Here is a 461,373-nt window from a genome sequence, read left to right as displayed (position 1 = left end):
AGGTCACGACCGCCGCGATATCGACTTCCGAGAGCTGCTTGCCAAACGCCGCCATCGCGGTGCCAGGCTTGCCGTGGTAGACGATGCTCAAGTGGCCGTCTTTCGGTCCGGTGGCGATTTTCGACCCCTTGAGTGGCGGGAACATCGGCGGCAGGCCCTGGCCCTCGGCCTGGTGACAGGCCACGCAAGTGGTGTGATAGACCTTGTCGCCACGCTCCTTGAGCTCTTCGAGGGTCCATTCCTTGGAGGTCAGCTCTTTGAGTTGCGCCGCTTCTGCCTTGCGCTCGCCCAGCCATTTCTCGTAATCGGCCTTTTCCTTGACCTCGACCACAATTGGCATGAAACCGTGATCCTTGCCGCACAGCTCGGCGCACTGCCCGCGATAGATGCCAGGCTTGTCGATGCGGGTCCAGGCCTCGTTGACGAACCCGGGAATGGCATCGCGCTTGACCGCGAAGGCCGGCACCCACCAGGAGTGGATGACGTCGGCAGAGGTCACCAGGAAGCGCACCTTGGCACCGATCGGCAGCACCAGCGGCTTGTCGACCTCCAGCAGGTAGTGTTCGCCCTTGGCTTCCTTGTTGTGGATCTGGTCGGCGGGCGTGGCCAGGTTGCTGAAGAACTCGACATCCTGGCCCAGGTATTTGTAGTGCCACTTCCACTGATAGCCGGTGACCTGGATATCGATATCCGGCTCACTGGCGTCGTACATCTTGATCAGGGTGGCCGTCGCGGGGATCGCCATCGCCACCAGGATCAGGAACGGCACGATGGTCCAGAGAATTTCGACGGTGGTGCTTTCATGAAATTTTGCGGCCACCTGCCCGGTCGAGCGGCGGTGGAGGATCATCGACCAGAACATGGCGCCGAAGACGATGATGCCGATCACTACACAGATCCAGAAAATGGTCATGTGCAGGTCAAACACAGCGTGACTGATTTCAGTCGCTCCAGGCGCCATATTCACAGTCCATGCGGCGTGTGCCGGACTGAAAATCGACCACAACAGGAGGCCCATCCAGACTTGTGGATGTCGCATCATTGCGGGTTCCCCTTATCGTTCTTGTTATCCCGCCGGCTTTCACCTGCGGCAAGGGAGCGGCTGCATCAGACTACGAACTTGATCGCCGGGCCTTGCTGCGTGGGCAGTCGGGCGTCATCAGCTAACTCCATTCAAACCCGAGTATAGACAGCGAGTGGGACCTCGCAATGTCAGGGCGTAAATCATCTGAAACAGCTGGGACTTGCGTTGAAGGTCCCGAATGGAGAAGGATGCAGACGAGTGGTGGCAAATGGTTATAACTTTGCTGTCTCAACGATGAAACAATTATGACAAATGCGTCTTAAGCGTTTCGGTCACCCAGCTAAGTTATGTCTTCCCTATTTCATTGCCTTCGTTTCCTGGAGTATTCATGAACACCGCCGCATTGCGCGAGCAGATCCAAAAAGCCCAACAACACGAAGCCGATACCGGTCTGCTGATGCGTCAGCTGGAAAGCAAACTGCCTCAACTGCATCCTTCGATCCAATTGCCGGAAGCGGATGCCCACGGCGTGCTGACGCGTTTTGTCGCTGCCTACATCGATGAAGTGCCGGATCTGTTGGATGCAGCCAATGAAGTCGCCAGGGAAGCCGGTATCGAGTCACAGATCAAACCGGTACTGAAAATTGCCGAGCAGTACTTCCTCCAACCTCCCAATATCATGGCGGGGCATGTCGGGCTGGACAGTCTGCTGGATGAAGCCTATCTGGCGCATCGGTTCGTCGAAGAGGTCAACGACCTGTACATCAAGCATTTTGGCCAGCCATTGATCCCCTTGGACATGACGGTTGCCAATCTCATTGCCCACCAATTGATCGGTGAGGCCTTTGCCAACCAGTTGGACGAAGTGGTGCACCACGCGGTCGTGAGCATGCTCGACGACGAGAGCTTCGCGCTGGAGTCGGTAGAGGTCTACCGAGAAAAACTCAGCAGCCCGGACACCGGCGCTGCCTGGAAGCGCTGGCCGTGCATGTCGCGCCGACTGGGTGTGGGGCTTGAGTTGGAGGCGTGAGCCTTTACCCCTAACCCCTGTAGGAGCGAGCATGCTCGCTCCTACAGGTTATTTATACGGCCGAACCTATTCCGGTATTCGTCCGCACACGCCCTTCCAGCCTGCGCTTCAACCCCCGCGACTCAATCACCAACTTCGAACCCTTGGCCGCATTGGCCCGTCCCCATTCTTCCAGCAGTTCCAGGCACGAGTGATCGATGTAGCTCAGGTTGTTGAGCGGAACATGCACTCTCGAGCCATCGGGGATGGTCCCTAGCACCTGCGTGAGGGCCGGTACCTTGAGAAAGGTCGCGGCGCCGACCAGGCGCAATTCCATCTCTCCATCCCTGGGCAGGTCGATCAGGCTAATCTTCAACCGCGAAGCCTTCAGCGCCAGCTTCACCAGGGTCAGGCCAAAACCGATCAGCACGCCGGTCAACAAATCAGTAAAGATGATCGCCAAGGCAGTGGCCGCGTAAGTGAACATCGGCATCCGGCCATAGCGTCCCAAACCCTTGAAGACCTTCAAGTCCACCAACTTGAAGCCAGTGTAGACCAGCACACCTGCCAGGCTCGCCACCGGAATGCTCTGCAGCACGCTGGACAACAGCAACACGAACGCGAGCAACCAAAGGCCATGAAAGATCGTTGAAAAACGGGTTGAGGCGCCTGCCTGGACGTTGGCCGAACTGCGCACGATTACACCCGTCATCGGTAATGCGCCCAACAGGCCGCAGAGCATATTGCCGACGCCCTGGGCACTGAGTTCGCGGTCGAAGTCCGAGCGCTGGCCGCTGTGCATGCGGTCCACCGCCGCGGCGGACAGCAGGGTCTCGGCGCTGGCGATGAACGCGACGGCAAGGGCTGCGATCAGCAGCGTCGGGTCCGCAAGGTTGAGCAAGTCCGCCGGTTTCAGCCAGTCGATGGCCTCTGCCAGATTGGCTGGGACCTCCACCCGTTTGACCTGCAACGCCAGCAGCAGGCTGGCGCCCGTGGCCAAGCCGACGCCGAGCAAGGCGCCGGGAATGAAGCGCAGGGAATGCGGACGGAATTTTTCCCACAACCACATCACGGCAATGGTCGAAAGACCCAGCAATCCCGCTTGCCAGCCAACCGACGGCAACGCTTGAATCAGCGCTGCTGGAAAAGCTGCCAGGTTATCCAGCCCAGAGGCTTTGGGCGCTGCGTCGAGCATCACGTGCACCTGTGACAACACGATCAGCACGCCAATCCCGGCGAGCATGCCGTACACCACCGCTGGGGCCGTGACTCGAAACCAGCACCCCAGCTTCAGTCGGCCGGCCACCAGTTGCAGCAAACCGGCCAGCAACAGAATGGGTCCGAGCATGGCGATGCCATGCTCGCGCACCAACTCAAACACCAGCACGGCCAAACCTGCGGCCGGCCCACTGACTTGCAACGGCGAGCCTGCGAGCCAGCCCACGACCAGTCCGCCGATGATGCCAGTGATAAGGCCTTTGGCCGGCGGTAATCCCGAGGCGATGGCGATGCCCATGCACAAGGGCAGGGCGACCAGAAACACAACCACCGAAGCCAATAGCTCCCGTGGCAGAACAGCTTTTAGTTGCGCTGCACGCATGGTGATTCTCCCGAAGTTTTCTTCAGGCATGGCGAGGCCGGACCGCTGAAACAGCGGCCGGCATCAAACCACACAGATTTTTAGGAGGATTTAGAAGCGCGCTTTGGGCGTCGCCACCGGAATCGGTCGGCTGCCGTCGAGCGGCAGGAAGTCGCCCTGGTCCGCATCGTAGGCTTTGATCTTGCTGGTTTCGATGTCGTAGACCCAGCCATGAATGAACAGCTGACCGTTCGCCATGCGCGAGGCTACCGAGGGGTGGGTACGCAAGTGCTGCAGTTGGGCGATGACGTTTTCCTCGGTGAGGACATGCATCGTCTCGTTTTCATCGGCGCAGTTACAGTTGTCGTGCACCATGGTTTTCGCCACTTCGGCATGTTGCAGCCAGGCTTTTACCGTGGGCATCTTTTCCAGGCTGGCGGGGTTTAGCACTGCACGCATGGCGCCGCAATCGGAGTGGCCGCAGATGATGATGTGCTGCACACCCAGCGCCAGTACCGCGTATTCGATGGCGGTGGAAACGCCGCCATTCATCTGGCCGTAAGGCGGGACGACGTTACCGACGTTGCGGGTGACGAACAGATCGCCCGGCGAACTGTGGGTGATCAGTTCGGGCACGATGCGCGAGTCGGCGCAGGTAATGAACATCGCCCGGGGTTTTTGCGCCGTGGCGAGTTTCTTGAACAGTTCTTCCTGCTGCGGAAAAACCTCGTGATGAAAATGCAAAAAACCGTCAACGATGTGTTGCAGCGCTGCATCGGCGCTTTCTGCCTCGGGTGAGGCCGAAACCGACGCAGCCAACGGCTGTTTATCCTTGTCACTCATGAAGTCTTCCTCATTGGCGGAGTCAGGGGAATTTTCCCGTTTTGTCCGGCGTGAAGCCAGTGGCTGTTTAAAAAACGTCCAGGTGAGAGATCTCGACCCGTCAGTCACTCGATGAACAAGGTAGTCGTTGAAACTTAACTCAAACTGAATCAAAGGCTCTGGGACGTGTGTTCCAGATCATGCCAAGCGTGACCGGACTGAATCTTTCATACATTCCCACTCATGAACCATAGGCCTATTGTCCTTAAATCAGCGACATCTGGCGACCCGGCGGACAAAAGGCATCGCAGTCCAGATTGAAACCATCACGATGGTTGAGCCCCAGGCGTTTGATCGTCTTGGCAAAACGTTGCGCCAGCAGGTCGGCAAACGGGCCCTCCCCCCGCATCCGACTGCCAAATCGACTGTCGTAGAGCTCTCCGCCCCGGCTCTGGCGGATCAGACTCAACACATGGGCAGCCCGCTGGGGGTAATGGGCCGCCAGCCACTCCTCGAACAATGGCGCCACTTCCAGAGGCAGGCGCAACATCATGTACGCCGCACTTTGCGCTCCCGCCGCGTCTGCCTCGGTCAGCAGGTTTTCAAGCTCGCTGTCGTTGATCATCGGAATCATCGGCGAGCACAGTACGCCCACTGGAATCCCGGCCTCGCGCATCACGCGAATAGCCCGAAGGCGGGCCTTGGGAGCGGCGGCATGGGGTTCGAGGATGCGTTTGAGCTCATCGTCCAGGGTCGTGAGGCTGATCATCACCGCCACCAATCGCTGCTCGGCGAGTTCAGCCAACAAATCGAGGTCGCGCAGGATCAACGAGCCCTTGGTGATGATGGTCACCGGGTGCCTGTACCGCAGCAGTACCTCCAGGGTTTTGCGGGTGATCTTGTGCTCGCGTTCGATCGGCTGATAAGGATCGGTGTTGGAGCCCAGGTTAATCGGAGCGCACTGGTAGCCGCGCTTGCTCAGCTGTTCTTCGAGCACCTCGGCCGCGTTGGTCTTGGCAATCAATCGGGTTTCGAAATCCAGCCCGGGCGACATATCCCAATAGGCATGACTTGGCCGCGCATAGCAGTAAATGCATCCGTGCTCGCAGCCACGGTAGGGATTGATGGAGCGGTCGAAGGGCAGGTCAGGCGAGTTGTTACGGGTGATGATGGTTTTCGCTTTCTCGATTTGCACCTCGGTGCCCTGAGTGACCGGTGCTTCTTGAAACCAGCCGTCGTCGTGCGTCACCGAGCGGTTCGGGGCGAATCGGTTGTGCGGGTTGGTGGCGGTGCCGCGACCGCGGGGTGGTAAAGGCGTATTCATCGGGCATCACTCAAAAACTGTATGTACATACAGTATCGAAGGTCGTGCGAATCAGCCAGTGCCGTTTGGCACTTCACATTGCCGATGTGTGTTGTCCTCTTGGTTATGGAGAGATCGTTGCAACTCTGGGAAACATAAAGCGAATAGCTCGAAAGTTACCTTGATCAGTAATATCCAACTCGCACGAGGTGTCGTGTATTCACTTATTAAATGGAACTTAAAGAATGTCGTTTTTTAATCAACGCGGTATCTTTTTACAACTATTGTCCCCCAGTGCGACCAATCCTCGGGAAGCACAAGTCTCTATGCAACTTGCTCGCAAGGAGTCGATTTGGAATCCAGAAATAGAGCAGGTGAAGGAGACCCTTGAAGATAACGTCTACGTGACGGCGGTCTCCGACGATGGCGGCCGCTCCTTCGATATCAAGAATTTGAAGAGCGATATCGACGGTGACGGCGATATCGATAATGACGACAGGCAAAAATTGTTGGCCCTGGCCGCTGCTTATTCGGCAATCGTCAACCCTTGATAGTTTTATCGAACGAGCCTGCATGAAATTCATGTAGGCTCGTTTTTAAAGTAAGCATGCCAACGTTTTGCTGTTCACAATCTTTTGACAGGACGCTCACGGTCCTTTGACCGTTTACGGCTCAACATCGGCGCCATCATCCTTTCATGGTCGTCACGTATGTCTTCACGTTCAATTTGCGCGATGTGCCTGTCGCTGGTTGCCTTGTTCAACCTGACGTTCGCGGTCGCTGACGACTCGGTCGTGTCCCACCCGTCGGATTGGGCGCAACCGGTCGAGGCCCGGTACAACCTTTTCCAGATGTCCCCGACTCTTTATCGCAGCGCGCTACCCGACAGTACTGCGGTGCCGCTATTGGAAAAGCTCGGCATTGCGACTGTGATCAACTTCCTGCCGGAGTCCGATTCCAGTTGGCTGGCCAAGCCAGGTATCGAACGTGTTCAGTTGCCTTATCGTACCAATCATGTGGACGATGCCGATGTCATCAAGGCTCTGCGCACGATCCAGACGGCCGAAGCCAAAGGGCCAGTGCTGATGCACTGCAAACATGGTTCCGATCGCACTGGCCTGATGGCCGCCATGTATCGGGTGGTCGTGCAAGGTTGGAGCAAGGAAGATGCCCTGAGCGAAATGACCGAGGGCGGCTTTGGTGACAACAAGCATTTCAAAGACAGTATCCGTTACATGATGCAGGCCGACGTGGAAAAACTGCGCACGGCGCTGGCCAACGGGGATTGCAGCACCAGTCCGTTTGCCGCGTGCTCCATGAAAAACTGGTTCAAGTCAGCCCACGTCGAATGAGTGGCGCCCGCCACCGCAATGCGCGGTGGCGGCGATGCCGGGCATCAGTGCTGCTCGTCAGGCTTTTTCTTCAGTTTCGGGTTCGGGAAAAACTGCACCGCCTGAACCTTGGCGTCTGGCACCTTCAGCGCTGAAACGTTGACCCGCGTCCCTAACTCCTTCGGCACCGACAGCCCTTGTTCATTTAGGGTATCGGTATAACCGCAGGCCACACACTCGCGATGCGGGACGCTGTCCTCGCTCCACATCATGAGCTTATCCGGCTCGCTGCACGCCGGGCAGACCGCCCCGGCGATGAAGCGTTTTTTTGTCTTCACAGGCACCTCACTCATGCTGCTGCTTCCTCACTGAGGCCGCTGTGGCGCAACAGTGCGTCAATCGAAGGGGCGCGGCCACGGAAGTCGACGAACAGCACCATCGGCTCCTGGGAACCACCGCGTGCCAGGATCGCCTCACGGAACGCGCGACCGGTTTCGGCGTTGAGTACGCCGTCTTCTTCAAATTTGGAGAAGGCGTCGGCTGACAGCACCTCAGCCCATTTGTAGCTGTAGTAGCCGGCTGCGTAACCGCCGGCGAAAATGTGCGCGAAGCTGTTGGGGAAGCGGTTGTACGCGGGTGGGCGCATGACCGACACCTCGTCTCGCACGCCTTCGAGCACCTGCAATACACCGCGGCCATCGCCGTGGGTCGCGTGCAGTTCGAAGTCGAACAACGAGAATTCCAGCTGGCGCACCATCATCAGACCGGATTGGAAATTCTTCGCGGCGAGCATCTTGCCCAGCAGGTCTTGCGGCAGGGGCTCGCCGGTTTCGAAGTGACCGGAAATCAGCGCCAGGCCTTCCGGCTCCCAGCACCAGTTTTCCATGAACTGACTCGGCAGTTCGACCGCATCCCACGCCACGCCATTGATGCCGGACACACCCGCGTGTTCTACGCGGGTCAGCAGGTGGTGGAGGCCGTGACCGAACTCGTGGAACAGGGTGGTGACTTCATCATGGGTCAATAGCGCTGGCTTGCCGCTGTCGGCCGGGGTGAAGTTGCACACCAGGTTGGCTACCGGGCTTTGCAGTGCACCCCCTGCCGTGCGGCGACGGTCGCGGGCGCCGTCCATCCAGGCACCCCCACGCTTGTTGGCGCGCGCATAGAGATCAAAGAAGAAGCGACCGACATGCTGGCCGTTTTCCTTGATTTCAAACAGGCGCACATCCGGGTGCCAGGTGTCGAATCCTTTTTGCTCCGTGATCTCGATGCCGTACAGGCGCTGGACGATGGCAAACAGGCCGCTCAGCACTTTGCCGATCGGGAAGTAGGCGCGCAGAGCTTCCTGGGCCACGCTGTAGCGCTGTTCGCGCAGTTTTTCACCGTAGAATCCACTGTCCCAGCTTTGCAGGTCCGGGCAACCCTGCTCGGCGGCGTAGGCCTTGAGCTGTTGCAGGTCCTGTACGGCAAAGGGTTTGCTGCGCTTGGCCAGGTCGCGCAGGAAACTCAGCACGTGATCGCTGGACTCGGCCATTTTGGTGGCCAGGCTCAACTCGGAGAAGCTGGCGAACCCGAGCAGTTTGGCCAGCTCCTGCCGCAGATCGAGGATCTCTTCCATGACAGGGCCGTTGTCGTTCTGGCCGGCATTCGGGCCTTGGTCCGACGCGCGGGTGCAGTACGCCGCGTAGACTTCTTCACGCAGGGCACGGTCTTGGGCGTACGTCATCACGGCGTAGTAGCTGGGGAATTCCAGGGTGATCAGGAAACCTTCCAGTCCTTTAGCCTGGGCGGCTGCGGCCATCTGTGCCTTGGCCGAATCGGTCAGGCCCGCGAGGGCGGCTTCGTCGATCACGTGTTTGGTCCAGGCTTGCGTAGCGTCGAGCAACTGGTTGGAGAAGCGGCTGCCCAGTTCCGAGAGCTTGCTCTGCACTTCGGCATAACGTTTCTGCTCGGCTTCCGGCAGGTCGATACCCGACAGGCGGAAGTCACGCAGGGAATGTTCCAGGATAGTTTTTTGCGCCACGTCGAAACCGGCGGCTTCGGGACTGTTGGCCAGGGCCTGGAAGGCTTCGAACAATTCGCGGTTCTGGCCCAGCTCAGTGGAGTAGGCACTCAGGGCCGGCAGGCACGATTCATACGCTTCACGCAGTTCGGCGCTGTTACACACGGCATTGAGGTGGCTGACCGGGCTCCACGCTGCGCCCAGGCGATCGTTGAGTTCATCCATCGCCAGTACCAGGCCGGCCCAGGTCGGTTGTTTGCCCTGGGTCTTGAGGATCTCGATAATAGCGGCGCGGTTGTCAGCCAGGATCTGTTCAATGGCCGGTTGCACGTGTTCGGCACGGATCGCGGAAAACGGCGGCAGGTCGTAGGACTGCAAAAGAGGGTTGTTCACGCTCACGGTTGACACCTTGGCTGGAAGAAACATGCAGCCATCTTAATTACAATCGACGCTCACCGCAGCTATCAGCGACAGAGAGAAACACTATCGTGAACCTTCGCAAGTACCAGAACCACACGCCGTTGCTCGGCAAGGGCGCTTTTGTCGACCGTTCAGCGGTGGTGATCGGCGACGTCGAAATCGGCGATGACAGCTCGGTTTGGCCGCTCACGGTGATTCGTGGCGACATGCACCGCATCCGCATCGGTGCACGCACCAGCGTGCAGGACGGCTGTGTGCTGCACATCACCCACGCAGGGCCTTTCAACCCGGAGGGTTTCCCGTGCCTGATCGGCGATGACGTGACCATCGCCCACAAGGTCATGCTGCATGGCTGCACCGTCGGCAGTCGCGTGTTGATCGGCATGGGCAGTATTGTCATGGACGGTGCGGTGGTCGCCGATGATGTGATCATCGGCGCCGGCAGCCTGGTGCCGCCGGGCAAGCGCCTGGAAAGTGGTTTCCTCTATGTTGGCAGCCCGGTGAAGCAGGTACGGCCGTTGACGGACAGGGAGCGGGCCTTTTTCACCTACAGCGCGGCGAACTACGTGAAACTCAAGGACCTGCATCTGGCCGAAGGCTACGACCAGGCCTGACCCCCGAAGCTCCAATTCAGGATTCGAAATGCATTACCAAACCGTTTTGTTCGACCTCGATGGCACCCTGACCGATCCGCGTGAGGGGATCACCCGGTCGATCCAGTTCGCCTTGGGCAAACTGGGGATCGACGAGCCCGACCTGAGCAAGCTCGAGCACTTCATCGGTCCGCCTTTGTTGCAGGCGTTCATGCAGTTCTATGACTTCGACGAAGCCAAGGCCTGGGAGGCGGTGAATTTTTATCGCGAGCGTTTCAAGGTTACCGGACTTTACGAGAATCGCGTCTTCGAGGGCGTCACACCGTTGCTGGAAACCCTGAGCGGGCAAGGGCGGCAGTTGTACATCGCCACGTCCAAGCCGTGGATCTTTGCTCGGGAAATTGCCCGTCATTTCGATTTTGCCCGGCACTTCAAGGTGATCTACGGCAGCGAACTGGACGGCACCCGCACCAATAAAGTCGAGCTCATCGCCCACCTGATGGCGGAAGAAGACCTGGACCCGGCCAATACCCTGATGATTGGCGACCGCAAGCACGACCTGATGGGTGCGCATAGCAACGGCCTGGATGCGGCAGCGGTGGGGTATGGGTTTGGCAGTCGCGAAGAGCTGAGCGCCGAGGCGCCGGCTTATCATTTCCAAACGCTGGTCGAGATGCACCAGGCGTTTTTGCGGCGTTAGCAAGAAAGCTATCGCGGGCAAGCCCGCTCCCACAATGTATTTTGTAAACAATGCAAATCCCTGTGGGAGCGCGCTTGCCCGGGATAGGGCCCTACAAGCCGCCAGATTTGTCTGCCTCCGCCAAAGCCCTCAATGCCGCCTTCCGCTCCTCGATCGGCAACACCGCCAACTTCTCCACCGCGGCATAGAAAGCCACCCAATTGCCATTTTGTTGCCTGAACAACTCCGCAAACGCCGGCACCCACTGGTCATACAAACCAAACGGCAATAAACGTGCGTTGTTCATCGGCGCGTTTATCCACGCGTCATAACGTTTATCCCCGGCCCACTGACTATCCCGCAACGTACGGTACTCGCTGCGCAGCCGTTCGAATTCCGCGGCCTTGCGCTTGCGCATCTCCCCGGCGGCCAACGGCTGCGCGTACAACCGTTCAAGCCTTGAGCGCGTCTGCAGGACCAGTTCGATGAATTGATCCCGTTGCTGCCCCTGATGCCCCTTGTCCGGCGGCAAACCGCGATAGGCGCGCCACTGCCGCGTGCCTTGCTGTTCCACAAATGTGGCGAAGGACTCGTTGAACTCCGTGTCGTCCTTCACATAAACACGCTGGTGCGCCAGCTCATGGAAGATCAGCGTCGCCAGCCGCTCGTCACCCCAACCCGTCATCGAGCTGACGATCGGATCGTTGAACCAACCGAGCGTCGAATAAGCCTCGACGCCGCCGATCGACACGTCCATACCTTGCTCTCGCAGCAAAGCCGCCTGGCCTCGGGCCGCACTCTGGGTGTAGTAACCGCGGTAGGCGACGCAGCCGGCGATGGGGAAACAATGGTTTTGCGGCGACAGAGAAAACTCCGCCGTGGCGAACACGTTCCAGACGACGAACGGTCGACCAATATCGGCGTACAGGCGGTAGCTCTGGTTATCCGGCAGATGCAGTTGCTGGCTGGCGAATGTTCGTGCCCTCTGCGACTCGGCCAGTCGCGCGCGCAAAATCGGGTCGCGGGACGGGTCGGCAATGACCTGCGAAACCGGCTCCCGGGCGCGCAGCAATTGCAGCTGACCATTGGCCAGTTGGCCGTAGTAACTGACGCTGGTGCAGCCATTGATTAATAAAAGCAGCGTACCTGGAAACAAAACGCGCAAAACGCGATCAAGTAACCCAAGGCTTGGAAGCGGCCTGATCAAAATAAAATCATCCCTGGAAAGTCTGCCCGCAAGACTATCCCGCCTGACTGGAGCTCCGCTATGCGCAAGATGATGCTGACGGGAAGCCTGTTGATGCTGACAGGTTGTGCAGGTTTCGGTTTACCCCACCATGACCCCTCGCAAGCGTGGATCGATCTTGATTCGCCACAGCAAGACACCGCGCTCCAGGCGCTGGAGGTCGATGCCAAGGCTTCCACGGACAAACGCTATTTCGAGGTTCAGCCTGGCAGCCATGAGCTGACGGTGCGTTATCAGTTTGCGGTGGAGCCGAGCAACATTGGGCCGGGCGCCGAAACACTTTGGCGCGATTGCCAGATGAACGTGAAATTCAACGGCTTCAATGCCGGTGAGAAATATCAGCTGCAAGCCGGCAATATCGGCTTCCGGCCGTGGGCCAAACTCTATGATCAACAGCGAAACGTGATTGGCCAGGGCACACCGGCAGGCTGCCAGCGGACCTGATCGGCGCTATGCTGAATGTCTAATCCTCGGGACATTCATCATGCGCAGGTTGTTGCTATTGCTCGTGGCTGGCGCCATCGCTGGCTGCCAGAGCCCTTTACCGGCGGTCAATCCACAGATGGCCTGGGTGGATTTTGCGACGCCCACTCCCGGTGGCAAGCTGATGATGGCTGAACGCCTGGATCACCAGCGCTTGCGCGACGGGCGTTTTTTCCAGGTCACCCCCGGCAGCCATGAACTGCGTGTGCGCTTCGATTTTGAGGTCTTTGGCGGTGGTGGCAGCCTGATGACCGGCCCCGTGGAGCGGTTGTGCTACCTGACCATCCGCTACGACCATTTCGAAGCGGGCCAACGCTACGTGTTGGAAGGCCGCTCCCTGGCGTTCACGCCCAGCGCCCGGCTGTACAACGCCAAGCGTGAGATCGTGGCCGAAGACCGGGAAGTCAACTGCATCATCTAAGTGAATCAGCGGTCGTTCTTCTGGTAGATGATGGCTTTGGTGCCGTTATCGCAAGTGCCGACGACCATGGCGACGTCATGCTTTTCGGCTTCTTCCTTCGACACGATTTCCAGCGTGTAGGAGGGCACGGCATTCGCCTGGATTTTCACCTCGATTTCGTTCTTCAATTCTTCGCAGTCCTTGGGCGCGGCCAATGCCGAAGTTGCCAGCGCAGTGCAAATAACCGCCAGGGCAAAACGTTTCATCGATGAAGCTCCTTTAAGGCAGCACGCAGAGGTTTGCGTTTTCGTTGCTGTCATTTATTCGACCACAAACGCGCCGTTCGGGTTTTGTTTCTGCGTAAAAAAATCGCAGCCGGGGCAGGCTGCGATTCGTCTGTCGCGGCGAGGTGAAATCAGCTGACCAGTGTGGCCTCCAGCGTGATCTTTGCATTCAGCACTTTGGACACTGGGCAACCTTCCTTGGCTTTATTGCTTAGCTCTTCGAATTGCGCCTGGGTGGCACCGGGGATTTTGGCTTTCATGATCAACTTCACGGCGGTGATCGCAAAGCCACCCTCCACCTGGTCAAGCACCACTTCGGCGTTGGTGTCGATGCTGTCGGCCTTGAGGCCGGCGTCGCCGAGAATCATTGAAAAAGCCATGGAGAAGCAGCCTGCGTGGGCCGCGCCAATCAGTTCTTCCGGGTTAGTGCCCTTGCCGCCCTCAAAACGCGCCTTGAAGCCGTATGGCGCTTCTCTCAAAACGCCGGTTTCCGTGGAAATGGAGCCGATGCCGGTTTTCAGATCACCTTCCCAATGCGCCGATGCCTTCTTGGTAATAGCCATGTCTGCCTCCTCAGAATCCGGCGCGAAGTGCCGCGCCTTGGTGGTTTTACTTGCCAAGGTTCTGAGGATAGACGGTGATGCAAAGTTCACCCTATCTGTTAAATCCGACTAAATTCGTAGGAAATTTCCACGCGCCTCTTGAAACTCGGGTATATGCCCTCATTGCATGAAGCACGCTATGCATTCGGCAGGTTTTCGTTCGTCATAAAAAACCTGCGCCAATTGGAGAAGCAGGATTATGAAACGACTGTCCGATATCAAGTTTTCGACCCTGGATCTGGTGCCTGTGCGCGAGAACGGCAGCGCGGCTCAATCGCTGCGCAATTCCCTGGACTTGGCGCAGCATGTCGAGAAATTTGGCTACACCCGGTTCTGGGTCGCCGAACACCACAACATGGACGGGATCGCCAGTTCAGCGACCTCGGTGTTGCTCGGTTACCTGGCCGGTGGTACTTCAACGATTCGGGTGGGCTCGGGTGGGGTGATGTTACCCAACCATGCGCCGCTGGTGATTGCGGAGCAGTTCGGCACCCTCGAAAGCCTGTATCCAGGTCGCATTGACCTGGGCCTGGGCCGTGCCCCCGGTTCCGATCAGATGACCGCCCGCGCTCTGCGCCGTGAACGTTCCGGCAGCGCTGACGATTTTCCGGAAGATGTCGCAGAACTGATGCGCTACCTCGGTCCGCGTACACCGGATCAACGTGTCATCGCGATGCCGGGCACCGGCACTCAGGTGCCGATCTGGTTGTTGGGTTCCAGCTTGTTCAGCGCCCAGTTGGCGGGGGAGCGCGGTTTGCCCTATGCATTTGCTTCCCATTTTGCTCCGCGCTTCATGCACGAAGCGATTCGTGTCTACCGCAATCACTTCAAACCATCAGCCGTCCTGGAAAAGCCCTACGTGATGTTGGGTGTTCCGTTGGTGGCGGCTGACACCGATGAACAAGCCGATTACCTGGCGACCTCTGTCTACCAGCGTATTCTCGCGTTGATGCGTGGGCAGAGTCTGGTGCAGCGCCCACCGGTGAAAACCATGGACGGCTTGTGGTTGCCCCATGAGAAAGAAGCGGTCGGTGATTTCCTTGGTCTGGCAATGGTCGGCAGCCCGCAGAAGATTCGCGCCAAACTGGAGGTGCTGGTTGAGCAAACCCAGGCCGATGAGTTGATCTTCACTTGTGACCTGTATGAGCACGCCGACCGCGTGCATTCCTATGAGCTGCTGGCGCAGTTGATGAAGGGCTAAGCCACTCCTACAGGGGTAAGCAGAAAAAAACCGACGCCAATGGCGTCGGTTTTTTTGAGCGCACTCAACCGCGCTTGTAGACGATTTCCTTGGTGCCTTTTTCACAGGTGCCGACCACTTTTCCGTCAGCCGCAGTGCCTTTATCGACAATCTCCAGCGAATAGTTCGACGCACCCTTGGCGTCGATCTTGGCCGCAATTTCGGCCTTCAACTCTTCGCATGGTTTGCCATCAGCCAGCGCTGTACCTGCGAGACTCAACAATCCTACCGCCAACATAAACTTCTTCATCGGTCGCACTCCCTGGTCGGATCAAAGGGAGCATCCAGCCATGTGCCGGATGCACACATATAGCGCTTTGCCATTCCCTATGGCACTCGGCCAGCGCGCAAGTTCAGAAGACTCGCTCAAACTCAGCTGCTGGCAATCTTGAATCCTACTTTGAGTGTCACCTGGAAGTGAGCGGCCTTGCCGTCCCGGATGTGCCCGCGAGTTTCGGTCACTTCAAACCATTCCAGATGCTTGATGCTCTTATTGGCTTCGGCCAGCGCGTTGTTGATGGCGTCTTCGATGCTGCTGGTAGATGAGCCGACAAGCTCGATTTTCTTGTAGGTGTGATGGTCAGTCATGGGCGTTCTCCTTGGGTGTGAATACAGCCTAGCAGTGATTTTCGTATTACTTCTGGCGGCCAATCCCACGCAGAAGTTCAGATTTACTGCACTTTCTCGAACCCCTGAAGTCCCAATCAACACACGCCACTCATCACCAACGCAGGAGAGCCACCATGGCCAACACCTCTTTACGTAAAGCCTCATTGCAAAGCATGGAAGCCGAGATCGAGAGTCTGCTGAAGTCTTTGGAAAGTCTGAAGGATGACGCCTCGGACGAGTCGCGTAAAACGCTCAAGGCGCTGAAAACCAATGCCGAGAGCGCGCTGAAACATTCGCGTCACCTGCTCAGCGATGCGTATGAGGAAGTCAAAGTCAAAACCCGCGAAACCGGGATCGCCACCCGAGACTATGCACAGGAACACCCGTGGACGACTGCCGGTGTGGCGGTGGGCGCCTTGGGTCTGTTGGCCGCTTATTTGCTGTGCAAACGCGACTGATCTGTCTGGCGCAGCTCGGTTTTCAGCCACTGCGCCAATTGCCGGGCGCGCCCGTCAGCGGCGCGCTTGGGTAGCCACAACGCCAGTTGCGCCGGGGTTTCACTGAAACCCCATGGCGCAATGAGGCGACCGGCCCTCAAGTCCTCGGCCACCAAAGGTTGCGGGGCAATCGCCACGCCCAGCCCGGCCACGGCGGCCTCCAGCAAATAATACAAATGCTCAAAACCCTGCCCGTACTTCAACGCTTTAGCGTCGAGGCCATTTTGCTGTGCCCAGCTTGGCCAGGCTTGCGGTCGTGAGGTGGTGTGCAGCAAAGGTTCGTTCAACAAGGCACTGGCCGGCGCAGTTTCGAGGCGTTGGTAGCCAGTGAAGCGAGGGCTCATCACAGGACCGATGCGTTCGCTGATCAGCTCATGGACCTGCATGTCCGCGGGCCATGGCGGTTCGGCAAACAGCAGCAAGGCATCCAGTCCGGGGCGGCGGGGGTCGAGGTCGCCTTCACCGGCCGAAAGGTGCAGGCGCAGGTCCGGGAGGTCGGCATTCAACCGGCCCAGGCGCGGAATGAACCAGCGCGCCAGCAGGCTCCCCGAGCACCCGAGCACGAAGGGGGCGTCGGCGGTGCTCTGGGTCAGATCGGCGCAGACGGTGCGCAAACGTTCGAAGGCTTCGCCACTGGCATCGCGCAGCCGCACGCCGGCATCTGTGAGTTTAAGGCCGCGACCATCCTTGACGAACAGGCTCACGCCCAAGTGTTCTTCCAGGACTTTCAATTGCCGGCTCACCGCGCCGTGGGTCACGTGCAACTGCTCGGCAGCCTGACTGACACTGTTCAAGCGGGCAGTGGCTTCGAAGGCGCGCAGGGCGTTGAGCGGGGGAAGGTCGTGGCTCATGAGATCTGTGAGTTTTCCTGACAGGTTGCGGCGATCTTATCGGTTTTCAGGCCGGGGCGTCAGGGGTAGAGTTAAGCCCACTTGCTGTTCACCAGCCTCCCACGCATTCAAACGGAGCGACCCATGACCCAGACTAATCTGCGCAACGGCCCCGACACCAACGGCCTGTTTGGCACGTTCGGTGGCCGCTACGTTGCCGAAACCCTGATGCCGTTGATCCTCGACCTGGCCCGTGAATACGAAGCAGCCAAGGAAGATCCGGCGTTCAAGGAAGAACTCGCCTACTTCCAGCGTGACTACGTCGGGCGTCCAAGTCCGCTGTATTTCGCAGAGCGCCTGACCGAGGCCTGTGGCGGCGCGAAGATTTACCTTAAGCGCGAAGAGCTGAATCACACCGGCGCGCACAAGATCAACAACTGCATCGGCCAGATCCTGCTGGCACGTCGCATGGGCAAAAAACGCATCATCGCCGAGACCGGCGCCGGCATGCACGGCGTGGCAACCGCCACCGTGGCCGCACGGTTCGGTCTGGAGTGCGTGATCTACATGGGCACCACCGACATTGAACGCCAGCAGGCCAACGTGTTCCGTATGAAGCTGCTGGGCGCCACGGTGATTCCGGTAGTGGCCGGCACCGGCACCTTGAAGGATGCAATGAACGAAGCCCTGCGTGACTGGGTGACCAACGTCGACAGCACCTTCTACCTGATCGGCACAGTCGCGGGCCCGCATCCTTATCCGGCGATGGTTCGCGACTTCCAGGCGGTCATCGGCAAGGAAACCCGCGACCAATTGCAAGCCCAGGAAGGTCGACTGCCTGACAGTCTGGTGGCTTGCATCGGGGGTGGCTCCAACGCCATGGGCCTGTTCCATCCATTCCTCGATGACACGGGTGTCCAGATCATCGGTGTTGAAGCGGCCGGCTACGGTATTGAAACCGGCAAGCACGCGGCCAGCCTCAATGGCGGTGTTCCGGGTGTGTTGCACGGCAACCGCACCTTCCTGCTACAGGACGACGACGGCCAGATCATTGATGCCCACTCGATTTCCGCCGGCCTCGATTATCCGGGTATCGGTCCGGAACACGCCTGGTTGCATGACATCGGTCGTGTCCAGTACACCTCGGTGACTGACGACGAAGCCCTCGATGCTTTCCACAAATGCTGCCGCCTGGAAGGGATTATTCCAGCACTGGAAAGTGCCCATGCCCTGGCTGAAGTGTTCAAACGCGCGCCCACCCTACCCAAGGACCACTTGATGGTGGTGAACCTGTCCGGTCGTGGCGACAAAGACATGCAGACCGTGATGCACCACATGGAAAACTCTCAAGCCAAGCAGGAGAAACACTGATGAGCCGCCTGCAAACGCGTTTTGCCGAACTCAAGCAACAGAATCGTGCCGCGCTGGTGACTTTCGTCACCGCTGGCGACCCGAGCTATGACACCTCCCTGGCGATCCTCAAGGGTTTGCCTGCCGCTGGCGCGGATGTGATCGAGCTGGGCATGCCGTTCACCGATCCAATGGCCGACGGTCCGGCGATCCAATTGGCGAATATCCGCGCCCTGGGTGCCAAGCAGAACCTCAAGAAAACCCTGCAGATGGTTCGCGAGTTCCGCCAGGACAACAGCGAAACGCCGCTGGTGCTGATGGGCTATTTCAACCCGATTCACATGTACGGCGTGCCGCGTTTCATTGCCGATGCCAAGGAGGCGGGTGTCGATGGCCTGATCGTGGTCGACATGCCGCCCGAGCACAATGGCGAGCTGTGCGATCCGGCCCAGGCGGCCGGCATCGATTTCATCCGCCTTACCACGCCAACAACGGATGATGCGCGCCTGCCCACCGTGTTGAACGGCAGCTCCGGCTTCGTCTACTACGTATCGGTTGCCGGTGTGACCGGTGCGGGCGCGGCCACACTGGAACACGTCGAGGAGGCCGTAGCACGCCTGCGTCGCCACACCGATTTGCCGATCAGCATCGGTTTCGGCATCCGGACGCCGGAGCAGGCGGCATCCATCGCGCGTCTGGCTGATGGCGTGGTCGTGGGGTCGGCACTGATCGATCACATCGCCAACGCATCGACGCCCGATCAAGCAGTCGATGGCGTATTGAGCCTGTGCGCGGCGTTGGCCGATGGCGTGCGAAAGGCCCGCATCGATTAAGGCGAGCTACAGTATTTCGTGACACCGGCTCATCGAGGGTCCCAGAACACTGTTCTGGGACCCTTTTTTCATGGCAGTTCCAATCCACCGGCCGCTTTGTGCAACTTGCGCAAATGTTCGCCCACCTGTTTCAGGTTGGCTTCGTTGGCGGCCATCTCGGCGGCACGGCTCGGATCCAGGAGGGCCCGAACTTCTTTGTCGAGATCACCGGTCAGCAGTTGAAGCTGTTTCTGGCGCAGGCTGCTTTCCGATTCCAGGCGCTGCCATTCGTTGGGTTGCGGCAAGCCATAACCGCCGGCGGCCAGCAATTCAGCCGGACGACTGAGGAAGCCGCTGTTGGCGAGGATCTCCTGCAAGGTCGCGTTGGCCTTTTCCATGCCGCCGTTCTTCAGCTCCCGGGCACCGAGGTAGCGTTGCTTCACTTCGTCCTGGGCCAGTACCAACTGCTGGCGGAATGCGGCCTGTTCCAGCAGCAGCAACGCCGCGCTGGTGCGCAAGTCAGCCTGCTCGATCCATGGGCGACGCTCTTCAGCCTTCAGGGACAGCCAGTCCTCGACCTTTTCCTGCTTGATCGGCAGGTGTTTTTTCAGCACGTCGAACATGGCTTGATAGCGATCGCGGAACGAGTCGAAGCGATAGCCCAGGCGCAACGCTTCGCGGGGATCGTCCAGCACGCTGGTGTCTGCCAGCCCTCGGCCCTTGAGCACTTCCAGCAAGCCGTTGGGCATGATGTTGTCGAGTCCGACCAGTTTGGCGTTATTGCTGCCACTGCGCAGCAGTTTCAAGCCTTCCACGGCGCAGTTGTTGGACAGGAAGAAGTAATTGCCGTCGTAGCTCCAGTGCATTTCAGCGGCGTGTTCCACCACGCCCTCGATCTCGTCGCGGGACAGGTTCAGTGGCACCGAGGCGAGGCTGCGCAGTTCGGTTTTGGTGTATTCGTCGATCACCTGGGCCAGGGGCAGGACGAACAGGCGCGACGGATACTTGCCGACCAGCCCGTCCCAGCTCGAGAGTTGCACGTCGCCGACAAAGGCGCGGTAAGACAATACCAGGTGCTGATCCAGATCGAGCCGGCAATCCGGGCCACGGGGGCGCCCCGGTGCACAAATCACCAGGCGCAGCATGCTGTGCCCCCACCGGCTGACCCAGTTCTGGTTGGCCTCGGCCAGCAGATAGTCAACGGCGTACACCCGCTCGGGGTCGACCTGCCCCAGAGGCTGCTTGGCAAAGTCGTTGCCGGCATTGAGGAACGCGAAGGAGCGACTGCAGGTGTCCTTGGCGGCGGGTGCCCAGCCGAAGTGGTCCTTGTAATAGCGATAGAGCGAAGGGCGGCGACAGGCGTAGCTCGGATCGAGCAGGAAATACTCCATGTTAACCGCGACGAATTCCTTGGGGCTGCTCGTTTCGTAGATGTCCGGACTGCGGGCGACCTGGCGGTTGTGTTGTTCACGCTCGCCGCGACGGCCGACGTATTGCGGCCACCCCGCGAGGTCGAGCAGGCGCGGGTCGTCGCTGAGGGTAAAACGTCGGGCGGATTGGCCCCGGCATTCATCGGGGATGCCGATCAGCCCGGCGCTGTTGCTGCGTCGGGTGCAGCGCTGGATCAGCGTACGCTCCGTGGCCGGCCATAGACGCGAGCGATCATAAATGTGGGTGAGTTCGTGCAGCACCGTCGCCAGCATCTCGCGGCGCACCGTGCCGTGGGGACGATAGGTTTTTTTGCTGGCTGCGCTGCCGTCGGTGAGACTGGCGAGCAGATTGCGATTGAGATCGAGCTCGGACACCAGCGACGCCTGGCCGTAGGCATTGCTTGGCATATCGTCGGACCAGCCGACGTCGATGCGCCGGTCAAGTTGCTCGATGAAACGCGGCGGTAACGCCTGCATCGCTTCATCCAGCAGTGCCTGGCTGGCCTGTTGTTGAGCAGGGCTAAGGCCATCGGTCTTGAGCCGCAGTTGAAGGTCGGCATGGGCCGTATTGCTCAGCAGCAATACGGCCCCGGCCAGTAGCCAGGCATTCAATCGCCTCACAATGCGAGGATGGCTTCGGCGAGTGCGTGATCGCTGGCGTCCCGGGCTTCAGGCACACGGGCGCGCAATACATTGATGGCGGCTTCCAGGTTCGCGCCGCGAATGTCACCGTCGGTGGCGACGAAACTCGCTGCATCGTCATGGGCTTCGCGAACGATTTTCGAGTCACGTATGGACGTGGTCGTGTCGGAGGTGAAGTCCAGGGAGCGCCGGGTGGCGTTGAGGAGCATGTTACTGGTGCCAACCAGGGTGTGCGCCTGGGTGACGTCGGCCAGCAACAACAGGCCGAGGGTGGCAATAATCAGCGGGCTACGCATGGAACGACTCCGGAGGAACAAGATTAACTATTTGACGAGAATCGCCTGCGCCAGTTCAAGGTCGCTTGCATGAAGTTTCGGCTGGGTCCGATGCAGATAATTCAGGGCGGACTCCAGTTGTGCTCCGCGCAATTGGCCGTCACTGGCAATGAATGACGCAGCGTCATCCCGGGCGGCCAGCAGCTTACGATCGAAAGGCGCGGAGGTCACCATACTTGTGGCGTAGCCCGAGGCGACGACACCTTGGGTGGTCAGGTCAAAGGCCTGAGCCGAGCCTGCCCAACAGGCGAAAAGAAACGGTGTGATCAGTAGGTGTTTAGGAAAGATCATGGGACTCGACTGTCGAAAGTGAGTCCCAAGGCTAGCGTAACGCCCGGTCTAGAGCCAGTGCTGAGGTGTGGGGACACCGCATCGGTGTCCCGGGGCGGGTGACGCTCAGATCGTCAGGATGGCTTGGGCCAGCTGTGCATCTGTCGCGTCCAGGCCTGGTGCCTGATGGCGGATGTGGTCCAGTGCGCTTTCCAGCTTCACGCCACGGATGGCGCCTTCGCTGGCGACAAAGCTGGCAGCGTCGTCACGTGCGGCGCGCACGATCTTGTCATCGCGGAACGACGAGGTGACGTCCGAAGTGGCATCGGACGTAGCCTTGAGCGCGCCGACGACAGCATCGGTGGTCACAATGAAGCTGGTGGCATGGGCATTGGCAGCCATGGCAAGCAGGGCGGCAGCACTAAGCAGGCGTAGACGGGGCATGGGGATGACTCCTTTGATTGAGCGGATGGAGAGGTGGCGCAGTATCTGGTGAGTCAGACGCCTGTCACACACTCATCGCCACGTTCTGGCTTGATATTAGGCCTGCCTGCGTCGATTCGCACAGCCCTTGTGTTAAACGCCATCATGGATTGCCAGTGCCGCACGTCAATACGAGTGAAGGCGATGGCCGTTGTCAGACGCGCCAAGCTGCAATTGTACTGGTTCAGTAGGTGATCTTCACAAACTGTACCTGTTTCACGCGTATCCGCTATTTTGGGTTTTCACAGCACCCGAAACGACAAAACCCGTCGTGGTTTCCCACGACGGGTTTTGCTTGTTCAATTCGGGGGCTGGCGGGTGACCCTTGGGTCAGAGCCAGCGACGCTAAATTAGCGCCAGAACGGCTTGGCCAGTTCTTCGTAGCGTTGTGCTTCGCTAATCCCGGCATCGGCCAGCAGACGCGAATCCAAACGAGCCAGTTGATGGCGGCTGGCGATACGACGCTGCCACAACATCAGGTTGGCGATAACACGAAGAGGCAGGGAAGCCTGGGTCTTTGCAGCAGTATCTTCGAAGAACAGCTCGGAACTGAGTGTACGTTCCATGATTGACATCCTTCCGCTTGTGGCGGGATTAGGTAGTGGTTTAACTGATGCCAATGATCCTCTTGTTTGGCCAGTCCCTCTAGATACAGTTCACCTGTAATGTGAGAGACCAGTTAACTGTTTAAAGGTGGTGTACTGGTCCAATTTGAGGCAACTGTACCTGTCTGCACTTAATTAGTGCGTTTTTGCGCTTTTAGGCAAGCATGGTAGGAAAATAGGGTAGGAAATCGCCGGTACAGTAGTACAGTTTTAAGCAGATTGGTGCCGTGCAATAGACAGCTGACGAAACTGTGTTTGCGTCAGCTGCTGTCTGTACACGTTACTGGGCGAGCATCTTCCCGGTTTCTTCCAGGTTGATGTGCCAGCTCAGGGCATCGCGCAGGATGTGCGGGGTGTGGCCCCCGAGTGCGCAAGCCGCGGTGAAGTAGTCGTTCAAGGCGGGGCGGTAGTCCGGGTGCACGCAATTATCAATGATCACTCGCGCCCGCTCCCGCGGCGCCAGGCCACGCAAGTCAGCCAGGCCGATTTCGGTGACGAGGATGTCGACATCGTGTTCTGTATGGTCGACGTGGCTGACCATCGGCACCACGCTGGAAATGGCGCCGCCCTTGGCAATCGATTTGGTCACGAAGATCGCGAGGTGAGCGTTACGGGCGAAGTCACCTGAACCGCCAATGCCGTTCATCATCCGCGTACCACACACGTGGGTGGAGTTGACGTTGCCGTAAATATCGAACTCCAGCGCCGTGTTGATGCCGATGATGCCGAGACGGCGCACCACTTCCGGGTGGTTGGAGATTTCTTGCGGGCGCAGGACCAGTTTGTCCTTGTAACGCTCGAGGTTACCGAACACGTCACTGTTGCGACGGCTGGACAAGGTGATCGAGCTGCCCGAGGCAAAACTCAGCTTCCCGGCGTCGATCAGATCGAAGGTCGAGTCCTGCAGCACTTCGGAGTACATGGTCAGGTCTTCGAACGGCGAGTCGATCAGGCCGCACATCACCGCGTTGGCAATGTTACCAATGCCGGCCTGCAACGGGCCGAGCTTGTTGCTCATGCGCCCGGCCGCCACTTCCTGTTTGAGGAAGCCGATCAGGTGGTCGGCAATGGATTGGGTGTCGGCGTCGGGGGCGTTACGGTCGAAGGCGAATCCGCCTGGTCGGTGATGACGATGGCGACGATTTTTTCCGGCGGGATTGGAATGGCGGTGCTGCCAATGCGATCGTCGACCTTGGTCAGCGGAATCGGCGTGCGCGTCGGGCGGTAGGTCGGGATGTAGATATCGTGCAAACCTTCCAGATTCGGGTTGTGCGCGAGGTTGATCTCGACGATCACCTGTTTGGCGAAAATCGCGAAGCTAGCCGAGTTACCCACGGAGGTGGTCGGCACGATGTGGCCTTGCTCGGTAATCGCTACGGCCTCAATCACGGCGATATCTGGCAGTTTGAGCTGCTGGTTGCGCAGTTGCTCGACGGTTTCCGACAGGTGCTGGTCGATGAACATGACTTGGCCAGCGTTGATTGCCTTGCGCAGTGTGCTGTCGACTTGAAACGGCATGCGTCGCGAAAGGACGCCGGCTTCGGTGAGCTGCTTGTCGAGGTCGTTGCCCAAGCTCGCGCCGGTCATCAGCGTGATCTTGAGGGGTGAGACTTTGGCGCGCTCGGCCAATGCATGAGGCACGGCCTTGGCTTCGCCGGCTCGAGTGAAGCCACTCATGCCGACGGTCATGCCGTCCTCAATCAGAGCAGCAGCGTTTTCTGCGCTCATTACCTTTTCCAACAACGAAGGCAAGCGAATACGTTCACGGTACATGGATTGTTATCTCGGGCAACGAAAGCAAGGTGTGCAGTCTAGTGATTTGGAAAAAAATCCTCGCGCGACCATGGTCGAATGCAGACTTGCGATTTAGAGCCTTTGGTCGGTTTTTGACGGCTAATAAAAAACCCCAGCCTACTAAAGGCTGAGGTTTTTGGTATTGCGCTGGAACAAGTTTTAGTCCACGGCTTTGACCATGTCCTCGATGACTTTCTTGGCGTCGCCAAATACCATCATGGTCTTGTCGAGGTAGAACAGTTCGTTGTCCAGGCCGGCGTAACCGCTGGCCATCGAACGCTTGTTGACGATGACGGTCTTGGCCTTGAACGCTTCGAGGATCGGCATGCCGGCAATCGGCGATTTTGGATCGTTCTTGGCCGCCGGGTTGACCACGTCGTTGGCACCCAGCACCAGCACCACGTCGGCCTGACCGAACTCGGAGTTGATGTCTTCCATCTCGAACACCTGGTCGTAAGGCACTTCAGCCTCAGCCAGCAGCACGTTCATGTGGCCGGGCATCCGACCGGCGACCGGGTGGATCGCGTACTTCACGGTCACGCCGTGGTGGGTCAGCTTCTCGGTCAGTTCCTTCAATGCGTGCTGGGCACGTGCTACCGCCAGGCCGTAGCCAGGGACGATGATGACGGTGTCGGCGTTGGTCAGCAGGAAGGTTGCATCGTCTGCCGAGCCAGATTTCACCGGCCGTTCTTCCTTGGCGCCGGCAGGACCTGCGTCGGCGGTATTGCCGAAACCACCGAGCAACACATTGAAGAAGGAGCGGTTCATTGCCTTGCACATGATGTACGAAAGAATCGCACCGCTGGAGCCTACCAGCGAGCCGGCGATGATCAGCATCGAGTTGTTCAGCGAGAAACCGATCCCCGCCGCTGCCCAGCCCGAGTAGCTGTTGAGCATCGACACCACCACTGGCATGTCGGCGCCGCCAATCGGGATGATGATCAACACGCCCATCACGAAGGCCAGGACAAGCATCAGGGCGAAGGCACCGAGGTTGCCAGTCAACATGAAGGTGATGCCCAGGGCCAGCGTTGCAAGACCCAGCAGCAGGTTCAGCTTGTGCTGGCCGCCGAACTGTACCGGTGCGCCCTGAAACAGGCGGAACTTGTACTTGCCCGACAACTTGCCGAAGGCGATCACGGAGCCCGAGAAGGTGATTGCACCGATCGCCGCGCCCAAGAACAGCTCCAGACGGTTACCGGCCGGAATCGAGTCGCCCAGTTGCTTGACGATGCCCAGCGATTGCGGCTCGACGACGGCGGCAATGGCGATGAACACCGCTGCCAGGCCAATCATGCTGTGCATGAACGCCACCAGCTCCGGCATCTTGGTCATTTCAACGCGCTTGGCCATGATCGAGCCGGCAGTGCCGCCGATCAGCAGGCCGACGATGACGTAGCCGATGCCGGCCGTAGCCAGCTCTGCGCCCAGCTTATAGATGAGGCCGACCGTGGTCAGGATGGCCAACGCCATGCCGAGCATGCCGAACAGGTTGCCGCGCCGCGACGTGGTCGGATGCGACAGGCCTTTGAGGGCCTGGATGAAGCAGATCGACGCGATCAAGTAGAGCGTCGTTACGAGGTTCATGCTCATTACTTCGGCGCCTCTTCTTTCGGGGCTTTCGGGGCTTTTTTCTTGAACATCTCAAGCATTCTGCGGGTGACCAGAAAGCCACCAAACACGTTCACTGCTGCCAGGGCCACCGCCAGGGTGCCCATGGTCTTGCCCAATGGCGTAACGGTCAGTGCTGCGGCGAGCATGGCGCCGACGATCACAATCGCCGAGATTGCGTTGGTGACAGCCATCAGCGGCGTGTGCAGCGCAGGCGTAACGTTCCAGACCACGTGATAACCGACATAAATCGCCAGCACGAAGATGATCAGGTTGTAGATACCGGGGGAGATAAGCTCTTCCATCGTCTGAATCCCTGCTTAGGCGTTTTTGCGGATGACTTGGCCGTCGCGGCACATCAGGCACGCGGCGACGATGTCGTCTTCGAGGTTGATCTCGAACTGGCCTTCCTTGGTGAAGACCAGCTTGAGGAAGTCCAGCAGGTTGCGGGCATACAGGGCCGAAGCGTCTGCCGCGACTTCACCGGCGAGGTTGGTCGGACCGCAAATGGTCACGCCATGCGCCACTACGACCTGGTCGGCCACGGTCAGCGGACAGTTACCCCCCTGGGCGGCCGCGAGGTCGATGACGACCGACCCCGGTTTCATCTGCGCCACGGTGTCCGCGCTGAGCAGCGTTGGCGCCTTACGGCCCGGGATCAACGCGGTGGTAATGACAATGTCGGCCTGCTTGGCGCGCTCGTGCACGGCTTGGGCCTGGCGCTGCATCCAGCTCGCCGGCATCGGGCGTGCGTAACCACCGACACCCACGGCGCACTCACGCTCTTCATCGGTTTCGTAAGGAACGTCGACGAACTTGGCGCCGAGGGATTCGATCTGTTCCTTGACCGCCGGGCGTACGTCGGATGCTTCGATCACCGCACCCAGGCGTTTCGCCGTCGCGATGGCCTGCAGGCCTGCCACGCCGGCGCCGAGAATCAGCACACGCGCCGCTTTCACGGTACCCGCGGCCGTCATCAGCATCGGCATGAAGCGTGGGTAATAGTGAGCCGCCAGCAATACAGCTTTATAGCCGGCAATGTTGGCTTGGGAGGACAGCACATCCAGGCTCTGGGCGCGGGAGGTGCGCGGAGCGGCTTCGAGTGCGAATGCGGTAATGCCGCACCCAGCCAGTTTGGCGATGGTTTCATTGCTGAACGGGTTGAGCATGCCCACCACGACTGAGCCGCTCTTGATAAGGGCGAGTTCGCTATCGCTGGGGGCGACGACCTTGAGAATCAGCTCGGCACCGAAAGCATCGTTGGCATCGCCGATGGTTGCGCCTGCGGCTTCATAAGCACTGTCGACAACGCTGGCGTTCACGCCGGCGCCGCTTTGAACCGTGACCTTGTGGCCCTGGCTGATCAGCTTCTTGATGGTTTCCGGGGTTGCAGCAACCCGTGTTTCACCCGTCTGGGTTTCGAGAGGAACACCAATGTGCACGTCAAATCTCCTGCGTGATCTTATTGAGTAAACCCAGGCACTTCGGATGGTGCGGCTGGGGCGGCCGATCAGCACGATCCCGCCAAATCAGGGCGGGGCGCGGCATTTTGCAGGCGAACTATGTGCCCTTCAAGGGATTATGACGCGTGACGGAAAATTAACTACAAGTCACCCTGTGACCGAATGTCGCAACACGCCGGCTCTATCCCTTACAGGCCATGCCTTGTAAGGATTCTGGCCCATAATGAGAAATTTACTCATTGGCTAGGTGAATGAGCCGACATTGACTGGTGATAGAGGCTCAAGGCCACGTTTTATGGTGCTTGTGGGACGTTTGTACTGATTGCGATACAGTCTGCGCATATGCGACAAATACTTATATCTGTAGGGCTTTTAGATTCCTGACTACGAAGTCAATTGCGTGTAAGGCCCTTTATCCTACTAGGTTGTAGCTTTGTGCCTGGTGTACCAGCCAGTCGCGAAATGCCCTCAATGACGCAGATTCGACTTTTCGATCAGGAATCATCAAGTAATACGCCTTGATGCTGGGCAGCGACTGTCCATTGGCAATCACCAACCGTTTCTCCGCCAGCTCGCGTTGAATCAGGAACGGCGGGATCAAGGCTATTCCCATGTCATGCATGGCGGCCTGGGCCAGCATGGAGAATAGCTCGTAGCGTGGCCCTGTCATGTCGCGCGGGACATTGACGTTCTGCGAGTTGAACCATTGGCGCCAGGCGTATGGTCGAGTGGTCTGTTGCAGCAGGGGCAGCTCGGCTATTTCAGCGACAGTCAGGCCGGCTCTGTTTCCTAGCAGGCGGGGGCTGCAGACCGGCATCGGGTTTTCACCCATCAGTCTGTGGGATTCGGTACCCGACCAGTCGGCATCGCCAAAGTAGATCGCTGCATCGAACTCGGTGTCGGCAAACAGGAACGGGCGGGTGCGGTTAGTGAGATTGACCGTTACCTCCGGATGCTTTTGCTGGAAGTCCTTGAGCCTTGGCAGCAACCATTGGGTGCCGAAGGTTGGCACGACGGCCAGCTCAATCACGTTGGTGCCTTGCTGCCCCATCACGGACAGGGTGTCGCGCTCGACGGCATCCAATTGGGTTGCGACCCTGCGGCTGTAGGAAAGACCGGCCTCCGTCAGTTTGACTCCGCGCCGGGAGCGCCGGAAGAGTTCCACGCCGAGGAAATCCTCCAGGCTGGCGACCTGTCGGCAAATTGCTCCCTGAGTGAGTGAAAGCTCCTGTGCCGCTTTGGTAAAGCTCTCATGGCGTGCCGCTGCTTCGAAGCTTATCAGCGCTGCGGTGCTGGGGATTTTTCTGCGCATGTACGTCTATCTCACTAATACGTCGCATAAAGGCGGTTATACGATATTTCGGAGTGAGAAATTAGCACAACAGTATGCAAAATCCTCGTTTGCGAACGGGGTGAACCGCGCCTAGGATCAGTCCACGTTATTTGACCTGATTCGAGAGGACACACTCATGGGCAGTAAAGTCAGCTTCAACTGGATCGATCCGCTGCTGCTGGATCAACAGCTCACTGAAGAAGAGCGCATGATTCGCGACACCGCTGAGCAGTTCGCGCAGCAGAAGCTCGCGCCGCGTGTTCTCGAGGCTTTCCGTCATGAGAAGACTGACCCGGCGATTTTTCGCGAGATGGGCGAGGTGGGTCTCCTGGGAGCAACCATCCCCGAGCAGTACGGCGGCAGTGGCCTGAACTATGTCAGCTACGGACTGATTGCCCGTGAAGTCGAACGCGTCGATTCGGGTTACCGCTCGATGATGAGTGTGCAGTCGTCGCTGGTAATGGTGCCGATCAATGAGTTTGGCACTGAAGCGCAAAAGCAGAAGTACCTGCCGAAACTGGCGTCGGGTGAATGGATCGGTTGCTTTGGTCTTACCGAGCCCAACTACGGTTCCGACCCGGGTGCGATGATTACCCGTGCACGCAAAGTGGACGGCGGCTACAGCCTGACCGGCAGCAAGATGTGGATCACCAACAGCCCGATCGCCGATGTGTTTGTGGTCTGGGCCAAGGACGATGCAGGTGATATCCGTGGTTTTGTCCTGGAAAAGGGCTGGAAAGGCCTGAGTGCTCCGGCGATTCACGGCAAGGTTGGCCTGCGCGCATCCATCACCGGCGAGATCGTCATGGACAACGTATTCGTCCCTGAAGAGAACATCTTCCCTGACGTCCGCGGCTTGAAGGGGCCTTTTACCTGCCTCAACTCCGCACGCTACGGTATTTCCTGGGGCGCACTGGGGGCTGCCGAGTTCTGCTGGCACACCGCTCGCCAATACACATTGGACCGTCAGCAGTTCGGTCGCCCATTGGCCGCTACTCAGCTGATTCAGAAGAAGCTGGCTGACATGCAGACCGAAATCACCATGGCGCTGCAGGGTTGCCTGCGTTTGGGGCGTATGAAGGATGAAGGTACGGCCGCGGTCGAAATCACTTCGATGATGAAGCGCAACTCCTGCGGCAAGTCCCTGGACATCGCCCGGATGGCGCGTGACATGCTGGGTGGCAACGGTATCTCGGATGAGTTCGGCGTGGCCCGTCACCTGGTGAACCTTGAGGTGGTGAACACTTATGAAGGTACGCATGACGTCCACGCGCTGATCCTCGGTCGTGCGCAAACCGGCCTTCAAGCGTTCTATTAATAGGAGAAGGCCATGGGCGCGCTTTCGCATCTGCGGGTACTGGATTTATCGCGAGTGCTGGCCGGGCCTTGGTCTGGTCAGATATTGGCGGACCTTGGCGCCGAGGTGATCAAGGTCGAGCGCCCTGGCAGTGGTGACGATACGCGTGCCTGGGGGCCCCCTTTCCTCAAGGATGCCTACGGCGAGAACACCAGCGAGGCGGCCTATTACCTGTCGGCCAATCGCAACAAGCAGTCGGTGACCATCGACTTCACCCGTCCTGAAGGGCAGAAGCTGGTGCGCGAGCTGGCGGCCAAGTCGGACATTTTGATTGAGAATTTCAAGGTCGGTGGTTTGGCGGCTTATGGGCTCGATTATGAAGCGCTCAAGGGGCTCAATCCGAACCTGATCTATTGCTCGATCACCGGGTTTGGTCAGACGGGTCCTTACGCAAAGCGCGCCGGTTATGACTTCATGATCCAGGGGCTGGGCGGTTTGATGAGCCTGACGGGGCTGCCCGAGGGGGCGGACGGGGCTGGGCCCGTGAAGGTGGGCGTGGCGCTCACCGACATCCTGACGGGACTCTATTCGAGCGTCGCGATTCTGGCCGCCCTTGCGCATCGCGATCAGGGGGGCGGTGGCCAGCATATCGACATGGCATTGCTGGATGTTCAGGTGGCGTGCCTGGCCAACCAGGCAATGAACTATCTGGCGACAGGTAACGCGCCCAAGCGCTTGGGGAATGCGCATCCAAACATCGTGCCTTATCAGGATTTTCCTACGGCGGATGGTGATTTCATCCTGACGGTGGGTAACGATGGGCAGTTCCGCAAATTTGCTGAGGTCGCCGGTCAGCCGCAATGGGCGGATGACTCGCGTTTTGCCAGCAACAAGCAACGGGTGGCCAATCGGGCGGTGCTGATTCCGTTGATTCGCCAGGCTACGGTCTTCAAAACCACCGCTGAATGGGTGGCACAGTTGGAGCAGGCGGGTGTGCCTTGTGGTCCGATCAATGATCTGGCTCAGGTGTTTGCCGACCCCCAGGTGAAGTCGCGTGGGTTGGCGATCGAGCTGCCTCATGCGTTGGCTGGGAAAGTGCCACAGGTGGCGAGCCCGATCCGCTTGTCCGAGACCCCGGTGGAGTATCGTCGTGCGCCTCCGCTGCTGGGGGAGCACACCCTTGAAGTGCTGCAGCGAGTGTTGGGATTGGACGCTGATGCGGTCGCGTCCTTTAAGGAGGCCGGGGTGCTTTGAGTTGTTCTTCTATATAGAGGAACAGGTGGTTTTCCGGCTTTGTGCAAGTTATTGATAGAAATGTAAAAAAAGGTGTTGACGGCAGATTTCAGAAGTCTATAATTCGCCCCACTTCCGGCGCAGTCGAAACGGAAAACTCCTTGGTAAACAACGAGTTACGCGGTTTTCGGCAGTGTTGAGCTTCAGGTCATCGAAGCCTGGAAGGAGTCGGTCAGGCAGGAAGTTGTCGCTTGATAGACGGTTCGATCTTCTCGGTCGAAAGCGGTGAAAAAGAGGTGTTGACAGCAGCGTGTAACGCTGTAGAATTCGCCTCCCGCTGACGAGAGATCAGAAGCGCAAGTGGTTGAAGTTGCAGAGGAAACTTTGAAAACTTCTTAAAATAACCGCTTGACAGATACACCAGGCGCTGTAGAATGCGCGCCTCGGTTGAGACGAAAGCTCTTAACCAGCCGCTCTTTAACAACTGAATCAAGCAATTCGTGTGGGTGCTTGTGGAGTCAGACTGCTAGTCAACAGATTATCAGCATCACAAGTTACTCCGCGAGAAATCAAAGATGTAACCAACGATTGCTGAGCCAAGTTTAGGGTTTTCTCAAAACCCAAAGATGTTTGAACTGAAGAGTTTGATCATGGCTCAGATTGAACGCTGGCGGCAGGCCTAACACATGCAAGTCGAGCGGTAGAGAGAAGCTTGCTTCTCTTGAGAGCGGCGGACGGGTGAGTAATGCCTAGGAATCTGCCTGGTAGTGGGGGATAACGTCCGGAAACGGACGCTAATACCGCATACGTCCTACGGGAGAAAGCAGGGGACCTTCGGGCCTTGCGCTATCAGATGAGCCTAGGTCGGATTAGCTAGTTGGTGAGGTAATGGCTCACCAAGGCGACGATCCGTAACTGGTCTGAGAGGATGATCAGTCACACTGGAACTGAGACACGGTCCAGACTCCTACGGGAGGCAGCAGTGGGGAATATTGGACAATGGGCGAAAGCCTGATCCAGCCATGCCGCGTGTGTGAAGAAGGTCTTCGGATTGTAAAGCACTTTAAGTTGGGAGGAAGGGTTGTAGATTAATACTCTGCAATTTTGACGTTACCGACAGAATAAGCACCGGCTAACTCTGTGCCAGCAGCCGCGGTAATACAGAGGGTGCAAGCGTTAATCGGAATTACTGGGCGTAAAGCGCGCGTAGGTGGTTTGTTAAGTTGGATGTGAAAGCCCCGGGCTCAACCTGGGAACTGCATTCAAAACTGACAAGCTAGAGTATGGTAGAGGGTGGTGGAATTTCCTGTGTAGCGGTGAAATGCGTAGATATAGGAAGGAACACCAGTGGCGAAGGCGACCACCTGGACTGATACTGACACTGAGGTGCGAAAGCGTGGGGAGCAAACAGGATTAGATACCCTGGTAGTCCACGCCGTAAACGATGTCAACTAGCCGTTGGGGACCTTGAGTCTTTAGTGGCGCAGCTAACGCATTAAGTTGACCGCCTGGGGAGTACGGCCGCAAGGTTAAAACTCAAATGAATTGACGGGGGCCCGCACAAGCGGTGGAGCATGTGGTTTAATTCGAAGCAACGCGAAGAACCTTACCAGGCCTTGACATCCAATGAACTTTCCAGAGATGGATTGGTGCCTTCGGGAGCATTGAGACAGGTGCTGCATGGCTGTCGTCAGCTCGTGTCGTGAGATGTTGGGTTAAGTCCCGTAACGAGCGCAACCCTTGTCCTTAGTTACCAGCACGTTATGGTGGGCACTCTAAGGAGACTGCCGGTGACAAACCGGAGGAAGGTGGGGATGACGTCAAGTCATCATGGCCCTTACGGCCTGGGCTACACACGTGCTACAATGGTCGGTACAGAGGGTTGCCAAGCCGCGAGGTGGAGCTAATCCCACAAAACCGATCGTAGTCCGGATCGCAGTCTGCAACTCGACTGCGTGAAGTCGGAATCGCTAGTAATCGCGAATCAGAATGTCGCGGTGAATACGTTCCCGGGCCTTGTACACACCGCCCGTCACACCATGGGAGTGGGTTGCACCAGAAGTAGCTAGTCTAACCTTCGGGGGGACGGTTACCACGGTGTGATTCATGACTGGGGTGAAGTCGTAACAAGGTAGCCGTAGGGGAACCTGCGGCTGGATCACCTCCTTAATCGACGACTCAGCTGCTCCATGAGCTCCCACACGAATTGCTTGATTCATTGAAGAAGACGATTAGAAGCAGCTCCAAGCTTAAAGCTGCAAGCTTCAAGTTTGATTGCGCTAAGCATCAAAATTGGGTCTGTAGCTCAGTTGGTTAGAGCGCACCCCTGATAAGGGTGAGGTCGGCAGTTCGAATCTGCCCAGACCCACCAATTTTGTTATGGGGCCATAGCTCAGCTGGGAGAGCGCCTGCCTTGCACGCAGGAGGTCAGCGGTTCGATCCCGCTTGGCTCCACCATTAACTGCTTCTACTTGTTAGAGTTTAGAAATGAATATTCCGTTGTGAATATTGATTTCTAGTCTTTGATTAGATCGTTCTTTAAAAATTTGGGTATGTGATAGAAAGATAGACTGAACGTTACTTTCACTGGTAACGGATCAGGCTAAGGTAAAATTTGTGAGTGACTCTTAAGAGTTTTGCGAATTTTCGGCGAATGTCGTCTTCACAGTATAACCAGATTGCTTGGGGTTATATGGTCAAGTGAAGAAGCGCATACGGTGGATGCCTTGGCAGTCAGAGGCGATGAAAGACGTGGTAGCCTGCGAAAAGCTTCGGGGAGTCGGCAAACAGACTTTGATCCGGAGATGTCTGAATGGGGGAACCCAGCCATCATAAGATGGTTATCTTAAGCTGAATACATAGGCTTAAGAGGCGAACCAGGGGAACTGAAACATCTAAGTACCCTGAGGAAAAGAAATCAACCGAGATTCCCTTAGTAGTGGCGAGCGAACGGGGACTAGCCCTTAAGTGGCTTTGAGATTAGCGGAACGCTCTGGAAAGTGCGGCCATAGTGGGTGATAGCCCTGTACGCGAAAGTCTCTTAGTCATGAAATCGAGTAGGACGGAGCACGAGAAACTTTGTCTGAATATGGGGGGACCATCCTCCAAGGCTAAATACTACTGACTGACCGATAGTGAACTAGTACCGTGAGGGAAAGGCGAAAAGAACCCCGGAGAGGGGAGTGAAATAGATCCTGAAACCGTATGCGTACAAGCAGTGGGAGCAGACTTTGTTCTGTGACTGCGTACCTTTTGTATAATGGGTCAGCGACTTATATTCAGTGGCGAGCTTAACCGAATAGGGGAGGCGTAGCGAAAGCGAGTCTTAATAGGGCGTTTAGTCGCTGGGTATAGACCCGAAACCGGGCGATCTATCCATGGGCAGGTTGAAGGTTAGGTAACACTGACTGGAGGACCGAACCGACTACCGTTGAAAAGTTAGCGGATGACCTGTGGATCGGAGTGAAAGGCTAATCAAGCTCGGAGATAGCTGGTTCTCCTCGAAAGCTATTTAGGTAGCGCCTCATGTATCACTGTAGGGGGTAGAGCACTGTTTCGGCTAGGGGGTCATCCCGACTTACCAAACCGATGCAAACTCCGAATACCTACAAGTGCCGAGCATGGGAGACACACGGCGGGTGCTAACGTCCGTCGTGAAAAGGGAAACAACCCAGACCGTCAGCTAAGGTCCCAAAGTTATGGTTAAGTGGGAAACGATGTGGGAAGGCTTAGACAGCTAGGAGGTTGGCTTAGAAGCAGCCACCCTTTAAAGAAAGCGTAATAGCTCACTAGTCGAGTCGGCCTGCGCGGAAGATGTAACGGGGCTCAAACCATACACCGAAGCTACGGGTATCATCTTCGGATGATGCGGTAGAGGAGCGTTCTGTAAGCCTGTGAAGGTGAGTTGAGAAGCTTGCTGGAGGTATCAGAAGTGCGAATGCTGACATGAGTAACGACAATGGGTGTGAAAAACACCCACGCCGAAAGACCAAGGTTTCCTGCGCAACGTTAATCGACGCAGGGTTAGTCGGTCCCTAAGGCGAGGCTGAAAAGCGTAGTCGATGGAAAACAGGTTAATATTCCTGTACTTCTGGTTATTGCGATGGAGGGACGGAGAAGGCTAGGCCAGCTTGGCGTTGGTTGTCCAAGTTTAAGGTGGTAGGCTGGAATCTTAGGTAAATCCGGGATTCTAAGGCCGAGAGCTGATGACGAGTGTTCTTTTAGAACACGAAGTGGTTGATGCCATGCTTCCAAGAAAAGCTTCTAAGCTTCAGGTAACCAGGAACCGTACCCCAAACCGACACAGGTGGTTGGGTAGAGAATACCAAGGCGCTTGAGAGAACTCGGGTGAAGGAACTAGGCAAAATGGCACCGTAACTTCGGGAGAAGGTGCGCCGGTGAGGGTGAAGGACTTGCTCCGTAAGCCCATGCCGGTCGAAGATACCAGGCCGCTGCGACTGTTTATTAAAAACACAGCACTCTGCAAACACGAAAGTGGACGTATAGGGTGTGACGCCTGCCCGGTGCCGGAAGGTTAATTGATGGGGTTAGCTAACGCGAAGCTCTTGATCGAAGCCCCGGTAAACGGCGGCCGTAACTATAACGGTCCTAAGGTAGCGAAATTCCTTGTCGGGTAAGTTCCGACCTGCACGAATGGCGTAACGATGGCGGCGCTGTCTCCACCCGAGACTCAGTGAAATTGAAATCGCTGTGAAGATGCAGTGTATCCGCGGCTAGACGGAAAGACCCCGTGAACCTTTACTATAGCTTTGCACTGGACTTTGAATTTGCTTGTGTAGGATAGGTGGGAGGCTTTGAAGCGTGGACGCCAGTTCGCGTGGAGCCATCCTTGAAATACCACCCTGGCAACTTTGAGGTTCTAACTCAGGTCCGTTATCCGGATCGAGGACAGTGTATGGTGGGTAGTTTGACTGGGGCGGTCTCCTCCTAAAGAGTAACGGAGGAGTACGAAGGTGCGCTCAGACCGGTCGGAAATCGGTCGTAGAGTATAAAGGCAAAAGCGCGCTTGACTGCGAGACAGACACGTCGAGCAGGTACGAAAGTAGGTCTTAGTGATCCGGTGGTTCTGTATGGAAGGGCCATCGCTCAACGGATAAAAGGTACTCCGGGGATAACAGGCTGATACCGCCCAAGAGTTCATATCGACGGCGGTGTTTGGCACCTCGATGTCGGCTCATCACATCCTGGGGCTGAAGCCGGTCCCAAGGGTATGGCTGTTCGCCATTTAAAGTGGTACGCGAGCTGGGTTTAGAACGTCGTGAGACAGTTCGGTCCCTATCTGCCGTGGACGTTTGAGATTTGAGAGGGGCTGCTCCTAGTACGAGAGGACCGGAGTGGACGAACCTCTGGTGTTCCGGTTGTCACGCCAGTGGCATTGCCGGGTAGCTATGTTCGGGAAAGATAACCGCTGAAAGCATCTAAGCGGGAAACTTGCCTCAAGATGAGATCTCACTGGAACCTTGAGTTCCCTGAAGGGCCGTCGAAGACTACGACGTTGATAGGTTGGGTGTGTAAGCGCTGTGAGGCGTTGAGCTAACCAATACTAATTGCCCGTGAGGCTTGACCATATAACACCCAAGCAATTTGAGTCGAAAGGCCAGATTGCGGTGTTGTGAAGACGAAACGAACCGAAAGTTTGCGACTCACAAAGCCGAAAGCCATCACATACCCGATTCGCTGGAATGTCGAAAGACACGTCAGCTCAAGAATTTCTTGACGACCATAGAGCATTGGAACCACCTGATCCCATCCCGAACTCAGTAGTGAAACGATGCATCGCCGATGGTAGTGTGGGGTTTCCCCATGTGAGAGTAGGTCATCGTCAAGATTAAATTCCGAAACCCCAATTGCGAAAGCAGTTGGGGTTTTGTTTTAGTAGAAGTCACCAATTTTACTGGCACGCTACATTCGTAACGGACCGGTCACAGAATTTCTTGACGACCATAGAGCATTGGAACCACCTGATCCCATCCCGAACTCAGTAGTGAAACGATGCATCGCCGATGGTAGTGTGGGGTTTCCCCATGTGAGAGTAGGTCATCGTCAAGATTAAATTCCAAAACCCCTGTTTGCTAAGGCAAACAGGGGTTTTGTTTTTTCGGGGTCTGTAAACAGCGAAGGAAGCAGTAGTGCTGAAGCAGTGCCCTACACGAACCGCTTCAACACATTGCCCATCGCGTCATCGGCAAATCCCTGCACGAAATCCTTGAACCCAGGTAAAGCCTCCGCACCACCTTGTGCAGGCTCGGCCATGATGGTCCACGTGGCTCGGCACTGGTTTTCATCGAGCATCTCAACTGCCATTGCAGCCCATAATTTGCCCACGCCCAGCGTGTTGTAGATCATGGTCCAGGTCATGTACCGCTCCTGGTCATTGCGCGAGTTGAGTTGTTCGACCACCAGGTTGCCATCCTTGAAGAACTTCTTGCGCAGGGAAGAGACACCTTCTCCGGTCATTTCGATGTGGGACAGCGCCGGGATGAATCGGTCGAAGCCGGCAAAGTCGCCGACCAGCGCCCAGACAGATTCGGCCTGCGCCGGGACGTCCACAGACGACACAACGTGGCAGCCTTGAGGATTTTGGATCAGGGTATCGGGTTGCAGGGTTTTCATGGTTTTGCTCCGTTTGGATGAATCAGATGAAATTGATTTCCTTGAGGTAGTCGCAGCCTCGACGCAGCAGCGCTGGAGACTTTTCCGGGTAGTGAGTGCCCATCAGCCGTACGCCGTTCTGAGCGTTGTCATGGCTGATCATGGAGATGTCGCCAATGTCTTCTTCGAAGCCGTTGAGGTAGAAACCCAAGACGCCAAACAACGCGTTGTCGCTGTCGACCCGACCCAACTGCTGCTGCCAGTCGGGGATGCTGACCATGGAGAACTTCTGGCCGGCTTCACGAAAGGACGCGACGTAATCGTCCCAGCTCAGCGGTTCCGGGTTATGGAGGTTGAATACGGCTTTGTCCGCGCAATAGCGGGTGGCATGGAAGGCAATGAACCCGGCGAGAAAATCCACGGGCATCAGGTCGAAGTTCAGCGCTAGGTCCGGCACCTTGCCGAGCTGTATCGAGCCCTTGAGCATCAACATCAAACGATTCTTATGCGGTTGGCATACACCGGTGAGGCTGTTGAAGCTGATGTTGCCGGGCCGATACACATTCACCTGGACCCCACGCTCCCGCGCGCGCTCAAGAATGCGCTCGCCGACCCATTTCGACAGGTTGTAACCGTTCTTGATGTAGATCGGCGGCGTGCGCGCGGCAGGCAGTTCCAACACCCGGCCATCGTCAGTCATGGTGCTGGACGCCGAAAGGGTCGAGACAAAATTGAAGATCTTTTTACTGCGGCCCTCGCACAAGCGCAGACACTCGAAGATCGGTTCGACGTTGTCCCGCGCCAGAGAGCTGTAATCCAGTACGTGATTGACGTTGGCGGCGTTGTGGACCAGCACGCCGAACTCGCGGTCCAGGCGCTCGTAATCCTGCGGTGTCAGCCCCAGCGAGGGCTGCGTGATGTCTGCGGGGTACACCCGTACTCGGCTCACGTCCAGATGCGTCAGACGGTTTTCCCGCAACGACTGAATGAAGCGCTCCTGGGCAGATTGACCGTTGCCCTCGCGCACCAGACAAGCCACCTCGATGACGCCACAGGCCAGCAATGCCTCGACGATGTGCGCGCCTACAAAACTGTTGGCACCCGTTACGATCACCTTGCGCACATCGCCCATGCGGCTGGCAGGTAGGGGCTGAACTTGAAGTGGGCGAAAGGCATCGTCAAGCGCCTGTTCGCTCAGCACCTCTTCCGTGCCGGCACCGCGGACCAATGTCGCCAGTTTTGCGATAGTCGGCAGCTCGATGAACCGGTTGATCGAAATACTGCGTCCGAACGTCTCCCGCAGTCGCAGGAGCATGCGCGACAGCAGGATCGAGTGCCCCCCCAGATTGAAAAAGCTTTCATCGGTGCCGATGTCGCTGGCAGGCAACTGCAGCAACTCGGCCCAGATATCGAGCAGCACCGCTTCATCCGAGTTGGCCGGCAACCGCCGTGAGATGTTATCGCTCAGGCTGACAGGCACTTGCAGAAGTGCCTTGCGATCCACCTTTCCATTGCTCGCAAACGGCATGCTGGGCAATTCGGTCCAGGCACAAGGTTGCATGTAATCCGGCAATAACTGGCAAGCGTGGGCCATCAATGCTGTGCGGGCGATTCCGGGTAGCGTCTCCCGAGGTTGCGCGAGGAACGCGAGAATGCGCCGCTGGCTGTCGATCACCACTGCAACTTGGCGATACAGCTGACTGTCGCGCAGACAGCGTTCGATTTCTTCCGGTTCGACCCGAAAGCCGCGGATCTTCACCTGGTTGTCCAGGCGCCCGCACAGCTCGATGCCGGCTTCGGTCCACTTCGCCATGTCGCCCGTGCGGTAGGCGCGCAGGGTCTGCCCGTCTGGCAGGTTGAGGTTCAAATATCGTTCGGCGGTCTGCTGTGGATTGTTGAGGTAGCCGAGGCAAACGCCGGGTCCGACGATGTACAGTTCGCCAACGGTGTGTTCGGCCACCGGTTGCAAATCTTCATCGAGAATCAGTACCTGGCTGTTGGCGATCGGCGCGCCAAGGGTGCGATTGCTGTCGCCGCTGCGTAATTGCCTTGCGGTGATCAAGACCGTCGCTTCAGTCGGGCCATAGAGGTTATAGAGGCTGCCCTGACGCGTGAGCTGTTCGATGACACAGGGTTCGCACACGTCGCCCCCGGTCATCACGTGTTCGAGGCCCAAAAGTTGCTCCAGTGGCAGAATGCTCAGCAGCGCCGGAGGCAAAAAGGCATGGCTCAGTCGCTCGCGACGGATCAGCTCCACCAGTTGCAAAGGGTCGCGGCGTTGGTCATCCCCGGGGACTACCAGTCGGGCACCTTGCAGCAGGGTTGGGAAAATATCGATCAGCGAGGAGTCGAACCCCAACGATGAGAATTGCAGCACATGACAGTCTTCGGTCAGGTGCACATAGTCGGCGTACCACGCCGTGAAGTGCGCCAGGTTAGCCTGGCTGAGCGATACACCCTTGGGGTGACCGGTAGTGCCCGAAGTGTAGAGCGCCATGCAGGGTGCTTCGAGCGCGGGACGTCTGCGCATCAGCGGCTGATGGAGGACCACGTCGTCGAAGTCGATCGCACAGATGTCCATACTGGACATCTCATCGGCGAGTGGGTGATTGCCGTCATGCAACAGCAACACAGCACCGGCGTTTTCCAGGATGTATTGCTGACGTTGCAGCGGATGGCTCGGCTCCAACGGCAGATACACCGCACCGCTGCCCAGGATCGCCAGAATGCCCGCATACAGCGCGCTGCATTTCGGCAGGCAGATACCGACGACCCATGGCCCCTCATGCGCTGCGAGCAACGGCTCCAATTTCTGAGCGATGGCCCGGCTGTAAGCATGCAACTGACCATAAGTGAGCGTGGCGCCGGCGATGCACAGCGCCGGCCGGTGGGCTGACTCGATAAAACGCTGCTCCAGGCGTTCGATCATTGGGACTTGGGCGAGTTGCTGCAACCGCTTATCCGTAGTGGCATTGAGCCGATGGACGAAGGCGAGGCGCTCAAGAAACAGCAGGCCTTCCACTTGCTTGAACGGCGAGAGAGGAGCGGGTTCGGCATTGAGAAAAGAGTCCGCGTCTCGTGAGAAACGGCTGACCAACACTGCGACGTGTTCGACGATATTTGCCATGGCTCGCAGACGTAGCGCCTGGCCGTTGCCAGAAGGCTCTTCGGCTATCGGCATTCGTGTGAGCAGCGTCGACCCCAGCGTGCACAGCAGGTCCAGCGGTGGCAGCCCTGATGCACCCGCAGCGCCGACCCCCAGGCTCAGTGTCAACCGCAGTGCATCCACTGGGTGCGTGAATGTCAGGCTGGCATCATCGATGACCAGATCGACCGAGACCGGTGTTGGCTGATTCAGATCTTCAAGATGCGTCAGTGAATGGCCGTGTTGTTCAAGCTCCAGCGTCAGCTCGGTCAAGGCCGGACTGCGGCCAATGAGCAAAATATCGAGACGTCTCATGATGTGCTCCTCGTTAAGCCAGGTATTCGCTAAAGGCGGTCTGAACGCACGGTGAGTCGAGCAGCGAACTGCTTTGGAAAAACCGCACGATGTTGGCGACCAGCGGGTGATGGCGGTTGACCGGGTAGGCCAGTCCGCCGACTTCACTCTGGAGGGCATGGCGTGCGGTATCGCTGATCTGCAAGGCATCGATCAGGCGCAAGTCGAAGGATTTCTGGATGTCGTTGGTCAGGTAATGGCTGATGAACACCGGCAGGATTCGCGCGATGCATTGGCGGTCCGCTTCACTCGCCGTGTGCCAGTAGATGCGCACCAATTGTGCCCAGAAGCCGGAATGGCGACCCTCGTCCAGCAAGTGATCGGCCATCAGTCCCTTGATCGACTGCTTGACGCTGTCGTCCCTGGCGAATGCCGCGACATCGCCGGTGACGGTGTTCTCGGCTATGGCCACACAGATCAACTCCACGGCTGCGCGCAGAGGCTCGGGTGCCAGTGCGATCGCTGCTGGAATCGCCCGGCTCAGCTCGATTTCATCCGGCAACTCGATGGGAGCGATTCCCGTGAGTGCAATGGTCTGCTGCATGAAGTCCATCGCCACCAATGCGTGATAATCCTCATCAATCACCACGCTCATGGCGTCGTAACGGCAGGCAAACGGGAAGGGCACGGGGAAGCGATTCTTGGCAATGCTGCGTGCGGTTTTGTCGACGATCTCGGTTTCGAAAATCACCACATCGTTGATGAACTTATAGAGCGTCTGGACGAGGGCGAAATCCCGTTGTTCCGGGCATTCGCTCCCGAAGGTCTCGCTCAGCACCAGCGGCTGGCGGCTGAGCGGGTAGATCAGCCTGTCGTCGTTCTCCAGCATGCGGCGCGGGCGGGTGCGAATGGTCGCGCGGCTTTCCCAGGTGTCGGCAAAGGATTGGTAGTCGGCGGCGTTCATGCGTTCACCTGCGCCAGGGGTTCGTTCATGCTTTGGCGCAGCCCGTCCCATAACGCTATGCGGCTTTCCACGGCGGCCAGGCCGCTGGCATACACGTCTTCTTCGCGTTTTGGGTCGCCATCGACCAGCCGAGCCAACAATTGTTGCGCAGCGGGGCCGTGATCTTCGGAATCGACTTCGATATGCCGTTGCAGGTAGTAACGGAAGGTCGGCGCCTGATCCATGCCGATGCCCCAATCATCGAGAATGCGTTGGAACATCTGCGGGATCACGCTTTCGCGTCCATGCAGAAAAGCGGCCGCCACGCTGTGGGCGGGCGCGTGCAGGGCAGTGCGCAAGGTTTGGCGCACGAACTGCGCGACAGCCGGGTCGACCTCTACGCTGCGCAACGCCACGTCATAACTCACGCCTTGCCGTTGCAGCGCCACGAAACGTTCTACGGTAAAAGTGCTGGCACCGACTTCGCGCATGGCATCGACGTACAACTCGAAATGGCTGCAGTGGCCCTGGATGGGACGATCGTCGGATTCTTCACCAAGCACGATTTCATTGATCAGTCGCGCGGCACGGGGATCCGATGGCGGCAGCCATGGCAACTGGACGCACGTCAGTTCCTGTTGCATGCGTTTGGTCAGCGACATGAAATCCCAGACTGCAAACACATGGGATTCCATGAAACGTTGAAGTACCGAAAGGGAATGTATTTCAGAAAATATGGGGTGCGAACTTAATTCTGCCTTTTTCTGATCAAGACGATCTTTAATCGATTTCATGACGAGCCTATAGGTCGATAATTTGAAAGAGGTGTACTGGGGTTACAACTTAAATGAAGTTTCCTTTTGGCGAGCGAGTGCTGCTGGCGTTGAGCGGTCAGTGATGTACACGACACGGTGTTAGCGCCTTCGAGCCATGATTCAGGGTGGCACATAAAAAATTAATACACGAACAAAGTGTTGGGCAAGTTATTTTTATACTATTTTAAAGTTCAGCTTTTTAATGCGCGACAGGCCCCGATAAAACTTTTTATCAGGTTTTATTGGGGCGAAGTTGCTCCTTCCGACTTATATAAGTAGAAATGGAAATAAAGAGTGAATGCCTCACTCGAGCAACTTTCTAAGAGGGATCATTAGTGTGATTTGAGGAGTGGAAGATGGCCGAATGCCAATCCTTCCTTTTCCCGTGGCAAGACTCCTTCCGTAGGTTCTTGATGGGGTGGCGGCGCCGATCACGCAGCGCTTCGCCGATTTGTTATTGGTTGGCAATCCAAGAGTGAGCGTAAATCAAGGCAGCCGCTATCACCGACGTGTCCTGTCGTCAGAGAAGGGATGGAACCCGCGGGAGGAAGGGACGTACGCGCTCGCGGCAGACACCTCGAGCAGGAACGCCTGCTCGATCAGGGCTGACACAACGCTTTGTATCTAGGCTTTTCTGTTTTTGGCTTCGGGGCTTTCGAGGTAACGGGTGATGGCCTCTACGCCCCGATTGAGGTGGTTTTCCAGCAACTGCACGGTGTGCTCGATGTTGCGCGCTTGTGCCGATTGCAGCAACGCGCGGTGATCATCCTGGGACAGCTTGCCCAGGCCCATGGCTTCCAGGTTGAAGCGCAGGAAACGTTCTTCTTCGTTCAGACCCTCTTCGATCAGCTTCAACAAACGCTGGTTAGGTGCCCGGCTATAGAGTGCCATGTGAAACAAGCGGTTGAGCCGACCGATTTCGGCGTAGTCGTGCTCGGTTTCCAGCTCGTCGATACAGCGGGCCGCCAGTTCGAGATCCTCGGGTGTGAGCAACGGGATTGAAAGCCGCAGCGCCTCACACTCCAGCAGTATGCGCAGCGCATAGGTTTCGGCGGCATCACCCTGGACCAGGGGCGCCACGACCGCGCCTTTATGGGCGATGACATTGAGCAACGCCTGGGCTTCGAGCTGGCGCAGTGCTTCGCGCACGGGCATGCGGCTGACCCCGAACAGGTCGGCCAGATCCTGCTGACGAAGAGCGGCGCCGCACGGGATTCGACCGTCGAGAATGGCGGCGCGCAAGGTTTGCTCAATGACGGAACGGGCCTCGTGGGCGGGAATCGGGCCGTTGACCTTGATACTGCCCAAAGGGTTCGGTTTTTGTGTCACTACAACGCACCCTGAATGCTGAAAAATTGGATCCAAATTGACACTAGTGACTGCCTCAAAGGTTGTCAAACCCGCTATTCAAACATCTTGTACACGCAAGCTTAGCGCGGCTGCGCGATCTCACCGTGCCATTGCTGCTGTAAACGGCTAACCTTCACCACCAACCGACTCCACCTGCCTACATGGATGCCTCGCATTGGCGGTACGTTTCGCGATCCCTCGGACTGTGCGCTGGCTATGCGGCGCGTTGTTGCTGGCCGGCATCTTGCCGTTTGGCCTGCATGCCGATTGGGATTTTTCCCTGATCAGCCGTCGGGCGCAGGCATTGTACGGACCTTTGGGCGAAGGTCAGCAACGAATCGATGCCTGGCAGAATCTGCTGGCTACGCAAAAGCAGGTCAGCGAGCTGGAGAAGCTCAAGGTGGTCAACCAGTTCTTCAATCGGCAAATGCGCTATCAGGAAGACATCGACCTCTGGCACACGGTCGATTACTGGGAGACGCCGATCGAAGCCTTGTGGAAGGGCGCCGGAGATTGCGAAGACTATGCGATCGCCAAATATTTCAGTCTGCGCCATCTCGGCGTTCCCAGCGACAAACTGCGCATCACTTACGTCAAGGCGCTGAGCCTGAATCGCGCGCACATGGTGCTGACGTACTACGCCAGCCCCGATGCGGTGCCACTGGTGCTCGACAGCCTGATCGAGGCAATCAAACCCGCCAGCCAACGAACCGACCTGCTGCCTGTCTACGCTTTTAATGCCGAGGGCGTGTGGCTGCCGGGTGCCAAGGGCAATAAACGAGTCAGCGATACCAAACGCCTGTCCCGCTGGCAGGACGTTCTGAAAAAAATGCAGGCCGAAGGATTTCCGGTCGAGTCGACTAACTAGGAGCACGCTCTCAGATGTCTTTGTTCAAACAGCTGTTGATCGCAATCTGTCTGTTCCTCGTGGTCGCCTTCACCGGCAGCTTCATGGTCAGCCTTGAAAGCTCGCGTACCCAGTACGTCAACCAGCTGCGCTCACATGCGCAGGACGCCGCGACAGCGCTGGCGCTGTCGTTGACGCCGAACATCGATGACCCGGCGATGGTCGAGCTGCTGGTCAGTTCGATTTTCGACAGTGGGTATTACGCCAGCATCCGCGTGGTCGATCTGTCGAACGACAAGACGCTGGTCGAACGCAACGGCATTCCTTCGGTGAACAACGTGCCGGACTGGTTCGTCAAGCTGATCGGCCTGGAACCGGCCGGTGGGGATGCGATTGTCAGTCGTGGCTGGGAGCAGGCGGCGCGGGTCGAGGTGGTCAGCCACCCGATGTTCGCTATCGCCAAGTTGTGGCAGAGCGCGCTCGGCAGCCTCGGCTGGCTGCTGCTCTGCGGCGCGGTCAGTGCGGCACTGGGTGCGTTGCTGCTGCGCCGGCAATTGAAGCCGCTGGACTACATGGTTCAGCAATCCCATGCCATCGCCCGCCGGGAATTCCTCAGCCTGCCCGATCTGCCGCGCACCCCGGAATTGCGTCGGGTGGTCCAGGCCATGAACCAGATGGTTGAAAAGCTCAAGGCGTTGTTTCAGGAGCAGGCCGAACGCAGTGAAAAACTGCGCGACGAGTCTTATCGGGATTCGTTGACCGGGTTGGCTAACCGACGGTATTTCGAGATGCAGCTGAATGCGGCGGTGAGCAATCCCGAATCGGCCAGTTCGGGTTACCTGATGCTTTTACGGGTCAAGGATCTTGCCGGGTTGAATCAGCGCCTCGGGGGCCAGCATACCGATGAGCTGCTCAAGGCGGTCGGCCTGCAGCTATCCCGTGAATGCGCCAGGCATCCCGAGACGTTGAACCTGGTGACGCGGGTTCGCGGTGGCGAATTTGCCGTGCTGGCGCCGGGGCTGATGCATGCCGAAGCGCTGCAACTGGCGCAACACCTGGACCTGGCCCTGACCAGTTTGCATGCGACGGGCGCCACCGATGTGGCAGCAGTGGCCTACATTGGCCTGGCGCCGTTCAAATTTGGCGATGCACCTCAGGCGGTACTTGGCCTTGCCGACCAGGCCCTGGCCCAGGCAGAAGGCCAGGGTGATTCGAGATGGGTGTGCCTGGATCACAGCGCACCTTCTACCCTCGCCGACGATCATCACAGCTGGCACCGTTTGCTCGATCAGGCGCTGAACCAGCGTCGGTTCGAGTTGTATTTCCAACCCGTGGTGGCCAGCCAGGACACGACGTTGGTGCTGCATTACAAAGTGCTGTCGCGGCTGATCGACGATCAGGGCGAGGCGATTCCCGCTGGTCGGTTCTTGCCGTGGCTCGAGCGTTTCGGCTGGGCCGCGCGGCTGGATCGCCTGATGTTGGAACAGGTGCTTGAGCACATGCCAGGCCATCAGGCGTCACTGGCGCTGAACCTGTCGTCGGCGACGCTGACCCATCCGCAGGCGCTGGGGAAAGTCTTCGACATCCTGCGCGCCCATTCCAACCTCGGTCCAAGGCTGATCCTGGAAATCGGCGAAGAACAATTGCCAGAACAGGCCAAGCTGGAAGACCTGATGCGACGCCTGCGCGAGATTGGTTTCTCACTGGGCCTGCAACACTTCGGCGGGCGCTTCAGCATGATCGGCAACCTGGCCCGCCTGGGGCTGGCGTATCTGAAAATCGATGGCGTGTACATCCGCGCCATCGATCACGAGAGTGACAAGCGCTTGTTTATCGAGGCGATCCAGCGCGCGGCACACAGCATCGACCTGCCGTTGATTGCCGAGCGGGTTGAGACCGAAGGGGAGCTGGCGGTGATTCGCGAGATGGATATTTTTGGTGTGCAGGGGCAGTTGGTTGGGGAGCCAAAGCCCTGGGAGTGATTCCGCAAAGGCTTTGCCCTCCTCAAGGACAAAAATCCGAAGCTAGATCAGCCCCAGATCATCCTCATCCACAAGATGAGCCAAACCGCCCAGCGCTTCCCGCGCCTGGTAGCGATCTGACAGCTTGGTTTGCGCGGCGGCTGGAAGGTCGGTGACGCGGATGACGCCCTTCTCGATCAGCACTTGGATCAGGTCGTCGATGACCCGGATCATGTCCAGGTCGCTCTGTTTCAATTGCTTGAGCTGTTTGATCTGCTGCGATTGTTTCTGGCTGGTGGCCATCAACTTGCTGGCAAACCATTCCTGCAGGTCGGGGTGATCGGCCGGCAGGGTTTCGGTGGATTCGGCGTACGCTTGGGCTTCGACGCGCATCAATTGGCCGGCTGTGTCGCGTTGCACGTAGAACATTGAGCATCCCTCACACGTTGAGCAGCGTCATCCTGTCAGCAGCATAGGCGAAATAAGCCATATGGTTATTCGCTAACGGTATTTAAATTAAGCTTCTTATATCTATAAAGTCATCCCCCTGCGTACCTGCCGACCAATCGGCGCGCCGCACGACACGAACCAACACGGGACCTCCGTGAGTTTCTGATCGACGTGCGCGCCTTTGAGCGTGCCGTGCGTGGGAGTAATTTTATGTCCGCCGTTTGCGAAACACGCAATATCGCACCGCAAGCCTTCGAGATCCGCCCGTTCAACGGCGTCGTGGGTGCCGAAATTGTCGGCCTCGACCTGTCCCTCCCGGTCAACGACCAGGACTTTGCTCGCATCCATCGCGCACACCTGGAACATCATGTCGTGGTCTTCCGCGACCAGCGCATTACCCCAGAACAACAGATCGCCTTCAGCCGCCGTTTCGGCGTGTTGCAGATCCACGTACTCAAACAATTCCTGCTGACCGGGCACCCGGAAATCCTCATCGTTTCCAACATCATCGAAAACGGCCAGTCCATCGGCCTGGGTGACGCCGGCAAATTCTGGCACTCGGATCTTTCCTACAAGGAACTGCCCAGCCTGGGTTCGATGCTGCATGCTCAGGAGTTGCCCTCCGAAGGCGGCGACACCCTGTTCGCCGACATGCATAAAGCCTGGGACAACCTGCCCGACGCGTTGCGCAAGGCCGTCGAAGGACGCTCGGCGGCGCATTCCTACACGGCACGCTACAGCGAGACCAAGTTCGAGGGCAATTGGCGCCCGACCCTGACGCCGGAGCAACTGGCCCAGGTCGCCGAAGTCGTTCATCCGATCGTGCGCACGCACCCGGAAAACGGGCGTAAGGCGTTGTTCGTCAGCGAGGGTTTCACCACCCGTATCGTCGGTTTGCCTGAGGACGAGAGCAAGCACCTGCTCGATGAGCTTTATGCCCACAGCGTGTTACCGCACAACATCTACCGCCACCAATGGCAGCCCCACGACCTGGTGTTCTGGGACAACCGCTCATTGATCCATCTCGCCACAGGTTGCCCAAGCCATCTGCGCCGCAAGCTGTATCGCACCACCATCCAGGGCACCAAGCCGTTTTAAGGGAGCTGATCGACATGAACGCCCCATTGCCAGGCCACACGGTCAGCAACCCGAACGCCACAGCCCAGGCGCTGTTGTCGGTCGATAACGTCAGCCTCGAGTACCGCACGCCCCAACGGGTGGTTCGAGCGACCCATCAAGTCAGTTTCGAGATCGATCCGGCGGACCGTTTTGTCCTGCTGGGGCCATCCGGATGCGGTAAATCGACCTTGCTCAAGGCTGCAGCCGGATTCATCCAGCCGGTCGAGGGTGAAATCCGTCTGCAAGGCCAGCGCGTCGATGCGCCGGGGCCGGACCGGATCGTCGTATTTCAGGAATTCGATCAGCTGCCGCCGTGGAAAACCGTCAAACAGAACGTGATGTTCCCGTTGCTGGCGTCGAAAACCCTCAAGCGCAAGGAAGCCGAAGCCCGAGCGCTGCATTATCTGGAGAAGGTCGGGTTGGCGGCATTCGCCGATGCCTATCCGCACACCCTCTCGGGCGGCATGAAGGCGCGCGTGGCCATTGCCCGGGCCTTGGCCATGCAGCCAAAAATCCTGCTGATGGACGAACCCTTCGCCGCGCTCGATGCGCTGACTCGGCGCAAGATGCAGGAAGAATTGCTGCTGCTCTGGGAAGAGGTGCGGTTCACGTTGCTGTTCGTCACGCACTCCATCGAAGAAGCATTGGTGGTGGGCAATCGCATCCTGTTGCTGTCACCGCATCCGGGGCGCGTGCGGGCGGAAGTCCACAGCCATCAATACGATCTGCACAGCCTGGGTGGCGCGGGGTTTCAGGAATCGGCGCGGCGCATTCATCGGCTGTTGTTCGATGAAGGCCCGTCAGAGCAAACCGAACGCGAACTGGATTTCACCGATATCCGCATCGCTTATTGAGCCAGTTGAGAGGAGGGCCCGATGAGCCATTTATCATCCCCGCGTGAAGAATTCGAAAATGTTCTGCCGCCACTTGCCAACGTGCCGCTGGAGCGTGAACTGCCGCTGGGCCAGCGCCTGTGGCAACAGGGCTGGATTCGCAAAGGCCTGATCCTGATTCTGTTGGCGGTGCTGTGGGAAGCCATCGCCCGTTACCAGAACAACGACCTGCTGCTGCCCAGCTTCGTGCAGACCGCCCAGGCGCTGTATGGCGGGCTGGCCAGTGGCGAATTGCTCGGTAAGGTGTGGATTTCCCTGGTGGTGTTGGTCAAGGGCTACCTGATCGGCATCGTTCTGGCGTTTGCCCTGACCACCCTGGCGGTGTCGACCCAGTTGGGCCGTGACCTGCTGAGCACGCTGACCTCGATGTTCAACCCGTTGCCGGCCATTGCCTTGTTGCCGCTGGCGCTGTTGTGGTTCGGGCTGGGTCAGAACAGCTTGATATTCGTGCTGGTGCATTCGGTGTTGTGGGCTCTGGCGTTGAACACCTACGCCGGCTTCCTCGGTGTTTCGGAAACCCTGCGCATGGCGGGCCGCAACTATGGCCTCAAGGGCATGCGTTTTGTGTTGTTCATTCTGATCCCGGCCGCGCTGCCATCGATCCTCGCTGGGTTGAAAATCGGTTGGGCGTTCGCCTGGCGCACCTTGATTGCGGCGGAACTGGTGTTTGGCGCCACCAGTGGCAAAGGTGGACTGGGCTGGTACATCTTCCAGAATCGCAATGAGTTATACACCGACAAGGTGTTCGCCGGGTTGGCGGTGGTGATCCTGATTGGGTTGCTGGTTGAAAATCTGGTGTTCGATTCGCTGGAGCGGGTGACGGTGAAGCGGTGGGGGATGCAGCGGTAGGTGTTGCCTGCTCGCGATGGGCCGGTGCAATCACCACCCGTTTTGCTAGCATTGCGCTCAAATCAATCCCCATTGCCAATGAGTGCTCAGCATGCAACTCCCGGACATCAACCTTTTGGTCGCCCTCGACGCCCTGCTCGACGAAGGTAGCGTGGTGGGCGCGGCGCGGCGGATGAACCTCAGCCCGGCCGCCATGAGTCGCACGTTGACGCGCATTCGCGAGGCGATTGGCGATCCGATTCTGGTGCGCGCCGGTCGTGGCCTGGTGCCGACACCCAAGGCGCTGGAGTTGCGTGAACAGGTGCGCGATGTGGTGGAGCAGGCGGCCAGGCTATTTCACTCGGCGCGAGTGGTGGACCTGGGCAGCTTGCGCCGGCGCTTCAGCATCCGTGCGAACGACTTTTTTGTCGGGGTTTACGGCGGCAAGCTGTCCGACACCCTTGAGCGTCAGGCGCCGCATTGCGAGCTGCGTTTCGTCCCGGAAGGTGATGGCGATGATGAGGCGTTACGCGAAGGGCGTATCGACCTGAACGTCAGCAACAACCGTCCGCTGATGCCGGAAGTGAAGGTGCAAAATCTGTTTTCCACACAGTTTGTCGGCCTGGTGCGCGAGGATCACCCGCTGCTGGACGAGGAGATCACGCCCGAGCGTTTTGCCACCTTTTCCCACATCAGCGTGTCCCGGCGCGGCATCGCTCGCGGACCCATCGATACGGCGTTGAATGCCCTTGGCCTGGATCGCCGGGTCGCGGTGATCGCCCCGAGTTTCCATGCGGCGATGTTCGCATTGCCCGATTCCGACCTCATTCTGCCAGTGCCCCGCGAAACGTTGCTGAGCGTGCGCCGCCTGGGCTTGAAATTGCGTTCGTTCACCCTCCCGGTCCCGCTGCCAACCCTCATGCTGACGCAAGCCTGGCACCCGCGATTCGACAATGACCCGGCACACCGCTGGCTACGCGAAACGGTAAAAGCCTGCTGCGAGGAAACGTGGTTGGCCGCCCAAGGTTGATGACTGCAATGGTCGTTAACACCTATGGATGGTGTTGCGTCTGACACTGAGGTGTCAGGCTGTGCGCCTCGGAGTGCGACACAACATCGTTGTGTCTGGTGCACTTATACATTGCCGATAAGTCAGTTTTCGTCAGTGGTGGGCGTCCGTAAACTGCCAACCTATTCATTTTGGAGTCTTGAACCGATGACCTCCCTGACGGCCTCGGCGCCGTTGGCCGCGCCCGCACAATTGGGCCTGCGGACCATTATTGGCCTGGTGGGCGTGTTGCTTGCCGTGCTGGTGTCGGGCCTCAACGAGATGGTCACCAAGGTCGCCCTCGCCGACATTCGCGGGGCCCTGGCCATCGGCTACGACGAAGGCACCTGGCTGGTCGCCAGTTACACCGCTACCTCGGTGGCCGCAATGGCCTTCGCGCCGTGGTGTGCCGTAACGTTCTCGCTGCGACGCTTCACCCTCTGCGCCATCGGCCTTTTCACCTTGCTGGGCGTGCTGTCGCCGTTTGCCCCGAACTACGAAAGCCTGCTGCTGATGCGCACCTTGCAAGGCCTGGCGGGCGGTGCATTGCCGCCCATGCTGATGACGGTGGCCCTGCGTTTTCTGCCGGCCAACGTAAAGCTATATGGCCTGGCCGGTTATGCCTTGACCGCCACGTTCGGCCCTGGACTGGGCACGCCGTTGGCGGGTTTGTGGACCGAGCATGTCGGATGGCAATGGACGTTCTGGCAAATCATCGCACCGTGCCTCATTGCCATGGCGGCGGTGGCCTATGGCATCCCCCAGGACCCGGTGCGTCTGGAGCGTTTCAAGCAATTTAACTGGCGCGGCGTGGTACTGGGTTTTCCAGCGATCTGCATGTTGGTCATCGGCATTTTGCAGGGCAATCGGCTGGACTGGTTCGAGTCGAGCCTGATCTGTGGCTTGCTGGGCGGCGGGCTGGTTTTGCTGGTGCTTTTCCTTATCAACGAATGGTCACAACCGATTCCGTTCTTCAATCTGCAGATGCTGGGCATCCGCAACCTCTCGTTCGCTTTGCTGACGCTGGCCGGCGTATTGGTGATCCTGCAGGCGGTGATCATCCTGCCTTCCAGTTACCTGGCGCAGGTTCAAGGATATCGCCCCGTGCAGACGGCACCGATCATGTTGCTGGCGGCCTTGCCGCAGTTGATCGCACTGCCGTTGGTAGCGGCACTGTGCAACCTGCGTTGGGTGGATTGCCGCTGGGTGTTGGGGGCCGGCCTGAGCATGCTGGCGCTGTCCTGCATCGGCGGCTCGCAACTGACGTCGGTGTGGATTCGCGACGACTTCTACGCGCTGCAACTGCTGCAGATTTTCGGCCAGCCGATGGCGGTGCTGCCGTTGTTGATGCTCTCCACCGGCAGCATCACGCCAATGCAGGGGCCGTTCGCCTCTTCGTGGTTCAACACCGTAAAAGGCCTGGCAGCGGTGATCGCCACAGGCGTGATCGAGACGCTGACCACTTCGCGGCTGCACTTTCATTCGACCATGTTGGTGGACCGCCTCGGTCATTCGCCGATGGTCGATGGCGATAGCGCGGGCTTGGCCCATCGGCTGCACGAGCAAGCCGTGGTGCTGACCGCTTCGGACCTTTATCTGTGCATGACCGGTATCGCCGGCGTGCTGATGCTGTTGATTTTCTGGCTGCCGACCCGGATTTTTCCGCCGCGCGCGCCGACGTGAATGCTCCACTGGAACTGAAGGTTTTTATGATGACTCAATCAAAGAAAAAAGTGGCTGTAGCCATCGCCGCCGTGGTGGCGGTGGGCGTGCTGGTCTATGTCCTGGCGCCGGGACTGTTCGGCAAACGCACCCAACAGAACACCAATGATGCCTTTGTTTCCGCTGACTTCACCCTGGTGGTGCCGCGTGTCGCCGGGTTCATCAAAGAGGTGTACGTGGAGGACAACCAGCAGGTCAAGGCCGGGCAATTGTTGGCGTTGATCGATGATCGGGACCTGCGCGCCGCCGCCCAGGCGGCCGACGCCGAAACACTGGTCGCGCGGGCGCAACTGCAAAACGCGAGGGCGACGCTGGAGCGCCAGGTGTCGGTGATTGCCCAGGCGCAAGCTTCGGTCGTGTCGGCCAAGGCGGAACTGGCTTTTGCCGAACATGAATTGAAACGCTACAACCACCTGGCCGGCGTTGGCGCGGGCACGGTGCAGAATGCCCAGCAAGCCAGCTCGCGGATCGAACAGGCCACGGCCAGGCTGGCGAATGCCACGGCGGTGCTGGCAGCCGAACGTAAACAAGTCGAGATCCTCACGGCGCAGCGTGATGCGGCCGACGGGGGCTTGAAACGCGCACAGGCGGCGCTGGAAATCGCCAGCTTCGAGCTGTCCTACACTCGCATCGTCGCCCCGCAGGACGGCATGGTCGGCGAGCGCGCAGTGCGCGTTGGTGCGTATGTCACGCCCGGGAGCAAGCTGCTCGCGGTAGTGCCGCTGACCCAGGCCTATGTGGTCGCCAACTTTCAGGAAACCCAACTGACCGACGTGCAACCAGGGCAGGACGTGCAGGTGCGCGTCGACAGCCTGGGCGGTGCAGCGTTGTCCGGTCGCGTCGAGAGCATCGCACCGGCCACCGGGGTGACCTTTGCCTCGATCAAACCGGACAACGCCACCGGGAACTTCACCAAGGTGGTGCAGCGCATTCCGGTGAAAATCGTGCTGGAGCCGGGGCAGCCGTTGGCCGATCGGTTGCGGGTGGGGATGTCGGTGGAGGCGATTATTGATACCGCTGGAGGCGGCAAGCGTGAGGTTGTGCAGCGATGAAGATTATTGCTGGCCGCTCTGGCTTCATCGCGGGCAAGCCCGCTCCCACACGAGCACCGCTGTACCTGTTGGAGCAGGCTTGTCCAATCGTCGCACCGTCGCGATGGCGCCATCAGCCCCCACTCATCGTTGGCGCCTTGCTGGCCATCAGCTTGTCAGCCTGTACCCTTGGGCCTGACTTTCACAAACCCGAATCCCAGCCCATCAGCCAATGGTCAAAACCTGAGCAGCCGGCCCCCAGCCAAGCCGTTGCCGAGACCATGAACGAGCGCTGGTGGGAGGTGTTCCAGGACGCCAAACTGTCGGCCCTGACCCAGCGTGCACTCACCCGCAACCTGGACCTCAAGCTTGCCAGCAGCCGCTTGCAGCAGAGCCGTGCCGTGCGCCAGGTGATCACCGCCGAGCGTTACCCGAACACGGCGGCCACGGCCAGCTACGGACGCAAGCGCAACAGCAGCGAAGGCTTGAGCGACCCGTCGGGGCACCAGGGGAAATCGGCTTTCAACTTGTGGGACGCGGGTTTTTCCGCCTCCTGGGAGCTGGATTTCTGGGGTCGGGTGCGCCGTGAAACCGAAGCGGCGGATGCGACCCTCGAAGTCGCCGAAAATGACCAGCGCGGTGTGCTGTTGTCGGTGCAAGCCGAAACCGCTCAGGATTACATTCAACTGCGCGGCGTGCAAAACACCCGGGCGGTCACCGAGCAGAACCTGGAGGTCGCAAGGCACAGCCTGAAGCTGTCGCGGCTGCGTTTGGCTGACGGTGTGGCCACGGACCTGGACGTTGCAGAGGCTGCCGCGCAGGTGGCTGCCATCGAATCGCGCCTGCCGGCATTGGAGCAACGCCAGTCGCAATTGATCAACGCGCTGAGCTTGTTGATGGGCGAACCGCCGCAAGCGCTGCAAGCCGAATTGTCCGCTGACGGCCCCGTTCCACAGACCCCGCGCCAGGTAGCGATCGGCCTGCCCTCGCAATTGGCCGAGCGCCGGCCAGACATTCGCCAGGCCGAAGCGCGCCTGCATGCCGCCACAGCGAACATTGGCGTGGCCAAGGGTGACTTCTATCCGCGCATTACGTTGTCCGGCAACTTCGGTTCCCAGGCAATGCAATTGAGCGATTTTGGCTCCTGGAGCTCGCGCTCGTTCGGCATCGGCCCGCAGATTAGCCTCCCGCTGTTTGACGGTGGTCGCCTTCGCGGCGTGCTGGAACTGCGTGAAGCCCAACAACAGGAGGCCGCGATTGCCTATCAGCAAACCGTGCTGCGCGCCTGGCATGAAATCGACGATCAACTGACGGCCTACAACGCCACTCAACTGCGCCGCGACAGCCTCGCCGAAGCGGTGCGGCAGAACCAGATCGCCCTGAGCACTGCCAAGCAGCAGTACGTGGAAGGCGTGGTGGATTTCGTCAACGTCCTCACCGTGCAAGCCGAGTTGCTGGCGACGCAGCAGCAATGGGTCGAGAGTTCGACCGGCGTGTCGCTGGCGATGGTCGGGTTGTACAAGGCGTTGGGTGGCGGGTGGGAGTCCGTGTATCCATTGGCGGCGCAACGTTAATCGTTTTGCCAAGTGGCTGCGTTAAGTGTAATGATAATTGCTATCAATCACGCGCATAGAACCACACCATGGACGCAGCCACTGGCGGCAACGATTCTTTTCATCGTCTTTACCGCGAGAACCATGGCTGGCTGCAAGGCTGGTTGCGCAAACGCCTGGGCGACCGGGAGCACGCGGCGGACGTGGCGCAGGATACCTTCCTGCGCCTGCTGGTGTCGGGTCGCATGCCCGGCCCGCAGGAAAGCCGCAGTTACCTGACGCAAATTGCCCGCAATCTAGTGATCGATCAGTGGCGCCGCCTGCGGATCGAGCGCGCCTATCTGGAAAGCATCGCGCATCTGCCGGAGCCGGAATCGCCTTCGCTGGAAACCCGAGCCCTGATCCTTGAAACCCTGATGCAGATCGACGCGATGCTCGATCGCATGCCGGATAACGTGCGCCAGGCTTTCCTGCTCTCGCAATTCGAAGGGATGAGCTACGCGCAAATCGGCGAGCGGCTCGGGGTCACGGTCAGTTCGGTGCAGAAGTACATGACCCGGGCGATTCTCGCCTGTTATCAGTTGGTCTACGAATCATGAGTCGCGCCCACGACGCGCCCATTGATCCGGTCATTGTCGAGCAGGCCAGTGAATGGCTCATGCTGCATTGGGGCGATGATCTGAATGCCGAGAAGCGCCAGGCCTTCGTGCTGTGGCAACAGGCTCATCCAGAGCACCAGCGTGCCTGGCAGCGCTTGCAGCAACTCCAACAAACCTTCGGCTCGGTGCCGGCGCAATGTGCACGGGCGGTCTTGCGCGACAGCCCTGACCCGCAGCGCCGCGCTGCGCTGAAGATGCTCGGTGTGCTGCTGGTCGCGGGTGGGAGCGGATACCTGCTGCAAAATCAGGTGGCCTGGCGCGCGACTTTCGCCGAGCACCGCACCGCCACAGGCGAGATTCGCCACATGACCCTGGGCGATGGCACCCGGCTGGACCTCAACAGCGACAGTGCAGTTGATCTGCGTTTTACCGCGCAGGAGCGTCGGATCAAATTGATCAAGGGCGAAGTGCTGCTCACCAGTGGACACGACCCGATCCGGCCGCTGATCGTGGAAACCGCCGGCGGCGATGTCCAGGCGTTGGGCACGCGGTTTTCCGTACGTGAAATGGATGACGGCGCACTCGTTGAACTGTACGAAGGGCAGTTGCGCATCAGCCCCAGACGAGGCACGCCAGTGCTCATGGATGCCGGCCATAGGCTGTGGTTCAACGCTGGCGGAACCGGTTCGATGCATCCGGCAAGCATCACTGCCAGCAGTTGGAGCCAGGGTCGCCTGGTGGCCGAACGGCAGCCGCTCGGGCTGTTCCTGGCGGAGCTGGCGCGTTATCGGCCGGGTTGGATTCGCTGCGATGAGTCGGTCTCGCCGTTGCTGCTGACCGGCGTATTTCCACTCGATAACACCGACGCGGTCCTCGCCGCGCTCGAACGTACCTTGCCGGTGCAAGTGCGGTCCGTGACCCGTTACTGGGTGACGGTGAAACGCCGCACCTGAAGTCGCAAAAAAATTTCTCACAAGCGCTTGTCGGTTTTCTTGCCCCGTTCGGGATACCTCTTGAAAGCAAATCAAGAAGCATTCTCATACGGAGTTCCAGAATGCCAACACAGAAGACTTTTGCGCTTGATGGCGTCTTGCGCCGCAGTGTATTCGCGACCTTGCTGGCCACCACGCCGCTGGTGCCAAACCTGGCCTGGGCCGAAGACGCCGCCGTCAGTCAGGCACGCCAGTACACCATTGCTGCCGGCAACCTCGATCAGGTTCTGAATCGTTTTGCCAGTGAGGCGGGCATTCTGCTGTCGGTGGATGCGCAGCTCACCGAGGGCAAGCGCAGTGCCGGTCTTCAGGGGCGTTTCGATGTGAGCCAGGGCCTTGAACGGTTGCTGGCGGGCAGTGGCTTGCAGGCCGTTTTTGCCCAGGGTGGCTGGTCCTTGCAGCCGATCTCGCAAGATGGCCCTCTGCAGTTGGGTGCTACCCGTGTCAGCGCGCCCGAGGCGCGGGAAAATGCCTGGGGCCCGGTCGCGGGCATCGTCGCCAAGCGTAGCGCCACCGGCACCAAGACCGATGCCGCGCTGGTGGAAATTCCGCAAACGATCAATGTCGTCACCGCCGCCGAAATCAGCTCACGCAACGCGCAAAGCGTGACCGAAGCCCTGCGCTACACGCCGGGGATTACCGGCGGTGGCTTCTCCGACCGGGTGAAGATTTTCGATGAGCCAACCTCGCGCGGCTTCTCGCCGACGCCGCTGTACCTCGATGGCCTGCACCTGCCGTATGGCGGTGGCAGTACCGGTGGTGCATTGCAGATCGAGCCCTACTCGCTGGAACGCATTGAAGTGCTCAAAGGCCCGGCGTCAGTGTTGTACGGACAGAATCAGCCGGGCGGCATCGTCAATCTGGTCAGCAAGCGCCCGACCGCAGAGGCCCTGCACCAGATCAAGTTCGAAGCTGGCAGTTACGATCACAAGAGCGCCGCCATCGACCTCGGTGGGCCGCTGGACGACGAAGGCAAGTATCTTTATCGCCTGACGGCCCTGGCCAACGACAGCCAGGATGAAATCGATTACGTCAAAGACAAGCGTCAGTTCATCGCCCCGAGCTTCACCTGGCGCCCCACTGACGACACCAGCCTGACCCTGTTCGCCCAGTACCAGAAAGACGAAGGTGTTCCCGAGGCGCAGGGGCTTCCGGCCGTGGGTACGTTGTTCGATAACCCCAATGGCAAGATCGACCGCGACCTGTTCCTCGGCGAGCCTGGCGTCAATGACTATCACCGCGAGCAGTACGCCTTCGGCTACGAGTTTTCCCATCGCCTGAACGACGTCTGGACCCTCAAGCAAAACGCACGATATGCGCGGGTCAACGACCACTACACAGCGCCCCTGCATGGTTACCGCTTCGTCGCCAACCCGATCACAGGGCAGAACGATCAGCGCTACCAGACCCGTTACGGCGTGAACTGGCAACAGGACAACAAGGTGTTCGGTGTGGATAACATCGCTCAGGCCGAGTTCGACACTGGGCCTCTCAGCCATACGGCAATCGTCGGTGTCGACTACTACCACTTCAACTCTAAGTTCGACGGTCTGTATGACTACAACCCGCCGATCATTGACCTGTTCACGCCGGTCTATGGTCAGTCGCTGAATTTCAGCAACAACAATCGCTGGGACAACACCATCACCCAGACCGGTTTGTACGCGCAGGACCAAATCAAACTCGACCAGTGGGTCTTCGTGCTCGGTGGTCGCTACGATTGGGCCGAAACCGATAACAAACAGCCGCTGACAGGTGTGCACAGCAACAACAAGGACGAGAAGTTCACCGGGCGTGGTGGCATCGTCTACCTGTTCGATAACGGCATTGCACCTTTTGTCAGCTATTCGGAGTCGTTCCTGCCAATGACGGGCACCGATGTACGGGGCAGCGCCTTCGACCCGTCCACTGGCAAGCAGTACGAGGCGGGTGTGAAGTACCAGCCGCCGGGCCAGAACAGCTTTGTGCAGATATCCGCCTACGAGTTGGAACAGGAAAACATCCTGACCACGGACCTCGCCAATCCCGGCTTCAGTGGCCAGACCGGCGCCATTCGCTCCAAGGGGATCGAGTTCGAAGCCAAGGCCGAGGTCACCGAATCCCTGAGTGTGATCGCCTCGGCATCGCGTAACGATATCAAGTACACCAAGGACAACGACGGTCGAGAGGGTCGCCACCCGGCGAGCAGTCCGCCGCTGACGGCGGCAATGTGGATCAACTACACGGTGCTGGGCGACACACCGTTGGCCGGAGTCGGCGCCGGGGTCGGCGCGCGGTATGCCCGCAGCAACTATGGCGATGATTACGAGGGCTCCTTTCAGATTCCTTCCTACACCGTGTACGACGCGAGCCTGACGTACGACCTGGGCATGTCTGCCTTTCGTCTCAAGGGGGTGAAACTGGCGTTAAACGTGAAAAACCTTACGGACAAGGAATACGTCGCCAGTTGCAGAAGTGAGTGGGATTGCTACTACGGAGAGGGTCGGACGGTGGTGTCGAGCGTGTCTTACGATTGGTAACCCGGGCTGTGCTAGCCGGCATCCAGGCGCGATGCCGGCATCCGGCCTAGACTTTTGGGTCATGAGCGAAGTGGTCGTCGCCGCACACACCGCTATCGCGAGCATGCTCGCGATTGATCGCAAAGCGGTCGCTCAACTTTTCCCCAGGAGCCCACTATGCAATCCCCAACCCACAGCCTGCCCTCGCTCTTCAAGCAATTGGGCCTGCCCAATGATCCGGTCAGCATTGACCAATTCATCACGTCCCATTCCCCGCTCAAACCCGACCTGCACCTGGCCGACGCTTTTTTCTGGAGCCAGAGCCAGGCGGCGTTTCTGCGCGATGAAATACTGGATGACGCCGATTGGGCGGAGGTTGTGGACCAGTTGAACGTGCTGCTGAGGAAGGGGCGGGTACAGGGTTGCTGATCGGATAATTGTTTCAAAACTTGACCGGATTTCCCGGTGGATGTCATATTGATAGTTAGCAAACTAACAGTGTGTCCTTTATCCCGTGCCCAAAAACCTCGACGCTCTCCAGATGAACATCAGCAGTGCCATGGTGGTGGCCGCCCGGCATTGGCGGAAAATCTGCCAGACCACACTGGTCAACTACGGCATCTCCGAAGCCTGCGCCGTCCCTTTGTTGATGATCGGGCGATTGGGCGAGGGCGTGCGTCAGGTGACGGTGGCACAGGCTGCCGGGATGGAGAGCCCGTCGTTGGTGCGCCTGCTCGATCAGCTGTGTTACGCCGGCTATGTGCGGCGCACCGCCGATGCCCAGGACCGTCGCGCCAAATGCCTGAGCCTGACGGACACCGGCCGCGAGCTGGTGCAGGCGGTGGAGGTCGAGCTGGTACGCTTGCGTCACGAAACGCTCGCCGGTATTCCCACCAGTGATTTGGAAGCCGCATTGCGAGTATTAAAAGCCTTTGAGGCGGCCAATGCCCCAGCCGTGGTGACACCTTGAGCGGATTTTTCGCCGGCGTTCCCCCGGCCCGCGACTGGTTTTACGGCGTGCGAACCTTCGCGGCCTCGATGATCGCGTTGTACATCGCCCTGCTCATGCAAATGCCGCGTCCGTACTGGGCGATGGCCACCGTCTACATCGTCTCCAGCCCCTTCGTCGGCCCGACCAGTTCCAAGGCGCTGTACCGCGCGATCGGGACATTCATGGGCGCGGCAGCAGCGGTGCTGTTCGTGCCGATGTTCGTGCAAAGTCCCTATGTGCTGGTACTCGTCATTGCCCTGTGGACCGGGATCCTGCTGTTCCTGTCCATGCACCTGCGCACGGCCAATAACTATGCGCTGATGCTGGCCGGCTACACACTGCCGCTGATTGCGCTGCCGGTCGTGGATAACCCGCTTTCCGTATGGGACGTGGCAGAGGCACGCACGGAAGAAATTTTTCTCGGCATCGCTGTTGCGGCGGTCGTCGGCGCGATGTTCTGGCCACGCAGGCTGGCGCCAGTGTTCAGCGACTCGGTGAGCAAATGGTTTGCCGATGCCTCGACGTACAGCCTGCGCTTCCTCAGTCGCAACGTGCAGCCCGAAGAAATCAGCGCGTTGCGCTCATCAATGGTCGCCACATTCAACACCCTGGAATTGATGATCGGCCAGTTGCCCCACGAAGGTGCCCGCCCTCAGACCGTGCGCAATACCAAGGAGCTGCGCGGGCGAATGATTCACCTGTTGCCGCTGATCGACGACCTGGATGACGCGCTTTACGCCCTTGAGCGGCGCACGCCAGAGCTGGTAGACCGGTTCGCGCCGTTGCTCGCCGCCACCCGGCAATGGCTCGAGTACAAGGACGCGGACATCGGGCGCTGGCAAGCATTGAAGGATCAACTCGAAGCGCTGCAACCGTCTGCCCGGGCGCTGGATGATCGCAAGCAACTGCTGTTTTCCAATGCCCTGTATCGACTCGGCGAGTGGATCGATCTGTGGCAGGACTGTCGCAGCCTGCAATACGCCATCCAGTGCGAAAGCCAGGACAGCTGGCATGCGGTCTATCGGCATTGGCGACTGGGGCGGTTGTCGCCGTTCCTGGACCGTGGGCTGATGCTGTATTCGGCGGCGTCCACGGTCACCGCGATCATCGTCGCCTCGGTGCTGTGGATTCTGCTCGGCTGGACCGACGGTGGCGCTGCAGTGATTCTCGCAGCAGTGGCGTGCAGTTTCTTCGCGTCGATGGATGACCCGGCTCCGCAGATCTACCGGTTCTTTTTCTGGACCGCGATGTCAGTGGTATTCGCCAGCCTTTACCTGTTCCTGGTACTGCCCAACCTGCACGATTTCCCGATGCTGGTACTGGCGTTTGCGGTGCCGTTCATTTGCATCGGCACGCTGACGGTCAAGCCGCAGTTCTACCTGGGCATGCTGCTGACGCTGGTCAACACCTCGTCCTTCATCAGTATCCAGGGCGCCTACGACGCGGATTTCCTCAGCTTCGTCAACTCCAACCTGGCAGGTCCCGTGGGTTTGCTCTTCGCCTTTGTCTGGACGTTGATCGCCCGGCCCTTTGGTGCGGAGCTGGCGGCCAAGCGCCTGACCCGTTTCAGCTGGCGCGACATCGTCAGCCTGACCGAGCCGGCGACCCTGGCCGAACACCGGCAGTTGGGGGTGCAGGTGCTTGATCGGATGATGCAGCACTTGCCGCGGCTGGCCATCACCGGCCAGGACACCGGCATCGCGCTGCGCGAAGTGCGTGTTGCGTTGAACCTGCTCGACCTGCTGGCCTACACCCCGCGCGTGCTGGGTGTTCCACAGGTGCTGTTGCATCAAGTGGTGAACGAGGTCGGCGAGTATTTCAAGGCTTGCCTCAAGGCCGATGAGCGCCTGCCCGCCCCGAGCGCGTTGTTGATGTTGATGGACCGTACGCGCCGCGCCCTCGATCACGAATGCGATGACGGTGCGCGCCTGCACCTGCTGCACGCCTTGAGTGGCCTGCGCCTGGCCTTGCTGCCCGGGGTCGAATTTGTCGGCAGCGCAGAACCCGAAGAACCGCTTCCCCATGGCATTGATGGAGCGCCTTTATGATCGGTGATCTGGATATCAGTGGGGTGTTCCTGCCCACGCTGCTGGTGCTGATGGGCATTACCTACCTGATTTACCTGCTGGTGCACGGCCTGCTGACGCGCCTGCATTTTTACCGCCTGGTCTGGCACCGGGCATTGTTCAACGTGGCTCTGTACGCCTTGCTGCTGGGCGCTGTGGATTCACTCAGCCGATACCTGATGACATGAAAAAACCTTTTTGACCCTCGGCCGTGTGGTCCTGACGCTGTTGATCGTGAGCTTCGCGGTCGTCGTGGTCTGGCGCATGGTCATGTATTACATGTTCGCCCCCTGGACCCGTGACGGGCACATCCGTGCCGACATCGTGCAGATCGCACCGGATGTGTCCGGGCTGATCCAGCAAGTGGAAGTGCACGACAACCAACCGGTCCAGCGTGGCCAGGTGCTGTTCAGCATCGACCAGGACCGCTTCAAGCTGGCTTTGCGCCAGGCGAAGGCCTCGGTCGCCGATCGCCAGGAAACCCTGGCCCAGGCACAGCGCGAAGCCAAGCGGAACAAGGGGCTTGGCAACCTTGTGCCGGGCGAGCAACTGGAAGAAAGCCAGTCGCGGGTGGCCCGTGCCGAAGTGGCGTTGATGGAAGCGCAGGTGGCGGTGGACAGCGCCCAGCTCAACCTCGACCGCTCGACCATTCGCAGCCCGGTGGACGGCTACGTCAACGACCGGGCCCCGCGTCCCCAGGAGTTTGTGACCGCCGGGCGTCCGGTGTTGTCGGTGGTGGACAGCAATTCATTCCACATCGACGGGTATTTTGAAGAAACCAAACTGGACGGCATTCACGTTGGCCAGAGCGTCGACATCCGTGTAATCGGCGACAACGCTCGCCTGCGTGGCCATGTTCAAAGCATTGTCGCCGGCATCGAAGACCGTGACCGCACCAGCGGCAGCAACCTGCTGCCCAACGTCAACCCGGCATTCAGCTGGGTGCGCCTGGCGCAACGGATTCCGGTGCGGATCGCCTTCGACGATGTGCCACCGGACTTCCGCATGATTGCCGGGCGCACTGCCACCGTGTCGATCATTGACGACAGGGAGTCGGCAAAATGAGCAAGGCCTCGGGTTTGGCGATCGCCGGATTAGGCTTGCTGTTGTCGGCGTGTCAGACGGTTGGGCCGGATTATCACGTACCGCCGGAGGCGGCCGTCCAGCGTGCAGATTTGCAGGGTGAACTGGCGGTCAATGGTAAACCGGTGGTCTCAGCCCCGGTGCCGGCCGATTGGTGGCGCTTGTATCAGGATCCGCGACTCAATCAATTGGTCCAGCAGGCGCTGGCGTCCAACACTGATTTACGTGTGGCCGCTGCGAGCCTGCTGCGGGCACGCGCCCAGGTCGATCAGGCCGAGGCCGCCGGTGGCTGGAGCGGTGGTATCAAAATGGGTGCCCAGCGCTTGCAGGAATCGGGCGAAGCGTTCCTGTTGCCGGAAAAAGTGCCGGTGGCCAACATCGGTGATATCGGCATCAGCGCCTCCTATCAGTTCGACCTGTTTGGCACGCTCAAGCGCGGCATCGAAGCCGCCAAGGCCAATGCCGATGCAACCCAGGCGGCCGCCGATACCGCACGCATCACCCTGGTGGCCGATGTGGTGCGGGCCTACACCCAGGTGTGTGCGGCCAACGAGGAGCATGAGATTGCCCAGCATTCCCTTGATCTGCAGTCGCAAAGCACCACGTTGATCCAGCGGCTGCGCGATGCCGGTCGGGGTGACGAAACCCAGGTCACCCGTTCGCAAACCCAATTCAAATCCCTGCGCGCCGAGATGCCGCGCTACGAGGCGGCGCGCCAGGCAGGGCTGTACCGTCTCTCGATGTTGCTGGCCACGCCGGTCGATCAGTTGCCCGCCGGCACCGCGACGTGTGCAGAACTGCCGAAGATCGCCCAGTTGATACCGGTGGGCGATGGCGCTTCGCTGCTCAAGCGTCGTCCCGATATTCGCCAGGCTGAACGCCGATTGGCCGCCGCGACTGCCGGGATCGGTGTGGCCACCGGCGAGCTGTACCCGGACATCCGCATCGGCGCGACGATCGGCACTGTCGGTCTTCTGGAAAACCTCGGTGAGCCTTCCGCCAATCGTTGGGGATTCGGACCTTCGCTGACCTGGAACGTGCCGACCAACGGCGCCAGGGCGCGTATCCGTGAAGCCGAAGCCGTGACCCAGGCGACCCTGGCCCACTTCGATGGGGTGGTGCTCAATGCCATCCGTGAAACCCAGACCAGCCTGGCGCAGTACTCGGCATTGTTACAGCGCCGCGAGGCCCTGGCGGATGCCGAGCAATCGGCGAAGCTGGCCGCCGACCAGACGCACCGCTTCTTCCAGGCGGGCCGCGAATCGTTTCTCGCCGACCTGCAGGCGACCCGCACCTACACCGATGTCACCGCGCAACTGGCCGCCGCCAATACCCAGGTCGCGCTGAGCCAGATCGATTTGTTCCTGGCGCTGGGTGGTGGCTGGGAAAGCGGACGAACGCAAGGTTCGAACGCCAGCAAACCCTGAGGCCGTTGCTATGCTTTGACTTGATGAGGTCGCGCGACGAACTCATCAATCAAGGCTAGCGTTGGTCATGGGGACTCTAATAATGAAAAACCCTTATGCTCCCGGCTTTTGGTGCGCCATTGCGGCATTGGTCTTGCTGTCGGCCACCTATTTCTACGGCGTCATGCTGGCGCATCAGCTCGATCAAGCGATGGTGTTTCTCGACAGCGCAGCCGCGCTGATCGCGGTGATGGCCATCGTGGTCGTGGCCTGGGCTTCGCTTCAGGGCCAGCGCATCAAAAAAAGACAACTCGAGCAAGGCAAGACACTGGTGCTGATCTGGGACACCAAGGTTGCGTTGCGCCGGGTAGAAACCGTATTCGATCGCTATTTCTGGGGCAGCTACTGGCAACCGGGGCGCACGTTCCAGGAAGTCATGGGCGAGCTGACCGGCACGCCGCTGGAAAAAAGCCTCGAAACCCTGAAAAAGCAGTGCCAGGCGCTCGACAAGCAGATAGCCGAGGAGGGCTGGCATTGGCTGAACAATGCCCGTGAGCTCTCGGATGTCGCTTCGGCCATGGCTCGCGAACGTTATCAACTGGACTTCTGTGACCCGCGCGCGGATGTGACGGGTGGGGCGGTGATCAATCGCGACTTTGAAGTGCTGGTGTACACGTGGACGGCGCGGCTCAAGAGCTTTGATCATCAGCTTGATGAGATGGAAGTGCAGTATTCCTGAGTGCTGTGGTGCCTGGGCGGGCCTCATCGCGAGCAAGCTCGCTCCTACAGGTGGGATGCGCGTCCCTGTAGGAGCGGGCTTGCCCGCGATGGCGGCCTGTAACCCAGCGAAAATCCCAGGCCATGCCATGGCCAAAATGACATTCTTTCACCTTTAATCATTGGGCCACCCCCCGCGCCTGATGCTAACCTGCATGCCACTTTCGTCGGAGTCGAGCCATTAACCCGCCAAGGGTTCAGGGAAGACGACCACACCTCAAACAACGGACATTGACTGGGTCATTCATGAATAAATCAGCAGGCGTACTTCTTGGAATTGTTGTAGCGATTGGCGTCATCAGTGCCGGCGGTGCCTGGTACACCGGCACCCGAATCGAAGGGGTGTTGAACAGCTCGATCGCCGACGCCAACAAGGAGCTGCAAGCCGCGCTGGTCGGCACCAAGGGTACCGCTTCGCTGGAACTGGTGTCGCTGGAACGTCACCTGTTCAGCAGCACCGCGCACTACCGCCTCAAGGGTGAGGGGGACGCGTTCGGCGAAACCCCGGTCGAATTGCTCTTCGTGGACAACATTGAACACGGCCCACTGCCATTCTCGCGACTGGTGTCGCTCAAATGGCTGCCCGTCATGGCCACCAGTCACTACGCACTGGAAAAGACCCCCGTCACCGAGAAGTGGTTCGCCGCCGCCAAGGACAAGTCGCCGCTCACCGGCGTGGTCAACATTGGCTACGACAATTCCACCAACGGCAATTTTGAATTGCTGCCGTTGGACGTGGCGCTGGACGACAAGTCCCACTTGAAATTCTCCGGCCTGAACCTCGAAGTCTCGGCCAGCGCGCAGGCGCAGAAAGTCAAAGCCAACGGTTACATGGACAACTTCACCTTGACCACCGTCGACGAGAGCCAATCGCCTGTCAAAGTCGAGTTGAAAGGTCTGACCCTGGCCAGCAACCTGATCAAGAGCACTTATGGCTACTACACCGGTGAGAACACGGTCGAGCTGACGGACAGCAAAACCACATTCGGTCCACAGCAATTGGTCTTGGGCCTCAACAAATTTGAAATGAAGAGCCTCACCGAAGAGTCGGGCACCAATGCTTCCGGGCGCGCTGACTACAAGATCGGCGAAGTGTCGCTTAACGATAAAAAAGTGGGCTCCGCGCAGGTGGCCATGAGCCTGAAGAACCTCGACATTCCAGCGACGATGTCGTTGATGCAGGTATATCAGACCAAACTGCAACCCTATGAAGAGGCCGCCGCCAAGGCGGCTGCTGCCGGTGAACCGGCCCCCGAGCTGGTGCTTACCCCGGCTGAAGAGACTCAGGTCAAAGCCGATCTGGAAAAACTGTTGGCTGCCGGCCCTCAACTGGCGCTGGAAAAACTCGCCTTCACCACCGCCAACGGCGAAAGCCACGCCAATCTGGTACTGGACCTGACCAAGCCGAAATCCATGGACCTGCCGCCTGACCAGTTGATCAAACAAGTGGTTGCCCTGCTGGACGTCAACATCCAGGTGTCCAAGCCGATGCTCGTTGATGTGTTAAGCGTTCAGGGGCAACTCGATGGCCAGACCGACGCCAAGACCATTGTCGATCAGGCCAAGGCCACCGCTGATATGTTTGGCGCCATGGCCGTCGGTACACAGTTCGCGACGGTGGACGGCACAAACGTCATCAGCAAACTGCACTACGCCAACAATGAAGTGGAGTTCAATGGCCGGAAGATGACTGTTGAACAGTTTATCGGCTTCATGATGAGCAAGCTCGGCGGCGTCGAAGTCGCCGAGTAATCCCTAGAGGTCGCGGATCAGCCGCCACGCTTCGTCAATCGGCAGCGGCTGTTTCATCCGTTCGGCGAGCATCGCCATTGCCCGCTCTTCATCGCAGGCGATGGCGGCCGTGACCACACCGTTCTTGCCGAACAGGCCAATGAACGGTGGGTGATAAGGGTCGCCCTTGAACTCGACCTCGTCCCAGTCCTGGGCATGACCGAGATAGTCGTAGTTCTTGCCAAAGTGCCAGGTCCAGAAGTACGGCACATCCAGATAGTGCTCATCGCCACCCAACATGTTGGCCGCCGCAATCCTTGCGTGTTGTTGCGCCAGGCGCCAGTGTTCGATCCTTTGTGGCTGGCCGTTGAACGGGAAGGTGGCAATATCGCCTGCCGCCCACAGTCCTTCACTGACACGCATGCCGCCGTCGACTTGCAGTGACAGGTCTTTTTCCATGGGCAACCCGGCAAACGGGTCGGTGGCTGGGCTGACGCCGATGCCCACCAGGACCAGGTCTGCCGGAAGGCGCTGGCCGTCCTTGAGCTTAACCGCCTCGACCTTGTTGTTGCCCACTATCTCCGAGGCTTCGCTGTCGGTATGGAACACCACCCCGTGGGCCACGTGGCGAGCCAGAATCGCCTTGCCGACGGTCTCACCGAACTGCTTGGCAAAGGGCACGGCGTGACGGGCCAGCACCGTGACATCCAGGCCGTGTTCGCGCAGGGCGGCGGCGGACTCCATGGCAATGAAACTGTCGCCGATGACCACCGCCCGCTGACCGGGTTGCGCGGCGTTCAGAATGGCTTGTGCCTGGTCCTTGGCGCGCAGCAGGAAGACCTGCGGCAGGTCCGCACCCGGCAGCTCGAGCGGTTTGGGGGCCCCACCCGTGGCGAGCAACGCGGCGTGGTAGTTCACGGTCTGGCCGTTGGTCAGGCGTACGCTTCGGCTTTTGGCATCCAGGCTCGCCACTTCGGCTAGCAGGCGCTCGATGCGTTGCTCGCGATAAAAGTCATCGTCTCGCAACGCCGGGATTTCGTCCGGTGGCATTTCACCGGCGATGACAAATTTGCTCAGCACCGTGCGGTCATAACCGGCATCGGCTTCGCGGTCGATTAGCAGCACGCGGCCGCCAAAACCTTTTTCCCGTAGTGCGGCTGCCGCTGCCGTGCCTGCGGCCCCCGCACCGATAATCACAAAGGTGCGATCATCATCGGCTGGCGGGGTGTGGGAATCGGGCAGCGGTTGCTCATCGACCCAGATTTCATCGCCACGGGTTTCCAAGGGATAGCGCCTGAGGCTGTCCAGTGACGGCGGCTCGCACAGGGCGCCATCGTCGATCCGATAAGCCGCTTTATGCCAAGGACAAATCAGCCGCCCATTGCAGAGCGCACCCTCGGCCAGCGGCGCCCCGGCATGGGGGCATTCGCCTTGATAAGCGCGCAGTTGATCACCTGCGCGCAACAACACGATTTTGCGCTCGCCAACACGCACTTCCAGGCCTCGGTTTTCGGGGATATCGGCTAAACGGGCAACGCGGTGCAGTGCCATGATCGCTCTCCAGGAAGGCGTTTCACTTAAGAGTTTGGCCAATATTGCGAGGTTCAGCCAAATCCCGCTGCCACGGCACGAACGGTCCGCTATAGTTTGCACGCCGACCACGGCCCCACCCGCACAAGGTGCTCCGGAATGACTCGATTGACCTCTCTGAACCCTTGGCTGGCGGCCATTGCCGTCGCCCTTTGCGTGCAGATTCCCGCACAGGCCCAGGAACGCTTCACCGTCAGCATGCCTGGCGTGTCGGACAACCGTCTTTTCACGTCGGTGGCGGCCAGCGACGCCAGCGGCTGCGGCGGCAAGAACCAGTCGCCGGCGCTGAGTTGGAACGCCGGCCCTTCAGGTACCCAGAGCTACGCCATCGTGATGCACGATCCGGACGGCCAGAAAGGCCTGGGTGTCGATCACTGGATTCACTACGGCATCAAGGCCGGCACCCGACAGATCCCGTTCGGCGCTGGCACCAAGACGTCCTTTGAAGGCGCGGCAGGCACCAACAGCAAAGGCACCACCGGTTACGTCGGGCCATGCCCGCCGGTGGGCGACAGCTCCCATCACTACATCATCCAGCTCTACGCCTTGGACCTCGCCCCGGACGCCTTGCCGGCGGGCCTCACCCGTGCGCAACTGATGGAAAAAATCAAAGGCCATGTGCTCAAGAACAGCAGCGTGGTGCGGCGTTACCACCGCTGAAGATTTTTCTGCGGGTTTAAGCCACTATCTATTTCAGTCGCCGATGCGTTGGAGGATGCCGTGGCCAAGAAAATCGATCGCATCGCCCAAATGCTCAATTGCCCGGAAAAGGGCGAAGAACTGCGGCGAGCGATTACCGAGAGTCGTAAGGAGTTTCTTCTGGCCAAGCAGGCTGAAGAGCCGGAGGAGGAAGACAACCTCGATGAGGACGACTTCGACGATGATTACGACGAGTTCGATTGGACCACCCCGTAGGAGCGAGCATGCTCGCGATGGGGCCAACGATAACGTGGCAATCTGAATGCCCGCGGTGTTTGGCCTACCATCGCGAGCATGCTCGCTCCTACAGGAGATCAATGTCGGCCCTGTGTTGGGTCGGCTGTTTAACAGGCCTCTGTTTTACTTCCTGCAAGCTACAAATTCTTGCGCCGTTGCCTACCGCCACGCCAGAATCCGCCGGCTTGTGCGCTTTGGGACCGCTCGGTAATTTGATTCCTGTCACTGATTGTCAGTGATCGGGTTTAGTCGCCCGCTGGTAATTGAAGCTGCATGAGCATCCTTCAGACAGGTCTCAGTCACCTGCTTTTGATGGTGGTTGTGCGCAGGGCACCTTCGGGTGCGCCGGCTTCTTCAATTCCCCGGTCCGACTAACCTGCGTACAGCCGCCACCCCTCGTTTAGTCGCGCAAGGGTGAGGGCATCACAAGGAATTGAAGATCATGTCGAAAGCCATTCCCGACCCACCGAAAACCGAACCAGAGCAACCCGCACGCGAAGGCTCGCTCTTTACCGTCAATCCCCACATCCACACCGAAGCCCTGCTCTCCAACGCCTCCGAAGACCTGCTGGCGATCAGTGCCTTGGCCGCTGACCTCGCCGACGAAATCAACGGCTCCCGCCGCTCCATCGCCCTGGCGATCAACCGCATGGCCAATGGCGTCCACCTGCTGGTGGAACGAGCGCTGGATCATCTGGATGACCCGGAAATGGCCGCCATCTTCGCCAAACAACAAAACCGTTCCCTCGACGCTTCAACATAGCCCGTGCACACAACCTGTGGGGAGGCTGCCGAACTTCGTGAAGCTATCGCTGCCAGCTGTCGGCGGATATCGATCATCTGTTGCTGCGTCAGGTGGCGGGTCACCTGGACAGCCAGCGTGTGGTACTGGCCCCGGGCAGCGCGCCGCTTTGAGGCGCGCATCGTCCATGACGAAGCCTTTTTGCAGGTACTCGCCCAGCGTTCGGGTGGCCCATTGGCGAAATTGCGAGCCGCGGGTTGAGCGAACGCGGTAGCCGATGGCGATGATCATGGGCAGAGCATAGAGCTGAGTCAGGTAATCCTTGCCATCAGCAGCAGTTGTCAACTTTGAGTTGACAACTGCTGCCTCTGCCAGCTCCCCCTCGGCCAAAACCGCCTGAATGTGTTTGCTGATGTTCTGCTTGCTGGACTGATACAGGTCGGCGAGTTCCAGTTGAGTCAGCCAGACCTGATCATTCATTTCTCGCAGACTGAACTGCGCCAAGCCATCTTCCGTGCTGTAAAGAATCAAGTCGTTGACGGCCATTAGGCAATTTTTACCCCGATCCGAAATTTCCTGGCGACAGGTCTTTTCATCAGTGCGAAGCTCACGTCACTTCCTTTGTTGTATGGGTGGCTCTGAAGACAAAGTCTGTCGGGTTGATCGGCATATTGAACGCATTGCCGAAAGGGCGGAACAAGGAAGGTGTTTCAGCTATCGACAGCGGCGCAATTGCGCCCACAAAAAAGCCCCAGACCCTACGGCCTGAGGCTTTCTCGTTTTCAAATATGGTGCACCAGGCGGGATTCGAACCCACGACCCCTGCCTTCGGAGGGCAGTACTCTATCCAGCTGAGCTACTGGTGCAATGCGGGCGCATGATACTCATATGCTTGGCAGGCGTCCATGCTGCTGAATCGACAGCGCTTTTTCAAAGCGTAACCCACGTTTGCTACGCTGATCTGAAAAATGGGGTTAAGGCGGCGTTTTCGTTCTTTTTTTCGAACAGGCTATTGTCCTTTACCCCCTTTGATCCTAGGATTCGTTTGAGATTTCAAACGCTCTTGTCTGGGTGCTGAACCGCACGAATCCATTGCGTGCGCTATTTATGTGCTTCAGCCCGGTGAATGATTTCCCTGACGGCAGCCTTCAAGGCGCCTTTCTACAATCATAATCCGCTCCGCGCGTGCGCGGTGCTGTTCAAGGAAAGCCGACATGCAGCTTAAAGACACCCAGTTGTTCCGCCAGCAAGCCTTCATTGATGGCGCTTGGGTCGATGCGGACAATGGTCAGACGATCAAGGTCAACAACCCGGCAACGGGTGAAATCCTGGGCACCGTGCCGAAGATGGGCGCTGCCGAAACCCGCCGCGCCATCGAAGCGGCCGACAAGGCGCTGCCGGCCTGGCGTGCACTGACCGCCAAGGACCGCGCCAACAAGCTGCGTCGCTGGTTCGAGTTGATCATCGAGAACCAGGACGACCTGGCGCGCCTGATGACCCTCGAGCAAGGCAAGCCATTGGCCGAAGCCAAGGGCGAAATCGTTTATGCCGCTTCCTTCATCGAGTGGTTCGCCGAAGAGTCCAAGCGCATCTACGGTGACGTGATCCCGGGCCACCAGCCAGACAAGCGCCTGATCGTGATCAAGCAGCCAATCGGCGTGACCGCCGCGATTACCCCGTGGAACTTCCCGGCCGCTATGATCACCCGTAAAGCCGGCCCGGCCCTGGCCGCCGGTTGCACCATGGTGCTCAAGCCTGCTTCGCAAACCCCGTTCTCGGCTTTCGCCCTGGCCGAACTGGCCCAGCGTGCCGGTATTCCGGCTGGCGTGTTCAGTGTGGTGACCGGCAGCGCCGGCGACATCGGCAGCGAGCTGACCGGTAACCCGATCGTGCGCAAATTGTCCTTCACCGGTTCGACCGAAATCGGTCGCCAACTGATGTCCGAATGCGCCAAGGACATCAAGAAAGTGTCCCTGGAACTGGGCGGCAACGCGCCGTTCATCGTGTTTGACGACGCGGACCTGGATAAGGCTGTCGAAGGCGCGATCATTTCCAAGTACCGCAACAACGGCCAGACCTGCGTCTGCGCCAACCGCCTGTACATTCAGGATTCGGTCTACGACGCGTTCGCCGAGAAGCTGAAAGCGGCTGTGGCCAAGCTGAAGATCGGCAACGGTCTGGAAGAAGGCACCACCACTGGCCCGCTGATCGACGAAAAAGCCGTGGCCAAGGTTCAGGAGCACATCGCTGACGCGGTTTCCAAAGGCGCCACCGTGCTGTCCGGCGGCAAGTCCATCGAAGGCAACTTCTTCGAGCCGACCATCCTGACCAACGTGCCAAAGAACGCGGCCGTGGCCAAGGAAGAAACCTTCGGTCCATTGGCACCGCTGTTCCGCTTCAAAGATGAAGCCGAAGTGATTGCGATGTCCAACGACACTGAATTCGGTCTGGCTTCTTACTTCTATGCCCGTGATCTGGGTCGTGTGTTCCGTGTCGCCGAAGCCCTGGAATACGGCATGGTGGGCGTCAACACCGGCCTGATCTCCAACGAAGTTGCGCCTTTCGGCGGCATCAAGGCCTCGGGCCTGGGCCGTGAAGGCTCCAAGTACGGCATCGAAGATTACCTGGAAATCAAATACCTCTGCCTGGGCATCTAAGGCGTCCCGGCAAGGCATTGCTTCAAGCGCAAAGGGCACGAGAGCGCTGTCCTTTGCGCCGCTTCAAATGGCAAATTTCTTTGCGGCCGGGAACGCCGTGGCAGTCGATCATCGCATGCTGCCGCCGTTGACTCCCCGCCGCTTCATCCTTGAACCACGCCGCCCGATGAGCGGTGAATGAGGACTGTAATGAGCAAGACTAACGCTGATTTGATGGCCCGCCGTGTCGCCGCTGTACCTCGCGGTGTTGGCCAGATTCACCCGATCTTCGCCGAGTCCGCGAAGAACGCCACCGTGACGGACGTTGAAGGTCGCGAGTTCATCGACTTCGCCGGCGGCATTGCCGTGCTGAACACTGGCCACGTGCACCCGAAAATCATTGCCGCCGTGACCGAGCAGTTGAACAAGCTGACCCACACCTGCTTCCAGGTACTGGCCTATGAGCCATACGTGGAACTGTGCGAAAAAATCAACGCCAAGGTGCCGGGTGATTTCGCCAAGAAAACCCTGCTGGTCACCACCGGTTCCGAAGCGGTCGAGAACGCCGTGAAAATCGCCCGTGCGGCGACTGGCCGTGCCGGCGTGATCGCGTTCACTGGCGCTTACCACGGTCGCACCATGATGACCCTGGGCCTGACCGGTAAAGTCGTACCTTACTCGGCTGGCATGGGCCTGATGCCAGGTGGCATCTTCCGCGCGCTGTACCCGAACGAGCTGCACGGTGTGAGCATCGACGACTCGATCGCCAGCATCGAACGCATCTTCAAGAACGACGCAGAGCCAAAAGACATCGCCGCGATCATCATCGAGCCTGTTCAGGGTGAAGGTGGTTTCTACGTGGCACCCAAAGAATTCATGAAGCGCCTGCGTGCCCTGTGCGACCAGCACGGCATCCTGCTGATCGCTGACGAAGTGCAAACCGGCGCTGGTCGTACCGGCACCTTCTTCGCCATGGAGCAGATGGGCGTTGCCGCCGACCTGACCACCTTCGCCAAGTCCATCGCGGGCGGCTTCCCGCTGGCCGGTGTGTGCGGCAAGGCCGACTACATGGACGCCATCGCTCCAGGCGGCCTGGGCGGCACCTACGCCGGTAGCCCGATCGCTTGCGCTGCGGCGCTGGCCGTGATGGAAGTGTTCGAAGAAGAGCACCTGCTGGACCGCTGCAAGGCCGTCGGCGAGCGTCTGGTGACTGGCCTCAAGGCTATCCAGGCCAAGTACCCGGTGATCGGCGAAGTGCGTGCCCTGGGCGCGATGATCGCCGTCGAGCTGTTCGAAAACGGCGACAGCCACAAGCCAAACGCTGCCGCTGTAGCCTCGGTCGTGGCCAAGGCGCGCGACAAGGGCCTGATCCTGCTGTCCTGCGGCACCTATGGCAACGTTCTGCGCGTACTGGTGCCGCTGACTTCGCCGGATGAGCAACTGGACAAAGGCCTGGCAATCATCGAAGAGTGCTTCTCGGAGCTTTGATTAGAGCCTCGATGATTGTGTGACCTGATCGACAAAAAACCCGCTCCGGCGGGTTTTTTGTTGCCTGCGAAACACCCTGGCCTGTTTCGAATCGCGCACATTGTCTAAGGTGCATGTATTGAGAGGGAGCTTTGTGCATGACTGCTGTTGATTTGCCTGCCGTACCCCGAGTGCTGATTGCTGAGGCGGACCCCTGGTCGCGCGATCTGCTCAAGGAAGTCCTGCTGAAAGTGCGTTGCGATGCGCGCCTGGATCTGTGTGCCGATGGCAAGGACGCGCTGGCGCGTCTGGCAGAAAACGCCTACGACCTGGTCATCGCCGACTGGGAGTTGCCGGGCGTGGATGGCCTCAACGTCCTGCGTGGCATTCGTCAGCGCAAACGTCAGCCACCGCTGCCATTCATCCTGATGAGCAGCCGCAGCGACAGCGCCAGCGTGCGCGAGGCATTGCCCCTGGCGCCCACCGCCTACCTGACCAAGCCGTTGAACATGGACAGCCTGACCCGGCGCCTGCAGGGTTTGCTGCTTGACGCCGGTGAAGAAGTGTTCTGTGAGATTCCGGCGCTGGCGCCAGGCATGACACTGTCGGTGTTTCTTGAGCGTCGCCGCGACCTGACCGAGGGCGCGCCGCTGATGACCGATGTGCAATTGGCGGTCAAACGCAGCCTCAACCCCAATGGCCTGGACCTCACGCGACTGGAAGATGAAGTACGTAACGATCCACAAATTACTGCGGTGCTGATCGCCGCTGCCAACAGTGCGGCCCAGCATCATGGTGCGGGCGTGCAAACCCTGTCCCAGGCGCTGCAACGCCTGGGCACCGGTCAGAGCATGAACCTGATTCTCGGTCTTGCGTTGAAGCGCAGCGCGCAGCTCAGTGATCCTCTTCTTGCCGATTACGCCGAGCGTTTTTGGGACCTCTCGCTGCACACCGCCGAATACGCCCGCACGCTGGCGCGCTTGCTGGATCTGGATCAGGAGCGCTGTTACTGCGCGGGCATGTTGCATCGCTTGGGCGACCTGGCGTTGCTGCGCTGCTTGCAGGAGTGGCGGCAGGCCGGCGGTGAGCTGGATGAATGGGAAGAAGTCGGCGAGGCGCTGGCCGAATTTGGCGCGGCCTACGGTTCGGCGCTGCGCACCCGCTGGCGGCTGCCCCTGGAGCTGCGTGAGCTGATTGCGGCGGTGTATCAGCTCGGTGGTGGGGTTTATTCCCGCGAGGCGCTGGTGATGAACATGGCGGCGCAGTTGGCGCGGCTGAACGAGCATGAGGGGCTGGAAGAGCTGGCCAAAAGCCGGACGGCGCGGTTGCTCAAGATCGGTTTGCCGGAACTGGTGCGGATGCGCAAGAAATAAGACCGTCGCTCCCACAGTTGTTATGTGTACAGGCCATCACCCCGAAATAATCCGGTTCTTGCCCTGACGTTTGGCTTCGTACATCGCCGCGTCTGCCCGGGCAAACAGGCTTTCGATGCTTGCATCCTCGGCCTTCAGGTTGGTCAGGCCCTGGCTGACGGTGATACCGAACGTCCTTTGCTCATGGTTGAAGCTCAGTCGCTGAATCTCCCGTTGCAAACGTTCGGCCACTTGCAGGGCCATGTCGGGGGCACACCCTGGGAACACCGCCGCAAACTCCTCGCCACCAATACGCCCGAACACATCGCCCCGTCGCAAGGCGCCGCGCCCGGTCTCGGCGATCTGCTGCAACACCTTGTCGCCCTCGGGGTGGCCGTAGGTGTCGTTGATCTGCTTGAAGTCATCGATGTCCAGCAACAGGAACGCCAGGGGGCCGCCTTGCTGGCGAGCCAGCTCGAATTCGCGGTGGGCACAGTCGAAGAAGTGCCGACGGTTACTGCTCTGGGTCAGCACATCGGTGGTCGCGAGGCGATGCAGCTCGCTTTCCATGTTTTTCTTGTCGGTGATGTCTTCGGCAAAGCCGACAATGATTACCGGCTGGCCCGGCTCCACCTGGCGTTTGAGGAAGCACTTGTCACTCAGCCAGCGCACCTGGCCATCGGCGGCGATGATGCGGTACTCACGGTCTTCGACCGCGCCCTTGACCAGTACTTCGGCGAGGCTGCGCTCGGCGTATTCCAGATCGTCCGGGTAAATGCTGTCGCGCCACTGGTTGTAGTCGCTCAGTAACAGACCCGCGGAACGACCAAATATCCGTTCATAGGCAGGGCTGACATAAAGCACCTGGCGGGTTTCCCAATTGAACGCCCACAGCACGGCGTTGACGCTCACCAGCAGAGCGCTGAACAACTGTTCGCGTTCACTCAGGCGGGCGACCTCTCCCTGGGCATGCATCAAGGCCATCAGGGTTTGCGCGGCCTCGGGCCACGGGGGGACGGATGAGTCTTGCAGGTTCTTGTTGAGCATCGACACAAATCTCAAAGGGCGTGCTGCGTGTTCGACAGCGGCTACAGCCAGGCCCGCCGTAGTGGCGAAGTGTTTTTGAGATATGAGATTTGGAGCGAAGTTCCGAAGGGTGCGCCCCTGAACAGGGCGCACCGATCAACGGTGTCAGGCGACAGTGGCGGGGCGTAGGGAGTAGGTCTTCAACTGGTCGGCGAAATCGCGCAGCGACTGAATCCCGCTGGCTTCGGCTTCGTGGACCCAGTCCTTGATCGCCGCCAGCATGTCGTGACCATTTGCACTGGTCTTGACCCAGATCTGCTGCAAGGCCAGTCGTTTCTCGTAAATTACCTTCAGCGCCTGACTGTGCTCGAGCATGGTCTGGATGCGAACATGGTGTTTGTCATCGAGCAGGCTGGTCTCGCGCGCGAGCAGGCGCTTGGCCCGGTGGAACTGGTGACGGACCGAGTGATCGACCTTTTCCAGCTCCTGTTTGACCAGCGGCGCGATGACCAGTTTGCGGTACTGGGCCATGATCTGGAAGCGGTTGTTAAGGATGGCGATGGCGGTGTCCATGTCCAGGATGCCCTTGCCTTCGACCCTATGGGCGATTGGCGCCACCCGTTGCACCTTGGCCAGGCGCAGGAAACTGAAGACCTGGATCCAGGCCCAGCCCAGGTCGAATTCCCACTTTTTCACCGACAGTTTGGCCGAGTTAGGGTAGGTGTGATGATTGTTATGCAGTTCTTCGCCGCCAATCAGGATGCCCCACGGCACCAGGTTGGTCGCGGCATCGCGGCATTCGAAGTTGCGGTAACCCACGGCATGCCCAAGGCCGTTGACCACGCCGGCCGCCCAGATCGGGATCCACATCATCTGGATGGCCCAGATGGTGATGCCGATGGTGCCGAACAGCAGCAGGTCGATGACCGCCATGATCATCACGCCCAGCTTGGGGTAGCGGCTGTAAAGGTTGCGCTCGATCCAGTCCTCGGGGCAGTTCTTGCCGTAGATGCGCAGGGTTTCGGGATTTTCGGCCTCGGCGCGGTACAGCTCGGCGCCTTTGCGCAGCACCGTGGACAAGCCTTTGATGACCGGGCTGTGCGGATCATCGACCGTTTCGCACTTGGCGTGATGCTTGCGGTGAATGGCGGTCCACTCGCGGGTGTTCTGGGCTGTGGTCAGCCACAGCCAGAAGCGGAAGAAATGTTTCAGGCCGGCATTGAGCTCAAGGGAGCGATGGGCTGAATAACGATGCAGATAGACCGTGACGCCGATGATCGTGACGTGGGTCATCAGCAGGGTGACTGCCACCAGAGACCAGGGCGACAAGCCGAGAAAACCTTGGTACCACATAGACAATTGGGCCCTCGAATAAAGAAAAAACAGCCGTTGCATTATCACTGAGCACACAGATAAAACCAGTCGCTCTTTCAGATAAGAGTCTCTGGATGTTACTTAACTTATAATTCGAAACCTTTTTCAGGGACAGGGACAGCACGAAATGTCTGCCACCTATCGCGTCGCATTGCGTGCGGCACTGTTCTACCTGCTGCTGTCAGTCGTATGGCTGCAGGTGAGTGGTTATTTATTGAACAGTTTCTTCGATGGCTCCGACGAGCAGATGCGCTGGCAACTGATCAACGGCTATTTCTGGGTCCTGTTCAGCGCCGGGCTGATCTTCGTTGCCCGTACGCGATTGCTGCGTTGCCTGGGCTTCGGCGCCACATTGCGCGAACATCATGAGGATCGCGAGCGTCTGCGTCAGGCTGCGGCCGTGTTCGATTGCACCCGTGAGGGCGTGCTGGTCACCAACGGCGAGGGGGTGATCGTCCATGTAAACCGCGCTTTCATGCAAATCACCGGTTATCAGCAAGAAGAAGTCCTGGGTCAGGAGCCCAGGATGTTCAAGTCCGGCCACCATCCGGCATCGTTCTACCAGACCATGTTCAACACGCTGCAGCGCGGCGGCGAATGGAGCGGTGAAATCTGGAACCGTCGTAAAAGTGGTGAAATTTACCCGCAATGGCAGACGATCCGCCTGATTCGCGATGATCACGGTGAGCCCAGTCACTACGTCGCAGTATTTTCCGACATCAGCAAGATCAAGGACTCGGAGCACGAGCTCAAGTACCTCGCACACCACGACCCGCTGACCGACCTGCCCAATCGGCTGCTGTTCACCGACCGCGCCCAGCAGGCCCTGGCGTCGGCACAGATCAACAAGCGCGGCTGTGCGCTGCTGCTGATCGATCTGGATCACTTCAAAATGATCAACGACAGCCTGGGCCACACCGTCGGCGACAAACTGCTCAAGGCGGTGGCCAAACGCCTGAAAGCAATGTTCGGCCCGGGCATTACCCTGGCCCGGCTCGGCGGTGACGAGTTCGCGGTGCTGGCGGAGAACTGCCCGCAACTGGTGCAGGCGGCGGCGCTGGCCCAACGGATCCTTGATGGTCTGCGCGAGCAATTCCCGATCGATGACCACCAGTTGTTCATCAACGCGAGTATTGGCATCAGCCTGTTTCCTGGCGATGCCCTGAGCGCCGAACAACTGTTGCGCAATGCTGACTCGGCCTTGTTCAAGACCAAAAGCGCGGGACGCGATGGCTACGCGCTGTACACCGAAGAACTGACCGCCCATGCACAGCAGCGGGTCGAAACCACGTTTGAGCTGCGCCGGGCGTTGGAGCAGCAGGAACTGCGCGTGCATTATCAGCCTGTGCATGACCTCAAGTCCGGCCGCCTGGTGGGCGTCGAGGCGCTGGTACGTTGGGAGCATCCACAAAGGGGACTGGTATCGCCCGCCGAGTTCATTCCAATTGCCGAACGTACCGGCCTGATTGCCGAGATAGACGCCTGGGTCATGCGTCAGGCCTGCGAGCAGATGTGCCAGTGGCAACAGGCGGGCGTCGTGTTGTCGTTTGTCGCGGTGAATGTTTCATCACGCCTGTTCGCCCGTCACGAGTTGTATCAGCAAGTGGCGCAGGCCCTGCACGACACCGGGCTGGATCCGGCGTACCTGGAACTGGAAGTCACCGAAAGCGCAGTCATGGACGACCCGGAAGTGGCACTGGAACAGATGTACCGCCTGCGCGAGCTGGGTGTGCGGTTGGCCATCGATGATTTCGGCACGGGTTATTCATCGTTGCTGCGCCTCAAGCGCTTGCCAGTGCAGAAGCTCAAGATCGACCAGGGTTTTGTCGCTGGCTTGCCTTGGGACGAAGACGATGGCGCCATCGTGCGGGTGATCATCGCCTTGGCACAAAGCATGGGCATGCAAGTGCATGCCGAGGGGATCGAACAGGTCGAGCAGGCCGCGTTCATCCTCGAGCAGGGCGGCGATCTCGGCCAGGGCTACTGGTTCGGCCGCCCCATGCCGGCCGAACAACTCGACTGGACCCGAGCCCCGTTAATCCCCGTCGTCACCTCCTGACAGCTTGCAGCTTGCAGCTTGAAGCTGCTTTTTAGTTCTATAAACATTCTTAAATAGTCTTTTTAAGAATATCTGCATCTCTCTACTATTGGTCTCACGCCGTAAGCAGTCCCGAAAGCTGCCAGGCAACCTCTCAGTCGAAGGAGCAGCACCATGAGCGCATCCCTGCGTAGCGTTGACGGTCAAGACGAAGCCACCATTTTGCGTGAGATCCAGAGCGCCCTGCGCGACCTGCGTTTCGGCGCCGTGGAAATCACGGTGCACAACGCCCAGGTGGTGCAGATCGAGCGCAAGGAAAAATTCCGCTTGCAGAACCCGAGCAACAAGCCGAGCTGAACCGCCGGCAAGCCGCTTCCCGCCCCCTATAAAAAAAGCCAACACACTTAGAATTCCAGGAGCTTTCACCATGTCGTCGATTCGTCATTTCGCTTTGGCCGCCCTGGCCAGTGCCCTTTTTGCGGGTTCCGCGGTTGCCAAGGACTATGAGCTGCTCAACGTGTCGTACGATCCGACCCGTGAGCTGTATCAGGACTACAACGCCGAATTCGTCAATTTCTGGAAGAAAAGCAATCCAGGCGACAACGTGAAAATCCAGCAGTCCCATGGCGGTTCGGGCAAGCAGGGCCGCGCCGTCATCGACGGGCTGCGCGCCGACGTCGTGACCCTGGCCCTGGCCGGCGACATCGACGAAATCGCCAAACTGGGCAAGACCCTGCCGGCTGATTGGCAGAAACGCCTGCCGGACGCGAGTACGCCTTACACGTCGACCATCGTGTTCCTGGTGCGCAAGGGCAACCCAAAAGGCATCAAGGACTGGGGCGACCTGGTCAAGAATGACGTGTCGGTCATTACACCCAACCCGAAAACCTCCGGCGGCGCACGCTGGAACTTCCTGGCGGCCTGGGCCTATGGCCTCAAAGCCAACGGCGGTGACGAGGCCAAGGCCAAGCAATATGTAGAGACCTTGTTCAAGCACGTGCCTGTGCTGGACACGGGCGCTCGTGGTTCGACCATCACCTTCGTCAACAATGGTCAGGGCGACGTACTGCTCGCCTGGGAAAACGAAGCTTTTCTGGCCCTGAAAGAAGATGGCGGCGCCGATAAGTTCGAGATCGTCGTGCCTTCGCTGTCGATCCTTGCCGAACCGCCCGTTGCAGTGGTCGATAAAAACGCCGAGAAGAAGGGCAACGAGCAAATCGCCGAAGCTTACCTCAAACACCTGTACAGCCCGGCCGGCCAGGAAATCGCCGCGAAGAACTTCTACCGTCCACGGGATAAGGACGTGGCCGCCAAGTACACCCAACAGTTCCCGAAACTGGAACTGGTGACCATCGACAAGGACTTTGGCGGCTGGAAAACTGCACAGCCGAAGTTCTTCAATGACGGTGGCGTGTTCGACCAGATCTATCAGGCGCAGTAATCTACCCAATACGAGCCTGGATGCTCAGGCATACAAACCTGTAGGAGCGAGCTTGCTCGCGATAGCGGAGTGTCAGTCAACGTATGTATCAACTGACCCACCGCCATCGCGAGCAAGCTCGCTCCTCCAGGATTGCGTTTATTGACCAAGGACTTTTATGTCGCGTCGTATCTCCCCCGTCATACCCGGCTTCGGGCTGACGCTGGGCTACACCTTGGTGTACCTCAGTCTGATTGTGCTTATTCCGCTGGCAGCGATGTTTGTCCATGCGGCCCAACTCACCTGGGATCAGTTCTGGGCCATTGTCTCGGCGCCCCGCGTGCTGGCCGCATTGAAGCTGAGCTTTGGCACCGCGCTGTACGCTGCAATCATCAACGGCATCATTGGTACGTTGCTGGCCTGGGTGCTGGTGCGCTATACCTTCCCGGGTCGCAAGATCATCGATGCGATGATCGACCTGCCGTTCGCCCTGCCCACCGCCGTGGCGGGTATCGCGTTGACCGCGTTGTACGCGCCGGCAGGCCTGGTCGGGCAATTCGCTACTGACCTGGGTTTCAAAATCGCTTATTCCCCTCTCGGCATCACCCTGGCACTGACCTTCGTCACGCTGCCGTTCGTGGTCCGCACCGTGCAGCCGGTGTTGGCTGACATTCCTCGTGAGGTTGAGGAGGCGGCCGCTTGCCTGGGTGCAAAACCGCTTCAGGTGTTCCGTCATATCCTTGTGCCCGCGCTGCTGCCCGCTTGGCTGACCGGTTTCGCCCTCGCCTTCGCTCGTGGTGTCGGGGAGTACGGCTCGGTGATTTTCATCGCCGGCAACATGCCAATGAAAACCGAGATCCTGCCGCTGCTGATCATGGTCAAGCTCGACCAGTACGATTACACCGGCGCGACGGCCATTGGCGTGCTGATGCTGGTGGTTTCCTTCGTCCTGTTGCTGCTGATCAACCTGCTGCAACGCCGCATCGAAACCCCATAAGGAGGCGCGAACCATGTCCCAATCGTCTATTGCGGCCGCCTCTTCGGCCAATGCTGCCCGCCGTGGCAGTGCCACTTCCCGACGCGTCCTGATCGGCCTCGGCTGGTTGGTGTTTGCGCTGTTCCTGTTGTTGCCCCTGTTGATCGTTGTGTCTCAGGGCCTGAAGAATGGCCTGGGGTCTTTTTTTACCGCGATCCTTGAACCGGACGCCCTGTCGGCGCTGAAACTCACGGTGATCGCCGTATTGATTTCGGTACCGCTGAACCTGGTGTTCGGCGTCAGCGCCGCGTGGTGCGTGAGCAAGTACTCGTTCCGTGGCAAGAGCATTCTGGTGACGTTGATCGACCTGCCATTCTCGGTGTCGCCGGTCATCGCGGGTCTGGTGTATGTGTTGATGTTCGGTGCTCAGGGCCTGTTCGGGCCGTGGCTGCAGGATCACGACATCCAGATCGTCTTCGCCTTGCCGGGCATCGTGCTGGCGACGATTTTCGTCACCGTGCCGTTCGTGGCGCGCGAGCTGATCCCGTTGATGCAGGAACAAGGCACTCAGGAAGAGGAAGCCGCACGCCTGCTGGGCGCCAATGGCTGGCAGATGTTCTGGCACGTCACCGTCCCCAACATCAAATGGGGCCTGATCTACGGCGTGGTGCTGTGTACCGCCCGTGCGATGGGTGAGTTCGGGGCGGTGTCGGTGGTTTCCGGGCACATTCGCGGGGTGACCAACACCTTGCCGCTGCACGTCGAGATCCTCTACAACGAATACAACCACGTGGCTGCGTTCGCGGTTGCGAGCCTGTTGCTGATCATGGCGCTCTTCATCTTGCTGCTCAAGCAGTGGAGCGAAAACCGTATTAACCGCCTGCGCGCCAGCGCCGCGGAGGAATAATTCATGTCGATCGAAGTGCGTAACGTCAGCAAGAATTTCAACGCGTTCAAGGCCCTGGACCACATCAGCCTGGATATTCAGAGCGGCGAACTGGTGGCGCTGCTGGGCCCGTCGGGTTGCGGCAAGACCACGCTGCTACGGATCATCGCCGGCCTGGAAACGCCGGATCAGGGCAACATCGTGTTCCATGGCGAGGACGTTTCCGGCCACGACGTGCGTGATCGCAACGTCGGCTTCGTGTTCCAGCACTACGCCCTGTTCCGCCACATGACGGTGTTCGACAACGTCGCGTTCGGCCTGCGCATGAAACCGAAAAACCAGCGTCCGAGCGAAAGCCAGATTGCCACCAAGGTTCACGAGCTGTTGAACATGGTGCAACTGGACTGGCTGTCGGATCGCTACCCGGAGCAACTGTCGGGGGGACAGCGCCAGCGTATCGCCCTGGCTCGCGCCCTGGCGGTGGAGCCCAAGGTGCTGCTGCTGGACGAACCGTTCGGCGCCCTCGACGCCAAGGTTCGCAAGGAGCTGCGGCGCTGGTTGGCGCGGTTGCACGAAGACATCAACCTGACCTCGGTGTTCGTGACCCATGACCAGGAAGAAGCGATGGAAGTCGCCGACCGTATCGTGGTGATGAACAAGGGCGTGATCGAGCAGATCGGCTCGCCGGGAGATGTCTACGAAAACCCCGCCAGTGATTTCGTCTACCACTTCCTCGGCGACTCGAACCGCCTGCACTTGGGCGAGGACAACCATGTGCTGTTCCGTCCGCACGAAGTGTCGCTGTCACGGCATGAACTGGATGATCACCACGCCGCCGAAGTGCGCGATATTCGTCCGCTGGGCGCGACGACCCGAGTGACGTTGAAGGTTGAAGGGCAGAGCGATCTGATCGAGGCCGAAGTGGTAAAGGACCACGACAGCCTGATTGGGCTGGCGAAGGGGGAGACGCTGTTCTTCAAACCGAAGGTCTGGCAGAAAGTCGCCAATCTCTAAAAGCGAAAAGCATCGCGGGCAAGCCCGCTCCTACAGTGGGCCGGTGTGAACACAAAATCTGTGATCAACCGGTAACGCTGTGGGAGCGGGCTTGCCCGCGCTAGCGATCTAAGCCGCTGCGCGATTCGGATTGACTCGCACCCCACCCACCCGCGCCTCGATCTGCTCTTTGAGGCCGTGCCGCATCCCCAGCAGGAACGCCAGTTCCACCACCACGAACAACGGCCCGACGATCAATCCGGTCAGGTCATCGACAAACGCCGGCTTGCGTCCTTCGTAATAATGCCCGACAAACTGGATGGCCCAGCCCACCACGAACAGCCCGGTGCCGCTGGCCAGCCAGACCAGGGTGCTTTGCTGCGCTACGGCGTGGCCCGCCCAAACGGCCAGCCCCATCAAGGCGCTCATCAGGACGCCCAGGCGCAGTTCCAGGCGCAGGTAGAACCAGGCCGATGCCAGGGCCACCAGCACCGCCGGGGAAAGCCAGCCACCGGCCCATTGCGGACGGGCCAGCAACACGGCCACCGCCACGACAATCAGGGGAATGCCGACAAAGTGGCTGGCGATATTGCGCGGGTCACGGTGATAGGCGGCGTATTGGCTGAGTTGGTCAACGAGGGTTTTTTTCATTGTTATTCCTCCTGTAGGGTGATCGATCATGCCCCGGGTTCGGCGTTCGCTCTGTCAGCCAGGCGACAATCTCCAGGAGTTTCGATGGACATGCAGGTTTGGCGCTCGCGCCTGATGACGGGCCAGTGGTTCAGCCATCTTCCTTCGCCCTTACAGAATAGTCTGCTGTCGACCGCCAGGGTGCGACGCCTGGCGGCCGGACAGCGTCTGTTCAAACGCGGTGATCCACCCTGCGGGTTGTACGCGGTGCTGGACGGCGCGATACGCATCGCAACGGTGAGTGAACAGGGCAAGGAAGCGTTGCTGAGCCTGGTGGAACCGCCGCACTGGTTCGGTGAAATCTGCCTGTTCGACGGCCAACCGCGCACCCACGATGCGTTTGCCATGGGAGAATGCGCGCTGCTGCACATTGCGCAGTTGACGCTGCTGGCCCTGCTCGACGAGCAGCCTGCCTACTGGCGACAACTGGCTCTGCTGATGAGCCAGAAACTGCGGCTGACCTTCATCAACCTCGAGCAGCTGAGCCTGATGCCGGCCCCGGCCCGTCTGGCTCATCGCCTGTTGCTGATCGCCGAGGGCTATGGCGAACTCGACCCACCACGGCGAGTCCTGCACCTGCCACAGGAGCAATTGGCGTCGATGCTGTCGCTGTCACGCCAAACCACCAATCAAATTCTCAAGGACTTGCAGGGGCAAGGGATTCTGAATTTGAAGTATGGCGAGATTGTGATTCTGGATGTGGGGCGGTTGCGGGGGTTGGCTTCGATCTGAAGGGTGGGTTGTCTGGGCTGGCCCTATCGCGAGCAAGCTCGCTCCTACAGGGTTCTGTGTCTGACACAAATCCTCTGTAGGAGCGAGCTTGCTCGCGATGGGGCCATTTCAGTCACCGCAACCCATCCCGAAACTGCCCCGGTGTCATCCCGGTCCAGCGCTTGAACGCACGACTGAAACTGCTGGTGTCGGCAAACCCCAGCAGGTAGCTGATCTCATTCAACGAACATTGCGGGTCTCGCAGGTGCAGCAGGGCGAGGTTCTCGCGGCTTTCGTTGAGCAGTGTGTCGAATCGGCAACCTTCGTCCGCCAAGTGCCGTTGCAGGCTGCGCAGGCTCAGGTGCAGGGCTTGGGCGATGTGCTCTGCGCTGGGTTCACCCTCGGGCAGTTGCTCTTCGATGGCGTCGCGCACCTTGCGCTCCCAGGTCAGCGGTTTGAGCTGCGCCAGGGTGCGCTTGAGCACGGCTTCATTGTGCTCGGCCAGTTCCGGGTTGGCATCGTCCAGGTGGCTGTCGAAATCCGCCAGGGAAAACTCCAGCCGGTCCTCGGCAGCCGAAAAATGGACCGGGGCGCGAAACACCTTGTGCCATTGATGCGGGTCTGCCGGTTCGGGGCGGCGCAGGTACACCGCCAGTGGCGCGTAATCCCGACCGAGACGGTTGCGACAAGTGCGCACGTAGATTGCCATGAAGGCGTCGATGGCCTCGAAGGCCGGCGATGGATTGCCGGGCGGGATGTGCAAGCGAAAGTGATAGCGGTCTTCGGCACGGCTCAATTCAAGCACCAGGGCATCGCTGACCACCGGGTGATAGCGCACGATGCGCTCGAACACCTCGCGCAAGCTGCCGCTCGCCACCAAGGCATAACCGAGGGCATGGAATGTGGTCGGGCTGACGAATCGAGACACGCGCAACCCAATCGCCGGGTCGCCGCTGGCCTGCACGGCGATTTCCCAAAAGCGTGTGGTGCCGGACAACGGGTAACGTGCGTTCGGGTCGTCCATCCATTGCGGGTCGAGCCCCGCCTGCCTGCACAGGTCGGTGCTGTCCAGACCCAGCGCATCGAGTTGCTTGCGCAGGGCACGGGTCCAGCTGGCGAGGGTGGTCGGTTCACTCATGCTGATTGGCGCTTCCGGTCAACAGGTTGGCGTCTACGGCTACCACGTGTCGAGACTTCACAGGGCAGGATGCGAACATCAATAACCAGAGGATGGAAGCATGGAAGGTACTTCTGCAAGTCCCCAGCGACACAATGCAGCGCAGCGTTCGGCGCACATTCGCGAAGTGGTGTTGGCCAAGGGGGTCGAGCTGCGTAGGCGTTTTCCGATTCTTAACCATCAAGATGCCTTGGGCGCGGCCATCCTGGCCTTCGCGCTGGCGGGGATGATCGGCTCGGCAGCGCTCTATCTCGGTGGCTACATGGCAGGGTGGGTGTGCCTGCTGCTCAACGCATTTTTCGCTTCGCTGACCCATGAACTGGAACACGACCTGATCCATAGCATGTACTTTCGCAAGCAGCGCGTGCCGCACAACCTGATGATGGGTTTGGTGTGGCTGGCGCGGCCAAGCACGATCAACCCGTGGATTCGCCGGCAGTTGCATCTCAACCACCACAAGCTGTCCGGCACCGAAGCAGATATGGAAGAGCGGGCGATCACCAATGGCGAACCCTGGGGCATCGCCCGGTTGCTGATGGTCGGCGACAACATGATGTCGGCCTTTATCCGCCTGCTGCGGGCCGGGACCTGGGCGCACAGATTCAGCATCTTCAAGCGCGTGCTCAAGGTCTACGCGCCGCTGGCGTTGCTGCATTGGGGAGCGTGGTACGTGTTCCTGGGCTTCCATGCTGCCAATGGCGTCGCCGCCGTGTTGGGCACGAGTGTCGAGTGGTCGGCGACCACGCTGGCGGTGATGCAGGTGATCGACATCGCGGTGGTGGTGATCATCGGGCCGAACGTATTGCGCACTTTTTGCCTGCATTTCATCAGTTCGAACATGCACTACTACGGCGATGTGGAACCGGGCAACGTGATTCAACAGACCCAAGTGCTGAACCCCTGGTGGTTGTGGCCGATGCAGGCGTTCTGCTTCAACTTCGGCAGCAGCCACGGCATTCACCATTTTGTGGTGAAGGAGCCGTTCTATATCCGCCAGATGACCGTACCGGTGGCGCACAAGGTCATGCGTGAGATGGGCGTTCGGTTCAATGATTACGGCACTTTTGCGCGGGCCAACCGCTTTGCACGCAAGGAGGACACGGCGATGGAGGAGGTGCGCACGGCCCAGGCCTGATCGATGACCCCGGAAACTCAACGAAGCACTCGTCATCAATCTGACCCAAACGGGCGTTAGGTTTGGAGGTTATCGGGTGGTTCAGCTTGATATGCGTAATTGGCCTAAGCAGGTAATTAAATATTCCTTTATCGGATATCCGTTTCAGCCAATCATCACCTCATCAGATTTGAGTTTTCCGGGGCCGTCTCCTTGGCAGGGTGCGGTCCCTTTTTTATTCCTTGAATAACCCCCGCAAACCTACCCCTGTAGGAGCGAGCTTGCTCGCGATGGCGCTGGGTCAGCTAGCATCATCGAGGATTGATACACCGCTATCGCGAGCAAGCTCGCTCCTACAGAGGCTTTCTTATATTCGATAGGTCTTAATAAATAGCTTCTTATTCCTTAACGAATATAACTCTCCTCCCTATACTCGGTCAGCAACAGACACGCAGCAGGAGAGTTCCCCATGCGCAACGAATCCATCCGTTACCTGATTGTGCCGGGCTGGCAAGGATCGCCAGAAGATCATTGGCAGTCCCATTGGCAAAACAGCTTGCCGAACAGCGCGCGGGTGGAACAGGCCGACTGGCTGACGCCGCGTCGTGAAGACTGGGTGGCGGCGCTCGCCGAGGCGATTGCTGCCGACAGTACGCCGGTGATCCTGATCGCCCATAGCCTGGGGTGCATCACGGTCGCGCATTGGGCGGCCACTGCGCCGCTGAATTTCTTGCGTCAGGTACGCGGGGCCTTGCTGGTTGCACCGGCCGATGTCGAGCGTCCAGCGTGTGCGCCAGCGCTGCGCAACTTTGCGCCGATTCCGACCGATCTCTTGCCGTTTCCCAGCCAGGTCGTCAGCTCCGACAACGACAGCGCCGTCAGTGCGCCGCGGGCCTTGGAGCTGGCGCGCAACTGGGGTGCCGAGGCGGGAATTCTCTCAGGTGCCGGGCACATCAACGTGAAGTCTGGTCATCAGCGTTGGGAGCAGGGGTTTGCCTATCTGTACCGCCTGCAGAACCGCATGGAACATCACGCGCTGCGTCGCGCTTGAGCCCTTTATATTTTTAAAACGCCCCCCCGTCTCCCGGCGGTTTGGGGCGGGAGTCTGCCATGAGTCTTGAAATCTTCGGCCAGCCGCTGCTGACCTTCCCCGACGCCGAAAAAAGCCCCCTGAGCATCCGCGCCAAGGCGCTGGTGTTCGTCGATCCGCGCTCACGCCAGCTACGCGAGGAACTGGAGCAACTGGCACCGCGCGAGGTCTCGGTACTGATCCGTGGCGAAACCGGTAGCGGCAAGGAATTGCTAGCCCGGCATATCCATCGTGCCAGCGATCGTGGCGGGTTGTTCGTGTCGGTCAATTGCGGGGCGATCAGCCCGACCTACGCGGATGCCGAATTGTTCGGTTATGCGGCAGGCAGTCATAACGGCTCGGCGAGCAGTCGTGCCGGGTGGTTCGGGTCGGCCAATGGCGGCACGCTCTACCTGGACGAGATCGGCGACCTGCCGCTGCCAATTCAGACCAAGCTGCTCGCGGCGCTGGAAAACCACGAAGTCACCCGCGTCGGCGCCACCCACCCCAGCCCGGTGGACGTGCGCCTGGTGGCGGCGACCAGCATCGATCTGGCTCAGGCAGTGGCGGCTGGAAAATTCCACGAGCGGCTTTACCACTACCTCAGCGAAGGCCAACTCGAATTGCCGGCGTTGCGTGAGCGGGTTGGCGACATCCTGTCGCTGTCCGAGTACTTCCTGGGCATCTACAGCCAGCGTCTGGACCTGCCCGTGCCGCTGATCAGCGAGTCCGCGCAGCGGGTCCTGGAGCGCCACAACTGGCCCGGCAATACTCGCGAGTTGGAGAACGTGATCCACTTTGCGCTGTTGGTCAGCAGCGGCGACGAAATCCTTCCGGAGCATCTGAATCTGCCCACGACATCGCCGTCTGTGCCCGTTATCCAGAACTTGATCACCCAAGTCCTGAAAATGGGAGACGCCTGCGATCGTGAGGCGTTAATTCAATACCTTCGTAGTTTGAATATTTAACGCGCCGATCGTTCGTCATCTATTCCATTGTTGTGTTTGGAAAATGTTGTAATGCGGGCGTAACAATTTTTCCTGCGTGATCGGTGGTGGCCCTGTCGTATTCTTTTTCCTTGTGGATATTTGATATCCAAAACGACTAAATTGTTTAAGGAAAAAGATTGTAATGGACTTCATTAATAATGACGCGGCGACCATTCCGGATATTGACGACGTTCGAAGTTCCGGTCATGCCCTGGAGTCATATGCACTTGCCGATGCGGGGATGGCACCGAACTGGATAGAGCTAAAACACTTTGGCGTATTTTCCGCCTGGGGAGGAAACCGTCTCTACGCCAATGGCCGTCAGCAATTGAAACTTATCGTTGTCGTACAGGCTGTCGGTTCAGATTACAAAGTCGTCAAGCTTTCCCGGGAGGAGGTGGAGAGCATCCACTTAGTGGATGCTTACACGAACACGGCACTGCCGATCGATACCATCCACGATGGTGAGCGCGCTTCCTGGAAATGCTCGCTGGCGCGCAATGAAAGATTCCAACCCTTTCCTTACTCTGGCGATCTGCAGGGCCCCGATACGCGTGGTAAGGACACGGTGCTGAAGGAGTTCTTTGTCAGCAGCAACAGTTTGGAGCCTATCAAGCTGGTGGCCGCCATTACGCGTTCGGATGGCAAAGTATTTTATTCGCAAGACACTGCAGAATACGGCCATATCAGTCTTAATACGGTTCCACCTGCAACTTATCGCAAAGAACAATACAGATTGGGTCGTTCATCGGTTTACCTGCCAGCGACGCAGAATGTCGCCAAAGTAGACCGTTATGTACTGGACCTGATACTCGAGCAACGTCATTTGAAGTTTGTCGAGTGCAACATGCCCTTCAAATTGCAAGCCCGCAGCAACCATCATGACTACCTTGGGTATTATGTTGTTCCCTATTTCAATGGCGGCAAGGCCGACAGCGATCTTTGGGCCACCTGGGAAACTGCAGATCACGTTGCGGCGAGTGATGACGAGTCAGGGAGAATGGTTTTCCTGTTGCACTTTGCAAAAAAAGGCGGACGCGGTCAGATTCGGTCCGATTCATTTCAGGCCAAGGCTTATCTTCGGGATATGTTCGGCAATCAGCATGTACTCAACATCACGTTGAATATGGCCGATCCGTCGATCATCGAGATCAATTAATCACCCATCAAAAGGACAGGATGATGAGTTCAGCAGGGCAGCAATTAGAATCGAGTGCTTTCAATTTCTCTGAATATATCCAGTCCGGTGTCGATGTACGCACCGGGTCTTACAGTACCCGTCTGAAACTGGCGGGCTGGACCGCGAATGAGGGTAATGGCCCGCACCTCCCCTTGCAGGTGTCGTTCGACAGTTTCCGTGCGACGGACCTGGGGTGGGGGCGCGGCTGGTCGCTGAGCCTGAGCTCCTTTGATCAGAAGACCCATCGGCTCACCCTGGCCAGTGGCGTTTCCTATCGCCTTTTCATCGAGAACGGCCAGGTGATCGTCAAGGACAAGAAGCTGGAAAATACCCGGGTCACCCTTGATGGCGACAAGCTGGTGGTCAGCCATCTGGACGGGACCATCGAGGTGCTCTCGCGACCGGACGACACCTATGACGAGTGGCTACCCGAGCATGTCTACTCCAATGAAGGTCGCTCGATCAGCCTCAGCTACGGGCTGGTACGGGGGCGCCGGCTGTTGAAAGAGATTCGTGATCAGCAGCACCGCGCGGTGCTGCTCGATTATGAAAGCGAAGATCAATCAGCCAGCATCATCCTTTGGCCGGACATTGCGCAAAGACGCCTCGGTTTCAGTTTCCGGGTGCGCGATGGATGGCTCCGGCAGATAGACCTGGATGACGGCTCCGACACGGAGATGAGCTGGTCGTTCGACTACCAATTGCTCAACGGCCTACTGGTCATGACCGATGTCAGATCCCCCGGCGGGAGCTTCGAAAGGATCGAGTACGAGCCGCAGGGTCATCGCTTGCCCTTGGACGCGCCGGTCAAATCGATCCCGGCCGTCAGGCGCCGAGTGCTGGCTCCAGGCGCGGGGCGTCCACCCATCACCCACGCCTACGAGTACTCGGCCGCCAACTTCCTGGGCTTTCAGTCCGGCCTGCGCTGGACGCAAGACGGCGATGTTCTGGCGAGTCACGGCGGACCCTACACCTACACCTGTACCGAGCGACTGATGAACACGCAGGGAAGTGAAGGGGTCGAGGAAAGCCGGACGCAAAGAATCTACAACCGCTTTCACCTGATGATCGAGGAAAAGCACATCGCAGGCCGGAAAGCACAGCAAACGAACGTGACTTATCACGACGTCGATGGCCTGGCTTTCGCTGATCAGCCGGCGAATTTCCAGATGCAAAAAACCTCGGCCGTCACGTACTCCGACTCCGCGGCCAACACCCCACCCAGAACCGAAACCACCCACACGAGCTACGACGTATTCGGCAATCTGCTGGTCAAGATCAACCCCAGCGGTGCGCGTGAGGATTACCTTTATTATCCGGCCGAGGGCGCCCAGGGCTGCCCCGCCAACGCGCTGGGATTCATCTCGGCGCTCAAGGAACGCGCGGTAACGCCATCGCCGGACTTTGCCCCGGCGCAGACCGTTCGGGTGCGTTTTACCTACATTGATCTGCCGTCTTTGCGCAGGGGTGGCCATCGCTTCCTCCTGCCTCAAAGCGAAAAGCTGTTCGAAGGTGATCAGACCCAGGCGCGTCTGGACACGCGTTTCGAATATCACGATGACACGGGCCATGAATTTTTCGCACGTGTCAAACAGCGCTCGCTGGTCGGACAGTCCGAGGCTCGTGCGCTGGAGTCGGCGTATTCAATCGAAGGGGACTACGTAAAGACCCTCGAAACGTTGGTGGTGTCAGGCCATCGTCACGTGCGTGAAGTCTGGCACGACCGGCTCACCGGGCTCGAATGCAGGGCTCGGGATGCAGGCGGGAATGAACTCATCCGGCAATACGACCGCATAAGCCGTGTGATTCGGCAGACGGTGGCCTCCAATCAATCTTCGCAGGGGTCGCGGACCACGGCTTACCTCGCGGATGGCGAACAGGGCCTGCGCATCGATGTTACCAGCGTCAGGGGCGTATCGAGCAAAACCTGGGTGGATGGGTTGGGGCGCACCCTCAAGGTCGAGCTTCAGGATGTCGACGCCCCAAGCCAGCCGATGCGCCGGGTCCATGAGGCCGAATACGATCATGCAGGCCGGCTGACAAGCGAAGTCAGCCACGATTGGTCGGGTGAACAGTCGACTCCTTCAGCCACTAGCTATCACTACGATGGATGGGGGCGTGTCTGCAAAACCGTAGCGCCCGAGGGGGTCATTACCCACGATGTGTTCGACCCGGTGTCGATGACGCGTACTCGCTGGATCGATGGCGCCGGCAAGACCCGCACGACCATGAACGTGTTCGGCAAGCCTGATCGGGAGGAGCGTCTTCAGACCCAGGGATCCGACGAGGTCAGCCGCGTAGTCGCAACCTTTTCCTACGACGGTTTGGGACGATGCGTGCGGCAAACCAACGAAGCAGGGGCCGAGACGCGATTCAGGTATGACGTGTTCGGTCGCGTGATCGAAACGGTGCTGGCCGATGGCACCTCGATCAAAAAGAAATACAGCCCCTTGAGTACTGGCGAGCATCCGATCGAGATCAAGGCCAACGACTATCTGCTGGGCACGCGCACGTATGACGGTCTGTTTCGTGTCACCCAGGAAACTGTCGGCGGCAGAAGCCAAACCAAGCGCTACGAAGGGGGATATTTGCAAGCCTGTGAACAGGTGACGGCAGCCGGCGACCGTTTCACCTTTACCCTCGATCCCCTGCTCAATGGAGCCGTCACCGCGCGCGAAGGTGCGCATGCGCAGTCTGCGAGGTTCCGCTTTGATCCCTTGACCGCGCAGATCGTCGAAGCCACCAGTCCGGTCATTCAGCGACGTGTTGAATACGCGCCTTCCGGTCAGATGAAATCCGAAACCTGGCGTTCAAGCGACAGCCGTTTCAGCAACGTCACCGACCGTTCGTTGAAGGGCCTGCCGACCCGTTTTACGGATGTCAACAATGTGACCACGACTTACACCTATGATGCCGCAGCGCGACCTGTGCTCATTCAGCAGGGCTCGGTAGTGGCGAAGTACACCTATGACCCGCAAGGGCAGGTTCTGACACTGGCGCTCGAGGATACCGCTTCGCAACGCTCCGTGAAGACGACGCTGACCCACGACCCGTTTGGGCGCGAGATCAGGCGTATCTCTGAGTTCGGGTCCGGCGCCCGGCTGGAAATCCTCCAGACGTTTGGTGCCGACGATAAGCTGCAACAGCGCTCGCTGACCTGTGGTGCAGCCACTCGCAGCGAAACCTTCGCCTACGACCTGCGCGGACGATTGACGCGTTATGACTGCCAAGGTACGAACGCCCCGACCGACGCCTGGGGCAAGCGCATCGCGTTTCAAGTCTTCACCTATGACTACCTGGATAACCTGTCGACGGTGCTGACCGGTTTCGAAGGAGAGGAAAACCTGTGCACGTTTTCCTACGATCGCCCTGACAAAACCCAGATGAGCGCGTTGACCCATAGCCATCCGGACTATCAACCTCGGAACGTGACATTTGAATACGACACCAATGGCAATTTGCTCAATGATGATCAAGGACGCACATTTAAATACGACGCCTTGAGTCGGCTCGAGTATGTGATGGGCCTCGGCGACGGCTCGCACTATCAGTTCGATGCCGAAGATCAGTTACATGCGGTGGCCTCCGACGCTGGCTCGTTGCTCAGGTTCTTCTACAACGAGCGGGCATTGTGCAGCGAAGTCGAGGGCGGGCAGCGGCGCAGTCTGCTGGAAAATGGCGGGATGGTATTGGCCGAGCGACAAGGTGACGAGGTCGTCTTGTTCATGACGGACGGGCAGGGCACATCACTCGGGCGCGTGGGATCTGCGGACGAGCCCTTTTTGTCCCACACCCCCTTCGGTGATCGTCCTGCCTCGAGCGGGCTGGGCAGTCTGCCAGGATTCCAGGGTGAGCGGCTGGACCCATCCACCGGCTGTTATCTGCTCGGAAGGGGCTACCGGCCCTACAACCCGCGCCTGATGCGATTTTGCAGCCCTGACAGCTGGAGTCCCTTCGAGGGCGGCGGCATCAATGCTTATGCCTATTGCCTGGGCGACCCTGTCAATCTCAAGGATCCGACCGGGCATATCTCGGCGTGGGGATGGGTGAAAATCGGTGTCACGGCGGCGCTGACGGTAGCCTCGGTTGCATTGACGATCGTCACCCTGGGCGGCGCGGCGCCGCTGGTGCCGATTTCCGCGAGCTCCTTTGCGTGGCTGGCGATCGAAGCGGTCAGCGGCGCGATTTCGATTTCCTCCAGCATTGTCGACGAGTTGGCACCGGACACCCTCGGCGCCGAGATTCTCACCTACTCCTCGTTGGCGTTTGGGTTGTTTGCCTTGAACGCCTCCGTGGTTGCAAAGTTTAGCAACAAGGGCATTGGCTATGCGGTGAAGAAAAGCGTCGAGTCCCTGGAAAGCGTGGCGATGGCGCAACGCGGCGCTGCACGGGTCGCGGTGGGCCGACGGCAGTATGGCGCGCTTTCCACGGCCAACGCGGCGCTGAGAAACACGACGAAACTGCAGCGTCGCCTCGATCACCTGCTGACGGCTAAACCCATCACCAGCGCGGTGAGCGTCATTTCAAAGAGCGCGTTCGTCGTTGCCTATTCTGAGAAATACGCCGCCAAAGCCGACCAGTTTCTTGAAGACAATATCCCCTCGCTGTCGCAAGAGTTCAGCCTTCAGGATCTTCGGCAAGATGTCATTGACGGCCTCGAAGGTTTCGCCCAGGAGATTGGCGATCGTATTTCCAGTCTGCGCGCAGAGTAAGCGCTCACAAATATGTACTTGAGCAAAATGGAATATAAGAGTGAATAAAAGTTATTGTTCGGGAATATAAAATCCCGGTATTGTCCGCTCCACGCCAGCGATAGCACATCACTGGCACACGTACTAAAGCCGTCGTCGATGACGACCGTGATTTTCGATAAGGACACTGCATGAAAAAGGTTCTGTTGTTCACCGCATTGGCGGCTGCCCTGACCACGGGCCTGGCCCAGGCTGGCGAGAAACTGGTGGTGGCGGCCACCCCGATCCCGCACGCCGAGATTCTCGAGTTGATCAAGCCAACCCTCGCCAAAGAAGGCGTGGACCTGGAAATCAAAGTGTTCACCGACTACGTTCAGCCCAACGTACAGGTTGATCAGAAGCGCCTGGACGCCAACTACTTCCAGACTCTGCCATACCTCAAGAGCTTCAACGAAGGTAAAGGCACACACCTGGAAACCGTGATCGGCGTTCACGTTGAACCGTTCGGTGGTTACTCGAAGAAAGTCAAAACCCTGGCTGAACTCAAAGACGGCGCGACCATTGCGATCCCGAATGAAGGCAGCAACAGCGGCCGTGCCCTGATCCTGCTGCAGAAGGCTGGCCTGATCGAGTTGAAAGACCCGAAAAACGCCCTGGCCACTCCGAAAGACATCGCCAAGAACCCGCACAACTTCAAGTTCAAGGAACTGGAATCGGCCATGCTGCCACGTGTTCTGGACCAGGTTGACCTGGACATGATCAACACCAACTACGCACTGGAAGCTGGTTTGAACCCGGCAAAAGACGCGCTGGTGATCGAGGGTGCCGATTCGCCTTACGTGAACTTCCTGGTGGCCCGTCCGGACAACAAGGACAGCGTCGCCATCCAGAAACTGGCCAAGGCATTGACCAGCCCGGAAGTGAAAGCGTTCATCGAGAAGAAGTACAGCGGCGCAGTACTGCCGGCGTTCTGATTCAACGCAACATCGAACCCCTTCAGGGTTTAAAACGCCGACGGCTTGCACAGCGTCGGCGTGCTCGTTCCCGCCTCAGGCCACCCCGGCCTTCAATGCCCTGCGCAACGCCACCAGCAGTTTCAGAATGTCCTGCGGGTCCAGGCGTTTCGGTGTTCTTACGTCAGCCATATTGTTCTTCCTTGTGATGTGAGGCCAGGGGCTGGCCAACGCTGTGCGTCCTTGGAGGGCAGAAGTGAACAATCCCTCCCGCAGCGCTTGGAAAAGTAGTCGTGATCCGGCATTCCAGCAAATTCGCAGGATAGGTTTTTGCGTGATATAGATATGCTTTAACGGTATTTAAAATTAATTTCTTATACCTATAAAGTCGGTGCTTGCCGGGCAGTCATCCACTGCCCATGGACTGCACCACCGTCGCTTACCGAGCGGCGTCCAGGATGTTTCATGAACTTCGATTACGCCTTCATCCTCAGCACCCTGCCGGCGTTTCTCACCGCCGTGGGCGTGACCTTGCAGGTCGGCTTTATCGCCATCGGCACATCGTTGCTGGTGGCCGTGCTCAACGCAACGATCCTGGTGTTCCGCACGCCTTACCTGCGGCGCCTGGTGGGGATTTACGTGGAGCTGGCGCGCAACACACCTTTGTTGATCCAGCTTTTTTTCGTGTACTTCGCGCTGCCGGCGCTGGGAATCAAGGTCTCTGGCTTTACCGCCGCGATCATCACCATGACATTCCTGGGCGGTGCCTACCTCACCGAAGTGCTGCGTGCCGGGGTGGAAGCGGTGCCAGCGGCGCAATTGGAATCCGGACGCTCCATTGGGTTGTCCCACGGCCAGTTGCTGCGCTACGTGATCCTGCCGCAAGCCGGCATCCTCAGCCTGCCATCGTTGTTCGCCAATTTCATTTTCCTGCTCAAGGAAACCACCGTGGTCTCGGCCGTGGCGGTGCCGGAGATTCTCTACACCACCAAAAGCTACATCGCGCTCTACTACAAAACCTACGAAATGCTCGCCGTGCTGACGCTGATTTGCGTGCTGTTGTTTTTGCCGTTGTCGCTGTTGCTCAGCCGTCTCGAAAGGAGGCTCCAGCATGGCCAGTTCGGGTCTTGAGTTGTTGTGGGTATCGTTGCCGCAACTGGGCAAGGGCGCTGCGCAAACCCTGTCGATCTCCTTCCTGAGCATTGCCATCAGCACCGTGGGCGGCATTTTCTACGGTGTCCTGCGCACGCTCAACTCGAGATGGCTGAACGCGATTTTGCGGGTGTACCTGGAGCTGTTCCGAGCGATTCCGGTGCTGGTCTGGTTGTACCTGTTGTTCTTTGGGCTTCCCATTTTCTTCGGCCTGAGCATTGCGAGTTTTTGGTGTGCGGTGCTGGTCCTGTCCTTGTGGGGCGCCAGCGAGGTCGGCGAGGTGGTGCGCGGCGCTTTGCAATCGTTGCCGCGTGGGCAGCGTGAAGCGGGGTTGTCGATCGGCCTGGATGGCGCGCAGCTCTACGGCTACGTGTTGTTGCCCCAGGCGCTGAAACGCATGACGCCGCCGACCATCAACGTCTACACGCGGATCATCAAGACCAGCTCGCTGGCGGTGCTGATCGGTGTGGTGGACGTGATCAAGGTCGGCCAGCAGATCATCGAACGCACCTACGAATCGGTGCTGATCTATGGCGCGCTGTTCCTGTTTTTCTTTTTCATTTGCTACCCGCTTTCAGCCGCCTCGCGTGTGCTGGAGCGACGCTGGACGCAAGCATGAGCGCACTGATCGAGTTCAAGGGTTTCAACAAGTTTTTCGGCGAGCAGCAGGTGCTCGAGGGCATCGATCTGCAGGTCAAGCCTGGCGAAGTGATCGTCATACTCGGCCCCAGCGGTTGCGGCAAAAGCACGTTGTTGCGTTGCCTCAACGGCCTGGAGACCGCCCACGGCGGCAGCCTCAGGTTTGCCGGTCGCGAGCTGCTGGCCCCACGCACCGACTGGCGCGAGGTGCGGCAGCAGATCGGCATGGTGTTCCAGAGTTATCACCTGTTCCCGCACATGAGCGTACTCGACAACCTGCTGCTCGGTCCGGTCAAGGTGCAAAAACGCGAGCGCCGTGAGGCGCGGTCTCAAGCCGAGGCCTTGTTGGCTCGCGTCGGTTTGCTGGACAAGCGCGACGTCTTTCCCCGTCAGCTCTCCGGCGGCCAGCAGCAACGAATTGCCATTGTCCGCTCGCTGTGCATGAACCCCAAGGTCATGTTGTTCGATGAAGTCACCGCCGCTCTCGACCCGGAAATGGTCAAGGAAGTGCTGGAAGTCATCCAGGGCCTGGCCCGAGAAGGTATGACGCTGCTGATCGTCACCCACGAAATGGCCTTCGCCCGCGCCGTGGCCGACCGAATCGTGTTCATGGATGCCGGGCGAATCCTTGAACAGAACCCTCCCGAGACTTTCTTTACGAACCCGCAAACCGCACGAGCGCAGCAGTTCCTGGAGAAGTTCTCCTACGTCGCCGCCCTACCGAAAACGACTCAAACAAAGGAACTGCCATGAAAACTGCCAAGTCTTCACTGTTGTTACTCCCGCTGCTCGGCCTTGCGTTGTTGGCCGGCTGCAATAAGACCGAAGAACCCGCCAAGCCGAAAGTGGCCAGCGAAAGCGCCGCACCGGCCGGTTACCTGGACAAGATCAAGGCGCGGGACAAGCTGATCGTCGGCGTCTTCACTGACAAGCCGCCGTTTGGATTCGTCAACGAGTCGGGGCGTTATGTGGGTTTCGATACCGACATTGGCCGCCAATTCGCCAAGGATTTGCTGGGCGATGAAAACAAGGTCGAGTTCGTTGCGGTCGAACCGGCTAGCCGCATTCCATTCCTGCAGAGTGACAAGGTCGATTTGATCCTGGCCAACATGACCGTGACCCCGGAGCGCAAGGAAGCGGTGGACTTCACCAACCCGAACCTGAAAGTCGCGGTCCAGGCGCTGGTGCCACAAACCAGCGAAGTGAAAACCCTGGATGACTTGGCGAGTCGCACCACCATCGTCACCACCGGCACCACAGCGGACATCTGGCTGACCAAGAACCACCCGGACTGGAAACTGCTCAAGTTCGAGAAAAATTCCGAGTCCCTGCAAGCCTTGGCCAATGGTCGTGGAGACGCCTATGCCCAGGACAACCTGGTGCTGTTCAGTTGGGCCAAGCAGAACCCGGGCTACCGCGTGCTGCCGCAGACCCTGGGCGCCGAAGCGCCAATCGCCCCGGCGGTGAAGAAGGGCAACATAGAACTGCGCGACTGGGTCAACGCCGAATTGGCCAAGCTGGGTGAAGAGAAGTACCTGCTCAAGCTCTACGACCAGTACGTGCGCAAGGAGCTGAGCGATGACACCAAGCCTGAGAGCGTGATTGTCGAAGGCGGCAAGTGGCAGGGGTGATCAGTTTTCATTGATCGCCCCCGTCCCCTGTAGGAGCGAGCATGCTCGCGATGGAGGCACAGACACCGCGGGATATCAGGCAACCCGCGTTATCGTTGACGTCCATCGCGAGCAAGCTCGCTCCTACAGGGGAACGGCAGCGCAATATGTTTAACCAGCCAGGCACCTTTTGAACCCTGTTCTAAGCTCAGAGTCGTAACGCCATTGGCACGTTTGTCCAAGGCAAAAGGAGTCTGCATGGCTGGTCCGGGTTGGAAGTGTGTGGTGGGGCTTGGCCTGCTGGTCCTGTTGAGCGCCTGCGGTGAAAAACCCCAGGTCGAGAAGGACCGCCCGCGGGTATTCGTACAAGTGGTCAAACCGGCCGAATACGCCGCGACTGTGACCCTCACCGGTGATGTGCAGGCACGGGTCCAGACTGACCTGTCGTTCCGGGTCGGCGGCAAGATCATCCAGCGATCGGTGGATGTTGGTGACCGGATTTCGGCCAAGCAGGTGCTGGCCAGACTCGACCCGAAAGACCTGCAGAACAACGTCGATTCCGCCCAGGCCCAGGTGGTCGCCGAACAGGCGCGGGTGACCCAGTCCGCCGCCGCCTTCGTTCGTCAACAAAAATTGCTGCCCAAGGGCTATACCAGCCAGAGCGAGTATGACTCGGCGCAGGCCGCGTTGCGCAGCAGCCAAAGTGCGCTGAGCGCCGCCCAGGCGCAACTGGCCAATGCCCGTGACCAACTCAGTTACACCGCGCTGATTGCTGATGCGCCGGGGATCATCACTGCGCGCCAGGCCGAGGTCGGCCAGGTGGTGCAGGCAACGGTGCCGATTTTCAGTCTGGCGCGCGATGGAGGCCGCGATGCCGTATTCAACATCTACGAGTCGCTGCTGGCGCAGGAGCCGGACGACAAAACCATCGTGGTCAGCCTGCTCGACAACCCGGCGATCAAGACCACCGGCACGGTGCGTGAAATCACCCCCGCGGTCTCTGCGCAGACCGGGACGGTCCAGGTCAAGGTTACCCTCGACAGTCTGCCGGATGGCATGCAGCTCGGCTCGGTGGTCAGTGCGACCGCCAGGATTCCTGGCAAGTCCTCGGTCGAGCTGCCGTGGTCGGCACTCACCAAGAATCTCAGCGAGCCGGCCGTGTGGCGAGTGGACGAGCAGGGCGCTGCGCAATTGCAAACAGTCACCGTCGGTCGTTACCTGACGGGCAAAGTCATCATCAGTGACGGCCTCAAAGAAGGCGAAAAGGTCATCATCGCTGGCGGCCAACTGTTGCACCCGGGCGTCAAGGTCGAGATCGCCGAGAACACCTACAAGGACCTGGCCGAAGGAGCCCAGCCATGACGCGGATGTTACTGGTTGCCGTTGCGCTGATGCTGGCAGCCTGCTCGGACAAGGAGCCGCCGCCCGAGCCGGTACGCCCGGTGTTGTCGGTTGAGGTGCAGGCGCTGGACGAGCAAACCCTCGGGCGCTTTGCGGGCAACATCCAGGCTCGCTTTGAGACCAATGTCGGTTTTCGTATAGCTGGGCGCATTGCCAGTCGCAACGTCGACGTCGGCACGGAAGTGGAGAAGGGCACCTTGCTCGCCACGCTCGATCCCTCCGATCAGCAAAACCAGTTGCGCGCCGCGCAGGGTGATCTGGCGCAGGTCCAGGCGCAATTGATCAACGCCCAGGCCGATGCTCGACGCCAGCAGGAGTTGTTCGATCGCGGCGTTGGTGCCCAGGCCCAGCTGGACGAGGCGCAAACCAATCTTAAGACCACCCAGGCCGCTCATGATCAGGCGAAGTCAGCGGTCGATCAGGCCAAGGATGCGCTGGGTTATGTCGAACTGCGCACCGATCACAAGGCGGTCGTCACCGCGTGGAATGCCGAAGCCGGGCAAGTGGTGACAGCCGGCCAGCAAGTGGTGACCCTGGCGCAACCGGACATCAAGGAGGCGGTGATCGACCTGCCGGACACGCTGGTCGAGCAGTTGCCGGCTGATGTGGTGTTCAAGGTGGCAGTAGAGCTCGACCCGAGTATCAGCACCACCGCCACTGTGCGTGAAATCGAACCCCAGGCCGAGAGCGCCACCCGTACCCGTCGCGCACGCCTGACCCTCGCTGAGACACCGCCCGCTTTTCGCCTGGGCACCGCCATCAGCGTCACCCTCAGCTCGGCGATCGCGCCGCGCATTGAGCTGCCCCTGACGGCCTTGCAGGAAGTCGACGGCAAAACCCGGATCTGGGTCATCGATCAGCAGAACGCGACGGTTTCGCCCCGTGATGTGAACGTGGTCAGTCGTACCGATTCAACGATGGTCCTGGCCAGCGGTGTGAAGTCCGGCGATCGGGTGGTGAGTGCCGGTGTTAACAGCCTGAAGCCTGGGCAAAAAGTGAAACTCGATGAGGACAGCCCACGATGAAAGGGAGTTTCAACTTATCCGAATGGGCGCTCAAACATCAGTCGTTCATCTGGTACCTGATGCTGGTTGCGCTGCTCATGGGGGTGTTCTCCTACATGAACCTGGGGCGCGAAGAGGACCCTTCTTTCACCATCAAGACTATGGTCATCCAGAGCCGCTGGCCGGGGGCGACGCAGGAAGAAACCCTCAAGCAGGTCACTGACCGCATCGAGAAAAAACTCGAGGAACTGGACTCCCTCGACTATGTGAAAAGCTACACCCGACCCGGTGAGTCGACAGTGTTCGTGTTCCTGCGTGACACCACCAGCGCCAAGGACATCCCGGAAATCTGGTACCAGGTGCGCAAGAAGATCAACGACATCCGTGGCCAGTTCCCCCAGGGCTTGCAAGGTCCTGCGTTCAACGACGAGTTCGGTGATGTATTCGGCTCGGTGTATGCCTTCACCGCTGACGGTCTGTCCCTGCGCCAACTACGAGATTACGTCGAGCAGGTCCGTGCCGAGATCCGTGACGTGCCGGGGTTGGGCAAGATCGAGATGATCGGTGAGCAGGATGAGGTGCTGTACCTCAACTTCTCCACGCGCAAACTGGCGGCGCTGGGCATTGATGAGCGGCAGGTGGTGTCGAGCCTGCAATCGCAAAACGCCGTGACCCCGGCGGGGGTGATCGAAGCCGGGCCGGAGCGGATCTCGGTGCGCACCACCGGGCAGTTCGCCTCGGAAAAAGACCTGGCCAACGTCAACCTGCGGCTCAATGATCGCTTCTATCGCCTGGCGGACATTGCCGACATCAGCCGTGGTTACGTTGACCCGGCGAACCCGGAGTTTCGCTACGACGGTCATCAGGCCATCGGCCTGGCCATCGCCATGAAGAAGGGCGGCAACATCCAGGAATTCGGCAAGGCGCTTCACCAGCGCATGACCGAGCTGACCGCCGACCTGCCGGTGGGCGTCGGCGTGCACAACGTCTCCGACCAGGCGGCGGTGGTCGAGAAGGCGGTCGGCGGTTTCACCAGCGCGTTGTTCGAAGCGGTGGTGATCGTGATGCTGGTCAGCTTCGTCAGCCTCGGCGTGCGCGCCGGCCTGGTGGTGGCTTGCTCGATTCCGCTGGTGCTGGCCATGGTCTTTGTGTTCATGGAATACAGCGGCATCACCATGCAGCGGATTTCCCTCGGCGCGTTGATCATCGCCCTGGGCCTTCTGGTGGACGACGCGATGATCACGGTGGAGATGATGGTCACGCGCCTGGAGATGGGTGAGACCAAGGAGCAGGCCGCCACGTTCGCCTACACCTCTACAGCTTTCCCGATGCTCACCGGTACGCTGGTGACGGTCGCCGGTTTTGTGCCCATCGGGCTCAACGCCAGTTCGGCGGGCGAGTACACCTTCACGCTGTTCGCAGTGATCGCCGTGGCGATGCTGGTGTCGTGGATCGTTGCCGTATTGTTCGCGCCGGTGATCGGCGTGCACATCCTCAGCGCCAAGGTCAAACCGCACAATGCCGAGCCCGGCCGCGTGGGTCGGGCTTTCAATTACGGCATGCTCTGGTCCATGCGCAATCGCTGGTGGGCGATCGGGATCACCCTCGCCCTGTTCCTGGCATCGGTCTATTGCATGAAGTTCGTGCAGAACCAGTTCTTCCCGTCCTCGGACCGCCCGGAAATTCTTGTCGACCTGAACCTGCCACAAAACGCTCTCGATTGCCGAAACCCGCAAGGCGGTGGACAAACTCGAGGCGACGTTCAAGGACGACCCGGACATCGAGCGCTGGAGCACCTACATCGGCGAAGGGGCGATTCGTTTCTACCTGCCGCTGGACCAGCAATTGCAAAACCCGTATTACGCGCAACTGGTCATCGTCAGCAAGGGCCTGGAATCGCGTGAGGCCCTGAGCCAGCGTTTGCGTGAGCGCTTGCGCAAGGATTTTGTGGGTATCGGCAGTTATGTCCAGGCCCTGGAAATGGGCCCGCCGGTCGGTCGGCCGATTCAATACCGGGTCAGTGGCAAGGACATCGACCAGGTGCGCAAACACGCCATCGCCCTGGCCACGGAGTTGGACAAAAACTCCCACATCGGCGAGATCATTTATGACTGGAACGAGCCGGGCAAAGTCCTGCGCATCGACATCGCCCAGGACAAGGTGCGGCAGTTGGGGTTGTCCTCGGAGCAGGTGGCCAACCTGATGAACAGCATTGTCGCCGGGGCGCAGGTGACGCAGGTCGATGACGACATCTACCTGATCAATGTCGTGGGCCGTGCGGTTGACGAAGAGCGTGGCACACCGGAGACCTTGCAGAACCTGCAGATCGTCACGCCGAGCGGCACTTCGATTCCGTTGCTCGCTTTCGCCACCCTGCGCTATGAACTGGAACAGCCGCTGGTCTGGCGACGCGACCGCAAGCCGACGATCACCATCAAGGCGGCGGTGCGCGACGAGATTCAACCGACCGACCTGGTGACACAACTGAAACCGACCATCGATCAGTTCGCGGCCTCACTCCCGGTGGGTTACAAAGTCGCCACCGGCGGTACGGTGGAGGAGAGCGCCAAGGCCCAGGGCCCGATTGCCAAGGTCGTGCCGCTGATGCTGTTCCTGATGGCCACGTTCCTGATGATCCAGTTGCACAGCGGGCAGAAAGTGTTCCTGGTCGCCAGCGTCGCGCCGCTCGGGCTCATTGGCGTGGTGCTGGCGCTCATCCCCACTGGCACGCCGATGGGCTTCGTGGCGATTCTCGGGATCCTGGCGCTGATCGGCATCATCATCCGCAACTCGGTGATTCTGGTGACGCAGATCGATGCCTACGAAAAGGCTGGCTCCACGCCCTGGGATGCGGTGGTGCAAGCCACGGAGCATCGGCGCCGACCGATCTTGTTGACGGCGGCAGCGGCGAGTTTGGGGATGATCCCGATTGCCCGGGAAGTGTTCTGGGGTCCGATGGCTTACGCGATGATTGGCGGGATCATCATTGCGACGTTGCTGACGCTACTGTTTTTGCCAGCGCTGTATGTGGCCTGGTACAAAATCCGCGAGCCAAAGTAGAGAAGCAGAGCGCTTCGCGCTCTATCGCGAGCAAGCCCGCTCCCACAGTGGACCGAGTTGTTCAGTAGAACTCGCTCTCCTGTGGGAGCGGGCTTGCCCGCGAAGGCGTCAGTTCTCACACTGCAGAATCAAAGCCCTACACCTTGCGCCAAACACTCGCCAACCAAGGCTGCTGCTCGCGCGGCAACCCCGTTGGCCGGTAGTAATGCTCCAACTCCACAAACCCCGCCTCGGTGAGCAACCCGTGCCACGCCGCCAGATCGTGATAGGCCCCATACCGCGAGCCGTTCCAGCCTTCCTGATTCTCGCCACGCGGATTGGAGCTGAACAACACTCCGCCCGGCTTCAAGGTGCCGTGCAATTGCTTCAAAACGCGAGGCAACTCCTGACGGGGAATGTGAAACAGCACCGCATTGGCAAAAATCCCGTCGAAGCGTTCGGCTGGCAGGTCGAGCTTGAGGAAGTCCTGCTGCCACACCTCGCAACCACTGTCCTCGCGCGCCATCTGCGCAAACTTGTCCGAACCATCCAGGCCTACGGCCCGGTGCCCCAAGCGAGTGAAGGCTTGCAGGTCCCGCCCCGGGCCGCAGCCAAAATCCAGAATGTCGAACGGCGCCGCGCCATGGACATGGCGCAACAGCGCGTCGATGTTCTGGCTCACATCATGATCGCGTGTCCCCTCACGAAAGCCTTCGGCCACTGAGTTGTAATGACCCAGCGTGGTGGCGGTGATTTGTTCGAGGTCGGTAGGAGACTGTTTCATGGTCGGCTGCACGGCAATGGGATTTGACCCAATATACGCTATGCCACTGGTCGCCCCTGTTACTTCTAACAGTATCGGTTCGCCGCTCGATGTCTCAGTCTGTGCCGATTGGGGCGAGGGACTGTCAGGCCGTGAATGCTCACCGCGACACACCGACGTTGACCGTTGTGGACCCGCGTTCGCGACCGATCCGCAGCGTCGGTTATTGTCGCCTGGCTGACGGGGAGGACATTGAATCGCGCGTCACCCGTCAGGTTTTCGATGAAGTGGGCCGCACGGTTGCAACCTGGGATCCACGACTTTTCGGCACTTCAACGAAAGCCAATCAGGCGACAGTGTTTGGACTGAGCGGCCAGCCTGTGCTGACGGAGAGTGTGGATGCAGGTTGGCAACTGAAACTGATGAATCACGCAGGTACACTGCACTCGGTTTGGGACGGCCGAGGCAACCAGACGCGATTCGAGTACGACGACCAGCAGCGTCCGCTGACGGTCATTGAACAGATGCGGGTCGTGGATCGGTTCAGTTACGGTGATGGGGCGGCCACGCGAAATCAATGCGGTCGGTTGATTCGTCATGATGATCCGGCGGGCTCCGGCATCATTGATGAGTATGGATTGCTCGGTACTGCGTTGGTTGAAAGTCGGCGCTTTCTCAACGAATTGGAAACGCCCGACTGGCCCCTTGATCTCGAAGAGCGAGAGCAACGGCTGGAAGAGCAGTCCTATGTGACACGCCACGCTTTTCTTCCCACGGGAGATGTTGAACATCAGACCGATGCCATGGGTAACGTCCGAAGCTTCGTTTTTGGCGTGGCGGGCATGAGGCGTGAAAGCTGGTTGTTGCTGGCAGGGAAGCAGCCGCAGTGTCTGATCAGCGATGTTCATCACAACGCCTTGGGTCAGGTCGAAAGCGAAACCGCTGGCAACGGCGTACGAACGCAATGCTTCTACGGCGACGATGATGGTCGCTTGCGACGTTCCGTTGCATCAGTCTCTGGTCAAAACTCTTTGCAGGACCTGAACTACACCTACGATCCGGCCGGTAACATCACCGAACTGGAGGATAAAGCTCAGTCGGTAACCTGGTTCAACAACCAGCGCGTCGAACCGATCATCCGTTACCGTTATGACAGCCTGTACCAACTGATCGAAGCTTCAGGTTGGGAAGTCGTTACTCCGAGCCACGGCCCTGCATTACCCGCCTTACTCCCCATCCCGCTGGACCCCAACCAACGGCGCAACTACACCCAGGGTTTCGACTACGACAAGGCCGGTAACCTGATCAACCGCCATCACAGCAACGTCCCCGGTTTGACGATGTTCACGTCGGCTCACAGCAACCGAAGCCTGCCCCGGCGTGAGGATGGATCGCTGCCCGGCGAGCCCGATATTGACGCGGGTTTCGACGCCGCTGGCAACCAGCTGGCATTACAGCGCGGACAAGTCATGACATGGGACACACGCAATCAATTGAGTCGTGTGACCTTGGTCAGTCGCCACGATGACCCCGGCGATGATGAGCGATACGCCTATGATCGTCCGGGTCACCGGGTGCGTAAGGTAAGCGTGAGCCACAACAGTCGCCGCGCGTTGCAAGTAGAAGTCCGCTACCTGCCCAACCTTGAGATACGCCGTCAGGCTGATGGTGAAGAGCACCACGTGATTTCGATCGAAGCGGGGCGCAGTAGCGTTCGAGCACTGCATTGGCCGCAAGGTGTGTATGCCGATCAACTGCGTTACATCCTTAGCGATCATCTGGGCTCCAGCACGCTCGAACTGGACCAGGACGCGGATGTGCTGACGCAGGAGCACTACTATCCCTTCGGTGGTACCGCTTGCTGGGCGGGCAAGTCCGAATGGGTGGCGAAGTACAAGAACCTGCGCTATTCGTGTCGGGAGCGTGATGCCACCGGGTTGTACCACTACGGGCATCGTTATCTGGCGCCTTGGCTCCAGCGCTGGATCAGCCCAGACCCGGCCGGGCAGGTGGACGGGCCCAATCTTTATGCGATGGTGCGGAACAATCCGATCAACTTCTACGACAGGCAAGGCACGCTGTCGTTTCCGGTGGATATTTTCATCGCCGATATTGTCAATCCGATGAACAAGACCATAGGCACAGGATGGTTCGAAGAGTTGACCTGGAACCAGGAGCAAAGCGCGTTCATGAGTACCGGCCCGGTGTATGGCCGGGGAATGAACGTGATCGAAGGCGAAAATTCCGAGTGGTACCCGTCGTCCTCAGGCCAGGCCATTACCTTGTTTCGCGATCAGCAGGGAAAGCTCCGCCTGTTTGCCAACATGTACTTCCAGCATTTGGGCATGCAGCCGCAAATGGGGCTGCCGGTGTTCGCCGGGATATTGAAAGTCGACGAGCATGATGCGGGCAAATTCATATTCGACAACCATTCCGGGCATTACAAACCCGACTCCACGATCCATGTCGAGGGCTTGATCCGAGAACTCGGGCCGCCGCAGAACGCTGTGAGTTACGCTCCGATTCCTCAAGGCGCGGCGTTTGACTCGACACTCAGAATCAACGCCATCGGCTCGCCCGAAAGCTACGAGCGCCTGGTTAACATGTACAAAAAGGACTTCAATGGTTTGATCTCGTATTTGAAAAAGCAGGGCGTTTGGGAGGCAGCCAAAGAGCGCTGGGGTGAAAGCGCGGGCATGAACATCATCTTCAGGATGGAGGCGACGGGGATGACTGCCCAGCAAATCTACAACGAGGATTTGGCACGCAGTCATGCCCCAGCAGCCACAGCGCAGCCGGCGCCCCGCCCTGCCCAGGACTGGGCGGCCGCACCACCGCATCGGGAAAGACCGAAGAAGTCTTTCTTCAAGTCGTTGTTTGCCAGGCGTTGAAGGGGGCACCCACTCTCACCGTTTGTTCAACCCCCGCGCCAACCGATCCCCACCCAACTGAATCACCGCCACCAACGCCACCAGCAACACGATCACCGTCAGCATGATCTGGCTATCAAAGCGCTGATACCCATACCGATACGCAATGTCCCCCAACCCTCCGGCCCCGATTGCTCCGGCCATGGCCGAGGAGTTGATCATGGTCACCAGGGTGATGGTGAAGCCGCCGACGATGCCGGGGAGCGCTTCGGGCAGGAGCACATGCCAGACGATGTGCCAGCGACGGCAGCCCATGGCCTGTGCCGCTTCGATCAAACCGTGATCGACCTCGCGCAGGCTGACTTCGGCGATCCGCGCGAAGAACGGCGTAGCAGCGATGGTCAGCGGCACCACGGCGGCCCACACGCCGTAGGTGGTGCCGACGATCAGGCGGGTGAAAGGGATCAGCGCGACCATCAGGATCAGGAACGGAATCGAGCGGAACAGATTCACGAATGCGCCCAGTGCACGGTTCAACGCTGGGGCCTGGTAGATGCCGTCCTTGCCGCTGGTGACCAGGATCACCGCCAAGGGAATACCCGCCAGCAGCGCGATCAATGAGGACACACCGACCATCAGGAAGGTGTCGATGAAACCTTGTAGCAAGCGATCAAACCACATAGCCCAGCACCTCGACCTGTTGTGCCCAGTTTTGCGCACGCTGGCGCAACGATTCCGTCCCGAGCGTTGACCCGGACACCGCCAGCACCAATTGCCCCAGTGCATGCCCTTGAATGTGTTCGACACCGCCCTGGAGCAAGCGCACCCGTCCGCCGAGGGCGGCGAACAGGGCGGCGAGGTCCGGTTCATCGGTGGCGCTACCCGTGAGCTGCAGGCGAAGGACCACCGCAGCTTCAGAAGAGGGCGGTTGCACGTGCAGGCGGCTTTGCAACTCGGCCGGCAAGCCATGCTGCAACGGGGCGAGCAAGGTCTTGCTGACCTCGTGCTGCGGGTTGCCGAAGACTTCCCACACAGGCCCTTGCTCGACAATGCGGCCGTGCTCCAGCACCACAACGCGGTCGCAGATGTCGCGGATCACGGCCATCTCATGGGTGATCAGCACAATGGTCAGGCCCAGGCGCCGGTTGATCTCGCGCAACAGGCCGAGAATCGATTGCGTTGTCTCCGGGTCCAGTGCCGAAGTGGCTTCATCGCACAGCAGAATATCGGGGTCGTGCACCAGGGCGCGGGCGATGCCGACGCGCTGTTTCTGTCCGCCGGAGAGCTGCGCCGGGTAAGCCTTGTGCTTGGCTTGCAGGCCCACCAGCTCCAGCAATTCACGGACTTTCTGCTCGCGCTTTTCTTTCGGCACGCCGGCAACCTTCAACGGCAGCTCGACGTTCTGCCACACGGTCTTGGCTGACATCAGGTTGAAGTGCTGGAAAATCATTCCGATGCGTCGGCGCAGCGTCACAAGGCGGTCTTCATCGAACTCGCCGATGTCGACCTGATCGATCAGCACGCGGCCGCTGCTCGGTTGTTCCAGTCGATTGATGGTACGGATCAGCGATGATTTGCCGGCGCCGCTGCGGCCGATGATGCCGAACACTTCACCACGCTGGATCGCCAGGTCGATGCCGTGCAACGCGGCCACTGGACCTTGCTGGCCGTTGTAGGTCTTCCCCAGGCCGATGAAGCGTACGTGCGCGTGATTGAGCTGCGGATGCAGGACTGTTTGTTCAACTTTATGGGGCGCTGGAGTTTCCAGTCGCAGTGGCGTCGCGGCACTCATTCTCAGCTTTCCCAACCGGCTTGATAGAGTTTGCCGTGAGCCTTGTCCAGCGCGGCGCGAACGGCAGGCGAGTGTTGGTAGATGTCGACGAACTTGATCAGCCGCGGGTCGGTTTTGCTCTTGGGCTGAATGACGAACTGAATCACGTATTCCTTGTGGTCCAGGCCGTCGAACAACAGTGCGGAACCGGCATCGAACGTCTTCGCCAGGCGGATGTAGGCCGGGTAACCCTGCACCAGGTCGGCGTCGTCGTAGGCGCGCACCAGTTGCACGGCTTCGACCTGCAGGATCTTGATCTTCTTCGGGTTGGCGATGATGTCTTCTTCGGTGGCCTTGTAGCCCACCCCTGGCTTGAGTGTGATCAGCCCCGCCTTGGCCAGCAGCTGCAAGCCGCGCCCGCTGTTGATGGGGTCGTTGGCGATGGCCACGCTGGCGCCCTCTGGCAGTTCGTCGAAGCTTTTGTATTTCTTCGAGTAGAGGCCGACGTTGTTGATGATCCCTGGCGCGAACGGCACCAGGTCGAAACCGGCAGCGGCCTTGGCGTTTTCCAGGAACGGGATGTGCTGGAAGTAGTTCACGTCGATGTCGCCGGCCGCGAGGCTGACGTTGGGGGCGATCCAGTCAGTGAACTCCACCAGTTCGACTTTCAGGCCTTGTTTGTTGGCTTCATCGACGGCGGCCTCCAGCGGAATGGCGAAGGCGGCGGTGGTGCCGATTTTCAACGGCGCGTCAGCGGCGAAGGTGATGGAGCTGAAAAGGCCGAGGGCCAGGGCCAGTGCTTTGACTGGGTGGGAGAGGGTGTGTTTGGTCATGGTGGTTTTCCAGTCAGTATTTGAAATGTGTGCTGTTTGGTCTGGCCTCATCGCGGGCACGGCCGCTCCTTGTAGGAGCGGGCTTGCCCGCGATGCTTTTAACGCCGGTAAGCCGACCCGGTATGTTGCCCAGGCAAATGATCCCCTTCGCGAAACAGCTTCTGCCGCAAGCTGCCCTGGTCATACGCGGTCTTGTACGACCCGCGCCGCTGCAGCTCGGGGATCACCAGATCAATGAAATCGACATAACTTTCCGGCGTGACAATGCGCGTCAGGTTGAACCCGTCCAGGCCGGTTTCGGCGATCCACGATTCCAGCTCATCGGCCACTTGCTCGGGCGAGCCGACCACGGTGATGTAACGACCGCCGAGGGCGTGTTGTTCAAGCAGTTTGCGGCGGGTCCAGTCGTTGTTTTTCAGGTGCTGAGTGGCCGACTGGATCGCGTTGCTCTTCACGTACTGGATCGGCTCGTCGATGGCGTACTCGGAAAAATCGATCCCGGTGGACGCCGAGAAATGCGCCACGCCGGCCTCGGCACTGGCGTAGCTCAGGTACTCGGCATGCTTGGCCCAGGCCTGTTCCTGGGTGGCGCCGACAATCACGTTCAGGCCCATGAACACTTTGATGTCTTGCGGGTTACGCCCGGCCTCGACAGCGCTGGCGCGTACCTTGTCCACTTGGACACGGGTCGATGGTTTGTCCCGACCGCTGATGAATACGCACTCGGCATGCTGGCCGGCGAAGCGCAGCCCACGGTCCGAACTGCCAGCCTGGAACAGTACCGGGGTGCGCTGCGGCGAAGGTTCGCAGAGGTGATAACCCTCGACCTGATAGAACTCGCCCCTGTGCTCGACCTTGTGTACTTTTTCCGGCTGCGCGTAGATGCGCTGGCTCGGGTCGTTGAGCACTGCGTCGTTTTCCCAGCTGCCTTCCCACAGCTTGTAGAGCACCTGCAAGTATTCGTCGGCCTGGTCGTAACGCCGGTCATGTTCCACCTGCTCCCTCAATCCCATGGCCTTGGCCGCGCTGTCCAGGTAGCCGGTGACAATGTTCCAGCCCACCCGGCCGCTGCTCAGGTGATCGAGCGTCGACATGCGTCGGGCGAACAGGTACGGCGGCTCGTAGGTCAGGTTGGCGGTCAGGCCGAACCCGAGGTTTTTCGTCACGGCCGCCATGGCCGATACCAGCAGTAGCGGGTCGTTGACCGGCAACTGGATCGACTCCTTGAGAGGCACGTCAACTGAGTGCTGGTAGACGTCATACACGCCGACGATGTCGGCGATGAACAGCCCGTCGAACAGGCCACGCTCCAGCAATTGCGCCAGCTCGGTCCAGTAGTCGAGGGTCTTGTATTGGGTAGAGGTATCCCGTGGGTGCGTCCACAAACCATGGTTGATGTGCCCGATGCAGTTCATGTTGAACGCGTTGAGCAGGATCTTCTTTTTCGACCCGGCCATCAGATCGTCCCCCGCAGTGGAGGATTCTCGTCGTTGAGGTAGTAGTTGCCCACGGCGTGATACTTCCAGCGCACCGGGTCGTGCAGCGTGTGGACCCGCGCGTTGCGCCAGTGGCGATCGTAACCGTGTTCGATCAGGGTGGCCTGGCTGCCGGCGAGTTCGAACAGCGTGCTACCAGCCGCGAGGGAGACTTCGGTGCTGATGGCGCGGGCTTCGGCGACTGCAATCGATGCCGCCGCGACCGTATCGGCGCGGGTGTCGGCCTGCGCCTTGTCGAGGAATTCGCCGGCGCGCTCCAACAAGGCCTCGGCGGCATGCAAACGAACGCTCAGGTGGCCGAAGCTCTTGAGGGTCAGCGGGTCTTCGCTGGCTTTTTCATGGGTGGCGTCGATCCACGGGCGCGTCTTGGTCCGCACGAAATGCAGCGCGTCTTCAAAGGCTGCGCGAGCGATGCCAGTGTCGATGGCGGCGTGAAGAATTTGCGCCAGGGGGCCGACCGTGGTCGGGGTCTCGAACGCGCTTTGAAAAGGGATCACATCCTCGGTCGCGACAAATACGTCTTCGAACACCACTGAACCGCTGCCAGTGGTGCGTTGGCCGAAGCCGCTCCAGTCGTCGATCACCGTTAAACCTTTGCTGTCATGGGGTACGAAAGCAAGTTGCTGTACGCCGTTTTCGTCCACCACCGAAGTCGGGATGCGCTGCGCGTAGAGGGCGCCGGTGGCGTAGAACTTGCGCCCGTTGATGCGATAGCCATCACCGTCGCGGCTCAAGCGCGTGGTGCGGTCGTGGGCGGTTTTGGTGCCAAGCTCGGCCAGCGCATTTCCGAAGCGTTGACCGGCGAGTACTTCGGCATAAAGACGCTTTTTCTGCTCGACGCTGCCGGTTACGCGCAGCACTTCGAGGGCGTAAAAATGGTTTTGCGGGATCTGTCCCAGGGAACCATCGGCCTGGGCGATCAGGGCGATCACCTTGGCCAGTGTGACATTGGAAACACCGGCGCCGCCGTATTCCCCGGGCACGCTGATGCCCCACAGGCCAGAGCGGGAAAATACTTCCAGCTCCGGGTACGGCAGACGGCGCTCGCGATCACGCAGTGCGCTGTCGCGTTTGAAGTCTTCGGCCAGGTCAGTGGCGACGATCAGGGCTTGCTCATCGCTGGTGATGACCGCGACGGGACGAGAAAGAGGCATGTGTTTTCTCCAGGTGTCTGGTCGTTAAATCCAGGAATGACGGGCCGGCAATGTGCCGTTCAGTCGGTACGCGCCGACGGCGTGGTATTTCCAACGCACGGGGTCATGCAGGGTGTGCACGCGTGCGTTGCGCCAGTGGCGGTCGAGGTTGAACTCGGCCAGGGTGGCGCGGCTGCCGGCCAGCTCGAACAGCTTCTCGCTGGCCTGCAGCGAGATCTCGGTGGTCAGTACCTTGGCCTCTGCCACGGCAATCGAGGCGCGTGCGGCGGACTCGGCAGTGAGCGGCGCGGCATGCACCTGATCCAGTACTTGAGCGGCCTTGTGCAGCAGCGCCTCGGCGGCGTGCAGTTCGATCTTCAGTTTGCCGATGTCGGCGATCACATACAGGTCATCGCTGGCGCGTTCGACCTTGGCATCGATCCAGGGGCGGGCGCGGGTTTTCACGAATTCGATGGCATCGTCGATGGCGCCACGGGCGATGCCTGCGTCGATGGCCGCTTGAATCAACTGCGACACCGCACCCTGGGTGTTGGGTTTTTCGTTGATCTTCCAGTTGTCCACCACCAGCTCGGCGTCGACCCGCACGTTATTGAGCAGGATGGTGCCGCTGGCGGTCGTACGCTGACCGAACCCGGACCAATCGTCGACGATACGCAGGCCTGGTGTGCCGCGACGAACGAAGGCCAGCACCTGCTTGCCCTCATCGTTCAGTGCCTTGACGGCGACCCAGTGCGCGAACAGGGCGCCGGTGGAGTAGAACTTCTGCCCGTTGATGATATATCCGTCGCCATCAGCGGTGATCCGCGCCTTGAGTTCCAGAGTGTGTTTGGTCCCGCGTTCAGGTCCTGCGTTACCGATGCGCCAGCCCTCGAGTACGCTTTTGAACAGCTGCTTTTTCTGCGCTTCGGTGGCGCTGCCGAGTACCAGATTGAGAATGCCGAACTGGTTCTGCGGGATCTGGCCCAACGCCGGATCGGCAGCGGAAATGATCGCGAACACCTCAGCCAGGGTGACGAACGAAACCTGCGGCCCCCCGTATTCGCGCGGTATGCCAATGCTGCCCAGGCCGCTGCGGGTGAACTGTTCAATTTCTGACCAGGGCAGCTTGCGCTGACGATCGCGTCTGGCCGCCTGCAAGCGGGCGACCTGGGCCAACTCATGGGCTGCCTCGATGGCCTGGGCGTCGTTGCGCAGGACTTGGGCGGGTAACAACAACGGGGCGATGTCCACATCGCTCTGGACGATTGCGTCTGCAAGACTGGACATCAGTGCCGCTCCTTGGCTGCATGCAATGCCCTGGCGATCTGCACTGGGGTGATTGTGTTCCGGACCATACCTACCTCACATCTCATGAACCGCCGCGGGGGCGGCGAAGTAAAAAAAAGAAGGTCCGGTGGTCCGGTTCATATACCCTAAATGCGTATAAAAATTTAATAAACTAGATTTTTGGAATATGGATAGAAGTGTGTCTCTACCCACTGTGTGCCCGGCAACACTTGCTGTTGCAGCAACAGTGAAAAGGCGCACTTCGTTCAGTAACAAGGTGCGAGGTTCAGGATGTTTCCTTCGTCCGGACCATCAGGCACGGGTTGCTGCAGCCGATTTTCAAGGTGCGTGCCGGCGCCCAGCGCGAGTTGTTACCCACCCGGTCAAGGATGCAATAGGTCACTTCGAGTCGCAGGTCTTCACCGGCTTCAAGAATGATCGACGGCGGTACCCAGACATGAATCGGCTGGCCGACTTCGCTGGCCTTGAGCCGTGGCAGGTCCATGCGCGCGTCACCCCAGCGCAGGGTGATTGCGTCATCGACGGCCATGTTCAGGTACGGCTCGATGGTCAGGGGAACGCCGCGTTTGATTTGGTTCGGGTTGACCCCCTGGCGCCGGATGGTTTCCGGGATGCTCACGGGTGCCAGGCTCTGGTTTTCGTCACCACACAAGGGGCACGGTTGGCCACCCGGGCAGTCGAGCTTTACCTGGATGGGCGTCATGGCGGACAGCGCAGGCCCCTGACCTACCTGCATGAGGCGGTAATGAATACGTGAGGAGCCATTGGCAACAAAGCTTTCGGGCACTCGAAGGTTCACCGCTTTGCCGACGTCCTGGTGGGTCAGCACCTTGGAGGCCACGTAGCAGTCGTCCCAGAACAATTCGATCAGATCCCCGTCGTCCATGCCGGGGTAGGGCGCCACTTCGATCAACAGGTGAGACGCCGACGTCGTGTTGATGCCGCTTTTGTGGGATTGCGCCACCCTCGGTGGCGCGAGTTCGGATTTGTTCGTGGGGTTTTTCATTGGGTTCTCCTTGAGGCGAAGCAGCGAAGTCCGTTTCTGAAATAACTGAATGAACGAGTAACAAACGACTCATTACTTTGCATGACAATAAAAAGTATTTGGCTTGATCGGGCGCTAGATAAAAGTGCGCAGGAATAAGTGTCAATAGAGTGAGGGGATGAAGTATCGCATCGGTAGTTATTCAGAAAGCTCCTACGCGTGCGGGTTAATAGGCAGCGCCGCATTGGCGAAGATGGCCACAGAATCCGCCGCTTTTCGCAGCTTTTTACTTCAGTCCTTTACGAAGGCTGGTTTGAATGTCAGTGAATGGTAGGCGACAGGAATTTGTAGCAGGACATAAATATGTACCGCACCAGAAATCGGCGGAGGGCAGAAATTATGAGGGTGCTTACGCAGGGTGTAATGGTCGATTTAACAACTTCCATCCATGGAAGTTTATATGTGCGTGCTGGGTTTAGTTGTGGGTGTTGTTCAGGAATTTGCTAAGAAACTGTTGGGTCCGTACTTCTTTTGGATTGGCAAACAGCGCCTTGGCTTCGCCTTGTTCAACGATCACGCCCTTGTCAAAAAACACCACACGATTGGCCACGTCACGGGCAAAAGCCATTTCGTGGGTGACGATCACCATGGTGCGTTTTTCTTCGGCCAGGCTGCGAATGGTCGACAACACTTCACCCACCAGTTCCGGGTCGAGCGCCGAAGTCGGCTCGTCGAACAGGATCACTTCCGGCTCCATCGCCAGCGCGCGGGCGATGGCCACGCGTTGTTGCTGACCACCGGAGAGGCGTCGCGGGTAAGCGTCTTCCTTGCCCGCCAGCCCGACCCGGGCCAACAACTTCTTGCCCAGGGCAATGGCTTCGGCAGGCGGCGTCTTCTTCACCACGATCGGACCTTCCACGACGTTTTCCAGGGCCGTGCGATGGGGGAACAGGTTGAAGTTCTGGAACACGAAGCCCACATGCTGGCGCAAGCGTCGCACCAGGCTCTGCTGCTGATTCAACGGGCGGTTGCCATCGATCTCGATGTCACCGACCTTGATCCGGCCGCTGCTGGGTTCTTCGAGGAAGTTAAGGCAACGCAGGAACGTGGTTTTGCCCGAGCCGCTCGGCCCGATGATCGCCACGACCTCGCCTTCCTTCACCTCGAGATCGATGCCGTTGAGCACAACGTGACCCTTGAACTGCTTTGTCAGTTTTTCCACGACAATCATGGGGTCAGGACTCCTGGTCGTGCCGATTGACCCGCGCTTCCAACTGGTTCTGCAGGTGCGAAAGCACCGTCGCCAGAACCCAGTAGATCAGCGCGGCGGCCAGATACATGGTGAAAATCTCGAAAGTTCGGGCGGTGATCAACTGCGCCTGGCGGAACAATTCCGGCACCTGGATGGTGGCGGCCAGTGCCGTGTCCTTGACCAGCGAGATAAAACTATTGCCCAGCGGCGGCAGGGCCGTGCGCATGGCCTGCGGCAGGATGGCCCGGCGCAGGGTCTGCGCGCGGGTCATGCCGATGCTGGCCGCGGCTTCCCACTGGCCGCGCTCGATGGAGCTGATGGCGGCACGCAGGATTTCGCAGGCATAGGCCGCCATGTTCAGCGAGAAGCCGATCAGGGCAGCCGGCAGCGGATCAAGTTCGACACCCAATTGCGGCAAGCCGTAATAGATCACGAACAGCTGCACCAGCAACGGCGTGCCGCGAAAGAACGACACGTAGATGCGGGCAATCCAGCTCACCAGTTTGAAGCGCGACAGACGCATCAAGGCCAGGCCGAAGCCCATCAGCAGCCCGAAGAACATGCCGCCCAGGCTGAGGATCACTGTGTAGTACGCGCCCTTGAGCAGAAAGGGCGCGGAATCCAGTGCGAGTTGGAAAGCTTCTTCCATTATTTAGTGACGTCAGCGTTGAAGTATTTCTCGGAGAGTTTGGCCAGGGTGCCGTCGGCACGCAGTTTGTCGATGGCCTTGTTCACAGCGGCCAGCAGCTCTGGTTCACCTTTGCGCAGGGCGATACCGGCTTCCTGACGGGAGAACGCTTCACCGGCGGCGGTGGTGTCCTTGGCTTTCTTGGCGTATTCCAGCGCGGCCAGACGGTCGATCAGGATGGCGTCGATGCGGCCAACACGCAGGTCCTGGAACTTGGTCGGGTCGTCTTCATAGGTGCGCACGTCTGCGCCAGGCACATTGGCTTTGACCCACTGTTCGTAGTTGGTGCCCAGGCCCACGCCGACTTTCTTGCCGGACAGGTCTTGTGCAGTCTTGATGGTGTCCTTGTTCTTGGTCAACACCAGTGCCTGAATACCGGAAACGGTGTACGGCTCGGAGAAGTCATACTTCTTCTTGCGCTCTTCGGAGATGGTCACCTGGTTGATCACTGCGTCCAGGCGCTTGGACTCCAGGGCTGCGAGGATGCCGTCCCATTTGGTCGGTTGCAGTTTGACCTTCACGCCCAGCTCTTTGGCCAGTGCTTCGGAGAACTCCACTTCGAACCCGGCCAGTTTGCCGTCGGCGTCGACGAAACTGAACGGTGGGTAGGTGCCTTCCAGGCCGACGTTGATCACGCCCGCGTCCTTGATTTTTTGCAGCTGCTCACCGGCAACCGCTTGCCCCAGCAGACCGGCGCTCAGCGCCAGGCCCAGCGAACCAACCAGCAGATTTCGACGTAGTGCGGAAAAATTCATGACAAGCCCCTGTGTTTTCTTATGAAGACGCTTCGAGTGTTGGCGTAATCGGGATTTGAACGACTGCAATATCCTGCCTTAAAGCAGCTTATGCGTCTCTCGGCAATTTGCCTGCTGTATGACTATATGATGGCTTTTTTAGATTGGAAAATAATGAATGTTATTTTTAATATTCCATTCAGGAATAAATGCTATTCCAGTAGGAGCGAGCATGCTCGCGATGGTCGCCAACGATGACGCGGGCTGTCTGAACGCCCGCGGTGTCTGGACCTCCATCGCGAGCATGCTCGCTCCTACAGGTTCCGCGTGATCGTGGCGGGCGATCCGCCCTTACAGAAAATCCTTATAGGCAAACAACGCCGGTGCGCCACCGGTGTGCAGGAAAATGACAGGCCCCTCGTCGAAACGCTGGCGACCAATGCCGTCGAGCAACCCGGCCATGGCCTTGCCGGTGTAGACCGGGTCCAGCAGCAGGCCTTCCTGGCTCGCCAGCAGCTTCACCGCCGCCAGGGTTCCGGCATTGGGTTCGCCGTAGCGCGGCGCGAAATATTCGTCCCACAACTGGACTTTGAAAGCGGCGGGTACGTTCACTTCCAGCAGCGCTGCGGTGCGCTCTGCCAGGCCCTGGACCTTGGGTCGTTGGTCCTCGTCGCTACGCGACACTGTCACGCCAATTACCGGCAGATCCGGCAGGGCTTCGCTCAACGCCAATGCCAGGCCGCTGTGGGTACCGGCGCTGCCCGAGGCCAGCACCACCGCGGCGAAATTCAGGCCGGTGTCCTTGATCTGCTCGGCCAGCTCCAGGCCGGCTCGAACGTAACCCAGGGCTCCCAAGGCATTGGAGCCTCCAATGGGCACCAGATAAGGTTTTTTGCCAGTGGTGCGCAAGCGCACCGCCAGTGCCTGGAGTTGCTCATCGGCGTTGTCGAGATTCTCGACCAGCTCTACCTTCGCATCGAACAGATCCAGCAGCAGCCGATTGCCATTGCCGACGAAGTTGGCATCGTCAGAGCCCAGGGGGTTTTCCAACAGCGCGACGCAGCCCAGTCCGAGCCGGGCGGCAAGGGCAGCGGTCTGGCGCACGTGGTTGGATTGCAGCGCGCCGGCGGTGATCAGCGTGTCCGCACCCTGCGCCAGGGCATCGGCCCCCAGGTATTCGAGTTTGCGCAGTTTGTTGCCACCCATCGCCAGCGGCGTCAAATCGTCGCGTTTGACATAAATGTCGCGCCCCAGCCAAGTCGAAAGGCGCCCGAGTTTTTCCAGAGGGGTCGGGTGGCTGAGCAAGTCGAGGCGGTCGAAACGAGCGAGCTGTTGTTTGATCATGGGTCCGTACTGGGGATGGGCAAGTCAGGACTATAAGCACGGCTATAGAAGGGGGCAACCGCCAATCGTTTATAGCCAAAAGTGCTTAGTACAGCACAATCGGTTCTTAATTCGGCCTCCAACGCTTGCCGTACAGTTATCGCCGTCAGCGCGGTCAGACAGTCCGGCCGCCCGTGTGGAGTTTTTACCGTGAGTGAGCGTTCCAGCCATTGGCAATTGCAAACCATCGTCAGCCAACTGCGTAGCGCGCGCGATCAGTGGCGTACGCAAAACGGCCGAGCCAGTGGCGAGCAGGGCGGCCGAGAACTGCCGTCGCGTGCGGCCATGGCAGACATTCTGGAAGCGTTGTGTGGCGCGTTGTTTCCCATGCGCCTGGGGCCGGTGGACTTGCGTGAAGAAAGCGAAGACTTCTACGTCGGTCACACCCTCGACGTTGCGTTGAATGCGCTGCTCGGCCAGGCACGCCTCGAACTGCGTTACGTCGCTCGTCACAACGCCGAGGCCGATACCGAGGTCGAGGCGAAAACCATCGCCATCATTCAAGAGTTCGCCTTGGCACTGCCGGGCTTGCGCAGCCTTCTGGATACCGACGTGCTGGCGGCCTATCACGGCGATCCGGCGGCGCGCAGCGTCGATGAAGTGTTGCTGTGCTATCCGGGCATCCTGGCGGTGATTCACCATCGCCTGGCCCACCATCTCTACCGGGCCGGGCTGCCTTTGCTGGCGCGGATCAGTTCGGAAATCGCCCACTCGGCGACGGGCATCGACATTCACCCCGGCGCGCAGATCGGCCGCAGTTTCTTCATCGACCATGGGACCGGCGTGGTGATTGGCGAGACGGCAATCATCGGCGAGCGCGTGCGCATATATCAGGCCGTGACTCTGGGGGCCAAGCGTTTCCCGGCGGATGAAGACGGCCAGTTGCAGAAGGGTCATCCACGGCACCCGATCGTCGAAGATGACGTGGTGATCTATGCCGGCGCGACCATCCTCGGGCGGATCACCATCGGCAAAGGCTCGACCATCGGCGGTAACGTTTGGCTGACCCGCAGCGTGCCGGCGGGGTCGAACCTGACGCAGGCCAATCTGCAGCATGATGACGGGACGCAGAAGTAGGGTGTTGCTCTGGCCATTGAACGCTGTAGGAGCGGGCTTGCCCGCGAAAGCGGTGGGTCGGTCAATGGATAAAGGACACTGACACGCAGCCATCGCGGGCAAGCCCGCTCCCACAATATTGAGTGTTAAGTGCTACACAAACACGACCGCCCAGCCTTGCGATTAGTCCTTAGCAGCCTATCCATGTTTAAATTGAACGCTCATTCAAGTTAAACCGGTGGTTCGCCGCCCGCTCACAACAGGAGGCCTGCCTTTGCTGAGTCCGAATTTCACAGCCACGTTTTACTGCTTGGAGGTGCACCGTTAATGAGTGCATCGTCCCTTCCCGCCACCGAACAGGTGCGCATGAACCCGCCGGTTTTTTACTTCGCGGCGACCTTCATCCTGCTGTTCGGTGTCGTTGTCATCTGTATGCCGGAACAGGCCGGTGCCTGGCTTCTTGAGGCGCAAAACTGGGCCGCCAATACGGTCGGCTGGTACTACTTGCTGGCGATGACGCTGTATCTGGTCTTCGTGGTGGTCACCGCCTTGTCCGGCTACGGCAAGATCAAGCTCGGTGCCGACCACGACGAGCCCGAATTCAGTTACCTGTCCTGGGCCGGCATGCTGTTCGCTGCCGGGATCAGCATCACGCTGTTCTTCTTTTGCGTATCCGAGCCGCTGACCCATCTGGCCCAACCGCCACAAGGGGCGGCCGGGACGGCGGATGCGGCGCGTCAGGCGATGCAGATTCTTTTTCTGCACTGGGGCCTGCATGGCTGGGGCGTGTTTGCCTTCGTCGGCATGGCGCTGGCCTACTTCGCCTACCGTCACAACCTGCCGCTGGCCCTGCGCTCGGCGCTGTATCCGTTGATTGGCAAACGCATCAACGGCCCGATCGGTTACGCGGTGGACGGCTTTGGCATCATCGCCACGGTATTTGGTCTCGGCGCCGATATGGGTTTTGGCGTGTTGCACCTCAACTCGGGTCTGGACTACCTGTTCGGCATCGCTCACACCCAATGGGTACAGGTGGGGCTGATTACCCTGATGATGGGCGCTGCGATCATCGTCGCCGTCTCGGGAGTCGACAAAGGCGTTCGGGTGATGTCCGACATCAACATGCTGCTGGCCTGCGCGTTGCTGCTGTTCGTGTTGTTTGCCGGACCCACGCAACATCTGCTCAATACCCTTGTGCAGAATATCGGCGACTACCTCGGCGCGTTGCCGATGAAAAGTTTCGATCTCTATGCCTACGACAAACCCAGCGACTGGCTCGGCGGCTGGACAGTGTTCTACTGGGCCTGGTGGATTGCCTGGTCGCCGTTCGTGGGGCTGTTCATTGCGCGGATTTCCCGTGGCAGGACCATTCGCGAATTCGTCTTCGGCGTGTTGTTGATTCCACTGGGGTTCACCCTGGCGTGGATGTCGATCTTCGGCAATAGCGCCATCGACCAAGTGCTCAATCATGGCATGTCAGCACTGGGCCTGTCGGCCGTCGAGAACCCGTCGATGACCTTGTACCTGCTGCTGGAAACCTACCCGTGGAGCAAAACCGTGATCGCGGTGACGGTTTTCATCAGCTTCGTGTTCTTCGTCACTTCGGCGGACTCCGGCACCGTGGTGTTGTCGACGCTGTCTGCCAGGGGCGGCAACCCGGACGAAGACGGGCCGAAATGGCTGCGGGTGTTCTGGGGCGCGATGACCGCGCTGGTGACCAGCGCGCTGTTGTTCTCCGGCAGCATCGATGCGTTGAAGTCGGCGGTGGTGCTGACCTCGTTGCCGTTTTCGATGATCCTGCTGCTGATGATGTGGGGGCTGCACAAGGCGTTCTTCCTGGAGTCGCAAAAGCAGATCGCACAGTTGCATTCGCTGGCGCCAGTGTCCGGGGCGCGACGGGGCGGCTGGCGTCAACGCTTGAGCCAGGCGGTGCATTTCCCGTCGCGCGATGAGGTTTACCGCTTCATGGAAAGCACGGTGCGGCCGGCCATCGAAGAGGTGACGGCGGTGTTCGTTGAGAAGGGGTTGAACGTGGTCACCGTACCGGACCCTGCCCATGACAGCGTCAGCCTGGAAATCGGTCACGGCGATCAGCATCCGTTCATCTATCAGGTGCAGATGCGTGGTTACTTCACGCCGTCGTTCGCACGGGGTGGCATGGGCTCCAAGCAGCTCAACAACCGGCGTTACTACCGCGCCGAGGTGCATCTTAGTGAAGGCAGCCAGGACTACGACCTGGTGGGCTACACCAAGGAGCAGGTGATCAACGACATCCTCGATCAGTACGAGCGACACATGCAGTTTTTGCACCTGGTACGCTGATCAGGTTTGCTCGGTTAAGGCCATGAACAACACCAGCGCAGCCACCGGCACGCCGAACACGATGCTGCCCACCACCATCTCGGTGGTCACTGGCTGGCCCGCCGTGACCACCCCGATGGCGCCATTGATCATCGTCAGGGCCAGCCACAGGACGATGAAGCTGTAGGTCAGCGTCTGGCGGCTGAAGCCGATCTTCTCGCCGATGAACAGCATCAGCGCCAGGAGGATCAGGCCGAAGGTGATGATGATGGTGGTGTGCATGGGTTGCCTGTTGGATGGGGGGGCCTTCATCGCGGGCAAGCCCGCTCCCACAGTTTCGATGTTGCTCGCATTATTCGGTGCAACGCCAACCCTGTAGGAGCGGACTTGTCCGCGATGAATTCACCTCGGTTGTGGATTGAGCATAGTCACACCAGCCCCCCATTGGCGCGCAAAATCTGTCCGTTGACCCAAGCCGAATCCGGCCCGACCAGAAACGACACCACCCGCGCGATATCCTCCGGCTGACCCAGCCGTTCCAGCGGCGCCATCTTCGCGAAATTCTGGATCTGCTCCTCACTCTTGCCGTGCAAGAACAGGTCGGTCGCCACGGGGCCAGGCGCAACCGCGTTCACCGTGATCCGACGACCGCGCATTTCCTTGGCGAACACCTGGGTCAGGGATTCCACCGCCGCCTTGCTGGCGATGTACACCGCGTAACCTGGCAGGTTCATGCCGACAGTACTGCTGGAGAAATTGACGATGCGCCCGCCGTCATTCATCCGCGTGGCCGCTTCACGCAGGGTGTTGAAAGTGCCGCGCGCGTGAATGTTGAAGGTTTGCTCAAATAACTCGTCGCTGTGCTGTGCCAGCGGCATGACCTTGAGAATGCCGGCGTTGTTGATCAGCACATCGACCTTGCCCAGTTGTGTTTCGGTTTCCTCGAACATCCGCCGCACGTCATCGGCGTTGGCTACGTCAGCCCTGATCGCTATGGCTCGATGACCCGCCTGGCGCAATTCCACCACCAGTTTCGAAGCTTCAGTGGCGCTGCTGGCGTAGTTGATCGCCACGGCGAAACCTTCGCTGGCCAGTTGTTTGGCAATCATTGCGCCGATACCGCGGGAGGCGCCGGTGACAATGGCAACTTTCGATTGTTGAGCAGTCATGGTGCGGGTTCCTGTCGATGAAGAGTGGAGCCAATCTCACATGTTTACTCAACCTGATAAATGCACGAGAGTTGCCTTGACTGTTCAATAATCGCCAACAATCAGTGCTCAGGAGTTCGAGGTGGATCAAGTCAAGGCAATGAAGGTCTTTGTGCGGATCTACGAGCGCAGCAGCTTCACCCTGGCGGCCCAGGACCTGAACCTGCCGCGCGCCACGCTGACCCACACCCTGAATCAGTTCGAAGCCTGGCTCGGCACGCGTTTACTTGAGCGCAGTACGCGTAAGGTCCGTCCCACGCTGGATGGTGAAGCGTATTACCAGCGTTGCGTGCAGTTGCTGGCGGAGCTGGAAGATGCCGAACTGGCGTTTCGCGGCGTGGCGCCCAAAGGGCTGCTACGGGTGGATTTGCATGGCACCCTGGCCAGGAGCTTCGTCATTCCAGCGCTGCCGCAATTCATGGCGCGTTATCCCGAGATCGAGTTGTCGATCAGCGAGGCCGACCGTCTGGTGGACCTGATCAGTGAAGGCGTCGATTGCGTGCTGCGCGCCGGCACGCTGACCGACTCCACCCTGATCGGCAAACGCGTGGCCAATCTGCGCCAGATCACCTGCGCCAGCCCGTCCTACCTGCGCAAATACGGCGAACCGAAAAACCTCGACGACCTCAGGCACCATCGTGCGGTGAACTACGTCTCGCGCAGCAACGCCAAGCTGTTTCCATTCGAATTCCTGGTTGATGGCCAACTGCACGAAGTGCCAATCCCAAGCGCGATTTCGGTGTTCGGCGCCGAAATATACGCCGCCTCGGCCATCGCCGGCCTGGGCCTGATCCAGTGCCCGCAATACCGCATGCACACCCAGATCGCCCAGGGTCTGATCCAGGAAGTCCTGCCCGACACCCCGCCACCACCGATGCCAGTGTCGGTGCTGTACCCGCACAACCGCCACATGTCGCCCCGTGTGCGAGTGTTTGTGGACTGGTTGGGGGAGGTGTTTGCGGGGGCGCGGTAGCCATTGGTCTGGATGCAAGGTCGTTCCTGAGCTGACTGGCTAGTATTTTTCAAAGTGTGTATGGTGTGTATATTTGTTCAGCCTGTTCGCGTAGATTGCTCGAAGATTGCTGTCGAATAAGGCGAAGGAAATGCGGAGTCGGGAAATGATCAGGATGATCGAGGACGATGGTTGGTATCTGGTTGCCGTCAGAGGCAGCCATCATCAGTACAAACATCTCTGCAAGGCAGGGAGGGTGACGATCAAGCACCCTGATTCCGATCTTCCAAAAGGAACGATCAACAGCATATTGAAACAGGCGGGTCTGAAATGATGCCCGTGATCGAATTTGAAGGTCCCGTTGGGGACACTTCTCAGGAAGGATTCATCGACATGAAATTTCCAGTCGTTCTGCATAAGGATGCCGATTCGGACTACGGAGTGATCGTCCCGGATGTGCCGGGTTGTTTCTCCGCGGGCAGCACAGTGGCGCAGGCCCTTGATAGCGTGCAAGAGGCTTTGTCCCTGCATTACGAAGGGCTGGTGGCCGATGGTGACCCCTTGCCGCAAGTGCAGGAAATCGATGTGCACATCGCCAACCCCGATTACGCCGGAGGCGTTTGGGCGGTGGTGGAGTTCGATATCACGCCTTATTTCGGCAAGGCGGTGCGCTTCAATGCAACGCTGCCAGAGCAACTGCTTGAGCGAATCGACCAGACGGTAAGGCGCGACCAGCGTTACCGCTCAAGATCAGGTTTTCTGGCGGCAGCAGCGCTGCGTGAGCTGTCGACGTAGGAATCTGGCGAACGTTTTGTGAAACGTTTCAGCTAATAATCGAGTCAGAGGGTTTTTGGCGTTTGTCTGGGCGTATGCTGGGCGACTTGCGAAGCAGTCGATACCAACTTCAAGACAAACAAGAGAGGACTCGATGACTCACACCGCAGCCGAAAACCGCTATGAATCCATCCCTTATCGCCGCGTCGGTCGCAGCGGTCTGGTGTTGCCGGCCCTGTCCCTGGGCCTGTGGCACAATTTCGGCGACAGCACACCGATCGACACCCAGCGTGCCTTGCTGCGTACGGCGTTCGACCTGGGCATCAACCACTTCGACCTGGCAAACAACTACGGCCCGCCGTATGGCAGTGCCGAGATCAATTTCGGGCGTTTGCTGCGTGAAGACTTCAAGCCCTACCGCGACGAGTTGATCATCTCCAGCAAGGCCGGTTGGGACATGTGGCCGGGCCCATACGGGCAGGGCGGCGGGTCGCGCAAATACGTGCTGGCCAGCCTCGACCAGAGCCTGCAACGGCTGGGCCTGGACTATGTCGACATTTTCTACTCGCATCGTTTCGACCCGGACACGCCGCTGGAGGAAACGGCCAGCGCATTGGCCACGGCGGTGCAGCAGGGCAAGGCGTTGTACATCGGCATCTCGTCTTACTCCGGGGTGAAAACCCGCGAGATGGCCGCGTTGCTGAAAGAGTGGAAAGTGCCGCTGTTGATTCACCAGCCGGCGTATAACCTGCTCAATCGTTGGGTGGAAAAGGACCTGCTGGACGTCACCGATGAACTCGGCGCCGGTGTGATTGCTTTCACCCCGCTTGCCCAGGGGCTGCTGACGGACAAGTACCTCAACGGCGTGCCGGCCGATGCCCGTGTCAATCGTCCGGGAGGTGGTTCGTTACAGGCCTCGCACTTGTCCGAAGCCAACATCGCTCACGTGCGGGCGTTAAACGAGATCGCCCGGCGTCGTGGGCAAAGCCTGGCGCAACTGGCCTTGGCCTGGACCCTGCGCGATCCGCGGGTGACCTCGGCGCTGATCGGGGCGAGCCGGCCAGAGCAGATCGTCGAGAACGTGGGGGCGCTGAAGAGTTTGAGCTTCAGTGCCGAGGAACTGGCAGAGATTGACCGTTTTGCCCAGGAAGGCGGGATCAATCTTTGGGAGAAGCCTTCGTTGGCGCAGTGAGTGTTTGGCGCTGGATCCTCTGGCGCCTTTTCCTGACTCATCGCGAGCAGGCTCGCTCCCACAGGACGAGCGCGGTCTTCTGCAGGAGCGGGCTTGCCCGCGATAGCGCAGGTTCAGGCACTAAAGAAATCAGCTATTCAGCGAAAAAACGGCACATCCCCCAACACCGTCGCCCGCTGCATCACCCGCCGCGCCGGGCGGTAATCGTCCACCGCGTAATGCTGGGTCACTCGGTTGTCCCAGAACGCGACATCGTCCTGCTGCCAGCGCCAGCGAATGGTGAATTCCGGACGGGTGGCGTGGGCGAACAGGAATCTTAAAATCGTCTCGCTCTCGGTGTCCGACAGTTCGTTGATGCGCGAGGTGAAGCCTTCGCTGACAAACAGCGAACGACGCCCGCTCACCGGATGGGTGCGAATGACCGGATGTGACAGCGGCGGGTTCTTGCGCCGGGTTTCTTCCCATTGCGCCAGTGCCTCGGGAGTGTTGCCGTAGCGCTCCAACGGAAACGAGCGGGTGAAATCGTGAGTGGCGGTCAGCCCTTCGAGCAGGCTTTTCATCGGCGCCGACAGCGCTTCATAGGCGGCAATGCCACTGGCCCACAACGTGTCGCCGCCATACTCCGGGAGCAGTTTTGCGCTCAACACCGCCCCCATCGCAGGCGTCGCAAGGAACGTGACGTCGGTGTGCCAGATGGCGTTGTCGCGGACGTCGGTGACGGCGGTGTCGAGGATCAGTACCTCGGGTTGTTCCGGCACGTTCGGGTAGATCGGGTGAATGTGCAGGTCGCCAAAGTTGGCGGCAAAACGTGCCTGCTGTTGCGGGGTGATTGGCTGGTTGCGGAAGAACAGGACCTGGTGTTCGAGCAGTGCTTGTTCGACGGCATTGCGCTGTTCCACGGATAACGGCTGGCTGATGTCGATGCCGCTGATTTGTGCGCCAAGGGCGGAGCTCAAGGGGGTGATGTTCAGGCTGCTCATGGTAGTTCTCGTCGAATTCGGGGTGTGCCACTTTTCTGTAGGAGCGAGCTTGCTCGCGATGGCGGTGAATCAGGCACAGTTGTGCGGCTGAGACTCCGCTATCGCGAGCAAGCTCGCTCCTACATGGGGAGTTCGTTGTTCAGTGTTCAATGCGCCTGGCCATGCCACGGCACCAGCTTGCGTTGCAGCGCACGCAAGCCCATTTCGAGGGCGAAGGCGATCAGCGCGATCACCAGAATTCCCAGCACCACCACATCGGTGACCAGGAACTGCGCAGCCGACTGCACCATGAAGCCCAGGCCGCTGGTAGCGGCGATCAGTTCGGCGGCGACCAGCGTCGACCAGCCGACGCCCAGGCCGATGCGCACGCCGGTCAGGATGTCTGGCAGGGCGCTCGGCAAAATCACATGCCGAATCAGTTGCACGCGGGTTGCGCCCAGGGACTGCGCGGCGCGCAATTTCGCCGGGTCGACGGTGCGCACGCCGGTGGCGGTGGCGATGGCAATCGGCGCGAAAATCGCGAGGTAGATCAGCAGGACTTTCGACAGCTCGCCGATGCCGCACCAGATCACAATCAGCGGCAAATAGGCCAGCGGCGGAATCGGGCGATAGAACTCGATCAAAGGGTCGAGGATGCCGCGTGCAATGCGATTGGCGCCAATCGCGATACCGACGGGCACGGCGGTCAACACCGCGAAGCCCAGGCCCAGGCCAATCCGACCGAGGCTCGCGCCCAAGTGTTGCCACAACGTGGAATCCATGTAGCCGGAGGTTGCCAGTAGCCAGCCTTTTTGCAAGACGGCGGCCGGTGGCGGCAGGAACAAAGGTTCGATCAGCCCCGTAGCAGTGACAGCCCACCACAGGACAAGCAATGCAATCAAGGTCAGGACACTGATCCAGCGTGTGCTCAGACTGCGCCGAAGTGCAATGACGGTTGCGTCGGGTTTGACCGCGACGGCTGGAATCTCATAGCTGCTCATGCGCGCTCCTGCAGCAAAACCGCGCTGCGTTGCGAGAACACTTTGCCCAGAACGTGCTCGCGGGTTTCGATGAAGCGTGGGTCGGACTTGATCGAGCGCGCCGACTCACCGGCTGCGTAGCGCAGGCCGAAGTCCAGGTGCAGGCGCTCGACGATTTGCCCGGGGTTGGGCGCCAACAGAATCAGGTCCGTGGCGAGGAACACCGCTTCTTCGATGTCATGGGTAATCAGGAACACCGGTTTGGCGGCGCGTTGCCACACCTGCAACAGCAGCTCCTGCATTTGTTCGCGGGTGAAGGCATCAAGGGCGCCGAAGGGTTCATCCATCAGCAAAACACGTGGGTCGGCGGCCAGGGCGCGCGCCAGGCCGACGCGCTGCTTCTGTCCGCCGGAAAGCTGCCAGATGCGCCGGTGTTCGAAACCGGACAGGTCAACCAGCGTCAGCATTTCCCGGGCGCGCGCTTCGCGTTGCTCCCGGGGTACGCCGGCCAGTTCCAGGCCGAAACCGACGTTGGTCAGCACGTCCTGCCACGGCAGCAAGGCATCGTCCTGAAACACCACGCCGCGCTCGGCGCTTGGGCCTTTGACCGGCACACCGTCGAGGGTGATGCGCCCGGCGCTGGGCTTGACGAACCCGGCAATCAGGTTCAACAGCGAAGTCTTGCCACTGCCGGACGGCCCGAGGGCCACCAGCAACTGCCGGGGGCCCAGGCTCAGGGAAATGTCCGCCAGCACCGGTTCCGGGCTGCCGGGGTACTGTGCGCTGATGCGCTCCAGTTGTAGCAAGGCCATCGCGATGTACTCCCGATCAGTTGGTGATGAACTTGGCGCTGACGAAGGGCGCGTAGTCCGGCAGCACGGCCTCGACCTTGCCTTGCTCCTTGAGGAACACGGCGGTGTCGGTGATGGCTTTGGTGGTCGGTGCGCCCAGGCTGCTCACCTGATCAGCCGCCAGCGGGTAGAAGTTGCCTTGCAGCAGCAGAGGGATGTCGCTGGCCTTGGCACCGGACAGCTTCACCAGCTTGTCGACGTTGCTCTGGTTGGCGAGCCAGGCTTGCGGGTCCTTGCGGTATTCGGCGTAGGCGTCCAGGGTGACTTTGGCGAATGCGGTGACAATCTCTGGGTGCTTCTCGGCGAAGTCCTTGCGCACGATCCAGGCGTCGAAGGTCGGTGCGCCGAACTTGGCCAACTCACCCGAAGTGATCAGCACCTTGCCGTTTTCCTTGGCTACGCCGAGCGTCGGGTCCCAAACATAGGTGGCGTCGATGTCACCGCGTTTCCAGGCGGCGACGATGGCTGGCGGCGCAAGGTTGAGCACGGTGACTTTCGACGGGTCGATGTTCCAGTGCTTCAAAGCGGCCAGCAGGCTGTAGTGTCCAGTGGATACGAATGGCACGGCGATTTTCTTGCCGACCAGATCCTGAGGCGTCTTGATCCCGGAACCGTCACGCGCGACCAGGGCTTCGGCGGCGCCGATCTGGGTGGCGATGAGGAAGGTTTGCACCGGGACCTTGCGGGTGATGGCGGCGGTCAGGGGGCTGGAGCCGAGGTAGCCGATCTGCACGTCACCCGAGGCAATGGCGGCGATGATGTCGGCACCGTTATCGAATTTTCGCCAGTTGATGTCGGCTTTGGTGGCCTTTTCATAAGCACCATCGGCCTGAGCGACTTTGGCCGGGTCGACGGTGGTCTGGTAGGCGACGGTGAGGTCGGCCGCCTGAGCAAACAAACTCGCCGCGGCCAGCGAAGCGGCCGCCAGGAGGCGAAGGGGGAAATGCAGTTTCATGGGAAAGCTCCTTGTCGGGCGACCGAGGATCGGCGTGAGAAGGAGACTAAATGATCTAAGAATTCTAAAATAAATAACTTTTTAGAATTAGCTTAGCGTTGGTGGATTTTAGGCGTGGCTGCGCGGCGTTGCCATCGCGAGCAAGCTGCTCCTACAGAAAATCTGTGGACGCCACAAATCCCCTGTAGGAGCGACGGTGCGACGATTCGACGTGCTCGCGATGAGGTCCGCAGGACCTCTCGGGATCTAATTGCTGATCGCCAGAATGCTCGCCTGGTACGCCCCGACGAACACATCGAAATCGCCGACTTCGTGCTGTTCCAGCTCCACCTGCTCGGCCAGCGACGCCCGCGCGCGTTCTTCGAATGCTGTCTGGTCTTCGAGGCTCAGCGGCTCGCTGCGGAAGTACTCAGCGTGAGCCTGGCTCTGGCGCAGGGAGAACTGGGCGAAACTCTCCTTGTGCTCTGCCATGGCGGCCAACACCTGGGCCGAAGGGGTCAAGGACGAATCCTTGACCTTGGCCAGTTGCGCATCCAGCGCCTTGCTGTGGGCGTCGCCGCCATGGCTCTGATCCAGCAACGCCGCCAGCGGTGCAATCTTCTCCAGCAACTCACCCGCCCATTCCTTGAGCGCGACCGGTTGACCGTCACGCTGCAGTTGCAGGCCTGGGCGGCGACCTTCCTTGACCACGCTGAGGAAGTTCGACGTCGCATTGCCGCACGAATTGTTGGTCAGCAGCGGGCTGTCGTTGAGCGCGCAATACAGCAGGAACGCGTCAATGAAGCGTGATTCGGTGAGATCGATGCCCATCGGCAGGAACGGGTTGATGTCCAGGCAACGTACTTCGACGTACTGGATGCCACGGGCCATCAGGGCCTGGATCGGCCGCTCGCCGGTGTAGGTCACGCGTTTCGGGCGGATGTTGGAGTAGTACTCGTTTTCGATCTGCAAGATGTTGGTGTTGAGTTGAACCCACTCACCGTCCTGATGAGTTCCGATCTCTACATACGGCGCATACGGCGTGGCTACTGCCTGGCGCAGGCTGTCGGTGTAGCTCGCCAGATCGTTGTAGCACGGCGTCAGGCCGGCCTGGGCGTTGCTCTGGTAACCCAGGTCACTCATGCGCAGGCTGGTGGCATACGGCAGGTAGAGCGTGTCCGGGTCCAGTTGTTCCAACTGGTGCGAACGACCGCGCAGAAAACCGGCATCGAGCGCTGGCGAAGCACCGAACAGGTACATCAGCAGCCAACTGTAGCGACGAAAGTTGCGGATGAGGGCGATGTAAGCCGACGACTGATAGTCGCGATCGGTGCCGACAAAACCTTCGGTTTCCTTGAGCAGCGGCCAGAGCTTTTCCGGCAGGGAAAAGTTGTAGTGAATCCCGGCGATGCACTGCATGGTCTTGCCGTACCGCAGGGCCAAACCCTTACGGTAGACATATTTGAGCTGGCCGATGTTGGAGGTGCCGTAATAGGCGATCGGGATATCTTCCTCGGCCGGCAGCGGGCACGGCATCGACGGACTCCACAGGTACTCGTTGCCGAGCTTGCTGTAGGCAAAACGATGAATCTTGTCCAGGCTCGCCAGGGTGTCCGCCGGGTCGGGCAGGGCCGGAGTAATGAACTCCAGCAGCGACTCGGAGTAGTCGGTGGTGATCTGTTCGTTGGTCAGCGCGGAACCCAATTCTTCGGGGTGCGGCGTTTGCGCCAAGCGTCCTTCGCTGGTCACGCGCAGGCATTCACGTTCGATGCCGTGAAGGCACTGTTCGAGCAGAGAGAGGTTAGCGCGCTCGCCAAGCAGAGCCAGGCGGCGGTTGAGAAGTTCGCTCAAGTTGGATTCCTTCACGCGTCAGTCGCCCCAATATGGGGGTGGGCAGGACGGTCTACAAGGGTGAAGTTAAAACTGGCGTTTTCGCCTGGTTTTTATCGCTGTTTGATCAAAATCTGCGCATCCTCTCTACTGTAGGAGCGAGCATGCTCGCGATGGAGGTCAACGATAACGTTGGCTGCCTGACACCCAGCGGTGTCCGGCCTACCATCGCGAGCATGCTCGCTCCTACAAATATGGGGAAAGGCGTTACAGCGAAATTAACTCAAATTGATGGCGACTAGCTACAGCACAGCGAACGTGCCTTGTGCTTTTGCGACCAGTTTGTCGCCCTGCATCACCTCGGCCTCGACCACCAACGTGCGGCGGCCCGGGTGAATCACCCGCGCCGTGCACATCACTTCACCGTCGCTAACCGCGCGAATGTAGTTGATCTTGCATTCGATGGTGGCGCTCTGCTGGTCAAAACCGTGGGTACTGGAGCACGCCAACCCCATGGCAATGTCCACCAGACTGAACAACGCCCCGCCATGCAGCTTGCCGCCGCGATTACGCAGCGGCGGCTCAAGCGCCAGGGCGACTTGCGCTACCCCGGCTTCCAGGCTGTGCAAACGACAGCCCAGCAACTTGAAAAACGCGCTTTCGGTCAGCCCGGCCGGGATGTCCATCAACGCTTTTTCAACTGCTTGGCGTTGGCGAACAACGAAGCCATGGCGTTGTTGGCCGGGGCCGCCGCCGTGGTTTCCTTGCGCGGTGCGTTGTTCGACGACTGACGCGGTGCCGAACCCGGACGCGAGCCACGGGCACCGTCGACTTTTTCGCCAGGTGTGTCGCCCATGCGCATCGACAGGCCTACGCGTTTGCGCGGGATGTCGACTTCCATGACCTTCACTTTCACCACATCGCCGGCTTTCACCGCCTCGCGCGGATCCTTGATGAACTTCTCCGAAAGTGCAGAGATGTGTACCAAACCGTCCTGATGCACACCGATGTCGACGAATGCGCCGAAGGCGGTCACGTTGGTGACTACGCCTTCGAGAATCATTCCAGGCTGCAGGTCCTTGAGGTCTTCGACGCCTTCCTGAAACTCCGCAGTCTTGAACTCCGGACGGGGGTCGCGGCCTGGCTTCTCCAATTCTTGCAGGATGTCGGTGACCGTCGGCAGACCGAAGGTTTCATCGGTGTACTTCTTCGGGTCGAGGCGCTTGAGGAAACCGGCGTCACCGATCAGGGAGCGGATATCGCGGTCGGTTTCAGCCGCGATGCGTTGTACCAGTGGATAGGCTTCCGGGTGAACCGCCGACGAATCCAGCGGATTATCGCCGTTCATCACGCGCAGGAAACCGGCTGCCTGTTCGAAGGTTTTTTCGCCCAGGCGAGCGACTTTCTTCAGCGCTGCACGGGTTTTGAACGCGCCGTGCTCGTCTCGGTGGCTGACGATGTTCTGCGCCAACGTCGCGTTGAGCCCGGAGATGCGTGCCAGCAATGCGACGGAAGCGGTGTTTACGTCCACACCCACGGCGTTTACGCAGTCTTCGACCACGGCGTCCAGGCCGCGCGCCAGTTTCAGCTGCGATACGTCGTGCTGGTACTGGCCGACACCGATGGATTTCGGATCGATTTTCACCAACTCCGCCAGTGGGTCCTGCAAACGACGTGCAATCGACACCGCGCCACGGATCGACACGTCGAGGTCCGGGAATTCCTTGGCCGCCAGTTCCGATGCCGAGTACACGGATGCGCCGGCCTCGGAAACCATGACCTTGGTCATTTTCATGGCTGGGTATTTTTTGATCAGCTCGATCGCCAGCTTGTCGGTTTCACGGCTGGCGGTGCCGTTGCCGATGGCGATCAAGTCCACCGAATGCTTGGCGCACAGGGCAGCCAGGATCGCGATGGTTTGGTCCCACTTGTTGTGCGGCACGTGCGGGTAGACGGTAGCGTGATCCAGCAGCTTGCCGGTGGCATCGACCACGGCAACCTTGCAGCCGGTGCGCAGGCCCGGGTCCAGGCCCAGGGTCGCGCGTGGGCCGGCCGGGGCCGACAGCAGCAAGTCGTGCAGGTTGTGGGCGAACACGTTGATCGCTTCGGTTTCCGCGCCGTCGCGCAGCTCGCCGAGCAGGTCGGTTTCCAGATGGGTGTAGAGCTTGACCTTCCAGGTCCAGCGCACCACTTCGCCCAGCCATTTGTCGGCTGCACGGTTCTGGTTCTGGATGCCGACGTGTTGGCCGATCATGCCTTCGCACGGGTGCATCGTGCCTGGCAATTCATCACCTACTTTCAGCGCGGAGCTGAGGATGCCTTCGTTGCGGCCACGGAAAATCGCCAGGGCGCGGTGCGACGGCATGCTTTTGAGCGGTTCGTCGTGTTCGAAGTAGTCGCGGAACTTGGCGCCTTCCTCTTCCTTGCCGGCAATCACGCGGGCACTGAGGATGGCTTCCTGCTTCAGGTAGTTGCGCAACTTGTCGAGCAGGCCGGCGTCTTCGGCGAAGCGCTCCATGAGGATGTACTTGGCACCTTCGAGGGCGGCCTTCACATCGGCCACGCCTTTTTCAGCGTCGATGAAGCGGGCGGCTTCGGTATCCGGGGTCAAGGTCGGGTCGTTGAAGAGGCTGTCCGCCAGCTCGCCGAGGCCAGCTTCCAGGGCGATTTGGCCCTTGGTGCGGCGCTTCTGCTTGTACGGCAGATACAAGTCTTCGAGACGGGTCTTGGTGTCGGCGAGCTTGATGTCGCGCTCCAGTTGCGGGGTCAGTTTGCCCTGTTCCTGGATGCTGGCGAGGATGCTGATACGCCGTTCGTCGAGTTCTCGCAGGTAACGCAGGCGCTCTTCCAGGTGACGCAGCTGGGTGTCATCGAGACTGCCGGTCACTTCTTTCCGGTAACGGGCGATGAAGGGAACGGTTGAACCTTCATCGAGTAGCGCGACGGCCGCTTCGACCTGTTGTGGGCGTACGCCGAGTTCCTCGGCGATGCGGCTGTTGATGCTGTCCATAAAACCACCTGACAAATTGTGAAAGCAGGCTCGCTGGCACGTAAACAGGGCTCGGCGAGTCTGGTTGAGCGGCCTGGCGAGCACCGCTGCCTGGATCAACAGGCATCCCGTTGACCCGTGAAATCGAACAATTACTGCGGCGGCCAGAAAGATAAACGAGAGCCGCGGCAACAGGAATCAGGCATTGCCTGACACAAATGGCCGCGCATTATAACCAGCGTTCTGTCATTCGGGTGCATCACGGGGTGTAGGCACAATGCCCGTATTTCTGGCGGTGAAGGAAAAATCTGCTAACAATGCACACGGTGCGTATAACGGCAGCTACGCCATAATGCGCGCCGAGATCAAAGGAGCATCCAATGAGCAGCACTGCAAACATTGCTGAAGGCGAAAAAATTCTAATCGTTGACGACGACCCGGGGCTCAGCAGCCTGCTGGAGCGTTTTTTCGTCAGCAAGGGCTACCGCGCACGCGCTGTCCCGAACACCGAACAAATGGACCGCCTGCTGGCGCGTGAAGTGTTCAACCTGGTTGTCCTCGACCTGATGCTGCCCGGTGAAGACGGTCTGACCGCCTGCCGCCGCCTGCGCAGCGCGAACAATCAGATTCCAATCATCATGCTCACCGCCAAGGGCGACGAGCTGAGCCGTATCAAGGGCCTGGAATTGGGCGCCGACGATTACCTGGCCAAGCCGTTCAACCCGGACGAGCTGATGGCCCGGGTCAAGGCGGTTCTGCGTCGGCAGTCGGCCCCTGTGCCAGGCGCGCCCGGCAGCGAAGAGGAAAGTGTGACCTTCGGTGACTATGAATTGTCCCTGGCCACTCGTGAACTCAAGCGCGGTGCGGAAGTGCATATGCTGACTACCGGCGAGTTCGCGGTACTCAAGGCATTGGTGATGAACGCGCGTCAGCCACTGACCCGTGACAAGCTGATGAACCTGGCCCGTGGCCGTGAGTGGGATGCGCTGGAGCGCTCCATCGACGTGCAGATCTCTCGTCTGCGTCGGATGATCGAACCTGATCCATCCAAGCCGCGTTATATCCAGACCGTCTGGGGTGTTGGCTACGTGTTCGTTCCGGATGGCGCCGCCACCAAGTGATTGGCGATTTGTAGGAGCGGGTCATGCGGACGCAGTTGTCCGCAGACTCGCAATCCGCAATGTGCGAGCATCGCTCGCTCCTGCAAGTGTGTAGCGGTTATCCATGAAAACCCCCGTGTGGTTCCCCCAGAGTTTCTTCTCCCGCACCCTGTGGCTGGTGCTGATCGTCGTCCTGTTCTCCAAAGCATTGACCCTGGTTTATCTGCTGATGAACGAAGACGTGCTGGTGGACCGCCAATACAGCCACGGCGTTGCCCTGACGCTGCGTGCCTATTGGGCTGCCGATGAAAACAACCGCGACAAGATCGCCGAGGCCGCGACCCTGATCCGCGTGGTCGGTGCCGGTGTGCCGGAAGGCGAGCAGCACTGGCCTTATAGCGAGATCTATCAGCGCCAGATGCAGGCGGAACTGGGCGCCGACACCGAGGTACGATTGCGCATGCACTCGCCGCCAGCGTTGTGGGTTCGGGCCCCGAGCCTGGGCGATGGTTGGTTGAAAGTGCCGCTATACCCGCATCCGCTGCGCGGCCAAAAAATCTGGAACGTGCTCGGTTGGTTCCTCGCCATCGGTTTGCTGTCCACTGCGTCGGCGTGGATCTTCGTCAGTCAGCTCAACCAACCGCTCAAGCGTCTGGTATACGCCGCCCGGCAACTTGGCCAGGGCCGCAGTGTGCGCCTGCCGATCAGCGATACGCCCAGCGAGATGACCGAGGTGTATCGCGCCTTCAACCAGATGGCCGAAGACGTCGAACAGGCTGGCCGCGAACGTGAGCTGATGCTGGCGGGGGTCTCCCACGATTTACGCACACCGCTGACCCGGTTGCGCCTGTCGCTGGAGTTGATGGGCGACCGCACCGACTTGACGGACGACATGGTCCGCGACATCGAGGACATGGACGCGATTCTCGATCAGTTCCTGGCGTTTATCCGCGACGGCCGCGACGAGTCGGTGGAAGAGGTCGACTTGACCGACCTGGTGCGTGAAGTCGCCGCGCCGTACAACCAGAACGAAGAGAAAGTCAGGCTTCGTCTGGAGCCGATACAGCCATTTCCATTGCGCCGGGTGTCGATGAAGCGCCTGCTCAACAACCTGATCGGCAATGCCCTGCATCACGCGGGCAATGGCGTGGAAGTGGCGGCGCATGTGTCCGGCGATGTGAATGCACCGTACGTGGTACTGAGCGTGATGGACCGTGGCGCCGGGATCGACCCGGCGGAGCTGGAAGCGATCTTCAATCCGTTTACACGGGGTGATCGTGCCCGGGGTGGCAAGGGCACCGGCTTGGGCCTGGCAATCGTCAAACGCATCGCTTCGATGCATGGCGGCAACGTCGAGCTGCGCAACCGCGCCGGTGGCGGGCTGGAAGCGCGGGTGCGGTTGCCGTTGGGGTTGATGTTGCCCAGGGATGCGGTATAGGAGCAGCTTCGAGCTGCAAGCTACAAGCGGCAAGAAAAAGCCGAGCATCTCGCCGCTTCATCTTGCAGCTCGAAGCTGCTCCTCAACCCTTTCCTTTGGTCCGTGTCATGTTCGGCCCACCATTCTTCTCCAAATGCTCGATGATGATGCCCGCCACATTCTTCCCGGTGGTGGTCTCGATCCCTTCGAGGCCCGGCGACGAGTTCACCTCCATCACCAACGGGCCGTGATTGGAACGAAGGATATCCACCCCCGCCACCGTCAGCCCCATCACCTTGGCGGCGCGCAACGCGGTCATGCGTTCTTCCGGTGTGATCTTGATCAGGCTGGCGCTGCCACCGCGGTGCAGGTTGGAGCGGAATTCCCCTGGCTTGGCCTGGCGCTTCATGGCGGCGATCACCTTGTCGCCGACCACGAAGCAACGGATGTCCGCGCCGCCGGCCTCCTTGATGTACTCCTGAACCATGATGTTCTGCTTGAGGCCCATGAACGCCTCGATCACCGACTCCGCCGCCGTCGCGGTTTCACACAGCACGACACCGATGCCCTGGGTGCCTTCCAGCACTTTGATCACCAGCGGCGCGCCGTTGACCATGTCGATCAGGTCGGGAATGTCATCCGGGGAGTGGGCAAATCCTGTCACCGGCAAGCCGATGCCCCGGCGTGACAACAACTGCAACGAACGCAGCTTGTCCCGGGAGCGGGCGATGGCGACGGATTCGTTGAGGGGAAACACCCCCATCATTTCGAACTGACGCAACACGGCGCAGCCGTAAAACGTCACCGACGCGCCGATCCGCGGGATCACTGCGTCGAAACCTTCCAGCGGCTTGCCGCGGTAGTGGATCTGCGGCTTGTGGCTGGCAATGTTCATATAGGCGCGCAGGGTGTCGATCACCACCATTTCATGTCCACGTTCAGTACCGGCTTCGACCAGACGACGAGTGGAATACAGACGCGGGTTCCGCGACAGCACAGCGATCTTCATGCAACACCTGTGGAGGAGGTAGATACCGGGAACACCGGCTTGTCTTGTACATATTTGACGCCCGGGCTGACTACCAACTGGCCGTCGATCAGGGCTTTGGAGCCAAGCAGCAGGCGATAACGCATTGATTTTCGGCAGGCGAGAGTGAACTCCACCCGCCATACCCGATCACCGAGGGCCAGGGTGGTGCTGACCACGTAACGCTTTTGCGCATGGCCGTTGGAGCTTTTGATGGTTTTCATCGTCACCAGGGGCGCCTCGCAACGCCTGTGACGCAATTGCACCACCGTGCCCAGGTGTGCGGTGAAACGCACCCAGCTTTCGCCATCGCGCTCGAACGGCTCGATATCGGTGGCATGCAGGCTCGAGGTGCTGGCCCCAGTGTCGATTTTGGCGCGCAGGCCCGCCACTCCCAGATCCGGGAGCGCCACCCACTCGCGCAGACCGACAACGGTCAAATGGTCAAATGTCTTCAATAGGGAAAAACCGACGGTTAACGCTTCCAGGCGTCAGGCGATACCTGAGCCATCGCTTTGAATGCGGGCCTGGCGAACCAGTAGCCCTGCATCAGATAAATTCCACAATCCGCCAGGAAGTCGCGCTCCCCAGCGCTTTCGATGCCTTCGGCAACGACTGTAACGTCCAACTCCGCACAGATTGTGACAATCCCCCGAACGATCACCTGTCGAACGCGGTCGCGGTCCACATCGCGGATCAAGGCCATGTCGAGCTTGATCAGGTCCGGCTGGAAGTCAGCCAACAAGTTGAGCCCGGAATGACCCGCGCCGAAATCGTCGATGGCAGTCTTGAAGCCGAATTCGCGGTATTCACGCAGAATATTAGTCAAATGGCGATAGTTATCTACGTGCTCGTTTTCCAGGGTTTCGAAAATCAGCCGATCAAGCGGAAAATTGTGTTTTCTCGCCGCTTCCAGGGTGCTGCGAATGCACAGTTCAGGACGGTACACGGCATTTGGCATGAAGTTGATCGACAAGTGTGTCTGCATGTTGATACCGGCCGCACCTTCGATGGCGCGCGTCCGGCAGAGCTGATCGAAGCGGTAGCGATTGGCGTCTGTGACCTGTTCGAGTACGGTCAGCGCACCTTCTCCGGCAACGCCGCGCACCAGGGCTTCATGGGCAAAGATCGACTGATCCCTGAGGTCGACGATCGGTTGGTAGGCAAAGGCGAAGTCGAAATCCAGGGGCTCGCTTTGCTGGCAGCCCCGGCAACCGCCCTGTGGCGATGTCAATGAAGATGGAAATTGGGTCACTCGATCACTCCATGCCGTGGTCCGGCTTAGTCGACAGTCTATCTGGAGAGCCGAGTTCTTGCGCCCGACAGAAACGGTAGTACAGTTCTGACTATTGGCGGAGAGAGGAATTCAAGTGGCACAAAAAAGCGAAGAGGACGACAAGGTTCGTCTTGATAAATGGTTGTGGGCGGCGCGTTTCTATAAAACTCGTGCACTGGCCAAGGCCGCGATCGAAAGCGGCAAGGTGCATTGGCGAGGCGAGCGCTGCAAGCCGGGCAAGGAGCCGCGGGTGGGTGATGAGTTCGAAATTCGTACCGGTTTCGATGAACGCACGGTTGTGGTTCAGGCGCTGTCGATCGTGCGCCGTGGTGCGCCCGAAGCGCAGGCGCTGTACGCCGAAACCGAGGCCAGTATCGCCAAGCGCGAAGCCGCCGCGGCGATGCGCAAGGCAGGAGCGCTGGGTGTCAGTACCGATGGCAAGCCGAGCAAGAAGCAGCGGCGCGATTTGTTCAAGTTTCGCGGGAGTAGCAACGAAGAGTAGGCCTGTTGTTCTGTGGTGTTCGGACCGCCGCTTTCGCGGGCAATCCCGCTCCCACAAGAGCGAGGCACGCTTGTATGTGGGAGCGAGCTTGCTCGCGATCGAGTGCGCAGCACTCGCTCAACTCAACCGCTACGCACCACACTCATGCGCGACACCAGCGGCAGCTTCTCCAGCAACCCAAACAGCGGCGCCGTGACCTTCTGCAAAAACGTCGATACGTGATAGGCGAACGGCGTGTAATACCCCCAGCCCAACGCCCACACTGCCATCAACACGCCACCGATGTAATCGTCCTGGCCCCAATGCGCACCGGCTACCAGCCGCGGCATCATGAACAGCACCGCAAGGGCCCAGATCACCACGGTCTGCCAGGCCGTGCGGCTGAAAACGGTCATGAACAGTGCCCAGATCAGCAGCACCGAAGCGTGATCGCCCGGGAAGCTCTGGGTCGAGCGGTCCTTCAACTCCCAGCGGGCTTCAAGCCCCGGGAAGTAGTTGCTCATGCGGACGGCGCTGTCGATCATCATCGACGGGCTGCTGTGCTGCCAGCCCATGTAGCCGGTCAGCTTGGAGAACAGCATGCGGATGAACAACAGCAACAGCAGAATGCCGAAGAAACCGAAAAACGCCTGACGCACGTCGCCCGTCTTGAACACCCAATCGCCCTTGATCAGCAAGGTCAACAGAATCACCCCGACCACAGCGTCGAAAGGTCGCAGACTTGCAATTGCCCAAACGTGGAGCCATATCGGGTTAGTGGCCAGTGGAGAATTGAGCAGGTGAAACAGCCACTCGTCGAAAAGCACACACAACATCTGGCCCGTAGGCCATAACCAGAAGGCCAGCAGTGCCACTGGCACGAGATTGCAGAGCGCCAACCGGCGCAAGTTCCACCTTGCTTGGAACAAACCCGGATTGTTCATAAAATGCCTCCCTTGGCGAAACACCGCGCACCGACAGGGTGCTACGGGGGGCGCAATCTTCATGCTTTGTCATCATTTTGTCATTACTTCAGATACCCAGACCTATGACCGATTTACCGGATACCGATTACACCCAACGCTTCATCTTCGATGACAGCGACACCCGTGGCGAACTGGTTTCGTTGGAGCTCAGCTACGCCGAAGTCCTCGCCAAGCACGCCTATCCGGAACCGGTCGCGCAACTGCTCGGTGAGTTGATGGCCGCGGCGTCGTTGCTGGTCGGTGCCATGAAGTTCGATGGCTTGTTGATTCTCCAGGCCCGCTCGGAAGGCCCGATTCCCCTGCTGATGATCGAATGCTCCAGCGAACGGGAAATCCGTGGTCTGGCCCGTTACGAGGCGGACCGGATCGCCCCGGACGCGACACTGGCCGACTTGATGCCCGACGGCGTTCTGGCGCTGACTATCGACCCTCGCCAGGGCCAGCGCTATCAGGGCATTGTCGACCTGGATGGCAAAACCTTGTCCGAGTGCTTCACCAACTACTTCGTCATGTCGCAACAGGTCGGTACGCGTTTCTGGCTTTACGCCGATGGCCGTCGCGCCCGTGGCCTGCTGCTGCAGCAATTGCCCGCCGACCGCCTGAAAGACGAAGAAGACCGCGCGGCCAGTTGGCAGCACCTCACGGCCTTGGCCACTACCCTGACCGCCGATGAACTACTGAGCCTGGACAACGAAACCGTCCTCCACCGGTTGTATCACGAAGAACAGGTTCGCCTGTTCGATGCGCAGCGTTTGCGCTTCCGTTGCAGCTGCTCGCGCGAACGTTCTGCCAATGCGCTGGTCAGTTTGGGTCTTGAAGATGCGCAGGATCTGGTCGTCGAACACGGTGGCAACATCGAGGTCGATTGCCAATTCTGCAACCAGCGTTACCTGTTCGATGCCGCCGACGTTGCTCAATTATTCGTCGGCGCGGGTGTTGAGACGCCGTCAGATACCCGTCACTAAAACGGTTCAGCGCAGGTAAATTCACTGGTTTGTGCCGGAATAACGCCGTTACGACGGGAGGGCCCTACTTTTTTTGGGCGTTTCTGGCATAATCCGGCCCACTTTTTTCGCGGTAGTAGTGCACGACTTTCTACTACAACACGTTTGGAGCACTCGGCCACTGGCCGACGGGGAACCTCATGACGCAAGCCAATAACGCCGTGTACACCGATCTGAGTGTCGATGAACTCGTTAAAGAAGCCCTGAACCGCGGTGAAGGCGAGCTTGCCGACACAGGCGCGCTGGTGGTTCGTACCGGTCACCGTACCGGCCGTTCGCCAGTTGATCGTTTCATTGTTGAAGAGCCGTCCACTCAGGACGCTATCGCCTGGGGCCCGATCAACCGCAAGTTCCCCGCCGACAAGTTCGATGCCCTGTGGGCTCGCGTCGAGGCGTTCAACAATGCGCAAGAGCACTTCGTTTCCCACGTTCATGTAGGCGCGGCGGCCGAGCACTACCTGCCCGTGAAGATGACCACCCAGACTGCCTGGCAGAACCTGTTCGGTCGTTGCCTGTTCATCAACCCCGAGCAGTTCAACCCGGCGGGTCGTGATGAGTGGCAAATCCTCAACGTGGCCAACTTCGAGTGCGTGCCTGAGCGTGATGGCACCAACTCCGATGGTTGCGTGATCCTCAATTTCGCCCAGAAGAAAGTGCTGATTGCTGGCATGCGTTACGCCGGTGAAATGAAAAAAGCCATGTTCTCCGTGCAGAACTTCCTGCTGCCCGCTGCCGACGTGCTGCCTATGCACTGCGCGGCCAACATCGGCGAAGAGGGCGACGTGACCCTGTTCTTCGGTCTGTCCGGCACCGGCAAGACCACCCTGTCGGCCGATGAAAGCCGTTACCTGATCGGTGACGACGAACACGGTTGGGGTGAAGGCGTTGTCTTCAACATGGAAGGCGGCTGCTACGCCAAGTGCATCGACCTGTCCGAGAAGAACGAGCCAGTCATCTGGAAAGCCATCAAGCATGGCGCGGTACTGGAAAACGTCGTGATCGACGACGCCAAGCACGCCGACTACGCCGACGTCAGCCTGACCCAGAACAGCCGCGCAGCCTACCCGCTGGAGCACGTTGCCAAGCGTTCCGAAGCGAACCTGGGTGGCGAGCCGAACGCTGTGATCTTCCTGACCTGCGACCTGACCGGCGTACTGCCGCCAGTGTCGATCCTGAACAACGAGCAGGCGGCCTACCACTTCCTTTCCGGTTATACCGCGCTGGTCGGTTCGACCGAAATGGGTTCGGGCGGCGGCATCAAGTCGACCTTCTCCACCTGCTTCGGCGCACCGTTCTTCCCGCGTCCGGCTGGTGAATACGCTGAGCTGCTGATCAAGCGCATCAACGGTTTCGGCTCCAAGGTCTACCTGGTCAACACCGGCTGGACCGGCGGTGGCTACGGCGTCGGCAAACGCTTCAACATTCCGACCACTCGCGGCGTGATCGCAGCGATCCAGAGCGGCGCGTTGATCGGTGCCGAGACCGAGCACCTGGACACCATCAACCTCGACGTGCCAAAAGCCGTACCGGGCGTTGAGACTAACCTGCTGAACCCGCGTAACACCTGGGCCGACAAGGCTGCCTACGACGAAGCCGCCAAGGCATTGGCCGGCCTGTTCATCGAGAACTTCAAGAAGTTCGACGTGAGCGACGCCATCAAGGCTGCAGGTCCGAAGTTGTAAGATCGACATGCCGCACTGAAAAGCCGCCCTCAGGGGCGGCTTTTTTGTGCGCGTTACTACAGGTACGTTACACGCCTTCAAGCACCTCGGTGTCCCAGCGTCCGGCCTTGATCGCCCGGTAGAGCATGTCGAGTGTCAATGGCACCTTCTCACCGCGCCCTTTGGCTTTTCGTTTCAGATGCACATCGTAGCCGTCAGGCTGAAAATAGCGATAACTGTCGAAGTCCACGAAGTCGATGGCGAAGCGCTCTTCCAGGGCTTCGATCAAATGCTGCGCGTCGGCGCCGTTGCAGCCGAGTTCAAGGTTGATCGACGTGCTGAGGCTGATGGATTTGCGCTCGGGCAGGCCTATTTCTTCGTGGATGAGTTCGATGAGCTGGTGCAGGGCTGGGTCGTCGGGGAGGGTGGGGGAAAGGTTCATTGGGAGGGCCTTTTAATCGACTGGATCTGGCGATACTTTTCGCACTCCGAGACGCCTGGAGCGGCTAGCGTGTCTGCGGGCGAATCTACTCTACAGATATTATCTGCGTGCGTTTAACCGCTCCCGGGCGATCTCCAGCAGCTCACTCCCATCCTGGGTCAACAGGTACAACGCACTGACAATGTTCGGTATGTCACTGGCGTCAGCCTGTTTGAAGCATAGGCAATACAGGGTTTCGAGCAGGTCGCTGGCGGCGCGGATACGTTGGCGGGCGGCATCGAGAATTTCGTGGGGGTCGGCATCGCTATCGATGACCAGCACCGGGGTGTCGCTGTAGCTGGATTTGAGGGGGCGATAGCGGGGAGTGCGTGCATCAGGCATGTTCATCGAAGCAATCCTTTGGAGAGTCTGGCAGTCTCGCCGGTGGGCCGATTCACTGTCGGCCGCAGGAAAACTATGAAGCGCCAGGCACCCAGCAGCAAGACGGTCGCAATCGACAGCGCTCGTAGGGGGTTTTACTGGTTTTTACGGAATGGCCCTACATAGGCTGATGGTTTTCCACAGTTAAACCCCTATAGGTGAAATATCCCTCGGGTTTGTCAGGCGGATAGCCGAAAACCCCTGTATGGTGCGCGCCAAATGATGTGGGACATTTCGCTAATGTCCGCTCGCACTTAAAGGGAATCAAGGATGAAGTGGCTAAGAATGGCCTCGGTTTTGTTGTTGTGGGCAGGTGTTTGGCGTGGGGCGGGTGGGGCTGATTCGGCGACCTCGATGGTGCTTGCGAACATGGACCGTGCGTCGTGGCCGGACGCGCTCGCCACTCAGGCACAAAGGGACACCGCAACCCGAGCCGAGGTGCTGGTGTTCGGCAAGGCACTGATGGCCAGTGAGGCACTGGACGAACAAGGATTGAAGCAGCGCCTGGGTGTCCAGATGCTGAGGCTCAAGTCCGTGCGGCAGGTGCGCGACGGGCTGTGGGACCGGTTACTGACGACCTACCGCCACGCCAGCCAGAACTGTGACGGCGAATCGTTTTGTCCACGTGCGCGAAGCATCGCGGATTTGCGTCAGTTGGCAGCTGCGTTCACCGGCAACATCAGCCAGGCCCACTCTGCCTGGGCGAGCAAGAGTCAGGCGCTCCACGAACAGTCGCTGAATGAGCAATTGCGGGTGGCGGTGTTAGTGCCCTAGCGCTCCTGCCACCCGTCTTTCGCCTTTCAATTGACCACGGGTTGCGGATCCTGGCGCGAGGCCGCCTCAAGATCCATCAACCCACGACCGTAGGCCTCGCTGTTGGCGTAGATGCCCGTTCGATTTGCCGTGGCCAGCAGACGTTCGCGTACCTGCTGCGCGGTCATTTGCGGATAGCGGCTGTGCAAGGCCGCCAGCGCGCCGCTGACCATCGCGGTCGCCGGTGAGGTGCCGGCGGTGCGTACGTATTTGCCATCTTTGCTGGTGGTCAACAGCCCGAGTTCACCGGCCTCTCCCCCGGGAACCGCGATGCACCAGGCCGCTGCCACGCCGCAATAGTTGGATTTCGCGCTGATGGCCGTGCCGTCGGCTTTCAGCGCGACGACCGCGATCCAGCCTTTCTCCAGCTCGGGAAGCGCGAGCGGCAAGCCAGGTTCGGCCAATGGTTCTCGCTTGAGCTCGTTACCGGTCGGGAACACGAACACCGCGCCATCCTCGACCATGTCCCTGGCGACCTTCAAAGACTCTGGCATGACCTGGTTGTAGCGCGCTTCATTGATCTCTGTCGCCGGTATGGCATTGGCCCACGAGTTGTTGATGATGAACGCGCCATGATTGAATCCGTATCGCCAGGATTTGGCGATCTCGCTGTCGAAGAAAAACGGCTCGTTGTTGTCGCCGAAGCGATAAGGGATCAGTTGGGCATTGAAGGCCACGCCATGCATGCCCTGGTCATCCTTGTTGGCGGCGAGAATACCGGCCATCTGGGTGCCGTGACCGACCCGGTCGGTGGTGCCAGGACGGTCCTCGACGAAGTCATGACCGGGGTTGGCGACTCGGCCCTCGAATTCCGTCAACGTCTGGTTCAGGCCCGAGTCGACCAGCGCGACGATCTTGCCCTGCCCGGTCCCCCCTCGAGCATACAGGCTTGAAGCCTTGACCACCGCCAGGCCTTGCTGGCCCCTGTATTCGATGGTTTCGAAAGGGGTCGTATCGAGGGATGGCTTTGCGGGGTTTGTCAGGCACCCGCTCAATAAAAGAGGCAGTGCAAGTGCAGGGATGAATGGCAACAAGGGGTGGCGAGGCATGATCGTTCCTTCAAGAAGTATCCGCAGACATCAGGTTGTTCACGGCGCGGTGCGCGCTGAGTTTTTTGGAAGCTGAACCTTAACGGCGGAAGGGGTAGGCACGTCATGGAGGCCAAGTGCCCCGTGTGTTTCAACCTGTGGCCGAGGCGTGGTCTGGCGGACGCGGTATCATCCCGTATCGTTTTCAACCCTGACCTTTGCTCGACCCCGGCTAGGCTTTGGGCATCGCAGCGGTCAAAGGAGTGGCAGCTCATGCGCAACACCCTGGAACAGGTTTTCGGTTATCCACAGTTTCGGCCTGGCCAGGAGGCAGCGGTGAGCGCAGTGCTTGCCGGGCGCTCGGCAGCAGCGATTTTCCCCACCGGTTCCGGCAAATCACTGTGTTACCAACTGCCGGCCGTGTTGCTGCCGCACCTCACGTTGGTCGTCTCGCCACTGTTGGCATTGATGCAGGACCAGTTGGCGTTTCTGCAGCGTCACGGCATCGCGGCCGGCAGCATCGATTCCGCCCAGAGCCGCGAGGATGCCAGTTCAGTAATGGCCCGCGCCAAATCCGGCGAATTGAAGATCCTGATGATTTCCGTGGAGCGGCTGAAGAACGAGCGTTTCCGGCATTTTCTGCAGCAGGTGCCGCTCTCGCTACTGGTGGTGGACGAGGCTCACTGTATCTCGGAGTGGGGCCACAACTTCCGCCCCGACTACCTCAAGCTTCCCGACTATCAACGCCAGTTCAAGATCCCTCAAGTGCTGCTGCTCACTGCCACCGCAACGCCCAAGGTGATTGCGGACATGCAGGCCAGGTTCGCCATTGCCCCCGCAGACGTGGTGACCACCGGTTTCTACCGACCCAACCTCAATCTGCTGGTGGAGCCGGTACGCGGTCAGGACAAGCGCCGACGCCTGGTCGAGTGGATGCAACCACGCACCGGTCAGCCGAGCATTGTCTACGTCACCCAGCAGAAAACCGCCGAGCAGGTCGCAGAGCACCTGGAGCGCAACGGCATTCAAGCCCAGGCGTATCACGCCGGCTTGCCGCACGAACAGCGCGAAGCGATTCAAAAGCGCTTCATGGCTGGGCAATCCAATTGCATCGTCGCAACCATTGCCTTTGGCATGGGTATCGATAAGAGCGATATCCGCAACGTCGTGCATTTCGATCTGCCGAAGTCCATTGAAAACTACAGCCAGGAAATCGGCCGTGCAGGGCGCGATGGGCTGACGTCGGACTGCCTCGTCCTGGCTAATCGTGACAGCCTTAATGTGTTGGAAAACTTCGTCTATGGCGATACGCCGGAACTGAGCGGCATTCGTTGCGTGTTGGACGAATTGCAGGCCGCCGCGCCTTCAGGGCAGTGGGAGTTTCTGCTGGGTCCACTGGCCGACCAGAGCAACATTCGACAGTTGCCGCTCAAAACCCTGCTGGTGCAGTTGGAGTTGCGTGGAGTCATCGCACCGCGTTATGCCTATTACGCTGAGTACCGTTTCAAGTATTTGCTTGAGCCGCAAGATCTGCTGGCCCGTTTCGAGGGTGAGCGCGGGGACTTCGTGGCGGCGATCATCCAGACCTCACCCCGCGCTCGAACCTGGGCCACAGTGAATTTTGACGCACTCTACGAGCAGTTTTCCGCCGAGCGCGGTCGGGTGGTCAAGGCGCTGGATTACTTCCAGGAGAAGGGATGGGTCGAGCTTGAAAGCAAGCAGATGACGGAGGTCTACAGCCTGTTGCAAACCGACTTCGACAGTCAGGCCCTGAGTGCTGAGCTGCACGCCGGGTTCACTCGGCACGAGCGCGCCGAAATCTCACGCATCCACGCCATGCTGGCGTTATTCGCCACCGATCGCTGCCTGGGCTATCGCCTGGCCGAGTACTTTGGCGATGAAAATGCACCGCGGCGATGTGGGCATTGTTCAGTGTGTCATGGGCAAGTGGCGCGATTACCGGAGCCTGCGGAGCTACCCGCGCTTGTGGAAAAGAGTTTCGAGGCGTTGTGTGGTGAGTTTATTCGCAGGCACCAGCAGCATTCGGGTGGCGTACCTTCTGCCGAGCGAATGACGCGGTTCTTGTGCGGGATCAGCGTGCCACTGTTCACCAAACTCAAGGCGCGGTCGATTGTGGGGTTCGCGGCGCTGGAGGCGTATCCCTATGGCGAAGTGCGGGAGTGGGTTGAGGGGCATCCATTCGCTGAATACCTGACATCACACGCATAAATCCCGCAAACGTTTAAGGTGGTGCCTGTTACGCCGTCCTGTCTTCACACGAGAGAACAACAAAAAATGAGCCAGACGCCATACAACATTCAGCGCGCCGCCGTCATCGGTGCAGGCACCATGGGCCGTGGCATTGTCATGTGCCTGATCAACGCCGGGGTACCGGTGCAGTGGGTCGATAACAACCCGCAGATGCTCGAGCAGGCACTGGCCGCCGTGGCTGATACCTTGGCGCACAACGTTCGGCAGGGTCGGATCGACCAGGTCGAGGCGGATGCGCGTATTGCCCGTATCGAGACGGCGGTCGATTACATCGCGATTCACAACGTCGACCTGGTGATCGAAGCGGTTTACGAAAACCTTGAACTCAAACAAAAAATCTTCCGTGAGCTCGATGGCCTGCTCAAGCCCGAAGCCATCCTCGCGAGCAATACCTCGGCGTTGGACATCGATGCGATTGCCGCCGCTACACGCCGCCCGCAACAGGTGTTGGGCCTGCATTTCTTCAGCCCGGCACACATCATGAAACTGCTGGAAATCGTACGCGGCGCCCAAACCGCGCCAGCAGTGCTGGAGGCCGCGCTGGCGCTGGGCAAGCGCATGGGCAAGGTCAGTGTGGTGGCGGGTAACTGCGATGGGTTCATTGGCAACCGCATGCTCAATACCTACGTGCTGGAGACCCGCAAGATGTTGCTCGAGGGCGCTTTACCCTACCAGGTCGACGCCGCATTGCAGGGCTTCGGATTCGCCATGGGGCCGTTTCGCATGTTCGATGTGGTCGGTATCGATTTGCAATGGCGCGCGCGGGAATTGGCGGGTGTCGGACAGGATGCGCCGCAGGTACAGGTGGATAACCGCCTGTGTGACATGGGACGTTTTGGCCAGAAAAGCGGCAATGGCTACTACCACTACGAAGCGGGCAGTCGTCAGGCCGAGCACGATGTGGTGGTGGATGCGCTGGCGCTGGAAGTCAGCGAAAGCCTGGGCTATCAACGGCGTGAGATCGCGCCTGAGGAGATTCTCGAACGTTGCCTGCTGGCACTGGTGAACGAAGGGGCAAAGATCCTCCAGGAAGGCGTCGCGGCGTCTGCCCATGACATCGACCTGGTGTATCTCAATGGCTACGGCTTCCCGGCGGACAAGGGTGGGCCGATGGCCTGGGCAGATCGGCAGGGCCTGGCGGACATCCATGCGCGCCTGCTGGCGTTGGAAACCCGGCAGGGCGATCACTGGCAGCCTGCGCGATTGATAGGTGAATTGGCGGCGGCGGGCAAGCGGTTTGCCGAGCAGTGATTGATGTGGCGCCCTCGCGAGCAGGCTCGTTCCCACATCGAGCCTGCACACACCGAAACACTGTGGCAGCGAGCCTGCTCCGGGCGGCGTTCCGACGATGAACGATAACGCCGATTTCGCCTTAGACTAGCGAACTCACTCAGGAACCCACATTGATGCCGCTACGCACTGAATACCCCCACCTCCAACCCATCACCACCCGTTGGCACGACAACGATGCCTACGGTCACGTCAACAACGTGACTTACTACAGCTTTTTCGACACTGCGGTGAACACCTACCTGATCGAAGTCGGTGGCCTGGACATTCACGACGGTGAAGTCGTCGGGTTCGTGGTAAGTTCGGCCTGCGATTACTTTGCTTCCATCGCGTTCCCCGACCGGATAGAGATCGGTCTGCGCGTGGCCAAGCTGGGCAACAGCTCGGTGCAATACGAGCTGGCGGTGTTCAAGGCGGGGGAAGACGAAGCCTGCGCGGCCGGGCGCTTCGTGCATGTATTTGTGGATCGGGCGTCGAATCAGCCCGTGGCCATTCCTGCCGGGTTGCGCGGGGCCCTCGAGCGCTTGGTCGTTTAAACCGGGCAAAAAAAATCGCAGCCCTGAGGCTGCGATTTTTGACCTGAAACACAACCGGTCTCAATCACGGTGACGGTAGTACTTCTTGTGCTTGCGATGGCCATAGTGGTGCCCGCGATCATGGTGGCCGTCACGGTAGTAGCGACCACCACGACGATCGTCATCGTCGTCATCGCTTTTGTTGCCCATATAGTTACCCAACGCGCCACCGGCGCCACCGCCTGCGGCAGAGCCGATCAGGCTGCCGGTGCTGCCACCCAGGCTGCGACCGACCACGTTACCGCCTGCCGCGCCCAGCGCACCGCCAATGGCTGCTTCGCCACGGCTGCGTTTGTCTGCGCCGACGGCGCTACCACCCGCGCCACCCAGGGCCGCGCCAATGGTTGAACCTGTGTTGCCGCCTAACGATTGACCGACGACCGAGCCTAGAACCCCGCCCAATGCGCCGCCCACACCTGCTTCGGTGGTGCCACCGGCAGAGGCGATGCCACTAACCAGGCCAAGGGACAACAAGAGAATCGAGGAGAACTTCATGGAGGAACCTCAAGGGGATGACGACGCGATCCTGACGCTGTGTCTGGGGTGTGACAATCGAAATCCGACGAGTAACACGACTTCAGCACATTTCTATAAGTTACTGTTTTCTATGCGGAACTTAATGCTTTTTCGCCGGTCTTTAGCTACTTCGGAAGGGCCGTTTTTGTGAGAAAACGGCCTTTTTTGTGGGCGTTTGGAAAGTGATCGTTCAGGGATTGATGTTGTTCATTCTGACGCCATCGCGGGCAAGCCCGCTCCTACAGCGATGGGGCCAGTACAGCCGCTACATCAAGCCGACCTGGCCATGATCAACCCATTATCACTCGCCGCTTCCAGGCGAATCGCCACGAACTTCGACGTCGGCGTATGGCTGCCATCGCCAATGCTTTCCAGTGGCACCAGGGGGTTCACTTCCGGATAGTACGCGGCCGCTTGCCCTGCGGGGATGTCGAACGCCAGCAAGGTAAACCCTTTGACCCGACGTTCGCGGCCATCATCCCAGAGCGAGACGATGTCGGCTTTCTGTCCAGGTTTGAAGCCCAGTCGAATGATGTCTGCCTCGTTGACGAACAGCACATCACGCTGACCTTTTACCCCGCGATAACGGTCGTTGAGACCGTAGATCGTAGTGTTGTACTGATCGTGGGAGCGCATCGATTGCATGATCAGGTCTGGCATCACACCCGTAGCGCGGGTGCGTTCGTGTACCAGATCCTGTGGCAGCACATTGGCGCGGAAGTTGGCCCGACCCGAGGCGGTGGCCCACTTGCGCGCACCGGCTGTGTTGCCCAGATAGAAACCGCCCTTGTTCTTGATCTTCTCGTTGAAGCCCTTGAAGTTCGGGAGAATATCCGCGATCAGGTCGCGAATACGGCTGTAGTCGGCCACCAGCCAGTTCCAGTCCACCGGGTGGTTGCCCAGGGTAGCGGCGGCGATACCGGCCAGGATTGCCGGTTCCGAGCGCATCTGGTTCGACAGCGGCTGCAACTGGCCGTTGGAAGCGTGCACCATGCTGAAGGAGTCTTCCACGGTGACCGCTTGTGGGCCTTCGGTCTGGATATCGATGTCGGTGCGACCCAGGCACGGCAGGATCAGCGCGTCTTTGCCGTGAGCCAAATGGCTGCGATTGAGCTTGGTGCTGATCTGCACGGTCAGGTCGCAATTGCTCAGGGCCTTGAACGTGCGGGGGCTGTCCGGGGTGGCCTGGGCGAAGTTACCCCCCAGACCGATGAAGACCTTGGCCCGGCCTTCAGCCATGGCATGAATCGCCTCGACCACGTTGTGGCCGTTTTCGCGCGGGACCTTGAACTGGAAGCGACGTTCCAGGGCATCAAGGAACGCCACCGGAGGTCGCTCGTTGATGCCCATCGTGCGGTCACCCTGCACGTTGCTGTGGCCACGCACCGGGCACAGGCCGGCGCCCGGCCTGCCGATGTTGCCGCGCAACAGCATCAGGTTGGCGATTTCCTGGATGGTGGCCACCGAGTGACGATGCTGCGTGATGCCCATGGCCCAGCACATGATGACGTTCTTGCCCTTGGCGTACATGCGCGCCGCTTGTTCGATCTCGACCAAGGTCAGGCCGGACTGCTCGACAATCTGGTCCCACGAGGTGTCATCGATGACTGCCAGGTAATCCAGCACGTTGACGCTGTGCTCGTTGAGAAAGTCGTGATCGAACACGGCCGGTGCGCCAGCCTTCTGCGCATCGCGTTCCCATTGAAGGAGGAACTTGGCCATGCCGCGCATCAACGCCATGTCGCCGCCCAGTGCTGGACGGAAGTAGGCGGTGTTGGTCGGCTTGTCACCGTTGGTGAGCATTTCGATCGGCTTTTGCGGGTTCTGGAAGCGTTCCAGGCCGCGCTCCTTCAGTGGATTGACGCACACCACCTGGGCGCCGCGTTTCACCGCTTCACGCAGTGGTTCAAGCATCCGCGGGTGGTTGGTGCCGGGGTTCTGGCCCCAGACGAAAATGGCGTCGGCGTGCTCGAAGTCATCATAGGTCACGGTGCCTTTGCCGACGCCGACGCTCTGTGACAGCGCGACACCGCTGGCTTCGTGGCACATGTTCGAGCAGTCGGGGAAGTTGTTGGTGCCATAAGCTCGGACGAACAACTGGTAGAGGAACGCCGCTTCGTTGCTGGCCCGGCCCGAGGTGTAAAACTCGGCCTGATCGGGGCTGGACAGGCCGCGCAGGTGCTTGGCGATCAGCGCGAAGGCATCGTCCCAGCTGATCGGCTGATAGCGGTCGGTCTCTGCGTTGTAGCTCATAGGCTCGGTGATTCGCCCCTGGTACTCAAGCCAGTAGTCACTTTGCTCCAGCAGAGCGGTAACGCTGTGTTTGGCGAAGAACTTACTGTCCACGCGTCGCTTGGTCGCTTCCCAGTTCACCGCCTTGGCGCCGTTCTCGCAGAACATCACCATGCCGCCTTCCAACGAATCGCCCCAGGCGCAGCCCGGGCAGTCGAAACCGCCGTTCTTGTTGGTCTTGAGCATCATGCGCAGGTTCTTCAGCGCGTTGTCGCTGGTCAGCCAGGCCTGGGTCACGCTGATCAGCGCGCCCCAGCCACCGGCCGGGCCTTTGTAGGGTTTGTAGCGAGGGACGGGGGTCTGATCGGCTTGACGGTGTTGACTCACGCTTGGCTCTCCAACGCCGGGCTGTAGACCCGTGGGGCGTTCTTCTGTGGCAAATGGATAAGATTGAGGTTATGGCGACGGGCCCATTGCACGGCCAGGCCCGTGGGCGATGACAGGCTGACCAGGGTCTGGATGCCTGCGCGCAAAACTTTCTGGATCAATTCGAGGCTGCAACGGCTGGTGACAATGGCCACGCCGCCTGCCGTTGGGATTTTCTGGCGGATCAGTCCGCCAATCAGCTTGTCGAGGGCGTTGTGCCGGCCGATGTCCTCACGTCCCAGGCGCAATTCGCCGGTGGCGTCCATGAACACGGCTGCATGCACCGCGCCGCTGTACTGGCCCAAGGGCTGAAAGGCACCGATGCGCTGGCGCAGGCCCTCGAGCGATTCGAACGGGGGCAACGGCGCGCCCGGCATGACCTTGAGGTCGGGCAGCGCCTGCTCTACTGCTTCTACGCCACACAACCCGCAACCGCTGGTGCCGGCCAGTTGTCGACGCTGTTGCTTGAGGTTCCAGAAGGCGCGGTTGGCGATGGTCACTTGCGCATACTGCGCCGACCCCGAGCCACTGAGTTGCAGGTCGTAGATGTCCGAGGGGTCTTCGATGATGCCGCTGCCAACACTGAAGCCCACGATGAAATCTTCAAGATCGGTCGGGGTTACCAGCATGACCGCCTGATTGATGCCGTTGTAGGCGATCGACAGCGCGACTTCTTCGGCCAATGCAGTACTGGCATTTTCAGTGTATTGAAGGTCGCTGTAGGTGTACGTCTGGCTGGCGGCGGGCGCGGGCGTTTCGAGGGCTGGCGCCGCGCAGGTTGGGCGCTTGGCGTTCATGGGGCATCACCAACGGTTTGGTCAGTGTTAAGCCTAAGCGCGACAATGTGTCGCGTCTAATTGCTATTACTGATCTGCCGATAGATGACGTCGATCAAGAGTCGGTCGGTGATTTCTGATACAGCGCGAAACAGGCTTCCGCCAGCGCCGAGCGCGGTGCGCTGCGGCGCATGATCAGCCCCAGCCGGCTGAGGGTTTGCGCGTTTTCAATCGGCTGCAGGCGCAAGTGGTCGGTCAGGTTTTCCAGGCCGCCTTCCAGCGGCATCACCGCGCAGCACAAGCCACCGTGAACAGCCTGCAGCAACTGATGCACCGCATCGGTCTGCAACAGCGGCTGGGGGCTGAGGCCGCGACTGTGGAAGTTGTGATCGATGGACTGGCGAAAATGCATGCCGCTGGTGAGCATGCCCAGCGGCAGTTCGATCAGCGACTCCCAGCTTAGCGGCGCTTCGCCGAAGCTGAAGAAGCGTTGATCGTAGAGCAGCCCCATCCGGGTTTCGCTGAAGGCCAGTGAATCGAAACGCTCGGCGTCCAGGCGCTCCAGATAGGACACGCCTAGGTCCAGGCGATTGTTCGCCAGTTGTTCGAGGATCTGCTCGGAACTCAACGACGACAGTTCGAAGCGCAGGTTCGGGTGCTGGGTGTGCAGGCGTTGCATCAGCGGCAGCGGATCGAAACTCGACAACGGCACCACGCCCAGGCGCAACGTACCCACCAGGTTGCCACGACAGGCTGCGGCCTCGGCTTGCAAGCCATCGCACGCCGCCAGTACGGTGCGCGCCCAGGCCAGCACCCGTTCGCCCGGCGCGGTGAAGCCTTCAAAGCGCTGACCACGTTTGACCAGTGGCAGATCCAGCTCTTCCTCAAGGCTGCGCAGGCGCATGGACAGGGTCGGCTGGGTGATGTGGCAACGCGCGGCGGCCTGGCCGAAGTGCCGGGTTTCGTCGAGGGCGATGAGGAATTTCAGCTGCTTGATGTCCATCTTCGTTCCAGGGCGCGGGTAGACCGGGATTCTAGCGCCTGGGGACAAGTGGCGTCATTGGTCGGTTTGGATCCTTCTTTGGCAAAGCTGGACTAGGCTTTTGCGTCTGGACACATACATTCCAAGGAGAGCGCACAATGAGTCTGTTCAGTTTTCTGAGAGAAGCGGGTGAAAAAATCCTCGATGCGCTGACGCCGGACAAGGCCGAAGCCAACAGCGAGGCACTGACCAAACATGTGAGGGATGCACTGACGGGGATCGACACGTCGAAAATTCAGGTGAAGGTCGAAGGTGAGAAGGTCATCGCCACGGGCGAGGCGAGCAGTCAGGAAGAGAAGGAAAAAATTCTCCTGGCGCTGGGCAACGTGGCAGGTATCAGTGGCGTTGAAGACCAGATCACGGTAACAGGGCCGGTCGTCGTTGCCTCGAAGTTCGTGGTGGTACAGAGGGGCGATACCCTGAGCGCTATTTCGTTGCGGGTGTATGGCGATGCCAACAAGTATCAGAAGATTTTCGAGGCCAACAAGCCGATGCTCAAGGATGTGAACAAGATTTATCCGGGGCAGTCGTTGCGGATTCCTGATTAGTCCCTAAGATCGCCATCGCGGGCAAGCCCGCTCCTACAGGGGCACCGCCGGACCTGTAGGAGCGGGCTTGCCCGCGATGGGTTCACCTCGGTCTCAAAGCCCGGCAATCAACTCCCGATAATCCCCCACCGCCGCAAACTCGGCCGTGTCCTTGGGGCCCTTGCGGCTGTCCGGCTCCCGTACCGCGAGCAGATGCGCCACCCCATAATCCCGGGCGCTGCGCAGGATCGGCAAGGTGTCGTCGATAAACAGGCTACGCGCAGGGTCGAACCCGATGTCGGCCTGCAAGGCATCCCAGAACTGCCGGTTTTCCTTGGGGAAGCCATAGTCGTGGGAGCTGATCAGGCGTTCGAAGTACGGTGCCAGTTCCACTCTTTCCAGCTTCAATGACAGCGAGTCGCGGTGCGCATTGGTGATCAACACCACACGCTTGCCGGCGTGCTTGACGGCGGCCAGGAATGTGTCGGCGTCCTGGCGCAGGGCGATCAGGTGTGCGGTTTCCAGTTTCAGTTCGCGCACCGGCAATTTCAGCTCGGCGCTCCAGAAGTCCAGGCAATACCACTGCAACTGCCCGGCATTGCGCTCGAACAGCGGTTGTAACTCCATTTCGGCCATGGCCCGACTCACGCCGTGCAAGTCGGCGTAACGCTGGGGCAGGTGTTCGAGCCAGAAGTGGTTGTCGAAGTGCAGGTCCAACAGCGTGCCGTCCATGTCCAGCAGAACGGTGTCGATGTCGCGCCACGGCAGCAGTGACATAAAAAACTTCTCCAACGGTAAAAAAGATATCCGGGATCAACAATCAGGATAGGCCGGGTATAGTAACCCGTTCACGCCAAGGAGCTTTTCATGCGCCAGAAACCCACTGTCCTCGCCCGCGAGATTGTCGCCACCAGCCGCCTGTTCTGCGTTGAAGAGCTCAAGCTGCGCTTTTCCAATGGTGCGGAGCGTACTTATGAGCGGTTGGTGGGCAAGGGCGCTGGATATGGGGCAGTGATGATCGTGGCGATGCTCGATGCAGAGCACGCCGTGCTGGTCGAGGAGTATTGCGGTGGTACCGATGCGTACGAGCTGTCGTTGCCCAAGGGTTTGATCGAGCCGGGCGAAGACGTGTTGGCGGCGGCGGAGCGCGAGCTCAAGGAAGAGGCTGGCTATGGCGCGCGTCAATTGGTGCACCTGACCGAGTTATCGCTGTCCCCCGGTTACATGAGTCAGAAGATCCAGGTGGTGTTGGCCACGGATCTGTATGAAGAACGGCTGGAAGGTGACGAGCCTGAGCCGATGGGGGTGGAGACGATCAATCTTCGCGAGCTGTCTGCGCTGGCGCAGAACCCGAAATTCACCGAGGGTCGCGCCCTGGCGGCGTTGTACCTGGCCCGTGACCTGCTGACTCAGCGCGGAGTGTTCCTGCCATGACGTTCCCGCATCCATTGATGGCACCCGTGGTGGAACTCGCGTTGCAGGCCGGAGAGTCGATCCTGCCGTTTTGGCGCACCGGTACGGCGGTGGCCGCCAAAGCCGATGATTCACCGGTCACGGCGGCCGACCTCGCCGCCCATCACCTGATCCTGGCCGGGCTGACGGCGCTCGCCCCGAGCATCCCGGTGCTTTCCGAAGAGGACGCCAACATCTCCCAAAGCGTGCGCGCCGGCTGGCAGCGCTGGTGGTTGGTCGATCCATTGGATGGCACCAAGGAATTCATTGCCGGCAGCGAGGAGTTCACCGTCAACATCGCCTTGATCGAGCAGGGCCGGGTGGTGTTTGGGGTGGTGTCGATGCCGACCAATGGACGTTTTTATGCCGGCGGTGCGGGGCTCGGGGCCTGGCGCGGCGATCGAGGTGCCGAGCCGCGAACGATTCGGGTCCGTAATGCGCCGGCCCCCGGGCAGCCATTCACCGTGGTCGCCAGCCGTCGGCACTCGAGCCCGGAGCAGGAACGGTTGCTGGCGGGATTGAGCGCCAGCCTGGGTGATCTCGAATTGGCCAGCATTGGCAGCTCGTTGAAATTCTGCCTGCTGGCCGAAGGCGCGGCGGATTGTTACCCGCGCCTGGCGCCGACGTCCCAGTGGGACACGGCGGCAGCCCAGGGTGTTCTCGAAGGTGCCGGTGGTGAAGTGCTGGATTTGAGTGGCGCGACCTTCAGCTATCCGGCGCGTGAGTCACTGCTCAATGAATTCTTCCTGGCGCTGCCGGCGCAGGCGGCCTGGCGTGAAACGTTGCTGGCGCTGGCGCGTAGCTAAGGCCCCTGTAGGAGCGAGCTTGCTCGCGATGGCGGACTGTCAGCCGACACATGTGCAAGCTGACACACCGCCATCGCGAGCAAGCTCGCTCCTACAGGTGATGAATCACGATCAGCGGTGCAAGACGTACTGCCCGGTGAACGTCACGGCATCGTCATCGCTGTTCACGTTGACGACCCGCGAATGCAGAGTCAGCCGCGCCCGTCCATAACGCTGGTACATCGCCAGGAATTTCTTCCACACCGCCGCACTCGGCGCCTGGCAGATTGCCGTGGCGTCACCGGTTACCGGCAGCGGATAGCTGATCTGTCCTTCGTGGATCACGATGTGCCCGTCTTCGATTCCTTCTTCGCGCAAGCGCAAATGCAGCCAGCCCCAACCGGCCAGTACCGCACCGCAATACAGGCTGCCGCCGAACATGGTGCTCTTGTGATTGATGTTGGCTTCCAGCGGCAAGTGCAGGCGCAGTTGCTGGTCGTGCCAATCGAGCACCTTGATGCCCATGGCTTGTGTCAGGGGAATGTCGTGATGCAGGACCGATTCCAGGTCGTGACTGTCGCGGTTCATGCGGGGCCTCTTGTTGGGCGTGAGCGGCTCAATCGTGTTCGTCGGTGGAATGTTGCGGGCTACTGTCGGCGAAGTTCAGACCGTGTTTGCGCAGTTTGTCGTGCAGGGTCTTGCGCGGAATGCCCAGGGCTTCCGCCAGGCTGCGTACCGAGCTGTGGGAGCGGGCCAGCTCGGCGGCAATCAATGATTTCTCGAAGCTCTCCACCTGTTCGCTCAGGCCGCCACTGACCATCTCTACAGGGGTGCCGGGCGCACCATCTGGTGGTTGGTTATCCAGCGCCAATTCCAGGCCCAGGGCGAAACGCTCGGCGGCGTTCTGCAGTTCCCGCACGTTGCCAGGCCACGTGTGGCGCAGCAACAGCGCCCGTTGCCCCGGTTGCAATTCATGGGGCGGCAAGCCATGGCGGGCGCTGGCTTCGTCCGCGAAGTGCTGGAACAGTACGAGTGCATCTTCACCGCGCTCGCGCAGTGGCGGGATTCGCAGCGGCGCGACGTTGAGGCGGTAGTACAAGTCGGCCCGGAAGCGGCCCTGATCGGCGGACTGGCGCAAGTCTTCCTTGGTCGCGGCGATGATGCGGATGTCCAATGGGATCAACTGATTGCCACCGAGGCGCTCCACCACTCGCTCTTGCAGCAAACGCAGCAGTTTCACCTGTACGTCCAGGCTCATGCTTTCAATTTCATCGAGGAACAACGTCCCGCCGTTGGCGAATTCGAACTTGCCGATACGGCGTTTCTGCGCGCCGGTGAAAGCGCCTGGTTCGTGGCCGAACAGCTCGCTTTCCACCACAGACTCCGCCAGGGCACCGGCATTGATCGCCACGAACGGACCGTTACGCCGACCCGATAGATCGTGCAGGGCACGGGCCACGACTTCTTTGCCGGCACCGGTTTCGCCGAGGATCAGGACGTCGGCCTTGGTCGCTGCCAGTGCGCCGATTTGCTCGCGCAAACGCAGCATGGACGCCGATTGCCCGACTAGACGGGCACTGAGCTCATGACGATCGCTCAGGGCCAGGCGCAGGCTGCGGTTGTCCAGCACCAGGCGGCGCAACGCCAGTGCGCGGCGCACGCTGTCGAGCAAGGCGTCGCTGGCAAAGGGTTTTTCCAGAAAATCGTAAGCTCCGGCTCGCATCGCTTGCACCGCCAGCGGTACGTCGCCGTGGCCGGTAATCAACAGCACTGGCAACTCCGGGTCGAGTGCATGCAGTTCACTGAGTAACTCCAGGCCGTCCATGCCCGGCATGCGGATGTCGCTGACCACCACTCCCGGCCAGTCGCGCTCCAGTTGTCCGGCCAGGCCCTTGGCTTCGCCCAGCGACAGGATTTTCAGGCCGGCCAGGTCCAGGGTCTGGCTCAGGGCCTGGCGCAGATGCGGATCATCGTCGATCAACACGACCTGCAGTTGGTTGTCGATGGTCATGCACTTCGGTCCTCGGACGGTTGCAGGCTCACGCCCGGTGCGCCTGCGCGCAGTTTCAGGGTAATCAGTGCGCCGCCTTCCTTGTGGTTGGAGAACAACAGTTCCCCACCGAAGGCGAGCATCAGCGTTTCACAGATCGCCAGCCCCAGGCCCAACCCTTGCGTACGCGTCTTGGTGGTGTAGAAGGGCTCGCTGGCGCGGCCCAGGGCCTCCATGCAGAAACCCGGGCCGTTGTCGCGAATGGTCAGGGTGACGCCCTCCGCAGTGGATTGGGCACTCAGCCAGAGTTTACGCGGCGGCCCCTTTTCCGTCAGCGCGTCGAGGGCGTTGGCCAGCAGGTTACCGAGCACCTGACGCAAACGGGTTTCCCCGGCCTCGACCCACAGGGTGGCTGCCGGCAGGTCACGAATCAGCTCGACCTCCATGCTGCGTCGGCGCTTGGCCAGCAGCGCCAGCGCATCATCCAGCGCCGGTTGCAACGCCACGCTTTCCGGCGCGTGACGGTCACGGCGGGCAAAGGCGCGCAAATGGGCGATGATCGAAGCCATGCGCCCGGTCAGTTCGCTGATCAGCTTCAAATTGCCACGCGCATCCTCGGTACGTTGATGATCGAGTAGCACCTCGGCATTTTCCGCGTAGCTGCGAATGGCCGCCAACGGTTGATTGAGCTCGTGGCTGATGCTCGCTGACATGGTGCCCAGTGCCGACAGCTTGCCCGCCTGGACCAGGTCATCCTGGGCGCGCACCAGCTCCTGTTGCGCCTGCTCGCGCTCCAGCACTTCCTGTTTCAGGCGGCGGTTGAGGCCCTCGAGGTCGCTGGTGCGCTCGGCGACACGGCCTTCCAGTTCGCGCCGGGCCTTGGCCTCGAACGCGATCCGGTCCAGATAATGCCGGCGGCGTTGCATCATCAGTCCCAGCAGCAGCATCAACACCAGTAACGTGGCGCCGCCGATGGCGACCACCGTGCGTACCGGGCGATCGATCAGCGTGCGAGGTGCAAGGATACTGACGCTCCAGCCGGTTTCATCAATTTGCTGGGTCTGGGTCAACCAGGCCTCTGGGCTTAGACTCAATGGCTTGGGTTCGCGGGTCGGGTAGGGTTGAATCGCAGTGATCGCAGCACGCTCGGCATCAGTCAATGGCCGGGTCGCGCGAAAGCGCCACTCCGAGCGCGAGGTCAGGATGACCACGCCGTTATGGTCGGTTACCAGCAGTTGTTCGGGGGTTTTGCCCCATAGGCTTTCGGTGTGGTCCAGGTCGACCTTGGTCACCAGCACGCCAATGACTTTTTCACCATCACGTACGGCGGCGGCGAAGAAATAACCGCGCTTGGCGGACGTGGTACCCAAGCCGAAAAATCGCCCCAGACGCCCGGCCATGGCCTCGCTGAAATACGGTCGGAACGCGAAATTTCGCCCGACAAAACTGTCATGTTTGTCCCAGTTGGACGCGGCGATCGTATTGCCCTGGGTGTCCATCAGGTACATGACTTCGGCACCGGTCTGCAGGGCGATGTTTTTCAACAGCCGGTTGGCATTGCCTTGAACGACACCGTCATTCGGTGCCATCAGGTCCGCGCGCAGGGCGGGCAGGTCGCCGAGGATCTGCGGCAGCACTTCATAACGGTGCAGGGTGCCCAACAGGTTGGCGACGTACAGGTCGAGGGTCTGGCGGTTCTGCCCGGCCAATTCGCTGCGGTAGTAGCGCTCGGCCAGATGTTCCAGCGGCCACAGCAAGGGCGCCAGGCACAGCGCAAGCAGGGCCAGGCTACGCCAGCGGGGTCTGCGGGGAACGGTGGGAGTCATGAGCATCAAGCGCCTGTGGGTACAGGCGCATTATGCCTAGGCTTGTGCGGCAAGACACTCGCGCAGCGCGGTTTGCCAGTCAGGTTGGCTGACGCCCCACTCGCGTTGCAGGCGCTGCCCATCCAGGCGCGAGTTCAGCGGTCGGGTGGCCGGGGTCGGGTAGTCGCTGGACGGAATCGGCAGCAGGTTGGCGCAGGCCTTGCCCTGTGCGCGCAAAGCGTCGCCAATGGCCTGGGCAAAACCAAACCAGGACGTTTCGCCCTGCGCGGTCAGGTGATAGGTGCCCCAGGCGCCGGATTGTCCCGCCTGCCAGCGTTCGATCAGGGCGCGGGTGCTTTGGGCGATGGTACCGGCCCAGGTCGGCGCGCCGATCTGGTCGGCGACCACGCGCAGCTCCGGTTTTTCCTGCAGCAGGCGTTGCATGGTCAGCAGGAAGTTACGGCCATGGTTGGAGTACACCCAACTGGTGCGCAAGATCAGGTGCTGGCCTTGCACCGCCGTGATGGCCTGTTCGCCAGCCAGTTTACTTTGGCCATAAACGCCCAGCGGGTTCGGCGCGTCGTCTTCGTTGTAAGGCGTGCTTTTGTTGCCGTCGAACACGTAATCGGTGGAGTAGTGAATCAGCGCAATGCCCAGCTGCGCTGCTTCCTCGGCCAGAATGCCGGGCGCCGTTGCGTTGATGGCGAACGCTATCTGCGACTCGTTTTCAGCTTGATCGACCGCAGTGTAAGCCGCGGCGTTGATGATCAGGTCGGGACGAACCCGGCGTACCTGCTGACGCAATTGCTGTGGATTGGTCAGATCGAACTCGGTGCGCCCAAGTACTACCAATTCGCCAAGTGTCTTCAAGTGATGTTGCAGCTCGGTTGAAACCTGTCCATGTTGACCGCTGATAAGAATTCTCATGGAAACAGGTCGACCTCCTGCAAGGTTTTGCCGAGCTGGTCTTTGGCTGACAGTTGCGGCGCTTCGGTCAACTGCCAGTCGATGGCAAGTGTCGGGTCGTCCCAGCGGAGGCAACGCTCGGCCGACGGGTTGTAATAGTCCGTGGTCTTGTACAGGAACTCGGCGACATCGCTCAGCACCACGAACCCATGGGCAAAACCTTCCGGTACCCACAGCTGGCGGGCGTTTTGCGCGGATAGGCGCACCGCCTCCCACCTGCCGAAGTTCGGTGAGCTGCGACGGACGTCCACCGCGACGTCGAGCACTTCACCGACCGTTACCCGAACCAGCTTGCCCTGGGTGTTTTCCAGTTGGTAGTGCAGGCCACGCAGCACGCCTTTGAGCGACCGCGAATGGTTGTCCTGAACGAACTGGCGCTTGAGCCCGGTCGCTTCCTCGAATGCCTTGGCGTTGAAACTCTCGTAAAAAAAACCGCGCTCATCACCGAAAACCTTAGGCTCCAGGATCAACACGCCGGGCAGGGCGGTTTCAATCACATTCATTTGCTCGCCTCGGCCAGTTTGAAGAGGTACTGACCGTACCCGGTTTTGCCGAAATAGCTGGCGCGTTCCAGCAGGCGATCGCGGCTGATCCAGCCATTTTCGTAGGCGATTTCTTCGAGGCAGGCCACTTTCAGCCCCTGACGGTGTTCGATGGTCTGCACGTATTGCGAGGCATCGAGCAGGCTGTCATGGGTGCCCGTGTCCAGCCAGGCGAAGCCGCGGCCGAAGCGCTCGACCTGTAGATCGCCGCGTTGCAAGTACGCATTGTTGACGTCGGTGATTTCCAGTTCACCACGAGGAGATGGCTTCACGGCCTTGGCGATCTCGATCACATCGTTGTCGTAGAAATAGAGGCCGGTCACCGCATAGCTGGACTTCGGCGCCTTGGGCTTTTCCTCGATCGAGAGGGCACGACCCTCGTCGTCGAAATCGATCACACCGAAACGCTCGGGATCCTTGACCCAATAGCCGAAGACTGTGGCACCGGATTCACGCTTCACGGCTTGTTTCAATTGGTCGCCGAAGTGCTGGCCATGGAAAATGTTATCGCCGAGGATCAGGCACACCGGATCATCGCCGATGAACTCTTCGCCGATCAGGAAGGCTTGGGCGAGGCCATCGGGCGAGGGCTGCTCGGCGTAGCTGAAATGCACGCCGAACTGGCTGCCGTCACCCAGCAGGTTGCGGTATTGCGGCAGATCCTGGGGGGTGGAGATCAGCAGGATTTCCTTGATGCCGGCCAGCATCAGCACCGAGATCGGGTAGTAGATCATCGGCTTGTCGTAGATCGGCAGCAGTTGTTTGGACACGCCCAGCGTGATCGGGTGCAAACGCGTGCCCGAACCACCGGCCAACACAATTCCCTTCATCATGCGATCAACTCCTTGGTATTGATGGCGCCCAGTCGTTCGCCCTGGTAGCTGCCGTCCTGAACGCGGCGGCACCACTCGAGGTTTTCCAGGTACCACTGGACGGTTTTGCGTAGGCCAGTCTCGAACGTTTCTTCGGGCACCCAGCCGAGTTCGCGTTCAATCTTGCCGGCATCGATGGCGTAGCGCACGTCATGGCCAGGGCGATCCTGGACGAACGTGATCAGATCGGCGAAGTTCGCCACGCCTTCGGGTTTTTTCGGCGCCAGCTCTTCAAGCAGGGCACAGATGCCGCGCACCACGTCTATGTTCTTCTGCTCGTTGTGGCCGCCGATGTTGTAGGTCTCGCCGACCACGCCTTCGGTTACCACCTTGAACAGGGCACGGGCGTGGTCTTCGACAAACAGCCAGTCGCGAATCTGCAGGCCGTTGCCATAGACAGGCAGTGGCTTGCCCGCCAGGGCGTTGAGAATCACCAGCGGGATCAGCTTTTCGGGGAAGTGGAACGGCCCGTAGTTGTTCGAGCAGTTGGTCAGCAAAACCGGCAGGCCATAGGTGCGCTGCCAGGCGCGGACCAGGTGGTCGGACGCTGCCTTGCTGGCGGAATATGGCGAGCTGGGTGCGTACGGCGTGGTTTCGGTGAACAGGTCATCAACGCCGTGCAGGTCGCCATACACCTCATCGGTGGAAATATGGTGGAAGCGGAAGGCGCTTTTTTCAGGCTCGGCCAGGGCGTTCCAGTAGGCGCGAGTGGCTTCCAGCAGGCTGTAGGTGCCGACGATGTTGGTCTGGATGAAATCCGACGGGCCGTCGATGGAGCGGTCGACGTGGGATTCGGCTGCCAGGTGCATGATCGCATGCGGCTGGAAGCGTGCCAGCACCGCGCTCACGGTCGGCTGATCGCAGATGTCCGCCTGGACGAATTCGTAGCGAGTGTCGGTGGCGATGCTGGTGAGCGATTCCAGGTTACCGGCGTAAGTCAATTTGTCGAGATTGAGCACTTCGTGCTCGGTGTTACGAATGAGGTGTCGAACCAGGGCAGAGCCAATGAAACCGGCACCGCCGGTGATGAGAATACGCATGTAGGCCAGCCTTTATCTGTAAGAGCGTTGAAGCACATGAGCATAGCTTGTCGGCAGCAGACCAGAGGTGCAATAGCGATGTGAAAGCTATTTGAGATTTGGTCCTGCTATGGGGGTTGATTATCGGCCGGCGCAGTGGCGATATAAGCGCCTAATAACATTTCAGGGGTCGTTCCATGCCGCTCGCCACGTTGATTCATCGCGCCAGTTTGCCCAGCCCGCAGGTGTCTGCGGCGCAAGCGCTAGAGCTGCTCGAGGGGCATTACGGGCTGAGCGGTCGCCTGCACTCTCTTGGCAGCCAGCAGGACCTTAACTTTCGCGTCGACAGCGCCGAAGGGCGTTTTGTACTGAAAATTTGCCGGGGCGACTATTCGTCGCTGGAGCTGCAAGCCCAGCACGCCGGGCTCAAGCATCTGGCTGAGCACTCACAGGTGCAGGTGCCGCGGGTGATAGCGTCGCGGACCGGCGCTGATCTGCTCTCGCTGGAGATCGCAGGGCAAGCGGTGCATGTGCGTTTGCTCGAGTACATCGAGGGGCAGCCGCTCACGGCGCTGGAGCATTTGCCGAGGTCAGTGGTGGCCGGCTTCGGCCGGCTCTGCGGTGAAATGGATCTGGCACTGGCCGGTTTCAGCCATGCCGGCCTGGAGCGCACCCTGCAATGGGACGCCCGCCACGCCAATGCGTTGATCGCGCACTTGCTGCCGGTGATCAAGGACGATGAGCAACGCGCCTTGATCGCGCAAGCTGCCGCGCAGGCAGATCAGGCCTTGCGGCCAGTGGTCGACAAGTTGCCGGTACAGGCCATCCACATGGACATCACCGATGACAATGTGGTCTGGCAGCGTGATGCGCAACGCCAGTGGCAATTGCAGGGCGTGATCGACTTCGGCGACCTGATCCGCACCTGGCGCATCACCGACTTGTCGGTAACCTGCGCGGCGCTGCTGCACCATGCCAATGGCGACCCTTTCTACATCTTGCCGGCGATCCAGGCCTATCACGCGGTCAATCCGCTGCAACAGGAAGAATTGCTGGCCCTGTGGCCGTTGATCGTTGCGCGGGCTGCCGTGCTGGTGCTCAGCGGTGAACAGCAGGTCAGCATTGATCCCGGCAATCAATACAGCCGTGACAACCTGACCCACGAATGGGAAATTTTCCGTGTCGCCACCTCGCTGCCCATGGCGTTGATGGAAGCCGCCATCCTCACGTCCGTGGGGCTGCGCCTGCCGGAGATCGGCAGCGAAAATTTTGCGCCGTTGCTGCCCAGCCTGGTCGGGCGTGAATTCGCCTTGATCGACCTGGGTGTCCTGAGCCCGCATTTTGAGGCCGGCAATTGGGAGCAGGACGGTATTGATCAGCGCCTGCTGGACGAAGCGGCTGCCGCTCACGGTCTGGCGGCCAGCCACTACGGGCAGTATCGGTTGTCCCGCACGCGACCGGACAGCGCCAACGAGCCGGATACTTACCCGTTGCATGTCGAGTTGCGTGTGCCCCACGGCACCGCCGTTGAATCGCCTTTTGCCGGGATGGTTCACCAACCGGCGTCCGGTGTGCTGCAGCTCGATGGTCCTCAACTGAGCGTGCGCCTGTGGGGCGTGACACCTTCGCTCCACAGTGGCGCGGCGCTGGTCAAAGGCCAGGTATTAGGCTCCGTCAGCGGGCCGTTGCGGGTGCAGTTGTGCCGAGGTACTTCACTCGACGCGCCGTTGTTTTGTACGCCGACCCGAGCGCCAGCCTGGCAGGCGTTGTGCCCCTCTCCGGCCGCGCTGTTGGGACTGGCCTGCGATGCACCGGCAGAGCTCGATGCGCAAACCCTGCTGGCGCGCCGCGATGCCAGCTTCGCCCGCACGCAAAAGCACTACTACGTCGATCCGCCGCGCATCGAGCGCGGTTGGCGCAATCACCTCATCGACATGCAGGGCCGCTCTTACCTCGACATGCTCAACAACGTTGCGGTGCTCGGTCATGGCCATCCACGCATGGCCGCGGTGGCGGCCCGCCAGTGGTCGCTGCTCAACACCAACTCGCGTTTCAACTATGCGGCGGTGGCGGAGTTTTCCGAACGTCTGTTGAAGCTGTCGCCGGACTCCATGGACCGGGTGTTCCTGGTCAACAGCGGCAGTGAGGCCAATGACCTGGCAATCCGTCTGGCGTGGGCCTACAGCGGGGGGCGCGACATCATCAGCGTGCTCGAGGCCTACCACGGCTGGACGGTGGGCGCGGATGCGGTTTCAACCTCGATCGCCGACAACCCCAAGGCCCTGAGCAGCCGTCCCGACTGGGTGCATCCGGTGCCAGCGCCGAACACCTATCGCGGTGAATTCCGTGGCCCCGACAGCGCCCCCGATTATGTGCGCAGCGTCGAGCACAACCTGGCGAAAATCGCCGCGCAAGGTCGCCCGCTGGCCGGTTTCATTTGCGAGCCGGTGTATGGCAATGCCGGCGGCATTTCGCTGCCGAAAGATTACCTCAAACAGGTCTACAGCCTGGTCCGCGCCCAGGGCGGTGTGTGCATCGCCGATGAAGTGCAGGTCGGTTACGGGCGTATGGGCCATTTCTTCTGGGGCTTTGAAGAACAGGGCGTGGTGCCGGACATCATCACCATGGCCAAGGGCATGGGCAACGGTCAGCCGCTGGGTGCGGTGATCACACGCCGGGAAATCGCCGAAGCGCTGGAGGCCGAGGGCTACTTCTTCTCGTCGGCTGGCGGCAGTCCGGTGAGCTGCCAAGTCGGTATGGCCGTGCTGGATGTCATGGAAGAGGAAAGGCTCTGGGAAAACGCGCAGGTTGTCGGTGGCTACTTCAAGGAGCGACTGGAAGCGTTGATCGAGATCCATCCGCTGGTAGGCGCGGTGCATGGTTCCGGTTTTTATCTGGGCGTGGAGTTGATCCGCAACCGGGAGACCCTGGAGCCGGCCACCGAAGAAACCACGGCGTTGTGCGACCGCCTGCGCGAACTGGGAATCTTCATGCAGCCGACCGGGGATTACCTGAACGTGCTCAAGATCAAGCCACCGATGGTGACTTCGCGCCGGAGTGTGGATTTCTTCGTGGACATGCTTTCGAAGGTATTAGGGGAGGGGTTGTAACCAATTTTTCTGGATTTCCACAGACCCTGCGGGAGCGGGCTTGCTCGCGATGGCGTTGTGTCAGCTGATGAATTCTTTACTGACACACCGCCATCGCGGGCAAGCCGGCTCCTACAGGGGATGTGATTATTCAGATATTTATCGGTTTTATTTTGGGTTGTTTTCGGTATTGCGGTGAATTTCGCTTCTAATGTCGATATTTATCGGCTATAAAGTCGCACATACCGAGGCGTGGATGAACCATGCCCAATCGTCGCGCACTTGCCCGGAGATGATCCATGAGCCGTATCGTTACCGTCGCTGCCACCCAGATGGCCTGTTCCTGGGATTTGGAAGCCAACCTGGAAACCGCCGAAAGACTGGTGCGCGAGGCTGCGACCAAGGGCGCGCAGATCATCCTGATCCAGGAACTGTTCGAGGCACCGTACTTCTGCCAGAAGCCCAACCCGGATTACCTGCAACTGGCCACGACCGTTGAAGACAACGTCGCCATCAAGCATTTCCAGAAGGTCGCCAAAGAGCTGCAAGTGGTGCTGCCGATCAGTTTTTATGAGCTGGCGGGCCGCGCGCGTTTCAACAGCATCGCGATCATCGACGCCGACGGCACTAACCTCGGGATTTATCGGAAAAGCCATATCCCGGACGGCCCTGGCTATCACGAGAAGTACTACTTCAACCCGGGCGATACCGGTTTCAAGGTGTGGAACACCCGTTACGCGAAAATCGGCGTGGGCATCTGCTGGGACCAGTGGTTCCCGGAATGCGCGCGCAGCATGGCGTTGCAGGGCGCGGAAATTCTGCTCTACCCGACGGCCATCGGCAGTGAGCCGCACGACAAGACCATTTCGTCCCGTGATCATTGGCAGCGCGTACAACAGGGTCATGCCGGCGCCAACCTGATGCCGCTAATCGCCAGCAACCGCATCGGCAACGAAGAACAGGACGGTTACGACATTACCTTCTACGGTTCGTCGTTCATCGCCAACCTGTTCGGTGAGAAAGTCCAGGAACTCGACACAACCGAGGAAGGCGTGCTGGTCCACCGTTTCGACCTCGATGAGCTCGAGCACATCCGCAGCGCCTGGGGTTCCTTCCGCGACCGCCGTCCGAACCTGTATGGTGCTATCAAAACCCTCGACGGTTCTCTGGAGTCCTGATCGTCATGACCACACTAAACAGCACCCCCCGCGCCGACGGTTTCTACATGCCGGCCGAATGGGCCCCACAAACCCAGACCTGGATGATCTGGCCCGAGCGTCCGGACAACTGGCGCCTGGGTGGCAAGCCGGCGCAAGCCGCTCACGTCGCGGTGGCCAAGGCCATTGCCCGGTTCGAACCGGTGACCGTCGCCGTATCCGCCGGCCAGTACGAAAATGCCCGTGCGCGCCTGGACGTGCCGAATATTCGCGTCGTGGAAATGTCCAGCGACGATGCCTGGGTGCGCGACACCGGTCCGACGTTCGTCATCAACAACAGTGGCGAAGTTCGTGGCGTGAACTGGGACTTCAATGCCTGGGGTGGTTTTGACGGTGGCCTGTATTCGCCGTGGAACCGCGACTCGCAGGTCGGCGGCAAGATCCTCGAAATCGAGCGCAGCCCGCGTTACCGCACCGAAGGCTTCGTGCTGGAGGGGGGCTCGATTCACGTCGATGGCGAGGGCACCCTGATCACCACCGAAGAATGCCTGCTCAACCGCAATCGCAACCCTCACCTGGGCCGTGAAGAGATCGAAGCGGTGCTCAGCGCGCAGCTGTCCGTGGACAAAATCATCTGGCTGCCGGACGGTTTGTTCAACGACGAAACCGACGGCCATGTGGATAATTTTTGTTGCTATGTGCGTCCGGGCGAAGTCTTGCTGGCTTGGACCGACGACCCGCAGGATCCGAACTACCCTCGCTGCCAGGCCGCGATGAAAGTGCTGCAAGGCAGCACCGATGCACAGGGGCGCCCGTTTACGGTGCACAAGATGCCGATTCCGGGGCCGCTGTACGCCACCGAAGAGGAATGCGCCGGTGTCGATCCGGTGGACGGCACTCAGGAACGCAATCCGTCGGTTCGCCTGGCCGGTTCCTACGTGAATTTCCTGATCGTCAACGGCGGCATTATCGCGCCGAGCTTCGATGACCCGCTGGATGGGCCGGCCAAGGAGATTCTGCAAAACCTGTTTCCGCAGCACGAAGTGGTCATGGTCCCGGGCCGTGAACTGTTACTGGGGGGCGGAAATATCCATTGCCTTACTCAACAACAACCGGCGCCGCACAAAGAGTGAGTGCAGGCGTAACAGCCTGAGATCCTTACAAAATCGGTCGGATAAAGGTTTATCTCTGACCTTCGGCCAGAAGCCCGCAGCCCGCAAGGACTGCGGGCTTTTTTGTATCCGTCCGCTGACCGTCGCGACACCTTGGCACAGCTCTTGTATCTGTCATGAAGTGAAACGGGGAGGGGGAGAGCTTCGATGTTCTGTCATAAACCTTGGATAAGTTAGCCGCTCACGAACCGGGAGAGAGCGCGGACATGAACGCTGAAATGAACTTGATGAGCAAGCGGGCACCGCACCCCCTGGCAGTAAACAGCGAATCGCTCCAGGTCCTGGCGCACTGGTTGAAGTCCAATGGAACGCGTCAGATCAGGGAACCTGATCCGCGCCGGACAATGATCGAGCGTTACCCCGCTGGTTTATTCAGCGAGGCGGAACTGGATGCGTTGTGGGATGTGATAGAAGGATAAGAAGAATAAACAACGGATTGATCAAGACGCTGCCAGGATGGCGGCGTTTTTTATGCTTGCGCGTGTGAGCCCTTCATTTCGTCGGCGCTTATAGCTTTTGCGCCTATCTTCAGACGATTCATGAAATTGACACAGACTTCCGGGCCCGACTAGGATGCCCTCCAACGCCTGTGGCCAACCGCCATGACTCAAAATAATAAAAAGGCCCGCCGCGATGTTTCGTGGGCGGGCCTTTTTGTTTCGAGGTGAAAAAAGAGTGCATCAGCGCCGTTTCAGCCGTTCGACACAGCGCGTATCCACCCGTAAACAGGAAAAAAACAAAATGTTAAATAAGCGAATCAGTCTGATCGCTCTGGGGATGTTGAGCGCTACTTCGGCTATGGCCAACGACCAAGCCGAGTCCAAGGGTTTTGTTGAAGACAGCAGCCTTAAAGTGCTGCTGCGCAATGCCTACATCAATCGTGACAAGAAAGACGGCAACCACGACCAGCGTGAATGGGGTCAAGGCGTCATCGGTAACTTCTCGTCGGGCTTCACCCAAGGCACCATCGGTGTCGGCGTTGACGCCTTCGGCCTGTACGGCCTGCGCCTGGACCGTGGCAGCCACAGCGGCGGTCAGGGCATCGACTTCTTCAAGGAAGGCGACAGCGGCAACCCGGCGGGCGACCTGGCCAAGGCTGGCGGCGCAGTGAAATTCCGCTTGTCCAACACCGTACTGACCTACGGCGACCAAATGCCGGCACTGCCCGTGCTGAGCTACGACAACGTGCGTCTGCTGCCAGAAAGCTACACCGGCACCATGATCACCTCCAAGGAGATCAAGGGCCTGGAGCTGAATGCCGGTCGCTTCACTGCTGAATCGCGCAAAAGCGCCGAAGGCCGTGACAGTGGTGGCTTGAAGTCGATCAACGTATTGGGCGGTAGCTACCAGTTCACCGAACAGTTCAAGGCCGCGCTGTACGCGTCCGACGTTGAAGACGTGCTGAAAAAACAGTACGTGAACGCCAACTACGTGTTCCCGATCGACAAGGATCAGTCCCTGACCCTGGACTTCAACGGTTACCGTACCAAGCTGGACAATTCCTACGTCCGCGAAAACGGCGTAACCGGCGACGACAACAAAATCTGGAGCCTGGCGGCTACCTTCGCTACCGGCCCGCACTCGTTCACCATCGCGCACCAGCGCAGCACCGGTGACAGCAACCTGGGCTACGCCTACGGCGGCTACCAGAAGGATCAAGGTCGTGTGGGCGATGGCGGCAACACCATCTACCTGGCGAACTCCTACTGGTCCGACTTCAACGCCGAAGACGAACGCAGCTGGCAACTGGGCTACGGCCTGGACTTCAGTGCATTCGGCATTCCCGGCCTGAGCTACAACGTGGCCTACGTACGCGGTGACAACATCACCACGTCCACCAGCGAAGGCGGCACCGAGCGCGAGATCTTCAACCAGTTCAAGTACGTCGTACAAAGCGGCCCGGCCAAAGACCTGAGCGTGAAACTGCGTAGCTCGGTTCTGCGTGTGTCGCAGAAATCCAGCGAATACAACGTCAGCGGTAACGAACTGCGTGTGTTCGTGGACTACCCGATCAACATCTTCTGATGATTGCTCGGTGATAGAAGAAAGCCCCGACTGGTTCGGGGCTTTTTTTCGTCTCGGGAGGGGCACATTTCGCGAAAAAATTGGTTGAGCACCCTACTTACCGAGTCTGCCACAGCACCTGTAGGAGCGGGCTTGCCCGCGATGGAGGTCAACGGTGACGCGGGTGGTCTGAATGCCTACGTTGTATGGACGTTTTTTCGCGAGCAGGCTCGCTCCTACAGAGATATACGCGCTTTTACTCGCCCCGATTATGCATCGGCGCCTCAAGCACCTTCACCACATCATCAATGATCGCCTTACTCATATCCTGCAAAAAATGCGACGCCCAGGCATGGCGGTCGCTGTCGCGAACCATGGCGGCGTCAGCTGCGAGCAGCTTGGAAATGTGCAGCAAATCCGAGGCGTGGGAGAGCGCGCTGATGATGGGAACATCCCCACAGACGCGGAACAGTGGCTCGTTGTCGTGGTAGCAGAAGGGGGTGTAGCCGATGGTTTTCAGATCGCTGGGGCAGGTCATTGGGCACCTCCGGTTTTTGAGCCGAGGGTGATAGCGACCGCTACAGTCGAGGTACAAATTTTGGACGGAGTGATAGTGGGCATGCGAAAACTCCTGAATCAAAGTTTGAGCTGCCTATTCGTTCTCAGGCGAATGGGTGGCAGCTATGCGCAGGCTGAGAAACCGGAGATACAGGAATCCGGCAGACCCCGAAGGTCTCCCACGCACAGCCGCCATTACACGGAGATGCTGACACAGAAAAGCGCCGGCAATCGTGACTGGAGGCGCTTGTGCGCCCGTATCTTACTCAGGTTCTCAGGCCCGGTCGCTGAATTGGCAGCGACGGTTTGAAAGTATCGGGAGAAAGTGGGCTGCGCAATCGTGGCTAGGTGGTGGCGTAGGTTTGAAAAACTACCCGGAAAAGTGACGGACTACTTCAAAAAAGGCAGCGTCCTACTGCCAAATCATCCGACGGTAACTACTAAGCAACGCCCTGTTAATCGTCTACTGGAACGCCGAAAACTATCGGCTGCGCCAGCCAGGGATCAAGCGATTGAAAAGGTTTGCTTTCGTAAACGAAGCCGCAACGCGTGAATACAAGGACTTACCGGAATGGGTGCAGGACGAGTTTGGAAAAGACCTGATGCGCGTGCAATACGGGGCTGATCCGCAGTTGGCCATCAAACAACTGAGTTCGGTTGGCGCAGGTGTCATTGAGTTGATCATCAACGGCAGTCCCGCCTACCGATGCCTCTACATTGCGAAATTTGCAGATACCATTTTCGTGCTCCACTCGTTCTTGAAGACCACGAACAGAACCGATCGTCATGCAATGAAAGTCGTGGCAGATCGGTTGAAAGAACTCAAAAGAGAGCTTCGGAAAATGGGGTTCAATGTCTAGCAGGATTGAGCTCGGGAAATGACGATTTGAGGCATGCCGTCTGCGTCGCTGGACGACCTGGAGAATGTGCTGCGAAAGCCCAGTTTATCCAGCATATCCATCATTGCATCGATCGTGAATTTCTCGATCTTGCCGGTGGCCAGTTCTGAAACGCGAGATTGCGCAATGCCCAAACGTGTCGCCGCTTCGCTCTGCTTGAGGTTGAGCGTTTTGAGGCAGTCAGTGATGAACATCGACAGCTCCATTTTCAAAGCCATCTTGCTGGCGACCTCGTCATCATGGGTGACATGGAACGGGCTTTCGAAGAATTGAATGGCCATGATTTATCCTTGAGCGTTTATCTAAAATTTAAGATAAGTCAAAGGCTAGCCGATTGACCGTTTTTTCTCTACGCATTTTTTCTTGCTGGAGATAACCGATTACATCGCGTAACTAATGATGTTCCCGCCCCCACCTTTATCCCCATCCCCCACACGCCTACATTTAGCTCCAACACCTACCCATCATCCCGATGAGCAGGTCACTGGAGATCTTCCTCATGCCATTTGTAAGCGTACGCATCACCCGCGACGGCGTTACCTCTGAGCAGAAAGCTCAGGTGATCGCCGAAATCACAGAGACGTTGCAACGCGTGCTCAAGAAGGACCCGCACCTGACCCACATCGTGATCGAAGAAGTCGACACCGATAACTGGGGCTACGCCGGGATTACCACCACTGAGTATCGAAAACAGCTGACGGAAGAGGGGGGCAAGTCGTGACGGCGCAGGTTTCCATCGACTTCATCTCCGACGTGGTGTGCCCATGGTGCGCATTGGGCGCGACGGCACTGGAGCAAGCGATTGCCAATGTGGCCGATGAGATTTCGGTTGAGCTGACCTACAAGCCATTCGAGCTGAACCCGAACATGCCCGCCGAAGGCGAAAAAGCCGTCGAGCACTTGATGCGCAAATACGGACGCACCGCGCAAGACGTGGCAGCTGGCAAGGCCATGCAAATCGCTCGCGGCGAGGCCATCGGTTTCAAGTTCGATCTGGAGAAGCGCAGCCATTTCTACAACACCTTCGATGCCCATCGTTTGTTGTTCTGGGCATTGCAGGAGGGGCGGCAGGTGGCACTGAAGAAGATCCTGCTGCGCGCCTACTTCACCGACGGCCAGAACCCGAGTGACCGCCAGACGCTGGTTAGCCTGGCTGCCGAAGCCGGTCTGGATGCAGCCGCGGCGCAAGAGGTGTTGGCCAGCGGGGCGTACGCCCAGGAAGTGCGTGAACTGGAAGGGTTTTACCAGCAGCGCGGCATCAACTCGGTCCCGGCCATGGTCCTCAACGGTCGTCACCTGGTGTCGGGTTCGCAATCGGTCGAGTACTACGAACAGATGTTGAGACAAATGGCCGAGGCCCCTGCCGAAGCCTGATTACTTTCTAAATCATTTCTTTATTTGCAGAGGTTCATCATGAGCAATTCGAAAAAAGTCATCGTTATCACTGGCGCCTCCCAAGGTCTGGGCGCAGGCATGGTCAAGGCATTCCGTGACCTGGACTACAAAGTCGTCGCCACCTCGCGTTCGATCAAACCGTCCACCGACCCGGACATCCTCACCGTGGCCGGCGACATCGGCAACCCGGAAGTCGCGCAAAAAGTCATCCGTGAAGCCATCGATCGTTTCGGTCGCGTCGACACCCTGATCAACAACGCCGGGATCTTCGTCGCCAAACCGTTCACCCAGTACACCGCCGAAGACTACGCCAACGTGCTGTCGGTGAACCTGAACGGCTTCTTCTACATCACTCAACTGGCCATCGCCGAAATGGAAAAACACGGCAGCGGCCACGTGGTGAACATCACCACCAGCCTGGTCGACCACGCCATTGATGGCGTGCCATCGGTCCTGGCCTCGCTGACCAAAGGCGGCCTGAACGCCGCGACCAAATCCCTGGCGATCGAATACGCCAAACGCGGCATCCGGGTAAACGCGGTGAGCCCTGGCATCATCAAGACGCCAATGCACGGCGAAGAAACCCACGCGGCACTGGGCGCCCTGCATCCGGTTGGGCACATGGGCGAAATCAGCGACATTGCGCAGGCGGTGGTGTACCTGGACTCGGCCAACTTCGTGACGGGTGAAATCCTGCACGTGGATGGTGGGCAGAGCGCCGGGCACTGATTGTCCCAAGCCTGAAAATGACAAAGCCCTCGTAGTGATACGGGGGCTTTGTTTTTCGCAACGATGGCGCGAGAGAACGGGTTCAGTCAGCGGCACCTGGAGCGGGAGATGGGTTGTTCGATGGCCACGTCGACAAGGCCTGCTCAGCCACCAACTCCAGCACTTCGCGACTGAATCCGGCCTTAGCTTGAACAGCCATACCGTGGAGCACCGCCAGCAAGAAAACGGCCAGCGCCGCGCAATTGGCTGTTGGCGGCAGGTCGCCTTCCGCTTTGGCCCGTTCAAAGCGCTCGCGTAGCGCATTTTCGCCGGCTGCGCGCGCATCGATCAGCATCCGCCTCACCGGTTCTGCGTCGTCCGTGCCCGCCAGGGCACCGTGGATCCCCAGGCATCCGGTGCGGTCCGGGTAACGGGTTTGCAGTTCGGCTGCCTTGTACAGAATCTCGCGGGCGACTTCCCGAGAGGTGGGCTGGTCCAGTGCCGCAGGGTAAAAATCCAGGTAACGGCCGTAATAACGTTCCAGCGCTTGGCGAAACAACGCTTCCTTGTTACCGAATGCCGAGTAGAGCGCGGGCCTTTCCACACCCGTGGCCTGCGTCAGGTCGGTATACGACGCGCCTTCGTAGCCTTTGCGCCAAAAGACACAGAGTGCCGCGTCCAAGGCTGTGTCTACGTCGAACTCACGCTGACGCCCCATTAAATTTGCCCCTGCCGGTTTTTCGTAATGGTCGATATTAAATCGCTTGACGGTGGACGTCCAATTCCATAACGTTCGTTAGCGTAATGACCGTTACGAATCCTTTCAGCATCGTTGAGGTTTTCATGAATAAATTATTGGCTGGCAAAGTAGCACTCGTGACGGGCGGATCGCGTGGTTTGGGGGCGGGTGTTGCGCAAGCGCTTGCCGAACAAGGCGCCGATGTAGCGATCAGCTACGTCGCATCCGTCGAAAAAGCGGAGGCGGTCGTCGAGACGTTGAAGGCCAAGGGCGTGCGTGCCATCGCGATCAAAAGCGATCAAGCCGACAGTTCGGCTGCCAAACCGCTGATCGAGAAGGTGCTTGCTCACTTCGGCAAACTCGACATCCTCGTCAATAACGCTGCCATTGCGGTTCAAGGCCAGTTGGTGGATGACCCGCAGCTGGAGACGGCCAAGCTTGATCACCAATGGCAGGTCAACGTGATGGGGGCGATAGCCACCACTCGCGCCGCTGCCCCGGTGCTGACAGAAGGCGGTCGAATCATTTTCATCGGGTCACTGCTGGGGAGCCGCGTGCCCTTCGCTGGTGCTGCCGACTACGCAGGAACCAAGGCCGCGATAGCCGGTTATGCGAGAGGCGTTGCCCGTGACCTTGGCGCACGCAACATCACCGTCAATGTTGTACAGCCCGGCGTAATGCCGACTGACATGGCGGCAGAGGTGCTCAACACCGGCGTGCCAGAGGCGCTTCTGGACCTGCACCCCATCCGTCGGATCGCGACACTCGAGGAAGTCTCGGCCACAGTTTGCTTTTTAGCAGGGCCGAACGCCGGCTACATCACTGGTGGCGCTATCGACGTCTCTGGCGGCCTGGGTGTTTGAATCCACTAATAAAGTAGACCGACCCATGACCACCATCGGCATAATTGGCGCCGGCGAAGTCGGCAGCCAGATCGCGAGGGCCGCCATTGCGAACGGCTACAACGTGGTGATTGCGAACTCGCGAGGCCCCGAGACGCTGCAACCCCTCATTGACGAACTGGGCCCGGCGGCGCGCGGCGCTACTGCTGCGGACGCAGCTTCGGCGGGCGATTTCGTCGTTGTAGCCGTCCCCTTGAAAGTGACCAACGACATGCCCGTGAAAGAACTGGCGGGGAAAATCGTCATCGACACCAACAACTACATGATCTGGCGGGACGGTCATATCCCAATCATCGATTCAGGCGAAAAAACCGAACACCAACTGCGCCAGGAACACCTGCCAGCCTCCCGAGTAGTCAAAGCTTTCACCCATATTCAGGCGCCCCGGATCACAAAATGGGGCATGCCCACTGGAGCCCCTGGCCGTCTAGCCTTGGCGGCTTCAAGTGATTTCCCCGACGCAGTAGCGCTGGTGACGAGGCTTTACGACCAATTTGGCTTCGACACGGTCGACCATAGCCCGCTCAGCGAGTCATGGAGAAACGGACCGGGGCAGCAGGCGTGGAAGCAAGAGCGGCAGACGAAGGAGGAGCTGTCGGCCAACCTTGCCAAGGGAGCTCGGGTGGTTATGCAGTCGATGTAAAGGCGGGGCTGCAGGGGAGCTATGAAAGGGAAACACTGGTAAAAGTAGGCATCCATCACATCGCTGTGACCGTGCGAGCCGCCGGACGCTAATCGCACTTTGGAAGAACCATCACGGTGTGGCGTAGCCTTAAAGGTTCTGGCTACCTGGGTTGCTGTCAACGACAGCGCGTTGCCCATTCGGCCCAAGAGCCATCGACCTAACTCCCCTCGATCAAAGCCCGCTCTTCAAGCCAGATCTCTTGAACAAACTGATCCGTAATCGCGTAAATCCCGTGCCCTCGTCGCATGATGATGTTCTGCGCGACCAGTGCGATCACTACCGGTTGAATCTCTTCAACCCGAACTTCTCGGCCCACTGACTTCGAATACTCAGCCGCAGCGTCAGTAGAGAAGATTCCCCTCGGTAGTCGCGCCTTCGACGGCGATGCGAGTCCACTTGGAGCGAAATTTCTTTTTCATGGGTGAGGCCTCAATGCGTTGGCTGCGGTGGCAGGTAGCGTTGAGGCCATGGTCGGCAGCGGGCACGCGGCGAGCAATGAGGCTGGACTGTAGCTGGCGGTCTTACAGGTCGCGGCGTTAGGGGCTTCGCGCGCGTGACGGCAGCATCTGCGTCATGAATGAAGCCGCCCACCCACCGATGGACCCTCGCCGCCAGGCCAAGTTTTTGTACTGGACGGGTTGGCGCGTCACCGATATTGCCGACTTCCTGAGCGAGAAAGAGAAAACCATTCACTCCTGGAAGGCCCGCGACGACTGGGACCGGGCAGACAATGTCGAGCGCATCGGTGGTGCGTTGGAAGCACGCCTGGTGCAGTTGATCCTCAAAGAGGGCAAGTCCGGGGGGGACTTCAAGGAAATCGACCTGCTGCATCGGCAACTGGAGCGGCAGGCACGCATTCAGCGGTTCCAGGGTGGCGGTACCGAAACCGACCTCAATCCGAAGCTGGCCGCGCGTAACGCTGAACCGAAGAAACAACCCAAGCGTAACGACTTCTCCGAGGATGACTTCGAGAAGTTGGAAGAAGCGTTTCGAGATGGCTGTTTCGAGTACCAGCTCGACTGGTATCGGTCGATGAACCAGCGCACTCGGATGCTGCTCAAGAGCCGGCAGATCGGGGCGACCTATTACTTTGCCCGCGAGGCACTGATCGATGCGCTCAAGACCGGGCGCAACCAGATTTTCCTGTCCGCCAGTAAGGCTCAGGCCCACCAGTTCAAGAACTACATGCAGGCGTTCGTCAGTGATGTGCTTGGCCGGCAACTGACGGGCGATCCGATCGTGCTGGCCAACGGCGCCGAGTTGCATTTTCTCGGGACCAACTACCGCACGGCGCAGGGCCGCTCAGGCAACTTCTACTTCGACGAATTCTTCTGGACCCACAAATTCGAGGAGCTCAACAAAGTTGCCTCGGGCATGGCGCTGCACAAGCACTGGCGCAAGACCTACTTTTCGACCCCGTCGAGCATGGCCCACGAAGCCTACAAGTTGTGGACCGGCGAGCGTTTCAACAAGGGTAAACCGACCGCTCAACACCTCAAGCTGGACGTAAGCCACGACGCGCTGGGGCAGGGCCGGCTGTGCGAGGACCGTATCTGGCGCCAGATCGTCACGATTCTTGATGCCGAACAACGTGGTTGCGATCTGTTCGACCTGGAGGAGCTGCGCTTCGAGTACAACCCCGAGCAATTCGCCAATTTGCTGATGTGCCAGTTTGTCGACGACGGCGCCTCGATCTTCCCGTTGCAAATGCTTCAGCCCTGCATGGTCGATAGCTGGGTGGAGTGGGGTGAGGATTACAAACCGTTCGCAGCACGTCCCTTTGGCGACCGGCAGGTGTGGGTAGGCTACGACCCGGCCGAAACCGGTGACAGCGCCGGACTCATAGTTGTGGCACCACCGCTGGTACCGGGCGGCAAATTCCGCGTGCTTGAGCGTCATCAGTTCCGGGGTATGGACTTCGCGGCACAGGCTGAGGCCATCCGCCAGGTGACCAAGCGCTACTGGGTGACCTACATCGGCGTCGATGTTACCGGTCTGGGCAGCGGCGTGGCCCAGCTGGTGCGCCAGTTCTTCCCGGCCGTCACCACCTTCAGCTATTCGCCCGAAGTGAAAACCCGTCTGGTACTCAAGGCCTACGACGTGATCAAGAACGGACGCCTCGAATTCGATGCCGGCTGGACCGACATGGCCTCCAGCCTGATGGCCATCCGCAAAACTATCACCGCTTCAGGGCGGCAGTTCACTTATACGGCCGGTCGTAATGACGAAACCGGTCACGCCGACTTGGCGTGGGCATTGTTCCACGCCCTGCACAACGAGCCGCTGGAAGGGCAGACCGCTGCCAACACCGGCATCATGGAGATTTGTTGATGACTACTGATCTGGTTGAGGCGCTTCCTGCGCAGAGTCAGTCCCATGCATTCACCTTTGGTGATCCGGTACCGGTGCTCGATGGCCGGGAGATCCTCGACTACCTGGAGTGCTGGTCGAACGGGCGTTGGTACGAGCCGCCGCTGTCGCTGGATGGTTTGGCCAAGTCGACCCGGGCCAGCGTGTACCTGCAATCGGGGCTCAACTTCAAACGCAATGCCCTGGCTCGAACCTTCATTCCGCACAAACTGCTCAGCCGCCAGGCCTTCGAGCAGGTGGCCCTGGATTTCATCTGGTGCGGCAACACCTACCTGGAGAAGCGCGACAACATGCTGCGCCAAGCGTTGGGGTTGTTGCCGGCGATGGCCAAGTTTGTGCGTCGAGGCGTCGAGGAGGGGAGTTACTTCCAGGTGCGTGGCTGGCGTGACGAACATGAGTTTCGCAAAGACAGCATCTGCCATCTGCGGGAGGCCGACATCAACCAGGAGATCTACGGCTTACCGGAGTGGCTGTCGGCGCTGCAGAGCGCCTTGCTGAACGAGGCAGCGACTCTGTTCCGGCGCAAGTACTACCAGAACGGCAGTCATGCAGGCTTCATTCTGTACATGACCGACGCGGCGCAGAACGAAGACTTCGTCACTGACCTGCGCGGTGCCATGAAGAGCAGCAAAGGCCCGGGCAACTTCCGCAACCTGTTCATGTATGCACCTGGTGGGAAGAAAGACGGCATCCAGTTGATACCTATCAGCGAAGTCGCGGCCAAGGATGATTTTGGCTCGATCAAAAACATCAGTCGTGACGATCTGCTCGCGGCTTTGCGGATTTATCCCCAACTGATGGGCATCGTGCCGCAGAACTCGGGGGGCTTTGGGTCGATGCGCGAAGCCGCCCAGGTGTGGGGACTGAACGAGCTGGAGCCCCTGCAGGCGCGCCTGCTGCAATTCAACGAATGGCTGGGCGAGGAGGTTATTCGCTTCAAGCCGTTTGAGCTTGGAGAGGGGAAGTAAAACCCGCGCAGTGAATAAACGAGGCGACGAGCTGGTGTTGAAGCACCAGCCCGACGTCGTACCACTCGAGCATTCCGAGTGATCCAACCCAAGGCCTCGCCCCACTGCGCAGGGGGTGCGAAGCCTAAGCGAATCCAATAGCAGAGACAAGGATCACTTATGTCTACACCGATTTTCCCTTGGATGGGCGGAAAGCGCCGCATGGCCAAACACATCCTGCCTGAGTTCCCAGAGCACGAATGTTATGTCGAGCCGTTCTGCGGTGGCGCAGCATTGTTCTTCATGAAAGAGCAGAGCCACGTTGAGGTCATCAACGACTTTGATGGTGAGGTCGTCAACCTGTACCGGGTGGTGGCGCATCACCTGGAGGAACTGGTCCGGCAGTTTCGTTGGTCGTTGGTCAGCCGCAAGATGTTCGAGTGGACCAACATGCAGATCCCGGAAACGCTGACCGATATTCAGCGGGCTGCTCGGTTTTTCTATCTGCAGCAGCAGTGCTTCGGTGCCAAACCAACGGGGCGCACCTTCGGTACCGCGACCACTTCGCCGCCCAGGTTGAATCTGTTGCGAATTGAGGAGCGGCTCAGTGAGGCGCACCTACGACTGGCCAGAACCACGATCGAGCATCTCGATTGGAAGGAATGCATCCGGCGTTACGATCGTCCGCACACACTGTTTTACCTTGATCCGCCTTATTGGGAAACGGCCGGGTACGCACCTGGTGCATTCAATTTCGAGCAATACCAGCTGATGGCTGAATTGGCGGCATCGATCAAGGGCCGGATGGTTATCTCAATCAACGACCACCCGCAGATTCGAGAAGTGTTCTCTGGGCTTCGCCTGAAGGAGGTGCCGTTCCGGCATATGGTGGGGGGGCAGGGCGGCAAGCAGGCCAATGAGTTGATTTACTTCAACTGGTTATAGGCGCGCCAAGTAGGCGCTTGAGTCAATGACAGTACTGCCGCCTTCGGGCGGCTTTCTTATGGGCAAAAAAACCGCTTCAACCTAAGCTGAAGCGGTCCATTTTGGCGACCTTATTTCAGGTCATCTAAGTGATCTAGCAGCAGTTCAACGGCGTGATGTACACGCACACAAACCACCACGAAATCCCACGCATGTTTCAAATATTTCAACATGCCTTGACCCCTATGGTTGGGCCAAACCTCCAGCACACTCATCGGACTTGTGTGCCTTTGGGATCACGTGAATGCTCCCTGTGAGGCGGCTAAGCTGATGGACGCCTTCTGAGTTATCCGCACGGATTACAAGCCCGTGTCAGAAGGCCGTCGCGCGGCAGTTACAGACACCGTGCGAGTGCCTGCATGGTAACGAATTAATTTCCAACGTGGTGGGGCGTATCGGCGCATTGGCTGTGTATAAAAGAGCACTTTTTCGGCCAGAGGTAGACACTACGGGGCTTTGGCGGGGGGAAGATTTTTTTCACAAAAATGGGGATATTTGCTCGATTGCACAAAAAACCATCAAAGATGGACTTTTTTACCAAAAAAGGCCGCACCCATCACTACATCTTGTGTTTTACGCACGCCCCAAAACCGCCAATCGTTAATTATTGCCACTGCAAGTGCCACCTTGTACTCTGTCGGTACGTGAATGCTCCCTGTGAGTAAGAAAGCCCGGCCACTAACTGGGCTTTCGACGAAAAAGCCGCCCTTACCAGGCGGTTTTTTTTTGCTTGGAGTTCAGACCCGTGCCCCGTCACAGCTAGACGCTAAAGCCCTTCAACCCAATGCCATCGGCAAAACCCGGCCCACCGCGGTGAAGCTCGCGCAGGTGCGCGCCTTATCTCGTCGCGAACGCACCGCGGGGTGCTCGACCAGAGCGCGCAACACGTCCTCCTTAATGTGACGTCGCCAATCAGTGCTCCAGCACCATCAGCCGCGCCGTCGCGGCGTGTTCAAACGCCAGGTACAGCGCCTCGATGCTTGCCGCGTTCAGCGCCTTAACCGTCTCAACCCCCAGGCCGAAGCCTTCGGCACGGTCCGCCGCGCGATGGCAGTCGGCCGCGGTGCGCGCCTGGGCGATGTTGGCCAGCAGTTTCAGCGCCTGCTCGTGGATCGCATGTGGCAGGTTGTACGCGGCAAGCGCGTCGCCTACTGCATTGTCGCGGCTCATGCGTAGATCGCCTCGGCTTGCGCCGTAAACGCTGCCGCCTGCTCGGCACTCAAGGCACCGTCTTTAACAAACTGGGCTAACCACCCCTTTAGCCCAGGTACACCGCTGGCTCGTTTCTTGGACAGTTTGTATCCCAGCGCAATGACCATGCCGCGCACCTGCAACTCGTTACGGATTATGGTTTTCTGGTAGTCCAGGGTTTGCAAGATGGCAGCCGTCAGTGTCGCCTCGCCCGGATGGGTCTGGTGTAAATCGCTGAGGCGCTTCTTGAGAAAATCGGCTTCAAAGCTGGGATCAATGTTGTCGACGGTCACGGGCGTTTACCTTTGCGAGTAAGTGGCGGTCAGTGCGTAAAACCAGACGGTGGGGGTTGGTCATCAAGTCTAGGGGACTGGCTTCTTTGCTTACAAAAAAAAGCCCCCACACCTTGGCGGTCTCACTTTACGTTCATCCACTCGGTCGGATCCACTTGATGCCATTGCTGCGCCTCGCGATCAAATTCCGTCCATACGGCTTCCAGTTTGGCACGATCGCCAGTGAACATCGGACTATCTAGATGCTTGAACTGGTCGAATTGTGCAACGGGTAACACAGTGCCTGCGCCGCTATAGCAGAACCAGGAACCCACTACATGTGCAACCTCAGCAATCTCGCGCATAGCCTGCTTGGCGTCAGTCAGGCCCCAGCGCTCCAAAACTCTCCCTTCACGGCTTGCCTCTGTCGCAGCATGGGCAATCTCGACGTTGACGTGATCAATTACGGAAGATAGTCGCTCCAAACGGGATTCAAGCATGTCGAATATTTCCTCCCGAATGAGATCATCATGCCTAGAGATATTCGCGGTCACCCCGCTGAGCCAATCAAACTCCTTGTGCCGTTTCATCGCAAGCTCGTAGTGTAATTCGATCGGTACCCAGTAACTGTGGTTCCCCTGCCGAAGCTGCTCCGTGGCATAGGCATCGCTCGCGGCGCGGGTGCGGAGGTAGTTGTATTCCAAGCCAGCAATATCTTTGACATAGACCTCGCGCGTAAGCTTTCTGCGTGAAGCGCGAATGTCGGCAATTAATCCACCCAGTGAGCACACGCTTTTACGTCCGCGAATAGGCTCCTTCTCGACCAGCCGCCGGATTCCCTGCATGGTTCCTGCCCAGAAACCGGACGCCAACATGTCCATTACCAGGCTATTGAGCTGCTTTTCGCCATCGACCGATGGGGCTTGCCTCACCATTTCAACTACGCACGAAAAAGCGGCAACATCCCAAGCCATTCGGGTTAAGGCCTTAGTGATGGCATTCTCTTCGAAATCGAAAATCCGCTTCCATTCTTCGATGCGCTCGAGCATTGACGCCTCCAATATTTTCTTTTTTTACATCATCACCCATGGGGGTGCCGATTGCGATGCCACGCCATTTTGCAATTGCGATCACCGGTGGGTGGAGACTTATTCATAGTCGGAGGCTCCTGGCCATCCGCTGCTGATCATGGTCACAAAGCGTTCTGTGGCTCGGTTGAATCGTTCGCCGTTGTCAACAGCCCACGACCTCGGGCCATCGTGATGTCTCCCTTCGTTATTTTGCAGCACTATCGGGGTCTGATGGTGTTTTGACTTGGCGCGCGCCGTCGTCCCCCCGCCACGCCTGCGGGCTAAATGGGGCGCTTTTTCTGCACGCCCTGCAGGTGCTGCGACGCGGGCCTGGCTGGGCTTGCTCTGGCATTGATAGGGGTGAAAAAGCCTGCGAATCCCTGCGAGGGTGGGCTGTTTTGAGGGCGTGGTTGGAGCGAGGTCTCAAGGCGATTCTGAGACGCGACTCGGGGAAAGGGTTAGTTTTTGAAGATGGGGGGGATGGCTGCTGTGCAGACCCCGTGTTTGTTGGGCTTGGGCGCTAACTTTGGAGGGTTAGTTATGGTTAGGTTTGAGGTTAGTAAATTGTAAGATATTGATTTATAAGGTATTTATTTAATGAGTTTTTAACAGTTATAAAGGTTAGGAAATTACCTCTCATAACCCTAAAGCTAACCTATGGCACCGACTGCAAAGCCGCGCAGAACAGGGCTTTGAGAAGGGGCGGCAAAAAACTTACCTTCCTAACCTCTTTCCCGTGGGTCAATATAAAAATGGCGAAACCGCACGGCGAGGGGGGCCTTGGTGAGCTCCGCTCTCGTTTCCCTTCAGAAAGGCATTAGCCATTTAGATCCAGCACTACTGGACTTTGTTTTGCGCAGAGACTCCAGAAGGGAGGCCGCTAGTTAGCATTTTCAATCGATGGGCAAGCCACTGGCACATGTCCGCCATGTTGACTGCCTCTTCGTAGCTAACCTGGTGATTAGAGAGGTGAACAGCATCATTTCGGATGCGACGAAGCTTCCTGAGTGTGTCGAACTCCAGGTCACTAATTGCGTCCATTACGTGAAGCTCGTTAGCGATCGTAATCAGAGAGCCATTGGGGGAGATGCCAGCTTTGGTCGCATACTCCATCGTCGCTCTTTCGACATCCACCCAAGCGCCGAGAATGGCTGCGCGCGGGTCTATGCGTGCTAGCTCCAGAACGCTTGGCGGTGGGACAAATGGAAGTAGGGGGTCATTGGCTGGCGTCTGTGCCACCAGTTCATCTTTAACTGCCTCGAGTTTCTCGCTGAGATCAATGTGCAAGTCTTTGTACTTGAGTGTTCGAACCATCGGAATCAGCTTGGCCAGCGGATGGCGCATCAGTAGGGCCAGACCCAAAACTGCAGTTGGCCAGGCAAGTGAGCTGATTATCGAGGAGAAGAACTGCAGCCAATCCATGGGCATAGCACCTTTATCGTAGGGCTTGGTACGTGCGTTGGTACGTGCGCTAGATACAACAAGGCCCCGCATCGCTGCGAGGCCTTGTTTTGTATGGTGCCGGCACCAGGAATCGAACCCGGGACCTACTGATTACAAGTCAGTTGCTCTACCAACTGAGCTATACCGGCGTGTTAGGGCGACGATTATAGCGATTGGGCGGCTTCTGTAAACCCCTGAATTCAGACTATTTTTACGTGGGTGTCGGGCCGGCCTCGCGGATGCTTGCGCGGGGCCGGCCGGGGGTGGATTACACGCCGTTTTTGACCGCGTTGATCAAGTCCTGGCTCAGTACCTGGGCGGGGGCAACTTGCACGCTTTGCGTGTAGAACGGCGGCAGGTTCTGGGCCAGTTTCGATAACGTTTGTGCCGTGGTGTTGCCTGGCAGCAGCACGTATTGCAGGTTCGACGGATAGCTCTGGGGCACCGGGCCTTCCATGGTGGATCCGTAGGCGCCGAAGGTCATGACGGCTTGCGGGGTTGTCGGGTCGGGGGCGTAGAGGAAAACGAAGGTGCCGTACTTGGGATGGGTCAGGTATTCGCCTGCTTCAGCGCGCACGGCCGGGTCGGGGTCGTTCATCAGGGTCCAGCGCATGACCGCGTAGTTGCGGGTGGTTTCCATGAAGGCTGTGCGAATCGGCGACTGGTGCTCCGCGCCGCCCTGGCACACCAGAAGGTTGCCGAATGGATCGATCAATGCCACCGAGTTGAATACCTTGCTCTGTTGCGCGGTTTTAACCAGTGACGGGGCGAGTTCGGCGCCGGGATCGCGGGGGTTGGCCGATTGAACGGTCATCGCGAACGGGCTGAGGGCCGTGAGTGCCTGGCGGACTTTGCTATTGGCGGGCAAGGTGGCGGGGTTTTTCAGCTGATCGGGTGGCAGGCCGCTGTTGTTGCTGGCGTCGCGCACGGTGTTGACGCTTGCAGAGAAGATGGAGCTGCAGAGGAAGTACGCCGCCGAATCGATGCTCTGGCCACCGAACACCGGGCTGGTCGAACCCTGATACGCCCGGCTGACCGGCGCTGCAATGGCGTAATAGGCCCAAGTGCTCTGCGCTTGCTCGCGGATTTGCGGGGCAAGTGTCGGAAAGTTGAACTGGCTGTTGTAGTTGATGCCGGCGTAGTCATCGATCGCACTGACGGCGACGTTGAATCCTGCTGTCAGCAGTGAACCGGCGCACATGGCGCAGGGGTCCAGCGTGGTGACGATGGTTAACTGATTGGGCGGTGGCAGGCTCAGCCGCGCCGCATTCTGGTAATACCAGTCCACCAGCTGCCGCTCGCCGTGGGCGGTGGGGTCGTGGGGCAGGAAGAAAGTCGTGGTGTTACCGGGAAACGGCATCAGCACGTTGTTGTGCATCACGGCGATCAGTTCGCCCGTGGCGTTGTTGATGATGGCGCCGCCCACGGCGAAGGTCTGTTGCAACGCGGCGTAAATGGCTTGGTTGGCGACGGTGTCGACGGCTTCCTGCGCACTGTTCAATGTGCTCATTTTTACTCGCTCCTTGCTGTCCTTGAGCGTCAGTGAGTTCTGACGTTTGGCAACAATAGTCGAGGATTTCCAGGCGGTTTATGTTCTTTTGGCTTAATGCTTATGCACAACGGAATGTCTATTGCACTTGACGCCACGCGAAAATGTGGATCCGTTCTCATTTGACTGCAAATAACTGTTTTTGTGGTTTTTTCTACCCATGTACGAAAATTGAACAGATTGGTTTCAGCACTGAAACAGGCGAATAGATTGGATCCATGATTTTTAATCAACAGAGTTATCCACAGGCTGCGTAGGATTAATCGCGTTCGGCGAGCAGCAAGAAATTACGTGGCGTGAGCGGCGTTTCGCAGAAGGTTCCGAGGCGAACGGTGTAACCCTGCTGTCTGAGGAAAAGTGCTCGATCCAGCACCAGCCAAAGCTCCAGTGGGCGTCGGAAAAGCCCGCGCACAAGCTCCAGGTTGCGCACTTCAGCCAATCGCCGCCAGCCAGCGGCTTCAACGGCCGGCCAATCCTGGGTTCCGATTGTGGATAACTCCTTCAGCGCGGCCAGATGATGGCAGTACTCGGCGAAGGGTTTATCCAGCCAGGCACTGGGCAGCGACGGTGTGGGCAAGTATTCATCCACCCCGCGCAGTTGCCGCTGCAGCAGGTCGAATGCCAGGCGGCGGGCCATGGATGTGTCGCGCTGACGGCGCACGCGAGCACCGGCGGTGACGGTTTCACTCATCGGCAGTGCGAGATCGTCGAGGTTGAGCTGTAGCTCGGAGCGAGTCGCCACCGAGGATATCGGCTGATAGTGCGTCAGACCGATCCGGTTATAGCAGCATGGCGCAACAGCCAGTTGTTTGCAGCCCACGGCGCTGGCGAGCTGGATCAGCCGCACATGCAAATCGCCACAAGCGTGCAGCGCCACTGGCGTATGGTCTGCACTCAATAAAGAAGCCACCTCGGCTGCGAGCACATCTTGCTCGACATGCCGTGCAATCAAATGATGACGCTGGCTGAGGGCCTGACCACTGACCACCAGGGCCGGGTCATATTCAACGCACGTGAGCGCCTGGCCGGTCTGCAGCAACCGTCGCCCCAGGTGGCCCTTGCCGGAACACCAATCCAGCCAATGCGTTGCAGGCTTGGTGAACGACAACCGACTGGCGAACGCCTCGATCTGCTGCCATTTGCGCCCCGGTACATCGACATTCAATCGATGCACGGCCGCTTCGAGGGCCTGCCCTGGCAATTGCCCCACTGCGCTGAGTTCAATGGATCGCGCCGCCAGCGAAGCAAACGGCTCAGGTGCTTGTTCCAGAAACGCGGGTTGGTTATGCGCGCTTTCCGCCGCTTCCAATGACCTGGCACGCAGCCATGCGGTCATCTCGGGGCAGGACGCTTCCCAAGGAAGTTGCAGATGAGTGAACGGCCTGGGTTTCCACAGCGCCTGATGCTCGACCAGAAAAGCATCCAGCGCCATGAATCGGGCGAGCAGGGCCTCGCCCGTCAGTACATCGCCATCAACGACCCTGGCAGGCATCGACGCGCAACCAGCGCTCCAGCTGCTTGAAGCCGTGCACCAGGATAAAGGTCATCAACAGGTAGAACATGCCGGCGGCAAAGAAGATCTCCACCGGCAAGTAGGTCCTGGCAATGATGGTGCGCGCCATCCCGGTCAGTTCCAGCAGCGTCACGGTGCTGGCCAGGGCACTGGCCTTGAGCATCAGGATCACTTCGTTGCTGTAGGCCGGCAGGCCGATGCGCGCCGCGCGCGGCAGGATGATGTAGAACAACGCTTTGCTGCGCGACATGCCCAGCGCCCGCGCCGCTTCGATCTCGCCCGGCGGGATGGCCTGGATTGCACCGCGCAGGATTTCTGCAATGTAGGCGGCGGTGTGCAACGTCATGGTTGCCGTGGCACACCAGAATGGATCGCGCAGGTAGGGCCACAACGAACTGTTACGTACGGCGTCGAACTGCGCCAGGCCGTAGTAGACCAGGAACAGTTGAACCAGCAGCGGCGTACCACGGAAAAAGAAGATGTAGCCGTAGGGAAAAGCCCGCACCCACCAGAGGCGCGACGAGCGTGCGATGCCCAGCGGGATGGCCAGCAGCAGGCCGGCGATGACCGCGATGGCCACCAGTTCCAGGGTCAGTGTCGCGCCCTGAGCCAGTCTCGGCAGCCACTTGATGATGACTTCCCAGTTCATTGGGTGCTCCTCGCGAAGCCGCGAGCGGCGCGTTTTTCCATGAAGTGCATGCCGGCCATGGCAAGTACGGTGAGGCCCAGGTACATGAACGCGGCCACCATGTAGAAGGTGAATGGCTGCTTGGACACGGTCACGCCGATCTGCGCGTGGCGCATGATTTCTTCCAGGCCGATGACCGACACCAATGCGGTGTCCTTCATCAGGATCATGAACAGGTTGCCCAGCCCGGGCAGGGCGATGCGCCACATCTGCGGCATGATCAACCTGGTGAAGATTCGCCACTTCGACAGGCCCAGGGCCACACCGGCCTCACGATGACCTTTGGGGATGGCGAGGATTGCACCGCGAAACACTTCGGTGGCGTAGGCACCGAAGCACAGCCCCAGCGCAATCACGCCGGCAGCGAAGGCATTGAGTTCAAGGTCGGGATTGCCGAAGAACTCACCCAGGGCACGCATCAGGTTGACCGTGCCGAAGTAGATCAGCAGCACCCAGAGCAATTCCGGGATGCCGCGAACCAATGTCGAATAAGTGCCGCCAAGCCATTGCAGGGGCTTGTACGGGGAAGTCTTGGCCAGGGCGCCGAGCAAACCCAGCACCAGCCCCAGGCATAGGGCCGAGAGTGCCAGTTTTACCGTCATCAGCGCGCCAGCGGCAAGCGCCGGGCCGAATCCGTAGAGGTCGATAATCATGTATTTCTGTTCAAATCGCGGCAGGCAAGGCCGGGGACCGGCGCCCCTTCAGGCGACGCCGCTCCGGCAGGTCAGTATCAGTAGATGCTGAACGGGAAGTACTTGTCGTTGATCTTCTTGTAGGTGCCATCAGCGACGATTTCTTTCAGTGCGGCGTTGAGCTTCTCGCGCAGCGGGTCGCCTTTACGTACCGCGATACCGATCTTGTCGCTTTCTTCCACCGGGTCGCCCTTGAATTCATAGGATTTGCCGGCGTCGCTTTTCAGCCACTCGTAGTTGACGTATTTGTCCGCGAGGATGCCGTCCAGTCGACCGGAAGTCAGGTCAAGGTAGGCGTTTTCCTGGGTGTCGTAGAGTTTGGTTTCGACGCCCGGCATGTTGTCTTCAAGCCAGGTGCCCGCCAGCGTCGCGCGTTGTGCGCCGATCACTTTACCTTTCAGGGCGTCTGCGTCGGTTTTGAAGTCAGCGTCTTTCTTGGCAATGAACTGCAGTTTGTTCGAGTAGTACGGGTCGGTGAAGTCCACCGCTTGCTTGCGCTCATCGGTGATCGACATCGACGAGATCAGGAAGTCGAACTTTTTGGCGTTCAGGGCCGGGATGATGCCGTCCCAGTCGGAGGTGACCACGGTGCAATCGACTTTCATCTTGGCGCACAGGGCGTCGCCGATTTCCTTGTCGAAGCCGACGACATTGCCGCTGGCGTCTTTATTGTTGAACGGCGGGTAGGCCGCTTCGATGCCCATCTTCAAGGTTTCGGCCATGGCGCCGGCGCTGAAGGCCAGGGTGACGGCGGCGGCCAGGAAGACCTTTTTATAGTTCTGCATGCGGGTAGCTCCGTTAGCGGTTGCTGGACATGAATTGTTTGCAGCGCGCCGAAAGCGGGTTTTCGAACACCTGCTGTGGCGATCCTTGCTCTTCTACCAGGCCCTGGTGGAGGAACACCACTTCGCTGGACACCTGACGAGCAAAGCTCATTTCGTGGGTGACCAGCAACATGGTGCGGCCTTCTTCGGCCAGTGCGCGGATGACATTAAGTACTTCCTGGACCATTTCCGGGTCAAGGGCGGAGGTGGGCTCGTCGAACAGGATCACCTTGGGTTGCATCGCCAACGTGCGGGCGATGGCGGCGCGTTGTTGCTGGCCACCTGAAAGTTGCGCCGGGTAGGCGTGGCGCTTGTCGGCGATGCCGACCTTGGCCAGCAGGGCTTCGGCGACCTCGATGGCCTCGGCCTTGCTTTGGCCGAGCACGCGGCGCGGTGCTTCGATGATGTTGTCGAGCACGCTCATGTGCGGCCACAGATTAAAGTTTTGAAACACAAAACCAATCTCGCTGCGCAGGCGATTGATCTGTTTATTGTCGGCTGCGTGCAACTCGCCGTTTTTGGCGGCTTTGAGTTTGAGCTCCTCACCGGCGACCAGAATCTGCCCCTGATGCGGGTTTTCCAGCAGGTTGATGCAGCGCAGGAAGGTGGACTTGCCGGAGCCGGAGGAGCCCAGGATCGAGATCACATCGCCATCACGGGCGGTCAGCGATATGCCTTTGAGCACCTCAAGCTGTCCGTAGCGTTTGTGCAAGTCGCGGATTTCAAGCGCGGGCGTGGCCTCAGCCATGTGCGTTCCTCATAGTGTGATGCGCTCCTGCTGTTGGCGGGCCTTCCTGACGAGGCGGCCAACCTAGCATAGCGTCTGAATGCCAGCCAACAGCGCTGCGGGCCCTAAACGCGCGGTGTGCGACAGGTTGTCGCATCGGCGCAGCAGACTGTCGCCCTGCTATCAACCGAACAGCCGTTTGAACCCTTCTCGCCTATGAAAAGCGCGACGGCATTCGCAAAAGGGGCGCGATGTTGCCAGCTTTGTCGGGGTGTTGGAAGCGCTAACGGGCCAAACGTTAGCGTTGCGCACTTTAATTGTGCGTCTGGCGATTTTTTAGTGTGTTTCTGGTGCGCTGATTCGTTACGAAAGTGAGTCGCAGGGTAACGTTCTGGCAAATTGCCATTAATCTCAATGGGTTGCGATGACTGTCCGGTCGCGCTACAGGCCCCGAAGTTGAAGACTTTGAAACATTTTGGCGCAATATTTGCGTGCAGAATCCGGAACGCCCTGTTGGTTTCTTTTTACGAGAAGGAATGCCAGACCGGGCAGAAGCACATCGCTTTCCTTTACAAAGGTAGTTTCAATGAGCAGTACCCCAAGCTCCAATGGCCTCGAACAGGGGCTCAAACCGCGTCATGTGACCATGCTGTCGATCGCCGGGGTTATCGGTGCCGGCCTGTTCGTCGGCTCCGGCCACGCCATTGCCGCCGCCGGCCCTGCCGTACTCCTGGCTTATGCCGCCGCCGGTATGCTGGTTGTTCTGGTCATGCGTATGCTCGGTGAAATGGCGGTTGCCTCGCCGGACACCGGCTCCTTCTCGACATACGCCGATCGCGCGATCGGCCACTGGGCCGGTTTCACCATCGGCTGGCTCTACTGGTGGTTCTGGGTGCTGGTCATCCCGCTGGAGGCCAACGCCGCCGCGACCATCCTGCACGCGTGGTTCCCGGGTGTGGACATCTGGGCCTTCGCCCTGGTCATCACCATGTTGCTGACCGTCACCAACCTGTTCAGCGTGAAGAACTACGGTGAGTTCGAATTCTGGTTCGCCCTGCTCAAAGTGGTGGCGATCATCGGTTTCATCATCCTCGGTTTGGCGGCGATCTTCGGTTTCCTGCCGGGCAGCCAGGTCAGCGGTGTGTCGCACCTGTTCGATACCCAGGGTTTCCTGCCTAATGGCATGGGCGCGGTGCTGGGTGCGATCCTGACCACCATGTTCTCCTTCATGGGCACCGAGATCGTGACCATTGCGGCCGCGGAATCGAAGAACCCTGGCAAGCAGATCTCCAAGGCCACCAACTCGGTGATCTGGCGGATCGGTTTGTTCTATCTTGTGTCGATCTTCATCGTCGTGGCCCTGGTGCCATGGAACGACCCGGTCCTGGCCAGCGTTGGTTCCTATCAGACCGTGCTTGAGCGCATGGGCATCCCGAACGCCAAGATGATCGTCGACATCGTCGTATTGGTCGCTGTGACCAGTTGCCTGAACTCGGCGCTGTACACCTCGTCGCGGATGTTGTTCTCCTTGGGCAAGCGCGGTGATGCACCGGCCGTTGCCACTCGCACCAACAAGAGCGGCACGCCTTACTGGGCCGTGATGTTGTCCACCGGCGCGGCCTTCCTGGCCACGTTCGCCAACTACGTAGCCCCGGCCGCCGTTTTCGAGTTCCTGCTGGCCAGCTCCGGCGCCATCGCGTTGCTGGTGTACCTGGTGATCGCGATCTCGCAACTGCGCATGCGCAAGCAGCGTGTGGCGCGTGGCGAGAAAATCGTCTTCAGCATGTGGCTGTTCCCCGGCCTGACCTACGCGGTAATCGTGTTCATCGTCGCGGCCCTGACCATCATGGGCTTCCAGGACGCCCATCGCGTGGAAATCCTCGCGACCGGCCTGCTCAGCGTACTGGTGGTGGCAACCGGCTTGCTGGTGGCGCGCCGTCGTCGCAGTGAGCGTTTGAGTGCTGCTGTGGCGCGCTGAGGCCCTGGCCTGAGCTGTTGAAACGGAAAAAGGCCGCCTGTCAGCGATGACAAGGCGGCCTTTTGTTTGCGGCGATAATTTTGATTTAGTGGTCGGTGACCCAGTCTTCAATGCGCAACCCGGACACTCGCTCAAACTCTCTCAAGTTGTTTGTCACGACGATGAGTCCTCGGGAGCGCGCATGGCCCGCGATCATCGAATCGTACGGGCCGATGGGTGTTCCTTTTTTGGCCAGCTCTGATTGAATCATTCCGGTGTGCGCCGCTGCCTCATTGTCGAAAGACAAAACGTCAAGGCGTGCTGAAAACCCCTCCACAATGGCCAGATTTTTTTCTGGTGCTGCGGATTTTTCCGCACCGTAGATTAACTCCATCAGGGTTACGGTACTGATGCAGAGCTGCCCTTGATGTCGGTTAAACGCGTCACGTACTGCCTGTGGTTTATTCTTGATGGTAAAGATGCAGATGTTGGTATCCAGTATGTACTTGAGCATCAGAACGCCTCACGCTTCTGCTCCGCCGGTTGCTCTCGTTCGATCATGAAGTCTGGACTGACATTGTCACCGTCGAACCAGCTGTCCCACGTTTCGTCTGCGGGGGTGATGATGCGCGCGCGTCCTATGGCAACCACGTTGACACGTTTCACATCGCTGGGCATTGCAACAGCCTTGGGAAGGCGAACGGCTTGGCTTCGGTTGCTCATGAATAGAGTGGTTTGTTCCATGGGGCCTCCTGTGCTTTTCGCGACGCTATGTGTCGAAAGGATAGGGGCTTGGCTGGATATGTCAATGGGATATACGTTGTCCGTCGACGAAGCGTAGTACTCCATAGAGTGTCTAGTCCTGAAATAGGTTTACACCTGTTTCAATCTCAAAACGCCCGATGCACCGCATCGGGCGTTTTGTATTTCAGGGACAAATGAGGTCGCTTCTGGTTATAAATCTCTATCGACTCTTTGACCATGCGCTTTGCTTGAGCAAGATCCTTGGGGCGGTGAAAGAGAAACTCCGTTTTCAAAATTCCATTCACCCGTTCCGCTAAAGCATTCTGGTAGCAGTCATAGCCATCAGTCATCGAACACCTGACACCGTGTTTGGCGTGCAACTTTTGGTAGAGATTAGAGCAGTACTGCGAGCCTCGATCCGAGTGATGCACCAAGGGTTGGTCAGTTCTTCGGTGCCGAAGAGCTTCGGTCATCGCCTTAATAACTGACTCTGTATGCAGACTTTCATGGACGTGATGGCCGACTATCTTTCGCGAGAACGCGTCGGTAACCAGGCTTACGTAAGCGACGCTTTGCTCGGTCGGCAAGTAGGTTATATCTGCCACCCAGACCTGCTCCGGGCCTGTGGCAGTGACTTGATCGGGACCCGGTTTGAGCCGGTTCGGATGTCGACGGAAGCGATGATGGCTATCGGTTGTTTTGTGATAAGCGCGTTTGCGTGTAACCAGTTGGCGGTGGTCTCGCAAAATATCGAACAACCGATCTCGGCCTACCGTTTGCGTCAGTTCAGGTTCGGCTTGCATAAGACCGTGCAGCTTGCGGGTGCCCAGCCGGGGCATCTCTAGGCGTGTCTCTAAAACAAACCCCAGCACCTTCTGCGCATGACTGGCTTGCGCATCATAAGCTCGATTGCGTTTGTAATATGCTTGCCGCGAAATGCCTAGAAACTGGCAAGTCCTGGTAATACTCAGGTCTTCGATTTGCCCTTGGGTGAGGACTTGCCGGATCGCTTTTTTACGACAGAAACACCGTAATCGTTTTTCAGCACGTCAACGACCGCTTCAAAAAATTGGGCTTTCTGGTTGGCAAGGGCCAGCTGTTCTTCCAGCTCCTTGATGCGCTGCTCGGGTGTCAGCGGCAAATTTGGTTCGGCCATCGGTCGGTTCCTCTGGGCGCGAATGGTAGCGCCTTGGCTCCAGTCCTGCCGTCCGTGCTTACGCAACCACACCAACACAGTCGACCGGCCCTGAATCCCATAACGCCGTTGAGCCTCTTTATAACTCAGAACGCCCTTTTCAACCTGGTCCACGACGGCCAATTTAAAGGCCAGCGTGTAATCACGCTGACTTCGCTTTTTTACTGAATCCATTGGTTCCTCCTGAAGATAAGTCAGAAGGTGTAAACCTTATTCAGGACGAGACAGAGGAAACAAAAAGGCCGCCTGTCAGAGATGACAGGCGGCCTTTTTTGTTTGGAGCGCGCCGCTTACTCGGCTTTATCTTCCGATGCTTCCAGCGACTGGCGATAGGCATCCAGCGCAGCGCCGAAATCGCTGATGAACTGCGGCTCGCTCAAGGCAGCCTGGGCGGCTTCGCGGTCCATGCCATCGGCCCACATGTGGTAGTCGATCAGCATGTCGGCGGCCAGGTGGGTGGCGGCCATGGCTTCGTTTTCGGAGTTTTCCAGATCCAGCAGTTCCGGGTGATCGTTGATGATCCCGGAAAGGTCGTTCAGCAGAACCGAGAGCATTTCGCTGCGGTCGATGGCTTGCGCATCGCGCATCTTGCTGAACATCGCCAGGGTGTATTCCGGGATCGGTTCGGCCAGGTGACCAAGTTCATCGTCCAGGGCGGCAGGTTTACGGCCGACCATGCGGATTTGCTTGGCTTTGGCTTTGGCGCGCTTGGCGCGTTTCTGTTGCTTGTTCGGGGAGGCCATGGGAGCTCAGTTCGATTTCTGTTGGGTTTGCGCGGCGATCGCGTCGGACGCGGCCACGTAGTCAGCCTGGAACGCCGGAGATTCGATCCACGCCAGGGCGCCAGCTTCGTCGGTTTCAGTGGACCACTGGCGGTACTCGATCAGCGCCGCGAGGATGAAGTCCATCGCGCCTTCTTCGCCTTCCTGCTCGTACACCAGTGCCAGCAACGGATCTTCGAGAAACGCGCCGCACATGGCCTGCTGACTGATTTTCTCGGCGTCGATCATTTTCTTGAACAGTTCGGTGAGATCCACCGATTCAAAATCGATGCGGTCGTCGTTCGGGTCCAGCTCGACCGGCGCGGCAGCCCGCTGGGTGCGGTTCTGCTTGGCCTTGGTTTTGGCGCGGGAGGCGCGTTTTTGCTGCTTGTTGGCGGAAGCCATGGTGTTGATCCGTATGCGTTATGAGGACTGTCTGCGCGGCACCAGCCGCCCGGGAGTGTCGGGGGCCAGTTCGCCGCTTCGCAGCCAGGACAATGCGATGGGCCATAGTGTGGCTTGGTATGCGCTGCGAAAAAAGGCGAAATGTCCGACTTGTTGCTCGGCGATGTCTTCTGGAGCGATGCGCAAATGGGTACTGGTACCGCCCGTGAAATAGCCGAGCAGGCGTTCGATGGCCGGGATTGTACCGTAGGGATCGTCTGTAACGCTGATTGCCAGGGTTTTCGCGGCCATTGTCGCGAAGGGCAGGGCACCGAGTCGGTCGATGAGCGCGCGACCGCTTGGACGCGTTTCATAGCGGCGGGTGGGCGTACTCCAGTCACGGACGACCCCAGCCGGCGTGTCTTCGAGCCAGCCAAGACGTTTACCGGGGAAAAAACCGCAGAACATTGTGATCAGCGGCATCATCACATGCCATTTACCGAACATCCGCCAGCGATGAGCCGGCGCATAGTCGCGCCAGTAAGCGAATTGCGCGCCGACGGTCACCAGGCGCCGGATGACATGCCCGGACGCCCCCAGGCCCGCCGCACAGCCGCCGAAGCTGTGGCCGACAACGTCAATGGGCTGGCCGGGGAATTCGCGCTGGGCGCGCTTGAGCATCGCCTCGAAATCCAGCGCACCCCAGTCGGACCACGACGCCTTCAAGCCTTTCAGCGACTCGGGCCGCGATTCGCCGATGCCGCGGTAGTCGTAGGTGATGACATCGAAGCCATTGGCAAACAGGTAATCGGCGAAGCGCGAATAGTGCCGGCAGCGCACCGAGGTGGCGGCGTTGATGATCACCACCGGGCGTATCGCGTCGGGACTTGCGTGTCGCCAGGTAAAGCCGCCGAGGATGATGCCGTCTGCGGCGGTTTCCTTGAACGGAGTGGGGGAGGCGCAGGTTGGCAGCGGCGAGGCAATTTGCGTGGGCGCCAGTGAAATGTCCTGCGAGTTCATCACATGCAGACCTCTACGGGGAGTTGCCAACGATAGCCCTGGAGCGGTGGTTGAACAATCCATCCGGTTTCGCAGGATCGCTGCGACAGGTTCAACCTGTAGTCCAATTCGCAGTGACCCCAAGTACTAATCAATCTAAAACTTGGGCGCGCCGCAGCCAATCCAAAGAGGTAACGGTTGGGCTCCATGGAGCCCGGGAGTCGTCCCATGAAACGTTCCCTTGCAGTCATTCTTCCCCTCGCTGCCGTTGGCCTGTTGATGTTCTCGGTCGCGCTGGAGGCCGCGAGCTCTGAGCCTTTCGACAATGCCGGTGTGCAGATCCAGCGGCAGGAGCAAAACGGAGTGGCTTATCTGTCCGGCGGTATCGGCGAGGACGAGGCGAAGGCCATCCAGCACGCGACGGGTTATAACCTGCACATGACCTTTTCCATTGGGCCTGAGGGCAAGTATGTGCCTGACGTCGATGTGGTGGTGCAGAAGGCACAAGGGCCGACAGTGTTGACGCTGAGCCAGGCCGGCCCCTTGGTCTATGTGCAATTACCACCCGGCAAATACATGGTGGTTGCAACCCGTGGGGGGGAGGCACGGCACAGCGCGGCGGAAGTCACCAACGGCGTGGCACGCAATCTTGTTTTTCACTGGAGTGGTGACGAGTGAAGCAAGTGCTATAGCGAAAGTCAGGGCGCGCCCACCACCTGCATTAATGCGACGCGCAATGGATTGGTTTCCACGCTCAGGAGCTTGATGGCCAAGGCGCAACACACCACGATCAACATGGGCTTGATCAATTTCGGGCCCACCCGTACAGCGGCGCGGGCACCCAATTGTGCACCTACGCAGGCGGCTGCAGCCATCGCGATTGCTATCGGCCAGACGATCACGCCTTTGGTGATAAAGACCGCCAGTGATCCTAGGTTGCAGGAGGCGTTGGCGAGTTTGGTAAAGCTCATGGCTCGCATCATTCCCAATCCACAAAGCAATACAAAACCGACGATGAAGAACGAGCCTACGCCGGGGCCGAATATGCCGTCATAGAATCCCAGGATGGGTGCCACCGTGAACGAAAACAGCAGAACGCCGATTCTTTTGCGCCGATCTTCGTTGGCCAGCTTCGGAGTGAGTGCGAAATAAACGGCGACTAGGATCAGCATGATCGGTACGGTGATCTCCAGGTATCGTTTATCCACTGAGCTGACGAGCAATGCGCCACTGGCCCCGCCGATAAATCCGCAGAAAATCAGAAAGCGACCATTGCGCCACTCGATCATCCCCTTGCGGGCAAAGGCGGCCGTTGCCGATAGCGTCGCCGAAGCGGCCTGAAATTTATTCGTCGCGATTGCGCTGATGGGATCAACGCCGGCCAGAAACAAGGCAGGTAGAGTGATCAACCCTCCACCTCCCGCAATTGCATCAAAAAATCCGGCGCAGAATGCGACGAGCGCCAACAGGCCAATTACATCCCAAGACATTCCATTTCCTCTTTCGCAGCACTTGATCACATGATTGGTTTGTTCACTCCCTGCCGACTTAACCTTGCAGCAGCAATGGGTCTTCTGAAATAACGATCGGGGATGAGAACTTGGAAAGCCCGAAAATTCGAACTAGAACCCGACTATTGTTTTTGATCACATCGCGGCAGTGCAGGGCGCGAGTGTTGTTGATGATCATGGCTGACTCCTGGTTGAGCATGTATTCGGTCGGAGGCGCCTCGGTATGCGGGCCAAGGGCCAGACCGGAATGGGTGCTGATTTCTTTGTGATCTGGCTCGTCGGGGATTCTGGTCAGCCCGCCGCCCTTGAAGTTAGCGACCAACCGAATCATCTTCCCTTCGTTATCCATGTCATAGGCGAAGGCTTTATGGTCGACCAACTCGAGCAGAATCTGATTCCTGGCTGCCAGCCATAGAACGTCGTGTCGGTTCTCCAGCGATCTCAGGTTCGGTAGTTCATGGGGAGGAGGGGGGAATCAGCGATCGTTCGCAGTCCCTCAAAGACCAACACGCAAACATGGCCTTCGGAATAGGCTCGCAGCAGTTCGCTTTGTTGCTTCGAGCACGAGAGCTTTAAGGCAGTGGCTGCCAGAGCGGCTTTGGACCTCGCTCCCGACGTCTGTGGCCCCCCGATGCCGGCGAGCTCCTCGGCAAAATGGTGAATCAGCGTTGACTGCCGAGCATCAAAACGCAAAGTCCAGATGTCTGACTGCGTTGAAGACTCAGTGGTTTTTGCGCCAACTATCATCGCGTCGGTCATTGTCTACGTCCCAGTAGTGCAATCTGCTCCAGGTGATATGGCAGATCCTTGCTGATTCTGCTCAAGCCGAGAACGAGCGTATGTCGTCCATTTCCGTGAATGCACACGGAGCGCTCCGAAAGTCGCGAGAGATTGTTGGGAGGGGAAACCCCGAAGGCAACGAATAGCCCGGCAAAGCGTCTTCTGGTTTAGGGGGGAGAGCGTGATAGACGCTGCGTCAAAGGCTGTGCAGGAGGCTGGAGCGGTGACTTATCAAATCACAGGCATAAAAAAACCCTGAATCTTGCGATTCAGGGTTTTCGGTATTTGGTGCCCAGAGACGGAATCGAACCGCCGACACGGGGATTTTCAATCCCCTGCTCTACCGACTGAGCTATCTGGGCAACGGGGCGCATTAAACGGGTTTTTCAGGGGGTCGTCAAGCAAGTTTTCAAAAAAAATTTAATTATTACCGTCGCTTACGTTCCGACCCCGTTGCAATGGGGTTATTCAGCTGGCGGCACGTAGCCTTCGGCCTTGGCGTAATCTTCGCCCGAGAAGTACTTGTCCATTTCGCCCTGCAGGTATTTGCGATCCTCGGCGTTCATCATGTTCAGGCGCTTTTCGTTGATCAGCAGGGTCTGGTGTTTCTGCCAGTCGGCCCAGGCCTTGGCCGAGACGTGGTCGAAAATATCCTGGCCCTTGGCGCCCGGGAATGGAGCGCGCTCCAGGGCGGGCAATTCTTCTTTGTACTTGCGGCACATGATGGTGCGGGTCATGAGGACTCTCCTGCGTTCAATACGGCGGCCGCGCGTTCGAGCAAGGTTTTGACCGGGGCGGCAAGGCCCAGGCGCGGCGGGGTGGCGAGGTTATACCAGAGCCAGTCGGCCTCGGCCACGTGATGGCCGGCTTCCTGGACCTGGACCAGCCAGGGTTCGATGGACAACTGAAAGTGGCTGAAGGTGTGCACCAGGCTGGGCAGCGCCTGTTGCGCACCCAGTTCCAGCGAATGCTGTGAAGCCAGGTGCGGCAGGTCATCGAGGTCATCGAGTTCCGGCAGGCTCCAGAGCCCGCCCCACAAGCCCGTGGAAGGGCGACGATAAAGCAGGATCGCGCCTTCTTCGTTGGCGAGCATCGGCATCAACGTGCGCTTCTGTGGCACGGCTTTGCGCGGCTTGGGGATGGGGTAACGGGTTTCGAGGCCGAGCATATGCGCTTCGCAGCCCTTTTCCAGCGGGCACAGCAGGCAGCTGGGTTTACTGCGGGTGCAGAGCGTGGCGCCCAGGTCCATCATCGCCTGGGTATAGGCATTGACGCGATCCTGTGGCGTGAAGCGCTCGGCGGCGGCCCACAGTTGTTTCGCGACCTTCGGCTCGCCAGGGTAGCCTTCCTGGGCGGTAAAGCGCGCCAGCACTCGCTTGACGTTTCCGTCGAGGATCGGCGCACGCAGTCCCATGCTGATGCTGGCAATGGCGCCGGCGGTCGACAGGCCAATCCCCGGCAGCTCGACCAGTTTTTCCACATCACGCGGAAATTCGCCGCCGTACTCGGCAACGACGATCTTCGCGGTCTTCTGCAAATTGCGCGCGCGGGTGTAGTAACCCAGGCCGGTCCACAGGTGCAGCACTTCGTCTTCCGGCGCGGCGGCCAGGGCTTCGACGGTCGGCAAGGACGCCATGAACCGGTCGAAGTAATTCAGTACCGTGCTGACCTGGGTTTGCTGCAGCATGATTTCCGAGACCCACACCCGATACGGTGTGATGCCCTGTTGCCAGGGCAGGTCATGGCGACCGTGGCGGTCGAACCAGTCCAGCACCGCCGTTGAAAACTGCTCGGCTCTCATCGCTTGAACAGCCCCTTCAGTGCGTTTTTCAGTTCAGGGCTGACTTTGTCGCCAAGTTTCTCGTCGATTTTTTCGCTGATCTTGTCGCCAGCCAGTTTGCTCGCAACCTGGCCCATGCGTTCGTTATCAAGACGGCAGGCCTTGGCCCCCAGCTCCAGCGGGCCACGGCAACGCAGCGGCCACTCGATGCCGACAAACTTGTCGCCGACCTGGCAGGCGGGATCCGGCATGGCACTGGTGTCGCCCTCGACGATGATGCCGACCCGGTAATCCATGCCCAGGACGCGCAGGTCAATGTCACCGTCGCCGTTGACCGTCATGCCCGGGATGCGCACCTTCAGGTCCGGGTTGCTGGCCACCCCATTACGGAAGGTCAGGTTGCCCTTGAGTTCCTGGAAGGGGGTGTCCTTGCCGCGTGGTTCGCCGCTGAGGGACTTGCGGTTGAGGGTGGCGATGCCTTTGCACAGTTGCTGCTCCAGGTTGGCATTGAGCAGCACACCGTTGTTGATGACGAAACTGGCGTTGCCGTTGAGGGTGTCGATCAGGGCTTTCTGGCTGTTACCGGTGCCGGTCACATTGCTGTTGAGCGTGACCAGGCCCTTGACTGGCGGGTTCTTGCCCTGGCTTTCGAGGATTTTTTCCGCTGGTACTTTGCTGATGTTGGTCTGCAGGTTCAGGGTCGGCACGTCAGGGCGCACATCGAGGATGCCCTTGGCCTCAAAGTTGCCGTCGTACAGGTCACCGCGCAGGTTTTGCAGGGTCAAAAGTCCTTCTTTGCCATTGGCCTTGAGCACGGCGTTCTGGATTGGCAGCTTTTCCAGGGTGAGTTGGCCAAACGTCAGGTCGGCGTCAACGTCGAGTTTGCGCAGGCGCTCAACCGGTAGCAGTCGATCCGTGCTCCAGGCTTGCTTGGTGGGTTTGTCCGGCAGCGGTGTGCTGCCGCTGCCGGCGAGGGCATCGGCTTCGGTGCTGGCCACTTCGGCCTGGCGCACTTGCTTGGCGCTGTTGGCTTCGACGGATTTTGGCGGCAGATAGCGGTCGACGCTGAACGTGTCGGCCTTGAGCACTGCGCGCAGCGATTGCTTGGCGAAATCCTCGACGGCAATGCGCCCGCTGAAGGTGCTGTCGTCGATTTTCAGGTTGATGTTGTCCAGCGACAGGCTGGTCGGCGTGGCGGCAACGCGGCTCACCAGTTCGACTTTGCTCAGGCTGCCCTCGGCCATGGCCGGCAGTTGCTGGCCAATACTGTCGACGAACTTCGCCAGGTCCAGTTGCGCAATCGAAACGCCGCCATTGATTTGCGGGGTCTTGTCGAGGTCGTTGACCTTCAGCTCCCCCAAGGCGCGCAGTTGATTGGCGGAAATCTTGATGCCTGTCCATTCGGCGACGTTCGCTGCTTTATCCAGCAGCAATTGCCCTTGGGCGGCGAAGGTCACGGTCTTGCCCTGTAGCGGGTCGCCAGCGACTTCGCCGGACAGCTTCATGTCTTCGAATTTGTAGCGTTGCAATGCGCGTTCAAAGCGCAGCTCGCCATTGAGTTCTGTGCGCACCCGCAGAACGGGTTGATTGCTGCCGAGGAAGGCGGTGAGCTTGACCGGAATATTGGTGGAGTCATGAACGGGGCCGGTGCTCAGCTGGATGCTTTCGGCGCTGAACTGCTTGCCGGTCTGTTCGTCGCTGTATTCGACGCGGGCGTTGTTGACGGTCAGGCTGTCGATGTCCAGGCGAATCGGCTGCGCCGGTTTTTCCGCTTGGGCCGTGGTCGGTTGCGCGGGTGGAGTTTCGCCCGCAGGTGCGGCAGGCGTGGTCGTACTGGCGGTTGCCGGGACCTTGCCGATGTCTTCCCAGTTGCCGTGGCCGTCCTTGTCGCGGTTCAGGCGCAGGTTCAGGCCTTCGACCCGCACGTCACTCATCTGCACTTCACGACGCAGCAACGGCAAGACGCGCACCGACAGGCCGAGCATCTGCAGGTCGGCGAAAGGCTCGGTGGGTTTGGCCAGGGTTGCGACGCTGGCATCGTGCAATTCCAGGCCAAGCCAAGGGAACAGACTCCAGCCAATGTCGCCATTGAGCGTCAGCTCGATGTGGGCCTTGTTGCGGGCAATCTGGCGAATTTCGTCTTTATAGTCGTTGGGATCGAAGAGGTGGGTCAGGGCAAAGCCCAGCGCCACAATGATCAGCAACAGCCCGAGAAGTACCAGACCCAGGATTTTGCCGAACGCTTTCATGGGCGAGTCCTTGTATTAGTCGAATTCGAATTTAGCCGGGGAGTATAGCGCTCCAAAGTGGACGACCGGTCATCGATCAATCCGGCGACACATCCAGCGGCACTTTCAGTTTGGCAGCCAGCGCCTGGGCTTCAAGGTGCCCGGCGGGTGCCAGCAGGCGTAATGCCGCACCCGATTGCGACGCCATTTTCTGCGCTTCGTTCACCAGTCGTTCGGCCACTCCGCGGCGGCGGGTCACTTTTCGCACGCAAAGTTGTGAGAGCTTCCAGACCTCCCCATGTCTCTGCAGGCGTGCCGCGCCCAACAGTCGGTCGTTGAAACGACCGCCGATCAGCGAGCCGTCCTTGAGGCAGCTTTCGATGAGTTGCACATCATCGGCAAACGGGGCGAACAGCCACTCTGGCGCGTCGCGATAGATCTTCTGCAGATCCTGCTGATCCTGGGCGGTGGCCTGTTTCAGCGACTCGATGATGATCGGCATGACGGTTCCTTGAGAGGTACGAAAACAGATGACGTTGCAAAAGTGATATCAGATTGCTTTTTCTGTCACGCGCAAATGTTACCCTCTGCGGGTTCGTCCGTCCTTCTGCGACCCCATGTCGCACCAAAATGGAGCTTCACCCCGCAAAATAACAGTCATGCGTGCGCATAAAGGCTGGGGGTGAGGAGTGGCTGGCGAACCATTCTAATAATTGGGGGATACCTAATGAGCACTAGCACCACGGCGGACGGCTATAGCGCCGACAAGCCCTCGTTCCTGTCCAAGGAACGCATTATCGCCAAGCCCGGTTTCAACCGTTGGCTGGTACCACCGGCCGCTCTGGCCATCCACCTTTGCATCGGCATGGCCTATGGTTTCTCGGTGTTTTGGCTGCCGCTGTCCAAAGCACTGGGCGTCACCAAGGCTGTAGCCTGCGAACCTGACATGAGCTTCATCGCGCAGGTTTTCTCTTCGCAATGCGACTGGCCGATCTCGATGCTCGGCTGGATCTACACCCTGTTCTTCATCTTCCTGGGCTGCTCTGCAGCGATCTGGGGTGGCTGGCTGGAGCACGCCGGTCCACGCAAGGCGGGCGTTGTTTCCGCACTGTGCTGGTGCGGCGGCCTGCTGATTTCGGCGCTGGGCGTATACACGCACCAGATCTGGCTGATGTGGATCGGTTCCGGGGTCATTGGTGGTATCGGCCTGGGCCTGGGCTACATCTCGCCGGTGTCGACCCTGATCAAGTGGTTCCCGGACAAACGAGGCATGGCGACCGGTATGGCCATCATGGGCTTCGGTGGTGGTGCGATGGTCGGTGCGCCACTGGCTGCCGCCCTGATGGGCCACTTCGCTTCGCCAACCAGCGTGGGCGTGTGGCAGAGCTTTTTGGTGATGGCTGCGATCTACTTCGTGTTCATGATCGGTGGCGCGCTGTCCTATCGTGTTCCGCCAACCGGCTGGAAGCCTGAGGGCTGGACCGCGCCGGCAAAAAAAGCCTCGAACGCGATGATCACCCATCGTCACGTGCACGTGAATGTGGCGTGGAAAACCCCGCAATTCCGTCTGGTCTGGCTGGTGCTGTGCCTGAACGTTTCGGCGGGTATCGGCATCCTGGGCATGGCGTCGCCACTGTTGCAGGAAGTGTTCGGCGGCAAGCTGCTAGGCAATGACCTGCCGTTCGGCCAGCTGGACGCGGGTCAACTGGCCTCGATCGCGGCCATCGCTGCCGGTTTCACGGGTCTGCTGAGCCTGTTCAACATCGGCGGCCGGTTCTTCTGGGCATCGTTCTCGGACTACCTGGGTCGCAAAAACACCTACTTCGTGTTCTTCGCATTGGGTTTTGCCCTGTACGCGCTGATTCCGAACCTGGGTCACCTGGGCAACGTCGCGCTGTTCGTGGCGGCGTTCTGCATCATCCTGTCGATGTACGGCGGTGGTTTCGCTACCGTTCCAGCCTATCTGGCGGACCTGTTCGGTACGCAAATGGTTGGCGCAATCCACGGTCGACTGCTGACTGCCTGGGCGGCGGCGGGCGTACTGGGTCCGGTGCTGGTGAACTACCTGCGTGAGTATCAGTTGAGCATCGGCGTTGAACGCGCCGCCGCCTATGACATCACCTTGTACATCCTCGCCGGCCTGCTGGTGCTGGGCTTCATCTGCAACATGCTGGTGCGTCCGGTAGCCGACAAGTACTTCATGACCGACGCTGAACTGGCGGCCGAACAGGCGCTGGGCCACGATAAGGGTGCTGACGCCAGCACCGTGCTGGAGTGGAAAGCGTCTCCAGGCACCAAGCCGTTGGCGATCGCTGCCTGGCTGGTGGTGGGCATTCCGTTGGCATGGGGCATCTGGGTGACCCTGCAGAAAACGGCGGTGCTGTTCCACTAAGCGATTTGGCCCGGGCCTTACGGGTTCGGGCCAGTCCTGTGAACCAAAACCTGTAGGAGCGGGCTTGCCCGCGATAGCGGTCTGACAGTCAAAGAAGAGTTGACTGAAACACCGCTATCGCGGGCAAGCCCGTTCCTACAGTGGTTTTCACATCCCCGGTTCGCAGCTTGTACGCACATGTACATCCCCGACCAGCGGGATTTCTATCCGTCAGTGATATCACCTCCCGTGTATCTGTTTGCCGCCCGCGCGCCTATAATGGTTGCCTTTTTCGCCCAATGATTTTGCGGAGCTGGTGATGGCCGAACGTAAGGCGTCTGTCGAGCGCGACACTCTGGAAACCCAGATCAAAGCCTCGATCAACCTGGATGGCACCGGCAAGGCCCGGTTTGACATCGGTGTTCCTTTTCTTGAGCACATGCTCGACCAGATCGCCCGTCACGGGCTGATCGACCTGGATATCGTCAGCAAGGGCGACCTGCATATCGACGACCACCACACCGTGGAAGACGTCGGTATCACCCTGGGCCAGGCGTTCACGCAGGCTATCGGTGACAAAAAAGGCATTCGTCGCTACGGCCACGCCTACGTGCCGCTCGATGAAGCGCTGTCGCGCGTGGTCATCGACTTCTCTGGCCGTCCGGGCCTGCAGATGCATGTTCCGTATACCCGTGCCACCGTCGGCGGTTTCGACGTTGACCTGTTCCAGGAGTTTTTCCAGGGCTTCGTCAACCACGCCAACGTCACGCTGCACATCGACAACCTGCGCGGCCACAACACCCACCACCAGATCGAAACCGTGTTCAAGGCCTTTGGCCGCGCCCTGCGCATGGCCGTCGAGCTCGATGACCGCATGGCCGGTCAGATGCCATCGACCAAGGGCGTCCTGTAATGCAGACGGTTGCGGTAATCGATTACGGCATGGGTAACCTGCACTCGGTGGCCAAGGCCCTCGAGCACGTGGGTGCCGGCAAGGTGCTGATCACCAGCGATGCCAACGTCATTCGCGAAGCCGACCGGGTAGTATTCCCGGGTGTTGGCGCAATTCGCGATTGCATGGCGGAGATTCGTCGCCTGGGCTTCGATACGCTGGTGCGTGAAGTCAGCCAGGACCGCCCGTTCCTCGGTATCTGCGTGGGCATGCAAGCCTTGCTCGACAGCAGCGAAGAAAACGGCGGCGTCGACTGCATCGGTCTGTTTCCCGGTGAAGTGAAGTTCTTCGGCAAGGACCTGCACGAAGACGGCGAGCACCTCAAAGTGCCACACATGGGCTGGAACCAGGTCAAGCAGGCGGTCAATCACCCGCTGTGGCATGACATTCCAGACATGGCGCGGTTCTACTTCGTGCACAGCTATTACATCGCCGCCGCCAACGCGCGACAGGTGGTGGGCAGCGGTCACTACGGTGTCGATTTCGCCGCCGCGCTGGCCGATGGCTCGCGTTTCGCGGTGCAGTTCCACCCCGAGAAAAGCCATACCCATGGCCTGCAATTGCTGCAGAACTTCGCGGCGTGGGACGGGCGCTGGTAAATGGCCGTCAAGAAGAAGCCGCCGATCCTGACCCTCACGCCCGAACAGGAGCGTGAGGCCAATCAAAAGATCCAGCGCTTCATGGAGGATCGCTTCGAACTGGACCTGGGTTCGTTCGAAGCGGCCGAAATCCTTGAGCTGTTTACCCGTGAAATTGCTCCGCATTATTACAACAGGGCGATTTTCGATGTGCAGGCGCACCTCAAGGAGAGGTTCGAAAGCATCGAAAGCGACTTGTGGGCGCTTGAAAAGAATTAGCAGCTGCAAGCCGCAAGCTTCAAGCTGCAAGAACTTGTGTGCCGCTCGCTTGCAGCTTATGGCTTGCAGCTAGCAGCTCTTTTGACGAAGGAAAAAGCATGCTCATTATTCCCGCTATCGATCTTAAAGACGGTGCCTGTGTTCGTCTGCGCCAGGGCCGCATGGAAGATTCCACGGTGTTCTCCGATGACCCGGTGAGCATGGCTGCCAAGTGGGTGGAGGGCGGTTGCCGCCGTCTGCATCTGGTCGACCTGAACGGCGCCTTCGAAGGTCAGCCGGTCAACGGTGAGGTGGTCACGGCCATCGCCAAGCGCTACCCGAATCTGCCGATCCAGATTGGTGGGGGCATCCGTTCCCTGGAAACCATCGAGCACTACGTCAAGGCAGGCGTGAGCTACGTGATCATCGGCACCAAGGCCGTGAAAGACCCGGCCTTCGTTACCGAAGCCTGCCGTGCGTTCCCGGGCAAGGTGATCGTCGGCCTCGACGCCAAGGACGGTTTCGTCGCCACCGACGGCTGGGCTGAAATCAGCACCGTTCAGGTGATCGACCTGGCCAAGCAGTTCGAAGCCGATGGCGTGTCCGCCATTGTTTACACCGACATTGCCAAAGACGGCATGATGCAGGGCTGCAACGTACCGTTCACCGCCGCGCTGGCCGCTGCCACGAAGATCCCGGTGATTGCGTCCGGTGGCATCCACAACCTGGGTGACATCAAGTCGCTGCTCGACGCCCGCGCACCCGGCATCATCGGCGCGATTACAGGCCGCGCGATTTACGAGGGCACTCTGGATGTCGCTGAGGCTCAAGCGTTCTGTGATGGCTACGCGGCCAGCTCCAAGCTGTAAGCTCCAAGCTGCAAGTTAGAAGCGCGACGCGATCTGCTTCTACTTGCAGCTTGTAGCTTGAAGCTTGCAACTCTTAATCGGAGATTAAGCCTATGGCTTTAGCCAAGCGCATCATCCCCTGCCTGGACGTAGACAACGGCCGGGTCGTCAAAGGTGTGAAGTTCGAGAACATCCGCGATGCCGGCGATCCGGTGGAAATCGCCCGTCGTTATGACGAGCAGGGTGCCGACGAGATTACCTTTCTCGACATCACTGCCAGCGTCGATGGCCGGGACACCACGCTGCACACTGTCGAGCGCATGGCTAGCCAGGTGTTCATCCCGCTGACCGTCGGCGGTGGTGTGCGCACCGTGCAGGACATCCGTAATTTGCTCAATGCGGGCGCGGACAAGGTCTCGATCAACACCGCCGCAGTATTCAACCCGGAGTTCGTCGGCGAAGCGGCGCAGCATTTTGGTTCGCAGTGCATCGTCGTGGCCATCGACGCAAAAAAGGTATCCGGGCCAGGCGAAACGCCGCGCTGGGAGATCTTCACCCACGGCGGCCGCAAGCCGACCGGTCTCGACGCCGTCGAATGGGCGAAAAAGATGGAAGGCCTGGGAGCCGGTGAAATCCTCCTGACCAGCATGGACCAGGACGGCATGAAAAACGGTTTCGACTTGGGCGTAACCCGTGCGATCAGCGATGCGCTGGGTATTCCGGTGATCGCTTCCGGTGGTGTCGGCAACCTGCAACACCTGGCCGACGGTATTCTCGAAGGCCATGCCAGTGCGGTATTGGCGGCCAGCATTTTCCACTTCGGTGAATACACCGTGCAGGAAGCCAAGGCCTATATGGCCCATCGCGGTATCGTCATGCGCTGACTGCCAAAGCCTCGGAACACGATGTTCCGAGGCTTTGCTGTGCAATGAGATCAAAAGGCCAGTAGACAGCGCCACACGCTCAGGGCACTCTTGGGTACGCCATGGATTTCGGTAGCCTGACATGATCAAACGCCTGCTTCTTGCTCTCGCCAGCGTTTCCCTCCTGTTCGTCAATGGAGCCCACTCGGCAGGGAATCCCGATGCCGATCTGGTGTTGCTCACGGAAAACTTCCCGCCCTACAACATGGCCAAGAACGGCAAGAACTTTGCCCAGGACGAGAACATCAACGGCATCGCCGTCGACATCGTTCGCGAGATCTTCAAGCGCGCCGAAATTTCCTACAGTCTGACGCTGCGATTCCCTTGGGAGCGCATCTACAAGCTTGCCCTCGAGAAGCCGGGTTATGGCGTGTTCGTGATGGCGCGGCTGCCCGACCGCGAGAAGCTGTTCAAGTGGGTCGGCCCGATTGGTCCGGACGACTGGATCATGCTGGCCAAGGCAGACAGCAAGATCACCCTGGAAACCCTGGACGATGCGCGCAAGTACAAGATCGGTGCGTACAAAGGTGATGCGATCGCCGAGACCCTGGCCAAGCAGGGACTGAAACCGATTGTCGTACTGCGCGATCAGGACAACGCGAAGAAACTCACCAGCGGCCAGATCGATCTGTGGGCGACCGGTGACCCGGCGGGGCGCTACCTGGCGCGCCAGGACGGCGTGACGGGGCTTAAGACGGTATTGCGCTTCAACAGTGCCGAGTTGTACCTGGCGCTTAACAAGGACGTGCCGGACGAAACCGTCGCCAAACTACAAGCCGCGCTGGATCAGTTGCGCAAGGATGGCGGCGTCGACGAGATCATGGCGCGGTATCTCTGATTAACTCTGTTCCCTGTGGGGCGGCGGTGCGACGACTCGACTTGCCCGCTCCCACAGGAAAACAGTATCAAGTAGTCAGCGATAAACCCCATCCTTCCCATGCCCCGCCATCGCCTTGTTGCTGCGCACGCTGATCATCAGCTTGATGTCGATCCAGTCAATGCCCTGCGCCTTGAGCTTGGGCAGCTCACGCTCCAGCACCGCCAGCGTCTGTGGGTAAGGGTGGCCGATCATCACCGCCGAACCCTGCTTGCGCGCCAGGCTTATCGCGGTCTGTAGCTGGGTGAAAATCGCCGCCTCGGTGCGTTCATCGTCCAGGAACACATCCCGTGAAACGCTCGCCAGGCCAATCTTCTGCGCCTGGGCCGCCGCCACCGTTTGAGCACTGGTACGGCTGTCGATGAAGAACTTGTGCCGTTGCTGCAAATCCGCCATCAACCAGGCCATGGCCGCAGGTTGTGCAGTCATGCGGCTGCCCATGTGGTTATTGATGCCTGCGGTATAGGGCACCCTCTTGAACGCCGCGTTCAGGCGTTTTTCCAGTTCTTCGATAGGTAACTCGGGATGCCACGCGAACGGGCCGGTGGCTGGGTCCATGGGCATGTGCAGGATGACGGTTTTGCCGGCGCGATGGGCTTCGCGGGCGAATTCGGTGGCATGGGGCGTGTCGGGCATGATCGCCGCCGTCACTGGGCCGGGCAGGGCCAGCACACGGCGATCCCGGGGCAGGCTCTGCCCCAGGTCATCGATGATCAGGCTCAGGTAGGCCTTTTGCGGGGTTGGGGTGGCGGGCGTTGCATGGGCAACACCCGCCAGGCAGGCCAACAGGCCGAGGAGCAACTGCAGGCGCATCTCAGCGGCCGGAAGTGATGCTCAGACCTTTGAGCAGGCTCAAGGCCTGTGCCAGTTGGTAATCATCATCCTGCGGCATGGCCTTGGCTTTGCTGCTCGAACCACTTGGCTTGTCCGCGCCGCCGTTGCCATTGCCCAGGTGACCTTGCAGGTCGGCTTCCTTGAAGTACTCGCTGTCCTGCTCGCTGGTGATCTTGGCCTTGCGCACTTCGATGTCTGGCACGATGCCCTGGGCCTGGATCGAGCGACCATTTGGTGTGTAGTACAGTGCCGTGGTGATCTTCAAGGCGCGGTCGTTGTTGAGTGGCAACACGGTTTGTACCGAGCCCTTGCCGAAGCTGTTGGTGCCCATGACCACCGCGCGTTTCTGGTCCTGCAGGGCGCCGGCGACGATTTCCGACGCCGAGGCGCTGCCGCCGTTGATCAGTACCACCATCGGCACTGCTTCGCTTTCGTCCTTGCCGGTGGCGGAGAAGCGCAGTTCGGAGTTGGCGATACGGCCCTTGGTGTAGACGATCAGGCCCTTGGTGATGAAGTGGTCGACGACTTCCACCGCCGCCTGCAGCACGCCGCCCGGGTTGTTGCGCAGGTCCAGGATGATGCCATTGAGCTTCTTGCCGTTGTCCTTGCGCAGCTTGGCCAGGGCCTTGGAGACTTCCTCGCCGGTCTTGACCTGGAACTGGGTGATGCGGATGTAGCCGTAGCCGGACTCCAGCAACTGCGCCTTCACGCTTTTCACCTGGATAATGGCGCGGGTCAGGGTCACGTCGAACGGGGTGCCGCCATCGCGGACCAGGGTCAGGGTGATCTTCTGGCCGATCTTGCCGCGCATCTTGTCCACGGCTTCGGTCATGCTCTGGCCGCGAGTAGGCTGGCCGTTGATCTTGACGATGAAGTCGCCAGCCTGGATGCCCGCTTTCGAGGCCGGGGTGTCATCGATCGGCGAGACCACCTTGATAAAGCCGTCTTCGGCGCCGACTTCGATGCCCAGGCCTCCGAATTCGCCGCTGGTGCTTTCCTGCAATTCAGCGAAGTCTTCCGGGCCCAGGTAGGCGGAGTGTGGGTCGAGATTGCTGAGCATGCCCTTGATGGCGTTTTCCAGCAGTGTCTTGTCGTCCACCGGTTCGACATAGGCCGCCTTGATCCGGTCCATGACCTCGGCAAAGGTGCGCAACTCATCCAGCGGCAATGGCGCTTTGGTGGTTGCAGCAGTGCCTGCAGGCGCGACCGCCGCAGCCGGTTGAGCAGCGAACGCCAGGGGCGCGCCGATCACCAGGGCGATCGTCAGGGCCAGCGAGGTAAGGCGAGACAAATGCAGCATGTCGAACAAACTCCTGAATTAGGCGGCACGCTTATCCTTGCGTGCGGCACCATTGGGCCGGATCACTGGGGTGACCCTGCTGACGAATTGCGAAATACAGCGCTGGTGTGTCCTGCCCGCCACTGTTGCCGACAGTGGAGATGGACTCACCGGCTTTTACCACGTCACCCGCAGACTTGAGCAGCGTCTGGTTGTGACCGTAAAGACTCAAAAAACCATTGCCATGATCCAGGATCACCAGCAGGCCGGCGCCGCGCAACCAGTCGGCGAACACCACCCGCCCGCCGTGTACGGCGTGCACCTGGCTGCCGGCGGAGGCGCTGATCATCACGCCATCCCACTTGGTGCGCGAGTCGTCGCCACGGGTTTCACCAAAACGTGCCAGCAATCGACCATCAACTGGCCATGGAAGTTTGCCGCGAGTTGACGCAAAGGGGCCGCCGAAGGTTTCACCTGAACTGGAAACCAGCGCGCCGGGTGTCGATTTGGTTGTTTTCCGTGGGGCGTCGCTGGCATCTGCGTCAGCCTGAGCCTCACGTAAACGCTTTTTTTCGGCTTCCTGCTGGGCGATCAGCGCTTTTTGTCGCGCTTCTTCTGCCTCACGAGCCTGGCGAGCCAGGGTTTCCTCGATGGTTTTAAGGACTTTAGACAGGTCTGCCTGATCCTGCTCGCGGGCGGCGAGTTTCTGGTCTCGCGCCTTTACATCGTCGTTGAGCTTGGCCAGGACTTGCTGGCGCTCCTTGCGGACTTTCTCGAGTTCATCGCGCTGGGTGTCGAGGCTGCTCTTCTGCACCAGCAATTGCGCCTGCTGCAGGCCGATGTCTTTTTCGACATTGGCCAGTTGGCGCAGGGTTTCGTTGAAGTTCTTCAACTGCTCCAGGCGGGCCTGGCTCAGGTAATCGTAATAGGTGAGGGTGCGGGCAAATTTTTCCGGATTTTGCTGGTTGAGCAGCAGTTTCAGGTACTCCTGACGGCCATTCTGATAGGCCGCACGGGCCTGGATGGCGATCAGTCGTTGCTGTTCAGTGCGCGCGCTCTGGAGTTTTTTTCTCCGCATCGAGCCGTTGCAGCTCGGTTTCGCTTTTTTTCAGCTCTTTCTGCAAGGTTTCGACCTGCTTCTCGAGCTTGCCCATCTCGGTTTCGGTGCCCTTGAGGTCCTTCTGGACGCCGGACTTTTCTTCCTGCAGCTTGCCCAGCAGTTTTTTCAGCTCGGCAATGTCCTGACGCGTGGCGTCCAACTGTTGTTGGGTTTGCGCGCGCTCGTCGGCGAAAGCCGGTTGGAGCAGGCAAGTCAGAGCAAGGGCTATCAGGACGCGAAGCATAGAGACAGGCGGCACCAGGGTTAGGGACGGCCTAGTATGCCCGCCATACGCTGCAAAAAAAACGCCCAAATGGGGCTGTGTGATAACTGGCCCGAAAAACCCTGTAAACAACTGTGGAAGCGAGTCTGCTCGCGATGACTTCTGCACATTCAACATTGACGTTGACTGTCAGATAGCTATCGCGAGCAGGCTTATTCCCCCAGAACAATCAGAGGATCAGACGAGGATCGAAGTCCCGGTCATTTCCGCCGGTTTTTCCAGGCCCAGCAGTTTGAGCATGGTGGGCGCCACGTCCGCCAGCACGCCACCTTCGCGGACCTTGAGGTCACGCTTGCCGACATAGATGAACGGCACCGGCTCGGTGGTGTGGGCGGTGTGGGCCTGACCAGTGGATTCGTCGGCCATTTGCTCGACGTTACCGTGGTCGGCAGTGATCAACGCTTCGCCGCCGACTTTCTCCAGGGCATCGACGATGCGACCGACGCATTGATCCAGGCACTCGACGGCTTTGACGGCCGCTTCGAACACGCCGCTGTGGCCGACCATGTCACCGTTGGCGTAGTTGACCACGATCACGTCATAACGCTGGTTTTCAATGGCGTCGACGATGCGGTCGGTGACTTCCGGTGCGCTCATTTCCGGTTGCAGGTCGTAGGTGGCGACTTTTGGCGACGGGATCAGGATGCGTTCCTCACCCGGGAACGGTTCTTCGCGCCCGCCGGAGAAGAAGAAGGTGACGTGCGCATACTTCTCGGTTTCGGCAATGCGCAGCTGGGTCTTGCCATTTTTTGCCAGGTAGTCGCCCAGCACGTTATCCAGACTGCCGGCGGCGAAGGCCGATGGCGCAGGAATGCTGGCGGCGTATTGGGTCAGCATGACGAAACCGGCCAGTTTCGGCTGGCGGCTGCGCTCGAATTCCTTGAAATCGTCCTCGACGAACACGCGGGTCAGTTCACGGGCACGGTCGGCGCGGAAGTTCATGAACACCACGGCGTCGCCGTCTTCGACCTTCACCGGTTCTCCGATGGAGGTGGCTTTGACGAATTCGTCGCTCTCGCCTCGTTCGTAGGCCGCCTTCAGGCCGTCCTGGGCGGTGGCAGCGTGGTATTCGCCTTTGCCGTCGGCAATCAGGTTGTAGGCCTGGGCCACGCGATCCCAACGGTTGTCACGGTCCATGGCGAAGTAACGACCAATGATGCTGGCGATGCGGCCCTTGCCGAGGGCCTGGAACGTCGCGTCGAGCAGTTCGATGGACGACTCGGCGCTTTTGGGCGGTGTGTCGCGACCATCGAGGAAGGCATGCAGATAGATTTTCTCGGCGCCACGCTTGAACGCGAGTTCGGCCATGGCCACCAGGTGATCCTGATGGCTGTGCACACCGCCGTCGGACAGCAGGCCCATGAAGTGCACAGCCTTGCCGGCAGCCACGGCCTTGTCCACGGCGGCACAGATGGTCGGGTTCTCGAAGAACTCGCCGTCGCGGATCGATTTGGTCACGCGAGTGAAGTCCTGGTACACCACGCGGCCAGCGCCGAGGTTCATGTGGCCGACTTCGGAGTTGCCCATCTGGCCGTCCGGCAGGCCGACATCCATGCCGCTGCCCGAGATCAGGCCGTTCGGTACCGTGGCCCACAGGCGGTCCAGTACAGGTTTCTTCGCCGCGAACACGGCGTTGGACTCTGGGCTGTCGCTGTGACCGAAGCCGTCGAGAATGATCAGGACCAAAGGTTTAGGCGTGGTAGTCATGGATTCGACTCGTGGCTGAATAAAAGAGGGCGATGCAAAGGAGTCGCAGTTTAAAACGAAGTTCCGGCCACGTCACCGCCGGACGGGGTTTGGCCCACCATAGTGGCTGTGTATACTGGCCGACATTTTAACGCCCTGGAACCTCCTTCGATGGTTGCTCACCTGATTGAATTTGCCACTAACCACTTCCTGCTCGTCGGTCTTTTCGTCATCCTGCTGGCAGCGCTGATCGCTTATCAGATGCAAGGCGGCGGCCGCAGCCTGAGCACCGCTGAATTGACCGGCCTGGTCAACAAGGACGCCGGCGTCGTCATCGACATCCGTGCCGCCAAGGACTACGCCGCCGGTCACATCGTTGGCGCGCTGAACATTCCCCACGACAAGCTGACCGCACGCATTGGCGAACTGGAAAAGCACAAGGCCAAGACCATCATCCTGGTCGACGCCATGGGCCAGACCGCAGGCACCCATGCCCGCGAGTTGATGAAGTCCGGTTTCACCGCCGCCAAGCTGTCCGGCGGCATCTCCAGCTGGAAAGGCGACAACCTGCCGCTGGTGAAGTGACATGAGCAACGTCGTCGTCTACTCCAGCGATTACTGCCCTTACTGCTCGCGAGCCAAGTACCTGCTCGAGAATAAAGGCGTGGCCTTCGAAGAGATCAAGGTCGATGGCAAGCCACAGGTGCGCGCCGCCATGGCCCAGAAGGCCGGACGTACTTCCGTGCCGCAAATCTGGATAGGCGAGCGACACGTGGGTGGCTGCGATGATTTGTTTGCCCTTGAGCGCGCCGGCAAGCTCGACGCGCTGCTCAAGGCCTGAGTGTTTCCCCTACTAGACCCCGAGATCAGAAAGGATCTGAGATGACTGACCAACAGAACACTGCAGCTGCCGAAGACGATAGCGCACCGCAATTCTCCCTGCAGCGCATCTACGTACGCGACTTGTCCTTCGAAGCCCCGAAAAGCCCGGCGATCTTCCGCCAGCAATGGGAGCCGAGCGTCGGTCTGGATCTGAACACCCGTCAGAAGGCACTGGAAGCCGACTTCCACGAAGTCGTGCTGACCCTGTCCGTGACCGTGAAAAACGGTGACGAAGTGGCGTTCATCGCTGAAGTACAACAGGCCGGGATCTTCCTGATCAAGAACCTGGACGACGCTTCGATGAGCCACACCCTGGGCGCGTTCTGCCCGAACATCTTGTTCCCGTACGCGCGCGAAACCCTGGACAGCCTGGTGACCCGTGGTTCGTTCCCGGCGCTGATGCTGGCCCCGGTGAACTTCGACGCGCTGTATGCCCAGGAACTGCAACGCATGCAGGCGGCTGGCGAGACCCCGACCGTTCAGTAAGCGGCGCTGCTAAAAATCGCGGGCAAGCCCGCTCCCACAGGGATTTTTGGTGTTCACTCAATTTGTGACTCACTTTGTCCACTGTGGGAGCGGGCTTGCCCGCGATTGTTTCTATCAGGCAAGAGTGATTCTGGGCTTACTTGAAGTCGTTCTGCCGCCAGGCTTCATAAACCGCTACGGCCACCGTGTTCGACAGGTTCAGGCTACGGCAGCCCTCGCGCATCGGCAGGCGCAGGCGTTGTTCGCCCGGCAGGGCGTCGAGCACCTCAGCTGGCAAGCCACGGCTCTCCGGACCGAACAGGAATGCGTCGCCCGCAGCGAAGCTGGCGTCGTGAAACGGCCGCGAACCCTTGGTGGTGAAGGCGAACAAGCGCGGATGCCCCAGGCTTTCCAGGCAACTGGCCAGGTCAGCATGGCGTTGCAGAGTGGCATACTCGTGGTAGTCGAGACCGGCCCGGCGCAGGCGCTTATCATCCATCTCGAAGCCCAGCGGTTCGATCAAATGCAGGTGGCAGCCACTGTTGGCGCACAGCCTGATAACGTTGCCGGTATTCGGCGGAATTTCTGGTTGGAAAAGGATGACGTGAAACATGCACGGCTCCGCAAATAAAGATGACGGGCATTCTACGCCGCAAGCAGACCAGCGTTCGAAACTATTCCCGCGGGTGATGGGCTCGCTGGCGATTTTCGGGTTGATGGTGGGCTTGATGATCGGTCGCCTGACCACGCCCGAACCCAGTGAGCTGCAAACGGTCGAGGTGACGAGCGACGGACTGGTGGTGTGGTTCAACAACGAGCCCAAGACCCATGGCGAGTTCGTGGACGGCAGCCTGGCGTTGTTGTTCGATGCGCAGGGGCGGACGCAAAAAGGCCAGCTCAAGCTCAATGAAAAGAGTGTGAACTGGCGACTGATGTTGAGTAAGGAAGGCTTGTTGCTATCGGTGGTGGCGGCCCGACCGTTACAGGGCGAATGGTCCGGTAGCGAGGTCGATGACCGCTGGCGAGTGGAGATCCATCTCCGTGAGCAATAAAAGAGGGAATCCCCGGCCTGCCTGTACCAAGGTCCCCAAAACGGCAGGGCTCGCGCGTTGCATCGTGAGCCCGGTGTAAAGAAGGAACCCCTGACCTGCCTGTATCAAGGGCCCCAAAAGGGTTGGGCTCGTCGCGATGGCGGTGTGAGCCCGATGTAAAGAGGGGAATCCCCGGCCTGCCTGTACCAAGGTCCCCGAAACCGGGTAGTGAATCGAATCACTGAATGGACTATTGCAGGGGGCGTGCCAGGTTTTAACAGGTTGCAATACAAAGGCTGTTGGAAATGCCGAAAGCCCCGTAGACCGGGGCTTTCGCGTTTTTGTGTGGTGGGAGTTTCTCTGTTTTATCGCGGGCTTTGCTGTCGGGAGGCATGCGCGATTGCAGGTCAGGGTGCTTTGCGGTGGTGCATGCGGCCCCAAAAGCATCGCGGGCAAGCCCGCTCCTACAGGGTTAGCGGTGAACCTGTAGGGGCGGGCTTGCCCGCGATTGGATTTACCTGGCGATGAAGATCCAGAGGCTATTCAGCCCTCATCCCCCTCATCATCATCCCCACCATCGACCTTCATCCCCAACTCCTTGATCTTGCGCGTCAGGGTGTTGCGTCCCCAGCCCAGCAACACCGCCGCATCACGACGACGCCCAGCGGTGTGCTTGAGTGCGGTCTCGATCATGATTCGCTCGAAGGCCGGTACGGCGCTATCGAGCAGGCTCGATTGACCGCGAGCCAGGGCCTGATCGGCCCACTGGCGCAGCGCCTGCTCCCAATTGGTCACTGGCGCTGAATCCTGCGGCAAGCTCAACAGTTCTGGCGGCAGGTCGCTGATGTGTACCTCGCGACCGGAAGCCATGACCGTGATCCAGCGGCAGGTGTTCTCCAGTTGACGGACGTTGCCGCCCCACGGCAGGTTTTTAAGGTATTCCTCGGTTTCGCTTTTCAGCAGCTTCGGCTCGACGGCCAACTCCTGTGCGGCGCGGCTGAGGAAATGCTTGGCGAGGGTTGGAATGTCTTCGCGACGGTCCGACAGCCGTGGGATATGGATGCGGATGACGTTGAGACGGTGGAACAAGTCTTCGCGGAATTTCCCGGCGTGTACCAGGGTCTCCAGATTCTGGTGGGTGGCGGCAATGATGCGCACATCCACTTTCACCGGCACATGACCACCGACGCGGTAGAACTCGCCGTCCGCCAGTACCCGCAGCAAACGGGTCTGGGTGTCGGCTGGCATGTCACCGATTTCGTCGAGGAACAGCGTGCCGCCGTCGGCTTGTTCAAAGCGACCGCGACGCAGGTTGGCCGCGCCGGTGAACGCGCCCTTTTCATGGCCGAACAGCTCGGACTCCATCAAGTCCTTCGGGATGGCGGCCATGTTCAACGCGATGAACGGGGATGCCGCGCGCGGGCTGTGTCGGTGCAGGGCGTGGGCCACCAGCTCTTTACCGGTACCGGATTCGCCATTGATCAGCACCGTGATGTTGGAGTGGCTCAAGCGCCCGATGGCGCGAAACACTTCCTGCATGGCCGGGGCTTCACCGATGATTTCCGGGGTGCGGGTCAGGGTTGGAACCACTTCCAGGCCTTGCTGCTCCTGGGCGTGTTGGTTCGCGCGCTTGACCAACGACACGGCTTCGTCGACGTCGAACGGCTTGGGCAGGTACTCGAAGGCGCCGCCCTGATAGGAGGCGACAGCGCTGTCCAGGTCGGAGTGCGCGGTCATGATGATCACCGGCAGCCGCGGGTGTTGTTCGCGAATTCGCGCCAACAGGTCCAGGCCACTGGCACCGGGCATGCGGATGTCGGAAATGATCACGTCCGGCTGCTGGCGCGCCAGGCGGCTCATCACGCCATCGGCGCTGTCGAAGCTTTGCGTGTTCATGCCTTCCTGTTGCAGGGCTTTTTCCAGGACCCAGCGGATAGAACGGTCGTCATCGACGATCCACACGGTTTCACTACGGCTCATGTCGATGTGGCTCCTTGTTCCAGTGGCAGAAAGATCGAGAACGTGGTGTGGCCTGGATGGCTGTCACATTCGATCAGTCCCTGGTGCTGGCTGATGATGTTCTGGGTAATGGCCAGGCCGAGTCCGGTACCGTCCGGACGACCGCTGACCATGGGAAAGAAAATGGTTTCCTGGAGTTCCGCAGGAATGCCCGGTCCGTTGTCGGTGATCTCGATCTTGGTCACCAGGCGGTGGCGCACATGGCCAATGGTGAACTGACGCATGGCGCGAGTGCGCAGGGTAATGCGGCCCAGGCGCAGCTCGTTCTGGCCGCTGATGGCCTGCATGGCATTGCGCACGATGTTCAATACGGCCTGGATCATCTGTTCGCGGTCGATCAAGACGTCCGGAATACTTGGATCGTAGTCGCGCACCAGCGTGATGCAGCCTTGGCTTTCTGCCTCGACCAGTTGGCTGACGCGCTCCAGCACTTCGTGAATGTTGCACATGGCCAGCGACGGCAGCTTGTTGGAACCGAGCATGCGGTCGACCAGGTTGCGCAGGCGGTCGGCTTCTTCAATGATGACGTTGGTGTAGTCGCGCAGGCTTTCTTCCGGCAGCTCCCGGGCCAGCAGTTGCGCGGCGCCACGAATACCGCCCAGGGGATTCTTGATTTCATGGGCAAGGCCGCGCACCAGCATCTTGCTGGTTTCCTGCTTGGACAGTTGCGCTTCTTCCTTGGTGATCCGCAACAAGCGGTCGCGGGGATGAACTTCCAGCAGCAACAGGGTGGCGCCGTTGGCCAGGATGGGCGTCACCGCGTAGTCGACGGTCAGGGTCTGGCCGGTGAGGGCGGTGAGCATCGCTTCGCGCTTGGTAAACGGGTGGGCTTGTTCGACTGCCTGGCGCAGGGAGTTCAGCGCTTCGGCGGACTCGGTGAACAGTTCGCTGATGAACTGTCCATGGCTACGCTGGCCGCTGATCGCCAGCAGCATCTCCGCCGCAGGGTTCATGTACTCGAGGCGTAGTTGGTCATCGAGCAGAATGGTTGCCGTGGTCAAGTTGTCGAGTAGCAATCGATGCAGTGCGTCGCTAATGGTCATCAGGACCTCTTTTGGAGCAGGGCGCGCGCGTGAATAAGCGCTGATTACCGAGAAAATGCAAAAACCAAACCAAGGCTCCGAAAAGAAGCGTTAAAGGCCTGAAACGTGCGTTCGACGCTCAATGTTGTGGCGTTGTGCCAGCTTTTGCGGGTATTTTCGAACCAAAATGGGCTGACATCCGGGCACCGTGCATGCATTTGCACCATTGTAGTGCGCGAACCTGAACGGCGTCAGAAGAAGCGAAGGAAGGGATTTTTTTCCTGTTCCGGTTTGTCCTTCAGGGGGCATTCCGGTCGCTGGCCGTAGTCGGTGAGCGTGCAGGGCTGGACTTTGCGTTTCTGCGCAAGGGAGATGCGCTGCATGTGAAAGGGTTGATTGGGGGTTCGCTCCACCGTGCGACCCTGCGCATCGAGGATCTCAATGGACAGTTGATGGCTGCCGCGGTCGATGTTGTTCAGGGCGAACACCGGACTTTGGCCGGGTTCGGCGGTGGGTTGTCCATCGAGGAACAAGCGGTAGCGGTGACCCGGTTGCAGGCCGGGTTCATGGGTGATGCTGACGATCAGCTCACCGGTACTGCTGCGAATCGTGGCATCGGGCTCCGGCACCAGTACCCTTAGCATGTCATAGCGCAATGGTGGCTTTGCGGCGGCTTTTGCACTGGGCTTCACCGGCGCCGCGCCGGTCGGATCGGCGGACATGCGGTTGCTCGTTGCCAGAGGCACACGCTTGGCGTTTCCAGCACCGGGTTGATCGGTGAAGACTCGATTGCCCTGGGCATCGATGTAAGTGAACACCTCGGCTGATGCCGGCAGCGCGATCAAGCAGGCTATCAGTAGCCACGCATTCACGGCGTGTGCACCCGCTGCAGGGTGAAGGTTACGCTGGGGCTCTGCTGGATGACTTTTTCGCCGTCGATCACCTGAACGGCCAAGCTGTGGGTGCCGCGATCGATGTTGACCAGTTGCAGGATCGGCACGTTACTCGGTTGGCCATAGGGCTGATCGTCCAGCAACAGCCTGAATAAGTGTGGGCCTTGCAGCTTGGGCTTGATCAGCACATTGACGGTGAAGGTGCCGTTGTTGGCGCGCAGGGCTTCAGTGGTCGGCAGATGGGTCAGCTCCAGCACCTCGTACGTACTGAGCGGTCGTTCGCTGCCCGACGCCTCGGCTGGTGGCGCGACTGGCGCCTGGCGCTCGACGCGATTGAGGGGCGGCAGTTCGACCGGCTGTGCCTTCACGCCATCGGGCGGTTGATTGCTGTAGGCGGTGTTGCCGGCAGCATCGGTGTACTTGTAGATCTGCGCTGCGGCGGGCAGGGCGATCAACAGCAGGATGCAAAAGAAACCACGACCCATGAGCTCGACCAGAAATGAAAGCATTGGGTTGCAGCATAGGTCAGGGTGGGTGGTTATCTCAAACCGTTAACACTGTGAAGTGATTTCCCGAATCACACGCAGATAAAAACTGTGGGAGCGGGCTTGCCCGCGATGGCGTCGGCAAATCCAGCGTCTTCTGTGTCAGGCAGGTCGCAATCGCGGGCAAGCCCGCTCCCACAGGGTTCTCCATGTACCATTTAATAGCGGGCATAAAAAAGGCCTCCCGAAGGAGGCCTCTCTTTTTTCGTCACGCCGCTTGCGCAGGCGCTACCGGATCAGCAGCTGTAGTACAGCTCGTATTCCAGTGGGTGTACGAAGGTGCGAACCTTGATTTCTTCTTCGCTTTTCAGGGCGATGTAGGCGTCGATGAAGTCGTCGGAGAACACGCCGCCTTTGGTCAGGAACGCGCGACCTTTATCCAGCTCTTCAAGGGCTTCTTTCAGGCTGCCGCAAACTTGTGGGATCTCTTTGGCCTCTTCAGGCGGCAGGTCGTACAGGTTTTTGTCAGCTGCGTCGCCAGGGTGGATCTTGTTCTGGATGCCGTCCAGGCCAGCCATCAGCAGTGCAGCGAACGCCAGGTACGGGTTGGCTGCCGGATCCGGGAAGCGTGCTTCGATACGGCGGGCTTTCGGGCTCGACACGTAAGGAATACGGATCGAAGCGGAACGGTTGCGAGCCGAGTAGGCCAGCATGACCGGAGCTTCGAAACCTGGAACCAGACGCTTGTAGGAGTTGGTAGCCGGGTTGGTGAAGCCGTTCAGGGCCTTACCGTGCTTGATGATACCGCCGATGAAGTACAGGGCGGTGTCGGACAGGCCGGCATAACCTTCACCTGCGAAGGTGTTCTTGCCTTCTTTCCAGATGGACATGTGTACGTGCATGCCCGAACCGTTGTCGCCGTACAGAGGCTTCGGCATGAAGGTGGCGGTGCGACCGTAAGCGTCGGCAACGTTGTGCACGACATACTTCAGGGTCTGGGTTTCGTCGGCTTTCTTCACCAGGGTGTTGAACTTGACGCCGATTTCGTTCTGGCCGGCAGTCGCCACTTCGTGGTGGTGAACTTCGACGGTCAGGCCCATTTCTTCCAGCGCGTTGCACATGGAAGTACGGATTTCGTGGTCGTGGTCGAACGGTGGAACCGGGAAGTAGCCGCCTTTGATGCCAGGACGGTGACCCTTGTTGCCGCCTTCGATGTCCTGGTCGGACATCCACGAACCTTGCTCGGAGTAGATCTTGAACATCGAGCCGGAGATGTCGGACTTGAACTTCACCTGGTCGAAGATGAAGAACTCTGGCTCCGGACCTGCGAACGCGGTGTCACCGATACCGGTAGACTTCAGGTACTCTTCGGCGCGCTTGGCGATCGCACGTGGGTCGCGGTCGTAGCCTTGCATGCTCGAAGGTTCGATGATGTCGCAGACCAGGATCAGGGTCGGCTCTTCGGTGAACGGGTCCAGAACGGCGGTTTCATCATCCGGCATCAGGATCATGTCGGAAGCTTCGATGCCTTTCCAGCCGGAGATGGAGGAGCCGTCGAACATCTTGCCGACTTCGAAGAAGTCTTCATCCAGCGCATCGCGAGCTGGCATGGTCACGTGGTGCTGGGTGCCTTTGGTGTCCGTGAAGCGCAGATCAATCCACTTGACGTCATGATCTTTAATGAGTTGAACCGACTTCGACATACTGTCCTCCGGGGTGGCTTAGGGCGGGTAGTGGATGCCCATAATGTTTGTGATGCCGGCGCGAATACTCTGCCAAGGCAACCTGCCTCACAAGGGAGCAAATTGCATGCCAGTGCCCCAGCATGGGTTTTTTGCCCCAAATTCACGCTTATAAAGGCTTCAAGCCGCCAAACAGGAAAAATATCGCCCTACAATGTGGCGCTTTCAATCGAAAACGACCTGTTTTGGTGCGCGCAAAACCTTCTGCACATTAACTGGTTAAACCTTGAGCAATTTCCGCTATAATCCGCGCCCCCCTTTTTCGGCTGGCCCTGCGCGCGCTGTTTTCATGAAACTAATCGTAAAAGTCTTTCCCGAGATCACCATCAAGAGCCGACCTGTCCGGACGCGTTTCATCCGTCAGTTGGCCAAAAACATCCGTGCCGTGCTCCGTGACCTGGACCCGGCTGTGGTGGTGAACGGCGTGTGGGACAACCTCGAGCTGGACACCCGCGTAGAAGACCCAAAGGCCCTGAAAGAGATGGGCGAGCGCCTGAGCTGCATGCCGGGCATCGCGCACTTCCTGCAGATTGACGAATATCCACTGGGCGATTTCGACGACATCGTCGAAAAGTGCAAGCAGTACTACGGTGATGCACTGGCCGGGAAAATCTTCTCGGTGCGCTGCAAGCGCGCCGGCAAGCACCCGTTCAGCTCGATCGATATCGAAAAATATGTCGGCAGCCAGTTGCGCCGTCAGTGCGGTGCCGCCGGCATCGACCTGAAAAAGCCGGAAATCGAAGTCCGTATCGAAGTTCGCGACCAACGGTTGTTTGTCATCCACAGCCAGCACACTGGCATCGGTGGTTATCCGCTGGGTGCGCTGGAGCAGACGTTGGTGCTGATGTCCGGCGGTTTCGACTCCACGGTTGCGGCCTACCAGATCATGCGTCGTGGGCTGATGGCCCACTTCTGCTTCTTTAACCTGGGCGGTCGTGCCCACGAATTGGGCGTCATGGAAGTCGCGCATTTCATCTGGAAGAAGTACGGCAGCTCGCAACGCGTGTTATTTGTCAGTGTGCCGTTCGAGGAAGTGTTGGGCGAAATTCTCGGCAAAGTCGATAACAGTCATATGGGCGTAGTATTGAAGCGTATGATGTTGCGCGCTTCCTCGCAGATTGCTGATCGACTGCATATCGACGCCCTGGTCACCGGCGAGGCGATCTCCCAGGTGTCGAGCCAGACGTTGCCGAACCTGTCCGTGATCGACTGTGTCACCGAAAAGCTGGTGCTGCGCCCGCTGATCGCCAGCCACAAGCAGGACATCATCGATACCGCCAACGAAATCGGCACCGCTGATTTCGCCAAGCACATGCCGGAGTACTGCGGGGTCATTTCGGTCAATCCGAAGACGGCTGCCAAGCGCCACCGCGTAGAGCACGAAGAGAAAGAGTTCGACATGGCCGTGCTTGAGCGCGCCCTTGAGAACGCCAAGCTGGTCCCGATCGATCGTGTGATCGATGAACTGGGCCAGGACGTACAAATTGAAGAAGTCAGCGACGCGCTGGCCGGTCAGATCGTGATCGACATCCGCCATCCGGATGCCGCCGAGGATGACCCGCTGCAACTGGCTGGCATCGAGGTACAAACGATGCCGTTTTATGCTCTGAACGCTCGTTTCAAGGAACTGGACCCTACTCGCCAGTACCTGTTGTATTGCGACAAAGGCGTGATGAGTCGCCTGCATGCCCACCATTTGCTCAGTGAGGGGCATGCCAATGTGCGCGTTTATCGACCGAGCTAAGTGCCCGGGGCTGTTTGCCTGTGGCTTGCGTCACCGGCCCCCCGACGCCACCGTAAAGCTGTAAAGGCTTTCACGGACGCTACTGTTAATCGCTGCCAAGACTTGTCAGCACACCGAATCCTCTGATCGAGATACACAAGTGATCGAAAATCTACGCAACATCGCCATCATTGCCCACGTTGACCATGGTAAAACCACCCTGGTAGACAAACTCCTGCGTCAATCCGGCACCCTGGAGCGCAACGAGCTCAACGACGAGCGCGTGATGGACTCCAACGACCAGGAAAAAGAGCGCGGTATTACCATTCTGGCGAAAAACACCGCCATCAACTGGAACGGCTACCACATCAACATCGTGGACACCCCGGGCCACGCCGACTTCGGCGGCGAAGTAGAGCGCGTAATGTCGATGGTCGACTCCGTTCTGCTGCTGGTTGACGCTCAAGACGGCCCTATGCCGCAAACCCGTTTCGTCACCAAGAAAGCGTTCGAAGCTGGCCTCAAGCCAATCGTCGTGATCAACAAGGTTGACCGTCCGGGCGCGCGTCCTGACTGGGTTCTGGACCAGATCTTCGACCTGTTCGACAACCTGGGTGCTACCGACGAACAACTGGACTTCCAGGTTGTTTACGCCTCGGCCCTGAACGGCATCGCCGGTCTGGATCACACCGCCATGGCCGAAGACATGACCCCGCTGTACCAAGCGGTCGTCGACCACGTTCCTGCGCCGAAAGTTGACCGTGACGGTCCTTTCCAGATGCAAATCTCGGCACTGGACTACAACAGCTTCCTGGGTGTTATCGGTGTTGGCCGTATCGCTCGTGGTCGCGTCAATCCGAACACTCCGGTTGTCGCCATCGACGCCGACGGCAAGCGCCGCAACGGTCGTATCCTGAAGCTGATGGGCCACCACGGTCTGCACCGCATCGACGTTGAAGAAGCTGCGGCCGGCGACATCGTCTGCATCAGCGGTTTCGACGAGCTGTTCATCTCCGACACCCTGTGCCACCCGGACACCGTCGAGGCGATGAAGCCTCTGACCGTCGACGAGCCAACCGTTTCCATGACCTTCCAGGTAAACGACTCGCCTTTCTGCGGTAAAGAAGGCAAGTTCGTGACCTCCCGTAACATCAAGGATCGTCTGGACAAAGAGCTGCTGTACAACGTTGCACTGCGCGTTGAAGAAGGCGACTCGGCTGACAAGTTCAAGGTTTCCGGCCGTGGTGAGCTGCACCTCTCGGTACTGATCGAAACCATGCGTCGCGAAGGCTTCGAACTGGCCCTGGGCCGTCCGGAAGTGATCATTCGTGAAGTTGACGGCGTCAAGCAGGAACCGTTCGAAAACGTCACCATCGACATCCCTGAAGAATCCCAGGGCAAGGTGATGGAAGAGATGGGTCTGCGTAAAGGCGACCTGAGCAACATGGTGCCGGATGGCAAAGGCCGTGTGCGTCTGGAATACAACATCCCTGCTCGTGGTCTGATCGGTTTCCGTAACCAGTTCCTGACCCTGACCAACGGTGCTGGCATCCTGACCTCGATCTTCGATCGTTACGCTCCAGTGAAGTCCGGCCACATGTCCGGTCGTCAGAACGGCGTACTGGTTTCGGTTGAAACCGGCAAGGCACTGACCTACTCCCTGGAAACCCTGCAGGCTCGTGGCAAGCTGTTCGTAGAACACGGCCAGGAGATCTACAACGGTCAAATCGTTGGTCAGAACAGCCGCGACAACGACCTGGGCGTCAACCCTACCAAGGGCAAGAAGCTCGACAACATGCGTGCTTCGGGTAAAGACGAAACCATCGCTCTGGTACCACCTGTTCGCTTCACCCTGGAACAGGCTCTGGAATACATCCAGGAAGACGAGCTGTGTGAAGTCACTCCTAAGTCCATCCGTCTTCGCAAGAAGATCCTGGACGAAAGCGAGCGTACCCGCGCTGCCAAGAAAGCCAAGGCTAACTAAGCCCGGCTGAATAAAAACGCCCCCGGTCGAAAGGCCGGGGGCGTTTTTGTTTGTCTGGGGTTTGTATTGTCTGTGCCGGCAAATCGCGAGCAGGCTCGCACACCTCTCAGCGGTGCACACAAAACCTGTGGGAGCGGGCTTGCTCGCGATGGGTTGTGTCAGGCGCCGCAAAAATCAGCAGTCAGACATCAAACCACCGAAACGCCAAATAGGCCTCTGCTATCTGGCGCAACAAAACCTTGTCCGCCTTGGTGGCAATCCCATCGCCATCCACATCGCCATTGGTAAAGGAGTCCAGCTCGCCGTCATTGTCATCGTCGTACGCCGCAGCAGGTCGGATGCGAATGGCCGTGCCGGGCGAACCGTCGTCTTCGCTGAATTGAAGCCTGACGACGTCGGGAGAGCCGTCCTGGTGGTCAGTGGCAGCGATCTTGAGATACCGCTCCCAGTTATCACCCTCGTTGAACCAGTTGAGCTTCAGGAAGACCTCGGCAAACCGAGTCAGCAGCAATTGATCCTGAAAATCCTGCTTGCCGTCGCCGTCGATGTCACCGGCGAAGCCGAACTCGATCAGGCCGTCGGCGGACATGTCCAGTGCGAAGGCTTCGTGAACCTGATTGGCCGGGCCATTGTGAAAGTGCAGGAGCACGGCATCAGCCTTGCCGTTGCCGCTACGATCCTGGGCGGTTGCCTTTAAATAATGCATGAGCATCTTCTCAAGAGAAATGATGCTCCACACTAATGACTGCGCGGGGTTTGTTCTGTCGGGCGGGAGTTTGCGGCGTATAGGAAATGGCGACGCAAACCTATGGCCAAGTTACCCTGGCCATGTCGGAGCAATCGGCAGATCAGAACCGCTCGATGCTGCGCGAACCCCGCTCACGCTCCACTTCCTTGGGCTTGTACGCGCAATACCCCGGCCGCGGGCCGATTTTGGGGTGGTTGCGACAGGTGTCCGGGCGCTTGTCATAAATGGTGCACAGGCGACTCTTACGATCCAGGTAGTAGCAATCGTTGTTGCTCATGCGCTGGAGCGTGAAGATGCCTGACTTCTGATTGAAGCGCTCCACCAGCCCTTCCTTTTGCAGGCGCTTGGCGATGTTCTTCGGTGGGTCGCCCAACTCAAATTCGTCGACGATGCCAATGCGGATCAGGTCCTTGATCTTGACCTCCACCGGTAAAGTGCAGCAGCTGGACATGCACGAGCCGCACATCGGGGCGGTGTACTTGGCCCAGGTATCGAGGCGATCGATCTCGGCGGCGGCGATCAGGTTGGGCTTCATCATCGGTTGTTACCAGGCATGTGCATCAGGGCGCGCGATCATACCGGGACTGGTGGATTTTTGAACAACCTTTCGCCAGATTTTTTCTGTGTTGCCCCGTCGACGGTGTTATCCGGCACGGCCCCTGCATTCATTCAGGTACATGACAAAGTAATGCCGAGCTATCTCACGCTTCCAGGAAAAAACTGCCGAACCAGAGCCTCTGCCGTTTGTCAGACCGTCTAGGCTCAACAATTCCCGCTCGCTCGAGGTCCTATCGATGACTCAAGAACCACTTGTTCGCGAAGCAGAGGTGGCCGCATTTCGCGACGCCGTCTTGACCAAGCTCACTTATGCGGTGGGCAAAGACCCGGATCACGCCTTCGACCACGACTGGTTCGAAGCCATTGCGCTGGCGGCGCGCGATCACATGGTCGAGCACTGGATGGACCACACCCGGCAGATCTACCGCAAAGGTCAGAAGCGGGTTTACTACCTCTCCCTGGAATTTCTCATCGGCCGGCTGCTCTACGACAGCCTGAGCAATCTCGGCCTGCTGGATGTCGCCCGCGAGGCCCTGACCGAACTGGGTGTCGACCTGGAGCGTATCCGCCTGCTGGAGCCCGACGCCGCACTGGGCAACGGCGGTCTCGGTCGGCTGGCGGCGTGCTTCATGGAAAGCATGTCGAGCCTGGGCATTGCCGGCCACGGCTACGGCATTCGTTACGAGCACGGTTTGTTCCGCCAGGCGATCGTCGATGGCTGGCAGCAGGAGCAGACCGAGCACTGGCTGGATTTCGGCAACCCCTGGGAGTTCGAGCGCCCGGAGGTGGTGTACCCGATTGGTTTCGGCGGCAGCGTCGAAACCGTCACTGATGAAACAGGCAAGTCCAAGCAGGTGTGGTCGCCGGGCGAAACCGTGCGCGCCATTGCCTACGACACCCCGGTGGTCGGCTGGCGTGGGGCGAGCGTCAACACCCTGCGCTTGTGGCGGGCCCGGGCCGTCGAAGACCTGCATCTGGAGCGCTTCAATGCTGGCGACCACCTGGGTGCGGTCGCTGAAGTGGCGCGTGCGGAAAGCATTTCCCGTGTGCTCTACCCAGCGGACAGCACTGAAGCTGGCCAAGAGCTGCGCCTGCGCCAGGAGTATTTCTTCGTTGCCGCTTCCCTGCAGGATCTGCTGCGGCGTCATCGCAACATGCACACCTCGGTGCTGACCCTGGGCGATCATGCGTCGATCCAGCTCAACGACACGCACCCCTCGATTGCCGTGGCCGAGCTGATGCGTCAGTTGGTGGATGTCTATGATGTCGCCTGGGATGCTGCATGGCAGGTGACCGTCGACACGCTTTCCTACACCAACCACACACTTCTTCCCGGAAGCACTGGAAACCTGGCCGGTCGGCCTGATGGAGCGCATGCTGCCACGGCACATGCAGATCATTTACCTGATCAACGCCCAGCACATCGACTCGCTGCGTGCCAAGGGCATCCATGATTTCGACGTGTTGCGCGCGGTGTCGCTGATCGAGGAAGACAACGGTCGGCGCGTTCGCATGGGCAACCTTGCGTTTCTCGGCTCCCACAGCGTCAACGGGGTGTCCGGTCTGCACACGCAATTGATGCGCAAAACCGTGTTTTCCGAGCTGCATAAACTCTATCCGACGCGGATCAACAACAAGACCAACGGCATCACCTTCCGCCGCTGGCTCTATCAGGCCAACTCGGAACTGACGTCGATGCTGGTCGATGCGCTTGGCGCGGACCTGCTCGATCACCCGGAAGAACGCTTGCAGGACCTGGAGCCGTTCGCCGAGAAGTCGGCATTTCGCAAGGCTTTCGCCGAACAGCGCCTGCACAGCAAAAAAGCCCTGGCGTACCTTATTCACGAGCGGTTAGGGGTAGCAATCAATCCGGCGGCGATGTTCGACGTGCAGGTCAAACGCATTCACGAATACAAACGTCAGTTGCTCAATCTGTTGCACACCGTCGCGCTGTATCAGGCCATTCGCGCCGAGCCGGAAGTCGACTGGGTGCCCCGAGTGAAGATCTTTGCTGGCAAGGCAGCGGCCAGTTATCACCAGGCCAAACTGATTATCAAACTGACCAACGACATCGCCCGGGTGGTCAACAACGACCCAACCGTGCGCGGCTTGCTCAAGGTGGTATTCCTGCCCAACTACAACGTCAGCCTGGCAGAAAGCATCATTCCGGCGGCGGATTTGTCGGAGCAGATTTCCACCGCCGGTTTCGAAGCGTCCGGGACCAGCAACATGAAATTTGGCCTCAACGGCGCGCTGACCATCGGCACCCTGGACGGCGCCAACGTGGAGATGTGCGAGCGCATCGGTGCCGAGCATATGTTCATCTTCGGCCTCAGCGCGCAGCAAGTGGAGGCGCGCAAGCAGAATCACGAGTTCAACGCCACGCCGGATATTGCCGCGTCCCATCGCTTGGGTGATGTGCTGCAAGCGATTCGCGGCGGTGTGTTCTCGCCGGATGATCCGTCGCGTTATACCGGCTTGATTGATTCGTTGATTGAGCATGACCGCTTCCTGGTCTGCGCGGACTTCGATGCCTACTGGGATGCCCAAATGCGTGTTGAAGCCCATTGGCATGACACCAATGCCTGGTGGCGTTCGGCAGTGTTGAACACCGCGCGGATGGGCTGGTTCTCTTCCGATCGGACCATTCGCGAGTACGCCACGGACATTTGGAAAGCCCTGGAGTAACTTTGAGCAATAATTGCGAGGCAGGCCCGGTGGTCAACGGGCCTGATCGATATACTAGGCAGCGGTTAAACCGGGCGGCAGGCTAGACTCTGGCCAATGCCACTTCGCCCGGATTCGCCCCACATCGGGGCTGCTTAGGGATATCGACCATGCAATGGATGTTCATGTTGATTGGGCTCGTGCTGGGCTGGATGCTCGACGAGTCGTTCAGTGACGCGCTATTGGGCGCGCTGTTCGGGTTGGGAATTGGCCAGGCCATTCGTATCGCCCGTCTGGGCTCGCAAGCCGCTGAACAGCGCGTGCTGTTGGAGCAGGCGCAGGCAGCGTTGAATGCGGTTCAACAACGTCTGGCGGTGCTGGAAACCACGGGTGTCGAAGTGCCGCAGCCAGCGGTTGATCAACCCTTGGCCAGGGAGTCGAATTCTTCCCTTGAGCTCTCGCTTGAGGAAGCATCCGTCGCGACACCTGAATTGGTGTGGGAGCTTCCGCCTGAGCCTGAGCCTGAGCCCCTATCACAACCTCGTCAGCCACTGTCCGACGATGCCTGGACAGCCGAGCCACCCGTGCGCGAGCCTGTCGCTGACCGTGGTCCGAACGTCATCGAGCGTGCCCTTGCCGGTGCGCGTAATTGGTTGCTGGGCGGTAACACGGTGCTGCGCGTTGGCGTGGTTCTGTTGTTTTTCGGCCTGGCGTTTCTGTTGCGTTACGCCACTGAAGGCATGGTGGTGCCGCTTGAGCTGCGTTACGCCGGGGTAGCGGCCGCCGCATTGGCCTTGCTCGGGCTGGGTTGGTGGCTGCGCCAACGCAATCGCAACTATGCGTTGATGCTGCAAGGCACCGGGATTGGCGTGTTGTACCTGACGGTGTTTGCCGCGATGCGCCTGCACCCGTTGCTGGACCCCACCGCAGCGCTCGGCCTGCTGGTGGCGGTGACGGTGTTCTCGGCTATTTTGGCCATCACCCAGGATTCCCTGGCGCTGGCCTGCGCCGCTGCACTGGGCGGTTTCGCCGCGCCGATCCTCACGTCCACCGGCGCTGGCAGCCATGTCGCGCTGTTCAGTTATTTCGCCCTGCTCAACGCCGGCATCCTTGGCATTGCCTGGTTCAAGGCGTGGCGCCCCCTCAACGTGATCGGCTTTGTCGGCACCTTTGGCATCGGCTTCACCTGGGGCCTGCGGTCCTATACACCGGAACTGTTGTGGAGCACCGAACCGTTCCTGATCCTGTTTTTCCTCATGTACCTGGCCATCGGCCTGTTGTTCGCGCGGCGCAAGTTACGGGAAATGGGCGACGCACCGGAAGACGATAACCGCGAGGCGCTGCTGCATTGGTCGGCGCGCAGAGGCGACTACGTCGACGGCACGCTGCTGTTTGGTCCACCGCTGGTGGGCTTCGGCTTACAGTTCGCATTGGTGCAGCATCTGCCTTTCGCCGCCGCATTCAGCGCTTTGGCGCTCGGCGTTGTGTACATGGCGTTGGCGCGGGCGTTGTTCAGCGGGCGCACGATGCTGTTGGGGGAAACCTGCCTCGCGCTGGGCGTGATTTTCACCAGCCTGGCGATTCCGCTGGGGCTCGATGCGCGCTGGACGACCGCCGCCTGGGCCGTTGAAGGTGCGGGTATTTTCTGGCTCGGCCTGCGGCAGAAACGGTCATTGGCCCGTGCCTTCGCGTTGCTGCTGCAAGTGGGCGCGGCGCTGGCGTTCGTCGGCGAACTGCGGGCCGGCGACTTCAGCCTGGTCACAGGTGCACCGCTGGGCGCGTTGCTGCTCGGCGTGGCCTTGTTGTTCAGCTTCTACCAGTTGCGCAAGGCCCCGCCAGATGTTGCCTCGTCCTGGGAGCGTCGGGCACTGCCGGTGTTGGCATGTCTGGGGCTGGCCTTTCTCTATCTGCTGGCGCCTTTGTTCTTTCTCGTATACGGCACCGCGATCGCCTGGGCGCTGGCCGGTACGGCGACGATATTTATGGGGCTGCATCTGCAATCTCGCACCTTCGCGCTCAGCGGGTTTGCCGTGCAGTTGCTGGGTGGTGGGTTGTTCCTGGTGGCTGGCTCGGACTTTCTCGCATCGCTGTCCAGCGAAGGCGTGCGGCCGTTGGCGCATTACCGATTCTGGACGCCTTTGGTGTTGGGTCTGGCAGGTTTACTCGGGGCCTGGCGCTTGCAGCAAGACCGTCCGGTTGCGCTGTTGAACCAGCGTCTGTCCGATGGGCTGCTGGTCTGGGGCGCGACTTGGTGGGCGCTGGCATGGGGCAGCGAAGTACTGCGGTTCGCCTCATTCGAGGCCCAAACCGTCTTGTTGCTGACGGTGGCGGCGTTGAGCGCAGCCCTGTGGACGGTGTTTGCGGTGCGCCTGAAATGGCCGGCGCTGGGTTTGCTCTGCGCGGCGCTGATACCGACGGCAGGATGGGTGTTGCTCGCCGCGTGGCACTCGCGTTATCACCCGGCAGCCAACTTCGGCTGGCTGGCCTGGGCGGCGGTGTTCGTCGTGCACTTGATCTCGTTGCGCCGATTGGCGCCGATGCTCTCGGTGCGGGTCTTGAGCGTTGCCCACGTGCTCGGTTGCTGGTTGTTGATCGGCGTGCTGGCGCTGGAATTGCGTTTCGGTATGTTGCTGCTTTCCGAGCAGTACAACGCCTGGCGCTGGCTGGGTTGGGCGATTCTGCCGAGCCTGTACCTGGTGTTGATGGCCAGTCCCCGCAACTGGCCTTGGCCGGTGGCTGCATATCCGCGTGAGTACAGGCTTTATGCGGCGGCGCCGCTGGCATTGCTGATGCTCGGTTGGTTCTGGCTGGCGAACTGCTTCAGCAGCGGCGCTGCCGATCCGTTGCCCTACGTGCCGTTGCTCAATCCTCTGGAGTTGGGTCTGCTGTTTTCGTTGTTCGGCATTTATGTGTGGGCCCGCAGTGCGGCGACGCAATGTGCTCTGAACAAGGACGTTATTGATCGCGCCACGCCACTGACCGTTGGCATCTTGCTGTTCGCGTTTTTCACCGCGCTGGTGAACCGCACCGCGCACCATTGGGGTGGCGTCCCGTTCGAGCTGGATTCGCTGCTTGCGTCGATGCAGGTACAGGCTGGCCTGTCGATCATCTGGACCCTGATGGCCCTGAGCCTGATGATCGGCGGCCACCTGCGCCGACGTCGCGAGGTCTGGCTGATTGGTGCGGCGTTGATCGGCGTGGTGGTCGCAAAACTGTTCCTTGTCGAATTGAGCAACCGTGGCGGACTTGCCCGGATCGTCTCGTTCATCGGCGTCGGTGTATTGCTGTTGGTCGTGGGCTATTTCGCCCCGTTGCCGCCCAAACGTGCCGAGGCTGCGCCGGACCCTGAAAAACCTGCCCCGCAAACCGAAGGAGTGTCGTCTTGAGTCAGAAGTTGAACCGGGTCTGGTCAGGCGCTTTTGCCATGGGGCTCGCTTTTTCGGTCAACGCGCTGGAACAGCCGTCGGACTTTGCCACGCAGTTACCCTTGACGCTGAGCGGCGAGGGCCCGTGGTATCGCCTCGAATTGCCTCTGGCCGTGCAGCTGAGCGCGCGGCAGACCGACCTGAGCGACGTGCGGGTGTTCAACGCGAACGGCGAGCCACAGGCCTATGCGCTGGCGCGGGAAAACGCCCAGGCAGGGGAAACCCGTCTCTTGACCGACGTGAAGTGGTTTCCGTTGTACAACGATGCGGACGACAACGAGCGCGCGCCGAGTGTGCGGGTGCAATCGAATGCCAATGGCGCGTTGGTCGAGGTGCAGCCATCGAGTCAGCTGGAAGCCGGTGAAGAAGTGCTGCGCGGCTGGCTGCTCGATGCCAGTGCGCTCAAGGCGCCGTTGCAGCAGTTGATTCTTGACTGGACCAGCGAGCGCGACGGTTTCCAACGTTTCAGCATTGAAGCCAGCGACGACCTGCAGCATTGGCAGTCCTGGGGTGAGGGGCAGGTGGCGCGGCTGACGTTTGCTGACGAGCGGGTCGAGCAGCATGAAGTGGGTTTGCCGGGTCAATCGGCGCGTTACCTGCGCCTGTTGTGGAGCACGCCGAGTTCGGCACCCACGCTGACCTCGGCGCAACTGCAAAGCGCAACCTCGAGCAGCCTGTCGTTGCCGTTGATGTGGTCGCAGTCCTTGGCGGGCACCCGCGAGAAGGCCGGCGAATACACTTGGCAATTGCCGATGGGCGTGAATGTCGAACGCTTGCAGGTCGAGCTGGACCAGCCGAACAGCTTGGCGCCGGCGACCCTGGCTGGACGGCTGGACAGTCGGCGGCCATGGCAGCCGCTTGGCGGTGGCTTGCTCTATCGCCTGACGCAGAACGGCCAGGAGGTGGTGCAGAACGAATTGCAGTTGCCGGGGCGAACCGTACAGCAGTTGAAATTGACGGTGGACGAGCGGGGCGGTGGCCTCGGTGAACAGGCGCCGAACGTGAAATTTGCCGTACGCGCCACGCAACTGGTGTTCCTCGCCCGTGGTGCCGGGCCTTATACCCTGGCGGTGGGTAACGCGACGGCGAAGACGGCGAACCTGCCGTTGACCACGCTGATTCCCGATTACAGTGCGGCGAAGTGGGCAGCGCTGGGGCGGGCGACGGTGGATGCCGAGGTGGTGAGCACACCCGCCTCAACGGCTGTGGGCGCGGCGACCTCGGACACCGATTGGAAGAAATTCGGTTTGTGGGCGGTGTTGCTGCTCAGCGTGTTGTTCCTGGGGGCGATGGCGTTCAGTTTGTTGCGCAAGCCTCCGGCCAGTTCTTAAAGTCGGTGCTGCGTACCGATCGCGGGCAAGCCCGCTCCTACAGCGATGAGGGCATATCGGCCAGTGAAAATGCCGGATTCGAACTACGCTAAACCCCGCGCATGAACTCTATTGGGCGTATCACGTCTGATAGGAGGAAATGCGCCTCGACTCGCGCTAAACTGCGCGGGTTTTTAGCCCCCCCATTCTCCGGAGCCGTCCATGTCCCGCGTTACCCTGAGTCGCTATTTGATTGAGCAGACCCGCAGCAACAACACTCCTGCCGATCTGCGCTTCCTGATCGAAGTGGTGGCGCGTGCCTGCAAGGAGATCAGCCACGCCGTGTCCAAAGGCGCCCTGGGTGGTGTTCTAGGTAGCATGGGCACTGAAAACGTCCAAGGCGAAGTGCAGAAAAAACTCGATGTGATCTCCAACGAGATCCTGCTCGAAGCCAACGAATGGGGCGGTCACCTGGCCGGCATGGCGTCCGAAGAAATGGACAATGCCTACCAGATCCCTGGCAAATACCCGAAAGGCGCCTACCTGCTGGTGTTCGACCCGCTGGACGGTTCGTCGAACATCGACATCAACGCTCCGGTCGGCACCATCTTCTCGGTTTTGCGTTGCCCGAGCGAATACCTGAGCCAAAACGAAGCCTTGAATGAAAAGGCCTTCTTGCAGCCAGGCACCCAGCAGGTCGCTGCCGGCTACGCGATCTATGGTCCGCAGACCATGCTGGTGCTGACCCTGGGCGATGGCGTGAAGGGCTTCACCCTGGACCGTGAAATGGGCAGCTTCGTCCTGACCCACGAAAACATCACCATTCCTGAGTCCACCCAGGAATTTGCCATCAACATGTCCAACCAGCGTCACTGGGAAGCCCCCGTGCAACGCTACGTCGACGAGTTGCTGGCGGGCGAAGAAGGTCCTCTGAAGAAAAACTACAACATGCGCTGGGTGGCCGCGATGGTGGCGGACGTGCACCGCATCCTGACCCGTGGTGGCCTGTTCATGTACCCACGTGACAGCCGTGAGCCATCCAAACCCGGCAAACTGCGCCTGATGTACGAAGCCAACCCGATGTCTTTCCTGGTCGAGCAGGCCGGTGGTGCATCCACCAACGGCCACCAGCGCATCCTCGACATCCAGCCGGAAGGCCTGCACCAGCGTTGCGCGGTGTTCCTGGGCTCGAAAGAAGAAGTGGCCCGCGCCACGGCCTACCACAAGGAATAACCCATGACCGCGCCCTGGCAGCCGTTGCTCGAATGGTGGTTCGGGACATCCGAATCAGCAAAGGAAGTGGCGGCGCAGAAGGGCGGGTTGTGGTTCGGCAAGCGCGACAGCCAGGACCTCGAGGCGCGTGAGCGTTTCGGGGAACGGGTGGAGCAGGCACTGGCCGGCGGATTGACTGAATGGGCGCAACGCCCTGAAGGTTGGCTGGCCCTGGTGCTGTTGCTCGATCAATTGCCGCGCATGCTGTTTCGCGAGACCCCCAAAGCCTTTTCCGGTGACAGCAGAGCCCAGGCTCTGGTGGCGCAAGGTATCGCTGCGGATTTAGACCGGCAATTGCTGCCGATCCAGCGGGTGTTCATCTACCTGGTATTGGAACACTGCGAACACCTGGCGGTGCAGAACGAGTGCATCTCGCGTTACATCGACCTGATGGAGCAACAGCCGGAAAGTGATCGAGCGTTGTTTGCCGACTACCTGGGCTATGCCGAGAAGCATCAGAAGGTGATCGCGCAGTTTGGGCGGTTTCCTCATCGCAATGAGGTGCTGGGGCGCGAATCTACGGCTGAGGAGTTGCTGTTTTTAAATAAGCCAGGTTCGCGCTTTTAAGGTTCTTCAGCTTCACGCATTCCCTTGAACAAGCCGTTTCAGCAACAATGCAAGCAGGCTTTTTCGGGTATCGACAATGATGTGAACGAAGACTGTCTGTCCGCGAACCTCATAAATCACTCGATTCATTCCAACAAGAATTTGTCGGTACTGACTGAGATTGAGCTTGTCGATTTCTTCGGGGGTCGACCCTGCATAGGGTTGTTCTCCCAGGTTGCGAATAGCGGTCTTCAGGTTGGCAAAAGTGTTCTGCCAAGTCTGATTCGAGAACTGTCGGGTGAGGTAGGTACGAAGCTCTTTGAGGTCTGTTTCGGCTGACTGAAGAATGACGACCTTTAAACTCATTGATTGTCAGCCCTGTCGAGGTCAGTGAAGACATCCTCGGCATCACGGAAGTTGCCTTGCTCTATCTCCCGATTACCCATCGCCAGGAGTTTGAGCAGTGCCATCGTTTCTTCTTGCTCCTCAAAGCTTTTTACATCCATGACCACCAGTTTCGCTTCACCGTTTTGGGTGATTACCATAGGCTCGCGGCTCTCCGTGATGGTTTTGACTATCTCGGCAGCATGGCTTTTAAGGTAGCTGATCGGCTTGATTTGGGATGAGAGTTTCATGAAATGAAGTGCTCGGAGGAATAGATAGGACTGAGTTTAGTCCTAATTCAGTCCTGTGTCAGGCTAAGCTGATCAATGAGCGTCTGAATGACTTGATGTCGCCGATAGCGCAATCGCGAGCAAGTCATATTGTCCCACCGCCACTCCCACAGGGATCACATCGAACCTGTGGGAGCCTGCTCGCGATTGCGTCGGTGGTCGCGCCCTAGATCCGGAAGCTACCCACCAGATGCTTCAACCGCGCCGCCTGCTGCTCGAGGTCGGAGCACGCACGCAGTGTCGCCTGCAGGTTCTCCACCCCTTCCTGGTTCAGCGTGTTGATCTCGTTGATGTCGACGTTGATCGACTCCACAACGGCGGTCTGTTCTTCGGTCGCGGTGGCGACTGACTGGTTCATTCCGTCGATTTCACCGATGCGCTGGGTCACGCTGCCCAGGCGCTCGCCGGCCTGGTTGGCAATGCCGACGCTGCTCTCGCTCTGACGCTGGCTGTCGGTCATCGTGCTGACCGCTTCGCGGGCGCCGATTTGCAGTTCTTCGATCATCTTCTGCACTTGCTGCGCCGAATCCTGAGTGCGGTGCGCCAGGTTGCGCACTTCGTCGGCGACCACGGCAAAGCCACGACCCGCTTCACCGGCACGGGCGGCTTCGATGGCCGCGTTCAGCGCCAGCAGGTTGGTCTGCTGGGAGATGCTGGTGATCACTTCCAGAATCTGTCCGATGTTCACGGTGTTGCTGTTGAGCGTCTCGATGTTGCCGCAGGAATCACTGATCTTCGCCGACAGCTGATGCATGGCGCTGATGGTTTTTTCCACGGTTTGCTGGCCGTCTTCTGCCAGCGCGCGGGCATCGCTGGAGTGCTGCGAGGCGAGGGCGGCGTTTTGGGCGATTTCCTGTGCGGCAGCGCCGAGCTGGTTGATCGCCGCCGCGACGCTGTTGGTGCGCGAGGCCTGCTGGTCGGAGTTGAACATCGACGAGTTGGAGGCCGCCACGACCCGCAACGCCACTTCGTTGACCTGGCCGGTGGCCGATGACACTTCGCGGATCGAGGTGTGGATGCGCTCGACGAAGCGGTTGAACGACAACCCCAGCGCGCCGAACTCGTCATGGCCGTGAATGGTCAGGCGTTTGGTCAGGTCGCCTTCGCCTTCGGCGATGTCATGCATGGCGCGGCCCATGGTCAGCAGCGGTTGCATCAGAAAGCTGATCAGTATGCCCAGCAAGGTGATGATGATCACCACGGCGATCACCATGGCGATGAACGCCGAGGTGCGGAACTCGCTGAGCATTGCGAACGCTGTGTCCTGGTCGAGTACCAGGGCCACGTACCAGTCAGCCGAGGGTACGCCGTTGACGTGGGTGAAGGAGATGAACTGGCGCTTGCCGTCGATCTCGACTTCTTTCATGCCTGGGCTGACCTTTGGCGTGTCGTTGGGATAGGCCTCGGCCAGGCTCTTGAGCACCAGCTTGCTGTCCGGGTGAATGAGAATCTTGCCGTCGGCGCCGACGATGAACGCGTGGCCGTGTCCGCCGAAGTTCAGCGAGTTGATGATCGCGCTGACGCTGGACAGGTCGATGTCGGCGCCAGCGACGCCGATCATCTGGCCTTGGCGCTGTACCGGAGTGGCGACGGTAATCACAAGCTTGCCGGAGGAAGCGGCAATGTAGGGTTCGGTCACGATGGTCTGTTGTGCGGTGTTGGCCGCCTTGTACCAACCACGGGCGCGGGGGTCGTAATCTGCCGCACGGTTACCCGCCGGGACCGAGAACATCACGCCATCGGTGCCGCCGAAGTAACTGAGTTGAAAGTTGCCAGTGTAGGCGGGCAGGTCGATCACGCGCTTCAGGCTGCTCAATGCGCTGCCGTCGGCGGAAACCTGCTGCGACATCGATTGCAGCAACTGGATGCGGCTTTCCAGCCAGGTCTGGATGTTACTGGTGGTCAGGCTGCCGAGTTCCTGCATCGATGTTTCAGTGCTGCTGCGCAGGGTCTGGCGCTGTCGGTAGTCGTTGAACAGGATGAAACAGGCAAATGCGACGGCCACCACGAGGGCAGCAGCCAACAGAATTTTGTGGCTGAACTTGATGTTTCTGGTCATTAAATGAACTACCGCAGAAGGGCTGGTCAACGAGGGCGCCAATGTGCCACAAAATGGTGCGTGGCGTTGGTCATTATGTCGACTCAAAGGCGCCAAAGATTAGGCGCATTTGGCCAAAGCCGACGAAATGCACAACGGCGTCGCAAAGTGGCTGATTTTTCGGACAAAGGGAGACGAGCGGCCCGATAAATAGACGGGGGATGAGGGAACCAGATAACGATTTTCACTTCTAAGCTTCTGCTTGGCAATCTGCCATTCCCCCTACGCTCCAGGAGTTTCACCATGTCGTTGCGCTCCGTCGCCCTGCTTTCGTTCTGCGTGTTGTTGGTCGCGTGCGGCAAGGTCAATCAGGAAAACTACTCCAAATTGTCGACAGGCATGCCCAAGGCTGAGGTAGAAACCTTGCTGGGCAAGCCTACCGACTGTTCAGGCGCATTTGGTCTGTCCAGTTGCACCTGGGGCGACAAGAACAGCTTTATCAGCGTGCAGTACGCCGGTGACAAAGTGATGATGTTTTCCGGCCAAGGCCTGAAGTAATCCGGGGCGCTGTGCCCGCGGGAGAAAAACAATGAAGCAGTTTTTGATCCTCCTTTTTGCCAGCCTGGTATTGGCTGGCTGCGCGACCTCTGGTGAAGATCCGCTGGCGCCGAAAACCGTCAATAGCGTCAATCTGAAGAAGTACCAGGGGACCTGGTACGAGTTGGCGCGTCTGCCGATGTACTTCCAGCGCAACTGCGCACAATCGGAAGCGCATTACACCCTCAAGCCCGACGGCAATATCCTGGTGCTCAATCGTTGCCTGACCGCGGACTGGCAATGGGAAGAAGCCAAGGGTACGGCTTATCCACAGGTGCCCGGCAAGACCGACAAGCTGTGGGTCGAGTTCGATAACTGGTTTTCGCGGCTGATCCCGGGTGTGGCGAAGGGCGAATATTGGGTGTTGTTCGTCAGCGATGACTACAAGACGGCCATCGTCGGCGATCCGAGCCGGCGTTACCTGTGGTTGCTGTCGCGGACTCCGACGGTCAATGGGGTGGTCCGTGAGGAATTGCTCAGCAAGGCACGCCAGCAGGGTTACGACACTACGCGGCTGATCTGGCGGGCAACGGATACGCAGATGGCGAAGACGTCGAACTAACTGCAATTGCCCTGTAGGAGCGAGCATGCTCGCTCCTACAGGCGTAGTTTTTTTGTCAGCCGAGTAGTTCACGCAAAACTTGGGCAAACGCCCGGCTACTTTCCTCTTCCCCCGCATGCCGTCCCTCGCGCACCACCCACTGGCCATTGACCAGCACATCGCGAACCTGTCGGTCGCTGCCGGCGAATAGCCAGCGATTGAGAATCCCGTCGCCGCTTGCTGTCGCCAGGTACGGATCGTTGCCATCCAGCACCAGCCAATCCGCACGCTTTCCCACTTCCAGGGCGCCAATCGGTTGCCCCAACGCCTGGGCACCGCCTTCCAACGCCGCGTCGTAGAGCGTGCGACCGACCATCGGCTGATCCGCGGCATACAAGCGGTTACGCCGCTGATCGCGCAGACGCTGGCCATATTCCAGCCAGCGTAATTCTTCCACCACGCTCAACGACACGTGGCTGTCGGAACCGATGCCCATGCGCCCGCCCTGGGCGAGGAAATCCACCGCCGGGAAAATCCCGTCGCCAAGGTTGGCTTCAGTGGTCAGGCACAGGCCGGCGATGGCGCGACTGCGGGCCATCAGCGAGACCTCTTCCGGGTTGGCGTGGGTGGCGTGAACCAGGCACCAGCGCTGATCGACCTCGACGTTCTCATACAGCCATTGCAGGGGGCGACGGCCGCTCCAGTTCAGGCAGTCATCGACTTCCTTCTGCTGCTCGGCGATGTGAATGTGCACCGGGCATCGCTGGTCGCTGGCGGCCAGCACTTCGCTGATTTGCTGTGGGGTCACAGCGCGCAGCGAGTGGAAGCACAGGCCCAGCGACTGGGCCTTCTGTTGGGCCAGAAGAGGTTGCAGGCGCGATTGCAGGTTCAGGTAGTTTTCCGTGCTGTTGATAAATCGTCGTTGGCCATCGTTGGGCGCCTGGCCACCGAAACCTGAATGGCTGTAGAGCACGGGCAGCAGGGTCAGGCCGATGCCGGCGGCGCTGGCCGCCTGGCTGATGCGCAACGCCAGTTCGGCCGGGTCCGCGTACGGATGGCCATCAATGTCATGGTGCACGTAATGAAATTCGGCGACCGAGGTGTAGCCGGCCTTGAGCATTTCGATGTACAGCTGACGGGCAATCACGCCAAGTTGTTCGGGGCTGATTTTTCCGACGAGGCGATACATCAGGTCGCGCCAGGTCCAGAAGCTGTCATTCGGATTACCCGCCACTTCCGCCAGCCCGGCCATCGCCCGCTGAAAGGCGTGGGAATGCAGGTTGGGCATGCCCGGTAACAGCGGGCCGCTCAGCCTTTCGGCGCCATCTGCATTGGAATCGGCCTGGATTTGGGTCAGCACGCCGTCGGCGCTGACCTCAAGACGTACATTGTTGGCCCATCCACTAGGCAGCAGCGCGCGTTCGGCAAAGAAGGCGGACATGGTTCATCACCCCATCGTGTGTTATTTGTATATACATATACAGACGTTTGCCTGCCCGGTAAACTCCGGCAAGCTAGCAACCTATATCAAATGAACAGGGATCAACCGTGCCGACTCCGCCTCCAGTCTCTCCGTTGGCCGCGAACATGGGCGACAGTCCGGCGCCTTTGTACGCTCGCGTTAAACAGATGATTACCCAGCAAATCGACAGCGGTGCCTGGCCGCCTCACTATCGCGTTCCGTCGGAAAGTGAGCTGGTCAGCCAACTTGGCTTCAGCCGCATGACCATCAACCGGGCATTGCGCGAGATGACCGCCGACGGCCTGCTGGTGCGCATGCAAGGCGTCGGCACGTTCGTCGCCGAACCGAAAAGCCAGTCCGCCCTGTTTGAAGTGCACAACATCGCTGACGAAATCGCCTCCCGTGGCCATCGCCACACTTGCACGGTCATCACCCTGGAAGAAGAGGCGGCCGGGTCCGAGCGCGCCGTGGCCCTGGATATGCGCGAGGGACAAAAGGTCTTTCATTCGCTGATCGTGCATTTCGAAAATGATATTCCGGTACAAATCGAAGACCGTTTCGTCAACGCGCTGGTGGCCCCGGAATACCTCAAGCAGGATTTCACCCTGCAAACGCCTTACGCCTACCTCAGCCAGGTTGCGCCGCTGACCGAAGGCGAGCACGTGGTCGAAGCGATCCTGGCCGAGGCATCGGAGTGCAAGTTGTTGCAGATCGAAAAGGGCGAGCCGTGCCTGTTGATTCGTCGTCGCACCTGGTCCGGTCGTCAGCCCGTGACCGCTGCGCGTTTGATCCACCCCGGTTCCCGTCATCGTCTCGAAGGTCGGTTTCACAAATGAATCAGCTCAAGGTTCTACGCGCCACGGATTACCCGCGCATGCCGTGGAAAAACGGCGGTGGCAGCACTGAAGAGATTACCCGCGACGCCGGCACTGGGCTGGATGGTTTCGGCTGGCGCCTGTCCATAGCCGACATTAGCGAGTCGGGTGGGTTCTCCATGTTCGCCGGTTACGAGCGAATCATCACCGTGTTGCAGGGCGACGGTATGGTCTTGTCGGTGGATGGCCAAGACACACGGTCACTGTTACCGATCGATCCGTTCGCCTTCAGTGGTGAGAGCCATGTTTCCTGCACCTTGCTGGGTGGAGCGATCCGCGATTTCAACCTGATCTATGCACCAAAGCGTTACCGCGCGCGGTTGCAGTGGCTGGACGGGGAGCAGCGGTTTTTCAGCGAAGCCGGCACCGTGCTGGTGTTCAGTGTCAGCGAAGTGCTCGAGGTGAAGGTCGGTAACACGGTTTCGCAACTGGCGCGACATGATTGCCTGCAACTGGACGGTAACAGCGATTTGCTGGAAATCTCGAGCCAGGGTGCCTGCTGCGTTATCGAACTGACCGCACGCTAAAACCACATCCCCCCTGTAGGAGCGAGCATGCTCGCGATGGAGTCGCAGGCACCGCGGGGTCTCAGGTAGCCAGCGTCATCGTTGACGACCATCGCGAGCATGCTCGCTCCTACAGTGAAGCAAGACCGTTTCCTGTTGCGCACCACTTTGTTACCGAACGCCCCATCACAGCGCAAAACCCCGCTCCCGTAACAAACCCCACCTCCTGCAAAAATTCCCCCCGGAAAATTTCATCTACGCCAGACCCCTTGATCCAGGCACTCTCCAGCTGTTTCCGAATTTTTCTCGAATGCCCATTCAACAAGTTGGCCGCTTGATTGCATATGCTTGTATGTACAAGTAAAGACGTATGCGTATGAGTCCATTAAGACTCCTCGCAACGTCCACCTGATTCGCCTGTGGCGCAACGATGCGCACAGGCTGGCTTACCCACTGCCAGGGTTGGTTTGGATTGATCGCTGAGGAGTCTTTTTCGTGACTGACAACAAAACTACCACCGCCTCTTCTACTAAGCGCCGTGACGTTGAAATCCGTGCCCCGCGCGGCAACAAGCTGACCGCCAAGAGCTGGCTGACCGAAGCGCCGCTGCGCATGCTGATGAACAACCTCGACCCGCAAGTGGCCGAGAACCCTAAAGAATTGGTGGTGTACGGTGGTATTGGCCGGGCAGCACGTAACTGGGAATGCTACGACAAGATCGTCGAGAGCCTGACCAACCTGAATGACGACGAGACCCTGCTGGTGCAATCCGGCAAGCCGGTCGGCGTGTTCAAGACCCACAGCAACGCCCCGCGCGTATTGATCGCCAACTCCAACCTGGTGCCCCACTGGGCGACTTGGGAGCACTTCAACGAACTCGATGCCAAAGGCCTGGCCATGTACGGCCAGATGACCGCCGGGAGCTGGATCTACATTGGCAGCCAGGGCATCGTTCAGGGCACCTACGAAACCTTCGTCGAAGCCGGTCGCCAGCACTACAACGACGACCTGACCGGCAAGTGGGTCCTGACCGCTGGCCTGGGCGGCATGGGCGGCGCCCAGCCGCTGGCCGCAACCCTGGCCGGTGCCTGCTCGCTGAACATCGAATGCCAGCAGATCAGCATCGATTTCCGCCTGAAAACCCGCTACGTCGACGAGCAAGCCAAAGACCTCGACGACGCCCTGGCGCGCATTGCCAAGTACACCGCCGAAGGCAAGGCGATCTCTATCGCCCTGTGCGGGAACGCCGCTGAAATCCTTCCGGAGCTGGTACGTCGGGGCGTGCGTCCTGACATGGTCACCGACCAGACCAGCGCCCACGACCCGCTCAACGGCTACCTGCCGGCCGGCTGGACCTGGGACGAATACCGCGCTCGCGCCAAGACCGAGCCAGCTGCCGTGGTCAAGGCCGCCAAGCAATCGATGGCCGTACACGTCAAGGCGATGCTGGACTTCCAGAAAATGGGCGTACCGACTTTCGACTACGGCAACAACATCCGTCAGATGGCCCAGGAAGAAGGCGTGGAAAACGCTTTCGACTTCCCAGGTTTCGTCCCTGCTTACATCCGTCCGCTGTTCTGCCGCGGTATCGGTCCGTTCCGTTGGGCTGCTCTGTCGGGCGACCCACAGGACATCTACAAAACCGACGCCAAGGTCAAGGAACTGATCCCGGACGACGCCCACCTGCACAACTGGCTGGACATGGCGCGTGAGCGCATCAGCTTCCAGGGTCTGCCGGCGCGTATCTGCTGGGTTGGCCTGGGCCTGCGCGCCAAGCTCGGCCTGGCATTCAACGAAATGGTACGCAGCGGCGAGCTGTCGGCGCCTATCGTCATCGGTCGTGACCATCTGGACTCCGGTTCGGTGGCGAGCCCGAACCGCGAAACCGAGTCGATGCAGGACGGCTCCGATGCCGTGTCCGACTGGCCACTGCTCAACGCCCTGCTCAACACCGCGAGCGGCGCGACCTGGGTTTCGCTGCACCACGGCGGCGGCGTCGGCATGGGCTTCTCCCAGCATTCGGGCATGGTGATTGTCTGCGACGGGACTGACGAAGCGGCCGAGCGTATCGCTCGCGTCCTGCACAACGACCCAGCGACCGGCGTCATGCGTCATGCCGATGCCGGTTACCAGATCGCCATCGACTGCGCCAAGGAACAAGGGCTGAACCTGCCGATGATTACCGGCAAGTAAACGCAACACCGCTTCCCTGTAGGAGCGAGCTTGCTCGCGTTAGCGTCGGCACATCCAGCATGAATGTGACTGATCTACCGTCATCGCGAGCAAGCTCGCTCCTACAGGGGGGCGAAAGCCAACTCCCATAACAATCCACAGAGGTTGAATCATGGCTGTCAAAGACGCACGTGCAGGCAACAAACCGTTGATCGAGAAACGCTCGATTGACTACATCCCGGAAGCGGAAAGACACGGTCGTCTCTTCAGCCAGTTCACCTTGTGGATGGGGGCCAATCTGCAGATCACCGCGATTGTCACCGGGGCCCTGGCCGTGGTGCTGGGCGGTGATGTGTTCTGGTCGTTGATCGGCTTGTTTATCGGTCAGTTGCTCGGCGGCGGGGTGATGGCGTTGCACGCGGCGCAAGGGCCCAAGTTGGGCTTGCCGCAGATGATCTCCAGCCGGGTGCAGTTCGGTGTTTATGGCGCGGCTATCCCGATTGTCCTGGTTTGCCTGATGTACCTGGGCTTCACCGCGACGGGCACAGTGCTGTCCGGCCAGGCGCTGGGTCAGTTGTTCGGGGTCAGCGACACCCTCGGTATTCTCATCTTCGCCAGTGTCATCGTGCTGGTGACGGTGCTTGGCTATCGGGTGATCCATTTTATTGGCCGTGTCGCCAGCATCATTGGCGTGATTGCCTTTGTTTACCTGTTCAGCCGCCTGATGACCCAGACGGATGTGGGCGCGCTGTTGCAGATTCGCCATTTCAGCTGGAGCAGTTTCCTGCTGGCGGTGTCGCTCGCGGCCTCCTGGCAGATCGCCTTTGGTCCCTATGTGGCTGACTACTCGCGATACCTGCCGAGCAATACGTCTTCGGTGAAAACCTTCTTCGCCGCCGGCGCAGGTTCGGTGATCGGCGCACAAGTGGCGATGATTCTCGGTGTGTTTGCCGCCGCCTCCGCCAATGGCCAATACGCCGGGCATGAAGTGGCCTACATCGTGGGTTTCGCCGGCAGTGGTGCGACCGCTGCGCTGCTGTACTTCAGCATTGCGTTCGGCAAGGTCACCATTTCCACGCTTAACTCGTACGGCAGCTTCATGTGCATTGCGACCATCATCAGCGGCTTCCGCGGCCGCCTGGAAGTGACCCGCTTGCAGCGTTTGGTTTTTGTCCTGGTAATTGTCGGTGCGGCAACCCTGATCGCATTGCTCGGTCAGCACTCGTTCCTGGGGGCGTTCAAGTCCTTCATCCTGTTCCTGCTGGCGTTCTTCACGCCATGGAGCGCAATCAACCTGGTGGACTATTACTGCATCACCCGCGAGCGCTATGACGTACCGGCGCTGGCTGATCCCAATGGTCGTTACGGCCGCTGGAACATGCTGGGCATCAGCATCTACGTGTTCGGCGTACTGGTGCAGTTACCGTTCATCTCCACCAAGTTCTACACCGGTCCGCTGGTAGTGGCGCTGGGTGACGTGGATATTTCCTGGATTATCGGCCTGGTGCTGCCTGCTGCGCTTTACTACGTATGCGCAAAAAAATGGCACGGTTCGGTACCTGATCAACTGATTCTGCCGGTCGAGCAGGACAGCGTCGTACAACCAAAAACAAGCGGGAATGGTCGCGCTGCGGCGCAGGCCTGATTGGACGTGGACAGGGCTGGATGCCTCTTGACTGCCGTAAGCCAATTCATGATTAGGAGCGTCACAACAATGAAATCGAACAAGACCCTGCTGACCACATTGCTTTCCATGGGCCTGTTGGCCAGTGCAGGCGCCACCCAGGCAGCCGGTTGGTGCGAGTCAGGCAAGCCTGTGAAATTCGCAGGACTGAACTGGGAAAGCGGCATGCTGCTGACCGACGTCCTGCAAGTGGTGCTGGAAAAAGGCTACGGCTGCAAGACTGACAGCCTGCCGGGCAACTCCATCACCATGGAAAACGCTCTGAGCAGCAACGACATCCAAGTGTTTGCCGAAGAATGGGTCGGTCGCAGCGAGGTCTGGAACAAGGCCGAAAAGGCCGGCAAGGTGGTGGGTGTCGGCGGCCCGATCCTGGGAGCGGTCGAGGGTTGGTACGTGCCTCGCTATGTGATCGAAGGTGATGCCAAACGCAAACTGGAACCCAAGGCGCCAGACCTGAAAAAAATCGCTGACCTGTCCAAGTACTCGGCGGTGTTCAAAGATGCCGAAGAGCCGACCAAGGGGCGTTTTTACAACTGTCCGGCCGGTTGGACCTGCGAGCTGGACAACAGCGAAATGCTGAAAAGCTACGGCCTGGAAAGCACCTACACCAACTTCCGCCCTGGCACCGGCCCGGCGCTGGATGCAGCCGTACTGTCGAGCTACAAGCGTGGCGAGCCGATCCTGTTCTACTACTGGTCGCCGACTCCGCTCATGGGCCAGGTCGACGTAGTCAAACTCGAAGAAAAACCAGGCGTAGACAAGACCGTGACCATCAAGGTCGGCCTATCCAAGACCTTCCACGACGAGGCGCCGGAGCTGGTGGCCGTGCTGGAAAAGGTCAACCTGCCGATCGACCTGCTGAACCAGAACCTGGGCCGCATGGCGAAGGAACGTATCGAGTCGCCAAAACTGGCGAAAATCTTCCTCAAGGAACATCCTGAAGTCTGGCATCAATGGGTCAGCGAAGACGCTGCCAAGAAAATCGACGCGGCTTTGTAGGTTGAGCTTCTCCGGCTGCTGGCAACGGCAGCCGGACGCTTGATCGCAACCCCTTGATTGAGAGTCTCTTATGTTTCCCGAAAGCTTTACCTTTTCCATCGCCGACTGGGTCAACGGTTGGGTCGATTCGCTGGTCACCAACTATGGCGACGTGTTCCGGCACATCTCCGACACGCTGTTGTGGGCCATCGTCAATCTTGAAGGGCTGCTGCGTGCGGCGCCCTGGTGGCTGATGTTGGCCATCGTCGCGGGTGTGGCCTGGCATGCGACCCGTAAAGTGGTGACCACTTCGGTCATCGTCGGCCTGTTGTTCCTGGTGGGCGCGGTCGGACTCTGGGACAAGCTGATGCAAACCCTGGCGCTGATGCTGGTGGCGACGATCATTTCGGTGCTGATCGGCGTGCCCCTGGGGATTCTATCGGCGCGCAGCAATCGCCTGCGTTCGGTGCTGATGCCGCTGCTGGACATCATGCAGACCATGCCAAGCTTCGTGTACCTGATCCCGGTATTGATGCTGTTCGGCCTGGGCAAGGTGCCGGCGATTTTCGCCACGGTGATCTATGCCGCTCCACCGTTGATCCGACTGACTGATCTGGGTATCCGCCAGGTCGACGGAGAAGTGATGGAGGCGATCAACGCCTTCGGTGCCAACCGCTGGCAACAACTGTTCGGCGTGCAACTGCCGCTGGCCCTGCCGAGCATCATGGCCGGGATCAACCAGACGACCATGATGGCGCTGTCGATGGTCGTGATCGCCTCGATGATCGGTGCACGTGGTTTGGGTGAAGACGTGCTGGTGGGCATCCAGACCCTCAACGTCGGCCGTGGCCTGGAAGCGGGTCTGGCGATCGTGATTCTGGCCGTGGTGATCGACCGCATTACGCAGGCGTATGGTCGTGCGCGGCATGAGGTGAGCAAATGAACAATGCAAGCGTAAGCAAGATCGAAGTCAAAAACGTCTTCAAGATTTTCGGCAACCGCGCCAAGGATGCGCTGGGCCTTATCGGCCAAGGCAAGACCAAGGACCAGGTGCTGGCCGAAACCGGTTGTGTGGTCGGCGTGAATGACCTGTCGCTGAGCATCGGCAGCGGCGAGATCTTCGTGATCATGGGCCTGTCGGGTTCCGGAAAGTCGACACTCGTGCGCCATTTCAATCGTCTGATCGACCCTACCAGTGGCGCGATTCTGGTGGATGGCGAAGACATCCTGCAGTACGACATGGAAGCCCTGCGCGAATTTCGCCGGCGCAAGATCAGCATGGTGTTCCAGAGCTTCGGCCTGCTGCCGCACAAGACCGTGATGGAGAACGTCGCCTACGGCCTGAAAGTGCGTGGCGAGAGCAAGCAGATGTGCTCGGAGCGTGCGCTGCACTGGATCAACACCGTGGGCCTCAAAGGCTACGAAAACAAATTTCCGCACCAGCTCTCTGGCGGCATGCGTCAACGTGTTGGCCTGGCCCGTGCCCTGGCGGCCGACACTGACATCATCCTGATGGACGAAGCCTTCAGCGCCCTCGATCCACTGATCCGCGCCGAGATGCAGGACCAATTGCTGGAGCTGCAAAAGACCCTGCACAAGACCATCGTTTTCATCACTCACGACCTTGATGAGGCTGTGCGCATCGGCAACCGCATCGCGATCCTCAAGGACGGACGCCTGATCCAGGTCGGTACGCCGCGCGAGATTCTGCATTCGCCAGCGGATGAGTATGTCGACCGATTCGTGCAGCGGCGGGCGGCGGTGGTTTGAGAAACTTGCGGTGCTTGTGCCGGCCCTATCGCGGGCAAGCCCGCTCCCACAGGGGTTGTGTGAACACCGATAAACCTGTGGGAGCGGGCTTGCCCGCGATGAGGCCGGTAAAGCTGCATCAATATTGGCTAGAGGTAAAAGATGTCCCAGGCTGAAAAAATCGTAATCGCCGATGCCCCGTTGCGTTGGCAGGATGTGGTCGCGGTAGCCCGCCATGGCGCGCAGCTTGAGCTGTCACCGCAGGCCTGGGCACGCATCGAAAACGCCCAGGCTATCGTCCAGCGCATCGTCGCCAGCGGCGAGCGTGCCTATGGCGTCAACACCGGCCTGGGCGCGTTGTGCAACGTGTCGCTTGAAGACGAGCAACTCAGCCAGTTGTCGCGCAACACCTTGCTCAGTCACGCCTGTGGCGTCGGTGCGCCGCTGGCCGACGAGCAGACCCGTGCGATCCTGTGCGCCGCCATCCGCAATTACAGCCAGGGCAAGTCCGGCATCCATCGCCGCGTGGTCGAGGCCCTGCTGGCGTTGCTCAATCGCGGCATCACTCCACAAGTGCCGTCCCAGGGCTCGGTGGGTTACCTGACCCACATGGCGCACATTGGCATCGCGTTGCTGGGCGTTGGCAATGTCAGCTACCGGGGGCGAGTCGTCTCTGCACAGCAGGCGCTGGCCGAAGAGGGCTTGCAGCCGGTGCAACTGGGCGCCAAGGATGGATTGTGCCTGGTCAACGGCACGCCGTGCATGACCGGTCTCAGTTGCCTGGCGCTTGCCGATGCCACGCGTTTGTTGCAATGGGCCGATGTCATCAGCGCCATGAGCTTTGAAGCCCAGCGCGGACAGATCGCTGCGTTCGATGCCGAGATCATCGCGCTCAAGCCGCATCCAGGCATGCAACAGGTCGGCACGAACCTGCGCGGGCTGCTCGAAGGCAGTGAAGTGATCGCGTCGAGCAAAGGCATCCGCACCCAGGATGCGTTGAGCATTCGCTCCATCCCTCAGGTTCACGGCGCTGCCCGGGATCAACTGGCACACGCCGTTGCCCAGATCGAAACCGAACTCAACGGCTGCACCGACAACCCCTTGCTGCTGGGGACGCCGGACAATTTCCGCATCATGTCCCAGGCCAATCCGCACGGTCAGTCAGTGGCCATGGCCGCTGACTTGCTGGCCATCGCCCTGGCAGAAATCGGCTCCATCGCCGAGCGTCGACTCGACCGCCTGATCAACCCGCACGTCAGCGGACTGCCAGCGTTCCTGGTGGCGAATCCGGGGGTGAACTCCGGGATGATGATCGTGCAATACGTCGCCGCATCCCTGTGTGCGGAAAACCGTCAACTGGCGCAACCGGCGGTACTCGACAACTACGTCACCTCGGGCCTGCAGGAAGATCACCTGAGCATGGGCACAAACGCTGCGCTGAAGCTGCATCGGACGCTGGAAAACTGCACGCAGATTCTTGCCATCGAGTACCTGCTGGCGGCCCAGGCCTTCGAGTTCCTCAAAGAACAACGCTTCGGCGCTGGCACCGACGCTGCCTGGCATCTGCTGCGTGAACGGGTCCCAGCCTATGACCAGGATCGCTGGCTGGCGCCAGATATCGCGGCGGCAGCCGAGGTACTGAAAGACCCGGCATTGCTGCGCAATACGTTACCGAATTTGCACTGATTTCCCGACACCAGCGTGCCAAGGCGCGGCTCCCCAAAAGGCGAGACGCGACGGACAACGGACATCTCCGGAGCGTCTGGTGAGTTAATAAAAAACTCTCAAAAGGAGCATGAAATGACTGCGCTCAACCTGATTCCCGGCCAACTGAGCCTGGCCCAACTGCGTGATGTCTATCAACAACCGGTCCAACTGACCCTCGACAGCAGTGCCTCGGCCCAGATCGAAGCCAGCGTTGCCTGCGTGGAACAGATCCTCGCCGAGAACCGTACCGCCTACGGCATCAATACCGGTTTCGGCCTGCTGGCTTCGACTCGCATCGCGAGCGAAGACCTGGAAAACCTGCAACGCTCGCTGGTGTTGTCCCACGCAGCCGGCGTCGGCGAGCCCATCAGCGACGCGCTGGTGCGTCTGATCATGGTGTTGAAGGTCAATAGCCTGAGCCGTGGTTTCTCCGGGATTCGCCGTGTGGTCATCGACGCGCTCATCGCCCTGGTCAACGCCGAAGTCTACCCGCACATTCCGTTGAAGGGCTCGGTAGGGGCGTCCGGCGACCTGGCACCCTTGGCGCACATGTCGCTGGTGCTGTTGGGCGAAGGCAAGGCGCGCTACAAGGGCGAATGGATGGAAGCCACCGAGGCGCTGAAAATCGCTGGCCTGACCCCGCTGACCCTGGCAGCGAAAGAAGGCCTGGCTTTGCTCAACGGTACGCAGGTTTCCACCGCGTTTGCCCTGCGCGGCTTGTTCGAAGGTGAAGACCTGTTCGCCGGCGCCTTGTCCCTGGGCGCGCTGACCGTTGAAGCGGTACTGGGTTCGCGCTCGCCATTCGACGCACGCATCCACGCCGCCCGTGGCCAGAAAGGCCAGATCGACGCCGCTGCCGCCTACCGCGATTTGCTGGGCGATCGCAGCGAAGTCTCCGATTCCCACGAGAACTGCGAGAAGGTGCAAGACCCGTATTCCCTGCGCTGCCAGCCACAGGTCATGGGCGCCTGCCTGACTCAGTTCCGTCAGGCCGCCGAAGTGCTGGCCGTCGAAGCCAACGCAGTCTCCGATAACCCGTTGGTGTTTGCCGCTGAAGGCGATGTGATTTCCGGCGGTAACTTCCACGCCGAACCCGTCGCCATGGCTGCCGACAACATGGCCCTGGCCATCGCTGAAATCGGTTCGCTGAGTGAGCGCCGTATCTCGCTGATGATGGACAAGCACATGTCTCAACTGCCGCCGTTCCTGGTGGCCAATGGCGGCGTGAACTCCGGCTTCATGATCGCCCAAGTGACGGCGGCCGCGCTGGCCAGTGAAAACAAGGCACTGTCCCATCCGCATTCGGTGGACAGCCTGCCGACCTCGGCCAACCAGGAAGATCACGTGTCCATGGCCCCAGCTGCAGGCAAGCGTTTGTGGGAAATGGCTGAAAACACCCGTGGCATTCTCGCTGTTGAATGGCTGGCGGCGGCTCAGGGCCTGGACCTGCGCAACGGTCTGAAGACTTCCCCGAAACTGGAGAAAGCCCGCGCCATCCTGCGCAACGAAGTGCCGTTCTACGAGAAGGACCGCTTCTTCGCGCCGGACATCAATGCAGCGACCGAACTGCTGGCTTCGCGGTGCCTGACCGAGCTGGCGCCGGGCAAGTTGTTGCCAAGCCTCTGAGGGCCCCATCGCGGGCAAGCCCGCTCCTACAAGGAATAGCGCAACACCTGTAGGAGCTGGCTTGCCCGCGATTCGATTTTGAATACTCTGGAGATTAGAGATGAAAACGCTCTGGCAACATTGCCACGTCGCAACCATGGCGCAGGGCGTCTACTCGATCATCGAGGACGCGGCCATCGTGACGTCCGGTGCGCTCATTGAGTGGATCGGCCCACGCGCCGAACTGCCGTCCGGCGAGTACCCGGCGGTCAACGATTTGAACGGGGCCTGGGTTACTCCGGGCCTGATCGACTGCCACACCCACACGGTGTTCGGCGGTAACCGCAGCGGTGAGTTCGAGCAGCGTCTGCAAGGCGTCAGCTATGCGGAAATCGCCGCCGCCGGTGGCGGCATCGCCAGCACCGTGCGCGCCACGCGGGCGGCCAGTGAAGATGAGCTGTTCGCCAGCGCCGCCAAAAGGCTGAACAGTCTGATACGCGACGGCGTCACCAGCATCGAGATCAAGTCCGGCTACGGCCTGGACCTGGCCAGCGAACGCAAGATGCTGCGAGTTGCCCGTCGCCTGGGTGAAAAACTGCCGATCAGCGTGCGCAGTACCTGTCTGGCGGCGCACGCCTTGCCGCCGGAGTACAAGGATCGCGCCGACGATTACATCGAGCACATCTGCACCGAGATGCTTCCGTCCCTTGCGGCTGAAGGACTGGTGGATGCGGTGGATGCCTTTTGCGAATACCTGGCGTTTTCCCCGGCGCAAGTCGAGCGGGTATTTATCACGGCGCAGCAACTGGGCCTGCCAGTGAAATTGCATGCCGAGCAATTGTCATCGCTGCACGGTTCGACGCTCGCGGCGCGTTACCACGCTCTGTCCGCCGACCACCTGGAATTCATGACCGAAGACGATGCCATCGCCATGGCGACCTCCGGCACCGTCGCCGTGTTGCTGCCCGGCGCGTTCTACTTCCTGCGTGAAACCCAATTGCCACCGATGGATGCGCTTCGTAAACACGGAGTGAAAATCGCCATCGCCAGCGATCTTAACCCCGGCACGTCGCCGGCGTTGTCGCTGCGCCTGATGCTGAACATGGCCTGCACCTGTTTTCGCATGACTCCGGAAGAGGCCCTGGCCGGTGCGACCATTCACGCGGCCACCGCATTGGGCATGGCCCGGACCCATGGCTCGCTGGAAGTGGGCAAGGTGGCAGATTTCGTCGCCTGGCAAATCGATCGTCCCGCCGACCTGTCGTACTGGTTGGGCGGTGAGCTGGAAAAACGCGTCGTGCGTCACGGCGTTGAAACACACTTCCAGGAGAGCATTCGTGGATAAAGTTCTGAACTTCAAACAAGGCAGCGTGCCGTTGCTGATCAGCATGCCTCACGCCGGCGTGCGCCTGACCCCGGCAGTGGAAGCCGGGCTGATCGCGGACGCGAGAAGCCTGCCGGACACCGACTGGCATATCCCGACGCTGTATGACTTTGCTCACGAGCTGGGTGCCAGCACCCTGGCCGCAGAATATTCTCGGTTTGTGATCGACCTGAACCGCCCATCGGACGACAAACCGTTGTATGCCGGCGCAACGACTGGGCTGTATCCCTCGACCCTGTTTGATGGCATTCCATTGTTCCTGGAGGGCAAGGAGCCAACGGCGGCCGAGCGATCGACCTACCTGGAACAGGTTTGGACGCCGTATCACACAACTTTGCAGAACGAACTGGCACGACTCAAGGCTGAATTCGGTTATGCATTGTTGTTCGATGCGCACTCGATCCGCACGATCATCCCGCACCTGTTCGACGGCAAGCTGCCGGACTTCAACCTCGGCACCTTCAACGGCGCCAGTTGCGATCCGCAGTTGGCCACGCAACTGGAAGGCATCTGCGCACGGCACAGCGACTACACCCATGTGCTCAATGGTCGGTTCAAGGGTGGCCACATCACCCGGCATTACGGCAACCCGGCGGACAACATCCACGCGGTGCAACTGGAACTGGGGCAGAGCACCTACATGGAAGAGTTCGAACCGTTCCGCTACCGACCGGACCTGGCGGCGCCGACCCAGGTGGTGCTCAAGGAGTTGTTGCAAGGATTGCTGGCCTGGGGGCAAGCACACTACAAGGCCTGACACTTTGGGTGAATGTGTCGGCCCCATCGCTGGCAAGCCAGCTCCTACAGTGATTTACGGTGTTTACACAATTTGTGTTTCAACACCGGCCCACCCTGTAGGAGCGGGCTTGCCCGCGATGGCGGTGTGTCAGGTCACCTCAAACAGTCGCCACCGTGCAAATCTCGGTCGCCACAGGTCGCTTTTACCTTTCGTCTGCTGCGTAATGTTCTGCGCACGGTGCACAAAGACACCGAGCCCATAACAATCCGCTGCCGCACGAGAACGCCCTTATGACAAGCATCAAAGCTCTGTTTACCCGCTGTCTCTCCATCCTTTGCGGTACCGCTTTTCTGAGTACCAGTGTGCTGGCCAGTGATGACGCCTCGTGCAAGACGGTGCGCATGGGTGTGGTCAACTGGACCGACGTGATCGCCACCAGCGGCATGGCCGATGTGCTGCTCAACGGCCTGGGTTACGAAAGCAAACAGACCAGCGCTGTGCAGCAAATCATCTTCGCCGGCATCCGTGACAAGCGCCTCGACATATTCCTCGGTTACTGGAAACCGGCGATGGACAAGAATATTGCTCCCTTCCTTGAGGCCAAGCAGGTCCGGGTCTTGGCCAAGCCGAGCCTGGCCGATGCCCAGGCGACGCTCGCAGTGCCCGACTATGTCGCCGAGGCCGGGTTGAAAACCTTCGCCGACATTGCCAACTTCAAAGACAAGCTCGGCGGCAAAATCTACGGGATCGAGCCGGGCAGTGGCGCCAACACCACGATCAAAACCATGATCGAGACCAATCATTTCGGTCTCAAGGACTTCAAACTGATCGAGTCTGGTGAGGCGGGCATGCTGGCGGCCGTTCAGCGGGCGGTTAATCGTAAGGAGTTCGTGGTATTCGTTGGCTGGACGCCGCATCCGATGAACATCAACATGAACATCACCTACCTGACCGGCAGCGAAGACGTATACGGGCCCAACGAAGGCGCGGCGACCGTATCCACCGTGACGTCGCCGGACTATGCCGAGCGCTGCCCGAATGTGAACCGCCTGCTGGAAAACCTGACCTTCACCGCTGCTCAGGAAAGCCAGTTGATGGTGCCTATCATGGAGCGCCAGACCCCGCAGGATGTGGCCAGGAAATGGCTGCGAGATCATCCGGAGGATCTTCAGCGCTGGTTGGCCGGGGTCAGCAGTTTCGATGGCAAGGATGGCGTCGCCACCGTACAGGCCAGTTTGAAAAACTGATAGCAGCAGGGCTCCGGGCGAATGGCTAACTATCCGCTTTCCGAACAGATGATGGCGTTCGTCGACAAAACCATCGGCTTCAACAGCGCCGACAGCAGCCTCGCGGGCGTGCGCCGGGCCTACAGCGAGATGTGCCGGGCGTTTACCCCGGCACGACCTGGCGGCTTGTATGTGGTCGACTTCGAACTCGCCGGGGTGCGGGTGCGGGCGTATCAACCGCCATTGGCATCACCGCCCGCCGGTGATCCGTGCGTGGTGTACCTGCATGGCGGCGGTTGGGTAGTGGGGGATCTGGATTCCCATGATTTCATCTGCGCCGAGTGGGCGGCGACGCTCGGCGCGTTGGTCATCGCGGTCGATTATCGACTGGCGCCGGAGCATCCATTCCCCGCCGGGTTGCACGACTGCCTGGGTGTCTGGCGTGCGCTGAGAACCGGCCCCTTTCGCCTCGACCCCCAGCGTTCACTGGTGGCCGGCGACAGCGCAGGCGGCAATCTCGCCGCCGCGTTGTGCCTGGCCTTGCGCGATGCGGGTGAACCCCTGCCGGCGGCTCAAGTACTGATCTATCCAGGCCTGGGGGGTGATCACCGGCTGCCCTCGCGTCGCGAGTGCAGCGACGCACCCTTGCTCAGCAGCCGAGACGTCGAGGACTACCACGCCATGTACCTGGGAGCCCGGCCGCCATGCGCCCATGCAATGCCGTTGCTGGCCGACAGTTTCAGCGGGTTGCCACCGGCATTGATCGCCGTGGCGCAATTCGATCCGTTGCGAGATGACGGCGTGCGCTACGCCGAACAACTCACGGCGGCAGGCGTTGCCACCACGTTGTACTACGGCGAAGGACTGGTTCACGGCAGTTTGCGTGGGCGCGGCCAGGTGCCCGAGGTCGACGCGCTGCATGAAACACTGGTCGGTTATCTGGCTAAAAAACTGACGACAGAACTCTGACTCAGCAAGGGCATGCTCATTGACGTAATTCGGGTTTATGATGCCGGACGGCAGAATGATAGAAGTCCCCCCAGGGATGACCTCGACCCCTTACGGAGCGCGCAATGCAGACTTTGTACCCGCAGATCAAACCCTACGCCCGGCACGATCTGGCTGTCGATGAAACCCACACCCTGTACGTCGATGAAAGCGGTTCACCGGAAGGTTTGCCGGTGGTGTTTCTCCATGGCGGCCCAGGTTCGGGGTGTGATGCACAGAGTCGCTGCTTCTTTGATCCCAACCTGTACCGCATTGTCACCTTCGACCAGCGCGGTTGCGGTCGCTCCACCCCGCACGCCAGCCTGGAAAACAATACCACCTGGGATCTGGTTGCAGACCTGGAGCGGATTCGCCTGCACCTGGGCATCGACAAGTGGGTAGTGTTCGGCGGTTCCTGGGGTTCGACCCTGGCGCTGGCTTATGCGCAAACCCATCCCGAGCGCGTCCACGGCCTGATACTGCGTGGGATTTTCCTGTCCCGCGCGCAGGACATTCACTGGATGTACCAGGAGGGCGCCAGTCGCCTGTTCCCCGATTACTGGCAGGACTACATCGCACCGATTCCGCCAGAGGAGCGGGGCGACCTGCTCCACGCCTTCCACAAGCGCCTGACCGGTAACGACCAGATCGCCCAGATGCACACGGCCAAGGCCTGGTCCACCTGGGAAGGGCGGATTGCGACGTTGCGTCCGAACCCGGTGGTGGTCGAGCGATTCACCGAACCGCAGCGTGCGCTGTCGATCGCCCGCATCGAATGCCACTACTTCGTTAATCACTCGTTCCTCGAAGAAAACCAGTTGATCCGCGACATGGACAAGATCGCCCATTTGCCCGGCGTGATCATTCACGGTCGCTATGACGCGATCTGTCCGATCGATAACGCCTGGACCTTGCATCAGAACTGGCCCAACAGCGAATTGCAGATCATCCGCGAGGCTGGCCACGTGGCGTCCGAGCCGGGCATCACCGATGCGCTGGTGCGCGCCGCCGACCAGATGGCTCGACGCCTGCTCGATCTGGCACCCGAAGAAGCATGAAGGGTCTGTTGCAGCGCGTGCGTAGCGCACGCGTCGAGGTCACGGCAGAGGTAGTGGGCTCGGTAGGCCAGGGGTTGCTCGTGCTGGTCGCTGTAGAACCAGAGGACACTCGCGCCAGCGCCGACAAACTTCTGCATAAGCTGCTTAACTATCGGGTGTTCAGCGATGCCGAGGGCAAGATGAATTTGTCTCTGGCGGATGTCGGCGGTGGGTTGCTGCTGGTTTCACAATTTACCCTGGCGGCCGACACCAAGAGCGGGTTGCGACCGAGTTTTTCCACTGCTGCTCCTCCAGCGCTGGGTGAAGAGCTTTTTGATTATTTGCTGGAGAAAGCGAAACAGGTGCATGGCACTGTGGCATCAGGTAGATTCGGCGCCGATATGCAGGTGCATCTGGTCAATGATGGCCCGGTAACCTTCCTGTTACAGACTTGAAAGTGCTTGAAACAACTTTTTAAGGGCTTTTCGGCTGAAAACGGGGCGTTTTCGCGATAAATACTTTGTTGCACCTGATGCGTTGTAACGCGGCCTACTAGATAATCGCGCGCTACGCGGATCGGCGTTCGTTGGTCCATTTTGACTTAGGTAGAGACTTGTCCAGGACCTGTTGGGGAATCATTTAGCCCCATAGGAGTCGGAACAATGCTCGCCAACCTGGCGTATAGATAGCTAGCCGTTGGTTTATTGATCTGTTTTCGGCGAGGGTTGCTCGTGATTGTTAGTCCGTGTATTGCACCAAAATTGTCTGCCAAACGGTTGCGTAGTGCTCTGGTAGCGGGCTCAGCCCTGCTTTGCCTGCTCAGCGCTGGCCAGCTTTGGGCATTCAGTCTGGATGATGTGTCGGCCAAGGCAAAAGAGCTGGCCGGACAGAAATACGAAGCCCCGCGCAGTAACCTGCCGACCGAATTCCGCGAAATGAAATTCGCGGATTATCAAAAAATTCGCTTCCGCACGGAAAAAGCCGAATGGGCCGATCAGAAGAACCCGTTCAAATTGTCGTTCTACCACCAGGGTATGCATTTCGATACACCGGTGAAAATCAACGAAATCACGGCTAACACCGTCCAAGAGATCAAATACGACCCAAGTCGATTCGATTTCGGCGATCTGCAATTCGATCCAAAAGCTACCGAAAAACTCGGCTACGCCGGCTTTCGTGTGCTGTACCCGGTCAACAAGGCCGACAAGCAAGACGAAATCATGACCATGCTCGGCGCGAGTTACTTCCGCGTTGTCGGCAAAGGCCACGTTTATGGCTTGTCCGCGCGCGGCATGGCAATCGATACCGCGTTGCCGTCCGGTGAGGAGTTTCCGCGTTTCCGTGAGTTCTGGGTTCAACAGCCCAAGCCGGGCGACAAGCACCTGGTGATTTTCGCCCTGCTGGATTCCCCGCGCGCAACCGGTGCTTACCGCCTGACCCTGCGTCCTGGCAGCGACACCATTGTCGACGTCAAGGCACAGATGTTCCTGCGCGACCGCGTCGGCAAACTGGGCATCGCGCCGCTGACCAGCATGTTCCTGTTCGGCGCCAACCAGCCGTCCAAGGTCCTGAACTACCGTCGCGAGCTGCACGATTCCAGCGGCCTGGCCATCCATGCCGGCAACGGCGAGTGGATCTGGCGTCCCCTGAACAACCCGAAACATCTGGCCGTGAGCAACTTCTCGGTCGAGAACCCACGTGGTTTCGGCTTGCTGCAGCGTGGCCGCGACTTCAGCCACTACGAAGACCTCGACGACCGCTACGACAAGCGTCCAAGCGCCTGGATCGAGCCCAAGGGCGACTGGGGCAAGGGCACCGTCGATCTGGTCGAGATTCCGACCGCGGACGAAACCAACGACAATATCGTGGCGTTCTGGAGCCCGGAAACCCTGCCCGATCCTGGCAAACCGCTGGAATTCGGCTATCGCATGCACTGGACCATGGACGAGGCAGCCTTGCACTCGCCGGACAGCGCCTGGGTCAGCCAGACGCTGAAGTCCACCGGCGACGTCAAACAGTCCAACCTGATCCGCCAACCGGACGGCAGCGTGGCTTACCTGGTCGATTTCGAAGGTCCATCGCTGGCGGCACTGCCACCTGACGCGGACGTGCGCAGCCAGGTCAGCGTCGGTGACAACGCCGAGCTGGTCGAGAACAGCGTGCGCTACAACCCGGAAACCAAGGGCTGGCGCCTCACCCTGCGCCTGAAGATCAAGGATCCGGGCAAGTCCACCGAGATGCGCGCTGCCCTGGTGCAGAGCATCGTCACGCCTGACCTGGCCAAAACGTCGCTTCCGGCGTCCAACTCCTCGGTGGCCAAGGCTGACAAGGTCGCTGCCAAGCAAGCGGAGAAAGTCGAGAAAGCCGAGAAAGATGCGAAGGCTGCCGAAGCCAAACCGGCCGACGCCAAGCCAGCCACCGATGCCAAGGACAAGGCCAACAACCATGACGCCCAGCAGCCTGCTGCCGACGCGGCCCCAGCCACACCGGAATCGGCCCCGACTGAAGAAGTCCTGACCGAGACCTGGAGCTACCAGTTGCCTGCCGATGAGTAATCCCCAAGTCCAGCCAGAATCGCTCTCGGAGTATCTGGCTCATTTACCGATGACCGACCAGCAGCGCGCGGAACTCGCGGGCTGCCAGTCCTTCAGTGAACTGCATCAGCGTTTGTCGTCGTCGACGTTCGACGCGCCTGCCGACGCCGCCCAGGCGTCCGTCGGCAAGCGTTTGATCCTGAGCAGCGCCGAAGAGTTACGCGAAGCCGAAATGCTGGTGCTCGACGCCAGTGGTCGGGTGTGCCTGAAGGCGACTCCGCCGATCCGTCGGACCAAAGTCGTGCCAGAGCCTTGGCGCACCAACATCCTGGTGCGCGGCTGGCGTCGTATCACCGGTCGTACCAACCCGCCGAAGCCGCCCAAGGACGAAAACGTCCTGCCGGCTGCACGCTGGCGCACGGTCGGTTCGATCCGTCGCTACATCCTGCTGCTGTTGATGCTCGGCCAGACCATCGTCGCCGGCTGGTACATGAAAGGCATCATGCCGTACCAGGGTTGGTCGTTCGTCGACCTCAACGAGGTCCTGCATCAACCGTTTTTGCAAACGGCCACCCAGGTACTGCCGTATGCGCTGCAAACCAGCATCCTGATCATGTTCGGGATTCTGTTCTGCTGGGTATCGGCCGGCTTCTGGACCGCATTGATGGGGTTTTTGGAACTGCTGACCGGGCACGATAAATATCGGATCTCCGGTAAAAGTGCCGGCAACGAGCCGATTCCAAAAGACGCACGCACCGCTCTGGTCATGCCGATCTGCAACGAAGACGTGCCACGGGTATTCGCCGGTTTGCGCGCAACGTTCGAGTCGGTGGCCGCTACGGGCGACCTGGATCGCTTCGACTTCTTCGTGCTCAGCGACAGTAACGATGCCGACATCTGCGTTGCCGAGCAGCAGGCATGGCTGGACGTCTGCCGTGAAGCCAAGGGTTTCGGCAAGATTTTCTATCGTCGCCGTCGCCGTCGCGTGAAACGCAAGAGCGGTAACCTCGACGACTTTTGCCGTCGTTGGGGGGTGACTACAAGTACATGGTCGTGCTCGACGCAGACTCGGTGATGAGCGGCGAATGCCTGACCAGCCTGGTACGCCTGATGGAAGCCACGCCAGACGCGGGGATCATCCAGACCGCGCCGCGTGCTTCGGGCATGGACACGCTATATGCGCGCATGCAGCAGTTCGCTACCCGTGTCTACGGCCCGCTGTTCACCGCCGGCCTGCACTTCTGGCAGTTGGGCGAGTCGCACTATTGGGGCCACAACGCGATCATCCGCATGAAGCCGTTCATCGAGCACTGCGCCTTGGCGCCGTTGCCGGGTAAAGGCGCGTTCGCGGGTGCGATCCTGTCCCACGACTTCGTCGAAGCCGCGCTGATGCGTCGTGCCGGCTGGGGTGTGTGGATTGCCTACGACTTGCCGGGCAGCTACGAAGAGTTGCCGCCGAACCTGCTGGATGAACTCAAGCGTGACCGTCGCTGGTGCCACGGCAACCTGATGAACTTCCGCCTGTTCCTGGTCAAGGGCATGCACCCGGTGCACCGTGCGGTGTTCCTGACGGGCGTGATGTCCTACCTGTCGGCGCCTTTGTGGTTCTTCTTCCTGGTGCTGTCGACTGCGCTGCTGGCGGTCAACACACTGATGGAGCCGCAATACTTCCTGGAGCCGCGTCAGTTGTATCCGTTGTGGCCTCAATGGCACCCGGACAAGGCGATTGCGCTGTTCTCGACCACGGTGGTGCTGCTGTTCCTGCCGAAGCTGTTGAGTGTCATCCTGATCTGGGCCAAGGGCGCGAAAGAGTTCGGCGGCAAGTTCAAGGTGACGATGTCGATGCTTCTGGAGATGCTGTTCTCCATGCTGTTGGCACCGGTGAGAATGATTTTTCACACCCGTTTCGTTCTCGCCGCGTTCCTTGGCTGGGCCGCGACCTGGAACTCGCCAAAGCGTGACGACGACTCCACTCCGTGGAGCGAAGCGGTCAAGCGCCACGGCCCGCAAACCTTGCTGGGTTTCCTGTGGGCGTTGTTGGTGATCTGGCTGAACCCGAGCTTCCTCTGGTGGTTGGTGCCAATCGTCGGTTCGCTGATGTTGTCGATCCCGGTGTCGGTGATTTCCAGTCGTGTCGGCCTGGGCCTCAAGTCCCGTGACGAAAGCCTGTTCCTGATCCCTGAGGAATACAATCCGCCACAGGCGCTGCTGGCCACTGACCAGTACACCCACGAAAACCGTTATCACGCGCTCAAGGACGGCTTTGTACGTTCGGTGGTCGATCCTCAGCAGAACGCCTTGGCGTGCTCGCTGGCGACTTCGCGTCACCGCGAGGCCGAGCCGATCGAGTATCTGCGCACCGAACGGGTTCGCCATGCGTTGAAGGTGGGCCCGGAGGGCCTGACCAATAACGAGCGTGTGCAACTGCTCAGCGACCCGGTTGCCCTGGCGCGATTGCACGAGCAGGTCTGGAGCGAAGCTCACCCGGCGTGGCTGGACGCCTGGCGCAAATCGGTGAAGGCCGATCCCCATGCGCCGCTGCTGCCGCTCAAGCCGTTGAGCGTCGAGCCACAGCTGGCCTGATGAAAAAAACCCGCGAAAGCGGGTTTTTTTTACTTTGCCGATTGACCGTTGCGCTGATATCCGCCAACAAATCCTGCCTAAGCCCTTGTGCAAACGAGCGAGTGCGTTAGCATCCGTCCCCGAATTGGTGCGCCCGGGCAATTTTTGTCCGTATCGACGGATTTTCCCGCTGGGAACCGGCGATTGCGTGCCTCATAACGCAATGGTTTTGGGGACATGATGATGAAGAAGTATCTCTCGATGCTGCTGGTCGGCGTCACGGCATTGGTTGCAGTCAGCGCAGCGCAGGCCGGCGCCATCGACGACGCGGTCAAGCGCGGCACGCTGAAAGTCGGTATGGACCCGACCTACATGCCGTTCGAAATGACCAACAAGCGCGGCGAGATCATCGGTTTCGAAGTCGACATCCTCAAGGCCATGACCAAGGCCATGGGCGTCAAGCTGGAGCTGGTGTCCACGGGTTACGACGGCATCATCCCGGCACTGCTCACCGACAAGTTCGACATGATCGGCAGCGGCATGACCCTGACCCAGGAACGCAACCTGCGCCTGAACTTCAGCGAACCCTTCATCGTGGTTGGCCAGACCCTGCTGATCCGCAAGGAACTGGAAGGCACCATCAAGTCCTACAAAGACCTGAACACGGCTGACTACCGCATCACCTCCAAGCTCGGCACCACCGGCGAGATGGTGGCCAAGAAGCTGATCTCCAAAGCCAAGTACCACGGCTACGACAACGAACAGGAAGCCGTGCTCGACGTGGTCAACGGAAAGGCCGATGCGTTTATCTACGACGCGCCGTACAACGTCGTGGCGCTGACCAAGGTTGGCAACGGCAAACTAGTATTCCTCGACAAGCCGTTTACCTACGAGCCGCTCGCGTTTGGCCTGAAGAAGGGTGACTACGACAGCATCAACTTCATCAACAACTTCCTGCACCAGATCCACGAAGACGGCACCTACGATCGTATCCATGACAAGTGGTTCAAGAGCACTGAATGGCTCAAGGACATGGAATAAGGTTCAGGTCGTCTAGACCGAGTCGCCTGCATCGCGAGCAATCGAGCGTCGAGCGGCTGCTCCTACAGTAGACCGCGTTCCCCTGTAGGAGCGGGCTTGCCCGCGATGACGGCCTGACAGGCAACACAATTTCCGGAACTGCAATGAAACAGAAAAAAGCCCAATGGCCCTGGCACGCACTCACCGTGCTGGTGCTGATCGGCCTGGCCGGCGGCCTGTACTACGCCACCTCGCTGATGTCCTACGAGTGGCGTTGGAACCGCGTGCCGCAGTACTTCGCCTACCATGCCGAAGAGTCCCAGCGTGCGGCCGACATCTCCACCGTCAGCGATCTTGTGCGTAACGGCGGCAAGGCCGAAGTGACCCTGCGCAACGACGCGGGTGATGAGCAGCGCGTGATCGTCGACGAAAACAGCCTGCAAGTCGCCCAGGGCGATGATGTGGCGGAAGGCGACGTGATCGGCGTGACCCGTCATTGGGCGGCCGGGCCGCTGTTGTGGGGGCTCTGGACCACGTTGTGGCTGTCGGTGGTGTCGGGCGTGCTGGGGCTGTTGATCGGGCTCGCGACAGGCTTGTGCCGCCTGTCGAGCAACCCGACCCTGCGTGACCTGTCGACCATTTACGTGGAGCTGGTGCGCGGCACGCCATTGCTGGTGCAGATTTTCATTTTCTACTTCTTCATCGGCACGGTGATGAACCTGTCCCGGGAGTTTGCCGGGGTCGCCGCCCTGTCGCTGTTCACCGGGGCGTATGTCGCCGAGATCATCCGTTCTGGCGTGCAGTCGATCGCCCGTGGCCAGAACGAGGCCGCGCGCTCCCTCGGCTTGAGCTCGGGCCAGTCGATGCGTCATGTCGTGTTGCCGCAAGCGTTAAAACGCGTGCTGCCTCCGCTGGCCGGGCAATTCATCAGTCTGGTCAAGGACACCTCCCTGGTGTCGGTGATCGCCATCACCGAGCTGCTCAAGAGCGGCCGCGAAGTCATCACCACTTCGTTTTCGCCGTTCGAGATCCTGTTCTGTGTGGCTGGCCTGTATTTGTTGATCAACCTGCCGCTGTCGAAAATCGCCGGTCGGCTTGAGCGGAGGCTCGCGCAAAGTGATTGAAGTCCGCGATCTGGTAAAAGTCTTCGACACTCGGGGGCAGGTGGTGCGCGCGGTCGACCATGTGTCGACCCACGTGGCCAAGGGCGAAGTGCTCGTTGTCATCGGCCCGTCAGGTTCTGGCAAGTCGACCTTCCTGCGCTGCCTCAATGGCCTGGAAGAATTCGACGCAGGCTCGGTGAGCATCGACGGCCTGCAACTGGCCGATCCGAAAACCGACATCAATGCCTACCGCCGCGAAGTCGGCATGGTGTTCCAGCACTTCAACCTGTTCCCGCACATGACCGTGCTGGAAAACCTGTGCCTGGCGCAAAAAGTCGTGCGCAAGCGCGGCAAGAAGGAGCGCGAGGCCAAGGCGCTGGCGTTGCTGGAAAAGGTCGGTATCGCGCAGAAAGCCCACGAGTTTCCCTCGCGCCTGTCTGGCGGCCAGCAGCAGCGCGTGGCGATTGCCCGGGCGCTGGCGATGGAGCCCAAGGTCATGCTGTTCGACGAGCCGACCTCAGCCCTCGATCCGGAAATGGTCGGCGAGGTACTCGATGTCATGAAAAACCTGGCTCAGGAAGGCATGACCATGGTCTGCGTGACTCATGAGATGGGGTTTGCGCGGGAAGTGGCCGATCGTGTGCTGTTCTTCGATCACGGCAAGTTACTGGAAGATGCCTCGCCGGCAGAGTTCTTCGATGCGCCGAAGGATCCGCGGGCCCAGGCCTTCCTGCGGCAGGTACTTTAGGCTCTATCGCGAGCAGGCTCGCTCCCAGAGTGTTTGGCGGTGAACACAAGCGAAGCCCCTGTGGGAGCGGGCTTGCTCGCGATAGCCTCACCTCGGTCTCAAGCGAACCGAGGCAAGACAGTCACCTCAAACCTTGAACCTGCCCACCAGCATCTGCAAATGCGTCCCCAGCCGTGCCAGCTCAATGCTGGACGCCGCCGTCTCTTCACTCGCCGCCGAGGTCTGTTCAGACACATCACGCACGTTCAGCACGCTGCGGTTAATCTCTTCGGCCACTGCGCTCTGCTGTTCGGCTGCTGCGGCGATCTGCTGGTTCATCGACTGGATCGCCGACACGGTGCGAGTGATGCTTGCCAGTGATCCACCTGCACGACGGGTCAGTTCGACGCTGCTGTCGGTCAGGGTGCGGCTGTTGTCCATGATGGTCGCCACTTGCTGGGTGCCGTTTTGCAGACCGACGATCAGCTCTTCGATTTCTTCGGTGGACTTTTGCGTGCGCTGGGCGAGGCTGCGGACCTCGTCGGCCACCACCGCAAAGCCACGCCCGGCTTCACCGGCACGGGCTGCCTCGATGGCGGCGTTGAGCGCCAGCAGGTTGGTTTGTTGTGCCACGGATTTGATCACGTCAAGGACGCTGCCGATTTTGTCGCTTTCGCGCTTGAGGTCACCCATGGCTTCGGTGGAATTGCCGACTTCCTGGGCCAGGCGTTCGATCTGGGCGATGGCTTCACCCACCACCTTGTCGCCTTCGCGAGCCTGCTGATCGGCAGCCACTGCCGCTTCGGACGCTTCCTCGGCGTTGCGCGCGACTTCCTGCACGGTGGCAGTCATCTCGTTCATGGCCGTCGCTACCTGATCGGTCTCGACTTTCTGGCTGTTGACCCCGGCGCTGGTTTGCTCCGTCACGGCGGACAGTTCTTCGGCGGCGCTGGCGATTTGCGTGACGCCATCACTGATGCCGCCGATCAGCTCGCGCAGGCCGACAGTCATGCTCTGCATGGCGCGCTGCAGCTGGCCGAGTTCGTCCTGGCGCGAGGACTCAAGGTTCTGGCTCAGGTCGCCGGCGGCGACGCGCTCAGCCACTTTCAGGGTCTGGCTCAGTGGGATGACGATCTGCCGGGTGATGGCCCAGGCGGCAAACAGGCCGAAGACGAGTGCCAGGGCGGTGGCCAACAGCAACAGGTTCCTGGCGTGCGCCGCATCGGTGTCGCGCACGATAGTCTGCGACGCGGTGAGCTTCTGGCTGACGTCGACCAGGATTTCGCCTTGCGCTTTCATGCGTACCAGGGCAGCGGCGGTCGCCACCTGGGAATCACGAAATTGAGTGACGGCGGCCCGGTAGGTTTTGAACGATTCGCTGGCCTGTTGCAGGCCGGCGGTGTACTGGGGCGGCAATTTCGAGGGCAGGGTATCGAGGTAGTTCAAGGCGTTGGCAATGGCGTCCAGCGCCGGTTGCTCGGCGTCGGCCTTGCCACTGTAGGTGTAGCCGCGCACTTGATAGCGCGACTGCTGCAACAGTTTGCCGGCCTCGACCACACTGTTGAAATCCGCGACGTTGTCGCCTTGCAGCAGGGCTTTTTCGATTTCCGCCACCCGGGCCACGGCATTGTCGGCGGAGGCACCGAGCTTGCTGCGCGCGTCTTCACGGTTGGCACCCGCCTGGGCCATGGCGGCAAAAGCTTGCTTGTATTCGCTGACGGCCGCCAGTTGCTGGTCGACCATGGCTGCGTCGGCAGGTTGTTCGATCATTGCGCGGGCGGTTTTCAAGCCGGTATCGAGTTGGCCGAGCAGGTCGTTGACCGTGCCCGTGCCTTGTTCACCACGGCGCATTTCGTAGTCCAGGCGGGCTACGCGCAGGTCTTTGGTCAAGTCGTTGAGGCTGGCAATGTACCCGAGCTTGTCACCTCGGTTTATCACCTCACCCAGGCCGGTCCAGCCGGTAAAGGTGATCAGCAACGTCAGCAACAGCACCAAGCCGAAGCCGACACTCAGTTTGCGATTGACGCTAACGTTTCCCAGCTTTTCGGCCATCCATCGGTACATGCTGCAACTCTCCGGACCAAACATTGGTTTTATGGGAGTTGTATCGGCAGGTGAAATGGATTCTGTAGGGGCGTGCGAGCCCTAGAACAGCCGGGAAAGCAGCGCTGTGACGGCGGTTTCGACCCGCAGAATGCGCTCGCCAAGCTGCACCGGTTGCAAGCCGGATTTGGCCAGCAGGTCGATTTCGTAGGGGATCCAGCCACCTTCCGGTCCGATGGCCAACGTCACCGGCTCGTCGAGGCCGCGAGGGCAGGGCGGGTAATCGCCGGGGTGGCCGACCAGGCCGAGGGTGCCTTCGCTGATCGCCGGCAGTCGGTCTTCGACGAACGGCTTGAAGCGCTTCTCGATCACCACCTCGGGCAGGACAGTGTCCCGGGCTTGTTCAAGGCCGAGGATCAGCTGCTCGCGAATCGCCTCCGGCTCCAGGAACGGTGTCTGCCAGAAGCTCTTCTCGACGCGGTAGCTGTTCACCAGCACGACACGCGGCACACCCATGGCAGCAAGGGTCTGAAACACCCTGCGCAGCATCTTGGGGCGTGGCAGGGCCAATACCAGGGTCATGGGCAGCTTGGCTGGCGGTGGCTGGTCGAGGGTGACTTGCAATTCGGTTTCGTTGGTGTCCAGGCGCATCACCTGCGCGGACCCCATCAGCCCGCCGATACGCCCGACACGCAACCTGTCCCCCACTTCACAGCGGTGGACTTCCTGCATGTGCGTCAACCGGCGATCTCGCAGGATCACCCGGTCGTGCGCAATGAAGTCGGCCTCTTCGAGGAGCAGCAGGTTCACGCCTGGGTCGCTGGCGGCTGGTCGTTGTGGTCGTCGACCGGCTGATCGTCAGGGTGATCGCCCCGTTTGCTGATCAGGCCGCCGAACAGGACGCCGATTTCAAACAGCAACCACATTGGCACGGCCAGTAACGTCTGCGAGAAGATGTCCGGCGGTGTCAGGATCATGCCAACCACGAAGCAGCCGATGATCACGTAGGGGCGGATTTTCTTCAGGTATTTGACGTCGACCACGCCGATCCACACCAGCAATACCACGGCCACCGGGATTTCGAACGCTACGCCGAAGGCGAAGAACAGTGTCATGACGAAGTCGAGGTAGCTGGTGATGTCGGTCATCATCTCCACGCCGGCCGGGGTCGCGGCGGCGAAAAACTTGAAGATCAGCGGGAACACCAGGAAATAGGCGAAGGCCATGCCTGCATAGAACAGCAGGATGCTCGACACCAGCAGGGGCACTGCGATGCGCTTCTCATGCTTGTACAGGCCCGGCGCGATGAAGCCCCAGATCTGGTGCAGGATCACCGGGATCGCCAGGAACAGCGAGACCATCATGGTCAACTTCAATGGCGTCAGGAACGGCGACGACACATCGGTGGCGATCATCGTCGCGCCTGTCGGCAGGTACTGGCGCAACGGCGTGGAGACGAAGGTGTAGATCTGCTGGGTGAAGGCGAACAACCCGGCAAAGATGATGAAGATCGCCGCTACGCAGCGCAGCAGGCGGGTACGCAGCTCGGTGAGGTGCGAAACCAGCGGCATGTGCTGGTCATTTTCAGGAAGATCGCTCATGAGACTCGCGGCGGCTGTGTAGGGTCTTGAGGGGCCGGCGCCGAAGGCGCAGCCGCGGGTGCTACAGGTTCGACGGGGGCGGTGACCACTGCGGGCGCCGGTTCGACAGGCACTGTTTCAGCGACCGGCGTGGCGGCGGTTGGCGTGGCCTCGGGCGGAACCGGTGTCGGCTCCTGCTGGGTCGGCGTGAAAATCTTCCGAGCCTCCTGCTCCAGCGACAGAATGTGCTCGTTGTGCAGTTGCCGACGAATCTCGTCGGCACCGATTTCACGTTCAACTTCCTGTTTGATCGCATTGAAGCTGCGCTTCAGGCGCCCGACCCACAGTCCGGCGGTGCGCGCAGCACCCGGCAGGCGCTCGGGACCCAGCACCAGCAGGGCAACGAGGCCGACGAGCAGCAGTTCAGAGAAGCTGATACCAAACATTAGTCAATGCTCACACGTCTTTGCGGATCGGCTCTTCGACTTTTTGCGCCTGCACGTCGATGGTGTGCGGCTGGTTCACAGCCTGGGTGGTCTGTGGCTGAACAGGTGGCACCGGTTGCGCAGGTGTAGCGGCGGGGTCAGCCGGCTTCTCGTCGTCGTTCATGGCCTTGCGAAAGCCCTTGATCGACTCGCCGACATCAGTGCCGAGGTTTTTCAGTTTTTTGGTGCCGAACACCAAAACTACAACAACGAGGATAACGATCCAGTGTTTCCAGTCAAAAATGCCCATGTTGCTGCTCCTCTCAAAAGGTTGTTCAGGCGGACGGGCGCGAGGCTTTCTCAGCGTGTCCGGACAGACCGAAGCGACGGTCCAGTTCATCGAGTACAGCCTGTGGATGCTGCCCCAGTTGGGCGAGCATGACGAGGCTGTGGAACCATAGGTCGGCGGTCTCGTAGATCACATCGCTGCAGTCGCCGCTGACGGCGGCATCCTTGGCGGCAATGATGGTCTCGACGGACTCTTCGCCGACTTTCTCCAGAATCTTGTTCAAACCCTTGTGGTACAGGCTGGCGACATACGAACTGTCGGCAGCGGCACCTTTGCGCTCTTCCAGCACCTGCGCGAGGCGGGTCAGGGTGTCACTCATGTTTGTGTCCTGCGCTATAGATGGCGTGCGGGTCTTTCAGGACCGGGTCGACGGTTTTCCAGTCGCCGTTCTCGAAAACACGGTAAAAGCAGCTCTGGCGGCCGGTATGGCAGGCAATATCGCCGATCTGCTCGACCATCAGGATGATCACGTCGGCGTCGCAGTCCAGACGCATCTCGTGCAGGGTCTGCACATGGCCGGACTCTTCGCCCTTGCGCCACAGCTTGCCACGGGAACGCGACCAATAGATGGCGCGGTTCTCGGCGGCGGTCAGTTCCAGCGCTTCACGGTTCATCCAGGCCATCATCAGGACGCGCCCGGTCTTGTGATCCTGGGCAATGGCCGGTACCAGGCCATCGGCATCCCACTTGATCTCGTCCAGCCAGTTGGTCATCTTCAGTTCCTGAAGCAGCTGCAAGCTATAAGCTTCAAGCTGCAAGTAAAAGCAAATCCGCTTTGGTCTTGCGTGATTCTAACGTTGCATACGTGCAGGCATAAACCCAAAGTGGGAATTCACTATGCCACTTGAAGCTTGAAGCTTGAAGCTTACGCTCATCTTCGCACGATGAGATACAAGCCGACCGCCATCATGATACCGGCCGGCCAGTAAGCCAGTTCGTTCAGCGGCCCGCCCGCAGCGAGGATAGCCCCGCCCGCCAGATGAGCCGTGCCGAGCAGGCGCAGGAACCAGTCGTCGCGTCGGCGATGCCAGGGTGGTGGCGGGTCGTAGGCGTGGGGCTGGGACATGCGTTCGAGCAGGTCACGCGCCATGTTGGCCAGGTGCGGCAACTGTTCGAATTGGCTTTGCACGTTGCCGAGCAGGGCCTTGGGGCTGACGCGCTCACGCATCCAGCGCTCGAGGAACGGCTGCGCGGTGTTCCACAGGTCCAGGTCCGGGTACAACTGACGGCCCAGGCCTTCGATGTTCAATAGGGTTTTCTGCAACAGGACAAGCTGCGGTTGCACTTCCATATTGAAACGCCGGGCGGTTTGGAACAGGCGCATCAGCACCTGGCCGAAGGAAATATCTTTTAACGGTTTTTCGAAGATCGGCTCGCACACAGTGCGAATTGCCGCTTCGAATTCGTTGAGTTTGGTCTCGGCTGGCACCCATCCCGAATCGATGTGCAACTGCGCCACGCGCCGGTAATCGCGCTTGAAAAAAGCGAACAGGTTGCGTGCCAGGTAGTCCTGGTCTTCCGGGGTCAGGCTGCCGACGATCCCGCAGTCAATGGCAATGTACTGCGGGCTCCAAGGGTTGACGGTGCTGACGAAGATGTTGCCGGGGTGCATGTCGGCGTGAAAGAAGCTGTCGCGGAAAACCTGGGTGAAGAAAATTTCCACGCCGCGCTCGGCGAGCATTTTCATGTCGGTGCGCTGGTCGGCAAGGGTCGCCAGATCCGTGACCTGAATTCCGTAGATGCGCTCCATCACCAGCACTTTTGGCCGGCACCAGTCCCAATAGACCTGCGGTACGTAGAGCATCGGCGAGCCTTCGAAGTTGCGCTTCAACTGGCTGGCGTTGGCCGCCTCGCGCAACAGGTCGAGTTCGTCATAGATGGTTTTTTCGTAGTCGCTGACCACGTCCACCGGGTGCAGCAGGCGCGCATCGGCCGAGAGTTTCTCCGCAGCTCGGGCGAGGATGAACAGCCACGCCAGGTCTTGGGCAATCACCGGCTTGAGGCCGGGGCGGATCACCTTGACCACCACTTCTTCGCCGGTTTTCAGTTGCGCGGCGTGCACCTGCGCTACCGACGCCGAGGCCAGTGGTTCGATGTCGAAGCGGCTGAACACTTCACTGATCTTCTTGCCCAGCTGTTCTTCGATCAGCTTGACCGACACCTGGGAATCGAACGGTGGCACGCGGTCCTGAAGCAGCATCAACTCGTCGGCGATGTCTTCCGGCAGCAGATCGCGACGGGTGGAGAGGATCTGCCCGAACTTGATGAAGATCGGTCCCAGGTCCTGCAGCGCCAGACGCAGACGTGCACCTCGGCTCAGGTCCGTTTTCTTGCGCGGGAACCAGCGCCACGGCAGGGCATAGCGCAGCGCCAGCAGGAACCACGGCAGCGGCAGGTCGAACAGCAGGTCATCGAGGCGATAACGAATCACAACGCGCTGGATGCGCAACAAACGGCGGACGGCAAGCAGCTTCATGCGTTATCGCTTGGGTCTAGGGATCGGGAAAGGCGCTCGACACGCGCCTCGAGACGTTCCAGATCGAGCTTGATCCGGTCCAGTTCACTGAAACGGGCTTCAGCTTCGCGCTGACCGACGAGGGTACGCGATTCTTCGGCCAGGTATTCGCCCAGGTTCTGGCCCAGGCTGGAAAATCCTTGCTGATACCAGCGAGCGCGACTGCGCAGGTGACCGCCCACCAATTGCGTGGCGACCGGGCCCAGCCAGCGCGACAGCTCGTACTCCCAGTCCAGCTCCAGGTCCTGGAGGATGGCGGCCAGCTCCAGCAGCACACTGCTGTCGCCGTCGAGTTCGACTTCAGGACCGTGCAGGACCGCAGTTTTGTCCTTGCTCAGCGCCAGCTTTATCAGGCTGGCAGCGGGGGCGCGCAAGGTGCAATCAGCGCCGCTTTCCCATTGAGAGGCGAGCATCAAGCCTTCGTCGCTGGGCAGGATGTGTAAATGCAGCGCCGGGCTGCGGCACTCGACGGCGATCACTTTGCCGCTCAAATGCGCCAGCCGCGGCAGCGCCGTGCTGTCGAGGCGCAGCACCCGGTTCAGGCCGAGTTCAACGCTGGCGAGCAGTCCGGCGAGCAGCATCAGGGCTTGATGCCACGGTGCAGGGCGACGATGCCTGCGGTCATGTTGTGGTAAGTCACGCGGTCGAAACCGGCCTCGACCATCATCGACTTCAGGGTTTCCTGATTCGGGTGCATGCGGATCGATTCGGCCAGATAGCGATAGCTTTCCGAGTCGTTGGTCACCAGCTTGCCCACCAGCGGCATGAAGGCGAACGAGTAGGCGTCGTAGGCCTTGGACATGAGTGCGTTAGTCGGCTTGGAGAACTCCAGCACCAGCAGACGGCCGCCAGGCTTGAGCACGCGCAGCATGGAACGCAGGGCGTCTTCCTTGTGCGTCACGTTGCGCAGGCCGAAGGCGATGGTCACGCAATCGAAATGATTGTCAGGGAACGGCAGTTTTTCCGCGTCGGCCTGAACGAATTCGACATTGCCGGCCACACCCAGGTCCAGCAGGCGGTCACGACCGACCTTGAGCATGGACTCGTTGATGTCGGCCAATACCACGTGGCCAGTCGGGCCAACCAGGTGCGAGAATTTCTTGGTCAGGTCGCCGGTGCCGCCAGCGATATCGAGCACACGGTTGCCGCTGCGCACGCCCGACAGTTCAATTGCAAAACGCTTCCACAGACGGTGCATGCCGCCCGACAAGAGGTCATTCATCAAGTCGTACTTGGCCGCTACCGAGTGGAACACCTCGGCGACTTTTTCCGCTTTTTGGCTTTCCGGAACGTTTTTGAAGCCGAAGTGAGTGGTGGGTTCGGCATCGCTGCCTTTGCGCTGATCAGTCATATCGCTGTCACCAGAAGAGAATGCGGGCATTCTAATCCCGGTGGCCGGCTTTGTCTTGGCAAGGCTGCAGGTAAGATAGGCAATCACTGGGACGTTTTGCCGCATCGGCGGTCAATATGCCCAAGTAGCGTACCCATAAACAGGAGTCATTTGATGGCCCGTATTACTGTTGAACGTGCCCACGACCTGGGCAAGGAAGCGGCCCGCGAGAAGGCTGACAAGCTGGCGCAGAAGCTGTCCGATCAGTATGGCCTGGAGCCGCAATGGTCCGGCGACACCCTGAATCTCAAGCGTTCGGGGGTTAAAGGTGCGGTGCATGTGGCGGATGATTCGATCCGCGTCGAAGTGGAGCTGGGTCTGATGATGTCGGCCATGAGCGGCATGATCAAAGCGGAAATCGAGAAGGCGCTGGATAAGGCGTTGGTGTAACCGACTCGTGAGTTGAATACTTTCCCTGTGGGAGCGAGCAAGTCGAATCGTCGCACCGCCGCTCCCACAGGATCACCATCATCTCCTACATCCCCGTCCATTGTTTTGTGTCAGTTGTTAGGGTGCCCTTTCTAATTATTCTCCTTACGTTGTGCATGAGCCCGACTCTTTCCCGGGCAGTTCCTCAAACCTTCTGCGCGTGAGGTGCACCATGGCCAAAGTAATTTTGAAGAAAAAAATCGACGCTTCGACAACGGCTCTGAGCGACGTGAAATCCTATGCCCGCAAGATCTGGCTGGCAGGCCTGGGCGCCTACACCAAGGTCGGTCAGGAGGGCAGCGAGTACTTCCAGGAGTTGATCAAGGAAGGTCAACTTGTTGAAAAGAAAGGCAAAAAATTAGTTGCCGAAAAACTTGTAGCGGCTAATACCGAGATCGATGAAGCCAAGAGTGAAGTGAGCACTTTCAAAGGCAAGGTCGAAGTTCAACTCGATAAAGTAGAGAAGGCTTTTGACTCGCGTGTCGCAAGTGCCTTGAATCGTATCGGCATTCCGTCTAAACATGACGTTGAGGCACTCTCTGTCAAGCTCGATGAGCTGACGGCATTGCTCGAACGCGTCGCGCGTAAATCTTAAGGAGAACGGGATGGCTGGTAAAAAGAACACCGATAAAGAAGGCAGCTCGTGGATTGGGAAAGTCGAAGACTACTCCCGCAAGATCTGGCTGGCTGGCTTAGGCGTGTACTCGAAGATCGACACTGACGGCAGCAAACTCTTCGATGCATTGGTCAAAGACGGCGAGAAAGCCGAGAAGCTCACCAAGAGCGCTGTCGGCAAAGGTGTCGATGCCGCCAAGGATTCCGCGTCCTCGGCTAAATCTCGCATCTCCGGTGTGAAAGACCGTGCACTGGGCAAGTGGGACGAACTGGAAGGTGCTTTCGACAAGCGCCTCAACAGCGCGATTTCGCGCCTGGGCGTACCGAGCCGTAATGAAGTCAAGGCGCTGCACAGCAAGGTCGATACCCTGACCAAGCAAATCGAAAAACTCACCGGTGCCAAGGTTGCACCTGTAGCGGCCAAAACCGCTGCTGCCAAACCTGCTACCAAGACGGCTGCCAAGCCTCTGGTAAAAGCGGCGGCCAAACCGGCTGCCAAGCCTGCCGCAAAAGCAGCCACCAAGCCGGCGGCGAAAACCGCAGCGGCCAAACCTGCAGCTACCAAGGCAGCGGCCAAACCCGTTGCCGCGAAAGCGGCAGCAAAACCTGTGACCAAGGCAGCCGCCAAGCCTGCTGCCAAACCGGCAGCCGCAGCGGCTAAACCGGCTGCGAAGCCAGCCGCGAAACCTGCAGCAAAACCCGCTGCCAAGACTGCGGCTGCCAAGCCGGCCGCCAAGCCTGCGGCAAAACCTGCAGTGAAAAAACCGGCGGCGCCGAAAGCCGCTGCCGCAAAACCAGCAGTGGCTGCCGCCAAACCGGCAACCCCGGCGACTGCGGCCAGCACCACCAACTCCGCTGCCGCTCCAACGCCTGCTGTCACCCCGACTGCCGCGCCAGCTTCTTCGACGCCAACCAGTCAGTCCTGATTTCAGGGCTCGAGAAAACGCCCGGCCTGCGAAGGTCGGGCGTTTTTGTTTATGCGTGAGTCACTGCTTTTTACCTGTAGGAGCGAGCATGCTCGCTTCTACAGGGGATCTTCGAGATATTGCAGCGCCATCTGCTCGGTTGCGGCCTTGATCGGCGGCAGCAGGTGCGGGGCCACCAGCATCATGATCTGGTAGACCACCAGCCTGACCTCGCCCACGCGATCGATGATGCGCTGATAGTCCAGCGAGAACAGCAGCGTCAGGGTGATCTGCTCCACCAACTGCCCCAATGCCTGTGTGTCGCTGACCAGTTGCCCTTGCGCCTTCAGCCTTGCCAGCAAGGACGCCAGCGTGCGTTTGAGTGCGTTGAGCAGGTTGCGTATGCCTTTGGCCAGTTTCGGCAGGCGCCCGGCCAGGTTTGACAGGTCCTGGAACAGAAACCGGTAATGCGCCAGGCGCTCGACGATCAGGTGCAGGAACAGCCAGTAATCTTCCGGTGCCAGTTCCACATCGCCAGGTGGGTCGAGCAGTGGCGAGAGCTCGGCCTGGAAGCGCTCGAACAGTCCGAGGATCAGCGGTTCCTTGCCGTGGAAGTGGTAATAGAGGTTGCCCGGGCTGATGCCCATCTCGTTGGCAACTTCCATGGTGGAGACGTTCGGTTCGCCCTTCTGGTTGAACAATTGCAGGGCACATTCGAGGATCCGGTCGCGGGTTTTCATCCAGTCTTCTTAATGTCAGGTCATGCCACGGCCAGTCTTGGCCGTGGTGCGTTGGCCGTCAGCGCACTCGCACGTAAGTGCCGGGTGCCGCTTCCATCGGTGGATAATTCTGGTTGCCCAGAGCCATGTGGGTGTCCTTTTGTGCGCCCGAGCGTTCCTGAATCCAGGCCAGCCATTGCGTCCACCAACTGCCTTCGACTTGCTTGGCGTCGTAGTACCACGCACGCGGGTCGCTGCTCAGTTTGGTGCTTTCGATGAAATTGGCTTTCGGGTTGGAAGGTGGGTTGAGGATGCTTTGCACATGGCCACTGTTGGCCAGCACAAAGCGTCGCTCGCCACCCAGCAGCAGCGTCGAGCGATACACCGCATCCCACGGCGTGATGTGGTCGTTGATGCCGGCGACGCTGAAACTGTCGACGGTGACTTTCTGCAGATTGATGGGAGTGCCGCATACTTCGAGGCCGCCCGGGTGGCCCAGCGGGTTGTGTTTGAAGAAGTCCAACAAGTCGCCGTGAAGCGCTGCCGGCAGGCGCGTGGTGTCGTTGTTCCAGTAAAGGATGTCGAACGCCGGCGGCTCCTTGCCCAGCAGGTAGTTGTTGACGAAGTAGCTCCAGATCAAGTCGTTTGGGCGCATCCAGGCGAACACCCTGGCCATGTCGCGACCGTCCAGCACGCCTTTTTGATAGGAGCGCCGCTTGGAGGCTTCCAGCGTCTGTTCGTCGGCAAACAGGGTGGCAGGGCTGTCCATCTGGCTGTCGAGCAGGCTCACCAGATAGGTTGCGCTGCTCACTCGGCGAATCTGCCGCTTGGCTTGCAGGTGACCTTGCAGTGCGGCGATGGTCAGTCCGCCGGCGCACGCGCCCATCAGGTTGACCTCACGGGCGCCGGTGATCGCCCGGCACACGTTCATCGCCTCTTCCGCTGCCTCCACATAGCTCGACAGGCCCCATTCGCGATGACGAACATCCGGGTTGCGCCAACTGATCATGAAGGTCTGCAGGCCGTTTTTCAGGGCAAACTGGACGAAACTGTTGCTCGGGCTCAGGTCGAAAATGTAGTACTTGTTGATCTGCGGCGGCACCACCAGAAGCGGTGTGGAGTATTGCTTCTCGCTCATCGGCTTGTACTGGATCAGCTCGAGCAGCTCGTTGCGAAACACCACCGAACCATGGGTGGTCGCCACGGTTTTACCGACCTCGAAGGCCTGCTTGGTCACTTGTCTGGGCAGGCCGTCGTTGTGCAGGAAGTCATCGACCAGATGACTGATGCCGCGAACCAGGCTGTTGCCACCCGAGTTGAAGATTTCCTTGACCGCCAGTGGATTGAGCAGGGTGTTAGACGGCGACACGGCATCGCTGAGCAGGGAAAATACAAAGTGGGCGCGGAGGCGATCGTCCGGGGGCATGTCGCTTTCGTCGATCCAGCTACTGACCTGTTTCTGCCAGCTCAGGTAGGCCTGCAGGCTGCGGCGATAGAACGGATTGAGGCTCCAGGCCGGGTCGCTGAAACGACTGTCACGAGGGTTGGTTGGGTGCAGGGTTTCGCCCAGCAATACGCGCCCCAGTTGTCCGCCCAGTTTCAAGGCATGCCTGGCGCTGTGCATTGGATTGTGCAATCCGTGTGCAGCCACGCTGCGCAAGGTCGAAACCAGATCCCGACCACGCAAACCGGTGATGGCGCTCTGTGCGTTGATGAACGCGGCGGGAGTGGGTGAAAACTCCCTTGCTGGCTTGTCGCGCATGACTCAACACTCCTTCGTCTTCAGGCCAAAACAAACACCGAACCAGAACACCATAGACGCTGTTACGGGTTGTTGCGCGGCGTGGCCTCCTGCCCGCCGATAGGCAACGGGCTAACCGCCCAGTGGTGCTGGATGGGGATGCATCACGGCGCGTTGCCGTTCCTCCTCGAGGAACTTCATGATGATCGGCGCCACGGCTTCGGCGCGGGTGATCAGGAACAGATGCCCGTCGTCGATGATGTGCAACTGAGCATTGGGAATGCGCCAAGCCAGCATGCGCATGTTGATCAGCGGGATGAGCGGATCATCGTCGCCGGCCAGCACCAGGGTCGGCTGGTGGATCTTGTGCAGCCAGTGGATGCTGGTCCAGCCGAGGCCGGCGAACAGCTGCCAGTAATAACCGAGCTTGCCAGCCGAACGCACTTTGGCGGCGTGACTGGCAGCCAGGGTCGGGTCGCGACGGAACGACCCGCCGTAGATCATCGGAGCGATGCGGATCACGTGCGACGGCTGGATATAGCGTCGTGGGCTGGCCATCATCCACAGCACTTTCGGTTTGCCCGGCACCATCACTGCACCCGCCGCCGTGGCGGCCAGCACCAGTTTTTTGCAGCGTTCCGGGTAGTCGTGGGCGAACTGCTGAGCGAGGGCGCCGCCCCAGGAGACGCCAATCACGTTGACTTGCCCGTAGTCGAGATAGTCGAGCATGCGCGCCGTGAGCTTGGCGAGGCCAGGAAATCGGTACGGTCGGCTGGGCGTTGATGAGCCGCCGACGCCGGGGACGTCGAACGCGATGACTTCGAGGTCAGGGTCCAGCGCGGCGACGAACGGAAACACCAGCTCCAGGTTGGCGCCGATGCCATTGAAAATCAGCAAGGGCGTCATGTGAGATTTGCCGGGGCGCACCGCCGTCCGGAGGGTCTGGCCATCCAGGTCTACGGTACGAAAAATGTACGGTTGCGGCATGGTCAGGCCTTTTGGGGCAGTGAAGAGCAGCCACAAGCTGCAAGCCGCAAGCAGGTCATGCTCAGCTTGCGGCTTGTAGCTTGCGGCTCGCCACTATCTTTCATGTACGTAAGTCCCCGGCGCGGCCTCGCCCGCCGGATACGCCTTGTTGCCCAGTTTTACCGGGGCCTTCTTCATTTCGCCCGAACGGGCGGCCTGCCAGGCCTGCCAGTGCAGCCACCAGGAGTCGGTATGCTTGGTAGAGTTTTCCTGCCACTCTTCGGCCGACGTCGAGGTCTCGGTGTTGGTCATATAACGTGATTTCGGGTTGCCCGGCGGGTTCAGGATGCTCTGGATGTGCCCGCTGCTGGACAGCACGAACTCGACGTTGCCGCCGAACAGTTGCGCCGACTTGTAGCAGCACTTCCACGGTGTGATGTGATCGGTGGTGCCCGCCAGGGAAAAGATGTCGGCCTTGACCTGCTTGAGGTCGATCGGCGTGCCGCACACTTCCAGTGCGTTGGGGCGAATCAACGGGTTGCTCTTGAACATTTCGATCAGGTCGCCGTGAAACGCGGCGGGCAGACGCGTGGTGTCATTGTTCCAGAACAGGATGTCGAACACCGGCGGCTCGTTGCCCAGCAGGTAATTGTTGACCCAGTAGTTCCAGATCAGGTCGTTGGGGCGCATCCAGGCGAAGACTTTCGCCATGTCTTTTCCTTCCAGCACGCCGGCCTGGTAGGAGTGGCGCTTGGCCGCTTCCAGGGTCTGTTCGTTGACGAACAGGGCCACATCGGTGTCCAGAGTGGTGTCCAGCACGCTGACCAGCAGGGTCAGGGCGTTGACCTTGTTCTCGCCGATCGCGGCGTAGTGGCCCAGCAACGCGGTGCACGTGATGCCGCCGGAGCAGGCACCGAGCATGTTCACGTCTTTACTGCCGGTGATCGCGGTGACCACGTCAACCGCTTCCTTGAGCGCCTCGATGTAGGTCGACAGGCCCCACTCACGCTGTTCCTTGGTCGGATTGCGCCAGCTGACGATGAAGGTCTGCACGTTACTGCGCAGGCAGAAGCGTGCCAGGCTTTTTTCGGGGCTGAGGTCGAATACATAAAATTTGTTGATTTGCGGCGGTACCACCAGCAGCGGGCGTTCATGTACCTGCTCAGTGATGGGCTTGTACTGGATCAGCTCCAGTACGTCGTTGCGGAATACCACCGCGCCCTCGGTCACGCCCAGGCTCTTGCCGACCTCGAAGGCGCCCATGTTGACCTGGCTGGGCATGCCGTTGTTGTGCACCAGATCCTTGGCCAGGTGCGACAAGCCATCGAGCAGGCTCTTGCCACCGGTTTCAAAGAAGCGTTTTACAGCCGCCGGGTTGGCTGCGCTGTTGGTCGGGGCCATGGCCTCGGTCATGAGGTTGATTACAAAGTGCCCACGGCTGACATCGTTGGGCGACAGGCTGCTGTCGTCGATCCAGTCGTGAAGCTCCTTGCGCCACGCCAGATAGGTTTGCAGATAACGTTTGTAGAGCGGATTCTGGCTCCAGGCAGGGTCGGCGAAGCGACGGTCATCGCCTGCCGGTTGCAGCTCAGACTTGCCGAGCAGGACATTCTTGAGCTCCAGGCCGAAATGCGCGACGTGCTTGGCGCTGTGAATCGGTTGCTTGATCGCTTGCCTGAGTACCATTCGAGCAGAGGCCAGTAGATCCTTTCCACGCAGCCCAACGACAGGATTCAACCCCAGGGTGTTTTCCGAGGCCTGAAACTTCAAGTCATCGTTATTCTGTTTACTCATCTACGACGCTCCATTGTCCTGAGACGAGTACCCGGTCCTGCTGTGTAGTCACACAGCGAATGCCTGGTACTACTGCTCGGGTGACCGTTGATTCTGCGATTGCACATCAAGGCGCACTGCAGGGAACTTGCCAGCTCCATTGGTTACCCGAGTTTAATTTTTTTCGCAAGCAGGCCAATGAGTGGCCTCGCGGCCAAACATTCAAACAAATGAAATTAGAAAATGCCCTCTAATGAGCAAGAGGCACAGGCTAGAGCATCAGCTTGACGACCGACTCGCTGGGGTCGCGGCTCTTGCCGGCGCTTTTCAGTTCGGCGAGATAATCGTTCCACAGATCCTCCTGACGAACGCCCAACTGGTACAGGTAGTCCCAGGTGAACAGGCCGCTGTCGTGGCCGTCGTCGAAGGTCAATTTCAGTGCGTACTGGCCGGCCGGCTCGACCTTGGTCAGTCCTACGCCGATCTTGCCAAATTGCAGGATAGGTTTGCCGTGGCCCTGGACCTCGGCGGAGGGGGAGTGCACGCGCAGGAATTCAGCGGGCAGGTGATGCTCCTCGCCAGATGCGTATTTCAGCGACAGGGTTTTCGAGGCTTTGTGCAGTTTGATGTCGGTGGGGAGTTGGGTCATGGCCAAAATTCCGCGGGGAATGGAACCCTGTAGGAGCGAGCATGCTCGCGATGGTCGTCAACGATTACGCTGGCTGTCTGACTGCCCGTGTTGTCTGGACATCCATCGCGAGCATGCTCGCTCCTACAGGTCTGGCTTACAGGATATAACGGGACAAGTCTTCGTTCTGCGCCAATTCGCCCAGATGGCTGTTGACGTACTCTGCGTCGATCTCGATGACCTTGTCGTCATGGGCGCTGGCCAGGTCGCCAGCGCTGAACGAGACCTCTTCGAGCAGGCGTTCGAGCAGCGTGTGCAGGCGACGCGCACCGATGTTCTCGGTTTTCTCGTTGACCTGCCAGGCGATCTCGGCGATGCGCTTGATGCCGTCCGGCTTGAACTCGATGCCCAGGCCTTCGGTTTTCAAAAGCGCGCAATACTGCTCGGTGAGCGACGCATGCGGTTCACTGAGGATGCGCTCGAAGTCTTGCGGCGACAGCGCCTTGAGCTCGACACGAATGGGCAGACGACCCTGCAGCTCGGGCACCAGGTCGCTCGGTTTGCTCAGGTGGAACGCGCCAGAGGCAATGAACAGGATGTGGTCGGTCTTGACCATGCCCAGCTTGGTATTCACGGTGCAGCCTTCGATCAGTGGCAGCAAATCGCGCTGTACACCTTCACGGGAGACATCGACACCACCGGCATTGCCGCGCTTGGCGACCTTGTCGATCTCGTCGATGAACACGATGCCGTGTTGCTCGACCGCTTCCAGTGCCTTGGCTTTCAGCTCTTCATCGTTGACCAGGCGGCTCGCTTCTTCATCGCGAACCAGTTTCAGCGCTTCCTTGACCTTGAGCTTGCGGCTCTTGCGCTTGCCCTTGCCCATATTGGCGAACAGGCTCTGCAACTGATTGGTCATCTCCTCCATGCCCGGTGGCGCGGAGATATCGACGCCTGCCACTTCGGCGACTTCGATTTCGATCTCCTTGTCATCCAACTGGCCTTCGCGCAGGCGCTTGCGAAACAGTTGGCGGGTATTGGAATCGGTCGACGGCGCGGCTTCTTCATTGAAACTGCGAGCCGGTGGCAGCAGCGCGTCGAGAATGCGCTCTTCGGCGGCGTCTTCGGCGCGGTGGCGAACCTTGGTCATTTCCTGTTCGCGAAACAGCTTGATCGCGGCGTCGGCGAGGTCACGGATGATCGATTCGACATCGCGGCCGACATAGCCGACTTCGGTGAATTTGGTCGCTTCGACCTTGATGAACGGCGCATTGGCCAATTTGGCCAGGCGACGGGCGATCTCGGTTTTGCCGACACCGGTCGGGCCGATCATCAGGATGTTCTTGGGCGTTACTTCAACGCGCAGCTCTTCAGGCAGCTGCATCCGACGCCAGCGGTTGCGCAGGGCAATGGCGACGGCGCGCTTGGCATCGTCCTGGCCGATGATATGGCGGTTGAGTTCGTGGACGATTTCGCGGGGAGTCATGGACATAGTAATTGACGGTCCTCAAGCAGAAACAAGCCGTGGCACAGGGGCCGCGTCAGGCTTATTCAGCGAGATCCTGCTCCTCAATGGTCTGGGTGTGGTTGGTGAATACACAAATGTCGCCGGCGATGCCAAGGGCGGTCTCGACGATTTCACGGGCCGACAAATCGGTTTTCTTCAGCAGGGCGCTGGCCGCAGCCTGTGCATAGGCGCCCCCGGAACCCATGGCAATCAGGCCATCTTCGGGTTCGACCACATCGCCGTTGCCGGTGATGATCAAGGAGGCGTCCTTGTTGGCGACGGCAAGCATGGCTTCGAGGCGGCTGAGGGAGCGATCGGTACGCCATTCCTTGGCCAGTTCGACGGCGGCGCGAACCAGGTGGCCCTGATGCTTCTCGAGCTGGCCTTCGAAGCGTTCGAAGAGGGTAAAGGCGTCAGCGGTGGCGCCGGCAAAACCGGCAATGACCTGACCGTGGTACAGACGGCGAACTTTCTTCGCATTGCCTTTCATCACGGTATTGCCAAGGGAAACCTGGCCGTCGCCGCCCATGACGACTTTGCCGTGGCGGCGAACTGAAACGATGGTGGTCAAGGGAGAGTCTCCACGCAGCGGGGCGAAAATGCCTTCTGCAAACTCATATGGGGGTGGTGCGGGGGATTTCAACTGCGGGGTGGGGGAGGGGACGAGTGGTGGTCGAGGGAGGGGTGCGTTGTGTGGGCGGGCGCCATCGCGGGCAAGCCCGCTCCTGCAGTGGATAGTGTGAATCCACAATACCCTGTGGGAGCGGGCCTGCTTGCGATGAACGATAACGCGGTACAGCTGGAAGAATCAGCGGTTCTGGCGTTGTTGTAACAACAGGTTGCTAAATCCGGCCCCAGCCAATTGTTTCTGCGCTGTGGTCAGTTGTTCACGATTGCTGAACGGCCCGACCAGCACCCGATACCAGGTCTCGTCTTTAACCGTGCCAGATTCCACCGCGACCGCCTGCCCCAACAGAATGATCTGCGCCCGCACCTTATCCGCATCGGCTTCCTTGCGGAATGAACCCGCTTGCAGGAAATATTTGGTCACCGGTGCTGCCTTGGCCACCGGTGGGGCTGGCGGCGGCGTGATGCCAGCCAGCGCAGCCTGGGCGCGTGCGGTATCGATTTTCGCCGCTTCCGCTGGCGTCACCGGCGTAGTCGGCACGGCTGGCGTCGGCGGGGTTTTCTCAGGTACGGCATCCGGCGGCACAATGACTTCCGACTCCGGCAGCAGGGTGTAGAAGTCGTACTTGGGTTTTACCGGCTGCGTGGGGCTCGGCGGCGTCTTGTTGGCTTCGGCGATCCTGGTCGCTTTCTGCTGTTCGATTTTCTCGCGCTTGACGCTGTCGCTGCCCTTGCCCGGCTCCAGTTTCATGAGGAACACGATGAATGCGCCGACCGTCAGGCCGATGGCCATCCACAACCAACCCGGGATCGGTTTTTTCGCTGGAGCTTGGTAACGGCTGGCGCCACGCTTGGGTGCAGGTTTTTTCTTGGCAGCCAACTTACATACGCTCCAGAGTTTCCAGACCCAAGAGTTCCAGGCCTTGCTTGAGGGTGCGACCCGTCAGCGCAGCGAGGCGCAGGCGGCTCTGCATCTGAGCTGGGGTATCGGCGCTGAGAATCTGGCAGTTCTCGTAGAAGCTGGAGAACAGGCCGGCGACATCGTACAGGTAGGCGCATAGGGTATGCGGCGTGCCCTTCTCGGCGACGTTGTTGAGCACTTCGCTGAATTGCGCCAGTTTTGCGGCCAATTCCAGTTCCTGGGCGGCTTCGAGGGCGATGTGGTCGTCGACTTCGCTGAACGTCTTGCCGAGCTTGCGGAACACGCCAGCCACGCGGGTGTAGGCGTACAGCAGGTACGGCGCGGTGTTGCCTTCGAAGTTGAGCATCAGGTCGAAGTTGAAGCTGTAATCGCTGGTGCGGTGTTTCGACAGGTCGGCGTATTTCACCGCGTCGATGCCCACCACCTTGGCGATGTTGCGCAGCTCGGTTTCGGCCAGCTCCGGATTCTTGTCCTTGACCAGCGTGTAGGCGCGTTCCTGGGCTTCGGTCAGCAGGTCGATCAGCTTCACGGTGCCGCCATCACGGGTCTTGAACGGACGGCCGTCGGAACCGTTCATGGTGCCGAAGCCCATGTGTTCCATGTCCATCGGGTGCGTGACGAAACCGGCCTTGCGTGCCACGGCGAACACTTGCTGGAAGTGGAGGGCCTGGCGCTGGTCGACGAAATACAGCGCACGATCGGCCTTGAGCTTGCCGCTGCGATAGCGCACGGCTGCCAGGTCGGTGGTGGCGTAGAGGTAGCCGCCGTCAGCCTTGACGATGATCACGGGCAACGGATCGCCGTCGGCATTCTTGAACTCGTCGAGGAACACGCACTGCGCGCCGTTGCTCTCGACCAGCATGCCGGCGGCCTTCAGGTCGTTGACCACGTTGATCAGGTCGTCGTTGTAGGCGCTTTCGCCCATCACGTCGGCCATGGTCAGTTTGACGTTCAGCAGCTCGTAGATTTTCTGGCAGTGGGACAGCGAGATGTCCTTGAACTTGGTCCACAGCGCCAGGCATTCGGCATCGCCGGCCTGCAGCTTGACCACCAGGCCACGGGCGCGGTCGGCGAATTCTTCGGACTCGTCGAAGCGCTTCTTGGCGGCGCGATAAAAGTTCTCCAGGTCCGACAGCTCTTCGCTGGTGATCGGGTTTTCCTGCAGGTAGGCCATCAGCATGCCGAACTGGGTGCCCCAGTCGCCTACGTGGTTCTGGCGAATCACCTCGTCGCCGAGGAATTCCAGCACGCGAGCCACGCCGTCGCCGATGATGGTCGAGCGCAAGTGGCCGACGTGCATTTCCTTGGCCAGGTTGGGGGCCGACAGGTCGACTACGGTGCGCTGGGCCGGGCCGGCCTTGCGTACGCCGAGGTGTTCGTCGGCGAGGGCGGCGTCCAGGCGTGCAGCCAGGGCCTGGGTGTTCTGGAAGAAATTCAGGAAGCCAGGACCGGCGATTTCGACCTTGGATACGTTTTCGTCGGCGGGCAACGCGGCGATGATTTTCTCGGCCAGGTCACGTGGCTTCATGCCGGCCGGCTTGGCCAGCATCATCGCGATATTGCTGGCGAAATCGCCGTTTTTCTTGTCGCGCGAGTTTTCCACCTGGATCGCCGGCGACAGGCCTTCAGGCAACACACCTTCGTTGACGAGTTGGGTGATGGCTTGTTGGATCAGCTGGCGGATGGTGTCTTTCATGGTCTTCTCTTTCGACCGCAGGCGCGGCGGCGCATCATGCGCTGGTGGAAAAACTGGGCATTATCCGTTGCCGAGGCGGGCTTGCCAACCTTAGCAGGTGGGTTGGGGATGTGTGGTGACTATTCGTCCCAAATCGCGGGCGAGCCCGCTCCTAAAGGGGGCGAGCTCTACTGTAGGAGCGAGCATGCTCGCGATAGCCATCTTCAGGTCAATACAAATCCACAGGGTCAACATCCAAAGACCACCGCACCGCCCGCCCACTCGGCATCTGCTCCAGCACCAGCAACCAGCTGGCCAGCAGCCGATGCAGCGGAGCTCGTGCCGTGGCCTGCAACAGCAACTGCGCGCGGAAGCGCCCGGCGCGGCGCTCCATGGGCGCCGGCACCGGCCCCAACAGTTCAATGCCGCCCAGATTCTGCTCGGCGAGCAAACGCTCGGCCTCGCTGCAGGCTTCATCCAGGAAGCCTTCGGCCTGACCCGGTTTGTGCGCCTCGGCGCGCAGTAAAGCCAGGTGCGCGAACGGCGGCAGGCCGGCGGCGCGGCGCTCGCTCAGCGCCTGTTCGGCAAAGGCGAAATAACCCTGCTCGGTCAATTGCACCAGCAGGGGATGGTCAGCGAGGTGGGTCTGGATGATTACCCGGCCCGGTTCCTCGGCCCGTCCGGCACGGCCAGCGACCTGCACGATCAACTGCGCCATGCGTTCGCTGGCGCGGAAGTCGCCGGAAAACAGCCCGCCATCGGCATCGAGAATCGACACCAGGGTCACCCGCGGGAAATGGTGCCCCTTGGCTAGCATCTGCGTGCCCACCAAAATACAGGGCTGGCCTTTTTGAATGGTCGCGAACAATTGGTTCATCGCGTCCTTGCGCGACGTACTGTCGCGGTCGACGCGCAGCACCGGGTAATCGGGAAACAGAATGGCCAGCCGCTCTTCGGCGCGTTCGGTGCCGGCGCCCACCGGGCGCAAATCGACCTTGTCGCATTTCGGGCACTGTCGTGGCGTGCGTTCGACATAACCGCAATGGTGGCAGCGCAGTTCACCGTAACGCTGGTGCACGGTCATGCGCGCATCGCAGCGCTGGCATTCGGACATCCAACCGCAGTCGTGACACAGCAGGGTGGGAGCGAATCCTCGGCGGTTGAGGAATACCAGTACTTGTTGCCCGGCGGCCAGGGTCTGGCCGATGGCCTGCTGCATCGGCCCGGAGATGCCGCTGTCCAGTGGTCGGCTTTTGACATCCAGGCGCAGGAATCGTGGCTGCTTGGCGCCACCGGCGCGCTCGTTGAGGCGCAGCAGGCCATAACGGCCGGTGTAGGCGTTGTGCAGGCTTTCTAGGGACGGTGTGGCGGACCCGAGCACAATCGGGATGTTTTCCTGCCGCGCGCGGACCAGCGCCAGGTCCCGGGCGTGATAACGCAGGCCTTCCTGCTGCTTATAAGAGCCGTCGTGCTCTTCGTCGATGATGATCAGGCCGGGATTTTTCATCGGTGTGAACAGCGCTGAACGGGTGCCAATGATGATGTCGGCCTCCCCGTCCCGGGCGGCGAGCCAGGCGTCCAGCCGCTCGCGATCATTGACGGCGGAGTGGAGCAGGGCGATCCGCGCATTGAAGCGCTGTTCGAAGCGCGCCAGGGTTTGCGGGCCGAGGTTGATCTCCGGGATCAACACCAGGGCCTGCTTGCCGGACTCCAGGGTTTCACGAATGAGCTGCAAATAGACTTCGGTCTTGCCGCTGCCGGTGACGCCGGCCAGCAGGAACGCGTGATAGCTGTCGAAACCGGTGCGGATGGCCTCGTAGGCCGCGCGTTGTTCGGTGTTGAGCGGCAGTTCCGGTTGGGCGAGCCAATGTTCGTGGCGCACGCCGGGCGCGTGCCGACGGATTTCGACCTGGACAAGTTCCTTGGCCAGCAGCAGATCAAGGCTGTCCTTGCTCAGCATCAACTTGCTCAGCAGTGCGTGAGCAACGCCGTGGGGGTGCTGGGCCAGGGTCGCCAGCGCCTCACGCTGACGGGGTGCCCGGGCAATGCGCGGGTCATCCAGGCGGGCGCCGGGGGCGGCGGACCAGAACCGCTCCTGGCGTGCTTCGGCCAGCTCGCCCTGACGCAACAACACCGGCAGCGCCCAACTCAGGGTATCGCCCAGGCTGTGCTGATAATACTGGGAGGTCCACAGGCAGAGTTTGAATAGCGCGGGTGGCAGGGGCGGCGTCGCATCGAGCAGGGCCAGCGCCGGCTTGAGCTTTTCTGCCGGGACTTCACTGGTATCGGCGACTTCCACCAGAATCCCGATCATCTCCCGCCGACCGAACGGCACCCGCAGGCGCATGCCCGGCTGCAATTGGGCGCGCGGGACCCCGGCCGGGGCGCGGTAGTCGAACAGGCGGCGCAGCGGCGAAGGGAGGGCGAGGCGCAAAATGGCGTCGGGCACGCGGGATCTCGATAAACAGGTGAAATTGGGCGCGACCTGATTCTGTAGGAGCGAGCTTGCTCGCGATGGCGTCGGGTCAATCAACCGGATGTTGAATGTTCCGGCCTCTTCGCGGGCAAGCCCGCTCCTACAGGAGTCTGGGGTGCTTTGGGCCGGGAGCCTAGCAGACGGTCGGTAGAAGGGACAGCTTGCGCGAATGACATTGTCTGGTAGAATCCGCGGCCTAATTACGTGCGGTATTCAACAATAGTGTTGGGTGGCGGCACGCTAGCCTGAGGAAAACACCATGAAAGCTGATATCCATCCAGAATACCCAGCAATTGCTGTTACCTGCAGTTGCGGCAACAAGTTCGAAACTCGTTCGACCTTCGGCAAAGCCCTGGCGATCGACGTTTGCAACGAATGCCACCCGTTCTACACCGGTAAGCAAAAGACTCTGGACACTGGCGGCCGCGTACAGCGCTTCGCCGACCGTTTCGGTGCTTTCGGCGCGAAAAAGGCCTAAGGCCTGTCAACTTGGGAAGCCGCTACGGTTTTTCCATGCTGATGAAAAAGGCGTCCCTTGTGGGCGCCTTTTTTGTGTCCGCGATTTGGCTCTCCGCTGCCCAGGCCTTCTGCCCGGCACCGAGTGGCCTGGCTTCGGTCGTGGTTCAGCGGGTAGTGGATGGCGACACCCTGCGGCTCGAGGATGGCCGCAGCGTACGCATGATTGGCTTGAATACCCCGGAGCTGGGCAAGAAAGGCCGCTCCGACGAACCCTTCGCCCTGGCCGCGCGCAAACGGCTCGAAGCATTGGTGGCCGCCAGCGACGGGCGGGTCGGATTGTTACCCGGTAAAGAAAGCAAGGACCGTTACGGCCGGACCCTGGCCCATGTCTTCGGTGCCGACGGCGCCAATCTTGAAGCAAAAATGCTCGCCGAAGGCCTGGGATTTCTGGTGGCGGTTGCCCCAAATGTTGATTTTGTCGACTGCCAGCAAGCGGCGGAACGCAGTGCGCGCAAGGCTGGGCTCGGCTTATGGCGACAGTCGCCTGTGCTGAAAGCGGATCAGATCAGCGCGTCTGGTTTTGCGGTGCTCAGAGGACGTGTGAGCAAGGTTCAACGCAATCGTGGCGGAATCTGGATCGAATTACAGGATTCGATTGTGTTGCGTGTTGCACCCAATCTTCTGGATCGCTTCGATGCGGCCTCGCTGGAAAGCCTGAAAGGCAAGCAAATCGAGGCACGCGGCTGGGTGCTGGACCGCTCGCGCCGCGGTGGGCTCAAACAAGGTCAGGCACGCTGGATGTTGCCACTGACTGATCCGGCGATGATCGAAGCGGTCCCTGGCTAAAAAATTGTAGACATTTTTAAAGGCGATTGTGAACAGTGCGCCCCTTGTGTTCCGTGGCTCTTGGTCCAAAGTCGTAGAGCAGGGCGCTTGACAGGGGTGACCGGTCAGTCTTGTGGGGACTTTACGAGGCGCGTATCCTCGCTGACCAGTCTGTCCAACAGTAAAAGCGGAATGCCCACATGTCTGATCTGAAAACTGCCGCTCTCGAGTATCACGCCAATCCTCGTCCAGGAAAGCTGAGCGTCGAACTCACCAAGCCCACCGCTACCGCCCGCGACCTGTCGCTGGCCTACAGCCCCGGCGTAGCCGAACCAGTGCGCGAAATTGGTCGCGACCCTGAGCTGGCCTACAAATACACCGGTAAAGGCAACCTGGTTGCAGTCATTTCCGATGGCACCGCTATTCTCGGCCTGGGTAACCTCGGCCCATTGGCTTCCAAGCCGGTCATGGAAGGTAAAGGCGTGCTGTTCAAGCGCTTCGCCGGCATCGACGTGTTTGACATCGAAGTCGATTCCGAAAGCCCGCAGGCCTTCATCGACACCGTCAAGCGCATCTCCATCACCTTCGGTGGCATCAACCTTGAAGACATCAAGGCACCTGAGTGCTTTGAGATCGAGCGCGCCCTGATCGAGCAGTGCGACATCCCGGTATTCCACGATGACCAGCACGGCACCGCTATCGTCACCGCAGCCGGCATGATCAACGCCCTGGAAATCGCTGGCAAAACCCTGCCGGACGCCAAAATCGTCTGCCTGGGCGCCGGTGCGGCCGCCATCTCCTGCATGAAATTGCTGGTGAGCATGGGTGCCAACATCGAAAACATCTTCATGGTTGACCGTACCGGTGTGATCCACTCCGGCCGTGACGACCTGAACCAGTACAAGGCTGTCTTCGCCCACGCGACCGACAAGCGCACCCTGGCTGATGCCCTGCAAGGCGCAGACGTGTTCGTTGGCCTGTCCGGTCCGAACCTGCTGAGCGCTGAAGGCCTGAAATCCATGGCGGCCAACCCGATCGTGTTCGCGTGCTCGAACCCTGATCCGGAAATCTCCCCTGAGCTGGCCCACGCCACTCGCAACGACGTGATCATGGCCACCGGCCGTTCGGACTACCCGAACCAGGTCAACAACGTGCTGGGCTTCCCGTTCATCTTCCGTGGTGCCCTGGACGTTCGCGCCAAGCGCATCAACGAAGAAATGAAAGTCGCGGCGGCCAACGCCCTGCGCGAACTGGCCAAGCTGCCAGTGCCTCAGGAAGTGTGCGACGCCTACGGCGGCATCAAGCTGGAATTCGGTCGTGAGTACATCATCCCGAAACCAATGGACGCCCGTCTGATCACCCTGATCTCCGACGCCGTGGCCAAGGCCGCGATCGAGACCGGTGTGGCGACCCTGCCGTATCCGAAGAACTACCCGCTGAAAAGCGTGGATGACGTGTTCAACGGCTAAGTCGTTGTAGCGCTTCAGAGAAGCCCTGGCTCGTATGAGTTGGGGCTTTTTTATGCCTGAGAGGTTTGCATAAGATCGACCCGGCCCCTACGCGAGCAAGTCGAATCGTCGCACCGCCGCGCCCACAATGGATCTGCATGCACCGGACCACTGTGGGCACGGCGGTGCGACGATTCGACTTGCCCGCGATGGGGCCGGCTGGGGCGCCACAAAAACAGCAGGCACAAAAAAGCCATGACTCAAACGAGCCAGGGCTTTTTGTTGGAGCATGTCTCGTCCTGAATAAGGTTTACACCTTCTCGCTCCACCGCAAAGGAACCAACGACAATTCGCTAAGCACCGAAGACTCGTTACCAAGTCCCATAAGGAATCCCGTGTTTTTTGACGTAAGCTTTGTTTTCGGGTTCGATGGTGACGTACTGACCTTCGCTACCACCTCGGTAAGGTCCCAGCGGCTCGATCTCGGCCTGAAAGCGACCAACTTCCTTGAATCCAAGGCAGGCCCCTCCTACCCAGACTTTAACGATGCCGCCGGGGGCCATGCCCAAGGTGATTGCGTCACGATAGTCATCTATCCACTCCTTGGAGCCTTTGCAAAACACCCGCTCCGGCCTGACCATCTCATCGCGCACCCACTGAGGGATTGAAATTCCGATCTTGTAGGTCTGCGGCTCTACCAGTGATTGCCAACGCAGAAACAACTTTTCTGGCAAGTCAACATTGTTCACTGGCATCATTTTCCCTCCCCCCTTGTGCCAGCCTTTTGGCTGACGGGTATAGCTGGCCACGCCGCCAGACACACGAAAAAACGCCCATCCACGTTGATCAAGCACATCCACGCTTTCGACCCACACTTCCATAAAGCGCGGAGCCGCGAGGCCCACGTACCAACTGTCGTAAGGCAGCTTGGGTCGAGGGGGCACTTTCGGCCCACTAGCACACGCGCTCAGGCTGAACGCCAGACTAATGATCAAGGCAAGGCGAATCATTGCGGGTACCCCTTCTGTGGCCGGTTGGCGTAGATATTGCGCTGACCGCTCTCTGTCGGCTTGCTGACAAGAAGAGGCCCACTGGGCACCCAATGTGCGGACTGATGGATATAGCGACTGCGCAGTAACTCCTCCTGCGCACGATCAAGGCTGACCTCAAGCTCGCACAGTGTTTGATCGAGAATGCGCTCGGCGATCGGTTTCAACTCTTCAGGCAGTTTCAGGTCCGCTCGTCCCTCAATGGTTTTGAACGGCACGCCGTGCCGCACCGCCAGCTCACGCATCACGCGCAACGGGATCAACGACAACTCACCGCGCACCGGCCGGTCCAGTTCGATTGTCAGGAAATAGTCTTCGCTCGTGGGCTCCTGTGGCCCACGATGAGCCGGGACAATCGGCCAGGCTTTGATGTTGAGCTTGCCATCAACAGCCACCATGGTTCCTTCCAACTGGACCTTCTTGAATCGCGCCTCTGCCCACGCCGGTTGTGCCTCCACCGGGCGATTAGCCGGTACGGTGAAACGCCGTGGTTTGGTCAGCCACACCCGTTCACGGGCCTTGGGCAAATAGCCGCCGCCAATGTCCGAGTGCACGCCGGGCAGAATGATTTGCTGGTGGTCATCCAGCACGCTGTTCAGCGCAAAATTTTGGCGCCGCTCATCGCGGGCCTGTAGCTGGATAACCTTGCGCGCACAGTTGGGCGGCAGGTACAAGTTGACGCCGGGGTTGTTGTCGTTATGCACACCCAAGTCACCATCGAGAAGCTCGGGGAAGTCGAAGATGGCGGCAACGGTGTCGAATAGGCCGATGAAATTGATGCAGACATCCACGGCCGAATCGAAACTCGTCAACAGACCAAAGTGACCTGGCTGCAGCAACTCTTTGAATACGCCACGTCCCGGCTTGAGCAGTTCATTGGCGCAATGCCGTGCTGCTGCAGCGCCACGACTGAAGCCGAAAATATCGAATTCGATACGTCGGATGGGTATGTCAGGGTTAACTTGCTGGAAGAAGTTCAGACGTTTCTTAATCAGATCGGGCGCCTGCTTAACTCGCGCCACGACCCCAGTCTCTCCGAGCCCGAAGCCTTGGCCAACGATAACCGAATCCCCTTTCTCACGGGTGGTACCAATACCATCCAGATAGACCGGCATATAGCCAATCTCACTTCCCTCCAGCAAGGCGTCACTGTAGTGATCTGGGTAAAGATCATGCAGATGCACCACATTACTCGGCGCATTCCCGAAGCTGTTATCCGGCGCACTACTGAAAGCCGTGCCATCGAATCCGCCAAAGCCACTGTCAGTGCATTGCTTGATGATGCTGTCCAGCTCGCTCTGAACAAAATGCGTCAGGTCCTCGCGACGACAATCCTCGGTATGCGCAGAATTCCCCGCGTTATTCCCGGTCCCATCAAAAAACAGCCCGATCCGCAGGGTAATCCCCTCCAGCTCTTCCTCCTCTTCTTCCTCCTCCAGGTCATAGCTCAACGACAGCGCTTGCGGCTTCTCCGTGTACACCCGCTCAGTAAACCCCTGGCTGTCGGTGGTGCCTTTCCAGGTCTGGCCGGAGGCGGCGGTGATCTTGTACCGCGTGCCAGCCCAAGGCTGATCACCGGGGGTTAATATCCGGAACTGCTCGTCGAACTCCAGCGGCGGGTCGATCTTCGCCGGTAGCCAAGCCTGGCGCATGGGCTGGGTGGCCTTGGTTTGGGTGTAACCGTGGTAGGCCGACTTGACGTTGTAGTCCCCCGCCGTGCCGGACTCGATGCCACGCTTCTCCAAGGTCAGGTAACTGCCACCGGCGTTCAGGATGATTTTCTTTTTGGCAGTAATGCGGATTTCATCTTCGGTACTGGTGATGTCCAAACCATGCCGGGCCAGCAGTTGCAGCTTGTCGTTCTGCGCCTGGATGCTCACCGCGCCCTGATTGGCGATCAGCTTGATGCCCAGCTTGCGCACGAACAGACTCAAGCCCTGGCCCACGCCGACAAACAGGCGTTTGACCACGCTGATGTCCGCTTCGCCGCCGGCGTTGAGCATCAGGTTGTCCTGCGCGGCCAGTTGCAGGTGCTGGCCGCTGGTGAGTGCGATGCCCTGTGGGGCGCTGAGCAGCAACACCGAGGATTTCAGTTGTTCCAGGTCCTGGCGCAGCAGTTGCAATTGCGCCGCCACATCCGCAGGTTCTGCCTGGGCGGCCTGTGCGTCCGTGGAGAGTTTTTGCAGTTGTTGGCCGGCCTGTTGCAGGCGGTTCACCGCAGCGCTCATGTCGAGGACCGGGCCTTGGGCCTTGGTCTGCGCATCGGCACTGATGAACACCCCCTTGCCCGCCCGCACACTGCCCCAATCATCCGTCCTCAGCTCAAACCCTTCCCCCCGCCGCTTCTGCTGCGCATCCACCAGATGCCCCAGATTCAGCTGGCTCTTGCCGCCATACTCGGTGCTGAGCTTGACGTGCTCCTGGCCTCGGCTGTCGTCCATACGCAGTTTGTTGTTGGCCGGGGTGCGCAGCACGTTGCGCTTGTAGTTGCGGGCGTTGAGGGTGACGTGGTCGGGGTGTTCGCTGTCGTGCAGGGCGTGGGCGATGTAGGGGCGGTCGGGGTCGCCCTGTTCGAAGGCGATCGCCACTTCGGTGCCGCAGATCAGCGGCAGGTGCAGGCCGTGGGTGTCGCCGGCGTAGGGCCGGGCCAGGCGCAGCCAGGCGCTTTCGCGGCCGAGTGGCCAGGTGTCGCGGTCGAACAGGAAGTTGACCTTGTAGCGGCCTTCCTTGTCGATTTCGGCATAGCGGTCGTGGGCCAGGCCGCTGGTGACGCGGGCGGGCACGGTGCCGGCGATCTGCGGTTTGGGCAACAGCGGCGGTCGGAAACACAGCTCTTCGCTGTAGGGCATCGCCTGGAACTGGCAGATAAACGCGCCGTCGCGGCTGGCCCGGGTGCTGACGGCGATGACCGCGCAGCTCGGGTTGAAGGCTTGTGGGGCGCCGTCGCTGATGGACAGCACCTGGCCCGGCGCCAGGGTCGGACTGTTGCTGGTGCCACTGAGGTGTGTCTGCTCGTTGAGGTAACGCTCGTGGCGCAGGCGTGCGAAGAAGTAGCCGCTTTCGCCGAGCTGTTTTTCGTGGCGCTCGTAAGGGTCGCCCAGCGCCCGGTAGGGTTCGGCGTAGTGGTAGGCCTCGCCGTAAGTGCCCGGCGCGCCACGGGTATGATCGACCTCGGCATCGAGCCGGGCCTTGGCATCGCGGTGCTGATAGGTGCGCACGTTGACGTGTTGTTCCACCACCCGGTGCCGGGTTTGCAGGGCCCACACGCCGACCTCGTCGCTGCCCAACCCCGCTGGCGGGCGGTGCGGCAACTGCACGTCGAACTGGTAGCCGCTCTGGTTATCGCAGAACTCCACTACATCGAAGCGCAGGCGCTCGTTGCTGACGAAGCGGTACCAGATGCCGACCTCGGCCAGCAGGCGGTTGATGAACGTCAGGTCGCTCTCGCCGTATTGCATGACCTGTTCGCGCCGGGGGTATTCACGCTTGAGGCGAAACAGGAATTCATGGCCGCGCATGTCGTGACGGCTGCGCAGGATGCTCTCGACGATTTCCGGAACCGACTGCTGCTGGTAAATGCGGTATTGCCGGCCGAGGCCCAGCAGTTGCAGGCGCGGTTGCAGGGTGATTTCGTAGCGCGCTTCGTCTTTGGAGGCGGACAGGCGCTGGAAACCGGTGATCACTCCTTGCAGGGTGCGCAGCGGTTCGATGGTCAGCGTTTCCCAGGGCATCACCGCCACCGGTATGGCGTGCAGGCTGAAGCCGGCGTCCTGGCCGAGCAGTTGCTGGGCGGCCAGGTCCTGCTCGGTGCTGGTGAATTCGATGTGGTAGCAAAAGGGTTGGCTGAGGCGTTCTTCGCCGTGGAAGGCCAGCACGTCGAGGGTGGGTTCGAGGTTGCGTACCCAGAGTTTGTGGCGGCTGTGGTCGAAGAAAATCGGCAGTGAACTCATGGTCAAGCCTCCCTGGCCTGGACGGAGTGGCGGGGAGGTTTTTATCCACCCGCGTTGGATGCGGGTCAGTGTTCTAGAAGCTGAAAATTGTGGAAATAGGACGATTCTGGTGCACGCGTAGGAAGCGTCCAAATGTTGTGATGCCAGGTCTGTAGGAAGTTTTCAGATTTTTGCAAGCCTCTGAAAACGTGGCTTTTCTGTAGGCGCAGCCGGTCGACGTCCGAAGGCTTGCGATGGACGCTCAGGCACCGCGGGGTGTCAGTTGCCCAACGTCATCGTTGACGACCATCGTCGGAACGCCGCCCGGAGCAAACTCGCTCCTACAGGGGGATACGGGTGCCGGTCATCGCAGCGCATCGAGTGCCAGATGTCTTCGTTCACAACCATTGCGCGCCGATAGAAACAAAAAAGCCCCGACTCAAACCGAGCCAGGGCTTTCTATCGCAGCAGCAATCAGAACAAATCGATCGGCGCCGCCTCGTCCGCCGGCAGCGGGCTGCCAGGGGCTGTGCCGTTACCCAGCTCGTTGACCGACGGTGGTGTGTCTTCGGCCTTGAACAGCTCGAAATACGCCCCTGGCGTGCTTGGCGTGGCCGCACGGCCGCTGATCGGGTCGACTCGCAGGCTGAGGATGCCTTCAGGCTCTGGTTGTGTGTGCGGCGGCTTGTCCTTGAGTGCGGCGGACATGTAGTTCATCCAGATCGGCAGGGCGACGGTGCCGCCGAATTCACGCTTGCCAAGGCTTTCCGGCTGGTCGAAACCGGTCCACACCGTCGTCACGTAGTCCGCGTTGTAGCCCGAGAACCAGGCGTCCTTGGATTCGTTGGTGGTCCCTGTCTTGCCCGCGATATCGGAGCGACCCATGGCCAGCGCGCGGCGGCCGGTGCCCAGCTTGATCACGTCCTGGAGCATGCTGTTGAGGATGTAGGTGGTTCGGCCATCGACGATGCGCTCGGCCACGGCTGGTACCTGCGGGGCGGGTTGACCTTCGGCTTCGCCGGGCGTGGCGTTGACCGTGAAGGCCTGCGTGGCCGGTGCTGCAATGCCATCCGAGGCGGCTTCGCCTTTGGGGACGCTCGGCGGATTGGCAACGAACAGGACGTCGCCATTGCGGCTTTCGATTTTGTCGATAATGAACGGCGTGATCTTGTAGCCGCCGTTGGCAAAGGTGCTCCAGCCGGTGGCGATTTCCATTGGGGTCAGCGTCGCCGTGCCCAGCGCCAGGGACAGATTGCGTGGCAGGTCCTGCTTGTTGAAGCCGAACTTGCTGATGTAGTCGATGGTGCGATCAACACCCAGCGCCTGCAGCAGGCGGATCGACACCAGGTTGCGCGACTTGTACAGCGCTTCACGCAGGCGGATCGGGCCGAGGAAGGTGTTGGTGTCGTTCTTGGGGCGCCAGACTTTGTCCAGGTATTCGTCGACGAACACGATGGGCGCATCGTTCACGAGACTGGCGGCGGTGTAGCCGTTATCCAGTGCCGCGCTGTAAACGAATGGCTTGAAGCTCGAGCCCGGCTGGCGCTTGGCCTGCATGGCGCGGTTGTAGTTGCTCTGTTCGAAGGCGAAGCCGCCGACCAGCGAACGAATCGCGCCGTTCTGCGGGTCGAGGGACACCAGTGCGCCCTGCGCCTGCGGGATCTGGCTGAATTTGAGCGAGTTGTCCGCCTGGCGCTGCACGCGAATCAAATCGCCGACCTGGGCCACGTCCGCTGGCTGCTTGGGGTTGGCGCCCATGCTGTTGGTGTTGAGGAATGGCCGCGCCCACTTCATGGTGTCCCAGCCCACGTGCTCGCTGCCGCTACGGGTCAACACTTGCAGGCCGGTCTTGTCGACCTGGGTCACGATGGCGGGCTCGAGGCTGCTGATCGTGCGCTGCTTGGTCAATTCGGTGGCCCAGGCTTCGCGAGTCTTGCCCGGCAAGCGCGATTCAGGGCCGCGATAACCGTGACGTTGGTCATAGGTCATCAAGCCTTCGTGCAGCGCGTTGTTGGCCATTTCCTGCAAGTTGCTGGGCACGGTGGTGGTGACGCGGAAACCTTCGGTATAGGCGTCGCTGCCGTAGCGACCGACCATTTCGGCGCGGGCCATTTCAGCGATGTAAGGGGCGTTCACTTCCGGCGTCGGCACGTGATAACTGGCGTTCAAAGGCTCGTTGATCGCGGCGGTGTAGTCGCTCTCGCTGATTTTCCCGAGCTTGTACATGCGCCCCAGGATCCAGTCACGACGCTCCTTGCTGCGCGCCGGATTGGCCAGCGGGTTGAAGCGCGATGGGGCCTTCGGCAGGCCGGCAATCATCGCCATCTGCGCCAGGCTGATGTCGCGAATCGACTTGCCGTAATACACCTGTGCCGCCGCCTCGATGCCGTAGGCACGGTTACCCAGGTAGATTTTGTTGACGTACAGCTCGAGGATTTCGTCCTTGGTCAGCTGACGTTCGATTTGCAGGGCGAGCAGGATTTCCGTGGTTTTTCGCGAAAAGCTGCGCTCGCTGGTCAGGAAGAAGTTCTTCGCCACCTGCATGGTGATGGTGCTGCCGCCGGATTGAATGTGACCGCTTTTGACCAATTGGGTCGCGGCGCGCATCAGGCTGCTTGGGTCGACACCATAGTGGTTGGCAAAATTGTCATCTTCGGCGCTCAACAGCGCATTAATGAAATTGGGCGGAATGTCGGCGAAACGGATCGGCGTGCGGCGCATTTCGCCAAATTCTGCGATCAACTTGTTATCGCTGCTGTAGACCCGAAGAGGAATCTGCAACTGAATGCTTCTCAACGCCTCCACAGACGGCAATCCGGGGCTAAGGTAAAGAAATGCGCCACTCAGACCCAGAAGCAGTCCGCAGAAAACGGCGACGATGGACCAACCGATAAATTTCAGCAGACGAATCAAGGCTTTGAGATATCCAGGGCAAAAAATGATTGAGGCATCAGGGTTCAGATAACGAGGAGAACGACCCGCGCTTAACGAAAAAAGCGGAGAAAAACGTTGGGCATTATAAGCATTTTTCCATCGGGGGCGTCATTCGCACTGCGGGCGAGACGGATGGATGGAACGCAATGGACATTACAGAGTCCGTAACTCACGGAAAGTCATAGGGAATTGGTAGTGCCAGGACTCTTCAATAAAAAAGCCAATCTGCTGCTGGGGATCGACATCAGTTCCACGTCGGTGAAACTTCTGGAGTTAAGCCGCCAGGGCGAGCGCTACCGCGTCGAGGCCTATGCGGTCGAGCCGTTGCCCGCCAGTGCGGTGGTCGAGAAGAATATCGCCGAGCTCGAGGGCGTGGGCCAGGCACTGACGCGCGTGTTGCTCAAGGCCAGAACCGGACTGAAGAGCGTGGCGGTGGCGGTGGCCGGGTCGGCGGTGATCACCAAGACCATCGAGATGGATGCCGGTCTTTCCGACGACGAGATGGAAAACCAGCTCAAGATCGAGGCCGACCAGTACATTCCTTATCCGCTGGACGAAGTCGCCATCGATTTCGAAGTCCAGGGCGCATCGGCGCGTAACCCCGAACGGGTTAATGTGCTGCTGGCAGCCTGTCGCAAGGAAAACGTCGAAGTCCGCGAGGCTGCCCTTGCACTGGCGGGGCTGACTGCCCGTGTGGTCGATGTCGAGGCGTATGCACTGGAGCGTTCATTCGGTTTGATGGCCAGCCAATTGGCTGCCTCCCAGGCGCAACTGACGGTCGCCGTGGTCGACATCGGCGCCACCATGACCACCCTCAGCGTGCTGCACAACGGCCGCATCATCTATACCCGCGAGCAATTATTCGGCGGGCGCCAATTGACGGAAGAAATCCAGCGCCGTTACGGCCTGACGTTCGAACAGGCGGGGCTGGCCAAGAAACAGGGCGGCTTGCCCGACGATTACGTGAGTGAAGTCCTGCAGCCATTCCGCGATGCGCTGGTGCAGCAGGTATCGCGTTCGTTGCAGTTTTTCTTCGCCTCTGGCCAGTACAACGCAGTGGACTACATCCTTCTGGCCGGCGGCACCGCTTCAGTCCCCGGGCTGGATCGCCTGATCGAGCAGCGACTGGGCACGCCAACTCAGGTAGCCAACCCTTTCTCGGACATGGCCCTGAGCAGCAAGGTCAATGCCGGAGCCCTGGCCAGCGATGCGCCGGCGTTGATGATCGCCTGCGGTCTGGCCCTCAGGAGTTTCGACTGATGGCGCGGATCAACCTTTTACCCTGGCGCGAAGAGCTGCGCGAGCACCGCCGCAAGCGTTTCCTGCTGGCATTGGCCGGTGTACTGGTGGGGTCGATCGGTGCGGTGTTGATTGCCGGACAGGCAATCAGTGGCGCCATTGACCGCCAGGTCACGAGGAACAACTACATCAGCGAGCAAATTGTCGCAGTCGATGAGCGGATCAAGCAGATCAGCGACCTCAAGGCCCGGCGTCAGCAACTGGTCGAACGGATGCGCATCATCCAGGACCTGCAGGGCAATCGTTCCATCAGCGGGCGTATTTTTGACCAGTTGGCGCGAACCCTGCCGGACGGGGTGTATTTCACCGAGGTGAAGATGGAGGACAAGACCCTCTCCATTGTCGGCGCGGCTGAATCGAACAATCGCGTGTCTGACCTGATGCGTAACCTGGATGCATCGGACTGGTTCGACGCGCCCACGCTGACGGAGGTCAAGGCAGCCACTGCTGGCCAGCCGGACCAGGCCAACGTCTTCCAGTTGACCGTTCGCCAGACCCGGCCAGCTGCCGAGGAGGCCGTTCAATGAGGCCGGCTGAATGGCTTGAAGGGTTGCGCAAGATTGACATCAATGACCTGGATACCAGCAACATGGGGTCCTGGCCCCCCGCCATCAAGGCGGTGGTCGGGATCCTGCTGGCGCTCATGGTGCTCGCGTTGGGCTACAACTTTTCCGTGAGCGACCTTGAAAACCAGCTCCAGCTCAAGCGTCAGGAGGAGACGACGCTAAGGGAACAATTCGCCAACAAAGTGCACATGTCGGCGAACCTGGAGTTGTATATCCAGCAGATGAAGGAAATGGAAAATTCCTTCGGCGTGCTGTTGCGTCAATTGCCCAGCGACACCGAAGTACCGGGCCTGCTGGAGGACATCACCCGGACCGGTCTGGGCAGTGGCCTGGAGTTCGAGGAAATCAAGCTGCTGCCCGAGGTCACCCAACAGTTCTATATCGAGTTGCCGATCCAGATCACCGTCACGGGCGCCTATCACGACCTTGCCACCTTCGTCAGCGGCGTCGCCGGATTGCCACGAATCGTCACCCTGCACGACTTCGACATCGCTCCCGTCAACCCCGAGGGCGGTCCGAAACTACGCATGAGCATTCTGGCCAAGACCTACCGCTACAACGATAAGGGGCCGCAAAAATGAGCCCGATTCGTACAGGGGTAGTGATCGCAGCGATGGCTGTCCTGGCCGGGTGTGGCAACGGCAATGACTTCCACGACCTGGACGCCTACATGAATGAAATGCGTCTGCGTGCGCCGGGCAAGATTGAACCAACCCCGACGTTCCGGTCATACCCCACGTTCACTTATGACGCGGCGAACCTGCGCAGCCCGTTTTCCCGACAGGTCAAAGTCGATCCAGCGGGCCAGAAGCTCGGCTCGCGCAACGTCAAACCCGACCCCAATCGGGTGAAGCAGTACCTCGAAGGCTTCAACATCGAGCAGTTTGAAATGGTCGGCACAATCTCCAATGCCGCGGGCTCATTCGCGCTTTTGCGTGGAGCGGGTGGTGTGCATCGGCTGAAAGTCGGCGATTACCTGGGGCGCAACGACGGGCGGATTGTCGCCATCAGCGCCTCCCAAGTCGATGTGGTCGAAATCGTTCCCGATGGCCAGGGCACCTGGCTGGAGCGGCCGCGGACCATCCCTTTGAAAGAGCACTCATAGTGGAACTCGGATAATGAACAGGATTTTCGCAACCTTCGGAATTTCGCTATGGATAGCGTTGATGTCACCGATGGTACTGGCGGCCAACCTCAAGGCGCTGGATGTCGCGGCGTTGCCCGGTGACCGCATCGAGTTGAAATTGTCGTTCGATGGCACCCCTCCTCAGCCCCAGGGTTACACGACCGAACAACCGGCCCGGATTGCACTGGACCTGCCCGGCGTGGCCAATCAGTTGGCGAGAAAAACCCACGACCTGGGCGGTGGCAATGCCCGCAGCGCCACGGTGGTGGAGGCCAAGGGGCGTACGCGGCTGATCATCAATCTCACGCAGTTGACCCCGTACACCGCGAGGGTCGAAGGCAATCAGGTGTTTGTGGTGGTCGGCCGTGGTCCCAGTGCCCAGGCGTCCTCTCCCGCCGCCAAGCCCTCGCGTGCGGCCACGGCCTCGGCGGCGCCCGCCAAAAGCTATGCGCCAGTGAGCAAGGCTATTCGCGGCGTGGATTTCCAGCGCGGCACCCAGGGCGAGGGCAACGTGGTCATCGACTTGTCCGACCCGTCCATTGCCCCGGACATTCAGGAGCGCGATGGAAAGATCGTCCTGGGGTTCCCCAGGACCCAACTGCCGGAACCGTTGCGGGTGCGCCTGGACGTCAAGGATTTCGCCACGCCCGTGCAATTCGTCAGCGCCAGCGCCACCGGTGATCGGGCCACCATCGTCATCGAGCCCAGCGGCGCTTTCGACTATTCCACCTATCAGACCGATAACAAGCTGACCGTCAGCATTCGCCCGATGACGGTCGACGACCTCCAAAAACGCAACGCCGAGCGATTTGCCTATACCGGCGAAAAACTCTCGCTGAACTTCCAGGACATCGACGTGCGCTCGGTGCTGCAACTGATTGCCGACTTCACCAACCTGAACCTGGTCGCCAGCGACACGGTGCAGGGAGGCATTACCCTGCGCCTGCAGAATGTGCCGTGGGACCAGGCGCTGGACCTGGTGCTCAAGACCAAGGGCCTGGACAAGCGCAAGATCGGTAACGTGTTGCTGGTGGCGCCAGCCGATGAGATTGCCGCCCGCGAACGCCAGGAGCTGGAGTCGCAAAAGCAAATCGCCGAGCTCGCACCGCTACGTCGGGAACTGCTGCAGGTCAATTACGCCAAGGCGGCCGATATCGCCAAATTGTTCCAATCGGTGACCAGTGCCGAGGCGAAAGTCGACGAGCGCGGGTCGATCACTGTCGATGAGCGGACCAACAATATCATTGCCTACCAAACCCAGGATCGCCTTGACGAGTTGCGCCGAATCGTGGCGCAGCTGGATATCCCGGTGCGCCAGGTGATGATCGAGGCGCGGATTGTCGAAGCCAACGTCGACTACGACAAGAGCCTGGGTGTGCGCTGGGGTGGTTCAGTCCAGAACAAGGGCAACTGGAACACGTCCGGCGTCAGCAACGGCGCGAATGGATCGACGACCATCGGTACGCCGGGCAGCACCGGAACCAACACACCGTTCGTCGACATGGGCACCACGGCCAATACCTCGGGGATCGGCATCGCGTTCATCACCGACAATGTGTTGCTGGATCTCGAACTGACGGCCATGGAGAAAACCGGTAACGGTGAAATCGTCTCGCAGCCCAAGGTGGTCACGTCCGACAAGGAGACGGCGAAAATCCTCAAGGGTACCGAGATCCCCTACCAGGAAGCCGCCTCCAGCGGCGCGACTTCGGTCTCGTTCAAAGAGGCCTCGCTGTCGCTGGAAGTGACACCGCAGATTACGCCGGACAATCGCATCATCATGGAGGTCAAGGTCACCAAGGACGAACCGGACTACCTCAACAAAGTGCAGGATGTACCGCCCATCAAGAAAAACGAGGTCAACGCCAAGGTTCTGGTCAACGACGGCGAGACCATCGTGATCGGTGGCGTTTTCTCAAATACTCAGAGCAAGGTTGTAGATAAGGTGCCATTTCTTGGCGATGTGCCGTATCTTGGCCGCCTTTTCCGGCGTGATGTGGTTTCGGAGAAAAAATCCGAGCTGCTGGTGTTTCTCACTCCGCGTATCATGAACAATCAGGCGATTGCTGTGAGTCATTGATTCTGTGCGAAATTTGATTCTTGTTGGACCGATGGGCGCTGGAAAAAGCACCATCGGCCGGTTGCTGGCCAAAGAGCTGCGCCTGCCGTTCAAAGATTCCGATAAGGAAATTGAATTGCGCACGGGCGCGAATATCCCATGGATTTTCGATAAGGAAGGCGAACCAGGTTTCCGTGATCGAGAGCAGGCGATGATTGCCGAGCTGTGTGATTGCGATGGCGTGGTGCTGGCCACCGGGGGCGGCGCGGTCATGCGCGAAGCCAATCGTCGGGCATTGCACGCCGGTGGTCGGGTGGTTTATTTGCATGCCTCGGTCGAACAACAGGTCGGTCGTACTGCACGCGATCGCAATCGTCCTCTGTTGCGTACTGCCGACCCGGCCAAGACCCTGCGTGACCTGCTAGAGTTGCGCGACCCGCTGTACCGGGAAATCGCCGACCTGGTGGTGGAAACCGACGAGCGACCGCCGCGGATGGTGGTGCTCGACATTCTCGAGCGCCTGAACCAGCTGCCTCCCCGTTAAAGCACGGCGCGAAATGCGCTATCCTCGGCGTCCTGCCATAACTGCCAAGTTGTGGCGGATGGCTACTGAACGGCGTCACACCAGCAGATGCCGTGGATATTCGTTTAATAACTTAGGCAGGACGCCTGATTCCATCTTCACTGTGGGGACACATGCAGACACTCAAGGTCGATCTAGGCGAGCGCAGCTACCCGATTCATATTGGCGAAGGTTTGTTGGATCAACCCGAGCTGCTGGCCCCGCATATTCGCGGTCGGCAGGTGGCGATCATCTCCAACGAAACCGTTGCGCCGCTCTATCTCGAACGTCTGACCCGCAGCCTTGCCCAGTTCTCTGTCGTTTCCATAGTGTTGCCCGACGGCGAAGCCTTCAAGAACTGGGAAACCCTGCAACTGATTTTCGATGGTCTGTTGACCGCGCGGCATGATCGGCGCACCACGGTCGTCGCCTTGGGCGGCGGTGTGATCGGTGACATGGCCGGCTTTGCGGCTGCCTGTTACCAACGCGGTGTCGATTTCATCCAGATCCCGACCACGCTGCTGTCGCAAGTCGACTCTTCGGTGGGGGGCAAGACCGGCATCAATCATCCGTTGGGCAAGAACATGGTCGGCGCCTTCTATCAGCCGAACGTGGTGCTGATCGATACCACTACGCTCAATACCTTGCCGGTCCGGGAGTTGTCTGCGGGCCTGGCGGAAGTCATCAAGTATGGGCTGATCTGTGATGAGCCGTTTTTGACCTGGCTTGAAGAAAACGTCGATCGCCTGCGTGCCCTCGATCAGGTCGCCCTGACGTATGCGATCGAACGTTCCTGCGCGGCCAAGGCGGCGGTGGTCGGTGCCGACGAAAAGGAAAACGGCGTTCGTGCCACCCTCAATCTCGGCCACACGTTTGGCCATGCCATCGAAACCCATATGGGCTATGGTGTGTGGCTACACGGTGAGGCCGTGGCCGCTGGCACCGTGATGGCCCTTGAAATGTCTGCACGCCTGGGCTGGATCACCGAACAGGAGCGCGATCGCGGCATTCGTCTGTTCCAGCGCGCTGGCTTGCCAGTCATTCCGCCCGAGGAGATGACTGAAGCCGATTTTCTCGAACACATGGCAGTTGACAAGAAAGTGATCGACGGTCGTTTACGCCTGGTGCTGCTGCGCCACATGGGCGAAGCGGTAGTGACCGACGATTATCCGAAAGAGGTTCTACAGGCCACGCTGGGAGCGGACTACCGCGCCCTGGCTCAGCTTAAAGGTTAATGAGATCCCGATGACCAGTTTGCATGCCGACGAGGCTTTCCTCGGCCATTACCAGTTAAGTCACGACCCTTTCGCACCACGGGTACCGGGCTTCAAATTCTTCCCGGCCCAGCGCAAGCCGGTACTGGGACAGTTACACCACCTGGCCCGTTACAGCCAGTTGCTGCTGGTGGTCACCGGGCCACAAGGTAGTGGCAAGACCCTGTTGCGACAGGCGCTGGTAGCCAGTACCAATAAACAATCGGTACAGAGCGTGGTGGTTTCCGCTCGTGGCGCAGGTGATGCGGCCGGCGTACTGCGGCAAGTAGCCCAGGCGCTGAATGTCGAGCAGGCGGAGATCGGGCCGATCCTGGCCCAGGTCGTGCAGCTCGCGCTGACCGGGCAGGAAGTCTACTTGCTGGTCGATGACGCCGAGCAGCTCGACGAGTCTGCGCTGGAAGCCCTGATGGAGCTGGCCGCCGGAGCGCCCGAGGGGCGACCGCACGTGTTCCTGTTCGGCGAATCCTCGCTGATTGCACAGCTGGAAGCGTTGACCCTTGAGGAAGAGCGCTTTCACGTCATCGAGCTGCAGCCATACACCGAGGAAGAGACCCGCGAGTATCTGGACCAACGGCTCGAAGGGGCGGGGCGCGGTATCGAACTTTTCACCGCCGACCAGATCTCTGATATTCACGAAAGCTCCGATGGTTGGCCTGGCAACATCAATCAGGTCGCCCGCGATGCAATGATCGAAGCCATGATCGCCAGCCGCTCAGCGGTCAAACGTCCAAGTATGGGGTTCAACATGCCGAAGAAACACGTATTGGCGATTTCCGCCGTCGTCGTGGTCGCGGTGGCTGCCGCCTGGTTGATGCCGGGTCGCAGCAAGGCACCGACCACTGGCGCCCCTGCCAACGAACAGGCGCAGTTGCCGCTGGGGCAGGGCACGCCGCAACCTAACGGCGGTGGCGCGCCAGCCGTGGAGTTCGCCGGTAACTCGCAACCGATGCCATTGCCGCTGGTCGGCAATTCGCAACCGGTCATGCGCGGCCCGCTTGCTGAAGCAGCCGGTGGTATCACCGAAGGCGACGATGGCGTGCCTGTCGAAGGTTCCAGCAATACGCCGCCCACCGTAACCACCACTGCGCCACCTGAAGGCGTCCCTGCTGGCCCGGCCCCGACGCCTACCGCCAAACCGCTTCCTGCACCAACTCAGGTCGCTACGGCCAAGCCAGTTCCGACTGCGCCAGCGGTTAAACCGGCTCCAGCACCTGCCAAGCCAGCCGCCGTGGCGACCGCCAAACCGGCCGAGAAACCGGCAGCCGCGGCCAAGTCTGCGGGTGGCACTTGGTATGCTGGCCAGCCGACGAGCAACTACGTGGTGCAGATCCTCGGTACCAGCTCCGAAGCAACCGCGCAAAACTTCGTCAAGGAGCAGGGCGGCGAGTATCGTTATTTCAAGAAGGTGCTCAACGGTAAACCGCTTTACGTGATCACCTACGGTAACTTCGCCAACCGCGATGCAGCCGTATCTGCCATCAAGGCCTTGCCAGCGAAGGTTCAGGCTGGTAAACCTTGGCCTCGCACTGTCGCCAGCGTCCAACAGGAACTGGCAGCAACTCGCTGAAGATTCGGCGGCCTTACCCAGGCCGCCTCTCCCGGCACCTCAAAATTTCTGCAGCGCATGCGGCTTCCGGGCCGCGTGCGTTGTGGTGTCTGCGTCACAGTAGTCTTTGAGTCGTGCGGTCAAAATTAAAAAAAGTTTTGACTAGCACAGCAGATCGCTTTAAACCTTTCACAAATGCGACATGGATTTGCGACATTTCGTCGTCAAATTTGTGAGGCTTCGTGTCGGTGTGTACAATGACCTCCCTTTTGCCCCTGCAAAGCTGGCGTACGTTCGGCGCGGGCGGTAAGTGGTTGAATTGAAAAGAAATTTGCTTCGATAAGAAGCAGCCTGGTGAGAAAGTGTCTATGAAAGCAGGTCTGTACCAACCAGATGAATTCAAGGATAACTGCGGTTTCGGCCTGATAGCCCATATGCAGGGCGAACCCAGTCATACCCTTTTGCAAACGGCCATTGAGGCCCTGACCTGCATGACCCACCGCGGTGGGATCAACGCCGACGGCAAGACCGGTGACGGTTGCGGTCTGCTAATTCAGAAGCCGGATGTGTTCCTGCGTGCGATCGCCCAGGAAACCTTCGGCGTTGAACTGCCCAAGCAATATGCGGTGGGCATGGTCTTCTTCAACCAGGACCCGGCAAAAGCCGAAGCCGCTCGCGAGAACATGAACCGCGAGATCCTGGCCGAAGGCCTGACGCTGGTCGGCTGGCGTAAAGTGCCGATCGACACCAGCGTACTCGGCCGTCTGGCCCTCGAACGCCTGCCACAAATCGAACAGGTGTACATCGGTGGCGAAGGCCTGAGCGACCAGGACATGGCGGTCAAGCTGTTCAGCGCCCGTCGTCGTTCGTCCGTGGCCAACGCCGCCGACGTCGATCACTACATCTGCAGCTTTTCCCACAAGACCATCATTTACAAAGGCCTGATGATGCCGGCGGACCTGTCCGCCTTCTATCCAGACCTGGGTGATGAGCGCCTGCAAACCTCGATTTGCGTGTTCCACCAGCGCTTTTCCACCAACACCCTGCCGAAATGGCCGCTGGCCCAGCCATTCCGCTTCCTCGCCCACAACGGCGAGATCAACACCATCACCGGTAACCGCAACTGGGCCCAGGCCCGTCGCACCAAGTTCACCAACGACCTGATGGATCTGGAAGAGCTCGGCCCGCTGGTCAACCGTGTGGGCTCCGACTCCTCGAGCATGGACAACATGCTCGAGTTGATGGTCACCGGTGGCATCGACCTGTTCCGTGGCGTGCGGATGATCATTCCGCCGGCGTGGCAGAACGTCGAGACCATGGACCCGGACCTGCGCGCATTCTACGAATACAACTCGATGCACATGGAGCCGTGGGACGGTCCGGCTGGCGTGGTCATGACCGACGGTCGCTACGCGGTGTGCCTGCTCGACCGTAACGGTCTGCGCCCGGCGCGTTGGGTCACTACCAAGAACGGCTTCATCACCCTGGCGTCCGAAATCGGCGTCTGGAACTACCAGCCTGAAGACGTGATCGCCAAAGGTCGCGTTGGACCGGGCCAGATCTTCGCCGTGGACACCGAAACCGGGCAGATCCTGGACACCGATGCGATCGACAACCGCCTGAAGTCCCGTCATCCATACAAGCAATGGCTGCGCAAGAACGCCCTGCGCATCCAGGCGACCATGGAAGACAACGATCACGGTTCGGCTTTCTATGATGTCGACCAGCTCAAGCAGTACATGAAGATGTACCAGGTCACGTTCGAAGAACGCGACCAAGTGCTGCGCCCCCTGGGCGAACAAGGCTACGAAGCCGTGGGCTCGATGGGCGACGATACGCCGATGGCCGTGCTGTCCCAGCGCGTGCGCACGCCGTACGACTATTTCCGCCAGCAGTTCGCGCAGGTCACCAACCCGCCGATCGACCCGCTGCGTGAAGCCATCGTCATGTCGCTGGAGATCTGCCTCGGTGCCGAGCGCAACATCTTCCAGGAGTCGCCGGAGCATGCCTCGCGCGTGATCCTCAGCTCGCCGGTCATTTCCCCGGCCAAATGGCGCTCGCTGATGAACCTCGATCGTCCTGGCTTTGAGCGCCAGATCATCGACCTCAACTACGACGAGAGCGTCGGTCTTGAAGCGGCCGTGCGCAATGTGGCCGATCAGGCTGAAGAAGCCGTTCGTGCCGGTCGCACCCAGATCGTGCTGAGCGACCGCCACATTGCCCCGGGCAAGTTGCCGATCCACGCGTCCCTGGCGACCGGTGCGGTGCATCACCGCCTGACCGAGAAAGGCCTGCGTTGCGATTCCAACATTCTGGTGGAAACCGCGACCGCTCGCGACCCGCACCACTTTGCCGTGCTGATCGGTTTCGGCGCCTCGGCGGTCTACCCGTTCCTGGCTTACGAAGTGCTGGGCGACCTGATCCGTACCGGGGAAGTGCTGGGCGACCTCTATGAGGTGTTCAAGAACTACCGCAAAGGCATCACCAAGGGCCTGCTCAAGATCCTGTCGAAGATGGGTATCTCCACCATCGCCTCGTACCGCGGCGCGCAACTGTTCGAAGCCATCGGCCTGTCCGAGGAAGTGTGCGACCTGAGCTTCCGTGGCGTGCCGAGCCGCATCAAGGGCGCGCGTTTCGTCGATATCGAAGCCGAACAGAAAGCCCTGGCCGTCGAAGCCTGGAGCCCGCGCAAGCCGATCCAGCAAGGTGGCCTGTTGAAGTTCGTCCACGGTGGCGAGTACCACGCGTACAACCCGGATGTGGTCAACACCCTGCAAGCCGCCGTGCAGCAAGGCGACTACAGCAAGTTCAAGGAATACACGGCGCTGGTGGACAACCGTCCGGTGTCGATGATCCGCGACCTGTTCCGGGTCAAGACCCTGGATACGCCGCTGGACATCAGCGAGATCGAGCCGCTGGAATCGGTGCTCAAGCGCTTCGACTCTGCGGGCATCTCCCTGGGCGCCCTGTCGCCGGAAGCCCACGAAGCCCTGGCCGAAGCCATGAACCGCCTCGGTGCGCGTTCCAACTCCGGCGAAGGTGGTGAAGATCCGTCGCGCTACGGCACCATCAAAAGTTCGAAAATCAAGCAGGTCGCCACCGGTCGTTTTGGTGTGACTCCGGAATACCTGGTCAACGCCGAAGTGCTGCAGATCAAGGTGGCCCAGGGCGCCAAGCCCGGCGAAGGTGGTCAGTTGCCCGGCGGCAAGGTCAATGGTTTGATCGCCAAGCTGCGTTATGCGGTCCCGGGCGTGACCCTGATTTCGCCTCCACCGCACCACGATATCTATTCGATCGAAGACTTGTCGCAACTGATTTTCGACTTGAAACAAGTCAACCCGAAGGCGCTGGTCTCCGTGAAGCTGGTGGCGGAAGCGGGCGTTGGCACCATCGCCGCCGGTGTGGCCAAGGCCTACGCGGACTTGATCACCATCTCCGGCTACGACGGTGGCACCGGTGCTTCGCCGCTGACCTCGATCAAATACGCGGGCGCGCCGTGGGAACTCGGTCTGGCCGAAACCCACCAGACCCTGCGCGGCAATGATCTGCGCGGCAAGGTCCGTGTGCAGACCGACGGCGGCCTGAAGACCGGCCTCGACGTGATCAAGGCAGCCATTCTCGGGGCGGAAAGCTTCGGCTTCGGCACTGCGCCAATGATTGCGCTGGGCTGCAAATACCTGCGTATTTGCCACCTGAACAACTGCGCCACCGGCGTTGCGACCCAGAACGAGAAGCTGCGCAAGGATCACTACATCGGCACCGTCGACATGGTGGTGAATTTCTTCACCTACGTCGCCGAAGAAACCCGTGAGTGGCTGGCCAAGCTGGGCGTGCGTTCGCTCGAAGAGTTGATCGGCCGTACCGATCTGCTGGAAGTCCTCGAGGGTCAGACCGCCAAACAGCATCACCTGGACCTGACCCCGCTGCTGGGCAGCGACCATGTCCCTGCGGACAAGCCGCAATTCTGCGGTGTGGATCGCAACCCGCCATTCGACAAGGGCCTTTTGGCCGAGAAGATGGTCGAGATGGCCATGTCTGCCATCAACGACAAGAGCGGCGGCGAGTTCACCCTGGACATCTGCAACTGCGACCGTTCGATCGGTGCGCGGATTTCCGGGGAAATCGCACGCCAATACGGCAACCAGGGCATGGCAGGCGCGCCGATCACCTTCCGCTTCAAGGGAACGGCCGGCCAGAGCTTTGGCGTGTGGAACGCCGGTGGCTTGAACATGTACCTGGAAGGCGATGCCAACGACTACGTCGGCAAGGGCATGACCGGCGGCAAGCTGGTCATCGTTCCGCCAAAAGGCAGCGCCTACAAGACCCAGGACAGTGCCATCGTCGGCAACACCTGCCTGTACGGCGCCACTGGCGGCAAGCTGTTCGCCGCCGGTACTGCGGGCGAGCGTTTCGCCGTGCGCAACTCCGGTGCCCACACCGTGGTGGAAGGCACCGGCGATCACTGCTGCGAATACATGACCGGTGGTTTCGTCTGCGTCCTGGGCAAGACCGGTTACAACTTTGGTTCTGGCATGACCGGTGGTTTCGCCTACGTGCTTGACCAGGACAACACCTTCGTTGACCGGGTCAACCACGAACTGGTGGAAATCCAGCGGATCAGCGGTGAAGCGATGGAAGCCTATCGCAGCCACCTGCAACGTGTGCTGAACGAGTACGTCGAGGAGACCGACAGCGAGTGGGGTCGTGAACTCGCCGAGAACCTCGATGATTACTTGCGTCGTTTCTGGCTGGTCAAACCGAAGGCAGCGAACTTGAAATCTCTGCTCACCAGTACTCGTGCGAGTCCGCAATGACGACGCAGCTGCAAGCGGCAAGCTTTTAGCCGCAAGTTAACGGCAGTGCGCGATATGCCTGCACACGTGATTGTCTTGCAGCTTGAAGCTTGTAGCTTCGAGCTGCTGTAAAGAGGTTTTGAAGATGGCCGAACGTCTCAGCAACGACTTCCAATTCATCGACGTCGGGCGCAAAGATCCGAAGAAGAAACTGTTGCGTCAACGCAAGAAAGAGTTCGTGGAGATCTACGAACCCTTCAAGCCCCAGCAGTCGGCCGACCAGGCCCACCGCTGCCTGGGTTGTGGCAACCCGTATTGCGAATGGAAGTGCCCGGTGCACAACTTCATTCCGAACTGGCTGAAGCTGGTGGCCGAGGGCAACATCCTCCAGGCCGCCGAGCTGTCGCACCAGACCAACACCCTGCCAGAGGTCTGCGGCCGGGTGTGCCCTCAGGATCGTCTGTGTGAAGGTGCTTGCACCCTCAACGACGGTTTTGGTGCGGTAACCATCGGCTCGGTCGAGAAGTACATCACCGACACCGCGTTCGCCATGGGCTGGCGCCCGGACATGTCCAAGGTCAAGCCGACCGGCAAGCGTGTGGCGATCATTGGTGCGGGACCTGCCGGCCTGGGCTGTGCCGACGTGCTGGTGCGTGGTGGCGTGACCCCGGTGGTGTTCGACAAGAACCCGGAAATCGGTGGCCTGCTGACTTTCGGCATCCCTGAGTTCAAGCTGGAAAAGACCGTGCTGAGCAATCGTCGCGAAGTTTTCAGCGGCATGGGCATCGAATTCCGCCTCAACACCGAGGTGGGCAAGGACGTGACCATGGAGCAACTGCTCGCCGAATACGATGCCGTGTTCATGGGCATGGGCACCTACACCTACATGAAAGGTGGGTTTGCCGGTGAGGACCTGCCGGGCGTTTACGACGCGCTGGATTTCCTGATCGCCAACGTCAACCGCAACCTGGGCTTTGAAAAGTCGCCGGAAGATTTCGTCGACATGAAAGGCAAGAAGGTCGTGGTACTCGGTGGCGGCGACACGGCGATGGACTGCAACCGTACCTCGATCCGCCAGGGCGCCAAGTCGGTGACCTGTGCCTATCGTCGTGACGAAGCGAACATGCCTGGCTCGCGTAAAGAGGTGAAAAACGCCAAGGAAGAAGGCGTGAAGTTCCTCTACAACCGCCAGCCAATCGCCATCGTCGGCGAAGACAAGGTCGAAGGTGTGAAGGTGGTCGAGACCCGTCTCGGCGAGCCGGATGCACGCGGCCGTCGTAGCCCGGAGCCGGTCCCGGGCTCCGAAGAGATCATCCCGGCCGACGCCGTGGTCATCGCCTTCGGCTTCCGCCCAAGCCCGGCGCCGTGGTTCGAACAGTTCGAGATCCAGACCGACAGCCAGGGCCGCGTGGTGGCCCCGGAACAAGGCCAGTACAAGCACCAGACCAGCAACCCGAAGATCTTCGCCGGTGGCGACATGGTGCGCGGTTCCGACCTGGTAGTGACAGCGATCTTCGAAGGCCGAAATGCGGCTGAGGGGATTCTGGATTATCTGGGCGTCTAATGACGCAATACCCCCTGTAGGAGCGAGCTTGCTCGCGATGAGGGTGTGTCAGTCAATACATCAATGACAGATACACCGCTATCGCGAGCAAGCTCGCTCCTACAGTTGTTTTGGTGGATCGAAACCGCGACAAATTGCCCCTATAGACAAAAGGCTCCGCTCTTGCCGTGCCTTTTGTCTCGCGCTCTGAGAAAATGCCCCCACTTTTTTTCCGGATGCCGACATGACTGCCCTGAAGAACGACCGTTTCCTTCGCGCCCTGCTCAAGCAACCTGTAGACGTCACGCCCGTGTGGATGATGCGTCAGGCCGGTCGCTACCTGCCTGAATACCGCGCCAGCCGTGCCAAGGCCGGCGACTTCATGAGCCTGTGCATGAACCCGGCGTTCGCTTGCGAAGTCACCCTGCAACCGCTCGACCGCTACCCGCAACTGGACGCGGCGATCCTGTTCTCCGACATCCTGACGATCCCGGATGCCATGGGCCAGGGCCTGTATTTCGAAACCGGCGAAGGCCCGCGCTTCAAGAAAGTCATCAGCACGATGGCCGACATCGAGGCCTTGCCAATCCCGGACCCGCACAAAGACCTCGGTTACGTCATGGACGCGGTCAGCACCATCCGCCGTGAACTGAACGGCCGTGTGCCGCTGATCGGCTTTTCCGGTAGCCCATGGACCCTCGCTACCTACATGGTCGAAGGTGGTTCGTCGAAAGACTTCCGCAAGACCAAGGCCATGCTCTACGACAACCCGCAAGCCATGCACCTGCTCCTGGACAAGCTCGCGCAGTCGGTCATCAGCTACCTCAACGGCCAGATCAAGGCCGGTGCGCAAGCGGTGCAGATTTTCGACACCTGGGGCGGCAACCTGTCGGCGGCTGCCTACCAGGAATTTTCCCTGGCCTACATGAAAAAAATCGTCAGCGGCCTGATCCGCGAGCACGAAGGTCGCAAGGTGCCGGTCATCCTGTTCACCAAGAACGGCGGTCTGTGGCTGGAAAGCATCGCCGATGCGGGTGCCGACGCGCTGGGCCTGGATTGGACCTGTGACATCGGCAACGCCCGCGCTCGCGTCGGTGACAAAGTCGCGCTGCAAGGCAACATGGACCCGACCGTGCTCTACGCCAAGCCGGAAGCGATTCGCGCCGAAGTCGGGCGCATTCTCGCCAGCTATGGCAAAGGCAGCGGCCACGTGTTCAACCTCGGCCACGGCATCACCCCGGAAGTCGATCCGGAGCACGCCGGCGCGTTCCTGCGCGCGGTCCATGAGTTGTCGGCGCAGTATCACGAGTAAGTTTTGCTCGTGACACAAAGGCCTGTCCTGGCTCACGCCGGACAGGCTTTTTTGCATCTGTTAAACAGGCGGAGTGTGTTGAATTTGCGTTTGTAAGATTGTTCTGTGGCGCTATTCAGGCAAGTGAATCAGGCAGATTAATCCCCTTGAAAGCAGAGACTTCTCCTACATAGAAGTTGCTTGCATCTCGGTAAGGTTCCAGACCTTCGTTCGGTCCTCCATCGAACGAAACCGCGAGTAGCCGCGCCGTCAGGCGCGCTGATTATCGATAAGCAGTCTGGAATCCAATGATGAAAAAAATGATCTTCAGGGGTGGTGCATTCACGGCATGCACTTCCTCGATGCTCCTGTTATCGGCAATGCTGGCGTCCCAAGGCGCATACGCCCATGGTTATCTCGAAGCACCGCCTTCGCGGGCGGCGCTGTGCCAAAAAGGCTTGAACACTAATTGTGGTGGCGCGCAATACGAACCTCAAAGCGTGGGCGAAACATTCAAGGGTTTTCCGGCCGGGGTTGGTGGTGCACCTAATCAGGGCCCCGTCGACGGCAAGATCCCGAGCGGTGGTCACGCGCTGTTCTCCGCGCTGGATGCCCAGTCTGCTACCCGCTGGCATCTGAATGAAATCAAGAACCGCAACATTGACTTCCAGTGGCGCTACACCGCTTCTCACCCGGCCACCAAGCATGAATATTTCATCACCCGTAACGGCTGGAATCCGAACGAATCGCTCAAGCGTGCGACCTTCGAGAGCACCCCGTTTTGCACCGTCGATGGCGGGCATCAGTTGCCGGTGTCGGGTGCCAAGCACAACTGTAATATTCCGGCGGACAAGTCCGGCCCCCATGTGATCCTGGCGATCTGGACTGTCGGCGATACCGACGCGGCGTTCTACAACGCCACTGATGTGAACATCATCGCCGAGCCTGAATTGCCGGGCGGCTGGTCGTCGGTAGGCGGCATTGCTGCGTCCAATCACCTGCTGGTGGGCGACAAGGTCAAGGCCCGCGCCTTCTCCGCCAATGGCGAAAGCCAGGATTACAGCGTGGAGATCGCCATCGACACTGCCGAGGAAGGTGCGCCAGCCAACTGGTCATTCAAACTCGCAGAGAAGATCAACAGCACCCACAAACTGATCCGCGCAGGTATCCGCGACGAAAGCGGCAATATCGAACCGGTGCGTGGCAACAACACCCTGTACGCGCAAAAAGACAGCGGTGTAACCCGCTACGAAGTTCAGCTGGACATGAAGGAAGACGCGTCGGCGCGCATGTCGGTCGCTTCCCAGCGTCCGGAATATGAGCTGGACAAAGGCTTGGCCAAGGTCGATTTCGGCATGATCGCCAACCGCCAGATGAACGTTGAAGCCACCTTGTTCGACGAGAACAACAAGCCGGTCGGGACGGTCTCGGCGCAAGTGCAAAGCGGTGCGACCAGCCTCGTCATGGACGTTCGCAGTAACCCGGGCAAACACACCCTGACACTGGTCGGCACGACGCTTGATGGCCGTACCACCCGCCAGGACACGCAGACCACCCTCATGACCGGTGAAGGCGCGGGCGTGGAACATGACTTCGTGTTCCCCGAAGGCCTTGGCGAGTACACCGCCGGCACCAAGGTGTTGCAACCCAAGACCAATGAGGTCTTCGAATGCAAGCCATTCCCCGAGTCCGGTTACTGCAAGCAGTTCAGCCCGACCGCCAACGGCTTTGAGCCGGGCGTCGGCGCGCACTGGCACATGGCCTGGAACAAACTTTAAGGCCGTTGGGTAACGCCTGCGGCGGTCTGTGCCTGGACCGCCGCACGCTTGAGTTTGACCGCCACACGCAGCAACTCGTGCTGCTCTCGTACTCGCAGGGCTTTTCAATGATTAGGCGATTTTTCACCTTCTGCCTGGTGATGATCTGCGTCGTTTACGCAGGGTTTCTGGTGTGGCAGGAGCAGGACTTTCGCAAAAGCCAGGCTTCGCCGTCCCAGGGCGCTGCACCGCTGCAGACACCTTCGCCCCGCGCATCCCTGGACGCCACTGCCATCGCCTCCGTATTCGGGTTGAGGCCTGAAGCCTCATTGCTACCCAGTGCCGAGCCGCTGACCCTGCTGGCCAGTTTTGTCGTCATCAGCGGACTGTCCAAGGCATTGCTGGCCGACGCGCAGGGCGCACGCATTTACCAGGTCGGCGACCGATTGCCGGGCGGCAGCATTCTGCGTCGGGTCGAGACCGATAAAGCGGTGTTATGGAACAAGGGGCGCGAAGAGGTCTTGATGCTGCAAACGTCGACCGTGCGTTTTCTCAACCGGCTGGACCACCCAAGCGCAGCACCAGCTCCCGCCACACCTACGCGTTATCTACGCCCGTATACCGAGTGATGTCTGCGATGAACAGTTACAACGGCGCGCAGGTGTTGCGTGCCCTGGTTTTCCTCGTTGCCTTGGCGACCACGCTTTTTCACGGCGACTTGCAAGCCGAGGAAGAAAAATGGCAACTGGCGATGAACAACGCCGAGCTGCGGGACATTGTGGAAGAAATGTCCGCAATTCTTCAAACGACGGTGGTGCTTGACCCCCGTGTCTCGGGACGTATTACGGTCATGTCTCGTCAGGCGCTTGATCGTGAAGGCGTTCGTCGTCTGTTTTACTCGGTACTCGATGCCCACAACTTCACCGTGATCGACGAGGGCGACCGAATTCTCATTACACCGGTGACCGAAGCGAAAACCCGCGCCAGTCAAGGCACGGCAAAAAACGCTACGGCGTCGCAGTTTGTCACCCAGGTCATCGCGCTCGACACCAGCAACGCCGCCGACCTGGCCGGGCTGGTACGACCGCTGGTTTCGGCCAACGGTTATGTGGGGCCATCGGTGTCGGCCAATGCCCTGGTGGTCACCGATACCTCAGCCAACGTGCAGCGAATCGCCAAGGTCGTACGTCAACTGGATGCGGGGCAGAACAACCTGCATTCGGTGATGCAATTGCAGTATGCCCAGGCGGCTGATGTGCTCACAATCATCGAGTCGTCGCTGGGCAAGCGTAATGCCGACACGGCGATCCAGGCACTGGCCGACCACCGCACCAACCGCCTGATTTTCATCGGCCCGCCCGCAGTGCGCCAGCGTCTGCTCGATCTGGCACGGGGCCTGGACACGCCGGCTACAGCCTCGGTGGACAATGCGCGGGTCATTCGTTTGCGCCATAGCGATGCCAAGCAACTGGCCGAAATTCTGGAAGTGATGGGGCAGGGCCGCAAGCAGGCCTCGACCCTGGGCAGTGTGAAGGACAGCGCTTCCAGTGCGGCCTTCATGATCAAGGCGGACGAAAGTCAGAACGCGCTGGTGGTGATTGCCGAGCCGGCGCAAGTCCGGACGCTGGAAAACATCGTGCGCCAACTGGACCAGCCTCGTGCGCAAGTGCTTATCCATGCCGCCATCGTCGAGATTTCCGGCGACATCGCAGAAACCGTTGGCGTGCAATGGGGCTTGAGCACCGGTGACATCAAAGGCTTCATCAACTTCCCTGGCACCGATGTGCCGATCGTGGGCGGGCTGACCTTCGACGGCAAAGAGTCGCGCCCGAAGGCGCGATCCTGAAACTGGGCACCGACCGTTTTGGCGCGTTGATTTCGGCGCTGGCCAGCAGTACCCACAGCAATCTGCTTTCCACGCCAAGCCTGCTGACCCTGGACAATCAACAGGCGGAAATCATCGTTGGGCAAAACGTGCCATTCAAGACCGGTTCCTACGCCACCAGCAGCAGCGGTGCGGACAATCCCTTTACCACAGTCGAGCGCAAGGACGTTGGTATTAGCCTGAAGATCAAACCGTACATCAACGAAGGGTCGACCCTGCGCCTGGAAGTGGAGCAAGAGGTGTCGGATATCGCGCCTTCGGTCTCGGGCATCGATTCTTCCGACCTGATCACCAACAAGCGAGCGCTCAAAAGCACCATCCTCGCCGATGATGGAGAGATCATCGTGATCGGCGGCCTGATCCGCGACAGCGTGCGCACCCAGCGCAGCGGCATCCCACTGCTGCGTGACATTCCCTATTTGGGGGCATTGTTTCGCTGGAGCCGCGACACGCAAACCAAAAGCAATCTGATGGTGTTCCTGCGTCCGACCATCGTACGCAGCAAGGAAGACCTGGCCGATGTGAGCCAGCAGCGCTACAACGCCCTGCGCAAATTGAGCCAGCCGGCCGCGCACGAAAACAACTCGTTGCTGCTGCCCGCCGAAGCCCGGCAGTTGTTCGACCAGCCCGTTGAGCCGCCGGTGTTCGATTTACGCAAGTCGGCGTCGGGGACACCATGAGCGAAGAAAACGCTGCGCTGTCGTTTGGTTTCGCCCGGCGCTTTGGTGTCTTGCTGACGCATGAGGAAACCGGGCCTTGTCTGATGCTGCGGGCCGATACGCCGCTAACGGCGCTGTCTGAGGCCCGGCGCCGGTGCGCTCGGGATCTGCCGATCCGGGTGCTCGATGCCGATCAGTTCGCTGCGCGCCTGGGCACCGCGTTCCGTGACGGCCAGAGCGCGGCGCAGCAGGTTGCGCAGGGGCTGGATGACGAACTGGATTTGCTCAGTCTGGTCGATCAAGTTCCGCAAACGGCTGACTTGCTGGAGCAGCAGGGCCATGCACCGATTATCCGCCTGGTCAACGCGTTGCTCAGCGAAGCCGTGCGTGAACACGCTTCGGACGTGCACCTGGAAACGTTCGAGCATTCAGTGGCCGTGCGCATGCGCATCGACGGGCAATTGCGCGAGATGCTCCGGCCGAGGCGTGAGTTGGCGACCCTGCTGGTGTCGCGGGTCAAGGTCATGGCGCGCCTGGACATCGCCGAAAAACGCATTCCCCAGGATGGTCGGATAGCCCTGCGCCTGGCGGGACATGAAGTCGATGTGCGGGTCTCCACGTTACCGTCGGCCCATGGTGAAAGGGTGGTATTGCGCCTGCTGGATAAACAGGCTGGACGCCTGGATTTGCAGCGTTTGGGAATGCCCGCGGACACTCTGGCAACCCTGCGTCAGTTACTCGCCAGGCCCCATGGCATCCTGCTGGTGACCGGCCCCACCGGCTCCGGCAAAACCACCAGCCTTTACGCTGCACTGAGCAGCCTGAACGACCAGACGCGCAACATTCTCACGGTCGAGGACCCCATCGAATATCACCTGCCGGGGGTGGGGCAGATGCCGGTCAATCCGAAAGTGGACATGACGTTCGCTCGTGGGTTGCGCGCCATTCTGCGCCAGGACCCGGACGTGGTGATGGTCGGCGAAATCCGTGATCGCGAGACGGCTCAAATCGCCGTTCAAGCCTCCCTCACCGGGCATCTGGTGCTGTCGACGCTGCACACCAACAGTGCGGTCGGCGCGGTGACACGGCTGGTGGACATGGGCGTGGACGCCTACCTGCTGGCGTCGTCGCTGGTCGGCATTTTGGCTCAGCGTCTGCTGCGCACGTTGTGCCCGCATTGCAAGGCGTCGTACCGCGCCGACGCGGTCACGTGTGAACGTCTCGGGATCAGCGAGACGCCCCCCACAACGTTGTTTCGGGCCGTGGGTTGTGAACGGTGCCAGCACGGTTATCGCGGGCGTATCGGTATCTACGAGTTGCTGAGTGTCACGCCGGCGGTGGCGGCACTGATTCATCAGGGCGCCGGTGAGCGGGCATTGCTTGAAGAGACACGCCGGGCGTCTCGCAGCCTGTTCCAGGACGGCCGACAACGGGTGCTCGATGGCGTGACCAGCCTCGACGAGTTGTTGCGCGTGACCCGGGAGGATTAGCCAGTGCCGACCTTCGACTACCGGGCCGACGATGCCCAGGGCAAGCGCTGCAAGGGGCGGTTGGAGGCGGACAGCCCGCGACATGCTCGTGAACTGTTGCGCGAGCGCGGTCTGTGGCCGCGTGAATTGAAAGAAGTGCACGTGGGCACCGCCATCGGTTTGCAACCGCGCGGTGGACGTTTGAGCGCCGCGCAACTGGCGTTGTTGACGTTGCAGTTGTCCACCCTGGTTCAAGCCGGTCTGCCTCTGGAAGAAGCGTTGCAAGCCGTGGCCCGCCAGAGTTCGAGGCGCAAAGTAGCGGGTCTGTTGTCGGCGGTGCGCAGCCGGGTCATGGAAGGGCATGCACTCTCCACGGCACTGTCGCTGTTTCCCAGGGCGTTCCCGGATCTCTATCGCGCCACCGTCGCTGCGGGAGAGCGTTCCGGCCATTTGGGTCAGGTGCTGGAGCAATTGGCCGCGTACACCCAGGCGCGTCAGGCCTCGCGGCAGAAGATTCAGATGGCGCTGGTGTACCCGTTGATACTCATGCTGGCCAGCGTGGCGATCGTCGGTTTTCTGCTGGGTTTCGTGGTGCCGGATGTGGTGAAAATCTTCATCGACAGCGGTCAGCCGCTGCCTTGGTTGACTCAGGCGCTGATCGGCTTGAGTGGCGGTTTGCGCCAGCATTTCCTGACGTTGATCGCTGGTCTGGCGCTGCTGGTCGGCCTCTACCGCTGGAGTTTGCGCGAGCCTGCGTGGCGGCTGCGCTGGCATCGCCTGGCGCTGCAACTACCGGTTGTGGGACAGGTGTTGCGGGCGATGGAAGCGGCACGCTTTGCCAGCACCCTGGCGATCCTGAGCAAGAGCGCCGTGCCGTTGGTGGATGCGCTGGAAATCGCTGCGGCGGTTATCGGCAACCTGACCCTACGCGCGCGCATGGTCGATGTCGCCCGCTCTGTGCGTGAAGGCGGGACGTTGACTCGCGGCCTGGAACTCAGCGGCGACATCCCGCCGATGATGCTGCACATGATCGCCAGCGGCGAACGCGCTGGCGAACTCGACCACATGCTGGTGCGGGCCGCGGAGCAACAGGAGAGCAGCCTGGCCGCGCGCATCGCGCTGGTCGTGAGTCTTTTCGAACCCGCCATGCTGGTGCTGATGGGCGGCGTTGTGCTGCTGATCGTGCTGGCCATCCTGCTTCCTATCCTGAGCCTCAACCAACTGGTGAATTGACCCATGCAACCTCTACCTGACAATTTGTCCCGCCGGCAGGCGGGTTTCACCCTGATCGAAATCATGGTGGTGGTCGTGATCATCGGTGTGCTGGGGGCCATTGTGGTTCCACAGTTCATGAGCCGTCCCGATCAGGCCAAAGTCACCGCAGCGAAAATCGATATCCAGGCGATTTCCACTGCCCTGGAAATGTATCGCCTCGACAATTTCCACTACCCCTCGACGCAGCAGGGGCTGGAAGCCTTGAGCAAACACCCGTCGGGCCTGCCGGCGGCGAGAAACTGGAACCCCCAGGGCTACCTGAAAAGCTTGCCGGTCGACCCGTGGGGCACGCCCTACCAATATCTCAATCCCGGCGCACAATCGCTCGATGGAAGCTTTGACCTGTATTCCCTGGGGGCTGATGGCGTGGTCGGCGGTGACGGGCATGCAGCCGACATCGGCAATTGGGGCGGCTGATTCATGCGCCAGTGTTGTCAGGGCTTCACCTTGCTCGAGTTGATGATCGTGCTCGTGGTCATCGGCATGCTGCTGGGCATGGTGAGCCTGGTGGTCGCGCCCAACCCATTGCGTGAAGCACGCTACGAAGCGGGCGAAGTCGCCGGCATGATCCAGCGGCTGCGTGAGCGCGCCGTGCTCAATGGCGAGCAATACGGTATTCGTCTCAGTGAGTCTGGTTATCGCGTCATGCAGCTCCAGGACCGTGAGTGGCGGCCAATGGCTGCCTTCCATCAGTGGCCCGCCCACCTGCGTTTGCACCTGGAGCAGGACGGGCAGGCCCTGACGCTCGGCGGCGATCAAGGGTTGCCGCAACTGTTGATGCTCAGCAGCGATGAAAACACGGCCTTCATCCTGACGTTTTCGATGGGCGACCGCTCGCTCCTCAGCCTGTCGAGCGACGGCCTGGGTGAGGCAGTGATCGATGGTTAAGGGCGTGTCGCAGCAAGGCGGGTTCACCTTGCTGGAGATCATGGTGGCCCTGGCGGTTTTCTCCACGTTGGCGGCCGCCGTGCTCTCGGCCAGCCAGTACGTGGCGAAGCAGACCACGGTGGTCGAGGCGCGGCTGTTCGCCGTCTGGTTGGCCGATAACCAGCTCAATGAACTGCGCCTGCAATCGTCGTTAGCCCCGGGGCAGGAGCAACGTACGGTGCACATGGATCGCCGCGACTGGCGGCTTCGCCAGCAGGTCAGCGCATCGCCGGACTCGCGACTGTTGAAGGTCGATATCGAGGTCAGCGCTGTCGGTGGCGACTCAGTCCTGCACCGCAGCCGTGGCTGGATACCTGTGCGCGATGAATAGGCAAAGCGGCTTTACCTTGCTGGAGCTGGTGATCGCCCTCGCGATCTTCGCCGTGCTCGGCCTGGCCAGTTGGGGATTGTTCGACGGTGTCGTGCGCGTGCAGCAGGGCACAACGGCCCACGAGCGGGAGTTCAGGCGCCTGCAACGGGCGGTGGCGGTGATTGAGCGTGACTTGATGCAGGTCACCGAGCAGCCGGTGGTGCTCAAGCAACGCCAGTTGCAGTTGCAACGCAGCCATTGGCGCAACCCTCTGGACCAACCGCGCAGCGAGCGCCAGACGCTGACCTACCGGCTTGAAGACGACGTGCTGTGGCGTGAAAGCATGGGTGAGGGCACGCCGGCCCCGCAGCGGCAGAAACTGCTCGGTGAAGTTCGGCAGTTGAGCTGGCGCTTGTTTGATCGTCAAAGCGGCTGGCGAGATGAGTGGCCGGCCTCGGACGATACAAGTGTACCGCTGGCCGTGGAACTGCAAGTGTCGGTGGGGCGCTTCGATTCGATCCGCCGGGTGCTGCTGTTGCCTGTGGCATTGCCTTGAACGGACGACAGCGGGGGATCGCCCTGATCAGCGTGTTGCTGGTCATGAGTCTGGCGTTGCTGATCACCGGCGGCTTGCTGCGCAGCCATCGCCTTTCGTTGCAAAGCAGTGGCCAGGCTGTGCAACACGTGCAATTGCGTCAGTGGGCGATGGCCGGGGAAACGTGGGCGCTCTTGCAATTGCAGGAGGCGGCCAGTGCATCGCGGACAACCGTCGACCTGACCCAGGCATGGGCGCGGATGTCGCCCGATTTCGACATCGAAGGTGCGCAGTTGCACGTCGGTATTGAGGACCTGGCCGGTCGTTTCAATCTCAATGCCTTGTTACGCCAGGGCCGGATCGACCAGGTGACGCTCAATCGTTGGGGACGCTTGCTTGAGCGGCTCGAACTGGCGCCACTGTCGCTGAGTCAGGTCGGCGTCTTGAATGAGCTCAGCCAATTGCGTCTGCTGCCGGGCGTGGATGGGCAGCACCTGCGTCGATTGGAACCCTGGGTCGCGTTATTGCCCACCGACGCTGCGCTGAATATCAACACCGCCCCGGCGCTGCTGTTGAGAACGCTGGATGACCTCGAGCCAGCCACGGTCGACGCCCTGATCCGCCAGCGCTCGATGGCGGCGTGGCCCAGCGTCCAGGCCTTTACCGAGGAACCGCTGCTGCGGGGTGCCGACCTGAGCCGTCATGGCCTGGGCGTCACCAGTCGCTGGTTTCGAGTCACCGTGCAGATCACCCAGGGGCAGAGCCGACTGCGACTGGCCACGGATGTCGAGCAGGATCCCGACACTCGGCAATTCAAAGTCCTGCAGCGACGCCTACTTCCTTCAAGTGCCAATGAGATGCCCCAATGAACACCTGGCTTTACCTGACCGCCGAGGGTCTGAACACGGCTTCTACCGACTGGCCAAGCTGCCTGTGGTCATCCGCCGGACAACGGCGGTTGATGCCATTGGATCAGGCCGCGCGCGAGCTTGGCGGGCAAACGGTGGATCTGCTGTTGCCCATGGAATTGTGCAGTTGGGTGCGCACCGATCCGTGGCCGAACAAACGCCACCCCGGGGGGCAGGCCATTGCTTTTGCCGTGGAAAACCAACTGAGCGACCCCCTCGATCATCTCCATTTAGGGTTTGGCTCCCGCGACAAGGAGGGGTGTTATCCGGTGATGGTGGTGGAACGAGAACGCTTTGCCGCAGTGCTCGCGTTGCTCAAGGAAACGGGCATTGCTGTGCGTTCGGTGTACGTAGACGCCGATATCATGCCCGGGACCGGACCGTTGGCGGTGCGCTGGTTCGGTCGATGGCTGGTGGGCGCAGGCGCTCCAGCCCGCCTGGCGATGGACGATGAGGGATTGGCGCTGCTGCGACCGCTGCTGCCACTGGATACCCGATGGATCGACGAGCGCCACGATGCGGTCGACATCGATCCGTACCTGACACTCAGTCACTCGCGGGCCATCAACCTGCTGCAAGGACCTTTCGCCCCACGTCGCCGGCATCTGTCGTGGCGGCCTGGTGGCCTGGCGCTGCTCGCTCTCCTACTGTTGAGCTGGCTGGCCAGCGCCGCGCGAATCGATTTTCTCGAGCGCGAAACCCGTCGGATCTCCAACCAGAATGAACAACGGTTCACCACGCTCTATCCAGACCAGACCCGCATCGTCGATCTGGCGACACAGCTCAAGGTACTGCAAAACCAGGCAACAGAGCCGCAGAAGACCCATATCGCCGGCCTGCTCGGTTTGGTTGAGCAAGTCGTTGGCGCCAGCCCGGTTGAAGTACGGCGTATCGAGTATCGGGCGGGTGATGGCTGGAGAGTCCAATTGACCGCCAACAGCTTTGCCGAGCTTGAGCAGTTACGCGAACGCGGTCGCCAGCAAGGCATGCCGGTCCGGCTCGACAGTGCGAACAAGGAACTTGACCGCGTGCAAGCGACGCTCACCATGGAGGATGCTCGATGAAGGCTGCCTGGCGTCGCCTGGCCATTCGTGAGCAACGCCTGTTGATGCTGATGGGCGCCTTCGTCCTGATGGTTGCCGTATTCAGCCTGATCTGGCAACCCACCCGCGAGCGCTTGGACGCCGCCGAGCGCCAGCACCAACGGCAACGGATACTGGCGTCGCAGTTGCAACGCGCGCAGCCGCGCAGTGAAGTGAACGCCCTCGTCCCTGATCAGCCCCTTTCACTGCGCATCAGCGAAAGCGCCACGGCGGCCGGGCTGGAGCTGCACCAGATGGATGCCGACAACGACCTGTTGCGCCTGACTGTCAGCGGGGACGGGAAAACGCTGCTGCAATGGCTGGACCGCGCGGAGCGCGAGGGCGCAGCCTTGCAATCGCTGACACTGGAAAAGCGCGACACACTTTTGCAGGCGCGGGTGGTGCTCAAATAGAAAGTCCCACCTCCTGAATGACCCTCACCGCCCTTTGTAGGAGCGAGCTTGCTCGCGATAGTGCCTGAGTGGCTGCGGTGTCTGGACGTTAATCGCGAGGGTTCGACGCCTCGACATGCTCGCTCCTACAGGGTGGGCCTGCTTCAAATTGGGGTTCCTGGCAGAGGCGGCAGCTTCGCCAGCTTCAAAGCCACCAACAGCGCCACCACCAGCAGGGCACCGATGAACAGGCCGATGCCATTCCAGCCACCCAGGTGCCAGAACATGCCGCCGGCGGTCCCTGCGATGCTCGAGCCGGCGTAGTAGCTGAACAGGTACAGCGACGATGCCTGGCCCTTGGCCTTGGTGGCGCGGCGGCCGATCCAGCTGCTGGCTACCGAGTGCGCGCCGAAAAAGCCGAAGGTGAAGATCAGCATGCCGATGATGACTACCGGCAGCGGCGTGACCAGGGTCAGGGCGAGGCCGACGAACATCAGCGCAATGGTGGCCCAGAGCACCTGGCGCCGGCCCAGCTTGTCCGCCAGCGCACCTATTTTCGCCGAGCTGTAGATGCCCGACAGGTACACCACCGAGAGCAGGCCGACGAAAGCCTGGTCCATGTGGTACGGCTCGGCGAGCAGGCGATAACCGATGTAGTTGAACAGGGTGACGAATGCACCCATCAACACAAAGGCCTCAAGAAACAGCAGGGGCAGGCCGGCATCTCGAAAGTGCATGGTGAAGCCATCCAGCAGGCTGCGCGGGTGCAGCGAGCGCGCGCGGAAATTGCGCGATTCGGGGAGGATTTTCCAGAACACCACCGCCGCGATCAGTGCCATCGCGCCGACCACCAGCATCGCGGTGTGCCAGCTGACGAAGTCGATCAATACGCCTGTGATCAAACGCCCGCTCATCCCGCCGATGGCATTGCCGCCGATGTAGAGGCCCATTGCCAGGCCGATGTGCTTGGGGTGGATTTCTTCGCTCAGGTACGTCATTGCAACGGCCGCCAGGCCGCTCAACGACAGGCCGATCAGTGCACGCATCAGCAGCACGCCGTGCCAGCTCGGCATCATCGCACTGGCGATGGTGCACAACGCGGCGGCTGCCAGTGCCGTGACCATCACCGGCTTGCGCCCGATGCGGTCCGAGATCGGACCGGTGATCAGCAGGCCGATGGCGAGCATGCCCGTGGCCACTGAAAGGATCAGGCTGCTTTGCGCCGCATTGATGGCGTACTCGTGGGACAGCAAAGGCATCATCGGTTGCACGCAATACAACAACGCGAAGGTGGCGAATCCGCCGCAGAACAGCGCCAGCACCGTGCGCATGAACATCGGGGTGCCTTTCTCGATGTAAATCTCCTTGAGCTCGGCGGCGGTATCGCCAGCGGTGGCGGGAGGCACTTCATGGGCGAGTGGGGCGACAGCAGTTTTCACTTCAGACCTCGGGGCGGGCAGCGGTCAGGCAATGGAAAAAGCATATAGCTGGCTAATGATTCAATCCAATATATTATTCGACCTGTTTAAGAGGTTTTACGACCTGTTGGAGGGATCATGGAACTGCGACACCTGCGCTACTTCATTGCCGTGGCTGAAGAACTGCATTTTGGCCGTGCGGCCCAGATGCTCGGCATCTCGCAGCCGCCGTTGAGCCAGCAGATCCAGGCGCTGGAGCAAGACGTGGGGGCGCGCCTGTTCGAGCGCACCAATCGTCGGGTCGAACTGAGTGAGGCGGGCCGATTGTTCCTGGAGGAAGCCCGGCTGGTGTTGGCACAGGTCGACAAGGCCGCCGATGTGGCGCGTCGGGCGCAGCGAGGTGAGCTGGGCGAACTGAAGATCGGCTTCACTTCGTCCGCGCCATTCAACTCGACGATTCCCCAGGCGATTTTTGCTTTTCGCCAGCAATTCCCGGCCGTGCATTTGACCCTGCGGGAAATGAGCAGCACTCAGGTGGCCGACGCGCTGGTGGATGAGTCGATCGAAATCGGCATCATGCGGCCATTGGCTTTGCCCGAGTCGCTGAGCGTGGTGGAGTTGACGCGCGAGCCTCTGGTGGCGGTGCTCAGTTCCAAGGATCCACTGGCCCTCGGCAGCGAAGAAGGTTTGTTCCTTTCAGCCCTGGCTCACGAACCCTTTGTGTTTTTCCCTCGCAGCTACGGCAGCGGGTTGTACGCGCAATTGTTGAGTCTGGCGCGGGAGGCGGGTTTCAGTCCGAATTTTGCGCAAGAGGCTGGCGAGGCAATGACCATCATCGGCCTGGTGGCGGCGGGGCTTGGGGTGTCGGTGTTACCGGCGTCTTTCCAGCGGATGCGCATCGATGGCGTGGTCTATCGCTCCTTGCTCGACCCCGGAGCGATGTCGGCGGTGTGGCTCGCCCAGCGCAAGGGGCAGGTTTCGCCGATGGCGAAGGCATTTGTCGAGTTGCTGACGGAGGTCGAACCGCTCAAGGCCTGAGGAGTATCCCTGTAGGAGCGAGCATGCTCGCGATGGTCGTAGATGATGACGCTGGCTGTCTGAATGCCCGCGGTGCCTGATCCTCCATCGCGAGCAAGCTCGCTCCTACAGGGGCAACGGACTCAGGACCAGCGCCGGAAAATCAGCGACGTGTTGACCCCACCAAAGGCGAAGTTGTTGTTCATCACGTACTGGTTGCGCATTTTCCGGAATTCGCCGCGCAGGTAGTCGAGCTTGCCGCAGTGCGGGTCCACCTGGTCGAGATTGAGGGTGTGGACGTACAAGTCGCGGTTCATCATTTCGATGCTGAACCAGGACTCCAGCGCACCGCATGCGCCGAGGGTATGGCCAAGAAAGCTCTTCTGCGAACTGATCGGCATGTGCTCACCGAACAGGGTGCTGGTTGCCAGTGTCTCGGCGATATCGCCCTGTTCAGTGGCGGTGCCATGGCCGTTGACGTAGCCGATGTCCGATGGCTGCAAGCCGGCGTCTTCAAGCGCCAGCTCCATGGCCCGGCGCATGGTCACCTGTTCCGGACGCGTGGTGTGCTGGCCGTCCGCGTTGCTGCCGAAGCCAACGAGTTCGGCATGGATATGTGCACCGCGCGCCAGGGCGTGTTCCAGCTCTTCCAACACCAGCATGCCGCCGCCTTCGCCGATCACCAGGCCGTCGCGACCGCTGTCATAAGGGCGCGGTGAGGTCTGCGGAGCGTCGTTTTTCAGGCTGGTGGCGTAGAGCGCATCGAAGACCATGGCTTCGGTGGGGCACAGTTCCTCGGCGCCACCGGCGAGCATCAGGGGCAGGCGTCCGAACTTGATCGCTTCATAGGCGTAGCCGATACCCTGGCTGCCGCTGGTGCAGGCGCTGGAGGTGGGAATCAGGCGGCCGGTGAGGCCAAAGAAAATGCTGATGTTCGCCGCCGTCGTGTGGGGCATCATCCGCACATAAGAGTTGGCATTCAGGCCTTCGGCGACGGAATTGAGCAGCATGTTGCCAAACGCCTTGATCTCGTCGGTACTGCCCGTTGATGAACCGCAGGCGACGCCCATGCGCCCGTCCTTGATCGACGCGTCACCTAGCAAGCCCGCGTCGGCCAGCGCCTGCTCTGCGGCGCCGACCGCCAGGCGCGAGACCCGGCCCATGCTGCGCAGTTGCTTGCGGGTCCAGTGGCTTGGCACCTTGAAATCATCGATTGGCCCGGCCAGGCGCGTGTTGAGTTCGGTGAAGCGATCCCACTCGTCCATCCGCCGGATACCGCTGCGATTGGCGCGGAAGTTGGCGGCGATGGTGTCCCAGTCGCAGCCCAGCGAGGTGATGCCGGCCATGCCGGTAACGACAACACGTTTCATCAGCACAGGCCTCCGTTGACGGCCAGCACTTGACGGGTGATGTACGACGCTTCAGCTGACATCAGGAAGTTCACCGCGCCGGCCACCTCGTCAGGGGTGCCCATGCGTTGTGCAGGAATCATTTTCATCAGTTCTTCCACCGGCACGTTCTCGTCGAGCATGGCTGTGTCGATCAGGCCGGGCGCGACACAGTTGACGGTGATCTTGCGCTTGCCCAGTTCGATGGCCAGAGCCTTGGCGGCACCGATCAGACCGGCCTTGGAGGCGCTGTAATTGACCTGTCCGCGATTGCCGATCAAGCCGGACACCGAGGTGATGCATACAATGCGTCCGGCGGCGCGGCGACGAATCATCGGCATCATCACCGGGTGCAGCACATTGTAGAAACCGTCGAGGTTGGTACGCATCACCACATCCCAATCATCCTCGCTCAGCGCTGGAAATGCACCGTCACGTGTCAGGCCGGCATTGAGCACGACGCCGTAATAGGCGCCGTGGGTCTCCACGTCAGCTTCGAGGATGGCCTTGCAGCCGGCGCGATCGGACACGTCGAATTGCAGGATGCGGGCGCGGCGGCCGAGGGCCTCAATGTCCGCCTTCACCGCCTCGGCTTCTGTCAGGCCGCTGCGGCAGTGCAGCACGATGTCATGGCCGGCCCGAGCCAGGCGCAAGGCGATGGCGCGGCCGATACCACGGCTGGAACCGGTGACCAGTACCGAGTCAGTCATGCCAGGGTTCCTTGTGCAGAGCTGTGTGGAGTTTCATGCAGGTATTGAGCGGCCTGGGGCGGACGGAACACATTCAGACGAGCGGTGGCGTGAATGCCGGGGGCGTTGATGTGGCATTCAAACACGCCCATGCCGTTGTCGTCCTCCAGCGAGCGAATGCCGTGGATACGCAGTTCGGTGCCGACAGGGAAATGATCGACGTTGCATTCGAATTTGCGCGAGCCCAACAGGAAGCCCAATGCCACTTCGTCGCCGCGCTGACGTGCATGGCAACCGGCATAGGCAGCGACACTCTGCGCCATCAACTCGACACCCACCCATGCCGGCAGTCCGCCGTCTGGACGACTGAACAGGCCATCGGGCCTGACGGTGAGGCGGGTGTGGATCTGTTCGTCGTCGAACGCCAGGACCTGATCAATGAGAATCATGTCGCCGGCGTGCGGCAGCAGCTGCGCGAGCGGCCAGTCAATCATGGGGCATCTCCGATAATCAGGCTGACGTTATTGCCACCGAAGGCAAAGGAATTGCTCATCAGGAAGCGAGGTGCAATGGACGCCAGATGATCGGTCGCGGTCACCCATTTCAAAGTCGGCAGGGCGGGGTCTTGCTGTCCGTCCCACACATGCGGCGGCAGCGCCTGTTGGTGGTTGTCCGCGCACAGGCTCAGCCAGCAGAACGCCGCCTCCAGCGCACCGGCCGCGCCGAGGGTATGACCGGTCATGGGTTTGGTCGATGAGCACGGCACGCCGTGGGGGAACAAGGTCGCCACCGCCAGGCTTTCCATGGCGTCGTTGTGTTGGGTGGCCGTGCCGTGCAGGTTCAGGTAGCTGATTTGCTCCGGTTGCAGCCGCGCCCGGCTCAGGGCCTTGCGCATCGCTTGCAAAGCGCCGCGCCCGGTGGGCTCCGGTGCGGAAATGTGGTGGGCATCGGAGCTGGCGCCACTGCCCAGAAGGGCGATCGACGGGGTGGCGTTCGCCTGGCGGGTCATCAGGAAGAGCGCTGCGGCTTCGCCGATGTTGATCCCGTCGCGGTTCATCGAGAAGGGGTTGCAGCGTTGTTCCGAGACGGCTTCCAGCGCCGAGAAACCGTTGAGTGTCAGCTTGCACAGGGTGTCGACGCCACCACACAACACTGCGTCGCACATGCCCAGGTCCAGCAGGCGTTGCGCGCTCATCAACGCCCGGGCGCTGGAGGTGCAGGCCGTGGAAATCACGTAAGCCGGGCCGCTCAATTGCAGCCAGTCGGCGAGGAAGGTGGCCGGCGCGCCGAGTTCCTGTTGCTGGTAGTCGTACTCGGCGGGGAATTGCTGTTCGCGAACGTAATGCGCCAGCCCGCGGCTGGCCTCGTCGATTCCCGATGTACTGGTGCCCAGGACCACGCCAATACGCTCGCGACCGTAGGAGTGGATCGCTCGGTCAATGTCGTCGCGGATCTGCAATGCCGCTTCCAGCAGCAGTTGATTGTTGCGGCTGCCTTGATGTGCCAGTTCAGGCGGGATGGGCGCCAGTTCGCCGCGCACGGCGGCCACCGGTATTGAACGTTCCGGTACCCAGCCGGCCTCGCTGCGCACGCCGGCGCAATCACCGGCGAACAGATTGATTGCAACCTGTTGTTTGTCGCGACCCAGGGCGCAGATGACCCCGAGGGCGTTGAGGTACGCGGTCATGGCGTTTCACCGGTCAGGGGGGTGACAAGATACGTCGGACCCTCTGACAGCTTCAGTTCAAAATTCAGTGGTTGTGCGTAGCGCACATCCCAATGTTCGGGCAAGGCACGTTGCACGCCATGTTGCCAGGCGCTCGGGTAGTTATCCGAAAGTTCATCCCTGGGTGTCAGTGCGAACAACAGCGCCGCGAACAACGTCCGCGCTTCGGGGTTGGGCGGTAACAAGCCATCAGCCTGCCATTGACCATCGATCAGTTTCTGGCGTGCCTGGGGAATGCCCAGCAGGTCCATCATCGACCAGCGAATGCCCGGGCCTTCGCGGGCGATCACCAGGACCCAGTCCTGACGCAGGCCGTCCTCCAGGCGCTGAATGTGCAGTTGCTGGGGCAACGGCAGGTTGGGGGCCTGTTCAGGCAGCGGCGCGCGGCTGGCGCAGGCGCTGAGCATCAACAGCGCGAAAACCACCCCTGTAGGAGCGAGCTTGCTCGCGATGGCGATCGCCCATCCGAAAAATTCGCTGACTGACACACCCCTATCGTCGGAACGCCGCCCGGAGACAAGCTCGCTCCTACAGGTTGGGTGTTTCATACGGCTTGAGGTGAACATCAGGCAACCCCTTCCAGAGGCTTGCGCGCCACCACATTGACCAGGGTTTCTTCCCGTTGGCCGAAGGGTTTCGGCTGGCACAGGCCGAAGCGTTCAAGGAGGCCGAAATCCCTGGACCGACTCCACCACAAGTACGGATAAGACACGTTGTGCGGTGAAAATTCAAAACCCTGACTGCGGATCATCTCGAGATACTGGGCGGCACTCTTTTGCACGTGCATGGGGTGGCGAAATAACCAGCGGATGACCCAGGTATCAATGTAAGCCTCGGTGGATTCTGCGAACAGCAGATATCCGCCGGGCTTGAGCACGCGATGGAACTCGGCCAGGGCCCTTTCCTGCTCCACCAGGTGATGGAAGGTCTGGTGACAGAACAGCAGGTCAACGCTGGCATCCGCTACGGGCAGGGTCGCGCAATCGCTGCCGATCAGTTCCACGTCCATGGCCTGACGGGCGGCTTCCGCGCTGCTGAGTTCAAGGCTGTGCGGGTCGGCATCGATACCGATCAGGCGCCGTGGCGCGAATGTCTGACGCAGGTGCTGGAACGACTTGCCCTGGCCACAACCGGCATCGAGCAGTACGGGATGCTCTGGCAATGCTTCGCTGAACAAGCTGCGCAGGTCATTGATCGCGACGCGCAGCACATGATGCTGCCAGGTATGGCTGCGCAGGAACCAGAGACCGAAGCGAGTCTCTTCAACGTAGTTGTCGCTCAGGTAATTCATGTTGCATCCCTAGCACAGAGTTCCGACAGCATTCGCAATCGGCGTTTGGGTTCAGCGACAAACGGGTTGCGCTCGTCCCAGGCGTAACCGGCGAGGATCGAGCTGATCATGCGGCGGATATCGGGTGAGCTGTCCGGATGATAAATCACATCCTGGAATGTGCCGGCGTACCAGCCTTCGACATAGCAGCGGAAGGTATCGACGCCACGCTTGAGCGGCTCGGCGAATTCGCGCTGCCAATCGACGGTTTCCCCCAGCAGCTGTCGGTGCAGCACGGCGGCGGCCATGCTTGCCGAACGCATGGCGATGGTCACGCCGGAAGAGAACACCGGGTCGAGAAACTCGGCGGCGTTACCCAGCAGCGCGAAACCGGGGCCGTGCAAGGTCTTGACGTTGGCCGAATACCCGCCGATGGCGCGTGCCGGAGTATCCCACACGGCGTTGCCCAGCACACCCGCCAGGCTGGGTGTTTCGGCAATGAACTGGCGCAGGCAGTCGTCCAGGTTTTGCGCGTGAGCATCGAAATGCCCGGCTGCCGCGACCACGCCCAGTGAGCAGCGGCCATTGCTGAACGGGATGGTCCAGAACCAGATGTCACGCTGGGTCGGGTGGGTGGTGATCAGGATTTTCGTGCGGTCGAAACCTGGGTGATTGATGTGGTCTTCGATGTGGGTGAAAACCGCCTGGCGAACCGGAAAATTCGAAGGCGCTTCAAGGTCCAGCAAGCGCGGCAGGACGCGGCCGTAGCCGCTGGCATCGAGCAGGAAGCCCGCTTCGACGCCGTATTCGCTGCCGTCCTCGCGTTGCACGCCCAACTGCGGTTTTGCCCGAGCGATATCGACACTGACGATGGTGTGTCCGTAGCGGATTTCCACGCCTTGCAGCGCCGCCTGATCGGCCAGCAGTTTGTCGAAATCCGCCCGCTGGACCTGGAAGGTCGTCGGTTTTCCCTGGCTGAAGGTGTCGCTGAAATCGAACGCGCTGCGTTGCTCGCCCCAGGCGAACGCCGCCCCGGTTTTGAGCTGGAAACCGGCGGCGTTCACGGCGTCGAGCATCCCGGCTTCCTCGACGAAATCCAGGCAATGGGACAACAGGCTTTCGCCGATGGAAAAACGCGGGAAGTGCTGGCGTTCGATCACCAGCACGTCATGCCCCTTGCGCTTGAGCAATGCGCCGGCGATGGCACCCGAAGGCCCGGCCCCTATGATGACGACCTGACGACGTTCCATTTCAGTGGTTGGCATGGGAATTCCTTTGCGAGGTGGCAGCGTTCACGGGCATTCGATGCAGGCCGACCAGTGCCGGCAGCAACGTCGCGATCAGGCCCATCAGCATCAGTGCGAAGTACAGCGGCGGGCTGATGAGGTGTTGTTGCAGCAGCAGGTTGAGAAAAACGATCTCGCTCAAGCCGCGAATGTTGAGCAGCACACTTTCACGCCAGCGGCTTGCGCCTGGGAAGGAAGCGCCGGCCCAACCCAGCCCCAGCCAGTTACCGACCATTTTGCTGATGATCGGCAGCAGCAACAGCGCTGCCAGTTGCAGCCAGCCGAGGCTGTTCAGGGCGCTATGGACGTTGATTTGCACGATGCCGAACGTGAGGATCAGCGGGATTGCGACCCAGGTCTGCATGCCAGTGATCCAGCTCGTCGGCAGCGGCAGCACCAGTGGCACCTTCAGTGCGGCCATGCACAGCAGATAGCCGATGCCGACCAGCAATGCGTTGAGTTTGTAGTGTTCGGCGACCACCAGCAGCGCGAAGAAACAGGCGCTGTACAGTCTTGGCTGGCGCAAACCCAGGAGCCGCAGCAGCAAAGGCAGGGACGCACAGGCCAGGGGTAATAGCAGGCTGCTCAAGTGCAAGCTGCCTTGGGCGATGGCGAACAGCGTCCAGCAGGTGAGGTCGATCAGGATCGCAGTCTGCACCAATCGACGCGTTGCGGTGTTCGGGTAGCCGATATGCCGCAGGTACAGATACAGCACCGGGATCGCGGTAATGGCGAACAGCAGGCCCACTGCCAGCGAACTGATCCACGGTTGCGGCGGCAGCAGCCAGACGGCTGTAGCGAGCCCGCAGGCAAACGGCACGCAGAAACTCGGCAGGGCGATTTTCAGGCTCTGGCGGTCGAGTTGCAGATCGATCACGTCACTGAGAATGAAACCCAGCAGCAGGGCAAAACTCAGGCTGTAGAGGGTTTTCAGCCACAGTGGCGCGACCAACTCGACACCGCTCAATTGCCAATGTGGCTCGACCCAGAAATACATCAGCAACGGCAGGCCGGCGGTGGCCAGCAATAACTGACTGACAATCGGAATCAGGCCGAAGTGCCGCCCCACGCGGGTAGCCACGGCAAACAGCGCCAGGGCCATCGCCCAGAACAGCACGATCATCATGCTGCAGGCTCCGCGACCGTCGCCGCATGTGCCTGTCGTCCGGCCCAGGGTGCGAGCAAAAAGCTGAACGCCAGGCCCAGGCTCACCGACAGTCCAAAGTTGCTCACTGCCGGGGTGCTGGACACCGCCAGCAAGCCGAAGGACAGCCAGGTGGTCAGCGCTGCCAGCAGGGTGCCCAGCAGGCTGACGGCCGCTCCGCCGACCTGTTCGCGCATGAGAATGGCGTAGTCGACGCTGATCGCTGTTACGAGCAGCAGGCCGAACAGGCTGAACAAGGTCAGCGGCTGACCCAGCCAGCCGAGACTCGCGAGGCTGCACAATGCGGCCAGCAGCGGCAGGGCGACGATGCGCATCGCGCCACCCAGGCCGAACGACAGCATCAACACCAGCACGATCAACACGCATGAAGCGAGTTTCAGCTCCGCAGCGCTGATCTGCGTCTGGGCAAAGACCCTGTTCAAGTCGCCGAGTCGATCCACCAACTCCACACCCGGCAAATCCATCACCTGAACCCGCAACAATGCAGCGTCGTTCAAGCCTTGCAGACTGACCATGGCGGCGACGCCGTCATCGGTCGAACCCAGCCACAACGTACGATAGGGTTCGGCCAATGGGCCGGTCAGTGCGCTGTCGATATCCTCGGTGGGCAATGCCTGCAACTTCGCCAGCTCGCTTTTCAGAGCGTCCAGCGGTACACCGACGGCGAGCAGCGGCTGCCAGAACTGAGGCAACTTGTTTAGCGCTTCGCGCACCCGCTGCTGTTCACTGGGTGGGCTGACCAGTTGATTGAGCGCCAGGTATCCATTGAGTTTGTCCAGATTGATCAACTGCTCCAGCCGCTCGCCCAAAGCGCTCTGGCGCTCCAGCAACTGCTGCTGATTGGCCGCGCGCACCAGGAAAAACTGACTGGTGGGCTGATAACCAGTGATGCGCGCGATGGCCTGGGCTTCGTCAGCCAGTTGCTGCGGCGCGCCAATCCACTGGCGGATATCGTTTTTGCTCTCGAGTTGCAGCAGGCCACCGACACAGAAGGCAATCAATAGCGCCAGCAACACGGGGGTACGCGCGACCTTCACCAGGGCTTCGCGTCGATCGAGCAGATAGTCGGACACCCGCAGTGGCCAGTCCGCCGGGCGCAGCTCCACGTTCTTGAGCAGCGCGGGTAGCAGGCACACTGCTGACAGGTAGGCACCCAGCAGGCCGGCGGCGGAGAACACGGCAATCTGGGTCAGCGCCGGGAATGGCGTCCAGGCCAGCGCGAGGTAGCCAATGCAACTGGTGATCAGGCTCAGCGTCAATCCGGGCAGGGTCAGGCGCAAGGCTGGCCAACTGCGCCAGGGTTTCAGGCTCCAGCTTTTGGAGAGGTAATGCAGCGGGTAATCGACTGCGACGCCGATCAGGCTTGAACCGAGCACCAACGTCATCACATGCATGCGCCCGAACAGCGCCACGCAGGCCACCGCACCGAACAGCATCCCAACCAGCACCGGGACGAAGGCCAGCAGTACTCGCCAGCGACGGAAGGCCAGCAGCAACAGCAGAAGAATGCCGAGCGTGGCGCCGCCGCCGACCCAGGTCATCTCGCGAGTGGCTTGTTGCTGGCCGTTGGCGGCGTAGAGCAGGCCGCTGGCGGCGAGCAGTTGCACGTCGGAGCGGGCCGCCTGTTCGCGGCTGAGCTTGAGCAGGTCGGCCACTTGCAGTGGCAGGTTCATGTCGAAGGCGTTGCCGGTGGTGCGCGCCCGCAGCAGCACCCAGCTCTTGCCGTCAGCATCGGCCACCAGCGCGCCGCTGCCGATGTCCAGCTGCACCGAACCCAGTTGCGACTGGCTGTTCTGGATGCGTCCGGTCAAACCCAGCCAGTCATCCTGGCTGGGCACCAGGCTGAACCCGGTAAAGGGGTCGAACAACGCCTGCACCCGTTGCTGGATGAACGCGTCGGGGTGTTCGATCAGTTGCTGGCGATCCTTCGCCGACAGCATCGCCAGTCGGCCTTGAAGCAGTTGTGCGCGCAGGGCTGGCAAGTCTGCCTGCAAGGTCCACTGGACCTTTTCGAACAGACCGCTGGCCTGCCATTGCTCACCCAGTTGCTGCGCCGTGGAGACGGCTTGCTGGCGATCCGGGTGACCCACCAGCACCAGCATTTCGCGGTTCAGCGGTTCCTGCATGCGCTGTTCGGCACGCAATTCAAGGGCGTCCGGCGCGGTGCCGGGCACCAGTTCCATCAGGTTGGCCGACAGCGGGGCTCCATCACGCCATTGCCAGCCGGCGAGCGCGAGCACTGCCAGCAGCAGGAGCACAAACAGACGTGGCAGCGTGCGTTCACTCGGCAAAGTCTTGTTGCTCCGTTTCGCTTAGCGGGGAGGTGCTCGTGCTGTCCTGCATGCGCATCAATGTGCGGTCGCCCTGGGTTTCCAGCAGTTCGATGCTGTGCACCAGCTCGCCGCCTGTGATGTTGATCTGATTGAACACCTGCTTGAGCAGCACGGACCGCGGGATCAAGGTCAGGGTCCAGTTCTGCGCATCGCCCCCCAGGGACAGTTCGAAATCCCGCTTCAGTCCCCTGCTGTCGCCCTGCAATACGGCCAGGAACAAGCGGTTCTGCTCGGTACCGGCACTTTTGCCCGGCAGCAGTTGCCAGCCGCTGGCATCACGCCGGGCGATGCCTTTGGCGGTGATGCGGTAATCCTGTTGCAACGGTGTTTTTAACAGCCACAGCAAACCGTGGTTTTTCGCCAGGACGAAGCTGCCTTTGCTCGTCAGGGGTTGGGGCAGGGCGCGCAGGTGTTTTTCCTGGGTGAACTGGCCGTGGATGACATCGGGTTTGGCCAGTTGATCGCTGAGCTGTTGCAGATCGAACGCATGGGCGATCGATGACAGGCACAGCAGTGTCAGCGCGCCCATGCATTTCAGGAGTTGGTTCATGCCAGTACCCTTTCGACAGCATCGGTAAAAACCCTGGGTGAGGCCAGTTGCATCTCCCGGCTGCGCATCTCGACCGCCACCTGCACCGAGCTGGCGCGGGTCAGGCGTTCACCGGTCTGCACGTCGCTGATGAGGTAATTGATCTTCAATCGATTTTCCCACTCCACCAGGTTGGCCCGTACATTGAGCGTCTGGCCGAAGACGGCGGCGCGCACGTAGCGCAGTTGCAGGTCAATGACCGGCCAGGCGTAGCCCGACTCGACCATGGCCGCGTAGTTGTGGCCGATCCTGTCCAGCAACGCGCAGCGCGCCACTTCCAGGTATTTGATGTAGTGGCCGTGCCAGACGACGTTCATGCTGTCGACGTCGAAGAACGGCACGAGGATCTGCGTATCGATGTGAAGAACGCCCTTGCTACGCATGCAACCTCCAGTGTTGTTCGGCAATCCGTTGCAGGCACAGGCGTAATTCGCTTTCCAGCGCACGGTCCTCGATGACCGGTGAAAAATCCCTGGCCAGTGCCTCGTGCATGGCGGCGAGGGCCGGAGGCAGGGGACGCGCCTCCTCGGCCTTGCTGCGCAGCCACACGCCTTGGTTGGCCGCCAGCAACGTGGCGGCGGCGACCTGTTCGGTCAGCTCCAGCACACGGATCGCATCACGGGCGGCGATGGTGCCCATGCTCACCTTGTCCTGGTTGTGGCATTCAGTGGAGCGTGAGAACACGCTGGCCGGCATGGTGTTTTTCAAGGCTTCGGCGGTCCAGGCGCTGGCACCGATCTGTACAGCCTTGAAGCCATGATTGAGCATGGCGCGATCTGCCGTAGCACCAGACAGGTTGCTCGGCAAGCCATGGTTGTAACGCTCGTCCACCAGCAGCGCGAGTTGACGGTCGAGCAGGTCGGCGACGTTGGCCACCAGGTTTTTCAAGCTGTCCATGGCGAACGCGATATGGCCGCCATAGAAATGGCCGCCGTGCAGTACACGTTCGGCTTCGGCGTCGATGATCGGGTTGTCGTTGGCGCTGTTGAGTTCGGTCTCGATGAACGAGCGCAGCCAGTTCAGGCTGTCGGCCAACACGCCGAGCACGTGGGGTGCGCAGCGCAGGGAATAGCGGTCTTGCAGGCGGTGCAGTGGCGCGGTGGGCGCGGCGATGGCCAGGTCCTCGCGCAACCACTTGGCGACCTGCATCTGTCCCGGATGAGGTTTGGTTGCGAACAGGCGCTCGTCGAAATGCTCCGGATTGCCTTGCAACGCCACAACGTTCAGCGCAGTGATGCGCGTGGCCAGTTGCAGCAGGTAGTCGGCGCGGGCATAGGCCAGGCAGGCCAGGCCGGTCATCACGGCAGTGCCGTTCATTAATGCCAGGGCTTCCTTGGGGCGCAACACCAGCGGTTGCCAGCCCAGTTCACGATGCACATCGCCAGCCTGTCGGCGTTCACCGCGATAGATCACTTCGCGCTCGCCGGACAGGGTGGCGGCCACGTACGACAGCGGCGTCAGGTCACCACTGGCGCCCACCGAGCCCTCTTCGGGAATCAGCGGCAGGATGTCGTGTTCGAGGAACGCCTGGAGGCGCTCCAGCAATTCCACGCGCACGCCGGAAACGCCATGGCACAGCGACTGCAAGCGCGCCGCCAGCACGGCGCGGGTGGCCTGTGCGTCGAGCAGCTTGCCCAGGCCGCAGCCGTGGAACGTGAACAGGTGCTGCGGCAGCGCCTCGACGTGATGCAAGGGCACCGCCACCACGCACGAATCGCCGTAACCGGTGGTGACGCCGTAGATCACGCCTTCCTTGTCCAGCAGCGAATCGAGGAAACGTGCGCCCTTGGCGATGCGCTCGCGGTAGGCGGGGTCGTCCTGCAATCGTGTCGGCACCTGGCGGTTGGCCAGGGCTCGCACGTCTTCGATGCGCAAAGGGAGTTCGCCGAAGGTTACCGGCTCAAGCGTTGGCGTCGTCATCGGTCTTCCAGAAAGGATAAAAGTTGAACCATTGTTGGGGCGCTTCAAGGCAATAGTGGCCCAGGCGTTCGGCGTAGCGGTTCGCCCACTGATGAATGACCTGTTCGCGGTCGTTGCGCTTCCAGATGATGGTGTCGGCGAACGGTTCGAGGGTCAGGCGATAATCACCATCGGGCTTCTTCAGGCACAGCAACAGATTGACCGGGCACTTCAACAGTCCGGCCAGCAGCCATGGCCCTTGTGGGAATCGAGCCGGATAACCGAGGAAATCCACGGTCACGCTGCGCCCGCCGTGCAATGGCACACGATCACCAGCAATCGCCAGCCACTCGCCGCGCTCCAGGCGCTCGTGCAGTTGCAGCATGATGACCGGGTCGAGTTCGCTGACCTGGATCAGCCGCAGGTTGGTCGCGCCGGCCTCACCCAGCAGGCGGTTGAATTGTTCGGCATGCTTGGTGTGCACCAGCACATTCATCGTGACCTTTTCGCCGATCTCTGCCAGCGCACTGACACACTTCGAGGTTGCCCAGGTGGGCGCCCACCAACAGTTGGCCACGGCTGCCGCGCAACTGGTTGCGCAGCAGCGCGGGGTCGATGATTTCGATCTGCTCGATGCTGAGCTTGCCGTTCCACACGTCGAGTTTGTCGAGCATTGAGTCGGCGAAGGCCATGAACTGGCCAAATACCCGCCAGTGGCTGGGACGCAAACTGTCACGGCCACTCCAGTCGGCCAGGCGTTGCTGGTATTGCCAGGCACTGTGGCGGGCAGTGCGACCAAACAGGAAAAAGTACAGGACGATGCCGTACAGCACCGGGCTCAGCAGCCTGCGGCCGAGCACCTTTGCGCCAAACGCAGTGAGCTTCATCAGCCAGAAGCTGCCCCGCTCCTGGCGGTCCGCCCAATGTTGCTTGTCGACCCCGTCGCTCATGCTCGCCACCGTCGCCAGAGGATCACCGGAGCGCGCAGCAACATGCCAAAAAAAGCCTGGTGTGCATGCTCGAAATCAGCACATTGTCGTGGAGCATGCGAAAGTGCGAGACACCGTCCAGCGGGTAATGCACCTTGGTGGGCAACCACTGCATCGGCTGATTGCGCCAGGCCAGGCGCACCAGGATGTCCGAGTCGAAGTCCATGCGCTTGCCGATACGGGCCGAGTCGATGACCGCCAGCACGGGCGACAGCGGGTAGACGCGAAAACCGCACATCGAATCGCGGATCTGCAGGGACAGCGTGTTGATCCAGACCATCACGTGCGTCAGGTAGCGCGCGTACAGGCGACCTTTCGGCACACTGGCGTCATATTGCGGATAACCGCAGATCAGTGCGTGGGGATGGGCGCGCGATTGTGCGATGAAAACCGATACGTCCTGCAGATCATGCTGGCCATCGGCATCCACCTGCAAAGCGTGGCTGAAGCCAAGACGCGAAGCTTCGCGCAGGCCGGTCATGACCGCGCCGCCCTTACCCTGGTTGGCGGCGAGGCGGATCAGGTAGACCATTTCGCGCTGCGCCAGTCGATCCAGCACCGCCGCACAGGCCTTATCGCTGGCGTCGTCCACCAGGATGCACGGCAAGCCACAGGCGATCAGCGCATCGACCACCGTGGTGATGGCGGTTTCGTGGTTGTAGACGGGGATGACGGCGCAGGGGCTATGCATCGCCGGCCTCCAGCAAAATCCGCCCACTCGAGCAGGTGGCCGTCTCGTTGCGATAGGCGAAATACACCTTGCCGCGAACCGGGTCGAAGCGCAGGTGCAACTGGATTTCATCGCCCGGGCGCACCAGTTGCTGGAACTTCAACACTTCCATGCCGGCGAATTTCTCCGGCAGGTTCATCAACTGTTGGCCCAGTTGCAACGCCCACTCCACCTGCACCACGCCGGGCAGTACCGGAGCCTGGGGGAAGTGACCGCTGAAATAGGCCAGGTCTGGCGGCACTGCCAGTTGCAGGCTCCACTCACCATCGGTTTCGATCTGCTCGAGGATCTCCGGCGCCTTCGGGCGTGGAGCCATCAGCAAGGCGTCCACGTCCGCCTGAGGCAATTTGCCTTGGGTGTTCAGCGGCAGTTGTCGCAGCAGGCGCCAGCGCCGGGGCAGGGCGATGGCTTCGCAATGCTGGCTGAGGTGCTCGCGCAGTGTTTGCGTCAGTGTGCGTCGACCGTGATTGCGCAAGGCATGCAAACCTGACTCACTCAGGACCAGCAGCGCACCCAGCGAGGCACGATTTTCCTGGACGACCCCCAGGCGAGCTTCGGCCACCCACTCATGGTCAGTCAGTGCCCGTTCCAGCATGGGCAGCGAAATGCGTTTTTCTTCGAGCTTGACGATCCGGTCCAGTCGGCCCAGCAGTTCGAAACGGCCGTCGGCGGCGATTCGTACTGCATCCGCGGTGTGCTCGACATGATCCTGCGGCAGGTAGGGCGACGCAATCAGCAACGCGCCATCGCTGTCCTGGCTTAATTGGACGCCGGCAAAGGCTTGCCACAGCGCATCGCCCTGGCGCCAGGCAATGCCACCGGTTTCAGAGCTGCCGAGGATTTCCGTTGGCCATTGCTGCAGGCGTTGATACAGGCCGTGTGCTGCCTCCACCGGCAAGGCGCCGCCCGATGAAAATACCCGGCGCACTGCGCTCAAGGCTGGCCAGTCGAGGTTGTCACCCATGCGTTTGAGTAACGCAGGGCTGGCGACCCAGGCAAACGACGGATATTCACGGCTGGCGCGCTGCAGGTCTTCGGGGAAAGGCAGTTGCCTGCGCACGAATGGTCGCCCGGCGCACAGCGGCCACAACACGCGAAACAGCAGACCGTAAATGTGTTGAGTGGCAACGCTGCCAATCACGCAGGCGTCGGCCAGATCGGCTCCCCACAATTGCTCCAGCGCCTGGACCTCGTTGACGAGCTGGCGAAGGGATTTATCGATTCGCTTGGGTTCGCCGCTGGAACCGGACGTGCACAGGCTCAGCGTGCAACGATCCAGGTTGAGAGGGGCAGGGATTGCGGGCGTCTGGCGATAGTCGTCCAGGTGCCCATCATCGGCCTGGTCCGTCAGCCACAGATCGACCTCATGCGACCAGCGCTGACGGGTCTGTGGTTGCAGGTCCGCCGGTAACAACACGCTGACCCCGGCACGCCAAGCACCGAGCAGCGCGATCGCAAGGTCGGCCGCGTCTTCGAGGTGCACGGCGATGCGTCGCACGCCCTGGCGCTGAAGGCCGGCCGCGAGGCTCAGGGCCTGTTCGCACAGCTGTGCATGATTCAACGCCGGCCCGGCCGTCACGGTGCGTTCCGGCTGCGGCTTGAGCAACAATTGCTCAAGGTTTATCCAATTCATGGTCGGCCTCGTACCCGTTGTCGTATGAGCCATTCAATGGCAAACATCAGGCCGATCAACCCGTAGGAGATCAGGCCCGTGTACAACATCCACCAACTCAGCGGCGCCCAGAGCGTCAGCGCCGCCGCACAAAATCCGTTGCACAGGAAAAACACGCACCAGGCGATCGTGACCTTGCGTGTGTAGCGAATGGCCCGGGCGGGCAGATGGGGTTCACGCAATCTGGCCAGGCGCTCGATCATCGGCGGACCATATTTCAGACTCAGCCCGAACAGCACCAGCATGAATCCGCTGATCAGCACCGGGTACCAGCGCAGCAGCGCGGGGCTGTCGAACAAGGCCAGTAGCAGGCAGAACACGATGGCGACGGTGGCCATCCACAGGCTGCCAGGCTTGCGCGCGCCGGTCAGTGCCCGCGCCAGCCACAGGCTTCCCAGCAGCAGGCCGAACTGCCACGGCGCGAAATGCTCCATGCCGAAATACACCGCGAAGGGGTACAGCACGCCCGCCAGCAGCAGGCCAAGGCCGATCAGTCGCCTCATGCAGCCGGTTGGACCAGTCGATAGACCGCCTCGACCACATCGTTGACTGTGCGCACCGATTTGAACTCTTCGGCGGCGATTTTCTTGCCGGTCTGACGCTTGATGTGATCGATCAGGTCGACCGCATCGATGCTGTCGATTTCCAGATCCTGATACAGGTTGGAGTCGAGGCTTACACGCTCGCGGTCCAGTTCGAAGAGTTCGACCAAGGCATCGCGCAGGGTGTTGAAAATGTCTTCACGAGTTTGCATGGTCCGGTCTCAAGCTGCCTGTTTTGCAGTGACGAACGCCGCAAGGCTCGCCACGTTGCTGAAGTGGTTACGGGTGTCCTTGGCGTCGGCGTCGATTTTGATGCCGTACTTTTTCTGAATGGCCAGACCCAACTCCAGGGCGTCGACGGAGTCCAGACCCAGGCCTTCGCCAAACAGCGTCTGGTCGTCGCCAATATCCTGGACACTGATGTCTTCGAGGCCCAGGGCGTCGATGATCAGTTCTTTGATTTCACGGTGTAGATCGCTCATCTTCGGCGAGCTCCTGGATAAAGTAGTGATGCAGGTAATCGTTGAGCTTGCGAGAGGCCTGTGGCGCAGGGCCCTGTGCGGCGAAGGCCTGTGGATCTATATCGGCCCCCACTCGGAAACTGAAGTGCACGCGTCGTTTCGGAATTCGGTACCAGGGGTCTGCCTTGGTCAGGGTGGTCGGGTTGACCTTGATGACCACCGGGGTGAGAATTTTCGCACCGCGCAAGGCGATTGCAGCGGCACCCCGATGAAAGGCGGGCGCTTGCCCAGGTTGGGTACGGGTGCCTTCGGGGAAGATAATCAGGGTCTGGCCGCTTTTCAGCGCATCGGCTGCCGCGTCGAGCATACCCATGCTGCCATCATTGCTGATGTATTCGGTACGCCGCAGCGGGCCACGGGTGAAGGGGTTTTCCCATAGGCTGCTTTTGACCACGCAGTTGGCATGGCGCACCAGGCCGATCAGGAACACCACGTCGATCAGCGACGGATGATTGGCGATGATCATCTGGCCGGGGCGACCAAGCTTTTGCGCACCCTGAATGTCGTAGGTCAGCACCCCGCTGCGAGCCATGATCCGCACGAACAGCCAGAAGCAGCGACTGACGGTTCGTCGCGCACGCAATCTGTGGGTTTCGACGCTACCGGGCAGGCAGCTCAATATCGGGAAAATCACCAGGCGCAGGCACAGGCCGGCCAACCCGAAAAGGGCAAAGCTTGCCGCCGTCGCCAGCCAACGCCAGTAATAAGCGTCGCGATTTTTCTCGGTCACAGGTTGCGTTGCCAGGTCCATACACGATTTTTCCAGGCATGTTGGCAGGTGGTGTGCTGGCCGAGCAGGGTATGCAACAGATTCAGGGCGTGCGGCCAGTGGGGTTTGGACAACGCATCCGGGATGCTGTTCAGGGACAACTGCCAGTCGTTACCGGGCGTCAACAACAAACCGACCGCGTAGGGAAAGGGTACATCGTCGATCCAGTCCGAATACGCTTGGGGTGGCTGCTCTTCGGTGATCACCAGCAGCACTGCGGGCGCCCCTTCGGCCAACAATGCCGCAGCCTCGAGCATGCCATGTTCCAGGCCGTCGCCAGCCGCCGCCAGGGCTGTCATCTCGCTGGTTTCACCGCGCATGATCGACCAAAGGCCGATGACTGCGTTATGGACCGAGAGGCTGAACTGGGTCGGTGACAGGGGTTGTTCAGCGGCCAGGTCGCTGAGAATCTCGAAGGTGCGCGGGGTTTCGCCATGCCGGGAAATAAAGACCAACGGTAGATCGTGCCGACCATCGGCCAGCGGCCAACCCACGCTGAACGCCATTCGCGCCAGGCGACTGAGTCGGCGTCGCTGCATGGCCGGCAGAAACGAAACGTCGGGAGCGGCGTCGCTGCTGTGCGGCACGATCGATTGCCGGCTCCAGGCTAGCCAGTCTTGCGCGCTTTCGAGCCCGGGAGCCCAGGCGCGCCATTGGGCAATGTTGAAGTTGATCACTGGCGTACATCCCGCCCCTGCGGGCTTTCTTGACACGGCGAGTCGAAAAAAACAGCGGTTCACCTGACGTGACGCTGAGCGCCGAGTGGCGCGCATTATCCCGGTGCGGCGGGTACGTAGCAAATGCTGGTTACATTTTGCTCAGCGCAGATTACTGCCTGGCGAGTGGACGGCTGTCGCTGGGTGATTATCCACGCCTGGCCGCTCCTTTCTGTCGGCTGCCAGAAGGATTCTCGGGCGAGATTTCGGTTTTTACGGTGAGGGGTTTGTACCTCTCGATGTAGTCCATTGGCCGGGGAGGTAGCAAAGCGGCTCTGAGGCCTACTACACTCGATCAATCTTTAGATACACGGAGGTTTGACATGCGGCGCGTGGTATTCAATCAGAAAGGCGGCGTGGGCAAGTCCAGCATCGCCTGCAACCTGGCCGCAGTCAGCGCCAGCGAGGGTTATCGCACCCTGCTGGTGGACCTGGATGCCCAGGCCAATTCGACCCAATACCTCACTGGGTTGACCGGTGAAGACATTCCCATGGGGATCGCCGACTTTTTCAAGCAGACACTGTCCTCCGGCCCGTTCTCGAAGAAGAACCGTGTCGATATCTATGAAACCCCGTTTGAGAACCTCCACGTCATCACCGCCACCGCCGAGCTCGCCGACTTGCAGCCCAAGCTCGAGGCCAAGCACAAGATCAACAAGCTGCGCAAACTGCTCGAGGAACTGGATGACGAGTACGACCGGATTTACCTGGATACCCCGCCGGCGCTGAATTTCTACGCAGTTTCGGCGTTGATTGCCGCCGATCGAGTTCTGATCCCGTTCGATTGCGATAGTTTTTCCCGGCAGGCACTGTATGGCCTGCTGTCGGAAATCGAGGAATTGAGAGAGGATCACAACGACGGGCTGGAAGTTGAAGGCATCGTCGTCAACCAGTTCCAGGCCCGCGCCAGTCTGCCTCAGCAAATGCTCGATGAGTTGATCGCTGAAGGTTTGCCGGTACTGCCGGTCTACCTGGGGTCGTCGGTGCGCATGCGCGAATCGCACCAGGCCAGCACGCCGCTGATCCACCTCGACCCGCGACACAAGCTGACCCAGCAATTCGTCGAGCTGCATTCCCTGCTCGAAAACGCCTGATCCCCTGAACCTTTAGGGGCGAGCTTGTCGAACCGTCGCGGTGGTAGACCAGACAACGCTGGGCGCCAGATTGCCCGCGTTATCGCTATGGTCCATCGCGGACAAGTCCGCTCCTACAGGGAACTACGCAACCAACTCATCAACTGCGGCAACGGCAACGCCCCGCTCTGACGCGCCACCTCCCGGCCATTCCTGAACAGGATCAGGCTCGGAATCGACCGAATCCCCAACTGCGCAGACAACTGCGGGTTCGCCTCACTGTCCAGCTTGGCCAGCCTGCACTTGCCTGCCAACTGCCCGGCGGCCTGCTCAAACACCGGCGCAAACGACTTGCATGGCCCGCACCAATCCGCCCACACATCCACCAAGAGCGGCAGATCGCCCTTGATCTGGCTGGCGTAGTCACCTTGCTTCAATTCAAAAGGTTTGCTCAGCAGCACCTCAGCCTTGCAGCGTCCGCATTTGGGCTGATCACCCAGGCGCTCGGCAGGGATGCGGTTGAGGCCGTTGCAGTGGGGGCAGGGGATGAGAAGTGGGTCGGTCATGATCGGGCTCTTGGCTGTGGGCGGGGCATGCCGGTTATCTGGAGTCCGGCAGGCGTTTTATCAAGTGTTGGGTGAGCTGCGCGAGGAGGTGAGTGTCGCAAATGCTCACATTTTCGCGCCGGCATATTTCTGCGCAATGGCTAGGCTGGAATCAACTTCGACGTCTTTCACTTCCAGAGGCTTTCGCTTTGTCTTCAATTGCGTGCTACTTTTGTTGCACTCATCGAGAAATCGATGCCCTGCATTTGTCGGATAGGAGTTATCCCGTGTCCGTGACATCCAAAATTCGCCGCCAGGGAGGCGCAGCAGTAATCACGCTTGCGCCGACCTTGCTCAAGCTCCTGCACCTTGAGGTGGGAGCACAACTGGAGCTGAATGTGGTCGATGGAGAATTGATTGCCCGCCCTGTGAAATCCGAGCCTCAAAAGCGATATAGCCTCGCGCAGTTGCTGGAGGGCGCCGAAGAAATGGCTGAGCTGAACGCACAAACGGCCTCTGCTCGCGAGGGCGATCCAATAGGCCGGGAGCTTGGCTGATGGTGCGTCGGCGTGCCCCGCAGCGGGGCGATGTTTACTGGATTGATCCCAACCCGGTCGCGGGTCGGGAGATGATGAACCGGCACCGTTTTGTGGTGATAACCCCCAGGGAAATTAATGCGCTGGGTGTCAGCATGACAGTGCCAGTCACCAGCGGCGGCGGTTTCAGCCGGAACGTAGGGCTGGCTGTCAGTGTATCCGGGCACGAAACGAACGGCGTTGCGGTATGTAATCAGGTCCGCAGCTTTGACATCGAACAACGTGTACTTGATGGCTCGGCCAAGTTCATCGAGCGACTCGATGACGTCACGATGGCCGACATCGTCGCTCGAGTCGTCAGTGCCATCGATCCTCTGGACTGACCACCTCACGACGAACAACTGATCTCCAGGTGCTTGCCCCACACCGGCGGTCGCTGGGCGTAGCTTTCCATCCCCGGCTGTTCCTCGAACGGTTTACTCAGTACCTCATGCAGCCTGCGCACCTCTGAATAGTCGCCTTTCTCGGCGGCATCGATGGCGTTCTGCGCCAGATAGTTGCGCAGGATGTAGAGCGGGTTGACCGCGTGCATGCGTTGGCGGCGTTGGGTCTGGTCCGGTTCTCCTTCGCGGCGGGTGCGGTCGATGTAGCGCTGTCCCCAGGCGTCGAAACCCTTGATGTCGACGAAGTCATCGCGCAAGCGTGCAACCGCCTGCTCCGGGGCTTCTTCGCCCAGGCGGCGGAAAAACAGCGTGTAGTCGACGCCGCTGTTCTGCATCAGTTGCAGCAGGTGTTCCAGCAGTTGCTGGTCGTCTTCTTCGCCAGTGGTCAAGCCCAGGCGACGACGCATCAGGTCCAGGTAATGGGCTTGGTACAACGGCAGGTACAGACCCAGGGTTTCACGCAGCGCCTCGACGCTGATGAACGGCGTCAGGGCCTGAGCCAGGGCGCTGAGGTTCCACTGACCGATCGGCACCTGGTTGCTGAACGAGTAGCGGCCCTGGTCGTCGGAGTGGTTGCAGATGAAATTGGCGTCGAAATCGTCGAGGAAAGCAAACGGGCCGAAGTCGAAGGTGATGCCCAGGATCGACATGTTATCGGTGTTCATCACGCCGTGGCAGAAGCCGTATGCCTGCCACTTGGCGATCAGTTCGGCATTGCGCTCGACGATTTCACGGAACATCGCCAGGTAGGGTTCCGGTTGTTCGAGGCACTGTGGGAAATGCAGCGCCAGCACGTGCTCGCCAAGCACTTTCTGTTGCTCTGGACGTTTGGTGTAGTAGAAATACTCGAAGTGGCCAAAGCGCACGTGGCTGGGCGCCAGGCGCAACACCATGGCCGCGCGTTCCTGCCGCTCACGCCACACGGGCGTGTCTGAACCGATCACACACAACGCCCGCGTCGTGGGAATGTTCAGCGCGTTCAGCGCTTCGGAGGCGAGAAATTCACGGATCGAAGAACGCAACACGGCGCGTCCGTCGCCCATGCGCGAAAATGGCGTCTGGCCCGCGCCCTTGAGGTGCAAATCCCAATGTTCGCCGGCTTCGTTGTACACCTCACCCAGCAACAGGCCCCGCCCGTCGCCCAACTGCGGGTTGTAGGAGCCGAACTGATGACCGGAATAAACCATTGCCCTCGGCACCGCGTCGGCCCACAGCTTGTGGCCGCTGAACAGCTCGGCGAACTCCGCCGTTTCGGCCACCGCCGGGTCAAGGTCGAGCAGCGCCATGGCGGCGGAGCTTGCGACCACCAGCCGTGGATTGTCGATGGGTTCGGGTAGCACGTGGGCGGAAAAGGTATCGCCCAGGCGGTCGAAGCGGTTATCGAAGGTCAGTTCGTCTAGGGCTTTCACCGGCCATCTCCAGCAGAATGTCCGAGCATTCTGCTAGGGATAGGGCGGTTAGTCGAGCTTGGCGGGCGGCGGCTCTTGCAGGGGCTTGCCCTCAGCCAGCGGCACGATGGTCTTCGTTTCCGGCTCGATAGGCACCATCTTGTATTCCTGACCGTGCAGGTTCTTGAGGTAAACCTCCATTTGCCGGAAAGAAATATTGATGTGCTGTTTCTTGAACTCACGGTTGATGAAGCGGTTGACTTCATCGAGCACCGGGTTGCGGTCGCCGAGGTCACGCACGTGCATGCGCAGCTCATGGTCAAGGGTGCTTTCACCAAAATTGAGGAAGTACACGTGCGGCTCCGGTTCCTTGAGCACCCGTGGGTTCTCCCGGGCGGCCTTGAGCAGCAGTTCTTTGACCAGGTCCAGGTCCGAGCCGTAGTCGACGCCGAGTTTGAGCGTGACCCGGGTGATGGTGTCAGTCAGCGACCAGTTGATCAGTTGCCCGGTGATGAAGGTTTTGTTCGGGACGATGATGTCCTTGCGGTCGAAGTCGGTGATGGTCGTGGCGCGGATGCGGATCTTGCTCACCGTGCCCGACAGGTTGCCGATGGTGATGGTGTCACCAATGCGCACCGGGCGTTCGAAGAGGATCATGATGCCGGAAATGAAGTTGGCGAAAATCTCCTGCATGCCGAAACCGAGGCCTACCGATAGCGCGGCCACCAACCATTGCAGCTTGTCCCAGCTCACGCCGAGGGTCGACAGGGTCGTGACGAAACCGACGCCGGCAATCACGTAGGAAAGTAGCGTAGTGGTGGCGTAGGCACTGCCTTGGGCCAAGTCCAGTTTCGACAGCACGAACACTTCCAGCAGACCCGGCAAGTTGCGCGCCAGGGCGAAGGTGATACCGATGATGATCAGTGCGCCCAGCATGTCGCCGATGCTGATCGGCACCATGCTCATATTGGCCCCGGTGCCGCTGGTGTATTCGTAGAGGGTGACGTTGTCCAGGTATGAGAACACCGAGATCAGGTCGGACCAGACCCAGTACAGCGCCGCGATGAAGCCGCCAAGCAGGGCCAGGCGAATCAGGCGCAGGGACTGTTCGTTGACCTTCTCGATGTCCAGGGTCGGCTCTTCGATCACCGCTTCGCCATCACCGGCTTCCTTGGCGGCCTGGCGTTTGGCCAGGGCGCGCTGATAAGCCAGGCGCCTGGCCGCGACGCTGAGTCCCCGTACGAACGTGGCTTCAATCACCAGCCAGAACATCAGCAGGTACAAGGTATTGATCAAGCGGTCGCTGAGTTTCAGTGCGGTGTAGTAGTAACCAAAGCACACGGCCACGAATAACGCGATGGGCAGGGCAGTGAACATCACTCCCACGGCCTTGCGGAACAGCGAGGCATTCTTGTGGGTCGGGCTGCTGATCAGCAGGCGGCTGAGCAATAGGGCCATCAGCGCGTAGCAGGTCAGCACCACCGGCATGCCCAACACGTCGTCGGCCAGCGCCGCCGGTTGCAGTTCGGCGACCGCCACCACCGCTACCAGGGCCATGACCACCAGCCCGAGTCGGCGGACCCAGGCCTGGAGGAACTCGACCTGGGGTTTTTCCCAGCGGAAGTGCAGTTCGGCTACGCCACCCGGCGCGAGGATTCGGTAAGCGGTGTAGAACACCAGCCAGGCCATCGCCATTTGCAGCAGCGCCGCGCCCATGTTGGCGTTCTGCCCGCGGGCGTCGATCTGCAACGCCAGCCCGCACAGGGCAAGACCCAGCGCAACCGGCAACGCCAGCAGAATGTTGATGAGGATCGCCTGTGGCGTGTGCAACTGGCTGTCACGCTTGAAGTGGCCGATGTCCTGGTGGACCTTGTTCAGGCGGGCATACAGGCTTTTGCGGCGCCAAAGCAGTGCGCCGATCAGCAACACCAGCGGCAGGAACAGCAGCGGTCGCTGCGTCAGGCCATCGCTCAATTCGCTGAAGCTCGAAGCCAGCGGCAGGGTCGCGATCTGGCGTTGCAGGCGTTCCGGCACGCCGCGCATCCATTCCAGGTCCAACGGCTTGTTGCTCGGAATCCAGAACATCTGCTCGTCGAGCGTCGCACGCAGGCTTTGCGCGGTGCTCAGCAGTTGCTTCTGGTTGAGCTGCAGCGTGATGGATTCGTTGAGCACTGCGCTGAGTTCGCGGTTCAGACGCTCCAACAGGTCGGCCCGGGTGGTGGCCAATTCCAGCAGGCTTTTACGCAACTGCGGGGTGACCTGCTCGGGCGGCTGGGTCGACAGCAGATTGTCGACGTAAGTCGCCGGATTGCTGAGCAACTCGCGCTGTTGGCTCACCTCGAACTGGTACAGGCGGATGTCGGCGATCTGGTCGGCAAGATCACGATCGACCTTGAGGCGCGGCAAACCCTGTTTTTGTTTGTAGAGGATCTTGGACAGCAGCAGGCTGCCCTTGAGCACGTTGATTTGCTCGTCCAATGCCGAGTCACTTTGGGTCACGTTGTCCAGTTGCTGCTTGGTTTGCAGGTTCTGTTGCGTGACCACGTTCAAGCGATCGGTGCTTTTGAGCAGGTAGTCAGACAGCTTCAGGTTGGCTGCGCTTTCACTTGCCAGCAAGGCGCTGCCGCCGGATTTCTGCGCTTCGATGGACTGCTGCGTCACAGTCTCCTGGGATTGGGCCAGGCGCTTTTGGTTGATCAGGGTTTGCAGTTCCTGGATTTCCCGGTCCAGGCGGTCGGACTTTTCCGTCAGCAGGTCGTGCTGGCTGTTACCCAGGTCCTGCAACTGGCTGTTGCCGGCCAGTTCCTGGCGACGCAGCGGGATCAGTGCATTCAGTGCTGCCAGCTCGGCATTGAGCAGGTCGCGTTGCTCGCCGCTCAACGTCTTGCCGGCATCTTTGCCGGCCTTGAGAATATTGTTGATCTGCTGGATGCGCGTCTGGCTGCTGGAGATTTCCGCCTGGGCGCGCTCGGGACGGGTCTGCGCCGTGATGACCAGGCTATTGGCATCCGCCAGGGCTTTTTGCATGTCGCTTTGCTGGGTCGAGCGCTCGGTCAGCAATTGTTCCAGTTGCGGGATGGACTCCTTGGCGTAGCGCTGTGCCACCGGCGGCATGCTGGTGCCCTTGAGTCGGGTCAGCTCGCGCTGGTTCTCGATGGTCTGTTTGGGCGCGGTAGCCAATTGCTGCTTGATATCGGCCAGCTTTTGCTCGTAGTCACGCTGGTTGCCGAGCTGGGTCAGGGTGTTTTGCAGAACGCTCTGCAAGGCTTTCTGATCGGCTTCGGGCAGTTTGCGATCGGCGATCTTGTCCAGGCTGGCCTGTACGGTTTCGCGGGACGGCGGTTCGGCTGCTTGCAGAGAGCCGACAGAAAGGCTCAGGCCCAGCAGGGCCATGATGAAAAAGGTGCGCAGGGTCGACATAGATTTTGATCGGAAACAAAAGGCGAAGTGTGGAGTTTAGAGGAAGAGCCCGGGGCCCGGGCGACTTCCTTCGGGGAATCTGACGCCCACTTTGCCGATCTTGTTCCCGTCCATGACCGCGACGGTCCACAGGGTGTTGTTCCAATCCACCTGGTCGCCGACTACTGGCGCACCGCCCACTTTCTGCGCAATGAACCGACCCAGGGACATGTCCGGATCGATGCCTTCGACCTTCAACCCGTAGAGGGCAGCAACCGCGGCCAGTTGGGCGTCTCCTTCGAGTACGAAGTCGCCGAAGAAACGCAAATCCAGCCCCCGTTGCGGCGCCTGGCTGAACAGTTTTCCCAGGGCCGGCAGGTTGTGTTCATGACCGATTACACACAGCAAATCGTCGACTTCGAGCACCGTACTACCCGACGGATGGAGCAATTGTTGGCCGCGAAACAGCGCTGCGATCCTGGTGCCCTCGGGCATTTTCAACTCGCGCAGCGGCGAGCCTATGCACCACTTCTCGGCACCGAGGCGATAAACGAACAGCTCCCACTCGCTGGTGACGTGAACTTCCAAAGCGGCGCGAGAGATCGGCGCCGGCTCCGGGGGAACGGTCACCTTCAACAGTTTGGCCACCCACGGCAGGCTGGTGCCTTGCACCAGCAGCGAGACCAGCACGATGAAAAATGCGAGGTTGAAGTAGAGCTGGGCATTGGGCAGCCCGGCCATCAGCGGGAACACCGCTAGAATGATCGGCACCGCCCCGCGCAGGCCCACCCAGGAAATAAAGGCTTTCTCGCGGCCATGGAATGCCTTGAACGGCAGCAGGCCAACGACCACCGACAGCGGACGTGCTACCAGGATCATCCACAGCGCCAGGCCGAGCGCGGGGATGGCGATGGGCAGCAAGTCGTGTGGCGTCACCAGCAGGCCCAGCACCAGGAACATGCCAATTTGTGCCAGCCATGCCATGCCATCGAGCATGTGGAGGATGCCGTGGCGGCTGCGTACCGGACGGTTGCCGATCACCAGGCCGCACAGATAAACCGCGAGGAAGCCGCTGCCGTGCAGGGCGTTGGTCAGGGCGAACACCACCAGGCCGCCGGCAATCACCAGGATCGGGTAGAGACCGGTGGCGAGGTTGATGCGGTTGACCAGTTGCAACATCAACCAGCCACCGCCCAGTCCGATCACACCGCCGATGCCGAACTCTCGCACCAGGTGCAGCAGCAGGTCCCAGTGCAGCCCCGTCTGACCGCTCGCCAGCATGTCGATCAGGGTGACGGTGAGGAACACCGCCATGGGGTCGTTGCTGCCGGATTCGATCTCCAGGCTGGCGGTCACCCGTTCATTGAGTCCCTTGCCGCCCAGCAGCGAGAACACCGCCGCGGCGTCAGTGGAGCCGACAATGGCGCCGATCAGCAGGCCCTGGATCATATTCAGGTCGAACAGCCAGGCTGCGACCATGCCGGTCAAACCGGTGGTAATCAGTACCCCGACGGTGGCCAGCGACAGCGCCGGCCACAATGCCACACGGAAGCTTGAGACCCGGGTGCGCAAGCCGCCGTCGAGCAGGATGACCGCCAGTGCGAGGTTGCCGACCAGATAGGCCGTCGGGTAGTTGTCGAAAATGATCCCGCCGCCGTCGACACCGGCGGTCATGCCCACGGCCAGGATAATCACCAGGATCGGGATGCCCAGACGTGAGGAAAGTGAGCTCACCAGAATGCTTGCACCTACCAGCAACGCGCCGATCAAGAACAGGCTGTTGATGGTTGTCGCATTCAAGGGCAATACTCCGGAAGCTGAAAAAAGGCGGGCACAAACTGACCATGCAGTCTGCGTGCCATCGATTCTAACCTGTTGAAATGTGATGCTGTCAAACAGGTTTGGGCGCCGATCGTTCCGATGCGTCGTATCCGGATCGTTCCCACGCTGCGTTCAATGATCGTTCCCACGCTCGGGGTGGGAACGATCATCGGCAGAGGTCAGAGCCTGAAACGTCCCACCATCGTGTTCAGATCCACTGCCAGGCGCGACAGCTCGTTGCTGGCCGCACTGGTCTGGTTGGCGCCGGTGGCCGATTGCACCGACAGGTCACGAATGTTCACCAGGTTACGATCCACTTCGCGGGCCACCTGGGCCTGCTCTTCGGCGGCGCTGGCGATGACCAGGTTGCGCTCGTTGATTTCGGCGACGGCGCTGTTGATGGTGTCCAGGGACAGGCCGGCGCCCCGAGCGATGTTCAGGGTCGACTCAGCACGTTCGGTGCTGTTGCGCATCGAATCCACGGCCTGTTCCGTACCGTTCTGAATGCTGCCAATCATGCGCTCGATTTCGCTGGTCGACTGCTGGGTGCGGTGGGCGAGCGCTCGAACTTCATCGGCCACCACCGCAAAACCGCGACCCGCTTCACCGGCGCGAGCCGCTTCGATGGCAGCGTTCAGGGCCAGCAGGTTCGTCTGGTCAGCCAGGCCACGGATCACATCCAGGACCTTGCCGATGTCGCGCGATTCATTGGCCAGCTCGCCGATCAAGGTGGCGGTGCTCTGCACGTCGGTGCTCATGCGTTCGATGGCGCTTACGGTTTCCTGAACCAGGTCACGGCCGTCACCTGCGGAGGTGGTGGCGTTCTTCGACGCCTCGGAGGTGCTCACCGCGTTGCGTGCCACTTCTTCCACGGCGCTGGTCATCTCGTTGACGGCCGTGGCGGCCTGTTCGATCTCGTTGTTCTGCTGGGTCAGACCACGGGCGCTTTCGTCGGTGACGCTGTTGAGTTCTTCGGCGGCCGATGCCAACTGCGTGGCCGAACCGGAGATACGTTGCAGGGTGTCGCGCAGCTTGTCCTGCATCTTGGCCATGGCGGCCAGCAGTCGACCGGCTTCGTCCTGGCCATCAACGGTGATCGGGCGCGTCAGGTTGCCCTCGGCGATGGCCTCGGCGGCGCCCAGGGCATTGGCGATTGGTCGGGTGATGCTGTTGGTCAGCAGCCAGGCAAACAGGAACGTCAGAACGGTGGCGATAACCAGCAGGACAACCACCAGATTGAACGCGCTGTCGTACTGATCGGCGGCTTGCTGGTCGGTGTCGAGGGTTTGCCGGGTGTTGATCTCCAGCAGTTTGGTCAGCACCGTGTTGATCGCCTCGGAGTTGCTCAGCAGATCGGTGTTGAGCAGGTTGCGCAGATCATCCACCTGATTGCTGCGCGACAGTGTTTTCATCCGGTCTTCGATCTGGCGATATTGCCCCAGCAGCTGTACGTATTGATCGTAGGCGGCACGTTCCTGCGGGCTGGCGATCAGTTTTTCGTAGATGCCCTGGGCGGTGCGGATCTGCTGGTTGCGCATGTCCAGCAGGTCCATGGTCTTTTGCTGTACGTCCGCCTCGCGATTGACCAGCAGACGGTAGGACAGGACGCGCAGGCGCAGGGTCAATTGGGTGAATTCATCGAGAGCCTTGATGCTTGGCACACTGTTACTGGCGATGTCCTCGGCGGCACCGCGAATCTTGCTCATCTGATTCAATGCAAACACGCCCAGGATCATCATCAGCGCGCCAATCAGGGCGAAACTCACAAACGCACGCGGGGCGATATTCATATTACGAAGGGACATGGTGGGTACCGAATTAAACGCGCCTGTGCGGCGCTGAAACTGACGTATGCGTGACTTATCGGTCATACGACTAAAGTCTTGAGGGGGCTTCGGATCAGTCGCCAATCCGATGCGGCGACGAAGTGCAGGAACCAGATCCGCCAATCACAGTCTCTAGGGTTCGCCGAGGAGCGTTACCGACCAGGAAAATCAAGGGCTTGCGTCCTTGTACCCCTGGCATCGCCGGTAACTTTTCTTTATCGTACGCGCCCTTTGAAAAAGCCTGGAAAATCAAAATGTTGGAAGCATCCCTCAGCCAATTGGAACAACTGGTCAGTGACCTCGTGCAACAGAATCAGAGCCTCTTGGGCACCAATCAGGCCCTGAGTGCGGAACTGGCCGGGCTCAAGGATGAAAATGAAAGCCTGCAACTGAGCCTGATGGAACAGGAAGAGAAGCACGGCGCGACCGCTGCCCGTATTCAGGCGCTGGTTGATCGCGTCAATGCCGGCCCGGTCAGCGCATGAGTATCGGCGCCGCAGGGGTAAAGGTCGTCTCGATTCTGGGAGAGGACTATTCGATCAAGGCACCGGCCGGGGAAGAGCAAACCCTGCTGGACGCCGCCGTCATGTTGAAGGCTGCCCTGGCCGAGACCAAAAGGAAGTACCCGACGCTGATCGGCGATCGCCTGCTGGTGCTGGCCGCGATGAACCTGTGTTCCCGGCAGATCGAAATGCAGAAGCAACACAAGCTGGAACTCGACCGTTATCAAGAGCAAGTCAGCGCCACGGTTGAAGTGATCACCAAGACGATCAATCAGGCCTGATAGGTCTTGAGCACAACCAAAGAATAGATTGTCGATTGTCCTGTATACAATCGGCACGGCTGTTGCAGTGTTTCAGCCTCTTATTCTTTGGGGGTGTTTCATGCAGTTCTGGCGACGCAGTATTCAATGGCAGTTGATCTTGAGCATGGGCACCGCCCTGCTGCTCAGCATCCTGATCGTAGTTGGCATTTATACCCTCGTGGTCAACCGTCTTGCCCAGCGTTATCTGGTCGAACAGGCGCTGCCGTCGAGCATCGAGGCCATGCGCAACGACATCGAGCGCATACTCGTGCAGCCCCTCACCGCCGCCAAGGACATCGCCAGCAACAGCATGGTCCGCGAGTGGCTTGCCAATGGCGAAGATGCCAGTAAAACGCCGGCGTTCGTAGACTATCTGGAAGGCATCCGCGCCGAACACAAGGCGTTTACCGCGCTGATTATCGGCGCCGCGACCAACCACTACTTCACCGAAAAAGGCCTGGATCGCTCCCTGAGCCGAGCCAACGCCAAGGACGCCTGGTTCTACTCCTTCCTCGACAGCAATCAGCCGCGCACCCTCAATATCGACAATGACACCGCCACCGGAGAATTGGCGCTGTTTATCGACCTCAAGGTCGAACAAGCGGGCAAGGTGGTGGGTGTCGCTGGCCTCGGGCTGAGCATGAAAGAGCTGTCCGAGTTGATTCACGACTTCAACTTCGGGGCGCGCGGCCGGGTCTATCTCGTGCGTTCCGACGGTCTGATCCAGGTCCATCCCGAGGGGCAGTTCAGCGGCAGGCGCACGCTTGCCGAGCAGATCGGCGCGTCCGCAGCCCAATCGATCATCGGTCAAAAAACCGCCGCAAGCAGCAGCTTCAGTCGTGAGGGCGAAGACTATCTGGCGCTAAGCCTGCCCTTGCGTGATCTCGACTGGACGCTCGTGGCCGAAGTGCCGCAGTCGCAGATCTACGCAGAAGCTCGCCGCGCCCTGTGGATAAGTAGCGGCATCGGCCTGGCGGTAGCCCTGGTGAGCTTGCTGCTGGTGGTCTTGCTGGCCCGCGGGTTGGTGCGACCGATTCGGCAGGTAACAGAAGCACTGGTGGCCATCGGTAGCGGTGGTGGAGATTTGACTCACCGGTTAGATTCCACTCGCGCTGATGAACTTGGCGACCTTGCGCGTGGTTTCAACCGCTTCCTGGAAAGTCAGCGCACCCTGATCGGTGAAGTACTGGCCACCAGTGAACGCTTGCGTACAGCCGTGGGGCAAGTGGCGCGAGTGGTGGACAACACGGCTGAACGCTCTGGTCGGCAACAGGAAATGACCGACATGGTCGCCACCGCCGTCCATGAGATGGGTTTGACCGTGCAGGACATCGCACAGAACGCCGGCAACGCGGCGCTCGCGTCACAGACGGCCCGTGACGAAGCGTTGCTGGCGCGGGAGGTGGTTGGCGGGTCGATCCGCCACATCGAAAGCATGTCCGATGAAATCGGCGTGGCCGCCGGTGCGGTCGGGGAGCTGGCGCATCAGGTGGCGTCGATCGATCAGGTGCTGGCGGTGATTCGCGGGATTTCCGAGCAGACCAACCTGTTGGCGCTCAACGCCGCCATCGAAGCCGCGCGGGCGGGGGACATGGGGCGTGGTTTCGCGGTGGTGGCCGATGAAGTGCGGACCCTGGCCCGACGTACACAGGCGTCCACCGACGAGATTCAGCAGATGATCGCCAGCCTCAAGCAGGGGGCGGAAAATGCGGTGTCGTCGATGCACAGCGGACAAGCGGCGACGGGAACCGGTGTCGAGTCGAGCCAGCGCACGGGTGCATCCTTGACCGCTATCACCGGGCAGGTCGAACGCATCAGCGACATGAACCACCAGGTGGCGACCGCGACGGAAGAGCAGTCGGCGGTGACCGAAGAGATCAACCGCAACGTGCAGGGGATTTCCGATCTGGCGCGGGCGACGGCGGGAGAGGTGAGGGCATGTCGGGAGGATTGCCAGACGTTGCAGCGCTTGGCCGATGACCTGGCGCGGCAGATGGGTGGGTTCAAGTTGGGGTGATGGGGTGTTTTCACTGGCGCCTTCGCGAGCAAGCCCGCTCCCACTGATGGCTAGGGTGTTCACACCATTTGTGTTCCACCCCAAACCCTGTGGGAGCGGGCTTGCTCGCGATTGGCCGCGCTACAACAAGCCGATCAGAACCACTCATCCTGCATGTTCAGGCACACATCATCCCGAGCTTCAAGAATTGCCAGTTCATGATGGCAACCCGGTACTTCCCAGGTCAGGAAATACCGGGCCGCCTGCAGCTTGCCTTTATAGAAGCCTGCATCCGCCGCATTGCCTTTGGCCAAGCCTTCCTCGGCACGAATGGCCTGCTCCAGCCAGCGCCAGCCAATGACGGTGTGTCCGAACACTTTCAGGTACAGCGCCGAGTTCGCCAGGCTGCTGTTGACCTTGCCTTGGGCGAGGTCTGTCAGCAGGCCGATGGTCACGCTCTGCAAGCGGGCAACCAGCTTCTCCAGCGGCTCACGCAAGGGCGTCAGTGAGTCGAACCCCTGCGCCCGCTCGGCCGTCTCGGCGATCAGACGAATCAGTTGCTTGAGCCCCGCGCCGCCATTCTGTGCCAGTTTGCGTCCGAGCAAGTCCAGCGACTGAATACCATGGGTGCCTTCATGGATCGGGTTCAGGCGGTTGTCGCGGTAATACTGTTCCACCGGGTACTCTCGGGTGTAGCCATGCCCGCCGAGAATCTGGATCGCCAGTTCGTTGGCCTTCAGGCAGAACTCCGACGGCCAGGATTTGACGATCGGTGTCAGCAGATCCAGCAGCTCGTGGGCCTGCTTGCGCTCGGCTTCGGTTTCAAGCGTGGTGGTGTCATCGAACAGTCGCGCCGCGTAAAGCCCGAGGTCGAACGAACCTTCGACGTAGGCTTTTTGCGTGAGCAGCATGCGCTTGACGTCGGCGTGCTGGATGATTGCCACAGGTTTGGTGGTCGGATCCTTGCTGTCCGGCACCCGGCCTTGTGGGCGCTCGCGGGCGTATTCCAGCGAGTACAGGTAGCCGGCGTAACCGAGCATCACCGCGCCCATGCCAACACCGATCCGCGCCTCGTTCATCATCTGGAACATGTAGCTCAAACCCTGATGCGGCTGGCCCACCAGATAGCCAACACATTCGTCGTTATCGCCGAAGTTCAGCGCCGTGGACGTGGTGCCGCGCCAGCCCATCTTGTGAAACAGCCCGGCCAGCAGCACATCATTGCGAGGCCCCAGGCTGCCGTCATCGTTGACCAGAAACTTGGGCACGATGAACAGCGAAATTCCCTTCACCCCGGCGGGTGCATCCGGCAGTTTTGCCAGCACCATGTGCACGATGTTCTCCGACAGCGGGTGATCACCGCCGGAGATGAAAATCTTGTTGCCCTTGAGTCGATAGGTGCCGTCGGATGCAGGCTCGGCGCGAGTACGAATGTCCGATAGCGAGGAGCCGGCATGTGGTTCAGTCAGCGCCATGGTGCCGAAAAAACGGCCCTCGATCATCGGTTGCAGGAAACGCTGCTTTTGCTCGTCGGTGCCGAAACTTTCTATCAGGTTGGCCGCGCCCATTGTCAGGAACGGGTACGACGTCGATGCCGCGTTGGCTGACTGGAAATGGGCAAAACAGGCTTGGGACAGCAATGTAGGAAGCTGCATGCCCCCGGCGTCGAAACTGCGCGCGGCGTTGAGGAAACCGGCCTCGAGGAACGCATCCACGGCAGGTTTCACCTCGGGGATCAGAATCGCCCGACCGTCTTCGTAGCGCGGCTCGTTCTCGTCGTTCTTGCGGTTATGCGGGGCGAAAAATTTCTCGGCGATGCTGCGAGCGGTGCCAAGGGCGGCATCGAAGGTTTCGCGATTGTGCTCGGCGAAACGCTCACGCTGGGTCAGGCCCTCGGCATCGAGGACTTCATACAGCTCGAAAGCCAGATTGCGGGAACTGAGCAACGTCTCGGACATGGCGGCCTACCTGTTTTTGGAATGGGCCGAGTCTAAGTTGGGGAATGCAGGAGGGATAGGATGATTGATGGAGATGATAAAGCAGCACAAGCCTCAAGCCACAAGTAAAAGCACTCGCAGGTGCTTTTACTTGCAGCTTGTAGCTTGAGGCTCGCAGCTGCCGTCAGCCGATGGTCATCAGGCTGGCATTACCACCTGCTGCCGCAGTGTTGACGCTCAATGCGCGCTCGATCACGAGGCGTTCCAGCGCAATGTTGGATTCGCCCTGCGACAGGCCCTGAACACCGACGATGGCGCCAGCACGCTTCGCCACTTGCTGGCACACCGCACGCAGTTGGTCGGAATGGCCATGATGCAGGACCGCATCAAACACCACTTCGTCCTTGTTCCAGTCGGTCACCAGCTTGATGCGCGCCTGAATGTCTTTCGACAGGCGGGCGAACAGCGTCTTGGCCACGTCAGTTTCCGGCCATACCGCGCAACCGCCCACTGCCAGCACCGCTGCCAGTTGAGCCAACAGGTCGCCTTCGACTTCCGCCAGGCACAGCACGTGTTCACGCGGCAGGATCGCATAGCTGTTGCGCTCACCGGTCGGGCCGGCCAGGACGCGGGTGATGCCGCTTTGCGATTGTGCGGCGAATTGCGCGCACAGTGCGCTCAGGTCAGCGAGCTTGTTGTTGTCGGCCCAGGCTGTGAGGGCGGTCAACGGTTGGCTCATGGCATCGCGCAGACGAACATCCGGCGCCGCGATGGCGTCACCGCGAGCGAAGGATTGCTCTATGGCATCTGTAGGACGGGTCGACAACAGGCGGTAAAGGTACAGCGGGCCGCCCGCTTTCGGACCGGTACCCGACAGGCCTTCACCACCGAACGGCTGTACACCGACCACAGCACCGACGATGTTGCGGTTGACGTAGACGTTACCGGCATTGACGTTATCGATCACCTTGGCGATGGTCTCGTCGATGCGGGTGTGCACGCCCAGGGTCAGGCCGTAGCCGGAGGCGTTGATCTGGCCGATCAACTGGTCGATGTCCTTGCGCTTGTAGCGAACCACGTGCAGCACAGGGCCGAAGATTTCCCGTTGCAGTTCGTCAAAGCTTTCCAGTTCGATCAGGGTCGGCATCACGAAGGTGCCGCGCTTGACCTCCTCGGCATCGGCGATAGCCACCTGGTACACGCTGCGGCCTTTGTCGCGCATGGCCTGGATGTGCTTCTCGATACCTGCCTTGGCTTCGGCATCGATCACTGGCCCGATGTCCACGGACAGGCGCTCTGGGTTGCCAAGGCGGCTTTCGGCCATCGCGCCCTTGAGCATTTCGATGACGCGGTCGGCGGAATCTTCCTGCAAGCACAGCACGCGCAGTGCCGAGCAACGCTGGCCGGCGCTGTCGAAGGCCGACGATACAACGTCAATCACCACTTGCTCGGTCAGCGCCGAGGAGTCGACGATCATGGCGTTCTGGCCGCCGGTTTCGGCGATCAACGGGATCGGACGGCCCTGGTTGTCCAGGCGACCGGCAATGTTGCGTTGCAGCAGGCGCGCCACTTCGGTGGAGCCCGTGAACATCACGCCTTTGACGCGATCATCGCCGACCAGGCCGGCACCTACCGTTTCGCCACGTCCCGGCAGCAGTTGCAGTACGCCTTGCGGAATGCCGGCTTCGAGCAGCAGGCGCACGGCTTGCGCGGCGACCAGTGGAGTTTGTTCCGCAGGCTTGGCCAGAACCGGGTTACCGGCGGCGAGGGCTGCGGCAACCTGGCCGCTGAAAATCGCCAGCGGGAAATTCCACGGGCTGATACAGACCACCGGGCCCAGTGGGCGGTGGGCGTCGTTGCTGAAATCGTTGCGTGCCTGGACCGCGTAGTAACGCAGGAAGTCCACGGCTTCACGCACTTCGGCAATGGCGTTGGCGAAAGTCTTCCCCGCTTCACGGGCCAACAGACCCATCAACGGCTGGATTTCGGCTTCCATCAGGTCGGCGGCGCGCTCCAGGATGGCGGCACGTTCGGCGGGCGGGGTGGCCTGCCAGATCGGGGCGGCGTTCAGGGCACACTGAATGGCGTTGTCGACATCTTCGACCGTCGCTTCCTGCACGTGGCCGACCACGTCACGCAAATCGGACGGGTTGAGTACGGGCGCCGGGGTTTCGGTGCTGGAGGCGCAACCGAGCATGGGTGCGGCTTTCCAGTTGTTGTGTGCGGTGGCCAGCAGCGCGCAGGACAACGACGCCAGACGGTGTTCGTTGGCCATGTCGATGCCGCTGGAGTTGGCGCGCTCGGGGCCGTACAGGTCGTGCGGCAATGGAATGCGCGGGTGCGGCAGGCCAAAACCGCCTTCGGTAGTGGCCATCTTCTCGATGCTGGCGACCGGATCGGCCACCAGTTCCTGGATCGAGATCGACTGGTCGGCAATGCGATTGACGAACGATGTGTTCGCGCCGTTTTCCAGCAGGCGACGTACCAGGTAGGCCAGCAGCGTTTCGTGGGTGCCAACCGGAGCGTACACGCGGCACGGACGGTTCAGCTTGCCCTCGGAAACCTTGCCTACAACTTGTTCGTAAAGCGGTTCACCCATGCCGTGCAGGCACTGGAACTCGTATTGGCCCGGGTAATAATTCTGACCGGCGATGTGATAAATGGCCGACAGGGTGTGGGCGTTGTGCGTGGCGAACTGCGGGTAAATGACTTCCGGCACCGACAACAGTTTGCGCGCGCAAGCGATGTAGGACACGTCGGTGTACACCTTACGGGTGTAGACCGGATAGCCTTCCAGGCCTTCGACCTGGGCGCGCTTGATTTCGCTGTCCCAGTACGCGCCTTTTACCAGGCGGATCATCAGGCGATGACGGCTGCGGCGAGCCAGGTCGATCACGTAGTCGATCACGTACGGGCAACGCTTCTGATAAGCCTGGATCACGAATCCGATGCCGTTCCAGCCGGTCAGTTGCGGCTCGAAGCACAGGCGCTCCAGCAGATCCAGCGACAGCTCAAGGCGATCGGCTTCTTCGGCGTCGATGTTCAGGCCAATGTCATATTGCTTGGCCAGCAGGGTAAGCGACAGCAGGCGTGGGTACAGCTCGTCCATCACGCGCTCATATTGCGCACGGCTGTAACGCGGGTGCAGGGCGGACAGTTTGATGGAAATGCCCGGGCCTTCATAAATCCCACGACCGTGTGAAGCCTTGCCGATCGAGTGAATGGCTTGTTCGTACGAGGCCAGGTATTTCTGTGCGTCGTGCTCGGTGAGCGCGGCTTCACCCAGCATGTCGTAGGAGTAGCGGAAGCCCTTGGATTCGAACTTGCTCGCGTTGGCCAAGGCTTCGGCGATGGTTTCGCCAGTAACGAATTGCTCACCCATCAGGCGCATGGCCATGTCGACGCCCTTGCGGATCATCGGCTCGCCACTTTTGCCGATGATGCGGCTCAGGGACGAAGTCAGGCCGGCTTCATTATGAGTAGACACCAGCTTGCCGGTCAGCAGCAGGCCCCAAGTGGCGGCGTTGACGAACAGCGACGGACTGTTGCCCAGGTGTGGCTGCCAATTGCCAGTGCTGATCTTGTCGCGGATCAGGGCGTCACGGGTGCCTTTGTCCGGGATGCGAAGCAGCGCTTCCGCCAGGCACATCAGGGCCACGCCTTCCTGCGAAGACAGGGAAAATTCCTGCAGCAGGCCCTGCACGATCCCGGCACGGCCGCCGGCACTTTTCTGGTTGCGCAACTTTTCGGCAATCGAAGCCGCCAGCTTGTTGGTGGCGTCGGCCATCGGTGCGGGCAGGCGAGCCTGTTCGATCAGCATCGGCACCACTTCCGGCTCAGGGCGGCGGTAAGCGGCGGTGATCGAAGCGCGCAGGACCGATTGCGGCAAGATGCTTTCGGCGAATTCGAGGAAGCACTGGTGAGCGTGGTCGACGTGCAGCTCGCCTGCATCATCACTCGCAGCGGCGCTCAAGCCGTTGAGCTCAGTCAGGGTTGCACCACCCTCGAGTTTTTCCAGGTAATTGAAAATTGCCTGCTTGATCAGCCAGTGGGGCGTGCGATCAATCGAGGTTGCGGCGGCCTTCAGGCGCTCGCGGGTCGGGTCGTCAAGCTTGACGCCAAGGGTGGTGGTAGCCATGTTTTTATCCTCATGTTTGCCACGACTGCGTGGCATCAGCTGGCCGCAAGATTAGCCGTGCTCTGGATGAGGTGCAACCGGGTGCAACCCTTTTTTTGCAGGAATAATGCGCAACTCGTCAGGAAAATAATTCTGGAACGAAAGTCCCGCTTCTGCTTGGTGCTTTTGCTTATAGCAAGCACATTTTACTGACCCATTACGGAGCAAAAGCGCTTTTTTTTCTGAGGAATCCGACTAGGTGCAACTAATTCTCGAGAAATGGGTTGCACCTTATTTGCAATGTTGCATAGCATCTGCGCCCCAAGGTGCAACCGATCAAAAGTTGGCTGCACCGGCTGATGGCTTTCCTGGGGAAACATCAGTCATAAATGCGCGGCCTCCCGAAGCGTCTGTCAAACATCATCGTTTACAGGCGGTTCAACTTGCCGCTGCTACATAAAAACAAAGCCAGGGCGTCACTTAATGAGCAATCCAACCCTGATCACGTTCGTGATCTACATCGCAGCAATGGTGCTGATCGGCTTCATGGCCTATCGCTCCACCAACAACCTTTCCGATTACATCCTGGGCGGTCGCAGCCTGGGCAGCGTTGTCACCGCGTTGTCCGCCGGTGCTTCCGACATGAGCGGCTGGTTGCTGATGGGCCTGCCGGGCGCCATCTACATGTCCGGCCTTTCGGAAAGCTGGATCGCCATCGGCCTGATCGTCGGTGCCTACCTGAACTGGCTGTTCGTCGCCGGCCGTCTGCGTGTGCAGACCGAGCACAATGGCGATGCGCTAACCCTGCCGGACTACTTCTCCAGCCGTTTTGAAGACAAAAGCGGCCTGCTGCGGATCATTTCCGCGATCGTGATCCTAGTGTTCTTCACCATCTACTGCGCCTCCGGCATCGTGGCCGGTGCCCGCCTGTTCGAAAGCACTTTCGGCATGTCCTACGAGACCGCGCTGTGGGCCGGTGCTGCGGCAACGATTGCCTACACCTTCGTAGGCGGTTTCCTGGCAGTGAGCTGGACCGACACCGTACAAGCCACGCTGATGATCTTCGCCCTGTTGCTGACGCCGATCATCGTGCTGCTGGCCACTGGCGGCGTCGACACCACGTTCCTGGCCATCGAAGCGCAGAACCCAAGCAACTTCGACATGCTGCGCAACACCACCTTCATCGGCATTATCTCGCTGATGGGTTGGGGCCTGGGTTACTTTGGTCAGCCGCACATTCTTGCGCGTTTCATGGCGGCGGACTCGGTCAAGTCGATCGCCAATGCCCGTCGCATCTCCATGACCTGGATGATCCTGTGCCTGGGTGGCACCGTAGCGGTAGGCTTCTTCGGTATCGCCTACTTCTCGGCGAACCCTGACGTGGCCGGTCCCGTGACCGAGAACCATGAGCGTGTGTTCATCGAGCTGGCAAAAATCCTCTTCAATCCATGGATTGCCGGTGTGCTGCTGTCCGCCATCCTGGCTGCCGTGATGAGCACCCTGAGCTGCCAATTGCTGGTGTGCTCGAGTGCCCTGACCGAAGACTTCTACAAGACTTTCCTGCGTAAGTCGGCTTCCCAGCTGGAGCTGGTGTGGGTCGGTCGTGCCATGGTGCTGCTGGTGGCACTGGTCGCCATTGCGCTGGCCGCCAACCCGGAAAACCGCGTGCTGGGCCTGGTCAGCTACGCCTGGGCGGGTTTTGGTGCCGCATTCGGTCCTGTGGTTCTGATCTCCGTGATCTGGAAAAACATGACCCGCAATGGCGCGCTGGCTGGCATCCTGGTGGGTGCGATCACCGTGATCGTGTGGAAACACTTCGAACTGCTGGGTCTGTACGAAATCATCCCTGGTTTCATCTTCGCCAGCCTGGCGATCTACATCGTCAGCAAAATGGGCGCGCCGACTCAAGGCATGCAACAGCGTTTTGCTGCGGCCGAGGCCGATTACCGCCTGAACAAGTGATCGTGACGAGCTGATGCTCTGACCTTTCGCTAAAACGGCCCGCTTCCTTCTGGAGGCGGGCCGTTTTTTTTGCGTAGGGTCAACAATGCTCGGGTTGCCCACTCGGCTGCGAAGTCCTGACGTTCACCTTCGTACAAGGTAAACTTGCGGGCCTTCGCAGGAGCAATCATGAATTATCGTCACGCCTTCCATGCCGGCAATCACGCCGATGTGTTCAAACACCTGACCTTGACCCGCCTCATCGCCTTGATGTCGCGCAAGGAGCAGCCATTCGCCTATCTGGATACGCACGCCGGTATTGGTCTGTATGACCTTCAGGGCGATCAGGCGAACCGTACCGGCGAGTACCTGGAAGGCATCGCGCGACTGTGGGATCAGCCAGACCTGCCGGCGGCGACCGCCGATTACATGAAGGTGCTGCACGACATGAACCCGGATGGCCAGCTGCGCTATTACCCGGGTTCACCGGAGCTGGCGCGACGCCTGACGCGAGCGCAGGACCGGGTGATGCTCAACGAGAAGCATCCCGAAGATGGCGTGCTGCTCAAGGACAACATGGCTGGCGACCGTCGAGTGAAAGTGCACCTGGGCGAGGGCTGGCACGTGGCCCGCGCGATGTTGCCGGTGCAGGAAAAGCGCGCGGTGATGTTGATCGATCCACCGTTTGAACAGCTCGATGAAATGCAGCGCTGTGCGGCTTCGTTGAAAGAGGCGGTTGGCCGGATGCGCCAGACAGTGGCGGCGATCTGGTACCCGGTGAAGGACCAGCGCATGTTGCGTCGTTTCTACCAGGACCTGGCCGGGACGGGCGCACCCAAGTTGCTGCGCGTGGAGTTGCTGGTGCATCCGCTGGAAACACCCAACAGCCTGAACGGTTCCGGGCTGGCGATTGCCAACCCACCCTGGGGGCTGGAAGAGGAGCTGCGCGAGCTGCTGCCGTGGCTGTCCGAGAAGCTGGGGCAGACCCAGGGCGGCTGGAAGATGGACTGGTTGATTGCTGAGTAACAGCATTCCCCTGTAGGAGCGAGCACGTCGAGGCGTCGAACCGTCGCGATGGTCGTTAACGATAACGCTGGCGGCCTGACACCCCGCGGTGCCTGGACTTCCATCGCGAGCATGCTCGCTCCTACAGTTCAGGCAGGGATGCCCTAGATCGGGCAGGTCACGCCTGTACCGCCAATCCCGCAGTAACCTTCAGGGTTCTTGGCCAGGTACTGCTGGTGATAGGCCTCGGCGAAGAACACCGTCGGTGCCTGGTCGATTTCGGTGGTGATCGTGCCTTGGCCCGCCTTCGATAGTTCCTCCTGGAACACCGCTTTGCTCCGTTCGGCGGCGGCGAGTTGTTCCGGGGTGGTGGCGTAGATCACCGAGCGGTACTGGGTGCCGATGTCGTTGCCCTGGCGCATGCCCTGGGTCGGGTTGTGCAGTTCCCAGAACATCTTCAGCAGCTCGTCGTAGCTGACTTTCTGCGGCTCGTAGACCACCAGTACGACTTCGCTGTGACCGGTCAGGCCCGAGCACACTTCCTCGTAGGTGGGGTTCGGCGTGAAGCCACCCGCGTAACCCACGACCGTGCTGACCACACCTTCGCGCTGCCAGAACCGGCGTTCCGCGCCCCAGAAGCAACCCAGGCCGAAAATGGCAAATTCCACGTCATCGAAGAACGGACCCAGCAAGGGCGTGCCTTTAACGAAATGGTTTTCCGGCAGGGTCATCGGGGTTTCGCGGCCAGGCAGAGCTTGTTCTTTAGTCGGTAGCACGTTTTTGTTCACCAGAATTTCCGAGCGCAAGACCATCATCAGTCCCCTCAGTCAGGTTGAAATGTAAGGAATCAGACCGCCAGTGTGCCCGAGAGTCGCGTCGCTGTCAGGCGATTGGGCCACGCGGATAGCGTTTGAGCTTGTCGATCAGCTCGGCGCCCGGAATCGGTCGGTCGAACAGGTAGCCCTGGCCAACGTCACAACGGTGGCGGCGCAGGAACGTCAGTTGCTCGGCTGTTTCAATGCCTTCGGCCACGACCTTGAGTTTAAGGTTGTGGGCCATGGCAATCACCGCGGAGGTGATTTCCATGTCGTCCTGGTTGTCCGGGATTTCGTGAATGAAGCTTCGATCGATCTTGATGATGTCGATGGGGAATTTTTTCAGGTAACTGAGCGAGGAATATCCGGTGCCGAAGTCATCCATGGCCAGGGTCAGCCCCAGGCGCTTGAGCTGGTCGAGCTGCAAGTGGGTGTCTTCGGTGGCTTCCAGCAGCAGGCCTTCGGTCAGTTCCAGCTCCAGCAGGCATGCCGGCAGCGCTTCTTCCTTGAGGATGTTGGCGATCGACGACACCAGGTCCGGGTCGGAGAACTGCTTGGGTGACAGGTTGATCGCCACCTGCAGATTGCCCAGGCCGGCGGCGGTCAACTCTTTGCTCATGCGGCAGGCCTGGCGGGCGATCCACTTCCCGATCGGGATAATCAGGCCCGTTTCTTCGGCGACGCTGATGAACTGGTCCGGACGGATCATGCCTTTTTCCGGATGGTTCCAGCGCAGCAGCGCTTCCATGCCCAGCAGCCGACCGCTGCGCAGGCATAGCTTGGGCTGGTAGAACACATCCAACTCGTTCTGGGTCAGGGCGCGCCGCAGGTTGTTCTCGACGAACAGTTTGTAGCTGGCCTCGGCATTCAACGCTTCGGTGAAGACCTGCACCTGATGTTTGCCGTTGGCCTTGGCCTTGTGAAGCGCGAGGCCGGCGTTACGCATCAGGGTCTGTGGGTCACGTCCGTGCAGCGGTGCGCAGGCCAGGCCGACGGAGCCGGTGACGCTGATCAATTGGTTGTCGACGAACATGGGTTTGTCGAGCGTCGCCAACAGTTGATTGGCAACCTGCTGGCCCGAGGTGAGGTCGGTGTTGTCCAGCAGTACGGCGAATTCGTTACTGGCGAAACGCGCCAGACTGCCGCCCGGCGACAGGCTGTTGCGCAGGCGACGGGCCAGGCTGATCAGCAGCTTGTCACCCGTCTGGTGGCCCAGGCTGTCGTTGATTCGCTTGAAGTTGTCGATGTCCACCAGCAGCAGGCTGATCGGGGTATCGCTGTCTCGGGCGAAGCGTTCATCGAGGTTTCGGATGAAGGCCGGCCGATTGCCCAGGTTGGTCAGGTTGTCGGTGTAGGCCAGGCGTTCGATGCGCTGCTGGGCGAGCTTGGTCTGGGTGATGTCTTCGTAGATGCCGATGTAGTGCGTCAGTTCGCGGTTGTCGCCGTACACCTTGGAGATCGACAACTGGCCCCAGTAGGGTTCGAGGTTTTTCCGGCGACTTTTGAATTCACCCTGCCAGCTGTTGCTCTTGGCCAGTGAAGACGGCGCATCGAACAATAGTTCACTGAGGTTTTCCAGGGCCGGCAGCTCCGACAGCCGCTGGCCGTGGACTTCTTCGGTGCTGTACTGGGTGATGGCGGTGAAGCTGGGGTTGACGTACTCCACCACGCCATCGCAGTTGACCAGCAGAAAGGCGTTGGCACTCTGTTCGACCGCGCGCTGGAACAAGTGCAGTGCGCTGGTGGCGGTGCGCCGATTGTGGTTGTTGATCACTTGGGCGAACTGATCAGCCAGCTCGCCGGCAAATGCAATCTCGTCGGACTGCCAGTCGCGGGTTTCACCTGATTGCTCCAGGCAGAGCACGCCGACCACTTGGCCGTCGATGCGGATGCTGGCGTCGAGCATCGCGTTGACGTTACGAGCGCGCAGGGCCTCGGCCATTTCCCGGGTGCGTGGGTCGCGGATGGCGTTATGCGCATCGATCGCCCGGCTGCCGTGCAGCGCATCCATGTAATCGGGGAAGCCACTGATGTCGATGGCGTCAGGCAACTCATAAGTCTGGGTGCAGCGGTGATACGCCGAAATCGGTACCAGCAGCGAGCCTTCCAGGTTCCACAGGCTGGCGCAATCGATCTGGTAAATGTCACAGGCGCTGCGGGTGATCAGCTCGGCCGCTTCTTGCACGGAGTTGCCAGTGCTATAGCGCTGGCGTGTCAGCAGCAGGATCAGGTCTTGCTGGGCGCGTACCCGGTCCAGATGCAGGAGTTGTTCCTGCTGTGCGCGTTGATTGAGTTCCAGGGCGATTTGCAGCCGGGTGTTGCGGGTTTCGAGATCCAGTGCCGGCAGCAGTGGTTCACCTTCGAAAACGCCGTCGACCACCATGAGGTAGCCACGCAGCAAATGTCTGTTGTGTTGTTTGTAGGCTTCGCCCAGCTCCAGCAGGCTCAGGGTGCCCGCAGCGGTGTGCAGGGTGTACCGGACCAGGTAGTGGGCGTTACTGGTCAGTTGCTGCTGGATGGTGTCATGCAGATGATAGCGTGCTTCGGGCTCCATCAAGCTGGCGTAGGGCGAGCCGACGAGCGCGCACAGCTCCACCGCCGGGAGGCCGAACTGTCGCTCGCAATTGGGATCGAGAAACAACAGGGCCCAGCTCGGTTCGTTCAGCCGTTCGAAACGCAGCATGCCGAGGCGCGAAGGCACCGGCAGTTGCGTCACTACCTCGGCCACCATACGGCTGGCGGCATCGGGTTGGCTTTTCATGGAAGGAACTCGCTTCGATTGTGCTGAACGCGCCGGGCTCTCGCCCTCTTTACTGTTGCCTGCAGCAAGGTTGCATCATTGCGACACCGACTGACAAGAGACATGAAGGCCAAGTGCTATAAGAATGTGTCGGCAGGCAGGAAGAATTCTTCAGTTCGTGGCGAAAACTGCCGGATTCAGCCCCTGCGATGTTAACGCAACCTGATTTTCAGCGTTTGCAGAGGCCCGCCACACCGGTTGTGATAAGTCACCTGAAGGTGCCGGGACTCCACCCGCAGATGGGCAAAGTTGTCCTGGCTGATCACTGGGCTGGTCAGTTGATGCCGGTACTCGCCTGCGTCGGTCCTGGCCAGCGGTTCGTCGAATACGAAGGTACAAGTTCGGGCATATGGCAACAGCATGCTGTTGCACAGCGGTGAGGAGACGATGGTGTGCACTTCGAAGTCCGGGTCTTCGCTGTGGGTCAGCCGGCTGGTCAGGGAGCCGTGGACATCGCCGCAAACGAAGAAGACATTTTTGATCCGGTGTGTACGAATCGTTTCCAGCAATCGTAATCGTTGCTCCGGAAAGGCTTGCCAGGCATCCGTGGCGAACCGTCTGCGGTCGGGGTACAACACCACGCTGGTGACCACGAACTTGACGCGTGCCGGGCTGTGAACCAGCCAGGTGCACAAGGCCTGCTCCTGCTCTTCGTCGAGAATGCGCCGATTGTCGGCCGACAGATTGCGCCGTGTGCGGCTATCGGTGACAAACCATTCGATATCGCCATGGGTAAACTGGTACCAGTAGCGGCTGAGGTGACGATTGATTGTCCCGTCGTCGTGCAGCTCATGGGCCGGGCTGTGGCTGGCCTGGTACAGCTCGTAGGCGGCGATGGCATTGTCGTATAAATGATCGTCGCCCCGGTTTTTGTTGGCCGGCCAGTTGTCCTCTATTTCGTGGTCGTCGAGGATCATGTACGTCGGGATACCGGACATCAGTCTCGCTATGTGCGGTTGCGAAAAGGCCGTGCGGTACTTTTTCAGGATTTCCCCGTAATCGCGGTCAGGCGCAATGAGGTTCAAGTCGTCGATGTAGACCTGGTCGCCGGTCATTACCATCGCGTTGATCGGCGCCGCGCGATGCTGCGCCAAGTGGTTGATCGAGGCAAAGATGCGGTCGCCCAGATGTGGCAGCGAAGCCAGTCCAGCGGTCATGCGCAGGTATCGACACGAGCCGACGATGTATCCCCTCGGCGCCGTCGCGCTGTCTGACGGCGTGCTGAAACGATAGATGTCCCCAGGCCATTGCAGCGCCAGCTCCTGGATCGACTCCACGGTATGCAGAGGGCTCATCGGGCTGAACCAGCCCGCCTGGTACTCGTATTCGGTATCGGCGGCGAGCTGGTTCAGGGTAATGACCTCGCACATGTCGCGTTGCTCTGTCAGTTGGCTGAAAACCCCGCGGGACCAATGAGTCTCGCCCCTGCGTCGATAGCGTAGGCCGGCGAATACGAGGGCTCCTTTTTGCGATTTACCCCGTAGGAATATTCGGGTGTGAGACGACGTAGTGTGTCCAATGATCGGGCCGACGGTAGGTTTGTGCAGGTAGGAATTCATTCGACGCAGTACTCGTTGAGCCAAAGGTTTGTTGGCCCAGCCTAGAGATTGCCTCGCAAAAAAAATCGGGGTGAAGTGGACGGAGGGTGTGGGATTTGTAAGCCCGATCTGTCGGACAAGGGAAGAGGGCATCTGCCAATAAAATCAGGGCAAAAAAAAGCCCCGCCAAATTGACGGGGTTGAGGTACGAGCGTGGCGCTCGAAAAGCAGCGACGCGACAGGCCCTCCGGTGAAGGAGGGCCGGCCGGTGTTACAGCAGGATAGTGCGGATGTCCGCCAGCAGGTCGCTGAGGCGCTTGGTGAAGCGAGCCGCAGCGGCGCCGTTGATCACGCGGTGATCGTAGGACAGCGACAGCGGCAGCATCAGCTTCGGCTGGAAGGCCTTACCGTCCCAGACCGGCTGGATGGTGGCCTTGGAAACACCAAGGATCGCCACTTCCGGCGCGTTGACGATCGGCGTGAAGCCGGTGCCGCCAATGTGGCCGAGGCTGGAAATGGTGAAGCAGGCGCCTTGCATGTCGTCAGCGGTGAGCTTCTTGTCGCGAGCCTTGGCGGCCAGCGCAGCGGCTTCGGCTGCCAGTTGCAGCAGGCTTTTCTGGTCGACGTTCTTGATGACCGGTACCAGCAGGCCTTCAGGGGTGTCGACGGCGAAGCCGATGTTCACGTACTTCTTGCGGATCACAGCCTTGCCGCTTGGAGCCAGCGAACTGTTGAAGTCCGGCAATTCCTTGAGCAGGTGCGCGCAGGACTTGAGCAGCAGTGGCAGGATGGTCAGCTTGACGCCAGCCTTCTCGGCAACCGCTTTCTGTGCGACGCGGAAGGCTTCCAGCTCGGTGATATCAGCCGAATCGAACTGAGTCACGTGCGGGATGTTCAGCCAGCTGCGATGCAGGCTCGACGCGCCGATCTGCATCAGGCGGGTCATCGGCACTTCTTCGGTTTCGCCGAAGCGGCTGAAGTCCACGGCCGGAATCGGCGGAATGCCCGCACCACCGGTAGCGCCGGCAGCAGCAGCCGGTGCTTCCTTGGCCTTCTGCATCATCGTCTTGACGTAAGCCTGCACGTCTTCCTTGAGGATGCGACCGTGCGGGCCGCTGGCGCCAACAGCGCTCAGCTCTACACCGAACTCGCGAGCCAGTTGACGCACGGCTGGGCCGGCGTGAACCTTGGCGCCCGGCTTCGCTGGAGCGGTGGCCGGTGCGGCAGCCGCAGGAGCGGAGGCAGCAGGCGCAGCAGCGGCAGGTGCAGGCGCGCTCGGAGCCGCAGCGGCCGGAGCCGGTGCAGCCGCAGGCGCGGCGCCTTTGACCTTGAGCTTGAGGATCAGGTCGCCGGTGCCGACTTCGTCATCGAGCTTGACCGAAACGCTTTCCACCACGCCAGCGGCAGGCGATGGAATTTCCATGCTGGCCTTGTCGGATTCCAGGGTGATCAGCGATTGGTCAGCTTCGACGCTGTCGCCGGCCTTGACCAGCACTTCGATGATCTTGGCCTTGCCCGCCGAACCGATGTCCGGAACGTGAATATCCTGGACGCTGTCGGCACCGGGTGCGGCTGGTGCCGCAGCAGCAGGGGCTGGCGCAGCAGCGGCCGGAGCAGCGGCCTGGGCTGGGGCGGCAGCAGCCGGCGCCGCAGCACCCGCCACTTCCAGGTCCAGAATCAGGTCGCCAGTGCCAACTTCGTCATTGAGCTTGACGCTGATGGCCTTGATCACGCCAGCGGCAGGCGATGGGATTTCCATGCTGGCCTTGTCGGATTCCAGGGTGATCAGCGACTGGTCAGCTTCGACGCTGTCGCCGACCTTGACCTGGATTTCGATGATCTGTGCCTTGCCTGCCGAACCGATGTCCGGCACGTGCACTTGCTGAACCGAAGCGGCAGCCGGGGCAGCAACTGGCGCGGCAGCAGGGGCAGGAGCGGCAGCAGGCGCTGCTTTTTCCGCAGGAGCAGCGGCAGGCGCAGGGGCCGCAGCAGCGGCACCTTCGACTTCCAGCTCAAGCAGTTCGTCGCCTTCTTTCAGGCGATCGCCCAGCTTCACTTTCAGGCTCTTGACGATACCGGCCTTCGGCGCGGGCACTTCCATGCTCGCCTTGTCCGATTCCAGTGTCAGGATGCTCTGGTCGGCTTCGATACGGTCGCCGACCTTCACAAACAGTTCAATTACTTCACCTTCACCGCTGCCGATGTCAGGTACGCGAATGAGTTCGCTCACGGAATCTCTCCTCAGCAGTCCAGTGGGTTGCGTTTTTCCGGGTCGATCCCGAACTTGGCGATGGCTTCAGACACCACCTTGGGTTCGATATCGCCACGGTCAGCCAGTGCTTCAAGGGCTGCCAACACCACGAAATGACGGTCGACTTCGAAGAAATGACGCAGTTTCTTGCGGCTGTCGCTGCGGCCGAAACCGTCGGTGCCCAGGACTTTGAATTCCTTGGATGGTACCCACTGACGGATCTGCTCGGCGAACAGTTTCATGTAGTCGGTCGAAGCGATGACCGGGCCTTTACGGCCAGTCAGGCACTCTTCAACGTAGCTGCGCTTAGGCTTCTGGCCAGGATGCAGGCGGTTGGTGCGCTCGACGGCCAGGCCATCACGACGCAGTTCGTTGAAGCTGGTGACGCTCCACACGTCGGCACCGACGTTGAATTCTTCACGCAGGATCTTCGCCGCTTCACGGACTTCCCGCAGGATGGTACCGGAGCCCATCAGCTGAACGTGGTGCGCCGCTTCGCGGGTGTCTTCCTCGAGCAGGTACATGCCTTTCTTGATGCCTTCCTCGGCACCGGCCGGCATGGCGGGCTGCTGGTAGGACTCGTTCATCACGGTGATGTAGTAGAAGACGTCCTGTTGCTCTTCGGTCATCTTCTTCATGCCGTCCTGGATGATCACCGCCAGCTCGTAGCCGTAGGTTGGATCGTAGGTGCGGCAGTTCGGAATGGTGGAAGCCAGCAGGTGGCTATGACCGTCTTCGTGCTGCAGGCCTTCACCGTTGAGGGTGGTGCGGCCGGCGGTGCCGCCGATCAGGAAGCCACGGGTGCGGCTGTCGCCAGCGGCCCAGGCGAGGTCGCCGATACGCTGGAAGCCGAACATCGAGTAGAAGATGTAGAACGGCAGCATTGGCTGGTTGTGGCTGGAGTACGAAGTACCGGCCGCGATGAAGGAGCTCATGGCGCCCGCTTCGTTGATGCCTTCTTCGAGGATCTGGCCCTTCTTGTCTTCCTTGTAGAACATCACCTGGTCTTTATCGACTGGCTCGTAGAGCTGGCCGACGGACGAGTAGATGCCTAATTGACGGAACATGCCTTCCATACCAAAGGTACGGGCTTCGTCCGGGATGATCGGGACGATGCGCGGGCCGATTTCCTTGTCCTTGACCAGTTGCGCGAGGATGCGCACGAAGGCCATGGTGGTGGAAATTTCGCGGTCGCCCGAGCCGTCGAGGATGGCCTTGAGGGTGTCGAGCGATGGGGTCGGCACGCTGAAGCTCTGCGCACGACGCTGTGGCACGAAACCGCCCAATGCGGCGCGGCGCTCGCTCAGATAGCGGGCTTCAGCGCTGTTCGGCTCCGGCTTGAAGAACGGCAGGTTTTCCAGCTCTTCGTCCTTGACCGGAATGTCGAAGCGGTCGCGGAACAACTTCAGGCTGTCGACGTCGACCTTCTTGGTGTTGTGCGCGGTGTTTTTCGCTTCGCCGGCACCGGTGCCATAACCCTTGATGGTCTTGGCCAGGATGACGGTAGGCTGGTCCTTGTGGTTGACCGCCTGGTGGTACGCCGCATAGACCTTGTACGGGTCGTGGCCGCCACGGTTGAGTTTCCAGATCTCGTCGTCGGACAGGTCTGCAACCATCGCCTTGAGTTCTGGCGAGTTGAAGAAGTGCTCACGCACGAACGCGCCGTCCTTGGCTTTGTAGTTCTGGTATTCGCCGTCGATGACTTCGTCCATGCGGCGTTGCAGGATGCCGTCGACGTCCTTGGCCAGCAGTGGGTCCCAGAAACGGCCCCAGATGACTTTGGAAACGTTCCACTGAGCACCACGGAACACGCCTTCGAGTTCCTGGATGATCTTGCCGTTGCCGCGAACCGGGCCGTCGAGGCGCTGCAGGTTGCAGTTGATGACGAAGATCAGGTTGTCGAGCTTCTCGCGGCCAGCCAGCGAGATTGCGCCCAGGGATTCCGGCTCGTCGCACTCGCCATCGCCCAGGAAGCACCAGACTTTCTGCTTGCCTTCAGGAATGAAGCCACGGGCTTCCAGGTACTTCATGAAGCGCGCCTGGTAGATCGCCTGGATCGGGCCCAGACCCATGGATACGGTTGGGAACTGCCAGAAATCAGGCATCAGCCAAGGGTGTGGGTAGGACGACAGGCCCTGACCGTCCACTTCCTGGCGGAAGTTGTTCATTTGCTCTTCGCTGATGCGGCCTTCCATGAATGCACGGGCGTAAACGCCTGGCGAGGTGTGGCCCTGGAAGTAGATCAGGTCGCCGCCGTGCTCGTCAGTCGGGGCCTGGAAGAAATAGTTGAAGCCGATGTCGTACAGGGTAGCGCTGGAGGCGAAGCTGGAGATGTGACCGCCCAGGTCAGAATCCTTCAGGTTCGTACGCATCACCATGGCCATCGCGTTCCAGCGTACCAGCGAGCGAATGCGGCGTTCCATGAACAGGTCGCCAGGCATGCGTGCTTCGTGGGTGACGGGAATGGTGTTGCGGTATGGTGTGGTGATGGCGTAAGGCAATTGCGAACCGCTGCGGGTTGCGAGTTCGCCCATACGGGTCATCAGATAGTGAGCACGGTCTTCGCCTTCTTTGTCGAGAACCGATTCCAGGGCGTCCAGCCATTCCTGGGTTTCGACGGGATCGAGGTCTTGCATGGCTTGCTCCAGGGCGGAAAGGCTACCAGAATCGGTTGCCTGAGTGAGCGACTGGCCTTGTGGGCAGACGTTATGAATTCTTGGATTGCCGAGAGGTAGGTTCCGGCGGCGTGTAGTTTTACTACAAATCATCGGGCATTTCAGCTATCCGAATGTATATACGAGTAGTAAAACTACAGGTGAGCGGCTTGTGGCCTCCAGCTGCGTTGTGAGAATAATCGTTAAGGTTGGTCTTTTGCCAACCAAAAAAGGTGAAAGCTTGATGCTGACTGCCAAAAATGAAGAATTTTCAGCTATTTCTAACCTTTGTTCGACAGTCGATCAGGTAGTGCGAACTGAAAAATCACTACAAGCAGCCCTCCACACGCCGATCAAGGATAGACCATGAGCCTGCCTGCGCTTGCCGAACTTCCCGGCATTCTCCTGCCGTTGGTCACCCGTGCCGAGCAGTCGTTCCGTGAGGCTGTGCTGACCCTTGAAGATGACCATGGGTTCTCGGGGTGGACTCCAGAGCGCTGGGCGCAATGGGCGCGCGTGGGCGCCGCCAGCGATTTCGTCATTGAACAAAGTGTTCGTGACCCTTTGATGTTGCTGACCCTGGTGCAGTCCGGGGAACTGGATCGTGCCTACACTCCCGGCGAGTTGTGCGCGCAGATTGCGGCAGCGGTGAACGAGGCACAGACCGAGGACGAACTCGGTCGCGCCTTGCGTCGCCAGCGTGCCCGCCACCAGCTGCGGATCATCTGGCGCGACCTGACTCGCCAGGCCGACCTGGTCCAGACCTGCCGCGACCTCTCGGACATGGCCGATGCCAGCATCGACCAGGCCTATCAGTGGTTGTACAAACGTCATTGCGAGCAGTTCGGCGTGCCTACCGGCAGGCGCAGCGGCGAGCCGCAGCAGATGGTGATCCTTGGCATGGGCAAACTCGGCGCGGTCGAATTGAACCTGTCCTCGGACATCGACCTGATCTTTGCCTACCCGGAAGGCGGCGAAACCGTCGGGGTGAAGCGCTCGCTGGATAATCAGGAGTTCTTCATCCGTCTGGGACAGCGCCTGATCAAGGCGCTGGACCCGATGACCGTTGACGGTTTTGTATTCCGTGTCGACATGCGCCTGCGGCCTTACGGTTCGTCGGGCGCGCTGGTGCTCAGCTTCAACGCGCTGGAGCAGTATTACCAGGATCAGGGGCGGGATTGGGAACGCTACGCAATGATCAAGTCGCGCGTGGTGGCGGGTGATCAGGCAGCCGGTGCGCAGTTGCAGGAAATGCTGCGTCCGTTCGTTTACCGGCGTTATCTGGATTTCTCCGCCATCGAAGCGCTGCGCACCATGAAGCAGCTGATTCAGCAGGAAGTGCGGCGCAAGGGCATGGCCGACAACATCAAACTCGGCTCGGGCGGCATTCGCGAAGTGGAATTCATCGCCCAGGCGTTTCAATTGATCCATGGCGGTCGCGACCTGAGCCTGCAACAACGCCCTCTATTAAAGGTGCTGAGCACGCTCGAAGGCCAGGGTTACCTGCCGCCAGCGGTGGTCAACGAACTGCGCGAAGGTTACGAGTTCCTGCGTTACACCGAGCACGCAATCCAGGCGATTGCCGATCGCCAGACCCAGATGCTGCCAGACACCGCCCAGGATCAGGCGCGTATTGCATTTATGTTGGGTTTCGATGGCTGGGACACCTTTCATCAACAATTAATGTACTGGCGCGGTCGTGTGGCCTGGCACTTCGGTCAGGTGATCGCCGACCCCGACGAAGAAGCCGGCGCCGAAAGCGAAGTGGTGGTCGGTGGCGAGTGGCTGCCGCTGTGGGAGGACGTCCAGGACGAAGAAGCGGCCTGCCGTCAGCTGGAAGACGGCGGTTTCACCGATGCCGGCAAAGCCCTGAAAGCCCTGGCCGGACTGCGCAGCAGCCCGCAATTGCGGGCGATGCAGCGTTTGGGACGTGAGCGCCTCGATGCCTTCATCCCGCGATTGCTGGCCCAGGCGGTCGAGCACAGCAATCCTGACCTGGTGCTTGAGCGTGTGCTGCCGTTGGTGGAGGCCGTGGCTCGGCGTTCAGCGTATCTGGTGCTGTTGACCGAAAACCCCGGCGCGTTGAGGCGTTTGCTGACCTTGTGCGCCGCGAGCCCGTGGATTGCCGAGCAGATCACTCGTTTTCCGCTGCTGCTCGACGAATTGCTCAACGAAGGCCGCTTGTTCAAGCCACCCTTGGCTCCGGAGTTGGCAGCGGAGTTGCGCGAGCGCCTGACACGCATTCCCGAGGACGACCTGGAGCAACAAATGGAGGCTCTGCGCCATTTCAAGCTGGCGCACCGCTTGCGTGTCGCGGCGTCTGAAATCGCCGGGCATCTGCCGTTGATGAAAGTCAGCGATTACCTGACCTGGCTTGCCGAGGCCATTCTCGAGCAGGTGCTGGCACTGGCCTGGCGCCAGACAGTGGCCAAATATGGCACACCGTTGCGCAACGACGGGACGTTGTGCGATCCGGGCTTCATTATTGTTGGTTACGGGAAAGTCGGCGGCCTGGAATTGGGGCATGGGTCCGACCTGGACCTGGTGTTTATCCATGACGGCGACCCGCAGGCGGAAACCGACGGCCCCAAATCCATCGACGGTGCGCAATTCTTTACCCGGCTGGGGCAACGGATCATTCACTTGCTCACGGCCCAGACCAACTCCGGTCAGTTGTATGAAGTGGACATGCGCCTGCGGCCCTCCGGGGCATCGGGGCTACTGGTAAGTTCGCTGGGGGCCTTTGCCCGGTATCAGGAAAACGAAGCCTGGACCTGGGAACACCAGGCGCTGGTGCGAGCGCGGGTGCTGGTGGGCAGTCCGGATGTGGGTCAGGCGTTCGAGCAGGTTCGTGCGACTATTTTGGGTAAATCCCGGGACCTGGCGACCTTGCGCCAGGAGGTCAGCGATATGCGCGCCAAGATGCGTGACAACCTTGGCAGCAAGAGCACCGGGGCCGGCACCGCGGCGAATGCCTTCGAGGCCTCGGCACCGTTCGATCTCAAGCAGGACGCCGGAGGTATCGTCGATATTGAATTTATGGTGCAATACGCCGCCCTGGCGTGGTCTGAAACACACCCGCCGCTGCTGCGCTGGACGGACAACATCCGCATTCTGGAAGAGCTGGAACACGAAGGGCTGATGCCTGCCGAAGACGCCAGTCTTCTGCGCGAGGTCTATAAGGCCTACCGTTCCGCCGCGCATCGGCAGGCCTTGCAGAAGGACCCGGGAGTGATACCCGGTGACCAGTTCGTGGACGAACGGCGACAGGTGATGAGGATCTGGCGTGAAATGGGGCTAACCTGAAGGGCTTGCCACACCGTGTTTTGGAGAATTCTCGAGGCGGGGAGGCGTATGCCTCCCCGGTTCGTTTTTGGAAGCCACATGAAAATTCTGATCGTTGGGCCCAGTTGGGTCGGTGACATGGTGATGGCGCAGACACTGTTTCAGTGCCTCAAGCAGCGTCACCCGCAATGCGAGATCGATGTCCTGGCGCCCGAGTGGAGCCGGCCGATTCTCGAACGCATGCCCGAAGTTCGCCAGGCCTTGAGCTTTCCGCTCGGCCACGGCGCGTTGGAGTTGGCGACCCGTCGGCGCATCGGTAAATCCCTGGCCGGCCAGTACGACCAGGCGATCCTGTTGCCCAACTCACTGAAATCGGCGCTGGTGCCGTTTTTTGCCGGTATTCCCAAACGCACCGGTTGGCGTGGCGAGTTCCGCTATGGCCTGCTCAACGACGTGCGCACGCTGGACAAAGAGCGTTATCCGCTAATGATCGAGCGCTTCATGGCCCTGGCTTACGAGCCCGGTTCTGAACTGCCCAAGCCCTACCCGCGCCCGACCCTGCAGATCGACCCGGTGAGCCGTGAAGCGGCGCTGGCCAAATTCGGCCTGGCCCTCGATCGCCCGGTGCTCGCGCTGTGCCCAGGCGCCGAGTTTGGTGAGTCCAAGCGTTGGCCATCCGAGCATTATGCGAAGGTCGCCGAGGCAAAAATTCGCGAAGGCTGGCAAGTCTGGTTGTTCGGCTCGAAAAACGATCATGCGGTCGGCGAAGACATCCGCGCCCGGTTGATTCCCGGCCTGCGTGAAGAGTCCGTGAATCTGAGCGGCGGTACATCCCTGGCCGAGGCCATCGACCTGCTGTCCTGCGCCGACTCTGTGGTGTCCAACGACTCTGGACTGATGCACGTCGCGGCAGCCCTGAATCGCCCTTTGGTGGCGGTCTATGGTTCGACATCGCCGGGCTTTACCCCGCCGTTGGCCGAGCACGTGGAGATCGTGCGCCTGGGCATCGAATGCAGCCCGTGCTTTGATCGCACGTGCCGATTCGGTCATTACAACTGCCTGCGCCAATTGATGCCGCAGGCGGTGAGCGAAGCCTTGCAGCGGTTGCAGGGCACTGCGGTCGAGGTCCACTAGTTTGCGGGTTCTGCTGATCAAGACTTCTTCGCTGGGCGACGTGATTCACGCGTTGCCGGCACTGACCGACGCGGCCCGGGCCATTCCCGGCATTACGTTCGACTGGGTGGTGGAAGAAGGTTTCGCCGAGATCCCGACCTGGCACCCTGCCGTGGGCAAGGTTATTCCCGTGGCCATTCGCCGCTGGCGCAAGAATCTCTGGCAAACCATCAAGAGTGGCGAGTGGAAACGCTTCAAGCAAAACGTTCGCGCCACCCGATACGACCTGGTCATTGATGCGCAGGGCCTCCTCAAGAGTGCGTTGCTGACTCGCTATATCAAGGCGCCGGTGGCGGGACTGGATAAAAACTCGGCGCGTGAACCGATGGCTGCGCAATTCTATGATCGACGCCTGGCGGTTGCCCGCGGTCAGCACGCGGTGGAGCGCGTGCGTCAATTGTTCGCCATCGCGCTGGGTTACGACCTGCCCAAGGGGCTGGGCGATTACGGCCTGAACGTCGAACGGCTGGTGGAGTTACCGCGCAAGAACCCGTACGTGCTGTTCCTGCATGGCACGACCTGGGATACCAAGCACTGGCCCGAAGCCTACTGGCGCGAGCTCGCCGAGCGGGTTGGTTACCTGGGTGTCGGCGTCAAGCTGGCGTGGGGCAACCCGGCGGAAAAGGCACGTGCAGAGCGCATCGCCAAGGACATGCGCCACGTCGAAGTGCTGCCCAGACTGAATCTGGCGGGCGTCGGCAAGGTCCTGGCGGGTGCGCAAGCCTGCGTGGCGGTGGACACCGGCCTGGGCCACCTTGCCGCAGCGCTCGACGTGCCGACGCTGTCGCTGTTCGGTCCGACCAATCCGGGTCTGACCGGCGCCTATGGCAAGGCACAGATTCACATCGCCAGCGATTTCCCCTGTGCGCCGTGCCTGCAAAAAAAATGCACCTACCAACCGACGGCCGAAGATGCCCGTCGGTTTGACCTCAAGCGCGAGTGGCCGTTGTGCTTCACGCGTCTGAATCCCGAGCGTGTCGCGACCCGACTGAGCACGTTGCTACTGGCTGAGGAGCTGCGCTGATGCAATTGGCATTCGTCCTGTACAAGTATTTCCCCTTCGGCGGCTTGCAGCGTGACTTCATGCGCATTGCCCTGGAATGCCAGCAACGTGGCCACCAGATTCGCGTCTACACGCTGATTTGGGAAGGCGATATACCCCCGGGTTTTGAAGTGCTGGTGGCGCCGGTGAAGGCGTTCTTCAATCACCGGCGCAATGAAAAACTCAGTGAGTGGATGGCGGCCGACCTGGCCAAGCGCCCGGTGGATCGCCTGATTGGCTTCAACAAGATGCCCGGCCTGGACGTCTATTATGCCGCCGATGGCTGTTTCGAGGACAAGGCGCAGAACCTGCGCAACTCGCTCTACCGACGCTGGGGCCGCTACCGGCACTTCGCCGAATACGAGCGCGCCGTGTTCGCCAAGGATGCCAAGACCGAAGTGCTGATGATTTCCGAGGTCCAGCAGCCGCTGTTCATCAAGCACTACGACACACCGCTGGAGCGCTTTCATCTGCTGCCACCGGGCATTTCCCAGGACCGTCGCGCGCCGCCGAACGCCGCCGAAATCCGCGCCGATTTTCGCCGCGAATTCAGCCTGAAGGACGACGATCTGCTGATGGTGCAGATCGGCTCCGGGTTCAAGACCAAGGGCGTGGACCGCAGCCTCAAGGCGCTGGCCGCGTTGCCCGCTGATCTGAAGAAACGTACCCGGTTGTTTGTAATTGGCCAGGATGACCCCAAATTGTTCCAGATGCAGAGTGCCACGCTGGGGCTTGGCGATAACGTGACATTCCTCAAGGGGCGCAGTGATATCCCGCGTTTCCTGCTCGGCGCTGACCTGTTGATCCATCCGGCCTACAACGAAAACACCGGGACCGTCCTGCTCGAGGCACTGGTTGCCGGTTTGCCGGTGCTGGTCAGTGCGGTCTGCGGTTACGCCCATTACATTGCCGAGGCCGATGCAGGCCTTGTACTGGATGAGCCTTTCGATCAGGGGCAACTGACGCAGTATCTGACCCTGATGTTGAGCGACGCACCTGCACGGGCGGCCTGGCGCCGCAATGGTCTGGCCTTCGCGCAGACGGCCGACCTCTACAGCATGCCGCAGCATGCGGCCGATGTGATTCTGGCGGAGCACGCTTAATGAAGTTGATGCTGGCTGAACCGTTCAAAAGCCTTTGGGCCGGACGCGATCCATTCGCCGAAGTCGAAGGGCTTCAGGGCGAGGTGTACCGTGAGCTGGAAGCGCGGCGCACATTGCGTACTGAAGTGGACGGCAACGGGTTTTTCGTAAAGATTCACCGCGGCATTGGTTGGGGCGAGATTTTCAAGAATTTGCTGACCGCCAAGCTGCCGGTGCTCGGTGCCGGCCAGGAGTGGCAGGCCATTCAGCGCCTCCAGGAAGTTGGGGTGCCGACCATGACGGCTGTCGCCTACGGCGAGAAGGGCAGCAATCCGGCCGACCAGCATTCGTTCATTGTCACCGAGGAACTGGCGCCGACCATCAGTCTTGAGGACTTCAGCATCGACTGGGTCAAGCAGCCGCCAGAGCCAAGGCTCAAGCGCGCACTGATTGCCGAGGTCGCTCGTATGACCGGCATGATGCACCGCGCCGGGGTCAATCACCGCGATTGCTACATCTGCCACTTCCTGCTGCACACCGACAAACCGGTTACGCCTGAGGATTTCAAACTCTCTGTCATCGATTTGCACCGCGCCCAGACCCGCCCGGTAATTACCCAACGCTGGCGCAACAAGGATCTGGCGGCGCTGTATTTCTCGGCCCTGGACATCGGGCTGACCCGGCGTGACAAATTGCGGTTCCTCAAAGGCTATTTCCAGCAGCCGCTGCGCCAGATTCTGGCTGACGAAGCTGCATTGCTTTCCTGGCTCGACGGCAAGGCCAACAAACTCTACGAGCGCAAGCAACGATACGGGGATGCACTCTGATGTCGGGCTGGAAACTCGATCCTGCCTACAGCGATCTGGCCGAGGACTTCGGCACCCTTGAGGCGGTTTTCGCCCTCAAGGGGGAGCAGTTGACCCGCGACCCGTTGTCCGAAGTCGTCCGGGTCCAGCGCAATGGCATCAACTATTACGTCAAGCGCTACGTAGGCGCTGGCAAGGGCTTGCGTCGTTACCTCGGCAAGCCGCGGGTGAAGATGGAGTGGCAGAACCTCAAGCGTTTTGCGAAGTGGGGCATCCCAACGGCCGAAGTGGTTGCCTGGGGGCTTGAGCGGCGTGGTGCGGCCTATGATCGCGGGGCGATGATCACCTTGGAGCTGCCGCATACCGAAGACCTCAATGCCTTGGCCGAGCGCAACGATCCTAAACTGAAGGATCGCGCCTGGGTCGACCATATCAGTCGGCAATTGGCGGCCTACACCCGGACCATGCACGACAACCGCTTCACTCATAACGATCTTAAGTGGCGCAATCTGTTGGTCGATGATCAGGGGCAACTGTTTCTGATCGACTGCCCCAATGGTGATTTCTGGCGTGGTTTCTGGCTCAAATACCGGATTTCCAAGGACCTGGCGTGCCTCGACAAGGTTGCCAAGTACCATCTCTCGGCGACCCAGCGCCTGCGTTTTTACTTGCAATATCGTCAGCGTGCGCGGCTTAACGCGGCCGATAAAAAACGCATCCGGCATGTGGTGAGATTTTTTGAGGGACGCGAATGACTGATTTCCTGGCCGATGAAGACCGTGCGTTGCTGGAACGCCATGGGCTCGGCACCTTCGAAGCACTGTGGGCCAAGCAACTGGAAGCCGTGGATGAACCCAATACCGTGCGCGGTGGCTGGAGCAGTGTGTTCAGGCTGGATCTTGAAGGGCATGGTTTTTACCTCAAGCGCCAAAGCAACTATCAGATGCACACCCTCCATGCGCCTTTTGGCGAACCGAGTTTTGCCCGGGAATTTCGCAATATCAGCCGCTATGAAAAGCTCGGTATCCCGGCACTGAAGGCGGCGTTCTTCGGTGAGCGCAAGGTGGATGGCGATGTCCGAGCGGTACTGCTGACCCGCGCGCTGGACGGCTGGGATGACCTGGACTCACTGTTGCAGCGCTGGCAGGACCTGAGCCCGGCGCAGCACTCGGCCATCCTCAAGGCCTGCGGGCAGCTTGCCCGGCGATTGCACGGCGCACGTCAGGTGCATGGCTGCTTCTATCCCAAGCACATATTCCTCCAGGCCACGGGCGATGGTTACAGCGCTCAATTGATCGACCTGGAGAAAACCCGTCCATTGCTGTTCGGCCATCGCGACCGGGTCAAGGACCTGGAACCGTTGACCCGCCGGGCTCGGGAATGGAGCGAGGGGCACTTGCGCGAGTTGTTGGCGGCCTACCTGGACCAACCGCAGGACAGCTCGCTCATCGACAGTTGGTTGTCGCGCCTGACCGCGCGGCGCAGTTACAAGAGGGCGGGCTGATGCGCTTGTCGCAACTCCGAACGGCCGGTCGCCAACCGACGCTGCCGCTGAGTATTTCCCTGGCGGACGCGGCTGGCCAAGCCGATTTGCAATTGTTGAGCCTGTTGCGGGTACTGCCCGGGCAGCGATACGTCGGCGCCGGGATCTGGCGTGGCCGCCCGGTGTTGGCCAAATTGCTGGTCGGCAGCAAGGCGGCCCGGCATTTTCAGCGCGAGCGCGACGGCGTGCAGTTGCTGGCGGCTCAAGGGCTGGCCACGCCGCAATTGTTGGTCGATGGCCTGAAAGAGGGGGAGGGCGGCTGGCTGCTGTTCGATTTCCTCGAAGGCGCCGACAGCCTGGGCGACGCCTGGAAAGCGGTCGAGCACCTGACGCCACTGGCGGATGAGCAGACCGCCGTGCTGGCTGAGGCACTGGGTGCTATCGGGCAGATGCACCGCAAGGGGTTGTGGCAGGAAGACCTGCACCTGGACAACCTTCTGCGCCAGGGTGGACGGTTGTATCTGATCGATGGCGCCGGCATTCGCAGTGAAAGCCCTGGCCAGCCGTTGTCGCGGCAAAAGGTCCTGGAAAACCTCGGCGTATTTTTCGCGCAACTGCCCAAGTCGCTGGAGCCGTTCACTGAAGAGCTGCTGGTGTACTACCTCCTGAGCAATGGCGAACATGCGTTGCCGATGGAAGCCTTGCAGAAGCAGATCGACAAGGTGCGTAGCTGGCGTCTCAGGGACTTCCTGATCAAGGTTGGGCGTGAGTGCACCTTGTTCAGCGTGCAGCGTGGGGCATTCGGCTTGCGGGCGATTCGCCGCGAAGAGGAAGCGGCCATGCTGCCGGTACTCGAGCAGGCTGATGCGCTGCTCGATCAGGGCCATCTGTACAAGACCGGCGGCGCGGCGAGTGTGGGAAAAGTCGAGGCGGCCGGCCGGACGCTGGTCATCAAACGGTACAACATCAAGGGTTTTGCCCACTGGCTCAAGCGCTTCTGGCGCCCTAGTCGCGCGTGGCATTCCTGGCGCGAAGGCAATCGACTGGCGTTCCTGGGTATCGCCACGCCAAAACCCCTGGCAGTCCTGGAAAAGCGCTTCTTCTGGTTGCGCAGTCGGGCTTACCTGGTGACCGAGCACCTGCCGGGGCCGGACATCATCGAGCGATTTGCGCCTTACATCGAGAATGGCGAAGCGCCCGAGGCCGAACTGGCGGCGTTGGATCACCTGTTCGCCGAACTGATTCGCGAGCGGATCAGCCACGGTGATTTCAAGGGTCACAACCTGTTCTGGCAGCAGGATCGCTGGGCACTGATCGATCTCGATGCCATGTGTCAGCATACTTCGCGCAGCAGCTTTGCCCCCGCCTATGCGCGGGATCGGGCGCGGTTCATGCGTAACTGGCCTGAGCAGAGTGCGTTGTATCAGGTCATTGATCAGCGGCTGCCCAGGGACATCCCCGGCGCCAGCTGAAAACGCCAGGGCGAGCCTGATCGCGTTGGCTGCCTTCCGGGCTGTGAAGCTCGGAAGGCAGGTTGATGTGAACTCTCCTACAGGCGCCGTCGCCCTTCATGAACTGGGCGTCCCATGGTCACGATGCTAGCTTGCCGGATGTTCTCGGAGGGCAAGATTTGACTATCAAAATGGCTATCACGCTTGGCATCTGCTCGCTGGTGCTGTCGGGCTGCGGGACCGCACTTACGGTTATGCAAAATGAGGAGGATGCAGCGCGTGGCCTGAGGAAGCACAAGACCTACTGCCCGTCGATCCCGCGCATCTATAGCGGGCTGTCCTATGATTTCTGTGTCTTGAATGCGCCGCCAGAACCCGGCGGCTATCTCGCCTCGTTTGTGCTGCTGGATCTGGCGCTGTCCGGAGTAGGTGACACGGTCGTTCTGCCCTACACCATTTATCGGCAGGTGATCGATGGCAACATCGGCATCTACTGGCGAACCACACCCCGATGACGGGCCTCTGTATACCACTGACAACCCGGTGGGTCATTCCTGCCATCTTTTACGCTATAATCCCGCCCTTTAGCTGTCTCTCGCCCCTTGCGAGGGCACATCCATTTTGAGGCGCGTTGCGCCTGCATGCAGACTTAAGAGGCTAGACCCCTGTGGCATTGACGATTCTTGGCCTGTCCGGCGCCCTTAGCCATGATCCTTCCGCAGCCTTGTACATCGACGGCAAGCTGGTCGCGGCAGCTGAGGAAGAGCGCTTCGTACGCGATAAACATGCAAAGAACCGCATGCCCTACGAGTCGGCGAAATTCTGCCTTGAACAGGCCGGTATCAAGCCCTCCGACGTTGACGTGGTGGCAATCCCGTTCGCCCCGATCAGCCTGTTCGGCAAAGCTCGCTGGCACTACGCCAAGCGTTACTGGTATGCACCGGATCGTGCACTCGATGCGATCCTGATGGGCAACCGTCGCTATAAACGCTATCGCAACAAGATCGTCTGGTGCCTCGAGCAACTGGGTTTCGATCCGAAGAAAATCAAGATCGAGCCGGTTGAACATCACCTCGCTCACGCCTCCAGTGCTTACCACTGCTCCGGCTTCAAGGAGAAAACCGCGATCCTGGGGATCGACGGCAAGGGCGAGTACGCCACGACCTTCTTCGGATACGGCGAAAACGGCAAGATCCACAAGATCAAGGAATTCTTCGATCCGGACTCCCTCGGCGGTCTGTACGGCGCGATCACCGAGTTCCTCGGTTTTGAAATGCTCGACGGCGAATTCAAGGTCATGGGCATGGCGCCGTACGGCGATGCCAGCAAATACGATTTCTCGCGCCTGGCCTCCTTCGAAAACGGCGAGTTGGTGATCAACACCGACTACGCCAACGTCATCGGCCTGCGTCGCTATAAAGAGAAGGGCAAGGGGTTCTACTTCTCGCCGAAATTGATCGAGTGGCTGGGTCCCAAGCGCGAAGGCGACATCGCCGACGAGCCTTACATCCACTACGCTGCGAGCATGCAGGCACTGTTCGAAAAACTCGCGCTGCAGATGATCGATCACTACCTGGGCGACGTGCTCAAGGAGACCGGCAAGCTGGCCTTCGCCGGTGGCTGTGCGTTGAACGTCAAGCTGAACCAGAAAATCATTGCTCGCCCTGACGTCAAGGAACTGTTCGTCCAGCCAGCGTCCGGCGATGCCGGCACCGCGGTCGGCGCGGCCGCCTACGTGTCGCACGCCCGTGGCGTGCCGGTCGAGAAGATGGAGCACGTCTACCTCGGCCCGTCGTACAGCAATGAAGACGTGATTGCCGCGTGCGCCCGTCATGCCGACAAGCCGAAATGGCGCAAGCTCGACAACATGCCTGCGCAGATTGCCAAGATCATGGTAGACGGCAACCCCGTGGCCTGGTTCCAGGGTCGCATGGAGTTCGGTCCGCGCGCGTTGGGCGGACGTTCCATCATCGGTTGCCCGAGCGTGGCGGGTGTGGCTGACCGTATCAACCACCAGATCAAGTTCCGCGAGCGCTGGAGGCCTTTCTGCCCGTCGATGCTCGACACCGTTGCCCCGCAGATGATCAAGGTCGATCACCCGGCGCCGTTCATGACCTTCACCTTCGAAGTGGCTGAAGAGTGGAAAACCCGAGTGCCGGAAGTCGTTCACGAAGACGGCACTTCCCGCGCCCAGGTGCTCAAGCGCGAGTACAACCCGCGCTACTACGACATGATGAAGGCGCTGGAAGACCTGACCGGCAACGGCGTGTCGCTGAACACCTCGCTCAACCGCCGTGGTGAGCCCATGATCTGCTCGCCGACGGATGCCCTGAACATGTTCTTCGGTTCCGACCTACAGTATCTGATCATGGAGGACATTCTCGTGGTCAAAGAGGGTGCGGACGCCTATGACACGCTCGGCTGAACGCCATGTGCTGCAGTTCTGCCACGGCTATGACGGTCCGTTCCTGGACTGCGCCCGGCAGTATGCCAGCCTGTTCGCGGGGACCGGTTATCGAGTCACCACGGTGTTTCTCACCGGGGTGGCCGATGCACAAGTCGCCGCGAGCTGCGCGTCGGACGAAGTGTTATTCATGGAGTACAGCTCCAGGGCCATTCGTGGCCTGAAGCTGGGCGCCATCTGCGATCTGCGCAAGATCGCCGCTTCGCGCAACTTCAGTTTCTGCATCGCACACCGATTCAAGCCGATCTACATTGCCCTGCTGGGCACATCGTTGTCAGTCATTGGCGTTCATCACGCGTTTGATGACTATGAGCGCCCTGGCCGTCGGTTCTTCGCGAATTTCTTCCGCAAACGCCTGAGCCTGCTCGGGGTTTCCGATGCCGTACGCGACGACATCCGCCGTTGCCTGCCGAAATGGCCGGCGGCACGGATCCAGACGCTCTACAACCGCATCAACGTACAAGATCTCCAAGACGATCACGTCTCCGTCCGCGAGGCTCGGGAAACCCTCGGTCTGTCGATGGATGCGTGGATTATCGGCAACGTGGGGCGACTGCATCCGGACAAGGATCAGACCACGCTGCTGCACGGTTTTGCGGCGGCATTGCCGGGATTGCCGGCCAACAGTCAGTTGGTGATTCTGGGGATCGGGCGACTGGAGCAGGAGCTCAAGGCCATGGCCCGTGAGCTGGGGATCGGTGATCGTGTGCTGTTCCTTGGCCAGGTGCCCGAAGCCCGGCGTTTTTTCCGGGCCTTCGATGTGTTTGCCCTGACCTCCGATCACGAACCGTTTGGCATGGTGTTGCTCGAAGCCATGGCGGCAGGCCTGCCGTTGCTGGCCACCGCTTGCGGCGGCGCCAGGGAGGTGGTCGAAGGCGTCGGCATTCTGTTCCCGTTGGGTGATACCGAACGTCTGGCCCAGGGGCTGCAACACCTGGCTGCGATGGATGACCAGCAGCGGCGCCAGTGCGCCGAACTGATGCTGGAGCGCCTGCGAGAGCGATTCTCCGACCGCGCGGTGCGAGATGCATTCTGGCATCTGCCCAATGTTACGGAACTGGCGGCGAGGGGTTGATGCTCAACCGATTTCAAGGATGGCGCGAGCGTGGTTGGTCGGTGGTCGATGCCCCGACCTACGAGCAGGCCTGGCAACGATACGGCGGCAGTGTTGCGACCCACCCCCTGGTGGTCGAGCGTCTGGCCGGGTTGGCCAACATCCCCGTACGTTATCTGGCGTGGGCGCCAAACGGCGATGTGCAGGCGGCCATCGCCACTTGGGGCCGCGATCTTGCCCTGTCCAAAGACGTGCTCAAGCGTAACGGCAAGAAAGGGCTGTTCGACCTCGGCAATGCCGAAATCATCCTGCCTGCTGCCGTTGATAGCCAGGCACCACTGCGCCATCGCGCCCGTTATCTGTCTGCGCTGAATGAAGGTCGCTTCAGCGGTATCAAGCTGCAGGCCGAACAGTTGGCCATGGCGCGCACGCCTGAAGAACTGTCCAAGAAGTTTCGCTACAACCAGCGGCGCGAGTTACGTTTGCTGGAGGAGGCGGGTGGTGTGGTGCGTCCGGTCAGCGAGTTTTCCAGCGCCGAGCTGGCTGCCATCTACTGTGATCTGTTCCTGCGCCGCTGGGGATTCCCGGCGACTGGCGCTGAGCGCATGGCCGAGGTGGTCGAGTTATTGCGTGAGCTGCTGATCGGCTCGGTGATTTTCCTTAACGATGCACCCATTGCCATTCAATTGGTGTATCGCGTTGAAGCGCCGCAATGGATCAGTGTCGAGTACATCAACGGCGGCGTCGACCCGCAGACCCGTGAGTTCAGCCCCGGTAGCGTCTTGAGCTTCCTCAATACCCAGAGTGCCTGGGAGCACGCTCGGGCGCTGGACAAGCCTCTGCGCTTTTCCTTTGGTCGTGCGGACCGTGAATACAAGGACCGCTGGTGTAATCCTGTGCCGGTCTTTACCGTATGAGTGCGCCCATGAGTCGCAAACAACAACTGCTCAAGCTTCACCGGCGCAACAAACGCATCGGCCTGCTGATTGCCCTGGTGCTGCTGATTGCAATCGGTGTGCTGGTGGCCTGGTGGCTACCGCTGGTGCTGGCGATAGTGAGCTGGATCGCACACGAGGCCTGGTTTGCCGACCATCTGTTCTACTCGCCCAGGGACGATTACGCCTACAGCTTCCCGCCTTACACGCCGCAACCCAGGGTTCACCTGGACGGTGAGCGTCTGCGCCTGGATGATGGAGTCATGCTGGTCGATGACGCGACCCTGATCCTGGCAGTGCAAATCAAAAGCAGCTGGCTGGGGCGCTTTTTCGACCCGGCCGTGGAGTTGTCCGGTGGCGATCACGCCGATTGGCAGACGTTCGAGCGGGGTGCGAATGGGCTGCGCTACCTCAACCTGAGTGGTCAGGCGCAGGTGCTGTCCCGGGGTGACCTGCGCCTGCGCGGGCGCTTTTGCCGGGTGTCTGGCGAGCCGGTGCTCTGGGCCTTCGAACAACCGGACTACCGTCGTCACCGGGTGATGGTCATCGCCCCTCATGCCGATGACGCCGAACTGGCGGCTTATGGTTTGTACAGCCAGGCCGACGAAGCCTGGATCGTGACCCTGACCGCAGGCGAAATCGAAGCACAACATTATCAACAGATGGGCCTGGATCCGGTTGAAGCCGCGCGGCTCAAGGGGCGACTGCGCGCCTGGGACAGCATCGCCGTGCCGCGCTGGGCGGGTGTACCCCAGGAACATTGCGTACAGCTGGGCTATTTCTGCCTGCAACTGGCGGCCATGCGAGATGCCCCGTCGCAGCCGATGGGGTCGCGCGAAGCACAGATGCACGACACCCGGTTGTTCCGTCAGTTGAACCCCTTCGCTCTGCCGGGCGATGCCGATGGCGCACCGACGTGGAACAATCTCGTGGCCGACCTGCGCGAGTTGCTGTTGCGGGCACGGCCGGAAGTGATCGTGCTGCCACACCCGACACTCGATCCGCACCCTGATCACATTTGTGCTCAGCAGGCGGTGCTCGAGGCCCTGCACGGCCTGCAATGGCAGCCGACGACATTGCTCGGTTATGCCAACCACCTGCACGACAATGACCGTTGGCCCATGGGAGATACCGGTCACGGCATCGCATTGCCGCCGGTGTTCGATTCGGCGATCGTGATGCAGCCTTATTGCCTGCCAGTGCCCGTTCCACTTCAGCGTGATAAAGCCATGGCGCTGGCAATGATGCACGACCTGCAGCCACGCATGCCGTTCAAGCGCCGCCTGAGGCGGTTGATACAGCGATTACTGGCCAGTAGAGTGCCGCCCACCTATGGAGAGAATGAGTTCTTTCGCAAGGCGGTCCGGCGCCACGAGCTGCTCTGGCTTCTGAAGCATGGCGAGCCATCCGGGCCCCAGAATTGAACTACAACCCTGCCTGTAAAAGGCAGTGTTCCCAGTATTTACAGTGAGTTTTCCGTGATCAATCCATGCCCGCGTATTTTGTTCCTGATGCCCTATTTCGGGCGCTGGCCTTTCTGGATGCCGTTTTTCCTGGAGAGCTGCCGACGCAATCCTGATATCGACTGGCTGTTCTTCAGTGACTGCGGGGTTCCTGACAACCTGCCGCCCAACGTCACCATCGAGTGCATGACATTCAGCGATTACTGCGGCCTGGTGTCCCAGCGCCTGGAAATCGATTTTGCACCGACCCAGGCCTACAAGTTGTGTGACATCCGCCCGGCGTTTGGGCTGATCCATGCCGATCGCCTGGAAGGTTATGATTTCTGGGCATTTGGCGATATCGACCTGGTGTACGGCGATCTGCGCAGTTACTTCACGGCGGATCGGCTCGCTTCCTATGACCTGTATTCGACCCACGAGCGGCGAGTGGCGGGGCATCTGTGCCTGATCCGAAATTCCGAGCGAAAACGTCAGTTGTTCAGGCAGATCGAGGATTGGCAGGCGCGATTTACTGACCAGAAGCACCACGCCCTGGACGAAGGTGCTTTCAGCCGGATTTTCCTCTGGCGCAAGAATTTCCCGGAACCCTTGTTCAAGTTGGTGGGCAAGTTCAACCCGTGGCGCCGCCGAAGCGAGTTCACCGAGGCTTTCAGTACGCCGGGCGGTTGCATCAAGTGGCACGACGGGACGGAAAACTTCCCGCACCGGTGGTTCTGGCGTAACGGCACGTTGACCAACGATCGCGATGGCGAGCGTCAGTTTCCGTACTTCCATTTCGTCTGCTGGAAGCGCAACGAATGGCCGCAGTTACCAGAACCGGATCCGGCAGAGATCAAGCGCCTGGCCGCCGAACCTGCCTGGATAATCGACGAAACCGGCTTTCACCGGGGCGCGTTATGAGTCAACGGTTGAAAGTGCTGCAGTTGCAGCCTGACTACAACGTCAAAGCCCATGATTTCGCCGACCTGGCCGAACAGATCGTCAAGGCTTTGCCGGGCGATCGCTATGAAGTGACCGCGGCCTTCCTGCGGGGCAAGCCCGGACCGGGTGAGGCGGTGAGTCGTGCTGCACACTCGGTGTACTTCGAGTTTTCCGACAAGTCGCTCAAGGGCATGCGCATACGTGCCATGTGGCGGCTGTACCAGTTTTGCCGCAAAGAAAAATTCGATGTGGTGATCTGCAACCGTTTCAAGCCGGTGAACATGATGCTGGCGCTCAACCGCTGGCTGAAGGTGCCGCTGTGCATCGGCATCTCCCACGGTTTTGGCGAGTACGACCGGTTTTACCGGCGTCGCCAGACCCAGCGCCTGATCGATCATCACTGGCGTTTCGTCGGAGTGTCGCCGGCAGTCAAGCAGTACCTGTTGGACTGCGACTGCGGTTTCACTGACCAGAACACCTGGGCCATTACCAATGCGATCGACATCGACCAGGCTGAAGGTTTGCAGCACAGCCGCGAGCGTGCCCGGGAAATGCTCGGCATCGATCCTTCGGTACGCTTGATCGGTGCGCTGGGTCGGCTGGTGCCGGTCAAAGGGCACACCTACCTTTTACAAGCGTTCGCGGCACTCAAGGACAAATACCCCGACACCCAGCTGGCGATCATTGGCGCAGGTCGCGAAGAGTCGCGCCTGGCGGCCGAGATCGAGCGTCTGGGGCTGACCGGACGTGCGCATTTGCTGGGTTTCAAGGAAAACGCCCTGCAGTATGTTCGCGCCTTCGATATCTGGACAATGCCCTCGCTGGCCGAGGGGCTCGGGTTGGCGCTGCTCGAAGGTATGAGCGGGCACCTTCCGGTCATCGCCTCGAACGTGCCCGCGATGCTGCCCCTGATCCAGGGGGCGGGCGGTCTGGCAATCACCCCCAAAGATGTGCCGAGCCTGGTCGCAGCACTGGATAGCTATCTCGCATTGTCAGATGACGATCTCAGGGCCAAAGGTGAGCAGGCCTATCGCTATCTTCAGGAGCAACACGATATCGAGGTGTTCCGCCAGGAATACCTGAATCTGATCGACACTGGCTTGAGCCAGGCCCGCAAGGAGCAGTCATGAACGACGCACAACCCATCGTCACGGTCATCATCGCGTCGTACAACCACGGGCGTTACATCGAGGACAGCATTCTCAGTGTGCTGAATCAGACCTACCCCAATATCGAGCTGCTGGTGGTCGATGATGGCTCCAGTGATGACAGCGTCGAGCGGATCAACGCCTTGCAGGCGCTACACGGTTTCGATTTCCGTGTGCAACAGAATCAGGGGCTGACCAATACCCTTAACGGCGCCATTGCGCGGGCAAAGGGTAGTCTGATCGTGCCCTTCGGTTCCGATGACATCATGTTGCCCGAGCGCATCGCCATCCAGGTGGCGCATATGGACGGCAAACCGGAGGTCGGCATTTGCGCCGGGAATATCGAGCTGATGGACGCTGAAGGGGTCGCGTACCCGGAATCACGTCAGCGCCGCGATGTGCCGTTTCGTCGTCTGGACTTCGATGACATGTTCCTCGAACGCAAGCCTTATCCGCCGGCGCCGACCCTCATGATCCGTCGCGAGGCCCTGGAGAAAGTCGGTGGCTTCGATCCGACGATTCGCCTGGAGGATTTGCTGATCGAACTGAAAGTGACCCATGCCGGGTATTTTATCGATGGTTTGAACGTGCTGATGGCGCGCTATCGCAAACACGCCACAAACTCCTACAAGAACCACCGCTTCATGATCGACAATATCCTGCGCACCTACGCTCTGTTCAGCGATCACCCGATGTACGAGTTCGTGCGTTACCGCTTCCTGAGTTCGATGTTCCTGAAAACGGCCAATCGCGACCGCACGCTGGCGCGCGAATTGCTGGCGCAGATTCCGTTCAGGGCGTGGAACAAGAAGACCTGGCGTGGGCTGGGGCGCTTGTACTTTTCACCGCTTGAGAAGGATTAAGCCCGCACCGGCAGGTGCGAGCCTTCATCCTGCGGCTGTCTCATCGGGCGGATGAGGCAGTCGCAAGCACCTGTTTATGCAGGGTGTCCACCGCCGACGGCGAGGCTGTCACGGCATACCCTTGCAGCAGCGCCTGCAAATGCTCTTCGAACAGCCAGCGTCGATCGACGGTGTAGCGCTGCATATGGCGCAGGTTGCGCTGGCGCAGCGACAGGCTCAGTGATGACGGGAAGATGCGCAGGTCGGCGACGTCGATCAGGCCGAATTCTCCATCCTCCAGAACCAGCACGTTACCCAGGTGCAGCGAGCGGAAGTACACCCCTTGCTCGTGGAGTTGCGCCATGAACTTGCCAAAGCGCTCCACCAGCGCCTGACGCACTTCCGGTGCTGTGATTCCTTGGAGTACCTGGCGCAGGGTGTGACCCGGCAGGGGCGTGTAATGCACGGCACTGCTGCCATCCTCCAGGCGATAAAGCTCCAGAATCCGTGGCGTCGGGAAGCCCATGTTGCGCAGCCGCTCGCTGTTGACAGCAAAGCGTTCGGAATAGGCATTGAAGCTGCCCGAGGTGTACCAGCGACGCGGCCGGAACAACTTCAGGAAACTGCCATCGACCAGGCGCAGCACTTTTGGCCCCAAGCCATCTTCTTCGATAATCCGGGCGTCGGCGCTCATCGCTTCCAGGGCTGGCTGGGTCAGGCGCTTCACGGACATCGTCAGCAGGCGCCCCGCACGCTGGTTGATGCTCAAGGCGGCAATCAGTGCCAAGGGTATCCATAGCAGAAACCAATGCTCCTTGGGCCGGGAAAGAATTCCGCCGCCTTCGGTGAGGCCGCCGCCGATACCGAACACCAACCAGGTCGACGCGATGATGAGCAGTGGTTGCAAGCGTTGGCGCCAACTGCTCAGCAATGCCCAGGCTTGAATGAACAACCAGGGGATGAGTCCGATGATACCGACGTAGTACAGCACGCCGAGGGCGAAGTTGTGCGGCTCTGCCAGCGTATATCCCACGCCGACATCGACCTCCAGGCTGGCATCGTAGCCATGGCCAAGCCATGGCCGTTCGGCGATTTTGTGCAGGACGAACTGCCAGATTTCGAAACGGTAGGAATTGCCTCGATCAAGGATCATGCTCGAGAAAAGCACCAGCACTGCCGCACCCCCGACGCCCATGAGACCCAGCAGCAGGATCGAGCGACGGTTCCAGCAGATGAAGCTCAGCCACAATGCCGCCAGCGTCAGGCCGACCAAGGGGGTACGGGAGCCGGTCGCGATGACCGCCGCGAACATGACTGCCATGGCGGGGATACTCAGCCAGAGTATCTGTGGGCGTCTACACGTCATGCTCAAGCTGAGCCAGTAGGCGCAGAAGAAGGCGAACAGGTGCGAGCTCAACAGCGGGTTATCGAACGCACCTCCGCCAATCATGCGCAAACCCGGTGCGTAAATCCCGACAAACGCGTACAGGTAGCAGATTGTCGCGACCAGCGCGACGATCGCGGCACTGAACAGCAGCGGTTGGATGACTTCGCTGCGATGGCGAATCAACAGGTAGCAGCCTGCAAACAACATCAGCAAATGCAGGGGCGGCTTGAGTTTGCCGGAGAACCCGTCATCGCCAGGGCTCCAGGCAAGGCTGATCAACGCCCAGGCGGCAAACAGCAACACCGCGATAAAGATCGGATCGCGCAGCAGTTCCCTTAGCTCGCGCGGACGCATGCACAACGCAATCAATGTCGGGATGCTGAACAACCCGTAGTAGAGCTTGTGAAGCAGGCTGCGATCCGGCAAGAAAAACATCGAGCACAAAAGCAGAAAATAGCCCGCAGGAAGAATCCAGAGGCAGATGAAGTCGAAGACTCGATTGGGGGTACTGCTCAAACCACTGAGTTGCATGTTGGAAAATTCAATCCTGAAGTTGATCGGCCAATCCGATGGTGGCCTTATGATACTGTTTGCGTCGTCTAACAATAACAGCCTTTATGCGATTGCCAGAACCCTGAGGAAGCTGTGCTAAAGTCAGCGTCCTTTTTATCGACATTCGCGTGATATGACCGACTCCAGTCTCTCCGCAAGCCCTTCGAGCTTGAAAATCTATTTCCGCCTGCTGGGTTACGTCCGGCCCTACATCAGCCTGTTCCTGATCAGCATCGTCGGTTTTCTGATTTTCGCCTCGACGCAGCCAATGCTCGGGTACATCCTCAAGTATTTCGTCGATGGCCTGTCCAATCCCGAGGCGGTGCTGTTTCCCAGCGTGCCTTACCTGCGCGACCTTCAACTGCTGCAAGCCGTGCCGTTGCTGATCATCCTGATCGCCGCCTGGCAGGGGTTGGGATCTTATCTGGGCAACTACTTCCTGGCCAAGGTTTCGCTTGGGTTGGTGCACGACCTGCGTGTGCAGTTGTTCAATAACCTGTTGGTGCTGCCGAACCGATATTTCGACAAGCATAACTCGGGTCACCTGATTTCCCGCATCACCTTTAACGTAACAATGGTTACAGGGGCGGCAACAGATGCGATCAAGGTCGTAATCCGTGAGGGTATGACGGTTATCTTCCTGTTTGCCTCGTTGCTGTACATGAACTGGAAGTTGACCCTGGTGATGGTCGCGATCCTGCCACTGATTGCGTTCATGGTGGGCAACGCGAGCAAGAAATTCCGCAAGCAGAGCAAGAAGATCCAGGCCGCCATGGGCGATGTCACGCACGTGGCGTCGGAAACCATCCAGGGTTATCGCGTCGTGCGCAGTTTCGGCGGGGAAGTCTACGAAGAGAAACGCTTCCTCAATGCGAGCCAGGGCAATACCGACAAGCAACTGCGCATGACCCGCACCGGTGCCATTTATACGCCGCTGCTGCAGTTGGTGATTTATAGCGCGATGGCGGTGCTGATGTTCCTGGTCCTGTACCTGCGGGGCGATGCTTCCGCCGGTGACATGGTGGCCTATATCACCCTGGCCGGCCTGCTACCCAAACCGATCCGCCAGTTGTCGGAAGTCAGTTCGACCATTCAGAAAGGCGTCGCCGGTGCCGAAAGTATCTTCGAGCAACTGGACGTTGAACCGGAAATCGATACCGGGACCATTGAACGTGATGCCGTTACCGGTCGTCTGGATGTTCGTCATCTGAGCTTCACGTACCCGGGCACCGAGCGCCAGGTGCTCGACGACATCAGTTTTTCCGTCGAGCCAGGGCAAATGGTCGCGCTGGTGGGGCGCTCGGGCAGTGGCAAGTCGACCCTGGCCAACCTGATCCCGCGCTTCTATCACCATGACAAGGGCGAGATACTGATCGATGGTGTCGAGGTCGAGCAGTACAAGTTGCTCAACCTGCGCAGACACATTGCCCAGGTGACCCAGCATGTCACCCTGTTCAGCGACACGGTGGCCAACAATATCGCCTATGGCGATCTGGCTGGCGCCCCCCGTGAAGACATCGAAAAGGCTGCGAAAGATGCCTATGCCATGGACTTCATCGCACAATTGCCCCAAGGCCTGGACACCCAGGTCGGTGAGAACGGCGTATTGCTGTCTGGCGGCCAGCGCCAGCGTCTGGCGATCGCCCGGGCATTGCTGAAGAATGCACCGCTGCTGATTCTCGACGAGGCCACTTCGGCCCTGGACACCGAATCGGAGCGACACATCCAGGCTGCTCTGGATCAGGTCATGAAGGGACGAACGACGCTGGTTATCGCTCACCGTTTGTCGACTATCGAGAAAGCCGATCTGATCCTGGTCATGGACCAGGGGCAGATCGTCGAGCGGGGTACGCACACCGAGCTGCTGGCTCAGAATGGTTACTACGCCCGCTTGAATGCCATGGGGCTCGATGCCCCGGTAGAAAACATCGCGTGAGCCTTGCGCGGTCAATCATGTAGGTCAGTGACCACAAAGATCGCAGCCTGGGGTCATCAACCCTGAACAGGCTGCGATCTTTCATTTTTGCTCCTCGGAGGCGTGCCATGCGCCGGCCCCGCACCAACCCTGTGCTAATATCCCGCCCTTGTTCATTTTGTATGTGGAATGCTCCATGAAGTTGTCCATGCCGCGATTCGATCTAGCCCCAGTATTGGTGGTCGGCGATGTCATGCTCGACCGCTACTGGCATGGCGGGACCTCACGGATCTCCCCTGAGGCACCGGTTCCGGTGGTCAAGGTCGAGCAAATCGAGGATCGCCCGGGCGGCGCTGCGAACGTTGCCTTGAACATTGCCGCGCTGGGCGCACCCGCCTCGCTGGTCGGTGTGACTGGCGACGACGAAGCCGCCGACAGCCTGGCCAATAGCCTCAAGGGTGCTGGCGTGCGAGCGATGTTCCAGCGTATTGCGCATCAGCCGACCATTGTCAAACTGCGGGTCATGAGCCGTCACCAGCAATTGCTGCGCATCGACTTCGAAGAACCGTTCGCGACCGACGCCCTGGCGCTGGGCGACCAGGTCGGCGAATTGCTGGAAGGCATCAAAGTGCTGGTGCTGTCCGACTACGGCAAAGGCGCGCTTAAAAATCACCAGGTGCTCATCCAGGCCGCTCGTGCCCGTGGCATCCCGGTGCTGGCCGACCCGAAGGGCAAGGATTTCTCGATCTACCGTGGCGCCAGCCTGATTACCCCCAACCTCAGCGAATTCGAAGCGATCGTCGGCCGTTGCGTCGATGAGCACGACTTGGTGAATAAAGGCGCTCAGTTGATGCATGACCTCGAGCTGGGTGCTCTGCTCGTGACCCGGGGCGAACATGGCATGACCCTGTTGCGCCCGGATCATCCGGCGCTGCACCTGCCGGCGCGCGCGCGGGAAGTGTTCGACGTGACAGGTGCCGGCGATACGGTGATCTCCACTTTGGCGGCGGCGATTGCGGCCGGTGAAGAACTGCCCCACGCGGTGGCGTTGGCCAACCTGGCGGCAGGCATCGTCGTCGGCAAGCTCGGTACGGCGGCCATCAGTGCTCCGGAACTGCGTCGGGCCATTCAGCGTGAGGAAGGTTCCGAGCGCGGTGTGCTCGGCCTCGAGCAACTGCGACTGGCGGTTGACGACGCTCGCGCTCACAAGGAGAAGATCGTCTTTACCAACGGTTGCTTCGATATCCTGCATGCGGGGCACGTGACCTACCTTGAGCAGGCACGGGCACAGGGTGATCGCCTGATCGTTGCCGTAAACGACGATGCGTCGGTCAGTCGCCTGAAAGGTCCGGGGCGGCCGATCAATAGCGTCGACCGGCGCATGGCGGTGCTGGCGGGGCTCGGTGCGGTAGACTGGGTGATCAGCTTTTCTGAGGGTACTCCGGAAAATCTGCTGCGCGAGGTCAAGCCGGACGTGCTGGTCAAGGGCGGCGATTACGGCATCGACCAGGTGGTCGGCGCGGACATCGTGACGGCCTATGGGGGAGCGGTAAAGGTACTGGGGTTGGTGGAAAACAGCTCGACAACGGCGATTGTCGAGAAGATCCGCAGCCGTTGAACAAGATTAAAAGTTCCCGTTCCTGTCTGAGCATGAGCGGGTTTAATTGTGGGGGCTGACCGCACCGATGAAGTCCGCGGGGAATGTCTCAATGCTTTTGCTTGCTTTTTTTCAGTGGTAAAAGATTGATGAAAGTCATGCTTCTGGTGATGGACGAGCAGCGCGTCATTCTGGATCGCCTGTATGAAATCGTGCAGCAGAACTGCGACGAGTGCGTGATCTATCGCCTGAGCAAAAAACAGCAAATGAACCTGGGGCCGTTTCTCGCGTCTGTCAATTATCAGACGTTTGACCGGGTTGTCATCTTCTCCAGGGTCAAGCGCCTGGTCCCACAACTCAGGGTGTTGAAGTGCATTCCCGGCCTGATATTTCTTGAGCACGATGCTTATCAGAACTACATGCCCGAGAGTAAATATCAAAGGGTTTACTCGCGCCTGTACAGCCGTCTGCCCAGTTCGCGTGCGCTGGTGTCCGGCGCGGTAGTGGCGCGTCGGATGCAGTCGGAGAATATTGATGCCGTGTTCGTTTCAAAGGGATATGACGAACAGATGTTGCATAACACGGGAAGTGTGCGGGATATCCCCGCAGGCTTCCTGGGCAGCCTGAAAAGTACCGAGTATTCCCAGCGCAAGGCACTGCTTGAAGTACTCGCCCGGCGCACCGGCATGTTGGTGACCCGCACCAAGTCGGGTGCTGAATACCTGGAAATGCTCAATCGCATCAGGATCTTCGTGAGTGCCGACATCGGCATGAACGAATTCATGATCAAGAACTTCGAAGCGATGGCTTGCGGGTGTGTTCTGCTGGCATGGAGCCAGGGCGAAGAAGACCAATTGCTCGGCTTTGAGGATATGCACAACACGGTGTTCTACCGCTCCGAAGAGGAAGCGGTGGAAAAACTCAGGTTGCTGCAAAGTGACCCGGAACTGACGGCGCGGATTGCCAGTAACGGACAGGCATTTGCCGAAAGCCGGTATTCCTTCGCTCGGGTGGGCCGTACGCTCGCGACCGAAATCCAGCGTGAAATGCGCCCTTGGCAGCCTCCGTCGGCATTCACGCGTTTATGGGTCAAGGTGCGTTACGGTATGCAGGTCCCGTTGCAGTGATGGCCGACAGCCAACCGCCACACGATGACCACATGGCGCTGGATGCTCTGCCCGGTGGGCACCAGTCCATTCCCGATGGGTTGCCTCAGGCGCTCCAGGAGTGTCTGCGCAAAGCGGCTCGGGTGGTGCTATTGGCCAACAATCCCGCCATCAGCCAGGACGATTTCCAGGCATTGGACATCGGCGCTGACGATGTCGTCGTCAGCTTCAACAAATGTGTCCTGGCGACGCTGCTTACGCCACGCAGCGTCAATCTGTTCGTACACGGGTTCAACGCACCGGACGCCTATTTTTTCGGCCTTCCTTATGGGCCAGGGGTGCAACGAATCCTGGATCACCCTGATGCGCGTTGTTTCACCCTGCTGGTCGGGTGCACGGGGCAGATGTGCCCATTGCCTGGGGTGGCCCTCTTTTGGGAGCGGATTCCGTTGCCGGCCTTGTGGAACTACCCCGTCGATCGTCCGGACGGCAAGCGTTACGTCGGACCGACCACTGGCTTCAATGTGCTGGTATTGCTGGATTGGTTGCGCGCCCAGGCGGGTTACGACTTTCAACTCGTGACCCTGGGCTTTTCCAATGAGGCGGGCAAACGTTGGGGCGGGCATGCCTGGGATTATGAGCGCGACTGGTTGCAGCGGTCGGATGTGACGGCGATACCGCTGCGGCCTCGCCGGTGGTGGCGGAAACTGTTCAGTCGAAGGTGACTGCGGGACGATTGCCTGCCGGGTAACAAGATCAAATTTTAAGGGGTGCTGTCGAGTGTTGAATATTGCAGTGGCTTTTTTTGGTATCCCTAGAAATTCGCAGGTCTGCTTTCCTTCCATTCAAGAAAACGTCCTTTCGCGGCTGCCTTCGAACAGCAATGTGAAGTGTTTTTACCATCTGTATGAAATCAACGAAGTGCAGAACTCGCGCTCGGGCGAACAGGGAGAGTTGAAGGCCGACAACTACGAGCCCTTCAAGTCCATGACCGGACAACTGACTTCAACCGATGGCGTGCTTGAGCGCTGGGATTTCGAAAAAGTGAAAGCGCTGGGCGATACCTGGGCGGATGATTATGCCTCGCTTCGCAACCTGATCTTCCAACTCAATTCGCTGCACACGGTCACGACGATGATGGAGTCCTTCAAACCGGATTTCGTGGTCTTCGTGAGACCGGATATCTGCTTTCACACCGCACTGCCCACGTACGTGTTCGAGCGCGAGCAAGCCCGGCGGCGTAATTGCTACATTCCTGACTGGCAATGGTGGGGCGGGGTCAATGATCGGTTTGCGATTTGTGGGCGTGACACTTACGCCGCTTACGGCAAAAGGATCGAGAAAATTTTTGAGTTCACTCAGGTGACGGGCAGGAAACTGCACTCCGAGCGCCTGCTCAAGTTCGCTTTGCAGCAGGCCGGGGCCAGGATTTGCACCCTGGACACCCAAGCCTCGCGGGTGCGTATCACCGGAGCATTTGCCGAAGAGTCGTTCTCGCCCAAGCGCGGCATGGGCAAGCGCGAGAATCGCTACTTTCATTTCTTTGCGCGACTGCGCACCTGGATGGACAAGCGGCGCAGCTGATCCGGTCCGGGGTGTGGGTGTTTACTTGCGCAGACCTGCGCGCATCAGACGAACCAGCCCCAGGGCCTTGACGCTCAGCTTCTTCAAGCCCTGTCGGGGTGCCTTCGGTATTTGCAGTCCCTGTTGAACCACCCATTCTTTCCAGCGAATCCGCTCTTCGCTCACGGTCCAGCCTTGCTGGATGGCAAAGCTTTCGGCGAGGTACAGGCCGCGAGTGCTGGCGGGTATGAGCTTGTCGCGCTTGAGCGTGTACAGCTCGGCCAGCGGCCGGCCATCCTTGAGGGGCATCAGGTACAGGTCCGGACGTTTGCGATCCAGGCGTGCCACCAATTGGTCGCCTTCGAGCCGCTCGTCGACATGAAACAGGCTCAGGGACTTGGCCTCACGGGGCACTTCCAAGCGCAGGTCATAGATCAACTGCAGCGAGGCGGTCGGCAGATGCACATAGGCCTGTGGCCGTTCGATCAGTGGCAGGTTGGCGCAACGCACCGGCCGCGCCGCTCCGGATAGTGGCGTCAGGCGAAAAGGCAGTGCCTCGCGGTAGTGCAATGCAGACGAGTAGGGCGCTGGTAGCCAGGTGTCATTGAATCGTCCACCGAGCCAACCTTCCGGGGTTTCCAGCAGGCATTCCTCGGCAATCTCCTGGATAGCGGTGTGCAGCGGCAGGTTCAGTTCGTGGGCGGGGACGTAACCGGAAATCAGCTTGAGGACCACATCCCCGCGGTCCTGCCGCCGCTGGCGCACCAGCACCCAGTAATCACGATTCTGCCAATGCAGAGTCAGCCGCACCGAGACCCCGAGGTTGGCCAGTTCCAGGGCGAACCGCTCGCTGTCGGCCACCGTCACCGGGCGGCGCCGATGCAGGGTCTGGGAAAAATTGAGCGGCATGCCGACGCTCTGGTAACTCAAGCCTTCGGGGGACGCTTGCACGAATAGCGGCAGGGTCTTGAAGTTGCTCGGGTTCTTTCTTATGAGCGTACGCGGCATGTCGGCTCCTGCTAAAGGCCGCGAGGCGGCATCATTTTTTGCCCAGAACCTGGGCAACGGTCGCGACGTTGTGGGCAAGGTGCAACGGGTTGATGGTCCCGACAATAGCACTGGCTACACCCGGATGTGCAAACAGCAACTCGAAACTGGCGCGCACCGGGTCCACGCCCGGGCTCAAGCAGACGTGGCCGCTGGCGAGGGCTTTTTTGACCAGGATGGCTTTGCCGTGAGCAGCAGCATAGTCAATGACCGCTTTCTCGTGCTGCTCGTTCAGATTGTAGGTGACCATTGCACAATCACCTTGCTTCAGCGCCTTCAAACCGCCGTCGACAGTTTTGCCGGAAAAACCAAAACCGCGAATCTTGCCTTCGGCCTTGAGTGTGGCAAGGGTGGCATAGACCTCGCTGTCGTTGAGAATTGCCAGATCGTTGCCGTCGGAGTGCACCAGCACCAGGTCGATGAAATCCGTTTCCAGACGTTGCAGGCTGCGCTCCACCGAGAGCCGGGTATGTGCCGCGCTGAAATCGTGACGTGACTGACCGTCGGCGAACTCCTCGCCGACCTTGCTGACGATGACCCAGTCCTGACGCTGGCCCCGCAACAGAGGGCCGAGGCGCTCTTCGCTGTGGCCGTAGGCCGGCGCCGTGTCGATCAGGTTGATACCCAGGTCACGCGTCAGCTTGAGCAGCCGGCGTGCGTCCTCATCGTCGGGAATCTGGAAGCCATTGGGGTATTTGACGCCCTGGTCACGGCCCAGTTTGACCGTGCCCAGGCCCAATGGGGAAACCAGCAGGCCGGTGCTGCCCAGGGGGCGATGCAGACTGTGCAGTGTGGGTACGCTCATGGCAGCAATTGCTCCCAGGCCGGGACGCCCATCGGCGGTTTCGGCAGTTCTGGCAATGGCCCCGGGTGGCTGGGCTGGATGCCGTCACGTTGCAGAGCGCTGATGACGCGGTCGGCGAAGTCCGGCGCCAGCGCCAGTTTGGTCGGCCAGCCCACCAGCAGCCGGCCTTCTTCTGCGAGGAACGCGTTGTCCGGGCGGGTCAGCCCCGATTGCAACGGCTCGGCACGATCCACCCGCAGGGTCGCCCATTGCACCGTGCTCAGGTCGATCCAGGGCAGCAACTGCGCGAGCTCTTTCTGCGCGGTCGCGATCTGCTCCGTCGGCTCGCGGGCGACGCCCTCGGCTTCGGCGATGTCACCGCCCATATACCAGACCCATTGGCCATCGGCGGCCGGGTGGGTGGTGACGGTGATGCGGGGCTTGGTGCCGCCGCCCAGGCAGTGGGCGTACAGCGGTTTCAGGCCCGGGCCCTTGGCGATGATCATGTGCAGAGGTCGGCGCTGCATGGCCGGCTGGCTCAGGCCCAGGCTCTGGAGCAATGCTGCCGTGCCCGCACCGGCACTGAGGACGATGCGCTGGGCGCGGACCTCGCGCCCGTCGACCTTCAGGCCGACTAGCTCGCCGTCCGCGAGTAGCGGTTCGATATGCTGGCCGGCGAGCAGGCCGTCGCCGGCGAGGTCGGCCAGGCGCCGGACCAGGCTGGGTACGTCGACCACCAGTTCGGCCAGGCGATAGACCTTGCCCTTGAAACGCTTGTCCTGCAGGGCCGGTGGCAGTTGCTCACCCTTGACCTGATCGACACGGCCACGCACGGCTTTGCTGGCGAAGAAACTGGTGAGGTTGCCGGCGAGGGTGCCCGGCGACCAGAGGTAGTGCGCTTCGGACAACAGGCGCACGCCGGACAGGTCCAGCTCGCCTTCACCGGCCAGCGCTTCGCGCCAGCGGCGCGGCATGTCGGCGATGGCTTCCGAGGCGCCGGTCAGCGCACCGTGAAGCGCGTACTTGGCTCCGCCGTGGATGATCCCCTGGGATTTGACACTCTGCCCGCCGCCGAGACTGGCGCTTTCCACGAGCACGGTCGAGAACCCCTGGCGGCGCAGGCGTGCATTCAGCCAGAGGCCGGCGACACCAGCGCCGACAATCAGAACGTCGGTGGAAATAACGGATGGCATGCAGCGACCTCAGGGTTTTCCAGGAAGCTGCAAGTTTCAAGCTTCAAGCTTCAAGCTGCAAGCAAGAGGCGCAGATATCCCTCATGTAGCTTGCCGCTTGAAGCTCGTGGATGGGCTAATGGCCGGCTGTTTTTGAGAACAACTGGATCACCACCACGCCCAGCACGATCAGCGCCATGCCCAGCATGGCCGGCACGTCCAGTTTCTGTCCGTAGATGAACAGCGCCGCGACGCTGACCATCACGATGCCCATGCCCGCCCACACGGCGTACGCCACCCCTACCGGCACGGTGCGCACCACCAGGGTCAACATCCAGAAAGCGATGGCGTAACCGGTGATGACCAGAATCAGGGGTAGCGGGGTACTGAAGCCCTTGACGGCTTTCATCGAAACCGTGGCGATCACTTCGGCGCAGATGGCGATAGCCAGATAGTAGTAAGCGGTCATGGGCGGACTCCTCGTGTGACGTGTTGCGTTCTGAGTCGGCATTCTAGAGATTGGCCAGATGCGGTAAAGTCATTACCTATCTGATTTGGAGATGGGTTGATCATGCAATGGGACCTGGACCAACTGCGCCTGTTTGTCAGCGTAGCGGAGCAGCGATCGTTTTCGGCGGTGGCGCGACAGCAGCGCAAGGCGCAGTCGGCCGTCAGCAGTTCGATTGCCTTGCTCGAAGAAGACCTGGGCATGAGCCTGTTCGATCGCAGCAGCGGTCGGCAGCCGAGGCTCACCGAAGCTGGCAATGCCCTGCTGGAGGAGGCCCGGGAAGTACTGCGCCAGTGCGAGCGCCTCAATGGCCGGGCGTTGGCGATGATGCGCGGGGAGGAAGCGCGGCTGCGACTGGCGCAAGATGAAGCAATGCCTTATCAGCCGATCATTGAAAGTTTCGAGGCGCTTGCGGCGCAATTCCCCAGCCTGGAAGTACAGTTGACCAGCGCCGCGCAGGGCGAGGTTGCGCGCAAACTGGTGGAGCGTCGCGCCGATCTGGGGTTGCTGTTCTTCCATGACCAGATTCCCGAGGCACTTGAGCGACGGGTACTGGGCAGTGTGGAGATGGTCACGGTGTGTGGTGTTGAACATCCGTTGGCGCAACGGGAGCGGGTCGATTGCCAGCAACTGGCACAGCATCGTCAACTGCTGATGTCCACCCAGTCCAGTGTCTACCCCGGCAGCGAGCCGGCCAGCCCTCAGGTCTGGCGCGCCGACAGTTTTTATGTGATGGCCGAATGGCTGGTGCGTGGCCTGGGCTGGGCATGGCTGCCTCGGCATGTGGTGCAGTACCCCACCTATCACGGCCAGATGGTTGAGTTGGACAGCGAATGGACCCCACCCGCGCTGGTGGTTGAACTGGTGTGGCGTCGCGACGAGCCACTCGGACCTGCGGCTCGCTGGCTGGCGGAACGATTTGCCGTGCACTTGCAGGCGATCGGCGGCAAAAGTGGATAAACTCCGCCGCCATGAATAGAACTCTCTACACCGCGCTGTTTTACCTGGGGCTGCCACTGGTAGCAATTCGCTTGTGGCTGCGCGCGCGCAAGGCGCCGGCCTATGCCAAACGCATTGGCGAGCGCTTCTCCCTTGGGCAGCCGGCCATGAAGCCGGGCGGTATCTGGGTGCACGCGGTGTCCGTTGGCGAAAGTATTGCCGCGGCGCCGATGATTCGCGCATTGCTGCAACGCTATCCGACACTGCCGATCACCGTCACCTGCATGACCCCGACTGGTTCCGAGCGCATCCAGGCCCTGTTCGCCAATGAGCCGCGCATCCAGCATTGCTACTTGCCGTATGACCTGCCTTGCGCTGCCGCGCGATTCCTGGATCGGGTCCGGCCTACGCTGGCCGTGATCATGGAAACCGAGTTGTGGCCCAACCATATCCATCAATGTGCCAAACGCGGGATTCCCGTGGCCTTGGCCAATGCGCGGCTGTCCGAGCGCTCCGCAAGGGGGTACGCACGCTTTTGGAAGTTGACGCAACCGATGCTTGCCGAGATGAGCCTGTTCGCCGTGCAGACCGAAGCCGAAGCCCAGCGCTTTCGTGATTTGGGCGCCCGTGCCGAGACCGTCGAGGTGACCGGCTCGATCAAGTTCGACCTGACCATCGACCCGGCGTTGCTGCAGCGCGCCGCCGATCTGCGCGGGCAATGGCAGGCGCAGGAACGTCCAGTCTGGATCGCCGCCAGTACCCATGACGGCGAAGATGAGGTGGTACTGGCCGCCCATCGCCGATTGCTCACCGGTCACCCTGATGCGTTGCTGATCCTCGTGCCGCGCCATCCGGAGCGCTTCAATTCGGTGTTCGAGCTATGCCGGCAGCAGGGCTTCTCCACGATCCGTCGTTCCACCGGCGAACCGGTGACTGCCGGCACGTCGGTGTTGCTGGGCGACACCATGGGCGAGCTGCTGTTTCTATATGCCCTGGCGGACAGCGCGTTTGTCGGCGGCAGCCTGGTGCCCAACGGTGGCCACAACCTGCTGGAGCCCGCGGCTCTGGCCAAACCGGTGATCAGTGGCCCGCACCTGTTCAACTTTCTGGAAATCGCTGCACAGTTGCGCAGTGCCGGGGCGTTGCAGGAAGTGGAAGACGCCGACGGCCTGGCACTGGCCGTGCAACGTCTGTTCGAATTACCCCGCGATGCGCAGCGCATGGCCGAGGCCGGTTTGAAGGTGATGCGCACCAATCAGGGTGCCTTGCAGCGCCTGCTCGATGGGTTGGGGCGGTTGATCGAGCGCTGATCCCCGCCTGATCGTTCACTTTTGTGGGAGCGAGCTGGGAGCATTCCCGGTTTGATGATCAGGGCCGTGCCTTGAGCTGAGCCTCTGCCGCCTTCGCCAGATCCGGTGGCAGGAAGTCCTTGTCCGGGTTGTAGTCGGGCTTGAGGTAGCGTTTCAGGTCTTGCAGATCCCCCGGGTTCAGCGTTCCGGCGGCCTGTTTCAGACGCAGGTTGTCGAGGATGTAGTCGTAGCGGGTGTTGTTGTAGTCGCGCACCGAGTTGTACAGCTGACGCTGGGCATCCAGCACGTCGACAATGTTGCGCGTCCCCACCTGATAACCGATTTCGGTCGCTTCAACCGCGCTCTGGTTGGAGATGATCGACTGCTTGCGCGCCTGAACCTGTTCCACGTCAGTGTTCACCGCGCGGTGCAGGTTGCGGGTGTTTTCCACCACTTGGCGACGCAGGCTCTCACGCTGCTGTTCGTTCTGGTCCAGTTGTGCATACGACTGACGGACCTGCGAACTGGTCAGCCCGCCGCTGTAGATCGGAATGTTCAGTTGCAACGCCAGCGTGGTTTGCTCGACAGGGCCGCCGTAGGCCTGGCCGAACGCATTCGGGTTACTGAAACCAAAGGCATCGTTGTCACCTCGTTGGTACTTGGCGACCGCATCGACGGTGGGCAGGTGGCCAGCCTTGCGTTGCTTGAGGGTGTCTTCAGCGGCACTGACCGCGAAGTTGCTCGCCAGCAGGTTGAGGTTCTGCCGGGCAGCGGTATCCACCCAGGCCTTGGCGTCGTTTGGCGCCGGCGGCAGGATCGGCAACGAGTGGACCATGCCCTGAATCGAGTTGTACTGGCGGTTGGTCAAGGTGATCAAGGCTTCGAACGCGTCGTCCACCTGACGCTGGGCCACGATCCGGTTGGCTCGCGCGGTGTCGTAGCTGGCCTGGGATTGCAGCACGTCGGTCTTGTCCGACAGGCCGACGTCAAAACGCTCGTTGGACTGATCGAGCTGACGCTTGAACGCGGCTTCTTCTGCCTTGGTCGAGGCCAGCGTGTCCTGGCTGCGCAGTACGTTGAAGTAGTCTTCGGCGGTTTGCAGAATCAGGTTCTGCTCGGTCGCCGACAGTTGCAACGCCGCTTGTTCGTTGACGTTCTTGGCGGCCTGGTACTGGAACCAGCGGTCGGCACGGAACAGTGGCTGCGCCAGCGTAGCCTGATAGGAGTTGGCGCTGCGGTTGGCGATGGCCGACGGTTGATTGATGTCGGTGCGTACATTGGCCACCTCGCCACCACCTGAGAGGTTCGGCAGCAGACCGGCGCGGGCCTGGGGCACGACTTCCTTCTGGGCGCCATACTGGGCGCGGGCGGCGGCCAGGTCGGCATTATTGTCCACCGCTTCCTGGTAGACGCTGACCAGGTCGGTGTTGGTCGCCAGGGGCGCTTCTGCTGCCCAGGCCATTCCATTGGACGCACAAGACACGGCAACGGCCAGTGAGAGTTTGCGCAGCATGAGGCGATCCCTAAAAAGTGATATGACGCTGATAATTCAGGCGCCAAGTTAAGGCGCGGGCTGCACAGCGTCAAGGCGCTATGCGGCGTAGCGAGTGTAGTTGCGCATACGAGCGGCAACAATCCTGCAATTACGCCATTCATCATGGTGATTGCCGCGGTGTTGGCGTTCCTTGCCAGTTGTGTCTAGACTGGCCGGGTTCTTGTCGGGGTGCCTTGCTATGAGGCTGAGATCGAATCATTTCGGATCCCGTTGAACCTGATCAGGTTAGCGCCTGCGTAGGGAACAAGATTTCTCGTCACCCGGCGAGTCCTCTTGTGCTTCGTCCGGGATGTTGTTCGCCATCGAACTACCCCTCGAGCACTGAGCACAGCACAGCTGGTTTCCAGCATTCGTGCGTCCATTCGTCACAGGTTCGCTCCGACAAAATTCCAATGCCTGGATGCCGTCTGGAGAGCCCGTGATGACGATAAAACTAAAAAATACAACCAACCTCAGTGATTCGGCGCAAGTCGATCAGCAATCGGTTCAGCCGTTTACCCGCTCGCAAAAAATCTATGTCCAGGGCTCTCGTCCGGACATCCTCGTGCCGATGCGTGAAATCAGCCTCGACGTGACGCCGACCGACTTCGGCGGTGAGGTCAACGCCCCGGTCACGGTCTATGACACCTCCGGCCCGTATACCGACCCCAACGTCATCATCGACGTGCGCAAAGGCCTGGCCGATGTGCGCTCACCGTGGATCGAATCCCGTGGTGACACCGAGCGCCTGAGCGGCCTGAGTTCGAACTTCGGCCAGGAGCGCCTGGCCGATCCCGAGCTGACCCAATTGCGCTTCGCCCACGTCAACAACCCGCGCCGGGCCAAGGCCGGGGCCAACGTCACCCAGATGCACTACGCGCGCCAGGGCATCATCACCGCCGAGATGGAATACGTTGCCATCCGCGAGAACATGAAGCTGGAAGTGGCGCGCGCCGCGGGTCTGCTGGACCAGCAGCACGCCGGCCACAGCTTTGGCGCCAGCGTGCCGAAAGTCATCACCCCGGAATTTGTGCGTGATGAAATCGCCCGTGGCCGCGCGATCATTCCGGCCAACATCAACCACACCGAACTGGAACCGATGATCATTGGCCGTAACTTCCTGGTGAAGATCAACGGCAACATCGGCAACAGCGCCCTGGGTTCGTCCATCGAAGAAGAAGTGGCGAAACTGACCTGGGGCATTCGCTGGGGTTCGGACACGGTCATGGACCTGTCCACCGGCAAGCACATCCACGAAACCCGCGAGTGGATCATTCGCAACTCGCCCGTACCGATCGGCACCGTGCCGATCTACCAGGCCCTGGAAAAAGTCGGCGGTGTGGCCGAAGACCTGACCTGGGAGCTGTTCCGCGATACGCTGATCGAGCAGGCCGAGCAAGGTGTCGACTACTTCACCATCCACGCCGGCGTGCTGCTGCGCTACGTGCCGATGACCGCCAAGCGGGTGACCGGCATCGTTTCGCGCGGTGGTTCGATCATGGCCAAATGGTGCCTGGCGCACCACAAGGAAAACTTCCTCTACACGCATTTCGAAGACATCTGCGAAATCATGAAGGCCTACGACGTCAGCTTCTCGCTGGGTGATGGCCTGCGGCCGGGCTCGATTGCCGATGCCAACGACGAAGCGCAGTTCGGCGAACTGGAAACCCTGGGCGAGCTGACCAAGATCGCCTGGAAACACGACGTGCAGTGCATGATCGAAGGCCCGGGCCATGTACCCATGCAGTTGATCAAGGAGAACATGGACAAGCAGCTCGAGTGCTGCGACGAAGCGCCGTTCTACACCCTCGGCCCGCTGACGACCGACATTGCCCCCGGCTACGACCACATCACCTCCGGCATCGGTGCGGCGATGATCGGCTGGTTCGGTTGCGCCATGCTCTGCTACGTGACGCCCAAGGAACACCTGGGCCTGCCGAACAAGGATGACGTGAAGACTGGCATCATCACCTACAAGATCGCCGCCCATGCCGCCGATCTGGCGAAGGGGCATCCGGGCGCGCAGATCCGCGACAATGCCTTGAGCAAGGCGCGATTCGAGTTCCGCTGGGAAGACCAGTTCAACCTGGGCCTGGATCCGGACACGGCTCGTTCGTATCACGATGAGACGCTGCCGAAGGACTCGGCCAAAGTCGCGCATTTCTGCTCCATGTGCGGGCCGAAATTCTGCTCGATGAAAATCACTCAGGAAGTGCGCGAGTACGCGGCCAACCAACGGATCGACACGGTCGATGCGGATGTTGCCCAAGGCCTGGCGGAACAGGCCGAGCGTTTCAAGCAGGAAGGCAGTCAGCTTTACAAAAAGGTTTAAGCGACAAGCTGCAAGCTGCAAGTAAAGAGCGCGCGTAATGCCGGCTTTTTCTTGCAGCTTGAAGCTTGCGGCTTGTGGCTATCATTTCTCTGAGACAACCCCCTTGAGCATCCAACCCAGCACCTACTCCCCCGACATCGCGGTACCCGCCGACAAGCGTGTGTTCGGTGGTCGTGATCTGTTTTCCCTGTGGTTTTCCCTAGGCATCGGCCTGATGGTGTTGCAGACCGGTGCGTTGCTTGCGCCGGGTCTTGGCCTGTCCGGCTCTTTGCTGGCGATATTCCTCGGCACCCTGGTCGGCGTCCTCCTGCTGGCGGCGGTCGGCGTGATTGGCAGTGACACTGGCCTTTCATCGATGGCCGCACTGAAACTCAGCCTCGGCGCCAAAGGTGCCAGCCTGCCGGCGGTGCTGAACCTGCTGCAACTGATCGGTTGGGGGTCGTTCGAAATCATCGTCATGCGCGATGCCGCCAGCCTGTTGGGCGCCCGGGCCTTCAGTGAAGGCAGCCTGCTGGCCAATCCACTGCTGTGGACCGTGTTCTTCGGCGGCCTGGCGACCCTGCTCGCGGTCAGCGGTCCATTGACGTTTGTGCGTCAGATCCTGCGTAAGTGGGGCATCTGGTTGCTGTTGGCCGCCTGCACCTGGCTGACCTGGAACCTGTTCGCCAAGGCCGACCTGGCCGCGTTGTGGGCCCAGGCAGGCGACGGCTCGATGCCATTCGCCGTGGGCTTCGACATCGCGATTGCCATGCCACTGTCGTGGCTGCCGCTGATTGCCGACTATTCGCGGTTCGGTAAACGCGCGAAAAGCGTGTTCGGCGGTACGGCCGTGGGCTTTTTCATCGGTAACTTCTGGCTGATGAGTCTTGGCGTGGCCTACACCCTGGCGTTCGCGCCCAGTGGTGAAGTGAACGCTTTGTTGCTGGCACTGGCCGGCGCGGGACTGGGCATCCCGTTGCTGCTGATCCTGCTGGACGAATCGGAGAACGCCTTCGCCGATATTCACTCGGCAGCGGTTTCCAGCGGGATCCTGTTGCGCCTGAAAGTCGAGCACCTGGCCTTGGCCATCGGCGTGATCTGCACCTTGATCGCCCTGCTGGCGCCGTTGGCCCAGTACCAGAACTTCCTGTTGCTGATCGGTTCGGTGTTCGCACCGCTGTTCGGCGTGGTGCTGGTGGACCACTTCATCCTGCGCAAACGCAGTGGCCAGGTTGCGTCAACCGCGTTGCGCTGGCCGGCATTGCTCGCCTGGCTGGGCGGTATCAGCACCTACCATCTGCTGGCCAACCTGTATCCGGATATCGGCGCCACCCTGCCGGCGCTGATCCTGGCAGGGCTGTTGCAACTCATCCTGGGTCGGGCCTTCAGCTACGGCCGGGAAACAGCTCGGGCTTGAGAATGCCATTGAGGCGAGGGTAGGGGATCTTCAGTTCGACATGGCCCAGCGCATAAGGCGCGATGCTGCTGGTCTCGTACTTGAGGATCACCCCGCCATAGGTCAGCGCCACGTTCTGGGTTTTCTGGAACGGCCAGCTCTTCACGAACTCCGCTTCCTGATCGAGCTTGGTGCTGATCAGCCAGCTGTTGTGCGCCACCTGCGCGGCTTTCCAGAATGCCTCTTCCTGGCCCGGCAGCAGCATGTCAGACAGGGTCAGCACCTTGTGCTGCGGGCGCGAGTAGTTGACGAAGCCGCGGCCCGGCGTGCCATGGGCGCCTCCGGTGTCCAGATAGCTGGCAAATTCGATGATCACCAAGCCGTCATGCTGCTCACGTACCTTGGCCTGCAAATAGCTGCTGTTACGCGGTGGCGCTGTGCGCAGGAACTCATCGCGATAGGCCGCCAGCGTTGGCGCCACCGGGGCGTCGGGCGAGGTGCGGGTCATTTGCAGCAAACGCTTTTCGACGATGCCGTCCAGAGCGGGCTCGCCGGGGAAGCGCAGCGTGTCGATGTTCACCAGCGGGCAATCGGCACTCGTGCAACCTGGCTTCAACTGCTCGGAAGTGTCGCGGGTGACTTCCAGCGGCACTCGATAGTTGGGTTGGAACAAGCTCTGGCAAGCGCCCAGGGTCAGGGCGATGACCGCCACGGAGGCGAATTTGAAAAGCGACATGGGCGTCCTTCATCAAACAGGGAAAGGCGAAAAGGTATCCGCTTCGACTCTCGAGCAGGCCGTCAGTTCGCCACTAAGCTAATTAGAGTGGGTTTCTCCCTCACCGTCCATCCCGCTGGCGGGAAAGGGGCTGCATCAAACGTCACGGGCGCGTTAGGATGGCGCGAAGTCGAGGTGGCAAGAAGCGAACCTCGGATCGGATTTGTGGAAACGAGGATTGTCATGACCGATTTTGCCAGCGCCATTCCGACCGCCGTGGAGATCGTTCGGCGCGAAAAGTGCTACCAGGGCTTCTACAAGCTCGACCGCGTGCACTTGCGCCACGAATTGTTCGCCGGTGGCATGAGCCGCGAAATCAGTCGTGAAGTGTTTGTGCGCCACGATGCGGTGTGCGTGCTGCCTTACGATCCGCGGCGCGATGAAGTGGTGCTGATCGAGCAGTTTCGGGTTGGCGCCATGGGCAAGACCGACAATCCGTGGTTGGTCGAATTGGTCGCTGGTCTGATCGACAAGGACGAAGTGCCGGAAGAAGTTGCTCACCGCGAGGCGCAGGAGGAAGCTGGGCTGGTATTCGGGGCGCTCTGGCCGATGACCCGGTATTTTCCATCGCCTGGCGGCAGCAACGAATTCGTGCACCTGTTCCTGGGGCGCTGCGAAACGAACGGGGTGGGGGGCCTTCATGGATTGGAGGAAGAAGCTGAAGATATCCGCGTGACGGTCTGGGCCTTCGAAGATGCCTTGCAAGCCGTGCGCGATGGGCGAATTGCCAACGCGGCGAGCATCATTGCCTTGCAATGGCTGGCATTGAACCGCGTTGAAGTGAGGGGGCTATGGTCGTAAACAAGCTGCGCGATCGCTACCGGGTCGACCTGGCGGGGCTGCAAGCTTCCTGCGAGGCCAACTACGCGCGCCTGATGCGACTGCTGCCCGACATGCGCAGCGAACCCGCAGCGCGGCGCATTGCCGTGACTCACGGCGACCAGATGCTCGGCGTGCTTGCCCTTGAGGTGTTGCAGGTCTGCCCGTACACCACGACCCTGCAAGTGCGCCAGGAGCACAGCCTGCCGTGGCTGCCGGTGCCGCAGCTGGAGGTCCAGGTCTACCACGATGCGTGCATGGCCGAAGTGGTCAGTGCCGAACATGCACGGCGCTTTCGCGGCATCTATCCTTACCCCAATGCCGCGATGCACCAGCCCGACGAAAAGGCCCAGTTGAACATGTTCCTGGGCGAGTGGCTGAGCCATTGCCTGGCGCTGGGGCACGAGTACGAAGTCGTTCGTTAGTTGTGAACTGCGTCCGGTTCACGGGTTTCCTCTTTTGCACGTCCCCCAGCATAATTGCGTCACTCGAGCCCTGGGAGAACGTCTTGCCGAGCGTATCCACACTGACCACCGCCGATTCGGCGCTACTGGTGCAACTGTCTGACAGCCATCTGTTTGCCGAGGCCGATGGCACGCTGCTGGGCATGAACACGCGGCAAAGCTTGCAAAAGGTCATCGAACTGGTCCGGCAGCAACAGCCTCGGATCGACCTGATCATTGCCAGCGGCGACCTTTCCCAGGACGGAACATTGGAGTCCTACCGGCAGTTTCGCGACCTGACTCGCCCCCTGGACGCGCCAGCCCGCTGGATTCCCGGTAACCACGATGAGCCGCAGGTCATGGCCGAGGCGGCGGTGCAGAGTGCACTGCTGGATCCGGTCGTGGACATCGGCAACTGGCGGGTCACCTTGCTTGACTCGGCCGTACCGGGGTCCGTGCCGGGGTATTTGCAGGAAGAGCAATTGCAACGGCTGGCGCGTTCCCTGAGCGAAGCGCCGGATCGCCATCACCTGGTGTGCTTTCATCACCACCCGGTGCCGATCGGCTGCGCCTGGATGGAGCCAATCGGCCTGCGCAACCCTGACGCACTGTTCGCTGTGCTGGACCGTTTTCCCCAGGCGCGTGCCGTGTTGTGGGGGCATGTGCATCAGGAAATCGATCAAGTGCGTGACAACTTGCGACTGATCGCCTCGCCTTCGACCTGCATTCAGTTCGAGCCGGGCAGCGCCGATTTCAAGGTCGGCGAGCAGGCGCCAGGTTATCGCTGGCTGCGGTTGCTGCCCGATGGGCAGATCGAGACCGGGGTAGAGCGGGTGACCGGGTTCGAGTTCACTGTGGATTATGGGTCTAATGGCTATTGAGGTTGTTGGCTTGATCTGAGACCGAGGCGCGCCCATCGCGGGCAAGTCGAATCGTCGCACCGCCGCTCCCACAGTTGGACCCGCTCCCCTGTAGGAGCGAGCCTGCTCGCGATGAGGCCGGTACAGGCGCCCCCGCTTCCCTGTAAACTCCGCCTTCCTCACCCGACACCCAGGGAGCTCCAATGTCCGGTTCGATCCTCTATATCCACGGTTTCAACAGCGCACCCGCCTCGAAAAAGGCCACGCAGTTGATGCAGGTAATGGAACGGCTGGGCTTGAGCGATCACTTGCGGGTTCCGGCCTTGCATCACCACCCGCGCCAAGCCATCGCGCAACTGGAGCAGGCCATCGGGGAGCTGGGACGGCCATTGCTGGTCGGCAGCTCGCTCGGCGGCTACTATGCCACTCACCTGGCCGAGCGCCATGGCCTCAAGGCCCTGTTGATCAACCCTGCCGTCAGTCCGCACCGGATGTTCGACGGATTCCTGGGAACGCAGAAAAACCTGTACACCGATGAGGCCTGGGAGTTGACCCACGACCACGTGACGGCGCTGGCCGAACTGGAAGTGCCGGCGCCCCAGGACCCGCAGCGATATCAGGTGTGGTTGCAAACCGGTGATGAAACACTGGACTATCGACTCGCCCAGCAGTATTACCGGGCCTGTGCGTTGCGCATCCAGGCTGGTGGCGATCATGGTTTCCAGGGTTTTGCCGAGCGATTGCCGGCAATGCTGAGTTTTGCCGGCATCGGCGCAGATGTGTATCAGGCGATGGATTTCACAGCTTTGTGAGCCTTCGCTCCTTTTTTATCGAACATTTTTTATACAGGCGGACGAAGAGACCCCATGGCCACTCCCAGCGCTAGCTCTTATAACGCAGACGCCATCGAAGTCCTCTCGGGCCTCGACCCGGTGCGCAAACGCCCCGGGATGTACACCGACACCAGTCGGCCGAACCACCTCGCCCAGGAAGTCATCGACAACAGCGTCGACGAAGCCCTGGCCGGCCACGCCAAGTCCGTGCAGGTCATCCTGCATGCCGACCATTCGCTGGAAGTCTGCGATGACGGGCGTGGCATGCCCGTGGACATTCACCCCGAAGAGGGCGTGTCGGGCGTCGAGCTGATCCTCACCAAGCTGCACGCGGGCGGCAAGTTTTCCAACAAGAACTACCAGTTCTCCGGCGGTCTGCACGGGGTGGGTATTTCCGTGGTCAACGCCCTGTCGACCGAAGTGCGGGTGCGCGTCAAGCGTGACGGTAACGAATACCAGATGACCTTCGCCGACGGTTTCAAGAAAACCGAGCTGGAAGTGGTCGGCACCGTCGGCAAGCGCAACACCGGCACCAGTGTATTTTTTGCGCCGGACCCGAAATACTTCGATTCGCCAAAATTCTCCATCAGCCGCCTCAAGCACGTGCTCAAGGCCAAGGCTGTGCTGTGTCCCGGGCTGCTGGTGAGCTTTGAAGACAAAGGCACCGGCGAGAAAGTCGAGTGGCATTACGAAGATGGCCTGCGCTCGTACCTGGTCGATGCGGTCAGCGAATTCGAGCGCCTGCCGAACGAGCCGTTCTGCGGCAGCCTGGCCGGTAACAAGGAAGCGGTGGATTGGGCGCTGCTGTGGCTGCCCGAAGGTGGCGACAGCGTTCAGGAAAGCTATGTCAACCTGATCCCGACTGCTCAGGGCGGTACCCACGTCAATGGCCTGCGCCAGGGCTTGCTCGATGCCATGCGTGAGTTCTGCGAGTTCCGCAGCCTGTTGCCGCGCGGCGTCAAGCTGGCGCCGGAAGACGTCTGGGAGCGCATCGCCTTCGTGCTGTCGATGAAAATGCAGGAGCCGCAATTCTCCGGCCAGACCAAAGAGCGCCTGTCGTCCCGGGAAGCGGCGGCATTCGTCTCCGGCGTGGTCAAGGACGCGTTCAGCCTGTGGCTCAACGCCAACCCGGAAACCGGCATGTTGCTGGCCGAACTGGCGATCAACAACGCCGGTCGCAGGCTCAAGGCCAGCAAGAAGGTCGAGCGCAAGCGTATTACCCAGGGCCCGGCCCTGCCAGGCAAGCTGGCTGATTGTGCCGGCCAGGACCCGATGCGCTCCGAGCTGTTTTTGGTGGAAGGTGACTCCGCCGGTGGTTCGGCCAAGCAGGCACGGGACAAGGAGTTCCAGGCGATCCTGCCGCTGCGTGGCAAGATCCTCAACACCTGGGAAGTCGACGGCAGCGAAGTGCTGGCCAGCCAGGAAGTGCACAACATCGCCGTGGCCATTGGTGTCGATCCAGGCGCGGCGGACATGAGCCAGCTGCGCTACGGCAAAATCTGCATCCTCGCCGACGCCGACTCCGACGGCCTGCACATCGCCACGCTGCTGTGCGCGCTGTTCGTCCAGCATTTCCGTGCGTTGGTAGAGGCCGGTCACGTCTACGTGGCGATGCCGCCGCTGTACCGCATCGACCTGGGCAAGGAAATCTACTACGCCCTCGACGAAGCCGAGCGCGACGGGATTCTTGATCGCCTCGTTGCCGAGAAGAAACGCGGCAAGCCGCAGGTCACCCGATTCAAGGGCCTGGGTGAAATGAACCCGCCGCAACTGCGCGAAACCACCATGGACCCGAACACCCGGCGCCTGGTGCAGCTCACCCTGGGTGAAGATTTCGCCGAAACCTCGGAAATGATGGACATGCTGCTGGCGAAAAAACGCGCCGGCGATCGTAAAACCTGGCTCGAATCCAAAGGCAACCTCGCCGAGGTTCTTGCCTGATGCGGGTTGGCTTTGCCCTGGCGTGCCTGTTGACCTGCGTTTCGGCTTTTGCCGAACCGGTTCCGGAGTTGCGCCTGTTGTCCGAGCATCCCGTGGAAGGGATGCGCGGCGGCAACCTGTCAGGGCTGGCCTTGTGCGGCAAGGAGCTGTGGACGGTTTCCGATCGCGATGACGATCAGATCTATCGCCTGCAGGCCAGCGATACGGTCTGGCAGGCGCAAGCCGTGCACATTGACGTGCCGCCTGTACCGGACAGCGGTTTGCCCTGGGGTTTGCGTTCGCGGACCTGGGCGGCCTCGTTCGTGCGGGGGGGCGACCTGGATTTCGAAGGCATCACCTGTGATAACGCCGGCAATCGCTACATTGTCAGCGAGGCACATGCGGCAGTGCTGCAAGTGCCGGCAGACGGCGCCACGTCCTGGCTGAGGATTTCGCCATTGCTGGTGCGCGAGGCACGGGCCAGCGGCATGCTGTTGCACTTCAATGCGCTGTTCGAAGGCCTGGCAATCAACCCGGCTGGCGATCAGTTGTGGTTGGCGGCGGAGCGTGAGCGCCGTGGCCTGCTGAAAATCAAGCGCCAGCAAACGCTCTGGGATTGCGACGGCGGTTGTGTGTTGCTGAGCGAAGCCGGAGTGGAAATGCAACCGGCACAGTTCCCCAAGGCGAGGGCGGTGTCGCGGGATTTTTCCGACCTGTCCCTGTTCAACGGCAAGCTGTTTACCCTGGAACGCAATGCATTCGAGATTTGCCGCCGTGATGCGGTGACAGCCAAGGTCGAGCGTTGCTGGTCGTTTGCCGATGAAGCGTTGCAGGAAAACCGACGTTATTCTCAGAGCTATGGTTTGGCCGAAGCGTTGATCATTGACGCCGATGGCGCGTGGATCGGCATCGACAACAACGACGGTGCCCGGGCCGATGGCGAGACACGCCCAATTGTCTGGCGCTTTGCCGCGCCGCAAGGCGGCTGGGGTGCCACGCCGTGACTGAGCAGGCGCCGGGCAAGCGCGCCGGTCGGGTCTTGCTGATCCTGGCCTGGTGCGCCGGGCTGTTCCTGGCCACGCGGTTTTTCGGTGAATGGGAAGCACGCCAGAACAACCCGAACGTTATCGTCAGCTCCGAACAGGGCGATGGCTTTATCGAAGTGAAACTGGTGAGCAATCAACAGGGGCATTTCGTCGCCAGCGGCCAGATCAACGGCCAGCCGGTGGATTTCATGCTGGACACCGGGGCGACGGATGTTTCGATCCCGGCGGACCTGGCCAAGCGGTTGAAACTTGAAGAAGGCTTTGGGGTGACCCTGAGTACGGCAAACGGCCTGAGCCAGGGTTACCGTACCCGGATCGATCGTTTGCAGGTCGGCGACATCGTCTTGCGCGATGTTCGTGCGCTGGTCGCACCCGGCCTGGATGGCAATCAGGTGCTGCTCGGTATGAGCGCGCTGAACAAACTTGAATTTACCCAGCGCGGTGGCACCATGCTGCTGCGCCAGACAACGAACCGATGAGGCCCGCATGAGCGACTCCCTTGATCTCAGCCTGGACGGTGTAGAACGCCGGTCACTGTCTGACTTCACCGAAAATGCCTACCTCAACTACTCCATGTACGTGATCATGGACCGTGCCCTGCCGCATATCGGCGATGGCCTGAAACCGGTACAGCGCCGCATCGTCTATGCGATGAGCGAGTTGGGGCTTGACGCTGATTCCAAGCACAAGAAATCGGCGCGTACCGTCGGTGACGTGCTCGGCAAGTTCCACCCCCACGGCGATTCGGCCTGCTACGAAGCCATGGTGCTGATGGCCCAGCCATTCAGCTATCGCTACACGCTGGTCGATGGGCAAGGTAACTGGGGTGCGCCGGACGATCCCAAGTCCTTCGCTGCCATGCGTTACACCGAGGCGCGTTTGTCGCGTTACTCCGAAGTGCTGCTCAGCGAACTGGGTCAGGGCACCGCGGACTGGGGGCCGAATTTCGACGGCACCCTTGACGAGCCGCTGGTGTTGCCGGCACGTTTGCCGAACATCCTGCTCAACGGCACCACCGGCATCGCCGTGGGCATGGCCACTGACGTGCCGCCGCACAACCTGCGTGAAGTGGCGTCCGCGTGCGTGCGTTTGCTCGATGAGCCCAAGGCCACGGTCGAACAGCTCTGTGAACACATCCAGGGCCCCGATTACCCGACCGAAGCGGAAATCATCACCCCTCGCGCCGATCTGCTGAAAATCTACGAAACCGGTCGCGGTTCGGTGCGCATGCGCGCCGTGTACCATATTGAGGATGGCGACATCATTGTCACCGCGCTTCCGCACCAGGTCTCCGGGGCCAAGGTGCTGGAACAGATCGCGGCCATGATGCAGGCAAAACCGTCGAAAGCCCCGCAGATCGCCGATCTGCGCGACGAATCCGACCACGAGAACCCATGCCGCATCGTGATCATTCCCGGGGCGCGAAAAAGCTTCGACCACGACGCGCTGATGCAGCATCTGTTTGCCAGCACCGATCTGGAGTCCAGCTACCGGGTCAACATCAACATCATCGGCCTGGACGGCAAGCCGCAGCTGAAAAACCTGCGAGCGCTGCTGGTCGAGTGGCTGGAGTTCCGGGTGAAGACCGTGCGTCGCCGCCTGCAATTCCGCCTCGACAAGGTCGAACGCCGCCTGCACCTGTTGGACGGCTTGCTGATTGCCTACCTCAACCTGGATGAAGTGATCCATATCATCCGCACTGAGGAACACCCCAAGGCGAGCCTGATCGCACGGTTCGCCCTGAGCGAAATCCAGGCCGACTACATTCTCGATACCCGCTTGCGTCAGTTGGCGCGACTGGAAGAAATGAAGTTGCGTGATGAGCAGGATGCATTGCTCAAGGAACAGGCCAAGCTGCAAGCGCTGCTGGGCAGCGAAGCCAAGCTGAAGAAGCTGGTGCGCAGCGAGCTGATCAAGGATGCCGAAACCTATGGCGACGATCGTCGCTCGCCAATCGTCGAGCGCGCCGAAGCCAAGGCCCTGACCGAACACGATCTGCTGCCTAACGAGAAAGTCAGTGTGGTGCTGTCTGAAAAAGGCTGGGTTCGCTCCGCCAAGGGCCACGACATCGACGCCACCGGGCTTTCCTACAAGGCCGGGGATGGTTTCAAGGCGTTGGCGGCAGGGCGCTCCAACCAGTACGCGGTGTTTATCGACTCCACAGGTCGCAGCTATTCGGTGGCCGCTCATACCTTGCCGTCGGCCCGTGGCCAGGGTGAGCCGTTGACCGGTCGCCTGACGCCGCCGCCAGGGGCGAACTTCGAATGTGTGCTGATGCCTGAAGACGATTCGCTCTACGTGATCGCCTCCGACGCCGGCTACGGGTTCGTGGTCAAGGGTGAAGACTTCCAGGCCAAGAACAAGGCGGGCAAGGCCCTGTTGAGCCTGCCGAACAATTCGAAAGTGATTGCGCCGCGTCCGGTGGCTGATCGTGAGAACAACTGGCTGGCCTCGGTGACCACCGAAGGTCGCCTGCTGATTTTCAAGATCAGCGATCTGCCACAATTAGGTAAGGGCAAAGGCAACAAGATCATCGGTATTTCCGGTGAGCGCGTGGCCAATCGCGAAGAATATGTCACGGACATCGCCGTCATTCCCGAAGGCGCCACCTTGGTGCTTCAGGCTGGAAAACGTACCTTGTCACTGAAAGCGGACGACCTCGAACACTACAAGGGTGAGCGTGGTCGTCGTGGTAACAAATTGCCACGTGGCTTCCAGCGGGTCGATGCGCTGCTCGTCGAAAACCTCAATTAAGCGTCCTAGAGCGCCGGATCTGCGATTTAACGCGTAGATCGGCGCTTTGGCGCTGGAGTCGGAGCGCATATTCACGGATGATGTGCCCTTTCAAGCGCCGGTGTAACCGAGCGTTCTTCATATTTATTGAGTATTTTCACTGTGGTCCGCTTTGTAGCGACCACCTGGACGGGATGATGACTGCTCTGCGCCTTCCTTTTATTTTGATGCTCGCCGGCGTTCTTGGCCTGGCGGGTTGCAGCGTTCACCAGCCGGTGTCGCTGTATCAGCTGGACAGCGGAAGTCCGGCACAGCCTGCGCAAGCCGCAGGTATGGCGGTTTTACTCGGCCCGGTAACGGTTGCCGACTACCTGCAACGCGAAACCCTGCTGCAACGTCAGCCGGATGGCAGCCTGCAGGCATCGATTGACGGTCGCTGGGCGGGTAGCCTGTCGGCGGATATCGATCAGCTGTTGCTGCGCCAGGTGGCGGGTCACCTGGACAGCCAGCGTGTGGTACTGGCCCCGGCGACCCTCGGTTTCACCCCGGATGTCCAGGTACTGCTGACCATTACCCGCCTGGACTCGGGCGAATCACAACCGGCGATCCTCGATGCGCAATGGCGTCTGATCGACCGCCGTGGCCAGGTTCGCGATAACCGCATCGTTCACCTGCAAGAGGAGCACGCCGGCGGCACAGCGGCCCAGGTGCAGGCCCAGGGCGTGTTATTGCAGCGTTTGGCCGAACAGTTGTCCGTGGCGCTCAAGCCACTGGCCAACCAGCCACCGATTGCCGAAGCACCACGCAAACCGGCAGCCAAGCCGGCGGCGCCGGCGGTCGAGCAGGAAAAACAGCCAAAAATCCCGATGGCTGCGCCGATCCGTACCGATATGGAAGTGTTCAGGTTTTGAGGTTGGTTTGATTTGGTTTAAAGCAAAGCCCGCGAACGTGCGGGCTTTGTTGTTTCTGGAGGATCTTCAGGGCTTCTGCCGGCTCCATCGCGAGCAAGCTCGCTCCTACAGGAGAGCGCGGGCCCCTGTAGGAGCGAGCTTGCTCGCGATGAGGCCGGCACAGGCAACAAAAAAAGCCCGCATGATCTGCGGGCTTTTCTACGACTGAAACTCAGGCCTCAGGCCCTACGCTCATGCATCCGCGCCAGCTGGCGTTCAAGCATCGATGGATAAGGCTCCATCAGCCGCTCCACGCAGCAGGCCCCCTCGGGGCTGGCGATCGGGCGGATACGGGCGCGCTGGCGGATCAGGGCGTCGTCGCTGATCTTGCGCTCCACCAGCAGCAGGTTGCGGCTGTGTTGCGAAAGCGCCAGGGCGTCCTGGGCGGTTTCGGTCAGCAGCAGGTCGATCTGGCTCAGGCCGAACAGCTCGTCACCCAGGGTCAGGCCCAGTTGCAATTGCAGGGTGATGCCGCTGTCCGCGACTTCGATCTGCAATTGATGGCCCAGCGCACGCAGCAACTCACCGCAGCAGATGGCGTTGGTCAGGTAGTCGTCGCCGCTGTCCTCGGTGTGGAACAGCATCAGCGTGCTGCCATCGTTCAGGGTGTGCAGTTCACTCTGGTAGAGCGACGCGGCCTGATCGAGGCAATCGCGATAGCGTTCGAGCAATTCTTCCAAGCGCGCACGGGGCAGGCGACGCAGTTGGTCCTGGGCGCCGAGCTGCACGGCCAGCACGGCGCTGTGCTGCGGTACGCTGGACACGGGTAGCTTGATAGCCGGGCTCGCTGCCGACTCGTCGCGCAGGTCGGCAAACGGGTCCTCGTCGTCATCGTCGTCTTCGACGGTGCTGACGATTTGCCGGGGTGCGGGCTTGAGGCCAGCAACCGGCTTGGTCTCATCGAAACTCGGATCGCGCAGGTTACGCACTTCGAAGGCCGGTTCGTCGGAGTCAGCGTAATCGCTGTCGTCGTACTCGGCTTCCGGGACCGGCTCGGGTTCAGCCGGTTCCGGAGCGAAATTGGCGTGAAGTTGACGCGCCAGGTCGCCGATTTCGTCCTGGCGGTCGGTCGCCGGGGTGTATTCGTCGATATTGCGCAGCCACACGCGCAATTGCAGCAGCGGCGTGGACAGGTAGCGCCCCATGCGCAGGCTCAGGGCCAGGGACAGGGCCAGCAGAATGGCACTCAGGATGCCCATGCTCTGGAGGCTGATGGTCATCGGCTGCTGGAACTGATCCATGTCCAGGCTGATGCGCAGTTGACCGGCGGTTACGTCCTGGAAGGTGATCTTGCTCTGGTACATACCCTCGGCTTCGCCCAGCAGGCCGTGCTTGGGGCGCTGACCGGATTCGGCGAGGATGCGATTATCCACGCTGTAGATGGCGGCGTGTGCCACCAGCTTGTTCTTGGTCAGGTTGTTGAGCAGCACGTTGAGGCTGAGGATGTCGTTGGACACCAGCAGCTCGGTGGCCGAGGTGGCCGTCTGCGTGGTCAGGCTTTCGCCCAGGGCATCCGCCTGCTCGTGCATGGCCTGCTTGAACTGCAAACCCATCACGCAGGCGTAGATCACCAGGGCCAGGGCGACCAGGATCACGTTATGGCTGGCGATGCGCAATGCAATCGGTACACGGCGGTGACGCAGTGCACGGAAGATCAGCAGGAAGAAGTTATCGGTTTTTACTGGCGTGGGCCGGTTCACTTGCGCTCGGCTCTTTTGTCCGTGAAGTTGACGCGCAGTATAGCGACAGGCCCTAGACCGGCAAAGCGCTCACGGTGCCCGATGGTCACTGAATGTGGGTAGAATGCGGTTTTTTTCCACTTGCGGGGGTGCGCCTTGCGCGAAATCGTCCTGATAAACATCACCGGATCCGATCGTCCGGGTCTGACTGCGGCCATTACCGGCGTTCTGGCACAGGGTGGTGTGAGCATTCTCGACATCGGCCAGGCGGTGATCCACGACACGCTGTCGTTCGGCATCCTGGTCGAAATTCCCGACACCGAGCAAGGTCAGTCGGTGCTCAAGGACATCCTCTTCAAAGGCTACGAGCTCGAACAACAGGTGCGATTCACGCCGGTGTCCGAAGAGGATTACCAACAGTGGGTGGGCAACCAGGGCAAAAAACGCCATATCGTGACGCTACTGACCCGCAAAGTGACCGCCGGGCAATTGCAGGCGGTGAGCGAAATTACCGCCAGGTACGGGCTGAACATCGATCACATCGATCGTCTGTCCGGACGCATGCCCCTCGACACCCCGGCCGACAAGGGCAAGGGTTGCATCGAGTTTTCGGTACGTGGTGAAGCCGCTGACCCACAGGCATTGCGCGCTGAATTCCTCAACGTCGCCCAGGAACTGAACGTCGACATCGCCTTCCAGGAAGATTCGCTGTTCCGTCGCAACCGTCGCCTGGCGGTGTTCGACATGGACTCGACCCTGATCGAGGCCGAAGTGATCGACGAACTGGCCAAGGCCGCTGGTGTAGGCGACAAAGTCTCGGAAATCACCGAGCGCGCCATGGCCGGTGAGCTGGATTTTCGCGCCAGCTTCAAGGAACGCCTGGCGCTGCTCAAGGGCCTGGATGTCGGCGTGCTGGACTCCATCGGCGCCTCATTGCGCCTGACCGAAGGCGCCGAGACGCTCTTCGCGGAACTCAAGCGCCTGGGCTACAAGACGGCGATCCTGTCGGGCGGCTTCACCTACTTCGCCAAGCAGTTGCAGGCCAAGCTGGGCATCGACTATGTGTTCGCCAACGAGTTGGAAGTGGTGGATGGCAAGGTAACCGGCGTTGCGGTCGAGCCGATTGTCGATGCGCAACGCAAGGCCGATCTGCTCAAGGAACTGGCGGCCAGAGAAGGCTTGCGCCTTGAGCAGACCATCGCCGTGGGCGACGGCGCCAACGACCTGCCGATGCTGGCGATCGCCGGCCTGGGCGTTGCGTTTCGCGCCAAGCCGCTGGTCAAGCAGTCGGCGAAACAGGCGATTTCCACGCTGGGGCTCGATGGTGTTTTGTATCTGCTGGGCTTCAGGGATCGTGACGGGCAGCTCTGAGTTCAGCGGCGGCTGACAAACCTTATCGCGGGCAAGCCCGCTCCTACAGGTGGTCTGCTGTAGGAGCGGGCTTGCCCGCGATGGCCGCGCTGCGGTCTATCAGAGTGTCTTCCACAACGAATCAAAATCTTCTTCCGAGCCGACCCCACCGTCGCTGCCCGTGACGTTCTCGTTCCTGGCCGCTTCCAGCGAGCGATACGCGAACTGATTGAAGCTGTTGGTGCTGGCCAGCCGCCGATCCAGACCGGCGCGGCGTTCTTCGCCGTTGGTATTGATCAGCACCTTGTTGCCTTCCTGGAAGGGCAGGCGCGGGGCGAGCAGGGTTGCCGGCAAATCGACAGCACTGATGGCCGGCAACAACAGGCCACGCAGATAATGGCTGTGGTCGTCGCGAGCGCGCACCAGTTGCAGGCCGCAAGGTTCGGCATACGGGGCAACTTGCTCAATGCCCATTTGCGTGCCGCCGCCACGAACCTGGCGGATCCAGCGCACCACCGCAATGCTCCAACCGCCCCCCGCTGCATCTTCGATGCCGACCATTTCGCCCGCCTGCAATTCCTCTGGCACAGCGTCGGGCCACGCCAGGCAATAGCCTCCCGGGCTGTGATTGATCACGGGCAGGACGTAGGTCGGGAAGTGACGGTTCTGGTCAGAGGTCTCGTGACTGTCGTCGATCTGCAGTTGTGGGTATTCGATTTCCTCATAGGGAAGCATCGCATCGGCGGTGCCTTGAGGCGCGGCGTCGAATGCCTGTCGCCAATGGTCATTTTGTGGACCGGCAGGTTCCATGGCTGTGAATTTGGCGCGGCCGCTTCCGGGGGTTTTCAGGATTTCGCTAAACGGACGTTGGCCGCCCAGGTAAAAGTGCAGCGCGCTCATGCCAACGCACAGCGTCAGGGTGCCTTGGCTGGCGGTGCGCTGGAAGCTGCGCTCTACGGCCTGGCCCCAGGCGGCACTCAGGTGTTGCAGGGTGTCCACGCTCAGGCCTGCGGGCACGGGTAGGGGATTGGCGCTTTCGATGTCTCGCAGGTGCGCGTCAATGGCGGCTACGAGTGGCTGCGGATCGAAAGTGAGCAAGCTTTCCAACTGTTCAGGGCGGAATTTCGCTCGGTAGCGCGGGCCGATATCGAGTTCCGGTGCGACGGCAAACAAGCCAGAGGCTTGCGTTTGCAGCTTGAGCCATTTGCTCCAGGGCTCAAGGACTTCGACAAGCCGTGCGATCTGGTTCTGGCGCAGCTGATTGCAGCGGGCGGCGCCGAGCAGCAGGGCGACCGTATAGGTTTGTTCGATACTGATCGTTTGCGTCTGACTGGCCAACGGGTCGCGCAGACTCTGGTCCTGAAGGCGATGGGTGCAGGCAATCCGATACAGTTGGTGCAGTTCCAGCCACAAACCTTCCGGCACGGGGGCGTACAGTTCGGTGGCGCGAATCAGGGTACCGTTGAGGCAATGCATGGCCCGTTGCAATGCGTGGGTCAACAGCGGTGCGCGGTCTTTGCTAAAACGCGGGGCGATGCGTACGACGATCTGCTTGTACCCGATCGCCAAATGACCTTGCAGCGCCTGGCAGAGGTTGACGACCTTGCGCGAGCGCTCATCGAGCACAATCGACTGGTGCAGGAAGTGCCGCTCCAGGTGCTTGCAAACGTAATACACCTCGGGCCGCAGCAATTCGAGGAGTTGCAGGCGATTGTCGCTGGGGGTGAGCAGTTGGTTGAGTTCGCTCAGGCCCTGATAAAGCCGACGTGCGGTTTCGCCGATGTTGGCCTTGGGCAAGTCTGCGATCCAGCGCTTGAGATCGCGCGGAGTGGCCTCGCAGAAAGACAAACGTGGTTGAGTGGGCGTGGGTGCCCGTAGCAACAAGTGGGGACTGGTCTCATCCATGCCGTAAACAAACTCCAGCCGGGAAGTGGGCAGTGAAGGTTTGACTCTAGCAGCTATGGACAAGCGAAAGGGTACACAAATTCCACACCCCCCTGTAGGAGCGAGCAAGCTCGCTCCTACAGGTACAGGGTTGGTATCAGGCCTTTGGCAGGCCCAAACCCTGGCCCATCTGCACGGGCGAACCAGCGGCCAATTCTTCGGCCCACTTGACCTGATCCGGCCCGAACAGCACGACGGCGGTCGAACCCAGCTTGAATCGACCCAGTTCCGCACCTTTTTCCAGGTGGATCGGCGCACGGGCCGCTTCGTCGTAGCGGAAGGTTTTCAGCTCGCGCTTGGGCGGCGTCACCAACCCGGCCCAAACGGTTTCAATCGACGCCACGATCATCGCGCCCACCAGCACCACGGCCATCGGCCCGCGCTCGGTGTCGAAAATGCACGCCACGCGTTCGTTGCGCGCGAACAGTTCCGGGACGTTTTCAGCGGTGGTCTGGTTGACCGAGAAGATACGGCCCGGAATGTAGACCATCTCGCGCAGGGTGCCGGCCAGCGGCATGTGCACGCGGTGGTAGTCCTTGGGCGACAAGTAAATGGTGGCGAAATCGCCGCCCATGAACGGTGCGGCATTGGCCGGGTCGCCGCCCAGCAGTTCCAGCACGCTGAAACTGTGGCCCTTGGCCTGGAACACACGTCCGTGTTCGATCGGGCCCAACTGGCTGACCGCGCCATCGGCCGGGCTCAGGATTGCGCCTGGTGTCTCGTCCAGCGGACGGGCGCCATCCTTCAAGGCACGGGTGAAGAATGCATTGAAGTGCTCGTACGCGGTGATGTCTTCAACCAGGGCCTGGGACATGTCCACCTGATAGCGCTTGGCGAACCAGGCGGTGAACGCATTCTTGAACCAGCGCACACGGCATTCGGCGACGCATCCGGCCAATCGCGAAAGCAGGTGGTGGGGCAGCAGGTACTGGCTGAGGATAAACAGACGCTTGTTCATTAACTGTCCTTTAAAACCTTAAATCTCTACGGGCGTGTCGGGATGGTTGCCCCATTCGCCCCAGGAACCGGCATAGCCTTTGACCCGCGGATAACCGAGGGATTTGGCCACCAGATAAGTGAAGCCAGAACGGTGATGAGTCTGGCAGTGGGTAATGACTTCTTTGTCCTTGGTGATCCCCAGGTGTTCGAGGATTCGCGGCATGTCGGTGCGGATGCGCAGGTTGCGCGCCGGGTCCATGCCCTCGGTCCACTCGAAGTTGACTGCGCCGGGAATGTGCCCAGCCTTGGCCGCCAGGACCTTCTCGCCGGAATACTCCAGTGGCCCGCGTGCGTCCCAGATAGCCAGGTCGGCGGCGCCAAGGCGGCTTTGCAGGTACTCGCGTGTCGCGGTGGGTTCCTCGTGCAGGGTCAAGGTCACCGGACCGCCCACCGCTGGCGGGATTTGGATCGACATCGGCGAGCCTTCCGCCAGCCAGGCCGTCAGGCCACCGTCGAGGTAGTGGTACTTCTGGTGGCCGATGACATCGAGCAACCAGATGAAGCGCCCGGCCCAACCGCCGCCTTCGTCGTCGTAGACCACGTACACGGCGTCGGGATTGTGGCCCAGTTCACCGAACAGCGCCTCGAGTGCCGCTTGCGGTGGCATCAGGCCCGGCGCCGGCGGCTGGCCGAGTTGCGTGCGTTTCGGATCGACGAAGCGCGCGCCGGGAATATGGCCTTCGGCATAGCGGGCGCTGCTGGTCAGGTCCACCAGGATAAGATCGCGGGCGTCGAGGCGAGGAAGCAAGTCGCTCGGCTCAATGACCAGCGGCAAGCCAGAGAAGTCAGACATGTGAGGTCTCCAGGGCACAAAGGGGAGGATTGTAGCGGGTCATTGGCCGCGATGGCTAAAGCTGTGCAGGGCTTTCTCGATGCACTGCGCGGTTTTCCCAAAGGCCTGCACGGTGATATCCGAAAACGGCCCACCACCCTGGTCTGCGGCCACGATCATGATGACGCGGCCGTTGTTGACCAGCGAACGCAGCATCAAGTGTTCACCGCGAAATTGTGCGCGCAGGCCGGGGGGCAGCAGCGCCGAGAATTGCGCATTGTTGGCCGGGTTCAGGCGCACCTGCGCCTGTTGCGCCAGCAAACGTTGCAACACGGTGCTTTGACTGACCACGAAATTCAATCCGGCTGCTTCCTTGGGCAGCCCGGCGGTCTGGTGTACGCGCAGATTGGCGTGGGTGCGGTCGGCCATCAGGATCATCACCCGGCGCATGCCACACGCCACCAGGGCGTCCCGTGCCGAGTTGGTCAGGTGCATGGCATTGGTGAACCGACTCGGCTCTGCCAGTAATTCGGCGCATTGCCCGCGCCACTTCGTCAAGTCTTCGGCAGACGGTCCCGGGGCAGGCAGCAGGCCCGCGTGGATACGATGGGTGCCCCACGGCCAGAGCAGCGCAACGGCGGGATGGAAGAGGCCAGGCGCGGCGTGGTGGCGGGCGCTGTTGACAGCCTGCTGGTGCAGTTGCTGCTGCAACTCGTCCATTGGCATTTGCAGGTAGAGGCTGGTCAAGTATTGCCAGCGCTGACTGTGCGGGCAGTCCCAGGATTGTTGCGCCGACAGTGCCAAGCCGTTGGCCAGCAACACGGTGTTGGCCGGCTGGTTGAGCCAGCGCCGCAGTGTCGGGTCGTCATCGAGACGGTTTTGCTGGCGCAGCGGATGATCGATGTCACGGGCGATGCGCAGAACTTGCACCAGCTCACGTTGCTCCATGAGCAGCAGCCTGTAACCTTGTTGGACCCAGTTCGGCAGGTGCCAGGTTTCCACCAGCGTGCGGGCGATTCGCAACAAGCGAACGCCGAACAATTGTTTCTCGACTTTGCGTGCCGACTCGCCCTTGTGGATAACCCGCAGTTCCCACTCTTCGAGCAATTGCGGGTGGGTCAGTGCCAGCGGCCATAACGGCGACAGGAATAACAGGCTGCCCCAGTGGATGTCCTGCCACAGCCTGGCCAGGCGTGCGGCGAAAAAACCATTGGCCTGTTGCGTAGCGTGCTGGCTGATCAACTGCAACTGTCGCAGGGTCGCTGGAATTTGCGATTCAGGCATGGCAGGCAGCCGAGCGAGCAACTCTTCGGTGCGCTTCAAACCCAGGCGCGTGATCGCCACCTCAAGGTTTTCCGCCGGCTCGGCCATGCTGCCGTGAGTCTGCCGATTGGCTTCGCGAATCACGCTCAATGCCAGTGCAGGGCTGTCCTGCATCAGGTCGGCGATATCGCGCAATGAGCTGCGATTGTCGGTGATTGCCTTGCAAACCCGGTCGTGGCTGGCCTGTGGGACAGGCAGGCGCACGCCATCGAGAAGCTTTACCCAGCCTTCGAGCGTGGTCGGTTTTTGCGGTGGAACGTTCGTTTCATTAGCCATGGTTGGACGTGATCATCGTCTGCATTACCTACGCCCAGAATGGGCCAAATTGGCTTTTCGCCTGAACTGGCTATAGTCTGGCGCAGTTTTGCCGATAAGTAGAAGAAGAGATTTTTTAACTTCCGAATATGACCTTGAACCCGACTCAGTAAGTGCTCTCCTACCTATGGCTAAAATAATCGGCATCATCGTCGTATTCGCTAGCGTGCTCGGCGGATACGTGCTCTCCCACGGCAAAATTGCCGCCCTGATCCAACCCTTCGAAGTCATGATCATTGGCGGCGCAGCCTTGGGTGCGTTCCTGCAGGCCAACCCCGGCTATATGACCATGCACGTGCTCAAGAAATCCCTGAGCATGTTCGGCTCGCGCTTCAGCCACACCTTCTACCTGGAAGTGTTGGGGCTGGTTTACGAAATCCTCAATAAAAGTCGCCGTGAAGGCATGATGGCCATCGAAGGCGACATCGAAGATGCGGCGGCGAGCCCGATTTTCGCCAAGTATCCCGCAGTGTTGAAAGATGAACGCATGACCGCGTTTATCTGTGATTACCTGCGCATCATGTCGTCCGGCAACATGGCTCCCCATGAGCTGGAAGGTCTGTTCGACATGGAGCTTTACAGCCTCAAGGAAGACCTGGAGCATCCTTCCCATGCGGTCAACGGCATTGCCGACGGCATGCCCGGTTTCGGTATTGTCGCCGCGGTACTGGGTATCGTGGTCACCATGGCCTCGCTCGGTGAGGGCGACCAGGCTTCCATCGGCTTGCACGTAGGTGCGGCACTGGTGGGTACCTTCTTCGGTATTCTTGCCGCTTACGGTTTTTTCGGCCCCCTGGCCCATTCCCTGGCCCACGATGCCAAGGAAGAGCTGAACGTATACGAAGCGATCAAAGCCTCGCTGGTGGCCTCGGCTTCTGGCATGCCGCCATCGCTGGCCGTGGAGTTCGGGCGCAAGGTTCTGTACCCGGCGCACCGTCCTAGCTTCGCTGAGCTGGAACAAGCGGTTCGCGGTCGCTAAACCATGGAAAATAATCAGCCGATAATCGTCAAGCGCGTCAAGCGCATAGCCGGCGGACATCACGGGGGCGCCTGGAAAATCGCCTTCGCTGACTTCGCGACGGCGATGATGGCGTTCTTCCTGGTGCTGTGGCTGCTGTCCACCGCGACACCGGAACAGAAGATAGCCATCGCCGGTTACTTCAAGGACCCGGTCGGGTTTTCCGAAAGTGGCACGCCCTACATCATTGACCTGGGCGGCTCGCCGACCCTGGCGCCGGAAAACACCCTCAACCCTGAGGTGAAGTCCCAACCTCAGCCGGACAAGGTGACGGTCGACGCCGAACAGGTCGAAGGCATGGCCGAGATGGTCGAGAAGGAACGCCTGGAGCTGTTGCTGCAGGAACTGCAGAACAAGGTGGAAGAAAATCCGCAACTGCAGAAGTTCAAGGACCAGATCCTGTTCGAGATCACCACCGACGGCTTGCGTATCCAGATCGTGGACGCCGAGAACCGGCCGATGTTCGATTCCGGCAGTGCGCGCCTGAAGCCGTATTTCGAAGACATCCTGCTGGCCATGGCCGACACCATCAAGGCGGTGCCGAACAAGATCAGCGTCAGTGGCCACACCGATGCCAAGCCGTTCGCCGGTACCGGCGACTTCGGCAACTGGGAGCTGTCGGCCAACCGCGCCAACGCCGCACGCCGTGCGCTGGTGGCGGGCAGTTATCCGGAAGATCAGGTGGCGCGGGTGGTGGGTTATGCCTCGTCGGCACTGTTCGATCGCGAGAATCCGCTCAACCCGGTCAACCGCCGTATCGACATCATCGTGCTGACCAAGAAAGCCCAGCGTGCCATCGAAGGCTCGCAAGGTGCGGAACCGGCTCCGGAACCGACACAAGGCCAGGGTGGCCCAGGTGAAGTGCCGGCCAAACCGGCCGATCCAAACGCCTTGCCGCCTGAAAAGGAACCGCTACCGGCCCACGAGCTGCGCGAACGCCTGAACCTGTTCGACAACCCGGCCCCCAAACCGCCGGAAGCGCCGAAACAGTGATACGAAAAAGCCGCGATATGATCGCGGCTTTTTTGTGCCTGAATGGCTAATTTCAAAGCTGATCACCGACCCCTGTAGGAGCGAGCTTGCTCGCGATGGATGTCCAGACACCGCTGGATGTCAGGCCGCCAGCGTCATCGTTGACGACCATCGCGACGGTTCGACGCTTCGACAAGCTCGCTGCTACAGGTTCGGTGTTATGCCGGTGGGTGAGGTCGCCCGGGAAAAAACCGAAAAACCATCCATGTCCGAGATTGATGTGGGAAATCTCTTAGTTGCATAAACCGGGGTTTTCTTCATCTGGGGCGCGCCTATAGTTTCCCCGTCACCGACGAAAACGGTGATCGACTTTAGCCGGTCGTATCAGATGATGCACAAGCGCCCGTATAATCGCGGCGCTTTTTGCTGCCTTGGGTCTGCATGTCTATGGTGGCTGTGCGTGGGACACCTTCGGGTGTGCCGGAGTCATCTGCCGGTCGGCTAACCCGCGCATAGCTACCACCTAATTCGTTTAGCCGCGAAAGGTGGAGCTTCATTTATCAGATGAGATTCAGCCATGCCTAAATACCACCCCCTCCAAAGCAATTTCAGCGCCGGCCCGATCCTGTACATCGATACCGAGGCCCGAGCTGTCGACCTGCTCGAAAACGCTGTCCACCGCCTCAAAATTGCCCGTAACCTGCTGAATAGCGTCACCTGCCTGAGCGTCAGGAATGCTGAAGGTCATGACCTGGAACACTTCGCCAGTGCCGCCCACCTGCTGTTGCAGGACGGTTGCGATGCGCTGGATGTGCTGGGTTGGTCGCTGGAAAAAGCCGCCCGCTAAATGCAAAAAAGCCGCGAAATGCTCGCGGCTTTTTTATGCCTGAATGGCCAATTTCAAAGCTAATCACCGACCCCTGTAGGAGCGAGCTTGCTCGCGATGGATGTTCAGACACCGCTGGGTGTCAGGCGACCAGCGTCATCGTTGACGCCCATCGCGGCGGTTCGACGCGCTCCCACCGGAACAACGCCGCTTAATAACCACCCTGCGGCAAGCTCGCGATGATCGAGCGATAGCTGTTCATCCGCTGCTGTTGCACGCGGCCGTCTTCCAGGGCCTTGAGCAGCGCACAGCCGGGTTCGCGGTCGTGTTTGCAATCGCGGAAGCGGCAGGTGCCGATCAGGTCGTTGAATTCGATGAAGCCGGCTTCGACGTCGGCGCGGCTGACGTGGCCGAGGCCGAATTCGCGGATGCCCGGGGAGTCGATCAATTCGCCACCACCGGGGAAGTGGAACAGGCGCGCGGTGGTGGTGGTGTGGGTGCCTTGGCCGGACAGCTCGGACAAAGGACCGACGCGGGTGTCGACGTCCGGCAGCAGACTGTTGACCAGCGACGACTTGCCGACGCCGGACTGGCCTACGAACACACTGATGTGCCCGTCCAGTTGCTGTTGCAGTTGCTCCATGCCGTTGCCGTGGTGCGCCGACACTTCCAGCACCGGGTAACCCAGCGTGCGGTACACCGCGAGCAGGGCGTTGAGTGCCGGGGCGTTCTGCTCGTCGATCAGGTCGAACTTGTTGAGCAGCAACAGCGGGCGAATGCCGGCATGTTCGGCGGCCACCAGATAACGGTCAATCAGGTTGGCGTGAGGCTCGGGCAGCGGAGCGAAGACGATCACGATCATGTCGACGTTGGCCGCCACGGGCTTGAGCTGGCCGCGGCTGTCCGGGCGGCACAGTTCGGTGTTGCGCGGCAATTGCGCGACGATCACCCCGATGCCCTGATTGCCGGCGCGCCACACCACCTGATCGCCGGTCACCAGCGCTGGCAGGTTGGCGCGCAAATGGCAGCGAAACACCTGGCCAGCCAGTTCGCCAGCCAGCGCTTCGACTTCGACCTGCACACCAAAATGCGCAATCACAAGGCCTGTCTGTTCCGGGCCCAGGTCGCCACCCTCGAGTGCCTCGACCGCCGAGGACTCGCGTTTGGCGGCGCGGGCAGCGCGCTCGCCCTGAATTTTTTCGATGCGCCAGTTTTGACGACGATTGAGTTGGCGTTTGGCCATGGGTGTTCCACAAGAAGAATGCAGCGATTAGGTAAAACGGCCGCGAGTTTAGCACGCCCCGAGGCCTCCCTAAGCTAAACTGCGCAGCATTGCCTAGGAGTCGACACATGCTAAACGCGCAAAACCTGATCTGGATCGATCTGGAAATGACCGGTCTGAACCCTGACACCGACGTCATTATCGAAATGGCCACCATCGTCACCGACAGTGAGCTCAACACCCTGGCCGAAGGCCCGGTGATCGCCATTCACCACAGTGACGAAGTGCTCGCCACCATGGACGAGTGGAACACCCGCACCCACGGCAACTCGGGCCTGACCCAGCGTGTGCGTGAGAGCCGCATCAGCATGGCCGAAGCCGAAGCGCAAACCATCGCGTTCCTGGAACAGTGGGTGCCGAAGGGCAAATCGCCGATCTGCGGCAACAGCATCTGCCAGGACCGTCGCTTCCTTTATACCCACATGAAAGGCCTCGAAAGTTACTTCCACTACCGCAACCTCGACGTGTCGACTCTCAAGGAGCTGGCGGCACGCTGGGCGCCGGATGTGCGTGACAGCTTCAAAAAGGGCAGTACCCACCTGGCACTGGACGACATTCGCGAATCGATCGCGGAGTTGCAGCATTACCGCAAGCATTTCATCAAGGTTTGATTTGCCGGTGTCTGGGCGGGCCTCTTCGCGAGCAAGCCCGCTCCCACAATTGATCGCGTTCACAATTGGGCTTCTGTGGGAGCGGCGGTGCGACGATTCGACTTGCTCGCGATGGGGCCAGCACAATCTACAAGGCACGCCCCCTTTTGGTGCCGCCCCTTAATGGCTAGACTGCGCGCCTTCTCGCAAGGACTGCCGCCATGTTGCTGATGCTTTACCTGATCGCCATTACCGCCGAAGCCATGACCGGGGCGCTGTCCGCGGGGCGGCGGGGCATGGACTGGTTTGGCGTGGTGCTGATTGCCTGCATCACGGCGCTGGGCGGTGGTTCGGTGCGCGATGTTTTGCTCGGCCATTATCCGCTGACGTGGGTCAAACACCCGGAGTACCTGGTGCTGACGTCGATTGCGGCCATGGTCACCGTGTTCACCGCGCGCTGGATGCGCCACCTGCGTTCGCTGTTTCTGGTGCTCGATGCCGTGGGGCTGGTGGCCTTCACTTTGATCGGCTGTATGACCGCCCTGGAAATGGGCCACGGCATGCTGGTGGCCTCGGTCAGCGGTGTGATTACCGGGGTGTTTGGCGGCATCCTTCGTGACATCTTCTGTAACGACATCCCGCTGATCTTCCGCCGCGAGTTGTACGCCAGCGTTTCCTTCGCGGCCGCCTGGTGCTACATGCTGTGCATCTACCTGCAACTGCCCGGCGAACAGGCGATCCTGATCACCCTGTTTGGTGGGTTTCTCCTTCGCTTGCTGGCCATTCGTTTCCATTGGGAAATGCCCAAGTTCGTCTATAACGACGAACAGTGAGACACATGCACTCACAGACCCTTTGCGTTGCGGTACATAGATAAAGACAAGGCGTTCAAGTGACTCAATAAGCTGTGGGCTACCACTGTTTAAAGGATCCTTCCATGCCTGATTCATCGACTGCCAGCGATGCTGGGGGCCCACCTCTACATTCCAATGCTTTCAATTTCAGCGGGTTTCTCACCGGAGGGGTCGATCCTCGCACCGGCACGTATACCTGCTCGCTGACACTGGGCGAGCTCAGGTCCAACTTTTTGCAGGGGCCAAGCCTGCCAATCAGGCTTTTCTTCAATCCACTCCAGACCCATGACGGCGGATTCGGGAAAGGCTGGTCACTGGCACTGACCCGCTACGACGTACCCCATGGCCTCCTGACGCTGGCGGGGGGCGAACGTTACCAGGCGAAGAAGACGTCTTCGGGGCTCGTCCTTGACGAACTCAAGCTGAAGACTTTCAAGGTGCTTTGTCGGGAATCCGGACGCTTTGATGTCGTGCATAAAAGCGGCTTGATCGAAGAACTGGAGGTCTACGTCGGTAGTGAGCTGGCGGTGCCCAAAAGAATCGTTTCGGCCAACGGCGGGGCGATCCTGTTCGATTACCAGTCGATGGGTGATGTGCCGGCGCTGTCCGCCGTGCGCGACGCCACTCGAGCCTTGTTGAGCATCGAGCGAACGCCTGGCCAGGTGGTCTTGACGTTGTACCCAGGCAGCGAGTGCGCCGCGTCCTTCACGCTGAAACAGGCCGGTGATCGGGTGAGTGCCGTGCAGTTACCCGACGGCAGTGCCTGGATACTGAGCAGTCAGGCCATCGGCGGGGCCGAATGCCTGACAGAGGTCATCTCACCCCTGGGGGCGCGCGAGCAGATCCGCTACGAAGCGGCGGGCCATCGGCTTCCCCGTGGCGCGCCACAGACGGCGATCCCGCATGTCTGCACCCATACGGTTTTCCCGGGCCTGCAACCGGCCATCACTACCCACTACCGATTCTCGCCGACCAATTTCCTGGGGTACGACGACAGTGATGTGCACTGGAGGCGGGACGGCGACACCTTGTACCAGAGGAGCTCGGACTACCTGTATTCTTCGGTGGAAATGCTGATGGAGGGTGCCAACGTGCATCGCTCCATCAAGCGTACCTACAACAAATACCATTTGCTGATCTCCCAAGTGACCCGCTGCAATCAAAGCGTGGTGTCGAGAACGGTCGATTATCACCTTGAGCCGGGCAAACCGTTCACCGGGCAGCCCGCGCAATTCCGACTGCCCAAGGTCCAGACGCTGCGCTATGAAAACCGCCAGACCCAGGCTTTCCGCGAGGAGGTGACCACGACCCTGTTCGATGCCTGGGGCAACCTTCTCAAGCATGTCGCGCCGAACGGGGTGGTGACCGTCTCGACGTTTTACCCGGCCAGCGGTGCCGAAGGTTGTCCGGCCGACCCGCTGGGGTTCGCGCGCTTCGAGAAAAGCCGAACCGTACGGGCGGCAGCGGATCTTGCCCAGGCTGCGACGACGCAGCTGCAATTTCGCTACCGGCAAATCGGCGAGCCCGGTAAGCCTGGCTGCGATGTCGTACTGTCGCAACAGAGCTTTTACGAGCACACGCAGGCGGGAGCGGTCTTGCGATTGCAGACCGATCTCGAATACACCGAGATGGTCACAGACCCGCAGGCTTACACCGTGCTGCACAAATACACAGTGCGCCAGGGCGGGGAGTCGTGCGCGACGCATTTCAAGTACCTGCTTGATGACACCGCGTTGCAGATGCAAACCATCCAGTTGGGGTTCGATGAAACCCGCCAGGAATCGAGCGTGAGCGCGTCTGTCATCAATGGCTTGAAGCGCTCGGAGCAGAACGAGGATCAGGGGCGCGTCGACTTCACTTACGATGGCCTGGGTCGAGAAACGAGCCGAACCGTTGCAGCCGGCAGTGAATTCGAAAGCCGCAACAGCTCGCGTTTTAAACAGGAGAAGAAGGGGGCCCGGATCCTGGTGACGAAACTGGACACCGATGCCATGGGTCAACACAGCAAAACCCGCTATGACGGGCTTGGGCGGGTCATTGAGGTCGAAGAGCAGGACCCGGAGCAGGACGGGGACGTGGTGTTTCGCGAGGTCTATGCCGCGAAGTACGACGTGCTCGGGCAAATGACTGGTGAAAAAAAGATCGACTGGTGGCTCGGGCAGCGCCAGGTGTTCAATACGGTCTTCACCTATGATGATTGGGGGCAGGTCAGCAGTACGGTGCACCCCGATGGTCGTCGGGAGCGTCGCGACTTTGACCCTATCCTGCGCAAGGAGACGACCTGGCTGGAGGGCATGGGCAAAACCGTCACGGTGTACAACACATTCGGTAAACCCGACAGCATCGAGCGCTTCGATACCTCGAACAACAGCCATGGCGCACAGCTTTATGCGTATGACGGTCTGGGCCGTTGCGTCGAGCAGACCGACCCCGTGGGGAATCGCACCACCCATGCCTATGACGTGTTCGATCGCCTGACCCTCAGCACGTTACCCGACGGCAGTGCGGTGCAGACCACCTACGCCGGGCACTCCCGGCAGTCCTTGCCGGTCGGCATCACGGTGGCCGGCCATACGCTGGGGCGACAGGTATTCGATGGGCTGGGGCGCTTGACCCTGAGCGTCGTAGGTGGCCGGACCAGTCGGGTGGGATATGAAGCCGGTTGCAGCCAACCTGCCTGGAAGCAAACGCCCGCTGGCGAGCGCGTCGAATACCGCTACGAAGCCCAATTGGGTGGTGTTGTCACGCAACGCCAGGCCACCGGATTACTCGCCAGCTACGAATATCATCCTCAGCTGGGCGAGTTGACCCGGTGTGTCGAGCAGGGCCGCGAAACCCGACTGACGTACGACCGGGCCGGGCGCCTCAAAAGTGAGACTTCCCGGGTCGGCGACGACGGTAAAAGTGTCTTCTACAGCTATTCCCTGGGTGGTCGATTGCTTCGTTTCGTCGACGTTCTGGGTGAGCCGCACACGACCGGGTATGACGATGCAGGTCGTGCGCAGTCATTTGAACATCGGGCGCTGAACGCCACTTTTTCCTACAATACACTCAGTCAACTGGTGGCGATCGAGGCCCGCGCCACGCAGGGACAAGGCTCCATGACCACGCGTATGGCCTACGATGATTTCGGGCGTGAGGTGTCGCGAACCTTCCAGTTCGGCGATGGTGCGACTCAGGTCTTGTCGTCGGCCTACACCCAGGCGGATAAACTGACGCGAAAGACGTTGCGGCACGAGCAGGCGGTGTTGCGCGACGAGCAGTTCACCTACGACTCGCGCGGTCGCCTGTGCTTTTATGAGTGCACGGGCACTCAACGGCCGCGCGATGCCCAGGGCAAGGAAATCATCCGGCAAGCCTACGTCTTCGATGCACTCGATAACATCCTCACCCTGGAAACCCGATTCCCCGGTGGCACCAACCTCACGACTTTCGAGTACAGCGCTACTGACCCGACCCAATTGACTGCGATCCGTAACAGCCACAAGGACTACCCGGCGCCGGTGACGCTGCAGTACGACGACAATGGTCATCTGGTCCTGGATGAACAGGGGAGGCGCATTTCCTACGATACCCTGGGGCGTCTGGTGGGGGTAGCCGGCGCGGATCAGCAGGTCATACGCGACTTTCATTACGACGCCCGGGATCGGCTGGTCGAGCTAGCCCAGCCGTCAGGGGCGACCACCCGGCGTTATTATCGAAACGATCGGAGCAGCAATGATCTCGAGGGTGCCAGCAGCCGCACGTCGTTGGCGTCGAACGGCCTTCTGCTGGGGCTGGAGCGCCGAGGTACCGATGCCGGGATCGGACTGCTGGCTGTCGATCAGCAGCGTAGCGTGCTCAGCGAGACGTCGGGCACGCAATGTTCGCCGTTTGCCTACAGCCCTTTTGGTCATCGACGGGTGCAGGCCAGTTCGTTCAGCGTGCCGGGATTCAGTGGCGAGCTACTCGATCCGCAGAGCGGTTTGTACCTGCCCGGAAACGGTTATCGTGTTTACAGCCCGACCCTGAGGCGCTTCCTCAGCCCCGACAACCTGAGCCCGTTCGGTGCGGGTGGTTTGAATCCCTACGCTTACTGCGCAGGCGATCCGATCAATCGAGTCGATCCCACCGGGCATTTCTGGGGGGCGATCCTGAGTGGCGTGGTCTCGTTCATCGGCATTGCAGCCAGTGTTTTGACATTAGGCGTCGCGACACCGCTGGCAATGGTGGGATTGGCCATGGGGGTCGTTTCCGGCGTTGCCGGAGCGACTGCCGCTGTGTTGCGGACCTTTGACGCGGAGTCGGAAGCGGCGGATATCCTCGACTGGGTCAGTATCGGGGCAGGCGGGGGGTCGGTGGTGGCAGGGGTTGGCGCCATCGGTAAGGCCACCGTGCATTGGGGCAATCGGCTTGGCAAAGCCTTTTCGAAGGGGTTGAGCCCCAAGCGCCCACCCTCGGCATCGGGAATCGGTACAAAAACCGGGAATGCCGGCAGTTCGGTCGGCGAAGGCTTCAGGGGCAATGGGCCGTGGAAAATCAAGCTGGCCGAGCCGAAAAGCATCTCGAAACAACTGAGGCGCGCGCAGCAACACGAGTACGACCAATTCAAGAACGCGATCTACCACAAAGGGGTGGACCCGGCCGAAGCGGTTCGGCACATGGGCGACCCCAACCCCAAATTCCTGCAGCATCATTCGAAGGCCTGGAAGGACCTTCAGGGTAACAGGGTCAACCGGGTCGATATGTGGGAGGCCCGGCTCGGCGGCAAGGACCGCGTGACGTACCTGGTCGATGACACCGACAAGTTGGTCACTGTTCTACAGGTAGGTGGCCACACCTGAGCCACTCAGGAGGCGCGAGCAGAATGCTGGCGCAACGCCCATTCCACGTGTTCCCTGACCATCTCCGAGGGATAATCCCGCCGTGCCTTCAGCGCTTCCAGCACCTGGATCGTCGAAGGCGCATTGCCCAGGCCCACGGCCAGATTCCGCAACCAGCGCTCGTACCCCGCCCGGCGCAGTGGCGAGCCTTCGGTACTGCTGAGGAATTTATCCTCGTCCCACAGGAACAGCTCCGCCAGTTCGGCGTTGTCCAGGTTATGCCGTGGCTTGAAGTCGCCTTCACCGGATGGTTTGGCAAAGCGGTTCCACGGGCAGACGATCTGACAGTCATCACAGCCGAACACCCGATTGCCGATCAGGGGGCGCAACTCTTCAGGGATGGCGTTTTTCAGCTCGATGGTCAGGTAGGAAATACAGCGCCGCGCATCCAGCACATAGGGGCCGACAAAAGCGTTGGTCGGACAGATGTCGAGGCATGCCGTGCATTTTCCGCAATGATCGCTGGCGTGCGGCGGATCGACCGGCAACGGCAGGTCGACGAACAATTCGCTCAGAAAGAAATAACTGCCGGCCTTGCGATTCAAGACCAGGGTGTTCTTGCCGATCCAGCCTAGACCGGCCTGCTGTGCAATGGCTTTTTCCAGCACTGGAGCGCTGTCGACGAATGCCCGGTAGCCGAACGGGCCGATCACTCCTTGAATTTTTTCTGCCAGTTGTTGCACACGTTTACGGATCAATTTGTGGTAATCGCGGCCCAAGGCATAACGCGATACGTAGGCTTTTTCCGGTTGGGCCAGGCGTTTGGCCATTTCGGTGTCGCCTGGCAGGTAGTCCATGCGTAGGGACACCACCCGAAGTGTGCCGGGCACCAGTTCCTCCGGATGCGAACGTTTGCTGCCGTGGGCGCCCATGTAGTCCATTTCGCCGTGATAGCCGGCTTCGAGCCAGCGCTTCAGGTGCTGCTCATGCTCGGCGAGGTCCAGGCCGCTGATGCCGACTTGCTGGAAGCCCAGCTCGCGGCCCCAGTCCTTGATGGATTGGGCGAGGGCGGACAGGTCTGTAGTAATGGCGGACATGAGGCGAGAGAAACCGGAGCTGAGGTGCGTATAATTCTGCCAGACATCGGAGCCCGAAGACGCATGCCGCACACTAAAGATGATTTACCCGACGCGCTGTACGGCGCCGCGCAAGTGCGAGCCATCGATGCGCGGCTGATCGCTGCCGGCACACCGGGCTTCGAATTGATGCAGCGCGCTGCGTATGCCACCTGGCGGACGCTGGTCCGGCGCTGGCCGGGCGCGGACGAATTGACGGTCGTTGCGGGCCACGGCAATAACGCCGGTGATGGCTATCTGATTGCTGTGCTGGCCAGGCGTGCCGGTTGGAAGGTTCGCGTGTTGGCTGCCGGTGATCCTCAGCGCTTGCAAGGCGATGCCGCGTTGGCCTGTGCCGAGGCACGGGCCGAGGGCGTGGACATTGAGACCTGGGGCGCGCAATCGGCGCTTCGGGGCGTCGTCGTGGACGCGGTGCTGGGCACGGGTCTGACGGGCGAGGTGCGCGAGCCCTTCGCCAGTGTCATCGGTGCAATCAACGCCAGTGGCTTGCCGGTGGCGGCGGTGGATATACCTTCGGGGCTGTGTGCCGATACCGGCCGGGTATTGGGTGTGGCGGTGCGGGCCGACCTGACCGTGACATTCATCGCTCTGAAGCTGGGACTGTTCACCGGGGACGCGGCGGATGTGCTCGGAGAGCTGGTGTTCAATGATCTGCAAGCATCACCGCAGGCTTTCGAGGGCGTCGACGTCAGGGCGCGTCGACTGACGGCCAGCAACTTGCCTCGTCTGGCGAGTCGCGCGCCGAGCGCCCATAAAGGCCAATTCGGCCATGTCCTGTTGATCGGCGGAGATCGCGGTTTTGGGGGTGCCATCCTGCTCAGTGCACAAAGTGCGCTACGCAGTGGCGCGGGCATGGTGTCGCTGGCCACCCGTAGCGAACATGTGCCGGCAGCGCTGGCCCGGCTCCCGGAAGCCATGGTCCTGGGCACTTCGTCGGCCAATCAGTTGATGGGATTACTGCAAAAGGTTTCCGTGCTGGTGGTCGGGCCCGGCTTGGGGCAGTCTTCCTGGGGGCGAAGTTTGCTGTCGGCAGCGGCCAATGCACCGTTGCCGCAGGTTTGGGATGCTGATGCCCTGAATATGCTGGCGGCAGGGCAGGTGAAGCTGCCCGGTGGCGGTGTGATCACACCTCATCCGGGCGAGGCCGCACGGTTGCTCGGGATCACTACCGCTCAGGTTCAGGCCGACCGGCCAGGCGCCGCCCAGGCACTGAGCAAAAGATATACAGCGGTTGTGGTGCTCAAGGGCGCCGGCAGCCTGATCGCCAGCCCCGACGGGCGTCTGGCGGTGTGTCATCAGGGCCACCCGGCCATGGCCACAGCGGGTCTGGGCGATGTGTTGGCCGGTTTGATTGGCGCGTTGTTGGCGCAAGGCATGAGCCCGTTCGACGCTGCTTGTCTTGCGGTCTGGCTGCACGCCAATGCCGGGGCGCAACAAGGTAATTCGGGCCGTGGGCTGGCGGCCAGTGATTTGATTCCAGCCATTCGTCAGTTGTTGGAGGAGCAAGCACCGTGTCTGAAGTAACCCTGTACCTGGCTGATGAGCAAGCGATGACCGCTTTTGGCACACGCATCGCGAAAACCACCGAAGGGCACGGTCTGATTTTTCTCGAGGGGGATCTGGGGGCGGGTAAAACCACGCTGTCCAGGGGCATCATCCGTGGCCTGGGCCACGTGGGCGCGGTGAAAAGCCCGACCTTCACGTTGGTCGAACCCTACGAGATCGGTGACATTCGCGCCTTCCATTTCGACCTTTATCGGCTGGTTGACCCGGAAGAGCTGGAGTACCTCGGCATCCGTGACTATTTCGAAGACGATGCGTTATGCCTGATAGAGTGGCCCCAGAAGGGTGCAGGCTTTTTGCCAAAGCCTGACCTGACCATTACCATTAGCCCCCAAGGCAGTGGGCGCTCGCTGAAAATTTTGTCCCAGGGCTCGCGTGGCGAGTCCTGGTGTGCCGCTTTGGCATTGGAATCCAATTAAATGATGGGGTCAGGTATGCGCTTTCGCGCGATGGTAGCTGCCGTTGGGATGTTGTTTTTGGCGGTGACCGTCAACGCTATGGCCGACACGAAGGTCAACAGTGTTCGTCTATGGCGGGCGCCGGACAACACGCGTCTGGTGTTCGACCTCACCGGGCCGGTGCAGCACAGTGTGTTCACCTTGACCGCCCCGGATCGACTGGTGATCGACATCAATGGCGCCAGCCTTGGCGCGCCATTGAACGTCTCCACCGCCAACACCCCGATCACCGCCATGCGCTCGGCTCAACGCACGCCGACCGACCTGCGGGTGGTCATCGATCTTAAAAAAGCCGTCACGCCGAAGAGTTTCACCCTGGCGCCAAATGCCCAGTATGGCAACCGCCTGGTGGTCGACCTGTTCGACAATCCGGCGGACGCCGCGCCGATTCCGGCGCCGACCAACGTCGCGACCGTCGCCCCTGTCCCGGTCACCCCGGTAGATCCTCCGGTGAAGTTGCCGCCTGCCCCGGCCGGCAAGCGCGACATCATTGTGGTCATCGATGCCGGCCACGGCGGTGAAGACCCGGGGGCCTCGGGTTCCCGTGGTCAACGCGAAAAAGACGTGGTGCTGTCCATCGCCCGTGAACTGCAACGGCAAGTCAACGGCATGAAAGGCTTCCGCGCCGAACTGACCCGTACTGGCGACTACTTCATTCCACTGCGCGGACGCACCGAAATTGCGCGCAAGAAAGGCGCCGATCTGTTCGTCTCGATCCACGCCGATGCCGCACCGTCCACCGCCGCGTTCGGTGCATCGGTGTTCGCCCTGTCGGATCGTGGCGCCACGTCGGAAACGGCGCGGTGGCTGGCGGACAGTGAAAACCGTTCCGACCTGATCGGCGGTGCGGGCAACGTCAGTCTCGACGACAAGGACCGCATGCTCGCGGGCGTATTGCTCGACCTGTCGATGACCGCGTCGCTGACTTCCAGCCTGAACGTCGGCCAGAAGGTCTTGAGCAACATCGGGCGCGTCACGCCTTTGCACAAACAACGCGTGGAGCAGGCCGGGTTCATGGTGTTGAAGTCGCCGGACATCCCATCGATCCTGGTGGAAACCGGTTTTATCTCCAACGCCAACGAAGCGTCCAAGCTCGCCGCGTCCAGCCACCAGCAGGCCCTGGCGCGCTCGATCAGCAGCGGTGTTCGCCAGTTCTTCCAGCAGAATCCTCCACCGGGGACCTACATCGCCTGGTTGCGTGATTCCGGCAAGATTGCCCAGGGCCCACGGGACCACCGGGTCAACCCCGGCGAAACCCTGGCAATGATCGCCGTGCGCTACCAGGTGTCGCCGGCGACCTTGCGCAGTGCCAACAACCTGAAAACCGATGAGTTGAAAATCGGTCAGACCCTCACCATTCCCGGCACTGAACTGGCGTCCAAAGAATGAATCAGGTGGTGACCAACAGCGCTCGTATCGAGCTGCTCAGCCCCCGACTGGCCAACCAGATTGCCGCCGGTGAGGTGGTCGAGCGCCCGGCTTCGGTGATCAAGGAGTTGCTGGAAAACAGCCTCGACTCCGGTGCCAAACGCATCGATGTCGATGTGGAGCTGGGCGGCATCAAGCTGCTGCGGGTGCGCGACGATGGCCGAGGCATCGCCGCCGATGACCTGCCGCTGGCCCTGGCGCGACACGCCACCAGCAAGATCCGCAACCTGGAAGACCTCGAGCAGGTGATGAGCCTGGGGTTTCGCGGTGAGGCGCTGGCTTCGATCAGTTCCGTGTCGCGCCTGACCCTGACGTCACGTACCCGCGATGCCGATCAGGCGTGGCAGGTGGAGACCGAAGGTCGGGAGATGGCGCCCCGTGTCCAGCCGGCGGCTCACCCGGTGGGCACGTCGGTGGAAGTGCGCGACCTGTTCTTCAATACCCCGGCGCGGCGCAAATTCCTCAAGACCGAAAAAACCGAATTCGATCACCTGCAGGAAGTGATCAAGCGCCTGGCGCTCGCCCGGTTCGACGTGGCGTTTCATTTGCGTCACAACGGCAAGACCATCCTCAGCCTGCATGAGGCCCATGATGATGCGGCCCGCGCACGGCGTGTGGCGGCCATTTGCGGCCCGGGTTTCCTGGAGCAGGCGCTGCCCATCGAAATCGAGCGCAATGGCCTGCATCTGTGGGGATGGGTCGGCTTGCCCACCTTCAATCGCAGCCAGGCGGACTTGCAATACTTCTTCGTCAATGGCCGGGCCGTGCGCGACAAACTGGTGGCCCACGCGGTGCGCCAGGCCTATCGCGATGTGCTGTTCAATGGCCGGCACCCGACATTCGTGCTGTTC

The 461,373-nt window shown here is 60.1% G+C and carries 392 protein-coding genes, 5 tRNA genes, 4 rRNA genes, 16 pseudogenes and 1 riboswitch (2 of these 418 running past the window's edge); of the genes and pseudogenes, 224 read left to right on the top strand and 193 right to left on the bottom strand.

The genetic code is table 11. The features are described 5' to 3' along the window. Nucleotides 1–1,042: the 5' portion of a cytochrome c oxidase subunit II gene (gene coxB / locus AB4N64_RS24485; protein ID WP_460119297.1), read on the bottom strand. Its footprint begins 86 nt before the window's first position; 1,042 of the gene's 1,128 nt are visible here — the first part of the coding sequence; it begins with the start codon at nt 1,040–1,042; its stop codon lies off the left edge, out of view. 370 nt (nt 1,043–1,412) lie between these two features. Between coxB and AB4N64_RS24480 the strand changes: the two genes are divergently transcribed. Then, on the top strand, nt 1,413–2,054 hold the full coding sequence (locus AB4N64_RS24480; protein ID WP_460119295.1) for a hypothetical protein: 642 nt from the start codon (nt 1,413–1,415) through the stop codon (nt 2,052–2,054). Nucleotides 2,055–2,106: 52 nt separating this feature from the next. On the opposite strand, the gene AB4N64_RS24475 is transcribed toward AB4N64_RS24480, so the two are convergent. From AB4N64_RS24475 to AB4N64_RS24465, 3 genes are all read right to left on the bottom strand, one after another. Further along, nucleotides 2,107–3,633 (bottom strand): SulP family inorganic anion transporter, encoded by a 1,527-nt coding sequence (locus AB4N64_RS24475; protein ID WP_460119293.1) that lies wholly within the window; start codon nt 3,631–3,633, stop codon nt 2,107–2,109. Between the two features lie 90 nt (nt 3,634–3,723). Continuing rightward, complete coding sequence (locus AB4N64_RS24470; RefSeq protein WP_460119292.1) at nt 3,724–4,455, bottom strand: carbonic anhydrase; 732 nt, start codon at nt 4,453–4,455, stop codon at nt 3,724–3,726. A 244-nt stretch (nt 4,456–4,699) separates the two neighbouring features. Continuing rightward, nucleotides 4,700–5,758: a PA0069 family radical SAM protein gene (locus AB4N64_RS24465; RefSeq protein WP_460119290.1), complete on the bottom strand. Its 1,059-nt coding sequence runs from the start codon at nt 5,756–5,758 to the stop codon at nt 4,700–4,702. A 224-nt stretch (nt 5,759–5,982) separates the two neighbouring features. On the opposite strand from AB4N64_RS24465, the gene AB4N64_RS24460 reads away from it, so the two are divergent. Then, nucleotides 5,983–6,288 (top strand): hypothetical protein, encoded by a 306-nt coding sequence (locus tag AB4N64_RS24460; protein WP_460119288.1) that lies wholly within the window; start codon nt 5,983–5,985, stop codon nt 6,286–6,288. A 159-nt stretch (nt 6,289–6,447) separates the two neighbouring features. After that, nucleotides 6,448–7,089, top strand: a complete 642-nt coding sequence (locus tag AB4N64_RS24455; RefSeq protein ID WP_460119286.1) for a dual specificity protein phosphatase family protein — start codon at nt 6,448–6,450, stop codon at nt 7,087–7,089. A gap of 44 nt (nt 7,090–7,133) precedes the next feature. Here the strand turns inward: AB4N64_RS24455 and AB4N64_RS24450 are convergent, their stop codons facing one another. Beyond that, the gene (locus AB4N64_RS24450; protein ID WP_460119284.1) at nt 7,134–7,421 is read right to left on the bottom strand and encodes a YheV family putative zinc ribbon protein; all 288 of its coding nucleotides are present in this window, start codon (nt 7,419–7,421) and stop codon (nt 7,134–7,136) included. Beyond that, the gene (prlC, locus tag AB4N64_RS24445) at nt 7,418–9,496 is read right to left on the bottom strand and encodes an oligopeptidase A (RefSeq protein ID WP_460119282.1); all 2,079 of its coding nucleotides are present in this window, start codon (nt 9,494–9,496) and stop codon (nt 7,418–7,420) included. Before prlC ends, AB4N64_RS24450 begins: the two co-directional genes overlap by 4 nt. A gap of 62 nt (nt 9,497–9,558) precedes the next feature. On the opposite strand from prlC, the gene AB4N64_RS24440 reads away from it, so the two are divergent. After that, nucleotides 9,559–10,104 carry a gamma carbonic anhydrase family protein gene (locus tag AB4N64_RS24440; RefSeq protein WP_460119280.1) on the top strand — a complete coding sequence of 182 codons (546 nt, stop codon included), beginning with the start codon at nt 9,559–9,561 and terminating at the stop codon, nt 10,102–10,104. Between the two features lie 28 nt (nt 10,105–10,132). Continuing rightward, nucleotides 10,133–10,783 carry an HAD family hydrolase gene (locus tag AB4N64_RS24435; RefSeq protein WP_460119278.1) on the top strand — a complete coding sequence of 217 codons (651 nt, stop codon included), beginning with the start codon at nt 10,133–10,135 and terminating at the stop codon, nt 10,781–10,783. A 91-nt stretch (nt 10,784–10,874) separates the two neighbouring features. Here the strand turns inward: AB4N64_RS24435 and AB4N64_RS24430 are convergent, their stop codons facing one another. Continuing rightward, on the bottom strand, nt 10,875–11,969 hold the full coding sequence (locus tag AB4N64_RS24430) for an aminopeptidase (RefSeq protein WP_460119276.1): 1,095 nt from the start codon (nt 11,967–11,969) through the stop codon (nt 10,875–10,877). Nucleotides 11,970–12,029: 60 nt separating this feature from the next. Here AB4N64_RS24430 and AB4N64_RS24425 point away from each other — a divergent pair, with 60 nt between their 5' ends. After that, nucleotides 12,030–12,452: a PA0061/PA0062 family lipoprotein gene (locus AB4N64_RS24425; RefSeq protein WP_460119274.1), complete on the top strand. Its 423-nt coding sequence runs from the start codon at nt 12,030–12,032 to the stop codon at nt 12,450–12,452. Nucleotides 12,453–12,492: 40 nt separating this feature from the next. Further along, nucleotides 12,493–12,912 carry a PA0061/PA0062 family lipoprotein gene (locus AB4N64_RS24420; RefSeq protein ID WP_460119272.1) on the top strand — a complete coding sequence of 140 codons (420 nt, stop codon included), beginning with the start codon at nt 12,493–12,495 and terminating at the stop codon, nt 12,910–12,912. Between the two features lie 5 nt (nt 12,913–12,917). Here AB4N64_RS24420 and AB4N64_RS24415 read toward each other — a convergent pair whose 3' ends face one another. After that, nucleotides 12,918–13,157 (bottom strand): DUF1161 domain-containing protein, encoded by a 240-nt coding sequence (locus AB4N64_RS24415; RefSeq protein ID WP_460119270.1) that lies wholly within the window; start codon nt 13,155–13,157, stop codon nt 12,918–12,920. A 149-nt stretch (nt 13,158–13,306) separates the two neighbouring features. After that, nucleotides 13,307–13,738, bottom strand: coding sequence for an OsmC family protein (locus tag AB4N64_RS24410; RefSeq protein ID WP_460119268.1), 432 nt, complete (start codon nt 13,736–13,738; stop codon nt 13,307–13,309). A 238-nt stretch (nt 13,739–13,976) separates the two neighbouring features. On the opposite strand from AB4N64_RS24410, the gene AB4N64_RS24405 reads away from it, so the two are divergent. Then, entirely contained in the window at nt 13,977–14,978 is a 1,002-nt protein-coding gene (locus tag AB4N64_RS24405; protein ID WP_460119266.1) for an LLM class flavin-dependent oxidoreductase, read from the top strand. A gap of 64 nt (nt 14,979–15,042) precedes the next feature. Here the strand turns inward: AB4N64_RS24405 and AB4N64_RS24400 are convergent, their stop codons facing one another. Both AB4N64_RS24400 and AB4N64_RS24395 read right to left on the bottom strand, forming a co-directional pair. Then, the gene (locus tag AB4N64_RS24400; protein WP_460119264.1) at nt 15,043–15,267 is read right to left on the bottom strand and encodes a DUF1161 domain-containing protein; all 225 of its coding nucleotides are present in this window, start codon (nt 15,265–15,267) and stop codon (nt 15,043–15,045) included. Between the two features lie 122 nt (nt 15,268–15,389). Continuing rightward, on the bottom strand, nt 15,390–15,605 hold the full coding sequence (locus tag AB4N64_RS24395; RefSeq protein WP_460119262.1) for a dodecin: 216 nt from the start codon (nt 15,603–15,605) through the stop codon (nt 15,390–15,392). A 155-nt stretch (nt 15,606–15,760) separates the two neighbouring features. Between AB4N64_RS24395 and AB4N64_RS24390 the strand changes: the two genes are divergently transcribed. Further along, the gene (locus AB4N64_RS24390) at nt 15,761–16,084 is read left to right on the top strand and encodes an ElaB/YgaM/YqjD family protein (protein WP_460119260.1); all 324 of its coding nucleotides are present in this window, start codon (nt 15,761–15,763) and stop codon (nt 16,082–16,084) included. Here the strand turns inward: AB4N64_RS24390 and AB4N64_RS24385 are convergent. Next, a complete protein-coding gene (locus AB4N64_RS24385; RefSeq protein WP_460119258.1) occupies nt 16,060–16,974 on the bottom strand; it encodes a LysR family transcriptional regulator in 915 nt (304 codons plus the stop codon). The genes AB4N64_RS24390 and AB4N64_RS24385 overlap by 25 nt on opposite strands. Nucleotides 16,975–17,097: 123 nt before the next feature. On the opposite strand from AB4N64_RS24385, the gene trpB reads away from it, so the two are divergent. Then, entirely contained in the window at nt 17,098–18,324 is a 1,227-nt protein-coding gene (gene trpB, locus AB4N64_RS24380) for a tryptophan synthase subunit beta (protein ID WP_460119256.1), read from the top strand. Further along, the gene (trpA, locus tag AB4N64_RS24375; protein WP_460119254.1) at nt 18,324–19,136 is read left to right on the top strand and encodes a tryptophan synthase subunit alpha; all 813 of its coding nucleotides are present in this window, start codon (nt 18,324–18,326) and stop codon (nt 19,134–19,136) included. Before trpB ends, trpA begins: the two co-directional genes overlap by 1 nt. Before the next feature lie 68 nt (nt 19,137–19,204). Here the strand turns inward: trpA and AB4N64_RS24370 are convergent, their stop codons facing one another. The 10 genes and pseudogenes from AB4N64_RS24370 to AB4N64_RS24325 all read right to left on the bottom strand — a co-directional run bounded on the left by AB4N64_RS24370 (nt 19,205) and on the right by AB4N64_RS24325 (nt 29,060). Continuing rightward, a complete protein-coding gene (locus AB4N64_RS24370) occupies nt 19,205–21,166 on the bottom strand; it encodes a DUF7844 domain-containing protein (RefSeq protein WP_460119252.1) in 1,962 nt (653 codons plus the stop codon). After that, nucleotides 21,163–21,483 (bottom strand): DUF2388 domain-containing protein, encoded by a 321-nt coding sequence (locus AB4N64_RS24365; protein ID WP_460119250.1) that lies wholly within the window; start codon nt 21,481–21,483, stop codon nt 21,163–21,165. Before AB4N64_RS24365 ends, AB4N64_RS24370 begins: the two co-directional genes overlap by 4 nt. Before the next feature lie 27 nt (nt 21,484–21,510). Continuing rightward, nucleotides 21,511–21,813 (bottom strand): DUF2388 domain-containing protein, encoded by a 303-nt coding sequence (locus tag AB4N64_RS24360; protein WP_460119248.1) that lies wholly within the window; start codon nt 21,811–21,813, stop codon nt 21,511–21,513. A 105-nt stretch (nt 21,814–21,918) separates the two neighbouring features. Continuing rightward, complete coding sequence (locus AB4N64_RS24355) at nt 21,919–22,236, bottom strand: DUF2388 domain-containing protein (protein ID WP_460119246.1); 318 nt, start codon at nt 22,234–22,236, stop codon at nt 21,919–21,921. 389 nt (nt 22,237–22,625) lie between these two features. Beyond that, nucleotides 22,626–22,841 carry a DUF1127 domain-containing protein gene (locus AB4N64_RS24350; RefSeq protein ID WP_368556419.1) on the bottom strand — a complete coding sequence of 72 codons (216 nt, stop codon included), beginning with the start codon at nt 22,839–22,841 and terminating at the stop codon, nt 22,626–22,628. 319 nt (nt 22,842–23,160) lie between these two features. Continuing rightward, nucleotides 23,161–24,653, bottom strand: a pseudogene (locus AB4N64_RS24345) (acetyl-CoA hydrolase/transferase family protein). Between the two features lie 180 nt (nt 24,654–24,833). Further along, nucleotides 24,834–26,267, bottom strand: a complete 1,434-nt coding sequence (locus tag AB4N64_RS24340) for an NAD(P)(+) transhydrogenase (Re/Si-specific) subunit beta (protein ID WP_460119244.1) — start codon at nt 26,265–26,267, stop codon at nt 24,834–24,836. Then, a complete protein-coding gene (locus tag AB4N64_RS24335) occupies nt 26,267–26,590 on the bottom strand; it encodes an NAD(P) transhydrogenase subunit alpha part 2 (RefSeq protein ID WP_460119242.1) in 324 nt (107 codons plus the stop codon). The genes AB4N64_RS24340 and AB4N64_RS24335 overlap by 1 nt, the downstream gene beginning before the upstream one ends. Before the next feature lie 15 nt (nt 26,591–26,605). After that, complete coding sequence (locus AB4N64_RS24330) at nt 26,606–27,727, bottom strand: Re/Si-specific NAD(P)(+) transhydrogenase subunit alpha (RefSeq protein ID WP_460119240.1); 1,122 nt, start codon at nt 27,725–27,727, stop codon at nt 26,606–26,608. A 433-nt stretch (nt 27,728–28,160) separates the two neighbouring features. After that, nucleotides 28,161–29,060 (bottom strand): LysR family transcriptional regulator, encoded by a 900-nt coding sequence (locus AB4N64_RS24325; RefSeq protein WP_460119238.1) that lies wholly within the window; start codon nt 29,058–29,060, stop codon nt 28,161–28,163. A 157-nt stretch (nt 29,061–29,217) separates the two neighbouring features. Here AB4N64_RS24325 and AB4N64_RS24320 point away from each other — a divergent pair, with 157 nt between their 5' ends. The 8 genes from AB4N64_RS24320 to rrf (AB4N64_RS24285) all read left to right on the top strand — a co-directional run bounded on the left by AB4N64_RS24320 (nt 29,218) and on the right by rrf (AB4N64_RS24285) (nt 37,680). Then, nucleotides 29,218–30,399, top strand: coding sequence for an acyl-CoA dehydrogenase (locus AB4N64_RS24320; protein WP_460119236.1), 1,182 nt, complete (start codon nt 29,218–29,220; stop codon nt 30,397–30,399). Nucleotides 30,400–30,411: 12 nt separating this feature from the next. After that, complete coding sequence (locus AB4N64_RS24315; protein ID WP_460119234.1) at nt 30,412–31,632, top strand: CaiB/BaiF CoA transferase family protein; 1,221 nt, start codon at nt 30,412–30,414, stop codon at nt 31,630–31,632. A gap of 611 nt (nt 31,633–32,243) precedes the next feature. Then, a 16S ribosomal RNA gene (locus tag AB4N64_RS24310) occupies nt 32,244–33,780 on the top strand. A gap of 125 nt (nt 33,781–33,905) precedes the next feature. Beyond that, a tRNA-Ile gene (locus AB4N64_RS24305) sits at nt 33,906–33,982 on the top strand. Nucleotides 33,983–33,992: 10 nt separating this feature from the next. Then, nucleotides 33,993–34,068 (top strand) — tRNA-Ala (locus tag AB4N64_RS24300). Between the two features lie 237 nt (nt 34,069–34,305). After that, a 23S ribosomal RNA gene (locus AB4N64_RS24295) occupies nt 34,306–37,199 on the top strand. A 144-nt stretch (nt 37,200–37,343) separates the two neighbouring features. After that, nucleotides 37,344–37,459 (top strand): 5S ribosomal RNA (gene rrf, locus AB4N64_RS24290). A gap of 105 nt (nt 37,460–37,564) precedes the next feature. After that, nucleotides 37,565–37,680, top strand: a 5S ribosomal RNA gene (gene rrf, locus AB4N64_RS24285). Together the 16S, 23S and 5S rRNA genes with 2 tRNA genes alongside form the textbook arrangement of a ribosomal RNA operon. A 96-nt stretch (nt 37,681–37,776) precedes the next feature. Here the strand turns inward: rrf (AB4N64_RS24285) and AB4N64_RS24280 are convergent. The 5 genes from AB4N64_RS24280 to AB4N64_RS24260 form a co-directional block, all read right to left on the bottom strand. After that, the gene (locus tag AB4N64_RS24280) at nt 37,777–38,244 is read right to left on the bottom strand and encodes an SRPBCC family protein (protein ID WP_460119232.1); all 468 of its coding nucleotides are present in this window, start codon (nt 38,242–38,244) and stop codon (nt 37,777–37,779) included. 22 nt (nt 38,245–38,266) lie between these two features. Further along, nucleotides 38,267–41,683, bottom strand: a complete 3,417-nt coding sequence (locus tag AB4N64_RS24275; RefSeq protein ID WP_460119231.1) for an amino acid adenylation domain-containing protein — start codon at nt 41,681–41,683, stop codon at nt 38,267–38,269. A gap of 13 nt (nt 41,684–41,696) precedes the next feature. Then, nucleotides 41,697–42,626: a diiron oxygenase gene (locus AB4N64_RS24270; RefSeq protein ID WP_460119229.1), complete on the bottom strand. Its 930-nt coding sequence runs from the start codon at nt 42,624–42,626 to the stop codon at nt 41,697–41,699. Continuing rightward, nucleotides 42,623–43,399, bottom strand: a complete 777-nt coding sequence (locus tag AB4N64_RS24265; RefSeq protein WP_460119227.1) for a DUF3050 domain-containing protein — start codon at nt 43,397–43,399, stop codon at nt 42,623–42,625. Before AB4N64_RS24265 ends, AB4N64_RS24270 begins: the two co-directional genes overlap by 4 nt. Nucleotides 43,400–44,044: 645 nt before the next feature. Continuing rightward, nucleotides 44,045–44,749, bottom strand: a complete 705-nt coding sequence (locus AB4N64_RS24260; protein ID WP_460119225.1) for a GntR family transcriptional regulator — start codon at nt 44,747–44,749, stop codon at nt 44,045–44,047. A 196-nt stretch (nt 44,750–44,945) separates the two neighbouring features. On the opposite strand from AB4N64_RS24260, the gene lapG reads away from it, so the two are divergent. Both lapG and lapD read left to right on the top strand, forming a co-directional pair. Further along, on the top strand, nt 44,946–45,638 hold the full coding sequence (lapG, locus tag AB4N64_RS24255) for a cysteine protease LapG (protein WP_460119224.1): 693 nt from the start codon (nt 44,946–44,948) through the stop codon (nt 45,636–45,638). Between the two features lie 14 nt (nt 45,639–45,652). Then, nucleotides 45,653–47,599 (top strand): cyclic di-GMP receptor LapD, encoded by a 1,947-nt coding sequence (gene lapD, locus AB4N64_RS24250; protein WP_460119222.1) that lies wholly within the window; start codon nt 45,653–45,655, stop codon nt 47,597–47,599. A 42-nt stretch (nt 47,600–47,641) separates the two neighbouring features. Here the strand turns inward: lapD and AB4N64_RS24245 are convergent, their stop codons facing one another. Beyond that, entirely contained in the window at nt 47,642–48,007 is a 366-nt protein-coding gene (locus tag AB4N64_RS24245) for a tryptophan synthase subunit beta (RefSeq protein WP_460119220.1), read from the bottom strand. Between the two features lie 231 nt (nt 48,008–48,238). Between AB4N64_RS24245 and AB4N64_RS24240 the strand changes: the two genes are divergently transcribed. The 18 genes from AB4N64_RS24240 (at nt 48,239) to AB4N64_RS24155 (ending at nt 68,386) form a co-directional block, all read left to right on the top strand. After that, nucleotides 48,239–49,126 carry a TauD/TfdA dioxygenase family protein gene (locus AB4N64_RS24240; protein ID WP_460119219.1) on the top strand — a complete coding sequence of 296 codons (888 nt, stop codon included), beginning with the start codon at nt 48,239–48,241 and terminating at the stop codon, nt 49,124–49,126. Nucleotides 49,127–49,140: 14 nt separating this feature from the next. Then, nucleotides 49,141–50,001 (top strand): ABC transporter ATP-binding protein, encoded by an 861-nt coding sequence (locus AB4N64_RS24235; protein WP_460119216.1) that lies wholly within the window; start codon nt 49,141–49,143, stop codon nt 49,999–50,001. 21 nt (nt 50,002–50,022) lie between these two features. Next, complete coding sequence (locus AB4N64_RS24230) at nt 50,023–50,889, top strand: ABC transporter permease (protein ID WP_460119214.1); 867 nt, start codon at nt 50,023–50,025, stop codon at nt 50,887–50,889. Between the two features lie 91 nt (nt 50,890–50,980). Further along, the gene (locus AB4N64_RS24225) at nt 50,981–51,898 is read left to right on the top strand and encodes a LysR family transcriptional regulator (protein ID WP_460119212.1); all 918 of its coding nucleotides are present in this window, start codon (nt 50,981–50,983) and stop codon (nt 51,896–51,898) included. A gap of 186 nt (nt 51,899–52,084) precedes the next feature. After that, nucleotides 52,085–53,599 (top strand): MFS transporter, encoded by a 1,515-nt coding sequence (locus tag AB4N64_RS24220; protein WP_460119211.1) that lies wholly within the window; start codon nt 52,085–52,087, stop codon nt 53,597–53,599. Between the two features lie 26 nt (nt 53,600–53,625). Beyond that, nucleotides 53,626–54,690, top strand: coding sequence for an HlyD family secretion protein (locus AB4N64_RS24215; RefSeq protein ID WP_460119209.1), 1,065 nt, complete (start codon nt 53,626–53,628; stop codon nt 54,688–54,690). Further along, a complete protein-coding gene (locus tag AB4N64_RS24210) occupies nt 54,687–56,243 on the top strand; it encodes an efflux transporter outer membrane subunit (RefSeq protein ID WP_460119207.1) in 1,557 nt (518 codons plus the stop codon). The genes AB4N64_RS24215 and AB4N64_RS24210 overlap by 4 nt, the downstream gene beginning before the upstream one ends. Nucleotides 56,244–56,311: 68 nt before the next feature. Beyond that, nucleotides 56,312–56,821: a sigma-70 family RNA polymerase sigma factor gene (locus AB4N64_RS24205; protein ID WP_460119205.1), complete on the top strand. Its 510-nt coding sequence runs from the start codon at nt 56,312–56,314 to the stop codon at nt 56,819–56,821. Next, complete coding sequence (locus AB4N64_RS24200) at nt 56,818–57,774, top strand: FecR domain-containing protein (RefSeq protein WP_460119203.1); 957 nt, start codon at nt 56,818–56,820, stop codon at nt 57,772–57,774. Before AB4N64_RS24205 ends, AB4N64_RS24200 begins: the two co-directional genes overlap by 4 nt. Nucleotides 57,775–57,875: 101 nt before the next feature. Further along, a complete protein-coding gene (locus AB4N64_RS24195) occupies nt 57,876–60,332 on the top strand; it encodes a TonB-dependent siderophore receptor (RefSeq protein ID WP_460119201.1) in 2,457 nt (818 codons plus the stop codon). 156 nt (nt 60,333–60,488) lie between these two features. Next, complete coding sequence (locus AB4N64_RS24190; RefSeq protein ID WP_460119199.1) at nt 60,489–60,740, top strand: DUF2789 domain-containing protein; 252 nt, start codon at nt 60,489–60,491, stop codon at nt 60,738–60,740. A 112-nt stretch (nt 60,741–60,852) separates the two neighbouring features. Further along, nucleotides 60,853–61,281, top strand: coding sequence for a MarR family winged helix-turn-helix transcriptional regulator (locus AB4N64_RS24185; protein ID WP_460119197.1), 429 nt, complete (start codon nt 60,853–60,855; stop codon nt 61,279–61,281). Continuing rightward, nucleotides 61,278–63,350, top strand: coding sequence for an FUSC family protein (locus AB4N64_RS24180; protein ID WP_460119195.1), 2,073 nt, complete (start codon nt 61,278–61,280; stop codon nt 63,348–63,350). The genes AB4N64_RS24185 and AB4N64_RS24180 overlap by 4 nt, the downstream gene beginning before the upstream one ends. After that, nucleotides 63,347–63,556 carry a DUF1656 domain-containing protein gene (locus AB4N64_RS24175; protein ID WP_392893187.1) on the top strand — a complete coding sequence of 70 codons (210 nt, stop codon included), beginning with the start codon at nt 63,347–63,349 and terminating at the stop codon, nt 63,554–63,556. The genes AB4N64_RS24180 and AB4N64_RS24175 overlap by 4 nt, the downstream gene beginning before the upstream one ends. Nucleotides 63,557–63,566: 10 nt before the next feature. Next, nucleotides 63,567–64,433 carry an efflux RND transporter periplasmic adaptor subunit gene (locus AB4N64_RS24170; RefSeq protein ID WP_460119193.1) on the top strand — a complete coding sequence of 289 codons (867 nt, stop codon included), beginning with the start codon at nt 63,567–63,569 and terminating at the stop codon, nt 64,431–64,433. Next, nucleotides 64,430–65,878, top strand: coding sequence for an efflux transporter outer membrane subunit (locus tag AB4N64_RS24165; RefSeq protein WP_460119191.1), 1,449 nt, complete (start codon nt 64,430–64,432; stop codon nt 65,876–65,878). Before AB4N64_RS24170 ends, AB4N64_RS24165 begins: the two co-directional genes overlap by 4 nt. An 82-nt stretch (nt 65,879–65,960) precedes the next feature. Next, complete coding sequence (locus AB4N64_RS24160) at nt 65,961–66,596, top strand: NADH:ubiquinone oxidoreductase subunit N (RefSeq protein ID WP_460119189.1); 636 nt, start codon at nt 65,961–65,963, stop codon at nt 66,594–66,596. 284 nt (nt 66,597–66,880) lie between these two features. Beyond that, the gene (locus AB4N64_RS24155) at nt 66,881–68,386 is read left to right on the top strand and encodes a YdgA family protein (protein WP_460119187.1); all 1,506 of its coding nucleotides are present in this window, start codon (nt 66,881–66,883) and stop codon (nt 68,384–68,386) included. A 3-nt stretch (nt 68,387–68,389) separates the two neighbouring features. On the opposite strand, the gene AB4N64_RS24150 is transcribed toward AB4N64_RS24155, so the two are convergent. After that, nucleotides 68,390–69,916 (bottom strand): FAD-dependent oxidoreductase, encoded by a 1,527-nt coding sequence (locus AB4N64_RS24150; RefSeq protein ID WP_460119185.1) that lies wholly within the window; start codon nt 69,914–69,916, stop codon nt 68,390–68,392. 138 nt (nt 69,917–70,054) lie between these two features. Between AB4N64_RS24150 and AB4N64_RS24145 the strand changes: the two genes are divergently transcribed. The 3 genes from AB4N64_RS24145 (at nt 70,055) to AB4N64_RS24135 (ending at nt 71,654) form a co-directional block, all read left to right on the top strand. Beyond that, nucleotides 70,055–70,615: a YbhB/YbcL family Raf kinase inhibitor-like protein gene (locus AB4N64_RS24145; RefSeq protein ID WP_460119183.1), complete on the top strand. Its 561-nt coding sequence runs from the start codon at nt 70,055–70,057 to the stop codon at nt 70,613–70,615. Nucleotides 70,616–70,645: 30 nt separating this feature from the next. Beyond that, the gene (locus AB4N64_RS24140) at nt 70,646–70,870 is read left to right on the top strand and encodes a hypothetical protein (RefSeq protein ID WP_460126857.1); all 225 of its coding nucleotides are present in this window, start codon (nt 70,646–70,648) and stop codon (nt 70,868–70,870) included. Nucleotides 70,871–71,333: 463 nt separating this feature from the next. Next, on the top strand, nt 71,334–71,654 hold the full coding sequence (locus tag AB4N64_RS24135) for a DUF6124 family protein (RefSeq protein WP_460119181.1): 321 nt from the start codon (nt 71,334–71,336) through the stop codon (nt 71,652–71,654). A 156-nt stretch (nt 71,655–71,810) separates the two neighbouring features. Here the strand turns inward: AB4N64_RS24135 and rhuM are convergent. Beyond that, a pseudogene (gene rhuM, locus AB4N64_RS24130) lies at nt 71,811–72,113 on the bottom strand (RhuM family protein); the annotation flags it as partial. Nucleotides 72,114–72,422: 309 nt separating this feature from the next. Further along, a tRNA-Arg gene (locus AB4N64_RS24125) sits at nt 72,423–72,499 on the bottom strand. A 348-nt stretch (nt 72,500–72,847) separates the two neighbouring features. On the opposite strand from AB4N64_RS24125, the gene gabD reads away from it, so the two are divergent. The 3 genes from gabD (at nt 72,848) to AB4N64_RS24110 (ending at nt 77,109) form a co-directional block, all read left to right on the top strand. Further along, nucleotides 72,848–74,290, top strand: a complete 1,443-nt coding sequence (gene gabD / locus AB4N64_RS24120; protein WP_460119179.1) for an NADP-dependent succinate-semialdehyde dehydrogenase — start codon at nt 72,848–72,850, stop codon at nt 74,288–74,290. Nucleotides 74,291–74,479: 189 nt separating this feature from the next. Continuing rightward, nucleotides 74,480–75,757, top strand: coding sequence for a 4-aminobutyrate--2-oxoglutarate transaminase (gabT, locus tag AB4N64_RS24115; protein ID WP_460119177.1), 1,278 nt, complete (start codon nt 74,480–74,482; stop codon nt 75,755–75,757). 137 nt (nt 75,758–75,894) lie between these two features. Then, nucleotides 75,895–77,109, top strand: coding sequence for an HDOD domain-containing protein (locus AB4N64_RS24110; RefSeq protein WP_460119175.1), 1,215 nt, complete (start codon nt 75,895–75,897; stop codon nt 77,107–77,109). A gap of 36 nt (nt 77,110–77,145) precedes the next feature. Here AB4N64_RS24110 and AB4N64_RS24105 read toward each other — a convergent pair whose 3' ends face one another. Both AB4N64_RS24105 and desA read right to left on the bottom strand, forming a co-directional pair. Continuing rightward, nucleotides 77,146–78,135 (bottom strand): GGDEF domain-containing protein, encoded by a 990-nt coding sequence (locus AB4N64_RS24105; RefSeq protein WP_460119173.1) that lies wholly within the window; start codon nt 78,133–78,135, stop codon nt 77,146–77,148. 144 nt (nt 78,136–78,279) lie between these two features. Then, entirely contained in the window at nt 78,280–79,467 is a 1,188-nt protein-coding gene (desA, locus tag AB4N64_RS24100; protein ID WP_460126855.1) for a delta-9 fatty acid desaturase DesA, read from the bottom strand. A 148-nt stretch (nt 79,468–79,615) separates the two neighbouring features. Here desA and dibA point away from each other — a divergent pair, with 148 nt between their 5' ends. The 6 genes from dibA (at nt 79,616) to AB4N64_RS24070 (ending at nt 85,822) form a co-directional block, all read left to right on the top strand. Then, the gene (gene dibA / locus AB4N64_RS24095) at nt 79,616–81,547 is read left to right on the top strand and encodes a phosphodiesterase DibA (protein ID WP_460119171.1); all 1,932 of its coding nucleotides are present in this window, start codon (nt 79,616–79,618) and stop codon (nt 81,545–81,547) included. 153 nt (nt 81,548–81,700) lie between these two features. Continuing rightward, entirely contained in the window at nt 81,701–81,883 is a 183-nt protein-coding gene (oscA, locus tag AB4N64_RS24090) for a sulfur starvation response protein OscA (protein WP_007945260.1), read from the top strand. Nucleotides 81,884–81,953: 70 nt separating this feature from the next. Continuing rightward, nucleotides 81,954–82,967, top strand: coding sequence for a sulfate ABC transporter substrate-binding protein (locus AB4N64_RS24085; RefSeq protein ID WP_460119169.1), 1,014 nt, complete (start codon nt 81,954–81,956; stop codon nt 82,965–82,967). A gap of 157 nt (nt 82,968–83,124) precedes the next feature. Further along, nucleotides 83,125–83,943, top strand: a complete 819-nt coding sequence (gene cysT, locus AB4N64_RS24080; RefSeq protein ID WP_460119167.1) for a sulfate ABC transporter permease subunit CysT — start codon at nt 83,125–83,127, stop codon at nt 83,941–83,943. 13 nt (nt 83,944–83,956) lie between these two features. Then, on the top strand, nt 83,957–84,829 hold the full coding sequence (cysW, locus tag AB4N64_RS24075; RefSeq protein ID WP_460119165.1) for a sulfate ABC transporter permease subunit CysW: 873 nt from the start codon (nt 83,957–83,959) through the stop codon (nt 84,827–84,829). Nucleotides 84,830–84,832: 3 nt separating this feature from the next. After that, nucleotides 84,833–85,822: a sulfate/molybdate ABC transporter ATP-binding protein gene (locus AB4N64_RS24070; protein WP_460119163.1), complete on the top strand. Its 990-nt coding sequence runs from the start codon at nt 84,833–84,835 to the stop codon at nt 85,820–85,822. Nucleotides 85,823–85,930: 108 nt separating this feature from the next. Here AB4N64_RS24070 and AB4N64_RS24065 read toward each other — a convergent pair whose 3' ends face one another. After that, on the bottom strand, nt 85,931–86,452 hold the full coding sequence (locus AB4N64_RS24065; RefSeq protein WP_460119161.1) for an Mpo1 family 2-hydroxy fatty acid dioxygenase: 522 nt from the start codon (nt 86,450–86,452) through the stop codon (nt 85,931–85,933). An 84-nt stretch (nt 86,453–86,536) separates the two neighbouring features. On the opposite strand from AB4N64_RS24065, the gene AB4N64_RS24060 reads away from it, so the two are divergent. Then, nucleotides 86,537–87,223, top strand: a complete 687-nt coding sequence (locus tag AB4N64_RS24060) for a Crp/Fnr family transcriptional regulator (RefSeq protein WP_460119159.1) — start codon at nt 86,537–86,539, stop codon at nt 87,221–87,223. Nucleotides 87,224–87,335: 112 nt separating this feature from the next. On the opposite strand, the gene AB4N64_RS24055 is transcribed toward AB4N64_RS24060, so the two are convergent. After that, complete coding sequence (locus AB4N64_RS24055; protein WP_460119157.1) at nt 87,336–88,340, bottom strand: AraC family transcriptional regulator; 1,005 nt, start codon at nt 88,338–88,340, stop codon at nt 87,336–87,338. A 100-nt stretch (nt 88,341–88,440) separates the two neighbouring features. On the opposite strand from AB4N64_RS24055, the gene AB4N64_RS24050 reads away from it, so the two are divergent. The 13 genes and pseudogenes from AB4N64_RS24050 to AB4N64_RS23990 all read left to right on the top strand — a co-directional run bounded on the left by AB4N64_RS24050 (nt 88,441) and on the right by AB4N64_RS23990 (nt 107,241). Continuing rightward, nucleotides 88,441–89,514 (top strand): fatty acid desaturase, encoded by a 1,074-nt coding sequence (locus AB4N64_RS24050; protein ID WP_460119155.1) that lies wholly within the window; start codon nt 88,441–88,443, stop codon nt 89,512–89,514. A gap of 448 nt (nt 89,515–89,962) precedes the next feature. Then, the gene (locus AB4N64_RS24045; protein WP_414883324.1) at nt 89,963–90,544 is read left to right on the top strand and encodes an alpha/beta hydrolase; all 582 of its coding nucleotides are present in this window, start codon (nt 89,963–89,965) and stop codon (nt 90,542–90,544) included. A gap of 59 nt (nt 90,545–90,603) precedes the next feature. After that, nucleotides 90,604–91,530: a sigma 54-interacting transcriptional regulator gene (locus tag AB4N64_RS24040; RefSeq protein WP_460119152.1), complete on the top strand. Its 927-nt coding sequence runs from the start codon at nt 90,604–90,606 to the stop codon at nt 91,528–91,530. A 163-nt stretch (nt 91,531–91,693) separates the two neighbouring features. Then, the gene (locus AB4N64_RS24035) at nt 91,694–92,710 is read left to right on the top strand and encodes a hypothetical protein (protein WP_460119150.1); all 1,017 of its coding nucleotides are present in this window, start codon (nt 91,694–91,696) and stop codon (nt 92,708–92,710) included. 23 nt (nt 92,711–92,733) lie between these two features. Next, nucleotides 92,734–97,443: an RHS repeat domain-containing protein gene (locus tag AB4N64_RS24030; RefSeq protein WP_460119148.1), complete on the top strand. Its 4,710-nt coding sequence runs from the start codon at nt 92,734–92,736 to the stop codon at nt 97,441–97,443. Between the two features lie 170 nt (nt 97,444–97,613). Then, entirely contained in the window at nt 97,614–98,396 is a 783-nt protein-coding gene (locus tag AB4N64_RS24025; protein ID WP_095192416.1) for a MetQ/NlpA family ABC transporter substrate-binding protein, read from the top strand. Nucleotides 98,397–98,840: 444 nt separating this feature from the next. Further along, nucleotides 98,841–99,506: an amino acid ABC transporter permease gene (locus tag AB4N64_RS24020; RefSeq protein ID WP_460119146.1), complete on the top strand. Its 666-nt coding sequence runs from the start codon at nt 98,841–98,843 to the stop codon at nt 99,504–99,506. Next, entirely contained in the window at nt 99,487–100,146 is a 660-nt protein-coding gene (locus AB4N64_RS24015) for an amino acid ABC transporter permease (RefSeq protein WP_460119144.1), read from the top strand. Before AB4N64_RS24020 ends, AB4N64_RS24015 begins: the two co-directional genes overlap by 20 nt. Continuing rightward, nucleotides 100,143–100,919, top strand: a complete 777-nt coding sequence (locus AB4N64_RS24010) for an amino acid ABC transporter ATP-binding protein (protein ID WP_460119142.1) — start codon at nt 100,143–100,145, stop codon at nt 100,917–100,919. Before AB4N64_RS24015 ends, AB4N64_RS24010 begins: the two co-directional genes overlap by 4 nt. After that, a complete protein-coding gene (locus AB4N64_RS24005) occupies nt 100,916–101,797 on the top strand; it encodes a transporter substrate-binding domain-containing protein (protein WP_460119140.1) in 882 nt (293 codons plus the stop codon). Before AB4N64_RS24010 ends, AB4N64_RS24005 begins: the two co-directional genes overlap by 4 nt. Nucleotides 101,798–102,034: 237 nt before the next feature. Then, a complete protein-coding gene (locus AB4N64_RS24000) occupies nt 102,035–103,138 on the top strand; it encodes an efflux RND transporter periplasmic adaptor subunit (protein ID WP_460119138.1) in 1,104 nt (367 codons plus the stop codon). Further along, nucleotides 103,135–104,202: an efflux RND transporter periplasmic adaptor subunit gene (locus AB4N64_RS23995; protein WP_460119136.1), complete on the top strand. Its 1,068-nt coding sequence runs from the start codon at nt 103,135–103,137 to the stop codon at nt 104,200–104,202. Before AB4N64_RS24000 ends, AB4N64_RS23995 begins: the two co-directional genes overlap by 4 nt. Further along, nucleotides 104,199–107,241 (top strand): annotated as a pseudogene (locus tag AB4N64_RS23990) (efflux RND transporter permease subunit). The gene AB4N64_RS23995 and the pseudogene AB4N64_RS23990 overlap by 4 nt, the downstream one beginning before the upstream one ends. 136 nt (nt 107,242–107,377) lie before the next feature. Here the strand turns inward: AB4N64_RS23990 and AB4N64_RS23985 are convergent. Then, nucleotides 107,378–108,004 carry a class I SAM-dependent methyltransferase gene (locus tag AB4N64_RS23985; RefSeq protein ID WP_460119134.1) on the bottom strand — a complete coding sequence of 209 codons (627 nt, stop codon included), beginning with the start codon at nt 108,002–108,004 and terminating at the stop codon, nt 107,378–107,380. Nucleotides 108,005–108,135: 131 nt separating this feature from the next. Between AB4N64_RS23985 and AB4N64_RS23980 the strand changes: the two genes are divergently transcribed. Then, nucleotides 108,136–110,874 carry an RHS repeat domain-containing protein gene (locus AB4N64_RS23980; RefSeq protein WP_460119132.1) on the top strand — a complete coding sequence of 913 codons (2,739 nt, stop codon included), beginning with the start codon at nt 108,136–108,138 and terminating at the stop codon, nt 110,872–110,874. A gap of 15 nt (nt 110,875–110,889) precedes the next feature. Here the strand turns inward: AB4N64_RS23980 and AB4N64_RS23975 are convergent, their stop codons facing one another. The 11 genes from AB4N64_RS23975 to AB4N64_RS23925 all read right to left on the bottom strand — a co-directional run bounded on the left by AB4N64_RS23975 (nt 110,890) and on the right by AB4N64_RS23925 (nt 122,397). Next, the gene (locus AB4N64_RS23975) at nt 110,890–111,534 is read right to left on the bottom strand and encodes a methionine ABC transporter permease (protein WP_460119130.1); all 645 of its coding nucleotides are present in this window, start codon (nt 111,532–111,534) and stop codon (nt 110,890–110,892) included. Next, nucleotides 111,524–112,645, bottom strand: a complete 1,122-nt coding sequence (locus AB4N64_RS23970) for a methionine ABC transporter ATP-binding protein (protein WP_460119128.1) — start codon at nt 112,643–112,645, stop codon at nt 111,524–111,526. The genes AB4N64_RS23975 and AB4N64_RS23970 overlap by 11 nt, the downstream gene beginning before the upstream one ends. A gap of 2 nt (nt 112,646–112,647) precedes the next feature. Beyond that, nucleotides 112,648–113,457 (bottom strand): MetQ/NlpA family ABC transporter substrate-binding protein, encoded by an 810-nt coding sequence (locus AB4N64_RS23965; RefSeq protein ID WP_460119126.1) that lies wholly within the window; start codon nt 113,455–113,457, stop codon nt 112,648–112,650. Between the two features lie 98 nt (nt 113,458–113,555). Continuing rightward, nucleotides 113,556–114,914 (bottom strand): LLM class flavin-dependent oxidoreductase, encoded by a 1,359-nt coding sequence (locus tag AB4N64_RS23960; RefSeq protein ID WP_460119124.1) that lies wholly within the window; start codon nt 114,912–114,914, stop codon nt 113,556–113,558. Beyond that, the gene (locus tag AB4N64_RS23955; RefSeq protein ID WP_460119122.1) at nt 114,914–116,107 is read right to left on the bottom strand and encodes an SfnB family sulfur acquisition oxidoreductase; all 1,194 of its coding nucleotides are present in this window, start codon (nt 116,105–116,107) and stop codon (nt 114,914–114,916) included. The genes AB4N64_RS23960 and AB4N64_RS23955 overlap by 1 nt, the downstream gene beginning before the upstream one ends. A gap of 24 nt (nt 116,108–116,131) precedes the next feature. Next, nucleotides 116,132–117,373, bottom strand: a complete 1,242-nt coding sequence (locus tag AB4N64_RS23950; RefSeq protein ID WP_460119120.1) for an SfnB family sulfur acquisition oxidoreductase — start codon at nt 117,371–117,373, stop codon at nt 116,132–116,134. 286 nt (nt 117,374–117,659) lie between these two features. After that, on the bottom strand, nt 117,660–118,400 hold the full coding sequence (locus tag AB4N64_RS23945) for a hypothetical protein (RefSeq protein WP_460119118.1): 741 nt from the start codon (nt 118,398–118,400) through the stop codon (nt 117,660–117,662). 454 nt (nt 118,401–118,854) lie between these two features. Continuing rightward, on the bottom strand, nt 118,855–119,610 hold the full coding sequence (gene tcyN / locus AB4N64_RS23940) for an L-cystine ABC transporter ATP-binding protein TcyN (RefSeq protein WP_460119116.1): 756 nt from the start codon (nt 119,608–119,610) through the stop codon (nt 118,855–118,857). A 4-nt stretch (nt 119,611–119,614) separates the two neighbouring features. Continuing rightward, nucleotides 119,615–120,280, bottom strand: coding sequence for a cystine ABC transporter permease (gene tcyL / locus AB4N64_RS23935; RefSeq protein WP_192307450.1), 666 nt, complete (start codon nt 120,278–120,280; stop codon nt 119,615–119,617). After that, nucleotides 120,280–121,074 carry a cystine ABC transporter substrate-binding protein gene (gene tcyJ, locus AB4N64_RS23930; protein ID WP_460119114.1) on the bottom strand — a complete coding sequence of 265 codons (795 nt, stop codon included), beginning with the start codon at nt 121,072–121,074 and terminating at the stop codon, nt 120,280–120,282. The genes tcyL and tcyJ overlap by 1 nt, the downstream gene beginning before the upstream one ends. Before the next feature lie 330 nt (nt 121,075–121,404). After that, on the bottom strand, nt 121,405–122,397 hold the full coding sequence (locus AB4N64_RS23925) for a D-cysteine desulfhydrase (protein WP_460119112.1): 993 nt from the start codon (nt 122,395–122,397) through the stop codon (nt 121,405–121,407). Nucleotides 122,398–122,586: 189 nt separating this feature from the next. Here AB4N64_RS23925 and epsC point away from each other — a divergent pair, with 189 nt between their 5' ends. Together epsC and betT are read left to right on the top strand one after the other, a co-directional pair. Next, a complete protein-coding gene (gene epsC / locus AB4N64_RS23920; RefSeq protein ID WP_460119110.1) occupies nt 122,587–123,513 on the top strand; it encodes a serine O-acetyltransferase EpsC in 927 nt (308 codons plus the stop codon). A gap of 306 nt (nt 123,514–123,819) precedes the next feature. After that, nucleotides 123,820–125,814, top strand: a complete 1,995-nt coding sequence (gene betT / locus AB4N64_RS23915; RefSeq protein WP_460119108.1) for a choline transporter BetT — start codon at nt 123,820–123,822, stop codon at nt 125,812–125,814. On the opposite strand, the gene AB4N64_RS23910 is transcribed toward betT, so the two are convergent. Then, nucleotides 125,815–126,075, bottom strand: a complete 261-nt coding sequence (locus AB4N64_RS23910; protein ID WP_460119106.1) for a hypothetical protein — start codon at nt 126,073–126,075, stop codon at nt 125,815–125,817. Nucleotides 126,076–126,221: 146 nt separating this feature from the next. After that, a complete protein-coding gene (locus AB4N64_RS23905; protein WP_460119104.1) occupies nt 126,222–126,962 on the bottom strand; it encodes an SDR family oxidoreductase in 741 nt (246 codons plus the stop codon). Nucleotides 126,963–127,083: 121 nt separating this feature from the next. Between AB4N64_RS23905 and AB4N64_RS23900 the strand changes: the two genes are divergently transcribed. The 4 genes from AB4N64_RS23900 to mgrA all read left to right on the top strand — a co-directional run bounded on the left by AB4N64_RS23900 (nt 127,084) and on the right by mgrA (nt 129,919). Next, nucleotides 127,084–127,974 (top strand): LysR family transcriptional regulator, encoded by an 891-nt coding sequence (locus AB4N64_RS23900; protein WP_460119102.1) that lies wholly within the window; start codon nt 127,084–127,086, stop codon nt 127,972–127,974. 130 nt (nt 127,975–128,104) lie between these two features. Further along, a complete protein-coding gene (locus AB4N64_RS23895; RefSeq protein ID WP_460119100.1) occupies nt 128,105–128,287 on the top strand; it encodes a type II toxin-antitoxin system HicA family toxin in 183 nt (60 codons plus the stop codon). A gap of 59 nt (nt 128,288–128,346) precedes the next feature. Then, nucleotides 128,347–128,748 carry a type II toxin-antitoxin system HicB family antitoxin gene (locus AB4N64_RS23890; protein ID WP_460119098.1) on the top strand — a complete coding sequence of 134 codons (402 nt, stop codon included), beginning with the start codon at nt 128,347–128,349 and terminating at the stop codon, nt 128,746–128,748. Nucleotides 128,749–128,881: 133 nt separating this feature from the next. Next, entirely contained in the window at nt 128,882–129,919 is a 1,038-nt protein-coding gene (mgrA, locus tag AB4N64_RS23885) for an L-glyceraldehyde 3-phosphate reductase (protein ID WP_460119096.1), read from the top strand. Nucleotides 129,920–130,056: 137 nt separating this feature from the next. On the opposite strand, the gene tauD is transcribed toward mgrA, so the two are convergent. The 7 genes from tauD to AB4N64_RS23850 form a co-directional block, all read right to left on the bottom strand. Beyond that, entirely contained in the window at nt 130,057–130,899 is an 843-nt protein-coding gene (gene tauD, locus AB4N64_RS23880) for a taurine dioxygenase (RefSeq protein WP_460119095.1), read from the bottom strand. Between the two features lie 146 nt (nt 130,900–131,045). After that, nucleotides 131,046–131,879: a taurine ABC transporter permease TauC gene (tauC, locus tag AB4N64_RS23875; RefSeq protein WP_460119093.1), complete on the bottom strand. Its 834-nt coding sequence runs from the start codon at nt 131,877–131,879 to the stop codon at nt 131,046–131,048. Then, a complete protein-coding gene (gene tauB / locus AB4N64_RS23870; protein ID WP_460119091.1) occupies nt 131,876–132,670 on the bottom strand; it encodes a taurine ABC transporter ATP-binding subunit in 795 nt (264 codons plus the stop codon). The genes tauC and tauB overlap by 4 nt, the downstream gene beginning before the upstream one ends. A gap of 16 nt (nt 132,671–132,686) precedes the next feature. Beyond that, nucleotides 132,687–133,664 (bottom strand): taurine ABC transporter substrate-binding protein, encoded by a 978-nt coding sequence (tauA, locus tag AB4N64_RS23865; RefSeq protein ID WP_460119090.1) that lies wholly within the window; start codon nt 133,662–133,664, stop codon nt 132,687–132,689. Nucleotides 133,665–133,910: 246 nt separating this feature from the next. Continuing rightward, complete coding sequence (gene gshA / locus AB4N64_RS23860; protein WP_460119088.1) at nt 133,911–135,494, bottom strand: glutamate--cysteine ligase; 1,584 nt, start codon at nt 135,492–135,494, stop codon at nt 133,911–133,913. A gap of 281 nt (nt 135,495–135,775) precedes the next feature. Continuing rightward, complete coding sequence (locus tag AB4N64_RS23855) at nt 135,776–136,159, bottom strand: PaaI family thioesterase (RefSeq protein WP_460119086.1); 384 nt, start codon at nt 136,157–136,159, stop codon at nt 135,776–135,778. Further along, the gene (locus AB4N64_RS23850) at nt 136,159–138,483 is read right to left on the bottom strand and encodes a Tex family protein (protein ID WP_460119084.1); all 2,325 of its coding nucleotides are present in this window, start codon (nt 138,481–138,483) and stop codon (nt 136,159–136,161) included. Before AB4N64_RS23850 ends, AB4N64_RS23855 begins: the two co-directional genes overlap by 1 nt. 359 nt (nt 138,484–138,842) lie before the next feature. Between AB4N64_RS23850 and ompR the strand changes: the two genes are divergently transcribed. Together ompR and AB4N64_RS23840 are read left to right on the top strand one after the other, a co-directional pair. After that, complete coding sequence (gene ompR / locus AB4N64_RS23845) at nt 138,843–139,583, top strand: osmolarity response regulator transcription factor OmpR (RefSeq protein ID WP_192307465.1); 741 nt, start codon at nt 138,843–138,845, stop codon at nt 139,581–139,583. A gap of 103 nt (nt 139,584–139,686) precedes the next feature. After that, a complete protein-coding gene (locus tag AB4N64_RS23840; RefSeq protein WP_460119081.1) occupies nt 139,687–141,000 on the top strand; it encodes an ATP-binding protein in 1,314 nt (437 codons plus the stop codon). Between the two features lie 82 nt (nt 141,001–141,082). Here AB4N64_RS23840 and rimK read toward each other — a convergent pair whose 3' ends face one another. Genes rimK through rimA form a run of 3 tightly spaced genes read right to left on the bottom strand, consistent with a single transcriptional unit; the run spans nt 141,083 to nt 143,261 of the window. Further along, on the bottom strand, nt 141,083–141,988 hold the full coding sequence (rimK, locus tag AB4N64_RS23835; protein ID WP_065257794.1) for a 30S ribosomal protein S6--L-glutamate ligase: 906 nt from the start codon (nt 141,986–141,988) through the stop codon (nt 141,083–141,085). Continuing rightward, nucleotides 141,985–142,464, bottom strand: coding sequence for a retropepsin-like aspartic endopeptidase RimB (gene rimB / locus AB4N64_RS23830; protein ID WP_460119079.1), 480 nt, complete (start codon nt 142,462–142,464; stop codon nt 141,985–141,987). The genes rimK and rimB overlap by 4 nt, the downstream gene beginning before the upstream one ends. A gap of 17 nt (nt 142,465–142,481) precedes the next feature. Continuing rightward, nucleotides 142,482–143,261, bottom strand: a complete 780-nt coding sequence (gene rimA / locus AB4N64_RS23825; RefSeq protein WP_460119077.1) for a S6 modification regulatory phosphodiesterase RimA — start codon at nt 143,259–143,261, stop codon at nt 142,482–142,484. A 115-nt stretch (nt 143,262–143,376) separates the two neighbouring features. On the opposite strand from rimA, the gene AB4N64_RS23820 reads away from it, so the two are divergent. Continuing rightward, entirely contained in the window at nt 143,377–143,784 is a 408-nt protein-coding gene (locus tag AB4N64_RS23820; protein ID WP_460119075.1) for an RNA-binding S4 domain-containing protein, read from the top strand. Between the two features lie 122 nt (nt 143,785–143,906). Here AB4N64_RS23820 and AB4N64_RS23815 read toward each other — a convergent pair whose 3' ends face one another. Continuing rightward, nucleotides 143,907–144,707, bottom strand: coding sequence for a phosphatase PAP2 family protein (locus AB4N64_RS23815; RefSeq protein WP_460119074.1), 801 nt, complete (start codon nt 144,705–144,707; stop codon nt 143,907–143,909). Between the two features lie 104 nt (nt 144,708–144,811). Here AB4N64_RS23815 and hslO point away from each other — a divergent pair, with 104 nt between their 5' ends. Both hslO and AB4N64_RS23805 read left to right on the top strand, forming a co-directional pair. Continuing rightward, entirely contained in the window at nt 144,812–145,714 is a 903-nt protein-coding gene (hslO, locus tag AB4N64_RS23810; protein ID WP_460119072.1) for an Hsp33 family molecular chaperone HslO, read from the top strand. A 179-nt stretch (nt 145,715–145,893) separates the two neighbouring features. Beyond that, nucleotides 145,894–147,435, top strand: coding sequence for a phosphoenolpyruvate carboxykinase (locus tag AB4N64_RS23805; protein ID WP_460119070.1), 1,542 nt, complete (start codon nt 145,894–145,896; stop codon nt 147,433–147,435). A gap of 67 nt (nt 147,436–147,502) precedes the next feature. Here the strand turns inward: AB4N64_RS23805 and AB4N64_RS23800 are convergent, their stop codons facing one another. Further along, nucleotides 147,503–147,856, bottom strand: coding sequence for a DUF1493 family protein (locus AB4N64_RS23800; RefSeq protein WP_460119068.1), 354 nt, complete (start codon nt 147,854–147,856; stop codon nt 147,503–147,505). A gap of 99 nt (nt 147,857–147,955) precedes the next feature. Further along, nucleotides 147,956–148,243 (bottom strand): hypothetical protein, encoded by a 288-nt coding sequence (locus tag AB4N64_RS23795; RefSeq protein ID WP_460119067.1) that lies wholly within the window; start codon nt 148,241–148,243, stop codon nt 147,956–147,958. Between the two features lie 303 nt (nt 148,244–148,546). Between AB4N64_RS23795 and AB4N64_RS23790 the strand changes: the two genes are divergently transcribed. Next, complete coding sequence (locus AB4N64_RS23790) at nt 148,547–149,050, top strand: polysaccharide deacetylase (RefSeq protein WP_460119065.1); 504 nt, start codon at nt 148,547–148,549, stop codon at nt 149,048–149,050. Nucleotides 149,051–149,076: 26 nt separating this feature from the next. Here AB4N64_RS23790 and AB4N64_RS23785 read toward each other — a convergent pair whose 3' ends face one another. Continuing rightward, the gene (locus AB4N64_RS23785; RefSeq protein ID WP_460119063.1) at nt 149,077–150,138 is read right to left on the bottom strand and encodes a S8 family peptidase; all 1,062 of its coding nucleotides are present in this window, start codon (nt 150,136–150,138) and stop codon (nt 149,077–149,079) included. 252 nt (nt 150,139–150,390) lie between these two features. Between AB4N64_RS23785 and AB4N64_RS23780 the strand changes: the two genes are divergently transcribed. From AB4N64_RS23780 to AB4N64_RS23770, 3 genes are all read left to right on the top strand, one after another. After that, a complete protein-coding gene (locus tag AB4N64_RS23780; RefSeq protein WP_460119061.1) occupies nt 150,391–152,346 on the top strand; it encodes a RecQ family ATP-dependent DNA helicase in 1,956 nt (651 codons plus the stop codon). A gap of 66 nt (nt 152,347–152,412) precedes the next feature. Beyond that, nucleotides 152,413–153,639, top strand: coding sequence for a 3-hydroxyacyl-CoA dehydrogenase (locus tag AB4N64_RS23775; RefSeq protein ID WP_460119059.1), 1,227 nt, complete (start codon nt 152,413–152,415; stop codon nt 153,637–153,639). 155 nt (nt 153,640–153,794) lie between these two features. Further along, nucleotides 153,795–154,214 (top strand): acyl-CoA thioesterase, encoded by a 420-nt coding sequence (locus AB4N64_RS23770; RefSeq protein ID WP_371051203.1) that lies wholly within the window; start codon nt 153,795–153,797, stop codon nt 154,212–154,214. Between the two features lie 60 nt (nt 154,215–154,274). Here the strand turns inward: AB4N64_RS23770 and AB4N64_RS23765 are convergent, their stop codons facing one another. The 4 genes from AB4N64_RS23765 to AB4N64_RS23750 form a co-directional block, all read right to left on the bottom strand. Next, nucleotides 154,275–154,748, bottom strand: a complete 474-nt coding sequence (locus tag AB4N64_RS23765; protein ID WP_460119057.1) for a glycine zipper domain-containing protein — start codon at nt 154,746–154,748, stop codon at nt 154,275–154,277. 291 nt (nt 154,749–155,039) lie between these two features. Continuing rightward, nucleotides 155,040–157,388, bottom strand: a complete 2,349-nt coding sequence (locus tag AB4N64_RS23760; RefSeq protein ID WP_460119055.1) for an FdhF/YdeP family oxidoreductase — start codon at nt 157,386–157,388, stop codon at nt 155,040–155,042. Next, nucleotides 157,385–158,224, bottom strand: a complete 840-nt coding sequence (fdhD, locus tag AB4N64_RS23755) for a formate dehydrogenase accessory sulfurtransferase FdhD (RefSeq protein WP_460119054.1) — start codon at nt 158,222–158,224, stop codon at nt 157,385–157,387. Before fdhD ends, AB4N64_RS23760 begins: the two co-directional genes overlap by 4 nt. Nucleotides 158,225–158,318: 94 nt before the next feature. Continuing rightward, entirely contained in the window at nt 158,319–159,206 is an 888-nt protein-coding gene (locus tag AB4N64_RS23750; RefSeq protein ID WP_460119052.1) for a LysR family transcriptional regulator, read from the bottom strand. A gap of 137 nt (nt 159,207–159,343) precedes the next feature. Between AB4N64_RS23750 and lysM the strand changes: the two genes are divergently transcribed. Then, entirely contained in the window at nt 159,344–159,793 is a 450-nt protein-coding gene (gene lysM / locus AB4N64_RS23745; protein ID WP_460119050.1) for a peptidoglycan-binding protein LysM, read from the top strand. A 93-nt stretch (nt 159,794–159,886) separates the two neighbouring features. Here lysM and yrfG read toward each other — a convergent pair whose 3' ends face one another. Then, the gene (gene yrfG / locus AB4N64_RS23740) at nt 159,887–160,549 is read right to left on the bottom strand and encodes a GMP/IMP nucleotidase (protein WP_460119049.1); all 663 of its coding nucleotides are present in this window, start codon (nt 160,547–160,549) and stop codon (nt 159,887–159,889) included. Between the two features lie 90 nt (nt 160,550–160,639). On the opposite strand from yrfG, the gene nudE reads away from it, so the two are divergent. Continuing rightward, nucleotides 160,640–161,206 carry an ADP compounds hydrolase NudE gene (gene nudE / locus AB4N64_RS23735; RefSeq protein WP_460119048.1) on the top strand — a complete coding sequence of 189 codons (567 nt, stop codon included), beginning with the start codon at nt 160,640–160,642 and terminating at the stop codon, nt 161,204–161,206. Further along, nucleotides 161,203–162,030, top strand: a complete 828-nt coding sequence (gene cysQ / locus AB4N64_RS23730) for a 3'(2'),5'-bisphosphate nucleotidase CysQ (RefSeq protein ID WP_460119046.1) — start codon at nt 161,203–161,205, stop codon at nt 162,028–162,030. The genes nudE and cysQ overlap by 4 nt, the downstream gene beginning before the upstream one ends. A gap of 111 nt (nt 162,031–162,141) precedes the next feature. On the opposite strand, the gene AB4N64_RS23725 is transcribed toward cysQ, so the two are convergent. From AB4N64_RS23725 to rfbB, 7 genes are read right to left on the bottom strand one after another with little or no spacing between them, the layout of a single operon-like run. Then, entirely contained in the window at nt 162,142–162,597 is a 456-nt protein-coding gene (locus AB4N64_RS23725; RefSeq protein ID WP_460119044.1) for a thioesterase domain-containing protein, read from the bottom strand. Between the two features lie 28 nt (nt 162,598–162,625). Then, nucleotides 162,626–164,020 carry a sigma-54-dependent transcriptional regulator gene (locus tag AB4N64_RS23720; protein WP_460119042.1) on the bottom strand — a complete coding sequence of 465 codons (1,395 nt, stop codon included), beginning with the start codon at nt 164,018–164,020 and terminating at the stop codon, nt 162,626–162,628. Next, the gene (locus AB4N64_RS23715) at nt 164,017–165,825 is read right to left on the bottom strand and encodes a sensor histidine kinase (RefSeq protein WP_460119039.1); all 1,809 of its coding nucleotides are present in this window, start codon (nt 165,823–165,825) and stop codon (nt 164,017–164,019) included. Before AB4N64_RS23715 ends, AB4N64_RS23720 begins: the two co-directional genes overlap by 4 nt. 36 nt (nt 165,826–165,861) lie before the next feature. Next, nucleotides 165,862–166,731: a dTDP-4-dehydrorhamnose reductase gene (gene rfbD, locus AB4N64_RS23710; protein WP_460119037.1), complete on the bottom strand. Its 870-nt coding sequence runs from the start codon at nt 166,729–166,731 to the stop codon at nt 165,862–165,864. Then, on the bottom strand, nt 166,728–167,273 hold the full coding sequence (gene rfbC, locus AB4N64_RS23705; RefSeq protein ID WP_460119035.1) for a dTDP-4-dehydrorhamnose 3,5-epimerase: 546 nt from the start codon (nt 167,271–167,273) through the stop codon (nt 166,728–166,730). Before rfbC ends, rfbD begins: the two co-directional genes overlap by 4 nt. Beyond that, on the bottom strand, nt 167,270–168,145 hold the full coding sequence (gene rfbA, locus AB4N64_RS23700; RefSeq protein WP_460119033.1) for a glucose-1-phosphate thymidylyltransferase RfbA: 876 nt from the start codon (nt 168,143–168,145) through the stop codon (nt 167,270–167,272). Before rfbA ends, rfbC begins: the two co-directional genes overlap by 4 nt. After that, nucleotides 168,142–169,224, bottom strand: coding sequence for a dTDP-glucose 4,6-dehydratase (gene rfbB, locus AB4N64_RS23695; RefSeq protein ID WP_460119031.1), 1,083 nt, complete (start codon nt 169,222–169,224; stop codon nt 168,142–168,144). The genes rfbA and rfbB overlap by 4 nt, the downstream gene beginning before the upstream one ends. 176 nt (nt 169,225–169,400) lie before the next feature. On the opposite strand from rfbB, the gene AB4N64_RS23690 reads away from it, so the two are divergent. The 5 genes from AB4N64_RS23690 to AB4N64_RS23670 all read left to right on the top strand — a co-directional run bounded on the left by AB4N64_RS23690 (nt 169,401) and on the right by AB4N64_RS23670 (nt 176,646). Continuing rightward, on the top strand, nt 169,401–172,313 hold the full coding sequence (locus AB4N64_RS23690; RefSeq protein WP_460119029.1) for an aminotransferase: 2,913 nt from the start codon (nt 169,401–169,403) through the stop codon (nt 172,311–172,313). A gap of 278 nt (nt 172,314–172,591) precedes the next feature. Further along, nucleotides 172,592–173,470 carry an N-carbamoylputrescine amidase gene (aguB, locus tag AB4N64_RS23685; protein ID WP_460119027.1) on the top strand — a complete coding sequence of 293 codons (879 nt, stop codon included), beginning with the start codon at nt 172,592–172,594 and terminating at the stop codon, nt 173,468–173,470. 5 nt (nt 173,471–173,475) lie between these two features. Further along, nucleotides 173,476–174,582, top strand: a complete 1,107-nt coding sequence (aguA, locus tag AB4N64_RS23680) for an agmatine deiminase (protein WP_460119025.1) — start codon at nt 173,476–173,478, stop codon at nt 174,580–174,582. Between the two features lie 245 nt (nt 174,583–174,827). Then, on the top strand, nt 174,828–175,040 hold the full coding sequence (locus tag AB4N64_RS23675) for a hypothetical protein (RefSeq protein ID WP_460119023.1): 213 nt from the start codon (nt 174,828–174,830) through the stop codon (nt 175,038–175,040). A 322-nt stretch (nt 175,041–175,362) separates the two neighbouring features. Then, nucleotides 175,363–176,646: an OprD family porin gene (locus tag AB4N64_RS23670; protein ID WP_460119021.1), complete on the top strand. Its 1,284-nt coding sequence runs from the start codon at nt 175,363–175,365 to the stop codon at nt 176,644–176,646. 235 nt (nt 176,647–176,881) lie between these two features. Here the strand turns inward: AB4N64_RS23670 and AB4N64_RS23665 are convergent, their stop codons facing one another. Continuing rightward, nucleotides 176,882–177,163 carry a DUF3077 domain-containing protein gene (locus tag AB4N64_RS23665; RefSeq protein ID WP_460119019.1) on the bottom strand — a complete coding sequence of 94 codons (282 nt, stop codon included), beginning with the start codon at nt 177,161–177,163 and terminating at the stop codon, nt 176,882–176,884. Between the two features lie 532 nt (nt 177,164–177,695). Here AB4N64_RS23665 and AB4N64_RS23660 point away from each other — a divergent pair. Next, entirely contained in the window at nt 177,696–178,043 is a 348-nt protein-coding gene (locus AB4N64_RS23660) for a type II toxin-antitoxin system RelE/ParE family toxin (RefSeq protein WP_460119017.1), read from the top strand. Here AB4N64_RS23660 and AB4N64_RS23655 read toward each other — a convergent pair. Beyond that, the gene (locus AB4N64_RS23655) at nt 178,040–178,363 is read right to left on the bottom strand and encodes a helix-turn-helix domain-containing protein (RefSeq protein ID WP_460119015.1); all 324 of its coding nucleotides are present in this window, start codon (nt 178,361–178,363) and stop codon (nt 178,040–178,042) included. The two genes, AB4N64_RS23660 and AB4N64_RS23655, sit on opposite strands and share 4 nt — an antisense overlap. Before the next feature lie 218 nt (nt 178,364–178,581). Between AB4N64_RS23655 and AB4N64_RS23650 the strand changes: the two genes are divergently transcribed. The 3 genes from AB4N64_RS23650 to AB4N64_RS23640 are packed head-to-tail and all read left to right on the top strand — an operon-like array spanning nt 178,582 to nt 180,206. Next, a complete protein-coding gene (locus AB4N64_RS23650; protein WP_460119013.1) occupies nt 178,582–178,803 on the top strand; it encodes a tautomerase family protein in 222 nt (73 codons plus the stop codon). Then, on the top strand, nt 178,800–179,456 hold the full coding sequence (locus AB4N64_RS23645; RefSeq protein WP_460119011.1) for a DsbA family oxidoreductase: 657 nt from the start codon (nt 178,800–178,802) through the stop codon (nt 179,454–179,456). Before AB4N64_RS23650 ends, AB4N64_RS23645 begins: the two co-directional genes overlap by 4 nt. 39 nt (nt 179,457–179,495) lie before the next feature. Next, the gene (locus tag AB4N64_RS23640) at nt 179,496–180,206 is read left to right on the top strand and encodes an SDR family NAD(P)-dependent oxidoreductase (protein ID WP_460119009.1); all 711 of its coding nucleotides are present in this window, start codon (nt 179,496–179,498) and stop codon (nt 180,204–180,206) included. An 82-nt stretch (nt 180,207–180,288) separates the two neighbouring features. On the opposite strand, the gene AB4N64_RS23635 is transcribed toward AB4N64_RS23640, so the two are convergent. Next, the gene (locus tag AB4N64_RS23635; protein WP_460119007.1) at nt 180,289–180,903 is read right to left on the bottom strand and encodes a TetR/AcrR family transcriptional regulator; all 615 of its coding nucleotides are present in this window, start codon (nt 180,901–180,903) and stop codon (nt 180,289–180,291) included. Nucleotides 180,904–181,028: 125 nt separating this feature from the next. Between AB4N64_RS23635 and AB4N64_RS23630 the strand changes: the two genes are divergently transcribed. Both AB4N64_RS23630 and AB4N64_RS23625 read left to right on the top strand, forming a co-directional pair. Then, entirely contained in the window at nt 181,029–181,787 is a 759-nt protein-coding gene (locus AB4N64_RS23630; RefSeq protein WP_460119005.1) for an SDR family NAD(P)-dependent oxidoreductase, read from the top strand. A 25-nt stretch (nt 181,788–181,812) separates the two neighbouring features. Beyond that, entirely contained in the window at nt 181,813–182,469 is a 657-nt protein-coding gene (locus AB4N64_RS23625; RefSeq protein ID WP_460119003.1) for an NADPH-dependent F420 reductase, read from the top strand. Between the two features lie 199 nt (nt 182,470–182,668). Here AB4N64_RS23625 and AB4N64_RS23620 read toward each other — a convergent pair. Next, nucleotides 182,669–182,872: pseudogene (locus tag AB4N64_RS23620) on the bottom strand (ATP-binding protein); the annotation flags it as partial. A 212-nt stretch (nt 182,873–183,084) separates the two neighbouring features. On the opposite strand from AB4N64_RS23620, the gene AB4N64_RS23615 reads away from it, so the two are divergent. The 3 genes from AB4N64_RS23615 (at nt 183,085) to AB4N64_RS23605 (ending at nt 186,773) form a co-directional block, all read left to right on the top strand. Next, nucleotides 183,085–184,842, top strand: a complete 1,758-nt coding sequence (locus AB4N64_RS23615; RefSeq protein ID WP_273921120.1) for a terminase ATPase subunit family protein — start codon at nt 183,085–183,087, stop codon at nt 184,840–184,842. Next, a complete protein-coding gene (locus AB4N64_RS23610) occupies nt 184,842–185,849 on the top strand; it encodes a phage portal protein (RefSeq protein ID WP_460119000.1) in 1,008 nt (335 codons plus the stop codon). The genes AB4N64_RS23615 and AB4N64_RS23610 overlap by 1 nt, the downstream gene beginning before the upstream one ends. Nucleotides 185,850–186,008: 159 nt before the next feature. Next, complete coding sequence (locus AB4N64_RS23605) at nt 186,009–186,773, top strand: DNA adenine methylase (protein WP_460118998.1); 765 nt, start codon at nt 186,009–186,011, stop codon at nt 186,771–186,773. Between the two features lie 951 nt (nt 186,774–187,724). Here the strand turns inward: AB4N64_RS23605 and AB4N64_RS23600 are convergent. The 11 genes from AB4N64_RS23600 to AB4N64_RS23550 form a co-directional block, all read right to left on the bottom strand. Beyond that, complete coding sequence (locus AB4N64_RS23600; RefSeq protein ID WP_460118996.1) at nt 187,725–187,982, bottom strand: hypothetical protein; 258 nt, start codon at nt 187,980–187,982, stop codon at nt 187,725–187,727. After that, the gene (locus tag AB4N64_RS23595; protein WP_460118995.1) at nt 187,979–188,296 is read right to left on the bottom strand and encodes a hypothetical protein; all 318 of its coding nucleotides are present in this window, start codon (nt 188,294–188,296) and stop codon (nt 187,979–187,981) included. Before AB4N64_RS23595 ends, AB4N64_RS23600 begins: the two co-directional genes overlap by 4 nt. Nucleotides 188,297–188,418: 122 nt before the next feature. After that, nucleotides 188,419–189,324, bottom strand: coding sequence for a hypothetical protein (locus tag AB4N64_RS23590; RefSeq protein ID WP_460118993.1), 906 nt, complete (start codon nt 189,322–189,324; stop codon nt 188,419–188,421). 858 nt (nt 189,325–190,182) lie between these two features. Further along, nucleotides 190,183–190,767, bottom strand: coding sequence for a hypothetical protein (locus AB4N64_RS23585; RefSeq protein WP_460118991.1), 585 nt, complete (start codon nt 190,765–190,767; stop codon nt 190,183–190,185). 94 nt (nt 190,768–190,861) lie between these two features. Further along, nucleotides 190,862–190,937: transfer RNA gene (locus tag AB4N64_RS23580), tRNA-Thr, on the bottom strand. Between the two features lie 119 nt (nt 190,938–191,056). Further along, nucleotides 191,057–192,298 (bottom strand): nucleoside deaminase, encoded by a 1,242-nt coding sequence (locus AB4N64_RS23575; protein WP_460118989.1) that lies wholly within the window; start codon nt 192,296–192,298, stop codon nt 191,057–191,059. A gap of 298 nt (nt 192,299–192,596) precedes the next feature. Continuing rightward, nucleotides 192,597–193,829 (bottom strand): methyltransferase, encoded by a 1,233-nt coding sequence (locus AB4N64_RS23570; protein WP_460118987.1) that lies wholly within the window; start codon nt 193,827–193,829, stop codon nt 192,597–192,599. Beyond that, on the bottom strand, nt 193,810–194,499 hold the full coding sequence (locus tag AB4N64_RS23565; protein WP_460118985.1) for an ABC transporter permease: 690 nt from the start codon (nt 194,497–194,499) through the stop codon (nt 193,810–193,812). Before AB4N64_RS23565 ends, AB4N64_RS23570 begins: the two co-directional genes overlap by 20 nt. Continuing rightward, complete coding sequence (locus tag AB4N64_RS23560) at nt 194,496–195,191, bottom strand: ABC transporter permease (protein ID WP_460118983.1); 696 nt, start codon at nt 195,189–195,191, stop codon at nt 194,496–194,498. The genes AB4N64_RS23565 and AB4N64_RS23560 overlap by 4 nt, the downstream gene beginning before the upstream one ends. A 77-nt stretch (nt 195,192–195,268) precedes the next feature. Continuing rightward, on the bottom strand, nt 195,269–196,015 hold the full coding sequence (locus AB4N64_RS23555) for an ABC transporter substrate-binding protein (protein ID WP_460118981.1): 747 nt from the start codon (nt 196,013–196,015) through the stop codon (nt 195,269–195,271). A 13-nt stretch (nt 196,016–196,028) separates the two neighbouring features. After that, nucleotides 196,029–196,802, bottom strand: coding sequence for an ABC transporter ATP-binding protein (locus tag AB4N64_RS23550; RefSeq protein ID WP_460118979.1), 774 nt, complete (start codon nt 196,800–196,802; stop codon nt 196,029–196,031). 565 nt (nt 196,803–197,367) lie between these two features. Here AB4N64_RS23550 and gabP point away from each other — a divergent pair. Next, nucleotides 197,368–198,759 (top strand): GABA permease, encoded by a 1,392-nt coding sequence (gene gabP / locus AB4N64_RS23545; RefSeq protein WP_460118977.1) that lies wholly within the window; start codon nt 197,368–197,370, stop codon nt 198,757–198,759. 85 nt (nt 198,760–198,844) lie between these two features. Here gabP and vapC read toward each other — a convergent pair whose 3' ends face one another. From vapC to AB4N64_RS23515, 6 genes are all read right to left on the bottom strand, one after another. After that, nucleotides 198,845–199,252, bottom strand: a complete 408-nt coding sequence (gene vapC / locus AB4N64_RS23540; RefSeq protein ID WP_460118975.1) for a type II toxin-antitoxin system tRNA(fMet)-specific endonuclease VapC — start codon at nt 199,250–199,252, stop codon at nt 198,845–198,847. Then, on the bottom strand, nt 199,252–199,482 hold the full coding sequence (vapB, locus tag AB4N64_RS23535; protein WP_460118973.1) for a type II toxin-antitoxin system VapB family antitoxin: 231 nt from the start codon (nt 199,480–199,482) through the stop codon (nt 199,252–199,254). Before vapB ends, vapC begins: the two co-directional genes overlap by 1 nt. A 146-nt stretch (nt 199,483–199,628) precedes the next feature. Beyond that, nucleotides 199,629–200,851, bottom strand: a protein-coding gene (locus tag AB4N64_RS23530) for an IS3 family transposase (RefSeq protein ID WP_460118971.1) whose coding sequence is annotated in 2 segments (ribosomal slippage) — nt 199,629–200,500 and nt 200,500–200,851 — 1,224 coding nt in all. Because the reading frame shifts where the segments join, the coding sequence is not laid out codon by codon here. Between the two features lie 116 nt (nt 200,852–200,967). Then, nucleotides 200,968–201,420 carry a hypothetical protein gene (locus tag AB4N64_RS23525; RefSeq protein ID WP_460118969.1) on the bottom strand — a complete coding sequence of 151 codons (453 nt, stop codon included), beginning with the start codon at nt 201,418–201,420 and terminating at the stop codon, nt 200,968–200,970. Nucleotides 201,421–201,426: 6 nt separating this feature from the next. Continuing rightward, nucleotides 201,427–201,843: a hypothetical protein gene (locus tag AB4N64_RS23520; RefSeq protein WP_460118967.1), complete on the bottom strand. Its 417-nt coding sequence runs from the start codon at nt 201,841–201,843 to the stop codon at nt 201,427–201,429. An 18-nt stretch (nt 201,844–201,861) separates the two neighbouring features. After that, nucleotides 201,862–202,842 carry an alpha/beta hydrolase family protein gene (locus tag AB4N64_RS23515; RefSeq protein ID WP_460118964.1) on the bottom strand — a complete coding sequence of 327 codons (981 nt, stop codon included), beginning with the start codon at nt 202,840–202,842 and terminating at the stop codon, nt 201,862–201,864. 207 nt (nt 202,843–203,049) lie between these two features. On the opposite strand from AB4N64_RS23515, the gene AB4N64_RS23510 reads away from it, so the two are divergent. Further along, nucleotides 203,050–203,499: a carboxypeptidase regulatory-like domain-containing protein gene (locus tag AB4N64_RS23510; RefSeq protein ID WP_460118962.1), complete on the top strand. Its 450-nt coding sequence runs from the start codon at nt 203,050–203,052 to the stop codon at nt 203,497–203,499. Between the two features lie 20 nt (nt 203,500–203,519). Here the strand turns inward: AB4N64_RS23510 and AB4N64_RS23505 are convergent, their stop codons facing one another. The 7 genes from AB4N64_RS23505 to panM all read right to left on the bottom strand — a co-directional run bounded on the left by AB4N64_RS23505 (nt 203,520) and on the right by panM (nt 209,622). Further along, entirely contained in the window at nt 203,520–204,311 is a 792-nt protein-coding gene (locus tag AB4N64_RS23505) for a TSUP family transporter (RefSeq protein ID WP_460118960.1), read from the bottom strand. 58 nt (nt 204,312–204,369) lie between these two features. Continuing rightward, nucleotides 204,370–204,663, bottom strand: a complete 294-nt coding sequence (locus AB4N64_RS23500) for a hypothetical protein (RefSeq protein ID WP_460118958.1) — start codon at nt 204,661–204,663, stop codon at nt 204,370–204,372. 735 nt (nt 204,664–205,398) lie between these two features. Further along, nucleotides 205,399–205,474: transfer RNA gene (locus AB4N64_RS23495), tRNA-Phe, on the bottom strand. A 102-nt stretch (nt 205,475–205,576) separates the two neighbouring features. Then, nucleotides 205,577–205,849, bottom strand: coding sequence for an oxidative damage protection protein (locus tag AB4N64_RS23490; protein ID WP_003220737.1), 273 nt, complete (start codon nt 205,847–205,849; stop codon nt 205,577–205,579). Then, nucleotides 205,846–206,913: an A/G-specific adenine glycosylase gene (gene mutY / locus AB4N64_RS23485; RefSeq protein ID WP_460118956.1), complete on the bottom strand. Its 1,068-nt coding sequence runs from the start codon at nt 206,911–206,913 to the stop codon at nt 205,846–205,848. Before mutY ends, AB4N64_RS23490 begins: the two co-directional genes overlap by 4 nt. Further along, nucleotides 206,910–209,141 carry an AsmA family protein gene (locus AB4N64_RS23480; RefSeq protein ID WP_460118954.1) on the bottom strand — a complete coding sequence of 744 codons (2,232 nt, stop codon included), beginning with the start codon at nt 209,139–209,141 and terminating at the stop codon, nt 206,910–206,912. The genes mutY and AB4N64_RS23480 overlap by 4 nt, the downstream gene beginning before the upstream one ends. 76 nt (nt 209,142–209,217) lie before the next feature. Further along, entirely contained in the window at nt 209,218–209,622 is a 405-nt protein-coding gene (gene panM, locus AB4N64_RS23475) for an aspartate 1-decarboxylase autocleavage activator PanM (protein WP_460118952.1), read from the bottom strand. A 225-nt stretch (nt 209,623–209,847) separates the two neighbouring features. Here panM and AB4N64_RS23470 point away from each other — a divergent pair, with 225 nt between their 5' ends. The 7 genes from AB4N64_RS23470 (at nt 209,848) to AB4N64_RS23440 (ending at nt 215,888) form a co-directional block, all read left to right on the top strand. After that, nucleotides 209,848–211,512, top strand: coding sequence for an OFA family MFS transporter (locus tag AB4N64_RS23470; protein ID WP_460118950.1), 1,665 nt, complete (start codon nt 209,848–209,850; stop codon nt 211,510–211,512). Between the two features lie 298 nt (nt 211,513–211,810). Continuing rightward, on the top strand, nt 211,811–212,404 hold the full coding sequence (gene hisB, locus AB4N64_RS23465; protein WP_024778052.1) for an imidazoleglycerol-phosphate dehydratase HisB: 594 nt from the start codon (nt 211,811–211,813) through the stop codon (nt 212,402–212,404). Beyond that, a complete protein-coding gene (gene hisH / locus AB4N64_RS23460; protein WP_460118948.1) occupies nt 212,404–213,042 on the top strand; it encodes an imidazole glycerol phosphate synthase subunit HisH in 639 nt (212 codons plus the stop codon). The genes hisB and hisH overlap by 1 nt, the downstream gene beginning before the upstream one ends. Next, the gene (locus AB4N64_RS23455) at nt 213,043–213,300 is read left to right on the top strand and encodes a DUF2164 domain-containing protein (protein WP_460118946.1); all 258 of its coding nucleotides are present in this window, start codon (nt 213,043–213,045) and stop codon (nt 213,298–213,300) included. It abuts the gene before it with no gap. A gap of 98 nt (nt 213,301–213,398) precedes the next feature. Next, nucleotides 213,399–214,148 (top strand): 1-(5-phosphoribosyl)-5-[(5-phosphoribosylamino)methylideneamino]imidazole-4-carboxamide isomerase, encoded by a 750-nt coding sequence (hisA, locus tag AB4N64_RS23450; protein ID WP_460118945.1) that lies wholly within the window; start codon nt 213,399–213,401, stop codon nt 214,146–214,148. A gap of 92 nt (nt 214,149–214,240) precedes the next feature. Then, on the top strand, nt 214,241–215,011 hold the full coding sequence (gene hisF, locus AB4N64_RS23445) for an imidazole glycerol phosphate synthase subunit HisF (RefSeq protein WP_007897430.1): 771 nt from the start codon (nt 214,241–214,243) through the stop codon (nt 215,009–215,011). A gap of 121 nt (nt 215,012–215,132) precedes the next feature. After that, nucleotides 215,133–215,888 carry a substrate-binding periplasmic protein gene (locus AB4N64_RS23440; RefSeq protein ID WP_460118943.1) on the top strand — a complete coding sequence of 252 codons (756 nt, stop codon included), beginning with the start codon at nt 215,133–215,135 and terminating at the stop codon, nt 215,886–215,888. A gap of 75 nt (nt 215,889–215,963) precedes the next feature. Here the strand turns inward: AB4N64_RS23440 and AB4N64_RS23435 are convergent, their stop codons facing one another. The 4 genes and pseudogenes from AB4N64_RS23435 to gpmI all read right to left on the bottom strand — a co-directional run bounded on the left by AB4N64_RS23435 (nt 215,964) and on the right by gpmI (nt 221,129). Next, nucleotides 215,964–216,740 carry a divergent polysaccharide deacetylase family protein gene (locus AB4N64_RS23435; RefSeq protein ID WP_460118941.1) on the bottom strand — a complete coding sequence of 259 codons (777 nt, stop codon included), beginning with the start codon at nt 216,738–216,740 and terminating at the stop codon, nt 215,964–215,966. A 1-nt stretch (nt 216,741) separates the two neighbouring features. Next, the gene (locus AB4N64_RS23430; protein WP_460118939.1) at nt 216,742–218,061 is read right to left on the bottom strand and encodes a S41 family peptidase; all 1,320 of its coding nucleotides are present in this window, start codon (nt 218,059–218,061) and stop codon (nt 216,742–216,744) included. A 31-nt stretch (nt 218,062–218,092) separates the two neighbouring features. Continuing rightward, nucleotides 218,093–219,383 (bottom strand): annotated as a pseudogene (locus AB4N64_RS23425) (murein hydrolase activator EnvC family protein). 216 nt (nt 219,384–219,599) lie between these two features. Next, the gene (gpmI, locus tag AB4N64_RS23420; protein WP_460118938.1) at nt 219,600–221,129 is read right to left on the bottom strand and encodes a 2,3-bisphosphoglycerate-independent phosphoglycerate mutase; all 1,530 of its coding nucleotides are present in this window, start codon (nt 221,127–221,129) and stop codon (nt 219,600–219,602) included. A gap of 150 nt (nt 221,130–221,279) precedes the next feature. Between gpmI and AB4N64_RS23415 the strand changes: the two genes are divergently transcribed. The 3 genes from AB4N64_RS23415 to secB are packed head-to-tail and all read left to right on the top strand — an operon-like array spanning nt 221,280 to nt 222,476. Continuing rightward, nucleotides 221,280–221,693, top strand: coding sequence for a rhodanese-like domain-containing protein (locus AB4N64_RS23415; protein ID WP_460118936.1), 414 nt, complete (start codon nt 221,280–221,282; stop codon nt 221,691–221,693). A gap of 1 nt (nt 221,694) precedes the next feature. Beyond that, the gene (gene grxC, locus AB4N64_RS23410; protein WP_192307535.1) at nt 221,695–221,949 is read left to right on the top strand and encodes a glutaredoxin 3; all 255 of its coding nucleotides are present in this window, start codon (nt 221,695–221,697) and stop codon (nt 221,947–221,949) included. Between the two features lie 41 nt (nt 221,950–221,990). Continuing rightward, nucleotides 221,991–222,476: a protein-export chaperone SecB gene (secB, locus tag AB4N64_RS23405; RefSeq protein WP_460118934.1), complete on the top strand. Its 486-nt coding sequence runs from the start codon at nt 221,991–221,993 to the stop codon at nt 222,474–222,476. Nucleotides 222,477–222,612: 136 nt separating this feature from the next. Here the strand turns inward: secB and trmL are convergent, their stop codons facing one another. Next, nucleotides 222,613–223,068 (bottom strand): tRNA (uridine(34)/cytosine(34)/5-carboxymethylaminomethyluridine(34)-2'-O)-methyltransferase TrmL, encoded by a 456-nt coding sequence (trmL, locus tag AB4N64_RS23400; RefSeq protein ID WP_460118932.1) that lies wholly within the window; start codon nt 223,066–223,068, stop codon nt 222,613–222,615. Here trmL and AB4N64_RS23395 point away from each other — a divergent pair. Beyond that, nucleotides 223,067–223,507: a hypothetical protein gene (locus AB4N64_RS23395; protein ID WP_460118930.1), complete on the top strand. Its 441-nt coding sequence runs from the start codon at nt 223,067–223,069 to the stop codon at nt 223,505–223,507. The genes trmL and AB4N64_RS23395 overlap by 2 nt on opposite strands. Before the next feature lie 522 nt (nt 223,508–224,029). Here AB4N64_RS23395 and ntrC read toward each other — a convergent pair. From ntrC to glnA, 5 genes are all read right to left on the bottom strand, one after another. Next, nucleotides 224,030–225,466 (bottom strand): nitrogen regulation protein NR(I), encoded by a 1,437-nt coding sequence (gene ntrC, locus AB4N64_RS23390; RefSeq protein ID WP_460118927.1) that lies wholly within the window; start codon nt 225,464–225,466, stop codon nt 224,030–224,032. After that, entirely contained in the window at nt 225,463–226,548 is a 1,086-nt protein-coding gene (glnL, locus tag AB4N64_RS23385) for a nitrogen regulation protein NR(II) (protein ID WP_460118926.1), read from the bottom strand. The genes ntrC and glnL overlap by 4 nt, the downstream gene beginning before the upstream one ends. 230 nt (nt 226,549–226,778) lie before the next feature. After that, nucleotides 226,779–227,399, bottom strand: a complete 621-nt coding sequence (locus AB4N64_RS23380) for a DUF4124 domain-containing protein (RefSeq protein ID WP_460118924.1) — start codon at nt 227,397–227,399, stop codon at nt 226,779–226,781. After that, nucleotides 227,396–227,905, bottom strand: coding sequence for a DUF4124 domain-containing protein (locus AB4N64_RS23375; RefSeq protein WP_460126853.1), 510 nt, complete (start codon nt 227,903–227,905; stop codon nt 227,396–227,398). Before AB4N64_RS23375 ends, AB4N64_RS23380 begins: the two co-directional genes overlap by 4 nt. 296 nt (nt 227,906–228,201) lie before the next feature. Next, a complete protein-coding gene (glnA, locus tag AB4N64_RS23370) occupies nt 228,202–229,608 on the bottom strand; it encodes a type I glutamate--ammonia ligase (protein WP_460118922.1) in 1,407 nt (468 codons plus the stop codon). 328 nt (nt 229,609–229,936) lie between these two features. Between glnA and thiI the strand changes: the two genes are divergently transcribed. Both thiI and typA read left to right on the top strand, forming a co-directional pair. Then, entirely contained in the window at nt 229,937–231,391 is a 1,455-nt protein-coding gene (gene thiI, locus AB4N64_RS23365) for a tRNA uracil 4-sulfurtransferase ThiI (RefSeq protein ID WP_460118920.1), read from the top strand. 139 nt (nt 231,392–231,530) lie between these two features. Continuing rightward, nucleotides 231,531–233,354 carry a translational GTPase TypA gene (gene typA / locus AB4N64_RS23360; RefSeq protein WP_460118918.1) on the top strand — a complete coding sequence of 608 codons (1,824 nt, stop codon included), beginning with the start codon at nt 231,531–231,533 and terminating at the stop codon, nt 233,352–233,354. A gap of 181 nt (nt 233,355–233,535) precedes the next feature. Here the strand turns inward: typA and AB4N64_RS23355 are convergent, their stop codons facing one another. Beyond that, entirely contained in the window at nt 233,536–234,060 is a 525-nt protein-coding gene (locus tag AB4N64_RS23355; RefSeq protein WP_460118916.1) for a hypothetical protein, read from the bottom strand. A gap of 142 nt (nt 234,061–234,202) precedes the next feature. Beyond that, entirely contained in the window at nt 234,203–234,640 is a 438-nt protein-coding gene (locus AB4N64_RS23350) for a YkgJ family cysteine cluster protein (protein WP_460118914.1), read from the bottom strand. Nucleotides 234,641–234,896: 256 nt separating this feature from the next. Between AB4N64_RS23350 and AB4N64_RS23345 the strand changes: the two are divergent. The 5 genes and pseudogenes from AB4N64_RS23345 (at nt 234,897) to AB4N64_RS23325 (ending at nt 243,901) form a co-directional block, all read left to right on the top strand. Further along, a pseudogene (locus AB4N64_RS23345) lies at nt 234,897–237,348 on the top strand (glycogen/starch/alpha-glucan phosphorylase). A gap of 149 nt (nt 237,349–237,497) precedes the next feature. Continuing rightward, nucleotides 237,498–240,713: a DUF2339 domain-containing protein gene (locus AB4N64_RS23340; protein ID WP_460118912.1), complete on the top strand. Its 3,216-nt coding sequence runs from the start codon at nt 237,498–237,500 to the stop codon at nt 240,711–240,713. Then, nucleotides 240,710–242,083, top strand: a complete 1,374-nt coding sequence (locus tag AB4N64_RS23335; protein WP_460118911.1) for a DUF3999 domain-containing protein — start codon at nt 240,710–240,712, stop codon at nt 242,081–242,083. The genes AB4N64_RS23340 and AB4N64_RS23335 overlap by 4 nt, the downstream gene beginning before the upstream one ends. A gap of 201 nt (nt 242,084–242,284) precedes the next feature. After that, nucleotides 242,285–243,295 carry a class 1 fructose-bisphosphatase gene (locus AB4N64_RS23330; RefSeq protein WP_460118909.1) on the top strand — a complete coding sequence of 337 codons (1,011 nt, stop codon included), beginning with the start codon at nt 242,285–242,287 and terminating at the stop codon, nt 243,293–243,295. Nucleotides 243,296–243,298: 3 nt separating this feature from the next. Beyond that, nucleotides 243,299–243,901 carry a DUF924 family protein gene (locus AB4N64_RS23325; protein WP_460118907.1) on the top strand — a complete coding sequence of 201 codons (603 nt, stop codon included), beginning with the start codon at nt 243,299–243,301 and terminating at the stop codon, nt 243,899–243,901. A 12-nt stretch (nt 243,902–243,913) separates the two neighbouring features. Here AB4N64_RS23325 and AB4N64_RS23320 read toward each other — a convergent pair whose 3' ends face one another. The 4 genes and pseudogenes from AB4N64_RS23320 to AB4N64_RS23305 form a co-directional block, all read right to left on the bottom strand. After that, complete coding sequence (locus tag AB4N64_RS23320; protein ID WP_460118905.1) at nt 243,914–244,246, bottom strand: type II toxin-antitoxin system RelE/ParE family toxin; 333 nt, start codon at nt 244,244–244,246, stop codon at nt 243,914–243,916. Further along, the gene (locus tag AB4N64_RS23315) at nt 244,243–244,515 is read right to left on the bottom strand and encodes a type II toxin-antitoxin system Phd/YefM family antitoxin (protein WP_460118903.1); all 273 of its coding nucleotides are present in this window, start codon (nt 244,513–244,515) and stop codon (nt 244,243–244,245) included. The genes AB4N64_RS23320 and AB4N64_RS23315 overlap by 4 nt, the downstream gene beginning before the upstream one ends. A 205-nt stretch (nt 244,516–244,720) precedes the next feature. Beyond that, entirely contained in the window at nt 244,721–245,485 is a 765-nt protein-coding gene (locus tag AB4N64_RS23310) for a methyl-accepting chemotaxis protein (RefSeq protein WP_460126851.1), read from the bottom strand. Nucleotides 245,486–245,578: 93 nt separating this feature from the next. Beyond that, nucleotides 245,579–246,613, bottom strand: a pseudogene (locus tag AB4N64_RS23305) (HAMP domain-containing protein); the annotation flags it as partial. Nucleotides 246,614–246,895: 282 nt separating this feature from the next. On the opposite strand from AB4N64_RS23305, the gene AB4N64_RS23300 reads away from it, so the two are divergent. Then, nucleotides 246,896–247,150: a hypothetical protein gene (locus AB4N64_RS23300; protein WP_460118901.1), complete on the top strand. Its 255-nt coding sequence runs from the start codon at nt 246,896–246,898 to the stop codon at nt 247,148–247,150. A 31-nt stretch (nt 247,151–247,181) separates the two neighbouring features. After that, complete coding sequence (locus tag AB4N64_RS23295; protein ID WP_460118899.1) at nt 247,182–247,751, top strand: lipocalin family protein; 570 nt, start codon at nt 247,182–247,184, stop codon at nt 247,749–247,751. Nucleotides 247,752–247,806: 55 nt separating this feature from the next. Here AB4N64_RS23295 and AB4N64_RS23290 read toward each other — a convergent pair whose 3' ends face one another. Beyond that, nucleotides 247,807–249,171, bottom strand: a complete 1,365-nt coding sequence (locus AB4N64_RS23290; RefSeq protein WP_460118897.1) for a formimidoylglutamate deiminase — start codon at nt 249,169–249,171, stop codon at nt 247,807–247,809. A gap of 146 nt (nt 249,172–249,317) precedes the next feature. On the opposite strand from AB4N64_RS23290, the gene hutC reads away from it, so the two are divergent. The 20 genes and pseudogenes from hutC to AB4N64_RS23190 all read left to right on the top strand — a co-directional run bounded on the left by hutC (nt 249,318) and on the right by AB4N64_RS23190 (nt 273,808). Then, nucleotides 249,318–250,028, top strand: a complete 711-nt coding sequence (hutC, locus tag AB4N64_RS23285; RefSeq protein ID WP_460126849.1) for a histidine utilization repressor — start codon at nt 249,318–249,320, stop codon at nt 250,026–250,028. Further along, a complete protein-coding gene (locus AB4N64_RS23280; protein WP_460118896.1) occupies nt 250,025–250,594 on the top strand; it encodes a HutD/Ves family protein in 570 nt (189 codons plus the stop codon). The genes hutC and AB4N64_RS23280 overlap by 4 nt, the downstream gene beginning before the upstream one ends. Before the next feature lie 474 nt (nt 250,595–251,068). Next, nucleotides 251,069–252,766 (top strand): urocanate hydratase, encoded by a 1,698-nt coding sequence (gene hutU / locus AB4N64_RS23275; RefSeq protein WP_460118894.1) that lies wholly within the window; start codon nt 251,069–251,071, stop codon nt 252,764–252,766. 151 nt (nt 252,767–252,917) lie between these two features. Further along, the gene (locus tag AB4N64_RS23270; RefSeq protein WP_460118892.1) at nt 252,918–254,390 is read left to right on the top strand and encodes a purine-cytosine permease family protein; all 1,473 of its coding nucleotides are present in this window, start codon (nt 252,918–252,920) and stop codon (nt 254,388–254,390) included. A 69-nt stretch (nt 254,391–254,459) separates the two neighbouring features. Then, nucleotides 254,460–255,428 carry an ABC transporter substrate-binding protein gene (locus AB4N64_RS23265; RefSeq protein ID WP_460118890.1) on the top strand — a complete coding sequence of 323 codons (969 nt, stop codon included), beginning with the start codon at nt 254,460–254,462 and terminating at the stop codon, nt 255,426–255,428. A gap of 70 nt (nt 255,429–255,498) precedes the next feature. Continuing rightward, nucleotides 255,499–256,350: an ABC transporter permease gene (locus AB4N64_RS23260; protein ID WP_460118889.1), complete on the top strand. Its 852-nt coding sequence runs from the start codon at nt 255,499–255,501 to the stop codon at nt 256,348–256,350. After that, nucleotides 256,347–257,177 (top strand): quaternary amine ABC transporter ATP-binding protein, encoded by an 831-nt coding sequence (locus AB4N64_RS23255; protein WP_460118887.1) that lies wholly within the window; start codon nt 256,347–256,349, stop codon nt 257,175–257,177. The genes AB4N64_RS23260 and AB4N64_RS23255 overlap by 4 nt, the downstream gene beginning before the upstream one ends. 141 nt (nt 257,178–257,318) lie before the next feature. Next, nucleotides 257,319–258,842, top strand: a complete 1,524-nt coding sequence (gene hutH, locus AB4N64_RS23250; protein ID WP_460118885.1) for a histidine ammonia-lyase — start codon at nt 257,319–257,321, stop codon at nt 258,840–258,842. A 114-nt stretch (nt 258,843–258,956) separates the two neighbouring features. After that, the gene (gene hutH, locus AB4N64_RS23245; RefSeq protein ID WP_460118883.1) at nt 258,957–260,489 is read left to right on the top strand and encodes a histidine ammonia-lyase; all 1,533 of its coding nucleotides are present in this window, start codon (nt 258,957–258,959) and stop codon (nt 260,487–260,489) included. 100 nt (nt 260,490–260,589) lie between these two features. Further along, nucleotides 260,590–261,813: an imidazolonepropionase gene (gene hutI / locus AB4N64_RS23240; protein ID WP_460118881.1), complete on the top strand. Its 1,224-nt coding sequence runs from the start codon at nt 260,590–260,592 to the stop codon at nt 261,811–261,813. Continuing rightward, nucleotides 261,806–262,609 (top strand): N-formylglutamate deformylase, encoded by an 804-nt coding sequence (hutG, locus tag AB4N64_RS23235; protein WP_460118879.1) that lies wholly within the window; start codon nt 261,806–261,808, stop codon nt 262,607–262,609. The genes hutI and hutG overlap by 8 nt, the downstream gene beginning before the upstream one ends. 281 nt (nt 262,610–262,890) lie before the next feature. Then, nucleotides 262,891–263,838 (top strand): choline ABC transporter substrate-binding protein, encoded by a 948-nt coding sequence (locus AB4N64_RS23230; protein ID WP_460126847.1) that lies wholly within the window; start codon nt 262,891–262,893, stop codon nt 263,836–263,838. A 21-nt stretch (nt 263,839–263,859) separates the two neighbouring features. Further along, the gene (locus AB4N64_RS23225) at nt 263,860–264,786 is read left to right on the top strand and encodes an alpha/beta hydrolase (RefSeq protein WP_460118876.1); all 927 of its coding nucleotides are present in this window, start codon (nt 263,860–263,862) and stop codon (nt 264,784–264,786) included. A 104-nt stretch (nt 264,787–264,890) separates the two neighbouring features. After that, nucleotides 264,891–265,862 (top strand): prolyl aminopeptidase, encoded by a 972-nt coding sequence (gene pip / locus AB4N64_RS23220; protein WP_460118875.1) that lies wholly within the window; start codon nt 264,891–264,893, stop codon nt 265,860–265,862. Continuing rightward, nucleotides 265,859–266,296, top strand: coding sequence for a D-aminoacyl-tRNA deacylase (dtd, locus tag AB4N64_RS23215; protein ID WP_460118873.1), 438 nt, complete (start codon nt 265,859–265,861; stop codon nt 266,294–266,296). The genes pip and dtd overlap by 4 nt, the downstream gene beginning before the upstream one ends. Before the next feature lie 276 nt (nt 266,297–266,572). Further along, the gene (locus tag AB4N64_RS23210) at nt 266,573–268,396 is read left to right on the top strand and encodes a glucan biosynthesis protein G (protein WP_460118871.1); all 1,824 of its coding nucleotides are present in this window, start codon (nt 266,573–266,575) and stop codon (nt 268,394–268,396) included. Then, a pseudogene (gene mdoH, locus AB4N64_RS23205) lies at nt 268,389–270,958 on the top strand (glucans biosynthesis glucosyltransferase MdoH). The gene AB4N64_RS23210 and the pseudogene mdoH overlap by 8 nt, the downstream one beginning before the upstream one ends. Nucleotides 270,959–271,180: 222 nt before the next feature. Then, complete coding sequence (locus AB4N64_RS23200; protein ID WP_460118869.1) at nt 271,181–271,978, top strand: transporter substrate-binding domain-containing protein; 798 nt, start codon at nt 271,181–271,183, stop codon at nt 271,976–271,978. Between the two features lie 143 nt (nt 271,979–272,121). Beyond that, nucleotides 272,122–273,081, top strand: coding sequence for an amino acid ABC transporter permease (locus AB4N64_RS23195; RefSeq protein WP_460118867.1), 960 nt, complete (start codon nt 272,122–272,124; stop codon nt 273,079–273,081). Then, a complete protein-coding gene (locus AB4N64_RS23190) occupies nt 273,074–273,808 on the top strand; it encodes an amino acid ABC transporter ATP-binding protein (protein ID WP_460118865.1) in 735 nt (244 codons plus the stop codon). The genes AB4N64_RS23195 and AB4N64_RS23190 overlap by 8 nt, the downstream gene beginning before the upstream one ends. Nucleotides 273,809–273,934: 126 nt before the next feature. Here the strand turns inward: AB4N64_RS23190 and AB4N64_RS23185 are convergent, their stop codons facing one another. The 11 genes and pseudogenes from AB4N64_RS23185 to ubiE form a co-directional block, all read right to left on the bottom strand. Then, the gene (locus tag AB4N64_RS23185) at nt 273,935–274,648 is read right to left on the bottom strand and encodes a methyl-accepting chemotaxis protein (RefSeq protein WP_460126845.1); all 714 of its coding nucleotides are present in this window, start codon (nt 274,646–274,648) and stop codon (nt 273,935–273,937) included. 144 nt (nt 274,649–274,792) lie between these two features. Beyond that, nucleotides 274,793–275,839, bottom strand: a pseudogene (locus AB4N64_RS23180) (methyl-accepting chemotaxis protein); the annotation flags it as partial. Nucleotides 275,840–275,932: 93 nt separating this feature from the next. After that, nucleotides 275,933–276,640 carry a 16S rRNA (uracil(1498)-N(3))-methyltransferase gene (locus AB4N64_RS23175; protein WP_460118863.1) on the bottom strand — a complete coding sequence of 236 codons (708 nt, stop codon included), beginning with the start codon at nt 276,638–276,640 and terminating at the stop codon, nt 275,933–275,935. Continuing rightward, nucleotides 276,637–277,431 carry a twin-arginine translocase subunit TatC gene (gene tatC, locus AB4N64_RS23170; protein ID WP_460118861.1) on the bottom strand — a complete coding sequence of 265 codons (795 nt, stop codon included), beginning with the start codon at nt 277,429–277,431 and terminating at the stop codon, nt 276,637–276,639. The genes AB4N64_RS23175 and tatC overlap by 4 nt, the downstream gene beginning before the upstream one ends. Then, nucleotides 277,428–277,856 (bottom strand): Sec-independent protein translocase protein TatB, encoded by a 429-nt coding sequence (gene tatB / locus AB4N64_RS23165; protein WP_460118859.1) that lies wholly within the window; start codon nt 277,854–277,856, stop codon nt 277,428–277,430. Before tatB ends, tatC begins: the two co-directional genes overlap by 4 nt. Before the next feature lie 10 nt (nt 277,857–277,866). After that, nucleotides 277,867–278,145 (bottom strand): twin-arginine translocase TatA/TatE family subunit, encoded by a 279-nt coding sequence (locus AB4N64_RS23160; RefSeq protein ID WP_460118857.1) that lies wholly within the window; start codon nt 278,143–278,145, stop codon nt 277,867–277,869. 25 nt (nt 278,146–278,170) lie between these two features. After that, nucleotides 278,171–278,503, bottom strand: a complete 333-nt coding sequence (locus AB4N64_RS23155; protein ID WP_460118855.1) for a phosphoribosyl-ATP diphosphatase — start codon at nt 278,501–278,503, stop codon at nt 278,171–278,173. Continuing rightward, nucleotides 278,496–278,897, bottom strand: coding sequence for a phosphoribosyl-AMP cyclohydrolase (gene hisI, locus AB4N64_RS23150; RefSeq protein ID WP_175375321.1), 402 nt, complete (start codon nt 278,895–278,897; stop codon nt 278,496–278,498). Before hisI ends, AB4N64_RS23155 begins: the two co-directional genes overlap by 8 nt. A 158-nt stretch (nt 278,898–279,055) precedes the next feature. Continuing rightward, nucleotides 279,056–280,660, bottom strand: coding sequence for a ubiquinone biosynthesis regulatory protein kinase UbiB (gene ubiB, locus AB4N64_RS23145; protein WP_460118852.1), 1,605 nt, complete (start codon nt 280,658–280,660; stop codon nt 279,056–279,058). Continuing rightward, a complete protein-coding gene (locus tag AB4N64_RS23140; protein WP_460118850.1) occupies nt 280,657–281,280 on the bottom strand; it encodes a ubiquinone biosynthesis accessory factor UbiJ in 624 nt (207 codons plus the stop codon). The genes ubiB and AB4N64_RS23140 overlap by 4 nt, the downstream gene beginning before the upstream one ends. Next, a complete protein-coding gene (gene ubiE, locus AB4N64_RS23135) occupies nt 281,280–282,050 on the bottom strand; it encodes a bifunctional demethylmenaquinone methyltransferase/2-methoxy-6-polyprenyl-1,4-benzoquinol methylase UbiE (protein WP_460118848.1) in 771 nt (256 codons plus the stop codon). Before ubiE ends, AB4N64_RS23140 begins: the two co-directional genes overlap by 1 nt. Before the next feature lie 153 nt (nt 282,051–282,203). Here ubiE and AB4N64_RS23130 point away from each other — a divergent pair, with 153 nt between their 5' ends. The 3 genes from AB4N64_RS23130 (at nt 282,204) to AB4N64_RS23120 (ending at nt 284,059) form a co-directional block, all read left to right on the top strand. After that, nucleotides 282,204–282,479 carry a polyhydroxyalkanoic acid system family protein gene (locus AB4N64_RS23130; protein WP_460118846.1) on the top strand — a complete coding sequence of 92 codons (276 nt, stop codon included), beginning with the start codon at nt 282,204–282,206 and terminating at the stop codon, nt 282,477–282,479. Nucleotides 282,480–282,690: 211 nt separating this feature from the next. Beyond that, nucleotides 282,691–283,113 carry a phasin family protein gene (locus tag AB4N64_RS23125; protein WP_460118845.1) on the top strand — a complete coding sequence of 141 codons (423 nt, stop codon included), beginning with the start codon at nt 282,691–282,693 and terminating at the stop codon, nt 283,111–283,113. A 10-nt stretch (nt 283,114–283,123) separates the two neighbouring features. Then, nucleotides 283,124–284,059: a phasin family protein gene (locus AB4N64_RS23120; protein WP_460118843.1), complete on the top strand. Its 936-nt coding sequence runs from the start codon at nt 283,124–283,126 to the stop codon at nt 284,057–284,059. Between the two features lie 98 nt (nt 284,060–284,157). On the opposite strand, the gene AB4N64_RS23115 is transcribed toward AB4N64_RS23120, so the two are convergent. The 10 genes from AB4N64_RS23115 to AB4N64_RS23070 form a co-directional block, all read right to left on the bottom strand. Further along, on the bottom strand, nt 284,158–284,778 hold the full coding sequence (locus AB4N64_RS23115) for a TetR/AcrR family transcriptional regulator (RefSeq protein WP_460118841.1): 621 nt from the start codon (nt 284,776–284,778) through the stop codon (nt 284,158–284,160). A gap of 58 nt (nt 284,779–284,836) precedes the next feature. After that, entirely contained in the window at nt 284,837–286,519 is a 1,683-nt protein-coding gene (phaC, locus tag AB4N64_RS23110; RefSeq protein WP_460118839.1) for a class II poly(R)-hydroxyalkanoic acid synthase, read from the bottom strand. A 111-nt stretch (nt 286,520–286,630) separates the two neighbouring features. Further along, nucleotides 286,631–287,485: a poly(3-hydroxyalkanoate) depolymerase gene (phaZ, locus tag AB4N64_RS23105; RefSeq protein ID WP_460118838.1), complete on the bottom strand. Its 855-nt coding sequence runs from the start codon at nt 287,483–287,485 to the stop codon at nt 286,631–286,633. A 93-nt stretch (nt 287,486–287,578) separates the two neighbouring features. Then, a complete protein-coding gene (phaC, locus tag AB4N64_RS23100) occupies nt 287,579–289,258 on the bottom strand; it encodes a class II poly(R)-hydroxyalkanoic acid synthase (RefSeq protein WP_460118836.1) in 1,680 nt (559 codons plus the stop codon). 250 nt (nt 289,259–289,508) lie between these two features. Beyond that, nucleotides 289,509–289,886 (bottom strand): gamma-butyrobetaine hydroxylase family protein, encoded by a 378-nt coding sequence (locus tag AB4N64_RS23095; RefSeq protein WP_460118834.1) that lies wholly within the window; start codon nt 289,884–289,886, stop codon nt 289,509–289,511. Nucleotides 289,887–290,022: 136 nt separating this feature from the next. Next, nucleotides 290,023–291,357, bottom strand: a complete 1,335-nt coding sequence (gene hslU, locus AB4N64_RS23090) for an ATP-dependent protease ATPase subunit HslU (protein WP_460118832.1) — start codon at nt 291,355–291,357, stop codon at nt 290,023–290,025. A gap of 55 nt (nt 291,358–291,412) precedes the next feature. Beyond that, nucleotides 291,413–291,943: an ATP-dependent protease subunit HslV gene (gene hslV / locus AB4N64_RS23085; protein WP_003186641.1), complete on the bottom strand. Its 531-nt coding sequence runs from the start codon at nt 291,941–291,943 to the stop codon at nt 291,413–291,415. 237 nt (nt 291,944–292,180) lie between these two features. After that, entirely contained in the window at nt 292,181–292,879 is a 699-nt protein-coding gene (locus AB4N64_RS23080; protein WP_460118830.1) for an SPOR domain-containing protein, read from the bottom strand. A gap of 1 nt (nt 292,880) precedes the next feature. Continuing rightward, nucleotides 292,881–294,617, bottom strand: coding sequence for an arginine--tRNA ligase (argS, locus tag AB4N64_RS23075; protein WP_460118828.1), 1,737 nt, complete (start codon nt 294,615–294,617; stop codon nt 292,881–292,883). 208 nt (nt 294,618–294,825) lie between these two features. Then, nucleotides 294,826–297,045, bottom strand: coding sequence for a primosomal protein N' (locus AB4N64_RS23070; RefSeq protein WP_460118826.1), 2,220 nt, complete (start codon nt 297,043–297,045; stop codon nt 294,826–294,828). A 286-nt stretch (nt 297,046–297,331) separates the two neighbouring features. On the opposite strand from AB4N64_RS23070, the gene rpmE reads away from it, so the two are divergent. From rpmE to AB4N64_RS23055, 3 genes are all read left to right on the top strand, one after another. Then, the gene (rpmE, locus tag AB4N64_RS23065; RefSeq protein ID WP_008025207.1) at nt 297,332–297,550 is read left to right on the top strand and encodes a 50S ribosomal protein L31; all 219 of its coding nucleotides are present in this window, start codon (nt 297,332–297,334) and stop codon (nt 297,548–297,550) included. 35 nt (nt 297,551–297,585) lie between these two features. Continuing rightward, the gene (locus AB4N64_RS23060; RefSeq protein WP_460118824.1) at nt 297,586–298,377 is read left to right on the top strand and encodes a thermonuclease family protein; all 792 of its coding nucleotides are present in this window, start codon (nt 297,586–297,588) and stop codon (nt 298,375–298,377) included. Nucleotides 298,378–298,556: 179 nt separating this feature from the next. Beyond that, the gene (locus AB4N64_RS23055) at nt 298,557–299,825 is read left to right on the top strand and encodes a malic enzyme-like NAD(P)-binding protein (RefSeq protein ID WP_460118822.1); all 1,269 of its coding nucleotides are present in this window, start codon (nt 298,557–298,559) and stop codon (nt 299,823–299,825) included. Between the two features lie 350 nt (nt 299,826–300,175). Here AB4N64_RS23055 and AB4N64_RS23050 read toward each other — a convergent pair whose 3' ends face one another. The 4 genes and pseudogenes from AB4N64_RS23050 to AB4N64_RS23035 form a co-directional block, all read right to left on the bottom strand. Next, entirely contained in the window at nt 300,176–300,814 is a 639-nt protein-coding gene (locus tag AB4N64_RS23050) for a DUF2931 family protein (protein ID WP_460118820.1), read from the bottom strand. Continuing rightward, a pseudogene (locus tag AB4N64_RS23045) lies at nt 300,811–301,638 on the bottom strand (phospholipase effector Tle1 domain-containing protein); the annotation flags it as partial. The gene AB4N64_RS23050 and the pseudogene AB4N64_RS23045, both read right to left, overlap by 4 nt. A gap of 708 nt (nt 301,639–302,346) precedes the next feature. Then, nucleotides 302,347–304,803 (bottom strand): annotated as a pseudogene (locus AB4N64_RS23040) (type VI secretion system Vgr family protein); the annotation flags it as partial. Between the two features lie 453 nt (nt 304,804–305,256). Next, nucleotides 305,257–307,695 (bottom strand): penicillin-binding protein 1A, encoded by a 2,439-nt coding sequence (locus tag AB4N64_RS23035; RefSeq protein WP_460118818.1) that lies wholly within the window; start codon nt 307,693–307,695, stop codon nt 305,257–305,259. A gap of 216 nt (nt 307,696–307,911) precedes the next feature. On the opposite strand from AB4N64_RS23035, the gene AB4N64_RS23030 reads away from it, so the two are divergent. The 23 genes and pseudogenes from AB4N64_RS23030 (at nt 307,912) to gspM (ending at nt 334,995) form a co-directional block, all read left to right on the top strand. Then, entirely contained in the window at nt 307,912–308,976 is a 1,065-nt protein-coding gene (locus tag AB4N64_RS23030; protein WP_460118816.1) for a pilus assembly protein PilM, read from the top strand. Further along, a complete protein-coding gene (locus AB4N64_RS23025; RefSeq protein WP_460118814.1) occupies nt 308,976–309,542 on the top strand; it encodes a PilN domain-containing protein in 567 nt (188 codons plus the stop codon). The genes AB4N64_RS23030 and AB4N64_RS23025 overlap by 1 nt, the downstream gene beginning before the upstream one ends. Next, entirely contained in the window at nt 309,539–310,162 is a 624-nt protein-coding gene (gene pilO, locus AB4N64_RS23020) for a type 4a pilus biogenesis protein PilO (RefSeq protein WP_460118812.1), read from the top strand. The genes AB4N64_RS23025 and pilO overlap by 4 nt, the downstream gene beginning before the upstream one ends. Continuing rightward, nucleotides 310,159–310,686 (top strand): pilus assembly protein PilP, encoded by a 528-nt coding sequence (locus AB4N64_RS23015; RefSeq protein ID WP_460118810.1) that lies wholly within the window; start codon nt 310,159–310,161, stop codon nt 310,684–310,686. Before pilO ends, AB4N64_RS23015 begins: the two co-directional genes overlap by 4 nt. A gap of 13 nt (nt 310,687–310,699) precedes the next feature. Then, complete coding sequence (gene pilQ / locus AB4N64_RS23010; protein ID WP_460118809.1) at nt 310,700–312,787, top strand: type IV pilus secretin PilQ; 2,088 nt, start codon at nt 310,700–310,702, stop codon at nt 312,785–312,787. A 4-nt stretch (nt 312,788–312,791) separates the two neighbouring features. Beyond that, entirely contained in the window at nt 312,792–313,310 is a 519-nt protein-coding gene (gene aroK, locus AB4N64_RS23005; protein WP_460118807.1) for a shikimate kinase AroK, read from the top strand. A 152-nt stretch (nt 313,311–313,462) separates the two neighbouring features. Further along, on the top strand, nt 313,463–314,563 hold the full coding sequence (aroB, locus tag AB4N64_RS23000; protein ID WP_460118805.1) for a 3-dehydroquinate synthase: 1,101 nt from the start codon (nt 313,463–313,465) through the stop codon (nt 314,561–314,563). A gap of 10 nt (nt 314,564–314,573) precedes the next feature. Then, complete coding sequence (locus tag AB4N64_RS22995; RefSeq protein ID WP_460118803.1) at nt 314,574–316,169, top strand: AAA family ATPase; 1,596 nt, start codon at nt 314,574–314,576, stop codon at nt 316,167–316,169. Nucleotides 316,170–316,516: 347 nt separating this feature from the next. After that, entirely contained in the window at nt 316,517–320,962 is a 4,446-nt protein-coding gene (gene gltB, locus AB4N64_RS22990; protein ID WP_460118801.1) for a glutamate synthase large subunit, read from the top strand. 124 nt (nt 320,963–321,086) lie between these two features. Further along, the gene (locus tag AB4N64_RS22985) at nt 321,087–322,505 is read left to right on the top strand and encodes an FAD-dependent oxidoreductase (protein WP_460118799.1); all 1,419 of its coding nucleotides are present in this window, start codon (nt 321,087–321,089) and stop codon (nt 322,503–322,505) included. Between the two features lie 223 nt (nt 322,506–322,728). Next, a complete protein-coding gene (hemE, locus tag AB4N64_RS22980) occupies nt 322,729–323,796 on the top strand; it encodes a uroporphyrinogen decarboxylase (protein WP_460118797.1) in 1,068 nt (355 codons plus the stop codon). 290 nt (nt 323,797–324,086) lie between these two features. Further along, entirely contained in the window at nt 324,087–325,553 is a 1,467-nt protein-coding gene (gene gbpA, locus AB4N64_RS22975) for an N-acetylglucosamine-binding protein GbpA (protein ID WP_460118795.1), read from the top strand. A gap of 107 nt (nt 325,554–325,660) precedes the next feature. Further along, nucleotides 325,661–326,161 carry a type II secretion system protein N gene (locus AB4N64_RS22970; RefSeq protein ID WP_460118793.1) on the top strand — a complete coding sequence of 167 codons (501 nt, stop codon included), beginning with the start codon at nt 325,661–325,663 and terminating at the stop codon, nt 326,159–326,161. A gap of 8 nt (nt 326,162–326,169) precedes the next feature. Continuing rightward, nucleotides 326,170–328,097 (top strand): annotated as a pseudogene (gene gspD / locus AB4N64_RS22965) (type II secretion system secretin GspD). Next, a complete protein-coding gene (gene gspE, locus AB4N64_RS22960; protein WP_460118791.1) occupies nt 328,094–329,566 on the top strand; it encodes a type II secretion system ATPase GspE in 1,473 nt (490 codons plus the stop codon). The pseudogene gspD and the gene gspE overlap by 4 nt, the downstream one beginning before the upstream one ends. Nucleotides 329,567–329,569: 3 nt before the next feature. Further along, the gene (gene gspF / locus AB4N64_RS22955) at nt 329,570–330,778 is read left to right on the top strand and encodes a type II secretion system inner membrane protein GspF (RefSeq protein ID WP_460118789.1); all 1,209 of its coding nucleotides are present in this window, start codon (nt 329,570–329,572) and stop codon (nt 330,776–330,778) included. Nucleotides 330,779–330,781: 3 nt separating this feature from the next. Continuing rightward, entirely contained in the window at nt 330,782–331,237 is a 456-nt protein-coding gene (gene gspG / locus AB4N64_RS22950) for a type II secretion system major pseudopilin GspG (protein WP_460118787.1), read from the top strand. A gap of 3 nt (nt 331,238–331,240) precedes the next feature. Then, entirely contained in the window at nt 331,241–331,708 is a 468-nt protein-coding gene (gene gspH / locus AB4N64_RS22945) for a type II secretion system minor pseudopilin GspH (protein ID WP_460118785.1), read from the top strand. Next, a complete protein-coding gene (gene gspI / locus AB4N64_RS22940; protein WP_460118783.1) occupies nt 331,701–332,078 on the top strand; it encodes a type II secretion system minor pseudopilin GspI in 378 nt (125 codons plus the stop codon). Before gspH ends, gspI begins: the two co-directional genes overlap by 8 nt. Continuing rightward, nucleotides 332,071–332,613, top strand: coding sequence for a type II secretion system protein GspJ (locus AB4N64_RS22935; protein WP_460118781.1), 543 nt, complete (start codon nt 332,071–332,073; stop codon nt 332,611–332,613). Before gspI ends, AB4N64_RS22935 begins: the two co-directional genes overlap by 8 nt. Next, entirely contained in the window at nt 332,610–333,461 is an 852-nt protein-coding gene (locus AB4N64_RS22930) for a type II secretion system protein GspK (protein WP_460118779.1), read from the top strand. The genes AB4N64_RS22935 and AB4N64_RS22930 overlap by 4 nt, the downstream gene beginning before the upstream one ends. Next, the gene (gene gspL, locus AB4N64_RS22925) at nt 333,458–334,564 is read left to right on the top strand and encodes a type II secretion system protein GspL (RefSeq protein ID WP_460118777.1); all 1,107 of its coding nucleotides are present in this window, start codon (nt 333,458–333,460) and stop codon (nt 334,562–334,564) included. Before AB4N64_RS22930 ends, gspL begins: the two co-directional genes overlap by 4 nt. Then, a complete protein-coding gene (gene gspM, locus AB4N64_RS22920) occupies nt 334,561–334,995 on the top strand; it encodes a type II secretion system protein GspM (RefSeq protein ID WP_460118775.1) in 435 nt (144 codons plus the stop codon). Before gspL ends, gspM begins: the two co-directional genes overlap by 4 nt. Before the next feature lie 143 nt (nt 334,996–335,138). Here gspM and AB4N64_RS22915 read toward each other — a convergent pair whose 3' ends face one another. After that, complete coding sequence (locus AB4N64_RS22915; RefSeq protein ID WP_460118773.1) at nt 335,139–336,413, bottom strand: MFS transporter; 1,275 nt, start codon at nt 336,411–336,413, stop codon at nt 335,139–335,141. Between the two features lie 117 nt (nt 336,414–336,530). On the opposite strand from AB4N64_RS22915, the gene AB4N64_RS22910 reads away from it, so the two are divergent. After that, on the top strand, nt 336,531–337,430 hold the full coding sequence (locus AB4N64_RS22910; protein ID WP_460118771.1) for a LysR family transcriptional regulator: 900 nt from the start codon (nt 336,531–336,533) through the stop codon (nt 337,428–337,430). A gap of 122 nt (nt 337,431–337,552) precedes the next feature. Here the strand turns inward: AB4N64_RS22910 and AB4N64_RS22905 are convergent, their stop codons facing one another. The 20 genes and pseudogenes from AB4N64_RS22905 to AB4N64_RS22810 all read right to left on the bottom strand — a co-directional run bounded on the left by AB4N64_RS22905 (nt 337,553) and on the right by AB4N64_RS22810 (nt 355,654). Continuing rightward, a complete protein-coding gene (locus AB4N64_RS22905; RefSeq protein WP_460118769.1) occupies nt 337,553–338,779 on the bottom strand; it encodes a beta-ketoacyl-ACP synthase in 1,227 nt (408 codons plus the stop codon). Beyond that, entirely contained in the window at nt 338,779–339,507 is a 729-nt protein-coding gene (fabG, locus tag AB4N64_RS22900; RefSeq protein ID WP_460118767.1) for a 3-oxoacyl-ACP reductase FabG, read from the bottom strand. The genes AB4N64_RS22905 and fabG overlap by 1 nt, the downstream gene beginning before the upstream one ends. Beyond that, nucleotides 339,504–339,980: an ApeP family dehydratase gene (locus AB4N64_RS22895; RefSeq protein ID WP_460118765.1), complete on the bottom strand. Its 477-nt coding sequence runs from the start codon at nt 339,978–339,980 to the stop codon at nt 339,504–339,506. The genes fabG and AB4N64_RS22895 overlap by 4 nt, the downstream gene beginning before the upstream one ends. Continuing rightward, nucleotides 339,977–341,173, bottom strand: coding sequence for a beta-ketoacyl-[acyl-carrier-protein] synthase family protein (locus tag AB4N64_RS22890; RefSeq protein WP_460118763.1), 1,197 nt, complete (start codon nt 341,171–341,173; stop codon nt 339,977–339,979). The genes AB4N64_RS22895 and AB4N64_RS22890 overlap by 4 nt, the downstream gene beginning before the upstream one ends. Next, nucleotides 341,170–341,760 carry a hypothetical protein gene (locus AB4N64_RS22885; protein WP_460126844.1) on the bottom strand — a complete coding sequence of 197 codons (591 nt, stop codon included), beginning with the start codon at nt 341,758–341,760 and terminating at the stop codon, nt 341,170–341,172. The genes AB4N64_RS22890 and AB4N64_RS22885 overlap by 4 nt, the downstream gene beginning before the upstream one ends. 17 nt (nt 341,761–341,777) lie before the next feature. Beyond that, entirely contained in the window at nt 341,778–342,503 is a 726-nt protein-coding gene (locus AB4N64_RS22880; RefSeq protein WP_460118761.1) for a class I SAM-dependent methyltransferase, read from the bottom strand. Beyond that, nucleotides 342,500–343,747, bottom strand: coding sequence for an NAD(P)/FAD-dependent oxidoreductase (locus AB4N64_RS22875; protein WP_460118759.1), 1,248 nt, complete (start codon nt 343,745–343,747; stop codon nt 342,500–342,502). The genes AB4N64_RS22880 and AB4N64_RS22875 overlap by 4 nt, the downstream gene beginning before the upstream one ends. Further along, on the bottom strand, nt 343,734–344,894 hold the full coding sequence (locus tag AB4N64_RS22870; RefSeq protein WP_460118757.1) for a cation:proton antiporter: 1,161 nt from the start codon (nt 344,892–344,894) through the stop codon (nt 343,734–343,736). The genes AB4N64_RS22875 and AB4N64_RS22870 overlap by 14 nt, the downstream gene beginning before the upstream one ends. Continuing rightward, entirely contained in the window at nt 344,891–347,224 is a 2,334-nt protein-coding gene (locus AB4N64_RS22865) for an MMPL family transporter (protein ID WP_460118755.1), read from the bottom strand. The genes AB4N64_RS22870 and AB4N64_RS22865 overlap by 4 nt, the downstream gene beginning before the upstream one ends. Continuing rightward, a complete protein-coding gene (locus tag AB4N64_RS22860) occupies nt 347,214–347,816 on the bottom strand; it encodes an outer membrane lipoprotein carrier protein LolA (RefSeq protein WP_460118753.1) in 603 nt (200 codons plus the stop codon). Before AB4N64_RS22860 ends, AB4N64_RS22865 begins: the two co-directional genes overlap by 11 nt. Next, a complete protein-coding gene (locus AB4N64_RS22855; protein WP_460118751.1) occupies nt 347,813–348,238 on the bottom strand; it encodes an acyl-CoA thioesterase in 426 nt (141 codons plus the stop codon). The genes AB4N64_RS22860 and AB4N64_RS22855 overlap by 4 nt, the downstream gene beginning before the upstream one ends. Beyond that, nucleotides 348,231–349,775 carry an HAL/PAL/TAL family ammonia-lyase gene (locus AB4N64_RS22850; protein ID WP_460118749.1) on the bottom strand — a complete coding sequence of 515 codons (1,545 nt, stop codon included), beginning with the start codon at nt 349,773–349,775 and terminating at the stop codon, nt 348,231–348,233. Before AB4N64_RS22850 ends, AB4N64_RS22855 begins: the two co-directional genes overlap by 8 nt. Then, nucleotides 349,756–350,704, bottom strand: a pseudogene (locus tag AB4N64_RS22845) (LpxL/LpxP family acyltransferase). The gene AB4N64_RS22850 and the pseudogene AB4N64_RS22845 overlap by 20 nt, the downstream one beginning before the upstream one ends. Continuing rightward, nucleotides 350,701–351,434: pseudogene (locus AB4N64_RS22840) on the bottom strand (glycosyltransferase family 2 protein). The pseudogenes AB4N64_RS22845 and AB4N64_RS22840 overlap by 4 nt, the downstream one beginning before the upstream one ends. After that, nucleotides 351,427–353,106 (bottom strand): AMP-binding protein, encoded by a 1,680-nt coding sequence (locus tag AB4N64_RS22835; protein ID WP_460118747.1) that lies wholly within the window; start codon nt 353,104–353,106, stop codon nt 351,427–351,429. Before AB4N64_RS22835 ends, AB4N64_RS22840 begins: the two are co-directional and overlap by 8 nt. Further along, nucleotides 353,103–353,648, bottom strand: a complete 546-nt coding sequence (locus tag AB4N64_RS22830; RefSeq protein ID WP_460118745.1) for a COG4648 family protein — start codon at nt 353,646–353,648, stop codon at nt 353,103–353,105. Before AB4N64_RS22830 ends, AB4N64_RS22835 begins: the two co-directional genes overlap by 4 nt. Continuing rightward, nucleotides 353,645–353,899: an acyl carrier protein gene (locus AB4N64_RS22825; RefSeq protein WP_368556674.1), complete on the bottom strand. Its 255-nt coding sequence runs from the start codon at nt 353,897–353,899 to the stop codon at nt 353,645–353,647. Before AB4N64_RS22825 ends, AB4N64_RS22830 begins: the two co-directional genes overlap by 4 nt. A 9-nt stretch (nt 353,900–353,908) precedes the next feature. Then, nucleotides 353,909–354,169 (bottom strand): phosphopantetheine-binding protein, encoded by a 261-nt coding sequence (locus AB4N64_RS22820; RefSeq protein ID WP_192307628.1) that lies wholly within the window; start codon nt 354,167–354,169, stop codon nt 353,909–353,911. Beyond that, complete coding sequence (locus AB4N64_RS22815) at nt 354,150–354,959, bottom strand: lysophospholipid acyltransferase family protein (protein ID WP_460118742.1); 810 nt, start codon at nt 354,957–354,959, stop codon at nt 354,150–354,152. Before AB4N64_RS22815 ends, AB4N64_RS22820 begins: the two co-directional genes overlap by 20 nt. Further along, nucleotides 354,935–355,654 (bottom strand): beta-ketoacyl synthase chain length factor, encoded by a 720-nt coding sequence (locus AB4N64_RS22810; protein WP_460118740.1) that lies wholly within the window; start codon nt 355,652–355,654, stop codon nt 354,935–354,937. Before AB4N64_RS22810 ends, AB4N64_RS22815 begins: the two co-directional genes overlap by 25 nt. 362 nt (nt 355,655–356,016) lie before the next feature. Here AB4N64_RS22810 and AB4N64_RS22805 point away from each other — a divergent pair, with 362 nt between their 5' ends. Then, entirely contained in the window at nt 356,017–356,787 is a 771-nt protein-coding gene (locus tag AB4N64_RS22805; protein ID WP_460118738.1) for a ParA family protein, read from the top strand. Between the two features lie 113 nt (nt 356,788–356,900). On the opposite strand, the gene trxC is transcribed toward AB4N64_RS22805, so the two are convergent. Further along, nucleotides 356,901–357,332, bottom strand: a complete 432-nt coding sequence (gene trxC, locus AB4N64_RS22800; RefSeq protein WP_460118736.1) for a thioredoxin TrxC — start codon at nt 357,330–357,332, stop codon at nt 356,901–356,903. Nucleotides 357,333–357,433: 101 nt separating this feature from the next. Here trxC and mazE point away from each other — a divergent pair, with 101 nt between their 5' ends. Further along, on the top strand, nt 357,434–357,868 hold the full coding sequence (gene mazE / locus AB4N64_RS22795; RefSeq protein WP_460126842.1) for a type II toxin-antitoxin system antitoxin MazE: 435 nt from the start codon (nt 357,434–357,436) through the stop codon (nt 357,866–357,868). After that, complete coding sequence (gene mazF / locus AB4N64_RS22790; RefSeq protein WP_460118734.1) at nt 357,868–358,230, top strand: type II toxin-antitoxin system toxin MazF; 363 nt, start codon at nt 357,868–357,870, stop codon at nt 358,228–358,230. Before mazE ends, mazF begins: the two co-directional genes overlap by 1 nt. A gap of 5 nt (nt 358,231–358,235) precedes the next feature. Here mazF and selO read toward each other — a convergent pair whose 3' ends face one another. The 5 genes and pseudogenes from selO to AB4N64_RS22765 form a co-directional block, all read right to left on the bottom strand. Beyond that, a complete protein-coding gene (gene selO / locus AB4N64_RS22785) occupies nt 358,236–359,699 on the bottom strand; it encodes a protein adenylyltransferase SelO (RefSeq protein WP_460118732.1) in 1,464 nt (487 codons plus the stop codon). A gap of 48 nt (nt 359,700–359,747) precedes the next feature. Continuing rightward, the gene (gene mscK / locus AB4N64_RS22780) at nt 359,748–363,098 is read right to left on the bottom strand and encodes a mechanosensitive channel MscK (RefSeq protein WP_460118730.1); all 3,351 of its coding nucleotides are present in this window, start codon (nt 363,096–363,098) and stop codon (nt 359,748–359,750) included. A 36-nt stretch (nt 363,099–363,134) separates the two neighbouring features. Then, nucleotides 363,135–364,877 (bottom strand): potassium/proton antiporter, encoded by a 1,743-nt coding sequence (locus AB4N64_RS22775; protein WP_460118728.1) that lies wholly within the window; start codon nt 364,875–364,877, stop codon nt 363,135–363,137. Between the two features lie 200 nt (nt 364,878–365,077). Further along, a complete protein-coding gene (locus AB4N64_RS22770) occupies nt 365,078–365,941 on the bottom strand; it encodes a methyl-accepting chemotaxis protein (protein ID WP_460126841.1) in 864 nt (287 codons plus the stop codon). Further along, nucleotides 365,933–366,688, bottom strand: a pseudogene (locus AB4N64_RS22765) (MCP four helix bundle domain-containing protein); the annotation flags it as partial. The gene AB4N64_RS22770 and the pseudogene AB4N64_RS22765, both read right to left, overlap by 9 nt. 290 nt (nt 366,689–366,978) lie before the next feature. On the opposite strand from AB4N64_RS22765, the gene AB4N64_RS22760 reads away from it, so the two are divergent. From AB4N64_RS22760 to AB4N64_RS22745, 4 genes and pseudogenes are all read left to right on the top strand, one after another. Then, nucleotides 366,979–367,209: a hypothetical protein gene (locus AB4N64_RS22760; protein WP_460118727.1), complete on the top strand. Its 231-nt coding sequence runs from the start codon at nt 366,979–366,981 to the stop codon at nt 367,207–367,209. Continuing rightward, on the top strand, nt 367,206–367,508 hold the full coding sequence (locus AB4N64_RS22755; RefSeq protein ID WP_460118725.1) for a cell division protein ZapA: 303 nt from the start codon (nt 367,206–367,208) through the stop codon (nt 367,506–367,508). Before AB4N64_RS22760 ends, AB4N64_RS22755 begins: the two co-directional genes overlap by 4 nt. A 100-nt stretch (nt 367,509–367,608) precedes the next feature. Next, a pseudogene (locus tag AB4N64_RS22750) lies at nt 367,609–368,679 on the top strand (HAMP domain-containing protein); the annotation flags it as partial. Between the two features lie 126 nt (nt 368,680–368,805). Then, a complete protein-coding gene (locus tag AB4N64_RS22745) occupies nt 368,806–369,546 on the top strand; it encodes a methyl-accepting chemotaxis protein (RefSeq protein ID WP_460126839.1) in 741 nt (246 codons plus the stop codon). A 134-nt stretch (nt 369,547–369,680) separates the two neighbouring features. On the opposite strand, the gene AB4N64_RS22740 is transcribed toward AB4N64_RS22745, so the two are convergent. Both AB4N64_RS22740 and putA read right to left on the bottom strand, forming a co-directional pair. Beyond that, the gene (locus tag AB4N64_RS22740) at nt 369,681–371,483 is read right to left on the bottom strand and encodes an acyl-CoA dehydrogenase (protein WP_460118723.1); all 1,803 of its coding nucleotides are present in this window, start codon (nt 371,481–371,483) and stop codon (nt 369,681–369,683) included. 163 nt (nt 371,484–371,646) lie between these two features. Then, the gene (gene putA, locus AB4N64_RS22735) at nt 371,647–375,600 is read right to left on the bottom strand and encodes a trifunctional transcriptional regulator/proline dehydrogenase/L-glutamate gamma-semialdehyde dehydrogenase (protein WP_460118721.1); all 3,954 of its coding nucleotides are present in this window, start codon (nt 375,598–375,600) and stop codon (nt 371,647–371,649) included. A gap of 462 nt (nt 375,601–376,062) precedes the next feature. Between putA and putP the strand changes: the two genes are divergently transcribed. Beyond that, nucleotides 376,063–377,541: a sodium/proline symporter PutP gene (putP, locus tag AB4N64_RS22730; protein WP_460118719.1), complete on the top strand. Its 1,479-nt coding sequence runs from the start codon at nt 376,063–376,065 to the stop codon at nt 377,539–377,541. A gap of 168 nt (nt 377,542–377,709) precedes the next feature. Next, nucleotides 377,710–378,546, top strand: a complete 837-nt coding sequence (locus AB4N64_RS22725; RefSeq protein ID WP_460118717.1) for a 23S rRNA (adenine(2030)-N(6))-methyltransferase RlmJ — start codon at nt 377,710–377,712, stop codon at nt 378,544–378,546. 143 nt (nt 378,547–378,689) lie between these two features. Here the strand turns inward: AB4N64_RS22725 and msrA are convergent, their stop codons facing one another. The 5 genes from msrA to aceE all read right to left on the bottom strand — a co-directional run bounded on the left by msrA (nt 378,690) and on the right by aceE (nt 388,565). After that, a complete protein-coding gene (gene msrA, locus AB4N64_RS22720; protein ID WP_460126837.1) occupies nt 378,690–379,337 on the bottom strand; it encodes a peptide-methionine (S)-S-oxide reductase MsrA in 648 nt (215 codons plus the stop codon). 70 nt (nt 379,338–379,407) lie between these two features. Beyond that, entirely contained in the window at nt 379,408–382,101 is a 2,694-nt protein-coding gene (locus AB4N64_RS22715) for a sensor domain-containing phosphodiesterase (protein WP_460118715.1), read from the bottom strand. Nucleotides 382,102–382,292: 191 nt separating this feature from the next. Next, on the bottom strand, nt 382,293–383,687 hold the full coding sequence (locus AB4N64_RS22710; RefSeq protein WP_460126835.1) for an alkaline phosphatase D family protein: 1,395 nt from the start codon (nt 383,685–383,687) through the stop codon (nt 382,293–382,295). A gap of 262 nt (nt 383,688–383,949) precedes the next feature. After that, nucleotides 383,950–385,908: a dihydrolipoyllysine-residue acetyltransferase gene (gene aceF, locus AB4N64_RS22705; RefSeq protein ID WP_460118713.1), complete on the bottom strand. Its 1,959-nt coding sequence runs from the start codon at nt 385,906–385,908 to the stop codon at nt 383,950–383,952. 11 nt (nt 385,909–385,919) lie between these two features. After that, nucleotides 385,920–388,565 (bottom strand): pyruvate dehydrogenase (acetyl-transferring), homodimeric type, encoded by a 2,646-nt coding sequence (gene aceE / locus AB4N64_RS22700; RefSeq protein ID WP_460118711.1) that lies wholly within the window; start codon nt 388,563–388,565, stop codon nt 385,920–385,922. Nucleotides 388,566–388,949: 384 nt separating this feature from the next. Between aceE and glnE the strand changes: the two genes are divergently transcribed. The 16 genes from glnE to AB4N64_RS22620 all read left to right on the top strand — a co-directional run bounded on the left by glnE (nt 388,950) and on the right by AB4N64_RS22620 (nt 407,753). Then, nucleotides 388,950–391,889 (top strand): bifunctional [glutamate--ammonia ligase]-adenylyl-L-tyrosine phosphorylase/[glutamate--ammonia-ligase] adenylyltransferase, encoded by a 2,940-nt coding sequence (gene glnE, locus AB4N64_RS22695; protein ID WP_460118709.1) that lies wholly within the window; start codon nt 388,950–388,952, stop codon nt 391,887–391,889. Between the two features lie 78 nt (nt 391,890–391,967). Continuing rightward, a complete protein-coding gene (gene waaF, locus AB4N64_RS22690; protein WP_460118707.1) occupies nt 391,968–393,002 on the top strand; it encodes a lipopolysaccharide heptosyltransferase II in 1,035 nt (344 codons plus the stop codon). A gap of 1 nt (nt 393,003) precedes the next feature. Continuing rightward, nucleotides 393,004–394,065 carry a lipopolysaccharide heptosyltransferase I gene (gene waaC / locus AB4N64_RS22685; protein WP_460118706.1) on the top strand — a complete coding sequence of 354 codons (1,062 nt, stop codon included), beginning with the start codon at nt 393,004–393,006 and terminating at the stop codon, nt 394,063–394,065. Then, entirely contained in the window at nt 394,065–395,186 is a 1,122-nt protein-coding gene (locus AB4N64_RS22680; RefSeq protein WP_460118704.1) for a glycosyltransferase family 4 protein, read from the top strand. The genes waaC and AB4N64_RS22680 overlap by 1 nt, the downstream gene beginning before the upstream one ends. Beyond that, nucleotides 395,186–395,992 (top strand): lipopolysaccharide core heptose(I) kinase RfaP, encoded by an 807-nt coding sequence (gene rfaP, locus AB4N64_RS22675; RefSeq protein WP_460118702.1) that lies wholly within the window; start codon nt 395,186–395,188, stop codon nt 395,990–395,992. The genes AB4N64_RS22680 and rfaP overlap by 1 nt, the downstream gene beginning before the upstream one ends. Beyond that, nucleotides 395,992–396,726: a lipopolysaccharide kinase InaA family protein gene (locus AB4N64_RS22670; protein WP_460118700.1), complete on the top strand. Its 735-nt coding sequence runs from the start codon at nt 395,992–395,994 to the stop codon at nt 396,724–396,726. Before rfaP ends, AB4N64_RS22670 begins: the two co-directional genes overlap by 1 nt. Beyond that, entirely contained in the window at nt 396,723–397,475 is a 753-nt protein-coding gene (locus AB4N64_RS22665; protein WP_460118698.1) for a lipopolysaccharide kinase InaA family protein, read from the top strand. The genes AB4N64_RS22670 and AB4N64_RS22665 overlap by 4 nt, the downstream gene beginning before the upstream one ends. Beyond that, nucleotides 397,475–398,926, top strand: a complete 1,452-nt coding sequence (locus AB4N64_RS22660; protein WP_460118696.1) for a lipopolysaccharide kinase InaA family protein — start codon at nt 397,475–397,477, stop codon at nt 398,924–398,926. Before AB4N64_RS22665 ends, AB4N64_RS22660 begins: the two co-directional genes overlap by 1 nt. Before the next feature lie 158 nt (nt 398,927–399,084). Then, complete coding sequence (locus AB4N64_RS22655) at nt 399,085–399,420, top strand: YceK/YidQ family lipoprotein (RefSeq protein WP_460118694.1); 336 nt, start codon at nt 399,085–399,087, stop codon at nt 399,418–399,420. Between the two features lie 152 nt (nt 399,421–399,572). Then, nucleotides 399,573–401,330, top strand: a complete 1,758-nt coding sequence (locus AB4N64_RS22650) for a carbamoyltransferase family protein (protein ID WP_460118692.1) — start codon at nt 399,573–399,575, stop codon at nt 401,328–401,330. Continuing rightward, nucleotides 401,314–402,444: a glycosyltransferase gene (locus AB4N64_RS22645; RefSeq protein WP_460118690.1), complete on the top strand. Its 1,131-nt coding sequence runs from the start codon at nt 401,314–401,316 to the stop codon at nt 402,442–402,444. The genes AB4N64_RS22650 and AB4N64_RS22645 overlap by 17 nt, the downstream gene beginning before the upstream one ends. Further along, entirely contained in the window at nt 402,444–403,340 is an 897-nt protein-coding gene (locus AB4N64_RS22640) for an antimicrobial resistance protein Mig-14 (protein ID WP_460118688.1), read from the top strand. The genes AB4N64_RS22645 and AB4N64_RS22640 overlap by 1 nt, the downstream gene beginning before the upstream one ends. Before the next feature lie 8 nt (nt 403,341–403,348). Continuing rightward, entirely contained in the window at nt 403,349–404,782 is a 1,434-nt protein-coding gene (locus AB4N64_RS22635; protein ID WP_460118686.1) for a PIG-L deacetylase family protein, read from the top strand. Between the two features lie 54 nt (nt 404,783–404,836). Then, nucleotides 404,837–405,721 carry a DUF6625 family protein gene (locus tag AB4N64_RS22630; protein WP_460118684.1) on the top strand — a complete coding sequence of 295 codons (885 nt, stop codon included), beginning with the start codon at nt 404,837–404,839 and terminating at the stop codon, nt 405,719–405,721. Further along, nucleotides 405,718–406,872: a glycosyltransferase family 4 protein gene (locus AB4N64_RS22625; protein ID WP_460118682.1), complete on the top strand. Its 1,155-nt coding sequence runs from the start codon at nt 405,718–405,720 to the stop codon at nt 406,870–406,872. The genes AB4N64_RS22630 and AB4N64_RS22625 overlap by 4 nt, the downstream gene beginning before the upstream one ends. Then, complete coding sequence (locus tag AB4N64_RS22620) at nt 406,869–407,753, top strand: glycosyltransferase (protein WP_460118680.1); 885 nt, start codon at nt 406,869–406,871, stop codon at nt 407,751–407,753. The genes AB4N64_RS22625 and AB4N64_RS22620 overlap by 4 nt, the downstream gene beginning before the upstream one ends. Nucleotides 407,754–407,793: 40 nt before the next feature. Here AB4N64_RS22620 and AB4N64_RS22615 read toward each other — a convergent pair whose 3' ends face one another. Continuing rightward, complete coding sequence (locus tag AB4N64_RS22615; RefSeq protein WP_460118678.1) at nt 407,794–409,650, bottom strand: O-antigen ligase family protein; 1,857 nt, start codon at nt 409,648–409,650, stop codon at nt 407,794–407,796. Nucleotides 409,651–409,804: 154 nt separating this feature from the next. Here AB4N64_RS22615 and msbA point away from each other — a divergent pair, with 154 nt between their 5' ends. The 5 genes from msbA (at nt 409,805) to AB4N64_RS22590 (ending at nt 415,873) form a co-directional block, all read left to right on the top strand. Continuing rightward, complete coding sequence (msbA, locus tag AB4N64_RS22610; RefSeq protein ID WP_460118676.1) at nt 409,805–411,607, top strand: lipid A export permease/ATP-binding protein MsbA; 1,803 nt, start codon at nt 409,805–409,807, stop codon at nt 411,605–411,607. 175 nt (nt 411,608–411,782) lie between these two features. Continuing rightward, nucleotides 411,783–413,204, top strand: a complete 1,422-nt coding sequence (gene hldE, locus AB4N64_RS22605) for a bifunctional D-glycero-beta-D-manno-heptose-7-phosphate kinase/D-glycero-beta-D-manno-heptose 1-phosphate adenylyltransferase HldE (RefSeq protein WP_460118674.1) — start codon at nt 411,783–411,785, stop codon at nt 413,202–413,204. Between the two features lie 128 nt (nt 413,205–413,332). Further along, complete coding sequence (locus AB4N64_RS22600; RefSeq protein WP_460118672.1) at nt 413,333–414,310, top strand: glycosyltransferase; 978 nt, start codon at nt 413,333–413,335, stop codon at nt 414,308–414,310. Further along, a complete protein-coding gene (locus AB4N64_RS22595; protein WP_460118670.1) occupies nt 414,310–415,014 on the top strand; it encodes a hypothetical protein in 705 nt (234 codons plus the stop codon). Before AB4N64_RS22600 ends, AB4N64_RS22595 begins: the two co-directional genes overlap by 1 nt. 55 nt (nt 415,015–415,069) lie before the next feature. Next, nucleotides 415,070–415,873: a hypothetical protein gene (locus tag AB4N64_RS22590; protein WP_460118668.1), complete on the top strand. Its 804-nt coding sequence runs from the start codon at nt 415,070–415,072 to the stop codon at nt 415,871–415,873. 21 nt (nt 415,874–415,894) lie between these two features. Here the strand turns inward: AB4N64_RS22590 and AB4N64_RS22585 are convergent, their stop codons facing one another. The 4 genes from AB4N64_RS22585 to AB4N64_RS22570 all read right to left on the bottom strand — a co-directional run bounded on the left by AB4N64_RS22585 (nt 415,895) and on the right by AB4N64_RS22570 (nt 419,324). After that, nucleotides 415,895–416,860: a metal ABC transporter ATPase gene (locus AB4N64_RS22585; protein ID WP_460118666.1), complete on the bottom strand. Its 966-nt coding sequence runs from the start codon at nt 416,858–416,860 to the stop codon at nt 415,895–415,897. 31 nt (nt 416,861–416,891) lie between these two features. After that, nucleotides 416,892–417,704: an aldo/keto reductase gene (locus tag AB4N64_RS22580; protein WP_460118664.1), complete on the bottom strand. Its 813-nt coding sequence runs from the start codon at nt 417,702–417,704 to the stop codon at nt 416,892–416,894. Further along, nucleotides 417,701–418,876 (bottom strand): NAD(P)/FAD-dependent oxidoreductase, encoded by a 1,176-nt coding sequence (locus AB4N64_RS22575; RefSeq protein WP_460118662.1) that lies wholly within the window; start codon nt 418,874–418,876, stop codon nt 417,701–417,703. Before AB4N64_RS22575 ends, AB4N64_RS22580 begins: the two co-directional genes overlap by 4 nt. A 115-nt stretch (nt 418,877–418,991) precedes the next feature. Further along, nucleotides 418,992–419,324 (bottom strand): DMT family transporter, encoded by a 333-nt coding sequence (locus AB4N64_RS22570; RefSeq protein ID WP_460118660.1) that lies wholly within the window; start codon nt 419,322–419,324, stop codon nt 418,992–418,994. A gap of 102 nt (nt 419,325–419,426) precedes the next feature. On the opposite strand from AB4N64_RS22570, the gene AB4N64_RS22565 reads away from it, so the two are divergent. Next, nucleotides 419,427–420,323: a LysR family transcriptional regulator gene (locus tag AB4N64_RS22565; protein ID WP_460118658.1), complete on the top strand. Its 897-nt coding sequence runs from the start codon at nt 419,427–419,429 to the stop codon at nt 420,321–420,323. Between the two features lie 11 nt (nt 420,324–420,334). Continuing rightward, nucleotides 420,335–421,612 carry a lipid IV(A) 3-deoxy-D-manno-octulosonic acid transferase gene (gene waaA, locus AB4N64_RS22560; RefSeq protein ID WP_460118656.1) on the top strand — a complete coding sequence of 426 codons (1,278 nt, stop codon included), beginning with the start codon at nt 420,335–420,337 and terminating at the stop codon, nt 421,610–421,612. Between the two features lie 58 nt (nt 421,613–421,670). Here the strand turns inward: waaA and AB4N64_RS22555 are convergent, their stop codons facing one another. Next, the gene (locus AB4N64_RS22555; RefSeq protein WP_460118654.1) at nt 421,671–423,104 is read right to left on the bottom strand and encodes a TolC family outer membrane protein; all 1,434 of its coding nucleotides are present in this window, start codon (nt 423,102–423,104) and stop codon (nt 421,671–421,673) included. A 196-nt stretch (nt 423,105–423,300) separates the two neighbouring features. Then, nucleotides 423,301–423,406, top strand: a riboswitch (TPP riboswitch). Between the two features lie 161 nt (nt 423,407–423,567). On the opposite strand from AB4N64_RS22555, the gene thiC reads away from it, so the two are divergent. Next, nucleotides 423,568–425,457, top strand: coding sequence for a phosphomethylpyrimidine synthase ThiC (gene thiC, locus AB4N64_RS22550; RefSeq protein WP_460118652.1), 1,890 nt, complete (start codon nt 423,568–423,570; stop codon nt 425,455–425,457). Nucleotides 425,458–425,560: 103 nt separating this feature from the next. Continuing rightward, nucleotides 425,561–426,853 (top strand): putative hydroxymethylpyrimidine transporter CytX, encoded by a 1,293-nt coding sequence (gene cytX / locus AB4N64_RS22545; RefSeq protein ID WP_460118650.1) that lies wholly within the window; start codon nt 425,561–425,563, stop codon nt 426,851–426,853. Here the strand turns inward: cytX and AB4N64_RS22540 are convergent. Further along, the gene (locus AB4N64_RS22540) at nt 426,822–427,568 is read right to left on the bottom strand and encodes an RsiV family protein (protein ID WP_460118648.1); all 747 of its coding nucleotides are present in this window, start codon (nt 427,566–427,568) and stop codon (nt 426,822–426,824) included. The genes cytX and AB4N64_RS22540 overlap by 32 nt on opposite strands. 222 nt (nt 427,569–427,790) lie before the next feature. On the opposite strand from AB4N64_RS22540, the gene AB4N64_RS22535 reads away from it, so the two are divergent. The 9 genes from AB4N64_RS22535 to AB4N64_RS22495 all read left to right on the top strand — a co-directional run bounded on the left by AB4N64_RS22535 (nt 427,791) and on the right by AB4N64_RS22495 (nt 437,172). Next, nucleotides 427,791–428,408, top strand: coding sequence for an NUDIX domain-containing protein (locus AB4N64_RS22535; RefSeq protein WP_460118646.1), 618 nt, complete (start codon nt 427,791–427,793; stop codon nt 428,406–428,408). Beyond that, the gene (locus AB4N64_RS22530; RefSeq protein ID WP_460118644.1) at nt 428,399–428,851 is read left to right on the top strand and encodes a DUF1249 domain-containing protein; all 453 of its coding nucleotides are present in this window, start codon (nt 428,399–428,401) and stop codon (nt 428,849–428,851) included. The genes AB4N64_RS22535 and AB4N64_RS22530 overlap by 10 nt, the downstream gene beginning before the upstream one ends. 83 nt (nt 428,852–428,934) lie before the next feature. Continuing rightward, a complete protein-coding gene (gene cpdA, locus AB4N64_RS22525; RefSeq protein ID WP_460118642.1) occupies nt 428,935–429,750 on the top strand; it encodes a 3',5'-cyclic-AMP phosphodiesterase in 816 nt (271 codons plus the stop codon). 182 nt (nt 429,751–429,932) lie between these two features. After that, nucleotides 429,933–430,541: a YqiA/YcfP family alpha/beta fold hydrolase gene (locus AB4N64_RS22520; RefSeq protein ID WP_460118640.1), complete on the top strand. Its 609-nt coding sequence runs from the start codon at nt 429,933–429,935 to the stop codon at nt 430,539–430,541. 54 nt (nt 430,542–430,595) lie between these two features. Beyond that, nucleotides 430,596–432,503 carry a DNA topoisomerase IV subunit B gene (parE, locus tag AB4N64_RS22515; protein ID WP_460118638.1) on the top strand — a complete coding sequence of 636 codons (1,908 nt, stop codon included), beginning with the start codon at nt 430,596–430,598 and terminating at the stop codon, nt 432,501–432,503. Next, nucleotides 432,503–433,486, top strand: a complete 984-nt coding sequence (locus tag AB4N64_RS22510) for an esterase-like activity of phytase family protein (protein ID WP_460118636.1) — start codon at nt 432,503–432,505, stop codon at nt 433,484–433,486. The genes parE and AB4N64_RS22510 overlap by 1 nt, the downstream gene beginning before the upstream one ends. Continuing rightward, nucleotides 433,483–434,007, top strand: coding sequence for a retropepsin-like aspartic protease family protein (locus tag AB4N64_RS22505; protein WP_460118634.1), 525 nt, complete (start codon nt 433,483–433,485; stop codon nt 434,005–434,007). Before AB4N64_RS22510 ends, AB4N64_RS22505 begins: the two co-directional genes overlap by 4 nt. 7 nt (nt 434,008–434,014) lie before the next feature. Next, nucleotides 434,015–436,282, top strand: coding sequence for a DNA topoisomerase IV subunit A (parC, locus tag AB4N64_RS22500; RefSeq protein WP_460118632.1), 2,268 nt, complete (start codon nt 434,015–434,017; stop codon nt 436,280–436,282). Nucleotides 436,283–436,458: 176 nt separating this feature from the next. Further along, complete coding sequence (locus AB4N64_RS22495) at nt 436,459–437,172, top strand: PqiC family protein (RefSeq protein WP_460118630.1); 714 nt, start codon at nt 436,459–436,461, stop codon at nt 437,170–437,172. Nucleotides 437,173–437,390: 218 nt separating this feature from the next. On the opposite strand, the gene AB4N64_RS22490 is transcribed toward AB4N64_RS22495, so the two are convergent. Beyond that, nucleotides 437,391–438,911 carry an AhpA/YtjB family protein gene (locus AB4N64_RS22490; RefSeq protein ID WP_460118628.1) on the bottom strand — a complete coding sequence of 507 codons (1,521 nt, stop codon included), beginning with the start codon at nt 438,909–438,911 and terminating at the stop codon, nt 437,391–437,393. Nucleotides 438,912–439,046: 135 nt separating this feature from the next. Here AB4N64_RS22490 and serB point away from each other — a divergent pair, with 135 nt between their 5' ends. After that, nucleotides 439,047–440,261, top strand: coding sequence for a phosphoserine phosphatase SerB (gene serB, locus AB4N64_RS22485; protein ID WP_460118626.1), 1,215 nt, complete (start codon nt 439,047–439,049; stop codon nt 440,259–440,261). Between the two features lie 99 nt (nt 440,262–440,360). Here serB and AB4N64_RS22480 read toward each other — a convergent pair whose 3' ends face one another. The 4 genes from AB4N64_RS22480 to AB4N64_RS22465 all read right to left on the bottom strand — a co-directional run bounded on the left by AB4N64_RS22480 (nt 440,361) and on the right by AB4N64_RS22465 (nt 445,554). Further along, nucleotides 440,361–442,145 (bottom strand): molecular chaperone, encoded by a 1,785-nt coding sequence (locus AB4N64_RS22480; protein ID WP_460118624.1) that lies wholly within the window; start codon nt 442,143–442,145, stop codon nt 440,361–440,363. Nucleotides 442,146–442,281: 136 nt separating this feature from the next. Continuing rightward, complete coding sequence (gene asd / locus AB4N64_RS22475; RefSeq protein WP_460118622.1) at nt 442,282–443,142, bottom strand: archaetidylserine decarboxylase; 861 nt, start codon at nt 443,140–443,142, stop codon at nt 442,282–442,284. A gap of 18 nt (nt 443,143–443,160) precedes the next feature. Then, entirely contained in the window at nt 443,161–443,976 is an 816-nt protein-coding gene (gene rhdA, locus AB4N64_RS22470; RefSeq protein ID WP_460118620.1) for a thiosulfate sulfurtransferase, read from the bottom strand. A 39-nt stretch (nt 443,977–444,015) separates the two neighbouring features. Further along, entirely contained in the window at nt 444,016–445,554 is a 1,539-nt protein-coding gene (locus AB4N64_RS22465) for an HDOD domain-containing protein (protein WP_460118618.1), read from the bottom strand. Between the two features lie 166 nt (nt 445,555–445,720). On the opposite strand from AB4N64_RS22465, the gene motA reads away from it, so the two are divergent. From motA to AB4N64_RS22450, 3 genes are all read left to right on the top strand, one after another. Next, nucleotides 445,721–446,572, top strand: coding sequence for a flagellar motor stator protein MotA (gene motA / locus AB4N64_RS22460; protein WP_371050223.1), 852 nt, complete (start codon nt 445,721–445,723; stop codon nt 446,570–446,572). Between the two features lie 3 nt (nt 446,573–446,575). After that, complete coding sequence (motB, locus tag AB4N64_RS22455; protein WP_460118616.1) at nt 446,576–447,604, top strand: flagellar motor protein MotB; 1,029 nt, start codon at nt 446,576–446,578, stop codon at nt 447,602–447,604. A 556-nt stretch (nt 447,605–448,160) separates the two neighbouring features. Beyond that, nucleotides 448,161–448,430 carry a hypothetical protein gene (locus AB4N64_RS22450; RefSeq protein ID WP_460118614.1) on the top strand — a complete coding sequence of 90 codons (270 nt, stop codon included), beginning with the start codon at nt 448,161–448,163 and terminating at the stop codon, nt 448,428–448,430. A 190-nt stretch (nt 448,431–448,620) separates the two neighbouring features. On the opposite strand, the gene rsgA is transcribed toward AB4N64_RS22450, so the two are convergent. Beyond that, nucleotides 448,621–449,652, bottom strand: a complete 1,032-nt coding sequence (gene rsgA, locus AB4N64_RS22445; protein ID WP_460118612.1) for a small ribosomal subunit biogenesis GTPase RsgA — start codon at nt 449,650–449,652, stop codon at nt 448,621–448,623. A gap of 107 nt (nt 449,653–449,759) precedes the next feature. On the opposite strand from rsgA, the gene orn reads away from it, so the two are divergent. From orn to AB4N64_RS22430, 3 genes are all read left to right on the top strand, one after another. Further along, a complete protein-coding gene (gene orn, locus AB4N64_RS22440) occupies nt 449,760–450,302 on the top strand; it encodes an oligoribonuclease (protein WP_460118610.1) in 543 nt (180 codons plus the stop codon). Nucleotides 450,303–450,502: 200 nt separating this feature from the next. Then, nucleotides 450,503–451,114, top strand: coding sequence for a trimeric intracellular cation channel family protein (locus AB4N64_RS22435; protein ID WP_368556745.1), 612 nt, complete (start codon nt 450,503–450,505; stop codon nt 451,112–451,114). 104 nt (nt 451,115–451,218) lie between these two features. After that, on the top strand, nt 451,219–455,958 hold the full coding sequence (locus tag AB4N64_RS22430; protein ID WP_460118608.1) for an RHS repeat domain-containing protein: 4,740 nt from the start codon (nt 451,219–451,221) through the stop codon (nt 455,956–455,958). A 5-nt stretch (nt 455,959–455,963) separates the two neighbouring features. Here AB4N64_RS22430 and queG read toward each other — a convergent pair whose 3' ends face one another. After that, on the bottom strand, nt 455,964–457,034 hold the full coding sequence (queG, locus tag AB4N64_RS22425) for a tRNA epoxyqueuosine(34) reductase QueG (RefSeq protein ID WP_460118606.1): 1,071 nt from the start codon (nt 457,032–457,034) through the stop codon (nt 455,964–455,966). Between the two features lie 63 nt (nt 457,035–457,097). Between queG and AB4N64_RS22420 the strand changes: the two genes are divergently transcribed. The 4 genes in view from AB4N64_RS22420 to mutL are tightly spaced (at most 48 nt apart) and all read left to right on the top strand, a layout consistent with a single transcriptional unit that may run on beyond the window. Further along, entirely contained in the window at nt 457,098–458,597 is a 1,500-nt protein-coding gene (locus AB4N64_RS22420) for an NAD(P)H-hydrate dehydratase (protein WP_460118604.1), read from the top strand. Further along, nucleotides 458,585–459,055, top strand: coding sequence for a tRNA (adenosine(37)-N6)-threonylcarbamoyltransferase complex ATPase subunit type 1 TsaE (gene tsaE / locus AB4N64_RS22415; protein ID WP_460118602.1), 471 nt, complete (start codon nt 458,585–458,587; stop codon nt 459,053–459,055). Before AB4N64_RS22420 ends, tsaE begins: the two co-directional genes overlap by 13 nt. A 48-nt stretch (nt 459,056–459,103) precedes the next feature. Next, nucleotides 459,104–460,483: an N-acetylmuramoyl-L-alanine amidase gene (locus AB4N64_RS22410; RefSeq protein ID WP_460126833.1), complete on the top strand. Its 1,380-nt coding sequence runs from the start codon at nt 459,104–459,106 to the stop codon at nt 460,481–460,483. Further along, nucleotides 460,480–461,373, top strand: the 5' portion of a protein-coding gene (gene mutL, locus AB4N64_RS22405; protein WP_460118600.1) for a DNA mismatch repair endonuclease MutL. Its footprint extends 1,020 nt past the window's final position; only the first 894 of its 1,914 coding nucleotides appear in the window; its start codon is at nt 460,480–460,482; its stop codon lies beyond the right edge, outside the window. The genes AB4N64_RS22410 and mutL overlap by 4 nt, the downstream gene beginning before the upstream one ends.

It is taken from the genome of Pseudomonas sp. S2_C03 (assembly GCF_054668405.1).
This window is presented reverse-complemented; position numbering and strand designations above follow the sequence as displayed.

Bases quoted from the DNA above. Each gene is read 5' to 3' on its own strand.
- AB4N64_RS24480 (WP_460119295.1), top strand. From the start codon at position 1,413: ATGAACACCGCCGCATTGCGCGAGCAGATCCAAAAAGCCCAACAACAC.
- AB4N64_RS24475 (WP_460119293.1), bottom strand. From the start codon at position 3,633: ATGCGTGCAGCGCAACTAAAAGCTGTTCTGCCACGGGAGCTATTGGCT.
- AB4N64_RS24470 (WP_460119292.1), bottom strand. From the start codon at position 4,455: ATGAGTGACAAGGATAAACAGCCGTTGGCTGCGTCGGTTTCGGCCTCA.
- AB4N64_RS24465 (WP_460119290.1), bottom strand. From the start codon at position 5,758: ATGAATACGCCTTTACCACCCCGCGGTCGCGGCACCGCCACCAACCCG.
- AB4N64_RS24460 (WP_460119288.1), top strand. From the start codon at position 5,983: ATGTCGTTTTTTAATCAACGCGGTATCTTTTTACAACTATTGTCCCCC.
- AB4N64_RS24455 (WP_460119286.1), top strand. From the start codon at position 6,448: ATGTCTTCACGTTCAATTTGCGCGATGTGCCTGTCGCTGGTTGCCTTG.
- AB4N64_RS24450 (WP_460119284.1), bottom strand. From the start codon at position 7,421: ATGAGTGAGGTGCCTGTGAAGACAAAAAAACGCTTCATCGCCGGGGCG.
- prlC (WP_460119282.1), bottom strand. From the start codon at position 9,496: ATGTTTCTTCCAGCCAAGGTGTCAACCGTGAGCGTGAACAACCCTCTT.
- AB4N64_RS24435 (WP_460119278.1), top strand. From the start codon at position 10,133: ATGCATTACCAAACCGTTTTGTTCGACCTCGATGGCACCCTGACCGAT.
- AB4N64_RS24425 (WP_460119274.1), top strand. From the start codon at position 12,030: ATGCGCAAGATGATGCTGACGGGAAGCCTGTTGATGCTGACAGGTTGT.
- AB4N64_RS24420 (WP_460119272.1), top strand. From the start codon at position 12,493: ATGCGCAGGTTGTTGCTATTGCTCGTGGCTGGCGCCATCGCTGGCTGC.
- AB4N64_RS24415 (WP_460119270.1), bottom strand. From the start codon at position 13,157: ATGAAACGTTTTGCCCTGGCGGTTATTTGCACTGCGCTGGCAACTTCG.
- AB4N64_RS24410 (WP_460119268.1), bottom strand. From the start codon at position 13,738: ATGGCTATTACCAAGAAGGCATCGGCGCATTGGGAAGGTGATCTGAAA.
- AB4N64_RS24405 (WP_460119266.1), top strand. From the start codon at position 13,977: ATGAAACGACTGTCCGATATCAAGTTTTCGACCCTGGATCTGGTGCCT.
- AB4N64_RS24400 (WP_460119264.1), bottom strand. From the start codon at position 15,267: ATGAAGAAGTTTATGTTGGCGGTAGGATTGTTGAGTCTCGCAGGTACA.
- AB4N64_RS24395 (WP_460119262.1), bottom strand. From the start codon at position 15,605: ATGACTGACCATCACACCTACAAGAAAATCGAGCTTGTCGGCTCATCT.
- AB4N64_RS24390 (WP_460119260.1), top strand. From the start codon at position 15,761: ATGGCCAACACCTCTTTACGTAAAGCCTCATTGCAAAGCATGGAAGCC.
- AB4N64_RS24385 (WP_460119258.1), bottom strand. From the start codon at position 16,974: ATGAGCCACGACCTTCCCCCGCTCAACGCCCTGCGCGCCTTCGAAGCC.
- trpB (WP_460119256.1), top strand. From the start codon at position 17,098: ATGACCCAGACTAATCTGCGCAACGGCCCCGACACCAACGGCCTGTTT.
- trpA (WP_460119254.1), top strand. From the start codon at position 18,324: ATGAGCCGCCTGCAAACGCGTTTTGCCGAACTCAAGCAACAGAATCGT.
- AB4N64_RS24365 (WP_460119250.1), bottom strand. From the start codon at position 21,483: ATGCGTAGCCCGCTGATTATTGCCACCCTCGGCCTGTTGTTGCTGGCC.
- AB4N64_RS24360 (WP_460119248.1), bottom strand. From the start codon at position 21,813: ATGATCTTTCCTAAACACCTACTGATCACACCGTTTCTTTTCGCCTGT.
- AB4N64_RS24355 (WP_460119246.1), bottom strand. From the start codon at position 22,236: ATGCCCCGTCTACGCCTGCTTAGTGCTGCCGCCCTGCTTGCCATGGCT.
- AB4N64_RS24350 (WP_368556419.1), bottom strand. From the start codon at position 22,841: ATGGAACGTACACTCAGTTCCGAGCTGTTCTTCGAAGATACTGCTGCA.
- AB4N64_RS24340 (WP_460119244.1), bottom strand. From the start codon at position 26,267: ATGAGCATGAACCTCGTAACGACGCTCTACTTGATCGCGTCGATCTGC.
- AB4N64_RS24335 (WP_460119242.1), bottom strand. From the start codon at position 26,590: ATGGAAGAGCTTATCTCCCCCGGTATCTACAACCTGATCATCTTCGTG.
- AB4N64_RS24325 (WP_460119238.1), bottom strand. From the start codon at position 29,060: ATGCGCAGAAAAATCCCCAGCACCGCAGCGCTGATAAGCTTCGAAGCA.
- AB4N64_RS24320 (WP_460119236.1), top strand. From the start codon at position 29,218: ATGGGCAGTAAAGTCAGCTTCAACTGGATCGATCCGCTGCTGCTGGAT.
- AB4N64_RS24315 (WP_460119234.1), top strand. From the start codon at position 30,412: ATGGGCGCGCTTTCGCATCTGCGGGTACTGGATTTATCGCGAGTGCTG.
- AB4N64_RS24280 (WP_460119232.1), bottom strand. From the start codon at position 38,244: ATGAAAACCCTGCAACCCGATACCCTGATCCAAAATCCTCAAGGCTGC.
- AB4N64_RS24275 (WP_460119231.1), bottom strand. From the start codon at position 41,683: ATGAGACGTCTCGATATTTTGCTCATTGGCCGCAGTCCGGCCTTGACC.
- AB4N64_RS24270 (WP_460119229.1), bottom strand. From the start codon at position 42,626: ATGAACGCCGCCGACTACCAATCCTTTGCCGACACCTGGGAAAGCCGC.
- AB4N64_RS24265 (WP_460119227.1), bottom strand. From the start codon at position 43,399: ATGAAATCGATTAAAGATCGTCTTGATCAGAAAAAGGCAGAATTAAGT.
- lapD (WP_460119222.1), top strand. From the start codon at position 45,653: ATGTCTTTGTTCAAACAGCTGTTGATCGCAATCTGTCTGTTCCTCGTG.
- AB4N64_RS24245 (WP_460119220.1), bottom strand. From the start codon at position 48,007: ATGTTCTACGTGCAACGCGACACAGCCGGCCAATTGATGCGCGTCGAA.
- AB4N64_RS24240 (WP_460119219.1), top strand. From the start codon at position 48,239: ATGTCCGCCGTTTGCGAAACACGCAATATCGCACCGCAAGCCTTCGAG.
- AB4N64_RS24235 (WP_460119216.1), top strand. From the start codon at position 49,141: ATGAACGCCCCATTGCCAGGCCACACGGTCAGCAACCCGAACGCCACA.
- AB4N64_RS24230 (WP_460119214.1), top strand. From the start codon at position 50,023: ATGAGCCATTTATCATCCCCGCGTGAAGAATTCGAAAATGTTCTGCCG.
- AB4N64_RS24225 (WP_460119212.1), top strand. From the start codon at position 50,981: ATGCAACTCCCGGACATCAACCTTTTGGTCGCCCTCGACGCCCTGCTC.
- AB4N64_RS24220 (WP_460119211.1), top strand. From the start codon at position 52,085: ATGACCTCCCTGACGGCCTCGGCGCCGTTGGCCGCGCCCGCACAATTG.
- AB4N64_RS24215 (WP_460119209.1), top strand. From the start codon at position 53,626: ATGATGACTCAATCAAAGAAAAAAGTGGCTGTAGCCATCGCCGCCGTG.
- AB4N64_RS24210 (WP_460119207.1), top strand. From the start codon at position 54,687: ATGAAGATTATTGCTGGCCGCTCTGGCTTCATCGCGGGCAAGCCCGCT.
- AB4N64_RS24205 (WP_460119205.1), top strand. From the start codon at position 56,312: ATGGACGCAGCCACTGGCGGCAACGATTCTTTTCATCGTCTTTACCGC.
- AB4N64_RS24200 (WP_460119203.1), top strand. From the start codon at position 56,818: ATGAGTCGCGCCCACGACGCGCCCATTGATCCGGTCATTGTCGAGCAG.
- AB4N64_RS24195 (WP_460119201.1), top strand. From the start codon at position 57,876: ATGCCAACACAGAAGACTTTTGCGCTTGATGGCGTCTTGCGCCGCAGT.
- AB4N64_RS24190 (WP_460119199.1), top strand. From the start codon at position 60,489: ATGCAATCCCCAACCCACAGCCTGCCCTCGCTCTTCAAGCAATTGGGC.
- AB4N64_RS24185 (WP_460119197.1), top strand. From the start codon at position 60,853: ATGAACATCAGCAGTGCCATGGTGGTGGCCGCCCGGCATTGGCGGAAA.
- AB4N64_RS24175 (WP_392893187.1), top strand. From the start codon at position 63,347: ATGATCGGTGATCTGGATATCAGTGGGGTGTTCCTGCCCACGCTGCTG.
- AB4N64_RS24165 (WP_460119191.1), top strand. From the start codon at position 64,430: ATGAGCAAGGCCTCGGGTTTGGCGATCGCCGGATTAGGCTTGCTGTTG.
- AB4N64_RS24160 (WP_460119189.1), top strand. From the start codon at position 65,961: ATGAAAAACCCTTATGCTCCCGGCTTTTGGTGCGCCATTGCGGCATTG.
- AB4N64_RS24155 (WP_460119187.1), top strand. From the start codon at position 66,881: ATGAATAAATCAGCAGGCGTACTTCTTGGAATTGTTGTAGCGATTGGC.
- AB4N64_RS24150 (WP_460119185.1), bottom strand. From the start codon at position 69,916: ATGGCACTGCACCGCGTTGCCCGTTTAGCCGATATCCCCGAAAACCGA.
- AB4N64_RS24145 (WP_460119183.1), top strand. From the start codon at position 70,055: ATGACTCGATTGACCTCTCTGAACCCTTGGCTGGCGGCCATTGCCGTC.
- AB4N64_RS24135 (WP_460119181.1), top strand. From the start codon at position 71,334: ATGTCGAAAGCCATTCCCGACCCACCGAAAACCGAACCAGAGCAACCC.
- gabD (WP_460119179.1), top strand. From the start codon at position 72,848: ATGCAGCTTAAAGACACCCAGTTGTTCCGCCAGCAAGCCTTCATTGAT.
- gabT (WP_460119177.1), top strand. From the start codon at position 74,480: ATGAGCAAGACTAACGCTGATTTGATGGCCCGCCGTGTCGCCGCTGTA.
- AB4N64_RS24110 (WP_460119175.1), top strand. From the start codon at position 75,895: ATGACTGCTGTTGATTTGCCTGCCGTACCCCGAGTGCTGATTGCTGAG.
- AB4N64_RS24105 (WP_460119173.1), bottom strand. From the start codon at position 78,135: ATGCTCAACAAGAACCTGCAAGACTCATCCGTCCCCCCGTGGCCCGAG.
- desA (WP_460126855.1), bottom strand. From the start codon at position 79,467: ATGTGGTACCAAGGTTTTCTCGGCTTGTCGCCCTGGTCTCTGGTGGCA.
- dibA (WP_460119171.1), top strand. From the start codon at position 79,616: ATGTCTGCCACCTATCGCGTCGCATTGCGTGCGGCACTGTTCTACCTG.
- oscA (WP_007945260.1), top strand. From the start codon at position 81,701: ATGAGCGCATCCCTGCGTAGCGTTGACGGTCAAGACGAAGCCACCATT.
- AB4N64_RS24085 (WP_460119169.1), top strand. From the start codon at position 81,954: ATGTCGTCGATTCGTCATTTCGCTTTGGCCGCCCTGGCCAGTGCCCTT.
- cysT (WP_460119167.1), top strand. From the start codon at position 83,125: ATGTCGCGTCGTATCTCCCCCGTCATACCCGGCTTCGGGCTGACGCTG.
- cysW (WP_460119165.1), top strand. From the start codon at position 83,957: ATGTCCCAATCGTCTATTGCGGCCGCCTCTTCGGCCAATGCTGCCCGC.
- AB4N64_RS24070 (WP_460119163.1), top strand. From the start codon at position 84,833: ATGTCGATCGAAGTGCGTAACGTCAGCAAGAATTTCAACGCGTTCAAG.
- AB4N64_RS24065 (WP_460119161.1), bottom strand. From the start codon at position 86,452: ATGAAAAAAACCCTCGTTGACCAACTCAGCCAATACGCCGCCTATCAC.
- AB4N64_RS24060 (WP_460119159.1), top strand. From the start codon at position 86,537: ATGGACATGCAGGTTTGGCGCTCGCGCCTGATGACGGGCCAGTGGTTC.
- AB4N64_RS24055 (WP_460119157.1), bottom strand. From the start codon at position 88,340: ATGAGTGAACCGACCACCCTCGCCAGCTGGACCCGTGCCCTGCGCAAG.
- AB4N64_RS24050 (WP_460119155.1), top strand. From the start codon at position 88,441: ATGGAAGGTACTTCTGCAAGTCCCCAGCGACACAATGCAGCGCAGCGT.
- AB4N64_RS24045 (WP_414883324.1), top strand. From the start codon at position 89,963: ATGCGCAACGAATCCATCCGTTACCTGATTGTGCCGGGCTGGCAAGGA.
- AB4N64_RS24040 (WP_460119152.1), top strand. From the start codon at position 90,604: ATGAGTCTTGAAATCTTCGGCCAGCCGCTGCTGACCTTCCCCGACGCC.
- AB4N64_RS24035 (WP_460119150.1), top strand. From the start codon at position 91,694: ATGGACTTCATTAATAATGACGCGGCGACCATTCCGGATATTGACGAC.
- AB4N64_RS24030 (WP_460119148.1), top strand. From the start codon at position 92,734: ATGAGTTCAGCAGGGCAGCAATTAGAATCGAGTGCTTTCAATTTCTCT.
- AB4N64_RS24025 (WP_095192416.1), top strand. From the start codon at position 97,614: ATGAAAAAGGTTCTGTTGTTCACCGCATTGGCGGCTGCCCTGACCACG.
- AB4N64_RS24020 (WP_460119146.1), top strand. From the start codon at position 98,841: ATGAACTTCGATTACGCCTTCATCCTCAGCACCCTGCCGGCGTTTCTC.
- AB4N64_RS24015 (WP_460119144.1), top strand. From the start codon at position 99,487: ATGGCCAGTTCGGGTCTTGAGTTGTTGTGGGTATCGTTGCCGCAACTG.
- AB4N64_RS24010 (WP_460119142.1), top strand. From the start codon at position 100,143: ATGAGCGCACTGATCGAGTTCAAGGGTTTCAACAAGTTTTTCGGCGAG.
- AB4N64_RS24005 (WP_460119140.1), top strand. From the start codon at position 100,916: ATGAAAACTGCCAAGTCTTCACTGTTGTTACTCCCGCTGCTCGGCCTT.
- AB4N64_RS24000 (WP_460119138.1), top strand. From the start codon at position 102,035: ATGGCTGGTCCGGGTTGGAAGTGTGTGGTGGGGCTTGGCCTGCTGGTC.
- AB4N64_RS23995 (WP_460119136.1), top strand. From the start codon at position 103,135: ATGACGCGGATGTTACTGGTTGCCGTTGCGCTGATGCTGGCAGCCTGC.
- AB4N64_RS23985 (WP_460119134.1), bottom strand. From the start codon at position 108,004: ATGAAACAGTCTCCTACCGACCTCGAACAAATCACCGCCACCACGCTG.
- AB4N64_RS23975 (WP_460119130.1), bottom strand. From the start codon at position 111,534: ATGTGGTTTGATCGCTTGCTACAAGGTTTCATCGACACCTTCCTGATG.
- AB4N64_RS23970 (WP_460119128.1), bottom strand. From the start codon at position 112,645: ATGAGTGCCGCGACGCCACTGCGACTGGAAACTCCAGCGCCCCATAAA.
- AB4N64_RS23965 (WP_460119126.1), bottom strand. From the start codon at position 113,457: ATGACCAAACACACCCTCTCCCACCCAGTCAAAGCACTGGCCCTGGCC.
- AB4N64_RS23960 (WP_460119124.1), bottom strand. From the start codon at position 114,914: ATGGCCGGGTCGAAAAAGAAGATCCTGCTCAACGCGTTCAACATGAAC.
- AB4N64_RS23955 (WP_460119122.1), bottom strand. From the start codon at position 116,107: ATGCCTCTTTCTCGTCCCGTCGCGGTCATCACCAGCGATGAGCAAGCC.
- AB4N64_RS23950 (WP_460119120.1), bottom strand. From the start codon at position 117,373: ATGTCCAGTCTTGCAGACGCAATCGTCCAGAGCGATGTGGACATCGCC.
- AB4N64_RS23945 (WP_460119118.1), bottom strand. From the start codon at position 118,400: ATGAAAAACCCCACGAACAAATCCGAACTCGCGCCACCGAGGGTGGCG.
- tcyN (WP_460119116.1), bottom strand. From the start codon at position 119,610: ATGATTGTCGTGGAAAAACTGACAAAGCAGTTCAAGGGTCACGTTGTG.
- tcyL (WP_192307450.1), bottom strand. From the start codon at position 120,280: ATGGAAGAAGCTTTCCAACTCGCACTGGATTCCGCGCCCTTTCTGCTC.
- tcyJ (WP_460119114.1), bottom strand. From the start codon at position 121,074: ATGAATTTTTCCGCACTACGTCGAAATCTGCTGGTTGGTTCGCTGGGC.
- AB4N64_RS23925 (WP_460119112.1), bottom strand. From the start codon at position 122,397: ATGATCAAACAACAGCTCGCTCGTTTCGACCGCCTCGACTTGCTCAGC.
- betT (WP_460119108.1), top strand. From the start codon at position 123,820: ATGAGTGCATCGTCCCTTCCCGCCACCGAACAGGTGCGCATGAACCCG.
- AB4N64_RS23910 (WP_460119106.1), bottom strand. From the start codon at position 126,075: ATGCACACCACCATCATCATCACCTTCGGCCTGATCCTCCTGGCGCTG.
- AB4N64_RS23905 (WP_460119104.1), bottom strand. From the start codon at position 126,962: ATGACTGCTCAACAATCGAAAGTTGCCATTGTCACCGGCGCCTCCCGC.
- AB4N64_RS23895 (WP_460119100.1), top strand. From the start codon at position 128,105: ATGCGGAGTCGGGAAATGATCAGGATGATCGAGGACGATGGTTGGTAT.
- AB4N64_RS23890 (WP_460119098.1), top strand. From the start codon at position 128,347: ATGAAATTTCCAGTCGTTCTGCATAAGGATGCCGATTCGGACTACGGA.
- mgrA (WP_460119096.1), top strand. From the start codon at position 128,882: ATGACTCACACCGCAGCCGAAAACCGCTATGAATCCATCCCTTATCGC.
- tauD (WP_460119095.1), bottom strand. From the start codon at position 130,899: ATGAGCAGCCTGAACATCACCCCCTTGAGCTCCGCCCTTGGCGCACAA.
- tauC (WP_460119093.1), bottom strand. From the start codon at position 131,879: ATGAGCAGCTATGAGATTCCAGCCGTCGCGGTCAAACCCGACGCAACC.
- tauB (WP_460119091.1), bottom strand. From the start codon at position 132,670: ATGGCCTTGCTACAACTGGAGCGCATCAGCGCACAGTACCCCGGCAGC.
- tauA (WP_460119090.1), bottom strand. From the start codon at position 133,664: ATGAAACTGCATTTCCCCCTTCGCCTCCTGGCGGCCGCTTCGCTGGCC.
- AB4N64_RS23855 (WP_460119086.1), bottom strand. From the start codon at position 136,159: ATGGACATCCCGGCCGGGCTGACCGAAAGCGCGTTTTTCAAGTTGCTG.
- AB4N64_RS23850 (WP_460119084.1), bottom strand. From the start codon at position 138,483: ATGGACAGCATCAACAGCCGCATCGCCGAGGAACTCGGCGTACGCCCA.
- ompR (WP_192307465.1), top strand. From the start codon at position 138,843: ATGAGCAGCACTGCAAACATTGCTGAAGGCGAAAAAATTCTAATCGTT.
- AB4N64_RS23840 (WP_460119081.1), top strand. From the start codon at position 139,687: ATGAAAACCCCCGTGTGGTTCCCCCAGAGTTTCTTCTCCCGCACCCTG.
- rimK (WP_065257794.1), bottom strand. From the start codon at position 141,988: ATGAAGATCGCTGTGCTGTCGCGGAACCCGCGTCTGTATTCCACTCGT.
- AB4N64_RS23815 (WP_460119074.1), bottom strand. From the start codon at position 144,707: ATGAACAATCCGGGTTTGTTCCAAGCAAGGTGGAACTTGCGCCGGTTG.
- hslO (WP_460119072.1), top strand. From the start codon at position 144,812: ATGACCGATTTACCGGATACCGATTACACCCAACGCTTCATCTTCGAT.
- AB4N64_RS23805 (WP_460119070.1), top strand. From the start codon at position 145,894: ATGACGCAAGCCAATAACGCCGTGTACACCGATCTGAGTGTCGATGAA.
- AB4N64_RS23800 (WP_460119068.1), bottom strand. From the start codon at position 147,856: ATGAACCTTTCCCCCACCCTCCCCGACGACCCAGCCCTGCACCAGCTC.
- AB4N64_RS23795 (WP_460119067.1), bottom strand. From the start codon at position 148,243: ATGAACATGCCTGATGCACGCACTCCCCGCTATCGCCCCCTCAAATCC.
- AB4N64_RS23790 (WP_460119065.1), top strand. From the start codon at position 148,547: ATGAAGTGGCTAAGAATGGCCTCGGTTTTGTTGTTGTGGGCAGGTGTT.
- AB4N64_RS23785 (WP_460119063.1), bottom strand. From the start codon at position 150,138: ATGCCTCGCCACCCCTTGTTGCCATTCATCCCTGCACTTGCACTGCCT.
- AB4N64_RS23780 (WP_460119061.1), top strand. From the start codon at position 150,391: ATGCGCAACACCCTGGAACAGGTTTTCGGTTATCCACAGTTTCGGCCT.
- AB4N64_RS23775 (WP_460119059.1), top strand. From the start codon at position 152,413: ATGAGCCAGACGCCATACAACATTCAGCGCGCCGCCGTCATCGGTGCA.
- AB4N64_RS23770 (WP_371051203.1), top strand. From the start codon at position 153,795: ATGCCGCTACGCACTGAATACCCCCACCTCCAACCCATCACCACCCGT.
- AB4N64_RS23765 (WP_460119057.1), bottom strand. From the start codon at position 154,748: ATGAAGTTCTCCTCGATTCTCTTGTTGTCCCTTGGCCTGGTTAGTGGC.
- fdhD (WP_460119054.1), bottom strand. From the start codon at position 158,224: ATGAACGCCAAGCGCCCAACCTGCGCGGCGCCAGCCCTCGAAACGCCC.
- AB4N64_RS23750 (WP_460119052.1), bottom strand. From the start codon at position 159,206: ATGGACATCAAGCAGCTGAAATTCCTCATCGCCCTCGACGAAACCCGG.
- lysM (WP_460119050.1), top strand. From the start codon at position 159,344: ATGAGTCTGTTCAGTTTTCTGAGAGAAGCGGGTGAAAAAATCCTCGAT.
- yrfG (WP_460119049.1), bottom strand. From the start codon at position 160,549: ATGTCACTGCTGCCGTGGCGCGACATCGACACCGTTCTGCTGGACATG.
- nudE (WP_460119048.1), top strand. From the start codon at position 160,640: ATGCGCCAGAAACCCACTGTCCTCGCCCGCGAGATTGTCGCCACCAGC.
- cysQ (WP_460119046.1), top strand. From the start codon at position 161,203: ATGACGTTCCCGCATCCATTGATGGCACCCGTGGTGGAACTCGCGTTG.
- AB4N64_RS23725 (WP_460119044.1), bottom strand. From the start codon at position 162,597: ATGAACCGCGACAGTCACGACCTGGAATCGGTCCTGCATCACGACATT.
- AB4N64_RS23720 (WP_460119042.1), bottom strand. From the start codon at position 164,020: ATGACCATCGACAACCAACTGCAGGTCGTGTTGATCGACGATGATCCG.
- AB4N64_RS23715 (WP_460119039.1), bottom strand. From the start codon at position 165,825: ATGACTCCCACCGTTCCCCGCAGACCCCGCTGGCGTAGCCTGGCCCTG.
- rfbD (WP_460119037.1), bottom strand. From the start codon at position 166,731: ATGAGAATTCTTATCAGCGGTCAACATGGACAGGTTTCAACCGAGCTG.
- rfbC (WP_460119035.1), bottom strand. From the start codon at position 167,273: ATGAATGTGATTGAAACCGCCCTGCCCGGCGTGTTGATCCTGGAGCCT.
- rfbA (WP_460119033.1), bottom strand. From the start codon at position 168,145: ATGATGAAGGGAATTGTGTTGGCCGGTGGTTCGGGCACGCGTTTGCAC.
- rfbB (WP_460119031.1), bottom strand. From the start codon at position 169,224: ATGCGTATTCTCATCACCGGCGGTGCCGGTTTCATTGGCTCTGCCCTG.
- AB4N64_RS23690 (WP_460119029.1), top strand. From the start codon at position 169,401: ATGCCGCTCGCCACGTTGATTCATCGCGCCAGTTTGCCCAGCCCGCAG.
- aguB (WP_460119027.1), top strand. From the start codon at position 172,592: ATGAGCCGTATCGTTACCGTCGCTGCCACCCAGATGGCCTGTTCCTGG.
- aguA (WP_460119025.1), top strand. From the start codon at position 173,476: ATGACCACACTAAACAGCACCCCCCGCGCCGACGGTTTCTACATGCCG.
- AB4N64_RS23675 (WP_460119023.1), top strand. From the start codon at position 174,828: ATGAACGCTGAAATGAACTTGATGAGCAAGCGGGCACCGCACCCCCTG.
- AB4N64_RS23670 (WP_460119021.1), top strand. From the start codon at position 175,363: ATGTTAAATAAGCGAATCAGTCTGATCGCTCTGGGGATGTTGAGCGCT.
- AB4N64_RS23665 (WP_460119019.1), bottom strand. From the start codon at position 177,163: ATGACCTGCCCCAGCGATCTGAAAACCATCGGCTACACCCCCTTCTGC.
- AB4N64_RS23655 (WP_460119015.1), bottom strand. From the start codon at position 178,363: ATGGCCATTCAATTCTTCGAAAGCCCGTTCCATGTCACCCATGATGAC.
- AB4N64_RS23650 (WP_460119013.1), top strand. From the start codon at position 178,582: ATGCCATTTGTAAGCGTACGCATCACCCGCGACGGCGTTACCTCTGAG.
- AB4N64_RS23640 (WP_460119009.1), top strand. From the start codon at position 179,496: ATGAGCAATTCGAAAAAAGTCATCGTTATCACTGGCGCCTCCCAAGGT.
- AB4N64_RS23635 (WP_460119007.1), bottom strand. From the start codon at position 180,903: ATGGGGCGTCAGCGTGAGTTCGACGTAGACACAGCCTTGGACGCGGCA.
- AB4N64_RS23630 (WP_460119005.1), top strand. From the start codon at position 181,029: ATGAATAAATTATTGGCTGGCAAAGTAGCACTCGTGACGGGCGGATCG.
- AB4N64_RS23625 (WP_460119003.1), top strand. From the start codon at position 181,813: ATGACCACCATCGGCATAATTGGCGCCGGCGAAGTCGGCAGCCAGATC.
- AB4N64_RS23615 (WP_273921120.1), top strand. From the start codon at position 183,085: ATGAATGAAGCCGCCCACCCACCGATGGACCCTCGCCGCCAGGCCAAG.
- AB4N64_RS23610 (WP_460119000.1), top strand. From the start codon at position 184,842: ATGACTACTGATCTGGTTGAGGCGCTTCCTGCGCAGAGTCAGTCCCAT.
- AB4N64_RS23605 (WP_460118998.1), top strand. From the start codon at position 186,009: ATGTCTACACCGATTTTCCCTTGGATGGGCGGAAAGCGCCGCATGGCC.
- AB4N64_RS23600 (WP_460118996.1), bottom strand. From the start codon at position 187,982: ATGAGCCGCGACAATGCAGTAGGCGACGCGCTTGCCGCGTACAACCTG.
- AB4N64_RS23590 (WP_460118993.1), bottom strand. From the start codon at position 189,324: ATGCTCGAGCGCATCGAAGAATGGAAGCGGATTTTCGATTTCGAAGAG.
- AB4N64_RS23585 (WP_460118991.1), bottom strand. From the start codon at position 190,767: ATGGATTGGCTGCAGTTCTTCTCCTCGATAATCAGCTCACTTGCCTGG.
- AB4N64_RS23575 (WP_460118989.1), bottom strand. From the start codon at position 192,298: ATGAGCACATTGAACAGTGCGCAGGAAGCCGTCGACACCGTCGCCAAC.
- AB4N64_RS23570 (WP_460118987.1), bottom strand. From the start codon at position 193,829: ATGCCTGCCAGGGTCGTTGATGGCGATGTACTGACGGGCGAGGCCCTG.
- AB4N64_RS23565 (WP_460118985.1), bottom strand. From the start codon at position 194,499: ATGAACTGGGAAGTCATCATCAAGTGGCTGCCGAGACTGGCTCAGGGC.
- AB4N64_RS23560 (WP_460118983.1), bottom strand. From the start codon at position 195,191: ATGATTATCGACCTCTACGGATTCGGCCCGGCGCTTGCCGCTGGCGCG.
- AB4N64_RS23555 (WP_460118981.1), bottom strand. From the start codon at position 196,015: ATGCAGAACTATAAAAAGGTCTTCCTGGCCGCCGCCGTCACCCTGGCC.
- AB4N64_RS23550 (WP_460118979.1), bottom strand. From the start codon at position 196,802: ATGGCTGAGGCCACGCCCGCGCTTGAAATCCGCGACTTGCACAAACGC.
- gabP (WP_460118977.1), top strand. From the start codon at position 197,368: ATGAGCAGTACCCCAAGCTCCAATGGCCTCGAACAGGGGCTCAAACCG.
- vapC (WP_460118975.1), bottom strand. From the start codon at position 199,252: ATGCTCAAGTACATACTGGATACCAACATCTGCATCTTTACCATCAAG.
- vapB (WP_460118973.1), bottom strand. From the start codon at position 199,482: ATGGAACAAACCACTCTATTCATGAGCAACCGAAGCCAAGCCGTTCGC.
- AB4N64_RS23525 (WP_460118969.1), bottom strand. From the start codon at position 201,420: ATGGCCTCCCCGAACAAGCAACAGAAACGCGCCAAGCGCGCCAAAGCC.
- AB4N64_RS23520 (WP_460118967.1), bottom strand. From the start codon at position 201,843: ATGGCTTCCGCCAACAAGCAGCAAAAACGCGCCTCCCGCGCCAAAACC.
- AB4N64_RS23515 (WP_460118964.1), bottom strand. From the start codon at position 202,842: ATGAACTCGCAGGACATTTCACTGGCGCCCACGCAAATTGCCTCGCCG.
- AB4N64_RS23510 (WP_460118962.1), top strand. From the start codon at position 203,050: ATGAAACGTTCCCTTGCAGTCATTCTTCCCCTCGCTGCCGTTGGCCTG.
- AB4N64_RS23505 (WP_460118960.1), bottom strand. From the start codon at position 204,311: ATGTCTTGGGATGTAATTGGCCTGTTGGCGCTCGTCGCATTCTGCGCC.
- AB4N64_RS23500 (WP_460118958.1), bottom strand. From the start codon at position 204,663: ATGATTCGGTTGGTCGCTAACTTCAAGGGCGGCGGGCTGACCAGAATC.
- AB4N64_RS23490 (WP_003220737.1), bottom strand. From the start codon at position 205,849: ATGACCCGCACCATCATGTGCCGCAAGTACAAAGAAGAATTGCCCGCC.
- mutY (WP_460118956.1), bottom strand. From the start codon at position 206,913: ATGAGAGCCGAGCAGTTTTCAACGGCGGTGCTGGACTGGTTCGACCGC.
- AB4N64_RS23480 (WP_460118954.1), bottom strand. From the start codon at position 209,141: ATGAAAGCGTTCGGCAAAATCCTGGGTCTGGTACTTCTCGGGCTGTTG.
- panM (WP_460118952.1), bottom strand. From the start codon at position 209,622: ATGCCGATCATCATCGAGTCGCTGAAACAGGCCACCGCCCAGGATCAG.
- AB4N64_RS23470 (WP_460118950.1), top strand. From the start codon at position 209,848: ATGAGCACTAGCACCACGGCGGACGGCTATAGCGCCGACAAGCCCTCG.
- hisB (WP_024778052.1), top strand. From the start codon at position 211,811: ATGGCCGAACGTAAGGCGTCTGTCGAGCGCGACACTCTGGAAACCCAG.
- hisH (WP_460118948.1), top strand. From the start codon at position 212,404: ATGCAGACGGTTGCGGTAATCGATTACGGCATGGGTAACCTGCACTCG.
- AB4N64_RS23455 (WP_460118946.1), top strand. From the start codon at position 213,043: ATGGCCGTCAAGAAGAAGCCGCCGATCCTGACCCTCACGCCCGAACAG.
- hisA (WP_460118945.1), top strand. From the start codon at position 213,399: ATGCTCATTATTCCCGCTATCGATCTTAAAGACGGTGCCTGTGTTCGT.
- hisF (WP_007897430.1), top strand. From the start codon at position 214,241: ATGGCTTTAGCCAAGCGCATCATCCCCTGCCTGGACGTAGACAACGGC.
- AB4N64_RS23440 (WP_460118943.1), top strand. From the start codon at position 215,133: ATGATCAAACGCCTGCTTCTTGCTCTCGCCAGCGTTTCCCTCCTGTTC.
- AB4N64_RS23435 (WP_460118941.1), bottom strand. From the start codon at position 216,740: ATGCGCCTGCAGTTGCTCCTCGGCCTGTTGGCCTGCCTGGCGGGTGTT.
- AB4N64_RS23430 (WP_460118939.1), bottom strand. From the start codon at position 218,061: ATGCTGCATTTGTCTCGCCTTACCTCGCTGGCCCTGACGATCGCCCTG.
- gpmI (WP_460118938.1), bottom strand. From the start codon at position 221,129: ATGACTACCACGCCTAAACCTTTGGTCCTGATCATTCTCGACGGCTTC.
- AB4N64_RS23415 (WP_460118936.1), top strand. From the start codon at position 221,280: ATGGTTGCTCACCTGATTGAATTTGCCACTAACCACTTCCTGCTCGTC.
- grxC (WP_192307535.1), top strand. From the start codon at position 221,695: ATGAGCAACGTCGTCGTCTACTCCAGCGATTACTGCCCTTACTGCTCG.
- secB (WP_460118934.1), top strand. From the start codon at position 221,991: ATGACTGACCAACAGAACACTGCAGCTGCCGAAGACGATAGCGCACCG.
- AB4N64_RS23395 (WP_460118930.1), top strand. From the start codon at position 223,067: ATGCACGGCTCCGCAAATAAAGATGACGGGCATTCTACGCCGCAAGCA.
- trmL (WP_460118932.1), bottom strand. From the start codon at position 223,068: ATGTTTCACGTCATCCTTTTCCAACCAGAAATTCCGCCGAATACCGGC.
- ntrC (WP_460118927.1), bottom strand. From the start codon at position 225,466: ATGAGCCGTAGTGAAACCGTGTGGATCGTCGATGACGACCGTTCTATC.
- glnL (WP_460118926.1), bottom strand. From the start codon at position 226,548: ATGACCATTAGCGACGCACTGCATCGATTGCTACTCGACAACTTGACC.
- AB4N64_RS23375 (WP_460126853.1), bottom strand. From the start codon at position 227,905: ATGGGTCGTGGTTTCTTTTGCATCCTGCTGTTGATCGCCCTGCCCGCC.
- glnA (WP_460118922.1), bottom strand. From the start codon at position 229,608: ATGTCGAAGTCGGTTCAACTCATTAAAGATCATGACGTCAAGTGGATT.
- thiI (WP_460118920.1), top strand. From the start codon at position 229,937: ATGAAACTAATCGTAAAAGTCTTTCCCGAGATCACCATCAAGAGCCGA.
- AB4N64_RS23355 (WP_460118916.1), bottom strand. From the start codon at position 234,060: ATGCATTATTTAAAGGCAACCGCCCAGGATCGTAGCGGCAACGGCAAG.
- AB4N64_RS23350 (WP_460118914.1), bottom strand. From the start codon at position 234,640: ATGATGAAGCCCAACCTGATCGCCGCCGCCGAGATCGATCGCCTCGAT.
- AB4N64_RS23340 (WP_460118912.1), top strand. From the start codon at position 237,498: ATGCAATGGATGTTCATGTTGATTGGGCTCGTGCTGGGCTGGATGCTC.
- AB4N64_RS23330 (WP_460118909.1), top strand. From the start codon at position 242,285: ATGTCCCGCGTTACCCTGAGTCGCTATTTGATTGAGCAGACCCGCAGC.
- AB4N64_RS23325 (WP_460118907.1), top strand. From the start codon at position 243,299: ATGACCGCGCCCTGGCAGCCGTTGCTCGAATGGTGGTTCGGGACATCC.
- AB4N64_RS23320 (WP_460118905.1), bottom strand. From the start codon at position 244,246: ATGAGTTTAAAGGTCGTCATTCTTCAGTCAGCCGAAACAGACCTCAAA.
- AB4N64_RS23315 (WP_460118903.1), bottom strand. From the start codon at position 244,515: ATGAAACTCTCATCCCAAATCAAGCCGATCAGCTACCTTAAAAGCCAT.
- AB4N64_RS23310 (WP_460126851.1), bottom strand. From the start codon at position 245,485: ATGTTCAACTCCGACCAGCAGGCCTCGCGCACCAACAGCGTCGCGGCG.
- AB4N64_RS23300 (WP_460118901.1), top strand. From the start codon at position 246,896: ATGTCGTTGCGCTCCGTCGCCCTGCTTTCGTTCTGCGTGTTGTTGGTC.
- AB4N64_RS23295 (WP_460118899.1), top strand. From the start codon at position 247,182: ATGAAGCAGTTTTTGATCCTCCTTTTTGCCAGCCTGGTATTGGCTGGC.
- AB4N64_RS23290 (WP_460118897.1), bottom strand. From the start codon at position 249,171: ATGTCCGCCTTCTTTGCCGAACGCGCGCTGCTGCCTAGTGGATGGGCC.
- hutC (WP_460126849.1), top strand. From the start codon at position 249,318: ATGGGCGACAGTCCGGCGCCTTTGTACGCTCGCGTTAAACAGATGATT.
- AB4N64_RS23280 (WP_460118896.1), top strand. From the start codon at position 250,025: ATGAATCAGCTCAAGGTTCTACGCGCCACGGATTACCCGCGCATGCCG.
- AB4N64_RS23270 (WP_460118892.1), top strand. From the start codon at position 252,918: ATGGCTGTCAAAGACGCACGTGCAGGCAACAAACCGTTGATCGAGAAA.
- AB4N64_RS23265 (WP_460118890.1), top strand. From the start codon at position 254,460: ATGAAATCGAACAAGACCCTGCTGACCACATTGCTTTCCATGGGCCTG.
- AB4N64_RS23260 (WP_460118889.1), top strand. From the start codon at position 255,499: ATGTTTCCCGAAAGCTTTACCTTTTCCATCGCCGACTGGGTCAACGGT.
- AB4N64_RS23255 (WP_460118887.1), top strand. From the start codon at position 256,347: ATGAACAATGCAAGCGTAAGCAAGATCGAAGTCAAAAACGTCTTCAAG.
- hutH (WP_460118885.1), top strand. From the start codon at position 257,319: ATGTCCCAGGCTGAAAAAATCGTAATCGCCGATGCCCCGTTGCGTTGG.
- hutH (WP_460118883.1), top strand. From the start codon at position 258,957: ATGACTGCGCTCAACCTGATTCCCGGCCAACTGAGCCTGGCCCAACTG.
- hutI (WP_460118881.1), top strand. From the start codon at position 260,590: ATGAAAACGCTCTGGCAACATTGCCACGTCGCAACCATGGCGCAGGGC.
- AB4N64_RS23225 (WP_460118876.1), top strand. From the start codon at position 263,860: ATGGCTAACTATCCGCTTTCCGAACAGATGATGGCGTTCGTCGACAAA.
- pip (WP_460118875.1), top strand. From the start codon at position 264,891: ATGCAGACTTTGTACCCGCAGATCAAACCCTACGCCCGGCACGATCTG.
- dtd (WP_460118873.1), top strand. From the start codon at position 265,859: ATGAAGGGTCTGTTGCAGCGCGTGCGTAGCGCACGCGTCGAGGTCACG.
- AB4N64_RS23200 (WP_460118869.1), top strand. From the start codon at position 271,181: ATGAAGAAGTATCTCTCGATGCTGCTGGTCGGCGTCACGGCATTGGTT.
- AB4N64_RS23195 (WP_460118867.1), top strand. From the start codon at position 272,122: ATGAAACAGAAAAAAGCCCAATGGCCCTGGCACGCACTCACCGTGCTG.
- AB4N64_RS23185 (WP_460126845.1), bottom strand. From the start codon at position 274,648: ATGAACGAGATGACTGCCACCGTGCAGGAAGTCGCGCGCAACGCCGAG.
- tatC (WP_460118861.1), bottom strand. From the start codon at position 277,431: ATGAGCGATCTTCCTGAAAATGACCAGCACATGCCGCTGGTTTCGCAC.
- tatB (WP_460118859.1), bottom strand. From the start codon at position 277,856: ATGTTTGGTATCAGCTTCTCTGAACTGCTGCTCGTCGGCCTCGTTGCC.
- AB4N64_RS23160 (WP_460118857.1), bottom strand. From the start codon at position 278,145: ATGGGCATTTTTGACTGGAAACACTGGATCGTTATCCTCGTTGTTGTA.
- AB4N64_RS23155 (WP_460118855.1), bottom strand. From the start codon at position 278,503: ATGAGTGACACCCTGACCCGCCTCGCGCAGGTGCTGGAAGAGCGCAAA.
- hisI (WP_175375321.1), bottom strand. From the start codon at position 278,897: ATGACCAACTGGCTGGACGAGATCAAGTGGGATGCCGATGGCCTGGTA.
- ubiB (WP_460118852.1), bottom strand. From the start codon at position 280,660: ATGAAGCTGCTTGCCGTCCGCCGTTTGTTGCGCATCCAGCGCGTTGTG.
- AB4N64_RS23140 (WP_460118850.1), bottom strand. From the start codon at position 281,280: ATGCTGCTCGCCGGACTGCTCGCCAGCGTTGAACTCGGCCTGAACCGG.
- ubiE (WP_460118848.1), bottom strand. From the start codon at position 282,050: ATGACTGATCAGCGCAAAGGCAGCGATGCCGAACCCACCACTCACTTC.
- AB4N64_RS23130 (WP_460118846.1), top strand. From the start codon at position 282,204: ATGGCCCGTATTACTGTTGAACGTGCCCACGACCTGGGCAAGGAAGCG.
- AB4N64_RS23125 (WP_460118845.1), top strand. From the start codon at position 282,691: ATGGCCAAAGTAATTTTGAAGAAAAAAATCGACGCTTCGACAACGGCT.
- AB4N64_RS23120 (WP_460118843.1), top strand. From the start codon at position 283,124: ATGGCTGGTAAAAAGAACACCGATAAAGAAGGCAGCTCGTGGATTGGG.
- AB4N64_RS23115 (WP_460118841.1), bottom strand. From the start codon at position 284,778: ATGAAAACCCGCGACCGGATCCTCGAATGTGCCCTGCAATTGTTCAAC.
- phaC (WP_460118839.1), bottom strand. From the start codon at position 286,519: ATGCGCGACAAGCCAGCAAGGGAGTTTTCACCCACTCCCGCCGCGTTC.
- phaZ (WP_460118838.1), bottom strand. From the start codon at position 287,485: ATGCCGCAACCGTACATTTTTCGTACCGTAGACCTGGATGGCCAGACC.
- phaC (WP_460118836.1), bottom strand. From the start codon at position 289,258: ATGAGTAAACAGAATAACGATGACTTGAAGTTTCAGGCCTCGGAAAAC.
- AB4N64_RS23095 (WP_460118834.1), bottom strand. From the start codon at position 289,886: ATGACCCAACTCCCCACCGACATCAAACTGCACAAAGCCTCGAAAACC.
- hslU (WP_460118832.1), bottom strand. From the start codon at position 291,357: ATGTCCATGACTCCCCGCGAAATCGTCCACGAACTCAACCGCCATATC.
- argS (WP_460118828.1), bottom strand. From the start codon at position 294,617: ATGAAAGACACCATCCGCCAGCTGATCCAACAAGCCATCACCCAACTC.
- rpmE (WP_008025207.1), top strand. From the start codon at position 297,332: ATGAAAGCTGATATCCATCCAGAATACCCAGCAATTGCTGTTACCTGC.
- AB4N64_RS23060 (WP_460118824.1), top strand. From the start codon at position 297,586: ATGCTGATGAAAAAGGCGTCCCTTGTGGGCGCCTTTTTTGTGTCCGCG.
- AB4N64_RS23055 (WP_460118822.1), top strand. From the start codon at position 298,557: ATGTCTGATCTGAAAACTGCCGCTCTCGAGTATCACGCCAATCCTCGT.
- AB4N64_RS23050 (WP_460118820.1), bottom strand. From the start codon at position 300,814: ATGATTCGCCTTGCCTTGATCATTAGTCTGGCGTTCAGCCTGAGCGCG.
- AB4N64_RS23025 (WP_460118814.1), top strand. From the start codon at position 308,976: ATGGCGCGGATCAACCTTTTACCCTGGCGCGAAGAGCTGCGCGAGCAC.
- pilO (WP_460118812.1), top strand. From the start codon at position 309,539: ATGAGGCCGGCTGAATGGCTTGAAGGGTTGCGCAAGATTGACATCAAT.
- AB4N64_RS23015 (WP_460118810.1), top strand. From the start codon at position 310,159: ATGAGCCCGATTCGTACAGGGGTAGTGATCGCAGCGATGGCTGTCCTG.
- pilQ (WP_460118809.1), top strand. From the start codon at position 310,700: ATGAACAGGATTTTCGCAACCTTCGGAATTTCGCTATGGATAGCGTTG.
- aroB (WP_460118805.1), top strand. From the start codon at position 313,463: ATGCAGACACTCAAGGTCGATCTAGGCGAGCGCAGCTACCCGATTCAT.
- AB4N64_RS22995 (WP_460118803.1), top strand. From the start codon at position 314,574: ATGACCAGTTTGCATGCCGACGAGGCTTTCCTCGGCCATTACCAGTTA.
- gltB (WP_460118801.1), top strand. From the start codon at position 316,517: ATGAAAGCAGGTCTGTACCAACCAGATGAATTCAAGGATAACTGCGGT.
- AB4N64_RS22985 (WP_460118799.1), top strand. From the start codon at position 321,087: ATGGCCGAACGTCTCAGCAACGACTTCCAATTCATCGACGTCGGGCGC.
- hemE (WP_460118797.1), top strand. From the start codon at position 322,729: ATGACTGCCCTGAAGAACGACCGTTTCCTTCGCGCCCTGCTCAAGCAA.
- gbpA (WP_460118795.1), top strand. From the start codon at position 324,087: ATGAAAAAAATGATCTTCAGGGGTGGTGCATTCACGGCATGCACTTCC.
- AB4N64_RS22970 (WP_460118793.1), top strand. From the start codon at position 325,661: ATGATTAGGCGATTTTTCACCTTCTGCCTGGTGATGATCTGCGTCGTT.
- gspE (WP_460118791.1), top strand. From the start codon at position 328,094: ATGAGCGAAGAAAACGCTGCGCTGTCGTTTGGTTTCGCCCGGCGCTTT.
- gspG (WP_460118787.1), top strand. From the start codon at position 330,782: ATGCAACCTCTACCTGACAATTTGTCCCGCCGGCAGGCGGGTTTCACC.
- gspH (WP_460118785.1), top strand. From the start codon at position 331,241: ATGCGCCAGTGTTGTCAGGGCTTCACCTTGCTCGAGTTGATGATCGTG.
- gspI (WP_460118783.1), top strand. From the start codon at position 331,701: ATGGTTAAGGGCGTGTCGCAGCAAGGCGGGTTCACCTTGCTGGAGATC.
- AB4N64_RS22935 (WP_460118781.1), top strand. From the start codon at position 332,071: ATGAATAGGCAAAGCGGCTTTACCTTGCTGGAGCTGGTGATCGCCCTC.
- gspL (WP_460118777.1), top strand. From the start codon at position 333,458: ATGAACACCTGGCTTTACCTGACCGCCGAGGGTCTGAACACGGCTTCT.
- gspM (WP_460118775.1), top strand. From the start codon at position 334,561: ATGAAGGCTGCCTGGCGTCGCCTGGCCATTCGTGAGCAACGCCTGTTG.
- AB4N64_RS22910 (WP_460118771.1), top strand. From the start codon at position 336,531: ATGGAACTGCGACACCTGCGCTACTTCATTGCCGTGGCTGAAGAACTG.
- AB4N64_RS22905 (WP_460118769.1), bottom strand. From the start codon at position 338,779: ATGAAACGTGTTGTCGTTACCGGCATGGCCGGCATCACCTCGCTGGGC.
- fabG (WP_460118767.1), bottom strand. From the start codon at position 339,507: ATGACTGACTCGGTACTGGTCACCGGTTCCAGCCGTGGTATCGGCCGC.
- AB4N64_RS22895 (WP_460118765.1), bottom strand. From the start codon at position 339,980: ATGATTGACTGGCCGCTCGCGCAGCTGCTGCCGCACGCCGGCGACATG.
- AB4N64_RS22890 (WP_460118763.1), bottom strand. From the start codon at position 341,173: ATGACCGCGTACCTCAACGCCCTCGGGGTCATCTGCGCCCTGGGTCGC.
- AB4N64_RS22885 (WP_460126844.1), bottom strand. From the start codon at position 341,760: ATGAAACACCCAACCTGTAGGAGCGAGCTTGTCTCCGGGCGGCGTTCC.
- AB4N64_RS22880 (WP_460118761.1), bottom strand. From the start codon at position 342,503: ATGAATTACCTGAGCGACAACTACGTTGAAGAGACTCGCTTCGGTCTC.
- AB4N64_RS22875 (WP_460118759.1), bottom strand. From the start codon at position 343,747: ATGCCAACCACTGAAATGGAACGTCGTCAGGTCGTCATCATAGGGGCC.
- AB4N64_RS22870 (WP_460118757.1), bottom strand. From the start codon at position 344,894: ATGATGATCGTGCTGTTCTGGGCGATGGCCCTGGCGCTGTTTGCCGTG.
- AB4N64_RS22860 (WP_460118753.1), bottom strand. From the start codon at position 347,816: ATGAACCAACTCCTGAAATGCATGGGCGCGCTGACACTGCTGTGCCTG.
- AB4N64_RS22855 (WP_460118751.1), bottom strand. From the start codon at position 348,238: ATGCGTAGCAAGGGCGTTCTTCACATCGATACGCAGATCCTCGTGCCG.
- AB4N64_RS22850 (WP_460118749.1), bottom strand. From the start codon at position 349,775: ATGACGACGCCAACGCTTGAGCCGGTAACCTTCGGCGAACTCCCTTTG.
- AB4N64_RS22835 (WP_460118747.1), bottom strand. From the start codon at position 353,106: ATGAATTGGATAAACCTTGAGCAATTGTTGCTCAAGCCGCAGCCGGAA.
- AB4N64_RS22830 (WP_460118745.1), bottom strand. From the start codon at position 353,648: ATGAGGCGACTGATCGGCCTTGGCCTGCTGCTGGCGGGCGTGCTGTAC.
- AB4N64_RS22825 (WP_368556674.1), bottom strand. From the start codon at position 353,899: ATGCAAACTCGTGAAGACATTTTCAACACCCTGCGCGATGCCTTGGTC.
- AB4N64_RS22820 (WP_192307628.1), bottom strand. From the start codon at position 354,169: ATGAGCGATCTACACCGTGAAATCAAAGAACTGATCATCGACGCCCTG.
- AB4N64_RS22815 (WP_460118742.1), bottom strand. From the start codon at position 354,959: ATGGACCTGGCAACGCAACCTGTGACCGAGAAAAATCGCGACGCTTAT.
- AB4N64_RS22805 (WP_460118738.1), top strand. From the start codon at position 356,017: ATGCGGCGCGTGGTATTCAATCAGAAAGGCGGCGTGGGCAAGTCCAGC.
- trxC (WP_460118736.1), bottom strand. From the start codon at position 357,332: ATGACCGACCCACTTCTCATCCCCTGCCCCCACTGCAACGGCCTCAAC.
- mazE (WP_460126842.1), top strand. From the start codon at position 357,434: ATGCTCACATTTTCGCGCCGGCATATTTCTGCGCAATGGCTAGGCTGG.
- mazF (WP_460118734.1), top strand. From the start codon at position 357,868: ATGGTGCGTCGGCGTGCCCCGCAGCGGGGCGATGTTTACTGGATTGAT.
- mscK (WP_460118730.1), bottom strand. From the start codon at position 363,098: ATGTCGACCCTGCGCACCTTTTTCATCATGGCCCTGCTGGGCCTGAGC.
- AB4N64_RS22770 (WP_460126841.1), bottom strand. From the start codon at position 365,941: ATGCAGGACAAGCTGCGCGACACCCTGCAACGTATCTCCGGTTCGGCC.
- AB4N64_RS22760 (WP_460118727.1), top strand. From the start codon at position 366,979: ATGTTGGAAGCATCCCTCAGCCAATTGGAACAACTGGTCAGTGACCTC.
- AB4N64_RS22755 (WP_460118725.1), top strand. From the start codon at position 367,206: ATGAGTATCGGCGCCGCAGGGGTAAAGGTCGTCTCGATTCTGGGAGAG.
- AB4N64_RS22745 (WP_460126839.1), top strand. From the start codon at position 368,806: ATGACCGACATGGTCGCCACCGCCGTCCATGAGATGGGTTTGACCGTG.
- AB4N64_RS22740 (WP_460118723.1), bottom strand. From the start codon at position 371,483: ATGTCCGAGACGTTGCTCAGTTCCCGCAATCTGGCTTTCGAGCTGTAT.
- putA (WP_460118721.1), bottom strand. From the start codon at position 375,600: ATGGCTACCACCACCCTTGGCGTCAAGCTTGACGACCCGACCCGCGAG.
- putP (WP_460118719.1), top strand. From the start codon at position 376,063: ATGAGCAATCCAACCCTGATCACGTTCGTGATCTACATCGCAGCAATG.
- AB4N64_RS22725 (WP_460118717.1), top strand. From the start codon at position 377,710: ATGAATTATCGTCACGCCTTCCATGCCGGCAATCACGCCGATGTGTTC.
- msrA (WP_460126837.1), bottom strand. From the start codon at position 379,337: ATGGTCTTGCGCTCGGAAATTCTGGTGAACAAAAACGTGCTACCGACT.
- AB4N64_RS22715 (WP_460118715.1), bottom strand. From the start codon at position 382,101: ATGAAAAGCCAACCCGATGCCGCCAGCCGTATGGTGGCCGAGGTAGTG.
- aceE (WP_460118711.1), bottom strand. From the start codon at position 388,565: ATGCAAGACCTCGATCCCGTCGAAACCCAGGAATGGCTGGACGCCCTG.
- glnE (WP_460118709.1), top strand. From the start codon at position 388,950: ATGAGCCTGCCTGCGCTTGCCGAACTTCCCGGCATTCTCCTGCCGTTG.
- waaF (WP_460118707.1), top strand. From the start codon at position 391,968: ATGAAAATTCTGATCGTTGGGCCCAGTTGGGTCGGTGACATGGTGATG.
- AB4N64_RS22680 (WP_460118704.1), top strand. From the start codon at position 394,065: ATGCAATTGGCATTCGTCCTGTACAAGTATTTCCCCTTCGGCGGCTTG.
- rfaP (WP_460118702.1), top strand. From the start codon at position 395,186: ATGAAGTTGATGCTGGCTGAACCGTTCAAAAGCCTTTGGGCCGGACGC.
- AB4N64_RS22670 (WP_460118700.1), top strand. From the start codon at position 395,992: ATGTCGGGCTGGAAACTCGATCCTGCCTACAGCGATCTGGCCGAGGAC.
- AB4N64_RS22665 (WP_460118698.1), top strand. From the start codon at position 396,723: ATGACTGATTTCCTGGCCGATGAAGACCGTGCGTTGCTGGAACGCCAT.
- AB4N64_RS22660 (WP_460118696.1), top strand. From the start codon at position 397,475: ATGCGCTTGTCGCAACTCCGAACGGCCGGTCGCCAACCGACGCTGCCG.
- AB4N64_RS22645 (WP_460118690.1), top strand. From the start codon at position 401,314: ATGACACGCTCGGCTGAACGCCATGTGCTGCAGTTCTGCCACGGCTAT.
- AB4N64_RS22640 (WP_460118688.1), top strand. From the start codon at position 402,444: ATGCTCAACCGATTTCAAGGATGGCGCGAGCGTGGTTGGTCGGTGGTC.
- AB4N64_RS22635 (WP_460118686.1), top strand. From the start codon at position 403,349: ATGAGTCGCAAACAACAACTGCTCAAGCTTCACCGGCGCAACAAACGC.
- AB4N64_RS22625 (WP_460118682.1), top strand. From the start codon at position 405,718: ATGAGTCAACGGTTGAAAGTGCTGCAGTTGCAGCCTGACTACAACGTC.
- AB4N64_RS22620 (WP_460118680.1), top strand. From the start codon at position 406,869: ATGAACGACGCACAACCCATCGTCACGGTCATCATCGCGTCGTACAAC.
- AB4N64_RS22615 (WP_460118678.1), bottom strand. From the start codon at position 409,650: ATGCAACTCAGTGGTTTGAGCAGTACCCCCAATCGAGTCTTCGACTTC.
- msbA (WP_460118676.1), top strand. From the start codon at position 409,805: ATGACCGACTCCAGTCTCTCCGCAAGCCCTTCGAGCTTGAAAATCTAT.
- hldE (WP_460118674.1), top strand. From the start codon at position 411,783: ATGAAGTTGTCCATGCCGCGATTCGATCTAGCCCCAGTATTGGTGGTC.
- AB4N64_RS22600 (WP_460118672.1), top strand. From the start codon at position 413,333: ATGAAAGTCATGCTTCTGGTGATGGACGAGCAGCGCGTCATTCTGGAT.
- AB4N64_RS22595 (WP_460118670.1), top strand. From the start codon at position 414,310: ATGGCCGACAGCCAACCGCCACACGATGACCACATGGCGCTGGATGCT.
- AB4N64_RS22585 (WP_460118666.1), bottom strand. From the start codon at position 416,860: ATGCCGCGTACGCTCATAAGAAAGAACCCGAGCAACTTCAAGACCCTG.
- AB4N64_RS22580 (WP_460118664.1), bottom strand. From the start codon at position 417,704: ATGAGCGTACCCACACTGCACAGTCTGCATCGCCCCCTGGGCAGCACC.
- AB4N64_RS22575 (WP_460118662.1), bottom strand. From the start codon at position 418,876: ATGCCATCCGTTATTTCCACCGACGTTCTGATTGTCGGCGCTGGTGTC.
- AB4N64_RS22570 (WP_460118660.1), bottom strand. From the start codon at position 419,324: ATGACCGCTTACTACTATCTGGCTATCGCCATCTGCGCCGAAGTGATC.
- AB4N64_RS22565 (WP_460118658.1), top strand. From the start codon at position 419,427: ATGCAATGGGACCTGGACCAACTGCGCCTGTTTGTCAGCGTAGCGGAG.
- waaA (WP_460118656.1), top strand. From the start codon at position 420,335: ATGAATAGAACTCTCTACACCGCGCTGTTTTACCTGGGGCTGCCACTG.
- AB4N64_RS22555 (WP_460118654.1), bottom strand. From the start codon at position 423,104: ATGCTGCGCAAACTCTCACTGGCCGTTGCCGTGTCTTGTGCGTCCAAT.
- thiC (WP_460118652.1), top strand. From the start codon at position 423,568: ATGACGATAAAACTAAAAAATACAACCAACCTCAGTGATTCGGCGCAA.
- AB4N64_RS22540 (WP_460118648.1), bottom strand. From the start codon at position 427,568: ATGTCGCTTTTCAAATTCGCCTCCGTGGCGGTCATCGCCCTGACCCTG.
- AB4N64_RS22535 (WP_460118646.1), top strand. From the start codon at position 427,791: ATGACCGATTTTGCCAGCGCCATTCCGACCGCCGTGGAGATCGTTCGG.
- AB4N64_RS22530 (WP_460118644.1), top strand. From the start codon at position 428,399: ATGGTCGTAAACAAGCTGCGCGATCGCTACCGGGTCGACCTGGCGGGG.
- AB4N64_RS22520 (WP_460118640.1), top strand. From the start codon at position 429,933: ATGTCCGGTTCGATCCTCTATATCCACGGTTTCAACAGCGCACCCGCC.
- parE (WP_460118638.1), top strand. From the start codon at position 430,596: ATGGCCACTCCCAGCGCTAGCTCTTATAACGCAGACGCCATCGAAGTC.
- AB4N64_RS22510 (WP_460118636.1), top strand. From the start codon at position 432,503: ATGCGGGTTGGCTTTGCCCTGGCGTGCCTGTTGACCTGCGTTTCGGCT.
- parC (WP_460118632.1), top strand. From the start codon at position 434,015: ATGAGCGACTCCCTTGATCTCAGCCTGGACGGTGTAGAACGCCGGTCA.
- AB4N64_RS22495 (WP_460118630.1), top strand. From the start codon at position 436,459: ATGACTGCTCTGCGCCTTCCTTTTATTTTGATGCTCGCCGGCGTTCTT.
- AB4N64_RS22480 (WP_460118624.1), bottom strand. From the start codon at position 442,145: ATGGATGAGACCAGTCCCCACTTGTTGCTACGGGCACCCACGCCCACT.
- asd (WP_460118622.1), bottom strand. From the start codon at position 443,142: ATGAACAAGCGTCTGTTTATCCTCAGCCAGTACCTGCTGCCCCACCAC.
- rhdA (WP_460118620.1), bottom strand. From the start codon at position 443,976: ATGTCTGACTTCTCTGGCTTGCCGCTGGTCATTGAGCCGAGCGACTTG.
- AB4N64_RS22465 (WP_460118618.1), bottom strand. From the start codon at position 445,554: ATGGCTAATGAAACGAACGTTCCACCGCAAAAACCGACCACGCTCGAA.
- motA (WP_371050223.1), top strand. From the start codon at position 445,721: ATGGCTAAAATAATCGGCATCATCGTCGTATTCGCTAGCGTGCTCGGC.
- motB (WP_460118616.1), top strand. From the start codon at position 446,576: ATGGAAAATAATCAGCCGATAATCGTCAAGCGCGTCAAGCGCATAGCC.
- AB4N64_RS22450 (WP_460118614.1), top strand. From the start codon at position 448,161: ATGCCTAAATACCACCCCCTCCAAAGCAATTTCAGCGCCGGCCCGATC.
- rsgA (WP_460118612.1), bottom strand. From the start codon at position 449,652: ATGGCCAAACGCCAACTCAATCGTCGTCAAAACTGGCGCATCGAAAAA.
- orn (WP_460118610.1), top strand. From the start codon at position 449,760: ATGCTAAACGCGCAAAACCTGATCTGGATCGATCTGGAAATGACCGGT.
- AB4N64_RS22435 (WP_368556745.1), top strand. From the start codon at position 450,503: ATGTTGCTGATGCTTTACCTGATCGCCATTACCGCCGAAGCCATGACC.
- AB4N64_RS22430 (WP_460118608.1), top strand. From the start codon at position 451,219: ATGCCTGATTCATCGACTGCCAGCGATGCTGGGGGCCCACCTCTACAT.
- queG (WP_460118606.1), bottom strand. From the start codon at position 457,034: ATGTCCGCCATTACTACAGACCTGTCCGCCCTCGCCCAATCCATCAAG.
- AB4N64_RS22420 (WP_460118604.1), top strand. From the start codon at position 457,098: ATGCCGCACACTAAAGATGATTTACCCGACGCGCTGTACGGCGCCGCG.
- AB4N64_RS22410 (WP_460126833.1), top strand. From the start codon at position 459,104: ATGTTGTTTTTGGCGGTGACCGTCAACGCTATGGCCGACACGAAGGTC.